Annotated in this window: 345 protein-coding genes, 5 tRNA genes and 1 riboswitch (1 of these 351 running past the window's edge); of the genes, 147 read left to right on the top strand and 203 right to left on the bottom strand. The window is 72.0% G+C overall.

Features of this window, described 5'->3' with window-relative positions; all coding sequences use genetic code 11:
* Positions 1 to 546: 546 nt before the first annotated feature.
* The 20 genes from tyrS to infC all read right to left on the bottom strand — a co-directional run bounded on the left by tyrS (position 547) and on the right by infC (position 20,181).
* Entirely contained in the window at positions 547 to 1,785 is a 1,239-nt protein-coding gene (tyrS, locus tag ACIOSR_RS09790; protein ID WP_173154700.1) for a tyrosine--tRNA ligase, read from the bottom strand.
* 110 nt (positions 1,786 to 1,895) lie between these two features.
* The gene (locus tag ACIOSR_RS09785) at positions 1,896 to 2,540 is read right to left on the bottom strand and encodes a DNA-3-methyladenine glycosylase (RefSeq protein WP_277959588.1); all 645 of its coding nucleotides are present in this window, start codon (positions 2,538 to 2,540) and stop codon (positions 1,896 to 1,898) included.
* Positions 2,541 to 2,571: 31 nt separating this feature from the next.
* Entirely contained in the window at positions 2,572 to 2,709 is a 138-nt protein-coding gene (locus tag ACIOSR_RS09780) for a hypothetical protein (RefSeq protein ID WP_192122614.1), read from the bottom strand.
* On the bottom strand, positions 2,706 to 4,172 hold the full coding sequence (argH, locus tag ACIOSR_RS09775) for an argininosuccinate lyase (protein ID WP_123571768.1): 1,467 nt from the start codon (positions 4,170 to 4,172) through the stop codon (positions 2,706 to 2,708). The genes ACIOSR_RS09780 and argH overlap by 4 nt, the downstream gene beginning before the upstream one ends.
* The gene (locus tag ACIOSR_RS09770; protein WP_056048027.1) at positions 4,169 to 5,371 is read right to left on the bottom strand and encodes an argininosuccinate synthase; all 1,203 of its coding nucleotides are present in this window, start codon (positions 5,369 to 5,371) and stop codon (positions 4,169 to 4,171) included. The genes argH and ACIOSR_RS09770 overlap by 4 nt, the downstream gene beginning before the upstream one ends.
* Before the next feature lie 55 nt (positions 5,372 to 5,426).
* Positions 5,427 to 6,347 (bottom strand): ornithine carbamoyltransferase, encoded by a 921-nt coding sequence (argF, locus tag ACIOSR_RS09765; protein ID WP_056048029.1) that lies wholly within the window; start codon positions 6,345 to 6,347, stop codon positions 5,427 to 5,429.
* The gene (locus tag ACIOSR_RS09760) at positions 6,344 to 7,540 is read right to left on the bottom strand and encodes an acetylornithine transaminase (RefSeq protein WP_123571770.1); all 1,197 of its coding nucleotides are present in this window, start codon (positions 7,538 to 7,540) and stop codon (positions 6,344 to 6,346) included. Before ACIOSR_RS09760 ends, argF begins: the two co-directional genes overlap by 4 nt.
* A 2-nt stretch (positions 7,541 to 7,542) precedes the next feature.
* Complete coding sequence (gene argB, locus ACIOSR_RS09755) at positions 7,543 to 8,589, bottom strand: acetylglutamate kinase (RefSeq protein WP_082460493.1); 1,047 nt, start codon at positions 8,587 to 8,589, stop codon at positions 7,543 to 7,545.
* Positions 8,589 to 9,746 carry a bifunctional glutamate N-acetyltransferase/amino-acid acetyltransferase ArgJ gene (gene argJ / locus ACIOSR_RS09750; RefSeq protein WP_402752481.1) on the bottom strand — a complete coding sequence of 386 codons (1,158 nt, stop codon included), beginning with the start codon at positions 9,744 to 9,746 and terminating at the stop codon, positions 8,589 to 8,591. The genes argB and argJ overlap by 1 nt, the downstream gene beginning before the upstream one ends.
* Positions 9,743 to 10,792, bottom strand: coding sequence for an N-acetyl-gamma-glutamyl-phosphate reductase (gene argC / locus ACIOSR_RS09745; protein WP_173152288.1), 1,050 nt, complete (start codon positions 10,790 to 10,792; stop codon positions 9,743 to 9,745). Before argC ends, argJ begins: the two co-directional genes overlap by 4 nt.
* Before the next feature lie 59 nt (positions 10,793 to 10,851).
* Positions 10,852 to 13,362 carry a phenylalanine--tRNA ligase subunit beta gene (gene pheT / locus ACIOSR_RS09740; RefSeq protein ID WP_402752480.1) on the bottom strand — a complete coding sequence of 837 codons (2,511 nt, stop codon included), beginning with the start codon at positions 13,360 to 13,362 and terminating at the stop codon, positions 10,852 to 10,854.
* On the bottom strand, positions 13,362 to 14,402 hold the full coding sequence (gene pheS, locus ACIOSR_RS09735; protein WP_402752479.1) for a phenylalanine--tRNA ligase subunit alpha: 1,041 nt from the start codon (positions 14,400 to 14,402) through the stop codon (positions 13,362 to 13,364). Before pheS ends, pheT begins: the two co-directional genes overlap by 1 nt.
* A gap of 94 nt (positions 14,403 to 14,496) precedes the next feature.
* Positions 14,497 to 15,414 (bottom strand): amino acid ABC transporter permease, encoded by a 918-nt coding sequence (locus ACIOSR_RS09730; RefSeq protein ID WP_082452458.1) that lies wholly within the window; start codon positions 15,412 to 15,414, stop codon positions 14,497 to 14,499.
* Positions 15,411 to 16,079 (bottom strand): amino acid ABC transporter permease, encoded by a 669-nt coding sequence (locus ACIOSR_RS09725; protein WP_043596711.1) that lies wholly within the window; start codon positions 16,077 to 16,079, stop codon positions 15,411 to 15,413. Before ACIOSR_RS09725 ends, ACIOSR_RS09730 begins: the two co-directional genes overlap by 4 nt.
* Before the next feature lie 76 nt (positions 16,080 to 16,155).
* Complete coding sequence (locus ACIOSR_RS09720; protein WP_402752478.1) at positions 16,156 to 17,019, bottom strand: glutamate ABC transporter substrate-binding protein; 864 nt, start codon at positions 17,017 to 17,019, stop codon at positions 16,156 to 16,158.
* 103 nt (positions 17,020 to 17,122) lie between these two features.
* Positions 17,123 to 17,860 (bottom strand): amino acid ABC transporter ATP-binding protein, encoded by a 738-nt coding sequence (locus tag ACIOSR_RS09715; protein WP_043596708.1) that lies wholly within the window; start codon positions 17,858 to 17,860, stop codon positions 17,123 to 17,125.
* A gap of 129 nt (positions 17,861 to 17,989) precedes the next feature.
* A complete protein-coding gene (locus ACIOSR_RS09710; RefSeq protein WP_402752494.1) occupies positions 17,990 to 18,790 on the bottom strand; it encodes a TrmH family RNA methyltransferase in 801 nt (266 codons plus the stop codon).
* 125 nt (positions 18,791 to 18,915) lie between these two features.
* A complete protein-coding gene (rplT, locus tag ACIOSR_RS09705; protein WP_043596706.1) occupies positions 18,916 to 19,302 on the bottom strand; it encodes a 50S ribosomal protein L20 in 387 nt (128 codons plus the stop codon).
* Between the two features lie 30 nt (positions 19,303 to 19,332).
* Entirely contained in the window at positions 19,333 to 19,527 is a 195-nt protein-coding gene (rpmI, locus tag ACIOSR_RS09700) for a 50S ribosomal protein L35 (protein ID WP_043596704.1), read from the bottom strand.
* A 3-nt stretch (positions 19,528 to 19,530) separates the two neighbouring features.
* Positions 19,531 to 20,181 carry a translation initiation factor IF-3 gene (gene infC, locus ACIOSR_RS09695; RefSeq protein ID WP_082060163.1) on the bottom strand — a complete coding sequence of 217 codons (651 nt, stop codon included), beginning with the start codon at positions 20,179 to 20,181 and terminating at the stop codon, positions 19,531 to 19,533.
* Positions 20,182 to 20,559: 378 nt separating this feature from the next.
* Here infC and ACIOSR_RS09690 point away from each other — a divergent pair, with 378 nt between their 5' ends.
* A complete protein-coding gene (locus ACIOSR_RS09690) occupies positions 20,560 to 20,892 on the top strand; it encodes a DUF1844 domain-containing protein (protein WP_043596743.1) in 333 nt (110 codons plus the stop codon).
* A 57-nt stretch (positions 20,893 to 20,949) separates the two neighbouring features.
* On the opposite strand, the gene ACIOSR_RS09685 is transcribed toward ACIOSR_RS09690, so the two are convergent.
* The 6 genes from ACIOSR_RS09685 to ACIOSR_RS09660 all read right to left on the bottom strand — a co-directional run bounded on the left by ACIOSR_RS09685 (position 20,950) and on the right by ACIOSR_RS09660 (position 25,370).
* Positions 20,950 to 21,753 (bottom strand): SseB family protein, encoded by an 804-nt coding sequence (locus ACIOSR_RS09685; RefSeq protein WP_402752477.1) that lies wholly within the window; start codon positions 21,751 to 21,753, stop codon positions 20,950 to 20,952.
* Entirely contained in the window at positions 21,753 to 22,499 is a 747-nt protein-coding gene (gene priA, locus ACIOSR_RS09680) for a bifunctional 1-(5-phosphoribosyl)-5-((5-phosphoribosylamino)methylideneamino)imidazole-4-carboxamide isomerase/phosphoribosylanthranilate isomerase PriA (RefSeq protein ID WP_043596701.1), read from the bottom strand. The genes ACIOSR_RS09685 and priA overlap by 1 nt, the downstream gene beginning before the upstream one ends.
* Before the next feature lie 66 nt (positions 22,500 to 22,565).
* Positions 22,566 to 23,204 carry an imidazole glycerol phosphate synthase subunit HisH gene (hisH, locus tag ACIOSR_RS09675; protein WP_402752476.1) on the bottom strand — a complete coding sequence of 213 codons (639 nt, stop codon included), beginning with the start codon at positions 23,202 to 23,204 and terminating at the stop codon, positions 22,566 to 22,568.
* Positions 23,201 to 23,818 carry an imidazoleglycerol-phosphate dehydratase HisB gene (gene hisB, locus ACIOSR_RS09670; RefSeq protein WP_056048065.1) on the bottom strand — a complete coding sequence of 206 codons (618 nt, stop codon included), beginning with the start codon at positions 23,816 to 23,818 and terminating at the stop codon, positions 23,201 to 23,203. Before hisB ends, hisH begins: the two co-directional genes overlap by 4 nt.
* Positions 23,815 to 24,900: a histidinol-phosphate transaminase gene (locus ACIOSR_RS09665; RefSeq protein ID WP_173152304.1), complete on the bottom strand. Its 1,086-nt coding sequence runs from the start codon at positions 24,898 to 24,900 to the stop codon at positions 23,815 to 23,817. Before ACIOSR_RS09665 ends, hisB begins: the two co-directional genes overlap by 4 nt.
* Before the next feature lie 101 nt (positions 24,901 to 25,001).
* The gene (locus tag ACIOSR_RS09660; protein ID WP_402752475.1) at positions 25,002 to 25,370 is read right to left on the bottom strand and encodes a hypothetical protein; all 369 of its coding nucleotides are present in this window, start codon (positions 25,368 to 25,370) and stop codon (positions 25,002 to 25,004) included.
* Positions 25,371 to 25,642: 272 nt separating this feature from the next.
* Here ACIOSR_RS09660 and lexA point away from each other — a divergent pair, with 272 nt between their 5' ends.
* The gene (lexA, locus tag ACIOSR_RS09655; protein WP_402752474.1) at positions 25,643 to 26,356 is read left to right on the top strand and encodes a transcriptional repressor LexA; all 714 of its coding nucleotides are present in this window, start codon (positions 25,643 to 25,645) and stop codon (positions 26,354 to 26,356) included.
* Positions 26,357 to 26,452: 96 nt separating this feature from the next.
* Here lexA and hflX read toward each other — a convergent pair whose 3' ends face one another.
* Complete coding sequence (gene hflX / locus ACIOSR_RS09650; RefSeq protein ID WP_123571780.1) at positions 26,453 to 28,000, bottom strand: GTPase HflX; 1,548 nt, start codon at positions 27,998 to 28,000, stop codon at positions 26,453 to 26,455.
* 76 nt (positions 28,001 to 28,076) lie between these two features.
* Between hflX and ACIOSR_RS09645 the strand changes: the two genes are divergently transcribed.
* Positions 28,077 to 28,697 (top strand): class I SAM-dependent methyltransferase, encoded by a 621-nt coding sequence (locus tag ACIOSR_RS09645; protein ID WP_402752473.1) that lies wholly within the window; start codon positions 28,077 to 28,079, stop codon positions 28,695 to 28,697.
* Between the two features lie 42 nt (positions 28,698 to 28,739).
* Here ACIOSR_RS09645 and dapF read toward each other — a convergent pair whose 3' ends face one another.
* The 16 genes from dapF to thyX form a co-directional block, all read right to left on the bottom strand.
* A complete protein-coding gene (gene dapF, locus ACIOSR_RS09640) occupies positions 28,740 to 29,618 on the bottom strand; it encodes a diaminopimelate epimerase (RefSeq protein WP_402752472.1) in 879 nt (292 codons plus the stop codon).
* Complete coding sequence (gene miaA, locus ACIOSR_RS09635; RefSeq protein WP_173152319.1) at positions 29,615 to 30,526, bottom strand: tRNA (adenosine(37)-N6)-dimethylallyltransferase MiaA; 912 nt, start codon at positions 30,524 to 30,526, stop codon at positions 29,615 to 29,617. The genes dapF and miaA overlap by 4 nt, the downstream gene beginning before the upstream one ends.
* 1 nt (position 30,527) lies before the next feature.
* Positions 30,528 to 32,105, bottom strand: a complete 1,578-nt coding sequence (miaB, locus tag ACIOSR_RS09630) for a tRNA (N6-isopentenyl adenosine(37)-C2)-methylthiotransferase MiaB (RefSeq protein WP_173152322.1) — start codon at positions 32,103 to 32,105, stop codon at positions 30,528 to 30,530.
* Between the two features lie 37 nt (positions 32,106 to 32,142).
* Complete coding sequence (locus ACIOSR_RS09625) at positions 32,143 to 32,964, bottom strand: regulatory protein RecX (RefSeq protein WP_173152325.1); 822 nt, start codon at positions 32,962 to 32,964, stop codon at positions 32,143 to 32,145.
* On the bottom strand, positions 32,961 to 34,022 hold the full coding sequence (gene recA, locus ACIOSR_RS09620) for a recombinase RecA (RefSeq protein ID WP_056048091.1): 1,062 nt from the start codon (positions 34,020 to 34,022) through the stop codon (positions 32,961 to 32,963). The genes ACIOSR_RS09625 and recA overlap by 4 nt, the downstream gene beginning before the upstream one ends.
* 294 nt (positions 34,023 to 34,316) lie before the next feature.
* Positions 34,317 to 34,541, bottom strand: a complete 225-nt coding sequence (locus ACIOSR_RS09615) for a DUF3046 domain-containing protein (protein ID WP_159826807.1) — start codon at positions 34,539 to 34,541, stop codon at positions 34,317 to 34,319.
* Between the two features lie 70 nt (positions 34,542 to 34,611).
* On the bottom strand, positions 34,612 to 34,920 hold the full coding sequence (locus ACIOSR_RS09610) for a helix-turn-helix domain-containing protein (RefSeq protein ID WP_043596680.1): 309 nt from the start codon (positions 34,918 to 34,920) through the stop codon (positions 34,612 to 34,614).
* A 149-nt stretch (positions 34,921 to 35,069) separates the two neighbouring features.
* Positions 35,070 to 35,561 (bottom strand): CinA family protein, encoded by a 492-nt coding sequence (locus ACIOSR_RS09605; RefSeq protein WP_056048098.1) that lies wholly within the window; start codon positions 35,559 to 35,561, stop codon positions 35,070 to 35,072.
* Positions 35,558 to 36,205: a CDP-diacylglycerol--glycerol-3-phosphate 3-phosphatidyltransferase gene (gene pgsA / locus ACIOSR_RS09600; protein WP_200412496.1), complete on the bottom strand. Its 648-nt coding sequence runs from the start codon at positions 36,203 to 36,205 to the stop codon at positions 35,558 to 35,560. The genes ACIOSR_RS09605 and pgsA overlap by 4 nt, the downstream gene beginning before the upstream one ends.
* Positions 36,206 to 36,208: 3 nt before the next feature.
* A complete protein-coding gene (locus ACIOSR_RS09595) occupies positions 36,209 to 39,049 on the bottom strand; it encodes a DNA translocase FtsK (protein ID WP_402752471.1) in 2,841 nt (946 codons plus the stop codon).
* A 54-nt stretch (positions 39,050 to 39,103) separates the two neighbouring features.
* Positions 39,104 to 40,321 carry an ABC transporter permease gene (locus tag ACIOSR_RS09590; RefSeq protein WP_402752470.1) on the bottom strand — a complete coding sequence of 406 codons (1,218 nt, stop codon included), beginning with the start codon at positions 40,319 to 40,321 and terminating at the stop codon, positions 39,104 to 39,106.
* Positions 40,318 to 41,079 (bottom strand): ABC transporter ATP-binding protein, encoded by a 762-nt coding sequence (locus tag ACIOSR_RS09585; RefSeq protein WP_402752469.1) that lies wholly within the window; start codon positions 41,077 to 41,079, stop codon positions 40,318 to 40,320. Before ACIOSR_RS09585 ends, ACIOSR_RS09590 begins: the two co-directional genes overlap by 4 nt.
* 5 nt (positions 41,080 to 41,084) lie before the next feature.
* Positions 41,085 to 42,101 (bottom strand): hypothetical protein, encoded by a 1,017-nt coding sequence (locus ACIOSR_RS09580; protein ID WP_402752468.1) that lies wholly within the window; start codon positions 42,099 to 42,101, stop codon positions 41,085 to 41,087.
* A gap of 192 nt (positions 42,102 to 42,293) precedes the next feature.
* On the bottom strand, positions 42,294 to 43,970 hold the full coding sequence (locus tag ACIOSR_RS09575; protein ID WP_402752467.1) for a ribonuclease J: 1,677 nt from the start codon (positions 43,968 to 43,970) through the stop codon (positions 42,294 to 42,296).
* A gap of 83 nt (positions 43,971 to 44,053) precedes the next feature.
* Positions 44,054 to 45,031 (bottom strand): 4-hydroxy-tetrahydrodipicolinate synthase, encoded by a 978-nt coding sequence (dapA, locus tag ACIOSR_RS09570; RefSeq protein WP_173152341.1) that lies wholly within the window; start codon positions 45,029 to 45,031, stop codon positions 44,054 to 44,056.
* A gap of 96 nt (positions 45,032 to 45,127) precedes the next feature.
* On the bottom strand, positions 45,128 to 45,895 hold the full coding sequence (thyX, locus tag ACIOSR_RS09565; protein ID WP_277960301.1) for an FAD-dependent thymidylate synthase: 768 nt from the start codon (positions 45,893 to 45,895) through the stop codon (positions 45,128 to 45,130).
* 91 nt (positions 45,896 to 45,986) lie between these two features.
* Between thyX and ACIOSR_RS09560 the strand changes: the two genes are divergently transcribed.
* Complete coding sequence (locus ACIOSR_RS09560; protein WP_402752466.1) at positions 45,987 to 46,892, top strand: TIGR01777 family oxidoreductase; 906 nt, start codon at positions 45,987 to 45,989, stop codon at positions 46,890 to 46,892.
* Between the two features lie 27 nt (positions 46,893 to 46,919).
* Here the strand turns inward: ACIOSR_RS09560 and ACIOSR_RS09555 are convergent, their stop codons facing one another.
* Together ACIOSR_RS09555 and dapB are read right to left on the bottom strand one after the other, a co-directional pair.
* A complete protein-coding gene (locus tag ACIOSR_RS09555) occupies positions 46,920 to 47,339 on the bottom strand; it encodes a tetratricopeptide repeat protein (RefSeq protein ID WP_123571887.1) in 420 nt (139 codons plus the stop codon).
* Positions 47,340 to 47,362: 23 nt separating this feature from the next.
* The gene (gene dapB, locus ACIOSR_RS09550) at positions 47,363 to 48,097 is read right to left on the bottom strand and encodes a 4-hydroxy-tetrahydrodipicolinate reductase (protein ID WP_056048121.1); all 735 of its coding nucleotides are present in this window, start codon (positions 48,095 to 48,097) and stop codon (positions 47,363 to 47,365) included.
* Between the two features lie 63 nt (positions 48,098 to 48,160).
* Between dapB and ACIOSR_RS09545 the strand changes: the two genes are divergently transcribed.
* Complete coding sequence (locus tag ACIOSR_RS09545) at positions 48,161 to 48,688, top strand: GNAT family N-acetyltransferase (RefSeq protein WP_173152350.1); 528 nt, start codon at positions 48,161 to 48,163, stop codon at positions 48,686 to 48,688.
* 24 nt (positions 48,689 to 48,712) lie between these two features.
* On the opposite strand, the gene ACIOSR_RS09540 is transcribed toward ACIOSR_RS09545, so the two are convergent.
* Both ACIOSR_RS09540 and ACIOSR_RS09535 read right to left on the bottom strand, forming a co-directional pair.
* Positions 48,713 to 49,315, bottom strand: coding sequence for a histidine phosphatase family protein (locus ACIOSR_RS09540; protein ID WP_056049062.1), 603 nt, complete (start codon positions 49,313 to 49,315; stop codon positions 48,713 to 48,715).
* Between the two features lie 14 nt (positions 49,316 to 49,329).
* Entirely contained in the window at positions 49,330 to 50,700 is a 1,371-nt protein-coding gene (locus tag ACIOSR_RS09535; RefSeq protein ID WP_402752465.1) for a M16 family metallopeptidase, read from the bottom strand.
* A gap of 252 nt (positions 50,701 to 50,952) precedes the next feature.
* Here ACIOSR_RS09535 and ACIOSR_RS09530 point away from each other — a divergent pair, with 252 nt between their 5' ends.
* A complete protein-coding gene (locus tag ACIOSR_RS09530) occupies positions 50,953 to 51,570 on the top strand; it encodes a TetR/AcrR family transcriptional regulator (RefSeq protein ID WP_056048127.1) in 618 nt (205 codons plus the stop codon).
* Between the two features lie 132 nt (positions 51,571 to 51,702).
* Here ACIOSR_RS09530 and ACIOSR_RS09525 read toward each other — a convergent pair whose 3' ends face one another.
* On the bottom strand, positions 51,703 to 52,752 hold the full coding sequence (locus ACIOSR_RS09525) for an aldo/keto reductase (protein ID WP_157485482.1): 1,050 nt from the start codon (positions 52,750 to 52,752) through the stop codon (positions 51,703 to 51,705).
* Between the two features lie 249 nt (positions 52,753 to 53,001).
* Complete coding sequence (locus ACIOSR_RS09520) at positions 53,002 to 55,275, bottom strand: polyribonucleotide nucleotidyltransferase (protein ID WP_056048130.1); 2,274 nt, start codon at positions 55,273 to 55,275, stop codon at positions 53,002 to 53,004.
* A 338-nt stretch (positions 55,276 to 55,613) separates the two neighbouring features.
* Here ACIOSR_RS09520 and ACIOSR_RS09515 point away from each other — a divergent pair, with 338 nt between their 5' ends.
* On the top strand, positions 55,614 to 56,882 hold the full coding sequence (locus ACIOSR_RS09515) for a coiled-coil domain-containing protein (protein ID WP_402752464.1): 1,269 nt from the start codon (positions 55,614 to 55,616) through the stop codon (positions 56,880 to 56,882).
* Between the two features lie 165 nt (positions 56,883 to 57,047).
* Here ACIOSR_RS09515 and rpsO read toward each other — a convergent pair whose 3' ends face one another.
* A complete protein-coding gene (rpsO, locus tag ACIOSR_RS09510; protein WP_043596660.1) occupies positions 57,048 to 57,317 on the bottom strand; it encodes a 30S ribosomal protein S15 in 270 nt (89 codons plus the stop codon).
* Positions 57,318 to 57,410: 93 nt separating this feature from the next.
* Positions 57,411 to 57,872 carry a VanZ family protein gene (locus ACIOSR_RS09505; protein WP_056048134.1) on the bottom strand — a complete coding sequence of 154 codons (462 nt, stop codon included), beginning with the start codon at positions 57,870 to 57,872 and terminating at the stop codon, positions 57,411 to 57,413.
* Between the two features lie 147 nt (positions 57,873 to 58,019).
* On the opposite strand from ACIOSR_RS09505, the gene ACIOSR_RS09500 reads away from it, so the two are divergent.
* Positions 58,020 to 58,754 carry a M50 family metallopeptidase gene (locus ACIOSR_RS09500; RefSeq protein ID WP_402752463.1) on the top strand — a complete coding sequence of 245 codons (735 nt, stop codon included), beginning with the start codon at positions 58,020 to 58,022 and terminating at the stop codon, positions 58,752 to 58,754.
* Between the two features lie 37 nt (positions 58,755 to 58,791).
* Here the strand turns inward: ACIOSR_RS09500 and ACIOSR_RS09495 are convergent, their stop codons facing one another.
* Positions 58,792 to 59,331: an adenine phosphoribosyltransferase gene (locus ACIOSR_RS09495; protein WP_054147222.1), complete on the bottom strand. Its 540-nt coding sequence runs from the start codon at positions 59,329 to 59,331 to the stop codon at positions 58,792 to 58,794.
* A 142-nt stretch (positions 59,332 to 59,473) separates the two neighbouring features.
* Between ACIOSR_RS09495 and ACIOSR_RS09490 the strand changes: the two genes are divergently transcribed.
* Genes ACIOSR_RS09490 through ACIOSR_RS09480 form a run of 3 tightly spaced genes read left to right on the top strand, consistent with a single transcriptional unit; the run spans position 59,474 to position 61,493 of the window.
* Positions 59,474 to 60,511 (top strand): M4 family metallopeptidase, encoded by a 1,038-nt coding sequence (locus ACIOSR_RS09490; RefSeq protein ID WP_402752462.1) that lies wholly within the window; start codon positions 59,474 to 59,476, stop codon positions 60,509 to 60,511.
* Positions 60,512 to 60,567: 56 nt separating this feature from the next.
* The gene (locus ACIOSR_RS09485; RefSeq protein ID WP_056048144.1) at positions 60,568 to 60,867 is read left to right on the top strand and encodes a protealysin inhibitor emfourin; all 300 of its coding nucleotides are present in this window, start codon (positions 60,568 to 60,570) and stop codon (positions 60,865 to 60,867) included.
* Positions 60,864 to 61,493 carry a hypothetical protein gene (locus ACIOSR_RS09480; RefSeq protein WP_159826836.1) on the top strand — a complete coding sequence of 210 codons (630 nt, stop codon included), beginning with the start codon at positions 60,864 to 60,866 and terminating at the stop codon, positions 61,491 to 61,493. The genes ACIOSR_RS09485 and ACIOSR_RS09480 overlap by 4 nt, the downstream gene beginning before the upstream one ends.
* A 138-nt stretch (positions 61,494 to 61,631) precedes the next feature.
* Here the strand turns inward: ACIOSR_RS09480 and ACIOSR_RS09475 are convergent, their stop codons facing one another.
* Positions 61,632 to 62,600: a LacI family DNA-binding transcriptional regulator gene (locus tag ACIOSR_RS09475; protein ID WP_173152371.1), complete on the bottom strand. Its 969-nt coding sequence runs from the start codon at positions 62,598 to 62,600 to the stop codon at positions 61,632 to 61,634.
* Positions 62,601 to 62,778: 178 nt separating this feature from the next.
* Here ACIOSR_RS09475 and ACIOSR_RS09470 point away from each other — a divergent pair, with 178 nt between their 5' ends.
* The 5 genes from ACIOSR_RS09470 (at position 62,779) to ACIOSR_RS09450 (ending at position 67,706) form a co-directional block, all read left to right on the top strand.
* Positions 62,779 to 63,603 carry an ABC transporter permease gene (locus ACIOSR_RS09470; protein WP_071257252.1) on the top strand — a complete coding sequence of 275 codons (825 nt, stop codon included), beginning with the start codon at positions 62,779 to 62,781 and terminating at the stop codon, positions 63,601 to 63,603.
* The gene (locus ACIOSR_RS09465; protein ID WP_233568518.1) at positions 63,600 to 64,397 is read left to right on the top strand and encodes an ABC transporter permease; all 798 of its coding nucleotides are present in this window, start codon (positions 63,600 to 63,602) and stop codon (positions 64,395 to 64,397) included. The genes ACIOSR_RS09470 and ACIOSR_RS09465 overlap by 4 nt, the downstream gene beginning before the upstream one ends.
* Complete coding sequence (locus tag ACIOSR_RS09460; RefSeq protein WP_173152374.1) at positions 64,394 to 65,404, top strand: ABC transporter ATP-binding protein; 1,011 nt, start codon at positions 64,394 to 64,396, stop codon at positions 65,402 to 65,404. The genes ACIOSR_RS09465 and ACIOSR_RS09460 overlap by 4 nt, the downstream gene beginning before the upstream one ends.
* A 113-nt stretch (positions 65,405 to 65,517) precedes the next feature.
* Positions 65,518 to 66,588, top strand: a complete 1,071-nt coding sequence (locus ACIOSR_RS09455; protein ID WP_056048152.1) for an extracellular solute-binding protein — start codon at positions 65,518 to 65,520, stop codon at positions 66,586 to 66,588.
* Positions 66,585 to 67,706: an adenosine deaminase gene (locus ACIOSR_RS09450; RefSeq protein WP_402752461.1), complete on the top strand. Its 1,122-nt coding sequence runs from the start codon at positions 66,585 to 66,587 to the stop codon at positions 67,704 to 67,706. The genes ACIOSR_RS09455 and ACIOSR_RS09450 overlap by 4 nt, the downstream gene beginning before the upstream one ends.
* Before the next feature lie 96 nt (positions 67,707 to 67,802).
* Here ACIOSR_RS09450 and ACIOSR_RS09445 read toward each other — a convergent pair whose 3' ends face one another.
* The 3 genes from ACIOSR_RS09445 to ACIOSR_RS09435 form a co-directional block, all read right to left on the bottom strand.
* Positions 67,803 to 70,094, bottom strand: a complete 2,292-nt coding sequence (locus tag ACIOSR_RS09445; RefSeq protein WP_402752493.1) for a HelD family protein — start codon at positions 70,092 to 70,094, stop codon at positions 67,803 to 67,805.
* A gap of 148 nt (positions 70,095 to 70,242) precedes the next feature.
* Entirely contained in the window at positions 70,243 to 71,076 is an 834-nt protein-coding gene (locus tag ACIOSR_RS09440; protein WP_402752460.1) for an aldo/keto reductase, read from the bottom strand.
* Positions 71,076 to 71,450 carry an FKBP-type peptidyl-prolyl cis-trans isomerase gene (locus ACIOSR_RS09435; protein ID WP_043596717.1) on the bottom strand — a complete coding sequence of 125 codons (375 nt, stop codon included), beginning with the start codon at positions 71,448 to 71,450 and terminating at the stop codon, positions 71,076 to 71,078. The genes ACIOSR_RS09440 and ACIOSR_RS09435 overlap by 1 nt, the downstream gene beginning before the upstream one ends.
* A 290-nt stretch (positions 71,451 to 71,740) precedes the next feature.
* Here ACIOSR_RS09435 and ACIOSR_RS09430 point away from each other — a divergent pair, with 290 nt between their 5' ends.
* Positions 71,741 to 73,081 carry an MFS transporter gene (locus ACIOSR_RS09430; RefSeq protein ID WP_402752459.1) on the top strand — a complete coding sequence of 447 codons (1,341 nt, stop codon included), beginning with the start codon at positions 71,741 to 71,743 and terminating at the stop codon, positions 73,079 to 73,081.
* A gap of 54 nt (positions 73,082 to 73,135) precedes the next feature.
* Here ACIOSR_RS09430 and ACIOSR_RS09425 read toward each other — a convergent pair whose 3' ends face one another.
* Entirely contained in the window at positions 73,136 to 74,503 is a 1,368-nt protein-coding gene (locus tag ACIOSR_RS09425; RefSeq protein ID WP_402752458.1) for a PrsW family intramembrane metalloprotease, read from the bottom strand.
* Between the two features lie 84 nt (positions 74,504 to 74,587).
* Here ACIOSR_RS09425 and ACIOSR_RS09420 point away from each other — a divergent pair, with 84 nt between their 5' ends.
* Positions 74,588 to 75,721, top strand: coding sequence for a YihY/virulence factor BrkB family protein (locus ACIOSR_RS09420; RefSeq protein WP_123571803.1), 1,134 nt, complete (start codon positions 74,588 to 74,590; stop codon positions 75,719 to 75,721).
* Between the two features lie 27 nt (positions 75,722 to 75,748).
* Here ACIOSR_RS09420 and ACIOSR_RS09415 read toward each other — a convergent pair whose 3' ends face one another.
* The 4 genes from ACIOSR_RS09415 to ACIOSR_RS09400 all read right to left on the bottom strand — a co-directional run bounded on the left by ACIOSR_RS09415 (position 75,749) and on the right by ACIOSR_RS09400 (position 80,588).
* On the bottom strand, positions 75,749 to 77,266 hold the full coding sequence (locus ACIOSR_RS09415; protein WP_056048158.1) for an aspartate ammonia-lyase: 1,518 nt from the start codon (positions 77,264 to 77,266) through the stop codon (positions 75,749 to 75,751).
* Between the two features lie 163 nt (positions 77,267 to 77,429).
* Positions 77,430 to 77,639, bottom strand: coding sequence for a hypothetical protein (locus tag ACIOSR_RS09410; protein WP_056048161.1), 210 nt, complete (start codon positions 77,637 to 77,639; stop codon positions 77,430 to 77,432).
* Positions 77,639 to 78,919, bottom strand: a complete 1,281-nt coding sequence (locus ACIOSR_RS09405; protein ID WP_173152389.1) for an inorganic phosphate transporter — start codon at positions 78,917 to 78,919, stop codon at positions 77,639 to 77,641. The genes ACIOSR_RS09410 and ACIOSR_RS09405 overlap by 1 nt, the downstream gene beginning before the upstream one ends.
* 109 nt (positions 78,920 to 79,028) lie before the next feature.
* Positions 79,029 to 80,588 (bottom strand): carboxylesterase/lipase family protein, encoded by a 1,560-nt coding sequence (locus ACIOSR_RS09400; RefSeq protein ID WP_402752457.1) that lies wholly within the window; start codon positions 80,586 to 80,588, stop codon positions 79,029 to 79,031.
* A gap of 143 nt (positions 80,589 to 80,731) precedes the next feature.
* On the opposite strand from ACIOSR_RS09400, the gene ACIOSR_RS09395 reads away from it, so the two are divergent.
* The 3 genes from ACIOSR_RS09395 (at position 80,732) to ACIOSR_RS09385 (ending at position 84,157) form a co-directional block, all read left to right on the top strand.
* The gene (locus ACIOSR_RS09395; RefSeq protein WP_402752456.1) at positions 80,732 to 82,480 is read left to right on the top strand and encodes a cation:proton antiporter; all 1,749 of its coding nucleotides are present in this window, start codon (positions 80,732 to 80,734) and stop codon (positions 82,478 to 82,480) included.
* 74 nt (positions 82,481 to 82,554) lie between these two features.
* A complete protein-coding gene (locus tag ACIOSR_RS09390) occupies positions 82,555 to 83,904 on the top strand; it encodes an ABC transporter permease (protein ID WP_402752455.1) in 1,350 nt (449 codons plus the stop codon).
* A 19-nt stretch (positions 83,905 to 83,923) separates the two neighbouring features.
* The gene (locus ACIOSR_RS09385) at positions 83,924 to 84,157 is read left to right on the top strand and encodes a hypothetical protein (protein ID WP_173152398.1); all 234 of its coding nucleotides are present in this window, start codon (positions 83,924 to 83,926) and stop codon (positions 84,155 to 84,157) included.
* 23 nt (positions 84,158 to 84,180) lie between these two features.
* Here the strand turns inward: ACIOSR_RS09385 and ACIOSR_RS09380 are convergent, their stop codons facing one another.
* On the bottom strand, positions 84,181 to 84,480 hold the full coding sequence (locus ACIOSR_RS09380) for a hypothetical protein (RefSeq protein WP_056048172.1): 300 nt from the start codon (positions 84,478 to 84,480) through the stop codon (positions 84,181 to 84,183).
* Positions 84,481 to 84,607: 127 nt separating this feature from the next.
* Entirely contained in the window at positions 84,608 to 85,105 is a 498-nt protein-coding gene (locus ACIOSR_RS09375) for an 8-oxo-dGTP diphosphatase (protein WP_402752454.1), read from the bottom strand.
* Positions 85,106 to 85,238: 133 nt separating this feature from the next.
* On the opposite strand from ACIOSR_RS09375, the gene ACIOSR_RS09370 reads away from it, so the two are divergent.
* From ACIOSR_RS09370 to ACIOSR_RS09350, 5 genes are all read left to right on the top strand, one after another.
* Positions 85,239 to 85,592, top strand: a complete 354-nt coding sequence (locus ACIOSR_RS09370) for a hypothetical protein (RefSeq protein ID WP_043596433.1) — start codon at positions 85,239 to 85,241, stop codon at positions 85,590 to 85,592.
* Positions 85,593 to 85,641: 49 nt separating this feature from the next.
* Positions 85,642 to 86,172, top strand: a complete 531-nt coding sequence (locus ACIOSR_RS09365; protein ID WP_402752453.1) for a hypothetical protein — start codon at positions 85,642 to 85,644, stop codon at positions 86,170 to 86,172.
* 95 nt (positions 86,173 to 86,267) lie between these two features.
* Positions 86,268 to 86,552 carry a hypothetical protein gene (locus ACIOSR_RS09360; protein ID WP_402752452.1) on the top strand — a complete coding sequence of 95 codons (285 nt, stop codon included), beginning with the start codon at positions 86,268 to 86,270 and terminating at the stop codon, positions 86,550 to 86,552.
* A 20-nt stretch (positions 86,553 to 86,572) separates the two neighbouring features.
* Entirely contained in the window at positions 86,573 to 88,681 is a 2,109-nt protein-coding gene (locus tag ACIOSR_RS09355; protein WP_402752451.1) for a S9 family peptidase, read from the top strand.
* 5 nt (positions 88,682 to 88,686) lie between these two features.
* On the top strand, positions 88,687 to 89,226 hold the full coding sequence (locus ACIOSR_RS09350) for a DUF1697 domain-containing protein (protein WP_402752450.1): 540 nt from the start codon (positions 88,687 to 88,689) through the stop codon (positions 89,224 to 89,226).
* A gap of 46 nt (positions 89,227 to 89,272) precedes the next feature.
* On the opposite strand, the gene ACIOSR_RS09345 is transcribed toward ACIOSR_RS09350, so the two are convergent.
* Positions 89,273 to 90,883 carry a CHAD domain-containing protein gene (locus ACIOSR_RS09345; protein WP_402752449.1) on the bottom strand — a complete coding sequence of 537 codons (1,611 nt, stop codon included), beginning with the start codon at positions 90,881 to 90,883 and terminating at the stop codon, positions 89,273 to 89,275.
* A 74-nt stretch (positions 90,884 to 90,957) separates the two neighbouring features.
* On the opposite strand from ACIOSR_RS09345, the gene ACIOSR_RS09340 reads away from it, so the two are divergent.
* Positions 90,958 to 92,313, top strand: coding sequence for a hypothetical protein (locus ACIOSR_RS09340; RefSeq protein WP_402752448.1), 1,356 nt, complete (start codon positions 90,958 to 90,960; stop codon positions 92,311 to 92,313).
* Positions 92,314 to 92,406: 93 nt separating this feature from the next.
* Here ACIOSR_RS09340 and ACIOSR_RS09335 read toward each other — a convergent pair whose 3' ends face one another.
* Entirely contained in the window at positions 92,407 to 94,164 is a 1,758-nt protein-coding gene (locus ACIOSR_RS09335) for a pyruvate dehydrogenase (protein WP_402752447.1), read from the bottom strand.
* An 83-nt stretch (positions 94,165 to 94,247) separates the two neighbouring features.
* Between ACIOSR_RS09335 and ACIOSR_RS09330 the strand changes: the two genes are divergently transcribed.
* Both ACIOSR_RS09330 and ACIOSR_RS09325 read left to right on the top strand, forming a co-directional pair.
* A complete protein-coding gene (locus ACIOSR_RS09330) occupies positions 94,248 to 94,520 on the top strand; it encodes a mycoredoxin (RefSeq protein WP_056048200.1) in 273 nt (90 codons plus the stop codon).
* Positions 94,521 to 94,527: 7 nt separating this feature from the next.
* On the top strand, positions 94,528 to 95,565 hold the full coding sequence (locus ACIOSR_RS09325) for an NAD-dependent epimerase/dehydratase family protein (protein WP_402752446.1): 1,038 nt from the start codon (positions 94,528 to 94,530) through the stop codon (positions 95,563 to 95,565).
* Positions 95,566 to 95,753: 188 nt separating this feature from the next.
* On the opposite strand, the gene ACIOSR_RS09320 is transcribed toward ACIOSR_RS09325, so the two are convergent.
* A complete protein-coding gene (locus ACIOSR_RS09320) occupies positions 95,754 to 96,149 on the bottom strand; it encodes a VOC family protein (RefSeq protein ID WP_402752445.1) in 396 nt (131 codons plus the stop codon).
* 154 nt (positions 96,150 to 96,303) lie between these two features.
* Between ACIOSR_RS09320 and ACIOSR_RS09315 the strand changes: the two genes are divergently transcribed.
* Entirely contained in the window at positions 96,304 to 97,257 is a 954-nt protein-coding gene (locus ACIOSR_RS09315) for a hypothetical protein (protein ID WP_402752444.1), read from the top strand.
* 55 nt (positions 97,258 to 97,312) lie between these two features.
* Here ACIOSR_RS09315 and ACIOSR_RS09310 read toward each other — a convergent pair whose 3' ends face one another.
* The 3 genes from ACIOSR_RS09310 to ACIOSR_RS09300 all read right to left on the bottom strand — a co-directional run bounded on the left by ACIOSR_RS09310 (position 97,313) and on the right by ACIOSR_RS09300 (position 102,604).
* A complete protein-coding gene (locus ACIOSR_RS09310; protein WP_056048208.1) occupies positions 97,313 to 99,445 on the bottom strand; it encodes a DEAD/DEAH box helicase in 2,133 nt (710 codons plus the stop codon).
* A gap of 380 nt (positions 99,446 to 99,825) precedes the next feature.
* Positions 99,826 to 101,298 (bottom strand): FAD-dependent oxidoreductase, encoded by a 1,473-nt coding sequence (locus ACIOSR_RS09305; RefSeq protein WP_402752443.1) that lies wholly within the window; start codon positions 101,296 to 101,298, stop codon positions 99,826 to 99,828.
* 109 nt (positions 101,299 to 101,407) lie between these two features.
* Positions 101,408 to 102,604: a phosphotransferase family protein gene (locus ACIOSR_RS09300; RefSeq protein WP_123571814.1), complete on the bottom strand. Its 1,197-nt coding sequence runs from the start codon at positions 102,602 to 102,604 to the stop codon at positions 101,408 to 101,410.
* A 119-nt stretch (positions 102,605 to 102,723) separates the two neighbouring features.
* Between ACIOSR_RS09300 and ACIOSR_RS09295 the strand changes: the two genes are divergently transcribed.
* Together ACIOSR_RS09295 and ACIOSR_RS09290 are read left to right on the top strand one after the other, a co-directional pair.
* Positions 102,724 to 103,800 carry an aromatic acid exporter family protein gene (locus ACIOSR_RS09295; RefSeq protein ID WP_402752442.1) on the top strand — a complete coding sequence of 359 codons (1,077 nt, stop codon included), beginning with the start codon at positions 102,724 to 102,726 and terminating at the stop codon, positions 103,798 to 103,800.
* Between the two features lie 9 nt (positions 103,801 to 103,809).
* On the top strand, positions 103,810 to 104,766 hold the full coding sequence (locus ACIOSR_RS09290) for an alpha/beta fold hydrolase (protein ID WP_267659525.1): 957 nt from the start codon (positions 103,810 to 103,812) through the stop codon (positions 104,764 to 104,766).
* Here the strand turns inward: ACIOSR_RS09290 and ACIOSR_RS09285 are convergent.
* Complete coding sequence (locus tag ACIOSR_RS09285) at positions 104,763 to 105,503, bottom strand: triacylglycerol lipase (protein WP_277960215.1); 741 nt, start codon at positions 105,501 to 105,503, stop codon at positions 104,763 to 104,765. The genes ACIOSR_RS09290 and ACIOSR_RS09285 overlap by 4 nt on opposite strands.
* A gap of 19 nt (positions 105,504 to 105,522) precedes the next feature.
* On the bottom strand, positions 105,523 to 105,897 hold the full coding sequence (locus ACIOSR_RS09280; RefSeq protein WP_056048233.1) for a hypothetical protein: 375 nt from the start codon (positions 105,895 to 105,897) through the stop codon (positions 105,523 to 105,525).
* 331 nt (positions 105,898 to 106,228) lie between these two features.
* Here ACIOSR_RS09280 and ACIOSR_RS09275 point away from each other — a divergent pair, with 331 nt between their 5' ends.
* On the top strand, positions 106,229 to 106,768 hold the full coding sequence (locus ACIOSR_RS09275; RefSeq protein WP_082460542.1) for a Dps family protein: 540 nt from the start codon (positions 106,229 to 106,231) through the stop codon (positions 106,766 to 106,768).
* 85 nt (positions 106,769 to 106,853) lie between these two features.
* The gene (locus ACIOSR_RS09270) at positions 106,854 to 108,035 is read left to right on the top strand and encodes an NAD(P)/FAD-dependent oxidoreductase (RefSeq protein ID WP_402752441.1); all 1,182 of its coding nucleotides are present in this window, start codon (positions 106,854 to 106,856) and stop codon (positions 108,033 to 108,035) included.
* Positions 108,036 to 108,162: 127 nt separating this feature from the next.
* Here ACIOSR_RS09270 and ACIOSR_RS09265 read toward each other — a convergent pair whose 3' ends face one another.
* Positions 108,163 to 109,035 carry an SMP-30/gluconolactonase/LRE family protein gene (locus ACIOSR_RS09265; protein ID WP_402752440.1) on the bottom strand — a complete coding sequence of 291 codons (873 nt, stop codon included), beginning with the start codon at positions 109,033 to 109,035 and terminating at the stop codon, positions 108,163 to 108,165.
* 231 nt (positions 109,036 to 109,266) lie between these two features.
* Between ACIOSR_RS09265 and ACIOSR_RS09260 the strand changes: the two genes are divergently transcribed.
* From ACIOSR_RS09260 to ACIOSR_RS09250, 3 genes are read left to right on the top strand one after another with little or no spacing between them, the layout of a single operon-like run.
* Entirely contained in the window at positions 109,267 to 111,087 is a 1,821-nt protein-coding gene (locus tag ACIOSR_RS09260) for a glycoside hydrolase family 15 protein (RefSeq protein WP_402752492.1), read from the top strand.
* Positions 111,087 to 113,483: a phosphoketolase gene (locus ACIOSR_RS09255; RefSeq protein WP_402752439.1), complete on the top strand. Its 2,397-nt coding sequence runs from the start codon at positions 111,087 to 111,089 to the stop codon at positions 113,481 to 113,483. Before ACIOSR_RS09260 ends, ACIOSR_RS09255 begins: the two co-directional genes overlap by 1 nt.
* A 40-nt stretch (positions 113,484 to 113,523) precedes the next feature.
* On the top strand, positions 113,524 to 113,802 hold the full coding sequence (locus tag ACIOSR_RS09250; protein ID WP_402752438.1) for a Rho termination factor N-terminal domain-containing protein: 279 nt from the start codon (positions 113,524 to 113,526) through the stop codon (positions 113,800 to 113,802).
* Between the two features lie 9 nt (positions 113,803 to 113,811).
* Here ACIOSR_RS09250 and ACIOSR_RS09245 read toward each other — a convergent pair whose 3' ends face one another.
* Positions 113,812 to 114,801: a Ku protein gene (locus ACIOSR_RS09245; RefSeq protein ID WP_402752437.1), complete on the bottom strand. Its 990-nt coding sequence runs from the start codon at positions 114,799 to 114,801 to the stop codon at positions 113,812 to 113,814.
* Positions 114,802 to 114,894: 93 nt separating this feature from the next.
* Here ACIOSR_RS09245 and ACIOSR_RS09240 point away from each other — a divergent pair, with 93 nt between their 5' ends.
* Positions 114,895 to 115,782 carry an SDR family oxidoreductase gene (locus ACIOSR_RS09240; protein WP_267659520.1) on the top strand — a complete coding sequence of 296 codons (888 nt, stop codon included), beginning with the start codon at positions 114,895 to 114,897 and terminating at the stop codon, positions 115,780 to 115,782.
* A 351-nt stretch (positions 115,783 to 116,133) separates the two neighbouring features.
* Here ACIOSR_RS09240 and ACIOSR_RS09235 read toward each other — a convergent pair whose 3' ends face one another.
* Both ACIOSR_RS09235 and ACIOSR_RS09230 read right to left on the bottom strand, forming a co-directional pair.
* On the bottom strand, positions 116,134 to 117,057 hold the full coding sequence (locus ACIOSR_RS09235; protein WP_402752436.1) for a hypothetical protein: 924 nt from the start codon (positions 117,055 to 117,057) through the stop codon (positions 116,134 to 116,136).
* A 141-nt stretch (positions 117,058 to 117,198) separates the two neighbouring features.
* Positions 117,199 to 117,747, bottom strand: coding sequence for an NUDIX hydrolase family protein (locus ACIOSR_RS09230; RefSeq protein WP_056043756.1), 549 nt, complete (start codon positions 117,745 to 117,747; stop codon positions 117,199 to 117,201).
* Between the two features lie 98 nt (positions 117,748 to 117,845).
* On the opposite strand from ACIOSR_RS09230, the gene ACIOSR_RS09225 reads away from it, so the two are divergent.
* Together ACIOSR_RS09225 and ACIOSR_RS09220 are read left to right on the top strand one after the other, a co-directional pair.
* Positions 117,846 to 118,559 carry an alpha/beta hydrolase gene (locus tag ACIOSR_RS09225; RefSeq protein ID WP_402752435.1) on the top strand — a complete coding sequence of 238 codons (714 nt, stop codon included), beginning with the start codon at positions 117,846 to 117,848 and terminating at the stop codon, positions 118,557 to 118,559.
* 52 nt (positions 118,560 to 118,611) lie between these two features.
* Positions 118,612 to 119,289 (top strand): SIMPL domain-containing protein, encoded by a 678-nt coding sequence (locus ACIOSR_RS09220; RefSeq protein WP_402752434.1) that lies wholly within the window; start codon positions 118,612 to 118,614, stop codon positions 119,287 to 119,289.
* Between the two features lie 56 nt (positions 119,290 to 119,345).
* On the opposite strand, the gene ACIOSR_RS09215 is transcribed toward ACIOSR_RS09220, so the two are convergent.
* Positions 119,346 to 120,503 carry a GNAT family N-acetyltransferase gene (locus ACIOSR_RS09215; RefSeq protein ID WP_402752433.1) on the bottom strand — a complete coding sequence of 386 codons (1,158 nt, stop codon included), beginning with the start codon at positions 120,501 to 120,503 and terminating at the stop codon, positions 119,346 to 119,348.
* 126 nt (positions 120,504 to 120,629) lie between these two features.
* On the opposite strand from ACIOSR_RS09215, the gene ACIOSR_RS09210 reads away from it, so the two are divergent.
* The 3 genes from ACIOSR_RS09210 (at position 120,630) to ACIOSR_RS09200 (ending at position 123,024) form a co-directional block, all read left to right on the top strand.
* Entirely contained in the window at positions 120,630 to 121,055 is a 426-nt protein-coding gene (locus tag ACIOSR_RS09210; protein ID WP_056043763.1) for a DUF1810 domain-containing protein, read from the top strand.
* A 119-nt stretch (positions 121,056 to 121,174) separates the two neighbouring features.
* Positions 121,175 to 122,170 (top strand): prolyl aminopeptidase, encoded by a 996-nt coding sequence (gene pip / locus ACIOSR_RS09205; protein ID WP_402752432.1) that lies wholly within the window; start codon positions 121,175 to 121,177, stop codon positions 122,168 to 122,170.
* On the top strand, positions 122,167 to 123,024 hold the full coding sequence (locus ACIOSR_RS09200; protein ID WP_402752431.1) for an NAD-dependent epimerase/dehydratase family protein: 858 nt from the start codon (positions 122,167 to 122,169) through the stop codon (positions 123,022 to 123,024). The genes pip and ACIOSR_RS09200 overlap by 4 nt, the downstream gene beginning before the upstream one ends.
* Positions 123,025 to 123,293: 269 nt before the next feature.
* On the opposite strand, the gene ACIOSR_RS09195 is transcribed toward ACIOSR_RS09200, so the two are convergent.
* The gene (locus tag ACIOSR_RS09195) at positions 123,294 to 124,187 is read right to left on the bottom strand and encodes an SDR family oxidoreductase (RefSeq protein ID WP_123571344.1); all 894 of its coding nucleotides are present in this window, start codon (positions 124,185 to 124,187) and stop codon (positions 123,294 to 123,296) included.
* 134 nt (positions 124,188 to 124,321) lie between these two features.
* On the opposite strand from ACIOSR_RS09195, the gene ACIOSR_RS09190 reads away from it, so the two are divergent.
* Positions 124,322 to 124,894 (top strand): phosphatase PAP2 family protein, encoded by a 573-nt coding sequence (locus ACIOSR_RS09190; RefSeq protein WP_056043774.1) that lies wholly within the window; start codon positions 124,322 to 124,324, stop codon positions 124,892 to 124,894.
* Positions 124,895 to 124,921: 27 nt separating this feature from the next.
* Here ACIOSR_RS09190 and ACIOSR_RS09185 read toward each other — a convergent pair whose 3' ends face one another.
* Genes ACIOSR_RS09185 through ACIOSR_RS09175 form a run of 3 tightly spaced genes read right to left on the bottom strand, consistent with a single transcriptional unit; the run spans position 124,922 to position 126,842 of the window.
* Positions 124,922 to 125,920 carry an aldo/keto reductase gene (locus ACIOSR_RS09185; protein ID WP_402752430.1) on the bottom strand — a complete coding sequence of 333 codons (999 nt, stop codon included), beginning with the start codon at positions 125,918 to 125,920 and terminating at the stop codon, positions 124,922 to 124,924.
* A 50-nt stretch (positions 125,921 to 125,970) separates the two neighbouring features.
* Positions 125,971 to 126,147: a hypothetical protein gene (locus ACIOSR_RS09180; RefSeq protein ID WP_157485182.1), complete on the bottom strand. Its 177-nt coding sequence runs from the start codon at positions 126,145 to 126,147 to the stop codon at positions 125,971 to 125,973.
* A 50-nt stretch (positions 126,148 to 126,197) separates the two neighbouring features.
* Positions 126,198 to 126,842: an FMN-dependent NADH-azoreductase gene (locus ACIOSR_RS09175; protein ID WP_402752429.1), complete on the bottom strand. Its 645-nt coding sequence runs from the start codon at positions 126,840 to 126,842 to the stop codon at positions 126,198 to 126,200.
* Positions 126,843 to 126,983: 141 nt separating this feature from the next.
* On the opposite strand from ACIOSR_RS09175, the gene ACIOSR_RS09170 reads away from it, so the two are divergent.
* From ACIOSR_RS09170 to ACIOSR_RS09155, 4 genes are all read left to right on the top strand, one after another.
* Entirely contained in the window at positions 126,984 to 128,267 is a 1,284-nt protein-coding gene (locus ACIOSR_RS09170; protein ID WP_402752428.1) for a Fic family protein, read from the top strand.
* Positions 128,227 to 133,158: a DEAD/DEAH box helicase gene (locus ACIOSR_RS09165; protein ID WP_402752427.1), complete on the top strand. Its 4,932-nt coding sequence runs from the start codon at positions 128,227 to 128,229 to the stop codon at positions 133,156 to 133,158. The genes ACIOSR_RS09170 and ACIOSR_RS09165 overlap by 41 nt, the downstream gene beginning before the upstream one ends.
* A gap of 3 nt (positions 133,159 to 133,161) precedes the next feature.
* Positions 133,162 to 133,938: an Fpg/Nei family DNA glycosylase gene (locus ACIOSR_RS09160; RefSeq protein WP_402752426.1), complete on the top strand. Its 777-nt coding sequence runs from the start codon at positions 133,162 to 133,164 to the stop codon at positions 133,936 to 133,938.
* A gap of 349 nt (positions 133,939 to 134,287) precedes the next feature.
* Positions 134,288 to 135,004, top strand: coding sequence for a peroxiredoxin-like family protein (locus tag ACIOSR_RS09155; protein ID WP_402752425.1), 717 nt, complete (start codon positions 134,288 to 134,290; stop codon positions 135,002 to 135,004).
* Between the two features lie 92 nt (positions 135,005 to 135,096).
* Here ACIOSR_RS09155 and ACIOSR_RS09150 read toward each other — a convergent pair whose 3' ends face one another.
* Positions 135,097 to 135,561 (bottom strand): MSMEG_6728 family protein, encoded by a 465-nt coding sequence (locus ACIOSR_RS09150; protein ID WP_173153596.1) that lies wholly within the window; start codon positions 135,559 to 135,561, stop codon positions 135,097 to 135,099.
* A 197-nt stretch (positions 135,562 to 135,758) separates the two neighbouring features.
* Here ACIOSR_RS09150 and ACIOSR_RS09145 point away from each other — a divergent pair, with 197 nt between their 5' ends.
* The gene (locus tag ACIOSR_RS09145) at positions 135,759 to 136,451 is read left to right on the top strand and encodes a peroxiredoxin-like family protein (protein ID WP_402752424.1); all 693 of its coding nucleotides are present in this window, start codon (positions 135,759 to 135,761) and stop codon (positions 136,449 to 136,451) included.
* 215 nt (positions 136,452 to 136,666) lie between these two features.
* Here ACIOSR_RS09145 and ACIOSR_RS09140 read toward each other — a convergent pair whose 3' ends face one another.
* Entirely contained in the window at positions 136,667 to 138,214 is a 1,548-nt protein-coding gene (locus ACIOSR_RS09140) for an APC family permease (RefSeq protein ID WP_056043796.1), read from the bottom strand.
* A 110-nt stretch (positions 138,215 to 138,324) separates the two neighbouring features.
* On the opposite strand from ACIOSR_RS09140, the gene ACIOSR_RS09135 reads away from it, so the two are divergent.
* Positions 138,325 to 140,133 (top strand): PQQ-binding-like beta-propeller repeat protein, encoded by a 1,809-nt coding sequence (locus tag ACIOSR_RS09135; RefSeq protein ID WP_402752423.1) that lies wholly within the window; start codon positions 138,325 to 138,327, stop codon positions 140,131 to 140,133.
* Positions 140,134 to 140,163: 30 nt separating this feature from the next.
* On the opposite strand, the gene ACIOSR_RS09130 is transcribed toward ACIOSR_RS09135, so the two are convergent.
* Entirely contained in the window at positions 140,164 to 140,700 is a 537-nt protein-coding gene (locus tag ACIOSR_RS09130) for a GNAT family N-acetyltransferase (RefSeq protein ID WP_402752422.1), read from the bottom strand.
* 52 nt (positions 140,701 to 140,752) lie between these two features.
* Positions 140,753 to 141,016 carry a hypothetical protein gene (locus tag ACIOSR_RS09125; RefSeq protein ID WP_159827947.1) on the bottom strand — a complete coding sequence of 88 codons (264 nt, stop codon included), beginning with the start codon at positions 141,014 to 141,016 and terminating at the stop codon, positions 140,753 to 140,755.
* A 123-nt stretch (positions 141,017 to 141,139) separates the two neighbouring features.
* Between ACIOSR_RS09125 and ACIOSR_RS09120 the strand changes: the two genes are divergently transcribed.
* Positions 141,140 to 142,798 carry a PQQ-binding-like beta-propeller repeat protein gene (locus ACIOSR_RS09120; protein ID WP_402752421.1) on the top strand — a complete coding sequence of 553 codons (1,659 nt, stop codon included), beginning with the start codon at positions 141,140 to 141,142 and terminating at the stop codon, positions 142,796 to 142,798.
* A gap of 42 nt (positions 142,799 to 142,840) precedes the next feature.
* Here the strand turns inward: ACIOSR_RS09120 and ACIOSR_RS09115 are convergent, their stop codons facing one another.
* The 5 genes from ACIOSR_RS09115 to ACIOSR_RS09095 form a co-directional block, all read right to left on the bottom strand.
* Positions 142,841 to 144,862: a glycosyl hydrolase gene (locus tag ACIOSR_RS09115; RefSeq protein WP_402752420.1), complete on the bottom strand. Its 2,022-nt coding sequence runs from the start codon at positions 144,860 to 144,862 to the stop codon at positions 142,841 to 142,843.
* 179 nt (positions 144,863 to 145,041) lie between these two features.
* Positions 145,042 to 145,773: an efflux RND transporter periplasmic adaptor subunit gene (locus tag ACIOSR_RS09110; RefSeq protein ID WP_056043811.1), complete on the bottom strand. Its 732-nt coding sequence runs from the start codon at positions 145,771 to 145,773 to the stop codon at positions 145,042 to 145,044.
* The gene (locus ACIOSR_RS09105; protein ID WP_233568462.1) at positions 145,770 to 147,845 is read right to left on the bottom strand and encodes a glycosyltransferase family 2 protein; all 2,076 of its coding nucleotides are present in this window, start codon (positions 147,843 to 147,845) and stop codon (positions 145,770 to 145,772) included. The genes ACIOSR_RS09110 and ACIOSR_RS09105 overlap by 4 nt, the downstream gene beginning before the upstream one ends.
* 537 nt (positions 147,846 to 148,382) lie before the next feature.
* Positions 148,383 to 149,273 (bottom strand): hypothetical protein, encoded by an 891-nt coding sequence (locus ACIOSR_RS09100; protein WP_402752419.1) that lies wholly within the window; start codon positions 149,271 to 149,273, stop codon positions 148,383 to 148,385.
* Between the two features lie 25 nt (positions 149,274 to 149,298).
* Positions 149,299 to 149,901 (bottom strand): hypothetical protein, encoded by a 603-nt coding sequence (locus tag ACIOSR_RS09095; protein ID WP_402752418.1) that lies wholly within the window; start codon positions 149,899 to 149,901, stop codon positions 149,299 to 149,301.
* A gap of 178 nt (positions 149,902 to 150,079) precedes the next feature.
* On the opposite strand from ACIOSR_RS09095, the gene ACIOSR_RS09090 reads away from it, so the two are divergent.
* Positions 150,080 to 150,523, top strand: a complete 444-nt coding sequence (locus ACIOSR_RS09090) for a hypothetical protein (RefSeq protein WP_043596785.1) — start codon at positions 150,080 to 150,082, stop codon at positions 150,521 to 150,523.
* 68 nt (positions 150,524 to 150,591) lie between these two features.
* Here the strand turns inward: ACIOSR_RS09090 and ACIOSR_RS09085 are convergent, their stop codons facing one another.
* Positions 150,592 to 151,632, bottom strand: coding sequence for a glycosyl hydrolase family 18 protein (locus ACIOSR_RS09085; protein ID WP_402752417.1), 1,041 nt, complete (start codon positions 151,630 to 151,632; stop codon positions 150,592 to 150,594).
* A gap of 74 nt (positions 151,633 to 151,706) precedes the next feature.
* On the opposite strand from ACIOSR_RS09085, the gene ACIOSR_RS09080 reads away from it, so the two are divergent.
* Both ACIOSR_RS09080 and ACIOSR_RS09075 read left to right on the top strand, forming a co-directional pair.
* Positions 151,707 to 152,036, top strand: coding sequence for a DUF3140 domain-containing protein (locus tag ACIOSR_RS09080; RefSeq protein WP_056043833.1), 330 nt, complete (start codon positions 151,707 to 151,709; stop codon positions 152,034 to 152,036).
* A gap of 57 nt (positions 152,037 to 152,093) precedes the next feature.
* Positions 152,094 to 152,768, top strand: coding sequence for an SDR family oxidoreductase (locus tag ACIOSR_RS09075; protein ID WP_402752416.1), 675 nt, complete (start codon positions 152,094 to 152,096; stop codon positions 152,766 to 152,768).
* A gap of 63 nt (positions 152,769 to 152,831) precedes the next feature.
* Here the strand turns inward: ACIOSR_RS09075 and ACIOSR_RS09070 are convergent, their stop codons facing one another.
* Together ACIOSR_RS09070 and ACIOSR_RS09065 are read right to left on the bottom strand one after the other, a co-directional pair.
* On the bottom strand, positions 152,832 to 153,182 hold the full coding sequence (locus tag ACIOSR_RS09070; protein WP_402752415.1) for a hypothetical protein: 351 nt from the start codon (positions 153,180 to 153,182) through the stop codon (positions 152,832 to 152,834).
* Between the two features lie 244 nt (positions 153,183 to 153,426).
* The gene (locus ACIOSR_RS09065; protein WP_043596779.1) at positions 153,427 to 153,639 is read right to left on the bottom strand and encodes a hypothetical protein; all 213 of its coding nucleotides are present in this window, start codon (positions 153,637 to 153,639) and stop codon (positions 153,427 to 153,429) included.
* An 87-nt stretch (positions 153,640 to 153,726) separates the two neighbouring features.
* Between ACIOSR_RS09065 and ACIOSR_RS09060 the strand changes: the two genes are divergently transcribed.
* On the top strand, positions 153,727 to 155,175 hold the full coding sequence (locus ACIOSR_RS09060) for a glucose-6-phosphate dehydrogenase (protein WP_402752414.1): 1,449 nt from the start codon (positions 153,727 to 153,729) through the stop codon (positions 155,173 to 155,175).
* Between the two features lie 167 nt (positions 155,176 to 155,342).
* Here the strand turns inward: ACIOSR_RS09060 and ACIOSR_RS09055 are convergent, their stop codons facing one another.
* Entirely contained in the window at positions 155,343 to 156,173 is an 831-nt protein-coding gene (locus ACIOSR_RS09055; protein WP_402752413.1) for a transglutaminase family protein, read from the bottom strand.
* A gap of 113 nt (positions 156,174 to 156,286) precedes the next feature.
* On the opposite strand from ACIOSR_RS09055, the gene ACIOSR_RS09050 reads away from it, so the two are divergent.
* Entirely contained in the window at positions 156,287 to 156,583 is a 297-nt protein-coding gene (locus tag ACIOSR_RS09050) for a hypothetical protein (RefSeq protein WP_043596776.1), read from the top strand.
* 62 nt (positions 156,584 to 156,645) lie between these two features.
* On the top strand, positions 156,646 to 156,945 hold the full coding sequence (locus ACIOSR_RS09045) for a hypothetical protein (RefSeq protein ID WP_192123020.1): 300 nt from the start codon (positions 156,646 to 156,648) through the stop codon (positions 156,943 to 156,945).
* A 191-nt stretch (positions 156,946 to 157,136) separates the two neighbouring features.
* Here ACIOSR_RS09045 and ACIOSR_RS09040 read toward each other — a convergent pair whose 3' ends face one another.
* From ACIOSR_RS09040 to ACIOSR_RS09030, 3 genes are all read right to left on the bottom strand, one after another.
* Positions 157,137 to 158,033 carry a hypothetical protein gene (locus tag ACIOSR_RS09040; RefSeq protein ID WP_082460073.1) on the bottom strand — a complete coding sequence of 299 codons (897 nt, stop codon included), beginning with the start codon at positions 158,031 to 158,033 and terminating at the stop codon, positions 157,137 to 157,139.
* Positions 158,034 to 158,407: 374 nt separating this feature from the next.
* Positions 158,408 to 159,661: an AI-2E family transporter gene (locus tag ACIOSR_RS09035; protein WP_402752412.1), complete on the bottom strand. Its 1,254-nt coding sequence runs from the start codon at positions 159,659 to 159,661 to the stop codon at positions 158,408 to 158,410.
* 119 nt (positions 159,662 to 159,780) lie between these two features.
* Positions 159,781 to 160,002, bottom strand: a complete 222-nt coding sequence (locus ACIOSR_RS09030) for a DUF1653 domain-containing protein (protein ID WP_159827969.1) — start codon at positions 160,000 to 160,002, stop codon at positions 159,781 to 159,783.
* 40 nt (positions 160,003 to 160,042) lie between these two features.
* Here ACIOSR_RS09030 and ACIOSR_RS09025 point away from each other — a divergent pair, with 40 nt between their 5' ends.
* The 6 genes from ACIOSR_RS09025 to ACIOSR_RS09000 all read left to right on the top strand — a co-directional run bounded on the left by ACIOSR_RS09025 (position 160,043) and on the right by ACIOSR_RS09000 (position 166,609).
* A complete protein-coding gene (locus tag ACIOSR_RS09025; RefSeq protein WP_402752411.1) occupies positions 160,043 to 161,449 on the top strand; it encodes a carboxylesterase family protein in 1,407 nt (468 codons plus the stop codon).
* A gap of 214 nt (positions 161,450 to 161,663) precedes the next feature.
* A complete protein-coding gene (locus ACIOSR_RS09020; protein ID WP_233568464.1) occupies positions 161,664 to 162,401 on the top strand; it encodes a DUF1275 family protein in 738 nt (245 codons plus the stop codon).
* Positions 162,394 to 163,812: an allantoinase AllB gene (allB, locus tag ACIOSR_RS09015; protein WP_402752410.1), complete on the top strand. Its 1,419-nt coding sequence runs from the start codon at positions 162,394 to 162,396 to the stop codon at positions 163,810 to 163,812. Before ACIOSR_RS09020 ends, allB begins: the two co-directional genes overlap by 8 nt.
* Positions 163,813 to 163,840: 28 nt before the next feature.
* On the top strand, positions 163,841 to 164,572 hold the full coding sequence (locus tag ACIOSR_RS09010; protein WP_402752409.1) for an MBL fold metallo-hydrolase: 732 nt from the start codon (positions 163,841 to 163,843) through the stop codon (positions 164,570 to 164,572).
* A gap of 109 nt (positions 164,573 to 164,681) precedes the next feature.
* Positions 164,682 to 165,674 (top strand): carbohydrate ABC transporter permease, encoded by a 993-nt coding sequence (locus ACIOSR_RS09005; RefSeq protein WP_402752408.1) that lies wholly within the window; start codon positions 164,682 to 164,684, stop codon positions 165,672 to 165,674.
* Complete coding sequence (locus tag ACIOSR_RS09000; protein ID WP_402752407.1) at positions 165,674 to 166,609, top strand: carbohydrate ABC transporter permease; 936 nt, start codon at positions 165,674 to 165,676, stop codon at positions 166,607 to 166,609. The genes ACIOSR_RS09005 and ACIOSR_RS09000 overlap by 1 nt, the downstream gene beginning before the upstream one ends.
* A 79-nt stretch (positions 166,610 to 166,688) precedes the next feature.
* On the opposite strand, the gene ACIOSR_RS08995 is transcribed toward ACIOSR_RS09000, so the two are convergent.
* Positions 166,689 to 168,050 (bottom strand): ABC transporter substrate-binding protein, encoded by a 1,362-nt coding sequence (locus ACIOSR_RS08995; RefSeq protein WP_402752406.1) that lies wholly within the window; start codon positions 168,048 to 168,050, stop codon positions 166,689 to 166,691.
* 229 nt (positions 168,051 to 168,279) lie between these two features.
* Between ACIOSR_RS08995 and ACIOSR_RS08990 the strand changes: the two genes are divergently transcribed.
* On the top strand, positions 168,280 to 169,161 hold the full coding sequence (locus tag ACIOSR_RS08990) for a manganese catalase family protein (RefSeq protein WP_173153655.1): 882 nt from the start codon (positions 168,280 to 168,282) through the stop codon (positions 169,159 to 169,161).
* Positions 169,162 to 169,272: 111 nt separating this feature from the next.
* Here the strand turns inward: ACIOSR_RS08990 and ACIOSR_RS08985 are convergent, their stop codons facing one another.
* The 5 genes from ACIOSR_RS08985 to ACIOSR_RS08965 all read right to left on the bottom strand — a co-directional run bounded on the left by ACIOSR_RS08985 (position 169,273) and on the right by ACIOSR_RS08965 (position 175,553).
* Complete coding sequence (locus tag ACIOSR_RS08985; protein WP_371740448.1) at positions 169,273 to 170,121, bottom strand: MurR/RpiR family transcriptional regulator; 849 nt, start codon at positions 170,119 to 170,121, stop codon at positions 169,273 to 169,275.
* Positions 170,118 to 171,446 (bottom strand): allantoate amidohydrolase, encoded by a 1,329-nt coding sequence (locus ACIOSR_RS08980; RefSeq protein ID WP_402752405.1) that lies wholly within the window; start codon positions 171,444 to 171,446, stop codon positions 170,118 to 170,120. Before ACIOSR_RS08980 ends, ACIOSR_RS08985 begins: the two co-directional genes overlap by 4 nt.
* Positions 171,443 to 172,645, bottom strand: coding sequence for an alanine--glyoxylate aminotransferase family protein (locus ACIOSR_RS08975; RefSeq protein WP_123571496.1), 1,203 nt, complete (start codon positions 172,643 to 172,645; stop codon positions 171,443 to 171,445). Before ACIOSR_RS08975 ends, ACIOSR_RS08980 begins: the two co-directional genes overlap by 4 nt.
* Positions 172,646 to 172,756: 111 nt before the next feature.
* The gene (locus tag ACIOSR_RS08970) at positions 172,757 to 174,415 is read right to left on the bottom strand and encodes an AtzH-like domain-containing protein (RefSeq protein WP_402752404.1); all 1,659 of its coding nucleotides are present in this window, start codon (positions 174,413 to 174,415) and stop codon (positions 172,757 to 172,759) included.
* The gene (locus ACIOSR_RS08965; RefSeq protein ID WP_402752403.1) at positions 174,408 to 175,553 is read right to left on the bottom strand and encodes an acetamidase/formamidase family protein; all 1,146 of its coding nucleotides are present in this window, start codon (positions 175,551 to 175,553) and stop codon (positions 174,408 to 174,410) included. The genes ACIOSR_RS08970 and ACIOSR_RS08965 overlap by 8 nt, the downstream gene beginning before the upstream one ends.
* Before the next feature lie 113 nt (positions 175,554 to 175,666).
* On the opposite strand from ACIOSR_RS08965, the gene pucL reads away from it, so the two are divergent.
* Both pucL and ACIOSR_RS08955 read left to right on the top strand, forming a co-directional pair.
* Entirely contained in the window at positions 175,667 to 176,560 is an 894-nt protein-coding gene (gene pucL, locus ACIOSR_RS08960) for a factor-independent urate hydroxylase (RefSeq protein ID WP_402752402.1), read from the top strand.
* Positions 176,561 to 176,610: 50 nt separating this feature from the next.
* Positions 176,611 to 177,087, top strand: coding sequence for a nucleoside deaminase (locus tag ACIOSR_RS08955; RefSeq protein ID WP_267659226.1), 477 nt, complete (start codon positions 176,611 to 176,613; stop codon positions 177,085 to 177,087).
* 18 nt (positions 177,088 to 177,105) lie between these two features.
* On the opposite strand, the gene uraH is transcribed toward ACIOSR_RS08955, so the two are convergent.
* Together uraH and uraD are read right to left on the bottom strand one after the other, a co-directional pair.
* Complete coding sequence (gene uraH / locus ACIOSR_RS08950; RefSeq protein ID WP_402752401.1) at positions 177,106 to 177,432, bottom strand: hydroxyisourate hydrolase; 327 nt, start codon at positions 177,430 to 177,432, stop codon at positions 177,106 to 177,108.
* Positions 177,429 to 178,052 (bottom strand): 2-oxo-4-hydroxy-4-carboxy-5-ureidoimidazoline decarboxylase, encoded by a 624-nt coding sequence (uraD, locus tag ACIOSR_RS08945; protein ID WP_402752400.1) that lies wholly within the window; start codon positions 178,050 to 178,052, stop codon positions 177,429 to 177,431. Before uraD ends, uraH begins: the two co-directional genes overlap by 4 nt.
* A 375-nt stretch (positions 178,053 to 178,427) precedes the next feature.
* Here uraD and ACIOSR_RS08940 point away from each other — a divergent pair, with 375 nt between their 5' ends.
* Positions 178,428 to 179,363 carry an FAD binding domain-containing protein gene (locus tag ACIOSR_RS08940; RefSeq protein ID WP_402752399.1) on the top strand — a complete coding sequence of 312 codons (936 nt, stop codon included), beginning with the start codon at positions 178,428 to 178,430 and terminating at the stop codon, positions 179,361 to 179,363.
* Positions 179,360 to 182,131 (top strand): molybdopterin-dependent oxidoreductase, encoded by a 2,772-nt coding sequence (locus tag ACIOSR_RS08935; RefSeq protein ID WP_402752398.1) that lies wholly within the window; start codon positions 179,360 to 179,362, stop codon positions 182,129 to 182,131. Before ACIOSR_RS08940 ends, ACIOSR_RS08935 begins: the two co-directional genes overlap by 4 nt.
* Before the next feature lie 257 nt (positions 182,132 to 182,388).
* Here the strand turns inward: ACIOSR_RS08935 and ACIOSR_RS08930 are convergent, their stop codons facing one another.
* From ACIOSR_RS08930 to ACIOSR_RS08915, 4 genes are all read right to left on the bottom strand, one after another.
* Positions 182,389 to 183,843 carry a nucleobase:cation symporter-2 family protein gene (locus ACIOSR_RS08930; protein WP_402752397.1) on the bottom strand — a complete coding sequence of 485 codons (1,455 nt, stop codon included), beginning with the start codon at positions 183,841 to 183,843 and terminating at the stop codon, positions 182,389 to 182,391.
* A gap of 361 nt (positions 183,844 to 184,204) precedes the next feature.
* On the bottom strand, positions 184,205 to 185,044 hold the full coding sequence (locus tag ACIOSR_RS08925; protein ID WP_402752396.1) for a 5'-methylthioadenosine/S-adenosylhomocysteine nucleosidase: 840 nt from the start codon (positions 185,042 to 185,044) through the stop codon (positions 184,205 to 184,207).
* Positions 185,041 to 185,493: an S-ribosylhomocysteine lyase gene (locus ACIOSR_RS08920; protein ID WP_043597358.1), complete on the bottom strand. Its 453-nt coding sequence runs from the start codon at positions 185,491 to 185,493 to the stop codon at positions 185,041 to 185,043. Before ACIOSR_RS08920 ends, ACIOSR_RS08925 begins: the two co-directional genes overlap by 4 nt.
* A 455-nt stretch (positions 185,494 to 185,948) precedes the next feature.
* The gene (locus tag ACIOSR_RS08915; protein ID WP_200413594.1) at positions 185,949 to 186,878 is read right to left on the bottom strand and encodes an aldo/keto reductase family oxidoreductase; all 930 of its coding nucleotides are present in this window, start codon (positions 186,876 to 186,878) and stop codon (positions 185,949 to 185,951) included.
* A 130-nt stretch (positions 186,879 to 187,008) separates the two neighbouring features.
* Between ACIOSR_RS08915 and ACIOSR_RS08910 the strand changes: the two genes are divergently transcribed.
* From ACIOSR_RS08910 to ACIOSR_RS08885, 6 genes are all read left to right on the top strand, one after another.
* On the top strand, positions 187,009 to 187,488 hold the full coding sequence (locus ACIOSR_RS08910; protein WP_056043870.1) for an SRPBCC family protein: 480 nt from the start codon (positions 187,009 to 187,011) through the stop codon (positions 187,486 to 187,488).
* A 139-nt stretch (positions 187,489 to 187,627) separates the two neighbouring features.
* Positions 187,628 to 188,626: a LacI family DNA-binding transcriptional regulator gene (locus tag ACIOSR_RS08905; protein WP_402752395.1), complete on the top strand. Its 999-nt coding sequence runs from the start codon at positions 187,628 to 187,630 to the stop codon at positions 188,624 to 188,626.
* Between the two features lie 206 nt (positions 188,627 to 188,832).
* Complete coding sequence (locus ACIOSR_RS08900) at positions 188,833 to 191,031, top strand: beta-galactosidase (protein WP_402752394.1); 2,199 nt, start codon at positions 188,833 to 188,835, stop codon at positions 191,029 to 191,031.
* Between the two features lie 153 nt (positions 191,032 to 191,184).
* Positions 191,185 to 192,540 (top strand): ABC transporter substrate-binding protein, encoded by a 1,356-nt coding sequence (locus ACIOSR_RS08895; RefSeq protein ID WP_056043877.1) that lies wholly within the window; start codon positions 191,185 to 191,187, stop codon positions 192,538 to 192,540.
* A gap of 58 nt (positions 192,541 to 192,598) precedes the next feature.
* Positions 192,599 to 193,558 carry a carbohydrate ABC transporter permease gene (locus tag ACIOSR_RS08890; RefSeq protein WP_056043881.1) on the top strand — a complete coding sequence of 320 codons (960 nt, stop codon included), beginning with the start codon at positions 192,599 to 192,601 and terminating at the stop codon, positions 193,556 to 193,558.
* Positions 193,555 to 194,520 (top strand): carbohydrate ABC transporter permease, encoded by a 966-nt coding sequence (locus ACIOSR_RS08885; RefSeq protein ID WP_082460077.1) that lies wholly within the window; start codon positions 193,555 to 193,557, stop codon positions 194,518 to 194,520. The genes ACIOSR_RS08890 and ACIOSR_RS08885 overlap by 4 nt, the downstream gene beginning before the upstream one ends.
* 135 nt (positions 194,521 to 194,655) lie before the next feature.
* Here the strand turns inward: ACIOSR_RS08885 and ACIOSR_RS08880 are convergent, their stop codons facing one another.
* On the bottom strand, positions 194,656 to 195,063 hold the full coding sequence (locus ACIOSR_RS08880) for a low molecular weight phosphatase family protein (RefSeq protein WP_402752393.1): 408 nt from the start codon (positions 195,061 to 195,063) through the stop codon (positions 194,656 to 194,658).
* A 126-nt stretch (positions 195,064 to 195,189) separates the two neighbouring features.
* Here ACIOSR_RS08880 and ACIOSR_RS08875 point away from each other — a divergent pair, with 126 nt between their 5' ends.
* On the top strand, positions 195,190 to 195,732 hold the full coding sequence (locus ACIOSR_RS08875; protein ID WP_082460151.1) for an RNA polymerase sigma factor: 543 nt from the start codon (positions 195,190 to 195,192) through the stop codon (positions 195,730 to 195,732).
* Positions 195,722 to 196,972: a hypothetical protein gene (locus tag ACIOSR_RS08870; RefSeq protein WP_402752392.1), complete on the top strand. Its 1,251-nt coding sequence runs from the start codon at positions 195,722 to 195,724 to the stop codon at positions 196,970 to 196,972. The genes ACIOSR_RS08875 and ACIOSR_RS08870 overlap by 11 nt, the downstream gene beginning before the upstream one ends.
* 64 nt (positions 196,973 to 197,036) lie before the next feature.
* On the opposite strand, the gene nhaA is transcribed toward ACIOSR_RS08870, so the two are convergent.
* The 8 genes from nhaA to ACIOSR_RS08830 all read right to left on the bottom strand — a co-directional run bounded on the left by nhaA (position 197,037) and on the right by ACIOSR_RS08830 (position 205,522).
* Complete coding sequence (nhaA, locus tag ACIOSR_RS08865; RefSeq protein WP_402752391.1) at positions 197,037 to 198,395, bottom strand: Na+/H+ antiporter NhaA; 1,359 nt, start codon at positions 198,393 to 198,395, stop codon at positions 197,037 to 197,039.
* 73 nt (positions 198,396 to 198,468) lie between these two features.
* Positions 198,469 to 198,642, bottom strand: a complete 174-nt coding sequence (locus ACIOSR_RS08860; protein WP_159824777.1) for a hypothetical protein — start codon at positions 198,640 to 198,642, stop codon at positions 198,469 to 198,471.
* Between the two features lie 359 nt (positions 198,643 to 199,001).
* Positions 199,002 to 199,514 carry an FBP domain-containing protein gene (locus tag ACIOSR_RS08855; protein ID WP_123571500.1) on the bottom strand — a complete coding sequence of 171 codons (513 nt, stop codon included), beginning with the start codon at positions 199,512 to 199,514 and terminating at the stop codon, positions 199,002 to 199,004.
* 527 nt (positions 199,515 to 200,041) lie between these two features.
* The gene (locus ACIOSR_RS08850; RefSeq protein WP_402752390.1) at positions 200,042 to 202,687 is read right to left on the bottom strand and encodes an MMPL family transporter; all 2,646 of its coding nucleotides are present in this window, start codon (positions 202,685 to 202,687) and stop codon (positions 200,042 to 200,044) included.
* Positions 202,688 to 202,798: 111 nt separating this feature from the next.
* The gene (locus ACIOSR_RS08845; RefSeq protein WP_402752389.1) at positions 202,799 to 203,533 is read right to left on the bottom strand and encodes a TetR/AcrR family transcriptional regulator; all 735 of its coding nucleotides are present in this window, start codon (positions 203,531 to 203,533) and stop codon (positions 202,799 to 202,801) included.
* Positions 203,534 to 203,711: 178 nt separating this feature from the next.
* Positions 203,712 to 204,014, bottom strand: a complete 303-nt coding sequence (locus ACIOSR_RS08840) for a transcriptional regulator (RefSeq protein ID WP_056043893.1) — start codon at positions 204,012 to 204,014, stop codon at positions 203,712 to 203,714.
* A complete protein-coding gene (locus ACIOSR_RS08835; RefSeq protein WP_056043896.1) occupies positions 204,011 to 204,466 on the bottom strand; it encodes a hypothetical protein in 456 nt (151 codons plus the stop codon). Before ACIOSR_RS08835 ends, ACIOSR_RS08840 begins: the two co-directional genes overlap by 4 nt.
* A gap of 180 nt (positions 204,467 to 204,646) precedes the next feature.
* Positions 204,647 to 205,522, bottom strand: a complete 876-nt coding sequence (locus ACIOSR_RS08830) for an SDR family NAD(P)-dependent oxidoreductase (RefSeq protein WP_173153703.1) — start codon at positions 205,520 to 205,522, stop codon at positions 204,647 to 204,649.
* Positions 205,523 to 205,696: 174 nt separating this feature from the next.
* On the opposite strand from ACIOSR_RS08830, the gene ACIOSR_RS08825 reads away from it, so the two are divergent.
* The 3 genes from ACIOSR_RS08825 (at position 205,697) to ACIOSR_RS08815 (ending at position 208,185) form a co-directional block, all read left to right on the top strand.
* Complete coding sequence (locus tag ACIOSR_RS08825; protein WP_402752388.1) at positions 205,697 to 206,722, top strand: SDR family NAD(P)-dependent oxidoreductase; 1,026 nt, start codon at positions 205,697 to 205,699, stop codon at positions 206,720 to 206,722.
* A 40-nt stretch (positions 206,723 to 206,762) separates the two neighbouring features.
* A complete protein-coding gene (locus tag ACIOSR_RS08820) occupies positions 206,763 to 207,353 on the top strand; it encodes a TetR/AcrR family transcriptional regulator (protein WP_402752387.1) in 591 nt (196 codons plus the stop codon).
* Positions 207,354 to 207,681: 328 nt separating this feature from the next.
* Positions 207,682 to 208,185, top strand: coding sequence for a hypothetical protein (locus tag ACIOSR_RS08815; protein WP_056043909.1), 504 nt, complete (start codon positions 207,682 to 207,684; stop codon positions 208,183 to 208,185).
* A gap of 68 nt (positions 208,186 to 208,253) precedes the next feature.
* Here the strand turns inward: ACIOSR_RS08815 and ACIOSR_RS08810 are convergent, their stop codons facing one another.
* The 3 genes from ACIOSR_RS08810 to ACIOSR_RS08800 form a co-directional block, all read right to left on the bottom strand.
* Positions 208,254 to 209,147 carry a LuxR C-terminal-related transcriptional regulator gene (locus tag ACIOSR_RS08810; protein WP_402752386.1) on the bottom strand — a complete coding sequence of 298 codons (894 nt, stop codon included), beginning with the start codon at positions 209,145 to 209,147 and terminating at the stop codon, positions 208,254 to 208,256.
* Between the two features lie 167 nt (positions 209,148 to 209,314).
* Positions 209,315 to 210,574: a sensor histidine kinase gene (locus ACIOSR_RS08805; protein WP_402752385.1), complete on the bottom strand. Its 1,260-nt coding sequence runs from the start codon at positions 210,572 to 210,574 to the stop codon at positions 209,315 to 209,317.
* Entirely contained in the window at positions 210,571 to 211,275 is a 705-nt protein-coding gene (locus ACIOSR_RS08800) for a response regulator transcription factor (RefSeq protein ID WP_192123044.1), read from the bottom strand. Before ACIOSR_RS08800 ends, ACIOSR_RS08805 begins: the two co-directional genes overlap by 4 nt.
* Positions 211,276 to 211,475: 200 nt before the next feature.
* Here ACIOSR_RS08800 and ACIOSR_RS08795 point away from each other — a divergent pair, with 200 nt between their 5' ends.
* The 4 genes from ACIOSR_RS08795 to ACIOSR_RS08780 are packed head-to-tail and all read left to right on the top strand — an operon-like array spanning position 211,476 to position 214,919.
* Positions 211,476 to 211,976 carry a hypothetical protein gene (locus ACIOSR_RS08795; protein WP_192123045.1) on the top strand — a complete coding sequence of 167 codons (501 nt, stop codon included), beginning with the start codon at positions 211,476 to 211,478 and terminating at the stop codon, positions 211,974 to 211,976.
* On the top strand, positions 211,973 to 213,037 hold the full coding sequence (locus ACIOSR_RS08790) for a peptidoglycan-binding protein (RefSeq protein ID WP_402752384.1): 1,065 nt from the start codon (positions 211,973 to 211,975) through the stop codon (positions 213,035 to 213,037). Before ACIOSR_RS08795 ends, ACIOSR_RS08790 begins: the two co-directional genes overlap by 4 nt.
* Positions 213,034 to 213,729 carry an ABC transporter ATP-binding protein gene (locus tag ACIOSR_RS08785; RefSeq protein WP_402752383.1) on the top strand — a complete coding sequence of 232 codons (696 nt, stop codon included), beginning with the start codon at positions 213,034 to 213,036 and terminating at the stop codon, positions 213,727 to 213,729. The genes ACIOSR_RS08790 and ACIOSR_RS08785 overlap by 4 nt, the downstream gene beginning before the upstream one ends.
* Positions 213,726 to 214,919 carry an ABC transporter permease gene (locus ACIOSR_RS08780; protein ID WP_402752382.1) on the top strand — a complete coding sequence of 398 codons (1,194 nt, stop codon included), beginning with the start codon at positions 213,726 to 213,728 and terminating at the stop codon, positions 214,917 to 214,919. The genes ACIOSR_RS08785 and ACIOSR_RS08780 overlap by 4 nt, the downstream gene beginning before the upstream one ends.
* 89 nt (positions 214,920 to 215,008) lie before the next feature.
* On the opposite strand, the gene ACIOSR_RS08775 is transcribed toward ACIOSR_RS08780, so the two are convergent.
* The 5 genes from ACIOSR_RS08775 to ACIOSR_RS08755 form a co-directional block, all read right to left on the bottom strand.
* Positions 215,009 to 216,271, bottom strand: coding sequence for a HipA domain-containing protein (locus ACIOSR_RS08775; protein ID WP_402752381.1), 1,263 nt, complete (start codon positions 216,269 to 216,271; stop codon positions 215,009 to 215,011).
* A complete protein-coding gene (locus ACIOSR_RS08770; protein WP_056043935.1) occupies positions 216,264 to 216,494 on the bottom strand; it encodes a helix-turn-helix domain-containing protein in 231 nt (76 codons plus the stop codon). The genes ACIOSR_RS08775 and ACIOSR_RS08770 overlap by 8 nt, the downstream gene beginning before the upstream one ends.
* Positions 216,495 to 216,613: 119 nt before the next feature.
* Positions 216,614 to 217,582 (bottom strand): aldo/keto reductase, encoded by a 969-nt coding sequence (locus ACIOSR_RS08765; RefSeq protein WP_402752380.1) that lies wholly within the window; start codon positions 217,580 to 217,582, stop codon positions 216,614 to 216,616.
* Complete coding sequence (locus tag ACIOSR_RS08760; RefSeq protein WP_123571394.1) at positions 217,579 to 217,809, bottom strand: hypothetical protein; 231 nt, start codon at positions 217,807 to 217,809, stop codon at positions 217,579 to 217,581. Before ACIOSR_RS08760 ends, ACIOSR_RS08765 begins: the two co-directional genes overlap by 4 nt.
* Entirely contained in the window at positions 217,806 to 218,735 is a 930-nt protein-coding gene (locus ACIOSR_RS08755) for a helix-turn-helix transcriptional regulator (protein ID WP_159824745.1), read from the bottom strand. Before ACIOSR_RS08755 ends, ACIOSR_RS08760 begins: the two co-directional genes overlap by 4 nt.
* Before the next feature lie 191 nt (positions 218,736 to 218,926).
* Here ACIOSR_RS08755 and ACIOSR_RS08750 point away from each other — a divergent pair, with 191 nt between their 5' ends.
* The gene (locus ACIOSR_RS08750) at positions 218,927 to 219,676 is read left to right on the top strand and encodes a GntR family transcriptional regulator (RefSeq protein ID WP_043594651.1); all 750 of its coding nucleotides are present in this window, start codon (positions 218,927 to 218,929) and stop codon (positions 219,674 to 219,676) included.
* Positions 219,677 to 219,770: 94 nt separating this feature from the next.
* Here ACIOSR_RS08750 and ACIOSR_RS08745 read toward each other — a convergent pair whose 3' ends face one another.
* The 6 genes from ACIOSR_RS08745 to ACIOSR_RS08720 form a co-directional block, all read right to left on the bottom strand.
* Complete coding sequence (locus ACIOSR_RS08745) at positions 219,771 to 220,970, bottom strand: zinc-binding dehydrogenase (RefSeq protein WP_402752379.1); 1,200 nt, start codon at positions 220,968 to 220,970, stop codon at positions 219,771 to 219,773.
* Complete coding sequence (locus ACIOSR_RS08740; RefSeq protein ID WP_402752378.1) at positions 220,967 to 221,734, bottom strand: phosphonatase-like hydrolase; 768 nt, start codon at positions 221,732 to 221,734, stop codon at positions 220,967 to 220,969. Before ACIOSR_RS08740 ends, ACIOSR_RS08745 begins: the two co-directional genes overlap by 4 nt.
* Positions 221,731 to 223,044, bottom strand: a complete 1,314-nt coding sequence (locus tag ACIOSR_RS08735; RefSeq protein WP_402752377.1) for a TIGR03364 family FAD-dependent oxidoreductase — start codon at positions 223,042 to 223,044, stop codon at positions 221,731 to 221,733. Before ACIOSR_RS08735 ends, ACIOSR_RS08740 begins: the two co-directional genes overlap by 4 nt.
* Positions 223,041 to 224,771, bottom strand: a complete 1,731-nt coding sequence (phnE, locus tag ACIOSR_RS08730) for a phosphonate ABC transporter, permease protein PhnE (RefSeq protein WP_402752376.1) — start codon at positions 224,769 to 224,771, stop codon at positions 223,041 to 223,043. The genes ACIOSR_RS08735 and phnE overlap by 4 nt, the downstream gene beginning before the upstream one ends.
* Positions 224,768 to 225,592, bottom strand: coding sequence for a phosphonate ABC transporter ATP-binding protein (gene phnC / locus ACIOSR_RS08725; protein ID WP_402752375.1), 825 nt, complete (start codon positions 225,590 to 225,592; stop codon positions 224,768 to 224,770). The genes phnE and phnC overlap by 4 nt, the downstream gene beginning before the upstream one ends.
* A 109-nt stretch (positions 225,593 to 225,701) precedes the next feature.
* Positions 225,702 to 226,628, bottom strand: a complete 927-nt coding sequence (locus ACIOSR_RS08720) for a phosphate/phosphite/phosphonate ABC transporter substrate-binding protein (protein ID WP_402752374.1) — start codon at positions 226,626 to 226,628, stop codon at positions 225,702 to 225,704.
* Between the two features lie 226 nt (positions 226,629 to 226,854).
* Here ACIOSR_RS08720 and ACIOSR_RS08715 point away from each other — a divergent pair, with 226 nt between their 5' ends.
* Positions 226,855 to 227,193, top strand: a complete 339-nt coding sequence (locus ACIOSR_RS08715; RefSeq protein WP_402752373.1) for a hypothetical protein — start codon at positions 226,855 to 226,857, stop codon at positions 227,191 to 227,193.
* Between the two features lie 123 nt (positions 227,194 to 227,316).
* Here the strand turns inward: ACIOSR_RS08715 and ACIOSR_RS08710 are convergent, their stop codons facing one another.
* Positions 227,317 to 228,240, bottom strand: coding sequence for an EamA family transporter (locus ACIOSR_RS08710; RefSeq protein WP_402752372.1), 924 nt, complete (start codon positions 228,238 to 228,240; stop codon positions 227,317 to 227,319).
* A 348-nt stretch (positions 228,241 to 228,588) separates the two neighbouring features.
* Here ACIOSR_RS08710 and ACIOSR_RS08705 point away from each other — a divergent pair, with 348 nt between their 5' ends.
* Together ACIOSR_RS08705 and ACIOSR_RS08700 are read left to right on the top strand one after the other, a co-directional pair.
* On the top strand, positions 228,589 to 229,209 hold the full coding sequence (locus ACIOSR_RS08705; RefSeq protein ID WP_402752371.1) for a DUF3887 domain-containing protein: 621 nt from the start codon (positions 228,589 to 228,591) through the stop codon (positions 229,207 to 229,209).
* Between the two features lie 130 nt (positions 229,210 to 229,339).
* On the top strand, positions 229,340 to 230,059 hold the full coding sequence (locus ACIOSR_RS08700; RefSeq protein ID WP_402752370.1) for a hypothetical protein: 720 nt from the start codon (positions 229,340 to 229,342) through the stop codon (positions 230,057 to 230,059).
* A gap of 190 nt (positions 230,060 to 230,249) precedes the next feature.
* Here the strand turns inward: ACIOSR_RS08700 and ACIOSR_RS08695 are convergent, their stop codons facing one another.
* Complete coding sequence (locus ACIOSR_RS08695; RefSeq protein WP_056043968.1) at positions 230,250 to 231,296, bottom strand: NAD(P)-dependent alcohol dehydrogenase; 1,047 nt, start codon at positions 231,294 to 231,296, stop codon at positions 230,250 to 230,252.
* Positions 231,297 to 231,625: 329 nt separating this feature from the next.
* On the opposite strand from ACIOSR_RS08695, the gene ACIOSR_RS08690 reads away from it, so the two are divergent.
* Positions 231,626 to 231,982, top strand: coding sequence for a VOC family protein (locus ACIOSR_RS08690; protein WP_402752369.1), 357 nt, complete (start codon positions 231,626 to 231,628; stop codon positions 231,980 to 231,982).
* A gap of 128 nt (positions 231,983 to 232,110) precedes the next feature.
* A complete protein-coding gene (locus ACIOSR_RS08685; protein WP_159828065.1) occupies positions 232,111 to 232,650 on the top strand; it encodes a PadR family transcriptional regulator in 540 nt (179 codons plus the stop codon).
* Positions 232,651 to 232,935: 285 nt separating this feature from the next.
* Here the strand turns inward: ACIOSR_RS08685 and ACIOSR_RS08680 are convergent, their stop codons facing one another.
* Positions 232,936 to 233,766 (bottom strand): oxidoreductase, encoded by an 831-nt coding sequence (locus ACIOSR_RS08680; RefSeq protein WP_123571410.1) that lies wholly within the window; start codon positions 233,764 to 233,766, stop codon positions 232,936 to 232,938.
* A gap of 168 nt (positions 233,767 to 233,934) precedes the next feature.
* On the opposite strand from ACIOSR_RS08680, the gene ACIOSR_RS08675 reads away from it, so the two are divergent.
* From ACIOSR_RS08675 to ACIOSR_RS08660, 4 genes are all read left to right on the top strand, one after another.
* The gene (locus ACIOSR_RS08675) at positions 233,935 to 236,322 is read left to right on the top strand and encodes a sensor histidine kinase (protein WP_402752368.1); all 2,388 of its coding nucleotides are present in this window, start codon (positions 233,935 to 233,937) and stop codon (positions 236,320 to 236,322) included.
* Between the two features lie 117 nt (positions 236,323 to 236,439).
* On the top strand, positions 236,440 to 237,561 hold the full coding sequence (locus ACIOSR_RS08670) for a Fic family protein (protein ID WP_402752367.1): 1,122 nt from the start codon (positions 236,440 to 236,442) through the stop codon (positions 237,559 to 237,561).
* A 297-nt stretch (positions 237,562 to 237,858) separates the two neighbouring features.
* Positions 237,859 to 240,483 carry an ATP-dependent DNA ligase gene (locus ACIOSR_RS08665; protein WP_402752366.1) on the top strand — a complete coding sequence of 875 codons (2,625 nt, stop codon included), beginning with the start codon at positions 237,859 to 237,861 and terminating at the stop codon, positions 240,481 to 240,483.
* Between the two features lie 57 nt (positions 240,484 to 240,540).
* A complete protein-coding gene (locus tag ACIOSR_RS08660) occupies positions 240,541 to 241,974 on the top strand; it encodes an MFS transporter (protein WP_173152434.1) in 1,434 nt (477 codons plus the stop codon).
* A 65-nt stretch (positions 241,975 to 242,039) separates the two neighbouring features.
* On the opposite strand, the gene ACIOSR_RS08655 is transcribed toward ACIOSR_RS08660, so the two are convergent.
* Positions 242,040 to 242,648: a MerR family transcriptional regulator gene (locus tag ACIOSR_RS08655; protein WP_402752365.1), complete on the bottom strand. Its 609-nt coding sequence runs from the start codon at positions 242,646 to 242,648 to the stop codon at positions 242,040 to 242,042.
* Positions 242,649 to 242,721: 73 nt separating this feature from the next.
* Between ACIOSR_RS08655 and ACIOSR_RS08650 the strand changes: the two genes are divergently transcribed.
* From ACIOSR_RS08650 to ACIOSR_RS08640, 3 genes are all read left to right on the top strand, one after another.
* Complete coding sequence (locus tag ACIOSR_RS08650) at positions 242,722 to 243,219, top strand: DUF4188 domain-containing protein (RefSeq protein ID WP_173152438.1); 498 nt, start codon at positions 242,722 to 242,724, stop codon at positions 243,217 to 243,219.
* A 241-nt stretch (positions 243,220 to 243,460) separates the two neighbouring features.
* Positions 243,461 to 248,551, top strand: coding sequence for a glycoside hydrolase family 3 N-terminal domain-containing protein (locus ACIOSR_RS08645; RefSeq protein WP_402752364.1), 5,091 nt, complete (start codon positions 243,461 to 243,463; stop codon positions 248,549 to 248,551).
* A gap of 143 nt (positions 248,552 to 248,694) precedes the next feature.
* The gene (locus tag ACIOSR_RS08640; RefSeq protein ID WP_402752363.1) at positions 248,695 to 249,234 is read left to right on the top strand and encodes a GNAT family N-acetyltransferase; all 540 of its coding nucleotides are present in this window, start codon (positions 248,695 to 248,697) and stop codon (positions 249,232 to 249,234) included.
* Between the two features lie 93 nt (positions 249,235 to 249,327).
* On the opposite strand, the gene ACIOSR_RS08635 is transcribed toward ACIOSR_RS08640, so the two are convergent.
* From ACIOSR_RS08635 to ACIOSR_RS08625, 3 genes are all read right to left on the bottom strand, one after another.
* On the bottom strand, positions 249,328 to 250,530 hold the full coding sequence (locus tag ACIOSR_RS08635) for an alcohol dehydrogenase catalytic domain-containing protein (RefSeq protein WP_402752362.1): 1,203 nt from the start codon (positions 250,528 to 250,530) through the stop codon (positions 249,328 to 249,330).
* Positions 250,531 to 250,740: 210 nt separating this feature from the next.
* The gene (locus ACIOSR_RS08630; RefSeq protein ID WP_082452443.1) at positions 250,741 to 251,334 is read right to left on the bottom strand and encodes a gluconokinase; all 594 of its coding nucleotides are present in this window, start codon (positions 251,332 to 251,334) and stop codon (positions 250,741 to 250,743) included.
* Positions 251,334 to 252,725 (bottom strand): GntP family permease, encoded by a 1,392-nt coding sequence (locus ACIOSR_RS08625; protein ID WP_402752361.1) that lies wholly within the window; start codon positions 252,723 to 252,725, stop codon positions 251,334 to 251,336. Before ACIOSR_RS08625 ends, ACIOSR_RS08630 begins: the two co-directional genes overlap by 1 nt.
* Before the next feature lie 212 nt (positions 252,726 to 252,937).
* Here ACIOSR_RS08625 and ACIOSR_RS08620 point away from each other — a divergent pair, with 212 nt between their 5' ends.
* Together ACIOSR_RS08620 and ACIOSR_RS08615 are read left to right on the top strand one after the other, a co-directional pair.
* On the top strand, positions 252,938 to 253,672 hold the full coding sequence (locus ACIOSR_RS08620; protein ID WP_200413187.1) for a FadR/GntR family transcriptional regulator: 735 nt from the start codon (positions 252,938 to 252,940) through the stop codon (positions 253,670 to 253,672).
* A gap of 176 nt (positions 253,673 to 253,848) precedes the next feature.
* Positions 253,849 to 254,160, top strand: coding sequence for a hypothetical protein (locus ACIOSR_RS08615; protein ID WP_056048270.1), 312 nt, complete (start codon positions 253,849 to 253,851; stop codon positions 254,158 to 254,160).
* A 21-nt stretch (positions 254,161 to 254,181) separates the two neighbouring features.
* On the opposite strand, the gene ACIOSR_RS08610 is transcribed toward ACIOSR_RS08615, so the two are convergent.
* From ACIOSR_RS08610 to ACIOSR_RS08600, 3 genes are all read right to left on the bottom strand, one after another.
* The gene (locus tag ACIOSR_RS08610; protein WP_056048272.1) at positions 254,182 to 254,631 is read right to left on the bottom strand and encodes a MarR family winged helix-turn-helix transcriptional regulator; all 450 of its coding nucleotides are present in this window, start codon (positions 254,629 to 254,631) and stop codon (positions 254,182 to 254,184) included.
* Positions 254,628 to 254,867, bottom strand: coding sequence for a hypothetical protein (locus tag ACIOSR_RS08605; RefSeq protein WP_123520256.1), 240 nt, complete (start codon positions 254,865 to 254,867; stop codon positions 254,628 to 254,630). Before ACIOSR_RS08605 ends, ACIOSR_RS08610 begins: the two co-directional genes overlap by 4 nt.
* 128 nt (positions 254,868 to 254,995) lie before the next feature.
* Positions 254,996 to 255,709, bottom strand: coding sequence for a general stress protein (locus tag ACIOSR_RS08600; RefSeq protein ID WP_402752360.1), 714 nt, complete (start codon positions 255,707 to 255,709; stop codon positions 254,996 to 254,998).
* Between the two features lie 142 nt (positions 255,710 to 255,851).
* Between ACIOSR_RS08600 and ACIOSR_RS08595 the strand changes: the two genes are divergently transcribed.
* Positions 255,852 to 256,589 carry an HAD family hydrolase gene (locus ACIOSR_RS08595; RefSeq protein WP_402752359.1) on the top strand — a complete coding sequence of 246 codons (738 nt, stop codon included), beginning with the start codon at positions 255,852 to 255,854 and terminating at the stop codon, positions 256,587 to 256,589.
* A 100-nt stretch (positions 256,590 to 256,689) separates the two neighbouring features.
* Here ACIOSR_RS08595 and ACIOSR_RS08590 read toward each other — a convergent pair whose 3' ends face one another.
* A complete protein-coding gene (locus ACIOSR_RS08590; RefSeq protein ID WP_402752358.1) occupies positions 256,690 to 258,090 on the bottom strand; it encodes an NtaA/DmoA family FMN-dependent monooxygenase in 1,401 nt (466 codons plus the stop codon).
* 68 nt (positions 258,091 to 258,158) lie between these two features.
* Positions 258,159 to 258,758 carry a TetR/AcrR family transcriptional regulator gene (locus tag ACIOSR_RS08585; RefSeq protein WP_056048284.1) on the bottom strand — a complete coding sequence of 200 codons (600 nt, stop codon included), beginning with the start codon at positions 258,756 to 258,758 and terminating at the stop codon, positions 258,159 to 258,161.
* Between the two features lie 119 nt (positions 258,759 to 258,877).
* Between ACIOSR_RS08585 and ACIOSR_RS08580 the strand changes: the two genes are divergently transcribed.
* The 7 genes from ACIOSR_RS08580 to ACIOSR_RS08550 are packed head-to-tail and all read left to right on the top strand — an operon-like array spanning position 258,878 to position 266,160.
* Positions 258,878 to 260,008 (top strand): ABC transporter substrate-binding protein, encoded by a 1,131-nt coding sequence (locus tag ACIOSR_RS08580; protein WP_056048287.1) that lies wholly within the window; start codon positions 258,878 to 258,880, stop codon positions 260,006 to 260,008.
* Positions 260,005 to 260,868, top strand: a complete 864-nt coding sequence (locus tag ACIOSR_RS08575; RefSeq protein WP_082460547.1) for an ABC transporter ATP-binding protein — start codon at positions 260,005 to 260,007, stop codon at positions 260,866 to 260,868. The genes ACIOSR_RS08580 and ACIOSR_RS08575 overlap by 4 nt, the downstream gene beginning before the upstream one ends.
* Positions 260,861 to 261,775 (top strand): ABC transporter permease, encoded by a 915-nt coding sequence (locus tag ACIOSR_RS08570; RefSeq protein WP_056048290.1) that lies wholly within the window; start codon positions 260,861 to 260,863, stop codon positions 261,773 to 261,775. The genes ACIOSR_RS08575 and ACIOSR_RS08570 overlap by 8 nt, the downstream gene beginning before the upstream one ends.
* Positions 261,775 to 262,671, top strand: a complete 897-nt coding sequence (locus tag ACIOSR_RS08565; protein WP_173152462.1) for an ABC transporter permease — start codon at positions 261,775 to 261,777, stop codon at positions 262,669 to 262,671. Before ACIOSR_RS08570 ends, ACIOSR_RS08565 begins: the two co-directional genes overlap by 1 nt.
* Positions 262,668 to 263,657: a nucleoside hydrolase gene (locus tag ACIOSR_RS08560; RefSeq protein ID WP_402752357.1), complete on the top strand. Its 990-nt coding sequence runs from the start codon at positions 262,668 to 262,670 to the stop codon at positions 263,655 to 263,657. Before ACIOSR_RS08565 ends, ACIOSR_RS08560 begins: the two co-directional genes overlap by 4 nt.
* Positions 263,654 to 264,703: an adenosine deaminase gene (gene add, locus ACIOSR_RS08555; protein ID WP_402752356.1), complete on the top strand. Its 1,050-nt coding sequence runs from the start codon at positions 263,654 to 263,656 to the stop codon at positions 264,701 to 264,703. Before ACIOSR_RS08560 ends, add begins: the two co-directional genes overlap by 4 nt.
* A complete protein-coding gene (locus ACIOSR_RS08550) occupies positions 264,700 to 266,160 on the top strand; it encodes an 8-oxoguanine deaminase (RefSeq protein WP_402752355.1) in 1,461 nt (486 codons plus the stop codon). The genes add and ACIOSR_RS08550 overlap by 4 nt, the downstream gene beginning before the upstream one ends.
* Before the next feature lie 223 nt (positions 266,161 to 266,383).
* Here ACIOSR_RS08550 and ACIOSR_RS08545 read toward each other — a convergent pair.
* The 10 genes from ACIOSR_RS08545 to rplU form a co-directional block, all read right to left on the bottom strand.
* Positions 266,384 to 266,459: transfer RNA gene (locus ACIOSR_RS08545), tRNA-Ala, on the bottom strand.
* 200 nt (positions 266,460 to 266,659) lie between these two features.
* The gene (gene rsfS, locus ACIOSR_RS08540; RefSeq protein ID WP_192122663.1) at positions 266,660 to 267,073 is read right to left on the bottom strand and encodes a ribosome silencing factor; all 414 of its coding nucleotides are present in this window, start codon (positions 267,071 to 267,073) and stop codon (positions 266,660 to 266,662) included.
* Between the two features lie 62 nt (positions 267,074 to 267,135).
* Positions 267,136 to 268,359 (bottom strand): hypothetical protein, encoded by a 1,224-nt coding sequence (locus ACIOSR_RS08535; RefSeq protein WP_402752354.1) that lies wholly within the window; start codon positions 268,357 to 268,359, stop codon positions 267,136 to 267,138.
* Positions 268,356 to 268,982, bottom strand: coding sequence for a nicotinate-nucleotide adenylyltransferase (gene nadD / locus ACIOSR_RS08530; protein WP_082060195.1), 627 nt, complete (start codon positions 268,980 to 268,982; stop codon positions 268,356 to 268,358). Before nadD ends, ACIOSR_RS08535 begins: the two co-directional genes overlap by 4 nt.
* A 17-nt stretch (positions 268,983 to 268,999) precedes the next feature.
* Entirely contained in the window at positions 269,000 to 269,221 is a 222-nt protein-coding gene (locus tag ACIOSR_RS08525; protein ID WP_056048301.1) for a hypothetical protein, read from the bottom strand.
* Positions 269,222 to 269,259: 38 nt separating this feature from the next.
* Complete coding sequence (locus tag ACIOSR_RS08520) at positions 269,260 to 270,528, bottom strand: glutamate-5-semialdehyde dehydrogenase (RefSeq protein ID WP_173152472.1); 1,269 nt, start codon at positions 270,526 to 270,528, stop codon at positions 269,260 to 269,262.
* A gap of 87 nt (positions 270,529 to 270,615) precedes the next feature.
* Positions 270,616 to 271,461 carry a glutamate 5-kinase gene (gene proB, locus ACIOSR_RS08515; protein WP_056048304.1) on the bottom strand — a complete coding sequence of 282 codons (846 nt, stop codon included), beginning with the start codon at positions 271,459 to 271,461 and terminating at the stop codon, positions 270,616 to 270,618.
* Positions 271,458 to 273,008, bottom strand: a complete 1,551-nt coding sequence (gene obgE / locus ACIOSR_RS08510) for a GTPase ObgE (protein WP_402752353.1) — start codon at positions 273,006 to 273,008, stop codon at positions 271,458 to 271,460. Before obgE ends, proB begins: the two co-directional genes overlap by 4 nt.
* A gap of 144 nt (positions 273,009 to 273,152) precedes the next feature.
* Complete coding sequence (gene rpmA, locus ACIOSR_RS08505) at positions 273,153 to 273,419, bottom strand: 50S ribosomal protein L27 (protein WP_123571842.1); 267 nt, start codon at positions 273,417 to 273,419, stop codon at positions 273,153 to 273,155.
* 18 nt (positions 273,420 to 273,437) lie between these two features.
* Positions 273,438 to 273,746, bottom strand: a complete 309-nt coding sequence (gene rplU / locus ACIOSR_RS08500; RefSeq protein WP_056048310.1) for a 50S ribosomal protein L21 — start codon at positions 273,744 to 273,746, stop codon at positions 273,438 to 273,440.
* A gap of 175 nt (positions 273,747 to 273,921) precedes the next feature.
* Between rplU and ACIOSR_RS08495 the strand changes: the two genes are divergently transcribed.
* The gene (locus ACIOSR_RS08495) at positions 273,922 to 274,197 is read left to right on the top strand and encodes a DUF4031 domain-containing protein (RefSeq protein WP_369794401.1); all 276 of its coding nucleotides are present in this window, start codon (positions 273,922 to 273,924) and stop codon (positions 274,195 to 274,197) included.
* A 34-nt stretch (positions 274,198 to 274,231) separates the two neighbouring features.
* On the opposite strand, the gene ACIOSR_RS08490 is transcribed toward ACIOSR_RS08495, so the two are convergent.
* Genes ACIOSR_RS08490 through ACIOSR_RS08470 form a run of 5 tightly spaced genes read right to left on the bottom strand, consistent with a single transcriptional unit; the run spans position 274,232 to position 281,336 of the window.
* Positions 274,232 to 275,695 (bottom strand): hypothetical protein, encoded by a 1,464-nt coding sequence (locus tag ACIOSR_RS08490; RefSeq protein WP_402752352.1) that lies wholly within the window; start codon positions 275,693 to 275,695, stop codon positions 274,232 to 274,234.
* The gene (locus ACIOSR_RS08485; RefSeq protein ID WP_402752351.1) at positions 275,676 to 276,560 is read right to left on the bottom strand and encodes a TIGR03943 family putative permease subunit; all 885 of its coding nucleotides are present in this window, start codon (positions 276,558 to 276,560) and stop codon (positions 275,676 to 275,678) included. Before ACIOSR_RS08485 ends, ACIOSR_RS08490 begins: the two co-directional genes overlap by 20 nt.
* On the bottom strand, positions 276,550 to 277,602 hold the full coding sequence (locus ACIOSR_RS08480; protein ID WP_233568523.1) for a permease: 1,053 nt from the start codon (positions 277,600 to 277,602) through the stop codon (positions 276,550 to 276,552). Before ACIOSR_RS08480 ends, ACIOSR_RS08485 begins: the two co-directional genes overlap by 11 nt.
* A complete protein-coding gene (locus ACIOSR_RS08475) occupies positions 277,599 to 278,405 on the bottom strand; it encodes a hypothetical protein (RefSeq protein WP_402752350.1) in 807 nt (268 codons plus the stop codon). Before ACIOSR_RS08475 ends, ACIOSR_RS08480 begins: the two co-directional genes overlap by 4 nt.
* 18 nt (positions 278,406 to 278,423) lie before the next feature.
* On the bottom strand, positions 278,424 to 281,336 hold the full coding sequence (locus ACIOSR_RS08470) for an Rne/Rng family ribonuclease (RefSeq protein WP_402752349.1): 2,913 nt from the start codon (positions 281,334 to 281,336) through the stop codon (positions 278,424 to 278,426).
* A gap of 145 nt (positions 281,337 to 281,481) precedes the next feature.
* Here ACIOSR_RS08470 and ACIOSR_RS08465 point away from each other — a divergent pair, with 145 nt between their 5' ends.
* The 3 genes from ACIOSR_RS08465 to ACIOSR_RS08455 all read left to right on the top strand — a co-directional run bounded on the left by ACIOSR_RS08465 (position 281,482) and on the right by ACIOSR_RS08455 (position 283,451).
* Positions 281,482 to 281,664, top strand: a complete 183-nt coding sequence (locus ACIOSR_RS08465) for a hypothetical protein (RefSeq protein ID WP_056048330.1) — start codon at positions 281,482 to 281,484, stop codon at positions 281,662 to 281,664.
* Positions 281,665 to 281,770: 106 nt separating this feature from the next.
* Positions 281,771 to 282,400 (top strand): vitamin K epoxide reductase family protein, encoded by a 630-nt coding sequence (locus ACIOSR_RS08460; RefSeq protein ID WP_233568524.1) that lies wholly within the window; start codon positions 281,771 to 281,773, stop codon positions 282,398 to 282,400.
* Positions 282,401 to 282,527: 127 nt separating this feature from the next.
* Positions 282,528 to 283,451 carry a thioredoxin domain-containing protein gene (locus ACIOSR_RS08455; RefSeq protein WP_173152491.1) on the top strand — a complete coding sequence of 308 codons (924 nt, stop codon included), beginning with the start codon at positions 282,528 to 282,530 and terminating at the stop codon, positions 283,449 to 283,451.
* 93 nt (positions 283,452 to 283,544) lie between these two features.
* On the opposite strand, the gene ndk is transcribed toward ACIOSR_RS08455, so the two are convergent.
* From ndk to ileS, 4 genes are all read right to left on the bottom strand, one after another.
* Complete coding sequence (gene ndk, locus ACIOSR_RS08450) at positions 283,545 to 283,961, bottom strand: nucleoside-diphosphate kinase (protein ID WP_056048334.1); 417 nt, start codon at positions 283,959 to 283,961, stop codon at positions 283,545 to 283,547.
* 89 nt (positions 283,962 to 284,050) lie between these two features.
* Positions 284,051 to 284,473, bottom strand: coding sequence for a DUF4233 domain-containing protein (locus ACIOSR_RS08445; protein WP_043597062.1), 423 nt, complete (start codon positions 284,471 to 284,473; stop codon positions 284,051 to 284,053).
* Positions 284,470 to 285,876 carry a folylpolyglutamate synthase/dihydrofolate synthase family protein gene (locus ACIOSR_RS08440; RefSeq protein ID WP_173152494.1) on the bottom strand — a complete coding sequence of 469 codons (1,407 nt, stop codon included), beginning with the start codon at positions 285,874 to 285,876 and terminating at the stop codon, positions 284,470 to 284,472. The genes ACIOSR_RS08445 and ACIOSR_RS08440 overlap by 4 nt, the downstream gene beginning before the upstream one ends.
* Positions 285,873 to 289,166 carry an isoleucine--tRNA ligase gene (gene ileS, locus ACIOSR_RS08435; RefSeq protein ID WP_402752348.1) on the bottom strand — a complete coding sequence of 1,098 codons (3,294 nt, stop codon included), beginning with the start codon at positions 289,164 to 289,166 and terminating at the stop codon, positions 285,873 to 285,875. The genes ACIOSR_RS08440 and ileS overlap by 4 nt, the downstream gene beginning before the upstream one ends.
* 326 nt (positions 289,167 to 289,492) lie before the next feature.
* Between ileS and ACIOSR_RS08430 the strand changes: the two genes are divergently transcribed.
* Positions 289,493 to 290,473, top strand: coding sequence for a cation diffusion facilitator family transporter (locus ACIOSR_RS08430; protein WP_402752347.1), 981 nt, complete (start codon positions 289,493 to 289,495; stop codon positions 290,471 to 290,473).
* A gap of 15 nt (positions 290,474 to 290,488) precedes the next feature.
* Here ACIOSR_RS08430 and ACIOSR_RS08425 read toward each other — a convergent pair whose 3' ends face one another.
* Positions 290,489 to 291,745, bottom strand: coding sequence for an LAETG motif-containing sortase-dependent surface protein (locus ACIOSR_RS08425; RefSeq protein ID WP_402752346.1), 1,257 nt, complete (start codon positions 291,743 to 291,745; stop codon positions 290,489 to 290,491).
* Positions 291,746 to 292,030: 285 nt separating this feature from the next.
* Here ACIOSR_RS08425 and ACIOSR_RS08420 point away from each other — a divergent pair, with 285 nt between their 5' ends.
* Positions 292,031 to 292,540, top strand: a complete 510-nt coding sequence (locus ACIOSR_RS08420) for a GtrA family protein (protein WP_056048350.1) — start codon at positions 292,031 to 292,033, stop codon at positions 292,538 to 292,540.
* Here ACIOSR_RS08420 and ACIOSR_RS08415 read toward each other — a convergent pair.
* Positions 292,537 to 293,169 (bottom strand): TetR/AcrR family transcriptional regulator, encoded by a 633-nt coding sequence (locus ACIOSR_RS08415; protein WP_162234614.1) that lies wholly within the window; start codon positions 293,167 to 293,169, stop codon positions 292,537 to 292,539. The two genes, ACIOSR_RS08420 and ACIOSR_RS08415, sit on opposite strands and share 4 nt — an antisense overlap.
* Positions 293,170 to 293,285: 116 nt before the next feature.
* Here ACIOSR_RS08415 and ACIOSR_RS08410 point away from each other — a divergent pair, with 116 nt between their 5' ends.
* The 4 genes from ACIOSR_RS08410 to ACIOSR_RS08395 are packed head-to-tail and all read left to right on the top strand — an operon-like array spanning position 293,286 to position 298,498.
* Positions 293,286 to 294,923, top strand: a complete 1,638-nt coding sequence (locus ACIOSR_RS08410; protein WP_402752345.1) for an ABC transporter substrate-binding protein — start codon at positions 293,286 to 293,288, stop codon at positions 294,921 to 294,923.
* A gap of 4 nt (positions 294,924 to 294,927) precedes the next feature.
* The gene (locus ACIOSR_RS08405; protein ID WP_307785125.1) at positions 294,928 to 295,878 is read left to right on the top strand and encodes an ABC transporter permease; all 951 of its coding nucleotides are present in this window, start codon (positions 294,928 to 294,930) and stop codon (positions 295,876 to 295,878) included.
* Entirely contained in the window at positions 295,875 to 296,771 is an 897-nt protein-coding gene (locus ACIOSR_RS08400) for an ABC transporter permease (RefSeq protein ID WP_173152509.1), read from the top strand. Before ACIOSR_RS08405 ends, ACIOSR_RS08400 begins: the two co-directional genes overlap by 4 nt.
* Positions 296,768 to 298,498 carry a dipeptide ABC transporter ATP-binding protein gene (locus ACIOSR_RS08395; protein ID WP_402752344.1) on the top strand — a complete coding sequence of 577 codons (1,731 nt, stop codon included), beginning with the start codon at positions 296,768 to 296,770 and terminating at the stop codon, positions 298,496 to 298,498. The genes ACIOSR_RS08400 and ACIOSR_RS08395 overlap by 4 nt, the downstream gene beginning before the upstream one ends.
* A gap of 71 nt (positions 298,499 to 298,569) precedes the next feature.
* On the opposite strand, the gene proP is transcribed toward ACIOSR_RS08395, so the two are convergent.
* Complete coding sequence (proP, locus tag ACIOSR_RS08390) at positions 298,570 to 300,105, bottom strand: glycine betaine/L-proline transporter ProP (RefSeq protein WP_402752343.1); 1,536 nt, start codon at positions 300,103 to 300,105, stop codon at positions 298,570 to 298,572.
* A 258-nt stretch (positions 300,106 to 300,363) separates the two neighbouring features.
* Between proP and valS the strand changes: the two genes are divergently transcribed.
* A complete protein-coding gene (gene valS / locus ACIOSR_RS08385) occupies positions 300,364 to 303,003 on the top strand; it encodes a valine--tRNA ligase (protein WP_402752342.1) in 2,640 nt (879 codons plus the stop codon).
* Entirely contained in the window at positions 303,003 to 303,260 is a 258-nt protein-coding gene (locus tag ACIOSR_RS08380; protein WP_123571857.1) for a hypothetical protein, read from the top strand. Before valS ends, ACIOSR_RS08380 begins: the two co-directional genes overlap by 1 nt.
* An 84-nt stretch (positions 303,261 to 303,344) precedes the next feature.
* Here the strand turns inward: ACIOSR_RS08380 and ACIOSR_RS08375 are convergent, their stop codons facing one another.
* On the bottom strand, positions 303,345 to 304,163 hold the full coding sequence (locus tag ACIOSR_RS08375; RefSeq protein WP_056048371.1) for a methyltransferase domain-containing protein: 819 nt from the start codon (positions 304,161 to 304,163) through the stop codon (positions 303,345 to 303,347).
* A gap of 34 nt (positions 304,164 to 304,197) precedes the next feature.
* Between ACIOSR_RS08375 and ACIOSR_RS08370 the strand changes: the two genes are divergently transcribed.
* Positions 304,198 to 306,225 carry a M3 family metallopeptidase gene (locus tag ACIOSR_RS08370; RefSeq protein ID WP_402752341.1) on the top strand — a complete coding sequence of 676 codons (2,028 nt, stop codon included), beginning with the start codon at positions 304,198 to 304,200 and terminating at the stop codon, positions 306,223 to 306,225.
* A 47-nt stretch (positions 306,226 to 306,272) separates the two neighbouring features.
* On the opposite strand, the gene clpX is transcribed toward ACIOSR_RS08370, so the two are convergent.
* From clpX to ACIOSR_RS08345, 5 genes are all read right to left on the bottom strand, one after another.
* On the bottom strand, positions 306,273 to 307,553 hold the full coding sequence (gene clpX / locus ACIOSR_RS08365) for an ATP-dependent Clp protease ATP-binding subunit ClpX (RefSeq protein ID WP_043597039.1): 1,281 nt from the start codon (positions 307,551 to 307,553) through the stop codon (positions 306,273 to 306,275).
* Positions 307,554 to 307,761: 208 nt separating this feature from the next.
* Entirely contained in the window at positions 307,762 to 308,427 is a 666-nt protein-coding gene (locus ACIOSR_RS08360; protein ID WP_402752340.1) for an ATP-dependent Clp protease proteolytic subunit, read from the bottom strand.
* Positions 308,428 to 308,467: 40 nt separating this feature from the next.
* The gene (locus ACIOSR_RS08355) at positions 308,468 to 309,055 is read right to left on the bottom strand and encodes an ATP-dependent Clp protease proteolytic subunit (protein WP_043597035.1); all 588 of its coding nucleotides are present in this window, start codon (positions 309,053 to 309,055) and stop codon (positions 308,468 to 308,470) included.
* 218 nt (positions 309,056 to 309,273) lie between these two features.
* The gene (gene tig / locus ACIOSR_RS08350) at positions 309,274 to 310,599 is read right to left on the bottom strand and encodes a trigger factor (protein ID WP_056048379.1); all 1,326 of its coding nucleotides are present in this window, start codon (positions 310,597 to 310,599) and stop codon (positions 309,274 to 309,276) included.
* A 62-nt stretch (positions 310,600 to 310,661) separates the two neighbouring features.
* Positions 310,662 to 310,734 (bottom strand) — tRNA-Pro (locus tag ACIOSR_RS08345).
* Positions 310,735 to 310,886: 152 nt separating this feature from the next.
* On the opposite strand from ACIOSR_RS08345, the gene ACIOSR_RS08340 reads away from it, so the two are divergent.
* Together ACIOSR_RS08340 and ACIOSR_RS08335 are read left to right on the top strand one after the other, a co-directional pair.
* Positions 310,887 to 310,957: transfer RNA gene (locus ACIOSR_RS08340), tRNA-Gly, on the top strand.
* Between the two features lie 223 nt (positions 310,958 to 311,180).
* Positions 311,181 to 311,981 carry an SGNH/GDSL hydrolase family protein gene (locus ACIOSR_RS08335; protein WP_402752339.1) on the top strand — a complete coding sequence of 267 codons (801 nt, stop codon included), beginning with the start codon at positions 311,181 to 311,183 and terminating at the stop codon, positions 311,979 to 311,981.
* Between the two features lie 66 nt (positions 311,982 to 312,047).
* On the opposite strand, the gene ACIOSR_RS08330 is transcribed toward ACIOSR_RS08335, so the two are convergent.
* Together ACIOSR_RS08330 and ACIOSR_RS08325 are read right to left on the bottom strand one after the other, a co-directional pair.
* On the bottom strand, positions 312,048 to 312,716 hold the full coding sequence (locus ACIOSR_RS08330) for a response regulator transcription factor (protein WP_056048385.1): 669 nt from the start codon (positions 312,714 to 312,716) through the stop codon (positions 312,048 to 312,050).
* A 29-nt stretch (positions 312,717 to 312,745) separates the two neighbouring features.
* Complete coding sequence (locus ACIOSR_RS08325; RefSeq protein ID WP_123571862.1) at positions 312,746 to 314,254, bottom strand: sensor histidine kinase; 1,509 nt, start codon at positions 314,252 to 314,254, stop codon at positions 312,746 to 312,748.
* 186 nt (positions 314,255 to 314,440) lie between these two features.
* Here ACIOSR_RS08325 and ACIOSR_RS08320 point away from each other — a divergent pair, with 186 nt between their 5' ends.
* Positions 314,441 to 314,929 carry a Dps family protein gene (locus ACIOSR_RS08320; RefSeq protein ID WP_043597026.1) on the top strand — a complete coding sequence of 163 codons (489 nt, stop codon included), beginning with the start codon at positions 314,441 to 314,443 and terminating at the stop codon, positions 314,927 to 314,929.
* A gap of 77 nt (positions 314,930 to 315,006) precedes the next feature.
* Here the strand turns inward: ACIOSR_RS08320 and ACIOSR_RS08315 are convergent, their stop codons facing one another.
* The 5 genes from ACIOSR_RS08315 to ACIOSR_RS08295 all read right to left on the bottom strand — a co-directional run bounded on the left by ACIOSR_RS08315 (position 315,007) and on the right by ACIOSR_RS08295 (position 319,354).
* Positions 315,007 to 316,515, bottom strand: coding sequence for an amidohydrolase (locus ACIOSR_RS08315; protein WP_402752338.1), 1,509 nt, complete (start codon positions 316,513 to 316,515; stop codon positions 315,007 to 315,009).
* Positions 316,512 to 317,135: an FMN-binding negative transcriptional regulator gene (locus tag ACIOSR_RS08310; protein WP_123571864.1), complete on the bottom strand. Its 624-nt coding sequence runs from the start codon at positions 317,133 to 317,135 to the stop codon at positions 316,512 to 316,514. Before ACIOSR_RS08310 ends, ACIOSR_RS08315 begins: the two co-directional genes overlap by 4 nt.
* 4 nt (positions 317,136 to 317,139) lie before the next feature.
* Positions 317,140 to 318,114, bottom strand: coding sequence for an Fpg/Nei family DNA glycosylase (locus ACIOSR_RS08305; RefSeq protein ID WP_123571865.1), 975 nt, complete (start codon positions 318,112 to 318,114; stop codon positions 317,140 to 317,142).
* Between the two features lie 106 nt (positions 318,115 to 318,220).
* Positions 318,221 to 318,706: a ribose-5-phosphate isomerase gene (locus ACIOSR_RS08300; protein WP_043597130.1), complete on the bottom strand. Its 486-nt coding sequence runs from the start codon at positions 318,704 to 318,706 to the stop codon at positions 318,221 to 318,223.
* 21 nt (positions 318,707 to 318,727) lie between these two features.
* Positions 318,728 to 319,354: a DsbA family protein gene (locus ACIOSR_RS08295; protein WP_402752337.1), complete on the bottom strand. Its 627-nt coding sequence runs from the start codon at positions 319,352 to 319,354 to the stop codon at positions 318,728 to 318,730.
* Positions 319,355 to 319,445: 91 nt separating this feature from the next.
* Between ACIOSR_RS08295 and pepN the strand changes: the two genes are divergently transcribed.
* The 3 genes from pepN (at position 319,446) to ACIOSR_RS08280 (ending at position 323,598) form a co-directional block, all read left to right on the top strand.
* Positions 319,446 to 321,986, top strand: a complete 2,541-nt coding sequence (pepN, locus tag ACIOSR_RS08290; protein WP_402752336.1) for an aminopeptidase N — start codon at positions 319,446 to 319,448, stop codon at positions 321,984 to 321,986.
* Positions 321,987 to 322,114: 128 nt separating this feature from the next.
* Positions 322,115 to 323,116 carry a mechanosensitive ion channel family protein gene (locus ACIOSR_RS08285; RefSeq protein WP_402752335.1) on the top strand — a complete coding sequence of 334 codons (1,002 nt, stop codon included), beginning with the start codon at positions 322,115 to 322,117 and terminating at the stop codon, positions 323,114 to 323,116.
* Complete coding sequence (locus tag ACIOSR_RS08280) at positions 323,113 to 323,598, top strand: globin (RefSeq protein ID WP_402752334.1); 486 nt, start codon at positions 323,113 to 323,115, stop codon at positions 323,596 to 323,598. The genes ACIOSR_RS08285 and ACIOSR_RS08280 overlap by 4 nt, the downstream gene beginning before the upstream one ends.
* 51 nt (positions 323,599 to 323,649) lie before the next feature.
* Here ACIOSR_RS08280 and ACIOSR_RS08275 read toward each other — a convergent pair whose 3' ends face one another.
* Positions 323,650 to 324,321, bottom strand: coding sequence for a hypothetical protein (locus ACIOSR_RS08275; protein ID WP_056048412.1), 672 nt, complete (start codon positions 324,319 to 324,321; stop codon positions 323,650 to 323,652).
* A gap of 21 nt (positions 324,322 to 324,342) precedes the next feature.
* On the opposite strand from ACIOSR_RS08275, the gene ACIOSR_RS08270 reads away from it, so the two are divergent.
* Entirely contained in the window at positions 324,343 to 325,212 is an 870-nt protein-coding gene (locus tag ACIOSR_RS08270) for an acyl-CoA thioesterase II (protein WP_236557022.1), read from the top strand.
* 16 nt (positions 325,213 to 325,228) lie between these two features.
* Here the strand turns inward: ACIOSR_RS08270 and ACIOSR_RS08265 are convergent, their stop codons facing one another.
* From ACIOSR_RS08265 to msrA, 6 genes are all read right to left on the bottom strand, one after another.
* A complete protein-coding gene (locus ACIOSR_RS08265; RefSeq protein WP_056048417.1) occupies positions 325,229 to 325,702 on the bottom strand; it encodes a thioesterase family protein in 474 nt (157 codons plus the stop codon).
* A gap of 16 nt (positions 325,703 to 325,718) precedes the next feature.
* Positions 325,719 to 327,404 carry an energy-dependent translational throttle protein EttA gene (gene ettA / locus ACIOSR_RS08260; RefSeq protein ID WP_056048420.1) on the bottom strand — a complete coding sequence of 562 codons (1,686 nt, stop codon included), beginning with the start codon at positions 327,402 to 327,404 and terminating at the stop codon, positions 325,719 to 325,721.
* Positions 327,405 to 327,441: 37 nt separating this feature from the next.
* The gene (locus ACIOSR_RS08255) at positions 327,442 to 327,903 is read right to left on the bottom strand and encodes a DUF6993 domain-containing protein (protein WP_123571868.1); all 462 of its coding nucleotides are present in this window, start codon (positions 327,901 to 327,903) and stop codon (positions 327,442 to 327,444) included.
* 100 nt (positions 327,904 to 328,003) lie between these two features.
* Positions 328,004 to 328,606, bottom strand: a complete 603-nt coding sequence (gene ssb / locus ACIOSR_RS08250; protein WP_402752333.1) for a single-stranded DNA-binding protein — start codon at positions 328,604 to 328,606, stop codon at positions 328,004 to 328,006.
* A gap of 122 nt (positions 328,607 to 328,728) precedes the next feature.
* The gene (locus tag ACIOSR_RS08245; protein WP_056048425.1) at positions 328,729 to 328,944 is read right to left on the bottom strand and encodes a hypothetical protein; all 216 of its coding nucleotides are present in this window, start codon (positions 328,942 to 328,944) and stop codon (positions 328,729 to 328,731) included.
* A gap of 55 nt (positions 328,945 to 328,999) precedes the next feature.
* Positions 329,000 to 329,527 (bottom strand): peptide-methionine (S)-S-oxide reductase MsrA, encoded by a 528-nt coding sequence (gene msrA / locus ACIOSR_RS08240; RefSeq protein WP_159826945.1) that lies wholly within the window; start codon positions 329,525 to 329,527, stop codon positions 329,000 to 329,002.
* A gap of 47 nt (positions 329,528 to 329,574) precedes the next feature.
* Between msrA and ACIOSR_RS08235 the strand changes: the two genes are divergently transcribed.
* From ACIOSR_RS08235 to ACIOSR_RS08225, 3 genes are all read left to right on the top strand, one after another.
* Positions 329,575 to 330,594: an aldo/keto reductase gene (locus tag ACIOSR_RS08235; RefSeq protein ID WP_173152568.1), complete on the top strand. Its 1,020-nt coding sequence runs from the start codon at positions 329,575 to 329,577 to the stop codon at positions 330,592 to 330,594.
* A gap of 158 nt (positions 330,595 to 330,752) precedes the next feature.
* Entirely contained in the window at positions 330,753 to 331,049 is a 297-nt protein-coding gene (locus ACIOSR_RS08230; RefSeq protein ID WP_236557023.1) for a hypothetical protein, read from the top strand.
* Between the two features lie 102 nt (positions 331,050 to 331,151).
* Positions 331,152 to 332,018 (top strand): hypothetical protein, encoded by an 867-nt coding sequence (locus tag ACIOSR_RS08225; protein WP_173152571.1) that lies wholly within the window; start codon positions 331,152 to 331,154, stop codon positions 332,016 to 332,018.
* A 73-nt stretch (positions 332,019 to 332,091) separates the two neighbouring features.
* Here the strand turns inward: ACIOSR_RS08225 and ACIOSR_RS08220 are convergent.
* The 5 genes from ACIOSR_RS08220 to ACIOSR_RS08200 all read right to left on the bottom strand — a co-directional run bounded on the left by ACIOSR_RS08220 (position 332,092) and on the right by ACIOSR_RS08200 (position 336,477).
* Positions 332,092 to 332,167: transfer RNA gene (locus ACIOSR_RS08220), tRNA-Arg, on the bottom strand.
* Between the two features lie 176 nt (positions 332,168 to 332,343).
* Positions 332,344 to 334,455: an ArnT family glycosyltransferase gene (locus tag ACIOSR_RS08215; protein WP_402752332.1), complete on the bottom strand. Its 2,112-nt coding sequence runs from the start codon at positions 334,453 to 334,455 to the stop codon at positions 332,344 to 332,346.
* The gene (locus ACIOSR_RS08210; RefSeq protein ID WP_402752331.1) at positions 334,452 to 335,750 is read right to left on the bottom strand and encodes a glycosyltransferase; all 1,299 of its coding nucleotides are present in this window, start codon (positions 335,748 to 335,750) and stop codon (positions 334,452 to 334,454) included. The genes ACIOSR_RS08215 and ACIOSR_RS08210 overlap by 4 nt, the downstream gene beginning before the upstream one ends.
* A gap of 97 nt (positions 335,751 to 335,847) precedes the next feature.
* The gene (locus tag ACIOSR_RS08205) at positions 335,848 to 336,108 is read right to left on the bottom strand and encodes a thioredoxin domain-containing protein (protein ID WP_192122686.1); all 261 of its coding nucleotides are present in this window, start codon (positions 336,106 to 336,108) and stop codon (positions 335,848 to 335,850) included.
* An 84-nt stretch (positions 336,109 to 336,192) separates the two neighbouring features.
* Entirely contained in the window at positions 336,193 to 336,477 is a 285-nt protein-coding gene (locus tag ACIOSR_RS08200) for an oligoribonuclease (RefSeq protein ID WP_157485491.1), read from the bottom strand.
* A gap of 95 nt (positions 336,478 to 336,572) precedes the next feature.
* Between ACIOSR_RS08200 and ACIOSR_RS08195 the strand changes: the two genes are divergently transcribed.
* The 8 genes from ACIOSR_RS08195 (at position 336,573) to ACIOSR_RS08160 (ending at position 342,279) form a co-directional block, all read left to right on the top strand.
* A complete protein-coding gene (locus tag ACIOSR_RS08195; protein ID WP_402752330.1) occupies positions 336,573 to 337,046 on the top strand; it encodes a MarR family winged helix-turn-helix transcriptional regulator in 474 nt (157 codons plus the stop codon).
* Positions 337,043 to 338,311 carry an MFS transporter gene (locus tag ACIOSR_RS08190; RefSeq protein ID WP_402752329.1) on the top strand — a complete coding sequence of 423 codons (1,269 nt, stop codon included), beginning with the start codon at positions 337,043 to 337,045 and terminating at the stop codon, positions 338,309 to 338,311. The genes ACIOSR_RS08195 and ACIOSR_RS08190 overlap by 4 nt, the downstream gene beginning before the upstream one ends.
* A gap of 78 nt (positions 338,312 to 338,389) precedes the next feature.
* Positions 338,390 to 339,010: an oligoribonuclease gene (gene orn / locus ACIOSR_RS08185; protein WP_056048454.1), complete on the top strand. Its 621-nt coding sequence runs from the start codon at positions 338,390 to 338,392 to the stop codon at positions 339,008 to 339,010.
* A gap of 40 nt (positions 339,011 to 339,050) precedes the next feature.
* Positions 339,051 to 339,123 (top strand) — tRNA-His (locus tag ACIOSR_RS08180).
* Between the two features lie 165 nt (positions 339,124 to 339,288).
* The gene (locus tag ACIOSR_RS08175; protein ID WP_402752328.1) at positions 339,289 to 339,573 is read left to right on the top strand and encodes a hypothetical protein; all 285 of its coding nucleotides are present in this window, start codon (positions 339,289 to 339,291) and stop codon (positions 339,571 to 339,573) included.
* A 35-nt stretch (positions 339,574 to 339,608) separates the two neighbouring features.
* A complete protein-coding gene (locus ACIOSR_RS08170; RefSeq protein WP_402752327.1) occupies positions 339,609 to 340,130 on the top strand; it encodes a hypothetical protein in 522 nt (173 codons plus the stop codon).
* 90 nt (positions 340,131 to 340,220) lie between these two features.
* On the top strand, positions 340,221 to 341,468 hold the full coding sequence (locus ACIOSR_RS08165) for a Fic family protein (protein ID WP_402752326.1): 1,248 nt from the start codon (positions 340,221 to 340,223) through the stop codon (positions 341,466 to 341,468).
* A gap of 493 nt (positions 341,469 to 341,961) precedes the next feature.
* The gene (locus tag ACIOSR_RS08160) at positions 341,962 to 342,279 is read left to right on the top strand and encodes a metallopeptidase family protein (RefSeq protein WP_173154727.1); all 318 of its coding nucleotides are present in this window, start codon (positions 341,962 to 341,964) and stop codon (positions 342,277 to 342,279) included.
* Positions 342,280 to 342,291: 12 nt separating this feature from the next.
* Here the strand turns inward: ACIOSR_RS08160 and ACIOSR_RS08155 are convergent, their stop codons facing one another.
* On the bottom strand, positions 342,292 to 343,917 hold the full coding sequence (locus tag ACIOSR_RS08155) for a glycosyl hydrolase family 28-related protein (RefSeq protein WP_402752325.1): 1,626 nt from the start codon (positions 343,915 to 343,917) through the stop codon (positions 342,292 to 342,294).
* 42 nt (positions 343,918 to 343,959) lie between these two features.
* Here ACIOSR_RS08155 and ACIOSR_RS08150 point away from each other — a divergent pair, with 42 nt between their 5' ends.
* The gene (locus ACIOSR_RS08150) at positions 343,960 to 346,185 is read left to right on the top strand and encodes an acyltransferase family protein (protein WP_402752324.1); all 2,226 of its coding nucleotides are present in this window, start codon (positions 343,960 to 343,962) and stop codon (positions 346,183 to 346,185) included.
* Here ACIOSR_RS08150 and ACIOSR_RS08145 read toward each other — a convergent pair.
* From ACIOSR_RS08145 to ACIOSR_RS08130, 4 genes are all read right to left on the bottom strand, one after another.
* Positions 346,141 to 346,758: an ATP-binding protein gene (locus ACIOSR_RS08145; RefSeq protein WP_402752323.1), complete on the bottom strand. Its 618-nt coding sequence runs from the start codon at positions 346,756 to 346,758 to the stop codon at positions 346,141 to 346,143. The genes ACIOSR_RS08150 and ACIOSR_RS08145 overlap by 45 nt on opposite strands.
* The gene (locus ACIOSR_RS08140; RefSeq protein WP_173152591.1) at positions 346,751 to 347,545 is read right to left on the bottom strand and encodes an energy-coupling factor transporter transmembrane protein EcfT; all 795 of its coding nucleotides are present in this window, start codon (positions 347,543 to 347,545) and stop codon (positions 346,751 to 346,753) included. Before ACIOSR_RS08140 ends, ACIOSR_RS08145 begins: the two co-directional genes overlap by 8 nt.
* Positions 347,542 to 349,065, bottom strand: coding sequence for an ABC transporter ATP-binding protein (locus ACIOSR_RS08135; protein WP_402752322.1), 1,524 nt, complete (start codon positions 349,063 to 349,065; stop codon positions 347,542 to 347,544). Before ACIOSR_RS08135 ends, ACIOSR_RS08140 begins: the two co-directional genes overlap by 4 nt.
* 12 nt (positions 349,066 to 349,077) lie before the next feature.
* Positions 349,078 to 349,740 (bottom strand): ECF transporter S component, encoded by a 663-nt coding sequence (locus ACIOSR_RS08130; RefSeq protein WP_123571879.1) that lies wholly within the window; start codon positions 349,738 to 349,740, stop codon positions 349,078 to 349,080.
* A riboswitch (TPP riboswitch) is annotated at positions 349,736 to 349,844 on the bottom strand. It overlaps the preceding gene by 5 nt.
* A gap of 73 nt (positions 349,845 to 349,917) precedes the next feature.
* On the opposite strand from ACIOSR_RS08130, the gene ACIOSR_RS08125 reads away from it, so the two are divergent.
* Positions 349,918 to 350,316, top strand: a complete 399-nt coding sequence (locus tag ACIOSR_RS08125; protein WP_267659472.1) for a hypothetical protein — start codon at positions 349,918 to 349,920, stop codon at positions 350,314 to 350,316.
* 4 nt (positions 350,317 to 350,320) lie between these two features.
* Here the strand turns inward: ACIOSR_RS08125 and ACIOSR_RS08120 are convergent, their stop codons facing one another.
* On the bottom strand, positions 350,321 to 350,761 hold the full coding sequence (locus tag ACIOSR_RS08120) for a hypothetical protein (RefSeq protein ID WP_402752321.1): 441 nt from the start codon (positions 350,759 to 350,761) through the stop codon (positions 350,321 to 350,323).
* A gap of 176 nt (positions 350,762 to 350,937) precedes the next feature.
* Entirely contained in the window at positions 350,938 to 351,825 is an 888-nt protein-coding gene (locus ACIOSR_RS08115; RefSeq protein ID WP_402752320.1) for an NAD-dependent epimerase/dehydratase family protein, read from the bottom strand.
* Positions 351,826 to 351,962: 137 nt separating this feature from the next.
* Here ACIOSR_RS08115 and ACIOSR_RS08110 point away from each other — a divergent pair, with 137 nt between their 5' ends.
* A complete protein-coding gene (locus tag ACIOSR_RS08110; RefSeq protein ID WP_402752319.1) occupies positions 351,963 to 352,325 on the top strand; it encodes a YnfA family protein in 363 nt (120 codons plus the stop codon).
* A gap of 10 nt (positions 352,326 to 352,335) precedes the next feature.
* On the opposite strand, the gene ACIOSR_RS08105 is transcribed toward ACIOSR_RS08110, so the two are convergent.
* Positions 352,336 to 353,004, bottom strand: a complete 669-nt coding sequence (locus ACIOSR_RS08105) for an NUDIX domain-containing protein (RefSeq protein ID WP_173152604.1) — start codon at positions 353,002 to 353,004, stop codon at positions 352,336 to 352,338.
* Positions 353,005 to 353,172: 168 nt separating this feature from the next.
* Between ACIOSR_RS08105 and ACIOSR_RS08100 the strand changes: the two genes are divergently transcribed.
* The 3 genes from ACIOSR_RS08100 (at position 353,173) to ACIOSR_RS08090 (ending at position 355,404) form a co-directional block, all read left to right on the top strand.
* Positions 353,173 to 354,105, top strand: a complete 933-nt coding sequence (locus tag ACIOSR_RS08100; protein WP_402752318.1) for an alpha/beta fold hydrolase — start codon at positions 353,173 to 353,175, stop codon at positions 354,103 to 354,105.
* Between the two features lie 121 nt (positions 354,106 to 354,226).
* Positions 354,227 to 354,934, top strand: coding sequence for a hypothetical protein (locus tag ACIOSR_RS08095; RefSeq protein WP_402752317.1), 708 nt, complete (start codon positions 354,227 to 354,229; stop codon positions 354,932 to 354,934).
* A gap of 176 nt (positions 354,935 to 355,110) precedes the next feature.
* Entirely contained in the window at positions 355,111 to 355,404 is a 294-nt protein-coding gene (locus ACIOSR_RS08090) for a hypothetical protein (protein WP_056048488.1), read from the top strand.
* Between the two features lie 106 nt (positions 355,405 to 355,510).
* Here ACIOSR_RS08090 and ACIOSR_RS08085 read toward each other — a convergent pair whose 3' ends face one another.
* Positions 355,511 to 356,470: an NAD-dependent epimerase/dehydratase family protein gene (locus ACIOSR_RS08085; RefSeq protein WP_402752316.1), complete on the bottom strand. Its 960-nt coding sequence runs from the start codon at positions 356,468 to 356,470 to the stop codon at positions 355,511 to 355,513.
* Between the two features lie 294 nt (positions 356,471 to 356,764).
* Between ACIOSR_RS08085 and ACIOSR_RS08080 the strand changes: the two genes are divergently transcribed.
* The 4 genes from ACIOSR_RS08080 (at position 356,765) to treZ (ending at position 365,000) form a co-directional block, all read left to right on the top strand.
* Positions 356,765 to 358,351, top strand: a complete 1,587-nt coding sequence (locus tag ACIOSR_RS08080) for a S8 family serine peptidase (RefSeq protein WP_173152616.1) — start codon at positions 356,765 to 356,767, stop codon at positions 358,349 to 358,351.
* A 145-nt stretch (positions 358,352 to 358,496) separates the two neighbouring features.
* Positions 358,497 to 360,695, top strand: a complete 2,199-nt coding sequence (glgX, locus tag ACIOSR_RS08075) for a glycogen debranching protein GlgX (protein ID WP_082460561.1) — start codon at positions 358,497 to 358,499, stop codon at positions 360,693 to 360,695.
* Positions 360,696 to 360,712: 17 nt separating this feature from the next.
* A complete protein-coding gene (treY, locus tag ACIOSR_RS08070; protein WP_402752491.1) occupies positions 360,713 to 363,088 on the top strand; it encodes a malto-oligosyltrehalose synthase in 2,376 nt (791 codons plus the stop codon).
* A gap of 142 nt (positions 363,089 to 363,230) precedes the next feature.
* Positions 363,231 to 365,000, top strand: a complete 1,770-nt coding sequence (treZ, locus tag ACIOSR_RS08065) for a malto-oligosyltrehalose trehalohydrolase (protein ID WP_402752315.1) — start codon at positions 363,231 to 363,233, stop codon at positions 364,998 to 365,000.
* Positions 365,001 to 365,093: 93 nt separating this feature from the next.
* Here the strand turns inward: treZ and ACIOSR_RS08060 are convergent, their stop codons facing one another.
* From ACIOSR_RS08060 to ACIOSR_RS08045, 4 genes are all read right to left on the bottom strand, one after another.
* Positions 365,094 to 365,900: a polyprenol monophosphomannose synthase gene (locus tag ACIOSR_RS08060; protein ID WP_056048503.1), complete on the bottom strand. Its 807-nt coding sequence runs from the start codon at positions 365,898 to 365,900 to the stop codon at positions 365,094 to 365,096.
* A gap of 101 nt (positions 365,901 to 366,001) precedes the next feature.
* Positions 366,002 to 366,685, bottom strand: coding sequence for a class F sortase (locus ACIOSR_RS08055; protein ID WP_123571510.1), 684 nt, complete (start codon positions 366,683 to 366,685; stop codon positions 366,002 to 366,004).
* Positions 366,682 to 367,851, bottom strand: a complete 1,170-nt coding sequence (locus ACIOSR_RS08050) for a glycosyl hydrolase family 8 (RefSeq protein ID WP_402752314.1) — start codon at positions 367,849 to 367,851, stop codon at positions 366,682 to 366,684. Before ACIOSR_RS08050 ends, ACIOSR_RS08055 begins: the two co-directional genes overlap by 4 nt.
* A 132-nt stretch (positions 367,852 to 367,983) precedes the next feature.
* Positions 367,984 to 368,266: the 3' end of a DUF4397 domain-containing protein gene (locus ACIOSR_RS08045; protein WP_402752313.1), read on the bottom strand. Its footprint extends 581 nt past the window's final position; the window shows 283 of its 864 coding nt (coding positions 582–864); its start codon lies beyond the right edge, outside the window; its stop codon occupies positions 367,984 to 367,986.

The raw sequence follows: 368,266 nt of genomic DNA, 5'->3' as shown, positions 1-368,266 counted from the left end.
ACAACCCCACCAAAGATGAAGCCACAAGCAATGCCAGGGTATAATTTGGCATTTGACAATGTGCACGCTGTTGAGTTCTCAAGGACCAAACGCACTCGAGGCCTGGCCGGAAAGACCCTCGCTCGAAGCTGCTGTGGAACCGTACCATCCTGATGGACCAAGTCGGAACGACTCGATTTCCGGCCCCCAAAGTTGAGGACCAGCACCTGGTGTTGACCAGAGGATGGATTTGAAACCCTACCACACGAATCGCAAGCCGTAAACGACTTGGCTTCGGGGAGGATGTCACCGCTTGAGGCCGGGGAACTCCGGATCAAAACCATTGCTGGTCGCTGTCCTAGCCGTTCCGCCGCACCTTTGGGCTGACTCGGATTACTTTACACAGCCCCCCGGTCGCACCTCCAAATGTCTGGGCATCCCGGGCGTGTCGCGTGACTGAAGCCTTGAGGGCATAGCCAGCCGCGTGCATTCACTGTCGTGGGACGACGTCAAACCCGCCCCCTCGACGAGGGAACGGGCTTCCGTCGTCCGGAGGTCGATCCGGGGTCAGACCTTGACGGTGACGCCGGCGAGCGTCTTCTTACCGCGTCGGAGCACGACGACTCCCCCGTCGAGTCTCGAGTCGGCGACCAGAGCATCACCGTTCTCGACCCGGGTGTTGTTCACGTAGACACCACCCTCCGCCGTGGCCCGGCGGGCTGCACCCAACGACGCGACGAGTCCGGTGTCGACCAACGCCTGAGCGATCGTGGTCGACGCATCGGCCTCGGCCGCCGGCAACTCGGCGATGGCACTGGCGAGAGTCCGCGGGTCGAGGACCGTGAGGTCGCCTTGCCCGAAGAGGGCGGCGGCTGCGTCGATGGCCGACTGCGTGGCCGAGGTGCCGTGGACCAGGGACGTGACGTTCCAGGCCAACGCTCGCTGCGCCTCCCGACGGAAGGGCTCGTCGGCGACGGCGGTCTCGAGCCGCTCGATCTCGGAACGCGAGAGGAACGTGAAGACCTTGAGCCGAGGGACGACGTCGGCGTCGTCGGTGTTGAGCCAGAACTGGTACATCGCGTACGGGCTGGTCAACTCGGCGTCGAGCCAGACCGCGTTGCCCTCGCTCTTGCCGAACTTGGTGCCGTCGGTGTTGGTGATCAGCGGCGTGCCGATCGCGTGGACCGAGACGCCTTCGGTGCGGCGGATGAGTTCGGTGCCACTGGTGAGGTTGCCCCACTGGTCGCTGCCGCCGGTCTGCAGGACGCAGTCGTAGCTGCGGTAGAGCTCGCGGAAGTCGAGGCCCTGGAGGATCTGGTAGCTGAACTCGGTGTAGCTGATGCCGGCGTCGGAGTTGAGACGCGCGGCCACGGCGTCTTTCTTGAGCATGGTGTTGACGCGGAAGTTCTTGCCGATGTCGCGCAGGAACTCGATGGCGCTGAGCGGAGACGTCCAGTCGAGGTTGTTCACCACTCGGAGACCGTTGTCACCGTCGGGCGAGAGGAACTTCTCGACGTGGACGCGGATGCGGTCGACCCACTCGGCCGTCTGCTCGGGCGTCTTGAGCACCCGCTCGGCGGTGGGGCGTGGATCGCCGATGAGGCCGGTGGACCCGCCCACGAGTCCCAGGGGCCGGTGACCGGCGAGCTGCAGGCGGCGCATGGTGAGCAACTGCACGAGGTTGCCGAGGTGGAGGCTGGGGGCCGTCGGGTCGAAACCGCAGTAGTACGTGATCGGCGCACCGGCGAGAAGGGTCTTGAGGGCGTCGGCATCGGTCGACACGTGCACCAGGCCGCGCCACTGCATCTCGTCCCACACGTCGTCGAACGAGGGGTCGTTGCTCTGGGCGGCCAGGACGTCTGCAGTCGTTTCACTGGTCACGTCGGAAACGGTACCAGCGGCCTCCGTCACCGTCTTCACGCCCCACCGCGTCGTCGCGAGACGGCGGCGCGGTACGGGGAGACCGAGGGATCACCCTCGAGCGAGAACCGCCACGGGAACGCGTCGCCACCGGCGTGACCCGACACACCGACACGCGGGCCGGCGGCGATCCGGCCGACCGGTGCGGACGGGAGGCGAAGGCGGAAGCGCGCCTCCTGACCGGGGGTGTCGGCGACGAGGCGTGAGCCGTCGTCGCCGAGCTCCATGCCGAGTGCGGAGCCGAGACGGCCGGGACCTCGGGCGAGGTCGGCCGACGTCCGCGACGTCGTCCGACGCGCTCGGACCTCGTCGACGCCGGCCACCACTTCGCCCGAACGCAACAGGACACCGGACGCAAAGCCCTCGGGCCCGCACACGATGTTGACGCAGCGGTGGATGCCGTAGGACAGGTACACGTAGAGCGTTCCGCCGCGTTCGAACATGCTGTCGTTGCGCGCCGACCGGCCCCGGTGCGCATGCGAGCCGGGGTCCTGCCCCTGACCGTGGTACGCCTCGACCTCGGTCAGGCGGATGCCGACGCCGCCCGACCAGAAGACCGAACCCAGGAGGCGCGGCGCGACGGCCAGCGCCGGTTCGGCCAGCAGTGCCGCGAGCACGTCGTCGTCGGGTGTCGTCGTCACCGCTCCCCCGTGCTCACCGCGATCGTCTCGTTCAGAAGAAGCGCTGACCACTGGCGACCGCGATCACCGCGACGGCGACGAGCACCGCCACGGCGATCGCGACGACGACGGGGACCACCCAGGCACGGACCGGCCGGTCGTCGCGAGCGCCCGGTCGTCGACGGGTCACGCTGCCGCCGGGGCGAGGGACCGGACCAGGTGGCGCATCTGCTCGGTCAGCTGCGCGAGCTGCTCGGCGACCCGCTCGGGAGCCGTGCCGCCGGCCCCTCGACGGCTGGCGATCGAGCCCTCGACCGTCAGGACGGGGCGGATCTCGGGCGTGAGATGCGCCGAGACGGACCGGTACTGCTCGTCGGTGGGCTCGTGCAGCTCGAGGTCGTGCTGTTCACAGAACCGCACCAGCTCGCCGCTGATCTCGTGTGCGTCGCGGAACGTGACCCCCTGACGGACGAGCCACTCGGCGACGTCGGTCGCGAGTGAGAATCCTTGCGGCGCGAGCTCGGCCATGCGGACCTCGTCGAAATCGAGGGTCGCCACCATGCCCGTGAACGCCGGGAGCAGCACCTCGAGCTGGCTGACCGAGTCGAACACCGGCTCTTTGTCTTCCTGGAGATCTCGGTTGTAGGCCAGCGGCAGCCCTTTGAGCGTCGCGAGCAGACCCGTCAGGTTGCCGATGAGCCGCCCCGACTTGCCGCGCGCGAGCTCGGCGATGTCGGGGTTCTTCTTCTGCGGCATGATGCTCGACCCGGTCGAGAACGCGTCGTGCAGACGGACGAAGCCGAATTCGCGGGTGTTCCAGAGGATGATCTCCTCGGCCAGCCGCGAGAGGTCGATGCCGATGGACGCCGCGACGAACGCGAACTCCGACACGACGTCACGACTGGCCGTCGCGTCGATCGAGTTCTCGGTCGTGCGGTCGAAACCCAGATCGGTCGCCACGAGGAGCGGGTCGAGCCCCAGCGAGCTACCCGCGAGGGCACCCGCTCCGTACGGCGAGGCACCGGCCCGACGCGACCAGTCGCGCAGGCGCTCGAGGTCGCGGACCAGAGGCCAGGCGTGGGCCAGGAGGTGGTGCGCCAACAGCACCGGCTGCGCGTGCTGGAGGTGCGTCCGGCCGGGCATCACGGCCGACGGGTGGGCCGTCGCCTGACCGGCGATCGCGTCGACCAGGTCGACGACCTGCCGACCGATGACGCGGGCGTGGTCGCGCAGGTACAAGCGCACCAGCGTCGCGATCTGGTCGTTGCGGCTACGCCCCGCCCGGAGCTTGCCGCCGAGCTCGGCGCCGGCGATGCCGATGAGGCCCCGCTCGAGGGCGGAGTGCACGTCCTCGTCGGTCTCGGCCGCGGTGAACGTGCCGTCGAGCACGTCCGACTCGAGCCGGTCGAGCGCCGACAGCATGGCCTCGAGCTCGGACGCGTCGAGGTATCCCGCCGCCGCCAGAGCCCTGGCGTGTGCCCGCGACCCGGCGATGTCGTACGAGGCCAGCTGCCAGTCGAACTGCGTGGACTTGCTGAGCGCGGCGAGCTCGGCGGACGGCCCGGAGGCGAAGCGGCCGCCCCAGAGGGCGCCCGCCTCGCCTGCTCGCTCGTTCTTGCCCGACCCTTCGCCGAGCCCGCTCGCGTCGGTCACGCCCCGTGGGCCAGGTCGCGACGAGCCGAGATCTTGCTGGGCAGCGACCAGATCTCGATGAAGCCCTTCGACAGGGACTGGTCGAAGGTGTCTCCCGTGTCGTAGGTCGCGAGGTCGAAGTCGTAGAGGCTCGCGTCGCTCTTCTGACCGGTGACGACCGCGCGCCCGCCCTGCAGCTTGAGACGGATCTCGCCCGACACGTACTTCTGCGTGTCGTCGATGAAGACGTCGAGCGACCGCTTGAGACCCGAGAACCACAGGCCGTCGTAGACGAGGTTGGACCACTCGGCCTCGACTCCACGCTTGTACCGGCCGAGGTCGCGCTCGATGGTCAGGGCCTCCAACGCCTCGTGCGCGGCGATCAGCGCCATCGCGCCGGGGGCCTCGTAGACCTCGCGGCTCTTGATGCCGACGAGCCGGTCCTCGACGACGTCGATGCGGCCGACGCCGTGCTTGCCGGCGAGCTCGTTCATGCGCTCGACGATGCCCAGCGGGGTGAACGCCACGCCGTCGATCGCCGTCGGGACTCCGGCCTCGAAGGTGATGACGACCTCGTCGGCGTCCTTGACGACGGCCGGGTCTTGCGTGTACTCGTACAGGTCCTCGATGGGAGCGTTCCAGGGGTCCTCGAGGAACCCGGTCTCGACCGCGCGGCCCCAGACGTTCTTGTCGATCGAGTAGGGGTTCTTGGCGCTCTGGCGGATGGGAAGGGCGTGCTCTTCCGCGTAGACGATCGCCTTGTCGCGGGTGAGGGCCAGGTCACGGACCGGGGCGATGCTCGTCAGGTCGGGGGCGAGGGCCGCGACGGCCGCCTCGAAGCGGACCTGGTCGTTGCCCTTGCCGGTGCACCCGTGGGCCACGCTGTTCGCACCCAGTTCCTTCGCGACCGACGCCAGGTGGCGGGCGATCAGCGGACGGCTGAGGGCGGACACCAGCGGGTAGGTCTTCTGGTACAGCGCGTTTGCCTTGAGGGCCGGCATCAGGTAGTCGGTGCCGAACTCTTCTTTGGCGTCGACGACGACCGATTCGACCGCACCGCAGTCGAGGGCACGCTGTCGGATGTCTTCCATGTCCTCTCCGCCCTGTCCGACGTCGACGGCGAGGGCGACCACCTCTTTTCCGGTGGCATCGGCCAACCAGCCGATGCCGACCGAGGTGTCGAGGCCTCCTGAATATGCGAGGACGACGCGTTCCGCCATGGTTCTCCTTGAGTGGTGTGGGTGTGGCTACGTGTGTGTGAGGTGGTGGGGGTGCTCAGCGGGCCAACAGCCAGGTGAGCAGCGCCTTCTGGGCGTGCAGCCGGTTCTCGGCCTCGTCCCAGATGACGCTGGTCGGGCCGTCGATGACGTCGGCCGTGACCTCGTACCCGCGGTCGGCGGGGAGACAGTGCAGGAAGATCGCGTCGGCGTCGGCCTGGGCCATCAAGGCCTGGTCGACCTTGAACGATCCGAAGACGGCGACCCGTTCGTCTTTCTCGTCCTCCTTGCCCATCGAGACCCAGGTGTCGGTCACGACGACGTCGACCCCGGCGACGGCCTCGGCCGCGTCGGTCGTGACGAGCACGGAGCCGCCCGTCCGCGCTGCGATCGCCTCGGCGTCGGCCACGACGGTCGGGTCGGGCAGGAAGCCCTCGGGGGCACCGATGCGGACGTGCATGCCCGCGGTCGCGCAGGCCAGCAGGTACGACTGGCCCATGTTGCAGCGCCCGTCACCGACGAAGGCCACCGAGAGGCCGGCGAGCGTGCCCTTCTTCTCGCGGATGGTCTGCAGGTCGGCGAGCAGCTGACACGGGTGGAAGTCGTCACTCAACGCGTTGACGACGGGCACGGTCGTCCCCGCCGCCATCTCTTCGAGGCCGGACTGCGCGTAGGTGCGCCAGACGATGGCGGACACCATGCGCTCGAGCACGCGCGCCGTGTCGGACGGGGTCTCCTTGCCGCCGAGCTGGCTGTTCGCGGTGGCGATGATCAGCGGGCTGCCGCCGAGGTCGGCGATGCCGACCGCGAAGGAGACCCGGGTACGGGTCGACGACTTGTCGAAGATCACGGCGACGGTCTGCGGACCGGCCAGCGGGCGCTGGGACCAACGGTCGCGCTTGAGTTCGTCAGCGAGATCGAGCACCTCGAGCTGCTCGGCGGTGGTCAGGTCGTCGTCCCGGAGGAAGTGGCGGGTCATTCGAGGCCTTTCAGGACGGTGGTCATGATCTGGGTGAACTCGGCGATCTCGTCGTCACCGACGATCAGGGGAGGCGCGAGACGGATGCTCGAGTCGTTGGGGGCGTTGACGATGAGGCCGGCCTCGAGGGCGTCGGCGGCGACCTGCGCCGCGACGGGCTGCGCCAGCCCCAGGCCGATCAGGAGGCCGTTGCCGCGGATCTCGCGGACGAGCGGCGAACCGATCGACTCGACGGCCGCGCGGAGCTGGTCGCCCCGGACGATCGCGTTGAGCACGAGCTGGCTCGACTCGATCTCGCCGAGCACGGCGTTGGCCGCGGCGGTGGCGAGCGGGTTGCCGCCGAAGGTGCTGCCGTGCTGACCGGCCTCGAACAGGTCGGACGTGTCGCCGAAGGTGATGAGCGCGCCGATGGGGACTCCCCCGGCGATGCCCTTGGCGACGGTGATGGCGTCGGGGACGATGTCGTGCTGCTGGAAGGCGAACCACGAGCCGGTCCGGCCGATGCCGGTCTGGATCTCGTCGAGGATCAGCAGGGCACCGTGCTTCGTGGTGAGTTCGCGGGCACGCTCGAGGTAGCCCTCGGGTAGGTCGACGACGCCGGCCTCGCCCTTGATCGGCTCGACGAACAGGGCGGCCACCGTACCGTCGAGGGCCGCCTCGAGTGCCTCGACGGTCGTGTCGATGTGCTCGACCCCGGGCATCATCGGCTCGAACGGTTCGCGCAGCGCCGGCTTGCCGGTCAGCGCGAGCGAGCCCATGGTGCGCCCGTGGAACGAGTTCTGCAGGGCGAGGATGCGGGTGCGCGAGCCGTCACCGCGGTTGAGGCGGGCCAGTTTGACCGCGGCCTCGTTGGCCTCGGCTCCGCTGTTGCCGAAGTAGACGCGCCCACGCTCGCCGGCACCGCTGATGCGGGTCAGCCGTTCGGCGAGCTCGACCTGCGGAGCCGTCGCGAAGTAGTTGGAGACGTGGATCAGCTTGCTCGCCTGCTCGGTGAGCGCCTCGACGAGCACCGGGTGGGCGTGTCCGAGGGCGTTCACGGCGATGCCCGCCAGGAAGTCGAGGTAACGCTTGCCGTCGACGTCCCAGACCTGGCAGCCCTCGCCGCGGTCGAGCATCACCTTCGGAGTGGACAGCGAACGCATCATCGAGTCGCCGAATCGGCGCTGCCAGGTACCGCCTTGGGTCTGGATCATGGTCACGACTGTCCTTTCGTGTCGGTGCCGCTGGCGGCAGGGCCACCCGGGGCGGTGCCCCCGGTGGTGACGATCTCGCCGGCGGGGGTGCCGAACGAGGTGACGACGGGGGCGCCGGTCGACGCCGCCCGATCGTCGGGGACCACCTCGGTGCCCGACCCGCGTTGGGTGAACACCTCGAGGAGGATCGAGTGCGGGATGCGACCGTCGATGATGGTCGCTCCTCCGACGCCACCGACGACCGAGTCGAGGCAGGCGCGCATCTTGGGGATCATGCCCGACTCGAGGGTCGGGAGCATGTCGGTGAGGGCCGACACCGTGATGGCCTCGACGAGCGAGTCGCGGTTCGGCCAGTCGGCGTAGAGCCCGGCGACGTCGGTCAGGACGACGAGCTTGGCCGCACCGAGGGCGATGGCCAGGGCCCCCGCCGCCGCGTCGGCGTTGACGTTGAGGGCGTGCTCGGGATCGATCGTGTTCGTCGCGATCGACGACACCACGGGGATGCGCCCCGCCTCGATCTCGACCAGCACCGACGACGGGTCGACGTGTGTCACGTCGCCCACGTGTCCCAGGTCGAAGGTCTCGCCGTCGACCACGACACCGCGCTTGCGACCCTCGAACAAGGTCGAGCCCTCGCCGGAGACACCGCGGGCCAGGTCGCCGTGCTCGTTGATCAGGTCGACGATCTCGCGGTTGACCTCGCCGGCCAGGACGTCGCGCACGACCGAGATCGCTTCGGTCGACGTGTAGCGGTAACCGCCCCGGAACTCGCTCTCGATGCCGGCGGCGTCGAGGGCGGCCGAGATCTGTGGCCCCCCGCCGTGGACGACCACCGGGTGCAACCCGGCGTACCGCAGGTAGACCATGTCCTCGGCGAACGCCTGCTTGAGGGCGTCGTCGACCATGGCGTTGCCGCCGAACTTCACGACGACGACCTTGCCAGAGAAGCGCTTCAGCCAGGGCAGGGACTCGATCAGGGTCGAGGCCTTGACCGCCGCGAGCTCCTGCTCGTCGGCCGCCGTCGCACCGGTGCTCGTGTGGACGCCCATCAGCTGGAGTACGCGCTGTTCTCGTGCACGTAGTCGTGCGTGAGATCGTTCGTCAGGATGGTCGCCTCGACCGGCCCCGTCTTCAGGTCGACGAGCACGTGGACCGCCCGGGGCGTCAGGTCGACGTCGTCGCTCGGCCGATCGGGTGCCCCGGCGTGGCAGACGCGGACGCCGTTGATGGTCACGTCGACGTCGTACGGGTCGAACTCGGCCGACGTGGTGCCGATGGCGGCGAGCACGCGGCCCCAGTTGGGGTCGTTGCCGAAGACGGCTGCCTTGAAGAGGTTGTTGCGAGCGATCGAACGGCCCACCTCGACGGCGTCGTCGTCGGATGCCGCCCCCACGATCTCGATGCGGATGTCGTGCGAGGCACCCTCGGCGTCGGCCTGCAACTGCTCGGCGAGGTCGGCACAGAGCGCCGTGACCGCCGCCGCGAAGTCGCCGGCAGGAGGCGCGACACCGGACTCGGCGCTGGCCAACAACACGACGGTGTCGTTCGTCGACATGCAGCCGTCCGAGTCGAGACGGTCGAAGGTGACCCGGGTCGCCTCGCGGAGTGCGGAATCGAGACCGAACGCGTCGACGTCGGCGTCCGTCGTGAGCACGACGAGCATCGTGGCGAGTCCGGGGGCGAGCATGCCCGCACCCTTGGCCATTCCGCCGACGACCCAGCCGTCACCCGAGACGACGGCCTGCTTGGGCTTGGTGTCGGTCGTCATGATCGCCGTGGCGGCATCGAGGCCGCCGTCGACCGACAGGGCGTCGGCCGCGGCCGTGGAGCCGCTCAGTACCTTGTCGCGGAAGGTCTGGTCGCCGACGCCGATGAGGCCCGTCGAGCAGACGAGGACGTCCGTCGCCGACAGGCCGAGGGCGGCGGCCACGGTCTCGGCCGTGGAGTGCGTCGTCTGGAAGCCGAAGGCTCCCGTGAAGCAGTTCGCGCCTCCGGAATTGAGGACGACGGCGTCGACGCGACCGTCGGCGACGACCTGCTGGGACCACAGGACGGGGTTCGCCTTGGCCCTGTTGCTGGTGAAGACGGCCGCTGCGGCCGTGCTGCGACCTCGGTTGACGACCAGGGCGACGTCCGGCGCGCCCGAACTCTTGAGGCCGGCGACGACGCCGGAGGCCTCGAAACCGGCTGCTGCGGTGACGCTCACGGGGCGACTCCGTTCTGGCCGAGGCCGGTGGTCTCGGCCAGGCCGAGCGCGATGTTGGCGGACTGGACGGCGGCACCGGCCGTGCCCTTCACGAGGTTGTCGAGGGCGGTGACCACGACGACGCGGTCGGCGGCCTCGTCGACGGCGAGTCCGATCAGGGCGGTGTTGGCACCGATCGTGTCGGCCGTCCGCGGGAACTCGCCGTCCGGCAGCAGGTGCACGAAGGGCTCGTTCGCGTAGGCCTGCTGCCAGGCGGATCGCACGTCGTGGGCGGTGACGCCCGGGGCGAGACGCGCCGTCGTCGTGGCGAGGATGCCCCGCGCCATCGGCACGAGCACCGGGGTGAACGAGACGTTCACCTCCGTCGCGCCGGCCACCCGGAGGTTCTGCTGGATCTCGGGGATGTGCCGGTGGCTGCCGCCCACCCCGTAGGCCGACGCCGACCCCATCAACTCGCTGGCCAACAGGTGGGTCTTGAGCGCCTTGCCCGCCCCGGACGGACCGACGGCCAGCACGGTCACGATGTCGGCGGTCTCGACGACGCCCGCCTGGACGCCGGGGGCCAGCCCCAGGGTCACCGCGGTGACGTTGCAGCCGGGCACCGCGATGCGCTTGGCCCCGACCAGGACGTCGCGCTGGCGACCCGGGGTGTCACCGAGGACGAGTTCGGGCAGGCCGTACGACCAGGCTCCGTAGAACTCGCCACCGTAGAACGCCTGCCAGGCGGACTCGTCGGTCAACCGGTGGTCGGCACCACAGTCGACGACGAGCGTGTCGTCGGGCAACTGGGCGGTGATCGCCCCCGACTTGCCGTGGGGCAGGGCGAGGAACACGACGTCGTGCCCCGAGAGGGCTTCGGGCGTCGTGTCGACCAGGGTCAGGTGCGCCAACGAGCGCAGGTGCGGCTGGACCGCGAGGAGTGGCTGACCGGCGTTCTGGAACGCTGTGACGGTCTGCACCTCGAAGTCGGGATGCTCGGCCAGCAAGCGCAGGAGCTCACCACCGGCGTAACCACTCGCGCCGGCCACGGCAACGGAGAAAGGCATGCGTCCACCCTAATGTTCGAATTCGGCCTGGGATCAGGGGCGGCGGCGCCGGGCGAGTGTCAGTCGCGGAGCGCCGCCCCGAATCGCTCGCCGGCCAGGCGGACGGAGCCGGACTTGGCCTCGGAGGCCTCGGCGGCGGTGAGGGTGCGGTCTCCGGCCCGGAAGCGCAGGGCGAAGGTGAGCGACTTCGACGCGTCGGGCAACCCGGCACCTCGGTAGTCGTCGACCAGCCGGACCGTCTCGAGCAGGTGGCCCGCACCCTCGCGCACGGTCGCGAGCACGTCGCCCGCGGGGACGTCGACGCCCACCACGAGGGAGAGGTCTTGGGTCGCCGCGGGGTAGGACGAGAGGGCCGAGGTGGCCGGCTCGGCGACGGCGAGGGCGATGAGGCGGTCGAGGTCGAGCTCGGCCACGGCGACCACCCGGGGCAGGTCGAGCTCGGCTGCCACGCTGGGCAGCAGCTCGCCCGCGATGCCCACGACCTCGTCGCCGACGAGCACCTCGGCCGTGCGGCCCGGGTGCAGCGAGACGTGCCGGGCCTGTCGGAAGGTGACCTCGGCGGCCACGGCCGACGCCGCGACGCGCACGGCGTCGAGCACGTCGGCGAGGGACGCCGGGACGGCGGATTGCCCAGGGGCGCGATCGACGACCGTGCCGACCGTCAGGAGGCCGAGGTGTCGCGGCTGGCGCGGCAGGGCGTCGGCGAGGGCGCCCAGCGTGGCGTCGTCGGGGCGGGCGGCCCCGAACGGGACCTCGTCGCTTCCGTAGACGACGCCCTCGTCAGGCAGGAAGACCGTGCCCACCTCGAACACCGAGAGGTCGACGAGACCGCGACCGAGGTTGCGACGGGCGACCTCGAGCAGCCCCGGCACCAGTGACCGACGGAGTTCGGGCGCCGCCGAGTCGAGGGGGTTGGCGAGTCGGACGGCGGGCAGCCCGGTGCCGTCGGCCGAGCCGAAGGCGAGGTTCTGGGCCGAGGAGACGAACGGGTACGCGGCGACCTCGGTCGAGCCGGCCGCGGCGAGCCCGTTCGACACCTGCCGACGCAGCTGCTGCTCGCGCGACAACCCACGACCGGCCGGGGCGACGGGCAGGACGGAGGGGATGCGGTCGTAACCCGTGATGCGAGCGACTTCTTCGACGAGCGACGCGGAGTCGACCAGGTCGCTGCGCCAGGTCGGCGGGGTCACGAGCCAGTCGTCACCAGCTCGCTCGACGCTCGCCCCGATGGCCGTGAGGGCACCGGAGACCTCGTCGTCGGTGTAGTCGACGCCCATGAGGCGGGCGGCTCGATCGACCGGCAGGGTGATCGCGTCGGGAGGGGTGGAGGCGTCCCATCGTGACCCGAGCGCGTCGGACGTGCCGCCGGCGAGCTCGACGAGCAGGTCGACCACGCGCTGGGCGGCTGCCTCGGCCACCTGCGGGTCGACACCGCGCTCGAAGCGCTTGGACGCCTCGCTCGGCAGCTTGTGGCGGCGGGCGGTACGGGCGATCGACGTGGGGTCGAAGGTCGCGGCCTCGACGAGGACGTCGGTCGTGGTCGCGCCGATCTCGGTCGAGGCGCCGCCCATGACGCCGGCCAGGCCGACGGCACCCGACTCGTCGGCGATCACGAGGTCCTCGGCGTGCAGGTCGCGTACCTGGCCGTCGAGGGTCTCGAGGCGCTCGCCCGGTGCGGCCCGGCGGACCGAGAGGCCACCGCTGACCTTGTCGAGGTCGTAGCCGTGGATCGGCTGGCCGAGCTCGAACATGACGTAGTTCGTGACGTCGACCGGCAGCGAGATGCTGCGGACCCCCGCCAACCGCAAGCGCGACGCGAGCCACGGAGGGGTCGGACGGGTCGCGTCGATGCCGCGGACCACCTTGGTGGTGAAGGTCTGCACGCCGACCCGGTCGCGCACGGGGGCCTGGTCGTCCACGACCACCGGGAAGCCGGACGACGGGGTCGGAGAGACGAGCGACGCGGGGTCGCGGAAGGTCGCCCCGGTGGCGTGCGAGTACTCGCGGGCCACCCCCCGGATGCTGAAGGCGTAGCCCCGGTCGGGCGTCACGTTGATCTCGACCGCGGCCTCGTCGAGGCCGAGCAGCGCGATCGCGTCCGTGCCGACCTCGGGATCGAGACCGAGCGACGAGAGGACGAGGATGCCGTCGTGCTCGTCGCCGAGGCCGAGCTCGCGGGACGAGGCGATCATGCCGTCGGAGACGTGCCCGTAGGTCTTGCGGGCGGCGATCGGGAACGGCCCGGGCAGCACCGCACCGGGCAACGACACGACGACCTTGTCGCCGACGACGAAGTTGTGGGCACCGCAGACGATGCCGCGGACGTCATCGGGGTCGGTCGAGGCGTTCGGGCCCACGGCGACCTGGCACCAGTTGATCGTCTTGCCGTTCTTCTGCGGCTCGGGCGTGAACTCGAGCACCTGACCGACCACGAGGGGCCCGGTCACGTCGCCGACGTGGACGTCTTCTTCTTCGAACCCGACCGACACGAGGGCGGCGTGGACGCTCTCGAGCGACACGTCGCCCGGCAGCTCGACGAACTCACCGAGCCAACTCAGCGGAACCCGCATCAGACCACCATCCCGAACTGCTCGCTGAACCTGACGTCACCCTCGACCATGTCGCGCATGTCGTTGAGGTCGTTGCGGAACTGGAGGGTGCGCTCGATGCCCATGCCGAAGGCGAAACCCTGGTAGCGCTCGGGGTCGATGCCGGCCGCCCGCAGCACGTTCGGGTTGACCATCCCGCAACCGCCCCATTCGACCCACCGTGCGCCGCCCTTGGCGTTCGGCTGCCAGACGTCCATCTCGGCGCTGGGCTCGGTGAAGGGGAAGTAGTTGGGGCGCAGCCGGATCTGCGCCTCGGCGCCGAACATCGAGCGGGCGAGGTGCTCGAGGGTTCCGCGCAGGTGCGCCATGGTGAGGCCCTCGTCGACGGCGATGCCCTCGAGCTGGGTGAAGACGGGCGTGTGCGTCGCATCGAGCTCGTCGGTGCGGAACACCCGGCCCAGCGCGACGTTGTAGACCGGCAGCTCTTTCGAGAGGAGCGTGCGGATCTGCACCGGCGACGTATGCGTGCGCAACACCAGGTGACGGTCGACGGGGTCGACGAAGAACGTGTCCTGCATGGCCCGGGCCGGGTGGTCGGCGTCGAAGTTCAGGGCGTCGAAGTTGAACCACTCGTGCTCGAGTTCGGGGCCCTCGTTGACCTCCCACCCCATGCCGACGAACAGGTCGGCCATGCGCTCTTGCAGCAAGGTCAGGGGGTGACGGGCCCCGGCGCGACGGCGCGACGGCAGAGCCGTGACGTCGACGGCCTCGGCCTCGAGCCGCGCGGACTCCTCGATCACGGCCAGCTCGGCCTCGCGCGTGGCGACGGCCTGACCGACCCGACCTCGGGCCTGACCGACGAGCTTGCCCGCCGCCGCCTTCTGGTCGTTCGGCAGGTCGCGCAGACCGGCGTTCAGGCGGGCCAGCACCGAGACCTCGCCGACGTGCTGGGCACGGGCGGTCTTGAGCTCGGCGACGGTGGCCGCCGTGGCGATCGCCGCGAGGGCGGCGTCGACCGCCGACGCGACGGCGTCTTCGGAGAGGGGGACGGAGTCTGACACGAGAACCAAGCTTAGCGATCGTTGGGAGGCGACCCGCGCCTCCTGGTCGTGACGGACGAGGAGGCGCGGGCTGGGATCGGGTGGACGGACCGGGTCAGGTCGCGCGGCCCGACACGTGGTCGGACTCGTAGCGGCCACCGCGTCCGAACATGCCCGGGTCCTTCGGCGTGCCCGGGCGCTTGGCGACGACCGCACGCCGCCCCGTCCGTCGGTCGACGACGCGGACGACCCACGAGAGCAGGAGGTTCGTGGCGAGGTAGACGACGAGGACGACCGCGAAGAGGGTGAACGTGTACGTGCTGCCGTAGTAGGTGCCCAGACGCGTGAGACCGCTCCGGGTCAGTTCGACGTAGCCGACGATGTAGCCGAGCGAGGTGTCCTTCAACAGGACGACGAGCTGGGCCAGGATGATCGGCAGCATCTGACGGAAGGCCTGCGGGAACTCGATGGCGAAGCGCGTGCGGATCGGGGTGAGCCCGATCGCGAGGCCGGCCTCGCGTTGCCCCCGCGGCAGCGAGGCGATGCCCGCGCGCAGCGCCTCGCCGATGAGCGCCCCGTTGTAGACCGCCAGCGCCGCGACCACGGCCCAGAAGGCCCCGGTCGAGAAGACCAACAGGATGAACAGCATCATCAGCAGGACGGGCATGCCGCGGAAGAACTCGAGCAGCACCGTCGTGGGGACGCGCACCCAGGCGGACCGCGCCGTCCGGAGGAACGAGAAGAGGACGCCGATGACCACCGCGAGGACCGACGCGACGGCCGCGGCCTGGATGGTCGCCAACCAACCCCGACCGATCGCCCGCCAGAGCGCGAGGTCACCGAGGATGTCCCACCGCGACGCGTCGAGCACGCCGGGACTCTCGGCACCGTTCGCGCTGATGCGGGGGCGGCCGAGGAGGTAGACGAGGTAGGCGACCAGGGCCAGGACGAGCACGACGCCGACCACCGAGATGATCCGCGAGGTGCGGCGGGCCCTCGGCCCCGGGGCGTCGTAGAGGACGGAGGTGCTCATCGGAGGACTGCGACCTTCTTCTCGACCACGGCGGCGAGACGGCCGAGCGTGATGGTGACGAGCAGGTAGAAGAACGCCACGGCGAGCAGCGTGGTGATGACGGCGTCACCGCGATCGTTCGCGATGTAGCGTCCCGCGGCGAAGAGCTCGGCCACGAAGAAACCACCGGCCACCGAGGTGTTCTTGGTGAGGGCGATGAAGACGTTGATCAGCGGGGGCACGACCATGCGCATGGCCTGCGGGAGGATCACGTGGCCGAGCGTCTGCCCGAAGCCGAGCCCGATGCTGCGGGCCGCCTCGGCCTGCCCGACGGGGACGCCGTTGATGCCCGACCGGATGGCCTCCGCGACGAACGGCGAGGTGTACGCCGTCAAGCCGATGACGGCCAACGGGAAGTACGTGCCGAAGTCGACTCCGAGGTACGGCAGGACGAAGGCGCAGAAGAAGAGCACGAGCGTGAGCGGGATGTTGCGCAGCGCCTCGGTGTAGACCGTCGCGAACGTGCGGAAGGACGCCACGGGCGAGATGCGCAGTGCCGCGACGAAGAAACCGATCACGAGGGCCCCGAGGCCCGACAGAACGAGCAGCTGGAGCGTCGTGACGAAGCCGTCCCAGAAGCGGGGCCAGTTGTCGGTCACGGCGTCGAAGCCGGGGATGACGTCCAAGGGGTTCAACAGGGTCCTTCGGTCGGGGCAGGACGCGGGCACCCGGGGGCTGGTCGCCCCGGGTGCCCGCGCGGTGTCAGTAGCGGTCGATCGTGGGGGGCGTCGGGGTGTCGAGCACCTTGCCCGCGGTCTTCTCCCACAGCTCGTCCCAGGTGCCGTCGTCCTCGGCGTCCTGGAGCGTGTCGTTGACGAACATGCGGAAGTCGGTGTCTTCGAGGGCCAGACCGATGCCGTAGGGCTCTTCGGTGAAGGTCTCCCCCACGACCTCGAACTCACCCTCGTTCTGGTCGGCGAGGCCGGCCAGGATGACGTTGTCGGTCGTCACGGCCGACACCGCACCGGTGCGGAGGGGCTCGAGGCAGTTCGAGTACGTGTCGGTGGCGAGGATGTCGGTGGTGTACTCGGCCACGTTCTTCTCGCTGGTCGAGCCGCTGACGGTGCAGACCTTCTTGCCGGCCAGATCGTCGGCGGACTCGATCCCCTCGGGGTTGCCGTCGAGCACGAGCAGGTCTTGACCGGCCGTGTAGTACGGGCCGGCGAACGAGACGACCTTCTTGCGATCGTCGTTGATCGTGTAGGTCGCGATGACGAGGTCGACCTGGCCGTTCTGGATGAACGGCTCGCGGTTGGCCGAGACGGTCTCGACCCACGTGATCTTGTCGGCTTCGATGCCGAGCTTCGCGGCGACGAGCTTGCCGATCTCGGCGTCGAAGCCCTCGGGCACGCCGTCGGGGTTGGCCAGGCCGAACAGCGGCTGGTCGAACTTGGTGCCGATGGTGATCTCACCGGCGTCGGCGAGGCGGGCCATGGTGCTGCCTTCGGCGAAGTCGGCCGGCGTCTCGACGTCGACGGCCGGGGCCGACGAGTCGGTGCAGGCCGAGAGGCCGAGGACCACGGCGGCTGCTGCGGCTACGGCGACGAATCCCTTGCTGAGTCGCATTCTGATCTCCTTGCTGGGTGACCCGGACGCCGGGCGGCGATCGGGTGTCGTGGGCCGGCTGTTCGGGTGCCGGGGAACGGGTCGCGGACTCGGCCGCGCCCGCTCAGTGCGTGAGGATCTTCGCGAGGAAGTCCTGGGCGCGGGTCGACTGGGGGTCGGTGAAGAACTTCTCGGGCGTCGCCTCTTCGACGATCTGACCGTCGGCCATGAAGACGACGCGATCGGCGGCCTTGCGCGCGAACCCCATCTCGTGGGTGACGACGATCATCGTCATGCCGTCCTTCGCGAGCTGCACCATGACGTCGAGCACCTCGGTGATCATCTCGGGGTCGAGTGCGCTGGTGGGCTCGTCCAGGAGCATCACCTTGGGGTCCATCGCCAGTGCCCGGGCGATCGCGACACGCTGCTGCTGCCCGCCCGAGAGCTGGGACGGCATCTTGTCGGCCTGGTTCGCGACGCCGACCCGCTCGAGCAACTGCATCGCCCGCTCGCGCGCCTCGGCCTTGGTGCGCTTCCGCACCTTGAGCTGGCCCAGCATGACGTTCTCGAGGATGGTCTTGTGCGAGAAGAGGTTGAAGCTCTGGAACACCATGCCGACGTCGGCGCGGAGGCGGGCGAGAGCCGCACCTTCTTCGGGCAGACGCGTGCCGTCGATCGTGATGACGCCGTCGTCGATGGTCTCGAGGCGGTTGATCGCCCGGCAGAGGGTCGACTTGCCCGAACCGCTCGGGCCGATCACGACGACCACCTCACCCTTGCCCACCGTCGTGGTGATGTCCTTCAGGACGTGGAGGTCACCGAAGTGCTTGTTGACGTGGTCGACCACGACGAGGGGTTCCATGCGCCCACACAAACAGACCCCCAGGTCGGGGTCAAATTCACAGTGGATTCTTAATGAAAACGAAACGACGCGTCCCACCGCGCTGAGAGCGCATGGCCCGACCCGCGCCTCCTGCGGGACGAGGAGGCGCTAGCTGCGGTGGGCGAAGGCGCTCTCGTAGAGGCACACCGAGGCCGCCGTCGCGAGGTTCATCGATTCGGCGTGACCGTAGATGGGCACGACCAGGGCGCGGTCGGCACGCGCGAGGTCGGCGTCGGTGAGACCTCGGGCCTCGTTGCCGAAGAGCCAGGCGGTCGGCTCGGCGAGCACGCCCTCGGTGCGGGCGGCGAGCAGGTCGTCTCCCTTGACGTCGGCGGCGAGCACCTGGAGGCCGACCTCACGACACCGGTCGACGATCGCCGGCAACTCGACGCCCACGGCGACCGGCACGTGGAACAGCGAACCCGTCGTGGACCGGACGACCTTGGGGTTGTAGAGGTCGACGCTGCGACCGGTCATGATGACGGCGTCGGCACCCGCGGCGTCCGCGGCCCGGATGATGGTGCCCGCGTTGCCGGGGTCGCGGACTTCCTCGAGGATCACGACGAGCTTGGGCTCGGCGGCGAAGACGTCCTTGACCGACGTGGGGAACTGCCGACAGACGGCGACGATGCCCTGTGGCGTGACCGTGTCGGCCATGGCCTCGAGCACCGGCTCGGTGACGAACTGGACGTCGATGCCCTCCGCCCCGGCGGCGACCGCCACCTCGGGGTAACGCTCGAGAGCCGTCGGGGTGCCGAAGAGTTCGACGATCAGCTCGGGCCGGAAGGCCAGGGCCTCACCGACCGACTGCGGCCCTTCGAGCAGGAACGTGCAGGTCTCGGTGCGAGCGTCGCGCTTCGAGAGCTTGGCCACCGCCCGGACTCGGGGTGAACGGGGATTGTCGAGCAGGGAGTCGTGGGGCACCCGTCCATGATGCCGCACGAGGACCACCGCCTGCCGCGGACGCACGAGACCCGACGGCGACACCGGGGTGGGTGTCGGGCCGTCGGGCCTCGAGGGTGGTTCGGGTGCGACTACGCGGCGACCTTGGGGGCCGAGGTGTCGGCGGGCAGCGCGGCCTTGGCGGTGGCGACGAGCGACGCGAACGTGGCGGGCTCGTTGACGGCCAGCTCGGCCAGGATGCGACGGTCGACCTCGACGCCGGCCAGGGACAGACCCTGGATGAGGCGGTTGTAGGTCAGGCCGTTCGCACGCGACGCCGCGTTGATGCGCTGGATCCACAGACGACGGAACTCGCCCTTGCGCGCACGACGGTCACGGTACGAGTAGACGAGCGAGTGCGTGACCTGCTCTTTGGCCTTGCGGTACAGGCGCGAACGCTGACCGCGGTAACCCTCGGCACGCTCGAGGATGACGCGACGCTTCTTGGCGGCGTTGACCGCTCTCTTGACTCTTGCCATTTTCTTGTTCCTCTACGTTCGTGTCAGCGGTCAGTGACCGAGAAGCTTCTTGGCGACCTTGGCGTCGGCGGGAGCGAGCACCTGGTCCTGGTTCAGGCGAGCCTTGCGCTTGGCGCTCTTCACCTCGAGGTTGTGGCGCATGCCAGCCTGCTGCTTCATGATCTTGCCGGAACCGGTGACCTTGAAGCGCTTCTTGGCGCCGGAGTGGGTCTTCTGCTTGGGCATGTCTTACTTACTTTCTTCTGTCGGTCGCTCGGCCGGTGCATCGGCCGGGACCTCGTCGGACGTCGGGTGCTTCGGCGGCTTGTTGGCCGCCTTGCGAGCTTCTGCCTCGGCCTTGGCCTCGGACTTGTTCTTGTGCGGGCCGATGACCATCACCATGTTGCGGCCGTCGATGGTGGGCGTCGACTCGACGCTGCCCCACTCGGAGACGTCTTCGGCGAAGCGCTGGAGGAGGCGGACACCCTGGTCGGGACGCGACTGCTCGCGACCACGGAACAGGATCATGGCCTTGACCTTGTCGCCGCCCTGGAGGAAGCCCTCGGCGCGCTTGCGCTTCGTCTCGTAGTCGTGCTTGTCGATCTTCAGGCGGAAACGGACCTCTTTGAGGATCGTGTTCGCCTGGTTGCGACGGGCTTCTTTCGCCTTCTGCGCAGCCTCGTACTTGAACTTTCCGTGATCCATGATCTTGGCCACGGGAGGCTTCGAGTTGGGGGCCACCTCGACCAGGTCGAGCTCGGCCTCTGCGGCGAGACGCAGGGCCATGGCGATGGGAACGACGCCGATCTGCTCACCTGCGGGCCCGACGAGGCGGACCTCGGGGACGCGGATACGGTCGTTCGTACGGGGATCGCTGATGCGGAACTCCTCTGTCGTCATTTCTGCATCTGGCGGGGCCGGACGGCCTCGCCAGAGAAAGAGGAGTTTCGTGCGGGCACCGTCTGACGACGCATCACACCGCACCCTGGCTGCTCGATCACCGTCTGCCCGATGCCTCTGACGAGGAACGAGGTGGAACGGTGGTGCTGATCGAACGGGGTGCCAACAACCCGGTAACCTTGTCTAACGGTCAAGCGCGGGTGGGAGAATCTCCACTTTCGCACGGAGCAGACGCTCCGAGCCTGGACGAGTTTAGCAGAGGATCAGTTCGTGAGCCACTCCCCCGACGACGCACCCATTCCCGACGCCCGCTTCGGTGATCCGGCACCGGCCACGTCGCCCGACACCTCCCCCGCGACGGCGCGGTTCGAGGACGATCTGCACTTCGGTGACGACGCCGCACGTGACATCGCCGACGTCAACGCGGTCGAGGTCATCAACACCGTCTGCGTCCACCTGATGAGCGCCGCCGCGGTGAAGGTCGGCCTGGCCGACGACCCGCAGCGACAGACCGACCTCGACGAGGCCCGCAAGCTCATCACCTCCCTCGCCGGACTCGTGACCGCCAGCGCACCCGAGATCGGCGACCAGCACGCCCGGGCGCTCCGCGACGGCCTGCGGTCGCTGCAACTCGCCTTCCGTGAAGCGTCGGCCATCCCCGACGCGATCGGCCAGGGCCCCGGCGAGAAGTACACCGGCCCCGTCAACTGAACGGCGCGTCCCCCGAACCGCGCGTCCGGCTCCCGCACCCTGACGGACGGCTCTTCCTCAGCCCGGGACGACCTTCACCGACATGCTGTCGACCCGGTCGGCGATCACCGGATCGGCGGCCCAGGCCGCCTGCAGTCGCTGCAGCAGCGCGTGAAGGGCGTCGCGGTCCAGACCCGGCGCCACGCCCAGCTGGACGACGATCTCGGGGGCACCGAGCCGGGCGTTTCGATAGCCCGGCGCGACGACCAGGCTGACCAGCGCCTCCTCGTCACGTGACGCGTCGAGGAACGCGCGCAGGACGTCTTCGTCGTGGTGGCTCGGCACCCACGGGAGGTCTTGCGCGACGGCCCAGACAGCCGGACGACGCAGACCGAACTCGGTGATCGAACCGGGGTCGACCACGATGCGGTCGGTCGACTCCGAGGCGGCCGCGAGGGCCACGCGCCGAGCCTCCACCGGCACCGGTCGGGCAGCGGGACGCCACCGCGTCAAGGTCTCTACCGAGGTGAAGGCCGGCAACACGTCCCGGCCGTCGGGACCCGAGACCGTGACGATGGAGAGCTCCTGCGTCTTGTCGACGCGGCGACCGTGGTCGTCGAGACCTTCGTCCCCCGCCACGGCGACCAGAGGCACGAGCAGGCGCGCCGGACGGAGGGCGTCGACGACGTCGCTCTCTCCGAGCCGCCCCTCGCGGAACCCGAGGAGGGCGTCGAGCAGGTCCGGGTCGGCGGACCCGTCGTCTCCGGCGTGCGCCGTGTCGTGATGGTCGAAGGTGCGCCCGGCCCACGGACGCCCGGCGCTGTCTCCGCCGGGACCGGGATCTTCGTGTGCGTGCCCCGGTCCGCCCGGCGCGGTCGTCATCAGTTCGACGCGACGTCGAGGGCTGCGCCGAGGGTGAAGGCTCCCGAGTAGAGCGCCTTGCCGACGATGGCGCCCTCGAGCCCCTGCGGCACGAGCTCACGCAGAGCCACGAGGTCGTCGAGGCTCGAGATGCCCCCCGAGGCGATCACCGGACGATCGGTGTGCTCCATCACCTGACGTAACAGGTCGACGTTGGGACCCTGGAGCGTGCCGTCCTTCGTCACGTCGGTCACGACGTAGCGCGCACAGCCGGCCTCTTCGAGCCGCGCGAGGACGGTCCAGAGATCGCCGCCCTCTTCGGTCCAACCCCGCGCCGCCAGCGTGGTGCCCCGGACGTCGAGCCCGACGGCCACCGCCTCGCCGTACTCGGCGATGACGTGGGCGGCCCATTCGGGGTTCTCGAGGGCCGCGGTGCCGAGGTTGATGCGCTTCACGCCGGTGCTCAACGCGTCCTCGAGGGACTTGTCGTCGCGGATGCCACCGCTGAGCTCGACGTTGACGCCCTTGACCTGCTTGATGACCCTCTTGATGACGGCGCGGTTGTCTCCGCGCCCGAAGGCGGCGTCGAGGTCGACCAGGTGCAGCCATTCGGCGCCCTGGCTCGCCCAGTCGTCGGCTGCCGAGACCGGGTCGCCGTAGTTCGTCTCGCTGCCGGCCTCACCCTGGGTCAGGCGCACGGCCTGACCGCCCGCCACGTCGACGGCGGGGAACAGGGTCAGGGCGGGGGTGGTGCAGAACTCGCTCATGTCGTCTCTCTCACGGCGCCGGGCACCGCAGGGTCAGGAGGCGCGATCGGGTCGGTCGCGCCGGGGTCAGAAGGTGCCGAGCCAGTTCGAGAGCAGCCGGATGCCCGGCCGGCCCGACTTCTCGGGGTGGAACTGCGTCGCCCAGAGCGGGCCGTTCTCGACGGCGGCGACGAAGCGGCCGCCGTGGTCGGCCCACGTGACGCGCGGTTCGGTGAAGGGTCGGATCACGTCGAGGGACCACTCTTGTGCGGCGAACGAGTGGACGAAGTAGAACCGCTCGTCGGCCACCCCGTCGAAGAGCACGCTGCCCTCGGCAACGTCGACGGTGTTCCAGCCCATGTGCGGCAGGACGTCGGCCTTCAGTTCGTCGACCACGCCGGGCCACGCCCCGAGGCCACCGGTGCTGTTGCCGCGTTCGACGCCGCCCTCGAAGAAGACCTGCATGCCGACGCAGATGCCCATGACCGGACGCCCGCCGGCCAACCGTCGGTCGATCAGCTCGCCACCGCGGACGGACTCGAGCTGGCTCATGACGGCTGCGAATGCACCGACGCCGGGGACGAAGAGACCGTCGGCCGCCTGCACCCGGGCGCGATCGGACGTCAGCGCGACGTCGGCACCCGCCAACTCGAGCGCCTTGACGGCCGAGTGGACGTTGCCGCTGCCGTAGTCGAGGACGACGACGGAGGGACGCGCGCCGGTCACAGGGCGCCCTTCGTCGACGGGATGCCACTGACGCGCGGGTCGGGCTGGACCGCCTGGCGGAGCGCCCGGGCGAACGCCTTGAACTCGGCCTCGGCGATGTGGTGCGGATCACGCCCGCCCAGCACGCGGACGTGCACGGTGATGCCGGCGTGGAAGGTGATCGCCTCGAAGACGTGGCGGACCATCGAGCCGGTGAAGTGCCCGCCGATGAGGTGGTACTCGAACCCCTCCGGCTCGCCCGTGTGCACGAGGTACGGGCGCCCCGACACGTCGACGACCGCCTGCACGAGGGCCTCGTCGAGCGGGACCAGCGCGTCACCGTAGCGAGAGATGCCCGACTTGTCGCCGAGCGCCTGCTTCAGCGCGGTGCCGAACGTGATGCCGATGTCTTCGACGGTGTGGTGGACGTCGATGTGCGTGTCGCCCTTCGCGGTGACCTCGAGGTCGATCAGGGAGTGCTTCGACAACGCCGTCAGGAGGTGGTCGAAGAACGGCACCGACGAGTCGATCGTCGATCGGCCCGAACCGTCGAGGTCGAGGGCGAGGGCGATGCTGGACTCGCTCGTCTCGCGCGAGAGGGAAGCGGTACGGGCGGCGCGGGTCGTCTCGGTCACGAAGAGAGCCTAATGTCGCGGAGCGCCTCGAGGAACGCGGTGGTCTCGGCCTCGGTGCCTGCACTGACCCTCAGGTGGTTCGGGATGCCCAGGTTGCGGACGATCACGCCCCGCTCGAGCAGGCGCTCGAAGACGTCGGTCGGATCATCGACCCCGCCGAAGAGGACGAAGTTCGACCAGGTGGGCCACGGCTCGTACCCGAGCTCGGTCAACTCGTGCACGATGCGATCACGCTGTGCCTTGATGTCGTCGACCATGGCGAGCATCTCGCTCGCGTGCGAGAGCGCTGCGACGGCCGCCGCCTGCGTCAGGGACGAGAGGTGGTACGGGAGGCGCACCAGACGCAGCGCGTCGGCCACGGCCGGGTGCGCGGCCAGGTAGCCGACCCGGGCACCGGCGAACGCGAACGCCTTGCTCATCGTGCGGGACACGACCAGACGTTCGCGGCCGGCCAGGAGGGTCAGTGCCGTCGGCTGGTCGGCCGGCATGAACTCGGCGTAGGCCTCGTCGACGAAGACGATGCCGTCCGTCGCGTCGTAGGCAGCCTCGATCGTGGCGAGATCGAGAGGGGTGCCCGTGGGGTTGTTCGGTCCGCAGAAGAAGACGATGTCGGGACGGGTGCGCTCGATCTCGGAGATCGCGGTCTCGGGCGAGATGCGGAACCCCTCGTCACGACGACCCTCGATCCACCGGCTGCCGGTGCCCGTGGCGATGATCGAGTGCATCGAATACGTGGGGGGGAACCCCAGGACGGAGCGGCCTGGGCCTCCGAAGGCCTGGAGGAGCTGCTGGATGACCTCGTTGGAGCCGTTCGCCGCCCAGATGTTGTCGCGGGTCAGATCGTGCCCGAGGTAGGCCGCCAGCGAGTCGCGCAGCGTCGTGAACTCACGATCGGGGTACCTGTTGACGTCGAGGACCGCCCGGGCCACCGACTCGACGATGTCGCGAGCGACGTCCTCGGGGATGGGATGCGTGTTCTCGTTGACGTTGAGAGCGACCGGGACCTTTTTCTGGGGAGCGCCGTAGGGCGTCAGCCCCCGGAGGTCGTCACGGATGGGCAGGTCGTCGAGACTGAAGGACACCCCACCATCGTACGGGCGGGCCGACGGTGTGTCGGGTCGGTCGCCACCGTACGAACACGATGTCAGTGGGCCGGACCACCCACCTCGTCGGCGACGGCAGTTCAGCGAGCGTACTGAGCGGGGACGGCGAGGCTCTGCCCGGCGGAGACCTCGGCGCTCGGCAGGTTGTTGAGCGAGACGAGGTCGGCGATGACGTCGCGAGGATCGGCGTCGGGGTCGATCTCGGACGCGACCTGCCAGAGCGTCTCGCCACCGTCGACGGTCACGTGCTGGAAGTCCGCGCGACCCGTCGTGTCGGACGCGACGGCGCCGCCACCGTTGAGGACGAGCGCACCCGCCACGACGACGAGCGGGACCGCGACGAGCCCGGCGACGACCGCGCGGCCCCGCCGGGTGATGCGCAGACGCGTGCGCACGACTCGGGTCGAGTCGACGGGGGACGCAACTGCTGATGCTGAGGTGACGCTCATGAGGTGGTCCTTTCACCGTGGAAGACAGGGGACGAGTTCGTGCCCGGCACTCGGCCGGGAATGCCGGGCGCGAAGACGTGTTCCGAACATACATTCGATTGCCGAGGCTTTCAACCCCCGCGACGGGTATCGCAGGACGGAATCGCTGTGGATCGGGAAGCGATAACGCGACACACTCGAACATGTGTTTTGTCGACACCGCCCGATCGGATACGGTTTCGATCGGTGGTAGGAGTCAAACAGGGACCACCGACATCGACGGCAGGAGACCCATGAGCGACCCGAAGCGCACCCCGCAGGCGGCCACCGACGCCCCCCGTCAGCTCGATCCGGGTGTCCTCCCCCGCAAGGAGTTGACGGCGAAGCAGGAGTCGATCCTCGCCGCGATCACCGAGAGCATCGGACACCGCGGGTATCCCCCGAGCATGCGCGAGATCGGCGACGCCGTCGGCCTCAAGTCCCTGTCGAGCGTCACGCACCAGCTGAACCAGCTCGAACTCGCCGGCAAGATCCGCCGCGACCCGAACCGACCCCGAGCCCTCGAGGTCCTCGTGGACGCGACGGCGCCGTCGGCGGCCCCGGCCACCGTCTTCACGACGAGTGACGACGGCGACACGGCTCACGTCCCCATGGTCGGACGGATCGCCGCCGGCATCCCCATCACGGCCGAGCAGCAGATCGAGGACGTGATGCCCCTGCCGCGTCAACTCGTCGGCAAGGGCGAACTGTTCATGTTGCGGGTGGTCGGCGACTCGATGATCGACGCGGCGATCTGCGACGGGGACTGGGTCGTCGTGAGGCAGCAGCAGGACGCTGAGAACGGCGACATCGTCGCGGCCATGCTCGACGACGAAGCGACCGTCAAGGTGTTCCGCCAGAGAGACGGCCACACTTGGCTGCTTCCCCGGAACAGCGCGTTCGAACCCATTGTCGGCGACCATGCGCAGATCGTCGGCAAGGTCGTCGCCGTGTTGCGCTCCGTCTGATCGTCTCTCGGCGGTCGCGACCCGCCCCGCGCACGACGAAGCGCCGACCACCACACGTGGTCGGCGCTTCGTCGTTCGAGGACGTGGGGCTCGGCGTCAGCGCCCCACGCCCACGGGAGCCACGTAAGGCGTGAGCCCGGCGACGTCACTCGGGTAGACACGGGCGTGGACCCGGGTGCCCTCTTCTTCGTAGTCCGTGCTGACGATGCGACCCGAGTCGTGGAGGTGGGAGACGACGTCGCCGCGGTCGTACGGCACCAACAGGTCGAGCTCGATCTCGGGTTCGGGCAGGACGGCTGCGATGCGGGCCAGCAGCTCGTCGATGCCCTCACCCGTCCGTGCCGAGACGAAGACCGCCGTCGGCTCGAGTCCGAGCAGGACGAGACGCTGGTCGTCGTCGACGAGGTCGCTCTTGTTGTAGACGACGATCTCGGCGATGTCGCGACCGTCGACCTCGGCGATGACGTCTCGGACGGTGGCGAGCTGGGCGGCGGGGTCGGGGTGCGACCCGTCGACGACGTGCACGATGACGTCGGACGCCTCGACCTCCTCGAGCGTCGATCGGAATGCCTCGACCAGCTGGTGAGGGAGGTTCCGGACGAATCCGACGGTGTCGGCGTACGTGAAGGGACGACCGTCGGCCGTCACGCTCTTGCGGACCGTCGCGTCCAGGGTCGCGAACAGCGCGTTCTCGACGAGGACGCCCGCGCTCGTCAACCGGTTCAGGAGACTGGACTTCCCGGCGTTCGTGTACCCGGCGATGGCGACGGTGGGCACCTCGTTGCGGTCACGGTTGGCTCGCTTGGCGTCGCGGGCAGGCTTCATCTCTTTGATCTGCTTGCGGAGCCGGGCCATGCGGGTGTGGATGCGGCGCCGGTCGAGCTCGATCTTGGTCTCACCGGGCCCGCGGCTGCCCATTCCGGCACCCGCGCCTCCGACTTGTCCACCGGCCTGGCGGGACATCGACTCGCCCCAACCGCGGAGACGGGGCAGGAGGTACTCGAGTTGGGCCAGTTCGACCTGCGCCTTGCCCTCCCGGCTCTTGGCGTGCTGGCTGAAGATGTCGAGGATGACGGCCGTGCGGTCGATCACCTTGACCTTGACCACGTCCTCGAGGGCGCGTCGCTGGCTGGGGGCCAGTTCGGTGTCGGCTATGACGGTGTCGGCGCCGAGGGCCGCGACCGTTCCGCGCAGTTCTTCGGCCTTGCCCTTGCCCAGGTAGGTGCTCGGGTCCGGGTTCGGCCGTCGCTGCAGCAGTCCGTCGAGCACGACCGCCCCCGCCGTCTCGGCCAGGGCAGCGAGCTCGCGGAGGGAGTTCTCGGCATCCGCCATCGACCCCTGCGAGTAGACGCCGATCAGGACGACGTTCTCGAGGCGCAACTGGCGGTACTCGACCTCGGTGACGTCCTGCAGTTCGGTCGACAGGCCCGCCACGCGGCGGAGGGCCTGGCGGTCGTCGCGCTCGGACTGATCGCCGTCGGAGTCGCCGTCGTGGTGCAACGAGCGTGTCTGGATGGCCTGAGCCGGCGAGAACACGGTGTAGCCGGATGCCCTCTGGGCTGCACGATCGAGCACGCGCGCGACGACGTCGTCGGGCTGGTCGTTCCGCTCCGGATCGAGCGGGGTCGTGGTGTGGTCTGTCATCGGGGTGATACTAACCCTTTCGGTGTGCGGAGAGCAGGGAGCGAGGCCCTGCCGGATGTTCGGTAGGTTGGCGACCATGGCCAGCGAGCACTACTTCTCCCCCCAGCCCGGCAGCGAGGCCAAGCCCCGGACGATCGAGGTCGTCCTCGCAGGACGGGAGCTGACCCTGACCACGGCTGCCGGCGTCTTCAGCCCCGGCCGCGTCGACCCGGGCACCTCGGTCCTGCTGGCGGGCACGCCGACGCCGCCGAGGGCGGGCCATCTGTTGGACGTCGGGTGCGGGTGGGGCCCCATCACACTGAGCCTCGCGTTGTCGTCACCCGACGCGACGGTCTGGGCCGTCGACGTGAACGAGAGAGTGCTCGACCTCGTGCGCGAGAACGCGCGGTCGGTCGGCCTCGAGAACGTCAACGCCGTGACCCCCGACGGTGTTCCCGACGATCTGCGCTTCGCGGCGATCTGGTCGAACCCGCCGATCCGGGTCGGCAAGGCCGAGCTGCACTCCCTGCTCGAACGGTGGCTCCCCCGCCTCGACGCGGGGTCGGACGCGTGGCTGGTCGTGCAGAAGAACCTGGGGGCCGACTCCCTGCAGCGCTGGATGAACGAGACCATGACCGGCGTCGTGGACGTGACCCGCGCCTCCACCAGCAAGGGATACCGGATCCTGCGTGCCGAGCGACTCAGCGACGCCGACTGATCGGACTTCTCGCCGAGATCTGGACGCCGCCCCCGGCGCGGCTCAGAGTTCGAGCGCGCCGGTGAAGACCAGTTCGGCCGGCCCGCTGAGCGAGACGTGCTCACCATCGGCGTGATGACTCACCGACACGCCCACGACGCCGCCGGGAACCTCGACCAACCAGGCCTCGGGTGCCGAGGCTCCTGCCCAGTACCGCGTCGCCAGGGCGGCAGCTGCCGCACCGGTGCCGCACGACAGGGTCTCGCCGCTGCCCCGCTCGTGGACACGCATGCGGATGCGACCCAGCCCGTCGACCACGAGCGGGTCCGCCGGGACCACGAACTCGACGTTCGCCCCGTCGGCCGGGGCCGGGTCGACGATCGGCACGTAGGTCAGGTCGAGACCGTCCAGTTCGTCGTCGCCGGCGAGTGCCACCACCACGTGGGGGTTGCCCACCGAGATCGGCAGGCCGGGACGCGCCGCGTGCAGCTCGCGCGCCCGCACGACCGGATCGTCGTCGCCGAGCCTCCACGGCCCCAGGTCGATGCGGAAGCCCGTGCCGTCACGACGCACCTCACGCGCGCCGGCCCGCGTGCCGACGACGAGCACGTCGTCCTCGCCCAGCTGGACCAGCCCCCGCTCGAGGAGGTAGCGCGCGAAGACACGGATGCCGTTGCCGCACATCTCGGCCGGGCTGCCGTCGGCGTTGTGGTAGTCCATGAACCACTCGGCGCGCGGCTCGGTCTCGAGCAGGCCCGCCTCGGTGGACAACGCCGCCGTGCGGACCGCACGGATGACCCCGTCCCCGCCCACCCCGAACCTCCGGTCCGCCAGGGCCCGGATCATGGCGGGGCTCAGATCGGTGCCCGCATCGGGATCGGTGAACAGGACGAAGTCGTTGCCCGTGCCGTGCCCCTTGGTGAACTGCAGCGTGGTGGTCACCCCAGGATTCTAGCCACGGCCCGGTCGACCGCCTGGGCGTCGCCCGAGCGGGACCACTCGACGTCGTCGTACCGGCGGAACCAGCTCGCCTGGCGGCGGGCGTAGCGACGGGTGAGGGCCGCCGTGGCATCGATGGCGTCCCCCTCGCCGAGCTCACCCCGGATCTGGGCGACGGCCTGCGCGTAACCGATCGCCCGGCTCGCCGTGACCCCTCGCTCGAGCCCGAGGGGAAGCAGACCCCGTACCTCGTCGACGAGACCGTCTCGCCACATCTGGTCGACGCGTCGGTCGAGACGTTCGACGAGCACGGGGCGCTCCTCGGCCACGCCGAAGACGCTCGACGGCCGCCACGGTGACGACTTCTCGGGCAGCGTTCCCGAGAGGGGACGTCCGGTGAGGTCCCCGACCTCGAGCGCCCGGACGAGACGCCTGGCGTTGGATGGCCCGATCGACGTGGCGGACGCCGGATCGCGCTCTCTCAACAAGTCGTACAGCGCCCCTGCTCCCCGCTCGTCGGCGATCGCTTCGTAGCGACTCCGGATCGCAGGATCGGTGCCGGGGAACCGGAAGTCGAACAACACGCTCGAGACGTAGAGCCCGGACCCGCCGACGAGGACCGGCACCGCCCCTCGCGCGACGATGCCGTCGATGAGGTCCCTGGCTTCGCGTTGATACCACTCGACGCTCGCCTCGTCGGTGACGTCGAGGACGTCGAGGAGATGATGCGCGAAGCCTCGCCGTTCGGCGACCGGCAGTTTGGCCGTGCCGACGTCCATGCCCCGGTAGAGCTGCATGGCGTCCGCGTTGACGATCTCGACCGTCTCGCCCCGGGCGGACAGTGCCTCGGCGAGGTCCAGCGAGAAGGCGGACTTCCCCGTGCCGGTCGCCCCGACGATCGCGACCAGCACGTCAGCGGAGGTCGTCGGTCGTGCTGTAGATCGGCGTCGTCGCCACCCGCAGCGTGGGCAGACCGAGGCTCACCCTCGCCGGCCGAGCCGAGGAGGGGCGGGTCGCGTCACCCCCGGACGGCACCCCGCACGAGGCGGCCTGCGCGGCGTCCCAGGCATCGCCCGCCCGCGTGCGACGGACCTCGTAGAGGGATTCGGGCCCCTCGACCGCATCGGCGAGCAGGTAGAACGGCGCGGCGTCGGTGATCCTCACGCTGACGACGTCGCCGGGTCGCGGAACGGCAGCACCCGTCGGCACCTCGAAGTGGACGAGACGGCTGTCTTCGGCGCGACCCGAGAGACGGTGGGTGGAGGCGTCCTTCCGCCCCTCGCCGGTGGCCACGAGGACCTCGACGGGACGCCCGACCTGGCGACGGTTCTCTTCGGCGGAGATGCGATCCTGAACCGCCGTCAACCGCTCGAACCGTTCTTGGACGACGGCCTTCGGGATCTGGTCGGCCATCTCGCCCGCGGGCGTCCCGGGGCGCACCGAGTACTGGAACGTGAACGCCGAGGCGAACCGGGATCGCTCGACGACCCGGAGGGTCTCGGCGAAGTCGTCCTCGGTCTCGCCGGGGAACCCGACGATGATGTCGGTGCTGATCGCGGCGTCGGGCATGGCCGCGCGCACACGATCGATGATGCCGAGGAACTTCTCGCTGCGGTAGCTGCGTCGCATGGCCCGCAACACCCGGTCGGACCCCGATTGCAGGGGCATGTGCAACTGGGGCATCACAGCGGGCGTCTCGGCCATGGCGGCGATGACGTCGTCGGTGAAGGACGCCGGGTGCGGGCTGGTGAAGCGCACCCGCTCGAGCCCGGGGATCGCGCCGACGGCCCGCAGCAACTTGCCGAAGGCGAGTCGATCGCCGAACTCGACACCGTACGAGTTCACGTTCTGCCCGAGCAGCGTCACCTCGACGGCCCCGTCGTCGACGAGCGCCCCGACCTCGGCGAGGATGTCGCCGGGGCGGCGGTCCTTCTCCTTGCCTCGGAGCGAAGGGACGATGCAGAAGGTGCAGGTGTTGTTGCAGCCGACCGAGATCGAGACCCAGCCGCTGTGCGTGGACTCGCGCTTGGTCGGCAAGGTCGAAGGGAAGACGTCGAGCGCTTCGAGGATCTCGAGCTGGGCCTCGTCGTTGTGCCGCGCGCGTTCGAGCAGCGTGGGCAGGGCACCCATGTTGTGCGTACCGAAGACGACGTCGACCCACGGCGCCCTGTCGAGGATGACGTCCTTGTCTTTCTGGGCCAGGCACCCGCCGACGGCGATCTGCATGCCTTCGTGCTTCTTCTTCAGGCCGGCGAGGGTCCCCAGGGTCCCGTAGAGCTTCTTGTCGGCGTTCTCGCGTACTGCGCAGGTGTTGATGACGACGATGTCGGCCTCGGCTCCGTCGGCGGCCACGTAGCCGGCCGCCTCGAGTGAACCACTCAACCGCTCCGAATCGTGCACGTTCATCTGGCACCCGAAGGTACGGACCTCGTACGTGCGGGCCGGGCCGTCGACGGGCGAGGGGATGCTGGTGGTGGCGACCGTCGTCATGGTGACTCAGTGTAGATCGCCGCCACCCCCGAGCGGATCACTCGAAGCGGACGCCGCCCCGACCGCTGCCACCCCGAGGCAGGGCCTTCTCGATGGCACGACGCACGACCTCGGAGCGGTACCCGCGGCGCATCAGGTACCCGTTGAGACGACGCTCCGCCGTCTCGCGGTCGAGCCCGCGCAACGAACCGGCCCGTTTGCGAGCCCATTCGTCGGCACGTTCTTGCTCTTCGTCGTCGTCCGTGTCGGACAGCGCCTCGTCGATGATCGACGGATCGATTCCACGGGCGCGGAGTTCGGACGTGACGGCCCCGCGGCCCAGCCCCTTGCGCTCTTGCTTCGACCGGACCAGGGTCGCGGCCAGTTCGCTGTCGTCGAGCAGGCCCACCCGCTCGAGCCGAGCGATCTCGTCGGCGACGACCGATTCGTCGAGGTCACGCGAGAGAAGCAGCTTCTCCATCTCGTGAGAGGACACACCACGGCGCGAGAGGGCGTGCAGGCTGACGTTCTCAGCCCGTCGCTTCTGCGCTTCGAGGTCCTCCGGCCCGTCGTCGGGCTGATCGTCGAACCCGGTGGCCTTGGGCCGACCGGCCGCGCCCGCTCGAGAACCTCGCGCGGACGGGTGGTCGGCCTCCGAGGCCAGCGGGGACGCGTCGCCGACCCAGTGGGCGCTGATGGCCGTCAGGACGGCTTCGGAATCGTGGGACGGAGCGTCCGAAGCCGCTGGAGCGACCCTCTCGCCGGACGTCGACGATCCGGTCGCAACACCGAAGAGGGGCGTGACCGGCGCGAGCCGCCCGCTGTCGACGCCGTCGACAGCGGGACCCGCCCCCGTGGCGTCGTCGTCGCGCGTGGTCATGCGCCCTTGCGAGCGGCGATCTTGGCCTCGATCGACTCGACGGGCGCTTCGACGGGCTTGGCACCACCGACTCCGAGCTTGGCGAGGATCTTCTGCTCGATCTCTTGAGCGATGGCGGCGTTCTTGATGAGGAAGTTGCGCGAGTTCTCTTTGCCCTGACCGAGCTGGTCGCCTTCGTACGTGTACCAGGCACCCGACTTGCGGACGATGCCGTGCTCGACACCGAAGTCGATGAGGCTGCCCTCGCGCGAGATGCCCACACCGTAGAGGATGTCGAACTCGGCCTGCTTGAAGGGCGGAGCCATCTTGTTCTTGACGACCTTGACGCGGGTGCGGTTGCCGACCGCGTCGGTACCGTCCTTCAACGTCTCGATGCGGCGGATGTCGAGACGCACGGACGCGTAGAACTTGAGCGCCTTTCCGCCGGCCGTCGTCTCGGGGCTGCCGAAGAAGACACCGATCTTCTCGCGCAGCTGGTTGATGAAGATCATCGTGGTGCCGGTCTGGCTGAGCCCACCGGTCAACTTGCGCAATGCCTGTGACATGAGTCGAGCCTGCAGACCGACGTGCGAGTCGCCCATCTCACCCTCGATCTCGGCACGCGGCACGAGCGCGGCGACCGAGTCGATGACGACGAGGTCGATCGACCCCGAACGGACGAGCATGTCGGCGATCTCGAGAGCCTGCTCACCCGTGTCGGGCTGCGAGACCAGCAGCGCGTCGATGTCGACGCCGAGCTTCTTGGCGTACTCGGGGTCGAGAGCGTGCTCGGCGTCGATGAACGCAGCGATGCCGCCGTTGCGTTGGGCATTCGCGATGGCGTGCAGGGTCAGGGTCGTCTTACCGGACGACTCGGGACCGTAGATCTCGACGATGCGGCCACGAGGGATGCCACCGATGCCGAGAGCGACGTCGAGGGCGATCGAGCCGGTGGGGATCACCGCCACGGGAGCACGCTCGTCGCTGCCGAGGCGCATGACGGCGCCCTTGCCGAACTGGCGGTCGATCTGGGCGAGAGCCGTCTCGAGTGCTTTCTCGCGGTTTTCAACTGAGGGCATGTCGTTCTCCTTCGTGGTGGTCGTCCGTGCGCCTGTAGGCTGTCGCGTCGACGCCGACCGGTGGTGCAAGGTCGTCGTCGCTACGACAAGGCTGGTGTCGCCGGCAAGTGCCGGTGACGCGGGACGTCGATGCGAGAAACGCTACGGGCCACCTCCGACATCGCAGTGGCGGTGGGGGCCCGACGTGTAGAACTCGCTCGTCCACGTCCTTGTGGAGGACGCTACCACCCGTCCGAACAGGTGTTCGACCCATCGGCCTCGGCGTGTCGAACACACGCCCGACCGGGCTGCGCCTCAGTCCGTCGGTTCGGGCAACCCCACACCGTGGCGACGGCCCACGGGGACGCCCTCGGCGTCGCAGAGGGCGAGCCACACGTCGCGGGGTGACTCGCCTTGCGCGATCGCCTGGTCGGCGGTCCTGTCACCGAGCGACTGGATCACGAGATCCCGGGTGACCACCCGACCGTAGGCTTCTCCGAACTCGTCCTCGACGGCCCGGGCGAACTCGCTCTTGCGCATCAGACGAGGGTACCCCGGACGACGAACGCCCCCGGCGGGAGCCGGGGGCGTTCGTGGCGACGAAGGACGGTCAGCGGACCGCGAGGTCGGAGTCGAACTCGGCGACGAGGTCGTCCGGAAGCGTGTCGGGGATCGGGTTCAGCCCCTCGATGACGGCCATGCGGTCACCGACCTCGCGCATGATGACCGAGATGGGCGTCTCGAGGGCGTCCGCGACGGACGCGAGGATCTCGGAACTCGCTTCTTTCTGACCCCGCTCGACCTCGCTGAGGTAGCCGAGGGCGACGCTGGCCTTGCTCGCGACCTGACGGAGCGTGCGACCCTTCTGCAGGCGGAAGTCGCGAAGGACGTCGCCGATTTCTTGACGTACCAGGACCATGGGACCCTCCTTCGGGGACGACCCATCTGCCGGGATGGTTGCAGATGGGGGACGGCGGGTGGTGCTCGGACCGACTGACCACGACTGTAGCCATCGGGGACTGTGCACCTGTTGTGAACTCGAGAGATGTAACGAGACCGAAACGCCGGCTATTCCCTCGTCTCGACCAGCCATCGATCGAGTGCTGCGAGGGATTCGGAGACGGTGGCGTTTCGGATGGCCTGCCGGTCGCCCGCGAGCGAGAGCTCGGCGACGCGGACGTCACCGGGCACCGCCAGACCGACGAAGACCGTTCCGGGTGCGTGACCGCCCTGGGGGTCGGGACCGGCGACGCCGGTGGTCGCGAGACCGATGTCGGCCGGGTGACCGCCTGCGGCCAACCGATCCCGAACCCCGACGGCCATGGACGCGGCGACGTCGGGATGCACGGGTCCGTGTCGCGCGAGCAGTCCTGGATCGACCCCGAGGAGCGTGTGCTTGAGCTCTGTCTGGTAAGCGACCACCCCGCCCAGGACGACGGCCGAGGCTCCGGGCACGGACACGAGTTCGGCGACCAGGGCACCGCCGGTGAGGGACTCGGCGACGGCGACCGTCAGCCCCCTGCTCGTCAACTCGGCCACGAGGTCGGCAGCCACGGTCATGCGGAGGTTCGTCCGTGCTTCATCGCCACACGCAGGTAGTCCGCCCCGGAGACGAGGGTGGCGACCGTGGCCGCCGTCATGAGCACGCCGTTGACCCAGTGCATGCCTTCTCCGACGACGTTCCAGAGGGGGAAGAGCGCCAGCGTCACCGCGACGGCTTGCAGCACGGTCTTGACCTTGCCGCCGCGGGAGGCCGGGATCACCCGGTCCCGCAAGACGGCGAAGCGGTAGACGGTGATGCCGACCTCGCGGACGAGGATGAGGGCGGTGACCCACCACGGCAGCTCACCGAGGATGGTGAGCGAGACGAGTGCGCCACCGATCAACACCTTGTCGGCGATCGGATCGACGATCTTGCCGAAGTCGGTCACGAGGTCGAGGCCACGGGCCAGCATGCCGTCGAGGCTGTCGGTGAGGATCGCGACGACGAACAGGGCAGCGGCCCAGACGCGGAGTGAGCCGTCGGCCCCGTCGTCGATCAGCAACCAGGCGATGAACAGCGGCGCCATGAGTATGCGCACGACGGTGATCACGTTCGCGATGTTGCCGGTGCTGGCGGGCCCGGGCCCTCTCGAGGCCACCCGCCCTCGGAACGAGAAGGCCGAGCGTGGTGCCGTCGGGCGGGAGGCGTCGTCGTGGCTCATGGTCTACTCCCTGCCGGTCAGGTGCCAGGCGTCTTCGCTGCCGGCGTCGACGTCCTCGGCGTACCCACGGGTCATGGCCTCGACCGGATCGCCGTCGTAGTCACCGGCGTCGGCGCGCGCGGCGGAAGAGGACCCGGAAGAGGCGCGGCCGGCGCCGGCGTCGGAGGCCGCGTCGCCCCCGCGCAGCTTCGCGAGCACGCCCGGGAGCTGCTCGGTGGTGACGAGCACGTCGCGAGCCTTCGACCCTTCGGACGGACCGACGATGTCTCGCGACTCCATGAGGTCCATCAAGCGGCCGGCCTTGGCGAACCCGACGCGCAGCTTGCGCTGGAGCATCGACGTCGAACCGAACTGCGTGCTGACCACGAGCTCGGCAGCCGCGAGGAGCAACTCGAGGTCGTCGCCGATGTCACCGTCGATCTCGCGCTTCTCGACCACCGCGGCGACGTCGGGGCGGTAGTCGGGTCGCGCCTGGCGGGTGACGTGGGCCACGACCTGGGCGATCTCGTTCTCTTGCACCCAGGCGCCCTGGACGCGCATGGCCTTGGAAGCACCCATGGGGAGGAACAGCCCGTCGCCCTGACCGATGAGCTTGTCGGCCCCGGGCTGGTCGAGGATCACCCGCGAGTCGGTGACGCTCGAGACGGCGAACGCGAAGCGCGAGGGGACGTTCGCCTTGATGAGTCCGGTCACGACGTCGACCGAGGGGCGTTGCGTCGCGAGAACGAGGTGGATTCCGGACGCACGGGCCAGCTGGGTGATGCGGACGATGCTGTCCTCGACGTCGCGCGGAGCCACCATCATGAGGTCGGCCAACTCGTCGACGACCACGAGGAGGTAGGGGTACGGCTTGAGCTTGCGCTGACTGCCGACGGGGAGGACGATCTCGCCACCGACGACGGCGCGGTTGAAGTCGTCGATGTGCCGGAAGCCGAAGCTGGCGAGGTCGTCGTACCTCATGTCCATCTCTTTGACGACCCATTGCAAGGCCTCGGCGGCCTTCTTGGGGTTCGTGATGATGGGCGTGATCAGGTGCGGCACGCCGGCGTAGATCGAGAGCTCGACCCGCTTGGGGTCGATCAGCACCATGCGGACGTCGGTCGGCTTGGCGCGCATCAACAACGAGGTGATCATCGAGTTGATGAAGCTGGACTTGCCCGACCCGGTGGCGCCGGCCACGAGCAGGTGCGGCATCTTGGCCAGGTTGGCCACGACGTAGCCGCCCTCGACGTCCTTGCCGACGCCGATCGTGAGCGGGTGGACGCTCTTGCTCGCCGCTGAGGACCGCAGGACGTCGCCGAGCGCGACGATCTCTTTGTCGGTGTTGGGGATCTCGACGCCGATCGCACTCTTGCCGGGGATCGGCGACAGGATGCGGACCTCGTTGGAGGCCACCGCGTAGGCGAGATTCTTGGTCAGGGCGGTGACCCGCTCGACCTTGACGCCGGGACCGAGTTCGATCTCGTACCGCGTGACGGTCGGACCGCGCTTGAGGCCGGTCACCTTGGCGTCGACGTTGAACTGGTCGAGCACCTGGCTGATGGCGGCCACGATCGCGTCGTTCGCCTCGCTGCGGGCCTTCGCGGGCTCGCCGACCGACAGGCTCGAGGCGGCGGGGAGGCGATACGGGGCGCTCTCGGCACCGTCGTCGACCTCGTCGAGAGAGGGCGGTGCCGCCTCGTCGGGGTCGACCGCCAGGAAGTCGGCCGCTGCGTCGCTCTCGCCGACGGGCTCGGCCGGGACGACCGGGAGCACCGTGGTCGACGCGGTGGGCTGAACGGACGGGACGTCGAACCCCTGGGCACGGACGGCGTCCTCTGCCCGATCGAGGTCGCCGAGGAGGTCGGCGGAGAAGACGTCGGTCGGAGCCGTCGTCGGCGCGGCGGAGCCTGCCGCCCCCGCCGCGGCGGCGTTGCCCGCGTCGTCCACGCTCGGCTCGAAGACGGGCTTCTTCCGTCGACGTCGTCCGGACGTCTCGGTGGCGGACGACTCGTCCGCCTTCACGAGTGGGGTGTCGTATGCAGGGTCGTCCTCGCGCTGGTCCTTGTTCCGCCGCCACCAGGGCAACGACTCGGACTCGGCCAGGTCGACGAGGTCGGGATCGGCGTCGGCCCCGTCCGCAGCCGAGGTCGTCTCGCCGAAGAGGTAGGAGTAGAGCTCGCCCAGACGGCGGTGGATGCGGTTCGGCGGCGTCTTGGTGATGATGAGCAGCGAGAACGCCAGGAGGATCACGACGAGAGGGACCGCGACCCACTCGGTGGCGAGAGCGACGAGCCAGGACGCCACGACCCAACCCAGCACGCCGCCACCGGTGGCGAGGGCCCGGAGCCCGGCGGCGGCCTCGGGTTGACCTCCGAAGATGTGGCACAGAGCGCTGATCGAGACGATGGACAGGCCCAGTCCGATGCCGATGCGGGTGTTGTCGTGGACGGACGCCGGGTGCCGGAAGAGCCAGCCCGCGAAGAGGATCATGATGACCGGCAGGGCGTAGGCCACCCGCCCCACGAGCCCGCCGAAGGTGTAGGCGTCGAAGCCGACCGCGAGGGGGCTGGTCGGGTTGAGCCACTCGACGACGGCCCCGGCGATCGCGAGCAGCACGAGTAGGAACGGCACGCCGTCTCGCCGCTCGTCTTTCGCCAGGGACTCTTTGCCCAGGAGCCGGAACGCGCCCCCGGTCAGGTGCGCGAGCCCCATCCACGCCGTCACGAACGGCCCTGGGCCGTCCGGGACCGGGTCGGGCTGACGGGACGCGGGCAGCTTCTTGGTCGCCTTCGTGACGCCGGAGGTCTGCGACGCTCGCGACGACGAGCGAGCGCGCGCGGTCGACTTGGTGGGCGTGGCCATGGGCTCCAAGGTACCTCTCGGCACCGACAGCGGCCGGAGGTGCTCCGGTGTGTGTCAGTAGCGGATGGCGTCGATCACCTTGACGCGGATCGCCACGAGAGCAGGCAGGAGACCGGCCACCGCTCCGATCGCCGTGGCCGACGCCAGACCGATCAGGGCCGCCTCGACCGGGAACGGCGGGAGATCGCTGACGGCGCCCTGCGCGATGAAGCCCTGGACCGTCGGGTTCTCGACGACCAGGACGGCCACCATCACGCCGACGGCTCCCGCGACGACCGTGCCGACGACGCTCTCGAGCATGACCGAGAAGAAGACCCGAGGAGCCGTGGCCCCGAAGGACCGGCGCACGCCGATCTCGCGGATGCGCTGACGGACGGTCACGAGCGCGATGTTGACGAGGCCGAGACCGCCCAGCAACAACACCAGCACACCGACCCCGGTGATGATCAGCTTGATGGGACCGAAGGGGTCGGCGTCGCCGCCTGCGGCGTAGTCCTGTCGCGACACGTCGACCTGCACGTCGTCGCCGAGGCTGGCCCCCATGTCGGACGCCACCTGAGCGCTCAGGGCATCGCTGGTCTCGGGCGGCAGCCACATCTCGTACTGCGGGGTCTCGGCGCCGTAGCTCGCCAGCGCGAGGTCGTGGTCGGTGATCGGCAGAAGGTACATCTGCGGACCGTCGTACTCGGTCGCGGCCGAGACTCCGGTGACGACGAGCGTCGCAGAGTCCGCCCCTCGGACCAGCAGGGTCGGATGCGACGACAACGGTGGGGAGCCGAGCTGCCGCCAGAGCACCTCGTTGACGATGACGGGCGGCGCGAGACGTGACGCGTCCCCGTCGGTGAACCACGCCCCCTCCGTCATGACGACCCGGTGCATCTCGCCGTAGGGGACGTCGACCGTGACGGCCCCGACCTCGGTCACCCCGTCGGGCAGCTGGACGGCTCGATTGCCGTACACGACGCGGCTGGTCTGCTCGATGCCGTAGCGTGCCGTCGTCGTGGCGAAGGCGTCCGCGATCGCCTCGGTGCTCGGCGACGTGGCACCGTTGGAATAGGCGTTGACGTAGTAGTTCGCGGGACGGCCACCGAACCGCTCCGCGTTCTCGCGGGAGGACTGCTCGGCGAGCCCGCCGAGGGCGACCACACCGGTCAGGGCCGCGACGGCGACTGCGACCCCGATCAGGCTGAGCAGCACGCGGAGCTTGTTGACGCGCAGTTCGGCCCAGGCCTCGGCGAAAGCCCCCACCACGTCGGCCACCACACGCTTCACGCGTCGACCTCGTCCCGCAAGGACGACGTCGACGCGGCAGACGACGACGTCGGCGTCGGTGTTCCGAGAGCTCCGTCGACCGACGCCGAGAGGACACCGGTGTCGAGCTGGTAGTGCCTCGAGGCCTGGGCGGCGACGGCCAGGTCGTGGGTGATGGTGACCAGGGCGGCCTCGTTCTCGGTCGCGATGCCGTCCAGCAGCGTCATCACCCCGGCGCCCGTCTCGACGTCGAGGGCGCCAGTGGGTTCGTCGGCGAGGATGACGCGCGGCCGTCGCACGAGCGAGCGGGCGATCGCGACGCGCTGTTGTTCGCCACCCGACAGGCGATGGGGCATGGAGTCGGCCCGGTGACCGAGACCCACGCGCTCGAGCATCTCGCCCGCGATGGACCGGCGACGCCAGAACTCGGAACCCGACGAGTAGAGCAGGGGGGTCATGACGTTCTCGAGGGCCGAGCGCCCCTGGAGCAGGTTGAACTGCTGGAAGATGAACCCCACCTGGGCACCCCTCAGCCGGTCGCGCCGTCCGCGACGGATCGAGCGCACGTCGACGTCGTCGAACCAGTGCGTCCCCGTGGTGGGCTCGTCGATGAGCCCGAGGATGTTGAGCAGGGTGGACTTGCCCGACCCCGAACGACCCACGATGCTCACGTGCTCGCCGGCGTCGACCTCGAGGTCGACGCCCGTGAGGATGTCCAGCGTCCGGTCGTCGGAGAGGGGCACCGTCTTGGTGACCGCCTCGAGCCTGATCAGAGCCATCAGCCTCAGAGGTCCGCGCCCGTGGCCGGGTCGACGCAGTCGCCCTGTGGTGCGGCGGCGGCACCCGGGACGAATTCGAGCACCTGGTCGCCCTCGGCGAGGCCACCCGTGACCTCGACGATCGTGCCGTCGTTGATGCCGAGCGTGATGTCGCGCTCCTCGGTGGAACCGTCCGCTCCGACGACCGAGACGACGCCCCTGCCCGCCGCGCCCTCCACGGCCGTGAGGGGCACGGTCAGGACGTCGGTGGCGACACCGGCAGGGATGGTCAGCCTGGCGGCGAGTCCGCTGAACACGGTGACGTCGCCCGGCACGACGCAGGAGACGCTCTGGCCCGACGAGTCCCCCGTCGGCGCCCCGGCGTCGCCGCCGTCGTCCGGCCCGGTGGACGACGAGGTGCTCCCCCCGACGGTGAGCGCCGTGCACGGGAACGGTGCCGGTCCCCCGGTGATCGCGACGCAACCCTCGGTCGGGCGGCTGACGAGACGGTACAGCTGGTCCGCGGCGAGCGACCCCGTCACGTGGAAGGTGGGAGGCGCGACCTGCGCGACCGCGTCACCCACGACGACCGTCTGGTCCTTGATCACCGCGACGGCCGAGATCGTCCCGGCCACGGGTGCCGTGATGACGGCCGTCTTGACGATCGGCTTGCGCTCGGTCACGGTGCCGTCGGCGGCCACCAGGGGCTCCTGCGGCGTCTCGGACCGGAGCGTCGCGAGTCGGTCCCCCGCAGCGACCGCCTGTCCCTTGACGACGTCGACGCCGGTGACCGTGCCCGCCAGCGTCGCGGGCACGGGAGTCGCGGGGTCGGCGACGACGCTCGCGTCCACCACCACGTCGTTCGTGATGGTGCCGACGGCCACGGCGACCTGTGGTTCGACGAGCTCGCCGGTCGGCACGGCGACGGTGTCGTCGCCGACGGCCGGCGCCGCGAAGAACGCGAGCTTGACGAGTGCCGCCGCGATGGTGACGAAGATCAAGATGCGCAGGATCGGGAAGACCCAGACTTTGGCGATGCGCACGGCTACCCCCGGTCGATGTACTGACGTGTCAGACGTCACCGTATCGACGCGCCGGGTGTCGCCGCCTCACCCCCGAGGATGACTGCGGGCCCGCGATGCCCTCCTCGAGGACCATCAGAGTGCCGACCTCGCGCCCGGGGTACGACGACGGCCCACGGGGTCTCCCGTGGGCCGTCGTCGTGTGCGTGCGCGTCAGGCGCTGATGACCACCGGCACGATCATCGGACGACGACGGTGCTGCGTGTTCACCCAGCGACCGACCGTGCGCCGCACGACCTGGCTGAAGGCATGCGTGTCACGCGTGCCGTTCTCCGCCGCCTCGGTGAGGGCCGCGATGATCTTGGGCTTGACGTCGTCGAAGACCCGCTCGTCTTCCGCGAAGCCACGCGACTGGATCTCGGGTCCGACCACGACACGGCCCGTGGACGCGTCCATCGCGATGAAGACCGAGATGAAGCCCTCTTCGCTCAGGATGCGGCGGTCCTTCAGATCGGCGTCGGTGATCTCGCCGACGGTCGAGCCGTCGACGTAGACGAAACCGATGTCGAGCTGGCCGACGACCTCGGCGACTCCGTCGCGCAGGTCGACGACGATGCCGTCCTCGCCGAGGATGGTGTTCTTCTGCGGCACGCCGGTCCGGACCGCCAACGCCGCGTTCGCGTACAGGTGCCGGTGCTCGCCGTGGACGGGCATGACGTTCTTCGGCCGCAGGATGTTGTAGCAGTACAACAGCTCGCCGGCGGAGGCGTGCCCCGAGACGTGGACCTTGGCGTTGCCCTTGTGGACGACCTTGGCCCCGAGTTTGGTGAGGCCGTCGATGACGCGGTAGACCGCGTTCTCGTTGCCGGGGATCAGGCTCGACGCGAGGATGATCGTGTCGTCCGCGCCGATCTCGATCTGGTGCTCGAGGTTCGCCATGCGGGCGAGGACGGCCATCGGCTCGCCCTGTGACCCGGTGCTCATGTAGACGATGCGGTCGTCGGGAAGGTCTTTGGCCTTCTTGGCGTCGATCAGGACGCCGTCCGGCATCTTGAGGTACCCCAGGTCGGCCGCGATGCCCATGTTGCGGACCATCGAGCGGCCCATGAAGGCCACGCGGCGACCGTTGGCGTGAGCCGCGTCGAGCACCTGCTGGACGCGGTGCACGTGGCTCGAGAAGCTCGCGACGACCACGCGACGCGGAGCCCGGCGGATCACGTCGTCGAGCACGGGCCCGATGTCCCGCTCGAGCGCGGTGAACCCGGGCACGTCGGCGTTCGTCGAGTCGGGCAGGAAGAGGTCCACGCCCTCTTCACCGAGGCGGGCGAACGCCCGGAGGTCGGTGATGCGGTCGTCGAGCGGCAGTTGGTCCATCTTGAAGTCGCCGGTGTGCAGCACGGTGCCGGCCGACGTGCGGATGGCGACGGCGAGAGCGTCCGGGATCGAGTGGTTGACCGCGATGAACTCGAGGTCGTACGGCCCGAGCGACTCGCGCCCACCCTCTTTGACGGCCAGGGTGTAAGGCGTGATGCGGTGCTCTTTGAGCTTCGCCTCGATCAGCGCGAGCGTCAGCTGCGAACCGATCAGCGGGATGTCCTTGCGGAGACGCAGGAGGTAGGGCACAGCGCCGATGTGGTCCTCGTGGCCGTGCGTCAGCACGACGGCGAGGATGTCGTCGAGGCGATCACGGATGGGCGAGAAGTCGGGCAGGATCAGGTCGACGCCGGGCTGGTGCTCTTCGGGGAAGAGCACTCCGCAGTCGACGATGAGCAGCTTGCCGTCGATCTCGTAGACCGTCATGTTGCGGCCGATCTCGCCGAGCCCGCCGACCGGGATCACGCGGAGCGTGCCCTTGGCGAGTTCTCGGGGGGCGTGGATTGTCGTGGGCATCTGTTCCTTCGGTTGGCGTGGGGCTCGTGCCCCTCTGTGCGGGAGGTCTGCGGCCGACGACGTCGTCGGCGGGGATCAGGAGGTCAGCGCGTGGTGCCGTGCACCTTGGGCAGCGCACCGCCGGCCGCCGCGTTGCGGTCGGGCCGGAAGCGGCTGAGGTCGAGGCCGGGGATCGAGCCCACGTGCGACAGCTCGTCCTCGATCAGGGCGGCCTCGCTGTCTTCCGGGCCGACCAGGGGGAGGCGCACGCGGGGGCTCGAGATGCGACCGAGGCCGTGCAGGATGTACTTCGCCGCGACGGTGCCCGGCACGTGCGTCATGACGGCGCGCACGAGCGGCTCGAGCATCTGGTGCGCCTCGGTCGCGGTGTGCAGGTCGCCGGCGTTCACGGCGTCGACGATGGTGCGGTACGGCGCCGCGGCGATGTTCGCGGTGACGCCGATGAGGCCCGAGGCGCCGATGGCGAGGTGGGGCAGCACGTTGGCGTCGTCGCCCGAGAAGTAGAGGAGGTCGGTCTGGTTCAGGACCCGACTGACTTCGGCGAAGTCGCCCTTGGCGTCCTTCACGGCGACGATGTTCGGGTGCTTGGCGGCCCGGAGCAGGGTCTCGTACTTGATCGGGATGCCGGTGCGGCCCGGGATGTCGTACAGGATGACCGGCAGGTCGGTTGCGTCGGCGATCATGCGGAAGTGCGTGAGCACACCGGCCTGCGTGGGTTTGTTGTAGTAAGGCGTGACGATCATGACGCCGTCGGCGCCGGCCTTCTCGCTGGCCTTGTAGAGCTGGATGGCGTGCGCCGTCTCGTTCGACCCGCCACCCGTGATGATCTTGGCCCGGCCTGCGGCGACCGACTTGCCCACCTCGACGAGTCGGAGCTTCTCGGGGTCGGTCAGCGTGCTGGTCTCGCCCGTCGTGCCCGTGACGACGATGCCGTCGGCCCCGGCGCTGATGCAGTCGTCGATGTGCTTCTCGACAGCAGGCCAATCGACCTCGCCGTCAGCGGTGAACGGCGTCACGAGGGCGACGAGGACCTGACCGAAGGGATTGCTGATGTTCGACACGCCCTCCAGCGTACTGGCTCGCGTCGGGCCCGACCTCCTCGTGAGGCGTCGGACGCCCCGGTCAGGAGGCGCCGGTCGCGTCGGCGAGGACGGCCGTCAGGGGGCGACGCGCCCGTTCGCCCCGAACGCCGCGTAGGTGAGGGGCATGAGCTCGGCCCAGAGGTCTTCCATCTTCTCGGCGCACATCTCGATCTCGCGCTGCGGGAACGACGGGAAGTGGGTGCCCTCGCGCTTCGTCCGGAGGCTCAGGAAGTTCATCAGGGACCGTGCGTTCACGGTCACGTACATCGACGAGTAGATGTTCAACGGCAGCACGATCCGCGCGACCTCGCGGGCGATGCCGGCGTCCAGCATGCGCTGGTAGGCCTCGAACGCCTGCACCGACGCGGCGCGGGTGGCCTCGTCGACCAGCGCGGACTGCTCGGGTGTGCCGGGCAGGAAGTCGTAGGCGCCGGGCTTGCCGACCTGCTGCAGGTTGCGCGTGGGAGCGGGGACGTAGAAGACCGGGTTCAGCTCGCGGTAACGACCACTCTCTTCGTTGTAGCTGGCCATGCGGTGACGCATGAACTCGCGGAAGACGAAGATCGGCGCCTGCACGTAGAAGGTCATCGAGTTGTGCTCGAACGGCGAGCCGTGACGGTCGCGCATCAGGTAGTTGATCAGGCCGGCACCCTTGGTCGCCTGGGCCCCGTCGGCCGACGCCTGCGCGCCGTCGAGTGTGAGCTCGCCCATGGTGGAGACCCGGGCCGCGAACAGCACGTCGGAGTCGTGGGCACTCGAGCGGACCAGCTCGACGGTGACGTCTGAACGGAACTCGGGGGTCTTGTCGGAGGGCACGGCGGGGGTGGCTTCGGTCTCGGGCACGGCGTCGACTCTACCTCGCAGGGCGCTCCCGACGGGAAGCGCCCGCGCCACCGGCGGACGCTCCCCCAGCGGGCCGGAATACGGTGTCCCCATGACCGACGCACTCACCGTCCTGATCTCCGGCGCCAGCGGCATGATCGGCACCGAACTCACCCGCCAGCTGCGCGAGGCAGGCCACCGTCCGCTCTCGCTGGTGCGTCGCGAACCCCGGGCCGACGACGAGTACACCTGGGTGCCCAGCGCCGGCATCGTCGACCACGACCTGATCGCCCGCGCGGACGCCGTCGTGAACCTGGCCGGCGCCTCCTTGGGTCGTCTGCCCTGGACGGCCGGGTACAAGCGCGAGATCCTCGAGTCACGTCTGGCCGCGACGTCGACGCTCGTCGACGGCATGGCGGCGGCGTCCACGGCGCCCTCGACGTTCCTCAGCGGCTCGGCCGTCGGCGTCTACGGCGATCGGCCCGGCGAACGACTCACCGAGTCGAGCGGCCGGGGTGAGGGGTTCCTGAGCGACGTCGTCGTCGCCTGGGAGGCCGCCGCCGGGAAGGCCCCCGAGGCCACGCGCGTCGTGATGCTGCGGACCGGCATCGTCATCGGCCCCGGAGGAGGCGCGCTCAAGCCCCTGCTGCCGCTCACCAAGCTGGGGCTCGGCTCACGACTCGGCACCGGTGACCAGTTCTGGCCCTGGATCAGCCTGCACGACGAGGCCGCCGCGATCGTGCACCTCCTCACGTCGTCCGTCTCGGGACCCGTGAACCTGGTCGGCCCCACGCCGGCGACGAGCGACCTCGTGACGCGCACCCTGGCGGCCGACCTGCACCGTCCCTACCTGCTGGGCGTTCCCGAGGCCGTCATCTCGACCGCCATGCAGGAGGCCGGGCGGGAGATGTTGCTGCCGAGCCAGCAGGTCGTGCCCGAGGTGCTCGAGCGCGACGGCTTCACCTTCAGGCACCGCACGGTCGAGGACGCGCTGACAGCGTTCGTTGACGCGCTCTGAGCACGCGCGCGACTCGGGTGGGCGGGTTCAGCCGGCCGTCTCGCGCCGGAGCTTGATGGCCCAGCGCAGGGCCTGACGAGCTCGTCGGCGGTCACCGCAGGCGTCGTAGGCCAGGCCCAGGCGGAACCACGCGCGCCAGTCGTCGGGTGCCGCCTCGACGGCCGTCTTGTAGGCGGGGAACGCCGCGTCGGCCGCCTCGCGCTCGTACCGACCGGAGGTACGCCGTGGCAGGTCGTCGACCGGCAATCCGCCCTCGGCCGCGAGTTGCCCGACGATCTGCTGCGTACGCAGACCGAAGCGCAGCTCGACCACCAGGGCGAACAGTCCCAGGAGGGGGAGGACGAGCAGGGCGACGCCGAGCGCGATGGCGACCGGTTCGCCCGTCGACAGGAAGAGGACGGCCCGCTGACCGACCAGCACGACGTAGAGGAGCAGGAGCAGCGCCATCAGGAGCGCGGCCGCACGCCCCTTCACGATTCGAGGGGCAGGACGGCGTCGAGCCCCACGACGACCCCGGTCACGCCCGGGGTGGCCTCGATGGCGACGAGGAGCCCCTTCTCGTACGCGCGCTGCGAGAGCGTGTCGTGCGTGAGAGTGAGGGTCTCGCCGTCACCGCCGAAGACGACCTCCTGCCTCGCGACGACGCCGCGCAGGCGCATGCTGTGCACCGGCACACTCGCCACCTGCTGACCCCTGGCCCGTTGGTCCGCGTGCGGCGCCGACACCGGGCCGAGGTCCCGACGAGCCTCAGCGATGAGTTCCGCCGTGCGCACGGCCGTGCCCGACGGCGAGTCGACCTTGCCCTGATGGTGCGCCTCGACGATCTCGACGGATTCGTAGAAGCGCGCCGCGAGGGTGGCGAACCGCGTCGCGAGCACCGAACCGATCGAGAAGTTCGGCACCACCAGGACGCCGGGGCCGTCCGCGTCGGAGACGACCGTCGAGAGACGGGCCAGGCGTTCGGCGTTGTAGCCCGAGGTTCCGACGAGCACCGGGATGCCCGCGCGGACGACGTGCTCGACGATCCCCGGACTGACGGCAGGGTGCGTGACGTCGACGACGAGGTCGGCCCCGAGGACGTCGTCGAGATCGTCGCGGGACGAGAGACCGGCGTGGAGCTCGAGCCCCGGGGTGCGCTCGACGAGGTCGACGATGAACGAACCGAGGGTGCCAGTGGCTCCCACCACGGCGATGCGCGAAGTCATGCCGTCCAACTTACCTGGGGCACCACGACGGACCGGGCCGCGCCGCGACCTAGCATGGACGGCATGCCCAGGTTCCGCGAGACGAGCGTCTCCTCCCCCGATGCCGCCGCCCTCCTGACCGAGTACTTCACCGAGCGCGAGAGCACCTTCCCCTCGGCACAGGGCACGTACACGACGACCCTGCCCGACGCCACGGCCTTCGTGCCGCCGGGCGGCGTGTTCGTCGTCGTCGAGGGAGAAGCGGCCGACCCGGACGCGGGTCGGGCCTCCGAGCCGATCGCGTGCGGCGGCATCCGACTCATCGCCCCCTCGGCCTCGGGGGCCGTGCGGTACGAGGTCAAGCACCTCTACGTGCGTCCCGCGGGCCGGGGACTGGGTCTCGGTCGGGCCTTGCTGGACGAACTCGAACGTCGGGCGTCCGCATTCGGGGCCGACGAGATCGTGCTCGACACGAACGACAGCCTGGCGGCTGCCGGAGGGCTCTACCGCAGCGCGGGGTACGCGACGATCGAGCCCTACAACGCGAACCCGAACGCCACGACGTGGTACGGCAAGGCCGTCCGGGCAGAGGACCCGCGCGGGACCGCCTGAGGGGGCCACCGGCGGACGAAGAGCTCAGAAGGGCTGTTCGACCGGAAGGCCGGTGCGCAGCTCGACGGGCAGGTGCCCGAGGTCGTTGTGCGTCACGAGCTCCGGCGGCTTCGCCGATCGCACCCGGATGATCGTCAACCCGGCGTTGGCCTGGTTGACGCCCATCCACCGCCAGTCCGGCGCTCCGAACACCTCGCGGACGAACCACCCGATCACGAAGTTGTGCGTGATGAGGAGATCGTGGCGATCCTCTCGGGCCGGGGTGAGCCACTCGGCGACCGCGTCGGACATCTGGGCCTGCCCGGCCTCGATCTGCTCGTCCGTGACCCCGCCGAAGAACGGCTTGTAGGACGACGGCATGTCGGCCGTCGGACCGGACGGCACGCAGTCGAAGAGGAGGGTCGACGGCTGTGACTCGAGTGCCGGCATGCGCTCGGTCATGATCGCGGCCGTCTCTTCGGCACGCTCGAGCGGGGAGTGCCACGCTGCGTCGAAGGGGACTCCCCCGAGGCGCTCGGCGAGGAGGCGCACCTGGCGTTTGCCCCGTTCGCTCAGTGGACCGTCGGGCAGTCCGTGCTCGGCGTCCTGCTGTTCGCCGTGCCGGACGAGGTAGAGGTAATGGGACACCGTCGTCTCCTGGTTCATCGAGGGGTCGCTCCCGACGTCGTCGTCGGGATCGGGATCGGGATCGGGAAGGACGTCTCGTCGACCTCGCCCACCAGCACGGTCGACAAGGGGCCGGAGAGGAGACGGTCCGCCAACGTCCGGACGTCGTCGGACGTCACGGCCTCGACCCGGGCGAGGGACGTGTCGAGGTCGACGAACTCACCCGTCGAGATCTCGGCCCGACCGAGGCGGTTCATCCGGGTGTCGCTGTCCTCGAGGGCGAGGGCCGCCGCCCCTCCGAGTTGGCCGAGGGCTCGTCGGCGCTCGTCGTCCGTGATGCCGTCGGTGGCGAGGCCTTCGAGCTCGCCGAGCATGAGCCGGGCGACCTCTCCGGCATTGGCGGGCGTGCACCCGGCATAGAGCCCGAAGAGACCGGCGTCGGAGTAGCTCGGGGCGAACGAGTAGACCGAGTAGGCGAGTCCACGGCGCTCACGGATCTCTTGGAACAGTCGAGACGACATGCCCCCGCCGAGCACCGAGTTCAGCACGGCCAGGGCGGGTCGACGGTCGTCCCCGACGGAGATGCCCGGCAGCCCCAGCAGGACGGTGGCCTGCTCGAGGGGACGCCGGATCACCTGGAGCGGTTCACCCGCGACGAGCCCGACGGGCGCGTCGTCGCGACGGGGCACGGGCGACGCCGCCTCGGTGGGCCACCCGGCCCGGTCGAGCGCCGCCGTCAACCGTTCGAGTGCTCGGTCGTGGTCGACCGCCCCGGCGATGGACACGACGAGATCCTGCGGACGGTAGTTCGCTCGGTAGTGCCGGTCCACGTCGTCGCGGGCCGCAGCACGGATGCTCTCGGGCGAACCCCCGATCGGACGACCGAGCGGGTGGTCGCCGAAGACCGACTCGAAGAGCCGCTCACCGGCCATGTCGGCGGGATCGTCCTCCGCCATGGCGAGTTCTTCGAGGATCACCCCTCGTTCGGTCTCGAATTCGGCCGGGTCGAGGGTCGACGAGGTCACCATGTCGGTGAGCACGTCGATCGCGTCGTCGAGGTCGACGTCGCGCACCCGGGCGTAGTAGCAGGTGTACTCCTTGGCCGTTGCGGCGTTGTGCTCGCCACCCACCGACTCGAACGACACCGCGATGTCGAGGGCGGAACGGGTCGGGGTGCCCTTGAAGAGGAGGTGCTCGAGGAAGTGGGTCGACCCCCGTTCGGCGTCCGACTCGTCACGGGACCCGACCGCGACCCAGAGGCCGATGGTCGTGCTGCGCGCCCCGGGCATGCGCTCGCTGAGCACCCGGACGCCCGAAGGCAGCACGGTGCGCCTCACCAGCGCGTCGCCCGTGGCGCGGAAGGAGATCTCGACCTCGTCGAGCGGGAAGGAGACAGGGCCGTTCATCATGTCGAGCCTAGGCGACCTCCCCTGCGGTAGTCCGTGAGCCCCACGGGACGGCTGACACCCGAACTGGGGGACGATTCTGAGGACAAACAGACAACTCTGTTTGTCCTCATCGGTGTTAGAGTCAGACCACCGACGACGACCCCATCCCCCCTGATGGTCGTCGTCGGCGGCTGGTCGGACGTCGTCAGAAGGTCCGGAGCGCGCGTCCCCCACGCGGCTTCTAGCCGAGACGTCCCAAGGAGCCACGCTGTGACGGTCGATTCCCCCCAACCGGCCGTCCAGCGTCTCCCTGGTCGCCCTCGCGCCGACTCCCCCGTCCCCGGTGCCCGATCCCGCGTCCTGACGACCGCCGATCGCCTGTTCTACGACGAGGGCGTCCGCGTCGTCGGCGTCGACCGCCTCATCGCCGAGTCGTCGGTGACCAAGGCGACGTTCTACAAGCACTTCGGCGCGAAGGACACCCTCGTGCTCGAGTACCTCGCCGGTCGTCACGACCTCGAGGCAGCCGAGCTGTCCGCCCTGGTCGAGGCCCACGACGGGGGCCGCGCGACCCTCGAGGCGTACCTCGAGGCGGTCGGCGCCCGACTCCAGACCGTGTCGTTCCGAGGCTCGGCCTTCGCCAACGCGGCGTCCGAGTTCAGCGATCCGACCCACCCCGTCCGTCTCGCCATCGCCGAGCACCGCGAGTGGCTGACGGCCGAGATGGTCTCCCTCTTCAAGGTCGCGGGCCACCCCCTGCCGGGCGACGCAGCGGACGATCTCGTCCTCGCCCTCGACGGCGCCCAGGTGGGCGCCTACGCCGGCGACGCCATCGCCGCGGCGGCCTCCCTGCGCCGCACGGCGGAGCGGCTCCTCGTCGCCGCCTAGGTCACCGGCGGACGACGCAGCACATCGACGTCACCATGGGCGCTGTCCCCCGCAACGCGTCACCGTGGCGCCGTCCCCGCGGACGTCGTCGTCGAGTACCCCCAGGTACCGGCCGACCACGTCGCCTGGCGGTCAGGCCGAGGCGCGGTCGAGGTCGAGGACCTGGTTGCGTGTGAGCTGCACCCGCGCGGCCTGGGCGAGTTCGTAGACCTGCTTGGCGTTCGTCGCACTGGCCACCGGTGCCACGACGTTCGGCTTGGCGAGCAACCAGGCCAGCGCGATCGCAGCACTCGAGACCTCGTGGACGGACGCGATGCGGTCCAGCTCGTGCACGACCTTGAGGCCCCTCTTGGACAAGTACTTCGCGAGCGCCCGGCGACGGGGGCTGTGGGCGAAGTCGGAGCGCGAACGGTACTTGCCCGTGAGGAACCCACTGGCGAGGGCGAAGCGCGGCATGACGGCGAGTCGCTGCTGCGCGGCGACGTGCGCCAGGCCCTTCTCGTACTCGGACCGGTCGAGGAGGTTGTACTGGTTCTGCAGGGCCACCATCGGGGCGATTCCGAGCATCCCCGCCGCGATGCGGGCCTCGTAGAGGCGGTTGCCCGAGTGGTGGGAACCGCCGAACCATCGGACCTTGCCCACCCGGATGAGGTGGTCGACGGCCAGCAGGGTGCGCTCGAACGCCACCTCGGTGTCGTCCACGTGCAGGTAGAGCAGGTCGATGTGGTCGGTTCCGAGCCGCTCGAGGGACGCGTCGACGGCCCGCTCGATCGCGCGGGGGGTCAGACCGGGGTTGTCGGCGCTCTTGCCCACCTTGGTGGACACGACCATGTCGTCGCGTGATCGACGGGAGCGCATCCACGATCCGATCATGATCTCGCTGCGACCCCCGGCGTAGGAGTCGGCCGTGTCGACGAAGTTGCCGCCGAGATCGAAGTAGGCATCGAGCACGGAGGTCGTCTCGGCCTGGTCGGCCGTCCACCCGAACACGTTGCCGCCGAGGGCCAGGGGGAAGACCTTGAGGTCGGAGAGGCCCAGACGGCGGCGCGGCTGGATGATGCCGAGATCGACGGGAACGGTGGGCTGGGCGGCGGAGGCCCGGGCGGCGGCGGCCGCGATGGCGGCCGCGGCGGCGAAGTCGGACGTGGCAGAACGGGCGAGCTCGGCCGTCGTCTCGGTCACGCCGTTCCTTCCTCGTCGCGAACTCCCGATGCGACTCTGTGCGATCGCATGGGGTATGGTTCGCCCTCCACGATCAAGAATACGGCCACGCGCCCGGTTTCCGCCGCCGCCGCACCCAATCGTTACGCCGTGTCGCCGCCCCGATCCGGGGGACGCGCCTCCTGGGCCGACAGCGACCAGGGAGACCCGCCGGGACGGCGAAGGGCCCGCCCCGACCGAGGTCGGGGCGGGCCCTTCGTGGTGCGGTGACTACGCGTCGACGGACTCGTCGGTCGACTGCTCGGTCGCTCCGCTCGAGTCGGTGTCGGCTTCTTCCGCCACGACCGGGGCGAGCGAGAGCTTGCCGCGGTCGTCGATCTTCGTGATCTCGACGAGGATCTTCTGGCCGACGCCGAGGACGTCCTCGACGTTCTCGACGCGCTTGCCGCCGGCGAGCTTGCGGACTTCGCTGATGTGCAGCAGGCCGTCCTTGCCGGGGAGAAGCGAGACGAACGCACCGAAGGACGCGATCTTGACGACCGTGCCGAGGAACTGCTCGCCGATCTCGGGGTTGGTCGGGTTGGCGATCGCGTTGACCTGGGCGCGTGCGGCCTCGGCCGAGGGACCGTCGACGGCACCGATGTAGACGGTTCCGTCTTCTTCGATGCTGATGTCGGCGCCGGTCTCGTCCTGGATGGCGTTGATCGTCTTGCCCTTGGGGCCGATCAGCTCGCCGATCTTGTCCTGCGGGATCTGGACCGAGATCACGCGGGGCGCGGTCGGGGCCATCTCGTCGGGGGCGTCGATCGCCGAGTTGAGCACGCCGAGGATGGCGGTGCGCGCCTCCTTGGCCTGCTTGAGGGCGGCGTCGAGCACGGCGGTCGGCAGACCGTCGAGCTTGGTGTCGAGCTGGATCGCCGTGACGAACTCGCTCGTGCCGGCGACCTTGAAGTCCATGTCGCCCAGAGCGTCTTCGGCACCGAGGATGTCGGTCAGGGCCGCGTAGCGGGTCTGACCGTCGACGGTGTCGGAGACGAGTCCCATGGCGATGCCGGCGACCGGGGCCTTGAGGGGCACACCGGCGTTGAGCAGCGACAGGGTCGACGCGCAGACCGAACCCATCGACGTCGAACCGTTGGAGCCGAGGGCCTCGGACACCTGACGAATCGCGTAGGGGAACTCTTCGCGGCTGGGCAGCACCGGCACGAGGGCGCGCTCGGCGAGGAAGCCGTGCCCGATCTCGCGACGCTTCGGCGACCCGACGCGGCCGGTCTCACCGGTCGAGTAGGGCGGGAAGTTGTAGTGGTGCAGGTAGCGCTTCTTGGTGACCGGGCTCAGCGAGTCGATCTGCTGCTCCATCTTGAGCATGTTCAGCGTGGTGACGCCCATGATCTGGGTCTCGCCGCGCTGGAAGATGGCGGAGCCGTGGACGCGCGGGATGACCTGCACCTCGGCGTCGAGCGGACGGATGTCGGCGAGGCCGCGGCCGTCCATGCGGATCTGCTCGGTGAGGATGCGGTCGCGGACGACCTTCTTCGTGGCCGACTTGTAGGCGGCACCGACCTGGCCCAGGGCCGTGTCGGGCAGCTCGCCCGCGTCGACCTTGGCGGCGATCGCGTCCTTGACACGCGACTTGAGGGCGTCATCGGCGTCCTGGCGCTCGATCTTGCCGGCGATCTTGTAGACCTCGGCGAGCTCGGTGCCGGCGGCGGCCGTGACGGCCTCGAGCACCTCGTCGGTGTAGGGGAGGAACACCGGGTAGTCGGCGATCTCCTTCGCGGCCTGGGCGGCCATCGTCGCCTGGGCGTCGACGAGCTGCTTGAGGAAGGGCTTGGCGGCCTCGAGGCCCTGGGCCACGATCGCCTCGTCGGGCTTCGTGGCGCCGCCCTGGATGAGACCCCAGGCGTGCTCGGTGGCCTCGGCCTCGACCATCATGATCGCGACGTCCTCGTTGCCGGCGGCGTCGGTGACGACACGGCCCGCGACGGTCAGGTCGAAGACGGCGTCCGCGAGCTGGCTGGCCTTGGGGAAGGCGACCCACTGGTCACCGATCAGGGCGAGACGCACACCGGCGATGGGGCCGGAGAACGGCAGACCCGAGATCTGGGTGGAGGCGCTGGCCGCGTTGATCGCGAGGGCGTCGTAGAACTCGTCGGGAGCGATGCTCAGCACCGTGATGACGACCTGGACCTCGTTGCGCAGACCCTCGACGAACGAGGGACGCAGCGGCCGGTCGATGAGCCGGCAGACCAGGATGGCCTCGGTCGAGGGGCGACCCTCGCGGCGGAAGAACGAGCCGGGGATCTTGCCCGCGGCGTACGAACGCTCTTCGACGTCGATGGTGAGCGGGAAGAAGTCGAAGTTGTCCTTCGGCTTCTTGCTGGCGCTCGTGGCCGACAGGAGCATGGTGTCTTCGTCGAGGTAGGCAGCGACGGCTCCCTGAGCCTGCTGGGCGAGACGACCGGTCTCGAATCGGATGGTGCGCTTGCCGAACTTGCCGTTGTCGAGGACGGCTTCGCCGAACTTGATCTCTGGACCCTCCATGTGGGGGCTACTCCTCTTTGTTTTGCATCGAGGCCCCGTGTGGGCATCGATGTGTACCGGAGCGGGCGGCGTGGACGGCATGGCGACATGCACGTGCAACAACGCGACGGAGGCGGTGGCACGTCTGGCCAACAGTAGAAACGGTCGGACCCCGCACCCGACCCGGACGCTCGGCGTCGGTCGGGGCATTCCGCCTGTCACCACCGGTGACCAGCAGCCGTACCGGCCTGCTCCGAGCGCGATCCTAGCACTCGGACCCGTCCGGCCGGGGTCCGCGACGCGGGTGTCGCCCGGACGGGGAGGCGCGGTGCCGGGGGGACGACGTTAGGGTCGGTTCCATGCGTGCTCACGACAGGTCCGGCCGGGATCGTCGCGCGAGCCGCCTCGCGGTGGCGACCGGCGCCTCCTTGGCTCTCGTGTTGACGACGCTCGTGGCGCCGTCCGCCGCGTCCGCCGCGGGGTACCCGACCTGGGCCCAGGTCGAGGCCGCGAAGGGGAACGCCGCGGCGACCCAGGCGCAGGTCGACCTGATCGACGCGTCGCTCGACAGCCTCGAGAAGGCCGCGTCCGACCGCAGCGACGAGGCGGTCCTCGCCGACCGGGCCGACGCGGCGGCGCAATCCGACCTCGCGGCGGCGTCGCAGCGAGCGGACGAGCTCTCGGCCGACGCCGAGCGTGCGCGGGCCACCGCCGACACGGCGGAGCGGGAGGCCGGCCAGCTCGCCGGCAGCCTGTTCCGCACCGGCGGCACGCAGACCCTGGGCACCGACCTCTTCACGTCGCCCGACCCCGGGGCCGCGCTGTACCAGTTGGGCTCGCTCACGCAGCTCGGCGACCGGTGGCAGACGGTGCTCGCCGACGCCACGACCGCGAGCAACACGGTGTCGTCCCTCAGCGAGCAGGCGACGACCGCGGCCGACCGGCGCGACTCGCTCGCGCGCGACGCCAAGGCCGCGGCCGACCAGGCCGCCGCGGCGCAGGCGACCGCGGACGCCGAGGTGGCCAGCGCCACCCAGAGGTCGACCGACCTCTACGCCCAGCTCGCCGCCCTGAAGGACTCCACGGCGGAGCTCGAACAGCAGTACCGGGCCGGGGTCGCCGCGCAGCAGGCGTACGCGGCGCAGGAGGCCGCGGCGAAGGCCCAGGCCGCCGCCGCCGCGAAGGCGCCGTCACGTGGCGGATCGTCCGGAGGTGGCGGATCGTTCGGAGGTGGCGGATCGTCCGGGGGTGGTGGATCGTCCGGGGGCGGGGCGGCCGTCCCCGGCACGGGACGTCCCGGCGGAGCGACGCCTCCCCCGACCGGAGCGGTGAACGACCCGGCGGGCGCCAAGGCCTACGCGGCCACGAAGGTCGGGTCCGGGGCCGAGTACACCTGCCTCGTCCAGCTCTGGAACAAAGAATCGGGCTGGCGCACCACCGCGACCAACCCGTCGGGCGGCGCCTACGGCATCCCCCAGGCCCTGCCCGGCAACAAGATGGCCTCGAGTGGACTGGACTGGCAGACGAACTACCGCACCCAGGTGGACTGGGGCATCGGGTACATCCAGGGCCGCTACGGCACGATGTGCGCCGCGTGGGCGCACTCGGTCGCGAACAACTGGTACTGAGCGCCGCACCTGCCGTCGGGCACGGGCACCGCACGTGCCCTCGGGCACGGGCACCGCCCCTCCCCCGGAACGAGAGAACGGCCGGAACGAGAGAACGGCCCCCTCGGCGTGCAGCCGGAGCTGGGTGCCGAGGGGGCCGTCGTCGAGACGTCCGGAGCGCGAGGACTAGCGGCGCAGGCCGAGACGACCGATGAGCGTGCGGTAGCGCTCGATGTCGACCTTGGACAGGTAGCCCAGGAGGCGACGGCGCTGGCCGACGAGCAGCAGCAGGCCACGACGCGAGTGGTGGTCGTGCTTGTGCTCTTTGAGGTGCTCGGTCAGGTCGAGGATGCGCTGCGTCATCACGGCGACCTGGACCTCGGGGGATCCGGTGTCGCCGGGGTGGGTCGCGTATTCTTCGATGATCCGGGTCTTGACGTCAGGTGCGAGTGCCATGGAGGGATCCCCTTTCAGTTCGTTGCGCGGTGCTCGTCACCGGATGTGCGAGCTCTCTTTCTCCGCGGCCGTTCAGACGGCAACCTGAGGAGCCTACCAGACGGGCGCCGCCGACCCCTGTCGCGATCGGCCCCGTCCCCGACCCCGACGCCGCCGGGGCAGGACGAGTCCGACGAACGCCGCGCCGATCGCGGCCCCGAGGGTGTTCATGACGAGGTCCTGCGGGTCGGAGAAGCGCGTGGCCGACAGGTACGTCGCCTGGACGGTCTCGATGCCTACCGTCGCGGCGAACCCGACCACGATGCCGACCCACCAGAAGCGCTTCGGCAGCAGGAGCGCCGGGAACATGCCCATCGGGACGAACATCGCCACGTTCGCCGCGGCCTCGACCCGGGCGAAGGTGATCCACGAGGTCTCGTCGTGCCGGGCGAAGACGTCGAGCGCCCGCCAGAGCAACGCCCCGGTGTCCGCGTCGTAGACGCTCGGTCGCAGGGTCATCCAGGCGACCCCGGCGAGGTAGACGAGGGTGAGCAGGAGGAGGACGGCGCGACGCATCCGTCCATGGTGCGGCACCGGTCGGTGGGAGGACGCCCGGAACGGCCGAAGATCAGCCTGGAGGACGACCCGACCCGGGGGCGACCGCGGCAGGGCCGAGGAGGCGCGGTGCGCGACCCCGCGCACCGCGCCTCCTAGGCTCGTCGGGTGGACGCACTCACCGACCTCTGGGCCCGGATCAGCCAGCTCGCCGCCCCTCTGCCCGGCTCGTGGCTGCTCGGCAGCGTCGCCGCCGGCCTCCTGCTCGTGCTGCTGCCGGGCACCTGGCACACGGTGCGGCACGCCGTCACCGTCGTGCACGAAGGCGGGCACGGCCTCGCCGCGGTGCTGACCGGTCGTCGGCTGACGGGCATCCGACTGCACTCGGACACCTCGGGCCTGACCGTGTCGAAAGGGCCGCGGACCGGGGCGGGCATGGTCATCACGTTGCTCGCCGGCTACACCGCACCCGCGATCGCCGCCCTGGGCGCCGCGTGGCTGCTGTCGGCCGGCTACGCGGCCGGGCTGCTCTGGGCCCTGCTGCTGTTGCTCGCGCTGATGCTCGTGCAGATCCGCAACTGGTTCGGGCTCTGGGTGGTGCTGCTCGGCGCCGCCCTCGTCGTCGCCGTGACGTTCTTCGCGTCGCCGACCTGGCAGGCGGTGTTCGGACTCGTCGTGACGTCGGTCCTCGGCTTCGGCGCGCTGCGGGCGTCGCTCGAATTGCAACGGAGCCGGCGGCGCTCACGCTCGACCGCGTCGGACGCCGACCAGCTCGCCGGGCTGACCCGGGTGCCGGGCGTCGTCTGGGTCGGGGTCTTCGTGCTCGTCGCCCTGGGCTGCCTGCTGGGCGGGGCGGCGTTGCTCTTCCCCGGTGCGCTCGAGGCCGCTCGGTCGTTCGCCTGAGGTCGGACGGCCACCGGCACCCGGCCGACGCGAGACGTCAGGCGGGGGCGGACGACAGGGCGTGCACGGGGACGTGGCCCTCGAGGCGGGCCCGGCCACCGAGACCGTCGAGCTCGAGCAGCACGGCGACGCCGGCCACGACGTAGCCCGCTCGTTCGAGCAGGGTGACGGTCGCCTCGACCGTGCCGCCGGTCGCCAGCACGTCGTCGACGATCAGGACGCTCGACCCCGCCGGGATCTGGTTCGGACGCAGTTCGAGCGTGGCCTCGCCGTACTCGAGGGCGTAGCTCTCGCTGAGGACCTCACCGGGCAGCTTGCCCGCCTTGCGCACCGTGAGGACGCCGACGCCCTGCTCGATCGCGATGGCACCGGCGAGCGCGAAACCCCGCGCCTCGATGCCGGCGACGGCGACGAACCCGCCGTCGAACGGCTCGGAGAGCGCCGTCGTCACGGTGGCGAAGGCGTCGGCGTCGGAGAAGAGCGGGGTGACGTCGCGGAAGAGGATGCCGGGCTTCGGGAAGTCGGGGACGACGGCGATCTTGCTGTCGACGAACGAGGAGGCATCGGTGACGGTCATGCCCTCAACGGTAGTCGGGCGGACGACGCCCCCCGCCCCTCGAGCCCTGCTGCGTCCGTCCCCGCGAGGCGCGACCGACCGGTACGTCACGATCGTGTGAACAGTCGGGCCCGAAGTCGGAGGCGCGTGCGAGAGTGCACGCATGTCGCGGTTCATCGTCCCCCCGTACCTGCTCGCCCACCTCGCCGAAGCCGATTCGCCCCGCCTGCACCGGGCACCGCAGGCCGCACGGAACGGGCTGCTCGCGATGGAGGCCGTCGACCGCAACGCGACTCCCCCGGTCGTCCGGGGGGCGCTCGGCGTGGAGTCCGTGCTCGAGCGCACGGTGTTCGACGCGCAGGGCACCGAAGAGCTGCCGGGCGTCCGCGTCCGCGGCGAGGGTGAACCCGCCACCGACGACGTCGCCGCCACCGAGGCGTACGACGCCCTCGGCGCGACCTACGCGCTGTTCCACGAGGTCTACGGGCGTTCGTCGGTCGACGGCGCCGGGCTGCCGCTCGACGCGACCGTCCACTACGGCCAGGACTACGACAACGCCTTCTGGAACGGCGAGCGGATGGTGTTCGGCGACGGCGACGGCGAAGTCTTCGGGCGCTTCACGGCCTCGGTCAGCGTCATCGGGCACGAGCTCACCCACGGCGTCACGCAGTACACCGCGAACCTCACCTACCAGGGGCAGTCGGGTGCGCTCAACGAGTCGGTCAGCGACGTGTTCGGGGCGCTCGTCGAGCAGCACCTGTTCGGGCAGACCGCCGACGACGCGACCTGGCTCATCGGCGAAGGGCTCTTCACCGCCGAGGTGCAGGGGCGGGCGCTGCGGTCGATGAAGGCCCCGGGCACCGCGTACGACGACGACGTCCTCGGGAAGGACCCCCAACCCGCCCACCTGGACGACTACGTCGAGACCACCGACGACAACGGCGGGGTGCACCTCAACTCGGGCATCCCCAACCGGGCCTTCTACCTCGTCGCCGAGGCGCTCGGTGGCGAGGCCTGGTTGCGGGCCGGGCAGATCTGGTACGACACGCTGACCGGCGGCACGCTGTCGACCGAGGCGACCTTCGCGCAGTTCGCGGCGGCCACCGTGGACGCTGCGACCACACGGTACGGAGCGGACTCCGACGAGACCCGCGCGACGTCGGCCGGGTGGAAGGGCGTCGGGATCACCCCGGCCAGCTGACGCCGACCGGCACGAGACCCTGCTGCCCCGGACACGGCCGGAGTAGCATCGCGCCCATGAAGGTCACCGTGTCGCGCTCCGGTGGCTTCGCCGGTCTCACCCGCAGTTGGACGGTCGACGTCGACTCCGAGCCCGACACCGAGTCGTGGCTCGTCCTCATCGACCAGGTGCCCTGGTCGCAGGCCCCGGCCGCCGCGCAGGCCGTGCAGCCCGATCGCTTCGTCTGGGTCATCACGGCCGAGACCCGGCCCACCCGCAAGGCCAAACTGCCCGAGCAGCAGGTCACGGGGCCGTGGCGCGAGCTCGTGGACCGCGTCCGCAGCACCTCCGAGGCCGAGGCCGGTCCGACCCGATGAGCGACCGTACGCGCCGACCTCGTCGGCGTCTCTCGGGCGAGGTGCTCGCGGGGCTGCTCGCCCTCGTCGTCCTCGTGGCGGGCGGGGTCGGGGTGGCCGTGGTGCAGAGCGGCAACCCGCTGAACGTCCGAGGGGCCGTCACCGCGCCTCCGTGGGGTCGACCCGCCACCGACCGGCTCGAGACCCGGGCCGCCGCCGCCGGTCTCGAGAACGTCTGGGGCCAGGACCTCGCCATGCACGTGCACACGCACCTCTCGATCACCGTCGACGGGCAGGCGGTGACCGTGCCCGGCGACATCGGGCACGACTCGGACGCGAAGTTCGCCGCCGAGATCCACACGCACGACACGAGCGGCATCGTGCACGTCGAGTCCCCCACCCGCGAGACGTTCGTGCTGGGCCAACTTTTCAGCGAGTGGGACGTCGCCCTCGACGGACGCGGGGTCGGGTCGCTCGGGCACGACGACGGGCTCGAACTGCACACCTTCGTCGGCGGCAGCCCCTACACGTCCGACCCGGCCGGCATCCCGCTGCGGGACTTCGAACGCATCGACCTCGTGCTCGCGCCGATCGGCGAGACCGTCACCGCGCCTCCGGCCTTCGCCTGGCCCGCCGACTACCGCTGAGGCGCCTCCCGCTGAGGCGCCCGACACCCGACGCCCGACGCCCGGCGCCCGGCGCCCGACGCCCACTGCCGAGCCTCCTCCGGCGCGGCCGCCTCCCGCCGAGCCGCGTCGGGCTCCGTCCGGAGCCCGTCGTCGAGGTCAGGGCCAGCGGACCGGCACCGGGAGGCGCGTGGAGGTCGGCTCGGACGGCCCACCCGGTGCCAGCAGCTCGAGCAGGCGGCCGGCCGCGACCCGCCCCAGGTGCTCGCCGTCGACGTCGATCGCCGGGACGCCGACCAGACCGAGGGCGTCGACGACCATGCGCTCCGAGCTGACCGTGACGGAGCGGTCGCGGTGCTCGTCGGCCCGGAGGACGAACATCAGGCCGAGCCCGATGGCCGTCGCGTAGGGCACGACGGCCGTCGCCCCGGAGGCGAGGACGTGGTCGCTCGCCCGGACGCCGGCTTCGAAGGTCGACGGGTAGGGACCCAGCACCGTGAGCTCGGCCCGGCCGGCCGCCGCGTCGACCACCGCGGCCGTGCGCTGGGTGTTCTGCCACGAGCCGTCGGGCCCGCCGAGGTAGACGACGCGCTCGTGCCCCTCGGCGACGAAGCGCGAGACCAGCGAGCCGAACGCGGTCGCCGTGTCGGCGACGACCGACGACACCCCGGCCACCTCGCGGTCGACGAGCACGGTCGGCTTGTGGCCGGTCGCGGCCCGCACGACGTCGTCGGCCCCGCGCGGGGCGACGACGATGAACCCGTCGACCTGGTGCGACAGCCGCTCGAACGCCGCCAGCTCGCCCGCCTCGGCCAGCGGGTGGACGGCGACCGTCAGCTGGAGGTCGGCCTCGCCCGCCGCGGCCTGGGCCCCGGCGATGATCGGCGTGAAGAACGCGTTGTCGAGGGTCGGCACGACGAGCGCGACCACGCCCGTGCGCCCCCTCGCGAGTTGGCGGGCCGCCCGATTGGGCACGAAGCCGAGCTTCTCGGCGGCGGCGAGCACGCGTCCGGCCGTGTCGGGCGACACCAGCTCGGGGCGGCTGAGGACGCGAGAGGCGGTGGCCTTCGACACGCCCGCCAGCGTCGCCACGTCCGCCAGCGTCGCGAGCCGCCCTGCCCCAGTCATGCCCACCACCCTAGGGCCTTCGTGAAACCGGTCCCGCGCGACGGTCCGTCGCTTGTAACAAGGTGTTTACACGGCGGGGCCGACGCAGGCGACCAGCGCCCTTAGGGTCGATGTAACCGGTTTCACCCGAGGTGGGGTCGGCATCCCCCCAGAGGCCACACCGATCGGAGGACAACCCGTGACGTCCCGCAAACCCGCGCTGCTGTTGCTGCTGCCGGGCCTCGCCTTCCTGCTGATCGGATTCGCGGTGCCGTCGCTCGCGATGCTGTTCGCCCCACCCGGCGTGACCGCCGGCGAGATCGTCGGCCGCCTCGGCCAGATGCTCACCGACCCGTTCGACCTGCGCATCATCGGTCGGACCGTGGGGCTCGGCCTGGTCGTGACCGTGATCTGCGTAGCCCTCGGCTTCCCCATCGCCTACCTGCTGGCCCGTTCGACCTCGCGCTGGTCGGGCGTCCTGCTCGCCCTGGCGATCTTCCCGCTGCTGCTCAGCAACGTCGTCCGCACCTTCGGGTGGCTCGTGGTGCTCGGCAAGAACGGCGCCATCGGTCAACTGCTCACGACGCTCGGCCTGGTCGACGAGGCCCCGCAGCTGCTCTACACCGAGCTGGCGATCGTGCTGGGTCTGACCCAGTTGTTCCTGCCGCTCGCGATCATCTCGTGCTACTCGGCCGTGGCCCAGGTCGACCCGGGCCTCGACGACGCCGCCCGCGGACTCGGCGCGAGCCGCACGCGAACCTTCTGGAGCATCGTCGTGCCCCTCTCTCTGCCCGGCGTCGTCGTCGCGGCCACCCTCGTCTTCGCGGGCTCGGTCACCGCCTACACGACCCCGTACCTGCTCGGCGGCTCGGGCCAACGAATGCTCGCCACCCAGCTCTTCTCGTACTCGAGCGTGACGATCGACTGGGCCGGGGCCTCGGCCACCGCCCTGATCATGACCGTGTTGGTCTTCGTCGTCTCCGGCCTGTCGTCGCTCGTCGCCCGGAAGGGAGCCACCTCGTGACCACCCGCCGCCCGGTCGCCGGCACGCTCGCCGTCGCCGGCTACGTCGTGATGATCGTCCCGATCCTCTTCGTCGTCGCCACCGCGTTCACGAGTGAACGCACCCTGCGCTTCCCGCCCCAGGGGTTCTCGCTGCGCTGGTTCGAGGCCGCCTTCGGCTACGACCCGTTCACCCAGGCCCTGGTCTCGAGCCTCCAGCTGGCCCTGATCGCCACCGTGCTCGCCCTGCTCGTCGGCATCCCCGCGACCCTGGCGATCCATCGCGGCAGGCTGCCGGGCAAGGGCCTCGTCGAGGCGCTGTTCCTGTCGCCCCTGATCGTCCCCGAGCTCGTGGTGGGGCTCGCGCTCTACCAGCAGCTCGTCATCGGGTTCCGCCTCGACGCCTTCCCCGTGCTGTTGATCGGGCACACCGTGTTGATGCTGCCCTACGCGGTCCGCGTGACCGGCGCCTCCCTGGCACTGGCCGACCCCGCCCTCGAGGAGGCCGCCCGCGGTCTCGGCGCGTCTCCCCTGCGGGCCTTCGTCACGGTGACCCTGCCCCTGCTGCGGCCCGGCATCTTCTCGGCGGCGCTGCTCAGCTTCGTCACCTCGTTCAACAACGTGCCCCTGTCGCTGCTGCTGCAGAGCCGCGACTTCCGCACCCTGCCCGTCACGATGCTCGACTACGTGCAGCAGAGCTACGACCCCATGGTCGCGGCGATGGCCACGCTGATCCTCGCGGGCACCGTCGTCATCGCCGTCATCGCCGAACGCACCGTCGGCTTCGCCAAGATCTTCGGAGGCATCAACAGATGAGCACCGCAGCAGAATTCGTCGCCGTCAGCCAGGTCTTCGGCGACTTCACCGCCGTCGACTCGATCGACCTGTCGATCGCCGAGGGCAAGCTCACGACGCTGCTCGGCCCGAGCGGATGTGGCAAGACGACGAGCCTGCGCATGCTCGCCGGCTACGCCGCCCCGACGTCGGGGACGATCCGCATCGCCGGCGTCGACAGCACGCGCACCCCACCCGAGAAGCGCGACCTGGGCATGGTGTTCCAGTCCTACGCGCTGTTCCCGCACCTGAGCGTCGCCGACAACGTCGGCTACGGCCTGAAGCTGCGCGGCGTCGACACCGCCGAGCGCCGCCGTCGCGTGATGGAGACCCTCGACCTGGTCGGCCTGGCCCACCTCGCCGGCAGCAAGCCGAAGAAGCTCTCGGGCGGCCAGCAACAGCGCGTCGCGCTGGCCCGCGCCATCGCCATCCGGCCGAAGCTGTTGCTGCTCGACGAACCCCTGTCGAACCTCGACGCGCGCCTTCGCGTCCAGATGCGCGCCGAGATCCGCCGCATCCAGGGCGAGACGGGCCTCACCGTCGTGTTGGTCACGCACGACCAGGACGAAGCGCTCGAGATGAGCGACGACATGGTCCTCATGCGGGCCGGCCGGATCATGCAGCAGGGCTCGCCCCAGCACGTGTTCCCGAACCCGGCGAACCGCTTCGTCGCCGACTTCCTCGGCTACGAGAACTTCGTCACGGCGGCCGACGGCACGCTGCTCGCGATCCGCCCCGAGCACCTCGGGGTCGTCCCCGGGACCCCCGCAGGAGGCGCGGTGCCCGACGGCCTGCAGCTCGCCGGGGTCGTCACCGACGTCGCGTACCGCGGGGTCGACCTGCTCGTCACCGTGCAGGCCGTCGACGCCGCCGGTACCGAGGTGCGCCTGCTGTCGGACGTCCGCAGCACGGGCTCCGAGACGGTCGCGATCGGCGACCGGGTGACCGTCTCGGCGCCGGCGTCGCGACTCGTGGCCCTCGCCGACTGACCCGCCCGGTGCGCGGAGCCGCGCGCGCCTCCTCGGGTCTCCCCTCCACCGTCCCACCCACCCGCGTTCCACACCGCCCGGTCTCGCCGAGACCGCCCCGAAAGGACACGACCATGACCTCCACCCTCCGCACCCGCCTGGCGATCGTCGCCGGCGTCGCCGCGACGACCCTCGTGCTCGCCGGCTGCTCCGCCGACGGCGGCGGCGAGCCCGACGCCGACACGATCACCGTGAGCACGTTCCCGTTCGGCGTCGAGGAGTTCCAGGAAGCCGTCATCGACCCGTTCACCGAGAAGACCGGCATCGAGGTGGTCGTCGACACCGGATCGAACTCCGACCGCCTGTCCCAGCTGCAGGTCGCGGGCGGGCAGCCCGACGTGGACGTCATGCTGATCTCGGACTACTACGCGGCACTCGGCCAGGAGGACGACCTCTTCCAGCAGGTGGACGCCTCGGCCGTGCCGTCGCTCGACGAGATCGCCGACTTCGCGAAGGAGGACTCGTACCTCGGCCCGGCCTACAGCTACCAGCTCAACGGGACGATGTACTCGACCGACGAGCTGACCGCCGACGAGGCCGCGCAGTGGAGCCTGTACGGCGAGGAGGAGCTCTCGGGCAAGGTCGCCCTGCCGGACATCTCGGTGACGGCCGGCCAGCTGATGGTCTCGGGCGTCGCGGAGGAGTACGGCGACGGACCCTACGACATCGACGCGGCCCTCGACCGGCTCGGCGAGTGGGCCCCCGGCGTGCTGCAGTTCTACAGCTCCTCCACCGAGGTGACCAACCTGCTGACGCAGGGCGAGATCGTCGCCGCGGACTCCCTGAGCGGCTTCGCGACCGACCTCGTCGAGTCCGGCGAACCGATCGCCTGGACGGCCCCCGCGACCGGCCGCTACATGGCCACCAACCGCGCGATGATCCCGACCGGCGCCGAGAACGTCGACGGTGCGAACCAGTTCATCGACTACCTGCTCTCGGTCGAGGCGCAGACCTCGTCCGCCGAGATCGTCGGCGACCTGCCGGTCGCCCCGGGCGCCACCGTGCCCGACACGATCGAGGCCGTCGTGGGAGACATCGCCGCCGACCCGGTCGCGGCGGGCTACTCGACCCTCGACCCGACCGAACTCGTCCCCACCCGCTCGGACTGGGTCGACCGCTTCGCCCGCGAGGTGACCTCGCGGTGACGGACACCACCCTGCCCCCGGCCTACCTGGACCGCATGCCCAAGGTGGACCTGCACTGCCACCTGATCGGGACGGTCCGCGCGAGCACCTTCGCCGAGTTGGCCCGCCGCGAGGGTCTCGACCTGCCCGACGAGCCCGAGCGGATCTTCGCCGACATCAACTCGCTCCCGCCCGACCCGGCTCTCTACCGCGACACGCGCATCCCCGTGCCGCAGGGGCGCAGCGTCGACGAGCCCGAGGTGTCGTACTCGCTGTTCCAGGCCTCGAACTGGGTCGTCGAGGTGCTCCGCGACGCGGACGACCTCACCCGGATCGTCTACGAGGCCTTCGAGGACGCGCACCACGCGAGTGCGACGCGGCATCTCGAGCTGTTCTTCGACGCCGTCCCGCCGCACCTCGCGTCGCTCGGCTACACCGGCTCGGTGGAGGCCTACGCCGAGGGCATCCGGCTCGCCGAGCGCGACTTCGGCATGACCGGGCGCATGATCCAGGGCATCGACCGCAGCAGGAGCGGCGAGCACGCCCTCGAGCTCGTCCGTCAGGTGGTGGACCACCCGCACGAGTACGTGGCCGGGATCGGCCTCGACAACCTCGAGACGAGCGGGCCACCCGAGCGGTTCGTCGACGCCTACCGGCTGGCGGGCGAGGCCGGGCTGGGCCGGACGGCCCACTCGTCCGAGCACTCCCCCACGGCGGTCAACACGATCACGTGCCTCGACCAGCTCGGCTGCGACCGCATCGACCACGGGTACTACGTGCTCGAGGACGACGAGGTCGTCGCGCGCGTGCGCGACGAGCAGGTGGCGTTCACCGTCGTGTCGACGACCTCGCGACGGTCGTGGCGTCCCTGGCGCCGCGCCTCCATCGAGGCCATGCTCGAGGCGGGCCTGAACGTCGTGCCGGCCTCCGACGACCCGGGCATGTTCCCGACGACCCTCGCCGCCGAGTACCGCATCGTGCACGAAGAGATCGGGGCCACCGCCGACCAGGTGCGCTCGATGGCCTCCGCGGGCGTCGACGCCAGCTGGCTGCCCGCCGTCGAGAAAGACGCCCTGAGGGCACGCGTCGACCGGGAGTTGGCGGCCCTCGACGACGAGTTCGGGGTGGCCGGGGCCTGACCCGGTCAGGGGCCGAGACGGCGCGGGGGCCGGGCCGGCTCGGGGACCGGGCCAGCGCGGCGGCCGAGCCAGCCGGCCCCGCCGCCCCGACCCGGCCTACGAGACGACCGTGAGGCGTTGCGTGGGCCGGGTCATCGCCACGTAGAGACTGGCGTTGCCGCGTCGGCTCGCCAGTCGGACGCGCTCGGGGTCGACCACGACGACCGAGTCGAACTCGAGACCCTTCGACGTCGCCGGGCTCAGCACCGAGATCGGCTTGGTCAACGACGCCGTGCCGGCGGCCACGAGACCGTCGAACTCGGCCGACAGGGCCTCGACGAGCGTCGAGACGGCCTGCTCGGGGGCGATCACCGCGAGCGTGCCCTCGGAGTCGATCGCCCGGTCGGCCCGGACGGCGTCGACGGTGGCACGGACGAAGTCGTCCCTCGAGGAGGCGCCGGTCACCTCGCGCACCGGCCATTCGCTCGAGCGCACCGATCGGCTCGGGGTGATCTGCAGACCGCTCGCCGTCGCGACGCCCTCGGCGTAGGTCACGATCTGCGCCGGCGTGCGGTAGTTGACGGTCAGTTCTTCGAGCCGCCACGGAGCCGACGTGCCCTGGGCGCCTCCGCCGCGACGACGGCCGAGCAGGGCCTGGAGTGCGCGGTCCCACGAGGTCGCCGACGCCGGGCTCGACGCCTGGGCGATGTCGCCGACGACGGTGAACGACCGCAGCGGGCAGCGCCGGGAGAGCAGTCGCCACTGCATGGGCGAGAGTTCTTGTGCCTCGTCGACCACCACGTGGCCGAACGCCCAGGTACGGTCGCCCGCGGCCCGCTCGGCCGTGGTCATCGACGCCGCCCGCTCGGCGAAGCCGCCGGCGATCTGTTCGGCGCTGACCATGCCCTCGACGCCCATGTTCTCGATCGCCCGTTCGGCGTTCTCGATGTCGCGCTTGCGCTGGGCCTTGCGGGCCAGGCGCTCGGGGTCGACACCGGTCTGGAACTCGCCGAGCAGCTCGGCGGCCTCGTCGAGCAGCGGCACATCGGACACCGTGAAGCCCGCTCCGCGTTCGCGCCGCAACAGGGCGCGCTGCTCGGGCGTCCAGCGCGGGGTGATCGACGCGAGCCAATTCGGGCGGGCGAAGAGGTCCTCGACGAGCTTCTCGGCACTGAGCGGCAGCCAAGCCGTGTTGAGCAGCACGCGCACGTCGTAGGACTGCCGGATGTCTTCCCGGAGGACGGCCTCGTCGGACTCGTCGACCGTCGTGCCGTGCTCGCGCATCTGGTCGACCAGCTGGCGCGTCAGGGCCGAGAGGGCCGCCTTGTTGAAGGTGACCCGGGCCACGTTGTGGGGCTTGCCGCGCTCCTGCGCCTTGCGCATGGCCTCGCCGACGAGCTCCGGCCGCACCACGAGTCGTTCGCCGTTGATGTCGATGGTCGTCGGCTCGGCCGGGCGCACCTGCCGCGACCGGACGGCGCGACGCATGAGCTCGGCCATCTCGGCCGACCCCTTGAGGGCGGCGACGTCGGGCGCGTCGTCGGTCTGGGCCTCGACGCCCGGGTACAGGCCGCCGAGGCTCGACAGGACGACGCCGCTCTCGCCGAGCGACGGCAGCACCTGTTCGATGTAGCGCAGGAACGACCGCGACGGCCCGACGACGAGTACGCCCGAACCCTTGAGCCGGTCGCGGTGCGAGTAGAGCAGGTACGCGGCCCGGTGCAGCGCGACGGCCGTCTTGCCCGTGCCGGGGCCGCCCTGGACGACGAGCACGCCGTCGAGCTGAGAGCGGATGATCCGGTCCTGCTCGCCCTGGATGGTGGCGACGATGTCGGTCATGCGGCCGGTGCGCTGGGCGGTCAGGGCGGCCATGAGCGCCCCCTCGCCCTGCAGCTGCACGTCGTCGCGATCGAGCAGGTCGGGGTCGAAGACCTCGTCCTCGAGGCGGGTGACCGTGCGGCCGTCGAGGGTCAGGTGACGACGGGCCCGGGCGCCCATGGGAGTCGCGGCCGTCGCCTGGTAGAACGCGCTGGCCCCGGGGACGCGCCAGTCGAGCAGGATCGGGTGGTGGGCCTCGTCGCGCAGGCCGATGCGGCCGATGTAGCGGTAGCGCCCGCCCTCGCCCGGTTCGGCCGGGCGGTCGACGTCGCCGGTCTGGCCGAGCAGGTCGGGCGTCTCGAGCTCGAGGCGACCGAACGCGAGCCGTTCGTCGACCGAGCCGAGCTGGACGATGGTGTCTTCGTACAGGCGCGCGTAGGCGTCGCGCTCGCTGCGGCTCTGGTGGTTGCCGCCGACGGTCTCGCGGCGGGTCCGTTCGAGACGGACGCGGGCGTCGGCCTTCAGCTCGTCGAGGCGTTCGTAGAGGGTGCCCACATAGGCGCGTTCGCGGTCGATCTCGGATGACAACAGGTGTTCGTACCCTTCGGGAAAAGTCGGCACGCCAGTCTAGCTTCCGACCACCGACGGCGAGGCCCGGGAATCCGACCCGGGACGCAGGAGGCGCGCTCGTCCTCGGGGGACGAGCGCGCCTCCTGGGGTGGCCGCGGTGGAGCCGGGCCTAGAACTCCTCGTGGGTCAGCGGGTCGCCGTCCCACAGCCGGCCCCGCTTGAGGCCGCTGATCGACTCGACCTCGTCGGGCGTGAGCTCGAAGTCGAAGACGTCGAGGTTCTCGCGCTGACGACCGGCGTCGGCCGACTTCGGGACGGGGACCGCGCCGAGCTGGACGTGCCAGCGCAGGACGACCTGCGTGGGCGTCTTGCCGTGGGCCCGCGCGATGTCGGTGACCCGCGCCTCCGTGAGGAGTTCGCTCTGCTTCGCGAGCGGGCTCCAGCTCTCGGTGACGATGCCCATGCTCTCGTGCACGGCACGCAGCTCGGCCTGCGGGAAGTACGGGTGCAGCTCGATCTGGTTGACCGCGGGCACCACGCCCGTCTCGTCGGCGACGCGCTGCAGGTGCTCGGCCGTGAAGTTCGAGACGCCGACCGAGCCGACGAGGCCGTCTTCCTGCAACCGGACGAAGGCCTTGAACGCCTCGACGTACTTGTCGATGCGCGGGAGGGGCCAGTGGATGAGGTAGAGGTCGACGAAGTCGAGGCCGAGGTTCGCCCGGCTCTCGTCGAAGCTCGCCAGGGCCTCGTCGAACCCGTGGTGTCGGCCGGGCAGCTTCGTCGTGACGACCAGGTCGTCACGGGCCACGTCGGTCGCGCGGATCGCCGCCCCGACGGCCGCCTCGTTGCCGTAGTTCAGCGCCGTGTCGAGCAGACGGTAGCCCGACGAGATCGCGTGGACGACCTGCGCCGTGCCCTCGTCGCCGTTCAGCCCGTAGGTGCCGAGGCCGAGCTGGGGCAGGGTGCGCCCGTCGTTGAGGCCGACCGAGGGGGCGACCGTCATCAGCTGACGCCGAGCAGGTCGATGACGAAGATGAGCGTCTTGCCCGAGAGCGGGTGCCCGCCGCCCGCGGGGCCGTAGGCCAGGTGGGGCGGCACGACGAGTTCGCGGCGTCCGCCGACCTTCATGCCGGGGATGCCTTCCTGCCACCCGCGGACCAGGGCCTGCAGCGGGAAGTTGATGGCCTCGCCACGGCTCCAGGACGAGTCGAACTCCTCGCCGGAGTCGTGTTCGACGCCGAGGTAGTGGACGTTGACGGTCGAGCCGGACTGCGCCTCGGCTCCGTCGCCGACGGTGATGTCGGTGATCGTCAGCTCGGTGGGGGCGGGGCCGGTCGGGGCGTCGATCTCGGGCTTGGTCTGGGGATCGTGAGTCATGCCGACCATCCAACCACCGACGGGCCGAGGGGGCGGGTCGGCCACTCGCGTCCTCCCTGCGAGGCTCGAGGAGCCGACCCGACATCCGCACCGAGATGACGTCATCGATGCGAACACATGGACGCTACTCCGACGGTGACGGGACGCCAAATCGATCGGGCTCCGCCGCGGCCGGGGGCGGGGGCCCGGGCGGGCCGGGGCACGGGCCCGGTCGGCGCCGGGAGCCGCATCGGCTGCCGCCGCGGCCGCCGCAGCCTGCGGAAACCTGCACGATCGGCAAGAATGGCAGCTTGTCCGCCACCCCGCCTCCGCCTCCGCCGTCCGACCCCGCCGCGCCCGCCCGTCGCCCGCTGTTCGTCGACGTCACCCCGCTGCGGACGAGTCCGGCCTTCGCCCGCCTCTTCGCGGGCAGCGCGATCAGTGGCATCGGGACGCAGCTCACGCTCGTCGCCGTCGGGCTCGAGATCTTCGAGATCACCCGGTCGACCTTCGCCGTCGCGCTCGTCGGCGTCGTCTCGCTCGTCCCGATGATCCTGGCCGGCCTCTACGGCGGCATGCTCGCCGACGCCTTCGACCGTCGGAAGGTCGCGCTCGTCGCCGCCGTCTTCGCCTGGCTCTCGACCGCGGCCATCGCGCTGCACGCGTACCTCGGGCTGCACGAGGTGTGGCTGCTCTACCTGTTGACCACGGTCAACGCCGTGGCGGGCACGATGATCGCGACCTCCCGCGCCTCGATCGTGCCGCGCCTCCTGCCCCGCGAGCTGCTGCCCGCCGCCTCCGCGCTGAGCGGCATCAGCATGGGTCTGATGCTCACCGTCGGACCCGCCCTGGCCGGCGTGCTCGTGGCGGGCGTGGGGTTCCCGCTGACCTACACGGTCGACGTCGTGTTGTTCACGACGGCGTTCCTCGGGATCGTCACGCTGCCCCCGGTCCGTCCCGAGGGCGAGACCCAGCGTCCGGGGCTCGAGTCGCTGCGCTTCGGCCTGGCGTTCCTGAAGCGGTCGCCGAACATCCGGACGACCTTCGTCATGGACGTCGTCGCGATGACGTTCGGGATGCCCCGCGTCCTCTACCCGGTGGTCGGCACGCTCGTGATCGGAGGAGGCGCGGTGACGGTCGGCGTCCTCTCCGCCTCGTTCGCGGTGGGCGCCCTGCTGAGCAGCGTGTTCTCGGGACGCCTCGGCCACGTGCGCCGACAGGGTGTCGCCGTGCGGTGGGCGATCACCGCCTACGGTCTCTGCATCGCCGCGTTCGGCGTCGTGCTGCTCGTGACGCCGGCCCACGGCGGCGGCGTCACGGCCGGACTCGACCAGGCGAACCTGGCCGCCCTCGGCGGGGCCGCCCTCGCCCTGGCCGGAGCGGGTGCGAGCGACAACGTCAGCTCGATCTTCCGCTCGACCATCCTCCAGTCGGCCGCGCCGGACGCGATGCGGGGCCGCCTGCAGGGGATCTTCATCGTGGTGGTCACGGGCGGGCCGCGAGTCGGCGACCTGTTCGTCGGACTCGTCGCGGGCATCGCCGTCTTCTGGCCGCCGCTGCTCGGCGGTCTGTTGGTCGTCGCCCTCGTCGCGCTCGTGGCTCGGCTGACGCCCGCGTTCGGACGTTACGACGCGGAGGCGCCGACGCCCTGACCCGCGGCGTCGGCCACGGTCGCCGCTGCCGCCGTCACCGCCGTCGCGAGCGCGTCACCATCCGGGGCCCGAGTGCGGCGGCCCGGTCACCTGCGACGGCCACCCCGGGTGCTGCGGGTACCCGACGAAGGCCGTCGGTGGAGCCTGCAGGGCGACGCGACTCGCGGTCAGCGCCTGCAGCAGCTCGGCCTCGTCGCGTTGGACGGCCTCGTCGAGCGCGCGGCGGCCCTTCACCAGCCGCTGGCGGGTGAAGGCGAGGCGCGTCGCATTCGAGATGAAGACCTTCATGGCGGGTCGGATGCCCCGTGACGCGGCCCACGACCGCGCGCGGCGGCGACCGGCGCTCGACGAGAGCATGCCGACCTCGTCGGCGCTGAACCAGCCGACCGCGGCGTACTCCGCGAGCCGGTCGTGGGTGACCCTCCGCTCGTTGCGTCGCAGGAACACCACGAGCAACACCATGGCCACGAAGATCGGCACCTGCACGAGCAGGTAGTAGACGAAGAAGCCGTCGCCGACCACGAAGAGGGCACCGTTCCAGAGCGCGTGCAGTCCCGCCGCGGGGACGAGGCCGACGAAGAACCAGCCGATCGCGCCGTACGGGCCCGTCCGCCGTGCCGCGAGACCAAGGGCGAAGCCCGTGCAGGCCGTGTACATCACGTGGGCGAACGGCGACATCAGGGCCCGCACGAAGAAGACGTAGGCGAGGCCCTGGCTTCCCGTGGCCAGGTCTTCCCCGACCTGCAGGGCGAAGTACTGGATGTTCTCGACGAAGGCGAAGCCCGCCGCGACCGTCGCCGCGTAGACGATGCCGTCGACCGGGCCGTCGAAGTGCCGTCGGAAGATCCACAGGACGAGCAGCACCCCGAGTCCCTTCGCACCCTCTTCGACGAGCGGGGCCTGGACCACCGCCCCGAGCACGTCCCCCAGCTCGCCGGACCTGACGCCGAGCACGGCCCGAGCCGTCTCGAGGGCGTAGTCGACGATCAGAGCGGTCCCCACCGCGACCGCAGCGCCCCAGAGGAACGCGAACAGCAGCGCCACCCGTGGCTCGGGCTCCCAGCGGTCGACCAACCAGATGCCGAGCAGCACGATCGTCAACGGGACGAAGGCGAGCAGGCTGCCGGCCAACAGCACCCCGGGCTGCACGAAGACCAGGAAGTACAGGCCGACGGCCAGGGCGAAGGTGCCGATCACGGTGAACCCGACGGCGAGCGCCACGGCACTGGCCACCCGGCGGCGAGGCGTCGGCTGGACGAAGACCGGCTGCACGGGGTACCAGACCGGCTCGGGGTTGACCGCGGGAGCATGCACCGACCAGCCCGGAGCGGCCCCCGGGGTGACGGAGGAGGGGTCGGCGTACGGCGTCAGCGGGCGGCCGTACGCGTCGTGTCCGACGCCGCGGGGATCGGACCAGGTCATCCCCCGACCCTACGGGCTGACGCCGGGGTCGGCGCAGCCTGCGGGCGGGCCGCGACGAGCCGGACGGCCCGGTAATCTCGCAGGATGGCCTCGACGCGTTCCCTGCCCGAGGACCCGTCGCTGGTCCGGTACGTGGTGATGCGGGTCTGGCACGATTTCCTGCGCCATCGCACCATCGACGCGGCCGGGTCGCTCACCTTCTTCTCGATGCTCGCCCTGGTGCCCGGCGCGCTCGCCCTCGTCTCGGGGGTCGCGCTGTTCGTCGACGACGGTGACGCCGTGGACGAGATCCTCTCGGTGGCCCGGTACGTCCTCACCCCCGACGCGATCGACACCCTGCGCTGGCCGCTCGAACAGATGCTCAGCCTGTCGAACCCCGGCGTCGCGTTCGGCATCGGCCTCTGGCTCACGCTGTGGTCGTTGTCGGCCTACACGACGGCGTTCGGCCGGGCCATGAACACCGCCTACGAGGTCGAGGAAGGGCGCCGCATCTGGAAGTTCCGCGGCCACATGATGATCGTCACGCTCGTCCTGATGGTGTCGTTCGCCGTCATCGCCGTCATCCTGCTGGTGACGCCCACGTTGAGCGACGCCGTGGCCGCACGCTTCGGCATCGGCCGCCCCTGGACCGACCTCTACGACGTCGTCAAGTGGCCGGTGCTCGTCGCCCTGGCCGTGCTGTCGGTCGCGATGCTCTACTTCTTCACGCCCAACGTGCGGCCACCGCGCCTGCGCTGGGTGTCGTACGGCGCCATGGTCGCCCTCGGCGGCTGGGCGCTCGCCACGGTCGGCTTCGCGGTCTACGTCGCGACGGTGTCGAACTACGACCGCTTCTACGGTTGGGTGGGCGGCGTCGTGGTCGTCTTGCTCTACGCGTACATCAGCAACTTCGTGCTCGTCATCGGCGGTGAGCTCGACAGCGAGATCCTGCGGATGCGCCAGCTCCGTCGCGGGGTGCAGGCCGAAGAGGTCATCCCCCTGCCGCTCCGCGACACGGCGCGCAACCACATCCTGGCTCGCAACCTCGCCTGGGACGTCCGGGTGGGCCGGGCGATCCGCGAGCGTGCCCTGCGCGAGAACGGCGGCGTGCTCGAACCCGACGAACTCCGGCGCGTCCACCTCCGGGGTGATCGAGACCGGCCGGCCGACGAACGGCCGCAGGCCGCTCAGCGCGCCGACCAGGTCGACCCGACCACCCACGCCCCCTCGACGTCGTAGAGGCCGCGCCTCCTCGACGTGGTCGCGTCAGCCGGCGGTCTCGTCGCCCGGGTTGCGGGCGCCCGTCGTGTTGGCCGCCCGGGCCACCGCCGCGGCGGGGTCCTCGACGTCGATGACGGTGATGGCGCTCGTGATCGGCGCGAGCCCCGAGAGTCGGGCGGGCGAGAGCACCTTGCGCACCTGCTCGTCGGTCATGAGGCCGGCCGCGACGACGAGGGGCGCGATCGCCGCGTTCGTCGTCAGCGCCGTGTGGGCGATGGCCGCCGCCGCCGTGTAGCCGATGTAGGGCGTGAGCGCCGTGACGCTGCCGACGTTCGTCTCGACCTGCTGGGTCAGGCGGGCGCGGTTCGCCTCGATCCCGTCGACGCAGTTGATCCGCAGGGTCTGGCAGGCGTAGGTCATCCACTGCAGGCTCTGCATGACCGAGTGGGTGATGACGGGCTCGAACGCGTTGAGCTGGAGCTGCCCGGCCTCGGCGGCCATCGTGACCGTCACGTCGGCCCCCGCCACCGAGAACGCGACCTGGTTGACCACCTCGGGGATCACCGGGTTCACCTTGCCCGGCATGATCGAGGACCCCGCCTGGCGCGGCGGCAGCGTGATCTCGCTGATGCCGGCCTGCGGACCGGACGAGAGCAGCCGCAGGTCGTTGCAGATCTTCGACAGCTTGATCGCGCTGCGCTTCAGGGCACCGCTCAGCGTCATGAAGACGCCGGTGTCGCTCGTCGCCTCGATGAGGTCGGGGGCCGTGACGAGGTCCATGCCCGAGAGCGTGCTGAGGTGTCGCCGGACGGCGTCGGCGTAGAGCGGGTCCGCCGTGATGCCCGTGCCGATGGCCGTGGCGCCGAGGTTGATCTCACCGAGCAGCGGCACGACGTCGCGCAGACGCTGGACGTCCTCGGCCAGGGTGTGCGCGAAGCCCGTGAACTCCTGCCCGAGGGTCATGGGCACGGCGTCCTGCAACTGGGTGCGGCCGACCTTGAGCACGTCGTGGAACTCGGCGCCCTTGGCGGCGAACGAGTCGGCGAGCAGGTCGAGCTCGACCAGGAGGCGGCGCAGGGTGAGCACCATCGCGATCTTGATCGAGGTGGGGTAGGTGTCGTTGGTGCTCTGGCTGCGGTTGACGTCGTCGATCGGGTGCAGGTGGCGGTACTCGCCCTTGGCGTGGCCGAGCAGCTCGAGGGCGCGGTTGGCGATGACCTCGTTGCTGTTCATGTTGGTGGACGTGCCGGCGCCGCCCTGGATGACCCCGACGGCGAACTGGTCGTGCAGCGCGCCCCCGCGGATCTCTTCGCAGGCGCGTTCGATGGCCTCGGCCTTGACCGGGTCGAGCACGCCGATCTCGACGTTGGCGCGGGCCGCCGCCTGCTTCACGAGGGCGAGGGCCGTGACGAGGTCGGGATAGACCGAGATCGGCCGCTGCGAGATCGGGAAGTTCTCGAGCGCCCGGGCGGTGTGGATGCCCCAGTAGACGTCGGCGGGCACCTCGCGGCTGCCCAACGAATCGGTCTCGGTGCGTGTCGGTGCTGCTGTCTCGGTCGTCACGTGTGGTGAGCCTCCGTCGTCAGTCGGGGCCCGGTCGTCGTCGACCGGACGCTTCCGTCGAGCCTACCGGCGGGACCGCGGACGGGTCGTGCCCGAGGAGGCGCGGGGCGGCCGTCCGAGAGGGTCCCGACCTGGGGACGAGACGAGCCGGGGTGGCCGAGGGTCAGCGGTGGAAGCCCGGGACGATGAGGTAGATGCCGTACAGCACGCCGAGGGCGCAGACGACGAAGCAGGCGTACCCCGCGGCGGTGCGGACGGGCGTGCGGCCCTCGACGGTCAGGAGGCGCAGGCCCAGCGAGTAGAGCGAGACGAGTGCGGCCGCGGAGAAGAGCGCGACGAGCGCGACCACGAGGAAGGCGGACCAGTCGATCATCAGCGCACCTCGTCGTCGGTCGGGACCGGACCCCGGGGGGCGGGGACGGGCTCGGGTGGGTCGTCCATGCGGACGAACGGGGCCTCGACCCCGGACGCGGGCGTGTCGACGCGACCCTTGCGGACGGCTCGTCGGGCACGGCGACGCGAGAGCACCGAGGTGGCGGCGACGTCGACCTCGATGGCCGAGCCCTGGTCGTGCGGCCGGCGGCGGGAGATGACGAAGATGCCCGCGATGACGACGGCACCGACGGCGGCGTCGATCACGAGCCCCGTGACGCCGAGCGTGGCGATCAGGGCCGCGACGGCGCCGACCGCCGCCGAGGCGGGCAACGTGATGAACCAGGCGACGACGATCTTGCCGGCGGTGCCCCACTGGATCTTCGAGCCGCGGCGTCCGAGCCCGGCACCGATGATCGAGCCGCTCGCGACCTGCGTCGTCGACAGCGCGAAGCCCAGGTGGCTGGAGGCCAGCACGGTCGCGGTCGTCGACGCCTCGGCCGAGAAGCCCTGGGTGGGCTTGACCTCGGTCAGACCGCCGCCCATGGTCTGGATGATGCGCCAGCCGCCGGTGTAGGTGCCCAGGGCGATGGCGAACGCGCAGACGACGACCACCCAGAACGGCGGGCCGGAGTCGGGCGTGAGCAGCCCACCCGCGATGAGCGTGAGCGTGATGACGCCCATGGTCTTCTGCGCGTCGTTCGTGCCGTGCGCGAGGGCGACCAGCGACGACGTGAAGATCTGGCCGTAGCGGAACCCGCCGCGCTCGCTCTTGTCGTCACGGCGTCGGGTGATCGTGTAGGCGAGCCGTGTGGCGGTGTACCCCACGACGCCGGCGATCAACGGCGCGAGCAGGGCAGGCAGCACGACCTTCGACAGCACGACGCCGAAGTCCACCGACCCCATGCCGGCACCGACGATCGCCGCACCGATCAACCCGCCGAACAAGGCGTGCGAGGAGCTCGAGGGCAACCCCCGCAACCACGTGAACATGTTCCAGACGACGGCGCCGATGAGGCCCGCGAAGATCATCTCGGGGGTGATCTGCACCCCGCCGTCCCCTTCGCGGATGATGCCGCCGGAGACGGTCTTCGCGACCTCGGTGCTGAGGAAGGCGCCGACGAGGTTGAGGATCGCGGCCACCGTGACGGCGACCTTGGGCTTCATCGCGCCGGTCGCGATCGGGGTCGCCATGGCGTTGGCCGTGTCGTGGAACCCGTTCGTGAAGTCGAAGAAGAGAGCCAGCGCGATGACCAGGACGACGATGAGTGTGATGTCCACCGGCCTGAGTGTCACAGGTGGGTGGACGCGGGTCAACTCGGTGGTGACCTGCGGGGTACATCCCGGTGAACGGCGGGTGACGCGGACCGTCGCGCGGCCGGGGCGCGGCTCACACGTGCGGGACGAAGTCCTGCCAGGCCCGGCGCCGTTCGCCCCGCGGATCGTGCTCGACGCGGTCGCGGGCGTCGATGATGAGGGTGCGTCGGCGGTGCGGGTCGTAAGTCGGCCAGTCGGCGACCGCCCCGGTGCGGACGAACTCGAGCCAGCGGGAACGCGTCCGCGCCGCCGTGCGCAGGAACGCCCGACGGCCGCCGAGGAGGCTCATCGCCCACCCGAACGCGGAGCCCATGCGGTCGTAGATCGCCCAGAGCTCGAGACCGTGGAACGCGTCGACCCCGACCGTGCGGAGGATGCGCGTCGTGGCGTCGAAGCGGTAGAACCGGACCGGCTGGTGGACCGCGTGCCGCTCGGCCACCTTGACGCTCGGGAACCAGAACGCGTAGTCACCGCCGAAGTCGAGGGCGGCCGGGCGGGCGGGCAGCCCCGGGTAGTGCTTCTTGATCGCCTTCCGGGCCTTCTTCTCGGTCGCGGCGAAGATGGCCCGGATGCGGGGCTTCGTCGTGGCGAGGATGTCGCGGCGGCCGGTGAACACCGACCCCTCGCGGTCGTTCGTGCCGATGATCAGCGGCACCGGGTGGGCCCGGCCCGCCTTGAAGGCGTCGAGCGGGCGTTCGGGCAGGAAGTCGCCGTCGATGACCGGGCTGAAGCAGATCGTCCCCGGGTCCTCGTCCGGGGTGCGCAACTGCAACCGGCTGGCGGCCCGGACGATCGCCGTCGTCGGTGCCTCGGCGAGCATCGTCGCCGCGTCGTCGACGCTCGTGGCCTCGAGGTCGTCATCGCGCAGGTCGTGGGCGAGCAGCTCGAGGAACTCGCCCGCCCAACGCCGCGTCACGTCCGGCGGGTAGATGGCGTTCGGCGGTGCGCTCTGGGCGACGACCCCCCGGAAGAGGCCGCGAGCGCGCGGCACCGTCATGAGGGTCGTCACGGCGTTGCCGCCGGAGCTCTCGCCCGACACGGTGACCCGGCCGGGGTTTCCGCCGAACGCGGCGACGTTGTCGCGGACCCACTCGAGGGCGGCGACCTGGTCGCGCAGCCCGAGGTTCGAGTCGAACGGGCGGTCCTCGGTCGCCCAGTGGCTGAAGTCCAGGTAGCCGAAGGCGCCCAGCCGGTAGTTCAGGCTCACGTAGACGATGCCGCCCTCACGGACGAGCGTCTCGCCCTGTCTCGGGAACTCCCTCGACGACCCCACGCTGTACGCGCCTCCGTGGACGAACACGAGGACGGGCAGGCCGTCACCCGGTGCCGTGCCCTCCGGTGCGACCACGTTGACCGTCAGGCAGTCCTCGCTGAGCGGGGTGGTGGCGTCGACGCCCACGAACTGCACGCGGTCCTGCGGGGCCGCGGGTCCGAACCGGCCGGCGTCGCGGACGCCCGTCCACGCCGCCGGCGCCTCGGGGGCCCGGAAACGGAGGCGCCCCACGGGTGGTGCGGCGAAGGGGATGCCGCGCCAGGCGAGCACGCCGCGCTCCCGCACGCCGCGGACCTCGCCCGAGCGGGTGGTGCGGACGAGGTCGGGGGCCGGGACGGTCGCCCGGGGCTGTGCGGTCACGGAGCGATGCTACGGGTGGTCGGACGGTCGACCGTGGCCGTTCACCCGACGTTCTCCTAGGGGGTGCCTGGGAGGATGGTCGGGACTTTGCAGTCGATGCACATCGCATGGCTGCCCCGACGACTGGACGGAGCCCGGCTCACATGGAACTCGGCGAGCTGCTGATCATCTTGACCGGGTCGCTCGTCGTGACCGCCTTCGCCCGCTGGCGGGGCCTGCCCGCCCCCCTGCTGACCGTGGGCGTCGCCCTGCTCGTGTCGTTGATCCCCGGCGTGCCCGACATCGAGATCGACTCCGAGGTCATCCTGACCGTGGTCCTGCCGCCGCTGCTCTACTCGGCCGCCCTTGACGTCTCGCTGCTGAACTTCCGGGAGAGCCGCGTGCAGATCGCCCGGCTGGGGGTCGGTGCCGTGATCGTGACGGCCTTCGCCGTCGGGGGCGTCGCCTACGTGATGATCCCCGACATGACCCTTCCGGCCGCCCTCCTCGTCGGGGCGGTGGTCGCGCCTCCCGACGCCGTGTCGGCGGCCGCCATCGGCCGGAAGCTCGGTCTGCCGCGCAAGGTGATGACCGTGCTGTCGGGCGAGAGCCTGATCAACGACGCCGCGTCGCTCACCCTGGTCAAGGTGTTCCTGGCGATCGTGGGCGGTGCCAGCCTCACGCTCTGGGACGACCTCGGCATCTTCGGCCTCGCGATCGGCGTCGGCGTCGCAGTCGGTCTGGTCCTCGGCTTCGTCGCCCACCGCGTGCGCATGCGGATCGACGACCCCGTGGTCGAGAACGTCATCGGCCTGCTGCTGCCGTTCATCGCGTACATCGCCGCCGAGGAGCTGAGCGGCTCCGGCGTGCTGGCGGTCGTGGCCGCGGGCCTCTACGTCGGTTTCAACTCGCCCCGCACGGGCTACGCGACCCGGCTGCAGGAGCGCCCGTTCTGGTCTGCCGCCGACGTCGTCCTCGAAGGGTTCGTGTTCGCCCTGATCGGCCTCCAGCTGCGTGCCGTCGTGCTCGACGTCAGCGAGAGCGAGCGCGGCCTCGGACAGAGCGTCGGCGTCGCCCTCGCCGTCCTCGCCGTGGTCGTCCTCGTGCGCCCGGTCTTCGTGTTCGGCACCTACCACGCGGCCCGTGCCGGCCGGTACCTCTTCCTCTCGACGGTGCTGCGGAAGCTTCGCCGGGTGCCCGCGCTCCGCCGGCTGCGGCGGGCGCCGGCTCTGCGGACGGTGCGCTACCACCCGCAACCCCGCATGGACTGGCGACAGCTGAGCGTCATCTCGTGGACCGGCATGCGGGGCGTGGTGACCCTCGCCGCCGCCGTGTCGATCCCGGCCGTCACCGAGTCGAGCATCCCCGTGCCGGCGCGCGACACCATGTTCCTCATCGCGTTCATCGTCACGGTCGGCACCCTGCTGCTGCAGGGGCTCACGCTGCCGGTCGTCATCAGGGTGCTCGGCGTCCGGGACGACACGCAGCGCGACCGTGACCTCGCCGCCGAGCTGGCGGTCTTCGCGACGAGCACGGACGAGACCATGGCCTACGTCGCGGAACGGCGTGCCGACTGGGAGAAGCGCTGGGGTCCCGAGCTCACCGAACGCGCCGTCCTGCTCGCGACGACGCGGCTGCTGCGGCAGAACGAGGCGCTGCAGCGCACGGCCGTCGACGACGCCGACGAACGGGACGTCTCGGGGGCGACGGCCGCCCAGCGCGCCCGCCGTCGAGCGGCGCCCCAGGCGCTCGGCTCGATCCGACGCGAGCTGCTCGCCAAACGCCGCGAGGTGGTGCTGCGCGAGCGCGACGCCGGGGCCCTCGACGAGGAGGTCATGAGGCGCGTGCTGCTCGGGCTCGACGCCGAGGAGCTCGCCATGGACACCTCGGCCTTCACGAGCACGAGGTCGTGACGCCGCCGCGGCGTATCGTGAGCGGCACCGGCGACGAGACGGGAACACGACCGAGAGCAGGAGGGCGCGGCACCGTGGCGACCACGACGAACCAGACGACCACGGACGACGCGGGAGGGCCGCCCAAGCCCGAGCTCGGACGGTACCGTCGCTGGTACTCGACCCTCCACCCGTCGCTGCAGCTGATCGGCCTGCAGCTCTGGCTGCCGCTGTTCTTCATCGTCGGCTTCTGCCTCTGCTACATCGCGGCCTTCCACGCCCCCCACCCGCACGACGTCCCCGTCGCGGTCGTCGGGTCCTCGTCGGCCGCCGCCGACCTGCAGACGGGCCTCGACGACGCCCGCCCCGGCGTGATCGACGTCCGCGCCTACGGCTCCGCCGACGAGGCCGAGGAGGCGGTGCTCGCCGGACGCGTCGCCGTGGCCTACGACCCGGCCGAGACCACGATCTACACCGCGAGCGCCCACCAGTACCAGGTCGCCGCCCTCATCCCGGCGACGATCACCCCCGTGCTCGAGGCCCAGGGGGTCACGCCCACCGTCACGGACCTGGCACCGCTGCCCGCGAACGACGAGTACGGCACCGTGTCGATGTACCTCATGCTCTCGTGGTGCATCGGCGGCTACATGGTGGCGATGTTCATCGGGCTGATGGGCGCCCCGCTCCGCCACCGCACCCGGATGACGGTGATCGGCGTCGGCGGCGGCGTGATCTCGCTCGTGACGAACGTCCTCGCCGGACCGGTGATCGGGGCCGTCGACGGGCACTTCGTGCCGCTCTTCTTCATCGCCTGGGCCTGGATCATCGCCATCGGCCTCGCGGTCAACGGCATCAGCTACTTCGTCGGACGGTTCGTCGCCCTGCCCGCGATGATCGTGTTCGTCTTCCTGTCCATGCCGTCCTCGGGCGCCGCCTACCCCGCATGGTTCATGCCCCAACCGTTCGCGTGGCTCAACGCCGTCGTGGTCGGGAGCGGCATCACCGAGATGCTCAAGCGCGTGCTCTACGGCGTGGGCCCCGGCTACGGCCGCGGCGTGACGATGATGCTCTGCTACGCCGCTCTCGGCATCGTGCTGATGCTCGTCGGCAAGCGCTGGTGGGAGAGCCGCCGCATCGCCCGCATCGTGTCCGGCCGCACGACGATGTTCGCCGACGCCCAGAACGCGAACCGCGAGTTCCTCGTCGCCGAGCGCGACGAGGTGCTCGCCCGCCACGGCCTCGTGGCGACGGACACGGGCACGATCAACACGATCCCGGCGGACGAACGCGACGACCTCGGTGACCCCGGCGAGCGGGGCGACATGTTCCTCGGTGCACCCGGCGGACTCGAGAACGACGAGCTCGCGACGCGACCCGTGCGCGTCGTCCCGAGCGACCGCACAGGGTCGGGGCACCCCAGGCGCGAGGACGGCGTCGCGCGCTGAGGCGGTACCCTCGACGCTCGTGACCACGACCACCCTGCACCGCCTGCTCGTCGCCCTCGCCGTCCTGCTGCTCGTCGCGGCCGGGGTCCTCTACGTCCTCTCGGTGACGCTGGCACCGCAGGGCGGTCCCGACGTGGCGGCGCGCTTCGTCGGCTACGCCTGGTTCGCGGTCGTCGGTGCCGTGCTCACCGGCGTCGTCGACTTCTTCGTACGCGCGGGTCTGTCGCGCACCGGGACCCGACGCGGACGCTGACCCCGCGGGACGGGGTGTCGGGCTCAGACGAGTCGTGCCTCGGCGGTCGAGGCACGTCGCTCGGCCAGCTCGATCGCCGCGAGGCGTTCGATGCGCTGCCACCGCGCGGCCGTGGCGGCCATGCCCGCGACGAGGGCGACCACGCCGAGGCTCGAGAGCGCCAGCAGGACGCCGCCGAAGGCGGCCCCCACCACGACGACGACGAGGCCGAGGGCCCAGGCCACCGCGGGCAGCCAGAGCGGCAACGACAGCTGGCGGGGCGCCACGGCGGTGCGGGCCGGGCTCCGGAGCGTGGTCGTGGTCAGGCCGTCGTAGCTGGTCATGTCGCTCCCCGTGAGATCCGTCCGACGGCGGGGATCTCCCCGTGATCCGTCTCGGAACCGACCCTAAGCGGAGCACGGCGCCACCGCGCCCCCCTCTGCGAGGGCCAGGCGCCCCGGCCGGAACGCCTCAGGGGCCGGCGTGTTCCGGCGGCAGGGGCGCGTCGGAGGCCACCGTCGCGAGGTCGGCCGCGAAGACGAACGTCCGGGCGACCCGTCCCCCGGCGAGCACACCGGGCAGCCAGTGCGACGCGTCGTCCCACATCTCGTCCAGGGGCAGCTCGTCGAGGTCGAACCACCGTGGGACCAGCTCGTCACTCTCGGCGGGGTCGCCGCGCCACGCGGTGACGACGAAGACCGTCGACCGCTGGCTCCAGCTCTCACGGTGCGGGAAGAGGTAGAGCAGGTCGCCCCTCCGGTCGAGGTCCGACGCGAGCACCTCGACGCCGCTCTCCTCCGCGATCTCGCGGACCACCGCCTCCTGCACGCCCTCGCCCGGCTCGAGCTTGCCCCCGAGGCCGACCCAGTGCCCCGTGCCGAGTCCGCGCTTCTTGCGTCCCAGCAGGACCTGCCGACGCCCCTCGTGCTCCCGCAACAGGTAGGCGACGCAGACGCGGTAGACCGGCATGCCGGAAGGCTACCGGCTGTCGTCCCGCCCACAGGGCGGACGGCAGGAGGGCGGACGGCGGGACGGCGGACGGCAGGAGGCGCGGGCCGCGTCCCCGGGAACCGCACGACGCCTCGCGCGTAGGCTCGTCGGCATGTCCGAAGCACGATCGAGCGGGAGGCGACGCCCCGGGCCCGAGTTCCGCGGCGCCGGCCGGAGCCTCGAGGTGCTGCGCGCCGAGGCCCACGACGAGCTCTCCGCCCTGATCGAACTGCGCTGCCGCAACGGCGAGGACCCCTGGGACGTGATCCCCGGGCTCCCCACCGTCGACGAACAGGTCGTCATCTCGCTGCGGGCCGACGCCCTGGGCACCGACGGCGTGCCGACCGCGACGGGGCTCGGTCTCGCCGACGAGCTCGGCTACCTGCGCACCATCGCGTTGTGGCACCCCGAGCTGTCACGGGCCGTCTGGTCGCTCATGGGGCGGCTCGACGACGCCTCTCGCTGACCGCGCCTCGCCCGACCCGGCTGTCGGTGGTCCGCCGTAGCGTGGCCCCATGAGCTGGTGGGACGTCGTGACCGTGACCGTGGGTGCCTTCGTGGGTGCCGGGGCGGCGTTCGCGTCGAACCTGCTCGTGCGGCTGATCGAGTCGCGGCGGCGCGAGGCGTCGGCCCTCAACGAGCTGATCACCGAGATCCACTTCCGGCGCGTGCTGCGCCGGGTGGCGCCGAGGCTCAGCCCCAACCCCCGCGCCCTCGACCCCGTCTACGAGCAGGCGCGTCATTCGATCTCGGCCCTGCGGGGCGAGATCCGGCGAGCGCGACGGGCGCTCCGTCCTCGCTCGTCGGCCCTGCCCGTGCTCAACGAGATGACGCTGGCGTGCAACACCTTCCTCGACGACAGCGACGACGCCCCCGAGCGCTATCGGCTGCACCTCATGCAGCTGCACGCGCGCCTCAACGCCTCGGTGAGGCGGCTGCGCTCTGACCGCCGGTCCATCTCCGACCTCGAACCCGGCGAGGCGCACCTCGGCGCCACCGTCCAGGGGTTGAGCGCGCCGACCACGGTCCTGCCCGTCGACGACTGACCGCCGCCGGGTCGGACGCCGACCCGCGTCAGGGCCGGCCGACGACCGACGGCCTGGCCGGACGTCACCGAGGAGGCGCGGGTACCGTCCCCCGCATGAGCGACCGCGACCAGACCCCGGCCCCCGACACCACCCCCCGCGACGACGCGTCCGGCGCGAGCGAGACGGTCGACCCGGTCGGGCACGACGTCGACGCGACGTACACCGTCCCCGGGACGCACTCCGAGTCGGCCGCCGAGAAGGCCGGCACCCCCGAGCAGGCGATCGACGAGGCCCGCGAGGGCGAGGCGCCCGACCCGGCCGACGTCCACGTCGCCTCGGACGAGTACCCCGAGGTGCCGGCCTTCAACGGCATCACGGCCAGCGACCGCTCCGTCTGAGCCGCCGTTAGGCTCGGGTGATGGCCTCCGTTCCCGCTCCCCGTGCCCCCCAGAAGCCCGTCACCCGGTCGCACCACGGCCACGACTTCGTCGACGACTACGAGTGGCTCCGTGCCAAGGACGACCCCGAGGTCGTGGCGCACCTCGAGGCCGAGAACGCGCACACCGAGGCCGAGACGGCCCACCTCGCCGGTCTGCGGCAGACGGTCTTCGACGAGATCAAGGGCCGGGTGCAAGAGACCGACCTGGGCGTCCCGGTCCGTGAGGGCTCGTGGTGGTACTACTCGCGCACGGCCGAGGGGCAGCAGTACGGCATCCACTGCCGCGCTCCGATCGCCGGGCCCGACGACTGGACTCCCCCGTCGATCGAGGCGGGCGAGGCCGCCGAGGGCGAGCAGGTGCTGCTCGACGGCAACGCCGAGGCCGAGGGGCACGACTTCTTCTCGATCGGCAGCTTCGACGTCTCGCCCGACGGCTCCCTGCTCGCCTACGCGGTCGACGTCGAGGGCGACGAGCGCTACACGCTGCGCATCCGCGACCTGGCGACCGGCCGCGACCTCGACGACGTGGTCACCGGCACGGCCGCCGGCGCCCTGTTCGACGCCACCGGTCGCTACGTCTTCTACCCCACCGTCGACGAGTCCTGGCGCCCCGACACCATCTGGCGTCACGAGGTCGGGCAGCCCGGCGACGACGTCACGGTGTTCACCGAGACCGACGACCGCTACTGGATCGGGGTGGGCCTCACACGCAGCCGCCAGTACCTCGTCGTCGACGTCGGGTCGAAGATCACGAGCGAGACCTGGCTGCTCGACGCGGCCGACCCGACCGGCGAGTTCCGGGTCGTCTGGCCGCGCCGCGAGGGCGTCGAGTACGACGTCGAGCACGCGATCGTCGCAGGCAGCGACCGCCTGCTCATCGTCCACAACGACGGCGCCGAGAACTTCGAGCTCGTCGACGTGCCGGCCGACGACCCCACCTCGACGACCGACCGCCGCGTGATCGTCGAGCACCGCGCCTCCGTCCGGCTCGAGTCCGTCGACGCGTTCTCCGGCCACCTCGTGGTCGAGTACCGCCGCGACGCGCTGCCGCGCTTCGCGGTCGTGCCGCTCGGTCCCGACGGCTACGGCGAGGTCTCCGAGGTCGGCTTCGACGAGCCGCTGTTCGCCGCCGGCGCGGGCGGCAACCCGGAGTTCCACCAGCCGACCGTCCGCTTCGGGTACACCTCGTTCGTCACGCCGTCGACGGTCTTCGACCTCGACGTCCGCACGGGCGAGCGTCACCTGCTCAAGCGCCAGAACGTGCTCGGCGGCTACGACCCGGCCGACTACGACCAGGCCCGCGAGTGGGCCACGGCGAACGACGGCACCCGCGTGCCCGTCTCGCTCGTCTGGCGCCGTGACGCCGTCCCCGCCGAGGGGCCCTCGCCCGTGCACCTCTACGGCTACGGCTCGTACGAGCACAGCATCGATCCGGGCTTCAGCGTCGCCCGCCTGTCGCTGCTCGACCGCGGAGTCGTCTTCGCGGTCGCCCACGTCCGCGGCGGCGGCGAGCTGGGACGCTCCTGGTACGAGGACGGCAAGACGCTCACCAAGAAGAACACCTTCACCGACTTCGTCGCCGTCGCCGACCACCTGATCGCCGAGGGCCGCACGACCCCCGAGCTGATGGTCGCCGAGGGCGGCAGCGCGGGCGGCCTGCTGATGGGCGCGGTGGCGAACATCGCCCCCGACCGGTTCGCCGGCATCGTCGCGGCCGTCCCGTTCGTCGACGCCCTGACGAGCATCCTCGACCCCGACCTGCCGCTCACCGTGATCGAGTGGGACGAGTGGGGCGACCCCCTGCACGACGCCGAGGTCTACGAGTACATGCGCGGTTACAGCCCGTACGAGAACGTGCGCGACGACGTGACCTACCCGCGCATCCTCGCCGTGACCTCGATCAACGACACCCGGGTGCTCTACGTCGAACCCGCCAAGTGGGTGGCGCGGCTGCGCGAGGTCGACGCCCCGGTGCTGCTGAAGACCGAGATGTCGGCCGGGCACGGCGGCGTCAGCGGACGGTACGAGTCCTGGCGCGAGCGGGCGTTCGAGATCGCGTGGATCCTCGACGTCCTCGGGCGGGCCTGACGAGCGTGGACCACGTCGCCCTGCTGCGGGGCGTCAACGTCGGCACGGCCAAACGGGTGGCCATGGCCGACCTGCGGCGCGTGGCCGCCGACCTCGGCTTCGAGCGCCCCGAGACGCTGCTCAACAGCGGCAACCTGGTGTTCGGGGCGTCGTCGCGGCTCGGTGCCGACGACGCCGCCGGGTTCCGGGCGGCGATCGCCCGGGCCACCGGCGTCGACGCCGACCTGGTGCTGCTCGACGCCGAGCGCTTCACGCGGCTGGCCGTGGCGAACCCCCTCCGACGCGAGGAGCGCGAGCCGAAGCTGCTGTCGGTCGCGTTCGCCGAGGTGCCGGGCGCGCTCGACGGGGTGGCGCCTCCCGACGTCGACCTGGGCGACGAAGAGATCGTGGTCTCGCCCGACGCCGTCCGCCAGTGGCTGCCGGCAGGCGTGCTCGCCTCGCGGGTGCCGGCGGCCTGGTGGCGGGGGCTGCCGACTCCGGTCACGGCCCGGAACGACGCGACCGTGCGCAAGCTCGAGGCGCTGCTCGCCCGCCGCTCCGCCTGACCCCTTCCGCGCCCTAGGTCCGACGTCAGAGGTCGGCGTCCCGACGTCAGAGGTCGGCGGCGGCGCGGCGGAAGCGGCGGAGGGCGTCGTCGGCACGGGCGGACTCGAGGGTGGCCAGCACGCCGTAGCCGAAGGCGTCCTCGTCCGACCGGTTCGCGAGCGTCGCGACCTCGCGCATCGTCCGCACCGCCGCGAGGGCGTCGCGGTGCTCGCCGAGGGCGTCCTGGACGGCCTCGGCCCGGCGGGCCCGGCCGCGGCCTGATCCGCTGCGGGGACGGTCGGCCTCGAGGGCGTACCGCAGTCGTCGGGCGGCCTTCCGCGCGTCGTGCAGGACCGGGAGCGCGTCCACGGCGCCTGCGCGGTCCGTCGCGTCCACGGCCGCCAGCCCTGCCCGGACCGCCCGCCTCGTCCGCTTCCGCTCAGCCCGCAGCCGCGCGGCCGAGAGGTCGGCGGCCGGGTCGGTGGCGTGGTCCCCCGTCGCCGGGGCCGCCACGATCGCGTCGACCGCGTCCAGCAGGTCGAACCAGGCGCCCGAGTCGAGCAGGCGACGCACGTCACCGACGGCCTCGTCGAGTCGTTCGCCGAGCCGGGCGTCGATCCGCCCCGTGACCTGGGCGGCCACGAAGCCCTCCGGAGCCGAGGAGGCGCGGGTCGCCACCCGGCCTCGCGCCACCTCGACGTCCCGAGCGGCACCCGAGACGTGGCCGACGTGGCGGGCACCCGCCACGACGGCGGCGGCGAGCCCGGGGTCGAGGACGCCGTCCCACACGGTCAGCAGGGCGCGCAGTCGCCGGGTCGTGGTCCGCAGCCGATGGACCGCATCCGGCCGGCCGTCGCGCACGGCGGCGTCGACCGCGAGCAGGTCGTCACGGAGACCCGTGGCGGCGGACGCCACGAAAGCCGCGGCGGACTTCTTCTTCGGGGCCGGGGTGGCCGGGGCAGGCACGACCGTCGAGGCGGCCCCGCCGGTGCCGTCGCCCGACGCTGCCGGCACAGCGAATTCGGAGCCCAGCCCTCTGGCCAGCTTCGACTTCGACGACGAGAGCGACGCGCCGGCCGCCTCCAGCCGCTCCGCGACCGCGTCGAGCAGCCGCTCGCCCTCGTCCTCGTCGACGCCCGGCGCGAGCTCGACCTCCCATTCGCGCCAGGTGCGCAACACGCCCGTGTCGGGGTTCGACGCCCGCACGACGTCGTCGGCGAGTTCGGCCAGCTCGCGGTCCGAGCCGTCGAGCAGGCGGGTCACGGTGCGCGTCGTCTCGAGTCGGAGCACGGGGTGCACCGGCCGGCCCCGCAGCCGCGCCTCGACCAGCCGGCGCAGGGCGTCCGGCACGGGCTCGCCGGGGTCGCCGAGCGGCCAGTGGACCTCGCGGCGCCCGGTCGTGCCGGCCGACGGCGGCAGCTTGAGGTGCCATCCCGCGTCGCCACCGCCCTCGCGCCTCCTCAAGGTGGTCCGGGCCCCGAGCAGCGTGTGGTCGACGGTGTCCCAGTAGGTCGCGGCGAGCTCGACGGGGTCGTCGTGCCCCACGCCGTCGACGACGAGCGCCTCGGCGGCGTCGCTCCCCACCCCGACAAGATCGGGCACCCCGGCGCTCTCGTGGACGTCGTACTTGCGCTCGATCTCGGTCTGTTCGGTGCGGTGCGGTGATGCGGGGCTCATGCCTCCGTTCTAGTCGGGAGGCCTGGTGGCCGGCCCTCCGGACCCCGCGGGGCGGCCCGGCGTAGGGTCGTCGCATGAGCGATGTGGCACCGATTCTTGCCGGATGGATGGCGCGTCAGCGCTGGTACGCGACCAAGGGACGAACGCCCGCCCTGCGGGTGATCGGATCGTTCGAGGCCGAGGTGGACGACGCCCTCACCATGACGCTGCTGATCATCGACGAGGCGGCGGACGTCCCCGTCCTCTACCAGGTGCCCCTCGTCAGCCGCGCGACCCCCCTGCCCGGCGGCGACGCGGCCTTCATCGGCTCGGCCGACGGACGCTACCTCTACGACGGTCCCCACGACCCGGCCTACGCCCGGGAGTTGCTGCGCACCATGTCCGCCGAGGCGCACGTGGTGGGTGCCGACGTCACGGTCGACGGCACGCGAATCGTCGACCCCGGGCAGGTGCGTCGCTCGCGCGTGCTCTCGGGCGAACAGTCGAACACCTCGATCGTCTACGACGTCGAGGGCGGCCCCGTCGACCAGGTCATCGCGAAGGTCTTCCGGGTGCTGCACCACGGCGACAACCCGGACGTCACCACCCAGGCCGCCCTGACCCGTGGCGGGTCGACGCACGTCCCCTCGTCGTTCGGCTCGTTGCGCGCGACCTGGCCCGACGTCGGGCGCGAGGGCGGGACGGCCACCGGCCACCTCGCCTTCTCGCAGGAGTTCCTCCCCGGCCTCGAGGACGCCTGGCGCGTGGCCCTCACGGCGGCGGCCGACGGCACCGACTTCACGTCCGAGGCCCACGCGCTCGGCGTGGCCGTGGCCGAGGTCCACGCGACCCTCGCCGCCGACCTGGGCACGGTCCCCGCGGGCGACGACGAGATCGCCGGGGCCCTGACGAGCATGCGTCGACGCATCACGACCGCGTCGCGCGAGGTGCCGCAGATCGCCGAGCACGCCGCCGCGATCGGAGCCGTCTACGACGCGGCCGAGCACCTGCACTGGCCCGACCTGCAGCGCATCCACGGCGACCTCCACCTCGGTCAGGCCCTGCTCTCGCCCGAGCGCGGCTGGATGCTCATCGACTTCGAAGGCGAGCCCCTTCGGCCGATGCCCGAGCGCTCGCGCCCCGACCTGCCGATCCGCGACATCGCGGGCATGCTGCGGTCGTTCGACTACGTGGCCGGTTCGCTGGCGCAGGAGGCCGTCCCGGTGGACGCCGCGGCCTGGGCGCACGACGCCCGCCGCGCGTTCGTCGACGGGTACGTCGCCTCGTCCGGCGTCGACGTCCGGGCCGCCCGCGCCCTGCTCGACGCGTTCGAGATCGACAAGGCCGTGTACGAGGCGATCTACGAGAGCCGCAACCGGCCGGACTGGATCGACATCCCGCTCGCGGCCGTCGCCCGGCTCGCCGCACGCAGCGCTCCCGCCGCCGGCTGAGCCGGGCGGGCAGGGTCGCCAGGCGTCCCCCGCGTGGCGGGCCGCGCCTCCTGAGCCCTCGGCAGCGAGGGGGCAGGAGGCGCGGCGTCGACCTCAGGGACGCGGCACGTTGCGCAGGTTCGACCGCGCCATGGCCACGGCCTCGCCCGCGCCGCCGTTCATGACGATCTTCGACATGGCGAGCGAGAAGCCCTTCACCTGGGCGCCCGTGATCGTCGGGGGCAGCGAGAGCGCCTTCGGGTCGGTCGCGATGTCGACGAGCGCCGGACCGTCGTGTTCGAAGGCTGCCTCGTAGGCCGCCCGGAGGTCGCGGGGGTCGTCGACGTGGACGGCGTGGATGCCGATGGCGCGTGCCACGGCGGCGTAGTCCGTGTAGGGGACGTCGACGCCGAAGTCGGGGAACCCGTCGACGAGCATCTCGAGCTTGACGAGGCCGAGCGTCGAGTTGTTGAACACGACGATCTTCACCGGCAGCTGGTACATCTGCGCCGTGACGAGTTCGCCCATCAACATGGACAGCCCGCCGTCGCCCGAGATCGAGACGACCTGGCGATCGGGGTAGGCCATCTGCGCACCGAGGGCGTGCGGCAGGGCGTTGGCCATCGAGCCGTGCAGGTACGAGCCGAAGATGCGCCGCCGCGGGGTCGGGGTGACGTAGCGCGCGGCCCAGACGTTTCCCATGCCCGTGTCGGCCGTGAAGATGGCGTTGTCGGCCGCGACCTCGTCGAGCAGCGAGGCCGCGTACTCGGGGTGGATCGGCCGCATCTTATCGACGTTCTTCGTGTACGCCCCGACCGCGCCGGTCATCAGCTTCTCGTGCTTCTTGAGGGTCTTCTCGAGGAACCTGCGGTTCTTCTTGCGTGTCACGAGCGGCATGAGCGCCCGGAGCGTCGGGGCGATCGCCCCGTGGACGGGCACCTGCACGTCGGCGCGACGACCGATCACGGCGGCGTCGACGTCGACCTGGGCGATGGTGACCGTCGAGGCGTCCGGCAGGAACTGCGGGTACGGGAAGTCGGTGCCGAGCAGCACGAGCAGGTCGGCGTCGTGGATGCCGGCGTGGGCGGCACCGTAGCCGAGCAGGCCGGTCATGCCGACGTCGAACGGGTTGTCGTACTGGATGACGTCCTTGCCCCGCAGGCTGTGCCCGATCGGGGCACCGACGAGGTCGGCCAGGGCGATGATCTCGTCGTGCGACCCGCGACCGCCCTCGCCGACGAAGAAGGCGACGGTGTCGGCCTGGTTCACGGCATCGGCCAGGGCCTGCACGTCGTGCCGGTCGGGCACGAGCTCGGGCGGGCGGACGCTGACGTAGGCGGGCACCTTGCCACCCGCGTCGAGTTCGGCGATGTCGCCCGGCAGCGTGATCACGCTGACGCCCTCGCCCGCCAGGGTGTGCCGGATCGCGCTGGCGACGACCATCGGCGACTGCTCGGCCGTCGAGATCATCTCGCTGTAGCCCGAGCACTCGACGAAGAGGCGGTCGGGGTGGGTCTCCTGGAAGTAGTCCGAGCCGATCATCGTGCTCGGGATGTGGCTGGCGATGGCCAGGACCTTGGCACGGCTGCGGTTGGCGTCGTAGAGCCCGTTGATGAGGTGCAGGTTGCCCGGGCCGCACGACCCGGCGCAGACGGCGAGCTCGCCGCTCATCTGGGCATCGCCCGAGGCCATGAACGCCGCGGCCTCCTCGTTGCGGACGTGGATCCAGTCGATCCCGCCCTTCGCCGAGCCGCCCGTGCGACGCACGGCGTCGACGATCGGGTTCAGGCTGTCGCCGACGATGCCGTAGATCCGGCGGACGCCGGCGGTGACGAGCTGGGCGATGATCTGGTCGGCGACCGTGTCTGCCATGGTGTTCCCTTCGTGGTGCGTGCTGGTACGCCTCCCAGACAACTCCCCCGGCGCTCACCGCCGACCGGGCTTAACCTGGGGTCATGAGCGACATCGCGAGCACGTACGTCCCCGAGTCCGGCACCATCACCATGTTCAGCACCTCGTGGTGCGGCTACTGCGCCCGCCTCAAGCAGCAACTCGGCAAGCAGGGCATCGCCTTCACCGAGGTCAACATCGAAGAGGTCCCCGGCACGGCCGAGATCGTCGAGAAGGCCAACGGCGGCAACCAGACCGTGCCGACGATCGTCTACCCCGACGGCTCGACGGCCACGAACCCCTCGCTCGCCGACGTCCAGGCCAAGCTCGGTCTCTGACGCCGTCATGGGCCCGACCGGCACGACCTCCTCGGCACGTCGCCCCCTGCGGCTGCTGATCCTCGGCGGCACCGCCTGGCTCGGTCGGACGATCGTCGAGGCCGCCCTCGCCGGCGGCCACGACGTCACGTGTCTCGCCCGCGGGTCGTCCGGCGACGTCCCCGAGGGCGCGGCGTTCGTCCGGGCCGACCGTCGCACGCCCGGGGCGTACGACGCCGTGCTCGAGGGCGGACGACGCTGGGACGCGGTCGTCGACCTGAGCCGCGACGCGTCGCACGTGCGTGACGCCGTCTCGGTGCTCGAACCGGCCAGCGCCTCCTTCGTCTTCGTCTCGAGCGTCAGCGTCTACGCCGACACCGCGACCACCGGGGCGGACGAGACGGCGGCCCTCGTCGACGCCGACGAGTCGGACTACGGCGGGTCGAAAGTCGCGGGCGAGCGCGCCGTCGTCGAGGCGTTCGGCGCCGACCGGTCACTGCTCGTCCGGGCGGGCCTCATCGGCGGACCGGGCGACCACACGGGCCGCACGGGCTGGTGGCCGCTGCGCTTCGCCCTGGCCGCCGCGTCCTCGGAGCCCGATCCCGTGCTCGTGCCCGACGTGCCCGGCCTCGACGTGCAGCCGGTCGACGTCCGGGACCTGGCGAGCTGGATCGTCGCGTCCGTCGAGCGAGGTCTCTCGGGGACGTTCGACGCGGTGGGTGATCGGCAGTCGCTGGCCGACCACCTCGCGGTGGCGCGTCGGGTCGCTGGGCACACGGGCGAGGTCGTACCGGTCGACGAGGCCTGGCTCGACGCACACGGGGTCGGGCCGTGGGCCGGGCCCCGGTCGATGCCCCTCTGGGTGCCCGTCGCCACGCACGCGGGCTTCGGCGCCCGGTCAGGAGGCGCGGGCCGGGCCGCCGGGCTCGTGCCGCGCCCCGTGGACGAGACGCTGCGCGACGTCCTCGCGTGGGAACTCTCGCGTCCCGGCCCGGCCGGCCCCCACGGCGCGGGGCTCGAGCCCGCCGACGAACGCGAGCTGCTCACCGCCGCCCGCGACCGCTGAGGCCGACCCGCGCTCTGCCGGTATCTGCATGCCGCGCCCCGCTCGTCGCACGCCACCCCGCCGCCCGCCGCCCGCCGTCCGCCAGCCGCCGCCCGCCGTCATGCAGCGCACCGCGTTCCGTGCAGCACGCCCCCTCTAGTCGCGGTGCGGTGCACGAATCGCGGTGCGATGCCGGCAGGCGGCCCGTGTCAGTTCTGTGCGGGCGGGGCGAAGAACTCGATCTGGTTGCCGTCGGGGTCCTTGATCATCAGGGCGTGGCCGAAGTCCGCGTCCTGCAGGTCGGACTCGATGCCGACCGACGTGGCGTGCTCCTGCCAGGCGACGACGCCGTCACGATCGGTCACGGCCAGGCCGATGTGGTCGAGCCCGGGAACGGTCGGGTCGAAGGCCGCGCTCGATCCCCCGGTGTAAGCCGTCACCCCGAGGATCTGCCCGTTGCCGACGGAGAAGATGCGGCGGTCGAGGCCGTCGAGTTCGATGCGGCCGACGGGGCCGGCGCCGAGCAGCTTCTCGTAGAAGGCGAGGCTCGTGTCGAGGTCGGAGACGGTGATGGCGACGTGGGCGTAGCCGGAGAGTTCGGGCATGGGGTGCTCCTTCGGTGGTCGGGTGTTCTCCGACCCACCGAACTCGCCTCGACTGAGAACGGCCTCTCGTCCCGCGCCCCGCCGTCCCCCGCATCCCTCCACAGGGTGGCGAGATCCGATCCCGGAGTCCGCTCGCGCCCGAGACGATCGACGCGTGACCACCGACGAACGAGACCTTCGTTCCCTCCTCATCCGCTCGCGGTTCGACGATCCGTCGGAACGCCGAGCCCACGCGCGTGGCGAACTCGTGCGCGTCGCGCCCGGACGCTACGTCGAGTCGGCGGCCTGGCGGGGCCTGCGCCGCGAGGAACGCCACGCCGTCCGAACGGCGGCCGCGGTCGGCCGGATGCGTGACGCGGTCGTCGTCTCCCACACCTCGGCGGCCGCGGTGTGGGGCATGCCGGTGCTCGGCCCGCCGCTCGCCCGCGTCTCGACGACCGACCCGGCGCGCGCCCGGACCCACACGGGTGCGCACGTGACCAGACATGCGGCACCGCTGCTCTCGGACGAGATCACCAGTCATCGGGGTCTCCTCGTGACCACGCCGGCCCGGACGGCCGTGGACGTCGCTCTGAGCGGGACACGCAGCCAGGCCGTGGCCGTCCTCGACCACTGCCTGCGACGTCGGTTGTGCACGCTGGCCGAGTACCAGGCGTGCCTGCTGGGACGAGACCGTGTCCGGGGCTCGACCCGCGCCTCCTGGGTCGCCGAGTTCGCCAGCCCCCTGGCCGGTTCCGCCGGCGAGTCGGTCTACCGGGTCGCCCTGGACGGTCTCGGATTCCCGGCACCCCGTCTCCAGGAACGTCACGTCGACGACGAAGGGCTCATCGGGTTCACCGATTTCGGGTGGGAGGCCTACGGCGTGTACGACGAGTTCGACGGCTTCGTGAAGTACCTCGACCGCGAGATGCGGCACGGGCTGACGGCGGAGGAGATCGTGGTCCTCGAGAAGGTCCGTGAAGACCGGCTGAGGGGGCTGCCCTACGTGAATCGGGTGACACGAACCGTCTGGCGCGATCTCGCGCGTCCGCAGCGGATCGTCACACGGCTCGAGCGAGCCGGCCTCCCGCGCGTCCACACCGCGAATCGTGCACTGCACCGTGACTAGTCGGGGTGCCGTGCACGAAACGCGGTGCGGCGCGGTGCGGCGGGGTGAGGGCGGGTCAGGCTTCGAGGGCCTCGGTGAGCAAGGCGACGAGGGCCGAGAGCTGCACGTCGACGGAGTCGACGACCTCGGAGTCGTCGCCGTCGAGTGCCCGGGCGGCGAGGCCGGCCTTGCTGTCGATCAGCTCGGCGATCTTCGTGTCGATCGTCTGCGCCGCGATGACGCGCCACGCCGTGACCGGCTCGGCCTGGCCGATGCGGTGCACGCGGTCGATGGCCTGCGTCTGCTCGGCGTCCGTCCACGACAACTCGGCCAGCACGACGTTCGAGGCGACCTGCAGGTTGAGCCCCACGCCGGCCGCGGTCAGCGAACAGACGACGACCTCGACCTCGGGGTCGTTCACGAAGGCGTCGATCTGGCGCTGACGGACGGCCGGGGTCTGGTCGCCGCGGATCGACGAGTACTTGATGCCCCGCTTGGCGAAGGTGGCCTCGGCGACGTCCATGACGTCGATGTGCTTGGCGAAGAACACCACCTTGCCGACGTTGCGGGCGAGCTGGGCGGTGTAGTCGGCGGCCAGGCCGGCCTTGGCCTGACCGATGCGGCGCACCATGCTGAAGACGTTCTCACCCGTGCTCGACGCGCTGGCGTCCTCGAGCTCCCACTTGGCGACCTGGCGGACGAGGTCGTGGTCGATGCCCTCGACGCGGACGCCGGACGTGCGGGTGGTGAGCGCGGTGCGGTACTTCTGCACCATGCGGCGGGCCAGCTCGCGTTCGGCGTCGCGGATGGAACGGCCCACCTCGTCGTCGAGCTCGACCGGCAGGTCGGCGATGCGACGGGCGGGGATGTCGGAGGCGACGTCGACCTTCTTGCGACGGACGATGCCGAGGTCGATCACGATCTCGCGCGCCGACGAGAAGAACCCGGGATCGGCGGGGGTCAGGCCGACCTCTTCGAGGCGCTCCATCAACTCGGCGGCGGGCTTCTTGTCGCCGATCCAGCCGAGGAACTCCCAGATGGCGCGGAAGTCCTCGATGTCGTTGATCAACGGGGTGCCGGTCAGCGCCATGAGCAGCGGGTGGGCGGTGCGCGACCGGATGCGCTGGGCGAGCTGCAGCACGTGCCGCGACCGCTGCGATTCTTTGTTCTTGATGAAGTGGGCCTCGTCGACGATCATGCCCTTGAAGCCGAGCTCGCCGAGCCAGCCGACGTGACGGTCGAGCACCTCGTAGTTGACGATGACCACGTCGGCGAAGGCGTCGAGCTTCTCGCCGTCGCCGTGGATGACGGTCGCCGTGCGCGTCGGCGTCCACAGCTGGACCTCGCGGGCCCAGTTCGTCTTGACGACGTTCGGCACGACCACGAGCAGCGGGTACGCGGCGGCCGCCTGGGCGGCGAGCAGGGCCTGGGCGGTCTTGCCGAGGCCGGGCTCGTCTGCGAGCAGGTAGGTGCGGTGGCCCTGGCGGGCGGACTCGACGAGCTGTGCCTGGTGGTGCATCAGGGTGGCGCCCGCGGGGGCGTCGACCGTGGTGGGCTCGGGCAGCGGCATGCAGGCCGAGCCTCCCCCGGCGCCGTACTCGAAGGACTTGAACAGGGGGCCGAAGAGCTCCCAGTTCGCGAGCCGGCGCGGGTGCGCCTCGCGGGCGACCTCGGCGAGCGCGAAGTCGGGCGGCAGGAACGGGTTCGCCAGCTGCCGCGAGATGACCGACTGCGGGACGACCTGTCGCTCGGAGGTCGGCGCGACCGGCGCCGCCTCGGTGACGATGATCTGCTGCTCGGGCTCGAGCTCGAGCCCGGCCGACATCTGCATGTCGCGCTTGAGCGTCTTGGCGGCCTCGCTGACCGTGGCCGCGTCGCCCAGCAGGGTGATCAGCGACGTGTCGCGGGCGGCGGTCTTGGCCAGGATCTGGGCGACGCCGTCGAGGCGCTTCATCTGCTCGGCGCGCTCGGACTCGCTGATGGCCTTGTCGACCTTGACCCGGGCGCGTTCCTCGCGCATGAGCAGGGCGATGACCTGGAACTTGGTGCGGCTCGAGGGCTTCACCTGACCGCGTTGCGCGGCGGCCTCGACCTCGCGCACCGCACGGGCGAGGACGGGGATCAGCCCGTCGTTGTCGACCTCGCGGCGACGGTTCGGACGCTGGGCGGTGCGGGTACCACCCGATTGACGCTGGCCTGGTCGAGCCAAGGCTCCTCCTCGTGGTCGACGCGGGACGTCGACGGTGCTGTGCCGCCGTGTCGGCGGAGGGTGCTGCGCGGGACGCCGAGAGGCTCGGCGACCCGGACGGACGACGACCGAGAGGGTCGCGCCGGATGCGTGCGGGGCGGGGTGCCGCGCGATGGACAGCTGTACCGGCTTCGCGACGGGCGACCTTCGTGGCGGGCAGTCCGACGACGGCACGTGCCCCGAAGCCCCGTCACGCCGAGGTGTCGACTCGCACCGGAGGAGGCGCGGACCGGAGAACACCCGGGCGGTGAAGCTGGGGACAGTTTACGCGTACGACGCGCCGGTACGCCACCAGCGCCTCCTCGTGTCTCGGGGCCCGGTCCCGACGGGCCGGCGACGCATCAGCCGCGACGACGCAGGCCGCGGGTCGCCGGCCCCTCGAGCACGCTGCCGTCGGCGGCGAACCGCGACCCGTGCAGCGGGCAGTCCCACGACCGTTCGGAGTCGTTCCAGGTGACGATCCCGACGAGGTGCGGGCAGATCGCCGAGACGGTGCAGACCTCGCCGTCGACGGTCGAGCGCGCGACGGGGGCGAAGCCGCCCGAGCGGCCCACCTCGCCCTGGCCCTCGGCGGGGGCGACGGCGACCAGACGGCGGGTCATCGCCCCGGCCCAGCCCTTGGCCGCCCACCACGCGTCGGCCGCGTTGATGCCGATCCCCGACGCGATGGCGATCGGCGTCGTGACCCGCCCGTGCAGCGTGGTCATCCAGGGCTGCGGGTCGCCGAGCACGTCCGACACGAGGGTCATCGCGGCCTGGACCGCGTTCGTCAGCCCCCAGTGCTCGTACCCGGTCGCGAGGTAGATCCGACCCCGACCCCGCGGCAGCCAGCCGACGAACGGCACGTGGTGCGGCGTGCCGTAGTCCTGACCGCTCCACGAGTGGGTCGGCCGCGCACCCGGCCAGTGGCGCGTCGTCCACTCGGCGAGGTCGTCGACCATGGCGATCGTCGAGGAGGCGCGACCCACCGGGTGCCGGTTGCCGCCGGTCACGAGGCGGTCGCCCACCGCGGAGAACGACCGGGTGGGGCCGTCGACCGCCTGGTACATGCCGTCCGGCAGGTCGTCGACGCCCTCGAAGGCCAGGCCGTAGGAGCGCTCGCTGCGGAGCTTGGCGAAGTAGAGGCCGCGGTCGAGCACGGGGCTGCCCGTCGTGACGTGCACGCGGCGGCCGCGGACGTCGGGACCGTCGCTGTGGGTGACCGTCGGGTCCGTCGCGTCGACGCCGGTGACGCGCACCCCCTCGACGACGACGCCACCGAGCGCCCGGACGTCCGCCACGAGCGCGACGATCGCCTGCACGGGGTCGAACTGCGCCTGGTCGGGCAACCGGAGTCCGCCGGTCGTGCCGAACGGGAGGTCGAGGCCGAACTCTTTGACGACGGGGAGGCCGGCCTTCCTCGCGACGAGGTACTCGTCGTCGACCGTGGCGATCCCGGCCCGGGTCGTCGCGTAGCTGAAGGCGTCCCGGCGCTCGACCTCGACGCCGGCCTCGTCGAGGTAGTCGACCATCCAGTCGAAGCCCGCGCGGTTGGCCGCGACGTAGGCGTCGACGACGCTCTGGTAGGTGTTCGTGCGGATGCGCTGGAGCTGCCTGCCCTGCAGCAGCGACATCGACGCGGACCCGCTGCCGCTCGCGACGCTGCCGACCGTGCGCGCCTCCAGGACGGCGACCCGGTGACCGCGACGCGCGAACAGCAAGGCGGTGACGAGTCCGGTCAGGCCCCCGCCGACGATCACGTCGTCGTAGACGGTCTCGGGGTCGATCCTGTCGGTGGTGACGTCGGGAGCGGCGTCGAGCCAGGGTGACGGCATGGGGGCCTCCGGGTGCGCGGGTGGGTGCTGCGCGCCACGGTAGGCCCGTCGGCCCGTCCGTGGGTGCGCGGCGGACCCGTCCGTGGGTGGGCGGCGGAGGGACCGGCGGTCAGGCGGGGCGGGCGAGGGTGCCCGCGGCGGCACCGATCAGCTGGACGGCCTTGCGGCGGCCCGTGTCGGTGCCGAGCGTGGCCTGTCCGCCGGCGTGGGCGAGCAGCTGCGACGCGACGCCCGGCGCGAGCCGGTCGGCCAGGCCGGGCAGGCGTTCGACCCAGGCGCGCGTCACGTCGTCGGCGAGGCGTTCGCAGGCCCGGGCCTCGGCCTCGTCGCCGTTGCCCCGGTGCCACTGTCCCGTCACGACCAGATGGGCGACGAGGGCCGCCGCGTCGCGCGCCGGGTGCCCGAGCCCCGCGGTGTCGACGTCGAGCAGACCGGTGACCCGCCACGGCTCGGACGGGTGCACGAAGAGCTGCTCGAGGTGCAGGTCGCCGTGGATCACGGCGAGGGCGTCCGAGGCGGAGGAGGCGCGGCGCCGGTCGATCTCGTCGTAGAGGCCGTCGATCTCGGTCGCCCGGTCGGGCAGCGCGGCGCGCAGCGTCGAGCGGTGCCAGGCTCCGTGGTCGAGGGCGTCGGACTGCGCCCGCGCCACCACGTCGACGCGGGCGATGCGCGTGCCGAGGTCGACCATCTGCTCGACGAACCGCGGGTCGTCGACGAGCTCGACGACGCGCTGCCCGGCCGGCACCCCCGGGACGCGTTCGAGGACGAGCAGGCCGTCCGCCCGCGAGGCGAGCACGGCGGGCACCGGCAGCCCCTGCGCCCGGAACGCCTCGTGCAGGGCGACGATCGGTGCCACCCGGTCGGGGCGGACCACCTTGAGGAAGACGGTGGTCTCGGCGGCGTCGAGTCGGATGACGGCGCGCTTGCCGGGTCGGTACGCCGCGACGCTCAGCCGCGGTTCGGTGACGACGACGCCGAGCGCCGCGAGCGCGTCGGCCACCCGGTCGGGATACGTGGCCCCGGCGAGCGCCGGCAGCATCGGGTCGGCCGGGTAGGCCCAGACGGCGAGCGGCTGACCGGTGGTCGGGTCGCGGGTGAGCACCGAGGACTCGTCGGCGGCCCGGGTGTCGGTGTCGATGAAGGTCAGCACGGTCGAGGTCGCGCCGACCGGGTCGACCGTGTCGACCTCGTAGCCGTAGAGGAACCCGGCGCCCGAGGGCTCGACCGAGTGGGGTCGGAAGGCGACGACGGTCAGCCCCGAGTTCGCGAACGCGGCGGGGAGCACCTCGGCGGAGTTGGGCCACACGAGGAGGCAGTCAACCAGCAGCCGGACCGATCGGTGGGGAGGCGCGGGCGGGGTGACCGTTTCGTGACCTGTCGCGACGTCGCGACGCGGGCGGCGCCTCCCCGTCTACCCTGGAGGGCGTGAAGGTCGTCTCGCGCATCCGGCAGACGAAGCGCACGCCCCTGCTCCAGGTGGTGAAGACGAGCGTCGCGGTGATGGCGGCCTGGTTCGCCTCGGTGGCCCTGTTGCAGCAGCCCCTGCCGATCTTCGCCGCGATCGCGGCCCTGCTCGTGGTGCTGCCGAGCGTCAACCAGTCGTTCGTGCGCGGCCTCGAGCGCAGCGTCGGCGTCATCGCCGGCGTGCTCATCGCCTTCGCGGCCGGCCAGCTGTTCGGCGACGCGACCTGGATCGTGCTGGCGATCGTCGTGGTGAGCCTGCTCGTGGCCTGGGCCTTCCGGCTCACGCCGAGCTCGGCGAACCAGGTGCCGATCTCGGCGATGCTCGTGTTGGCGATCGGCGCCCAGACCCCCGACTACGCGCTCGACCGCGTGCTCGAGACGATCATCGGTGCGGCCATCGCGCTCGCGATCAACGCGTTGATCGTGCCTCCCGTCGCCCTCGCCCCCGCGCACCTCGCCGTCGGACGGCTCGCGCGCGACATCGCGTCCGTGCTCGACGAGACCGCCGCCGTGCTCGACGAACCGGTCGACGGGTCGCGGCTCGCCACGGGCCTGACCAGGGCCCGCGAGCTCAGGGTGGCCCAGGCCCGGGCGGTCGACGCGGTCACCGCGGGCGAGGAGAGCCTCCAGCTCAACCCCCGTGCGAGCCGCAACCGCAGCGTCCTCGAGGCCGACGCGGCGCTGCTGCGGCGCCTCACCGTGCTCGTCAACCGGGTGGTGGGCATGGTGCGGTCGGTCCACGACAACTACGACCCCGGGCTGTCCGACGACCCCGTGGTGCAGAGCATCGCCGAAGACCTCCGACGAGCCGCCCACGACGTGCGCCTGCTGGCGCGGACCACCGAGGAGGCGCTGTCGGCCGGGCGCGCCTCCCGCCTCCCCGACGCCACCGGCGGTCCCGCGACGGGCACCGCGCACGACGACGGCCCGGCGCTCACGTCGCCGGTGAGCGTGCTGCGCCCCGACCCGGACAACTGGGTGCTGGTCGGGTCGCTGCTCGAGGACCTGCGCCGCGTGCGCGAGGAGATCATCGGGTAGCATCCGACGATGCGACGGGGCCGGGCGACAGGGGTGGCCGACCCGACCCTCGACCGCTACGCCCCGTTCGCGCTGGTCACCGAGCCCGGTGCCCTCGGGCTCACCCGCTCGACGATCGAGACGGCGCACGGCCGGACGGTCGTGCACCACGCGACGGCGTCGGCCGACCGGTCCTCGCGCCGCCGGGCGACCGTCCTGCTGCACGGGGCGGCTGGTTCGTGGACGACGTGGACCCCCCTGCTGCAGGCCGCCCGCGAGGTGGACGCGGTCGTCTCCCGCCCGGTGCTGATCGACCTGCCGGGGTGGGGCGCCTCGCCCGAGCCGGACCCGGGCCTCGACGTCGAGTCGGCCGCCGCCGTGGTGGTCGAGGTCGCCGAGGCACTGGGCGTCACCGAGTTCGACCTCGTCGGTCACTCGATGGGCGCGTTCGTCGCCCTGCACCTGGCCGCCGTCCGACCCGACCTGGTGCTCAGCGTCTCGGTCGTGTCGGCCACGTCCTTCTCGGCGATCGACGCCGTGACGCACCCGGTGCGGGGCCTCGTGCGGTTGCCGGCCTTCACGCTGCTGCGGGCGGCGTTCGGGGTGCTGCCCCGCGCCTCCGCGTCCCTCCTGCGCGGCGCGGCCCGCATCGGACTGCTGCGAGCGCTGTCGTCGCCCGTGTTCCGCCACGTCGACCGCGTCCCGCGCTCGGTGCTCGAGGCGTTCGTGGCCGAGCTCAGGCCCCGGGGCTTCCTGGCGGCCTCGAGGTCGGGGCAGGGGTACGACGCGACCCGGTGGCGAGGCATCGACTGCGACGTCGCCGCCGTCAGCGGAGCCGACGACGTCTTCGCCCGGTCGTCCGACCTCGACCGCCTGGCCGGCGTCGTGCGGCACGCCCGGACGACCCTGCTCGCCGACTGCGGGCACTTCGCCCACGTCGAACGGCCCCACGAGACCTTGCGGGCCCTCGGCTGGGTGGAGGGCTAGGACGCCTCGGCCGACGCCGCCGAGCCCGCCCCGGCCTCGACCTCGCGCACGATCATCGCGACGCACCGCGCGTGGCCCAGCGGCCGGAAGTGGCCGTCGACCGGGAACTCGAGGTTGACGGCCCCCGGCAGGACGCTGCCCTCGGTGACGTGGGCGTCGAACCGCGACGCCATCGACGTGATGGTCCCGTTCGCCTCACGCTGTCCGGCGAGCCGCAACAGGTCGGCGTCCCGGGGCGAGAAGGGCCTCAGCGCCCTGACCGGCAGCACCCTCGCCCAGCGCGACCCCGAGAAGGGACTGTTGACCGTCACCATGCGGGTGATGCGTCGCTCGGCGTCGGTCGAGACCATCATGGTCTTGCCGACGAGCCCGCCCTTGCTGTGGGCCAGCACGACGACGTCCCGCAGGTCGTGGGCGTCGAGGATGCGTTGGGCCACCTCGGCGGTGGCCGCGATCGGACGACGGTTGTGGCCCATGCCGGGCACCACGACGATCGGGTGACCCCGATCGTTCAGCCGGTCGGCCACGGGTCGGAGGAAGCGCCAGGTCTCGTAGACGCCGGGCAGCAGCAGGACGGGCTCACGGTCGCCGTGACGGTAGCGGGCCGGCACCACGCGGCCCGAGCGCGGGACGAGGTGCACCCACCAGACGTACCGGTAGTCGAGCACGACCGTGCGGACGAAGCGCCAGAGGCCGACCCGGCGCCGTCCGTGGCCGCGCGACGGTGTGGAGCTCATGCCGCCACGGTAGGCGACGTCAGGCGGCGGTGCCCACCAGGGGCAGCTCGCCCCAGGGCTCGCCCTCCGGCCAGGCGATCGACTCGACCGCGGCCCGGGCCATCTCGAGCGTGACGTCCCAGCGGCCGCAGATCGACGCCCACGGCGGCGGGAACTCCGACGCGTCGTCGAGCAGCGCCAGGGCGAGTCGCCCGAGTCCCGCGCGGGCGGCCGCGCTCGCCGCGTCCGGCAGGGAGTCGGTCAGCCCGTGGACGACCCTCACCCGGTGGGCGAAGTCCATCTGCTCGATGTCGTCGAACGCCCCCCAGGCGCTCTCGATCTCTCGTCGCAGCCTCGTGATCTCGACCGCGTCGAAACCGTGACGGTCGGCGCGTCCGGGTACCGCTCGTGCCATGTCAGCCCCCCTCAGAGCATGGCCACGGATCGGGTACCCACGGCCGGGCGTCGGCTTCGGTGCCGATGCAGGCGAACATACCATCCAGTACGGTCCGGGCTCCAGCACCCTCGATCACGAGTGGATCACGGCGGCGAGCGACCCCCTGGACCGGCTCGGGACGGCATGCGCCGGCGACCCCTCCGGGTCGACGCGCCCGACGTCCCCGGACCCGCCGCCGGTCGAGCTGTCCCCCGAAGGCTGAGCCGTCGCCCGGGACCACGGTCTACCGTCCACGTCGCACCCACCGGTGCGACGACTCCGCACGAACCCACGACGAACGGGAGACATCATGTTCCAGGGATCCGACCAACTCCGCGACAACATGCAGAAGGTCCTCGTCGACCTCATCGAGCTGCACGTCCAGGGCAAGCAGGCGCACTGGAACCTGCTCGGCTCGAACTTCCGCGACCTCCACCTGCAGCTCGACGAGATCGTCGACGCGGCCCGCGAGTTCAGCGACGAGGTGGCCGAGCGCATGCGCGCCGTCTACCTGATCCCCGACGGCCGTACCTCGACCGTCACCCGCGGCACGAGCCTGCCCGAGTTCCCCGCGGGCCCCGTCGAGACCACCGCGGTGGTCGACCTCATCGTCGACCGCATGTACGCCGTCACCGGCACGATGCGCACGGTCCACGACGACGTCGACGACGAGGACCCCACGACGGCCGACGTGCTGCACAGCATCCTCGAGCGCCTCGAGCAGCTCGCCTGGATGACCGGCGCCGAGAACCGCCACCCCGAGAAGGACGCCCGCCAGGACGACACGCGTCAGCGTGACGAGGACGCCGCGGCCGAGGGCCTCGACCGCGTCGGCGCCGTCGCCAACTGACCCGACCACCTCACGAGGGCACCGTCCGGGAGCGCGCCACCCGCGCCTCCCGGGCGGTGCCCTCTCTCGTCGAGAGGACGACCCCATGACCGAATCGTTCGACCACGTCATCGTGGGCGGCGGCATGACCGCCGACGCCGCCGCGAAGGCCATCCACGACACCACCCCGGACGCGTCGGTGCTGATCGTCAGCGCCGACGTCGACGCGCCGTACACGCGCCCGGCGCTGTCGAAGAAGCTCTGGACCGACCCCGACTACACCGAGGCCGACAACGCTCTCGGCACCGTCGCCGACTCGGGTGCCGAGATCCGGCTGCGCACGCTCGTCGAGTCGATCGACCGCGAGGCCCGCACCGTGACCACCGACCGCGGCGACGTGATCGGCTACGGGGCCCTGTTGCTCGCCACCGGAGGCAGCCCCGTCGCCCTCGACCTGCCGGACGACGACCGCGTCGTGTACTTCCGGACCGCCGAGGACTACCGCCGACTCCGCTCGCTCTCGGGCGGCGGCCGGCACGTCGTCGTCGTGGGCGGCAGCTACATCGGCACCGAGCTCGCCGCGGCCCTCGTGCAGAACGACACCCGCGTGACGCTGGTCTTCCCCGACGACGTCCTCGGTGGGTCGGTGTTCCCCGCGTCCCTCGCCTCGTCGTTCGAGAAGAGATTCGAGGAGGCGCGGGTCGAGCTGGCCCGCGGACGTCGCGTCGAGAGCGGCACGGCCGACGACGCCGGCGTCCACCTCCGGCTCGACGACGGGTCGACCCTCGACGCCGACGCGGTCGTCGTGGGGCTCGGCATCTCGGTCGACGACCAGCTCGCGGCCGACGCGGGTCTGGCCGTGGACGACGGCATCGTGGTCGACGAGCACCTGCGGACGAGCGACCCGAACGTGTTCGCCGCCGGCGACGTGGCCTCGTACCCGGACGCGATCCTCGGGCGCCGCCGCGTCGAGCACGTCGACAACGCGAAGTCGCAGGGCCCCGTCGTCGGTCGCAACATGACCGGCGCCGACGAGGTCTACGACCACACGCCGTACTACTACTCGAAGGTCTTCGACCTCTCGTACGAGGCCGTCGGCACGCTCGACGCGTCGCTCGAGACGATCGTCGACGCCAAGGGCGAGGGCGAGGCCGTGGCGTACTACCTGGGCGACGACGGCGCGGTCGAGGGCGTGCTGCTCTGGAACGTCGAGGAGGCGCGTGACGCGGCCCGGGCCGTCATCGCGGCGGGCGTCGTGCCTCGCGACGAGCTCGTGGGGCGCATCTGAGGACGCGCCGTCGGCACGACGACGCCCGCCCGATCGGCTGATCGGGCGGGCGTCGTCGCGTCAGAGGGTCGTCGGAGGGGCGACGGGCCGGGCGTCCCCGGGGGGCCGGCCCGCACGGGCCGCGGTCTCAGCCGAACAGGAACGGCGGGCGGGCCGCCCGGTCGAGGTCCAGCGCGAAGATGCCACCGCTCAGCGGGAACTCCTCGAGCTGTTCGTCGCTCAGCCCCTCGCGGGCCGACAGCACGAACAGCGTCCGCAGGTCGTCACCACCGAAGCCGATGCCGGTGACGTTCGGCACCGGGAGCGTGATCTCGTCGACGAGACCACCGTCGACGTCCAGGTGCACCACCTTGCCCTCGCCGTAGATGGCACCCCAGAACTCTCCGCGCTCGTCGCGGGCCAGGCCGTCGTGGGCGCCCTGCGACGAGAACGGGACGAGCTCGCCCAGGGTGCCGTCGGCATCCCACGAGGCTCGGTAGATCGTGTCGGTGCCGGTGTCGGTGAGGTAGATCTCGCTGCCGTCGTCGTTCCACTCGAACCCGTTGGTCGTGGCGAAGTCGTCGCGGAGTTGCGTGAGCGTGCCGTCCGGGGCCACGCGGTAGAGACCGGCCACGGGGCTGCCCTCGGGGTCGGTCGCACCGACGACGAAGGCGCCGAACGGGTCGCACTTGCCCTCGTTGAGGCGCAGGCGCTCGTCGGCGTGGTCGACGGTCGCGATCGTCCGCTGCTCGGTCCCGTCGTCCCGCATGACGACGACGGTGTCGTCGAGGGCCGCGATCAGGCCACCGCCGCGCCGACGCTGGAAGCTCGGCAGGGGCGGGTCGACGACGACGGTCGTGTCCCTCGTGCCGTCGGCCGAGGTGCGGTGCAGGAGGCCGTTCGTGATGTCGGTCCAGACCAGCTCGTGGGCGTCGACGTCCCAGACGGGACTCTCGCCGAGCGTGGCCTTCGCGTCGAAGAAGAGGCGGGGTTCGGACGTGGTTCCGGTCGGAGATGCCATCGTCCCGGTCTACCCGCGCAGCCTGCCCGTCGGCTCGACCCCAGGGGTACGACGGTCACGCCCGGCACACAGAACACTGCGAGGAACGGTCACGAGGAGGCGCGGCGGGCCACCGTAGGATGGGTGACGGACACCCTCGAGACCACCGACGACATCCAGGCCGACCACTTCGGCGCGACGACGGCCGCCGCCGGCGAATGGCACCGCCCCGACCCCCGGGACGACGGCTACGTGCCGCTGCGCTCCTACGGCGCCATCGGCGACGGCCGGACCGTCGCCCTCATCGCCCGCGACGGCCAGATCGACTGGCTCCCGATGCCCGACATGGACAGCGACCCGGTGTTCTCCGGCATCGTCGACGCCGGCAAGGGCGGTCGCATCGAGCTGCGCCCCGTCGACGACGACTTCGAGGTGCAACGCGAGTACGTTGAGAACACGAACGTCCTCGTCACCCGTTTCCGCACCTCCACGGGCGTCGTCGAGATCACGGACGCCCTCGTCACGGGCATCGCCGGCCGGCTGCCGTGGGCGGAGCTCGCCCGCCGCATCGAGGGCGTCACGGGGTCGGTCGACATGCGCTGGGCGGTGGTCCCGGGCAACACGTTCGGCACCCACCCGATCCGCCGGGTCGACACGTTGCACGGCCCGGTCCTGCGGGCGGCCGACATCAACCTGGCGCTCGTCGGCTTCGACCACGGCCGCCTCGACCCGGTGGAGCCGGGCGACGGCGAGGCCCACGGCGGCCCGCACCGGTTCTGGGGCGAGTTCACCACGCACGAGGGGTCGCGCTCGCTGATCTGCCTCTGCGGCGTCGACGACGAGCCCCTGCACCTCCCGGACCCCCACGTGGTCGACCAGGGCATCGATCGCACGGTGCGGAACTGGCAGACCTGGTCGGACGAGTTCAACTGGGACGGGCCGTGGTCCGACGCCGTGCAACGCAGCGCCCTGGCGCTCAAGCTGCTGATCTTCAGCCCGACCGGCGCGATCGCGGCCGCCGCCACGGCGGCGCTGCCCGAGAACTTCACCGGCGACAAGAACTGGGACTACCGCTTCGCCTGGGTACGCGACCTGGCCTACACGGTGAACGCGCTCGTCCGCTTCGGCCTGCGGGAAGAGACGCAGGCGGCCGTCTCGTGGTTGCTGTCGGCCCTCAAGGCCAACGGCCGGACGATGCACATCTTCCTCAACCTCGACGGCTCGGTGCCGGACGGCACGCACGAGACCGGCTCCGAGGGCTGGCGAGGCATCGGCCCGGTCTACAAGGGCAACCCGGCGGGCGAGCAGCTGCAGCTCGGCACCTACGCCGACATCCTGGCGATCATGAGCCAGTACGCCGCGGACGGCAACATCCTCGACGAGTCCACCGGCGACCTGCTCGCCGGGTTCGCCGACGACGCCTGCCGTCGTTGGCAGGAGAAGGACTCGGGCATGTGGGAGCTGCCCGACGAACAGCACTACGTGAGCAGCAAGATGGGCTGCTGGCAGGCCATCGACGCCGCCCTGCGCCTCACCGAGGTCGGGCAGATGCACCCCGACCCCGAAGACGTCGTCTTCTGGAAGAAGAACCGCGACCTGATCAAGGAGTGGATCGCCGAACACGGCTGGAACGAAGAGGTCGGCTCGTACGTCATGTACCCCGGCAGCGCGAGGCTCGACGCCTCGGTGCTGCTGCACGCCCCCAGCGGCTTCGACCGCGGCGAGCGCATGTCGCGGACGATCGACGCCATCCGGCGCGAGCTGGGTGCGGGCCCCCTGGTCTTCCGCTACAGCGACGTCGCCGAAGAGGAAGGCACGTTCGTGGCCTGCGCCTTCTGGCTCGCCAGCGCCCTGGCCTGCGTGGGCCGTCAGGACGAAGCGGTCGAGCTGATGGACCAGCTCGTGCAGCAGCCCAACGACGTCGGCCTGCTGACCGAGATGATCAGCGCCGACGACGGGCAGTTCCTCGGCAACGTACCGCAGGGGCTCAGCCACCTCGCCCTCGTCAACGCGGCCATCACCATCGACGAGATGAGCCGAGAGGGCACGACCACCGATCGAGAGGACCAGTGATGACGAACCCCGCAGACCCGACACGACAGGCCTCGACCGACGAGTTGTCGCTCGTCGACGCGTGGTGGCGGGCGGCGAACTACCTGACCGTCGGGCAGATCTACCTGATGGACAACGCACAGCTCACGCGGCCGATCGCGCGCGACGACGTCAAGCCGCGCCTCCTCGGGCACTGGGGCACGTCACCGGCGCTGAGTTTCGTCTACGCCCACCTCAACCGGGTGATCATGCGCGACGACCGCGACCTGCTCTACGTGTGCGGACCGGGTCACGGCGGCCCCGCCATGGTCGCCAACACCTACCTCGAAGGCACATACAGCGAACTGTTCCCCGAGGTGTCGCAGGACGCCGCCGGGCTGCAGAAGCTCTTCACGCAGTTCTCGTTCCCGGGCGGCATCCCCTCCCACGCCGCCCCCGAGACCCCGGGGTCGATCAACGAGGGCGGCGAGCTCGGGTACTCGCTGAGCCACGCCTACGGGGCGGTGCTCGACGATCCCGACCTCGTCGCCGTCTGCGTGATCGGCGACGGAGAAGCCGAGACCGGGCCGCTGGCGGCGAGTTGGCACGCGAACAAGCTGCTCGACGCCCGTCACGACGGGGCCGTGCTCCCCATCCTGAACCTCAACGGCTACAAGATCGCCAACCCGACGGTGCTCTCGCGCATCCCCGAGGGCGAACTGCTCGAGCTGATGCGGGGCTACGGGTACGAGCCGCTCGTCGTCGCGGGCGGTTTCGACGGCGAGGACCCGATGCGGGTGCACGAGCGCATGGCCGCCGCACTCGACCACGCCTTCCTCCGCATCGACGAGCTGCAGCGGGAGGCCCGCGACGGCGACGGCACCGCACGCCCGCGGTGGCCCATGATCGTGCTGCGGACCCCCAAGGGGTGGACGGGCCCGAAGGTCGTGGACGGCGAGCGCGTCGAGGGCACCTGGCGCGCACACCAGGTGCCGCTCAGCGGCGTGCGCGAGGACGACGGTCACCGGGCGCAGCTCGACGACTGGATGCGGTCGTACGGCGCCGACGAGCTCTTCGACGAGACGGGTCGGCCGGTGGCCCGGCTCGACGGACTCCGCCCCCGGGGCGCGAAGCGCATGAGCGCGATCCCGGCGTCCAACGGTGGTCTCGTGCGTCGTGACCTGCACCTCACGGACTACCGTGCGCATGCGGTCGAGACCTCCGACGATCGCCGCACCCAGGCCGAGGCCACACGCGTCCTCGGCCGGTGGCTCGCCGAGATCGTGCGCGACAACCCGTCGACCTTCCGTCTCTTCGGGCCCGACGAGACGGTGTCCAACCGACTCGACCCGGTGTTCGACGTGACCGAGCGGGTGTGGGCGGCCGACATCTGGCCCGACGACGAGCACGTGGCCCGCAGCGGCCGCGTGATGGAGGTGTTGAGCGAGCACCTGCTGCAGGGACTCATGGAGGGCTACCTGCTGACCGGGCGCCACGGTCTGCTCAACACCTACGAGGCCTTCGTGCACATCGTGGACTCGATGTTCAACCAGCACGCGAAGTGGCTCGAGAGCGCCGACGAGATCGACTGGCGCGCGCCGATCTCGTCGTTCACCTACCTGTTGTCGTCGCACGTCTGGCGGCAGGACCACAACGGCTTCTCGCACCAGGACCCCGGGTTCCTCGACGTCGTCGTCAACAAGCAGGCGCACCTCGTGCGCATCTACCTGGCCCCCGACGCCAACACGCTGCTCGCCGTCGCCGACCACGCGTTCCGCACGACCGACACGGTCAACGTGATCGTCGCCGGCAAACAGGAATCCCCCGCCTGGCTGTCGCTGCCCGAGGCCGAGGATCACGTCCGACGCGGCGTCGGCATCTGGGAGTGGGCAGGCACCGAGGGGACGCCCGTCGACGGGGTCGACCCCGACGTGGTGCTGGCCTGCGCGGGCGACGTGCCGACCCTCGAGACCGTGGCGGCCGCCGACCTGCTCCGTCAGGTGCTGCCGTCCCTGACCACGCGCGTCGTCAACGTGGTCGACCTGATGCGGCTGCAGGACGCGAGGGAGCACTCGCACGGCCTCACGGACGACGACTTCGACGCACTCTTCACGACCTCGAAGCCGATCGTCTTCGACTTCCACGGCTACCCGTCGCTCGTCCACCGCCTCACCTACCGCCGCACGAACCACGCGAACCTGCACGTGCGCGGCTTCCAGGAGAAGGGCACCACCACGACGCCGTTCGACATGGCCATGCTCAACGACATCGACCGCTACCGGTTGGTGCTCGACGTGCTGCACCGCGTACCGGGCCTGGCCGACGAGCACCCCGAGCTGGTGGCGGACGTCGAGTCGCGGCGCGAGGCGGCCCGGGCGTACGCCTACGAGCACGGCGAGGACCACCCCGACGTCACCGGCTGGCAGTTCGGCGCCTAGGGCTGCGACAAGCCGCCGCGCCGGGCGTACGGTCGGGCGCATGACGCCGAAGGACGAGACTCCCCCGCAGCTGAAGAACCCCGACATGTACGAGGCACTCCGCGACGAGGGGGCGTCGAAGGAGAAGGCCGCGCGCATCTCGAACGCCGCCGCCCAGAAGGGCAACAGCGAGAAGAAGGTGGCCGCCAAGGGCGGGAAGTCCGGTTCGTACGACGACTGGACGGTGGAGGAGCTCAAGGGACGCGCGAAGGAACTCGGCGTGACCGGCTACTCCGACCTGAAGAAGGCCGACCTGATCGAGGCGCTCCGCGAGCACTGACCGTCGCGGTCAGCCGGCCTTCTTCTTCGGGGCCGCCTTCTTGTCGGAGGCGGACGAGGCGGGCTTCTTCCTCGCCGCGGAACCCGACCCTCCGGACGTCGACCGCGAGGACTCCTCCTTCGAGGACTCCTTCTTCGCAGGCGACTTCTTCGCGGCGGGTTTCGTCGACGACGACGCCGCGGCCTTCTTGGTCGGCTTCGGGTGTCCGCCCGACCGGTTCTTCTCGACCGACCGACGCAGCGCCTCCATCAGGTCGATGACCTCGCCGCCCTCGTCGTCGTCCTCCGGCTTCTCGCCGAAGGTGGCGTCCGTGTCGAGCGACTCGCCTTCCTCCAGCTTCGCGTCGATCAGCTGCCGCAACTGTTCCTGGTAGTCGTCGCTGAAGTCCGCGGGCTCGAAGTCGTCGCTCAACGAGTCGACGAGCGACGACGACATGTCGAGTTCCTTGTCGCTGACGCGCGTCTGCTTCTCGAGCGCCGGGAACCGTGCCTCGCGCACCTCGTCGTCCCAGAGCAGGGTCTGAAGCATCAGCACGTCGCCGCGGACGCGCAGGGCCGCGAGCCGGGTCTTCTGCCGCAGCGAGAAGTGGACGATGGCCGTGCGGTCGGTCTCCTCGAGGGTCCGGCGCAGCAGCACGTAGGCCTTGGGCGAGGTGCCGTCCGGCTCGAGGAAGTAACTGCGGTCCAGCATGATCGGGTCGACCTGGTCGCTTGGGACGAACTCGAGCACGTCGATCTCGCGCGAGCGCTCCTCGGGCAACGACTTCAGGTCGTCACCCGTGATCACCACGGTGCGGTCGCCGTCGTCGTACGCCTTGTCGATGTGCTCGTAGTCGACGACCTTGCCGCAGATCTCGCACTTCCGCTGGTACCGGATGCGGCCACCGTCGGCGTCGTGCACCTGGTGCAGGGACACGTCGTGGTCCTCGGTGGCGCTGTACAACTTGACGGGGACGTTGACGAGCCCGAACGTGATCGCGCCCTTCCAGATCGATCGCATGACGCTCATCTTTCTCCGCGTGCGCTCCGAATGACCGCCGGTGGGGTACAGACCCCCGAGCGGCGGAGGCGCGGCGAGGGCACCGTGGACGTCATGAGCCAATACGACAAGAAGAACCCGGTCGACCTCTACCCCGCGCCGCCGTTCCCGAAGCAGGAGCAGTCGCTGCCGGGCGAGGCCTGGAAGATGGACCCCAAGCCCGACCACGGCGAGACCAGCTACGTCGGCAAGGAGCGCCTCACCGGCTTCCGCGGCGTCGTCACCGGCGCGGACTCGGGCATCGGTCGCGCCGCCGCGATCGCGCTCAGCCGCGAGGGCGCCGACCTCGTGCTCAGCTACCTTCCCAGCGAGCAGAAGGACGCCGAGGAGGTGCGCGACCTGCTCGAGGGCGAGGGGCGCAAGGCCGTCCTCGTCCCCGGCGACATCTCGGACGAGCAGTACTGCAAGGACCTCGTGCAGAAGGCCGTCGACGAGTTCGGCGGGCTCGACACCCTCGTCATGGTGGCCGGTCGGATGAAGAGCAACGACGACATCCTCACGCTCACCACCGAGGACATCGACTCGACCATCAAGACCAACGTCTACTCGCTGTTCTGGCTGACCCAGGCAGCCATCCCGCACCTCGAGCCCGGTTCGTCGATCGTGACGACCGGCTCGGTGCAGGGCACGCAGCCGAGCCCGGACAAGATCGACTACGCGCTCACCAAGGGTGCGATCGGCGTCTTCACCTCGGGGCTCGCGCAGCAGCTCGCGCCCAAGGGCATCCGCGTCAACCAGGTCTCCCCCGGCCCGGTCTGGACGCCCCTGCAGCCCGGCTCCGACGACGCCGAGACGGTGTCGCAGTTCGGCGGCCAGGCGCCGTTCGGTCGCCCCGGCCAGCCCGCCGAGCTCGCCGCCGCGTACGTGCACCTGGTGAGCCCGGAGTCGAGCTACACCTCGGGCGCGACCATCACGATCGCCGGAGCGATGCCCGCGGTCTGATCCGCGCCTCCTCGGCTCCGTCGTCCCGACGACGCCACGGCCCGTCGTCCCCCCCGCGGGGAGGCGGGCCGTGGTCGATCCGGCGGGTCCCCGCCGTCGGGGGGGGGGGGGGGGCGCCCCCCCCCCCCCCCCCCCCCCCCCCCCCCCCGGGGGCCGCCGAAGACAAAACACGCCGGGGGCGGCGGGGGGGGGGGGGGCGGGGCGGGGCGGGGGGGGGGGGGGGGGGCGCGGCGGGGGGCCCCCCCCCCCGGCGGCCCCCCCCCCCCCCCCCCCCCCCCCCCCCCCCCCGCCCGCCCCCCCCCCCCGCGGGGCCCCCCCCCCCGGTTCGGGGGTGTTGCGCTGCCAGCACCTTCAGCGCACCCCGGCGCGCGCGAGGGCGCGCACCATGGGCTCGGCGCGCAGGGCGTCGCCCCAGGTCCATCGGACGACGGTGCGCACGCCGGGCAGCGCCCGCAGATCGTCCTCGCGCCGCTTCTCGTCGATCACGACCTGCTCGGGGCTGCGCCCGGCCCGCATCCGTTCGTCGCGGTACTTCACCTCGCCGTCGAACTCGCCGATGACGCCGAACTGCGGCCACCAGAAGTCCACGAAGCCGATCAGGGGGCCCGTCACCGGGAACCGGGCCTGCAACACGGGCCCCGTGAGCCCGGCGGCCCTCATGCCCGCCCGACTCAGCGACTCACCCGGCGACTCGGACCGCCCATCGGCGAACGCGACGGCGACCGCCGCCCGCCGACGCCCGGGCACCCCGGGCCGTGCGGCCAGGGCGGCCTCGAGCGCGGACCGGTCGTACGCGCCCGCGTGCAGCCCGTGGTCGAGCACGACGGTCGCCCCGCGCAGGTCGCGCCGGCGCACGCTGTCGACGGCCGCTCGGGCGGCACCCACCACGGGCAGCCCGTCGACCGTGTCGATCTCGCCGTCGCCGAGGGTCGCCGCGTGCTGGTGGACGAATCCGGTCACCTTGTCGCGAGCGCGCTGACGGGCCACGACGTGCACCCTCCGAGGCCACTCGCCCAGCAGCGGAAACCCCCGAATGGCGAGGGCGGACTCGTGGGAGACGACGGCGTCCGGTCCGAGCCGGGGCAGCACCGCGTGCACGCGGGCGGTGTGCTGCGACGCCGGGCCGAGCGACCGCCAGTCGTCCGTCCGGACGTACACGCCGGCGGCGAGCCTCACCGCGAGGCCACGTCGCGCGTCCCGCTCGATGGACGAGGCATCCACGCCGTCGTCGACGAGCCGGGACCGACGGATGAGCAGGCCTGACGTGTCGCGCATCGGTCCAGCGTGGCCGAGCGCCGCCCGGGACGCGGCCCGCGCCTCCTCGCCTGTGGAGAGGCGCCAGGCGACACCCCCGAACCGGCGAGACACCCCGCGATCCGAGGGCGTCACGCCGCATCGGGGGTGTTGCGAGCGGCGCTAGTGCAGGGCGCCGACGGAGGCGAGGGCGCTGCGCAGCAGGGTGCCGCGCCCGCCCTCCATCTCGGCGGCGACCTCGTCGGAGGCGGCCTGGTGCGGCGTCAGCCAGGTGAGCTCGAGGGCGTCCTGCCGCGGGTCGCACGTGCCCGTGACGGGCACCACGTACGCGAGCGACACCGCGTGCTGACGCGGGTCGGTGTAGACCGACGAACCGGGCAGCGGGAAGTACTCGGCGACCTGGAACGGCACCGGAGACGGCGGCAGCTGGGGGAAGGCCATCGGCCCGAGGTCCTTCTCGAGGTGGCGGAACAGAGCGGTGCGCAGGCTCTCGCCGTACATCACCCGGCCCGACACGAGCATGCGCGAGATCGACCCCTCGTCGGAGGCGCGGAGCAGCACCCCGACCTCGGTCACGACCCCGAGGCCGTCGGTCCGCACGGGCACGGCCTCGACGTAGAGGATCGGCAGGTGCTGACGCGCCTGGAAGAGCTCGTCCTCCGAGAGCCAGCCGGGATTGGGGTCGGGGTCGGGTGTCCGCACGGAGCTCATGGGCCATTCTTACCGGCTCGGGGGCCCGATCGCGTGACGTGACGCTACGGGCGAACAGCACCGGCCCCGATGTCGACACCCGTCGCTAGGCTCGGCCCATGGTGCAGATCGACCCGTCCCTCGTCCAGTGGTCCGCCGTCGAGGCCGAGCGTGACGAGCGTCCCCTGCTCGTCTTGCTGCACGGCGTGGGCTCGCACGAGGGCGACCTGATCGCGCTCGCCCCCTACCTTCCGCAGCAGTTCGTGGTCGCGTCGCTGCGGGCACCACTGCCCCACGGCGACGGGTTCTCGTGGTACCCGCTGTCGACTCCCGGCGCACCCGATCCGGGCGCCGTCGACGACGCGGCCGAGGCCGTGCTCGCCTGGCTCGACTCGCTCGGGGCGCACCATCCGTTCGTCAGCCTGCTCGGGTTCTCGCAGGGCGGGTCGCTCTCGCTGCAGCTGCTCCGTCACGCGCCCGAGCGGTTCGCGTTCGCGGCCGTGCTCGCCGGGTTCGTGGTCCCCGCCGCGGGCGACGACGCCACGCTCGAGCGCGCGGCCGCACGCGACGACGCCGTCACTGCCGCCCGCCCCGCCGTCTTCTACGGTCGCGGTGACGTCGACCAGGTCATCCCCGCCGACGCCGTCGAGCGCACGTCCGCCTGGCTCGAGACGCACGCCGACGCCGAGCAGACCGTCTACCCCGGGCTGGCCCACGGCATCTCGCAAGAAGAACTCGACGACCTCAACGCGTTCATCGGTCGCGTCACCGCCGCGCCGGTGGGCGACGGCGGTGCCTCCGTGGTGGCCGACGAGGCCGCCTCCGCCGACTGACCACCGGGCCCCACCCGGCCCCGCACCACCCGACGAACGAAGGAGGCGCGCGATGGCGACGCTCTCGGTGTCCGGTTCCGCCACCCACCGCCACCGTGCCGAGCGCGGCGTCGTCCACCTCACCGTGGGCTTCGACGGCGACGACCGCGAGGCGGTCGTCCGCGACACCGCGGCGGTGCACTCCCGCCTCACCGAACAGGCCACGGCCTGGCGCCGCCAGGAGGCCGCCACCTGGTGGAGCGCACAGAGCGTCACGGTCGCGATCGAGACCGAGGCGACGACCGACCGGGGCGACGGGGCCGACGCGACCCGCGCCTCCTCGGTGGTGCGGTTCCGCACCCGGGCCGCCGTCGACGTGCGGTTCAGCGACTTCGACGCGTTGGCGTCGTGGGTGGGCGACGTCGCCGTCGAACCGGGCGTCACCGTCGAATGGATCGAGTGGTCGCTCAGCCACGACCGTCGGCCCGAGGTCGAGAAGGCCGTGCGGGTCGCCGCGATCGCCGACGCGGTCACCCGGGCCGGAGACTACGCCGAGGCGCTCGGGCTCGGTCGGCCGACGCTGCAGTCGGTCTTCGAGCCGGGGTTGCGGCCCGGCGCGCCCGGTGGGGGCAGCCCGTTCGGCCTGGCCCGTGCCGTCGCGACGTTCTCGTCGGGCGGCCCCGTGACGTTCGACCTGCACCCGGACGACATCGAGATCACCGCCGAGGTCAGCGCCGACTTCGTCGCCTGACCCGCCTCCGGTCACGACCGACCGGCAGGCCCGCCTCCCGCCTCCCGCCTCCCGCCTCACAGCAGCCGGTGCCACACTCCCTCGACGCCGATCGGCACGAACCCGACGGCCTCGTTGACCGCGAGCATGGGCCGGTTCTCCTCGGCGTTGAAGGTCAGCACGGACGGGCGTCCCGGCTTCTCGACGACGAGTCGGTCCAGGTTGGCGACCTTGACGAGCCAGCCCAGCCGGTGCCCGCGGTGCTCACGCCGCACGAGGGTCATCTGCTGCATGGCGGGCCGCGACGCGTCGTCGGGCACCGCGAGGTCGGAGCACGCGACGAGTCGGCCGGTCGGCACGTGCTCGGCCGCCGCGGTCAGCGAGGCCCGCCCGCTCGCGGCGCGTCGCTGCTCGGCCTCGACCAGGCGGTCGACGGTCCAGACGTCCTCGGGCTCCGGCACGTCACCCATCGGTGCGTCGGTGCTCAACGCGGTCGCCATCGCCGCGACGTCGGACCGCCAGCGCGGAGGCGTGGGGCCGGACCAGGTGTGGACGCGGTACTCGTCCCCCGCCGCGGCGAGCGCCTCGGAGCGGATCGCGGCCAGCGCCTCCTCGTCGACCGGCAGGGGCAGGCGGCTGATGCGCTCGACCTGGCCGAGCGCGTAGCCGCGCGAGAGCGCGAACCGGACCTCCGAGGAGGCGCGGGGCACCCATCCGTGACCGGTCGAGGCCTCGAGGCGGTCGCCCGGGGCGGGGCCCGAGCCCTGGCCGGACGCGACGAAGGAGATCGCGTCGGTCCTGCCCGCCGCGCGGGCGACGGCCTCGACGTGGTCGAGCAGGGCCGTGCCGAGCCCCCGGCGGCGGTGCTCGGCGTCGACGGCGACCCAGAGCCAGCAGGTCGTGACGGTCGGGTCGGCGAGCGTCTCGTAGGTGGCCTGGCCGACGATGCGACCACCGGACCGCACCACGAACAGCCGCCGCGGCGTGAACCGGTCGTGCCACTGCGGCAGCTGTTCGGCCGGGCCGAAGTCGAGGTCGCCGAAGCCGAGCACCTCGGCCTGGACGGCGTTCTCGAGGCCGATGGCCTCGACGTAGGCGGCGACGCGTGCGGCGTGGTCAGCGCGGTCGGCGCGGTGGGCATCGGCGTCGTGGCCGGCATCGGCGTCGGCTCCGGCGTCGGAACGGGGCTCGAGGGTGTCGGGCACGACGATCTCGTCGATCACGATGTCGGTCACGGGGGCTCCGGGGTCTTGGCGGGGACGTGGTCCGCCGCCCGGCAGGGCAGCCGACCAGGGTAGCGCCGTCCTCGGCCTCCGCGCCAGGGGGGAGACGGCTCGACCCGCGGCGCGTAGAACGGGGCGATGAGCGATCCCTTCGACCTCGGACGGTACGTCGACGCGCAGGACGCCGGCGGCACCCACGACCAGGCCCTGGCCGAGCTGCGCCGCGGGCGGAAGACCTCGCACTGGATGTGGTTCGTCTTCCCGCAGATCGCCGGCCTCGGCCGCAGCGGCATGGACCGCACCTACGCGATCCGATCGCTCGACGAGGCGCGGGCCTACCTCGCCCACCCCCTGCTCGGCCCGCGCCTGCGCGAGGCGGCGGGCGTCGCGGCCCGGGCGGACGCCGCGAGCGCCGGCGAGCTGATGGGCGGGATCGACGCCCTCAAGCTGCGCTCGTCGATGACCCTGTTCGCCCGGGCCGACCCGGCCGAACCCGAGTTCCGGGCCGTGCTCGATCGCTGGTTCGACGGCGTCGAGGACGACCTGACCGTCGCCCGCCTCTGAGCCCGTCCGCGACCGTCCGTCGGGCGACGGCTCCTCCCCGGACGAGGAGGCGCGGGCCGTCGCCCCCAGGCGCCGCGCCTCCCCTGCCGGTGTCGGCTCCCCCGGCTACGCTCGTCCGCATGCGCCAGCTCTACCCCGAGATCGAACCCCACGACTCCGGCCTGCTCGACGTCGGCGACGGCCAGCAGGTCTGGTGGGAAGAATGCGGCGACCCCGACGGCAAGCCGGTGGTCTTCCTGCACGGCGGGCCCGGCAGCGGGTCGTCACCCGCGCACCGCCGCCTGTTCGACCCCGACCGGTACCGCATCGTGCTGCTCGACCAACGTGGGGCGGGTCGCAGCACACCCCACGCCGGCACGTTCGGCACCGACCTCTCGACGAACACGACCTGCCACCTCGTGACCGACCTCGAGACCCTGCGCGAGCACCTGGGCATCGACCGCTGGCAGGTGTTCGGCGGCTCGTGGGGCTCGACCCTCGCGCTCGCCTACGCCGAGACCCACCCCGAACGCGTCACCGAGCTCGTGCTGCGCGGCATCTTCACCCTGCGACAGAGCGAGCTCGACTGGTTCTACGAGGGCGCGGCTTCGAACGTCCTGCCCGACCGGTGGCAGGGCTACCTCGCCCCGGTGCCCCCCGACGAGCGGCGCCCCGGCGGGCTGATCGAGGCCTATGCGCGACTCCTCGCCGATCCCGACCCCGCCGTCCACGGGCCCGCCGCCGTGGCCTGGTCGTCGTGGGAGGCCTCGGCGATCACCCTGCTGCCCCGCCCCGACCTGGTCGAGCGGTACTCCGACCCGGCGTTCGCGCTGGCCTTCGCCCGCATCGAGAACCACTACTTCGTCCATCGCGGCTTCCTCGACGAGGGCCAGCTGATCCGCGACGCTCACCTCGTCTCGCACATCCCGACGGTCATCGTGCAGGGCCGCTACGACCTGTGCACGCCGGCGACGACGGCCTTCGACCTGCACGCCGCCCTGCCCGACGCCGAGTTCGTCCTGGTCGACGACGCCGGCCACTCGTTCGACGAGCCGGGCATCCTCGACGCGCTCATCGCGGCGACCGACCGGTTCGCGTCCGAGTCGACGCCCTCGCGTGACGAGGCGAGCCGGTGACCGTCGTCATCGCCGGCTGCGGCGACCTCGGCACCGAGGCCGCCCTGCGGTTCGTCGCCCTCGGGCAGCGCGTCCTCGGCCTCCGTCGCTCGGCGGGCAAGCTGCCGACCTCGATCGAGGGAGTCTCGATCGACCTGAGCAACACCCGCCCCACGCTCCCCGCCGACACCGAGATCGTCGTCGTCGCCCTCTCGGCCGGGTCCCGCGACGTCGACACCTACCGGGCGTCCTACGTCGACGGCCTGAGGAACGTCCTCGACGCACTCGACGAGGCCGGGGCGGTCGACGCCCGGGTGCTGTTCGTCTCGTCGACCGCCGTGTACGACGTCGACGACGGCAGCGTCGTCGACGAGACCACGCCGGCGACCGGCGCCTCCCCCACGGCCGAGGTCATCCTCGAGGCCGAGGCCCTGCTGCACGCGCGTCGTCCCGACGGCATCGTCCTGCGCCTCGGCGGCATCTACGGCCCGGGCCGGGAGCGGCTCATCACCCAGGTGCGCGACGGTGACGCGCGACTGGCCGAGCCTGCCGGCAGCTCCCCCCACACGAACCGCATCCACCGTGACGACGCGGCGGCCGCGATCGTGCACCTCACCACCACCTCGGCGCCGACCGACGTCCTGTACGTGGGGGTCGACGACGAGCCGTCGAGGCTCGACGACGTGCTGGCGTTCGTGGCCGACGAACTGAGGTCGCCCGTGCCGCCGAGCGCGCCTCCTCGGGGTCGTCAGGCGGGCGGCGACAAGCGGTTGTCGAACGCACGACTACGCGGCACGGGGTTCACCTTCGAGTACCCGACCTTCCGCGAGGGGTACCGGGCCGTGATCGCGGGCGAGGGCGTGCGGCACCCCTGAGCCGGGCCCAGCCCGGCTCGGGCCAGGCGATGCGGGCCTGTCGGACCTGCCCCGCAGGTGCGGGCCGTGTGGACCACGCCCGCCGGTGCGGGCCGGGTGGACCCACGCCCGCCGGTCCGAATTGGGGGGTCACCTCGCCCGCCTCGCCCGCGCCGCCCACCTCGCCCGCCTCGCCCGCCTCGCGCGCGAGGACGCCACCCAGCGAACGGGGCACCGCGTGGCGTTGCGGGGCTCGTCCGCTGGGCGGCGTCCTCGAGGGCGAAGGGTGATCAGTGGATCGGCGTGCCACCCGTGACGGCGATGGTCTCGCCGCTGATGTAGCTCGACTCCTGGCTCGCCAGGAAGACGAACGACGGGGCGAGCTCGACGGCCTGGCCCGGGCGGCCGTAGGCGGCCTCCGAGCCGAAGCTCTCGATCTTCTCGTTCGGCACGAAGGCGGGCTGCAGCGGCGTCCAGACGGGGCCGGGCGCGACGCCGTTGACGCGGATGCCGCGTTCGGCCAGCTGCTGGGCCATGGCGCGGGTCCAGTTGGCGATGCCGGCCTTCGACACGGCGTACTCGGCGAGGTCGGGCGAGGGCTGGAAGCCCTGGATCGACGAGGTCGTGATGATCGAGGCCCCCGGCTTCAGGTGCGTCGAGGCGGCCTTGGTCAACCAGAACAGCGGGTAGATGTTGGCCTTGAGGACGTGGTCGAGCGTCTCGGTCTCGAAGTCGTCGATGCTGCTGACGGTCGGCATGACGCCGGCGATGATCGCCAGGATGTCGAGGCCGCCGAGCTCGGCGACCGTCTTCTCGACGACGTCGACGTTGGTCTGCTCGACCTGCAGGTCGCCGGGCAACAGGACGGCGGTGCGACCGGCCTCGCGGACGAGTGCGGCGACCTCCTCGGCCTGCGACTGCTCCTCGGCGAGGTAGCTCAGCGCGACGTCGGCACCCTCGCGGGCGAAGGCGATGGCCGTCGCGCGGCCGATGCCGCTGTCGGCACCGGTGACGAGGGCCTTGCGGCCGGCGAGGCGACCGCTGCCGACGTAGCTGGTCTCGCCGTGGTCGGGCTCGGGCTTCATGGCGTGGACGTCGCCGGGAGCGCTCTGCTGCTGGTGCTCGAACGGAGGCTGGGGGTACTGGGTGACGGGGTTCTGCGGGGTGTACATGTTGTCTGCCATGCCCCCGGTGTACGCGGCGGAGCGAGCGTGCCGGCCCAGCTTGTACCCCGGTCGGGGGTGACGTCGACGGCGCGGAGCGACGAGAGGAACCGAGGAGGCGCGGCACCACCCCCGGGGAAAGATACGGTGGTCGCGTGCCCCTGCTGCCACTGCCTTCCGAGACTCCCCGTCAGGTCCTGCCCGCCTGGGTGCTGCGCGCCGACCGACGGGCCGCGAAACGCATCAACTCGGTCCGAGGAGTGCCGGTCGTCGACCGCAACCTCAGCCGCCTCAGCCACTTCGCCGACCACGGACTCTTGTGGGCCGCGGTCGCCGCAGGACTCGCCCTCGTCGGCCAGCGTCGTGCCGCGGTGCGGGGCACCCTGTCGCTCGGTTTCGCCAGTGCCATGGCGAACATCGTCGGCAAGCGCATCTTCGGCGGCAACCGGCCCCTGATCGACGACGTCCCGATCGAGCGACGTCTGCGCAGCCAGCCGCTGTCCGCGTCGTTCCCGTCCGGCCACGCGGCCTGTGCCGCCGGCTTCGTGACGGGCGTCGCGATCGAGTCGCCGGGAGCCGCGGCAGCCTTGTTGCCGCTGGCCGGTGCGGTCTCGTGGTCGCGCCTCCACGTGGGGGCGCACTGGACGTCCGACGTCGTCGGCGGGCTGCTCATCGGGTCGGGCGTCGCACTGCTGGGCCGACTCGTGTCGGCACCGCGCGGGCGCTGACCCCGGGCCGGCCCGCCGGCACCCGGTCTACCAGCGGGGGTGGACGGCCTCGCGGAAGTACTGGTCGTAGATGCGGACGACCTCGCTGTCGAGCCCGTCGTCGAGCTCGCCGACGCTGCCAGCCGCGGCGTTCGCCGTGGCCTGCGCCACGTTGCGCGCTCCGGGGATGACCGTGCTGACGCCCGGCTGCTCGACGATCCAGGCGAGGGCGGCCTGCGGCACGGTGACGCCGTCGGGGACGGCCGCGGCGAACTCCTGCACGGCGGCGACGCCCTGCTCGAAGTCGACACCGCTGAAGGTCTCGCCCTGGTCGAAGGCCTCGCCGTGACGGTTGTACGTGCGGTGGTCGTTCTCGGCGAACGTCGTCTCGGTCGTGTACTTGCCCGACAGCAGTCCGCTGGCGAGGGGGACGCGCGCGATGATGCCGACGCCGGCCCGTCGTGCGGCCGGCAGCACCTCGTCGAGGGGCTTGAGACGGAACGCGTTGAAGATGATCTGCACGGTCGCGAGGTTCGGTCGGGCGATGGCGGTCAGGGCCTGGGCGGTCTCCTCGACGCTGACGCCGTAGGCACGGATCGCACCGTTCTCGACCAGCTCGTCGAGGGCGTCGTAGACCGCATCGCTCTCGAAGACGGCGGTGGGCGGGCAGTGCAGCTGCACCAGGTCGAGCGTGTCGACGCCGAGGTTGCGACGCGAGCGGTCGGTCCACGCCACGAAGTTTTCGCGGACGTAGTTCGACGGCACCTGGTCGAGCCGACGGCCCATCTTCGTCGCGACCGTGAGGGGCACGTCGGGGTTCGACGCACGGAAGCGCCCGATGATCTGCTCGCTGCGCCCGTCTCCGTACACGTCGGCGGTGTCGAAGAAGGTCACCCCGGACTCGACGGAGGCGCCCAGCACGTCGAGCGCGTCGCTCTCGCTGACGTCGCCCCAGTCGGCACCGAGCTGCCAGGTGCCGAGACCGATGACCGAGACGGGACGGTCGGCGAGGAAGGGTGAACGGGTTCCGAGGGTGCGGCTCTGCATGCCGTCGAGCCTAGCCACGCCGCACGTCGACCCGCCCAGACTGCGAGGGCTCAGCGGCGCGACGCGTTCACGCTGCGGACCAGCGCGTAGGCGACGACGACCGAGACGAACGCCGCGAAGAGGAACGCCGCCCCGAACCCGGCCTGCCCCTGCAGGAGCCGGACGAGCCCGACGATCGCGAGAGCAGCGGCCAGCATGCCGAACACGCGCGCGACGACCGACTTCACGCGGCGTGCGGCCCCGGCCCGACGGCCGCCTCGTCGACGCGACGACACGGTCACCCGAGGCGACGAGCCGAGGCGACCGCCGCCTCCTTCGCCTCTCGCAGTTCGCGCGTCGCTCGCTCGCGGGCGGCCTCGGGCATCGGCAGCCGGTCGCTGAGCGTGAGGTTCGTGGCGATCGTCTCGACGCGCATGCCGAGCGTCGCCCCCAGGACGATCTCGAGGACCGGGGTGGCGTGGTCCCAGCCGGCCGTGGGCGTGCCGTCGTCGTAGGCGCCGCCGCGGCTGGTCACCACGACCGCGGGTCGTCCGAGCATCGGCTGCTGGTCGTCGCCGTCGAAGGGCGCGGTGACGCCGGGCAGGTGGACGTTGTCGACCCAGGCCTTGAGCGTCGAGGGCAGCGAGTAGTTGTAGAGCGGGGCACCGATCAGGACGACGTCGGCGGCGACGAGCTCGGCGATCAGGGCCTGCTGCAGGGCCTCGTGGACGGGATCGGGGGCGTCGCCCGGCTGCCGGAGCCGCGGCGGCCAGTGCAACGAGCTGTCGCTCAGGTGGGGCAGCGGGTCGACGTGCAGGTCGCGCCGGGTGACCGCGTGGTCGGCGCCGAGGTCGCGCCAGGCGTCGGCGAACGCGGCGGTGATCGCACGGGAGCGGCTCGTCGTGAGGTCGGCGGACGAGTCGAGGTGGAGCAGGTTCGGCATGCGCCCACCGTAGCCGGGGCGACCGACACGGTCGGCGAGGTTGCACACCGGGTGGAGACACCATAATCTCGTGCCAGCGAATTATGACTTGAGGTGATAAGTCATAAAAGTACGCGCTCGGATTCTGACTTGTGAGGTGCCGTGACCGCCACCTGGCCGCCGCTCGACCACGAAGAGGTCGCATGGGTGCCGTCCGGTCGCCCGACGGCCGGATTCCGTGCCGAGCCGTTCGGGTCGACCGTGTTCCGCGCGGCGGTGCCGCCCCTCATCGGCGCACTCGACCCCGCTCCGTCGCCCGAGGTCCGCGCTCTGGCCGAGGACGCCTCTCTCGAACTGACTCGCTTCGATGCCACCCTCGGCGGCGAAGTGGCGGCCTTCGCCCCGCTCCTGCTCCGCAGCGAGGCCCTCGCCTCGTCGCGCATCGAGAACCTGACCGCCAACGCCCGATCCGTGTTCTCGGCCGAGCTCGGGGATGAACGCAAGCGCAACGCGACCCTGATCGCGGCGAACACACGCGCCATGTCGGCCGCGATCGACCTGGCGGACGAACTGACCAGGGCGTCCGTCCTCACGATGCACGCCACGCTGATGTCTGCGGACCCACGACACACTCCGGGCGCCCTCCGGAACGAGCAGGTCTGGATCGGTCGGAGCAGTGCCAGCCCCCTCGGTGCCGAGTTCGTCGCCCCGGTCAGCGCGCGGGTCCCTGGGCTCCTCGACGACTGCCTGGAATTCGCACGACGCGACGACCTGCCCGTCCTCGTCCAGGCGGCCGTGACGCACGCCCAGTTCGAGACGATCCATCCGTTCACCGACGGAAACGGTCGGACGGGGCGCTCCCTCACCCAGGCGATGCTGCGGTCCAAGGGGGTCACGCGGTCCGTGACGGTGCCGGTCTCGGCAGGCCTGCTGACCGACGTCGATGCCTACCACCGAGCCTTGACGGCGTACCGGGCAGGTGAACTCGACCCCATCGTGCGATTGACGGCCGAGGCGTCCCTCCGGGCAGTCGCGAACGCCCGGACGCTCGTCGACGAGCTCCACGACGTCCGGGCATCCTGGTCGACCCGCGTCACCGCGCGGAGCGACTCGTCGGTCTGGCGCCTGCTCGACCTGCTCGTCCACCAACCCGTCCTCGACGCCACGACGGCCGCTTCCCGGCTCTCGCTGGCCCCGAGCAACGTCTACCCCCTGCTCCGACGGCTGGTCGAATCGGGAGTGCTGAAGGAGAAGGCCGAGTACAAGATGGGCACCATCTGGCGCGCGGACGATGTCCTCGAGGCGTTGGACGCGTTCGCGGCACGCTCGGGACGCCGAGGCGAGGCCACCGTGCTGAGCCGAGCCCCTCGGCTGAATGTCGGTGGTGCAGAGCAGGATGGCAACGATGACCGACGTGCTCGACCGCTTCTCCCCCGCGACCCGTGAGTGGTTCCGGGGGGCGTTCGCCGCGCCGACCCGGGCTCAAGAAGGCGCCTGGACGGCCATCAGCCAGGGCGACCACGCCCTCGTCATCGCGCCGACCGGCTCGGGCAAGACGCTCGCGTCGTTCCTCTGGTCGATCGACTCGTTGGCCTCGTCACCCCCGCCCGACGAGAAGCTGCACCGCACCCGGGTCCTCTACATCTCGCCGCTCAAGGCGCTCGGCGTCGACGTCGAACGCAACCTCCGTTCACCGCTCGTGGGCATCACCCAGACCGCGAGACGCCTGGGCACCGAGGCTCCCGACATCACGGTGGGCGTGCGCTCCGGCGACACGAGCTCGAGCGACCGCGGCCGTCTCGCCCGCACGCCGACCGACATCCTCATCACGACGCCCGAGTCGCTCTACCTCATGCTCACGTCGCAGGCGCGCGAGACCCTCAAGGGCGTGCAGACGGTCATCATCGACGAGGTCCACGCCGTCGCCTCGACGAAGCGCGGTGCACACCTGGCCCTCTCTCTCGAACGCCTCGACGCCCTGCTCGAGAAACCCGCCCAGCGCATCGGGCTCAGCGCGACCGTCCGGCCGCCCGAAGAGGTCGCGCGGTTCCTCGCCGGCCCGGCACCGGTCACCATCGTCAACCCCCGCGCCGACAAGAAGTTCGACCTGCGGGTCGTCGTCCCGGTCGACGACATGACCGAGCTCGGCACCGCCGCCCCACTCGAGGGCTCGGCCGCCGGCGCCGCGCCGCAGGGCTCCATCTGGCCCCACGTCGAAGAGGGCATCGTCGACCTGATCGCCGCACACCGCTCGACCATCGTCTTCTCGAACTCACGCCGCCTGGCCGAACGCCTCACGGCCCGCCTCAACGACATCTGGATCGAACGCCAGGGCGGCGACCTCGAGGCCGCCGAGCGTGCCACCGAGGAGGCGCGGGGCCAGCTGGTCACCGCCGGCCCGGTCGGCGACGACGCGGCCGCCGACGCCGTCGACCCCTTCGCCCCGGCACCCGCCGCGCAGCGCAACCCGGCGGTCGGCGGCGGGGCGCCGGCCCAGCTCATGGGCGGTTCGGGGCAGACCGCCGGCAGCGATCCCCTGCTCGCCCGGGCCCACCACGGCTCGGTGTCGAAAGACCAACGAGCCCTCATCGAGGACGACCTCAAGAGCGGCCGACTGCGCTGCGTCGTCGCCACGAGCTCGCTCGAGCTCGGCATCGACATGGGTGCGGTCGACCTGGTCATCCAGGTCGAGTCGCCGCCGTCGGTCGCCAGCGGCCTGCAACGCGTCGGCCGCGCCGGGCACCAGGTCGGCGAGACCTCCCGCGGCGTCCTGTTCCCCAAGCACCGGGCCGACCTGATCCACTCCGCCGTCGCCGCCGAGCGCATGGTCGCCGGGCTCATCGAAGAGCTGCGCGTGCCGACCAACCCCCTCGACGTGCTGGCCCAGCAGACCGTCGCGGCCGTGGCGCTCGACGAACTCGACGCCGACGCCTGGTTCGACACCGTGCGCCGCAGCGCCCCGTTCGCCACCCTGCCGCGCTCCGCCTTCGACGCCACCCTCGACCTGCTCAGCGGCAAGTACCCCTCCGACGAGTTCGCCGAACTGCGGCCCCGGATCGTCTGGGACCGCGTGCACGGCACCCTGACCGGTCGTCCCGGGGCCCAACGCCTCGCGGTGACGAGCGGCGGCACCATCCCCGACCGGGGCCTGTTCGGCGTCTTCATGGTCGGCGAGAAGGCCGCCCGCGTCGGCGAGCTCGACGAAGAGATGGTCTACGAGTCCCGGGTCGGCGACGTGTTCGCCCTCGGGGCCACGAGCTGGCGCATCGAGGACATCACGCACGACCGCGTGCTCGTCTCGCCCGCCTACGGCCAGCCCGGTCGCGTCCCCTTCTGGAAGGGCGACGGCATCGGCAGGCCGGCCGAGCTCGGCAAGGCCATCGGCGGCTACGTCCGCGAGCTGTCGAACTCGAGCGAGGCCGACGCCACCACCCGCGTCGCCGCCGGCGGGCTCGACGAGCGGGCGGCACGCAACCTGATCGCGTTCCTCGGCGAACAGAAGGCCGCCACGTCGTACGTGCCGACCGACACCACCCTCGTGGTCGAGCGCTTCCGCGACGAGCTCGGCGACTGGCGCCTCATCCTGCACTCCCCCTACGGCATGCAGGTGCACGCTCCGTGGGCCCTGGCGGTCTCGGCTCGCATCCGCGACCAGCTCGGGGTCGACGGCGGGGCCATGGCTGCCGACGACGGCATCGTCGTGCGCATCCCCGACACCGACGCCGAGCCTCCCGGGGCCGAGCTGTTCTCGTTCGAGCTCGACGACCTCGACGAGATCGTCACCGAAGAGGTCGGCGGCTCCGCCCTGTTCTCGTCACGCTTCCGCGAGTGCGCCGCCCGGGCCCTGCTGCTGCCCCGGTACAACCCCGGCAAGCGGTCGCCGCTCTGGCAACAGCGTCAGCGCTCGTCCCAGCTGCTCGACGTCGCCCGCAAGTACCCGCAGTTCCCGATCGTGCTCGAGGCCGTGCGCGAGGTGCTGCAGGACGTGTACGACCTGCCTGCCCTGATGAGCCTCACCCGCGACCTCGCCAGCCGCACCGTGCGCATCGTCGAGACCGAGACCGAGGTGCCCTCGCCCTTCGCCCGGTCGCTGCTCTTCGGCTACGTCGCGGCCTTCATGTACGAGGGCGACTCGCCGCTCGCCGAGCGTCGTGCGGCCGCCCTGTCGCTCGACTCGAGCCTGTTGCAAGAGCTGCTCGGCCGGGCCGAGCTGCGCGAGCTGCTCGACGCCGACGTCATCGACCAGCACGAGCTCGAACTGCAGCGCCTCGCCCCCGACCGCCGGGCCCGCGACATCGAGGGCGTCGTCGACCTGTTGCGACTGCTCGGCCCGCTGACCACCGACGAGATCATCGACCGCAGCTGGCTCGCGGCCACCCTCGTCGCCGGCGACGTGGCCGCCCGCGACGACGCCCACCGCGCGCTCGAGACCGCCCTGACCGACCTCGCCTGGTCGAACCGCGTCCTGCGCTTCACCCACGCCGGCACGGTGCGCTGGGCCGGCATCGAGGACGCCTCGCGCCTCCGCGACGCCCTCGGCGTCGCCCTGCCGATCGGCGTGCCGACCGCCTTCGTCGAACCGGTCGACGACCCGCTGGGCGACCTCATCGGCCGGTTCGCCCGCACCCACGGCCCCTTCACTCCCGCCATGGTGGCCGACCGTCTCGGCCTCGGCACCGCCGTCGTGATGGACACCCTGCGGAAGCTCGCCACCCAGCGTCGCGTCGTCGAGGGCGAGTTCCGGCCCCGGCAGCAGGGCAGCGAGTGGTGCGACTCCGAGGTGCTGCGCCGACTGCGCGGCAAGTCGCTGGCCGCGCTCCGGCACGAGGTCGAGCCCGTCGCCCCCGAGACGCTCGGGCGTTTCCTGCCCGCCTGGCAGCACGTCGCCACCGGGCTCAAAGGGTCGGGGCTGCGCGGCCTCGACGGCGTCGTGCAGGTCGTCGACCAGCTCAGCGGGGTCTCGCTGCCCGCCTCGGCCTGGGAGTCCCTGATCCTGCCGGCCCGCGTGACCGACTACAACCCGTCGATGCTCGACGAGCTCACGGCCACCGGCGACGTCATCTGGTCCGGCACCGGCACCCTGCCCGGCAACGACGGCTGGGTCAGCCTGCACCTCGCCGACGGAGCCCAGGTCACCCTGCCCGAGCCGTCCGGAGCCGAGACCGACGACCTGCAACGCGAGGTGCTGGCGGCCCTGGCCGGTGGCGGGGCGTACTTCTTCCGCCAGTTGTCGGACGCCGTGGGCAGCACCGACGACGACGCCCTGGCCACCGCCATCTGGCAGCTCGTCTGGGCCGGGCAGATCACCAACGACACGTTCGCGCCCCTGCGCACCCAGGTGGGCGGCGGACGCACGCCGAGGCCGCGCACCCCGACGCGGTCGCGCTCGTCGTACCGCAGCCGCGGCCGGGTCGCCATGCCTCGACAGGCGGGCCCGCCCACCGTCGGCGGCCGTTGGTCGCTGTTGCCGCTGGCCGAACCCGACGGCACCGTGCGCGCCGCCGCGACGGCCGAGATCCTCCTCGAGCGGCACGGCGTCGTCACCCGCGGCGCCGTCGTCAACGAGGGCGTCCGTGGCGGTTTCTCGACGGCCTACAAGGTGCTCAGCGGCTTCGAAGAGACGGGGCGGGCCCGACGGGGCTACTTCGTCGAGGGCCTCGGGGCGGCCCAGTTCGCGACCGGGCCCACGGTCGACCGCCTGCGGTCGTTCGTGCGCGACGAGGGCGACCGCCGCGACGACGACACCCTCGTCGCCGCGGGTCGTCAGCTCGACGTGCCCGTGGTGACCCTGGCCGCCACCGACCCGGCGAACCCCTACGGGGCGGCCCTGCCCTGGCCCGGGCAGACGCTCGACGGCGCCTCCGCCGACGAGGCCGCGGCCGTGGCGAGCGCGGCGGCACGAGCCGCCACCGCGGCGGCGGCGACCACGGCGACCGGAGCCGGGGAGCGCGCCGAGGCGGGCTCCGCCGCCGGCTCGACCCGCGCCTCCTCGGGGGGCGACGACCGGGCGACGAGCGACACCCCAGGAGGCGCGGGCGGCAAGAAGAAGTCCGGTCACCGCCCGGGGCGCAAGGCCGGTTCGCTCGTGGTGCTCGTCGACGGGCGGCTCGTCGTCTACGTGGAGCGCGGCGGCAAGACGGTGCTGACCTTCGGTGAGCCGGACGAGCGCGAGCTCGCCCTGGCCGCGGGTTCGCTGGCCGCCACCGTGCGCAACCGCATCGGCAAGCTCGCGGTCGAACGTGTCGACGGCGAGTTCGTGTTGGGTACCGCCCTCGGCGACGCCCTGCGCGACGCGGGGTTCGCACCGACGCCGAGCGGCATCCGGCTGAGGGCCTGACCGATGCCCGAAGGAGACACCGTCTACCGCGCCGCCAAGAACCTCGACGCGGTCCTGCGCGGCCAGACGCTCACCGCCAGCGACTTCCGGGTGCCGGCGTTCGCGACCGTCGACCTCAGCGGTGAGGTGATCGACGACGTGATCGCCCGTGGCAAGCACCTGCTGCACCACATCGGCGACCTGACGCTGCACACGCACCTCAAGATGGAGGGCTCGTGGCACGTCTACCGGCACGGCACGAAGTGGAGACGTCCGGCCTACCAGGCGCGCGTCGTGCTCGAGACCGCCGACTGGGTCGCCGTCGGGTTCGACCTCGGCATCGTCGAGCTCGTGGCCCGCGACGACGACGACAGCGTGGTCTCGTACCTCGGCCCCGACCTCCTCGGCCCCGACTGGGACGCGGCGCGCGCCCTCGCCAACCTCGAGGCCGACCCGTCCCGCGAGGTGGGGCTCGCGCTGCTCGACCAACGGGTGCTGGCGGGTGTCGGCAACGTGTACCGCAACGAGCTCTGCTTCCTGAGGGGCGTGCTCCCGACCCGTCCCGTCGGCGAGGTCGAGAACCGGCCCAAGATGATCGACCTCGCTCACCGGCTGATCCAGGCCAACAAAGACCGCGTCGACCGCACGACGACCGGCAAACTCCGCGGCACGACCGACTGGGTCTACGGCCGGGCGGGCAAACCGTGCCTGCGCTGCGGCACCAAGATCAAGAGGGGCGAGCTCGGCGAGAGCGAACTCGAACTCCGCGACACGTACTGGTGCCCTCACTGCCAGAGCTGACGGTCGCCTGCCCGACCGCCACGCCGGCAGGCCGCCACGCCGCCACGCCGCCACGCCGCCACGCCGCCACGCCGCCACGCCGCCACGCCGCCACGATGTAAACATCCCGCCACGCAATCGTGTGGCGGGATGTTTACATCGTGGCGGCTTGGGTCGGCGGCCGAGCAGCGCCGGGATGCAGGGTCGATCGGCAGGGCAGGGTCCGAGCGCCCGAGAGCCCGAGCGCCCGGCCGTCCGGCCGCGTGTGACGCCCCGTGACGCGGATCGGCGTCGGTCCGAGGTGACGTGCCTACGATCGGCGACACCCGACGGCCGTACCCGGCGAGCCCGTCAGCGCGAGAGGACGACCATGTCGAACAGCAACCCCACCGACACCCGCAGCACCGCCAGCACCCCCGCCCCCACCACCATCGCCGAGCAGGTGACCGAGTTCAACGAGGGCTTCACCGCGCAGATCGGCCCCGACTTCTCGAAGGTCTTCGACGACGAGCAGAGCACCCTGCGCGAGGCCGGCGTGCCCGACGACGCCGTGCGACCCGGCGACACCGTCGTCGAGGCGACACTGTTGACGCCGCAGGGCACCGAGGTCTCGCTCGCCGAGACCGTCGGCGAGGGGCCCGCCGTGCTCGTCTTCTACCGCGGCGCCTGGTGCCCGTACTGCAACCTGACGCTCAAGACCTACCAGGCCGAGCTGCTGCCGCGCCTGCGGGAGCGCGGCGTCGCGCTCGTCGCGATCAGCCCGCAGACCCCCGAGGGCTCCGAGGCGTCGGTGACGAACGGCAGCCTGGAGTTCCCCGTGCTGTCCGACCCGGGCAACGTGCTGAGCGGCGCGCTCGGCATCCGCACCGAACCGAGCGCCGACGCCCGCACCGTCCACACCCAGCTCGGGTTCGACGTCGCCGACAGCAACGCCGACGCGACGGGCGACATCCCCTTCCCCACCGTGCTCGTCATCGACCACGACGGGGTCGTCGTCTTCGCCGACGTCCACACCGACTACACGACGCGGACCGAGGTCGACGAGATCGTCGCCGCCCTCGACCTGCTGGAGGCGCGCGCGGCCTGACCCCGCCCGGTCACCCCGTCCGGTCACCGCGCGCGGCCTGACCCCGCGGGGTCACCCGCCCGCCCGGTCACCCCGTCCGGTGACCCCGCCGGTCATCGCGACGCGTCGCCCGAAGTCGGCACGGGCCAGACGTAGTCCAGGTCGGCGGGTTCGTCGCCGAACGCCGCGGCGTAGGCCTCGGGTGCCTTCGCCAGCAGCTTCGACCGGTGCGAGCGGTGGACGTCCTCCCGACCGAACCACGGAGGCAGCTCGAACTCGTCCGCGCGGAACGCCGCCGCGTCGGCGGGGACCTCGTCGAGGGTGGCCAGCGTCTTGTCCAGGCAGGTGTCGGCGAAGCCCCGAGCGACCCACGCCGCGCAGGTCTCGACCTGGTAGGCCATCAGCGCCGGCCGGTACCCCCGCCACATCGCGGTGACCGGATGGCTCTGCCAGCCGTAGCCGGGCACGACGAGCGCCCGCATGACCTGGAGCGTCTCGACCCGCTGCTTGCCGAGACGCTTGTCGTCGAGCACCTCGGCGCTGGCACGGAAGTCGGCGTAGGGAAGGAACGTCTGCACCGCACCAGCCAACACGCCCGTGCGGGGCGCCGTGCGGCCGCCGAGGACGGGCGCGCGGCCGGTCCCGAGCCGGGCCGCGGCCGGACGATTGCGAACACCACCCCGCCCCGTGCGGTCCCCCGGGCGCGCATCCGCCTACCCTCGATCGAGGTGACCGGCCCGAACCCGGTGCACCCCGTCACGGTCGAGAGGACCCCATGTCGAACGCCGACTCCCCCATCCCCACCCGCATCGCCGACAAGGTGACCGAGTTCAACGAGGGGTTCACCGCCGAGATCGGCACGGAGGCCACGAAGGTCCTCGACGACGAGCAGTCGGCCCTCCGCGACACGGGCGTCCCCGCGGCCGCCGTCCGGGTGGGCGACACGATCGTGGACGCGACGCTCGTGACGACCGCCGGCGACGAGGTCTCGCTGTCGGAGACCGTCGGTGAGGGCCCGGCCGTCCTGGTCTTCTACCGCGGCGCCTGGTGCCCGTACTGCAACCTGACGCTCAAGACCTACCAGGCCGACCTGCTGCCCGAACTGCAGGAGCGCGGCGTCGCCCTGGTCGCGATCAGCCCCCAGACGCCCGAGGGCAGCGAACGGTCCGTCGCGAACGGCGGCCTCGAGTTCCCGGTGCTGTCCGACCCGGGCAACGTGTTCGTCCGGGCCCTGGGCATCCAGACCGAGCCGGTCGCGGCCGCCCGTGCGGTGCACTCCGACCTCGGATTCGACGTCGCCGACAGCAACGCCGACGCGACCGCCGACGTTCCGTTCCCGACCGTCCTCGTCGTCGACCGCGACGGCAAGGTCGTCTTCGCCGACGTCCACGTCGACTACACGACCCGCACCGAGGTCGACGAGGTCGTCGCCGCCGTCGACGCGCTCGACACGCCCCCGGCCTCCTGACCGGCACCGCGCCTCCTGCGCCGCACCGCGCCTCCTGACCGGCGCCGCGCCTCCTGCGCCGCACCGCGCCTCCTGAGGCCGAGGAGGCGCGCCCGGCCCGGCCCCGCCGGTCACACCCCGGGCACACAGCGAAAGGACCCCGTCCCCGACGACGGCCCCCGAAGGATCGGGATGCATCGTCCGGGACGGGGTCCTCCGTCGGTCGGCGGTGCCGCTCAGTTCGGACGGCCACCGGCGTCGACGGCGGGTGCCGGGGCGGCGGCGTCCTCGCCGAGACCGACCCGCGAGTGCCGACGCCCGTAGGCGAAGTACACGACGACGCCGATCACGAGCCAGACGGCGAACCGTGCCCAGGTGAGCGTGGTCAGGTTGAACATCAGCCAGACGCAGAGCACCGCCGACAGGATCGGCAGCACGGGCGACAGCGGCACCCGGAACGCCCGCGGGAGGTCGGGCCGGGTGCGCCGCAGCACGATGACGCCGATGCTGACCAGCACGAAGGCCGACAGCGTGCCGATGTTGATCATCTCCTCCAGGACGCCGACGTCGGTGAACCCGGCGATCAGGGCGACGAGCACACCGGCGATGACCTGGACGCGCACGGGCGTCTTGCGGACGGCCGAGGTCTTCGCGAGCCAGCGGGGCAGCAGGCCGTCGCGCGCCATCGAGAAGACGATGCGGGCGAGGCCGAGCAGCAGCACCATGATGACCGTCGTCAGGCCGATGAGGGCTCCGATGGCGATGACCTGGGCGGCCCAGCCGACGCCGACCAGGTCGAAGGCCGTGGCCAGGGTCGGGGCCTCGACGGCGGCGAGGTCGCGGTACGACACCATGCCGGTGAGCACGATGGACACCATGACGTAGAGCACGGTGACGATGGCCAGGCCCAGGAAGATGCCGCGGGGCATGGTCTTCTGCGGGTTCTTGACCTCTTCGGCGCTGGTCGCGACGACGTCGAACCCGATGAAGGCGAAGAAGACGAGCGAGGCGCCGGCGAGCAGGCCGAAGACGCCGTACTGCGCGGGCTCGGCACCCGAGACGAACGAGAAGAGGGACTGCGTCCAGACGTCTCCCTCGCCGGCCGGTCGGGGCTGCGACGCCGGGACGAAGGGCGTGTAGTTCGACGACTTGACGAAGAAGAAGCCGACGACGATGACGAACAGCACGATCGCGACCTTGATCACGGTGAAGACGCTGCCCACGCGCGAGCTGAGCTGCGTGCCCAGGACGAGCAGCACGGTGAAGAACGCGACGATGACGAACGGCGCCCAGCTCAGCTCGAGCGGCCCGATCGACAGGGTGTCGGGCACGTCGAGACCGAAGCCGGAGAACACGGTGCTGAGGTAGATGCCCCAGTACTTGGCCAGCACGGCCGCCCCGGTGAGGGTCTCGAGGATGAGGTCCCACCCGATGATCCAGGCCAGGAACTCGCCGAGGGTGGCGTAGGTGAAGGTGTACGCGCTGCCCGCGACGGGGATGGTCGAGGCGAACTCGGCGTAGCACATGATCGCCAGGCCGCAGGTGACGGCCGCGAGGATGAACGACAGCGTCACGCCCGGGCCCGCGAAGTTCGCGGCGGCGTTGGCGCCCACCGAGAAGATGCCGGCCCCGACCGCGACGGCGATGCCCATGAGGGTCAGGTCGGTGACGCCGAGCGAGCGCTTCAGCCCGTTCTCGGGTCCCGTCGAGTCGGCGAGCGACGACTCGACCGACTTCGTGCGCCACAGGGTGCTGAGGCCCCGGGCCTTGGGGACGGTGCTCATGCTGCCTCCTGGGTGGTGCGGGCGATGGGGTCGCCCCGTCTCGGGGGACGACGCGCCAGCATACCGGCGGACCGGCCGCGTCTCGTAGCATGGCGGGCGAGGGGGGCATCGTGGACGGACGACCGTGGCAGCCGACGCGTCCCGAGCGCCCGGCGGCAGCCCGGGAGGCGCGGGCCGGCTCCCCGGCGACGCCCGCCTCCCCGACCGGTCACCCCGACGAGCACGCAGCCGACGCGGATGCTCGCGACGGGCACGACGGGGTGGAGGCCACCGGAGCAGGACGGCGCGCGGGGCGACCCCCGCTGCAGGCGGTCGGACGCCGGACGGGTCGTGCGCTGCGCCGGGGGTGGAGCCGCGCCTCCCGGGCTCGCCGTCTCGGGCTGACGGTCGGTGCCGTCGCCGTGGTGACCGCGCTCGTCGCCGGCGCGGGCCTCGCGATGCAGCCGCGGTACGATGAGCCGGTGCGCCCCGCGATGCTCGTCGACGACCTGCGGTCCGAGCCCACGGCGACCGTCTGGCGGACCGACCTGGCCGGTGCGGCCACGCCCGGCATGCCCTCGGGGTGCGCCTACTACGCGTTCGCCGGGATGGTCGGCGACGACGCGCTCGTCACCGCCCAGTCGGCCGAGCAGTCCGACCGCTGCGGGGGTGCCGGAGGGCGCCTGGCCCGGGTCGACGGCGACACCGGTGACGTGGTGTGGAGCGCGAACGTGGCCACGGCCCTGGGGCGGGCCGTGCGGTCGGTCCGGGTGACGCCGGACGCCGACGGACGCACCGCCACCCTGGTCGTCGAGGTCGACGCGGGTTCGACCCTGGCCCGGCTGGACCTGCGGACGGGCGAGGTCACCGACTGGTCGGCGGCGGTCGAGTCGTCAGATCCCGACCAGGTGACGCGCATCGAGGAGGTCTCGTCGACGACCGTCCTCGTCTCGCACCAGCCCCGGACGAGGTTCGGGCCCGACGGCTCGGGGCCGACCACCGACGAGGGCGACGTGACGGGGTACGAGCTCCGTGCCCTCGACGCCCCCGACGCCGTGTCGTGGCGAGCCGACGAACCGTCGCAGGCCACCGTGAGGCTCGTCGACGACGAGTTCTACGTGCTGACGACGGCCGGCGACGGATCACGGGTGATCGATGCCGCCACCGGTGACGTGCACCGCCTGCCGATCGACGACGACACCTACGGCTGGCCCGAGGCGGCCGGCGACCACGTCGTCGTGACGCTCGCCGCCCCCTCCGGGCAGCAGCTGGTCGCCTTCTCGCAGGACCGGCCGGGCACCGTGGACTGGTCCGCCGACCTGTCGGGCGACGCCTCGCTGATCGTGTCGGACCGGTGCGTCACGGTCACGGCCCCCGTCGTGAGCGGCGACCCGGTGGTCGCCGGGCCGAGGGGCTCCGACGACTCGGGCGACACGACCGACGCGGGCGACACCGCCGACGCGGACGGACCCGTGGGTCGGAGCGCGGTCACCTGCCTGTCGCCCTCGACCGGCGAGACCGTGTGGTCGACCACGGTCCCGGTCGCCAGCGGACAGACGGTGCAGTCGGGGTGGAACCCCTCGCCGAGCTCCGCCTTCGACGACGTGCAGGTCACCGTCTCACCGTCCAGCGACTTCGGCGACGAGACCTCGACCGTGACGACGTTCGACGCCCACGACGGGCGCGTGGTCTTCGAGGCGACCCTGCCGGGGTACTCGGCACCCCTCGCCCAGGGCCGCACGACCGTCTACCAGCAGACCTTCGGGGTCGACGGGCGTCTGGCGATCGTCGCCCTCGACCGGTCGAGCGGCCGCGAGCTCTGGCGGACGTCGCGTGACGACGTGCTGACGTACGAGTTCTGGGGGCAGCACCTGGTCGTCGTGACCCAGGACGGCGTCGTCCGACGCCTGGGCGATCCGACGGCGGTGGCCGACCGCTGACGACACGGCTGCGGCGCCGACGCGCTCGGCTCAGAGCAGCCGGTCGAACCGCTGCGTGGGCCGCTTCAGCAGCGAGTGCTCGAACGGGTCGCCCGCGGCCACCCACCCCTCGCTCTCGTAGAGCCCGACCGCGGCGACGTTGTCGAGGAGTGCGTGCAAGACGACGCGGTGGTGGCCGAGCGCGCCGAGCCGGCGGGTCGCCTCCCTCAAGAGGGCACGCCCCAGCCCGCGCGCCTGGGCGCCGGGCCTGGTCGCCAGCAGGCCGACGACGGGGGCGTCCTCGGGGTCGCCCGGCAAACCGCTGCCGGGCCGCGTCGCGAGCACGAACCCGTCGACGCCACGAGGCCCGTCCCCGTCGGGCCCGTCCCCGTCGGGCCCGTCCACGGCGGGCGCGTCCGCGACCAGCCAGACGACGCCCGCGCCGAACTTCGGCCGGGCCCGCTCGGCGACCCCGTCGAACGCTCGCCCGTCGCGTGCGGCGCACGCCGCGACCCAGACGGCCAGGCACGCCTCGACGTCGGCCGGGACAGCACGCCGCAGTTCGTGCACGGCACCGTGACTAGACACGGTGGGATGCACGAGACGCGGTGCGGTGCTCCACGGCCCGGTTCGACACGGGCTACCCCCGCACCAGCAGCGGGAACACGAACACCGCGAAGAGGAAGAACGCCGCCATGACGCCGAACACGACGTAGGTGCCGCGGCCGACGACCCGCTGACCGGAGGCCTCGCGGCGCTGCAACACGCGGCGACGGTAGATCACCTGGATGACCACGAGCACGACGATCGCCAGGGCGAGGATCGAGATGACGACGGCTTCGATGGCACGGCTCCTTCGGGGGACGGGCGACGAGAGGGCGAACGGGCGGAGCCGCTCGTGCACCGGCGGGCGGGACCGGACGGCCCGCACCAGCCTAACGGCCGACCCCGGGAGCCCATGAGGCGCGGGTCGCGACCCCGGGACCGCTCACGGCCCGCCCGCACGCCCGCCTCGTACCATGGCCGGGTGACGGACGACGCCCGACCGAGCGACCAGCCGTTCGCGCGCGCCCGCCGCCGCGGGACCGCCGTCTGGCACCGCGCCTCCCGCCCTCGCCGGCTCGCCCTCGTGGCCGCCGCGGTCGCCGCCGCCGCGGCGCTCGTGACCACCGTCGGCCTGGTCGAGGCACCGCGGTACTCGTCGGCCGCCGCGCTCGACGGCGTCGTCGGCGACGACCTGCGGCACGAGCCCGTCCCCTGGTCGTGGACGCTGACGCCCGCCGACGTCGGCGTGCCGGCGGACCAGGGTCGGTGCCTCCTCTGGCAGGCGGAGCCCGCGGTGGGCCCCGACCGGCTCGACGGCGACGTCCTCGTCAGCGCCGGCGGTGCCGCGGGCGACGACGGCAGGGGCACGAGCGCCGCCACGGACGTCGGCGCCGACTGCCGCTTCGACGGCGGCTTCGGCAGCACCGCGCAGGCCGTCAGCAGGCTCGCCCGGGTCGACCCCGTCGACGGCACCGTCCGCTGGTGGGTCGACCTCGGCACCGAGCTCGACGCCGGCAGCGGCTTCGTCCAGGTCTGGCCCGCCGACGGCGCCACCGACACGGCCCTCGTCTCGACGCTGGGCTTCGGCGGGGACGGGTTCGCCTCGTCGTACGCCCGCCTCGACCTCGGGACCGGCGAACTGACCGACGTGACCACCTCGCCGAACGGGCGTGCGCGCCTGACCGACGCCACCGCCTCCTGGGCCCTCGTCTCGAGCGACCCGCAGTTCTCGTACCAGGACTCCCGCGTCTACTACGACGCGGAGCCCGGCACGGGCGAGTTCTCGCTCTACGCCGCCGACGACCTCGACACCCCCGTGTGGACGGGCGAGACCACCGGCAGCCAGGACGAGGCCCTGACCCCCGACGGTCTGCTCGTCCTCGACGGCGGGACCATCACCGCGGTCGACGGACGCACCGGCGAGACGCACGACTGGGGGCCCGACCTGCCGACCGCCACGACCCTCGTCGTCGACGGCGACCTCGTCGTCGTGGGCCTCGACCCGGCGATCCCCACCTCGACCGACGACACGGACGGCACGGTGGTGGCGCTCTCGCTCGACGGGCGCGAACTCTGGCGGCACGGCTTCCGCCAGGACCGCGGGGTGCAGGCGACCGGCGACTGCCTCGTCTTCTCGACCACGCCCGGGGTCGTCTGCGTCGACCGCCGCACGGGCGCCGAGCTCTGGACGACCCCGCCCCGCGACCGCCGCCACGGGCTCGCGCGGGTGACCACCGACCCGGCCGGCGACCGGGGGTCGCTCGTCTTCGCCCAGACCTTCGAACCAGGAGGCGCGGCGGCGGTGTCCGGCGACCTCACGTCGGACGAGGCGGCCCAGCGCACCGTCCGCCTGCTCGACGCGGCGTCGGGCCACGAGGTGGCCCGGGCGGTGGTGCCGGGCGAGTCCCAGATCGCGCTCGTCGGCCGTACGACCGGCTACGCCACGACCGCCTCGAGCGGTCGCACCTCGACGGTCACCGCCTTCGACCTGGCCGACGGCCGCCGCCTCTGGCAGCTCGACACGGACCGCGACCAGCTCGGCTTCTGGGGCGGCACCCTCGTCGCGAACCACCCCGACGGCAGCGTGCAGCGCCTGGTCGACCCGGTGCGCCTGGTCGAACCGGTGCGCCTCGTCGGCTGAGCCGGGCCCGCCCTCGCCGACCCGCGCCTCCTGCGCTCGGCCCTACCGCGCCCCGGCGGTCATCACGTAGGCCATCGCGTAGGCCCGCGAGTTGCCGTCGTCGATGCCCGTCTCGGGCAGGTCGGCCAGTGCCGTCAGGGCCGCCGCGGCCTGGTCGGGCCCCTCGAGGGCCGAGTACATCAGCACGTAGTCGCCGAGCGGCCGGTCGAAGCCCGAGGCGCTCGCCTCGTCGACCACGCGCGCGATCTGCCGGGCGCCTCCGCCCGCCGACGACGTCAGGTACGACACCGAGGTCGGGCTCAGCGGGATCAACTGGATGCCCGCGATCGCCGACGGCTCGGCCGAGAACCAGGTGCCGTAGTCGCGCTTGCCACCCCAGGTCAGCGAGACGATCGCGTGTCCGTAGCCGGCGGACGTCGGGCCGGTCAGGTCGGGGGCGAGCCAGTAGGCCAGCGCCGACGAGGCCTCGCCGCTGAGCATCCACGACGCCTCGTCGCCGAGCGCGTCGTCACCCGTGGCCGCGGCCCAGAGCGACAGGCCCGCGTAGGCGTTGACCGCCTCGGACGACGACTCCTGGTTGTTCCCGTCGGCGAACGGCGAGTAGCCCGAGGCCCAGCTGTGCGACCAGTAGGGGTCGAAGGCACGCCGGTCGGGGAACGACCCGTTGTCGGCGCCCGAGGCGATGTCGGCGGCGAGCAGGTCCATGACCGGACGCCAGCGCTCGGCCAGTTCGGGGTCGTCGGCCGCGACGACGCCGGCGGCGTAGAGGAAGTAGCCGTAGTGGAAGTAGTGGTCGTTGAACTCGTCCGAGCCGAACGACGCCGCCTTGCCGACGACGCCCTTCACGGCGGGGTCGTAGACGAAGCACTCCTGCTCGCGCGTCTCGCAGCCCGAGGGGTCGGTCCACCGGTCGAGTCGGTCGACGACCGACGTGCGGAGGGTCTCGGCCGACGCGTCGTCCCCGAGCTGCCGGGCGAGCTGCAGGAGCATCGCCGACCGGTAGAGCGCCTTGCCGCCGTAGTAGGTGTCGACCGGCGTCTCCGCCGTGCGGGCGACGTCGGCCTCGACCTGGTCCTCGAGCTGCGTCCTCTGGTCGTCGCTCAGCCTCGAGAGGTCGAGCCCGGTCGAGGCCGTGGTGACCGGTGCGTCGAACGCCAGCGTCGAGCCGATCGACAACGGGACGGTGCCGTAGATCGTGTCGTAGCCCAGCCCGGTGCCGCCACCCGTCGCCGCGTCGCCCATGTGCGGGGCCGGGACGAGCAGGGTGTCTCCCCCGGCCGCCGTCTCGTAGCCGAGCTCGGTGGTCGACACCGCCGACGACCCGGACCCGGAGGCGCGGTGCGCGGTGGTCACCGACGTCAGCGGCGAGGCGGCCGCGTCGAGCACCGTCCGCACCTGCTCGTCGGTGGCCCCGTCGGGCAGCGGCACGAGGACGACCGAGCCGCCCTCGTCGAGCCGGACCGCCGTGCCGTCGAGGCTGCCGTCCGTCACGGCGACGCCCCACGTCGTGCTGCCGACGGTGAACGTGCCGCGCCCGTCGCCGACGGTCGTGACGGCAGTCCCGAGGGTGTCGGTCTGCGCGGTCGCGGCGGTGTACGAGACGACCGGCGAGCCCTCGGCGACGGTCGTGTGACCGAGCACCGCGTCGCCGTCGAGGTGGGCGATCGTCACCGAGACGTCGTCGTAGGCACTGATCTCGGTCGCCGAGGCCTGGACGTCGAGGGTGACGTCGGGCAGGGCGGGCGACACGATCGCCTTCTCGGAGGCCACCGGCACCGGGAGTCCCGCGGCGAAGCCGGCCTGCGTCAGCTGGAACGAGATCGGGAACGGGAACACGGGCGTCGGCTCGTCACCGAAGACCAGCCCCGAGAACCAGGTGTTGGTGGGCGGGACGAGGCCGTCGGCGAGGCGCATGGTCGGGACGGTGCCGACCGACTCGTGGGGCAGGGCGGCGACCAGGGGGTCGACCTGCGAGGAGGGGAACACGTCGCCTCCGGCGTCGGGGCGGCCCGTGGTGTCGCCGTCCGTGTCCGAGCCGCCGGTGCAGCCGGCCAGCACGAGCACGCCGGCCGTGCCGAGGGCGACTCCGGCGAGGACCCGGCGGAGGGTCGGGAGGCGCGGGGCGGGTCGGATCTCGACCCGCGCCTCCCGGGGGTGACGGGCCGGCCCGGAACCGATCGGTGATCCCGAACGATCCCGTCGGCCGGACCGACCCGTCGTCTTTCTCCGTGCGCCGGGGATCGTCAGACCCCGATCTGGCGCAGGAAGTCCTGCATGGTGTCCACGGGCCCGGCGAGGATGCCGTCGTCGCGGAGGTGCATGGTCGCCTCGACCGGCGTGCCGCTCGCGACGAGGCCGTTGTAGGCCCCTTCGCTCAGCTGGTCGCTGACCACGCGGACGGTGGCCGCGGCCGCGCCGTCCTTGGTCTGCACGCTGACCAGGTCGACGCTGCCCTCGACGACCTGCTGGTTGGGCAGCATCACGTCGACGGTCGCGCCGTCCTGGATGCGCTCGTAGTCGCGGGGCGTGAGCGTGAAGTCGGCGTCCACGAAGAGCGTGCCGGCCTTCTCGATGGTCGCCACGGACGTTCCCGAGCCGAGGAACCCGCCCTCGCGGACGTCGAGCTGCGACAGCGTGCCGTCGACGGTGGCCATGAAGGTGATGGTGCCGTCGTCGTCCACCGTGTAGGCGTCCGTGTCGGGGACGACGACGTCGTCCGCGAGGTCCTTCTGCAGCGAGGGGCTCTGCAGCGAGAAGAGCACGTCGCCCTTCTTCACCCGGTCGCCGACCTCGGCGTCGGTCGAGGTGACCGTGCCGCTGTAGTCGGTGCCGACGGAGAAGTCCTGGCTCGCGATGGCGGCACTGGTGCTGATGACCTGGGCCTGCCGCTGCGTGAAGATGACGGTGAAGACGGCCACGAGGGCGAGCACCACCAGGATGCCGACGGTCATCTTGATCCTGTTGCCCCAGGTCATGAGACCACCTTCTCTCGGTCGTTCGTGTCGTGTCGGTCGGGTCCGGACACCGGTCCCGCGTGCGGTGTGTGCGACGCCTCGTCGCCGTGCTGCGCCTCGTGGGCGTGCTGGTCGTCGGCCACGGCCAGTCGGGCCTCGAGCAGGTGACGCCGCTCGTCGTCGCGCCGGCGCTGCTCGAGTCGCTGCTCGGACGACAGCTCGAGGAACTCGTCGTGGCTCCGGGGCAGGGGCCGGGCGACCTGGGTGCGGAGGGTCTGCGTGGCAACGGGCCCGGTCGTGATCGGACCGGCGACGGTCGTGCGAGCGCTCGACCCCGAGCGGGCGGCACGCTTGATGGCTCCGGCCTCACGCAGGGCCGCGAGCAGGAAGGCCGAGAGCACGGCGGTGTTGATCAGGTTCCAGACCGTGGCGAGCGTGAGCACCCGGTTGTCCCAGTCCCGCCAGATCGCGACGAGCGAGGTGAGCGACAGGAAGAGCCAGAACAGCACCTGGGGCACGAGCACGTTGAACGGACTCGACGCCTTGCCTCCGCCGGTCACGTGCCAGGCCGTGTCCTTGCCGCTCAGCACGTTCCACAACGCCTTGACGTAGATCGGGAACGACACCGACGCGAGCATCAGCACTTCCCAGCGGAACGACCCGAGGGTGAAGAAGGCGAGCGCGATCTGCAGCAGGTAGAAGCCCGAGTAGAAGAGCAGCCACTGCAGCACCGAGATGTGCAGGTTCATCGGGCGCAGGTCGAAGAAGATCTCCATCGGCGGCACCATGATCAGCAGCAGCGGGGCGATGCCCGTCAGGTAGTGGGTCGCCGTCAGCGTGTACTGGAAGCGCTGGTCCATCGTCAGGGTGCGGCGGGGGCTCAGCGGGTTGTGCCGGAAGAGGATCTCGAAGCCGCCGGTCGCCCAGCGCAGCTGCTGCTTGCTGTACGCCTCGATGGTCTCGGGGGCGTCGCCGATCGCGAGCGTCATCGGGATGTAGATCGAGCGCCACCCGGCCTCGTGCAGGAACAGGCTCGTCCAGACGTCCTCGGACTTCGAGTCGGTGTCGATGCCGCCGACCTCGTCGATCGCCGCACGGCGGAAGATGACGTTGGTGCCGACGCAGAACGCGGCGTTGAACCGGTTGCGGCCGGGCTGGATGTACCGGTAGAAGACGGCCTGCATGTAGCCGGCGCCGCGGCTGACGATGCTCACGAGGTTGCCGTACGACTGCGGGGTCTGGACGAAGGCGACCTTCTCGTCGATGAAGAACGGCACGGTCTCGTGCAGGAACATCGGCTTGGGCACGAAGTCCGCGTCGAAGATGGCGAAGTAGTCGCCCTTGGCCACCGACAGGGCGTAGTTGACGTTGCCCGCCTTGGCGCCGTGGCTGGTCAGCCGACGGATGTACCGGGCGCCGAGCCTCGCGGTGAGGTCCTTGACCTCGTCGCTCCGACCGTCGTCCAGCACCCACGTGCGGTGCGCGCCCTGCATCGCGACGGCGGCCTGGACCGTCATCGCGATCTTCGACAGTTCTTCGCCGTAGACCGTGACGAAGACGTCGACGACGACGGTCTTCCCGTCGACGACGATCGGCCACAGGTGAGGCTGGTCGCGGACGCCGAGCCGGTCGATCGCGTCCTCGTCGTAGAGCGTGTCCTGCGTCGAGTGGAAGTCGAAGTCCCGGGGGTTCTGACCGCCCGAGAGGATCGTCCACATGGCCAGGAGGGCCTGCAGCACCAGGACGGCCTCCGCGATGATCACCGCGACGTAGGGCAGCAGGTCACCGCGGTTGGCGGGGTTCAGCAGGAACTGCCCGTAGAGCAGGATGCCCATGGTGCAGGCGAGCACGAGCAGCACCATGAAGGGTGAGTGGGCACGCCCCTCGGTGCGCGAGACGACCGACGCGTGGTGGTCGCTCGTGATGCGCGTCGTGGGGCGTGCCCGCGATCCCCGCTCCTCGTCGTGGTGTGCCAGGCGCCTCAGTTCGCTGCGCGAGCGAGGTGCCACGTCGAGGGCGGGGCCGGTGTCGGGTGCACCGGTGTCGGGTCGGTTTTCGGCGTCGCTGTCGCGGACGCGCATGGTTCGGGACATGCGTGTTCTCTCCGGGTTCGGGTCTGAGAGACGACCGGACGCCGGCGGCGGTGGGTGACCGCCGTCGGACGTCCGGAGGGGCGTCGGCGACGGCGGCGACTCGAGGTGACGCGCCGGGGTGGGCGGCGGTCGGGTGGGAGCCAGGGGCTCCCGTTTCGGGTCCGTCGACTGCGAGCGGTTCGGGCCACTCGATCGACGGGTTCGCCTCCGGTGTGGGCCTTTCGGGGGACCGTTCCGGGGACGTGTCGAAACAGTACAGGGTCGTTCCTGCCGATTCGCGACACCCGTTCGGGGGGTACGCCCCCTCGAAGGGGTCACAGGCCGCATGGACAGCGGGGAGGTGACACCCGTCCCGGCCCGAGGCTCACCCGTCTCACCCGTCCGGGGGGCACGCCGCGGGGCGGGTGGCACCGACCCCGGCGAGCGGGCCGAGGAGGCGCGGGTGGCGTCCTCGAGGACGGCCACGCCCGGGCGTGTCGCGGCCCGCGCCCGTCGTGGCAGGGCCCGTCGCGGGCCCGGACGCGTCGCGGCCGGGCGTCAGACGGTGAGGTCGGCCAGCCAGCCGGCCAGGAACTCGGCCCCGGCCTCGTCGTGGATCGCTCCCGTCGAGCTCGTCAGCACCGGGTACGGCGTCGCCGGCACGCCGTCGGCCGGGCGGACGTCGACGTGGGCGACCGCGTGCCCCTGCGCGTGCAGCCAGTCGGCCATCGCGTAGTCGCTGCGCGAGTCGCCGACCGTGCGCCAGGCGAGCGGGGGCTCGCCGTCGGCCGCCAGCAGCTCGAGCGCCCGCTCGGCCCCGAGGTCCTTGCCGAGCCGCACCGACTCGATGTCGGTCGAGATGATCGTCGGGTCGACGCGCCACTGCACGGCCCCGGAGGCGTCGGGCCGCACGTCGTCGAGTCGGCGCACGCCGAAGCCCCGGCGGACCAGCGCCTGCATCGCCTTCTCGTCGAGGTCGCGTTGCCGGCCCAGGTAGGTCGACGACTCGACGCTCGTGAGCTGCTCGATCGAGACCATCGCGTGCTTGGTCGTGTCGTAGAACACCAGCTCGGCGAACTCGTCCGCCACCAACGCCTGCATCTCGGCGCCGAAGTCGGCGGGCATGGCGAGCGACGAGTCGACCTCGATCGGGCCGATGCCGTCGACACCGTGCTCGGGGCCGATCGTGAACCAGACGGCACCCTTCTCGCAGACGCCGTGCACCCGCGCCCCCTCGGGCAGGCCGGCCGCGAGCAGCGGACCGACGACCTCCTCACGGATGAACGCGTCCGAGCGCCCCGTGTTGAAGACGATCGGCACGCCGAGGGCGGCGAGCGCCACGAGGTCGCGCGTGATCGCGGGCAGCGCGATGCTGCGGGTCACGGGGCTGGCGATCGGGCCGTCGACGTCGAGGAGCAGGCCGAGTCGGGGTGCGCTGGAGGAGGTCACGGGACCATCCTCGCAGCACGTCCCGCTACGGGGCGGTCGGCAGGGACGGCATCGTCTGCACGAACTCGGCGAAGGCCACGATGAACACCGAGAACGCGACCACGATCGTGATCAGGTAGACGGCGATGAAGAGCCACAGCGGCGCGAGCCCGCCACCGGTGCGACGCTTCACGACGACCGAGCGACCGACGACGTAGACGACCGTGAGGAACGCCCACGGCCACGGGAACGGCTTCACGATGCCCCGGGCCGTCAACGCCCGGTGGTCGAGCCAGGCGAAGACGACCGTCAGTGCGTAGACGAGCAGGCCGATGCCCATGTAGGCGAGGTAGCCCGGCGTGAACGGCGACTGGTAGACGCCCGGGGTGATCGTGGCGGTGCGCTCGAGGTAGTCGCCGACGTCCCAGAAGGCGAGCCCGATCAGTTGCACCAGCGGCAGCAGGACGAGCACCCAGACGAACGGGGTCGAGGTGCTGACGCCGGGGTTGGTGCCCTTGAGCGGGTCGGCGTACCCACCGGGCCCGGGGTAGGGCTGCTGCCCCGGCTGCTGCGCCTGGGGGTGCTGGCTCTGGGGGTTCTGCTGGCTCTGGGGGTTCTGCCAGGGCTGCTGGCCGGGGGCGTCGCTCACGGTGTCTCCGTCGTCGTCGTGGGTGGGCAGGTCGGGTCGTCGTCGCGCGTCGGGCCGCTCTCCGGCAGCGTAGTGCGGCGGCTCGACTCGGCGCCCGCTCCGGTTTCCGCCTGTGGACGGACCTGTGAGGGCAGCTCGGGTGGGAGGATGGTGGGAACCCCTCGACAGGAGATCACCCGTGGCGTCGCTCCCCCTTTCCGTCATCACCGCACTCGAGGCCTTCGCCGCGCCCGATCGCAAACAATCCGTGCACGACCTCGCCGTCGACCCTGCCGGCCCCGAAGAGCAGGCCCTCGCCGACCTGACCGGGTCGGTCGAGTGGGTCGACATGGCCGTCGCCCACCCGCTCGGTCCTGACCGCAGCGACCCCGAGGGCATGCGCCGACTGCTGCAGGCGATGGGAGCAGAGGGCCGCTGCGCCGTCCTGTCGGCGTCGGGTTCCGAAGACGACCGCGACCTCGGCGGCGCCCTCGACGGCGTGCTGCACCAAGAAGGCGGCGCGCTCGTCGTCTGCCGTCCGGGTCCGCTCGCGTTGCTGATCACCGGCCGCGGCGAACACTGGCTGCTGAGCGACCGGGACATCCCCCAGCTGACCGGCCCGATCGGCGTCGTCACGCCGTAGGCGGCACCTCCGGCGGCGATCCGGCACGAGCCGCATCCGTGGCCGCAGGGCGGCCCGTCGCCCGGACGTCAGCCGCGGCGGATCGGGTCCCCCGTCGTCAGCTGCCAGATCGCGACGCCGTGGAGCCCCTTCGACTCGGCCAGATCGGCGCGCGCGGTGATCGAGCGACCGTCCGACCACCAGAGGGTCGAGCCGTCGCCGGGCGAGGCGGTGTACTCGGCCTGGTCGGCGTCCCACGAACCCGTGGACTGCGCAGCGGTGCGGGCCTCGGCGACCGACAGCGCGCCTCCTGCGGTGCCGTCGCCCGTCCACCGGTAGCCGTACCCCGCGACGCCGAGGTCGAGGCGGTCGGCCGGGACGGACTCGAGTGCGGCGTCGAGGACCTCGCCGACCCAGGGCAGGCCGCCGACGGGCCCCGGTTCGCTGAACCCGGCGCCGTGCTGGTCGTAGGCCATGAGCACGAACCGGTCGACGGAGTCGGACAGGGCGGCGAGGTCGTAGCCGAGGTCCGCGTACCCCTCCGGGTCGGTGCTGGGCTGCAGGGCCATCGAGATGCTCGCGTCGTCGGGCAGGGCGTCGCGGAGCTCGGCGGCGAAGTCCACCAGCCCCGGGGCGTCCGCGGCCGAGAGCGACTCGAAGTCGATCTGGACGCCGTCCCAGCCGCCGTTGACGACTTCTCCGGTGAGGCCCGACACGACGAACTCGCGGTTGGCCCGGCTCGACAGCAGTTGCGACGCGAGCTCACCGCTGAAGCCGTCCTGGCCCGCGTTGACGACGAGCAGCTCGGCCTTCCCGCCCGCCGACTGGGCGGCCTCGCGGAGGGAGTTGGCCGACTCGTCGCTCGGTGCGACCCCGGCCCCGCCGGTCGTGATCGCGACGCCCGAGACGCCGACCGTGTCGATCGCCGACCCGCTGCGGTCGAGCGCCTCGACGGCGGCCGTCGTCGCGTCGGGTGAGGCGATGGCGTAGCCCTCGACCGCGAGCCCTGCCGGGATCTTCGCCTGCGGCGCGACCGTCGGGTTGTTCCCGTCGGCCGAGCACGACGACATCGTGACCGCGAGCGAGGCGGCGAGCAGCAGGGCGGCGGTGCCGGCGGTCAGGGTGCGCACCGTGCCATCTTCGTCGATCCGGCGGAGCGGTGCGGAGCGGGGCGGTGCGGCGCGGGGCGTGCTTGGCTCGTCGCATGGCAGACGACGGACGACAGCAGACCTGGGACGAGTTCCACGACGACGTGAACATGACGGCCTCGACGCTGCGCGAGTGGCTCGACACCGACGAGTCGCGCGAGGTGGGGCAGAAGGACGGCGGCGAGTCCGTCGGGCACGAGAGCGGCCGGCACATCGTGCGCATCCTCGAGAAGAAGAAGGCCGACCTGACCGACGCCGACTGGAAGCACATGGAGAAGGTCCACGGCTACGTCGCGCGCCACTCGAAGCAGCGCCCCTCGGGTGACGTCACCGACACGAAGTGGCGCTGGTCGCTCATGAACTGGGGCCACGACCCGCTGGCCTGACCGGCGACCGGCCCGACCGGCCCGACCGGCGGCCCGCGGGACCGGCAGACTGGTCCGATGAAGACCGCACTCGTCACCGGGGGCTCGCGGGGCATCGGCCTCGCCATCGTCCGCGACCTCGCCCGTACCCACCACGTGATCGTCCACGGACGGGACGAGGAGGCGCTGCGGGCGATCACCGCCGACCTCCCGTCCGCGACGGCGTGGGCCGCGGACCTCTCGGGCCCGGCCCTCACGGTGCCGCCGCTCGACGGGCTCGACGTGCTGGTGCACGCGGCCGGCGTCATCGGCGGGCGCGCCGTCGCCGACACGGAGCGCGACGACTGGCGGCGCGTCTTCGAGGTCAACGTGTTCGCCGTCGCCGAGGTGACGCGGCAGCTGCTGCCGGCGCTGCGGGCGGCGCAGGGCACGGTCGTGTCGATCAACAGCGGCTCGGGGTTCACGGCAGGGCCCGACGGCAGCACCTATGCGGCGAGCAAGTTCGCCCTGCGCGCGCTGACCGACGCCCTGCGCGAGGAGGAACGTCCGCACGGCGTCCGGGTCAGCTCGGTGCACCCGGGCCGCGTCGACACCGACATGCAGCACGAGTTGGTCACGGCCGAGGGTGGCACGTACGACACGTCGCTCTACCTCGAGCCGCAGTCCGTCGCGGACGCGGTGCGGCTCGTGGTCGACCTGCCGCACGGGGCGACCGCCGAGGTCGTCTCGGTGCGCCCCACCCGCCGCGCCTGACCCGCCGGGGCCCGAGCGGCCGCGGCCCGGCTCGCGCCGGGCGCGCTGGCGGCGCCGGCTGCGTCAGGAGGACCGACGCGAGGCCGAGGCGTCGGCAGTGCCCGACTCGACGTCGGAGAGACGGGCGACGCGACGGTTGTGCCAGGCGATCTGACCACATTGGGCGGCGGCCACGGCAAGGAAGACGATCACGGTCGAGAAGCCGAGGTCGGTGGTCTCGCGGATGCCGAAGACTCCCAGCAGGGTCATGCCCGTGCCGAGCCCGCGCCCCCACCGGAGGCCCGCCGGCGTGTGCGGCGACTGCCGCCACCACGGGAACCGCCGGTCGCCGACGGCCGCGAGTTCTCGCGCCGTCGCGTTCGTCGTGAGGGCGGCCCCGAAGACGAGCACCACGAGCCACAGCAGCAACCACATGCCGACGAGGCTAAGGGCAGGGTGGCGTCCCGCGCCTCCCCCGCCAAGGTGATGCAGCCGGCGCCTGCCCGGACCGATGCCGCATCGCCGGGCGGGCATCGCGCCTCCGGACGGATGTCGCACCGCCGACTGAGCATCGCACCGCCCACTTCGGCGGTGCGATGTCCATCAGGCGGTGCGACGCCCATCGGGTGGTGCGGACCGCGGGTGGTGCGGACCGACGGTGGTGCAGACCGCGGGTGGGTCAGCTGTAGTCGTGGCCCGAGACGCCGAGGGAGCGGTAGACGTACTCGCCGCCCTCGCTGGCGTCGTCGTCGAGCTCCCACATCAGGTCCTCGCCGTCGGAGGCCCCGGGACGCGTGACGCTCTTCTGCGGCAGTCCGTCGATGAGGGTGAGTTCTTCGGTGGTGGTCTCGTCGTGGCCGACGAAGCGGGCGGTGTAGGTCTGGTCGCTCATGGCGTGGACGGTACGCCGGGTGCTCCGAGGCGGTCCGTGGCACCCCCTCCCGGGCGCGGCCGGGCGCGGCCCACTACCGTTCACGGCATGAGTGCGAAGAAGGCCCTCGAGCCGGCGACCCTGTTGATCCTGGGCGCGAGCGGGGACCTCGCCGCGCGCCTCCTGATGCCCGGCCTCGGCGGCCTGTTGTCGATCGAGCCTCCCCGACGCGTGCAGCTGATCGGCGCCGGCGTCGAGGAGTACACCGATGCCGAGTGGAAGGCACGCGTGAAGACGTCGTTCGACAGCGTCCACGCGAGCGGCCCCGCCGTCGACGCGTTGCTCGAGTCGACCACGTACGTCACGGCCGACGTGACCGGGGCCGACGGCCTCCGCGGCCTCCTCGAGGCCTGTGACGCGCCTCCGTCCATCTACTTCGCGCTGCCGCCGGCCATCACCGAGAAGGCCTGTGCCGCCCTCCGCGAGGTCGACCTGCCCGAGGGCACGGCGCTCGCCCTCGAGAAGCCGTTCGGCACCGACCTCGCCAGTGCGAAGAAGCTCAACCGCGAGGTGCTGAAGCTCGTGCACGAGGACCAGGTGCACCGTGTCGACCACTTCCTGGGCCGCTCGACCGTGCTCAACCTGCTCGGCCTGCGGTTCGCGAACCGCCTGATCGAGCCCATGCTCAACAACCAGCACGTCGAGAGCATCGAGATCGTCTACGACGAAGAACTCGGCCTCGAGAACCGCGCGCGCTACTACGACCACGCCGGCGCCATGGTCGACATGATCCAGAGCCACCTGCTGCAGGTGATGGCCGTGCTGACGATGAACGCTCCCGCCACGCTCGGCGCGGCCGACCTGCGCGACGAGAAGGAGTTGGTGCTGCGCGCGACCCACGTCTGGGACGACGACGCCGTCGCGAACTCCCGCCGTGCCCGCTACGGCGAGGGCGAGGTGGACGGCCGCACCCTGCCCGCCTACGTCGACGAGGACGGCGTGGACGCGTCGCTCGAGACCGAGACGCTGGCCGAGGTCGTCGTCGAGGTGGCGAACTGGCGGTGGGCCGGCGTGCCGATCCTGCTGCGCTCCGGCAAGGCCCTGGCCTCGCGTCGCCGCGAGATCGTCATCACGTTCCGGCCGCCCACCCACGTCCCGAAGGAGTTCGTCGGCGGAGGCACCCCCGACCGCCTGCGCATCGCGATCTCACCCGACGAGATGTCGCTCGAGCTGAACGTCAACGGCCCGGGCGACTCGTACGACCTGTCGCGCGCCTCCCTGCACGCCGACTTCGGCGCGGCCGACCTGACGGCGTACGGCGAGGTGCTCGAGGGCATCCTCGACGACGACCCGACGCTCTCGGTGCGCGGCGACTCGGCGGAGGAGGGGTGGCGCATCGTCGCCCCCGTCGTGAAGGCCTGGAAGTCCGGCGAGGTCGCGATCGACGAGTACCCGGCGGGGTCGGCCGGACCGACGTCCTGGCCCGCGGGCGTCCACCAGAACGAGCCCGCCGTCCGCGCGCGCGAGGGCGCGAAGCTGGCGCACCGCGAGGACTGACCCGGACCCGGCAGGCGCACGCCGCCTCGCGCACACCGCCACGAGGTAAACGATCCGCCACGCGATCGTGTGGCGGCCTGTTTACTTCGTGGCGCGGTGGGTCGGGCCCAGGGCAGGGCGGCAGGCAGGGGCGGCGCGGGCGCAGGAGGCGCGGTGCCGGCGGGCGGTCACCCGAAGCTGACGAAGGTGCTCACGTCGTCGCGCGGCAGCTCGTCGGCGACGGCTCCCACCTGCATCCCCGCGACCGTGACGCGGCCGCCGTGGCTCGAGAGGAACGCCGTGTCGGACGCGTCCCGTCCGGTCGCGATGCGCAGGAGCGTCTGACGCGGGGCCAGCCCGGTCGCGTCGACCACGTGCCAGGCACCGTCGACGAAGGCCTCGGCCACGGCGTGGAAGTCCATCGGGGACAGGCCCGGGGCGTAGACGCTGACGAGGCGCGCGGGCACGTCGAGCCCCCGCAGCAGGGCGATCACGAGGTGCGCGTAGTCGCGGCAGACGCCCTGCCGGTCGAGCAGGGTCTGCACCGCGCCGTCGGTCGGCGCGCTGGCCCCAGGCACGTAGGCGAGGTGCGAGCCGACCCACGTCGCGACCGCGGCCAGCAGCTCGCGCCCCTCGAGCCCGCCGAACTCGGCGCGGGCGGTCGGGCTGAGCGTGTCCGACTCGCAGTAGCGGCTGGGGCGCCGGTAGCGCACGAGGTCGAGGTCGTCGACGGCGGGCTCGTCGAGTCGTCCGTCGACGACGACCCGGTAGTCGACGGTGACCCGGCCGGCCCCGACCTCGCACAGGTGGAGGAGGGTGCCGTGGTGGTCGTGCAGCTCGCGGACCTCGAGGGGTGCGCCGTGCTGGGTGACGGCCAGCGCCTCCTCGGTGATGCGGGCGGTGCCGGCCTGCGCCACCGCGTCGGGCGCGGCGTAGGCGCGGGAGGCGGCGATCGACAGGACGAACTCGGCGGGGCCGTCGACGTCGAACTCGAGCCGGGCGGACGCGGTGCGCTTCATGACCAGAGGGTGGCACGGTCGTGAGTCGAACGTGTTTCGGGGTCCGCCGTGAAGCGGCTGCGACCCTGCTGGGACCGTCGCTCGATGTCGGTGGTGGCGGGTTGGATGAGCGCATGCCCTCGTACCGCGTCACGCTCACCGTCGGCACCCTGCGACCCGGGGTGCGGCCCGACTCGGTGCTGCCCGCGGCCGCTGCGAGTGCGGCCGGGTTGACGACCGTCGAGGCCAGTGACGTCACACTCGTGCGCGGTGAGCCGCGGTTGGTGGTGCGCTACGAATGCGCCGCCGACGAGCCCGCGCACCGCATCGGGGCCGTCGTCGAGGCGACCGTGGGCGAGCTGGCCGACGTGGTCCAGGGACGCGTGACGCGCCGCGACGGCGGGGCGTGGACGCTGGTGGGCGCGGTCTGACCCGGACGACGTCGGGTCCGCGGTCCGCGATGCCCGGAACCCGCCGCGCGTAGGCTCCCGACATGGGGACGACGACGCGGACGCTGCTCACGACCACTGCTCGCACGGGGGTGGCCGCGGCGACGGTCCTGCTCGTCTCGGGGCTGCTGACGGCCTGCAGCGACGACGACGGCGACCCCGTGGTGACCGTCAGCCCGAGCGTCAGCCCGTCGGCGACGCCCGAGAGCCCGACACCGGCGCCCGCGCCTCCCACCGACGGCATCGTGACGCCGTCGCCGGGCCCGACCAGCCCGAGCCCGCGTCCCACACCGGTCACCACCGACAAGCCCACCGACCGGCAGACGATCCCCCCGCAGAACTAGCGGTCGCGCCCCCGTGGTGCGGCGGTGCGCCCCCGTGTCGCGGCAGTGCAGGCCCGTGGCGCGGCAGTGCGCCCCCGTGGCGTCGCATCGCACCACGAACTGAACGTCGCACCGCGGATCTCCGCGGTGCGACGTTCAGGAGGCGGTGCGACGCCCGGCAGGCGGTGCGACCCGAGCCCGGGCCGACCCGCTCAGTACCAGTTGACGGACTGCGAGTGCGACCAAGCGCCGCACGGGGTGCCGTAGACCGACTTGATGTAGCCGAGCCCCCAGGTGATCTGGGTCTTGGCGCTCGTGGCCCAGTCGCTCCCGGCCGAGGCCATCTTGCTGCCGGGCAGCGCCTGCGGGATGCCGGTCGCGCCGCTGGGGTTGTAGGCCTTGTAGTTCCAGCCCGACTCCTTCGTCCAGAGCGAGACGAGGCACGAGAACTGGTCGCTGCCCCAGCCGTACTGGGACGACGCGAGGGACTGGGCCGTGGCCTTGGCCCCGTCGACCGAGTTGTCGGCGGCGGCGCGGGCGGCCTCGGCGGCGGCCGCGGCGTCGGCGGCGGCCTTCGCCTCGGCGGCTGCCTGGGCCTCTGCGGCGGCCTGCGCGGCAGCGGCGGCGGCAGCGGCCTGTCGGTCGGCCTCGGCGGCGGCCGACTGGACGGTCTGCGCCGAGAGCGCGGTCTTCTCGACGCGGTCGTTCAGCGTCGAGGCGTCGAGCTTCTCGTAGTCGGCCAGGGAGGCGACCTGGGTCTGCAAGTCGCTGGCGTCGGTCCGGCTCGAGGTCGAGGCCACGACCTGGTTCGCGATCTGGATCGTCGAGCGCGCCTTGGCCTGGGCCAACGAGGTGGCGATGTCCGCCTTCTGCTGCTTGACGTCGGCGGCGTGCTGCTCGGCCGAGATGGTGTCGGCACCGGCGGCCGACATCGAGGTGACCGCGAAGCCGGTGCCGGTGACGAGGGCGACCGCGGCGACGCCACCGATCAGCGAAAGGCGACGACGGGCGGTGCGACGGCGTCCGGCGGAGAGCGAGCGGCGCGTGGCGGGAGCCTCGGCGGCGGTCGCGGCGTCCGCGCCGGAGGCAGGGGTGTTCTCGGGGGTCATGTGGTCCTCGTGCTCGGCCGACCCGCGCCTCCGGTCGGGCAGGGCGCACACGGCGATGCCGCACGGGCGCGGGGCGCTCGGGGCGGCGGGGCCCCGCGGCAGAGGCGGGGGAAGCCGTGACAGGTCGGTGTCGGTCTCGCGAGGCCGTGGGGCCCCGACTCGTCCGCCGCAGCTGCCCTGCCGAGTCGGGACTCGATCGGGAGGGGCGCACGCGCCCGGGCGAAGTGACGAGTATGCAGAGACTTCCTGAGTAGAACCACACAATGCACTGTCGAACCGGGCAGTCCGGCGCATCATCCCAGCGGATGACATCGGCCCGCGCCTCGCTCATCCGAGCGAAGGAGGCGCGGGCCGGGCAGGTCAGCGGCTCGCGATCACGACGCCTCGGGTGCCGCCACGAGGTCGTCCGCGACGCGGGTCCGACGCCAGGCCCCCGTCGCCACGTACTTGACCATCACGTTGAGCACGGCGACCGTCGGCACGGCGAAGAGCGCGCCCGGGATGCCGGCCACGTACGACCCTCCCGCCACGGCGAAGACCACCGCGAGCGGGTGCACGCGGACGGCCGAGCCCATGACCAGCGGCTGCAGCACGTGGGCTTCGAGCAGGTGCACGACGAGCACTCCGGCGAGCATGACCACGGCCTGGACCGGCCCCGCGAAGACGAGGGCGACGATCACGGCGAGCGCGCCGGTCACGATGGCCCCGACGACCGGGATGAACGACGCCAGGAAGACCAGGATCGCGATCGGCACGGCGAGCGGCAGCCCGAGGAAGAACGCGATGAGGCCGATGCCGACGGCGTTGACCGCGGCGACGACGATCTGCACGCGGACGAACGAGGTCAGCGTGTGCCAGCCGGCCTGGCCGGCTCCGTCGACGGCGGGGCGCGCCGCCTTCGGGAAGAGGCGGACGGTCCAGGCCCAGACCCCGCGACCGTCGATCATCAGGAAGATCGTGGCGAACAGGGTCAGCAGTCCCCCGGCCAGCAGGTGCCCGGCCGCGGTGCCGATCGACAGCACGCCGCTGAGGATCGCCTTGCTCTCGGTCTGCAGCGCGTTCTGCGCGTCCTTGAGGTAGCCGGTCACGTCGGCGTTCGTGAGGCTCAACGGCGGCCCCTGGAGCAGGGTCGTCAGCTGGTCGTACTGCGCGACGGACTGCTTCTCGATCTGCGGCAGTCCGGCCCGGATCTGCGTCACGGCGAGCAGCACGAGGCCCCCGACGACGACCACCCCGGCCAGCAACGCGGCCACGATGGCGAGCCACCGCGGCCACCGGTGCCGGTGCAGGAACCCCGCGACCGGCACCAGGAACGCCGACACGAGGATCGCGATCAGCAGCGGCACCACGATCTCCTCGAGCGTGGCGATCAGCCAGAAGAGCACGGCCAGCGCGGCGGCGACCGCGAGCAGGCGCCAGGCCCAGGCCCCCGCGATCAGCATGCCCGGGGGCAGCGTGGCCGGGGACAGCGCGGCCACGGGCGGCACGGCCGAGGGCGGCGCGGCCGAGGGCGGCGCGGTCGAGGGCGTCGCGGCCGCGGCCGGGTCGGCGGTGCGGGTCGCGTCGTCCGCGACGCCCCCGTCTGTGGCTGCACCCTGGGGGTGCTGGGAGCGACGTGAGAACTTCATGAGCCGAGTGTCCGGCCGCGGGGCTATCAACCGGCTGTGACTTCGCTGACCCGCCCCGCGCCTCCTCGGCTCGCCCTCGACCGCCGCACGGTGGGCGCACCGGCCACCGGGTGGGCCGGTCAGCCCTCGGGCGCGAACCTCGGGCCGTCGTGCCCGTCGCGTCGCACGTGCTCGGACCAGGCCGCGAGGGGCCGCACCCAGAGGCCCTGCTCGCCGTAGAGCGCGCGGTAGACGACGAGCGGTTCGTCGGTCTCGCTGTGGCGGGCGGTGCCCAGCACCTCGTAACGGCCGCCCTTGAAGTGGCGGTAGAACCCGGGGGCGGGAGGGGTGTCGGCGGTCATCCCGCGAGCCTAGACGGGCGGTGAGGGGCACCATGGTCGGGTGACCCAGGACGCCCCCCGCCCCACCGCCAGCACGCCGACCGCCCCCGGCGAACCGGTCGTCGACACCGACGACCGCGCCGCCCGCCGCGAGTTCGACACCCCGTCGGGCCGCATCGTGGGCCGGGTCGACGGCGAGGTCGTGCGGGTGCTCGGCGTGCCCTACGCCGAGGCCGACCGCTTCGAGCCGCCGCGTCCGGTCGCACCCTGGCCCTCCCCGCTGCTCGCCTTCGACCGCGCCCCCGCCTCACCGCAGGTCGCGTCGCCCGGGCTCGACGCCCTGATCGAGGGCGCCGCCGTCGGCATGGTCGACGACGAGCACTGCCAGCGCCTCTCGATCACCCTGCCCGCCGACCTGCTCGCCGACGAGCGCGTGCCGGTCATGGTGTGGATCCACGGCGGCTCGTACGTCTCGGGGGCGGGCGACCTGCGCGTCTACGACCCGCGCGCCCTCGTCGCCGAGCAGCGAGTGATCGTCGTCACCGTGACCTACCGGCTGGGCATGCTCGGTTTCTTCGGCGTCGGCGACGAGGTGCCCGCCAACCTCGGGCTGCTCGACCAGCTCGCGGCCGTCCGCTGGGTGCACGAGACGATCGAGGCGTTCGGGGGCGACTCGAGCCGCATCACCCTGTTCGGCCAGTCCGCCGGCGGTGACGCGATCGCGCACCTGATGATCAGCGAGGGCGCCCGGGGGCTCTTCGCCCGGGCCATCGTGCAGAGCGCCCCGCTCGGCATCGTGCGCGGCCGCAGTCGCATGGTGAAGGCGATGACGGAGGCGGTGGGCACGCCGCGGAGGGACGCCCCGCTCGACGAGCTGCTCGCCGGGCAGTCCGTGGCCGAGCGGGCGGCGAAGCGCTTCGGCCTGCGCGGCGGCATGGCCTTCGGGCTGCAGTACGGGCGGGCACCGCTGCCGACCGAGTCCGCCGCCGACGCCGCGTGGCGCGAGGTCGCGCCCGAGATCGACCTGCTGATCGGCGCGACGGCCGACGAGACCGCGGTGTTCGCCGAGTTCTCCCCCCTGCTGCAGCGGATGTTCGGCCTGCCCGTGGTCGGCCGGGCGATCCGACGCCTGATGATCGACGCCACGACGAAGGCCGTCTACCACCGGGCCGGTCGGGCCTTCGCCGAGCGGCACCGCGCCGCGGGCGGGCGCGTCTCGACGTTCGAGTTCACCTGGGAGCCCGAGGGAACGGCGTTCGGCGCCGCCCACATCACCGAGCTGCCGCTGCTGCTCGGCGGCCGCGAGGCCTGGGCGCACACCCGCCTGGTCGGCACCACCGACTGGGAGGACGTCGACCGCCGCGGCCGCAAGGTGCGCCAGATCTGGGCCGACTTCGCCCGCACCGGCACGGTGGCCGCCGACGCGACGGCCGGCCTCGCCGACACCCTGGTCGTCCACCGCCGCTGAGCCGGTCCGTCCTGGGTGCCCTCGCCCGCGCCTCCTCTCGTCCCCGGGCACGGCCCCTCTCGTCCCCGGGCACGGCCCCTCTCGTCCACAGGCACGGCCCGGGGTTCGCGTGCGAGCGAGCCGCGACAATACGATCGACGGCAGAACCGATGCGCCGACGTCGCCGTAGTCGCCCGCCCCGCCGTGCCCCGGCGCCGAGCACCTGAGGACCCCCGTGAAGAAGTTCCGCCGCAACCAGGCGCGCATGCACCTCGTCATGATGCTGACGCTGACGTTCACCACCGGCATCATCGACGCCGTCGGCTACCTCGGCCTCGACCGGGTGTTCACCGCGAACATGACCGGCAACGTGGTCATCCTCGGCATGGCCATCGCCCAGGCCGACGGTCTGCCGATCGTGGGCCCGATCGTGGCCCTCGCCGCGTTCCTGCTCGGAGCGGCGATCGGCGGCCGGGTGCTGCGCGGCGGCCGTGCCGGGTGGTCGGGCCGCAGCACGACCTCGTTCGGCGTGACCGGCGGCGTGCTGCTCGGCCTCGGCATCTCGACCTTCTTCGTCGTGCCCGAAGAGAACACGCCGTGGGCCTTCACGATCACCGGCCTGCTGGGCGCCGCGATGGGGCTGCAGGCCGCCGCCGCGCGCAAGATCGCCGTGGCCGACGTCACGACCGTGGTGGTCACGTCGACCATCGTCGGGCTCGCGTCCGAGTCGAAGCTCGCCGGCGGCACGGGCAAGAACTTCCCCCGGCGCGTGCTCGCCGTGGTGCTCATCCTCGCCGGTGCGGGCGTCGGTGCCCTCCTGCTGCAGGTGCACATCGGCGTGGGCATGGGCGTCGCCGGCGGGCTGACGCTGCTCGTCGCACTGACCGGGCACCTCCTGCGCGAGCGACGGAAAGAGCTCGAGGCGCGCGAGGCCGAGGCGGCCGCGGCGGCGGCCGGGGCGACCCGTGGCTGACGCCGTGCGGCACGACCTGGTGGTCCGGGCCCGTCGCGCCTGGGTCGACGGCGTCTGGCGCGAGGCGAGCGTCTCCATCCGTGACGGCCGCGTCGTCGCGATCGGCGGCCTCACCGACGAGGTCGACGCCACCGTCGACGTGACCCTCCCCGACGAACAGGTGCTGCTGCCCGGCATCGTCGACAGCCACGTGCACGTCAACGAGCCCGGACGCACCGAGTGGGAGGGCTTCGCGACGGCGACCCGTGCCGCCGCCGCCGGGGGCGTCACGACGATCGTCGACATGCCCCTCAACAGCATCCCGCCGACGACGACCGTCGACGCCCTCGAGCAGAAGCGCGCCGCCGCGGGCCCCCAGTCGGTCGTCGACGTCGGGTTCTGGGGCGGGGCGATCCCGGCGAACCTCGGCACGGGCGACCTGCGGGCGCTGCACGAGGCCGGCGTCTTCGGGTTCAAGGCCTTCCTCTCGCCGTCGGGGGTCGACGAGTTCCCGCACCTGTCGACCGAGCAGCTGCACCAGGCGATGGCCGAACTGGCGGTCTTCGACGGTCTGCTGATCGTGCACGCCGAGGACCCCGACGGCCTCGACGCCGCCGCGGCCTCGCCGACCGAGGCGCCCGGGGCGCCCGAGGTGCCCGCAGCAGGAGGCGCGGCCTACGAGGCGTTCGTCCGCTCGCGTCCCGACGTGGTCGAGCGCACGGCGATCGAGCACGTGGTCGACGCCCTGCGCGCCACGGGTGGACGCGCCCACGTGCTGCACCTCTCGTCGGCGACGGCGCTCGACACCATCCGGGCGGCCAAGGCCGAGGGACTGCGGCTCACGGTCGAGACCTGCCCGCACTACCTGACCTTCGACGCCGAGCACATCGGCGACGGGGCGACGCAGTTCAAGTGCTGCCCGCCGATCCGCGGCGAGGCCAACCGCGAACTGCTCTGGCAGGCGCTGGTCGACGGCACGATCGACGTCGTCGCGAGCGACCACTCGCCGTCGACCCGCGAGCTCAAGTTCGCCGGCGGCCCCGACGCCGCACACGGCGACTTCGCCGTGGCGTGGGGCGGCATCTCGGGCCTCGAGCTGAGCTTCCGCGCCGTGTGGACCGGGGCACGGCAGCGCGGCATCCCCCTCGAGGCCGTCGTCGGATGGATGTCCCGGGGCACGGCGGCGCTCGTCGGCCTGCCGACGAAGGGGCGGATCTCGGTCGGCGCCGACGCCGACCTCGTCGCCTTCGCCCCCGAGACGCCCGTGACGATCGACGTCGACGACCTCTCGCACCGCAACCCCGTGACCGCGTACGACGACGCACGCCTGTTCGGCGAGGTCGCGGCGACGTGGGTGGGCGGCCGGTTGGCGGGGCCGAGCGCGCCTCCTGCGCGGTTGCTCGTCCGCCCCGACACCGGGGTCGCCTCGTGAGGGGCGGCACCGGCGCCGGGGGCGCGGCGTGAGCCCGAAGAAGGCGGCGGCTCCCGTCGAGGTCGCACCGGGCGTGCACTTCGTCCAGGGTCCGGCGTCGAACTGGACGATCCTCGGGGGTGACGACACCTTGACGTTGGTCGACGCGGGCTACCCGGCCGACCACGAGCTGGTCGAGTCGTCCCTGCGTGCCGTGGCCACGGCGACGGGCCACGGCGACGCCCGACTCACGTCGGTGCTCGTGACGCACGGGCACAGCGACCACATCGGCACGATCACCGCCCTGCGCCGGCGACACCGGTTCGAGGTCCTCGCGGCACCCGCCGAGGTGCCGAACGTGACGCGCGAACAGCTGCACCAGGTCGGCGTCCGCGACGTGCTGCCGCACCTGTACAAGCCGCGGTTCGCCCGGTGGGTGCTGCACGCGGTGCGCGCGGGTGGGCTGGGCGACGTGGCGGTGGCCGACGTCCTGCCGCTCGAGCTCGGGGTGACCCGCACGTTCAGCGGTCATCGCGTCGTCCCCACGACGGCCGTGGGCCACACCCCCGGACACACCGTCTTCGCGCTGCCCGACGACGACGTGCTCGTCACGGGCGACGCCCTCGTCACCGGCCACCCGACCTCGCGGCTCGACGGCGTGCAGATGCTGCACCCGATCTTCCACTCCGACCTGGCCGAGGCGGGGCGCACCTACGGTCGGCTCGTCGACCGCCGCGCCCGCGTGGTCCTGCCGGGTCACGGGCCGGCCCTCGTGCACTGACGACCCCGAGAAGCGGTCCTCCCGAGGCGAACGGTGCTGTTCTGGTCCTGAGAAGGACGCACCCGAGGCGCGCGACGGCGCTCGCCCGTGCTGCCGGAGGGGACCCACCATGACGAACGCCCACGCGGTCGACACCGCGAGGCCCGGACGCCCACCGGGCCGACGCCCACGAGCCGGGACGCCGGAGACCGGCCCGACCCGCGCCTCCTCGATGCGACGCCGCGAGGCGATCGCGGGCTACCTGTTCATCAGCCCCTGGATCGTCGGGTTCTGCGTGTTCACCCTCGGGGCGATGCTCTACAGCCTGGTGATCTCGTTCAGCGACTACCGGCTGGCGACGGACACGGCGACGCCCGTCGGCTTCGACAACTACGCCGAGCTGTTCCGTGATCCGCGGGTCATGGGCTCCCTGGGCAACACGTTGTTCTACGCGGTGCTGGCCGTGCCCCTCGAGATCGTGGTGGCGATGGCGCTGGCCCTGCTCCTCGCGCGGTCGGGACGGGCCGGCGGGTTCTTCCGCACGGTCTTCTACCTGCCCAAGATGACGCCGGCGGTCGCGACCGCCGCGGTCTTCCTGCTGTTGCTGAACGGCAACACGGGAGCGATCAACGAGGGCCTGGCGGTGATCGGCATCGACGGACCGCAGTGGCTGATCGACCCGACCTGGGTGAAGCCGTCCATCGTGATCATGACGCTGTGGGGTGTCAGCGGCACGATGGTGATCTTCCTCGCCGCGCTGGCGAACGTGCCCCGCGAGCTCTACGAGGCCGCGTCGCTCGACGGCGCCGGCCGGGTCCGTCAGTTCTTCTCGATCACGGTCCCGATGATCTCGGGCTCGCTCTTCTTCGCCACGGTGGTGCTGACGATCGCCGCCCTGCAGGTGTTCGACCAGGCGTACCTGCTGTTCTGGCGCGACCAGACGAACGCGTCGCCCGAGTCCTCGCTGTTCTACGGCGTCTACCTGTTCCAGCAGGCGTTCCGTCAGTTCGACTTCGGCTTCGCGTCGGCGATGGCCTGGCTGCTCTTCGTCATCATCCTGCTCATCACGCTCGTCCAGGTGCGGCTGAGCAACCGCTTCGTCTACTACGAGGGAGACCGCTGATGGCCGTCCTGCCCGCCGAGACCGCCGACCGTCTCGTCCAGCCCGTCACCACCGACCTCGTGTCGCTCGACCCCGCCCCGGGCCGGCGACGGCCGCGGACGACCGTCGGCCGCGTCGTCGTCTGGCTGCTGCTCGGCGTCTGCACCCTGGCGTTCGTCTACCCGTTCGCCTGGCTCCTCGCCGCGAGCCTGAAGCCCCGCTCGCAGGTGTTCGACAACCTGCTCTGGCCCCGGGACGTGCAATGGAGCAACTACGCCGAGGTCTGGGAGCGCCTGCCGCTCGCCGCCTGGATGGTCAACAGCGTCGCGATCGCCCTGATCGCCGCCCTGCTGGTGACGGTGTCGAGCTCGCTGGTCGCGTTCGGCTTCGCGTACTTCCGGTTCCCGGGGAGGTCGTTCCTGTTCGGGCTGGTCCTCGCGACGATGATGCTGCCCGGTGCCGTGACCATGGTGCCGCAGTACCTGATCTGGAAACAGCTCGACCTGATCGGCACGTGGGTGCCCCTGTTCGGCATGAACCTCTTCGGCTCGGCGTTCTACATCTTCCTGCAGCGTCAGTTCTTCCGGGGCCTGCCCCGTGAGCTGTTCGAGGCGGCACGGCTCGACGGGGTCGGCTACCTCGGGCTGTTCCGGCACATCGCGATGCCGCTCGCCGTGCCCTCGTTCGTCATCGTCTTCCTCTTCGAGTTCCAGTCGAGCTGGAACAACCTGCAGTCCGCCCTGATCTACCTCAACAGCGGCGGGGTCGAGGGCTACACGGTGCCGCTCGGCCTGTCGTACGCGATGACGACGTTCAGCCCGACGAACGGGGGCCAGGGCGACTACCAGCTCGTCATGGTCGCCGCGTTGCTCGTGACGCTGCCCATGCTGGTGTTGTTCGCCTTCGGCCAGCGGTACTTCATCGAGGGCGTCTCGACGCAGGCCCGCAAGGGCTGAGCGTCCGGGCCGGGCAAGCGTCAGGGGGTCACGTCGGTCGAGGACGTGACCCCCTGACGGTGGGACGGGGAGGCGCGGGTCAGCCCACGGCGCGCTCGTACGCCCGCAGCGACGAGCGCTGGGCGTCGGCCAGCGCCTCCTCGGCCGACTTGTCGCCGAGCAGGTAGCTCGTGACGGCGTTCTGCAGGTCGCTCTGGATCTGCTGCCCGGCGGGCGACGCGCCCACGGTCGTCCCGGACGACACGGCGTCGTAGTAGGTCGCGATCGTCTCGTCGAACCCCTGGTCGCCGCTCGGGGTGACGTACTGCTGGCGGATGGCGTCGTCGGCGGCGGGCGACCCGGTGAACAGTCCGGCGTTGACGGCGCCCGGCGTCTCGGCGAGGGAGTCCGCCCGGGCCTCCGCCGCGGCCAGCCAGGCGTCCTGCTCGGTCAGGGCGAGCGCCCACGCGCAGGCGGCGTCCGGGTTCTCGGCGCCGACCGGGACGACGTAGGCCGTGCCGCCGGCGACGGCGAACGGGTCGCCGTCGGCGTCGCGGAACGGGACGGCCGTGATGTCGACCTCGTCGCGGTACGGCGACAGGACGCTCACGTACCACTGGGCGGCGATCTGGGCGCCGACCTGGTCGGCCACGAACTGGTTGCGGTCACCGAAGGTGTCGAAGGTGTCCGAGAAGCTCTTGCCCACCGCGTAGCCGCCCTGGGCGTCGGCCAGGCGCTTCTCGAGTTCGAGGCCGGCCACGTTGCGGGGGTCGTCGAGGGTCGGCTTCCCGTCGTCGTCGACGATCTGCCCGCCCTGACCCAGGATGAACAGGGCCGCCTGACTCGCCCACACGCCGTCGAAGCCGAGGCGGGTCGGGTCGCCGCCCGACTCCTGGTACATCGCCTCGGCCGCGGCGACGAGCCGGTCGGGGTCGCTCGTGTCGATGTCGTCGGTGCCGAGGCCGGCCTCCTGCAGCACGCGCCGGTCGACGATGATCGCCGGGGGCTGGAAGAACTGCGGCACGGCCCAGATCTGGTCGTCGTAGGTGACGTCGGCCGCGACGGACTCGTAGAACCGCTCGCCGGGGTCGACGTCGTTCGCCGCGTAACAGGCGTCGACGGGCTGGATCAGGTCCTGGGCCGCGTAGGTCGCGACGAAGTTGCGGTCCATCTGCACGACGTCGGGCACGTCACCGCTGGCCACGCGCGTCGTGAACTTCTGGGCGTCGAAGGTGGTCTGGTCGAGCTGGACGTCGACGTCGGGCAGGGCGTCCGCCGCGTACGCGATGCGGGCCTCGCCGACGTCGTCGGCGTTGTCGAACGCCCAGGCCTCGAGCGGACCCGAGGCCGAGGTCGAGAAATCGGTCGCCTCCCCCTGCCCGCCGCCGCTGCAGCCCGTCGCCACCAGGGCGAACGCGAGCCCCGTCGCGGCCGCCACCCCCGTCTTCTTCTTCGAGGTCATGTCCCACTCCCGTCGACTCGGCCCCGCGTCGTCGCGGGGGCACTCGTCGCCATACAACCCGAGGAGGCGCACCCGGGTCCGCCCCTTGACGGCGACCCCAGGTCGTGCTCGCCACTTGCGCATCCGGACGGCCGTTGTCAACCGGTCTCGAGACTTCGGACGCCCGTCGCGGGACGGAGAGAACGTGGACCGACACCGGGGTCACGGCCCCCGAGGGAATAGGAGTCCCATGTTCTTCCACAAGCAAGAGCTCCAGTACAAAGCAGAACCCACCAAGCCCGACGCGGTCCTCGCCCACAAGATGCAGGAGATCCTCGGCGGCCAGTACGGCGAGATCACCGTCGCGATGCAGTACGGCTTCCAGGCCTGGAACAGCAAGTTGCCGGGCAAGTACCGCGACATGATCTTCGGCATCGGAGCCGAGGAGTTCGGCCACGTCGAGATGATCGCCACGATGATCTCGCAGCTGCTCGCGAAGGCGCCCGTCGGCGCCACCGAGAAGGCCGTGCAGGACGACCCGGTCATCGCGGCCGTCGTCGGCGGCACCGACATCCAGGCCGCCATCGTCGCGGGCGCGGGCGCCCGCCCCGTCGACTCGAACGGGAACCCCTGGTCGGGCAGCTACATCACGGCCTCCGGCAACCTGCTGGCCGACGTCATCGCGAACGCGAACGCCGAGATGCAGGGCCGCCTCCAGGTCGCCCGGCTCTACCACATGACCGAGGACAAGGGAGTGCGGGACATGCTCGGCTTCCTGCTGGCCCGCGACACGGCGCACCAGAACCAGTGGGTCGCCGCCGCCCGTGAGCTGATGGCCGAGGGCCACGAGGAGCTGCCGATCCCGAGCAACTTCCCGATGAGCGAAGAGATCCAGACCGAGGAGTACAAGTTCTACAACTTCTCGGACGGCGCCGCGGCGTCCGAGGGCACCTGGGCCCAGGGGCCCTCGCCCGACGGCAAGGGCCAGTTCACCTACGAGGAGGCCCCCACGAGCGGCGTGCCCTTCCCCGCGCCGACCAAGCCCGACGAGCGCCTGTACGGGACGACCCCCGTGCCGAACATCGTCGAGAAGACGGTCGGTGTCGTCAAGGACAAGCTCGCCAAGAGCTGATCCGGCCGGCTCGCCACGAGCTGACCCGGTCGTCCGACACCCTGACGCCCCCTCGGCCTACGGGCCGTGGGGGCGTCGGTGCGTCCTCGTCGCGGGCCGGTGCGGCGCGCGTCACTCGAGTTCGGACAGCTCGGCGTAGAGCCCCGTGATCTCGGCCACGCGGCTCCGACCCCCCTCGGGCCGGGCGGCCGACACGGTCTCGGCCAGGACGGCACCGGCCAGCAGGGCGGCGAGGCTCATGGCGCTCGCGTAGCTGTCGAACGGGGCCGGGGTCTCGACCGGGCAGTCGAGCCTCACGGTCACGTCGACTCCCCGCAACGACGGATCGGCCACGAGCACGACCGGCACGCCGCGGGCGGCCAGCGCCGACAGGACGCCGGCGAACCCGGCCGGACGGCGGCGGAACCCCACCAGCACGACGACGTCCCGTGCTCCGAGCCCGACGAGTTCTTCGCCGATCGACTGGCCGGGCTGCGGCGCGACGCGCACGTCGTCCCGTGCCTGGACCAGCTGCTGCCGCAGGTGGAGGGCCACCGGGTAGCTGTTGCGGAACCCCGCCACGACGACCCGCTCGGCGCCGGCGACCAGCGCGGCCGCCCGCTCGAGTCGGCCGTCGCCGAGCCCCGAGAGCATCACGTCGAGGTTGCGACGTTCGGCCTCGGCGTGCTCGGCGATGCCGCCGGAGGCGCGGGCCGGGCCGACCGGGACGCCCCGGCTCCGCGACGCCCTCGCCTGGTCGCGCACCTCTTGGGCGTCGGTGAAGCCGAGCCGCCGGAACAACCGCGACACCGTCGCCTTCGAGACGCCGCTCTGCTCGGCGATCTCGGTCGCCGTGTAGACGGCGAGGTCGTCCAGGTGGTCGAGGATGAAGTCGGCGGCCCGCTGTTCGCGCGGCGAGAGGCGGCCGTAGCCCGAGTCGATCCGGTCACGGATGCCCGCCCCTTCGACCTGGTCGCTCACGTGGGCCCCTGCGTCTGGGTCTGGGGGCGCGCCTGCGCCTGGGCCTGCGCCTGCGACTGCGCCGGGTGCGCCTGCGCCGGATGCGCCTGCGCCGGATGCGCCGCCGCGACCGCGTGCACGGCGGCCTCGAAGGCGTCGAGAGCGACGGCCACGTCGTCGATCGAGACGATCTCGTCGGGGTGGTGGCTGATGCCGCCGTTGCCGCAGCGGACGAACAGCATGGCCCACCCGGTCAGCTCGGCGACGGCCATGGCGTCGTGCCCGGCCTTCGAGAACAGCACCATCGGGTCGGTGTCGCCGGTCGCGACGATGCCGTCGCGGACGAACCCCCGGAGGCGCGGTGAGGCCACCACGGCCGGCGCGCGGTGGGTCTCGTCCACCGAGAGGGTCAGCCCTCGACGCTCGCCGACCTCGGCCGCGACGGCCTGGATGCCGGCCCAGACCTCGTCGCGTCGGTCGTCGAGTTCGCCGCGGAGGTCGAGGCTGAACTCGACGAGACCGGGGATGACGTTGACGCCGCCGGGGAACGCCTGCAGGCGACCCACCGTGGCGATGCAGTCGGCCTCTCGGGCCAGTCGCTCGACCGCGAGGACGATCTCGCTGGCCCCGGCGAGCGCGTCGTGCCGACGGTGGAACGGGACGCCCCCCGCGTGACCGGCGACCCCGGTCAGCGTCAGCTCGAAACGTCGTGCCCCGGCGATCGACGAGACGACGGCGAGCGCCCGGTCGGCCTCCTCGAGGTAGGGGCCCTGCTCGATGTGGGTCTCGAGGTAGCCGATCACGTCGGCCGGTTCGTAGGCGGCGTCGCCGACCCGGTCCGGGTCGAGGCCGAACGCCATGAAGGCCTCGTGCAGCGTCGTGCCGGACGCGTCGGCCAGGGACCACCACTCGGGCAGCCAGGTGCCGGCGACCGCACGGGAACCGAGCAGGGCGGTGCCGAAACGGGTGCCCTCTTCGTCGCCGAAGGCGAGGACCTCGATCGCGAACGGCAGACGGGTGTCGGACGCTTCGAGCCGCGCGACCAGGGCGATGCCGAGCAGCACGCCGAGGATGCCGTCGTAGCGGCCGGCGTCGGGCACCGTGTCGAGGTGCGAGCCGAGCAGCAGGGCGGGCAGGCCGGGCTCGGTGCCCTCGTAGCGGCCGCGCTGGTTGCCGGCCGCGTCCCGCCAGGTGGTCATGCCGGCCCGTCGCATCCACTCGCCGGCCATCGCGTTCACCCGTGCGTGCTCGGGCGAGAGGTACACGCGCTCGATGCCGGTGGGGCTGCTCGAGACCGCGGCCAGGGCGTCGCAGCGTTCGAGGACGAGGCGGGCCTCGTCGCTCACGCCGCGCCTCCTGCCCGGTCGGCGTCGAGGTAGACGTCGTACGCGGCCCCGACGCCGCCCCCGCTCGTGATCGGTGCGCCCTCGCGGCGGAGCACGGCCTCGAGCGCGGCGAGCGTCGTGAGCACGGTGTCGCGACGGGCGTTGTAGCCCATCGTGCCGATGCGCCAGACCTTGCCGTGCAGCGGGCCGAACGAGGTGCCGATCTCGATGCCGAAGTCGGTGAGCAGGGCACCGCGCACCCGGTCGCCGTCGACCCCGTCGGGGATGACCACGGCGACCACGTTGTTCATCTTGTGCGCGAGGTCGCCGAACGTCTCGAGGCCGAGCCCCTGCACCCCGGCGAGCATCGCGCGGCCGTGCAGCTCGTGTCGTGCCACCACGGCGTCGACGCCCTCGTCGACGACGAGGCGGGCGCACTCGCGGGCGCCCCAGAGCATGGTGGTCGCCTCGGTGTGGTGGTTGAGGCGCTGAGGACCCCAGTAGTCGAAGATCATCGCGAGGTCGAAGTAGTTCGACGCGATGCGTCGGCTGCTGGTCGTGTCGCCGTCGGTGCGGATGCCCGCCTCGATCGACGTGCGGGCCCGGATGACCTCGACCGCCCGTTCGCCGTAGGTGACGGGAGACGAGCCCGAGGGGCCGCCGAGGCACTTCTGCAGGCCGGCGCTGACGGCGTCGAGGCCGAGTTCGTCGGTGCGGAAGGCGTTGCCGACGATCGACGCCGTGACGTCGGTGTAGAAGAGCACGCCGTGACGGGCGCAGACCTCGCCGAGCCCCTCGAGGGGCTGGGCGACCGTCGTCGAGGTGTCGCCGTGCACGACCGCGAGCAGCTTCGGCTGGACGCGCTCGATCGCCTCGACGATGGTCTCGAGCGGGAAGACTTGGCCCCAGGGCACCTCGATGACGTGCACCTCGGCCCCGCAGCGCTCCGCGATCTCGCGCAGGAGGTGGCCGAAGCGACCGAAGACGGGCACGAGCACCTTGTCGCCCGGTTCGATCAGCGACACGAGCGAGGCCTCGATGCCGGCGCGCGAGGTGCCGTCGACGAGCAGGGTCTGCTCGTTCGAGGTCTGGAACACCTCGCGGTAGAGCGCCTGGGTCTCGTCCATGTAGGCGGTCATGGCCGGGTCGTACTGCCCCACGAGCTGCGCCGACATCGCGCGGAGCACCCGGGGATCGGCGTTGATCGGGCCGGGGCCCATCAGGAGGCGGGCGGGCGGGTCGATCGGCTGGAAGACGCGTTTCACCCGTCCCACCCTACGCAACCCGTGTTTCAACCAGGTGAACTCGGCGGGCACCGTCCGAGGCGGGCATCAGGTCGCCCAGGTCGCCGCGAGATCGAGCAGGGACAGGTCCACCCCGCGGGGGCCCACGAGGCACAGCCCGACGGGCGCGCTCCGCCCGGAGGCGAGCGGCACCTCGAGGACCGGCGCCGAGACGGCGGGGGCGCCGAGCACGCCGGCGATGCAGGTCAGCCCGAGGGTCGCCGAGCGCACGGCGTCCACCTCGGCAGCGGTCGCACCGAGCGCGGGCGCGGCCGAGGACGCGCTGGGCAGGAGCAGCACCCGGCCGTCGAGCAGGGCCTCGAGACGACGACGTTCGTGGCCGAGGGCGACCCGCGCCTCCTCGGCCTGCCCAGGCGAGACCGTCGCGCCGAACGCGAAGCGGGCCGACACGTCGGCGGCGAGCTCGCCCGGGTGCTCGGTGATCCAGTCGCCGTCGGACTGCCAGGCCTCGAAGGCCTGCAGCACGCGGAACAGCTCGAAGAGGTGGGCGACGTCGCCCAGCACGACCTCCTCGGGACGCTCGACCCGCCCCGCGGCGGTCGCCTCGTCGAGAGCCCTCACGAACCCGGCACGCACGCCGGGCTCGACCGACGCGAGCACCCGCGGATCGACGACGTACGACGGCTCGACCGACACCTGGTCGGCCAGGGACACCGACGCTCGGGCCGCCCGACGGAGGGTGTCGACCTCGCGGGTCAGCCAGCCGACCGTGTCGAAGCTCGGCGCGAGCGGGAGCAGCCCGGCGCGATCGACCGCCCCGTGGGTGGTGCGGATGCCCCAGAGCCCCTGGTAGGACGCGGGCACGCGGAGCGATCCGCCGGTGTCGGTGCCCAGGGCGATGCTCACCTGCCCGAGGGCCACGGCCGCCGCCGGGCCACTGGTCGAGCCGCCGGGGATCGCACCCGGCACGGCCGGGTTGGGAGGGGTGCCGTAGGCCGAGTTGCGTCCGGCGATGCTGTACGCGAACTCGTCGGTCTGCGCGATGCCGCGCAGGTCGGCCCCGGCGTCGAGCAGGTGCTGCACCGCGGCCGCGTGCCGGAACTCGGGGGCCGCACCCGCGAGCCGGGCAGGCACGCCGGCCCCGATCGCGTGGCCTGCGACCGCGAACAAGTCCTTCACGGCGACCGTCTCGCCCGAGAGGGCAGGAGGCGCCGTGCCGGTCGGGTCGTCCCCTCGGCTTCCCGAGACGAGCGGCTCGCCCACGACCCGCCAGACCCGGCGGTCGATCGCCGGCGGCGACGCCTGCACCTGGGCCGAGGCGATCCGCCAGGAGCGGGCACCCCCCGGGCCGGCATCCGGATCGCGGCGCCAGAGCTGCGTGACGACACCACGACCCCCGGCGGCCGGGGCGTTGACCGACACGACGGTCGCCACGTCGGCGGTGACGACCTGGACGTGGCACTCGACCACCCGTCGCACAGGGCCGGACCCGCGCCTCGCCCGGAAGGCCGTGATCGCGTCGTGCCCCACCAGCAGCCCACCGGCGTCGGCGCGCATGACGGTGGCGGTCGGTTCGAAGGCCGCGGCGAGCGCGGCCTGGTCGTCGGCGGCGAGTGCGCGCTCGTAGGCGTCGAACGCCCCGAGGAGTCCGTCGGGCAGCTCGCCTTCGACCGAGGTGGGGACGGTGCCCGAGCCGACCCGTGCCTCCTCGGGGTGGCCCGGCGGTCTACCGGTCGCGTCAACCACCGAAGTCCGCCTTGCGGATGCGGGCGTGGACGCCCTTGACGAGGTCGACGACCTGCGAGATGTCGAAGTCGGTCGCCGCCGAGAGGTAGGCGTAGGCGAGGCTGCGGTCCATGCCGTAGCGGGCCTCGAGCAGGTCGATCGCCGCTCGGACGCAGGCGCGGACCGCCTCGTCGAGATCTTCGTCGAGGCCGGTCGGCACCAGCGACTCGGCGGTCTCGGCCAGCGGCCCGGAGATCTCGCCGAACAGCGCCACGGCCTCGGCGCGCGGCACCAGGTCGAACCGGACGGTCACGCGCAGGCTGGCCTCCATCGCGGTGAGCGCGACCTCGCCGTCGCCCTGGGCGAAGTGCGGGTCGCCGACGTAGGCGAGCGCCCCGGGCACCTGGACCGGCAGGTGCAGGGACGCGCCCTCGGTCAGGAGGGCGATGTCGACGTTGCCCCCGTGCGGACCCGGTGGCACCGAGTGCGGTCGCTCGTCGCCCGCGACGGCGACCCCCATGATGCCGAGGAACGGGTGCAGCGGGAACCGCACCGTGTGACCGGCACCGGGCACGAGCGGCAACGTGCCGACCAGGGAGCCGTCGGGTTCGTGGTCGACGGCCGCGAAGACGCTGACCGGATCGGCGCCGAGCGGGAACTCGCCGGCGAGGGCCCCGCGACCGTGGCGGTTGGAGATGACGCCGTACGGCACGCGAGGTGTCGCGTCGAGCAGGGTCATCGTGACGACGTCGCCGGGCTGGGCGCCGCGGATCGCGATGGGGCCCGTCACGACGTGCGGGCCGTCGGCACCCGGATCGCGACCGTGCTGGTCGTCGCTCGCGGCGGCCAGGGCGACCGCGTCGTCGAGCACGTGCTCGGGGGGCACCCCGTGGCGGGCGAAGAAGGCCCGAGGATCACGGCCCTGGTCTTCGAGCACGCCCTCGTGGCTGAGGGTGTCGATGAGGACGGCCGTGCCCGGGTCGATCGTGAGCACGGGCTCGTCGGAGGCGCAGGGCAAGCGCCCCCACAGGGTCGTGGCGAGTGTCGCCGGCACGTAGGGGAGGGCATCGCCACGGTCGCCGGGCGACAGGGGTTGCAGGATCGGGGTCGCGGGAACGGGGCCCGACGGGGGTGCGGGGGTCGCCTCGGAGATCGCCATGCCCAGCACAGTAGCGAGTCGACGCCTCGCCCCGATAAGCCCTCTGAAACGAGTTGTTCACAAATCGTCGATCGTGAAACAAGTCGTTCACACGGTTGTGTGATCATCGCCGCATGGCGATCATCCTCGGCGACAACCAGTACGGCAAGGCGGAGTCGCGGCTCGTGCGCTTCTACCGCGACGGGCCCCGACACGAGATCCGCGACGTCAACGTCACGACGGCACTGCGGGGCCCCTTCGACGCGGCGTACCTCCGCGGCGACCAGAGTGCCGTCCTGCCGACCGACACCCAGAAGAACACCGCGTTCGCGTTCGCGAAGTCGAAGGGCGTCGAAGCCGTCGAGCGCTTCGGGCTCGAGCTCGCCCGCCACTTCGTGCACGACGTCGAACCCGTGACGGGCGCCCGCATCGAGATCGAGCAGTACGACTGGCAGCGGGCCGTGGTCGACGGCAGCGAGCACGACCACACCTGGCTGCGTTCGGGTCAAGAGGTCCGCACCGCCGCCGTCACGGTCGACGGCACCGGCGAGTACGTCGTGGGCGGGCTGAAGGACCTGGTCCTGCTCAAGTCGACCGGCTCCGAGTTCGCCGGGTTCCTGACCGACGAGTTCACGACCCTGCCCGAGACGCACGACCGGGTCATGGCGACGGCGCTCGACGCGAAGTGGCGCTTCGGCACGACCGACGTCGACTGGGAGGCCACGTACGCCGAGGTCAAGCGCCTGATGGTCCGCGAGTTCGCCACCCTGCAGTCGCTCGCCCTGCAGCAGACCCTGTGGCACATGGGCACGGCCGTCCTCGAGGCGATCCCCTCGATCGTCGAGGTGCGCCTGCAGGCACCGAACAAGCACCACTTCGCCTACGACCTGTCGCCCTTCGGCCTCGAGAACCCGGGCGAGGTCTTCTGGGCCGCCGATCGCCCGTACGGTCTGATCGAGGCGACCGTGCTGCGCGACGACGCCCCGCCGGCCCACGACGCGTGGCGCGCCTCCGCGGGTCTCGCATGAGCCTCGTCGAGCCGAGCCGCCCCACCCCCGCCCCACCCCGAGGAGACACCGTGACCGACGCCGACGACGCCCGCTGGCTGGCCCGTACCATCGAACTGGCCGTCGAGAACGTCGCGAACGGGGGCGGACCGTTCGGGGCCGTCATCGTGCGGGGCGACGAACTCGTGGCCGAGGGTCGGAACCGGGTGACGGCCGACCTCGACCCCACCGCACACGCCGAGGTGACCGCGATCCGGGCGGCGTGCCGGGCGGTCGGCGACTTCTCCCTCGCCGGCACGACCCTCTACACCTCGTGCGAACCGTGCCCGCTGTGCCTCTCGGCGTCACTCTGGGCCAGGGTCGACCGGGTCGTGTACGCCGCGGACCGGCACGACGCCGCGCGAGGCGGTTTCGACGACCTCGAGTTCTACGAACTGTTCGCGCGCGACCGGTCGACCTGGGACCTCCCCGTCGACGAGGTACGCCCGGCGAACGCGCCGGCGCCGTTCGAGGCGTGGGCGAGCCACGACCACCGCACCGACTACTGAGCCGTCGTGCGAGGGGGGTCAGCTGCCGCGGTAGGTCGAGTACGCGAACGGGCTGAGCAGCACGGGCACGTGGTAGTGGCTCGACTCGTCGGCGAGGGTGAAGTCGACGGTCACCCGCGGGTAGAACGTGTCACGCCCGGCCGCCGCGAAGTAGGCGGCGGTCTCGAAGACCAGTCGGTAGTCGGCGGCGGGCAGGGCGTCCGGGCCGAGTTCGGGCACGCGCCCGTCGGCGTCCGTGACGCCGGTGGCGAGTTCGGTGCCCCGCGCGTCGTAGAGGGCGACGGGAACGTCGGCGGCCGGGCGGCCCAGTGCGGCGTCGAGGACGTGCGTCGTGACGTGGCTCATGCTCGGGCCTCGTCGTGGCCGGCGCGTGCCGACTCGGCGGACGTCGACCCGGCGGGTGCCGACCCGGCGGGTGCCGACCCGGCGGGTGCCGACTCGGCGGACGTCGATCCGGCGGGTGCCGACCCGGCAGGTGCCGACTCGGCGAAGGTCGACTGCAACCGCAGCAGGGCGATGTCGCGCAGCTCGGCTCCGACGATGCGCAGCTCGGTGTCGTCGTCGAGCCCGAGCCGGCGGTGCAGCTCACCCACGATCTCGGCCCGGCTCCGACCGGCGGCACGGATCAGGAACACCCGGTCGAAGCGCTGCTCGTACGCGGCGTTGCCCTCGACCAGCAGCTGCGCGAGCGTCTCGTCGTCGGCGTCGACCGCCGAACCCTGCTCGCGCCGGCTGAACGCCTGGGCGGCGCCGTCGCCGACCGGCTTCTCACCGATGCGCGGGTGGTGCGCCATCGCCTCGTCGATCTCGGCGGCGCTGAGCGGCGTGGCGGCGGCGGCCGCCACCGTGATGAGGGCGTCGGAATCGGCGAACGGCGCCTGCGCCGCGACGTCGTCGACCCACCGCTCGACGGCGAGGGCGGCCAGCAGGTGCGAACGCAGGGTGGCGTCGTCGAGCTCGATCATGACGCACACCCTAGCGACGGTGCCCCGAGGCGACGGGCACGGCTGGCCGACCCGCGCCTCCCGGGCGTCGGGCGACGCGGCACCCAGGCGCGCCCCGGCGAGTGGCCGCTCGCACCACGTCCGCAGCCGCTCGCACCACGTGCGCAGCCGCTCGCACCACGTGCGCGTCGTGGAACCACCCGCGAGCGTGGTTCGACCACACGACGGTGGTGCGACCCCGTCCCCGTCCCCGGCCCTCGCTCCGGCTCCGACTCTCGTCCCGGCCCTCCCCCCGACGCGGCTGCGGTGTCGGCGGCTCCGCGCCGGGGCCGGTCGTTCGACGCCGAGCGAGCCGACACATGCTCGAAACGCCGGTCGTGCAGAGTGGGGTCTCCCATGGACCTGACCACCGTTCGCGAGATCCGCACCCCGTCACGCCGCGACGAGATCGTCTTCGCGCCCGGCGAGCGCCCCCTCGGCGGCGGCACGTGGCTGTTCTCGGAGCGGCAGCCCGGGCTGACCGGCCTGGTCGACCTGACCTCGCTCGGGTGGACGCCGGTCGAGCGCGGAGTCGACGTCGACGGCGGTGGCGACGTCCTCCGCGTCGCCGCCACCTGCACCATCGCCGAGCTGTTGCGACTGCCCGCCGACGACGACTGGGTCGCCCACCCGCTCGTCGACCAGTGCGCGAACTCGTTGCTCGCCTCGTTCAAGATCTGGAACGTCGCGACGGTCGGCGGCAACGTCGCCCTCGGGCTGCCGGCCGGCGCCATGACGTCGCTGATGGCCACGCTCGACGCCACGGCCGTCGTCTGGACGACCGACGGGGGCGAGCGCCGCCAGCCCGTGTCCACCTTCGTCACCGGAGTGGTGCAGAACACCCTCGAGCCGGCTGAGGTGCTGCGCGCCCTCGAGGTGCCACTCGGGTCCCTGCGCTCCCGCACCGGGTTCCGGCGCATCTCGCTGAGCCCCCTGGGCCGCTCCGGCGCGCTGGTCACGGCCCGGCTCGGCCTCGACGGCGAGTTCGTGGTCACGATCACGGCGGGGACGACCCGTCCCGTCCAGCTGCGCTTCGACGAGGTGCCCGGCGAGCGGGCCCTCGCGGACGCTCTCGGCCGCATCGACTGCTGGTACTCCGACCCCCACGGCGACCCCGACTGGCGCCGCGCGATGAGCGCCCGCTTCGCCGACGAGCTGCGGGTCGAGCTCGGACGGCCCGCCACCGACGCACCGGTGCGACCCGTGCGCGAGTCGACCCACGACCCGCGCAGCGCGGCCGCCCGCGCGAGGCGGACGCCGCCCACCACCACGACCCCCGGAGGCGCGCGATGACCCCGAGACACGTCACGTTCGAGGTCGACGGCCTCCCGCTCGACGCCGACGTCGACCCCGGCCAGGTGCTGCGGACGGTGCTGCGCGAGCACGGCGTCCACTCGGTCAAGAAGGGCTGCGACGCGGGCGACTGCGGCGCGTGCTCGGTGCTGGTCGACGGCGAACCCGTGCACTCGTGCATCTATCCCGCCCACCGGCTCGAGGGCCGGGCGGTGACGACGGCGGCCGGTCTCGGCACCCCCGAGCACCCCCACCCCGTGCAGCAGGCGTTCGCCGACGCGGCCGGGTTCCAGTGCGGCTTCTGCACGGCCGGCATGGTGGTGACGGCCTCGACGTTCACCGAGGCCGACGCGGACGACCTCCCGCGCCTCCTGAAGGGCAACCTGTGCCGGTGCACGGGGTACCGGGCGATCGGCGACGCGATCTGCGGCGTCTCGAACACGGTGGCCCCGGCCGACGGCGAGGCGGCCGGTCGGTCGGTGAAGGCCCCGGCGGCCCTGCGCGTGGCGTCCGGCAGCGAGCCGTACACGCTCGACTTCCGCAGCACGACGAAGCTGCTGCACCTCGCCGTGCTCGGCAGCCCGCACCCCCACGCCCGCATCACCTCGATCGACACGAGTGCCGCCGAGGCGCTGCCCGGCGTGCACCTGGTGTTGACCCACCGCGACTCCCCCGCGACGTTGTTCTCGACCGGTCGCCACGAAGACCGCGAGGACGACCCGGACGACGGCCTGGTCCTCGACCCCGTGCTGCGGTTCCGAGGGCAGCGCGTCGCCGCGGTCGTCGCGGACGACGTCCGCACGGCGACGAACGCCCTGGCCGCGATCGTGGTCGAGTACGAACCGTTGCCCGCCGTGTTCGACCCCGAGACGGCGCGCTCCCCCGGGGCCCCGCTGCTGCACGGCGAGAAGACCGTCGAGGCGTCGCGCATCGCGTTCCCCGAGCGCAACACCGTGGCCGCCATGCACGACGAGACGGGCGACGTCGAGGCCGGCCTGGCGCAGGCCGACGCCGTCGTCGAGGGCACCTGGCGCACGCAGCGCGTCTCGCACGGCGCGCTCGAGACGCACGCCTCGCGCGGCTGGCTCGACGACGACGGACGCCTCGTCGTCCGCACGGCGAGCCAGGTGCCGTTCCTCGTGCGGGACGAGCTGGCCCACGTCTTCGGGCTGCCGCAGGAGCAGGTCCGGGTCTTCGCCGCCCGCGTGGGCGGCGGTTTCGGGGGCAAGCAAGAGCTCATCACCGAAGACCTCGTCGCCCTCGCCGTGCTGCGCACCGGTCGACCCGTGCAGTACGAGTTCACCCGCGAGGACGAGTTCACGATCGCGCCGACCCGCCACCCGATGCGCGTCCGCGTGCGCGTCGGCGCGACGAGCGACGGGGTGCTGACCGCGCTGCACGTCGACCAGCTGATGGACACGGGCGCCTACGGCAACCACGGCGTCGGCGTGATGTACCACTCGGTGCACGAGTCGACGAGCGTCTACCGCTGTCCGAACAAGCGCGTGGACGCCGAGTCGGTCTACACGAACAACCTGCCCTCGGGGGCGTTCCGCGGGTACGGGCTGGGGCAGGTCGTCTTCGCCGTCGAGTCCGCGATGGACGAACTGGCCCGCGAGCTCGGCATCGACCCGTTCAAGCTGCGCCGCCGCAACGTGATCGTCCCCGGCGACCCGATGGTGGTCACCGACCCCGACGAAGAGAGCGATCTGCTGATCGGCAGCTACGGTCTCGACCAGTGCCTCGACCTGGTCGAGCAGGCGCTGGAGTCCCCTGCCCCTGAGGGCGCGCCTCCTGCTCCCGTCGGCCCGACCTGGGTCACCGGGCGCGGCATGGCGCTGGCCATGATCGCCACGATCCCGCCACGCGGTCACTTCGCCGACACCTCGATCGAGCTGCTGCCCGACGGCCGCTACGACATCGGCGTCGGCACGGCCGAGTTCGGCAACGGGACGACGACCGTGCACACCCAACTCGTCGCCTCGGCGCTCGGCACCACGCCCGACCGGGTCGTCGTCCGGCAGTCCGACACCGACGTGGCCCGGTACGACACGGGCGCCTACGGGTCGGCCGGCGTCGTCGTCGCCGGCAAGGCCCTGCTCGCCGCCGCCCACAAGCTGCGAGCGGCGATGGTCGACCGCGCGCTGGCGATCGCCGGAGGCGCGGGTCACGCCGTCGACACCGGCACCGCCCCCGAGGTGGTCGCGGGCGGCGTCGTGGTGCGCGTCGGCCCCGGTGTCGACGCGACCGTCCTGGTGTCCGGCGACCGGCTGCTGGCCGACGGTCCGCTCACCGCCGACGGTTCCCACGACGGCACCCCACGCTCGGTGGCGTTCAACGTGCACGGCTTCGAGGTCGCCGTCGACCGGGCGAGCGGCGAGGTGCGCCTGCTGCGCTCGGTTCAGGCGGCGGACGCCGGCGTCGTGCTGAACCCCGAGCAGCTGCGCGGGCAGGTCGAGGGCGGCACGGCGCAGGCGATCGGCACGGCCCTCTACGAAGAGATGATGCTCGACGACGAGGGTCGCGTGCTGACGACGGCGTTCCGCAACTACCGGATGCCCAAGTTCGGCGACGTGCCCCAGACCGAGGTGCACTTCGCGACCACGCACGACGACCTGGGTCCGCTCGGCGCCAAGTCGATGAGCGAGGCGCCGTACAACCCGGTGGCACCCGCCCTGGCCAACGCGATCCGCGACGCCCTCGGCGTGCGACCGCACGAACTGCCGATGTCGCGCGACCGCCTCTGGCGCCTCGCCGGCGGTCGCTGAGCCGGGCAGAGCGGGGCGAGACGGGGCCGGCCGGGGCCGCGACCGGACCACGAGTCGCACCACGGAATGGACGTCGCACCGCCGACATGCGCGGTGCGACGTCCAGTCGACGGTGCGACGCGAGCGCGGGCTGGGCCAGCCCAGTCCGCGGTCGGGCCCAACCCGGGGGCCGGGTCCAGCCCGGAGGCCGGGCCCAGCCCGGGGGCCGGGTCCAGCCCCCGGGCCCGGCCAACCCGGGCCCCGGCCCGGGACCCGGCTCAGCCCTCGCGCTCGGTCGCTCCGGCCGGTGCCGCGGGCCCGCGCACGGCGTCGTGCGCCGACACGTCACGGTCCGCACCCTCGTCGCGCGCCTGCATCCGCGGCGAGTTGAGCAGCAGGTTCAGCAGCACGGCGACGATCGCGCCGGCGCTGATGCCCGAGTCGAAGACGATCGTGAACCAGGTCGGGAACTGCGCGTAGATCTCGGGGCTGACCGTCGGCAGCAGGCTCACGCCCAGCGCGACCGCCACGATCAGGATGTTCGAGTTCGTGAACCGCACCTTCGACAGCGTCCGGATGCCGCTCGCCGCGACCATGCCGAACAGCGCGACGCCCGCCCCGCCGAGCACCGCCACGGGCACGCCCTCGACGACGGCCCCGAGGGCGGGCACCAACCCGAGCACCACGAGGATGCCCCCCGCCAGCGTCGCCACGTACCGCGACTTCACGCCGGTGATGCTGACCAGGCCGACGTTCTGCGCGAACGCGGTGTACGGGAACGTGTTGAAGACGCCGCCGATGACGGTCGACAGGCCGTCGGCCCGCAGCCCGTCGGCTAGTCGTCGCGGCGTCACCGGGCGGTCGACGATCTCGCCCACCGCGATGATGTCGCCGGTGGTCTCGGTCATGATCACCAGGCCGACGATGCACATCGACACGATCGCGCTCACCGGGAAGGTCGGCAGCCCGAAGTGGAACGGCAGGGCGAGCCCGAACCAGGCGCTCTCGCCCACTCCGCTCCAGTCGGTCAGCCCGAACGGCCAGGCGACGAGGGTGCCGACGACGAGCCCCAGCAGGATCGACAGGCGGCGGAGCGCAGGAGGCGCGAACCGCTCGATCAGGATGATCAGCAGCAGGGTGCCCGCGGCGAAGGCGACGTCGAGCGGGCGTCCGAAGTCGTCGGAACCCGCGCCTCCTCCGACCCAGCCGGCGGCGACGTCCATCAGCGAGACGCCGATGATCAGGATGACCGTGCCCGTGACGATCGGCGGGAAGAACCGCACCAGCTTCGAGAAGAACGGGGCGAGCAGCATCATGAAGACGCCGCTCGCGATGACCGAGCCGTAGATGGCCGTGATGCCGTACTCGCCACCGATCACGATCATCGGTCCGACGGCGGCGAAGGTGCAGCCCTGCATCAGGGGCAGCCGCACCCCGAAGCGCCAGAACCCCACGGACTGCACGATCGTCGCGATGCCGGCCACGAAGAGGTCGGCGCTGATCAGGTAGGCGATGTCGCCGGGCTCGAGCTGGCCCATGCCGACCAGTGCTCCTCCGACGATGAGGGGCACGGCGACCGCCCCGGCGTACATCGCGAGCACGTGCTGCAGGCCGAGCGGGAAGAGCCTCCGCAGCGGGGGGACGCGGTCGACGGGGTGGGTCGTCTCGGGCGGCCCGGCGGTCGCGACCGGCGAAGCGGACGGCTCGAGCGACTCGGGCGGGGACTGTGACATCGGGACTCCTGATCGTGGGGATGTCGGGTGGTCGCCGCCAGCGTACGAAACGCGCGTTTCGTCGCGACGGCACGCGTGTTTCAGGCTCGTGTCGTCAGCGGGGTGGATGCGCTCGGTGCCGCTCGTGCCGATGCACCCGCTTCCGAACGATGCACCCACGAGCAAGCGGGTGCATCGTTCGACACCGGGTGCATCGAGAAGGAGGCGCGGGCTGGCGGCTGAGGAACACGGCGGCAACCGGCGCCGTCGCCAGGCAACGCGGGCGCGGCGCGGCGCGGCGCCGCACCGCGCAGCACCGCACCGCACCGCGCAGCAGCCAGCGCAGCGCAGCGCGGCCAGCGCGGCCAGCGCAGCCCGTCGCTCAGCGCGCGGTGATCGCCCGCACGAGGTGCATCGTGACGTCCGCCGATCGCCCCGCCGTCAGGGCGAGGTTCTCATCGTGCACGTCGTGGGCGTCCGGACCGGCGAGGTCGCTGATGCCGCGCACCGAGACGAACGGCACGTGGTGGACGTGGCAGGTCTGCGCGATCGCCATCGACTCCATGTCGACGGCGTCCACGTCGACGACGTCGGCGAAGGCGCTGCGCACGCCGATCACGCGCTCGGCGGTCATGAACGCGTCGCTCGACGCGATCAACCCCGGGCGCACGGCCCACGGACCACCCGACGTGCCGTCCGACCCGGCCGACGTCTCGCCCGAGCCGGCCGACGCGTCGGACGGGACGGACGTGTCGTACGCGACCGCCGCCTCCATCAGGGCCTCGTCGGCGTGGAAGCTGGCCGGCATCCCGGGGACCTGCCCCAGCCGGTAGCCGAACACTTGCGCGTCGGCGTCGAGGTTGACGTACTCCGAGCCCGCGACGACGTCGCCGATCTCGATGCCGGCGCCCATGCCCGCGGCGGTGCCGGCGCTGATCACGGTCGGCACGACACCCTCGAGCGAGCCGGCCCGCACGATGGCCGACGTGGCCGCTCCGGCGGCGTTGACGAACCCGATGCCGCTCTGCACGAGAAGCAGCTCGACCCCGTCGATCTCGACGACCCGCTGCAGCGACCCGCCGACGGCGACCGGCTCGTCGACGCGCGACGCCCGGGAGACGAACGGTGCCGCCTCGTCGGCCATCGCCACGACGACGATGATCGGGGGGACGGCGACCGCCGCGACCCCGTCGGCCGGAGGCGCGGCGTGCGTTCCGCTCATCGGGTGACGGTCGACCACTCGTCGCGGGCCGCGAGGAAGTCGCGGGCGACGCCCTGGGCACCCTCGAGCGTGTGGTTGGCACCCCAGCCGCACTGGACCTCGTTGGCCGCGGGGACCTCGGTCGCGGTGGTGATGTCGGTGAGGGTGCCCTCGATCAGCGACAGGACGTCGTCCATCGCGGGATCGCCCTGCAGGATCAGGTAGAAACCGGTCTGGCAGCCCATCGGCGAGAAGTCGATGACGTCGCCGGAGCGGTTGCGGGAGTGCTCGGCGAAGAGGTGCTCGAGCGAGTGGACCGACGCCATGTCGAGGTGAGCCTCGTTCGGCTGGGTGAACCGGACGTCGAACTTGGTGATGACGTCGCCGTGCGGCAACGTCTTCTGGTCGGCGACGCGCACGTAGGGCGCGGCGACGGTGCGGTGGTCGAGGTTGAACGACTCGACGTTCATCTTGGGCTGGGTCACGATGGTCCCTTCGGGGTGCGGACGGGGCGCGGGAGGCACCTCGGTCTCTGCACCGATCTGTGCGTCCCAACGCCCTGTCGACCCTAGGACATTCCCTCCGCGCCGGTCGGAGTGTGACCCCGCATGCGGCCCACCGCCCCGCCGCTCCGCCGCTCGGCCGCTCGGCCCGCCACCCCGCCGCCCCGCCGCTCATCCCGCTCGGCTCGCCACCCCGCCACCCCGCCACCCCGCCACCCCGCCACGGAGTAAACAACCCGCCACGCAAAAAGATGGCGGCGTGTTTACTTCGTGGCGGCGAGCGGGAGGAAGGGATGGGGGGCGGACCGGCGGGCGCAGCGCAGCCCAGGCCAGCGCAGGGCAGGGCAGCCCAGCCCAGCCCAGCGCAGCCCACCCCCGCCCAGCGCAGCGCAGCCCAGCGCAGCCCGGCGCAGCGCAGCGCGCTACGGCAGCGTGTGCCCGGCGGCCGTGAAGAGCCGGTACCACTCGGGCCGGGTCAGGGGCACGTCCGACCCCGCGGCGCTGTCGCGGAGGTGCGCGACGCTCGTGGTGCCGAGCACGACCTGCATCCGGGCCGGGTGCCGGGTGATCCAGGCCACGGGGATCGCCGACGGCGGGACGTCGTACTTCGTGGCGAGCTCGTCGATGACGTCGTTGAGCTCGGGGTAGCCGTCGCGGTCGCCGAGGAACACGCCGTCGAAGAACCCCTTCTGGAACGGCGACCAGGCCTGCAAGGTCATGTCGTTGAGGCGGCTGTGGTCGAGGATGCCGTTGTCGCGGTCGACGGACTGGTCGAGCCCGGCCATGTTGGCCGCGACGCCCGCCGCGATCAGCGGGGCGTGGGTGATGCTGAGCTGCACCTGGTTGACGATCAGAGGCTGGGTCACGCTGCGCTTCAGCAACTCGACCTGGCCGGGCGTGTGGTTCGAGACGCCGAAGTGGCGCACCTTGCCGGCGGCGTGCAGCTGGTCGAAGGCGGCGGCCACCTCGTCGGGCTCGACGAGGGCGTCGGGGCGGTGCAGCAGCAGCACGTCGAGGCGGTCGGTGTGCAGGGCGGCGAGCGACGCGTCGACCGACTCGAGGATGTGCTCGGTCGAGAAGTCCCAGAAGCCGTCACGGATGCCGACCTTGCTCTGCAGCTGGATCGCGTCGCGCTCGGACGAGGTCATGGTGACGGCGTCGCCGAAGCGCTGCTCGCAGTGGTGGGGGTGGTCGCCGTACACGTCGGCGTGGTCGAAGAAGTCGATGCCGAGGTCTCGGGCCTCGGCCACGAGTTCACGGATCGCGTCGTCGGTCATGCCTGAGATGCGCATGAGCCCGAGGACGATTGTCGAGGCGGGGCGGTCGGTGGTGGGTAACGTCGTCGTCTTCACGCGGCCAGTCTGCTCTCGTCCGGCGTCCCCGGGAGCCGATCCGCGCCTCCTGGGGGGACGGTCAGGAGGCGCGGGGCGCCTGGGGAGGACCCGTCCCGTCGTTCGCGCCCTCCGTTCCGAACCCCCCGGCATGACCGTCACCGCGAGCGCGAGCACCGCGCGCGTCGCCGCCGCTCCGCTCGACCGGGCGTGGAGCATCGCGACGCCGCTGACCCCCGTCGGGTTCTATCCGCGGGCGGGGGTGATCCCGGCCGTCGTGGCCGTCCACGACCAGACCGGCCCGTGGGACGCCGTGGGGCGCACCCGCCGGCTCGAGCTGTCGGACGGCAGCAGCGTCGTCGAGAGCCTCGTGCGCGTGGAGCCCGACGGGGTCTTCGTCTACGAGCTCAGCGAGTTCACCGGGCTGCTCGGGCGGCTGGTGACGGGCGGCCGCGCCGACTGGAGCTACCGGGCGACCCCGAGCGGGCGCACGCGGGTCGACTGGACCTACTCGTTCTTCGCCCGACCGGGGCGCGGGGCGATCGTACGCGGCATCGTGCGCTTCGCCTGGGCGCCGTACATGCGCCGCGTGCTCGTCGGCATCACCCGCGAGATCGAGCGCACCGCCTAGCCGGGCGCGTCCACACCCCGGGTCCGTCCACGTCCCGGGCGCGTCCACGTCCCGGGCGCGTCCACACCCCGGGGTCCGTCCACGTCCCGGGCTCGCCCCCGGCGGGGCACGGGCCTCCGGGCACCGCTACCCTCGGGGCATGAAGGACGCCACGATCTACGACGTGGCGAAGCGCGCGGGCGTCTCGCACCAGACCGTCAGCAGGTTCCTGCGGGGGTTCGAGGGCATCCGTCCCGCCACCCGCGAGAAGGTCGAGCAGGCCCTCGCCGAGCTCGAGTACCGCCCGAACTCGGCGGCCCGCTACCTGCGCCTGCAGCGGACGAACCGCATCGGGCTGCTCGCCGACAACATGCACCAGTCGGGGCCCGCCCGCACGATCGCCGGGGCCACGGAGGCCGCGCGTTCGCTCGGCTACGTCACCGACATCGTCTCGATGGACGGCGGCGACGAACGCTCGGTCGACGACGCCCTCGACCTGATGCTCGGGCAGCAGATCGCCGGCATCGTCGTGACCGCGCAGACCGCCGTCGCCCGATCGGCGCTCGAACGCCGGGCGATCTCGGTGCCCGTGGCGCGTGACTTCGGGCTGATGGTCGAGGGCACCACCGAGTCGATCAACGAGCACGCCGGCCGGGTCGCGGCCGAGCACCTCGTGCGCCTCGGCCACCGCCGCGTGGCCTACGTCGCCGGGCCGGACCAGTGGCTGGCCGCCCGCGAGCGCGCCGACGGGTTCCGCCAGGCGGTGACCGGGTCCGGAGGCGCGGTGGCGGTCACCGACGTCGGCGACTGGTCCGCGGCGGCCGGCTACGACATCGGGCTGCGACTGGCCGCCCGGACGGACGACTTCACCGCCATCGCCGTCGCGAACGACGCCATGGCGATGGGGCTGCTCGCCGCCCTCGCCGCCGAGGGCGTCTCGGTGCCGCACGAGGTCAGCGTGGTCGGCAACGACGACACTCCCGAGGCGCGGTTCATGGTGCCGTCGCTCTCCACCGTGGCACTCGACTTCGGCTTCGAGGGGGCACACGTGATGACGTCGCTGATCGCCCACATCGAGGGACGCAGCCCCGACACGGCCAGCCGCCTGCCGGTGCCGTCCCTCGTCGCGCGCGCCTCGACCGCACCCGCGCGCGGCTGACGCCCCCGGGGACGGGCCGACCCGTGCCTCCTCCCCCGGGGACCCGTCGACGACGGGGTCTTGCGCAGGTGGCGGCACGTGGGTTACGTTCTCCGCAGACGCCGATGTTATCGACAACATCCAACGAACATCGATCGACGTCCCGAGCACGCGCGGGACGACGTCGGCGGTCGCCACCGCAGCCGACACACACGAACGGGTCAACGATGACTTCTGCTCCACGCCACTCCGGGGTCCTCTTCGGAGCCGCCTACTACGCCGAGTACCAGCAGGCGGGCACCCTCGACCGCGACCTCGACCTGATGGTCGAGGCGGGCTTCACGGTGATCCGCGTGGGCGAGTCGGTCTGGTCGACGTGGGAGCCGCGCGAGGGCGAGTTCGACCTCGACTGGCTCCAGCCCGTGCTCGACGGCGCCCACGCCCGCGGCATCGCGGTGGTGCTCGGCACCCCGACCTACGCGGTGCCGCCGTGGCTGCAGGTGCGCCACCCCGAGATCGCCGCCGAGCGGACCACCGGCGTCCGCGCCGGCTGGGGCGCCCGACAGGAGATGGACCAGAGCCACCCCGCCTACCGCTTCTACGCCGAGCGCGTCGTCCGCAAGGTCGTCGAGCGCTACGCGCAGCACCCCGCCGTGATCGGTTGGCAGGTCGACAACGAGCCCGGCAACGAGCGCCCGCGCAACGACCAGGTCTTCGACCGCTTCGTGGCCTGGCTGCAGCGCAAGTACGGCACCGTCGAGCGCCTCAACGAGGAGTGGGGCCTGGTCTACTGGTCGCACCGGCTGACCGAGTGGTCGCAGCTCTGGCGTCCCGACGGCAACGTGCAGCCGCAGTACGACCTCGAGTGGCGGCGGTTCCAGGGCGAGCTGGCCGACGAGCTGATCGCCTGGCAGGCCGACGTCGTCCGCGAGTACGCCCGCGACGACCAGTTCGTCACCACCTGCATCTCGTACTCGCGCCCGCAGGTCGCCGACGAGCGGCTCGTCGAGAGCCTCGACGTCACCGCCGGCAACCCGTACTACAAGATGCAGGACGGCCTGACGCTCGGCGTCGAGGTGCCCCGCGAGGCCGGCTGGTGGCACACCGGCGTCTGGGCCCTGCAGCAGTGGGGCGACCGGGCGTTCTCGTCGGCGCAGGCGCCCTTCCTCGTCACCGAGACCAACGCGCAGTCGATCGGCGGCCCCTGGCAGAACCACCCGCCGTTCGACGGGCAGATCAAGCAGGCCGCGCTCGCGCTCGTCTCCCGCGGTGCCCGCATGGTCGAGTACTGGCACTGGCACACGCTGCACTTCGGCGTCGAGACGTACTGGGGCGGCGTGCTGCCGCACAGCCAGCGTCCCGGTCGCATCCACCGCGAGGTCTCGGCCCTGGGCGCCACGCTCAAGGCGGTCGGCGGCGCGGTCGACGGCCTCGAGCCCGACGCCGACGTGCTGATGCTCTGGTCGACCGAGACCAAGTGGTCGTTCGAGACGTACCCGCCGCTGGCCCTGCCCGACGGCACCCCCGACCCGGAGTCGTACCTCCACCTGTTCGACGCGCACTACCGCGGGCTCGCCGAGGCGGGCGTGCAGGTGCGCATCCAGCACGTGACGCAGTTCCTCGCCACCGACCCGGCCGAGCTGGCCGCGACCCACCCCGTGCTCGTCGTTCCGGCGCTGTACGTCGTCGACGACGCCACGCTCACCGCGCTCACCGCGTACGCCGAGGCGGGCGGCCACCTGGTGGTCGGCATCCGCACGGCCTACGGCGACGAGCTCGCCCGCGCCCGCCGCGACCCGGCACCCGCCCGGCTCTCGGGCCCCGCGGGGGTCTGGTACGAGGAGTACACCAACCTCGACCACCCCCTCGCCGTCCACGTCACGGACGCCGGCACCGCCGAGCGCACCGACGGCACGACCGCAGGAGGCGCGGGCGCGGCCACCGAGGACGTCACCGCCCCGGCCTCCCCCGCCGACGCACCCTTCGTCCTCGAGCCGGGCTCCGCCGGCACCCGCTGGGCCGACGTCCTGCACGTCGAGGACGCCACCGTCGTGCTGCGGGCCGCGCCGACCGAGATCGGGGCCGACGCGATGCTGACGACCCGCGCCTCCGGAGCCGGCCGCGTCAGCTACGTCGCGACCGTGCCCAACCCCGAGCTCTCGCGCTCGATCGCCCGGTGGCTCGTGCCCGCCACGGCGGCGGGCACGTGGGCGGCGACCGAGACGGTCACGGTCACCACCGGTTCACGGGCCGGAGCCCCCGGGCTCGCGTTCGTGTCGAACTGGTCGGCCCACGAGGGAACGGTCACCACGCCCTCCGCGGTGCGCGACCTCGAGACCCGGGAGGTCGTCGCCGCCGGCACCACCGTGACCCTCGCCCCGCGCGCGGCCCACGTGTACGAGCTCGTCGACGCCGACGCCTCGTAGGCGGCCCGACCCGGCCTCCCCGACCCGGCCGCCCGACCCGCACGACGTCCCCCGCAGCACCCGGCCCGCACCACCCCACCGACCCGCACCACGTCCCCCCTGCACCACCCGATCCCCCGCACCACTCCCCCACCCCCTCGAGGAAGAACCACCATGAAGAGAAAGACCACAGCAAAGGCGCTCGTGTCACTCGCCGTCGTGTCGGCGTTCGTGCTGACCGGCTGCGCCCCGTCCGGCGGAGGCGCGGGTGGTGGTGGCGACACCGCGCCCGTCTCGCAGGCCGACATCGACAAGGCCATGGACACCGACACGACCCTCACCTTCTGGACCTGGGTGCCCGACGTCCAGAAGGAGGTCGACCTGTTCGAGGCCAAGTACCCGAAGATCAAGGTCGACGTCGTCAACGTGGGCACCGGCACCGCGCAGTACCCGAAGCTGCGGACGGCCCTGAAGGCCGGCAAGGGCGCACCCGACGTCGCCCAGATCGAGTACCAGTACATCCCGTCCTTCCGCCAGACCGGCAGCCTCGTCGACCTGACCCCCTACGGAGGCGCGGACCTCGAGTCGAAGTACGTCCCGTGGGTCTGGAACCAGGTCGCGGACGACACCGGCGTCTGGTCGGTGCCGCAGGACTCCGGCCCGCTCGGCAACCTCTACCGCTCGGACATCTACGAGCAGGCGGGGCTGACGGAGGCGCCCGAGACCTGGGCCGACTTCGCGACCGACGCGCAGACGATCAAGGACAAGACCGACTCGTACATCTCGAACCTGCCCGGCAACGACCCCGGCCAGATCGTCGGGCTGTTCTGGCAGGCCGGCGCCAAGCCGTTCTCGTACGACGGCGACAAGACCGTCGGCATCGACCTCGACTCGACCGAGACGCAGAAGGTCGTCACGTTCTGGCAGGACCTGATCGACAAGGACCTCGTCTCGACCGACGCCGACTTCAACGACGCCTGGTACCAGGGCTTCTCGTCGGGCAAGTACGCCAGCTGGCAGACCGCAGCCTGGGGCCCCGTCTTCCTGCAGGGCACGGCCGCGAACACGAGCGGCAAGTGGACCGCCGCGAAGATCCCGCAGTGGAAGGCCGGCGAGGACGTCTCGGGCAACTGGGGCGGATCGAGCGACGCCGTCATCACGGGCACGCAGAACCCGATCGCCGCGGCCGAGTTCAGCAAGTTCCTGAACAGCGACCCCGAGTCGACCCTCGCCTTCGCGAACGAGCAGTTCCTGTTCCCGACGACGACCGACACCCTCTCGAGCAGCGACTTCACCGACACCGCCTCGGACTTCTACGGCGGCCAGAAGGTCAACGAGCTCTTCGCCGGCGTCTCGGACACGGTCAGCACCGACTTCCAGTGGCTGCCGTTCATGGACTACGTCTACTCGAGCTTCAACGACACGCTCGGCAAGGCGATCGCCGACCACTCCGACCTCTCCGCCGCCCTCACGGCGTGGCAGGACGACGTCACCGCCTACGCGAAGCAGCAGGGCTTCACCGTCAAGTAGCGCTCACGGGGTGCCGCCCGCCCTCGGGCGGCACCCCCTCGGCCCGGCAAGGAGCCCCATGTCCACCTCCGTCACCCCTCGTCGAGACGCGACCCGCGCCTCCTCGTCCCGTCAGCCCGCCACCCCGCGGCGCACGAGCTCGCTGCACCGACCGCAGCTCGTCGCGGCCTGGGCCCTGGCGATCCCGTTCCTGCTCGTCTTCGCGGCGATGTTCCTCGTGCCGCTCGGCTACGCGGGCTACCTGAGCACCTTCACCTCGCAGCTCGTCGGCGGGCAGGTCTTCTCGGGCCTCGCCAACTACAGCCGCGCACTGAACGACCCGAGCTTCTGGGCCGGCCTCGGGCGGGTCGCGCTGTTCCTCTTCGTGCAGGTGCCGATCATGCTCGTGATCGCCCTGTTCGTCGCCCTCGCCCTCGACACCGGCCGGGTGGCCGGCAGCAAGTTCGTCCGCCTCGCGATCTTCGTGCCGTACGCCGTGCCCGGCGTCGTCGCGACGCTGATGTGGGGCTACCTCTACGGTCGCGAGTCCGGCCTGATCGCCCAGGTGATCAGCGGAGTCGGCCTCACGCCGCCCGACCTGCTGTCGCCGCAGAACGTGCTCGGCAGCACGATGAACATCGTCAGCTGGGAGTTCATCGGCTACAACATGATCGTGCTGTACGCCGCCCTGCGCAGCGTGCCGACCGAGATGTACGAGGCCGCCGAGATCGACGGCGCCGGGCCCTGGCGGGTGGCGTGGAGCATCAAGATCCCGGCGATCCGCTCGGCGATCCTGCTGACCGTGATCTTCTCGGTGATCGGGTCGTTCCAGCTCTTCAACGAGCCCAACCTGCTCTACAGCATCGCGCCCAACGCGATCGGGTCGGACTTCACCCCGAACCTCTACGCGTACAACGTCGCGTTCAAGAACCAGGACGTCAACTACGCCGCGGCCATCGCCTTCCTGCTCGGGTTCCTCATCATGATCATCAGCTACGTGGTGCAGCTCGCCACCTCACGCAAGGAGCGACTGTCGTGACGATCGCACCCGCCCCCGTCGACACCGCCGGGGCCACGTCCGTCGACCGTCCCGTCCGCCGCCTCGAGGGCTCCGGAGGCGCGGGCAATCGCCGCCCGCGACGTCGCGTCGAGCGGTCCAAGCGCAAGACGCCGATCCTCACCGTGATCCTCTGGATCACGCTGGCGTACTTCCTGCTGCCGCTGGTCTGGCTGGCGATCCAGGCGACCAAGACCAACGGCGACATCTTCTCGACGTTCGGCCTGGCCTTCGGCCGCACCTTCGCGCTGGGCGACAACCTGGCGCAGCTGTTCACGTTCCAGGACGGCATCTTCGTGCAGTGGATGGGCAACACGGTGCTCTACGCCGTGGTCAGCTCGGTCGGTGCGGCGGTGCTCGCCACGATGTGCGGCTACTCGCTGGCCAAGTACGTCTTCAAGGGCAGGTCGTTCGTCTTCGGGCTGATCCTCGGGGCGGTCATGGTGCCGCTGACGGCGCTGGCGATCCCGACCTACCTGCTGTTCAGCGCGGCGAACCTCGTCGACACCCCGTGGGCGATCATCCTGCCGTCGCTGGTCAGCCCGTTCGGCGTCTACCTGATGCGCGTCTACGCGAGCGAGGCGGTCGACGACAGCCTGCTCGAGGCCGCCCGCATCGACGGGGCCGGCGAACTGCGGATCTTCCTGACGATCGCGTCCCGGCTGCTCGCACCGGGCATCGTCACGGTGCTGCTGTTCGCCCTCGTCTCGACCTGGAACAACTACTTCCTGCCGCTGATCATGCTGAACGACCCGTCGCTGTTCCCGGCGACGGTCGGCCTGGCGCAGTGGCAGCAGGCGGCGACCGGCGGCGGCGGCGCCCAGGTGCTGTTCTCGACCGTGCTGACCGGGTCGTTCGTGTCGATCCTGCCGCTGGTCGTGGCGTTCCTGTTCCTCCAGCGCTTCTGGCAGTCCGGCCTGAGCGCCGGCGGTGTCAAGGGGTAGCCGGTCCGACTCCCGCCCCGGCCCCCGGTTCACGGTGGAGGTCGGAGCGGGTGGGCCGTGGCCGTGGCAGCGGCGGCCCGGGAGGCGGTGGTGACGTTGAGAGGTCACCACCGCCTCCGTTCTTTCGTCCCGGCGTCAGAGGCGGGCGTGCAGGTCGGCGACGCGGGCGCGGATGTCGTCGCGGACGAGGCGCATGCGCTCCATGCCCTCGACGCCCCGCTCGGACGGTTCGTCGGTGATCCAGGTCTCCAAGCGGGTGCCGGGGACCTCGTCGACCCGCGCCTCCCGGCCGAGGACGACGACCACGTCGGCGTCGCGCACCATCTGCTCGGTGAGGGCCTTGGGGTGCTCGTCGCCGAGGTCGATGCCGAGCTCGGCGAGCGACTCGACCGACTGCGCGTTGAGGTCGGTGCCGGGCGTCGTGCCGGCCGACACGACCGTGACCTCGTCGCCGGCGAGGTCACGCATCAGCCCGGCGGCCATCTGCGACTTGCCCCCGTTCTTCTGGCAGACGAACAGGACGGAGGCGCGGGTCGGGGTCATGCGGACACCGTACCGACCCCGGGTGGCCGGGTCCCGTGCCGTCGGGACGCGCCGCCCGCCGATCCGTCGGGGGTCCCGTGTCAGGTTCGCCGGTTCCGCGACACTCCTCTAGTGAAGGGGGTGGACGTGGATCACGACACGGAAGGCGACGACGAGCTCGTCAGACGCACGGTCGGGGGTGACCAGCGGGCGCTGTCGGCCTTGTTCGACCGGCACGCCGCGACGGTGACCCGCTACGCGTGGGCGCTGGCCGCCACCCGGATGGACGTCGAGGAGATCGTGCAGGACACGTTCGTGACCCTCTGGAAGAAGGTCGACCAGATCGACCTGCCCGAGGACTCGCTGCTGCCCTGGTTGCTGGTCGTCTGCCGCAACCACGCCGCCAACCTGCGCCGCAAGCAGGCCCGCGCCGCCACCGACGAACTGCCCGACGACCTCGTCGCCCCGGACCACGGCGAGGAGGCGCGCGACCGGCTGCGCTGGGTCCGCGACGAGATCGACGCCCTCGGCCCGGTCGACCGGCAGATCGTCGAGCTCTGCCTCATCGAGGGGCGCCCCTACGGCGAGGCCGCCGCCCAGGTCGGCCTGAGCATCGGCGCCGTCACCCAACGCGTGTCGCGCACCCGATCGCGACTGAAGAAGAAGGCGGTGATGAACGATGAACTCTGAGCCCCCCACCGGAGACGAGCTGAACCGCATGCTCGTCACGATGAAGCAGAACGTCCTCGAACGCACCACGGAGTCCCCGCGCCGGAAGCGCAACCGGAACCTCGGCCTCGGCCTGGGCCTGGCCGCCCTGCTGGCGATCGGCGGCGGCTCGGGAGCGCTGGCACTCGGCATGCTGCCCTCGCCGTTCCAGGCGTCGGCACCGTCCACGCCGACGAGCACGCCCACCCCGACGCCGACGGTCCGGCCGACGGCGACGCCGCGGCCGACGCCGACGGTGGCGCCGGTGGTCGCACCGGTGCCGTCGGCGCCGATCGACTGCGCGACGCTCGCGAGCGGCGTGCGGATGGACCTGTTCATCCCGTCGCCGCTCCAGGGCCGGGTCGACCTGCTGCTGCCGACGGACGCGAGCCTGTCCGAGTACGGCGTGCTGGGCTGCGAGTGGGGATCCACCGAGCAGCCGTACTCCCGCGTGGACCTCTCGGTGGCGAGTGGACGCGAGGCCGGACTCACCGCCGTCGACGACCTCGTGGCCGGTGGCGCCCAGCGCACCGAAGCCGGTGACGCCTCGGCCATGACCTGCACCGAGCAGGGTTGCCAGGCGACCGTCGTGTCGGGCATCTGGTGGGTCGAGTTCAGGACGTCGGACGTCGACGCCACGTCCGGGACCGTGTCGGTCGAGACGCGCGCCGCGAACACCACCGCGGCTCTGACGAGCCTGGTGTCGCGGCTCGACGGTCTCTCACGGGCCCCCTCGTGGACCCGACCGGACTCGTCGTGGGCCCGGGTCGACGATTGTGCCGCGCTGAGCCCGGCCGTTCCTCTGGGCCAGATCATGGGTTCCCCTCGCCTCGAGGGCCCGCAGGAGCCACAGAACGAGTACCCGAGCGGCATCGTCCGGGCCTCCGATCGCACCGTGCAGTGCCGTTGGACCCTTCCGTACGTCGAGGACGCACCGATCTCGGAGGTCGGCGACGTCACGGTGACGCTCTCCGCGGGTAGCGGCTGGGCCGTCGATGCGGTGGATTCGATGTCGCATCTCGAGCGGTCACCGGTCACCGTGGCAGGTGCCGAGAAGGCCGAGTACGTCTGCATCCACGACGAGGGCAGCGGTTGCTACGTCAACGTGCTGACCGACGGCTCGTGGCTGCAGGTCAGGACCAGCAACACATATGAGGACAGCCTGAAGGGCCTGCTGGTCGCGGCCGCGGAGGCGATCGTCGCGACGCGTCCCGCGAGCTGACCCGCGCCTCCTGCGCTGCCGTGACCGAGGCACGCGACCGCAGGAGGCGCGGGTCGGCGGACCGTCAGGCGTCGAGGCGGGCGCGGGCCCGGCCGCGCACGGCCAGGATCGCGCCGCCGACCAGGGCCGAGAGGAGCGAGCCGACGAGGACGCCGACCTTGACCACGTCGTCCTGCTCGCTGCCGGCCCCGTAGGCGAGCTCGCCGACCAGGAGCGACACGGTGAACCCGATCCCGGCCACGAACGACAGTCCGAGCACGTCGCCCCAGCGCAGGCTCGGATCGAGCCGGATGCCGGGCAGCCGCGTCACGAGCAGGGACGCCCCGGTGATGCCGATCGACTTGCCGAGCACGAGCGCCACGACGATGCCGATCGCGACGCTGTCGCTCAGCGACTCGACCAGCCCGCCGAATCCGCCGACCGTCACGCCGGCCGAGAAGAACGCGAAGACGGGCACCGCCACGCCCGACGAGACCGGGCTCCAGCGCTCGGCGAAGTGGTGGGTCAGCGGGTGCCGCACCTCGTGGCCGTCGGGTCCGACGTGCGTGACGCCGGCCCGGGCCGTCGCCACCGCGGGCACGAGCAGGCCGAGCAGCACGCCCGCGATCGTGGCGTGCACCCCCGAGGCGTGCACGAGGGCCCAGGCGAGGACGCCCAGCGGGATCAGCAGCCACCACGCCCGCACCCCACGGCGGACGAGCACGGCGAACGCGGCGAGCGGCAGCAGCGCCAGCAGCAGGGGGACGAAGGCGATGCCCGCCGTGTAGAACACCGCGATGATCGTGATCGCGATCAGGTCGTCGACCACGGCGAGGGTCAACAGGAAGGTGCGCAGGGCCGGGGGCAGCCGCTTGCCGACGACGGCGATCACGGCGACGGCGAACGCGATGTCGGTCGCGGCGGGGATCGCCCACCCCTGGAGCGCGTCGGGGCCGGCTCCGAGGTTGATCAACGTGAAGAGCAGCGCCGGCAGGGCGACCCCGCCGACCGCCGCGGCGATGGGCAGCACGGCGACCCGGGGGTCGCGCAGCGAGCCGGCGACGAACTCCTGCTTCAGCTCGAGGCCGACCACGAAGAAGAAGATCGCGAGGAGCCCGTCGGCCGCCCAGCTGCCCATGCTGAGGTTCAGGTGCAGGGCCTCGGGGCCGAACGACACGTCGCGCACGGCCGAGTAGAACGAGCCGGCCGGGCTGTTCGCCAGGACGAGCGCGAGCACGGTCGCCGCGAGCAGCAACAGTCCGCCGGTCGTGTTGCGGCTGAGGAACCGCGAGAGGCGTGCGCCCCGGCCCTCGGCACGGGGCGCGTGGGCGGGGGCAGGAGGGGCGGCGGTCGGGTCGGTGGCGGGGGCGGGGGTCGGGTCGGTGGCGGGAGCGGCCGGAGTGGGGTCGGCGGGCGTGGGGTCGGCGGGCGTGCGGTCGGTCATGGTCGTCGTCCTTCGGGAGCGTCGGCGGGCAGGGCGGGGCGTCCGCTCGACCCGTCGACGACGAGGAGCGGTGCTACGCCATGGGCGGCGGGCACCCGGCGATCTCGCCGTGGGCGTTGCTGCCCCACAGGCTCATCCAGCCGTTCGTGCCGCAGGTGCGCTTCGTCAGCACGAGCCGCTTCGGGAACGCCTGCTGCGCCGTGCGCGCCCGGCGCGGGGCGCGGGACGGGCAGGCGGGTGACGACATGCCCACCAGGATACCGCCGGGCCCCGGGGAGCGGGCCGGGCCGTCACCCACCCGCGGGTCCCACGGTGCCGGCCCGCGCCTCCTGCGCTCTCGGGGCGGGACGCCTGCACTCTCGGGGCGGGACGCACCGCCGACCGAGCGTCGCACCGCCCACGTCGGCGGTGCGGCGTTCAGTCGGCGGTGCGACCCGCGCCTCCTGCGGTCAGGCGACCGGGCCGCCGCCGCGCCCGCCCGGTCGAGGTGGCACCACGCCCGCGTCGTCCAACCACGCACGAGGGTGGTTCGACGACGCGGGCGTGGTGCCACCCGGTTCTCGTCGGACCAGGAGGCGCGGCGACGGTCGGGAGGCGCGGCGCACGTCAGGAGGCGCGGCGCACGTTCTCGACGAAGCCCGCGGCCCGCACGCGCAGGCTCGCGATGCGCTCGAGTCGGGCCGCCTCGGCGTCGAACCCGAGGTAGGCCTCGGGCGGCAGCACGTGCACGTTGGCCGAGCACTCGAACCCGCCGCAGACGAGCGTGCCCACGGTGTCGCCGTTGCGTCCGGCCGCGCCGGCACGCTTGGCGCCGTAGAACAGCACGTCGGCCGGCAGGCGGACGTCCTGGCACCAGGTGCACTGCGCACGCTGCCGGGGCGAGGCCTCGGCCTGCCGCAGCACGACGCCGGCGACCGCGGGGCCCGGCTCGCCGTCCGCGTCGAGCGTCGGCACGACGACGTAGGCCCTGCGGGCGAGCCTGGGGTCTCGCCAACCGAGGTACTCGAGGTCGGTCCAGTCGAGGTCGGCGAAGTCGGGCGGCAGGGTCAGGTCGGCTGCTTCCCGGCGGCTCGCGTTGACGAACGAGGCGCGGACGGTCTTCTCTGTCAGGGGGATCATGTGGTTCTCCGGTCGTCGGGCCCGGGGCACGGTGACGTCGACGCGCACACCCGGGCGATCGGCGACCGCGCGGGTGCCCGCCGTCGACGCGTCGGCCGACCCGGGTGTTCTCGTGGGATCGTGCCGGGGCTGCAGCCCACGCGGCACGGGTGCGCGGTCGGACCTCGACGGTCGATCCGCAGCGGAGACGCGACTACCTGCAGCCGGCGCACGCGGCGCCGACGACCCCCTCACGCCCGGTGGGCGTCGCAGGTGCGGACGAGATGATCATCCGGCCACCCTATGACCGTGAGCGCTCCTCGGCAACGACGCCCGCGCCTCCTCGTCCTGGCCGGGTCGCACCACGCCCGCGTCGTCGAACCACGCTCGAGGGTGGTGCGACGACGCGACGATGGTGCGACCCGACCAGGAGGCGCGGGTCGCGTCCCCGAGGCCAGCCACGGCCACGGCCACAGCGCACCACGAAATGGACGTCGCACCGCCGAGTTCGGCGGTGCGACGTCCAGTCGGCGGTGCGACGTGCGGGGTCAGCCCGCGTGGCGTCCGTGGTGGTCGGGGTCGCTGCCGTCGGGGACGGCGTCCACGGGGGCGGTCGGGTCGACGTGCGAGACGTGCCCGTCACCGGAACCCGAGCCCGAGCCCGCGCCCGCGGCCGAGCCCGAGCCCGACGCGTCGTCGGCCGAGGCGTGCGGCCTCGACCGCTCGAGGGAGGCGCCCTCGACGTCGACGTCGGGCAGGATGCGGTCGAGCCACTTCGGCAGCCACCACGCGGCGTCGCCGAGCAGGTGCATCACGGCCGGGATGAGCAGCAGGCGCACGACGAACGCGTCGACCAGCACGCCGAGGGCGAGGCCCAGGCCGATCGACTGGATCATCACCGAGTTCGAGAACACGAAGCCCGAGAAGACCGCCGTCATGATCAGCGCCGCGGCCGTGACCACCGTGCGACCGGCGTGGACGCCGCGCTGCACGGCCAGGCGGGCCGGCGAGCCGTGGGCGTACGCCTCGCGCATGCCGCTGACCAGGAACAGCTGGTAGTCCATCGCGAGCCCGAACAGCACGCCGACCATCAGGATCGGCAGGAAGCTCAGGATCGGCCCCGGGTCGTGCACGCCGAAGACAGGGCCGAGCCATCCCCACTGGAACACCGCGGTGACGCCGCCGAACGCGGCGAACAGCGACAGCACGAAGCCGATGGTGGCGGTGATCGGCACGAGGATCGAGCGGAACACGAAGATCAGGATGATCAACGACAGTCCGACCACGACGAGCAGGTAGAGGGGCAGGGCACCGGCCAGCTTCTCGCTGACGTCGATGTTGCCCGAGGCGTTGCCGGCCACGCCGAGCGACGAGACATCGTCGATGTCGAGGCCGCGCAGGTCGCGGACGAGCTGCTCGGTCGACTCGGCGGTCGGTCCGCCCTTCGGTACGACCTGGAACGCCAGCAGGGTGTCGTCGTCCGAGGCGCCGATGGGGGCGACCGCGGCGACGTCGTCCTGGTCCTTGAGGATCGTGCCGATGCGCACCTGCTCGGAGACGAGGTCGTCGTCCGAGATCGCGGTCGGCAGGTCGGCCACGACGACCAGGGGGCCGTTGACGCCGGCACCGAACTTCTCGTCGATCAGCTTGTAGGCCTTGTAGGCGCTCGAGTCGACCGGCTCGGACGACCCGGCGGGCAGGCCGAGGCGCATCGAGAGCGCGGGGATGGCGACGATCAGCAGCACGGCGACGCCGGCCACGAGGGTCAGCACGGCACGGGTGGTGCTCATCGGCTTGGTCGGCACGCGGACGGCGCCCGTGTTGCCGACGTTCTTCCGGGCCTTCTTGGTGAGGATGCGCAGGCCGACGAGACGCAGCAGCGCCGGGGTGAGCGTGATGGCGATCAGGATCGCCACGAACACGCAGACGGCGCCGACGGTGCCCATCAGGCCGAGGAAGGGGATGCCGGTCAGGTTGAGCGCGAGCAGGGCGATCAGCACGGTCGAGCCGGCGAAGACGACCGCGTTGCCCGACGTGCCGTTGGCCAGGCCGATCGACTCGTGCAGCGGCACCCCTTCTTTCAGCTGGGTGCGGTGGCGGTTGAGGATGAACAGCGAGTAGTCGATGCCGACCGCGAGGCCGAGCATCACGCCCAGCACGGGCGTGACCGACAGCATCTCGACGGCGCCCGAGAGCGACAGCGAGGCGAGCACGCCGACCCCGACGCCGATCAGGGCGTTGACGAGGGGCAGGCCGGCACCGATGAGCGTGCCCAGCATGACGAACAGCACGATGGCCGCGATGACCACGCCGGCCACCTCGCCCGGGCCGAGGATCTCGGGGATGCTGGCCGCGATGTCGTTCGACACCTCGACCTGGACGCCGTCGATGTCGGCGTCGTTCATCGCCTCGACGACGGCCTCCTTGTTCTCGCTGGTGACGAGGTTGAGCGCCTTGTCGAACTGGATGCTGGCCACGGCCGTGGTGCCGTCGGTCGACACCTGACGGATGCCGTCGGTCAGTTCGAGCAACGACGCACCCTGCTCGAGCGTGGTGCTCTGCGTCTCGAGTTCGGCCTTGCCCGCGTCGAGGGTGGACTGCTGCGTGGCGATCTGCTGCGTCCCCGCGTCGAGCTGCGCCTGCTGGGCCTCGAGCTGCGGCGTGGCGGCGGCGAGTGCGGCCCCGCCGGCGGCCTGCGCCTGGGCCTTCGCGGCGTCGAGCTGCTGCTGGCCGGCGGTGATCTGGGCCTTCGCGGCGTCGATCTGCGCCTGGCCCGAGGTGATCTGGGCCTCGCCGGCGGCGATCTGGGCCCGACCGTCGGTGATCTTCTGCGCCTGGTCGTCGATCTGCTGCTGGGTCGCGAACGGGTCGGTGGTGCCCTTGACGTCGTCCAGGTCCTTCGCGTCGGTCAGCAGGGCCGCGATGTCGGACTTCTGCTGGTCGGTGAAGGCCGCGTCGTCGGCGGTCGTGAAGACGACCGTTCCGGTGCCGCCGCTCGCCTGGGGGAACTTCTCGGCGAGTTCGTCGCTGACCTTCTGGGTCGCCGTGCCGGGGATGCTGACGGCGGTGGTCAGCGTGCCGCCGAACAGCGCGAAGGCGCCGCCGGCGAGGCCGAGCACGACCAGCCAGGCCACGATGACGAGCCAGGCCCGCCGGGCCGAGAACCGGCCGAGTCGATAGAGCAGGGATGCCATGGGTGTCTGTTCCTCCAGGGGTGGTGCGGGGTGATGCGGGTTGCGGGGGTGGGCCTCACGTCGCGTCGTCGACAAGGAGGTGCGGGTCGGCCGGGCGTGCCGGCCGACGGGTCAGGGGGTGGTCGGGTCGGGCCCCGTCGGGCCGGCCGTGGGGGTCTCGGCGGCCGCGGGCGCCGCATCGACCGCGGGCGTCCGGGCGCCCGCCGGCGGCGGCCCGTAGCCGGCGCGGATGCTCGTCGTCACCCGGTCGAGCAGGTCGGCCCAGACGTCGCGGCTGTCCGCGTCGACCACGGCGCCGGTCCGCGTGATCCAGTGGCGCGCGACGACGGCGATGCCGTTCATCAGCGAGCTGACGAGCACCTCGGCCTCGAGCGGGTCGGTGGCCGGGCTGCGCTCGGCCATCTCGATCGAGAGCTGCTCGGTGACGCGGGTGAAGACGTCCTGGATCAGGCTGTGCGACCGCGGGTCGCCGCCGTCGTCGCCGAGGACGCCCCAGAGGTACGAGACGACGGCCGGCAGGTCGATGCCCTGCATGGCCTGGATGATCTCGGCGAACAAGGAGGCGCGGCTGCCGTCGCCGACGGGCGTCGCGGCGGTCGCGGCCCGGAACTCGTCGACGGCACCGGTGAGCACGCGGGTGCAGGCCGTCATGACGACCTCGTCGAGCGACGAGAAGTGGTTGAAGACCGTGCGGCGCGAGACGTCGGCACGCTCGGCGAGCTCGTCGACGCTGAAGCGGGGCGCCCCGCGCTCGGCGATGAGCGCGTCGGCGGCGTCGAGGATCGCCTGGCGGTGCTTCGCCTTGAGGGCGGCACGGCGGTCGGGCACCAGGGTCTTGACGGTCACCTGCCTACACTAAGTGCAGCGACGCACTCGGTGCACCCACAGCGGCTGGGGAGTCGCTGGGACTTGCGCGGCCGGGACGCGGCCGCCGTACCCCGCCGCCCCGCGCCTCCTCGTCCTGCCGACCGGACGAGCAGGGGCGCCCCCGGCGCACGGCCACGGGACGCCCCTGCCCCGACGGCTAGTCCGCGGCGATCTCGCGGAGGGTGGCGAGATGCGCGGCCCAGGCCTCACGCCCGGCCGGCGTCGCCTTCAGGCTCGTCCGGGGCCGCTTGCCGACGAACCCCTTCGTCACGGCGACGTAGCCCGCGGCCTCGAGGGCGCTGACCTGCTTGCTCAGCGTCGAGTCGGTCACCTGCACGGCGTCGCGCAGGTCGCGGAAGTCGAGACCCTCGGCCGCGGCGAGCGCCGCCATCATCGAGAAACGGACGGGCTGGTGCAACAACTCGGACAGCCGGAGGCGCGGGTGCGGTCGCGCGGTCATCGTCGCGCCTCGCGCACCTCGACGGCCGCGCAGGCGACCGACACCGCGAGCAGGACCGCCGCCATGACGGCACTGCCGACGACGTCCTGGCCCTGCGAGAAGCCGACGACGAGCATGGCCCCGACGTAGCAGGCGAAGAACGCGGCCAGGTAGGCCATCCAGCGTCGACCGAAGCCGACGCGGGCCGACCTCCTCAGCAGGACGAACGCCACGACCAGGACGGCGATCCAGACGAGCAGGCCGCCCATCGCGACGAAGTAGGCGGTGCCCGTCGTGAGCCCCATGGCGAGGGTGCCCATCGACGCGGCGGCGCCCAGGCCGAGCAGGAAGGCGACGGCGGGCCAGCTCGCCGCCGACGTCGCGCTGCGGCCCACGGCGTCCGCCCGGTCGAGCAGGCGCCGGGCCTCGGCGGAGTCGGGGGTGCCGGTCGTGCCGGTGATGTCAGCGGTCATGGTGGTCGTCCTCTCGTAGGACTCCCACTCTAGAAAGTACTTTCACGATAAGCAAGTACTTTCTCGTCGATGCGATCGAGTGGGCAGAAGATGTTCGTCCCCTGCGGCGGAAGGACGTCTTCTGTCCACTCGACGGGCCCGTCGAGGTCGGGGCGCCCGGTCGGGCCCGACCGGGCCGGGCTAGATCGTCTCGTCGAGGTCGAGCAGCCGGGCGCTCTCGTCCCACAGGCGTCGGGCGAGGTCGGCGTCGGCCGCCTGACGGGCCACGCGACCGGGGGCCTTGAGGCGGTCGAAGTAGTTGCCGCTCGGCGCCGGCACGGTCGCCGCCCCCGCGAGGCGGATCAGCGGCTCGGCTCCGTCCTCGGTCGAGACGGCCAGGCGCTTGGCCGCGGTCATGAACGCGCCGTCGCCACCGAAGCCCGAGGCGACGAACCCGGGGTGGAACGCGAACGCGTCGACCCCGCCGCCGGCACGGGGCAGGCGTCGGGCCAGCTCACGGGTGAACAGCACGTTGAGCAGCTTCGAGGTGCCGTAGGCGCGGAAGCCGCCGGCCCACGCACCCCGTGCGTTGTCGAGGTCGTCCAGGTCGACCTTGCCGAAGAGGTTGCCGGCACTCGAGGTCTGGACGATGCGGACCGACCCGGCCGGCGCCTCCTTCGCCGTCTCGAGGAGGCGCGGCGTCAGCAACGCGGTCAGGAGGAAGGGAGCGAGGTGGTTGCCCTGGAACGTCGTCTCGTGGCCGTCGACGGTCAGCGAGCGCTCGGGGATCGTCGCGCCGGCGTTGTTCGCCAGGACGTGGATGCGGGGCAGCTCGGCGAGCAGCTGCTCGGCCAGGTCGCGGACGGTCGAGAGGTCGGAGAAGTCGGCGAGGTAGGCGGTGCCGCCGATCTCGTGCGCGACGGTGCGGGTGCGGTCGGGGTTGCGGCCGACGACGGCGACGGTGGCTCCGAGGCGGGCGAGCTCGCGGGCGGCGGCGCGGCCGATGCCCGAGCTGGCTCCGGTGACGACCACGGTCCGGTCGTCGAGGCGGGCGGCGGGAGGCAGGGTGACGGTCATGCAGGGGACGCTAGGCGGGATGCGCCGGGGCCGGGTCGGCGGTCGGCGTTCTCTCGGCAGGCGTACAGCCGCGCGCGCCTCCTGCCGCGGTAGCGTCGCATTACGAGACGAAGTGTCTCGATTCAGGGCGTGGTCTCCGCGCCTCGACCCGATCCTCCTCAGAGAAGAGACGACATGTCCGACGCCACCGCCCCCCTGACCGGCTCCCGCACCATCGGGACCTGGCTCGACCACCCCGAGGGCGGGCCGGCGCTCCGTGCCGCCCTCGGGCAGGGAGGCGCGTTCGACGAGGGCTCGCTGGCCCCGGTCCGCGGCCTGCCGCTGCAGCAGCTGGTCGCGATGAGCCAGGGGCAGGTGCCCCAGGAGCTGGTCGACGGCCTGGTGCTGCAGGTCAACGGCGGCGTCGTGCCCGACGAGGCGGCCGAGGCCGACGGTCCGTGGCGCGAGACCGTCACCCCCGGCCGCTTCGCCGGCAAGACCGTGATCGTCACGGGAGCGGCGTCCGGCATCGGCCGGGCGACGGCGTCACGGGTGGCACGTGAGGGCGGTCGCGTCGTCGCCGTCGACCTCTTCGCCGACAAGCTGGAGGCCCTGGTCGCCTCCCTGCCCGGCGCCGACGTGGTCACCGTGGCCGGCGACATCACGAAGCAGGACGACATCGACGCGATCGTCGCGGCGGCCGGCGACCGCATCGACGCCCTGGCCAACATCGCCGGCATCAACGACGACTTCTCGCCCCTGCACGAGACGAGCGACGCCATGTGGGACCGCGTGATCGGCATCAACCTCACCGGCGGGTTCAAGCTGTCGCGCGCCGTGATCCCCGTGATGCTCGGGGCCGGGCGCGGCTCGGTCGTCAACGTGGCCTCGGAGGCGGGACTGCGCGGCAACGCGTCGGGCAACGCGTACACGGTGTCGAAGCACGGCGTCGTCGGCCTGACCAAGTCGGCGGCCTTCATGTACGCGAAGCAGGGCATCCGGGTCAACGCGGTGGCACCCGGCGGCGTGGCGACCGGCATCCCGTTCCCGGCGAACGTGTCCGAGGCGGGGTCGGCGCGGCTCCGTCCGTTCCAGGCGGCGATCCCGACGATCGCGACGGCCGAGGAGCTCGCGGCGTCGATCACGTTCCTGCTGAGCGACGACGCGGTGAACGTGAACGGCGCGATCCTGGCGAGCGACGGCGGCTGGTCGGTCCAGTAGAAGGGGTGGGTCCGCGGCGGGCGTGCGGGAGGATGGACCGGTGACCACCGCACGCCCCGGCCGCGCCCGCAGCGAGGCCGCCCGCCTCTCGATCCTCGACGCGACCCGTGACGAGCTGGCCGAGCGTGGCTACGACAAGCTCTCGCTCGATCGCATCGCGGCGGCGGCGGGGGTCGGCAAGGCGACGATCTACCGCTGGTACCCGGCGAAGGCGGCACTGGTGGCCGAGGGCATGCTCACGGGACACCTGCTGCCCCACCTCGAGGTGGCCGACACGGGCGACGTCCGTCGGGACGTGCTCGACTGGCTCCGCGCCTCCTTCTCGACCTTCGCCTCGCCCGCGGCGGGCGGGCTGATCCGCGCGTCCATCGCGGCGACCGCCGAGGACGCCGCCGTCGCCGAGCACTACGAGGAGCGTGTCACCTCGGTCACGCGGGCGGCACTGCTCGCCCGCCTCGAGTCCGGGAGGCGCGCGCGGCAGATCCGGGACGGTGCCCCCCTCGAGGCTCTCGTCGAGTCGCTGATCGGCACCGTGCTGCTGCACGTCGTGACGCGCCGCGATCCCGGGCCGGCCGCGCTCCACGCGACGGTGGACCTGCTGTTCGACGGCGTCGCGGCGCGGTCGGACTGACGCGTCACCGCCCGCCCATCGCCTCCTCCACAGAGGGGCGCCGAGCGTGCCCGTCGGCGTCCGCCCGTGGAGGGACGCCTCCATCGCCTCCAGTAGCAGTGGGTGGTGGCCGAGGGCAGCCTCTGAGCAGGTCGCGCGGGCCCGACGAGCCGGCGTCGTACTCCGGTGACGCGCCACCGGGGCCCATCGTTGGTCACCCGACCAACGTCGACCGTGAACGCGTGCATCGCGCCGCCGCCGGCCACAGGATCGTTCTCGCAAGGCAGTTCCACTCGACAACACGAAGCACCGCAACTCGAACTCCTACGACAACGAAAGAGGACGAACCATGAGCAAGCTGAAGTCGAAGACCGCCACGATCATCGCCGCCGTCGCCGTGAGCGGCGTCGCCGTCACGGGGCTGAGCGGATTCGCCGCCGCTCCCGCACAGGCGGCGACCACCGCTCCCGCCTCGCCGGAGTCCAGCACCGGCAGCCCGATCACGGGCAGCGTCACCCTCGACCCGCTGGCGATCGTCAGCGCGATCAGCGCCGCCGTCAACGACCAGGGCGACCGGTCGGGCGCCGTGCTGGCCGCCCTGGACGTCGGCTACTACAACGCCGGCAACCCCGACCGGCTCACGGTCGCGGTCGTGAACAAGAACCAGGACATCACCGTCGAGGGCTCGATCGCCGACGCCCAGCCGATCGACATCAAGGGCGGCAGCTACGTCATCTACTGGTTCGACGGCCCCGGCAAGGTCACCAACAACGGTGACGGCGGCTACCTGAACTGGGGCGTGCTCGGCAACAACGTCAAGACCGACAACGTCATCAGCATCAACGGCGGCTGACCCCGCCGCGGCACCGCGGAACCGCCCCGACGTCCTCACCGGACGCCGGGGCGGTTCCGCGTGCGCCGTCAGGCCGGCGGCAGGGCAGGAGGCGCGGGTCGGTTCGGCGCCTCGACCGCCGCCTGGCCGTCCCGACGGCGCCCCCGCCGCACGATGCGCGACCGGATGACGCCCTTGACGAACGCGACCGAGACGAGCGCCGTCCGGTTCGGGGCACTCCACGTCCGCATCAGACGGGCCAGGTGCCAGGCCACGGCCTGGCGGCTGTAGGCCGTCTCGCGGGCGATCTCGGCGTTCGAGAGGCCGTAGGCGGTGAGCGTGAGCATCTGCCGCTCGACGTCGTCGAGGTCGGGGGCGTCGGCCACGAGGTCGAGCACGACGTCGGGCCCCGGGGCCGCAGGGGGTGGCTGGGGGCCGCCCGCGCCTCCTGGTCCCCCGCCCGGCGGGGCGGCGACGAGACGGGGCCGGTGCCGCGCCCACTCCTCGGCCCAGCAGGTCCCGAGCTCGTGGGCGACCTGCGAGGCGCGCGCCATCGCGAGGACGAGCGCCCCGGCCTGCCCGCCCGACGCCGAGTGCATGACGAGCGAGAAGATGCGCAGGGCGGGCAGGGACCCCCGCAGGACGACGGCCAGGTCGACGTCGGGGCAGGTAGCACTGCGGCGGGCGACGGCACGCAACTCGTCGAGGCACGAGGCCGACACCGGACGACCGTGCTCGACCGCGGCGAGGGCCGGACCGAGCACGATCGGCACGATCTCGGCGTACCGGTCGCGCAGCCACGACCGGCCGGTCGCCCCGACGTCCTCGAGCGAGCAGTCGAGCAGCAGGTCGCTGAACTCGTCGTGCCGGGCGTCGAGCCGCAGCCCGAGGGGCTGACCCGGACGCATGATCGTGGTCGGGCGGCCCGTCACGGCGCCGCCCGTCGTCGGGCGGTCCGCGGGGACGCCACCCTGCTCGGTCAACGTCCCACCCCCCGGTCGCGGCGCCGGCGCCCCTGGCCGGTCGGCCCGCCTCGCGGGCACGTTCCGAGCCTAGGAGCGACGGGCCGGTCGCACAGTCGGCTGGCTGGCCGACCGTGGTGTCCCCCGCAGCGGCCGGACCGACGCGACGGCGTGCCCGCCGGGCCGGTTCACCGGTCGGTCGCGGGCGCGGCGAACACCACGCGCACGACCAGACCGCCCGAAGGAGGCGCGTCGAGGGTCAGCGTCGCCCCGTGCGTCTCGGCGACGGCCGCGACCAGGGCCAGGCCGAGGCCGTGGGAGCCGGCGACCCGACCCGCCGGCCGGTGGAACGGCTCGGTCAGTCGCCCGACCTCGGCCGGGTCGAGCACGGCCCCGCCGTTGGACACGATCAGGGTCGGCGCCCCCGAGCCGTCGGTTCCGACCGTCACGTCGAGCCGGCCGCCGGGTTCGTTGTGGCCGATGCCGTTGCGGACGAGGTTGCCGACGAGCACCGAGAGCAAGGCCCGGTCGCCCGTGACCTGCGCGGGGCGGGCGACGCAGCGCACCTGGACCCGCGCCCGGGCGGCGGCGGACGCCGAGGCGGCCACCACCTCGTCGACCACGGCGACGAGGTCGACCGCGTCGGCGGCGACGCCGTCACCGGACTGGACGTCGGACAGCGTCAACAGGGCCTCGACCGTCTCGATGCTGCGGGTGTTCATCTCGCGCAGGCGTCGGATCGTCAGGGACGGCGGAGAGCCGGCCGCGAGGGCCGCGTCGAGCATCGCCTGCGTCGTCGCGAGGGGCGTGCGGAGCTCGTGCGAGGCGTTGGCGGCGAAGCGACGTTGGGCCTCGTACGAGCGGTCGAGCCGGTCGAGCATGTCGTCGAACGTCGTCGCGAGTCGGCCGAACTCGTCGTCGGGGCGCCCGGGTGCGAGCGCGGTGAGCCGCTGCCGGAACGACCCCGCGGCGCCGTGCTCGGCCTCGCGCGCCGCGCTCGCGAGGTGCTCGACCGGGCGGAGGAGGCGCCCGGCGACCACCCAGCTCAACCAGACGCCGACGACCAGCGCGACGACGAACACGATCGACGAGGTCGTCAGCAGGACGCGCAGGAGGTCGTTCTCGCCCGAGATCGTGACCGCCGCGCGCAGCTCGGCGGTCTCGGCGACGGGCGACGGCCCGGCGGTGGCGACGCCGCCGTCGCCCGCGGGCGCCCACGTCGCCGTCGGCGACGCCGGGTCGCCCGCGCCGACGCCCGGCGCGTGCAGGGCGGTGATCCGGTAGTCCGGGACGAAGCGCATCACCAGGAACACGGACGCCACGATCGACAGGCCCACGACCGTCAGCACCGCGCTGACGGTGGCGGTGAGCCGGAGACGGGCGCTGCCCCGGTGACGCAGCCCGCGCCTCCTGGGCTCTGCGGCCGAGGACCGGGTCTCGACGGTCACCGGTCGACCCCGTCGGCGACGACCTCGGCGTCCTCGGCGTCCTCGGCGGCGATGCGGTAGCCGCTGCCGGGGACGGTGTGGATCACCCAGGGCTCGCCGAGGCGTCGCCGGAGGTTCGAGATCGTGACCCGCACCGAGTTGGTGAACGGGTCGGCGTTCTCGTCCCAGGCCTTCTCGAGCAGGCGCTCGGCACTGACCACGCCCCCGTCGGCCTCGAGCAGCACGCCGAGCACCGCGAACTCCTTCCGGGTGAGCTTGACGTATCGGCCGTCACGGTAGACCTCGCGGCGGAACGCGTCGTACCGCAGGTCGCCGCGGACCGTGACCGGCGGGCGCGACCGACGCGGGCGCCGGGCGAGCGAGCGCATCCGGGCGATCAGCTCGGGGAACTCGAACGGCTTGGCGAGGTAGTCGTCGGCACCGAGCTCGAAGCCGTCGACCTTGTCACGGGTGCGCCCAGCCGCGGTCAGCATCACGATACCCGGGCCGTCGCCGGCCGCCGCCACCGCGGCGCAGACGTCGTCGCCGTGCGTGCCCGGCAGGTCGCGGTCGAGCAGCACGACGTCGTAGTCGTTCAGCGCGATCGCCTCGAGGGCGGCGTCGCCGTCGTGCACGACGTCGACGGCCATCGCATGGCGCTCGAGGACGCTCTGGACGGCCTCGGCGAGGTAGACCTCGTCCTCGGCGACGAGTACGCGCATGGTGGCTCCTGTTCGGGTCGGGACGGACGGGACGCGGACGCCCTCCCCCAGGGTGACATGTCGGATGTCACCGAAACGTAAAGCCCGCCGTTTACGGGCCGGCAACGAGCCGTGCGGTGGTCTGGACCCCGTCGCCCGACGAGGGCGACGCCGTGACCACCGGTCGCGGCCCGTGACCGTAAGAGACCAGGAGTCCTTCCATGCCCAGAACCCGCAGCGCCCTGTTCGCCGCCCTCCCCCTGCTCGTCGTCGCCCTCGCCGGCTGCTCGACGGCCGCCGACGACCCCGCCGGATCCGAGTCGCAGATCGCCGCCGACGCCCAGGCGTGGGATCTCGCGAACGCGAGCTGCATGCGCGAGGCCGGCGTCGACATCGGCGACCCCTCGGGCGACGGCGGAGGCATGGCGATCTCGCGCGGCGACGACATGGACATGGATGCCCTGTTGGCCGCCTCGGAGAAGTGCCGGGAGTCGACGACCGACGAACTCGGCGAGCGCCCCGTGACCGCGTCCGAGAAGGAGAGCCAGGACGAGTTCGACGCGAGGCTGCGCGAGTCCGCCGAGTGCGTCCGTGACGCGGGATACGACGTGACCGACCAGCTCGACGGAGCCGGCGGCACGGACACGATGGACGACGTCCCCGAGGGCGTGCTCGAGGAGTGCGGCGCGTTCGGCAGCATGCCCACGACGGTGACCCGGTGAGCCCGTCGCGCCGAGCCGTCGCCTGGTCGTCCGTCGCCGGCGTGGCCGTGGTCGGGGCCGCCGTCACGGCCGTGTTCCTGGTCGGACCGCCCGGGGCGTCCCGTGCCGCCGACGCGCAGGTCGCGGCGGGCACGACGACGAGGCCCACCACGGCCGTGGTCGAACAGGGCACGCTGACCGGCACGACGACCAGGGCGGGCAGGCTCAGCCGCCTCGACGGGCCCACGGTCACAGGGTCCGCACCCGGCACCATCACCTCGCTGCCGAAGGTCGGCGACGCCCTCTCGGCACGCAGCGAGCTCTTCCGGGTCGACGACGAACCGGTCACCGCGTTCGAGGGCGCCCTGCCGCAGTGGCGGGCGTTCGAGCAGGGCATGGCGAAGGGCCCGGACGTCCGGCAGGTCGAGGAGAACCTCAAGGCCTGGGGGTACTTCACGGGCACACCGGACGACCGGTTCGACCGGCGCACCGCGACCGCCGTCTCGGCCTGGCAGAAGGACACCGGCCAGGAGCGCACCGGGTCGATCGCCCGGGGTGCCCTGCAGTTCGTCACGGGGTCGTTCACGGTCAGCACCCTGACGGCGGCCGTCGGCGACGCCTCGGGCGGCGACCTGTACGACACGGCCCGCGACGACGCGGTCGTGTCGGTCGACCTGCCCGTCGGGTCGCCGCTGGCCGCCGTCGACGGGGTCGTCTCGGTCGCACTGCCCGGTCACGGCACCGTTCCCGGGCGGGTGTCCGACGTGGGGGCGGCCGTGGCCGACGAGACCGCGGGCACGACGACGGTCCCCGTCACGGTGTCGCTCGACGATCCGGCGGCGGCCGGCGACCTGACCGACGCGTCGGTGCAGGTCGACTTCGTCTCGGAGGTGAAGGAGGACGTGCTGCACGTGCCGGTCCTCGCCCTGGGCGCGGCCGTCGACGACGGCTTCGTCGTCGAGGTGCTCCAGCCGGACGGCACGACGACGGCCGTGCCGGTCGAGGCCGGCCTGTTCGCCGGCGACCGGGTCGAGGTGACCGGCGACGTCCGGGCCGGCGACGAGGTCGTGGTGCCCGCATGAGCGCCGTGATCGAGCTGCACGACGTCACGCGCGAGTACGGCCGCCCCCCGACGACCGCGTTGTCGTCGGTGTCGCTGTGGATCGACCGCGGCGAGCTCGTCGCGATCGTCGGCCCGTCCGGATCGGGCAAGTCGACCCTGCTGAACGTCCTCGGCACGCTCGACCGCCCCACCTCGGGCACCGTGCTCGTCGACGGCGTCGACGTGGCCGAGCAGAACGACCGTGAGCTGTCGGCCCTGCGGGCGCACCGCATCGGGTTCGTCTTCCAGCAGTTCCACCTGAGCGAGGGCGTCAGCGCGACCGACAACGTCGCGAACGGCCTGCTCTACGCGGGCGTGCCGCTCCGGCAGCGCCGAGCACGAGCGCGGGAGGCCCTCGAGCGGGTCGGACTGGGGCACCGCCTGACCCACCGACCGAACCAGCTCTCGGGCGGTGAACGGCAACGCGTCGCCATCGCGCGGGCCGTCGTGCACCGCCCGTCGCTGCTGCTGGCCGACGAACCCACCGGCAACCTCGACACGAAGGCCGGCGAGGGCATCGTGTCGCTGCTCGGCGAGCTGCACGCCGAGGGCACCACGATCGTCGTCATCACCCACGACGTCGAGCTCGCCGAGCGGTTGCCCCGGCGGGTGACGATCCGCGACGGGCACCTGGTGCACGACAGCGCGACCCTCGCGGGGGTGACCGCATGAGCGCCTCGGAGACGCCCTCGCGCCTCCTCGGGTCGGACGTCGTGCGACTGGGCGTGTCCGGGCTGGCGTCCCGACCCACCAGGGCCGTGCTGTCGGCGCTCGGCATCGCGATCGGCATCGCCGCCATGATCGCCGTGGTCGGCATCTCGACGTCGAGCCAGGCGAAGCTCGCGGCGACCCTCGACGAGCTCGGCACGAACCTGCTCTCGGCCTCCCAGGGGAAGGACTTCTTCGGCGAGGCCGTCGACCTGCCCCTGACGGCGGGGGTGTCGGCCGGGCACACCGAGGGGGTGCGATCGGCCGCGACGACCGGCACGGTGGCCGACGTCGGCGTGTACCGCAACAGCGCGGTGCCCGCGGGCAACACGAACGGGATCACGGTGCGGTCGGCGTCACCCACGCTGCTGGACGTGCTCGAGGCCCGCGTGGCGAAGGGCGTCTGGCTGACCGACGGCATGGCGCGGTACCCCGTGGTCGTGCTCGGCGCCGAGGCGGCGAACCGGTTGGGCGTCACCGAACCGGGACGGCACGTGATCGTCGGCAGCACCGGGTACGTGGTGGCGGGCATCCTCGAACCGGTGCCGCTGGCGCCCGAGATCGACTCGTCGGCGCTGATCGGCGAACGGGCCGCGGAGGCGCTGGCCGCCTCGCCCGTCCCCCCGACCGCGGTCTACGTGCGGGCCGACCCCACCCGGGTGCCACAGGTGCGCGACGTGCTTGCCCGGTCCATCCAGCCGCGGAGCCCGTCCGACGTGGAGGTGACGCGACCGTCCGACGCGCTGGCCGCGCAGCAGGCAGCGGACCAGGCGTTCACCGGGCTGCTGGTCGGCCTCGGCGGTGTCGCGTTGCTGGTCGGCGGCATCGGCGTGGCGAACACGATGGTGATCTCGGTGCTCGAACGGAGGCGCGAGATCGGGCTGCGGCGGGCGCTCGGGGCGACGCGATCGCACGTCCGGCAGCAGTTCCTGGCCGAGGCCCTGTTCCTGTCGCTGCTCGGCGGGGTGGCCGGGGTGCTGCTCGGCGTGGCGGTGACCGCGGCGTTCGCCGCGCTGCGGGGGTGGCCACCGTCGATCCCGCCGGTGGTGCTCGTCGCAGGACTCGTCGCGACGCTCGTGATCGGGGCGCTGGCCGGGCTGTGGCCCGCGGTGCGAGCGGCACGCACCCCGCCGACGGAGGCGCTGCAGTCGTGAGGGGGGCGTGCGAGGCCCCGCATCCGGGCCCGGCGCGGTCGGCGGGGGGGGGGGGGGGCGCGGACCGTCCGCCGCCCACCGCCTGCGACCTAGCTCCAGCCCCGACGCGACGCGTTGGCCGCGACGGACTCGGAAAGCGTGGCGGCGAACGGCTCGTCGATCTGCGCGGCGGCCACCTCGAAGGCCTCGGCGACGCCGCCGACGATGCGCCGGTACCGATGCACCGCCTCGTCCGCGGGGATCGCGAACGACCTCGCGGCGTCACGGAACTCCGGTTCGCCGATCGAGTCGAGCGCGTACTCGTCGCCGATCGACATCGCCGAGCGCAGGGGGGCACCGCCTCGGGTCGGATAGGGCGAATGTGAGCCGAGGTCGTAGAGCGGCGCGAGTCGAACGTCGGAGCCGCTCAACGTGAGCGAGTAGTTCTTCGCGTGTGCGTCGGTGTTCTGGGAGGCCACGGTGAACACGAGAGCCTCGAAGAGTGCTCGCTGCGTGACGGAACGGACGCCGTGGTCGGGTATGTTCTCGGCGACGACCCGGGCGATCTGCCGAACGGACGGCCCGCCCTGATCTTGGTACTTGTGTGACGGGTCGACGCTCATGGCCTGGCAGAAGTCCTCCTGGTGCAGCCGGTGCCACACTCCGTCCCGCTCGACGCGATCGAAACGCCGGGTCACGAAGACGTGAGTGCCCGCAGCCGTCCTCATCAGCTCGTGGTCGGCCACGTCGAGTCCCAACGCCCGGGCAGCAGCCATCGACACGAACTCGTTCACGTCGTGGTCGGGCAGGGCGGCGGCCGTCGGCTTGAGGATGTGCGTCGTCGGGGTGGAATCCCGGGGAACCCCCCAGGAGCCGTCCGGGAACCGGAACAGCGCCACCTTGCTCTGCGCCCCGGCCAGCGACCAGCGACCGCCGTGGTCGTCCCTCCCCCAGACTCCCGGATCACGGGACGCACTGGCGAGGAGGACGGCGACGTCGTCATCGGTGAGCCGCTCGACGTCTCCCGTCCGCGATGCGGCATCGCTCGACGCCTCGTCGGGAGGGAGCAGCTGCACGGCACCGGCAGCGTCGCGCCCGACGCTCTCGAGCAGGCGGAACGGGTGTTGGCTCGTCCGGTACCGACTGGCGAGTTCGGCGAGTCGTTCGGGGCTGTCGGGCAGCAGGCCCGCGAGGAACGGACCGGCCGCCCGGGAAGGCCACTCGGCGCGGGTCGGCCGCATGGAGAGCGACATCGGGGTCGGGGTCGCCTGTGAGCGGTAGTCGCCGTCGTACGCAAAGGTCACCCGACCGGACGCGTTCATCGCGAAGGTTCCCGCGAGAGTCCCGTCGAGATAGGCGAGCAGGTCAGCCATCGGCCTGCCCCGGCTCACGCTCGGAGGCCTCGAGGACGATTCCCAGTGCCTGCAGCGCGTCGAGCACCAGGCGGAGCTGCGCCGTCCCCTTGCCGGCCTCGAACCTGTTCACCCACGCACGGCTGACACCCATCGTCGTCGCCAGGCGATCTTGCGACCATCCGAGCGCGATTCGCCGCTCGTGCACGAGGTCGCCCACGGCGAAGACGGTGTCGATTCGCATGTGGCCCTCCGAGGTCGCCGACTCCTGTAGCCGATCGGCTACAGGTTAGCGACGTAACCGATCGATTACCAGACCATCCCGTGACCGATCGATCACACGATCGAGATGTGGCCGTCCGGTCACCACCAGAACGGTGACTGCGGCCGGTAGGGCTCCTCGAGGCGGCGGACGTCCTCGTCGGTCAGCTCGACGTCCAGGGCGGCGACGGCGTCGGCGAGGTGGTGCGGCTTCGTCGCGCCGACGATCGGCGCCGAGACGACGGGGTTCCGCAGCACCCACGCCACGGCGACCTGGGCCATCGACACCCCGTGCTCGGCGGCGACCTGCTCGACGGCGTCGATGATCGGGCCGTCCTCGTCGGCGTCGAAGGCCTTCGCGACCTCGTCGACGGCGGACCGCTCGGTGGTCGCGCCACGCGGTCGCGTCAGCCGTCCCTTGCCCTGCGGCGAGTAGGGCACGAGCCCGACGCCGAGGTCGGCGCAGAGCGGGATCATCTCGCGTTCCTCCTCGCGCTTCAGCAGGTTGTACTGGTCCTGCATGGTCGAGAACGGCGTCCATCCGTTGACCACGGCGGCGGTCTGCATCTTCGCGAACTGCCAGGCGAACATGCTCGAGGCGCCCGTGTACCGGACCTTGCCGGCCCGGACCAGGTCGTGGAGCGCCTCCATCGTCTCCTCCACGGGGGTCTCGGGGTCGAAGCGGTGGATCTGGTACAGGTCGACGTGGTCGGTGCCGAGTCGCGTGAGCGACGCGTCGACCTGCTCGAGGATCGCCCCGCGTGACAGCCCCGCTCCCCCCGGACCGTCGTGCATGCGACCGCCGACCTTCGTCGCCAGCACGACGTCCTCGCGGCGGGAGTACTCGCGCATCGCGCGGCCGACGAACTCCTCGCCGGTGCCCTGCTGGTAGACGTTCGCGGTGTCCCAGAAGGTGACCCCGAGCTCGACGGCCTGGCGGAAGAACGGTGCCGAGGCCGCCTCGTCGAGCGTCCACGAGTGCAGGCCCCGGGTGGGGTCGCCGTAGCTCATGCAGCCGAGGCCGATGCGGCTGACCTTCAGCCCTGTGCTGCCCAGACGGGTGTACTTCACGGTCGTGCCTCCTCGGCGTTCGGGGGTGGTTGGTTCTCCATGGTGGCGGAGGCCTCTGCGGCGTCGGTCGCGCCGGGCGCGCGGCGGTGGAAGAGCGCGGCGATCGCCCAGGGGCCCGGCTGGAGACGCACCGCCATCTCGTCCAGCACCCGCGCCTCCTGCTCTCGGTCGCGCGTGAGGTCGGAGATCTCGCAGGAGGCGCGCCACCACATCGCGAGGCGGCTCACGATCCGGCCGCCTCGCGCGGTCCGCTCGCGACGTCGGGTCGGTCCGGGGCGTCGGCGCGGACGACCGCCGGGTCGGCCTGCGGCGCCGCCCAGCTGGCGAGGAGGCGGAGGCGCTCCTCGGTCGGCGAGCCGGGCTCGGCGCTGTAGACGAGGAAGTTCAGGCCCTGGCGGCCCATCGGCTCCATGGCCTCGTAGACCATGTCGAGCTGACCGACGACCGGGTGGTGGAAGCGTTTCTGGCCGGACGTGTGGTGGCGCACCTCGTGGGCGCCCCAGCGCACGCGGAACTCGTCGCTGCGGGTGGACAGTTCGCCGATCAGGTCGTGCAGGGCGCGGTCGTGGGGGTCGCGGCCGGCCTCGGTGCGCAGGATCGCGACGTTGATGTCGGCGGCCACCGACCACGACGGGTAGAAGGCCTCGGCCTGCTCGCGGTGCAGGAAGACGAAGCGGGCGAGGTTGACCGGCCGCTCGTCGAGGGCGTAGAGGTCGGAGTAGAGCGCGCGGAAGAGTGCGTTCTCGGCGAGGACGTCCATGCGCCCGTTGCGGACGAACGCGGGCCCGGCCGTCACGGCGTCGAGCACGAGCTGCATGCTGCGCGAGACGGTCTCGGGAGGACGGCGTCGACGCCGGGCGCGCACGGGCGACTCGTTCGCGGCACGGGCGAGGTCGGCCAGGTGCTCGCGTTCGGCGTCGTCGAGCAGCAGGGCGGTCGCGAGCGAGTCGAGCACCACCTCGGACACCCCGCCGAGGCGCCCGCGTTCGAGCCGCGTGTAGTACTCGACGCTGACGCCCGCGAGCAGCGCCACCTCGCTTCGCCGCAGTCCGGGCACGCGGCGTCCGGGGCCGCCCGGCAGCTCGACCTGCTCGGGCCGCACACGCGCCCGTCGGCTGGTCAGGAAGTCGCGGATCTCGCTCTCGGTGTCCATGCCCTCGACGCTACGACAGGGGCGGGTCGCGGTGGGAAGCCCTGGTGGTGACCCCCTCGGCGCGACGACGGGACGAACCCCGTTCGCGAAGGAGAACCCCGATGAAACGGGGTTCGTCTTCGCGAACGGGGTTCGTCGTCGCGGACGGGGCCCATGACGAGCCCGACCGCACCGCTCGGTAAGATCCGCACGTGCCTTCGACCCTCTACGAGCAGATCGCCGACGACCTGCGGCGGCGCATCCTGAGCGGCGACCTCGCGGTCGGCGACGACGTGCCGAGCGAGGGCGAGCTGGCCGAGCAGTGGCGCACCTCCCGCGGGCCGATCCGCAACGCCCTCGCCGCCCTGCGCTCCGAGGGCCTGGTCGAGACCCGGCGCGGCCGCCCGGCGCGGGTCGTCGCACGCAAGGCGCACCACCCGGTCGACGTGTCGATCCCCTTCACCAAGTGGGTGCGCGACGTCGGCGGCGAGCCCGGCGCCCGCACGCAGGAGGTGTCGCTGCGCCGCGCCGACGACGACAAGGCCCGGTCGCTCGGCATCGAGCCGGGCGCCCTCGTGGTCGACGTCGTCCGCCTGCGACTCGTCGACGGCCGCCCGACCATGCTCGAGCGCCTGACCTTCATCGAGGAGGTCGGCCGCGTGCTGTTCGACGTCGACCTCGACACGGTGTCGATCACCGAGTACCTCGACTCACGGGGCTTCGGCTACGCCGACATCGACCACGAGATCGACGCGGTCGCCGCCGACGAGCTCGACGCCGAACTGCTCGGGGTCGAGCCCGGCACGCCGATCCTGCGGCTGCACCGCATCACGCGCGGCCCCGACGGCCGCACCTTCGAGGCCTCCGACGACCGGTACCGCAGCGACATCGTCCGCTTCACCGTCTCGGCGTCGGGCCGGGCCCGCGAGGGCGACCACTTCATCCGCGCGATCGGCCCCTGAGCGGCGCCCACCCGCCCCCTCCCGCGTCCGCGGACGCAGGAGGCAGGACGGCAGGAGGCGCGGGGCAGCCCCCGCAGGCCGCCACAGCCCCCGGTCACTCCGGTCGGACGCCCACCCGCACCGACCCGCCGGCGGCGGCCGCCGCGATCCCGGCGTCGAGGTCGCGCAGGGCGACGACCTCGCCCACGAGGGCGTCGAGCGGCCAGGCCGCGTGCCTCCGTTCGACGAAGCGGACGGCCTCGACGAGGTGCCGCGGGGCGTAGTTGTGCACGCCGCGGAGGGTCACGAGACGCCGGACGACGCTCTCGGCGTCGAGCGGCACCGCCGGGGCGGGGAAGACGCTGCCGACGAGCACGGCCACGCCGCCGACGCCCAGCGCGGCGAGCGCCGAGGTCACGGCGTGCGGCGACCCCGAGGCCTCCACGGCGACGAGCGGGGCACCGCCCGCGACGGAGAACGCGGTGCTCAGGCCGTCGTCGGAGTCGGGAGCAGCCGTAGGGTCGACCGTCGCGACCGCGCCGAAGCGGACGGCGAGCCGACGGCGGGCGGGATCGGGGTCGACGACGACCACCCGGGCCCCGGCGTCGGTGGCCAGCGCGGTCGCCGTGAGGCCGATCAGCCCGGCCCCCGTGACGAGCACCACGGCACCGTCCAGGGGCACGATCGCCGAGGCGGCGTCGAGGGCCGCCACGGCCGTCGCCGTGCCGCACGACACCGGGGCCAGCAGCTCGGCGGGGAGGTCGGCCTCGACCGGGACGATCGCCGTGCCCGACCGCACGTGCACGTGCGTGGCGAAGCCGCCGCTGAGCTCCCAGCCCGTGACGAGCCGCTCGTGACCGTACTTCCGCACCGACTCGCACTTCTGCGGCAGGTCGCGTCGGCAGGTGGCGCATCGACCGCACGAGACGGTCAGCGACCAGACGACGCGTTGCCCGACGGCGAGCGGCGCCCCGTCCACGGCGACCGCCCCCGGCCCGAGGGCGACCACGCGACCGACCTGCTCGTGACCGAGGACGAGCGGGGCGGGCGCGCTCCGGTCGCCCCGGGTGGTGTGCACGTCCGAGCCGCAGATCGTCGCCAGCTCGACCTCGACGAGGGCGTCGCCGGGCGCGAGGACGACCGAGGGCACCGCGACGGCCTCGTGCGGACGGCCGGGTTCGAGCCACACCATGGCGGTCGGGGCCGGGTCGAGGGGCAGCGCGGCCGGGGAGGCGGGGTCCGTCACGGACGCGACCCGCGCCTCCTGGTCCGTCGTCCGCGGCGGCACCCCCGTCCGCGGCAGGGCGGTGGTCACGCGACCGCGGTCGTCGACGCGCCGGCGGCCGCGACCCCGGCGAAGGCCGGCAGCCCGACGAGGTCGCGGACGCTCTCGAGCACGACGTCGGCCCCCGCGGCGAGCAGCTGCTCGCGGGTGTGCGCGCCGGTCGTCACGCCGACGACGAGGCCCGCACCGGCGGAGCGCCCCGAGAGGACGTCGCTGACGGTGTCGCCGACGACCGCGACGGCGGCGACCGACGAGGCACGGGTGCGCAGCAGCGCGGTCAGCACGAGGTCGGGTGCGGGGCGGCCGCGGCCGGCGTCGACGGGCGAGAGGGCGGCGTCGACCGTCCAGCCGAGCGCGTCGAGCAGGCGGTCGCGCGTGACGGGCGAGAAGCCCGTGGTCAGGACGACCGACACCCCGGAGGCGCGGAGCGCGTCGACGAGGTCGCCCGCGCCCTCGATCGGCTCGACTCCCGACTCGTCGACGAGCTCGCCGTAGGACACCTCGAACTCGTCGTTCGCGCGCTGCGCGAGCGCCTCGTCGCCCCCGGTGAGGTGCCGGAAGACCTCGATCTTCGAGCGGCCCATCGTGTCGCGGACGTACTGCAGGGCCTCGTCGCGGCTCAGCGTCGGGCCGAGGTCGACCCGGTCGGCGACGCGGGCGAAGGCCTGCTCGACCACGCCGTCGTCGACGACGGTCGTGCCGGCCATGTCGAGCACGACGAGCTCGATCGGGGTCGCGGCCTCGGCGGCGGGGGTGCCGGACGAGGCGGAGGTGGTGGCGGTCGTGGTGCTCATGCGGTGAGGCTCTCTGTGAGGGGCGAGGGGCCGGCCGAGGGGACGGCCGAGGTGACGGTCGAGGTCGGGGCGAGGGTGTCGAGCGCCCGGTCGCGCCCCCCGTCGAGGTGCGCCCCGACGACGTGCTCGGCGAGCCCGAGCCCGGTGGTCATGCCGATGCCGGTCGAGACGACCGTGACGAGCACGCCGGGCGCGACCTCGTCGACGACGAACTCGTCGCGGCCCGAGGCGTAGACGCCCTGCCACCGCTCGGTGACGACCGGCTCGGCGCCGAACAGCACGCGGAACTCGTCGAGGAAGGCGTCGGCGATCCGTTCGTCCTGAAACGGCGCGATCGCGGCGCCCTTCCGGTGGCTGTCCCCGACGATCACCGACCCGTCGGGCAGCTGCGTGTACATCTGGTTGAGGTCCATCGCGGCCAGGTCCGGGCGCTCGGCGTGCAGTCGGGACCGCACCGCGTCGGCCGCTCCGGTGCCGGCGAACGCGCTGTAGCGGATCAGCGACCAGCCGGTCAGCAGCGGGGCGACGAGCGGCCGGACTAGGTCGGCCCGCACCCGCAGCATGTCGAGGCCGCAGCGTTCGAGGGCGTGTCGGTCGGCGAGGTCGGGCAGCAGCTGGTCGAGGTCGTGGTTGGTCGCGACGACGACCGTCCCGGCGTCGATCGGCCCGCGGCTCGTCTCGACGCGTCCCGACGAGACCGACCCCACGGAGGTGCGGGCCAGGAAGCGCACCCCTCGCGTCTCGAGGTGCCGGCGGATCGCGTCGGCCGCCTCCCTCGGGTCGACCTGCAGGTCGTACGGGAGCAGGGCGCCGCCGACGACCGCACCGGGAGCGACAGGGGCCAGGGACGACAGCTCGGCCGCGTCGAGCCGCTCGATCTCGGGCCGGTCGCCCAGCACGCGGTCGGTGCGGGCGAGGGCCAGCTCGTCGAGCAGGTCGAGCTCGTCGACGTGTCGGGCGGCGACGAGCGTGCCGCGCCGGGACAGCCAGAAGCCGGCGTCGCGGGCCAGCCGCAGCCAGAGCTCGCGGGCGGCGAGGGCGTGGCGGCGGGCCTCGCCGCTCTGCGGGGTGAGGCAGAGGTGGCCGAAGTTCCGCACGGTCGAGCCGCCGATCACCGGGGAGCGGTCGACGACCAGCACCGAGAGCCCCCGGTCGACGGCGGCGAGGGCGGCACCGAGGCCGACGACGCCCGAGCCGACGACGACCACGTCGTGCGGTGCCGCCGCGTGCCCTGCCGCCGCGGTCGAGGCCGCGGTCGGGGCCGCGGAGTGACGAGCCGTGCCGTGGGCCGTGTCGTGTGTCGCGGTCATCGGAAGACCCTCCGCATCCAGATGGCGAGCCCCTCGACGGCCAGGACCGTGACGAGGATCATCAGCACGATCGCCGTGACCGTCCCGTAGTTCGAGCCCTGGCTGGCGTTGAGCAGGTAGTAGCCGACTCCCCCGGCACCGACGATGCCGAGCAGCGTCGCGGCCCGCAGGTTGGTGTCGAGCATGTAGAAGGTGTGCCCGATCAGGGCGCGGGTGCCCTGCGGCAGGGTCGCCCCGGCGTAGACCTGCACGCGACTCGCCCCGGTGGCCGAGAGGGCGCGCTCGGGGCCGGGCGAGACCTCCTCGAACGAGTCGGCGAGCAGCTTGCCGAGCAGCCCGACGCCGCCGAGCGCCAGGGCGAGGGTGCCGGCCTGCGTGCCGAGCCCGGTGACGACGATCAGCACGATGGCGAGGATCACCTCGGGCACCCCGCGGATGCCGACGAGCAGCAGGCGCATGCCGCTGCGCACCCCTCGGCTCGGGGCGACGTTGCGGGCCGCGAGCGACCCGACCACGATCGAGGCGACGAGGGTCAGCACGGTCGCGGCCAGCGCGATGGCGATCGTCTCGCCCATGGCGGCGACCATCGTCGACGCCTCGTAGCTGCCGAACGACGGCGGCCAGAACTGCGTCGCGACGGCGGGCACCTTCGCCCAGACGGTGACGAGGTCGGACCAGGCGATGTCGCAGACGGCGACGCTCGCGACGACCACGGCGACCGCGAGCCACCCCCACGCGACGGTGCGTCGACGGGCGCGGTCCCACGGTCGGCGGAGCGCGGACTCGACGGTGGCGGGCACGGGACGCGACGGGGCGGGGTGACCGGCACCGCGCCTCCTGGTGGCCCGTCGGACGACGCGGTCGCCGAGACCGCGGCCGGTCGGCGCGATGCCGAGCATGGCGGCGCGGACGCTGCTCGAGACGACCTCCATCACGACGCAGAGCACGAAGATGACGAGGGCGTAGCCGAGGCCGAGTCCGTAGTCGAGCGACTTGAAGGCGAACGACATCTCCATGCCGAGGCCGACGACCCCGACGTAGCCGAGGATCACGCTGCCGCGGAGGTTGATGTCGTTGCGGTGCAGCACGGTCGCCACCCACGACGGCAGCACCTGGGGCAGCACGCCGGCGGTGAACTGCTGGAGGCGGCTGCCCCCGGCGGCACGGACGGCGGTGCGCGGACCCTCGTCGATCTGCTCGATCGCGTCGGCGAAGAGCTTCGAGATCATGCCGACCGAGTGCAGGCCGATGGCCAGGATGCCGGGCAGCGTGCCGAGCGAGAAGAGCAGCACGAACACCATGGCGAGCACGACGTCGGGCACGGCCCGGGCGAGCACCGTCACGAAGCGGGCGGCCGCACGCCACGCGGGGCCGGGGGTGGTGTTCGAGGCCGCGAGCACGGCGACCGGCACCGACAGGACGGCGGCGAGCAGGGTGCCGCAGATCACGAGGCCGAGCGTGAGGGCGGTGAGCTGCAACAACTCGCCGAGCGGGGGGAACTCGATCGCCCCGACGCGGCCGAAGAACCGCTCGGCGTTGGCCCAGCTCTGCAGCATCCGCGCGGGGTCGATGTCGACGCTGCGCAGGGCCACGAGGCTCGCGACCAGCAGGGCGACGAGGGTGAGGCCCGCCGCGACGCGCTCGGGCGAGACCCGGCGACGAGGAGGCGCGGTGACGGGAGCGGGGGCCGCCCCGGTCGTGCGCGGGCGCTCGGTGACGGCGGTCATCGGACGGCGTCCCCGGTGAGCTCGAGCTCGATGGCTGCCATCTGGTCGGTGCTCGTGGCGACGCGGCCGTAGATCTCCATCACCTGGGCCTTCGACAGGCCCTCGGTCCCGGTGTCGAGCACGACCTGACCGTGGCGCAGCCCGACGATGCGGTCGGCCCACGAGAGGGCGAGGTCGACCTGGTGCAGGCTGCAGATGACGGTGAGGCCCTCGTCGGCCGCGATCTCGCGGATCAACGCCATCACCTGGTCGCTCGACTCGGGGTCGAGCGAGGCGACGGGCTCGTCCGCGAGCAACACCTGGGGACGCTGCATGAGGGCCCGGGCGATGGCGACGCGCTGCTGCTGCCCGCCCGAGAGGGTGTCGGCGCGCTGGTAGGCCCGGTCGAGCAGGCCGACGCGCTCGAGCCGGGCGAGCGCCTCGGCCTTCGCGGCCCGGCCGTACGACCAGAGCCCGAGGCGGGGCCCGCGCACGGAGGCGAGCGAGCCGGTCAGGACGTTCTCGAGCACGGTCAGCGACGGCACGAGTTCGAACTGCTGGAAGATGAACCCCACCTCGCTGCGCAGCCGCCGCAGGGCCCGCCCGGTGAGCTCGGTGACCTCGCGGCCGAGCACCGTGACGCGGCCGTCGGTCGGCCGTTCGAGGCCGTCGACGTGACGCAGCAGGGTGGACTTGCCCGAGCCCGAGAGGCCCAGCAGCACGACGACCTCGCCGCGTCGGACGCTGACCGAGGCGTCGTCGAGCGCGAGGGTCTCACCGAAGCGCTTGGTGATGCCCTCGAGCCGGACGACGGTCTCGGCGGGGGCGGTGTGCGGGTTCATGTTCGTCTCCGGTTCGTCGTGCTCGGACCCGGGGACGTCGCCGGGACCCCCACGCGTGCGCGAGGGTCCCGGCGGGTTCCCGGGGTGGGGAGGTGCTACGTCGTGCGGGTCAGGCCTTGCACTGCGACGCGTTCGTCTTCTCGCAGATGTCGCGGATCTGGTCGTAGTACGCGTCGTCGACCGGCGTCGTCTGGAAGAAGACGCTGCGGAAGCCCTCGCTGTCGGCGCCCTCGATGCCCGCGGCGACCATGTCGTCCGCAGTGACGTTCGAGAGGATGTCCTTCAGCTGGGCCTTGACGTCGTCGGGCAGCGAGTCCGACTCGACGATGGGCGCGCCGGGCACCATCTGCTCGTCGATCATCTCGACGGCGTCGCTCTTGGCGACCTCGCTGTCCTCGGCGAAGCCGGCGTCGCACTCGGTGCCCTCGCCGACCTTCTGCACGCTGACGTCGTGCTTGCCCGCGAAGACCGGGGTGATGTCCTTCTCGGGGTCGATGCCGGCCTCGAGCAGCGCGTAGCTCGGGAAGAGGTAGCCCGAGGTCGACGACGGGTCGACGAAGCAGATCTTCTTGCCCTTCATGTCGGCGATCGACGTGATGTCGCTGCCCTTCGGCACGATGGCCTGCGAGTAGTAGCCGGGCTCCTGGCCCTCGGCCGTGGTGATCGACGAGATCGGGGTGAGCTCGGCGCCGTTGTTCGTGGCGGTGACGTAGGTGAAGCCCGAGAACGAGGCGACGTCGACCTGGCCGGCGATGCTCGCCTCGATCAGGGCCGCGTAGTCCGTCGACTCGTGGTACTCGACCGTCTTGCCGGTCTCCTTCGCGATGTAGTCCATCAGCGGCTGGTAGTTCGTCTCGGTGTCGACCGAGTCGGGCACGACGCCGAAGACGAGGGTGCCGTCGTCGACCGCGTAGCCACCGGCCGCGTCGGACGAGCCGGTGGCCGAGGAGGCGGGGGTCGAGCAGGCGGACAGCGTGACGGCGAGCAGGGCGGTGCCGACGAGGGCGGTCGCGGCGCGGGGACGGCGGAGGGTCATGACGGCCTTTCGGGTGGGAGCAGGACGTGACGATGGTGGCACGCGCCCGACCGACATAGGAACCTATCTTCGGGCCCGTTCAACGAGAGTTCACCTCTTGTCTGCCTAACCTGGGCGAGCCGACCGCGGGGCGGGACGGGGTGCCGTCCCGGCCATGGCGGGTCCAGGTGCGGCGGTCTACCCTCGGACCACCACCCCGCCCTGCTCCCGCGACGAAGGCCTCCGCATGCGACACGACGACGGCACCCCCGACTCCCCCGGCGACGACCTCGCGACCTGGTCGGACGAGGCCCACCGCGAACTCGAGCTGCTCGTCGCCCGTGACCGCGAGGCCGCGCAGGCCCGGCGGCACGAGGCCGAGCGCGTGGCCCGGGTCGAACGGGCCGCCCGCCTCGAGCAGGAGCGCCGCCGCCGTGAGGCCGAGCTCCCGCCCGAACTGCGCGACGCCGACGACGAGCCGTACGACGGTGGGCCGAGGCGCCGACTCGTCATGGGGTCGTCGAAGGTGCTCGCCGCCGTCGCGCTGCTGGCCGCGGTCGCCGTCGCGGTGACCGGGTTCCTCTAGGCCGACCCGCGCCTCCTGGGCTCGTGCGTCCATGAACCCGCTTTCGAACGATGCACCCGGAAGCTTCTGGGTTCATGGTTCGAAACCGGGTTCACGGGCGGGCGGCGGCCCGGGCGACGCCCGTCAGAGGGCGAGCAGGGCGATGCCGCCGAGCACGACGCCCGAGGCCGCGAGCCGCTTCACGAGCGAGCCCTCACGCAGGACGAGCGCCCCGAACACGGCCACCATCACGACGCTCGTCTCGCGGGCCGGGGCGACGAGGGCGACCGGCGCCGTCCGGATCGCCGTCAGCACGAGGATGTACGACAGCGGCGACAGCACGCCGAAGGCCAGCACCCGCGGCCAGTGGGCACGCGCGACGGCGACGAGCTCGCCCCGACGCCGGCCGAGCGACGCGCTGTAGAAGACGACCTCGGCGAGCGTCACGCCGACCATGAACGACACGGGCGAGAGGCCCCAGGTGCGCAGGGCGTGGGCGTCCCAGATCGTGTAGCTCGCGATGGCGAGGCCGGTGAGCAGGCCCCAGGCGATGCCCGGGTCGAGGCGACGGCGCGCCGGGCCCGGGGCGTCCGGCGTCGACGTGGTCGACGACCCGTGCAGGAGGCGCGGCGCCGGAGAGCCGGTCGGCCGCCGGTCGATCAGTCCGGTCGCCACCACCCCCGCGACCACCACGGCGATGCCCACCACGGCCGTCGCCGAGAGCTGCTCGCCGAGCAGCAGGACGGCGAGACCCGCACTGACCGCCGGGCCGCTGCCGCGTGCCGTCGCGTAGACGGTCGACAGGGTGCCGACCGCGTAGCCGCGCTGCAGCACCGTCATGTAGACGACGTGGAGCACGGCCGAGACGCCCGCCCCGAGCGCGAGGCCGCCGGCGCTCGCCCCGAGACCACCCGTGAAGGGGACGACCGGCAGCCAGAGCACGGTGCTGGCGACGGCTCCCCACCAGAGGAAGGGGGTGCCGAGGCGGCTCACCCCGTGGGCGACGACGTTCCAGCCGGCGTGGCAGACGGCGGCGGCGAGGACGAGCAGGAGGGCGGTGGTGGACATGCGAGGACCCATCGGCTCGGCGCGGGGCGCGCCGAACGGGTCCTCCAGGCTTTTGTCCGTTCAGATGACGGCCCGGCGATGGCGCCCGACCGTGGCGCCGCTCGGACCAGTCGGATCGTGGGACCCCGGAACCCTAGGCGCTGTCGCGGTCAGCGTAGGGGCGGCGGGTGTCCGGGAGGTGAACCGTGCCGCGCTGCACCCGGTTTCGAACGATGCACCCGGAAGCTTCGGGGTGCATCGTTCGGAACTGGGTGCGAGGGCGGGAGCGCGTGAGCCAGGAGAACACATGGGCCAGCGGGACGAAAGCCGATCTTGACGCCACGACATGTGTCAATCTAGTCTTTACACATGTCGACCCCCTCCCGCACCCCGTCCCTGCTCGCGAGCCTCCTCGCCCGGGTCCAGGGTCTCGCGGCGTCGGTGCACGGTCGACACGATCGGTCCTCGACACTCGCCGCGGTCCAGCGTGCGGCGGGCATGAAGGCCGACCTCGAGGCGGTCCTTACGGCCCTCGTGACCGATGCCCGCGATGCCGGGGCGACCTGGCAAGAAGTAGGAGACGTCATGGCCATCTCACGTCAAGCCGCATACCAGAGGTTCGGCCAGGTGATCGACCCGAGGACGGGACGCCCGCTCGAGAAGGACGTCACGTCGGGTTCCGTCGAGCGGGCGACGACCGTCTTCGACCTGCTCAGCACGGGTCGCCCCGACGAGGTCCACACCCTCTTCGACGACGAGATGAAGAAGGCCATGGGCCCGACGCAGCTCGGCGACGTGTGGAGCCACATCCTCGGTTCCGTCGGGGCGTTCGAGTCGAGCGGCACGCCCACGGCGCGTCGTTCCGGCGACTTCACCGTCGTGGACGTCCCCCTCCACTTCGAGGCCGGCGACATGGTCGGGCGCGTCTCGTGCCACCCCGACGGTCGTCTGGCCGGGCTCTTCCTCCTCGACCCCGCTGCCTCGTCATGACGTGTGCAGCCACGTGCGCCACACCTCCTCCTCGCGGAGGAGATGCGAAAGATGCGGTTGACAGCCTCCTCGCAGTCCTGACAGCGTGTCAGCGGATGCGGAAGGACAGCGACCAGGCCGGAGGATCACCATGACCGCTCTCACCGAGAACAGACACCTCGACGACGTCGAGATCCGGCGCGATCGACTCTGGGCCTTCGTGCAGTTGCCCCTCGCGGGCGCCATCGTCGCCGGAGTGGCCACGGTGGTCTCGTGGGCCCCACGCCTTCCCGCCGAAGTAGCCAACCAGTGGTCTGCAGGAGACGTCACCACCGTCCGCCCCCTGGCCGTCACGGTCGCCTCCGTCGCGGTCCCCGCCGTCGCCACCTGGTTGCTCTTGGCCTTGGCCCGCGTCACCAGCGACTCGGTCAAGCTCGGACACCGATCGACGGTCGGCGCCCTGGCCGGGTTGACTCTCGTCCTGGCCGGTGCACTACCGCTGCTCGTCGCGCCCTCACTCGCCACGAGCGATCCCTGGTCGGCACCGGACCCGGGCATCGCGTCCCTCGTCGCACTCGGTGTGGTCGGCCTCTTGGTCGCAGTCGGGGTCGCCCTGGGGGTCGGCCGGCCGCCCGCCGGCGTCACGACCCCCGACGGCTCGTCGCCGGACGATCGCCCGCGTTCCACCGACGATGCTCCTCGGATCGACCGTCCCGTGGCGCGCCGGTCGCGGACGATCGGACTGGTCGCCGTCGTCGGCGCCTGTCTCGCCGCCGTCGTCCTGGCTGCCGTCACGGTCGTCCCGTGGCCCTCAGCCCTTGTCGCCGGGGCCATCGCCGCACCCACGATGCGCGCCCTGCGGGGCCGCTGATCCCTCCCGTCCCGTGCCTCGGCTCGGCTCGGCTCGGCTCACGCACCGCACCGCGTTTCGTGCACTGCACCGCGTCTCGTCCGGGTGCAGTGCACGAAACGCGGTGCGGTGCGGTGCGCCCACGACCACGCCGGGGACGACGAACGCCCCCGCACACTCGGTGCGGGGGCGTCCGTCGGAACGGCTCGGATCAGGCGAAGGTCGCCGCGTCGATCACGAAGCGGTAGCGCACGTCGGACTTCAGGACGCGGTCGTAGGCCTCGTTGATCTGGTCGGCGTCGATCAGCTCGGTCTCGGGCACGATGCCGTGCTCGGCGCAGAAGTCGAGCATCTCCTGGGTCTCGCGGATGCCGCCGATGGCCGAACCGGCCCAGCTGCGACGCGCCGGGATCAGCGCGAACGCGGGCACCTCGAGCGGCTCGGACGGGGCGCCGACGTTGACGAGGGTGCCGTCGACGGCCAGCAGGCCGAGGTACGCGCCCATGTCGACCTTCGCCGAGACGGTGTTGATGATCAGGTCGAACGAGTTCGCCAGGTCGGTGAAGGTCTGCTCGTCGCTGGTCGCGTAGTGCGCCTTGGCGCCGAAACGCAGCGAGTCCTCCTTCTTCGAGGTGGTCTGCGACAGCACGGTGACGTCGGCGCCGAGTGCGGCGGCGATCTTGACGCCCATGTGGCCGAGGCCGCCCATGCCGACGATGGCGACCTTGGTGCCCTCGGTGACGCCCCAGTGGTGCAGCGGCGAGTACAGCGTGATGCCGGCGCAGAGCAGCGGCGCGACCTTGTCGTAGTCGAGCGACTCGGGCACGCGCAGCACGAAGTCCTCGGTGACGACGACGGCCTGCGAGTAGCCGCCCTGGGTGATGCTGCCGTCGGCCGGGTCGACGCCCGTGTAGGTGCCGACGTTGCCCTTGGCGCAGTACTGCTCGTCGCCACGCTTGCAGTACTCGCACTCGCCGCACGAGTTGACCATGCAGCCGACGCCGACACGGTCGCCGACCTCGTACTTGGTGACCTCGGAGCCGACCTCCGAGACGGTGCCGACGATCTCGTGACCGACGACCTGCGGGTACTGGATCTCGCCCCACTCGCCGCGGACGGTGTGGATGTCGCTGTGGCAGATGCCGGCGTAGGCGATGTCGATCATGACGTCCTTCGGGCCGACGTCGCGGCGCTCGATGGTCGTCTTGACGAGGGGCTCGGTGGCGGACGGTGCCGCGTAGGCGTTGACGGTGCGCATGGGTCTCCTGGGGGGTGGATTCGGTACGGGGACGAGGGGCGGGTCGGAACGCGGTGCTCGACGACGGGCTCCTCGTCATCGACGCTACGCCCCCGCGCCGATCGTGGGAGGCCCTGGCAGGGCCCCCGACGCGACGGCCCGCAGGAGGCGCGGTGCGCGTCCGTCCGGCACCGCGCCTCCTGCGGGTGGTCCGCTCGGGCACCGGTCACCGTGAGACACGCTTCCGGGTGGGAAAGTGCCCTGACTCGCGGCTCGGCTCGCACGGTGCGCGGCGTAGCAAGGAGCCAGACGCAGCACCGGGTGGTCCGGTGCCGGACGAAGGAGTCGACATGGCAAGCGGAGTGGCAACAGTGTGGGTGCCCGTGACCGACATGGGGCGGGCGACGGCGTTCTACCGTGACGCGCTCGGCCTCACGGTGAAGGACGAGAGCGACGACTGGACCGAGATCGACGCGAACGGCCTGATGATCGGCCTCAACGGTCGCGAAGAGGCCGCGGCGTCGAGCGAGGGCGGGGCGGTCATCACGTTCCAGCCCGACGGCACCCTCGAGGACGCGCTGGCCGACCTGCAGTCGCGCGGCGCCGACGTGACGGGCACGATCAGCGAGCACCCGTGGGGCCGCATCCTGCCCTTCAAGGACACCGAGGGCAACGACCTGCAGTTCTACACGCCGCCGACCGACTGACGTCGGGGCCCTCAGGAGGCGCGGTGCCGGTCCGACCGGCACCGCGCCTCCCGCGTGCGGTGGCGCCGCGGCGGGGCCGGTCGCGCCGCGGTCGCGTCGACCCGGCCGCGACCCCCCATGATGTGGGGATGGTCACCGAGATCCTCATCCTGAGCAACCTGCTCGCCGGCCCGCAGCACGGGTACGACATCAAGCGGAACGTGCGGCGCCCGGGCCTCGGCGTGGTCAACAACAACGCCGTCTACACGACGCTGAAGCGCCTGCACGACCGGGGCGCGCTCGACCGTCGCACCGTGGAGACCACGGGTCGCCCGAACCGCCAGGTGTTCTCGCTGACCGACGCGGGCCGCGACCTGCTGATCGGGCGGGTCGCCGACTTCCCCCTCTCCCGCGCCGGCGACGACGAGGAGTTCTACGTCCGGTTCGCGCTGCTGGACCTGGTCGACGAGGCGACGCGGGCGACGATCTTCGCCACGCGCCTCCAGGCCCTCGACGAGCGCATGGCGACGGCCCAGGCCTACCTCGACGCCAGCGACGACGACGCGACGCGCTTCCCCGTCCAGTCGGTCGCCATGTTCCGGCACCTGCTCGACCAGCTGCGCAGCGAGCGGGCCTGGGTCGAGGACTACTCGCGCGACGGCGAGATCGGTGCCCCCAGGGCCCCGTAGAGCGGGGCACCTTTTTCGTCCCGTCCATTGATGACTAGTACCAACTGGACTAGCGTGACCTCGAAGCCACGCGTCAGCCGATCGCGTCACCTCGTCGCCGGCAGCCGACGTCACCGGCGTGGGCCGGCCCGGGCGACGAGGCGCCGTCGGGTCGTCGTGGCAGGGGCGTCACCGGTCGGGCCGGGGTGACCGCGGGGGGTCGCGGGCACTCCGGAGGTGACGGCCTGCAGGAGGAGCGGGGTCGTCTGAACCGACACCGCACCTCCTGCAGGTGAGGCGACCGGCTCAGGCGTCGAAGTCGGTGGCGCGGCTGCGTTCCGCCCACGCGTCGACGTCGCGGCGGAGGTCGTCGAGTGCGCCCGTGACGATCTCGACGGCGTCCGAGCCGAGCAGCAGCAGGTACGGAGCCTCGCCCGAGTCGACCGCGTCGACGAGCAGGCGGGCACCGGCGGCGGGGTCGCCGGGCTGGGTGCCGTCCGAGGTGTCGGCCTCGATGCGGCGACGACCGGCGGTCTCGGCGTAGTCGGCGATGGGCGTGGCGGACTGCGTGAGCGAGCGCCCCGAGAAGTCGGTGCGGAACGAGCCCGGTTCGACGACCGTCGCCGTGATGCCGAGCGGGGCGAGTTCGGTGCGCAGGGCCATGGTCATCTGCTCGATCGCGGCCTTGACGGCGCCGTAGTAGCCCGAGCCGGGGCCCGTGCGGCGGGCGCCGATCGACGACAGGTTGACGATCGTGCCGCTGCGGCGGGCACGCATGCCGGGCAGGACCGCCTTGACGGTGCGGACGCTGCCGTGGAAGTGCGTGTCGAACAGGCGCGCCACGTCGGCGTCGTCGCCCTCCTCGACGGCGGAGCGGTAGCCGTAGCCGGCGTTGTTGACGAGGACGTCGACGCCGCCGAACCGCTCGGTGGCGAGGTGGACGGCCGCGGTCACCTGGTCGGGGTCGGTGACGTCCAGGGCGGTGGCGACGGCGTGGTCGGGGTGGGCGTCGGCGATGTCCTGCACGGCCGAGGCGTCGCGCGCGGTGACGACGACGTCGTGTCCGCGGGCCAGCGCCTCCTCGGCGAAGGCTCGCCCCAACCCCGTGGAGCAGCCGGTGATCAACCAGGTCGACATGTGTTCTCTTCTCTCTCGTGCGTCGCGGTCGCTGACGCGCCGCACCCCCAGACAACCAAGGAGGCGCGGTGCCCGTCGGGCCGGCACCGCGCCTCCTGACCGGGGCCGGCCGCTCGCGGCCCGTTCTGGGGCCTCGTCTCACGACGTCGTCCCCCGTAGCGTTGAGGGGTGTCAGCGGGTGTCGTGGGTCGGACGTCTGCCCGCAGCCTCGCCGCGCCCGGGGACGTCCGCGAGGCACCGCGCGTCGGCCCGCCGGCCGACGACGACTCCCTGCGCCTCGGGACGGAACGGAGCATGGCGGCGACGCTGGCCGTCGCCGCGTCCCTGCTGGTGCTGCTCGCCCTGCCGGACTTCACGGCGGATCACCTGCCGGGGATGACGCCGCTCGTCGTCGTGTCGCTGTTCCTCGGCGGGTCGATGCTCGCGGCCCTGCCGCTCGCGCTGCTCCGGCGCCCGGGGCCCGTCCGGGCAGGCTTGTGGATCCCCGTCGCGGCCTACGTCGGCCTGCTCGTCATCGAACCGTTCCAGACCCACCGCGAACCGGTGGACGAGGGGACGATCCCGTGGCTGGTGGGGTTGTCCCTCGTCGCGTTCGCCTGCACGGCGGTGGCCGAGGTCGACCCCGTGCGTGCCGGGATCATCTGCGGGGGCATCGACGCGGCTCTGGCCGCTGCCTACTGGGGCCGGTTCCCGTTCGTCGACAACCTCCTCGAGTTCATCGGCCTCGGCCTGCTCGCCGCAGCGCTCGTCACGGGCGTGAAGGCCCTCCGAGCCCGCGCCGATCGGGCCGACGCGGCCGAACACCGCGCCCAACTGCTGTTCGAGAGCCAGCAGCGGCACGAGGCCACCGAGGTCGAACGGGTGCGGACCGACGCACTGTTGCACGACACCGTCCTGTCCGCGCTCCTCACGGCCGGCGGCGACCACGCGCCCGAGCGGACCGCGGCCGTCGCCCGGTCGGCCCTGGACATCGTGTCGGACGAGAGCCACCGCGCCACGCTCCAGCCGACGACGGCCCCCTTCGGCGACGCCCTCTCGGCCGCCGAGCCCGAGCTCGCCCCACTGCGCGGCGCCGCCCGGGTCGACCTGGCCGCGGTCCGCGACGTCCTGCTGCCGCCCGCCGCGGCCGAAGCGCTCGTGTCGGCGACGCTGCAGGCCCTGACCAACAGCGTCCGTCACGCGGGAGCCTCGGCCGACCGGGCGGTGACGGCCATGCGCCTCGAGGGCGGCGGTCTCCGCATCGCCGTCTCGGACGACGGAGCGGGCTTCGCCCCCGAGCGGGTCTCCCCCGAGCGGCTCGGGGTGCGCGTGTCGATCCTCGAGCGCGTGAGGCTCGTGGGGGGCACCGCGAGCATCCGGTCGGCACCGGGTCGCGGGACCGCCGTCGTCCTGGAGTGGCACCCGACCAGCGGCACCCCGACCGTCACCCGCCGCCCGGGCGAGGGCCTGCTGAACCTGATCCCCCGGCGCCTGCTGTCCCGCGCCCTCGGCGTCGTGATCGTCGTGGCGGTCCTCATCGCCACCGTCGACGCCGTCCTCGTCACCCACGCGTTCGGCTCCGTCGTCGCCTCGCTCCTCGGCCTGCTGATCCTGCCCGCGCTCGTCCGCGGGGCGAGACGGGGCTGGATGTCGAGCCGGACGGCGTGGGGCACCACGGCGGTCAGTTGCCTGCTCTGCGCCGTCGCCACCATCGGGCTCGACCCGGCGACCTTCGACTACGTGTCCATCGCCCGGTACACGTGCGGCGTCCTGGCCGGAGCCGTGATGGGGTGGATGGCCGGACGGAAGGGGCCGCCCGCCGTCGCCGTCGCGGTGCTCGTCGCGCAGATCACGCTGTGGGCAGGACCCACCGGGGCCATCCGCCTGGGACTCGCCGGCGAGATCGTCGTCGTCGTGGCCGCCCTGCTGATGCACCACGCGATCCGGCAGGTCACCTCGGCGGCCCGGGTCGCCGCGGGCCGGCACCGCGAGCTCACCATCGCGCAGGCCGAGCTCGACGCCGTCCACCACGAACGGCATCGACGGCTGCAGCACGCCCACCGCACCGTCGCCCCGACCCTTCGGCACGTCGTCGACGCCCGGGGCCACCTCGACGAGGCCACCCGGGCCGAGTGCCGGGTGCTCGAGCAGGCGCTCCGGGACGAGATCAGGGGGCGCGGCCTGCTCAACGACGCCGTCCGGGCGAGCGTCGAGGCGCTGCGGCGCCGGGGGTCGCTCGTGCAGGTGCTCGACGACGGCGGACTCGACGACATCGCACCCGAGACCCTCGACGCCCTGCTCGACGACGTCGCGAGCCGTCTGGAGCCCGTCCGGTCGAGCCGCGTCGTCGTCCGGTCGGGCCACCCCGAGTCCGGCACCGCCGTCACCATCGTCGCGTCGACCCCGGACGAGACGGCCGCGGCCCTCGGACTCGACGCCGACGACGAGGTCGACCTGTGGGCCACGATCCCCCATCCGGTGCCTGCCGGGGTCGCACCCCGAGGAGGCGGGCGTCGACCACATCCGTCGGCTCCCGTCGGCAGCACCTCGCCCGCTATTGTCACAAACCATCGATAAGTGTCATCGTCGGCTCAGTTGTTGACGATTGGATCACCGATGGCGAATTGGCCGGCACACTCGACGTGCACCGTGCCGTGGACCAGCTCGAGTCGTCGTGGCACCCGAGAAGATCGAGTGCTCGCCGAGATCCAGGCGTCGATCCCGCCGATGATCGCCGACCTCGCCGTCCCCGTGGTCGCCGACCGCGATCTCTCCCGAGCCCGCTACGAGGCCGTCGACCTCGAGCGCGTCGCCGACGGCGTGCTCGGCCCGCTCGCCGGCTTCCTCATCCGCATGGAGTCGGTGGCCTCGAGCCGCATCGAGCACGTCGAGGCGTCACCCCTCGCGTTCGCCCGAGCCATCGGCGGTCTGAAGGAGAACACCTCGGCGATGTCGATGGTCGCCGCCGGCGCCGCCATCGCGAAGCTCATCGCTGCTTCCGGCGCGACCATCTCGCTCGACGAGATCCTCACCGCGCACGAGGCACTCATGCGAGACGACCCGGACCTGGCCGAGCGACCGTACGCCGGACGCGTGCGCGACGTGCAGAACTGGATCGGCGGCTCGCAGCACTCCCCGCGGAACGCCCTCTACGTCCCGCCGCCGCCGGCCGAGGTGCCCGCCCTCCTCGACGACCTCGTCGCGTTCTCGAACCGGGACGACGTCGAGCCGACCACCCAGGCGGCGATCGCGCACGCGCAGTTCGAGAGCATCCACCCGTTCACGGACGGCAACGGTCGCATCGGCCGCGCTCTCATCGGGGCGATCCTCCGCCGCCGCGGCGTGACGCCGCACACGGTACTTCCCGTGGCCAGCGCCCTCGCGGCGGACACCACCCACCACTTCTCGCTGCTCACCGCCTACCGCTCGGGCGACGTCGCCCCGATCGTGACGGACCTCGCGCTCTGCGTCGAGACGGCGGCCCGCGAGGCCCGAGGCACGGCACGTCTCTTCGCCGGGTACGTGGACGCCTGGCGCGACCAGGCGGCACCTCGAGCCGGCAGCGCGGCCGACCGCATCCTGCCCGTCCTGCTGACGTTGCCGGTCTTCACCGTCGAGCAGCTCGTCGACGAGATGCGCGACCTGCCCGAGCGAAGCGTCTACAGGGGCGTCGAGGTGCTCGCGGAACACCACGTGGTCGAAGCAGTCACCGAACGTGTCCGAGGGCGCGCCTACGCCGCGATGGACGTCCTCGACGAGTTCGACGACCTCGACACCCGCATCCGCGAGCGCATCACCCGACTGCGCGGGGCCTGACACCCGCAGGAGGCGGGGGGGGGGGGCGCCCCGCCCCCCCCCCCCCGCGGGGGGCGCGGGGGGCCGGGGGGGGGGGGGGGGGGGGGGGGGGGGCCCCGGGGGGGCGGCCCCCCCCCCCCCCCCCCGCCCCCGGCCCCCCCCCCCCCGCCCCGCCCGCCCCCCCCCCGGGGGGGGGGGGGGGGGGGCCCCGGCGCGGGGGGCCCCCGCGGGGGGGGGGGGGGGGCCCCCCCCCCCCCGCCGACGACACGGACCCACAGCCGGGTAGAACGAGGAACACACGAGACAGGGAGGCGCGCGATGGCGGGCAAGGGACGCGGCGAGGCGGTCGAGGTCGGCGGGCACCGGTTGCAGCTGACGAACCTCGACAAGGTGCTCTACCCGGACGCCGGCACCACCAAGGCCGACGTCCTGAGCTACTACGCCGCCGTCGCGGAGTGGATGCTGCCGCACGTCGAGGGGCGGCCGGCCACCCGCAAGCGCTGGGTGAACGGCGTCGACGGCGAGGTGTTCTTCGAGAAGAACCTGCCCGACTCCGCGCCCGACTGGGTCGCCCGGCACACCCTCGAGCACAAGGACCACGCCAACGTCTACCCGATGGTGAACGACGTCGCGACGCTCACCTGGCTGGCGCAGGTCGCCGCGCTCGAGGTGCACGTGCCGCAGTGGCGGTTCGGCCCGAAGGGGGCGCAGCGCAACCCCGACCGACTGGTGCTCGACCTCGACCCGGGCGAAGGCGTCGGCCTCGCCGAGTGCGTCGCCGTGGCGCAGCTGCTCAAGCCGATCGTCGAGGGCATGGGCCTCGAGCTGATGCCCGTGACGAGCGGCAGCAAGGGCGTGCACCTGTACGCCCGGCTCGACGGGAGGCAGACCAGTGCCCAGGTCGGCGAGGTCGCCCACGAACTGGCCCGTGCGATGGAGGCCGACCACCCCGACCTCGTGCTCAGCACCATGGGCAAGGCCGACCGCCGGGGCAAGGTGCTGCTCGACTGGTCGCAGAACAACGGCAACAAGACGACGGTCGCCCCGTACTCACTGCGGGGTCGGTCCCGGCCGACCGTGGCGATGCCTCGCACCTGGCGCGAACTCGCGTCGAAGACCCTGGCGCAGCTCGAGTACACCGACGTGCTCTCGCGCCTGAAGCGGCGCGGCGACCCCCTGGCCGACGTCTCGGCGCACGTGCCGGTGCCCTCGGGCGAGCTGGGCGAGGACTTCCGCAACACCGAGGCCCCCGACCACGACCCCTCCGAGAAGGTGCGCGACCGCCTCGAGGTCTACCGCTCGAAGCGCGACGCGTCGAAGACCGCCGAGCCCGTGCCCGCCGAGGCCCCTGCCTCGACCGACGGCACGAGCTTCGTCATCCAGGAGCACCACGCCAGCTCGCTGCACTGGGACTTCCGCCTCGAGCACGACGGCGTGCTGGTCAGCTGGGCGATGCCGAAGGGCGAGCCCGACGACCCGGGCACGAACCACCTCGCCGTCCAGACCGAGGACCACCCGCTCGAGTACGGCACCTTCGAGGGCACGATCGCCAAGGGCGAGTACGGCGCCGGCGAGGTGACCATCTGGGACTCCGGCGAGTACGAGCTCGAGAAGTGGCGGGAGGGCAAGGAGGTGATCGTCGTGCTGCACGGCGAGCAGCGCGGCACCCGACGCGTCGCACTGATCCACACCGGCCACGGCGGTGGGCGGGCGGAGTCGAACTGGCTCATCCACCGCATGAAGGACGACGCGGGCGACGTCGGCTCGCACGACGGCGCTTCCGTCGGCAATTCAGGAGGACGACCGCATCGAGCCCGGAAGACGACCGAAGACGCGCGATCCCCTGAGTTGCCGCCGTCCGCGCGGGCGAATCGGCGAGTCGACGCCGGCAACTCCTCACGCGCGGCGCACGCGACCGGCGGCTCCCCCGGAGGGTCGGGCCGCGCCTCCTCGGCTCGCGACGGGAAGCAGGAGTTCCCGGCACCCGACCCGGTCGCGCCGATGCTGGCGACGACGGGCGACGCGCACGACGTGTCCGAGGGCGGGTGGGCGTTCGAGATGAAGTGGGACGGCATCCGCGCCGTGGCGGTCGTCCACGACGGCGCGGTCACGCTGACCAGCCGCAACGGCAACGACCTCACCCCGGCCTACCCCGAGCTGCAGGTGCTGGCGGAGCGGGTCGACGGCGAAGGAGGCGCGGTGCTCGACGGCGAGATCGTGGCCGTCGACGAGAAGGGTCGCCCCGACTTCGGGCTCCTCCAGACGCGCATGGGACTGACGCGGCCGCGTGACGTGGCCCGGGCCGCCCAAGGCGCGCCGGTGAAGCTGCTGCTCTTCGACGTCATGCGGGCCGAAGGGCGCTCGCTCGTGAAGGACGAGTACGACGACCGGCGTGAGGTGCTCGAGCGGATCGTCGAGAGCGGCGGGGCCGTCGACGTGCCCCCGGCGTTCGACGGGGACCTGGAGGCGGCGGTCGCCACCTCGAAGCGCCTGCGCCTCGAGGGCGTGGTCGCCAAGCGGCGCGACGCGACCTACAGCGCCGGTCGACGGTCCCGCGCCTGGATCAAGATGAAGCACCACCAGACGCAGGAGGTCGTGATCGCGGGCTGGCGCCCCGGTGCCGGCCGGAGGGCCGACGGCGTCGGCTCGCTCCTGATGGGCGTGCCGGGCGAGGACGGGCTGCACTACGTCGGCCGGGTCGGCACGGGGTTCACCGACCGCGAGCTCGACGAGCTGCTGCCGGCGTTGCGCGCGGCCGAGCGGAAGACCAGCCCCTTGGTGGGCGTGCCCGCCGTGGACGCCCGCGGTGCCCACTGGGTCACCCCGTCGCGGGTGGGCGAGGTGTCGATCGCCGAGTGGACCTCGACCGGGCGGCTGCGGCAGCCGAGCTGGCGCGGGTGGCGGCCCGACAAGTCGCCGGACGACGTCGTCCGCGAGGGGTGAGGCCGGGCCGTCGGACGACGGGGCATCGATCGGCGCCCGTCGGGTGTTGAGTGCAGCATGAGCACACCTCCCCCGGCCCCGAGCGACGCCGCGACCCTGCGCGGCAGGCGGGTCGTCCTCGTGGTCGCCGTGCTGGCCTCGTTCGTGGCGTTCCTCGACGGCTCGATCGTCACCGTGGCGCTGCCCGCGATCGCCCGCGAACTCGGCACCGGGACGGGAGGCGGCGCGACGGCCGACGACGGCGCGGGCCTCGCCCTGCAGCAGTGGGTCGTCGACGCCTACCTGCTGACGCTCGGGTCGCTCATGCTCGTGGCCGGCTCGCTCAGCGACACGTTCGGCCGGGTGCGGGTGCTGCGCGCGGGCCTGATCGGCTTCGCCGTGACGAGCGTGCTCGCCGCCCTCGCCCCCGACCCGGGCCTGCTGATCGCCGCCCGGGCCCTGCAGGGCGTGACCGCGGCCCTCCTCGTGCCGAGCAGCCTCGCCCTCATCACCTCGACCTTCAGCGGCCCGGCACAGGGCAAGGCCATCGGCAGCTGGACGGCCTGGACCGGCGTCGCGTTCCTGATCGGTCCGCTGACCGGGGGCGCGCTCGTCGACACGCTCGGCTGGCGCTGGGTCTTCGCGGTCGTCGTCGTGCCCGTCGTCCTCACCCTCGTGCTGATGACCCGGTTGCCCGGCGACGCCCACCGGGGGCGCGACGGTGCTCCCCCGCGGGTCGACGTCGTGGGCGCCGTGCTGGCCGCGGTGGGCCTCGCCGGACCGGTCTTCGCGCTCATCGAGGGGCAGCGCGTCGGGTTCGGCACCTGGTTCGTCGTCACGCCGCTCGTGGTCGGCCTCGCCGCGCTGGCCGCCTTCGTCTGGTGGGAGCGCCGCTCACCCGCTCCGATGATGCCGCTGACGCTGTTCCGGACCCGCACCTTCACCGTCGGCAACCTGGCCACCGTCGGCATCTACGCGGCCCTCAGCCTCGGCACCCTGACCATCCCCCTGGTGGTGCAGGAGCTGGCGGGTCTGACGGCGACCCTGGCCGGGCTCGTCACCCTGCCGACGACGATCGTGTCGCTGCTGTTCTCGACCCTGTTCGGCACGCTCGCCGCCACCCACGGCCCGCGCCCGTTCATGACGGTCGGACCGCTGATCACGGCGAGCGGGTTCCTCTGGATGCTGCTGGTCGCCGATCCGATCGACGTCTGGTGGCAGGTCGTGCCCGGCGTGGTCCTGTTCGGCTTCGGCCTGTCGGTGACCGTGGCTCCGCTCACCTCGACGGTGCTGTCGCAGATCCCGGCCGGCCAGTCGGGCATCGCCTCCGCCGTCAACAACGCCATCTCGCGCGTCGCCGGGCTCGTCGCGGTCGCGTTCCTCGGAGTCATCGCCGGAGGCGCGCTCACGGTGGGCGGGTTCCATCGCGTCGTGATCGTCGTCGCCGTGCTGCTCGGGGTGAGCGCCCTGGTGTCGTTCGTCGGTCTGCGCGACCGCACCCGCGCCTCCTGAGGGCGCCGGCGCGAGGCGACCAGCCGGACGCGACCAGCCGGACGCGACCAGCCGGAGGCGCGGCGTCAGGGCCCGAAGCGGCGCCAGGACGCGTCCTGCTGGGCCAGGCGGCGCAGGGCGAGCAGGAGCGGCTCGACCAACACGGTGCCGAGCACGACGTACTGCACCGCGGCGTCCACCGAATCGACCGGGATGCCCGCGATCTCGGCCTCGGCGACCTCGGCCATCGACCGCGCGTAGCCGTCGAGCGTCCCGTCGGGCAGCGCGAACCCCGCGGCCTCGAGTCCGTCGACCGCGACCTCGAGGGCGGCGAGCACGTCGGCCGACCCCGGATCGATCGTCCACCCCCACCCGGCCACGAGCGCTTCGGCCCGCGACAGGTCGACGCCCTCGGGGGCCGTCGTCGTGACGGCCGACTGGGCGACGCCGAGCACCTCGGCGACCGTCTCGTGCTCACCGTCGAGCTGCCCGAGGACGGCGCGCGCGCCGGCGACGCTGAGCCCGCCCGCGCCGAGCAACGCCCGGACGAGCCGCAGACGGCGCACGTGGTCGTCCCCGTACCGGGCCTGGGTGGCGCTGGTGCGCTCGCCCTCCGGCAGCAGCCCCTCGCGCAGGTAGTACTTGATCGTGGCGACCGGCACCCCGGTCGTCTCGGCGAGCTGGGAGATGCGCACGGACTGCCCCTTGACATTGGATAGCGCGACTCTCCAATATTGGAGAGCGCCACTATCCATCTAAGGAGACATCATGTCGAGAGTCAACCCGGGCCGCACCACGCACGAGCACGACGGCGAACTCGTCGTCTTCCTGATCGGCATGACCGTCAACCGCTGGTGGCGGCCCGACCAGTGGGGGCCGGTGTTCGCGGCGATGGGACCGATGCTCACCGAGTTGTTCCGTGATCCCGAGAGCGGGCTCGCGGGCATGAGGCTGACGCTCGGACGTGGCGGGCCGGTGCTCGTGCAGTACTGGACCTCTCTCGAGAAGCTCTACGCCTACGCGAGCTCGCCGCAGCAGGCGCACCGGCCGGCCTGGACGGCGTTCAACCGTCGGGCACGCAAGGCCCCGGGGGCCGTCGGCATCTGGCACGAGACCTTCGTGGTCGAGCGCGCCGAGAGCATGTACGTCGGCATGGCACCGTCGGGGCTGGCCCGGGCGACCAGGTCGGTGCCGGTCGGTCCGCGCAGCGACACCGCGCGGGCCCGGGCCGCGAGCGGCCGGACCCCCGGCGCCGCGTCGGCCTGACGCCGCGTGCCGCCCCGCCGCGCCGCGTCCGTCACCGCACCGCGTGTCGTGCACCGCACCCGGTCGAGACGAGGTGCCGTGCACGGGACGCGGTGCGCTGTCGGCCGGTCGCGTCAAGCCCCCACGGGCCCCATTGCCCTCGAGTCGCCTGTGACCCTACGATGAGCCAGACGTGAGCCGCCCTCGTTCGGGGGTGGCTCCAGCTCTGTCGTGAGACAGCCGTGATTACAAGGGAGTAATCGTGTCCGCTGCCCCTGCCCGCTCCTCCTCGACCCCTCGGTCGCGAGCCCCGCGCCGTCCGCGCCGCGGTCTCGCGCTCGCCGCCGGGACCGCCGCCGCGGCGCTGCTGCTCAGCGGCCTGCCCGCGATCGCCGCGCAGGCCGCACCGGTCGACCTCGCCCGCTTCGGCACGGTGACCGCCTCGGCGAGCCAGGCCGACGGCGACGGCACGTTCCCCGCCGAGGCCCTGATCGACGGCGATCCGGCGACCCGCTGGGCGAGCGGCAACGGGCCCGACGAGGACGTCGAGTTCACCGCGTCGGTGATCGTCGACCTCGGCGGCACCGCCCGCGTCGACGCGATCGGCCTCGACTGGGAGGCCTCCTACGCGACCGACTACACGGTCGACGTCACGTCGGGCGACCCGACCCTGCCGGCGAGCTGGACCACCGCGCAGACCGTCGCGAGCGACGGCGGCCGCGACGACGTGACCTTGTCGACGCCCACCGAGGCCCGCTACGTGCGCGTCAGCATGCTGCACCGCTCGGCCGCGACCTGGGACCCGGCGCGCCCCCACTTCTACGGCTACTCGGCCTTCGGCCTGCAGGTCTTCGGTGAGGCCGAGACGCGCTCGGTCACCTTCGACCGGTCGACCGCGACCGTCGCGGCCGGCCAGACCCTGACCGCGGGCCTCAGCCTGACCGGTCCGAGCGACGAGCCGGTCACCGTCCGGGTGCGGTCCACCGGCGGCACGGCGGTGGCGGGCACCGACTACACGGCGCTCGACGAGACCGTCACGTTCGCGCCCGGCGAGACCAGCGCCTCCGTGGACCTCGTCACGACCTCGACGGGCGCCCTCACGCCCCGCAGGTCGATCGAGCTGACCGCGTCCGAGCCGAGCGACCCGACGGTCGTCGGCACGCGGGCCACGCTCACCGTCGCGCTCACCCCGACGGGCACCCTGCCGAACGTCGGCGCGACCACGGTGCTCGACGACTTCGAGGGCGGCGTGCCGAGCGGCTACTTCGGCTGGGGCCAGAGCCCCGCCGTCACCCCGACCCTCGAGACCGGGGAGGCGCAGCGCGAGGGAGCGACCGGCGTCCAGGCCCTGCGCGTCACCGTCGCCGGCCCGACCACCGCCGAGAGCTGGTTCGGCTTCTCGCACGACGTCCCCGCCACGGACTGGAGCGACCACGACGGCTTCTCGTTCTGGTTCAAGGGCGCCGCCTCGGGCCTGCCCCTCCGCTACGAGCTGAAGAACGGCGACGGCGCCCTCTTCGAGCAGACCGTCGTCGACGACAGCGCGGACTGGAAGCAGGTCAGCGTGCTGTTCGCCGACCTCCGTCAGAAGGGCCAGCCGTCCAGCGACCTGCGCTTCGACCCGTCGGCGTCGACCGGCTTCGCCGTGACCCTGACCGGCCTCGGCGCGGGCACCTGGCAGGTCGACGACGTCGCCCTCTTCGAGCGCGCGACGATGATCGAGGACTTCGAGGGCGACGTCCCGCTCGGCACGACGGCCGACCCGCTCGGCTTCTTCACCTGGGGTTCGCCCGCGCCGCTCGAGCCCACCATCAGCCGCGACGTCACCGTGCAGGAGCGCGACGGCCGCGCCGACAACCACGTGCTGAGCGGCACCTCGTCGATCCCGGCCGGCGGCTACGGCGGCCTCAGCCACAACCTCGCCGACAGCCAGGACTGGTCGAGCTACCAGGGCCTGCGCTTCTGGTGGTACGCCTCGCAGGCGAACAACCCGGCCTCCCCGACGGCGGGCGCCGACATCAAGGTCGAGATCAAGGACGGCGACCCGGCCGGCGGCGACAGCGCCGAGACCAGCGAATTGTGGGCGACGACCTTCAAGGACAACTGGGGCAGCAGCACCAACCGCTGGAAGCTCGTCGAGCTGCCCTTCTCGGCGTTCACGCCGTCCGGCTACCAGCCGGGTGACGCCGCGACGACGAACGGCACCCTCGACCTGACGAGCGCGTTCGGCTACTCGTTCACCTTCACCCCGGGCACGCCCGCCCCGGTCGGCTACGCCCTCGACGACACGCAGCTCTACGGCACCCCGGCGAGCGCCGCGTCCGTCACGGTCGACCCGTCGCAGGACGTCTACCTGGTGGACGCCGGCGGCTCGGTCGAGATCCCGCTGACCGTGACGACGGCGGGCGACGAGCCGTTGGCGTCGGACGTGTCGGTCGACTGGTCGACCGCCGACGGCACGGCCGTCGAGGGCACCGACTACGACGCGGCCTCGGGCACCGTGACCTTCGCGGCGGGGACCGCCTCGGGGACGGCGCAACCCGTGACCGTGTCGACCCGCGCCTCCTCGGGGGCCGCCGAGTCGAAGGAGTTCGCGATCGCGCTGGCCTCGACCACGGCGAAGGTCGGTGACGGTCCGCGCGTCGTGATCGGCGCGCACGACCTGCCGTACCTCGACCCGTCGCTGCCGACGGCCGACCGCGTCGCCGACCTGCTCGGCCGCATGACGCTCGACGAGAAGGTGGGCCAGATGGCGCAGGCCGAGCGGCTCGGCCTGTCGTCGCCCCAGGACGTCAGCGGGCGCGCGCTCGGCTCGCTGCTGAGCGGTGGCGGCTCGGTGCCCGAGGGCAACACCGCGGTGGCCTGGGCCGACATGGTCGACGCGTACCAGCGCGAGGCGCTGTCGACGCGCCTGCAGATCCCGATGGTCTACGGCGTGGACGCCGTCCACGGCCACAGCAACGTGGTGGGCGCGACGATCTTCCCGCACAACACCGGCCTCGGCGCGACCCGCGACCCGGCCCTCGTCGAGCGGATCGCCGAGGTCACGGCGACCGAGGTGCGCGCGACGGGCGTGCCGTGGACCTTCGCCCCCTGCCTCTGCGTGTCCCGCGACGAGCGGTGGGGCCGCAGCTACGAGTCGTTCGGCGAGGACCCCGACCTGGTTCGCACCTTCGCCGCCCCGTCGGTGATCGGCCTGCAGGGTGAGGACCCGACCGACATCGGCGGCGCCGACGAGGTGCTGGCCACGGCCAAGCACTGGGCCGGAGACGGCGGCACGAGCTACGACGAGTCCGTGGCCGGCACCGGTGCGTACCCGATCGACCAGGGCGTCACGCACGCCGACTCGCTCGAGGACTTCACCCGGCTGCACGTCGACCCGTACCTGCCGGCATTCGAGGCGGGCGTGGGCACGATCATGCCGTCGTACTCGGCGGTCGACCTGGGCGACGGGCCCGTGCGCATGCACGAGAACGCGGCATTGAACGACGACCTGTTGAAGGGCGACCTGGGGTTCCAGGGCTTCCTGATCAGCGACTGGGAGGGCATCGACAAGCTGCCCGGCGGCAGCTACGCCGACAAGGCCGTGCGCTCGGTGAACGCCGGGCTCGACATGGCGATGGCGCCGTACAACTACGGCGCGTTCATCGACGCGATCGTGGCGGCCGTCCGCTCCGGTGACGTGGCCGAGTCGCGGGTCGACGACGCCGTGCGTCGCATCCTCACGCAGAAGTTCGACCTCAACCTGTTCGAGCAGCCGTTCGCCGACCGCACCAACGTCGACGGCGTCGGCTCGGCCGAGAACCGCGCCGTCGCCCGTCAGGCCGCCGGCGAGTCGCAGGTGCTGCTGAAGAACGCCGGAGGCGCGCTGCCGTTGGCCGCGGACGCCGACCTGTACGTGGCCGGCTCCAGCGCGGACGACCTCGGCCGCCAGATGGGCGGCTGGACGATCAGCTGGCAGGGCGGATCGGGCGACACGACGACGGGCACGAGCATCGCCGAGGGCATCCGTGAGGTCGCTCCAGGCGCCTCGGTCATCCTCAGCCCCGACGCCTCGGCACCGATCGGCGCCGGGCAGACCGGTGTCGTCGTGGTCGGCGAGCGTCCGTACGCCGAGGGTCAGGGCGATGTGCCGAACAACGGCTCGAGCCTGTCGCTGACGGCCTCCGACCAGGCGATCGTCGACGAGGTCTGCGCCGCTGCCGCATCGTGCGTGGTGCTCGTGGTCTCGGGCCGACCGCAATTGCTCGGCGACGTCGTGAGCGTCGCGGACGCTGTCGTCGCGTCGTCGCTGCCGGGCTCCGAGGGCGCCGGCGTCGCCGACGTGCTGTTCGGCGACCGACCGTTCACCGGGCGCCTGCCCGTGACCTGGGCGGCCAGTGCCGACCAGGTGCCGATCAACGTCGGCGACGCCGACTACGAGCCGCTCTACCCGTACGGCTGGGGCCTGCGCACCGACGGTGCCCGCGAGCGTCTGGAGGCGCTGGTCGCCTCCCTGCCCGAGGGCGCCTCCCGAGCGGCGGTGCAGGCCGTGCTCGACGCCGACGTGTGGGACGGCGACGGTGCCGTGACGGACGCCGCCGCCGCGCTGCGCCTCCTGCTCGCCGCCGTCGCCCCGGTCGGCGGGACCGACCTCGGTGCGATGTCCACGGCGGACGCCCTCGTGTCGGTCGCCCGCGACCTCGCCCAGCAGGCGATGGTGGACGGCACGGCGGTCGACGGGTCGGCGGCCCTGACGGCCGACGCCGAGAACGCGCTGCAGCGCGGTCTGCCGGACGTGGCACTGGCCGGGTTCGCGACGGTGCTCGGCATCGACCTGGACGTCGTCGAGCCGACGAAGGTCGTCGTGCCCGGCACGCTCGACCCCGCGACCGCCCGCCCGGGCGACACGGTGTCGATCACGGCGACCGGGTTCGTCGCCGGGGAGGACCTCGCGGGCACCGTGTTCTCGGAGCCGCAGTCGATCGGTGCCACGACGGCCACGGCGGCCGGGGTCGGCGTGCTGCGGTTCGTCGTGCCGGCCGACCTCGAACCCGGGACGCACGTCGTCGAGCTCGAGGGGACGGGACAGATCGCCCGGGCCACCCTGACGGTGCTCGCCGCGGCGGTGCCCGGCGACCCGGGGACGCCGGGTGGCGGGACGCCGGGCACGGGCACGCCGGGCACGCCGGGTGGCGGCGGCTCGGGCACGGGCACGGGCACGGGCACGGGCACGGGCGGCACCGTCGTGGCGTCGTCGGTCGGGCTCGCCTGGACCGGCTCGGGCGAGTGGATCGGCATCGCCCTCGCGGCGTTCCTGATCGTGGCGCTCGGGGTCGCCCTGCGGCTGCGTCGGCCTCGCGACCGCGGCTGACGCGCCCCCGCCGCACCGCGCCTCCCCCACGAACCCCGTCTCGAACGATGCACCCCGCTTCTTCCGGGTGCATCGTTCGGAACGGGGTTCGTCGTCGCGTCGGCGCTGCGTCACCTGAACGCAGCCGCTGCTAGCGTCACGGGGTGCTCACCACCGACCGCCTGCTGCTGCGCCGCTGGCACGAGTCCGACCGTGCGCCGTTCGCGGCCCTCAACGCCGACCCCGAGGTGATGAGGTACTTCCCCTCGACCCGCACGCGTGCCGAGAGCGACGCCCTGGCCGACCGGCTCGACGCCGCGATCGAGGCGGACGGCTTCGGGCTGTGGGCCGTCGAGCGTCGCGACTCGGGTGCGTTCGTCGGCTTCGTCGGGCTGTCCCGTCCCTCGTTCGACCCCGCGCTCGTGGGGCAGGTCGAGATCGGGTGGCGACTCGCCCGTGAGGCCTGGGGTCAGGGCGTCGCCACCGAGGCCGCCCGGGAGGTCGTCCGGTTCGCGTTCGACCCGGCCGGCGCCGACCTGCCCGCCCTGGTCAGCTTCACGGCGGCGACCAACGACCCGTCCCGCCGCGTGATGCGCCGCCTCGGCATGGCGCACGACCCCGCCGACGACTTCGAGCACCCCCCGCTCCCGCCGGGCCACGCGCTCCGGCCGCACGTGCTGTACCGCCTGAGCCGCGCCTCCTGACCCGCGCCTCGTGATGCCACCGGCGACGCCGCTCCGGGCGAGGGACCGCCGAGGCAGGGGGCACGCGAGACACGACGGTCCCCACCCTGTGGCCTACCCGGGCTCGACCCCGACCAGGCGGTCGTCCACGTCCGCCGCGGCGAGCACCGTGCCCACCTCCGCCAGCGGGATCGTCCCGCCCACGAGCGACTCCAGCGGCCACCGCCGCCACGCTTCGGTCGCCCACGCCACGGACGAGTCGAGCCGCTCCGGCTCCGCGTCGCGCACGCCGCCGACCGTGACGAGCCCCTCGACCAGTCGGGCACCGCTCACGCCGACCTCCCCGCCACGCGCTGCCGCCCCCGCCAGCACCACGACTCCCCCGACGGCCACCCGCTCGACCAGGGCCGACGCCGCCGCGACCCCGTCGAAGGCCAGCCCCACCGTGCGGTGACGCCCCGACCGGTCGACCGACGCGAGCACGCGAGAGAGGGCGTGCGACCCGGTCGCCGCCCCGGGGTCGGCCACGGCGACGGCGCCGAACGCGTGCGACCGCTCGCGCCGCGCCTCCTCGGGGTCGACGACCACGACGCGCGCCCCGGCGTCCGTGGCCATCGCCGTCGCGACCAGTCCGACGGCACCCGCCCCCGACACGACGACGACCTGGCCCGCGAGTGACGGCACCCCCGAGAGTCCGAGCACCGAGGAGGCGCGGTGCAGCACCTCCGCGGCCGTCGCGGTCACGCCCGCCACCGGGGCGAGCACGGCCGCGGGCACGTCGTCGGCGACGACCACCACGGTGGTCCCCCGGCGCAGGTGCACGTGGCTCGCGACCGTGCCGGACAACTGCCAGCTGCGCCGCGTGCGCTCCTCGCCGTACCGCTCCCCCGAGACGCAGGCCGAGGTCAGACCCCGATGACACGGGACGCACCGACCGCACGCCACGGTGCCGGACCAGACGACGCGCATGCCGGGCCGCAGCCGTCGGCCGTCGTGGGCGCGGGCGTGCTCGTCGGCCTCGACGACCTGCCCGACCGCCGAGCCGCCCGGCACCACGGGCAGGCACGCCGACCCCCGATCGCCGAGGGAGCGCACCACGTCGAGGCGGACGGCCGTGAGCTCGACGGCGACCAGGGCGTCCCCGCGCGCGAGGCGCACCCCGGGCACGGCGATCTCGCTGAAGCCGTGTCCGCTTCCGACCCCGGCGCCGAGCCAGACCTGTGCCGATGCCGGCGGGTCGAGGCACACGTCGCGGCCGTCGAGCACGGGACGCATCGGGTCGACCCGCGGCCGCCCCGCCTGCGTCGCCCTCGACATCGTCCCCCACCCCTCGCACCCGGCCTCCGGCGCACGCCCCGACCCTAGGCAGGGCGGGTGGCGGTCCGGCGAACCGCGGGCGTCCACCCGGTGAACGCGTCGCACCGTCGAGTGGGCGGAAGATGCCGTCACCCACCCCGTGACCAGCATCTCTTGCCCACTCGAGCCCCGGTCACGGCACCGGCAGGAGGGACGGAGGCGCGGCCCGGCTCAGGCGACCGGCGTCAGCCCCAGCGCCCGGATCACGTCGTCGGCCTCGTCCTCGGGCGACCGGCCGGCGTCGACCACGACGTGCCGCTCGTCGGCCTCGGGCGGTTCGAGCGTCGCGACCTGCGAATCGAGCAGGGCGGTCGGCATGAAGTGGCCCTCGCGGGCGGCCATGCGGTCGCCGAGCAGGTCGCGGCTGCCGCGCAGGTAGACGAAGACGACGTTGTGCTCGCGCAGCACGTCGCGGTACTTCCGTTTCAGCGCCGAGCAGGTGATCACGCCGGGCACACCCGCCAGGGCGTGTTCGACGATCCAGGACGAGACCGTGTCGAGCCAGGGTGCCCGGTCGTCGTCGTCGAGCGGGGTGCCGGCCGCCATCTTCTCGACGTTCTCGTCGGGATGCAGGTCGTCGCCCTCGTACGAGTCCCAGCCGAGCCGCTCGGCGAGCAGGGCCGCGACGGTCGACTTGCCCGAACCCGACACGCCCATGACGACGAGCACGGGGTCGGCGGCGTACGGACCGCCCGCCGGCACCGCGCCTCCCGCATCCGGCGCGGCAGCCGAGGAGGCGCGGTCCGCGTTCTCGAGGACGGTCATCAGATGAACACGCTCGCGAGCATGACCCCGGCGAGGGCCGTGAGGCTGAGGACGCACTCCATCAGGCTCCAGGTCCTGAAGTTCTGGCCGACCGTGGTGCCGAGGTACTCCTTGATCAGCCAGAAGCCGGCGTCGTTCACGTGCGACAGGAAGACCGAGCCCGCACCGATGGCGAGCACCAGCAACGACGCCTCGGGGGTCGACATGTCGGCGGCGAGCGGGGCCATGATGCCGGCGGCCGTGACCGTGGCGACGGTGGCCGACCCGGTGGCGACGCGGACGAGCGCCGCGACCACCCAGGCGACGAGCAGGACGCTCACGCCCGACTCCGACACCGCGTCACCGATCACGGTCCCGATGCCCGTGTCGATCAGGACCTGTTTGAACCCGCCACCGGCGCCGACGATGAGCAGGATGCCGGCGACGTCGGGCAGCGACGAACCGAGCGTCTTCGACACGGCGGCCTTGTCCATGCCCCCGGCGCGGGCGTAGAAGACCATCGCGTAGAGCACGGCGACGGTCAACGCGACCATCGGCGTCCCGAGGAACTCGAGCAGGTCGACCCAGGTGCCGGTCGCCGTGGGCAGCGCCGCCTCGCGGATCGAGCGCGCGAGCATGAGCACGACGGGCAACAGGATGCCGATCAGGGCGTTGACGAAGCTCGGGCGCCTGCGGGCCGAGCCCTCGCCGCCGTCCTCTTCCTTCGAGACGAAGAGGTCGGGGACCGGCACGGGCGCCCACTTCGCGGCGAGCTTGGAGAACAGCGGGCCGGCGACGACCACGGTGGGGATCGCGACGAGCACGCCGAGGCCGAGCGTCAGGCCGAGGTCGGCGCCCACGGTCGAGACGGCGAGCAGCGGGCCGGGGTGCGGGGGCACGAGGGCGTGCATCGCCGAGAGGCCGGCGAGCGCCGGGATCGCGATGCGCATGAGCGGCAGGCCCGACCGGCGGGCGACGAGCACGATCACGGGGATCAGCAGCACGAGGCCGACCTCGAAGAACATCGGCAGGCCGATCAGCGCGCCGATCAGGGCCATCACCCAGGGCAGCGCCTTCTGCGACGAGCGCGAGATGAGGGTGTCGACGATGCGGTCCGCTCCGCCCGAGTCGCTGAGCAGCTTGCCGAACATCGCGCCGAGCCCGATCAGGATGCCGACGCTCGTCATGGTCGAGCCGAAGCCGGTGCCGAAGCTCGTGACGGCGTCGCCCGGGGCGAGGCCGGCGCCGATGCCGACCCCGACGGCGCCGAGCAGCAGCGCCAGGAAGGGGTGGACCTTGAGCCAGGTGATGAGGCCGACGATCACGACGATGCCCACGAGGGCCGCGATGATCAACTGCGCGTCGGTGCCCGAGGGCGTGGGGGCGGCCGTGGCCGCTGCGAGGAGGTGCATTCCGTCGCGTCCTTCCGAGGACGCTTCACTGCGACCTCTTCGTCGTGGGCCGGAGCCCGGGGGGTTGTCGTCCGTCGGCGCCGGACGGATGTCTGGCAGTCTTGTCCCACGAACGAATCTGATTAGTGTGAATAATCAGACTTATGGAGTGTGCCACAGTCGGCACCACCCCGCCACCTGCCTGCCCACCCCCCTCGATCAAGGAGTCGTCGATGACCCCCGGCCTCGCAGCATCACGAGAACGCGGCCTGCACGCCCGGGTGGTCGACGTCCTCGGAAGCGAGATCGTCGACGGTCGACTGGCCGTGGGCTCCATCCTGAACCTCGACGACCTGGCCGTCCGCTTCACGGTGTCCCGGTCGGTGCTGCGCGAGGCCCTGCGCGTGCTGCAGTCGCTCGGCATGGTCGAGCCGCGTCAGCGCATCGGCACGCAGGTGCTCCCCCGCACCTCGTGGGATCTCATGAACCCGCAGATCATCCTCTGGCGCGGTCGCAGTCCCGAGTACTTCGTCCAGATGCGCGAACTGCTCGAGCTGCGGCTCGGGCTCGAGCCGGTCGCGGCCCGACTGAGCGCGCTCGCCTTCACCCCCGACCAGGCCTCCGCCGTCGAGGACGCCGCCCGCACCATGGTCGCCGCCGCCGCGTCCGGTGACGGCCGCGCCTACCTCGAGGCCGACGTCGCGTTCCACACCGCCGTGCTGCGCGGCTCGGGCAACGACGTCATCGGCCACTTCGCGTCCACCGTCGAGGCCCTGCTGCGCACCCGGACCGAAGAACGCCGCTTCACCATCACCGAGTACACGCCCGCGGCGGCCGGACTGCACCTCGACCTCGCCCTCGCGATCCGGGCCGGCGACGCCGACGAGGCCTTCTCGCGCTCGTGGCGGCTGATCGACACGACCGTCGACGAGTTCGTGGCCGAGTCGGGCGGCTCCCCCGCCGTCTGATCGGCCCCGACCGCCCGCCCGCCCGGCCGTGGCCGTTGCTCGGCGACAGCCTCCCGCCCGGTCCCGGCCGTGCGGTCGGCGCGTACGGCCGACTCACCGAGGAGGCGCGGTGGACGCACAGGCGCCCGTCACGTCCCGTTCACGCACCGGTCGCCCCCGGGGTGGAGCATCGACGCATGATCTCGCTCAGCGCCCTCGTCAAGCCGAAGGACGGAATCCACTCGGTCCGCCTGCTCGAGAAGAGCCTCCGCGACCACTACGAGAACGTCCCCGTCACGGACCACCAGTACCTCGTGCGCTTCGCCGACGGTCCCGCCCTGGTGACCGACGAGCTCGCGGGTCTGCGGGTCGACGTCGTGGTCTCGGACGAGCGGGCCGCGTCGCACTTCCGCGAGGCGCTGGCGGGCGAGATCGCGACCCGCGTCCTCGGGCGCACCGTCGACGTCGTGTGGTCGCGCTCGGCGAGCGTCCCCGCGCCGCTGCGCTGAGGCACGGCGGAGCCGAGGGGGTCAGTCCCCCTCGGCGTCGGCGGCCGCGATCAGCTTCGTCATCGTGCGGTGCAGCACGACGAGCTCGTCGGGCGTCACCCCGAGCCGCGCCATCATGCGGGCGGGGATGCTCTCGGCCTCACGCCTCGACGCGGCACCGGCCGGGGTCAGCTCGATCGACAGCGCGCGCTCGTCGTCGGCCCGGCGCGCTCGGGTGAGCATGCCCTGGGCCTCGAGCCGCTTGAGCAGCGGACTGAGCGTGCCCGGGTCGAGCCGCAGCAGACGACTGAGCTCGCGACCCGACAGCGGTGCGTGCTGCCAGAGGGCCAGCATGACGAGGTACTGCGGGTGCGTCAGCCCCAGCGGCTCGAGCACCGGACGGTAGGCCGCCACGACGCCCCGCGAGGCGACCGAGAGCGCGAAGCAGATCTGGCTCTCGAGTTCGAGCGGATCGGCGCCGGCGGCGCTCATGCCCGCGGCGCCGGGCAGTGCACCATGGTGCGGACGCCCGTGCGGTCGACGACGTGCTCGTCCATCGGGGCGCCGCAGAGCGGGCAGGCGCCACCGTGCTGGGGGGCCACCGCCGGCGCCTCGTTCTTCAACCCCAGCTGCGCGCCGCCGATGTAGGGACGCAGTCGGGCGTTCATGCGCTCGACCAGGTCGCCGAACCTGCTGCCGTGGTCGTGGTGCCGCTCGGGTCTCGTCATGATGGTGAGTCTACCAATGATTGGTGCCCCAACGACAGGGTTGCGGCCGGTGGAGACACGACCGCGCCCGCCCCGACGAACGGGGCGGGCGCGGAACGGCGGAACCGAGGAGGCGCGGGTGGCGTCGCTCAGGCGACCTTGCGACCCTGCGCCAGCGTCTGGTGCGCCCGGGCGGCGAGTTCGCCGCGGACCAGCACCTCGTACCGACCGGCCTCCATGGTGCGGACCGACGAGAAGTCGCGACGACCACGCAGCATCTTGTGGCCGACGAAGCCCCACAGCGCCCCCCACAGCGCACCGAGGCCGACGGCGACGAGCAGCACGCCGATCCAGGCACCCGTCGGGGCGAAGATGCCGAAGAGCAAGCCGAGCAGCAGGCCGAACCACGCTCCGCCACCGGCGCCGCGTCCCGCGGCCTTGCCCGAGGTCAACCGACCCGACACGTTCTCGACGGTCCGGATGTCGTGCCCGACGATCGACACGCTCTCGACGGGGAAGCCCTCGTCCGACAAGAGGTCGACGGCCGACTGGGCGTCCTCGTACTTCGTGAACGACGCGAGCACCTGGGGGTAGCCCGCACCCGCGAAGGCGCCGATGCCGCCGGGGCCCGGGGTGCCCGTCGTCGGCGTGGCCTGCGGCCCGGGCTGGCCGTAGCCGGGCTGGCCGTACGGCGCGCCCGACCGGTCGCCCTGACCCGGCACCGTGCCCGACGGGCCCGGGGCCTGCCCGGCCTGCTGACCCTGGTCGCCTGCCGGCTGCCCGGCGGACTGCGGTGCGTACTCGCCGTACGCGGGGCGGGGGCGGTCGTCGGGGGTGGGCGTGGTGTCCTGCTCGTTGCTCATGCTCCCGTTCTATCGCGCCCGCGTCGACGCGGAGGGAATGCACAGACGGCCCACAGCATTCCTTGGCCCGCTCCCAGTCCCACCGGCCGCACCACGGCCCCTCCCATGCTCGGGTGTCGGTCACGTGGGGCAGGATCGACGGATGACCACCACCCACGTCCTCGTGCTCGACTTCGACGGGACCGTCTGCCTGGGCGACGGCGCCGTCCTGACCTACGCGCGCCTCCTGGACGAGGCCCTCACGGCGACCGACGAGCGGCACCCACCCCGGCTGGTCGAAGCGGTGCTGGCCCGGTTCGTCAACAGCCCCCTCGCCGACGAACCCGCCGGGGTCGAGGCCGCCCTGGCCGAGGCCGACGGGTCGCCCGACGGGTACGTCGTCGCCGAGCGTGTCTCACGCGCCCTCGGCGTCGCCGACGCGGCCCGCTCGGCCGCGTACGCCGGCGCCCGGGCTGCCCTCGCGGACGGCCGCCTCGAGATCGAGGCTCCGGACGGACTCGCCGAACTGCTCGACTCGCTGCCCGACGGCGTGCGCGTCGTGCTCGTGACGAACTCCCCCGAGCACGGCGTCGTCCAGCCCCTCGAACGACTGGGCCTCGCCGACCGCGTCGACGAGATCGTCACCGACGCGCGCAAACCGTCCGGGCTGCCCGCCGTGCTCGACCGGCTCCGCGCCGACGCGGGTCTCGCCGGCCGCCCCGACCGTCTGCTCAGCGTGGGCGACATCTGGCCGAACGACCTCGAACCGGCCGCCGCCCAGGGTTCGCCGACCGCGTTGGTCGAGCGGTTCCCCTCCGTGGACGCCCGGCCGACGCATCGCGCGGGGACGCTACCCGAGCTGTACCCGGCGATCCGCGCCTGGGCGGGACGCGCCTCCTGAGCCGAGCCTCCACCGACCAGCCGCACGCCCTGAGCGCGCCGCGCCTCCGGGACACGGCCCCCGAGGAGGCGCACCACCCGTCGCGAGATCGGCGTCGGCGTCAGACCGTCGCCGGCACCACCGCGAAGCGGGCACCCGGGTGGTCGGCCGAGAGGTGTGCGCCGGGACGGCCGAGCATCTGCTCCCGCAGCGTGCCTGTGGCCGGCTCGACCGGCATCCGGCCGCGGCGACGCAGTTCGGGCACGACGAGGTCGGCGAAGTCGGCCAGGTCGGCCGTGCCGAAGATCGGCTCGATCAGGAATCCGTCGAGGTCGGTCTCGTCGACGAGCCGCTCGAGCTCGTCCGCGACCTCCACGGGGTCGCCGACCAGCTGGAGCCCCCGGGTGCCCTTGCCTCGCAGGTCGTCGAGGATCTCGCGCACGGTCGGGGCCGGCGAACCGTCCTTCGGCAGGAACCGGTCGATGTTGCTCTGACCCATCTGCCCGACGGGGCCGCCGTCGTCCTGCAGCTGCGTTAAATCGCGGGACGGGTCGAGCGAGAGCAGGTCGATGCCCGTGTTGCCCGCGTAGAGGACGGCGACGACCTCGTCGGTCTGGAGGTCGTCGAACTCCTTCCGCAGCGCGACGGCCTCGTCGTGGGTCGGGGCCACCGTGACGGTCAGCCCGACCATGATCTTGACCAACTCGGGGTCGCGGCCGAGGGCGGCCGCCTTCGCGCGGATGTCGGCGACGTTCGCGGCCGTCTTCGGCACCGTCGTGCCCTGCACGAAGACGCACTCGGCGTTGCGCGCGGCGTAGGCGCGCCCCCGGTCGGACGTGCCGGCCTGGAACAGGACGGGCGTCCGCTGCGGGGACGGGGCGACCGTGAAGTAGCCGGACGACCGGAAGTGCTCGCCGGCGAACTCGACCCGGTGGATGCGGTCTCGGTCGGCGAGGACGCCCGCCTCGGCGTCGCCGCGGAACGCGCCGTCCTCCCAGCAGCCCTCCCAGAGCGTGATCGCCAGGTCGACGTACTCGTCGGCCTGGTCGTAGCGGGCGTCGTGGCCGCGCATCTCGTCGTGGCCGAACAGCTCGGCGACGGTGTTCTGCGAGGCGCCCGTGACGATGTTCCAGCCGATGCGGCCGCCCGTCAGGTGGTCGAGCGTGGCGAAGCGGCGGGCCGACTGCACGGGGTGGTCGAGGCCGGTCGACGAGGTGACGACGAAGCCGAGGCGTTCGGTCTCGCGGGCCAGGGTCGGGATCAGCAGGGCCGGGTCCATGCCGGGGAAGTTGATGCCGCCCCGCGCCGCGGTCTCGGGCAGGTCGCCGTCGACCGACGGGTAACCGAACCCGTCGGCGAAGAACAAGAAGTCGAAGCCGGCCGCGTCGAGCAGCTTCGCCATGCCGATCCACAGGTCGAGCCCGTGGTAGCCGAGCGAGTCGCTGCGCGGGTGGGACCAGCTGAGGGTGCCGCCGACCTGGGGGCCGGCGACTTCGAACACACCGAGACGGATCTGCTTCATGCCGTCAGTGAACCGGATGGTTCACCCAGAGTCCAGCCCCGAAACAAGGTCTTAACACGGGGCTCCCCTCAGGCGGGGACGGCGGCGGCGCGGACGCGGGCGACGAGCGCCGCGGTCGCGTCGACGGCCGCGCGGTCGACGGCCGCGCTCGCCCCGGCGCTGAGCAGCGTCGCCTGGAGACCGCGCCAGAGCGCGACCGTCTCGTGCGCGAGCGACTCGGCCCGCGCCTCCTCGACGCCCTCGGCGCGGTACGCGGCCGCCACCTGACCCACCCACTCGGAGCCGATGTCGCCGAGCAGCGAGGCGTAGCGCTCGCGATCGAAGCTCGCGAGGCCGAACACCTCGAAGAACAGGCGGTTGAAGGGCTGGTTGACGGGATCGGACACCGTCCGCCAGACGGCGAGGAGGCGCTGGTCGAGGGGCAGGTCCGGCCCGGCCAGGTGGTCCACGACCCCCACGATGCCCGGGAACCGCCGTTCGGCCCCGTGCAGCGCCGTGACGACCAGTTCTTCGCGGCTGCCGAAGTAGTACAGCAGCATGCGGTTGTTCGAGCCGACCGCCGTCGCGAGGGCGCGCAGGGTGAGCTGGCCGACGCCGTTCTCGAGCACGTGGTCGACGACGCGCTCGAGCAGTTCGGCCCTCTTGTCGGACGACTCACGCGTGGCCATGACCCCGAAACTAACGTCTCGCGAGGTCGGCGACGACGGCAACACGACCGAAACGACGATGAAACAGTCCGGGTCTAGCTTTTCGACACCTCACCCGAACGAACCTCAGGAGTTCCCCCATGAGCCCTCTCTCCGTTCCTCCCGCGTTCCGCTCCACCTCCCTCGACCGCCGCGGGTTCCTGCGCCTGGGCGGGTCGGCCGCCCTCGTCGTCGGCACGACCGCCCTGCTCGCCGCCTGCACCGACTCGTCGGCCGGGACGGGCGCGGCGACCGGCGGGGCCGCATCGGGCGGGTCGTTCGGCACCATCGCCGTCCAGCTCTCGTGGATCAAGAACATCGAGTTCGCGGGCGAGTACTTCGCCACGGAGAAGGGCTACTACACCGACGCCGGCTTCAGCGAGGTCACGCTGCTCGCGGGCGGCGGGCAGACCGGAGCCGAGGAGGCGCTGCTCGCCGGGCAGGCCAAGGTCGGGTTGTCGTCGGCCTCGCTCACCGGCCCCTCGGTCGCTCAGGGCGCCGCCCTCAAGATCATCGGCACGACGTTCCAGAAGAACCCGTTCTGCCTGCTCTCGCTCGAGGAGGGAGAGCCGATCCGCACCCTGGCCGACCTCAAGGGCAAGAAGATCGGCGTGCAGTCCGGCGGCAACCAGACGATCTTCGAGGGCTTCCTCAAGGCCAACGACATGACGCTGGACGACGTCGAGCTCGTCGCCACGCAGTACGACATCGCCCCGCTCGAGACGAACGCCTACGACGCGCACATGTCGTACATCACGAACGAGCCGATCCTCGCCGAGATGGACGGCTTCACCCCGGTCGTGCTCGGCTTCGCCGACAACGGGCTTCCGTTCGTCGCCGAGACCTTCACCGTCACGCAGGACACCATCGACAACGAGCGCGACATGCTCAAGGCCTTCCTGGTCGCCGAGATCAAGGGCTGGACCGACGCGGTGAAGGACCCGGAGCAGAGCGCGAAGTACGCCGCCGAGAAGTACGGCAAGGACCAGGACCTCGACGTCGAGGAGCAGACGGCCGAGGCCGAGGCGCAGAACACGCTGATCCTCACCGAGGACGTCAACGCCAACGGCCTGTTCACGATGACCGACGAGCTGGTCGCCGAGAACATCGCCTCGCTCAAGGCCATGGGCACCGACGTGTCGGCCGACGACCTCTTCGACCTGAGCATCATCAAGGAGGTCTACGAGGAGAACCCCGACCTCGTCACGACCTTCGAGATCCCCACGGCATGACCATGACGGACGGCACCACGACCGCGCGCACCACGCTGCCGCTCACGACGGCCACGGGCGACCCCGCCGGCCGACCCGAACTCGCCACGGGCATCAACATCCAGGGGCTGACCAAGTCGTTCCAGCTCGGCCGGAAGAGCGTGCAGGCCCTGACGCAGATCGACCTGGGCACGAAGAAGGACTCGTTCCTCAGCCTGCTCGGCCCCTCGGGCTGCGGCAAGTCGACCATCCTGCGCATCCTGGCGGGGCTCGAGACGCCCACCTCGGGCAGCGTCGTGATCAACGGCAAGACCGCGGCCGAGGTGCAGCGCGGGCACGAGACGGGCATCGCGTTCCAGGACTCGGCCCTGCTGCCCTGGCGCAGCGTGGAGAACAACATCCGGTTGCCGCTCGAAGTCGCCGGGCTGACTCCCCCGGCCGGCCTGATCGACGACCTGATCGACCTCGTCGGCCTGAAGGGCTTCGAGAAGGCCAAGCCGGCGCAGCTGTCGGGCGGCATGCGCCAGCGCGTCTCGATCGCCCGCTGCCTCGCCGTGCAGCCGACCATCATGCTGCTCGACGAGCCCTTCGGCGCGCTCGACGACATGACGCGGCAGCGCATGAACGTGGAGCTGCTGCGCATCTGGGGCGAGAAGCCCGCCACGACGCTCATGGTGACGCACGGCATCGCCGAGGCCGTGTTCCTGTCCGACGTCGTCGCCGTGATGAGCGCCCGGCCCGGCCGCATCGCCGAGGTGGTCGAGATCGACCTGCCCCGACCGCGCCTGCCCGAGCTGACCCGCACGCCGGAGTTCCACGCGTACGTCGACCGCATCTCCGAGATCCTGTTCGGCTCGCACGGGGCGGCCGCCGATGACTGACCTGCACACGTCGCCCCGCGAGACGGCCGAGCGCGAGGTCGAGGCGGAGCTGGGCCAGAGCGTGGCGCTCCAGGCCGAGACCGTCCGGGGTCGCGAGCGACGGTCGGTGCTCGGCTCGATGGCCGCTGCCCCGCCGTGGGTCGGCGCCCTCGTCGGCATCGTGCTCATCGTCGCGATCTGGCAGGTCGTGGCCGTCACGCTCTTCTCGGTGACGGGCTCGGTGCCCCCACCCGGCCAGGTGCTCGTCCAGCTCGTCACCGACCTCAGCGACCTCGTCTACTGGCGCGCCATCGGCGCGACCGCCGGCAGCGCGGCGTGGGGCTTCCTCTGGGGCAACCTCATCGCGTTCGCGTTGGCCTTCGCCGTGCTGCTCGTGCCGTGGTTCGAGGGCCTCTCGACCCAGCTCGCAGTGGTCTGCTCGTGCATCCCGCTGACGGCGATCGCGCCGATCGTCACGCTCATGTCGCCCGCCGGCGGCCGGACGACGTCGATCTTCCTGGCCGCGCTCAGCGTGATCTTCACCACCGTCATCGGCACCCTGCTCGGCCTGCGGGCCGCGAGCGAGACCCAGCTCGACGTGATCACGGCCTACGGCGGCTCGCGCTGGACGCAGCTGGTCAAGGTCCGTCTGATCGCCGCCCTCCCCAGCATCCTCGCGGCGCTGAAGCTGGCGGCCCCCGCGGCGTTCCTCGGGGCGGTGCTCGGCGAGTACTTCCTCATCGGCGTCGACCAGGGCCTCGGCATCCTGCTGCTCGCGGCGCAGGCCACGGCGGCGTCGGTCAAGCTCTGGGCGCTGGCCCTGATCTCGGGCGGCATCGCCGGGATCGCCTACTTCGTCATCGGGCGGATCAGCCGACTGGTCACGCCCTGGTCGGCGGGCGACAGCCGCGCCGGAGAGGGGTTCTGATGGCCACGACCCTGCCCACGGGCACCGGCACCCGCGTCACCGCCCCCGCGGTCTCGACCAGCGCCTCCTCGACCGCCCGGTTCGTCCTGCGGCGCATCGGCCGCACCGTGCTGACGATCGCGATCTCGGCGGTCATCCTCGGCATCCTGTGGAACCTCGCCATCGTCGTGCTGCAGGCCAACGCGTTCATCGCGAAGACCCCGGCCGACGTGTTCCGTTGGTTCTTCGTCGACTCCGAGCTCAGTCGGACCACGGCCGCCGAGAACCGCGTGCACATCGCCGGCCTGCTCGGCGTGACCCTGTGGCACGCCGCGATCGGCTTCGTCTTCGGCGTCGGCGGGTCCCTCGTCGTGGCGGTCGTGTTCACCCTGATCCGCCCGGTCGAGTTCATGTTCATGCCGATCGCCATGCTGCTGCGCACCGTCCCGCTGCTCGCGATGGCACCCGTGATCTACCTCGTGCTGGGCAACGGCATCGTCACCGCCGGCTTCATCGGCGGAGTGGTCGTGTTCTTCCCGTTGTTGGTGAACCTGACCCTCGGCTTCCGCTCGGTCAGCGCCCAGTCGGTCGACCTCATCCGGGTCTACGGCGGGAGCCGGTGGACGATCATGCGCAAGGTCGCGTTCCCCACCGCCCTGCCGTACTTCTTCGCCTCGATGCGCATCGCCGTGCCGGGAGCCATCACCGGCGCGATGCTCTACGAGTGGCTGTTCACCTACGAGGGCCTCGGTGCCGCCATCACGGCCGCCAAGTCGCAGTCGCAGTACGGCGAGATCTGGGCGATCGTCGTGCTGATCACCCTCGTCTCGATCGTGCTCTACACGGTCACGACGTTCGTCGAGACGGCGGTGCTCGCGAAGTGGGGCCCCAACGCCGGCAAGGCGACCGCCTCGTGACGCGCCGCGCGCTGGTCGACACCGACACCGGCATCGACGACGCCCTCGCGCTGCTCTGGCTCGCCGCACAACCCGACGTCGAGATCGTCGGCATCACCGCCGTCTACGGCAACTGCGCCGTCGACGACGCCCTGCGGAACGTCGGACACGTGCTGCGCCTCGTCGGGCTCGAGGACGTCCCGGTCGCCCGGGGCGCGGAGGGCCCCCTCGAGGCGGAGGCGCACATCGCGCACTACGTCCACGGTCACGACGGTCTCGGTGACGTCGTCGCCGACCGGCCGCTCCCGCGCGTGCTGCTCGACACCCCGGCGGCCGGAAGCCTCGTCGAGGTCGCCCGGGAGTCCCCGGGTGAGATCGACCTGCTCACCCTCGGGCCGCTCACCAACGTGGCCCTGGCGCTGAGGGCCGAGCCGCGCCTCCTGACCCTCTTCCGGTCGGTGACGATCATGGGCGGCAGCGGGCCCTTCCCTCCCCTCGGCCGCACGGACATGGTCGACGCGAACGTGCAGAACGACGGCGTGGCCGCGCGGGAGGTCTTCGCCGCCCCGGCGACCTCCCGCCTCATGGTCGGCGTGAACGCGACGTCGCAGGTGATCACCGACGAGTCGCACGTCGCGGCGCTCCGGGACTCGGGCACGCCGACCGGCACGTTCGCCGCCGACGTCCTGGCGACCTACCTGGACTTCTACCGGAACGCCTGGGGCCGCCGCGTCAGCCCCGTGCACGACGGACTCGCCGCCGCGCTGATGGTCCACCCCGAGTGGATCGCCGACAGCGTCACCGGCCCCGTCGGCATCACGAACGACGGCTTCGCGACCCGCGGCCGGGTGCTGCGCACGGCCGACGGCACCGAGGTCGACTGGCACCCGGACGGCCCCGTACCGACCGGCGACCCGTCGACCCCCACGACGGCGGTCACCGCCGTCCACACCGACCTCTTCCTCCCGTCGTTCGTCGACGCCCTGATCCACGGAGCCCGCTCGTGACCACCACCTCCCCCGCCGACGCGACCCGCGCCTCCTCGGCTGCCACCCCCTCACCCGCCGGCGCCGTCGTGCGCGACCTGCGCGCCCTGCCCAAGGGCCACCTGCACCTGCACATGGAGGCGGCGATCCGCCCCGAGTCGCTGGCCGACATGGCGGCGGCGTCGGGCGTCGTCGTGCCGATGCCCACCAGCTTCGGCGACTTCAGCGAGTTCAGTGCGACGTACCAGGGCATGCTCGTGGTCCTGGCCGAGAGCGAGAACCTCTTCCGCCTGATCGACGAGGCGGTCGAGGACTGCGCCGTCGAGGGCGTCGCCTACGTCGAGTTCGGGGCGAGCCCGCAGTTCTACGTCGCCACCTTCGGGTCCCTCGACGCCTCGCTGCGGGCGATGCTCGCGGCCTGCGCCGAGAGCGGCGAGCGGTGGGGCGTCGAGGTCGGCCTGATGATCACGGTCGACCGCACCGAGAGCGTCGAGGCCGCGAACGAGCTGGCCCACCTGGCCGCCGCCTACGCCGACCGCGGCGTCGTCTCGCTCGGCCTCGCCAACGACGAGCGCGGCAACCCGGCGGCGCGCTACGAGGAGGCGTTCCGCATCGCCAAGCACGCGGGCCTGCTCTCGACGCCGCACGCCGGCGAGCTCGCCGGCCCGGACCAGATCGAGGAGGCGCTGGACGTCCTCGGTGCCGACCGCGTGCTGCACGGCGTGACGGCCGTCCAGAGCGAACCGCTGATGGCCCGACTGGCCGCCGAGGGCGTCTGCCTCGACGTGTGCCTCACCTCGAACCTGTTGCTCTCGGTGATCCCGACGATCGAGGACCACCCGCTGAAGCGTCTCGTCGAGGCCGGCGTGCGGTGCTCGATCAACGCCGACGACCCCATCCTGTTCGGACCGGGCGTGCTGGCCGAGTACGAGCTGGCCCGGACGACCCTCGGCCTCTCCGACGAGCAGCTCGCCGCGTGCGCGCTGAGCTCGATCGAGTGCTCGGGGGCGAGCGACGGGCTCAAGGAGCGGGCGGCCGGCGAGATCGCGGCGTGGCTGGCGGCGTGACCCCGCCCATCCGCCGCCTGGTCGTCGAGGGCGCCCACGTCGCGACGGTCGACTCCCACGACACCGAGCACGCCGGCGGGCACGTCGTCGTCGACGGATCGCGCATCGTCGCCGTCGGGCCGGGACCCGCCCCCGCGTGGTGCACCGCCGGGCTGGCCCCGCCCGGCCCGGCGGCCGGGTCGGCTCCCGGGCCGGGCGGGCCTGCTTCTGAGACAGCCGGGCCGGACGCCGCACCGATCCCGGTCGAGCGCGTCGACGGTCGGGGTCACCTGCTGACCCCCGGCCTGGTCAACACGCACCACCACCTCTACCAGTGGCTGACCCGTGGCATCGCGCAGGACTCCATCCTGTTCGACTGGCTCGTCGCGCTCTACCCGACGTGGGCGCGCCTCGACGAGCCGCTCGTCGAGGCCGGGGCCGCCGCCGCGATCGCCGTGCTCGCCCGGTCGGGGTGCACGACCGTCGGCGACCACCACTACGTCTTCCCGGCCGGGGCCGGCGACCTGCTGGGCGGCATCGTCCGGGCCGCCACGACCGTCGGCGTCCGCCTGCACGCCACGCGCGGCTCGATGGACCTCGGTCGGTCGCAGGGCGGCCTGCCGCCGGACTTCGCCGTCGAGACGACGGACGCCGCGCTGCGCGCCAGCCAGGAGGCGGTGGCGCGGTTCCACGACCCGTCCGGCGACGCGCGGGTCCAGATCGCGATCGCGCCCTGCTCGCCGTTCTCGGTGACGCCCGACCTGCTGCGCGAGGCCGCCGTCCTCGGGCGGCAGCTCGGGGTCCGGCTGCACACCCACGGCTCCGAGACCGTGGAGGAGGACGCGTTCTGCCTCGAGCGGTTCGGCCGCACGCCGACCCAGTACCTGGAGGACCTCGGCTGGCTCGGCGACGACGTCTGGATGGCCCACTGCGTCCACCTCGACGACCACGCGATCGGACGGTTCGCCGCGACGGGGACCGGTGTGGCGCACTGCCCCTCGTCGAACGGTCGTCTCGCCGCGGGCATCGCCCCGATCGCATCGTTGCTGCGCGCGGGGGCGCCCGTCGGGCTCGGGGTCGACGGTGCCGCGTCGAACGAGTCCGGCCAGCTCGGCACCGAGATCCGGCAGGCGGTGCTCTTCGGGCGCCTGCGCTCCGGGGCGGACGCGTTCTCGGTCCGGCAGGGCCTGCGCCTGGCGACGATCGGCGGTGCCCGCGTGCTCGGACGCGACGCGGACCTCGGCTCGATCGAGGGCGGGAAGCTCGCCGACCTCGCCCTCTGGCGCGTCGACGGGGTCGAGTTCGCGGGCATCGCCGACCCGGTGGCCGCCCTGGGGCTCGCCTCGATGCCGCCGCTGGCCCGGCTCTGGGTCGACGGCGACGCGGTCGTGGCGGACGGCGAGCTCGTCCACGCGGACCAGGGTCTGCTCGCCGAGGGCGCGGCCCGGGCGTCGGCGGAGCTGCGCGCCCGCGTCTGACGCGACCCGCGCCTCCTGCGCCTCTTGCGCCTCATGCGCCTCTCGCGCCCGTCGGCGTGAGGGCACGACCCGCCCGACCCGCGCGACCCGCCACGAAGTAAACACTCCGCCACGACATCTCGTGGCGGAGTGTTTCCTTCGTAGCGGCGTAGCGGCCGACGCCCTCGAGCAGACGGCCCGACAACGACGAAGGCCCCTCGCGAGGAGGGGCTTTCGGTGGTTCTGGTGGATCTGAGGGGACTCGAACCCCTGACCCCCTGCATGCCATGCAGGTGCGCTACCAGCTGCGCCACAGACCCAGAACTATTGCCCTTCTGAAGTTTTCACCCCGTCGGAAGCAACTCGTCTACATTACTACACTTTTCGACCGCGCACGTTCACCCGCCCTCGACCCTGCTCGAGCGCGGCCGAGAAGACACGACATGCCGCTCACCTCGGGAGGTGAGCGGCATGTCATGAGGCCCCGCCGACACGGCGGGGCCGAGGAGGCGCGGGGAGGCTAGGCCTCGGCCGGTGCGTCGGCTGCGAGCTCGGCCGGAGCGGTGGCCGACTCGGTCAGCACGTCGAGCGGGATGGTCGGGCAATCGCTCCAGAGGCGCTCGAGGGCGTAGTACTGACGGTCCTCGTCGTGGAAGACGTGGGCGACGACGTCACCGAAGTCGAGCAGGACCCAGCGGCCCTCGGCACGACCCTCACGGCGGAGGGTCTTGACGCCGGCCTCGAGCATCTTGTCCTCGATCTCGCCGGCGATGGCGACCACGTTGCGTTCGCTGCGGCCGGTGGCCAGCAGGAACACGTCGGTCAGGGGCAGGGGGCCGGACACGTCGAGGGCGACGAGGTCGTCGGCCTGCTTGTCGTCGGCCGCGCGTGCGGCGATCTGCAGCAGCTCGATGGCACGAGGGGTGGCTGTCACGTGTTCCTTAGGGGGTAGGTGGTGATGCGGGCCGACCGGGGTCGGTTCGGGTGGGTCGGGCCTCAGCCCAGCACCCCGGTGGCGAAGCCACCGATGATCAAGCCGATGATACCGAGGCCCACGACGCCGCCCGAGATGCCGAGGATCAGCGGCAGGTGGTTGCCCTTGGGCTGCGACGCGGCCAGCACGACGGCGCGGGTGGACGTGTGCGTGCTGATGGCCCGGCTGGCACGCACGGGCTCGGCGTCGCTCGACGCCTGCTCGGCGTCGCCCTGCTCGAGGATGCGGTCCATGTCGGAGTTGTCGATGCGTGCCTGCGAGCCGGTCGACGCCAGGCTGCGCGGCAGGTCGATCGAGCCCGTGATGATGATCTCGCCGGTCGCGTTCAGCGCACCGGTCACGTCGGCGACCTGCGCGTCGGTGAGGATCAAGGCGTTCTGCTGACCGGTGCTGGTGCCGAGCTGGCGGCCCGGGACGGACTCCGCGTCGGGCTCGTCGGACTGGGTGGACCAGTGGCCGGACGGGACGACCGGCGCGGCGTCGGACGAGTCGTCGCGCTGGTCGCGTGACGGACCGACGCCGGACGGTCGCGGCGCCGACGACACGGGACGGGACGGGGCAGGAGGCGCACTCGGCGAGTCCTGTCCGCTGCGGTCCTGCTCGTCGGACAGGGCGAACGGGAACACCGTCGGCGTCGACGTCGGGGTGGGGGTCGAGGACACCGGGGTCGCCGCGCCGGTCGCACCCGTGCGTCGGGGCCCGGGGACGTCGTCCGACGAGTCGTCGTCGTCCGACGGGTCGACGTCCGACACGGCGGACGGCACGGGGGCCGAGGCGGGACGGAGGGCCGCCGAGGCCGGCGCGGACGCACCGGGCGCAGAGGCCGGTCGGTCGGCGGCCGGGGCGATCTCGTCGACGGTGTTGAGCGCGTCGGCCAACGGACGACGGGGTTCGGGAGCCGGTGCCTGCAGAGGCACCGGGGAGGCGTCGCGGCTCTGGCTCGCGTCGCGCAGGGCGCGCATCTGGCGGCGGGTCAGGCCGGTGCCGGGGTCGACGACCGAGCCGGGTGCGGGGGGCGGCACGTCGCGCAGGGCGGCAGCCGACGGCACGGGAGTCGGCATCGGCACGACACCCGTGGGGGTGGTCGCGGGCCGCGGGGCGGGAGCGGACGTCGAGGCCGGCACCACGGGCACGGCACCGGTGATGGCCTGACCGGCCTCGCGGGCTCGCTCGAGGTCGCGGATCTGTCGCCGGGTGAGGGGCGGCTGACCGTCGGACGTGCTCATGAAACGCTCCGATACAGATGGTGCTTGGAGATGTACTGGACGACGCCGTCGGGGACCAAGTACCACACCGGAAAGTCTCGACCCACCCGGGCGCGGCAATCGGTCGACGAGATGGCCAGTGCGGGGACTTCGAGCAAGCTTACGTCGCTCTCGGGCAAACCGCTAACGCTGAGGTCGTGCCCCGGCCGGGACACGGCGACGAAGTGGGCGAGGTCCCAGAGCTCTTGGACGTCTTTCCAGTCGAGGATCTGGGCGACGGCGTCGGCGCCGGTGATGAAGAAGAGCTCGGCCGTCGGACGGAGGCGTCGGATGTCGCGCAGGGTGTCGATCGTGTAGGTCGGCCCCTCGCGGTCGACGTCGACGCGGCTTACCGTGAACGTCGGGTTGGACGCCGTGGCGATGACCGTCATGAGGTAGCGGTGCTCCGCCTCGCTGACCTCGGGTTTCATCCACGGTTGGCCGGTCGGCACGAAGACGACCTCGTCGAGGTGGAACGACTGCGCGACCTCGCTGGCCGCGACCAGGTGCCCGTGGTGGATCGGGTCGAACGTGCCGCCCATGATGCCGACGCGGGGTCGCCTGACGCCCTCGCCGTCGGGCACGGTGGCGCCCGCCACGACCATCTCGCCGACCTCGGCGGTCAGTGGTTCTCGGGGTGACCGAACTCGTCGATCGGACCGTCGTGGTGGTCGAGCTTGTTCGCCTTGCGCAGCGAACGGTTGGCGACGTCGCGGTAGCTGAACACCACGTAGCCGAGGACGAGGAACGCGACGGCGAAGACACCGGCGATGACGGGTGCCGGCGCGATCAGCGGTGCGAGTTCTTCGTGGGCTTCGGCGAGCAGCAGCGAGGCGTCGAGCATGGGTTCTCCCGTTCAGGCGGTGACGATCGTCGGTCAGTCTACCCGCGGACCTGGCCCTGACCCCGCACGACCCATTTGGTGCTCGTGAGTTCGGCGAGCCCCATCGGTCCGCGGGCGTGGAGCTTCTGGGTCGAGATGCCGACCTCGGCCCCGAAGCCGAACTCGCCGCCGTCGGTGAAGCGGGTCGAGGCGTTGACCATGACGACGGCGCTGTCCACCTCGGCCAGGAACCGCTCGGCGGTCACCAGGTCGTTGGTCACGATCGACTCGGTGTGGTGCGTCGACCAGCGGGCGATGTGCGCCATGGCCTCGTCGACGTCGGCCACCACCCGGACGGCGAGGTCGAGACCCATGTACTCGGTCGCCCAGTCGTCCTCGGTCGCCGGGACCCCGTCGGGGAAGACCTCGAGCGTCCGTTCGTCGCCGTGGATCGTCACCCCGGAGGCGCGCAGGGCACCCAACACCGGCGGCAGCAGGCGTTCCGCCGCCTCGCGGTGGACGAGCAACGTCTCGAGGGCGTTGCACACGCTCGGACGCTGAACCTTGGCGTTCTGGACGATGTCGACGGCCCAGCCCTCGTCGGCGCTCGCGTCGAGGAAGACGTGCACGACCCCGGCACCGGTCTCGATGACGGGGACCGTCGACTCGCGGACCACGGTGTCGATCAGCTCGGCGCTGCCCCGGGGGATCAGGACGTCGACCAGCCCGCGGGCCCGCATGAGGTCGGCGGCCCCGTCGCGGCCGAACTCGTCGATGGTGACGACGGCGTCGGCCGGCAGCCCCACCTCGGCGAGGGCCTCGCGCATCACCTCGACCAGCACGCGGTTGGACTGCTGCGCCGCGCTGCCGCCGCGCAGGACGGCCGCGTTGCCGCTCTTCAGGGCGAGCGCGGCGATGTCGACCGTCACGTTGGGCCGGGCCTCGTAGATGGCTCCCACCACGCCGAACGGCACACGGACCTGGTCGAGGCGCAGCCCGTTCGGCAGCACCTTGCCCCGCACCGACTCGCCGACCGGGTCGACCAGCGAGGCCACCAGCTCGGTGGCGGCCGCGAGCCCGGCCAGTCGTCCGGAGTCGAGCCTCAGGCGGTCCTGGAGCGATGCGCCGACGCCGTTCTCGCGCGCATTCGCCAGGTCGAGCTCGTTCGCCGCGACGATCCGGTCGACGTTGGCCAGCAGGGCGGCGGCGACGGCGCGCAGACCCGCGTCCTTGCGGTCGGCCGTCGCGGTGGCGAGCACGCGGGAGGCGGCCTTCGCGGCGGTCAGCTTGTCGGTGAGCGACGGGGCCGGGGCATCGATGAGCGACATGCACGAAGCCTATGCGCCGCTCCCCCGTCCCGCGAGACCGCTCCGGCGGTCACCGCGGCGGCGCGGACGCCCCCGAGGAGGCGCGGGTCAGTCCGGTCGCCCGCCCGCGCTCCCGGAGTCCCCCGCCGCAGGTCCCGACCCCGCGGCTCCCGCCGCCTCGAAGAAGGTGCCGACCTGCTCGCCCGCGAGGGCCCGGGCGACGTTGGCGGCGCTCGTCACGAGGACGGGGGTGCCGGCCTCGGCCGCGAACCGGGCGGCCGCGACCTTCGTGCCCGCGCCTCCGGTGCCGACGCCGGCCGCACCGGCCGCGCCGAAGGTGACCCCGGCGAGGTCGTCGCCGAACGGCACGTCGACGAGGGCGACGGCGCCGGGTTCGTGCGGCGGGCGGGTGTACAGGGCGTCGACGTCGCTGAGCAGGACGAGGGCGTCGGCACCGACCAGCTGCGACACCAGCGCCGCGAGCCGGTCGTTGTCGCCGAAGCGGATCTCGTGGGTGGCGACCGTGTCGTTCTCGTTGACGATCGGCAGGATGCGCAGCTCGAGCAGGCGCTCCATGGCGCGCTGGGCGTTGCTGCGGTGCGTCGGGTTCTGCATGTCCCCGGCGGTCAGCAACACCTGCCCCGCCACGATGCCGTAGCGGCGCAGGCTCTGCTGGTACCGGTAGATCAGGACGTTCTGCCCGACGGCGGCGGCCGCCTGCTGGGTCGCGAGGTCGGTCGGGCGGGAGTCGACGCGCAGGTGCGGCAGGCCCGTGGCGATGGCCCCGGACGAGACGAGCACGACCTGGGCACCCCGCCCGTAGGTCGCGGCGAGGGCGTCGACCAGCGGCTCGATCTGTCCGGCGTTCTCACCGCTGATCGACGACGAGCCGACCTTGACCACGATGCGGCGGGCCGTGCCGAGGCCGGCGCGGTCGACGACGCCCCCGGTCACGCCCGCTCGTCGCCTTCGACGTCGTCGCCCTCTTTCACGAGGAACCCTTCGTCGTCGGTCCACAGGCCGGCGGCGCGTTCGCGCTGCAGTTCGGCGCGGGCCTCGGCCTTGGCGTCCATGCGCTCGAAGTACTCCTCGCGGCGCTGGTTGCGGGTCGGGCGGTCGTTCTGGATCAGGCGCGGGTCGGTGCCGCGGGCGCTGGTCATCAGCTCGGCCGTCGAGGTGAGGGTGGGCTCCCAGTCGAAGACGATGCCGCCCTCGGGGCCGATGACGACCGTCGAACCGGCCTGCGCACCGGCCTTGAACAGGGCGTCCTCGACGCCGATGGCGTTGAGCCGGTCGGCGAGGTAGCCCACGGCCTCCTCGTTGTTGAAGTCGGTCTGCACGACCCACCGCTCGGGCTTCTGGCCCAGGATGCGGTAGACGTTGCCGTAGGTGCCGCCCTCGACCCTGATGACGAAGGGCTTCTCGTTGACGGCGCGGGGGCGCATGACGATGCGAGGAGGCGCGGGTCGCGCCGCGATCTCGGCGCGGCTGGTCTCGACGACCTCGGCCAAGGCGAAGGACAGGTTGCGCAAGCCCTCGTGGCTCACGGCGGAGATCTCGAAGACGCGGTAGCCGCGGGCCTCGAGCTCGGGCGTGACGAAGTCGGCCAGCTCGCGACCGTCGGGCACGTCGACCTTGTTGAGCGCGATCAGCTGCGGGCGGTCGAGCAGCGGCTTCTGGCCGTCGGGGACGGGGTACGCCTCGAGCTCGCGGAGGATGACGTCGAGGTCGGTCAACGGGTCGCGGCCCGGGTCGAGCGTCGCGCAGTCGAGCACGTGCAGCAGGGCCGAGCAGCGCTCGACGTGGCGGAGGAACTCGAGCCCGAGGCCCTTGCCCTCGCTGGCTCCCTCGATCAGCCCGGGCACGTCGGCGACCGTGTAGCGCGTGTCACCCGACTCGACGACGCCGAGGTTGGGGTGCAGCGTCGTGAAGGGGTAGTCGGCGATCTTCGGCTTGGCGGCCGAGAGCGCGGCGACGAGGCTCGACTTGCCGGCGGACGGGTAGCCCACGAGCGCGATGTCGGCGACGACCTTGAGTTCGAGCAGGACGTCTCCGGCCCAGCCGGGGGTGCCCAGCAGGGCGAAGCCGGGCGCCTTGCGCTTGGTCGACGAGAGGGCCGCGTTGCCGAGGCCCCCGATGCCGCCCTCGGCGGCGACGTATCGCATGCCCGGTTCGACCATGTCGATCAATTCGACGCCGTCGGCGGACTTGACGACGGTGCCGACCGGCACGACGAGCTCGAGGGTCTCGCCGTTGGTGCCGGCCCGGTGGTCGCCCATGCCGAAGCCGCCGTTGTCGCTCGAGCGGTGCGGTGCACGGTGGAACCCGAGCAGCGTCGTGACGCCGCTGTCGCTGACGATGACGACGTCGCCGCCGTGACCGCCGTTGCCGCCGTCGGGGCCGGCCAGCGGCTTGAACTTCTCGCGCTTGACGGACACGCAGCCGTTGCCGCCGTTGCCGGCGCGGAGGTGGAGGGTCACTTGGTCGACGAATGTGGCCATGAGGTGCTTGATCTCTTTGTCTGTGCGTGCCGGTGCGAGCTGCCCGGGTCAAACACGTCTGGGGCGAGCAGGATGCTCGCCCCAGTCGGTGCGACCCGCGAAGGGCCGCCGATGCGGGTCGTGTGCCGACGCCGCGTGGTGGTGCTAGACCGTCGCCGTCGCGGAGGCGACGATGTTGACGACCTTGCGGCCGCCCTTGGCGCCGAACTCGACCGAACCGGGGGCGAGGGCGAAGAGGGTGTCGTCGCCGCCGCGGCCGACGTTGACGCCGGGGTGGAAGTGGGTGCCGCGCTGGCGGACGATGATCTCGCCGGCGAGGACGACCTGGCCGCCGAAGCGCTTCACGCCGAGGCGCTGTGCGTTCGAGTCACGACCGTTGCGGGTGGACGATGCGCCCTTTTTGTGTGCCATGTGTTCTCAGCCCCTGGTTCAGTTGATCGAGGTGATCTTGACGCGGGTCAGGTCGGCACGGAAGCCCATGCGACGCTTGTAACCGGTCTTGTTCTTGTAGTTCTGGATGACGATCTTCGGGCCGCGCAGGTCGTTCAGCACCTCGGCGGTCACGGTGATCCCTGCCAGGGCGTCGGCGGCGGAGGTGACGGTGTCACCGTCGACGTGCAGCACGGCGGGGAGGGTGATGGAGTCGCCTTCGGCGGCCTTGAGGCGGTCGAGGGTGACGATCGTGCCGACCTCGACCTTCTCCTGCCGACCACCGGCGCGCACGACTGCGTAGACCATGTCTGTTCCTTAAGAGTTGGGGTGTCCGGCACGACGCGGCCTCGAGCCAGCGCGCACCAACCGCCCATCGTACAGGGGGCCGCTGGGGCCGTCAACGCGTCCTCCGACGGGCGCCGCGCCTCCTCCGTCCACGACCCCCGCACCGGCAGGCGGACCGACGACTAGCATCCAGGGCGTGATCCTGATCGACGAGGCCGTGTGGCCGGCCCACGACACGCTGTGGGCACACCTGGTGAGCGACGACTCGTACGACGAGTTGCACGCCTTCGCCGCCCGTCACGGCATCCCCCGCCGCGGGTTCGACCACGACCACTACGACGTGCCCGAGTCCCGACGGGCCGAGTTGATCGCCGGTGGGGCCGTCGCCGTGACCGGCCTCGACCTCGCCCGCCGTCTCGAACGCAGCGGGCTGCGGGTGTCCCAGCGGGTGAAACGCGGCCTCACGGCCTGACCCGTTCCGTCCGCCCCGGCCCGCAGCCGCGCGGTCACCAGCTCGTGTCGAAGCCCTCGTAGCTGGCCACGACCGCGCCCGAGGCGATCTCGACGATGGTGGTCGTGACCCCGTCGGCCACGGGGTCGATCGTGTACGAGTAGTCGGTCGGCGTCGTCGCGTCCCCGACCGACTGGACCGCCAGGTACTGCCCGTTCGGGGAGACGTCGAAGCCCTCGATCACACCGGATGCGCTCGGGGGCTGCCAGAGCGTCCGTGACGTGGCACCGTCGTCGGCGACGACGAGCGTCCGGTACGTGAGCCCGTCGTCGGACGGGACCGACACCTGCTGCACGACGTGGCGGGAGTCGAGGGCCACCAGCGGCCCGGCGAACGGGAGGACGCCGTCGACCGGGGCGGGGGCACGGGGGCGCTCGTCCCCCGTGGCGAGGTCGACGACCATGGAGGCGATCGCCGACGCGGCGATCAGCGTGGTGCCGTCGAGCGACACCCCCTGCAAGAGCGAGTACGTCCCCACGGGCCGCACGGGGTCCACTCCCGAGAGGTCGATGACGCTCACCGAGTCGTCGACGGCCTGGACGACGACGTCGTCCTCACCCGGCACGAAGGCCCAGTCGGTGGGTTCGACGGGCTGCCCGGACAGGCCGAGGACCGGGGCCACCGCCCGCTCCCCCTGCAGTGGCAGCGTGTACAACGTCTCGACGTCCGAACCGGTCGGACGGAACGAGAACGCCAGCGTCGTCGTGGCACGGTCGGCCGCGAAGCGGGTGATCAGGCCAGGGGCCTCGGGCACGGGCAGGGTCTCGACGGCGGCCCCGTCGAGCGACACGAGGCTGAGGCTGCTCTGCGTCCCGTCGTCCGTCACGACCGCGACGGCCGAGTCGAACACCTCGTAGGCCTGGATGCGCGGCGCGGACCAGACGGTCGTCCTGTCCGAGCCCCGGAGCCCGGCCCGTTCGATGCGGTCGTCGGCCCCGGACGTGCCGCGCACGAGCCGGTACGCCGTCGCCGGGGGCGTGCTGAATCGCGCCTCCAGGGTCGAGGTCTGTCGCTGGTAGACGCTCGAGACCCCGTCGACGCGGACGTGGTAGTCGGTGTCGTACGCGAGCCGGCCCGTGAAGGTCACGGCGACCACGTCACCCGACGTCTGCACCGTGAAGGCCGCCGCGGGCGTCACGACCACCTGCGAGGCGTCGACGTGCGCGAGCGCCTGGTTGGCGAACACCCGCAGCTGCTGACCGGGACGCTCGACCACGGCCGTCGTGTCGACCTGCGTCTCGCCGGCCTTGGGACCCTGGAAGTAGGTCAGCCCCACGAAGGCGGCACAGACCACCGCGAGGACGGTGACGACGGCGATCCATCGCGTGCGCCAGCGGGCACCGGCCTCACGGGCGTCCTGCTCGGTGAGGAACACGGGGTCGGACGCGAACGGATCGGGCGTGGCCGCGCCTCCTGTCGTGCCCCGGCCCCGTCCGCCCTCAGTAGAGGTACGGGTCACTGGGCTGTCCCACGGTGGTGACGTCGTCGGGCACGAGGGCGACGGGGTCCTGGCTCGAGCTGCTGCGGTTGGTGTCGAAGCCGCCCGTGACCTCGACCCAGTCGTCGGCGGCGACCTGGTCCTGCCACCCCGGCAGGTAGACGGGCACGCCGACGGGCTGGGCGTCGACCGCGCAGCACGTGATCACGAAGCGCGACACGTAGAACACGTCGTCGGGGTCGGTGTCGGACGGCGTGACGAACCCGACGACGTCGGCGGTCTTGCCCTCGTAGAACGCTAGGTCGGTCGTCTGCCGCAGCAGGCCGGCCCAGTCGAGGACGCTGAACGACCGGTAGGCGTCCGAGGAGGCGCTGGTCGCGTCGGCCACGGTCGTGCGGTCGAGCGCCGCGGTGGACGAGTTGACGTCGCGCTGGCCGGCCGTGGCGCTGGTGAGGGTGGCCGGGGGCAGGGCGACGACGGCGATCGCGATGGCGGCGGTGACGGCGACGCCCGCCGAGAAGGCGAGACGTCGGGCGCCGGTGGCGACCGGCCGACGCCGGCGCGGCCGGAGGCCGTCCTCGACCGCGGGCACCTCGGCCGCGTCGAGGCGGCCGTCGTGGCCGTGCCCGGTCCCGGGATCGTGGTCGTGGCCGTCGTGCGCGTCGTCGCCCCGGACCGGTGAGAACGCCAGCGTGGCCAAGGACAGCGTCATGCCGATGAGGATCATCACGACCGTGAAGACGTCGTACCGGGGGTGGATGTACAGCACGAGCTGCCCGGTCGCGGCGAGCCAGAGGGTGGCGACGCCGACGACGAGCGTCAGCAGCACCCCTTGCCACCGGTCGAGCAGTCGGCGCCAGGGGCGAGGAGCAGGGCTAGGCGACATAGTTGACCACCAGTCCGATCGCGGCACTGGTCAGGGCCACCACGAGGGTGACCTGCCCGAGCACCTTGGGTGTGTAGGTCGTCCGCAGCAGGGCCAGCATCTTGACGTCGATGATGGGGCCGAAGACGAGGAAGGCGGCGATGCCGCCGGGCATGAAGGTCGAGGCGAACGGCAGCACGAAGAACGCGTCGACGTTCGAGCAGATCGAGATGACGAAGGCCAGCACCATCATCGCCAGCACCGACCAGACGGGGTTGCTGCCGAGCGTGACGAGCACCGACCGCGGAACGATCGTCTGGATCGCGCCCGCGATGGCCGCGCCGATGAACAGCGCGGGCATCATGGTCGACATCTCGCGGCGGAACAGGTCGACGCTCTTCGCCGTGCGACCCCGGCCGTGCGCATGGCCGTCGTCGACCCGGCACTCGGCCGCGAACGAGGAGGTCAGCAGGCTCTGCTGGTTCGGGTGCTTGCTGAACAGCCAGCCGATCAGGTTCGCGATGACGAACCCACCGATCAACCGGGCCACGAGGATGCCGTCGTCCCACCCGAACGCCTGGTGCGTGGTGATGATGGTGATCGGGTTGAGGATCGGCGCCGCGAGCAGGAAGGTCATCGACTCGGACACCGTGAAGCCCTTGAGCACGAGCCCCCGCGCCAGGGGCACGTTGCCGCACTCGCAGACGGGCAGGAACATGCCGAGGAACGAGATGACCGCGCGACGGGGCAGCCCCCGCTTCGGCAGCCACGACGAGAAGAACGCCTGCGGCAGCCACTCCTGCACGATGATCGACAGGACGATGCCGAGCAGGACGAACGGCATCGACTCGACGATGACGCTGATGGTCAGCGTGACGAAGTCCTGCAGCGCGTTCGGCAGCAGGCCCGGGCCGAGGAGGGGCGAGGCGAGGCGGACCGCCACGAGCACGGCGAGCACGAGCCCACCGGCCACGAGCAGCGGGACGCGCGACGGTGCCCGACGAGCACGACGTCCGGCGCCGTGCCCGGCGTGGTCGATGCGCTCCCGGACGGGAGCGCTCACCGGTCGTCCTCGTTCGGACCGGCCGGGGGCGCGAAGCGCGACCAGTCGTCCGGTGCGGGGACCGGGTGCGACGGCACGACGGGGCGCTCGGGCGGGACGACGCGGGCCGACGGCGCCGCGGCGACGGTCGTCGGGAGGCGGGTGGAGCGATCGCCCCGGACGGCAGGAGGCGCGACGTCGTCCTCGACGTCGCCCGCGTCGTCACCCTCCCCGGCCTCAACGACCCGGGGCGCGGGCTCGACCGCCCAGACCTCGTCGCCGTGGCCGCCGCCCAGCCACAGCCGGGCGAGCACGGCCCCGGCCACGAGCAGGGCGGTGTCGACGATGCCCGCCGACAGCGGGATGGTCGTCAGGTAGAGCGCGAGGTTCACCCATGTGCCGCCGTCGATCGAGAGCACGATGCCCGGCACGATCCCGACGACGGCCAGCGCGAGGGTTCCCGCGCCGCCCGCGACCACGGCGTGGCGGACGACCGTCCGGAGGTCGGACCGCGGCGTCAGCGGCCTGATCGTGGCGAGCACGACGAACGAGGCGACGTAGAACGGGAACGGGTAGAGCACGAAGCTGCCGAGGAACTGCCCGACCGGCGTCGCGACGAACCCGCTGGGGAACGCCGTCACCGAGAAGCCGACCGCCGAACCGACGAGTGCGACGAGGCCGAGGGCGAAACGCGCCACCAGCACGACGACCAGGGCCGTGGCCGCCACGAGCAGGCGCTCGCGTCCCTCCGGCCCGGAGGCCGAGACGGACGCAGCCCGGAGCCTCGACCTGACGGTCGGGGTTCCGGGCTGGGTCAGAGGCACGCAGTCACCCTAGACGACCTACAGATCGTCGGAGCTGACCCCCACGCCGAGGATGAACGGACCGGACTCGCCGGACGTCGTCGGCTCGGCCGGAGCCGCTGCGGTCGTGCCCTGGCTGGAGGCGCGGCGCGAACGCGAACGCCCCTGCCCGGGCTGCTTCGGCTCGGGCAGCGCACCCAGCACCGAGTCGAGCAGCTGCTCGGCGTCCTGGCTGCTGATGCGACGCGGCTCGCGACGCGTGGTCGCGACGGGGATGTCGAGGATCGCGACCGTGGCGTCCGGGGTCGAGACCGTGGCCGACGACCGGCGACGCTCCGTGCCCTTGGCGACCGGAGCCTCCGTGGGCTCGTCGACGGGTGCGGCCACGGCGGCGGCCGGAGCCGACCGCTCGGCCGGGGCGGCCGCGGGGACCTCGATCACACCGGCGCTCGAGTCGGCAGGAGCGGACTCGGCGGGCGACGACACGGCAGGAGCCGACTCGGCGGCGTCCTCGCCGGTCTCGCGCGCGGCACGTGACGATCCACGGCGACCCTTGCGGCCCGAACGCCCGCGACGGCCTTCGTCGGCCTGGTCACCGGCTGCCTCGGCGGCCGGCTCGGCCTTCGTGGCACTCGCGGCCGCGGCGTCGATGGCGGCCTCGACCGCCGCGGCGGCCTGGCTGGCCGCGTCGTCGTCCTTGGCGCCGCCTTCTTCGGCATGGGCGATGGTGCTCGCCGCGATGCGCGAGAGGGCGTTCTTCACGTCGTCGGTGATGGCGTGCGTACCCGTCGTGGGGTGAGCCCCACCGGTCGGCGCCGAGGGGCCGCCGCGACCGGACTGCGGCGCGGTGCCGGCACCGGCGCCCGTGTTGTGGCCGTTGCCGCCCGACTTGCCGGACCCGCCGGCCTGGCCGCCACGTCGGCGGTCGCCCTGCTGGCCGCCCTTGCGGGGCTGCTGTTCTTGGACGCGCGCGGCGCTGCCGGCCTCGGAGAACGACTCGGCCAGGCCGAGGCCCAGCTTCTTGCGCGTCATCTGGACGAGCCCGAGCGACGTGACCTCGGCCACCTGGTGCTTGGTGCGGTCGCGGCTGAGGCACTCGACCAGGCGACGCAGCACGAGGTCACGGTTGGACTCGAGCACCATGTCGATGAAGTCGACGACGATGATGCCGCCGATGTCGCGGAGGCGCAGCTGACGGACGATCTCCTCGGCGGCCTCGAGGTTGTTCTTCGTGACCGTCTCTTCGAGGTTTCCGCCGGAACCGACGAACTTGCCGGTGTTGACGTCGACGACGGTCATCGCCTCGGTGCGGTCGATGACGAGGGAACCGCCCGAGGGCAGCCAGACCTTGCGGTCGAGAGCCTTCTCGATCTGCTCGTTGAGGCGGTACTCGTCGAACGCGTCCTTGTCGCCCTCGTAGCGCTTGACGCGGTCCATGAGGTCGGGCGCCACGGCCGAGAGGTACGACTGCAGCGTCTCGAACGCCTCGTCGCCGTCGATGACCATCTCGTGGAAGTCCTCGTTGAAGACGTCGCGCACGATCTTGATCAGCAGGTCGGGCTCGGAGTGCAGCTGGTTCGGGGCGTTGCCCGCCGCGACCTTCTTCTCGATGTCGGCCCACTGGTTGGTGAGGCGCTTGACGTCGAGGGTCAGCTGCTCTTCGGTCGCGCCCTCGGCCGCCGTGCGCACGATGACGCCGGTGTTCTCCGGCAGGGCCTCTTTGAGGATCTTCTTCAGACGCGCGCGCTCGGTGTCGGGCAGCTTGCGGCTGATGCCGTTCATCGAGCCGTTGGGCACGTAGACGAGGTAGCGGCCCGGCAGCGAGATCTGGCTCGTGAGACGGGCGCCCTTGTGGCCGACGGGGTCCTTGGTGACCTGGACGAGCACGCGGTCACCGGGCTTGAGGGCCAGCTCGATGCGACGGGGCTGGTTGCCCGTCGACAGGGAGTCCCAGTCGACCTCGCCCGAGTAGAGCACGGCGTTGCGACCGCGTCCGATGTCGACGAAGGCGGCCTCCATGCTGGGCAGCACGTTCTGGACGCGGCCGAGGTAGACGTTGCCGATCAACGAGACGTTCTGCGCCTTGGCGACGTAGTGCTCGGCCAGGGTGCCGTCCTCCATGACGCCGATCTCGATGCGGTCGCCCGACGAGCGGACGATCATCTTGCGGTCGACGCTCTCGCGACGGGCGAGGAACTCGGCCTCGGTGATGACGGTGCGACGGCGTCCGGCGTCCCGGCCGTCGCGACGACGCTGCTTCTTCGCCTCGAGACGCGTGGAGCCCTTGATGCGCTGCGGCTCGGTGATGAGCTCGGCCTGACGCGGGGCACGGTCGCGGTCGCGACCACGGGGCTCGGAGTCGCGCTCCTCGCGGTCCTGCGAGCGGCCGCGCTGGCGGCGACGCGAGGCGGGCTGCTGCTCGCGGTCGTCGCGCTCGTCACGGTCGTCGCGGTCGTCGTCGTCGCCCTCGCGGTCGTCGTCCCACGAGTCGTCGCGGTCGTACCGGTCGTCACGGTCGTCGCGCTGTCGTCGACCGGGGCGGGCCGGCAGGACGGTGATCTCGGGTGCGTGGAAGATCAACGACGTCGTCGTGAGGTTCGCCGGGATCGGCGACGCCCCGTCGGTCGTCGCGTCGTCGGCCGTCGCGGCCCCGGTCGGTGACGGCTGGGTCGCCGCGGCGACGAACGCCTCGGCGACGGCGTCGGTCTCGCTCTGCTGGGAGGTCGGGGCCTGGGCCGCGACCTGCTCGTCGGTGGTCTCGGTCTCGTGGGTCACGGGTGATGCCTCCTGGGCGTCGTCTGTCGTCCGGACGGGTGAAGGGAGTGCTGCCTGCTGCCTGGCGGGGGCCGTCGCCGGGGCGGCGTCGACCGCCGCCTGGCGAGCCCTGAGGCCTGCGAACAATCCCCTTCTCTTCTTCGGACGTCCGTCGTTGTCTGTGTTGTCGTTCACCACTTGCGGTGCGCTCCTCGCCCCGCCGAGGCCATGCCGTCGGCAGGAATTCTCGTGTCGTGGCCGGGCGGTGACGTGGCACCTGCCCCTGACCACCGCGCCCTCTCACGGCGCGCCTTGTCGGACACGCCACGTTCGGTCACCCGGGGTGTCGACCGACCTGCGGTCGTCGCCCTCGATGTCGTTCGTCGACGTGCTGTTCTTCGTGTCGCCTTGCTGGTTCGGAACTGGCCATCCGACGATGAGCGCCTGCGCTCTGGCCCGGATTCCGCTCGACCTGGTCGACCACGCGATCTCTCGCGTGACGACGACGGCCGGCACTGCCCGGTAAGCCTGGATCTCGGGGCCTGGGCCCCACGACTGGCTCGATTATCGCACGCCCACGCCGGTCCGGGGTCAAAGCGGACGCCCCGACGGCCCGTGCGATACTGCTGGACGTGACCGTCGAGACGCCTCGGGCCGTGACCCTGCCCACCGGCCGCACCCCGTTCGTCGCGGCCGTGCTGCTCGTCGTCGCCGGTCTCGGCGGACTCGTGGGGGCCTTCGCCCTGACCCTCGACAAGTTCCGACTGCTCGAGAACCCGGGCGCGGCGCTCGGCTGCGACGTCAACCCGTTCGTGGGCTGCTCACCCGTCATCAACAGCTGGCAGGCCTCGCTCTTCGGCTTCCCCAACCCGATCCTCGGCCTGATCGGCTTCGCGGCCCCCGTGGCGGTGGGCCTGGGCCTGCTCGCCGGTGCGCGCTTCGCCCGGTGGTTCTGGCTGGCCTTCAACCTCGGGCTGCTGCTCGCCTGGATCTTCATCACCTGGCTCTTCACCCAGACCGTGTTCGTCATCGGCGCGCTCTGCCCGTGGTGCATGCTCGTCTGGCTCTTCACCATCCCGCTGTTCTGGGTCTTCACGGTGTGGGGCGCGGCTCGCGGCGTCACCGTCCCCGACGGGCCGCTCCGACGTGCGGCGGCACGCTTCCTCCCCTACTCGTGGGTGCTGCCGGTGCTCAACTACATCGTCGTCGCCACGACCATCGTCGTCGTGTTCCCGTTGCTGCTGCCGACGCTGTTCGGGTGAGCCGCGCCTCCTCGCGTCCCCGTCTCGGGCCCACCCGCCCCGTCAGTCGCACTCAGGTCGCTCCCAGCCGAATCAGGGTCGACCTCGCCAGTCTTGACCGACGACCCCCGAGCCACGACGAGGACTGATGACGCCACCCACCGACTCCCCCGCCAGCAAGAAAGAACGCCGAGAAGCAGCCCGCGAGAAGGCCCGAGTCACGCGCGAGGCCGAGGCCCGTCGTCGACGTCGCAACAAGTGGCTCCTGCAGGGCGGCCTGGTCGTGGGCGTCGTGGCGGTGCTCGCGATCGTCGCGCTCGTCATCACGCAGTCCATCAAGCCGGCCGGTCCCGGCCCTGCGAACATGGCGAGCGACGGTCTGGTGCTCGAGGGCTCGAACGGGGCGGTCACCGCCGTGCCGAGCGGCGCCCTCGCCGCCGACGCGACCCCGACCCCGGCCCCGAGCGCCTCGGGCGACGTGCCGTCGATCGTGGTCTACCTCGACTACATGTGCCCGTTCTGCGGCCAGTTCGACACGACGAACGCCCAGCAGCTCGAGGAAGCCGTCTCGAGCGGTGCCGCGACCCTGGCGATCCACCCGATCGGGTTCCTCGACAACGCCTCGCAGGGCAGCCGGTACTCGACGCGGGCCGCCAACGCCTTCGCCTGCGTCGCGAACCACGAGCCCGACAAGGCGCTCGACGTCAACACCGCCCTGTTCGCGCAGCAACCCGAGGAGAACACCCGGGGCCTGACGAACGACGAGCTCGTCACCCTGGTGCAGGGTGCCGGGGCGACCGACGACCAGATCCCGTCGTGCATCACGGGAGGCGACTTCGAGGACTGGGTCGCCTCGGCCACCCAGCGGGCGTTGAACGACCCGATCCCGAACTCGTCGCTCGACAAGCTCGCGAGCACCCCGCTCGTCCTGGTGAACGGCCAGCAGTACCAGGGCTCGTTGACCGACGCGAGCACCTTCGCGCAGTTCGTCGCCGAGGTGCAGAACGGCGCCCCGACCGGTGACACGAGCACGGGCGACACCGAGGGCTCGACGGCGACGCCGACCCCCTGACGACGCGACCCGTCGACACGACCGAGCCCGCGCCTCCTGATGGACTCAGGAGGCGCGGGCTCGGTGGTCTCCGGCGTCACGCCGGTCGGCGGCTCAGAACCAGAGGGCCAGCTCGCGCGTGGCGCTCTCGGGGCTGTCGCTGCCGTGCACCAGGTTCTGCTGGACCTTCAGGCCCCAGTCGCGGCCGAGGTCGCCACGGATCGTTCCGGGGGCCGCGGTCGTCGGGTCGGTCGTGCCGGCGAGCGAGCGGAAGCCCGCGATGACGGCGTCGCCCGCGATGCGCAGCGCGACGGTCGGGCCGCTCTGCATGAACTCGACGAGGGGCTCGTAGAACGGCTTGCCCACGTGCTCCTCGTAGTGCTTCGCGAGCAGGTCGCGGTCGGCCTGCACGAGGCGGACGTCGACGAGCGAGTACCCCTTGGCCTCGATGCGGCGCAGGATCTCGCCGGTCAGGCCGCGGGCGACGCCGTCGGGCTTGACGAGGACGAGGGTTTCTTCGAGATCGGACATTGCTCCTCTTTCGGTGGGTGGCGGATGGCTCGGTGGGTGGCGGATGGCTCGCGGGCGGGCGCCCGGAGGACGGGTCGGTGGGTGTCGGCTCAGGCCACGTCACCGGGCGCGTCGCGCAGCCGGGCGGCGTTCATGCGGTCGAGCTGTGTGCCCTTGACGAGGCAGTAGGTCCAGATGGCCACGAACAGGGCGGCCACGACGAACATGACCGGATCGAGGAACCCACAGGCCACGAGACCCAGCTGGACGAGCCAGCCGAGGGCGACGCCCCACCGCCAGCGCAGGGTCTGCGAGATCAGCAGCGTCAGGACGATGGCGGCGAGGCCTCCGCCCCAGGCGACGCCGGCCGGCAGCAACTGCCGCCCGAAGACCACGAGGGTGACGAAGAACAGTGTCATCGCCTCGAGCACGAGGACGATCGAGAGCAGGCTCTCGGCCGCCCCGCGACGTCGACGGGGGCGCGGCGCGCGCCCGCCGGCTCCGGCTCCGGCGGGCGGCGGCGCCGTCGTCACGAGAGCCCCTCGGGCTGCTGCGAGAGGGCGATGACGTCGCCGACCAGCGTGATCGACCCCGTCACGACGACGCCGCCGGGCTCGTCGCCCTCGACCTCGTCGGCCAGGTCGCGCGCCGTGCGCAGGGCCGCCACGAGGTCGGTCTCGACGACGACGCGGTCGGCACCCACGACGCCCACCGCGATGGCGGCGAGCTCGTCGGCGTCGATCGCCCGGTCGGACTTCGAGCTCGTCACGACGAACTGGGTGACCGTGGGCGCCAGGGCGCGGACGATGCCCGCGGCGTCCTTGTCGGCCAACACGCTGAGCACCGCGACGACGCCGCCGAACTGGAAGTAGTCGTCGAGGGCCTTGGCCAGGGCGCGGGCGCCGTGCGGGTTGTGCGCCGCGTCGACCAGGATCGTCGGCTCGTTGGCGACGATCTGCAGGCGGCCGGGCGACGTCGCACTCGCGAGTCCCTCGGCGAGCACCTCGTGGTCGAGCGGCTGCGACCCACCGCCGAGGAAGGACTCGACGGCCGCGACCGCGACGGCGGCGTTCTGGGCCTGGTGGTCACCGAACTGCGGCAGGAGCAGGTCGTCGTACCGGCCCGCGAGCCCGCGGATCGTGACGACCTGGCCGCCGACGGCGACGGTGGTGGACTCGACGCCGAAGGCGGTGCCCTCGACCGCGAGCGACCCCTCGCTCAACTCGACGGCGCGTTCGAGTTCGACCAGGGCCTCGGAGGTCTGCGACGCCGAGACCACGGCGGCCGTGGGCTTGACGATCCCGGCCTTCGTGCGGGCGATCTCGGCCACGGTCGAGCCGAGACGGTTCTGGTGGTCGAGGGCGATGGGGGTGAAGACGGCGACCTGGCCGTCGGCCACGTTCGTGCTGTCCCATTCGCCCCCCATGCCGACCTCCAGCACGACCACGTCGGCGGGAGCGTCGGCGAAGCAGGCGAAGGCGAGCACCGTCAGGGCCTCGAAGAAGGTCAGGGTGGGCTCCCCCGACGCTTCGAGATCGGTGTCGACCATGGTCAGGTAGGGCTGGATGTCGTCCCAGTTGGCGACCAGGCGCTCGTCGCTGATCGGCTCGCCGTCGACCACGATGCGCTCGTTGAGGTGCACGAGGTGCGGGCTCGTCATGAGCCCGGTGCGCAGGCCGTGCGCCCGCAGGATGCTCTCGATCATCCGGCTGGTCGACGTCTTCCCGTTCGTGCCGGTGAGGTGGATCACCGGGTAGGCCCGCTGCGGGTCGCCCAACAGCTCGACGGCCCGCCGGGTCGGCTCGAGCCGCGGCTGCGGGGCCTGCTCGCCGATGCGTGCCAGCAGCTCGTCGTGGACGCGCTGCGCGCCGGCAGCGAACTCGCCTCCCTGCTCGTCGGCGGGATCGCCCTGGCGGTCGTTCTTCTTCGGGGTCATGCGCGTCGTACCTCCACGACGACGGCCGAGCCGGAGCCCGATCCGACGACGGTCTTCTCGGGCCGCTCGCCGACGCCCTCCTGGACGTCGACGATCAGCTCGGTGGTCAGGGTCTCGCGGGAGATCAGCTCACGGTGGGCCTCGACGGCGGCCGCCGCGACCGCGTCGGTCGTGAGCGTCGTCACGATGCGGTCGGACACGTCGAGGTCGGCGGTCTTCCGGGCCTGCTGCACGGCACGCACGACGTCTCGGGCCAGGCCCTCGGCCTCGAGCTCGGGCGTGGTCGCGGTGTCGAGCAGCACGAAGCCGCCGTCGCCGACGAAGGCGAGAGCGCTCGACGCGTCGGCGACGGCCAGCTCGAGCGTGAACTCGCCGGGCAGCAACTCGACGCCGCCGACGACGACGTTCTCGCCCGCGGGCTGCCAGTCGCCCCTCTTCGCCGCCGGGATGACCTGTTGCACCTGCTTGCCGATGCGCGGACCGGCCGCCCGGGCGTTGACGGTGAGCTTGCGGGTGACGCCGTATTCTCCGAGGCTCTCCTCGGTCAGGCGGGTCACGACGACCTGCTTGACGTTGAGCTCGTCGCGCACGATGTCGGCGAACGCCTCGAGGCCCGCGGGGTCAGGCGTGACGACGGTCAGACGGGCCAACGGCAGGCGGACGCGCAGCCCCTGGGCCTTGCGCAGCGCCAGGCCGCTCGACGCGACCGCGCGAACGGCGTCCATCGCGGCCACGAGGGCGTCGTCGGCCGGGAACGCCGAGGCGTCGGGCCAGTCGGTCAGGTGCACCGAGCGACCCCCGGTGAGTCCCTTGTAGATCTCGTCCGCGACGAGGGGCGCGAGCGGGGCCGCGACCCGGGCGAGGGTCTCGAGCACCGTGAAGAGGGTGTCGAAGGCGTCGACGTCGTCGCCCGACCAGAACCGGTCACGCGAGCGTCGGACGTACCAGTTGGTCAGGACATCGGCGAAGTCGCGCAGCGTCGCTGTGGCCCGCGGCGTGTCGAGGGCGTCGAGGGCCGCCTCGACGTCCGTGACCAGGAGGCGCGTCTTCGCCAGCAGGTAGCGGTCGAGGACGTCGCTCGAGTTGGTTCGCCACTGCGCGTCGTAACCGGGGGCGGCGTGACGACCCGCGCCTCCGGACGCCGCGTTGGCGTAGAGCGAGAAGAAGTACCAGGTGCTCCAGAGCGGCAGCAGGAACTGCCGGACGCCCTCGCGGATGCCCTCCTCGGTGACGACGAGGTTGCCGCCGCGGATCACCGAACTCGACATGAGGAACCAGCGCATGGCGTCGGCCCCGTCGCGGTCGAAGACCTCGCTGACGTCGGGGTAGTTGCGCAGGCTCTTCGACATCTTCTGACCGTCGGAGCCGAGCACGATGCCGTGGCTGACCACGTTCGAGAAGGCCGGGCGGTCGAACAACGCGGTGGAGAGCGTGTGCAGCGTGTAGAACCAGCCACGGGTCTGGCCGATGTACTCGACGATGAAGTCGGCAGGGCTGTGCTCGTCGAACCACTGCTGGTTCTCGAACGGGTAGTGCACCTGCGCGAACGGCATCGAACCGCTGTCGAACCAGACGTCGAGGACGTCCTCGATGCGGCGCATCGTGCTCTGCCCGGTCGGGTCGTCGGGGTTCGGTCGGGTGAGCTCGTCGATGTAGGGGCGGTGCAGGTCGGGCTCGCCGTCGGAGTTGAGCGGCAGGCGGCCGAAGTCGGCCTCCATCTCGGCCAGCGAGCCGTAGACGTCGACGCGCGGGTAGGCGGGGTCGTCGCTCTTCCACACCGGGATCGGTGAACCCCAGTAGCGGTTACGCGAGATCGACCAGTCGCGGGCGTTGCCGACCCACTTGCCGAACTGGCCGTCCTTGACGTTGTCGGGCACCCAGGTGATCTGCTGGTTCAGCTCGCCCATGCGGTCGCGGAACTCGGTGACGCGCACGAACCAGCTCGACACCGCCTTGTAGATCAGGGGGTTGCGGCAGCGCCAGCAGTGCGGGTAGCTGTGCTCGTAGCTGGCGAGGCGCACCAGGCGACCGTCGGCGCGGAGGCGCTGCACCAACGGCTTGTTGGCCTCGAAGACCTGGAGGCCGGCGACGCCCAGCTCGTCGAACATCGGCAGGAAGCGCCCACCGTCGTCGACCGAGACGATCACGGGGATGCCGGCGGCGGCGCAGACCAGCTGGTCGTCCTCGCCGTAGGCCGGGGCCTGGTGCACGATGCCGGTGCCCTCGCCGGTGGCGACGTAGTCGGCGACCAACACGCGCCAGGCGTTCTCGGTGCCCCAGGCCTCGGTGTCGGCGTAGACGTCCCAGATGCGGTCGTACTCGACGCCCTCGAGCTCGGCACCGGCGAAGGTCGCGGTGACGGCGGCCTGGGCGGACTCGGCGGACTCGTAGCCCAGGTCACGCGCGTAGGCGCCGAGCGTGTCGGCCGCGAGCAGGAACACGCTGCCGGTCAACAGCTCTTGGTCGCCGGTGCGCTCGCCCGGCAGGAGGGCGTGGGGCACGGTGACGTAGTCGATGGCCGGTCCCACGGCCAGCGCCATGTTGGTCGGGAGGGTCCACGGGGTGGTCGTCCAGGCCAGCGCCTCGACGCCGGTCAGGCCGAGCGCCTCGGCCTTGGCGCCGACGAGGGGGAAGGCGACGGTGACCGTCTGGTCCTGACGGTTCTTGTAGACGTCGTCGTCCATGCGCAGTTCGTGGTTGGACAAGGGGGTCTGGTCGTGCCAGCAGTAGGGCAGCACACGGAAGCCCTCGTAGGCGAGTCCCTTGTCGTGCAGCTGCTTGAAGGCCCAGACGACGCTCTCCATGTAGTCGACGTCGAGGGTCTTGTAGTCGTGGTCGAAGTCGACCCAGCGCGCCTGGCGGGTGACGTACCGCTGCCACTCGTCGGTGTACTGCAGCACCGATCGGCGGGCGGCGGCGTTGAACACGTCGATGCCCATGTCGTCGATCTCGTGCTTCTCGGTCAGCCCGAGCTGACGCATCGCCTCGAGCTCGGCGGGCAGGCCGTGGGTGTCCCAGCCGAAGCGGCGGTGCACCTGCTTGCCGCGCATGGTCTGGTAGCGCGGGAAGACGTCCTTGGCGTAACCCGTCAGGAGGTGCCCGTAGTGCGGCAGGCCGTTGGCGAACGGCGGGCCGTCGTAGAAGACCCACTCGTCGCAGCCCTCGCGTGCACGGATCGACTCGGCGAAGGTGTCGTCGCGCTTCCAGAAGGCGAGGACGCCGGTCTCGATCTCGGGGAATCGCGGGGAGGCGGGGACGCCGGTGGCGTCGGAACCCTTGGGGTAGGTCATCGGTTCTCCAGGTCGTGCGGTGGGTCGCCCCCGCTGCGCTGGCCGAGGGACCTTCTGACCACGAGGACGCCGTCCGGGTGCCTGACCCGGGTGGCGCGGTACCACCCCGCTTGCCGCCGTCGTCGCCCTCTCGGACGGCGACCGCGACCGCTCTGCTGCGGCTGTGACGGGCCTGCCCCGCCCGGTTCTACCGACGACCACCGGGCCTGGGCCCGCCGGTCGCTTTCTTCCGGGTGCTCCCCGGTGATGGCCGGATCGATGCGTGCTCGATCCTACCGTCAGAGCCGAGGAGGCGCGAGGCCGTCCCGAGGAGCAGGATCGAGGCCATGTCCTCCACCCCGTCCGACCCCCCGGTCAAGCCCGAGAGCACGGTCACCGTGATCGTGGCGTTCGTCGCCAACCTGCTGATCGCCGTCGCCAAGACGGTCGCCGCCTTCCTCACCGGTTCCGCGTCGATGGTGGCGGAGTCCGCGCACTCGTGGGCGGACACGGGCAACGAGATCTTCCTCTTCGTCGCCGACAAACGGGGCGTCAAGCGACGGGACGACGCGCACCCCCTCGGCTACGGGAAGGAGACCTACGTCTGGTCGATGTTCGCCGCGTTCGGCCTGTTCACCGTCGGCGCCGTCGTGTCCATCCAGCACGGCATCTCCCAGCTGACCGCCGACGAGGAGGCCGAGAACTACCTGATCAACTACGTCGTGCTGGCCATCGCCTTCGTGCTCGAGGGCACGTCCTTCCTGCAGGCGTTCCGTCAGGCCCGCGGATCGGCGGCCGAACGGCAGGTGCCGACGCTGCGGCACGTGCTGCGCAGTTCGAACTCGACCCTGCGGGCGGTGTTCGCCGAGGACGCGGCGGCCCTGATCGGCCTGCTGATCGCCTTCCTCGGGATCTTCCTGCACCAGGTCACCGGCTCGGCGGTGTTCGACGCGATCGGGTCCATCGCCGTCGGCGTGCTCCTGGGGGTGGTCGCGTTGGTGCTGATCGACCGCAACCGGCGGTTCCTCGTCGGCGAGAGCCCCTCGGACGAGCTCGAGTCGACCGTGCTCGAACGTCTGCTCGCCCGCCCCGAGATCGAGCGGGTCACCTACCTGCACACCGAGTTCGTCGGTCCGGGCCGGCTCTACCTGGTCGCCGCCGTCGACATGACGGGCGACGACCGCGAAGAGCACGTCGCCGTCGCCCTGCGCCGCGTCGAGCGGCAGCTCGAGGACCACGACGCCGTCGAGGAGGCCGTGCTCACCCTCTCGACGCCGGACGAGCCGAGCCTGACGCCCCAGGGGGCGTCCGACCCGGCTCGTCACTGACGGCCGCGCTGCGGTTCAGCCCCGGGAGGCGCGGCGCCGCATGACGAGGACGGTCGCCGCCCCGAGCCCCACGAGGACCATGCCGGCGAGACCCGCCCATGGAGTCGTCTCGGATGAACCCGTGTAGGCGAGGTCGGAGCGGTGCGCCACGGGGACGACCCGTGCGGGCATCGGCACGGACGGTCGAGCCGCGGGGGGCACGGCGACGGGCACCACGACCGGCTCGGACGGAGCGGCGACGACGACCGGTGCGGCCAACGTGAAGTCGACGGTCACCGGTGCCGACAGCCGACTCCGCGGGGGCTGCTGGACTCCCCCGAGGCTCGGGTCGCCCGCGCCCGCGTACTGCTGGACCGTGGCACGCCACGAGCCGTACGGCAGGCCGTCGCCGATCGCCCACGTGCCGTCGGCACGCACGATCGGTGAGTCGTAGTCGCTGCCCCACCCGGTCTGCTCCGAGAGCGCCTCGTACGAGTAGTGCAGCCACGAGCCCGCTTGGCCGGTGCCCTCGAGCACGAACGAGCCGCCCCCCGGCCACGTGGTCGCGGGGGTTCGCAGCGTCTCCCCCTGTCGCGGCGACCCGATGGTGACGGCAGGAGAGGTCGGGACCTCCACCCGGAAGGACCGCGTCTCGGAACCGAGGACGAAACCGTCCGCGTTCGACACGACGACGGTCATCGACTGTTCGGGCGCTGCGTCCTGGGGCAGGTGCACGTACCGGACGGCCCGCGGACCGGCCACGTCCGCTTCGCCCCGGACCGACTGTCCCGCGGAGTCGAACACCTCGTACGAGAACCGGGCATCGGGTGCCTCGATCACGAGCTCGTAGCCCAGGGTCGCGTAGACCGCACCGTCCAGGGGGCTCGCGACCGTGAACCGTGCCGCCGGTGCAGCAGCACCCTCGGCCGCAGTGGGGGCCGCCGCGGACGGCTGCGCCGACGGGGCCGTCGCGCCGTCGTCGGTCACCCCGGAGCCGTCCCCCGACTCGTCCGACGGGCCGGTCGTGGCGTCGGCCCCGGTCCCGACGGCGGGCGCGGCCGGCTCCGCGTCGTCGTCGATCTCGGGCGTCGGCGTCACCGCCGGCGCGTCCTCGACGCCCTCGAGCACGGCCGGGCCCCCGACCTCGGGCTCGACCTCGGACGGCGCCGCCGTCGCCGTCCGATCCAGCGGCGCAGGCTCGGCAGAAGCCGCCTGTCCGTTCAGCGCGATGCCCCCCAGGGCGATGACGATGGCCGTCGACAGCGCGGTGGCGGTCGACACGGTCTTCTTCATGAGTGGTGTCCTCTTCAGTGAGTCAGGGTGGACCGGTCGCCCTGACCCACCCCGGGGCGACCGGTCGCCGTCCCGGTGATCCGGTCCGACGAGCACGACGTTAGCCACCGGGGGCGACGGATCCTCACGCCGTGACCAGGCCGTGACGAGAAGTCATCCGCAAGGTTGAGCCGTCCTCAATCCTCAGGCGCCGAGCGGGCTCACCCTCTCGTTCGGGGGGTGATTTGTGACGCATCCCGTGGTCGCTTTCAGCCGATTCGGCGCGCCCTCGGCTACCGTGATGCAGTGCAAGCAGTCATCAAGCTCATCAGAGAGCACCCTTCCGCGGCGAGGTTCCTCGTCGTCGGGGGCATCGGCTTCGTGATCACCATGGTGATCAACTACGGGCTCAAGCTGTTCGTCATCCCTCAGCACCCCGTCACCGCCCTCGCGCTGGGCATCATCGTCGCGACGGTCTTCTCGTACTGGATGAACAAGAAGTGGTCGTTCGACGACCGAGGCGAGCGTCACACCGCCCACGAGATGTTGCTCTTCGTCATCGTCAGCGTCATCGGGGTCGGCCTCAACTCCGCGCCGCTCTACCTCTCGCGCTACGGATTCGGCCTCGAGGTGCCGAACGTCTCGCGCACCACGCAAGAGATCGCCGACTTCGTCAGCGGGCCGATCATCGGCACCATGCTCGCCATGGTGTTCCGGTACTGGGCGATGAACAAGTGGGTCTTCCCGAAGCGCGCCGAGCTCGTGGACGTCCTCTCGCCCACGTCCCCGTCGACGTCACCGACGCCGACGGTCTAGGCCGAGCGCGCCTCCCGGGCGTCGAGTCCGTCCGCGACGGGGCCCACGGCTGCCGCGACCACCGGCCCGAGGGGGCCGCGCGACACCCCGGCACGCGCCCAGTTCGCGATGGCGGCCGCCGCCGCCGCGATCAACGTCGACCCGATCACCTGCGCCGCGAGATCAGACCGATCCCGCCCCGACCGCTCGGCCACGTACGATGCGACCGCCCCCTGCTGACGCACGAACCGGACCGCGGCCGAGGCGACGAGGTCGTCGCCGAGGGCCATCGCCTCGGACTGGGTCAGGGCCCAGGGCACGCGTTCGGGGTCGTGGGCCTCGGCGAGCGCGACGAGTGCGGCCTCGACCGCACGGACCGGCGACAAGTCGGAGGAGGCGCGCAGGAGGTCGCCGAGATCGGCGAGGCTCCGGTCGAGGTCGAGCCAGAAGAGGTCGGACTTGGCCTCGAAGTAGTTGAAGAACGTGCCACGGCTGACGCCGGCCCGACGGGCGATGTCGTCGACGGTCGTCCCGGCGTAGCCGTTCTCGAGGAACAACTCGGCCGCGGCGTCCGCCAGCATCTCGGCGGACGAGCGGCGAGGTCGGCCGACCGGCCGCCGAGGGCGGGTGGCGTCTGGTCCATCTGACATGGCCACCATCATGCCGCTAGACTCGACGGCGCACTTGTTGCACCCGGTCCACGAATGCCGCCTCGTCTCGGCGTCGTCGGATCCCACCCGACGTCCCGTCACTCCCCCGGAGCCCCATGCGCAGCCGCCTGCCCGTCCTGATCGCCGCCACCGCCGTCGCGAGCCTCGTGCTCGCCGGCTGCACGAGCGGGGGCGACCCCGACACCTCGTCCACCCCGGTCGCCGGGGGGACGCTGACCTACGCCTCGGGCGACGCCGAGCCGACCTGCCTCGACCCCCACGTCGGCGGCAACTACCCGCAGGCACTCGTGTCGACGCAGTACCTCGAGTCGCTCGTCTCGAAGGACGCCAACGGCGACATCGTCCCGTGGCTGGCCGACTCGTGGCAGGAGGGCTCCGACGGCCTCAGCTGGACCTTCACGCTCAAGGACGGCGTCTCGTTCACCGACGGCACCCCCTTCGACGCCACCGCCGTGGCGGCCAACGTCGCCCATCTCCAGGACCCCGCGACGCTGTCGTCGACCGGGTACCTCGCCCTCGGGAAGGTCACCGGCGTCGAGGCGGTCGACGCGCGCACGGCACGCTTCGACCTGAGCGAGCCCGACAGCGCCCTGCTCGAGTCCCTCTCACAGCCCTGGCTCGCGATGGAGTCACCCGAGGCCCTGACCCGGAGCCAGGAGGTCAACTGCGAATCACCGGTCGGCACCGGTCCGTTCGCGGTCGAGTCGTGGACCAAGCAGCAACAGGTCGTGCTCACCCGCAACGACGACTACAGCTCGCCGCCGGCCGATGCCGGGCACCAGGGGCCCGCCCACCTCGACGAGATCGTCTGGCGCTTCATCCCCGACTCGGCGTCCCGCTACGCCGCGCTGCAGGCCGGCCAGGTCGACGTGATCGACAACGCCCAGCCCGACACCCTCGTCGCCGCGGCGAAGGACGACTCGCTCGACGAGATCGACGCCCCGCGCCCCGGCGCCTCCAACCGCATCGAGCTCAACGCCGGCAAGGCGCCCTTCGACGACGCGAGCGTCCGCGAGGCGTTCATCCGCGGTGTCGACGTCGACTCGGGCATCGACTCGCTGTTCTTCGGCACGGCGAAGCGGTCGTACAGTCCGCTGTCGAGCGTCGAGCCCCTGGCGTTCTCCGACGAGTCGCTCTTCGACGTCGACACCGACGCGGCGAACGACCTGCTCGACGACGCGGGGTGGACCACCCGCGACGCGGACGGGTACCGCACGAAGGACGGCGTGCGACTCGCCGCGACCTTCCCCGTGAGCACGAACCAGTCGATCCCCGCCGAGCAGTCGCTGTTCGAGCAGGTCCAGGCCGGCGCGAAAGACCTGGGCTTCGACGTCACCCTCGAACCCCTCGACCTCTCGAGCTGGTACGGCGCCCTCGCGGCGAACGAGTACGACCTGGTGAGCGCGCCCTACACGAAGGTCGGCCCCGACGTGCTGCGCATCCTCTACGACAGCGACGGCATCACCCCCGCCCCGAGCGGCTACTTCGCCAACCTCTCGCAGACGAGCGACCCGGCCCTCGACGACCTGTTGACCCGCGCCTCCCGGACGAGCGACGCCGACGAGCGCGCCGACCTCTACCAGCAGGCCCAGCAGACCATCCTCGAGGGATGGCACGTCCTGCCGCTGTACGACCAGCAGAACCACTACCTGGTGCGCTCGGCCGTCCAGGGCGTCCGGGCCCTGCCGACGGTCCAGGCACCGACGATGTACGACGCCTACAAGACGAGCTGATCGAGTGCTTCCGGGGCGGTGGCGACGGGCGGGTCGGTGGCTCGTCGGCCGCCTGCTCGGCGCGGTCTTCGTGCTCTGGGCCGTCGCGACGCTGATCTTCTTCGCCATCCGGCTCGTCCCGGGCGACCCGGCCGAGGCGATCCTCGGCGGTCCGGGGTCGCAGGCCTCGGCCGAGGCCCTCGACTCCGTCCGTCGGCAGTACGGCCTGGACCAGCCGTTGTTCGTGCAGTACCTCGCGCAGCTCGGACGGCTCGCCACGGGCGACCTCGGGACGTCGTACTCGCTGCGGACCGACGTCGGCCGGTTGCTGCTCGACCAGTTGCCGGGCACGATCGGTCTCGCGCTCCTCGCCCTGGTGGTGGCCTGGTCGATCGCGATCGCGACGGCCTGGTGGGCGACCCTCGGCGGCCGGATCGCCTCCGCGGTGTCGTCGGGTCTCGAGGTCGTCGCCTCGGCCGTGCCGCACTTCTGGCTGGCGAGTCTGCTCATCCTCGTCTTCAGCACCCGGCTCGGGCTGCTGCCCCCGGTGAGCACGGGAACCCCCGCGGGACTCGTCCTGCCGGTCGTCACCCTGGCGATCCCCGTCGCCGGGTTCCTCGGGCAGGTCACCCGCGACTCGCTGCTCGACGCGGCGGCCACCCCGTTCGCCCTCTCGGCACGTGCCCGGGGCGAGGGCCCGTCGGGACTCTTCGTCCGCCACCTGCTCCGACACGCGGCGCTGCCCGGGCTCGCCCTGTCGGGCTGGGCCTTCGGCTCGTTGCTCAGCGGCGCGGTCGTGGTCGAGTCGGTCTTCGCCCGCCCGGGTCTCGGTCGCACCCTGCTCGGCGCGGTCACGCTGCGCGACATCCCGCTCGTGACCGGCGTCGCCCTGGTCTCCGCGCTCGCCTACGTCGTCGTGGTCGCGCTCGGCGACCTGGCCGAACGCGCGGTCGACCCGAGAGGACGCGCGGCATGACGGCGCTGCCCGACCTGCCCCGGGGTGCCGACCCGGCCCGCGCCTCCTCGTCCCGCACCGCCCGGCGGCGCCTGCCGCTCGGCCCGACCGAACTCGTGGCGGCCGCACTGCTCTCGCTGCTGGTCGTGATGGCGGTCGCACCGGGCCTGTTGGCCCCCGCCGACCCGCTCGCCGTGTCGCCGACCGACGCGTTCGCCGGTCCGTCGCTCACGCACCCGTTCGGCACCGACGAGTCGGGGCGAGGCGTGTGGACCCGCGTCGTCCACGGAGCCGGTGCCTCGCTGACGATCGGCCTGGTCGCCACGATGATCGGGACGGGACTCGGCGTGGTCCTCGGCGTCCTGGCGGGCCTCGGCGGTCGCGGCCTCGTCGGCCGCGCGACCGACGCCGGCGTGAGCCGCGTCCTCGAGGTGCTCTTCGCCCTGCCCGGCCTCCTGCTGGCGCTCGTCGTCATCGCCTTCACCGGGCCGGGGGCCGTGCCGGCGACGATCGCCGTCGGCCTCGCGACCGCGCCGGGGTACGCGCGGATCGTCCGCAGCCAGGTGGCGGCCGTCCGCCGGTCGCCGATGGTCGAGGCCGCGACCGTGCTCGGCCGTCGCCCCGGGCTCGTCCTCGTGCGTCACGTGCTGCCGAACGCCCTCGCCCCCGTGGTCGTGCTCGCCACGCTGGGTCTCGGTCAGGCCGTGGTCTGGGCCTCGTCGCTGAGCTACCTCGGGCTGGGGTCACCGCCCCCGGCACCCGAGTGGGGCGCGATGCTCTCGGCCGGGCGCACGTACCTCGCGGTCGCCTGGTGGATGACCGTCTTCCCGGGGCTCGCCGTCGTGGTGACCGCTGCCTCGGCCACGGTGCTGGGGCGAGGTCTCGCACGACGCGGACGAGGAGGACGGCGATGACCACGGACCCGCTGGCGACCGGTGCCGCTCCCCGCGACCGGCACCGCGCCTCCTCGGACGACCTGGTCGTCGACCGCCTGCACGTCACCTTCGGTGGGGTGACGGCCGTCGACGACGTGTCGTTCTCGATGGGTCGCGGCGAATGCGTGGCCCTGGTCGGCGAGTCCGGCTCGGGCAAGAGCGTGACCGCGCGGGCCCTGCTCGGGCTGACCGGTGGCACCGTGACGGCCGACGCCCTGCGGCTCGGTGACGACGACCTGCTCACCCTGTCCGAACGGGGCTGGCGTCGGCTGCGGGGACCGCGCATCGGACTCGTGCTGCAGGACGCCCTGGTCTCGCTCGACCCCCTGCGCCCGGTCGGCCGCGAGATCGACGATGCCCTGCGACTGCACACGCGACTCTCGCCGGCCGCCCGCCGAGCCCGCGTGCGGGAGGCCCTCACCGAGGTCGGCATGCCCGACCCCGAGGTGCGCCGGGGGCTGCGGTCGGGCGAGCTGTCGGGTGGACTGCGGCAGCGGGCGCTCATCGCCGCGGCCCTCGCTCTGCGACCCGGCGTGATCGTCGCCGACGAGCCCACCACCGCCCTCGACGCCGAGGTGCAGCGTCTCGTCGTCGACCGACTCGCCGCCCTGCGCGACACGGGCACGGCCGTCCTCGCGATCAGTCACGACCTCGGGGTCGTCCGGCGCCTGGCCGACCGCGTGGTCGTGATGCGCGACGGGCACGTCGTCGAGCAGGGTGACACGGCGACCGTGCTCGACTCGCCGCAGGCCGACTACACGCGCATGCTCATCGCCGCCCTGCCCGGCGGAGCCCCGCGGGGTCGCCGCCTCTCCGCCCCCGCGAACTCCGACGGCCCGGACGCAGGAGGCGCGCCCGCGTCGACGACGCCGGTCGCCTCCGACGCGCCCGGCCCAGGAGGCGCTCCCGGCCCGTCGACGCCGGTCGCGGCGACGACTCCCCCGTCCGGCCCCGTCCTCCTGGCGACGGGCCTGCGCCGGGTCTTCCCGGGGCGCCGGGGGCCCGACCGGGTCGCCGTGGACGACGTCTCGCTCTCGCTCGGGGCCGGCGAGACGCTCGGCCTCGTCGGCGCGTCGGGCTCGGGCAAGACGACGACGGCCCGCCTGCTGCTCGGCCTCGACGACCCCGACGCCGGGACGGTCGACCTGCTCGGCACGTCCTGGGCCCCGGCCCGCGAGCGCGACCGTCGTCCCCGCCGCGGCGACCTCGGCGCCGTCTACCAGGACCCCTCGAGCTCGTTCGACCCCCGGTTCACGGTCGGCCGTCTGCTGGCCGACGCGCTGACGTCGGGCCGCAGCACGCGCCTCGGTCCCGTCGAGCCCGACGTCGTCGCCCTGCTGGCACGGGTCGGACTCGACGCCGACACGGTGACGCGGCGGCCCGACACCCTGTCGGGCGGACAGCGGCAGCGGGTGGCGATCGCGCGCGCGCTGGCCCCGAGGCCCCGCGTGATCGTCTGCGACGAGCCGGTCTCGGCCCTCGACGTCTCGGTCCAGGCCCAGGTGCTCGACCTCCTCGACGAGCTGCAGCGACAGGACGGGCTCGCCTACGTCTTCATCTCCCACGACCTGGACGTCGTCGAGCACATGTCCGATCGCGTGGCCGTGATGCACGAGGGCCGGGTCGTCGAGCAGGGCCGCACGGCCGACGTGTTCTCCGCGCCGCAGCACGCCCACACCCGCGCCCTGCTCGCCGCCCGCCCCTAGCCGGGCCCTGCCCCTAGCCGGGCCCTACCCCGGGGCGGACGCGGCCCGGCCCGCCGGGGCGGGCAGCCGCCTCAGCCGCGGCGGGCGGCGTCGGCCTCGGCGGCCTTCGGGTCGACCACGTCGATGAGGCCGGACTGCGCCCACTCGAGCGCCCAGTCCGACTTCGCGACCTCGCTCGACTCGTCGGCGTAGGCCTCGACCAGCTCGCGCGCCTCGTCGTCGGTCGCGACCGAGGGGCCCGAGCCGAGCAGCGGCTCGTTGGCGGTCTCCTTCGTGAACCACACGGCGACGAGGCCGATCACGGCCGCGGCCATGAGGTAGAAGGCGGGGATGTCGTGGGCCCAGGAGAAGCCCTCGCCCTCGGCCCAGACGACCAGCGCCTCGGTGGCCAGGGGCGTGGTGCCGCCGAAGAGCGAGACGGACACGTTGAACGCGATGGCCAATGCGCCGTAGCGGATGATCGTCGGGAACAGCGCGGGCAGCGTCGACGGCATGGTCGACGTGAACGTGACGAGCACCAGGCCGAGCACCAGCAGGCCGACGAAGACGAGCGGCGTGCTCTCGGACTGCACGAGCTTGAGCGCCGGCCACGACAGCACCAAGAATCCGATGCAGCCGGCGAACAGCACCGGTCGACGGCCGAACCGGTCGCTCAGGCGTCCGCTGAACGTGATGACGATCATCATCAGCACCATCACGACGATGACGAGCAACAGCCCCGAGGTCGCACTGCGGCCCAGCGTGTTGGTGAGGTAGGTCGGCATGTACGACAGCAGCATGTAGTCGGTCACGTTGAAGACGAGCACCAGACCGATGCAGACGATCAACGCCCGCCAGTTCTCGGCGAAGAGCTTCACGAGGGGCACCTTGACGTGCTCGCGACCGGCGGCTTCTTCTTGCTGCTTCTGGAAGGCCGGCGTCTCTTCGAGCTTGAGGCGCAGGTAGAGCCCGATCAGGCCGAGCGGTCCGGCGATCAGGAACGGGATGCGCCAGCCCCAGGCGAGCAGCGCCTCCTCGCTCATGCCGAGCTGGAGGCCGGTGACCAGCGAGGCGCCGAGCACGTAGCCGGCGAGCGTGCCGAACTCGAGCCACGAGCCCATGAAGCCGCGGCGCTTGTCGGGCGAGTACTCGGCGATGAACGTGGCCGCGCCTCCGTACTCACCGCCGGTCGAGAAGCCCTGCAGGAGGCGCGCCAGCAGCAGCAGGACGGGCGCCCAGAGGCCGATGGTCGCGTACGACGGGATCAGGCCGATGGCGAGCGTCCCCGCGGCCATCAGGATCATCGTGAGGGCGAGCACCTTCTGGCGTCCGATGCGGTCGCCGAGCGGGCCGAAGAACGCGCCGCCGATCGGCCGCACGATGAACGCGGCGGTGAACGTGCCGAAGGTGAACAGGATGTTGAGCGCGTCGTTGCCCGGCGGGAAGAACACCTGGGCGATGGTCGTGGTGATGTAGGCGTAGACGCCGAAGTCGAACCACTCCATGGCGTTTCCGAGGGCTGCGGCGCTGACCGCACGCTTGAGTAGACCCTCTTCGACGACGGTGACGTCGTCGGTGGTCAGGCTGCGGCGGGCGGGCTTCGTGCTGTCGTTCTTCTTGGCTGACATCGGGTGAGGCCTCCAGGTCGTCGGGCGGTGGCAGTCGACCCCAGCGTCGGCAAAAAACCCGTCGAGCCTAACAGAACCGCCATGTCAGTACCAGTGCAGGGCGTGCAGGCGTGCAGCCACCGCAGCGCGCAGGAGGCACGGTGGCGGTCCACGAGGAGCCCTCGCGAGGGTGCGTACACTGGTCGGAGTCCCACAACCAGGCACCTCCCCACCGACACGGTGCCGTCCACAGAACCGGAGAAGACCATGCCGTCAGCGATGCCCGAGAAGCCCGCCCTCGAAGGACTCGAGGCCCGTTGGGGTCAGGTCTGGGAGGCCGACGGCACCTACCGCTTCGACCGCACCGACGCGACCCGCGCCTCCGTGTTCTCGGTCGACACCCCGCCGCCGACCGCCTCGGGCAGCCTGCACATCGGTCACGTGTTCAGCTACACGCACACCGACGTCAAGGCCCGGTTCGAGCGCATGCGCGGCAAGCGCGTGTTCTACCCGATGGGATGGGACGACAACGGACTGCCCACCGAGCGTCGCGTGCAGAACTTCTACGGTGTGCGCTGCGACCCGTCGCTGCCCTACGACGCCGACTTCACCCCGCCCTTCGAGGGGGGCGACAACAAGTCGTCGAAGGCTGCCGACCAGGTGCCGATCTCGCGCCGCAACTTCATCGAGCTGTGCGAGCGACTCACCGTCGAGGACGAGAAGCAGTTCGAGGACGTCTGGCGGAAGCTCGGCCTCTCGGTCGACTGGACCCAGAGCTACCGCACCATCGACGACGACTCGCAGGCCATCGCCCAGAAGGCGTTCCTCCGCAACCTGGCCCGCGGCGAGGCCTACCAGGCCGACGCCCCCACGCTCTGGGACGTCACGTTCCGCACGGCCGTGGCGCAGGCCGAGCTCGAGGACAAAGAGATGCCCGGGGCCTACCACAAGCTCGCGTTCCACCGCACCGACGGTCAGGGCGACGTGCTGATCGACACCACGCGGCCCGAGCTGCTGCCGGCCTGCGTGGCCCTCGTCGCGCACCCCGACGACGAGCGCTACCAGGCGCTGTTCGGCACGACCGTCCGGTCGCCGTTGTTCGACGTCGAGGTGCCGGTGGTGGCCCACCACCTCGCACAGCCCGACAAGGGATCGGGCATCGCCATGGTCTGCACCTTCGGCGACACCAACGACGTGGTCTGGTGGCGCGAGCTGCAGCTGCCGAACCGTGCCGTGATCGGCTTCGACGGCCGCTTCGTCAGCGAGGCCCCCGAGGCGATCACGTCCGAGGCGGGGCGCGCCTCCTATGCGCAGCTGGCCGGCAAGACGGTCTTCAGCGCCAAGCAGTCCGTGGTCGAGCAGTTGACCGCGTCGGGTGAGCTCGTGGGCGAGATCCGCAAGATCTCGCACCCGGTCAAGTTCTTCGAGAAGGGTGACAAGCCGCTCGAGATCGTGTCGACGCGTCAGTGGTACATCGTCAACGGCGCCCGAGACGAGCAGCTGAAGGGTTCGCTCCTCGAGCGCGGCGGTGAGGTGGCCTTCCACCCCGACTTCATGCGCGTCCGCTACGACAACTGGGTCAACGGCCTCAACGGCGACTGGCTGATCTCGCGCCAGCGCTTCTTCGGCGTGCCCATCCCGGTCTGGTACCCGCTCGACGGCGACGGCAACCCCGTCTTCGACCAGGTGATCGTTCCCACCGAGGCGCAGCTCCCCATCGACCCGGCGTCCCAGGCCGCCCCCGGATACGACGAGTCGCAGCGGGGCGTGCCCGGCGGATTCGTCGGCGAGGTCGACGTCATGGACACCTGGGCGACCTCGTCGCTCACCCCGCAGCTGGCCGGCGGGTGGGAGCGCGACCCCGAGCTGTTCGACCTCGTGTTCCCGTACGACGTGCGCCCCCAGGGGCAGGACATCATCCGCACCTGGCTCTTCTCGACGATGCTGCGGTCGCAGCTCGAGTCGGGCACCGTGCCGTGGAAGAACGCGTCGATCTCGGGCTTCATCGTCGACCCCGACCGCAAGAAGATGTCGAAGTCGAAGGGCAACGTGGTGACCCCGGCCGCCATGCTCGACGACCACGGCTCGGACTCGGTGCGCTACTGGGCGGCGTCGAGCCGCCTGGGCACCGACGCGGCGTTCGACCCCCAGAACCCCAAGCAGATCAAGATCGGTCGCCGTCTGGCGATCAAGGTGCTCAACGCCGCCAAGTTCGTGTACTCGTTCGAGCTGCCGTCGGGTGAGTTCGAGATCACCCAGCCGCTCGACCGCGACCTCCTCGCGTCCTTCGCCGCCGTGATCGAGACCGCGACCGAGGCGCTCGAGGGCTACGACCACGCCCGAGCGCTCGAGACGACCGAGAAGTTCTTCTGGACGTTCTGCGACGACTACCTCGAACTCGTGAAGGAGCGCGCCTACGGCGCCACCACGCCGGCCGAGCAGGCCTCGGCCGTGCTCGCGCTGCGCACGGTGCTCGAGGGCCTGCTGCGTCTGCTCGCGCCCTACCTGCCGTTCGCGACCGAAGAGGTCTGGTCCTGGACGCACGACGACTCGGTGCACCGGGCCGCGTGGCCGACGGTCGAGGAGCTCGGACTCTCCGAGGGCGAGACCTCGTCCGGCCTCGTCGGGCTCGTCGGGCAGGCACTGATCTTCGTCCGGCGGGCGAAGTCGGACGCCAAGGCCTCGCAGAAGACCCCGGTGGCCTCGGCCGTCATCACGGGCCCCTCGGCCCAGCTCGACCTCGTGAAGCTCGCGGCGGGCGACCTCGCCGCGGTCGGCAAGATCGCCGAGCTGTCCTTCGCCGAGGGTGACGAGCTGGCGGTCGGCGACATCGTGTTCGCCGAGGTGCCGGCCGACGCCGGCGCGTCCGCCTCCGGTGCCGGCACTACGGCCGCTCCGGCCCCGACGGCGGGTGCCTGATGCAGCTCGGTACGCGGTGGAGCGTCGGAGGCGCGGCTCCGGCCGAGCTGCCCGCCGCGGTCCTCGGGGCGGTCGCCCAGGTCGAGCGGGAACTGTCCGACCAGGGCGTCGACGCCACGTCGTGGCGCTGGACGCTGACCTGGCTCGAGCGTCGCCCCGTCGTCGAGCTCGACGACGGCACGGTCATCCGGGTCGACGCCGTCACCGGCGAGGCCCGCATCCACGAGCCCGTCGACGCCGAGGGCGACGACGACTGAACCGGCCCGTCCTCGGAGCCACGACGTGCCGCTCACCTCTCGAGGTGAGCGGCACGTCGCGTCCACCGGGGACGTCGTGAGCCGTCAGGCGCGGGCGAGCAGCTCGCCGTGCGGCATGATCAACCAGCCGTCGGGGGCGTCACGCCAGGAGCGCCAGGCGTCGGCGATCGCGTGCAGTTCGTCGTGCGTGGCGGCGTCCTTCTCGATCGCGTCGGCGTAGAACGCCGACTCCGTCGCGCGGGCCGCCCAGCTGTCGCCCCACCACGTGCGGTCCTCGTCGGACGCGAAGCACCACACGGAGGCGCTGCTCGCCACGTCGACGAAGCCCGCCTCGAGCGCCCACCCCTTCAGGCGCCTCCCGGCGTCGGGTTCACCGCCGTTGCCCCGGTGCACGGTCTGGTAGACGTCCATCCACCGGTCGAGACCCGGGTTCTCGGGTGCCCAGACGCAGCCGTGGTAGTCGACGTCGCGGACGGCGACGACTCCCCCGGGCCGCGCCACCCGGCGCATCTCGCGCAGGGCGGCGACCGGGTCGCCGACGTGCTGCAGGACCTGGTGCGCGTGCACCACGTCGAAGGCGTCGTCCTCGAACGGCAGGGCGAACAGGTCGGCGGTCTCGAAGTGGACGTTGTGGAGCCCGGCCCCGACCGCGAGCGACGTCGCCTGCTCGACGATGCCGGCGGCGGCGTCGATGCCGATCACGCGACCGGGCGCGACGCGGCCGGCGATGTCGACGGTGATGGTCCCCGGCCCCGACCCGACGTCGAGGACGCTGACCCCGGGCACGAGGTGCGGCTCGAGGTACGCGGCGGAGTTCTCGACCGTCCGCCACGCGTGGCTCCGTAGCACGCTCTCGTGGTGGCCATGGGTGTACCGGGCGGGCGTCTCGGGGCGTTCGCTCATGCGGCGACCCTAGCGCGCCTCCTAGTGTGGGCTGATGACGAACCCGTTCCTCTCCCCCAGCACGCTGCCGTACTCGCTGCCGCCGTTCGCGAGCATCACCGACGACGACTACGGCCCCGCGTTCGACGCCGGGTTCGCGGAACAGCTGGCCGAGGTCGAGGCGATCGCGACCGACCCGGACGAGCCGACCTTCGAGAACACGGTCGCCGCCCTCGAACGCAGCGGCGCCATCCTCACCCGTGTCCAGCACGTCTTCTTCAACAAGACCTCGTCGGACTCGACCGAGGCCACCGACGCCCTCGAACTCGAACTCGCCCCGCGGCTCGCGGCGCACGCCGACGCGATCCGACTCGACCCGCGGCTCTTCGCCCGTCTCCGCAGCGTGCACGAGCGCCGCGACGCCCTCGACCTGACCGCCGAGCAGCGCTACCTCGTCGAGCGGCTCGTCGCCGAGGCCACCCGCTCGGGAGCCGCCCTCGCCGACGACGACAAGGTCCGCCTCCGCGACCTCAACGGCCGGCTCTCCACCCTGTCCACGAGGTTCGAGAAGAACCTGCTGGCCGACACGAACGACCTCGCCGTCGTGGTCGACGACGTCGCCGAACTCGACGGACTCGACGCCGGGGCGATCGCGGCCGCCGCCGAGGCGGCCCGAGAGCGAGGGCTCGAGGGCCGCTACGTCATCACGCTCGTCCTCTTCAGCGGGCACCCCTACCTGGCGAGCCTGACCGACGAGGGACTCCGCGATCGGATCATGCAGGCGTCGCTCTCGCGTGGACGGCGCGGAGGCGACCACGACAACCGCGAACTCGTCCTCGAGATCGCCCGGCTGCGCGCCGAGCGGGCCGAACTGCTCGGCTTCGCGTCGCACGCCGCCTACGTCACGGCGGGCGAGACCGCGGGCACCCCCGGGGCGGTGGCCGACCTGCTCGGACGACTGGCGCCTCCTGCCGCCCGGAACGCCCGCGCCGAGCAGGCCGAACTCGAGCGCGTCGCCGGCCGGACGATCCGGGCCTCGGACTGGGCCTTCTACACCGAACGGGTGCGCGCCGAGGAGCACGACGTCGACACCGCCGCGATGCGCCCGTACTTCGAGGCCGAGCGCGTGCTGCAGGACGGCGTCTTCTTCGCCGCGGGGCTGCTCTACGGCCTGCGGTTCGCCGAACGCGCCGACCTGACGGGCTACCACCCCGACGCGCGGGTCTTCGAGGTGACCGACGCCGACGGCGGCGACGTCGGCCTCTACGTCCTCGACCTCTACACGCGCGACAGCAAGCGCGGCGGCGCCTGGATGAACCCGCTCGTCTCGCAGTCGTCGCTCACCGGGCTGCCCACCGTCGTGGTGAACAACCTCAACGTCCCGAAGCCGCCGGCCGACCAGCCGACCCTCCTCACGCTCGACGAGGTGACCACGTTCTTCCACGAGTTCGGGCATGCCCTGCACGGTCTCGTCGCCCGGGTGACCTACCCGAGCTTCTCGGGCACCAACGTCTTCCGCGACTTCGTCGAGTTCCCCAGCCAGGTGAACGAGATGTGGATGCTCTGGCCGGAGGTGCTCGCGAACTACGCCGTTCACCACGAGACCGGCGACCGGCTGCCGCAACGACTGGTGGACGCCCTCCTCGCCTCCCAGGGCTTCAACCAGGGTTTCGAGACGAGCGAGTACCTCGCGGCGGCCCTGCTCGACCAGGCCTGGCACGCCCTCTCGTCGGCCGAGGCCGCGGCGGTCACCGACGTCGAGGCGTTCGAGCAGGAGGCGCTGGCCGCGGTCGGCCTCGACCTCGCGTCGGTCCCCACCCGCTACTCGAGCACGTACTTCGCGCACACCTTCTCGGGGGGCTACGACGCCGGCTACTACTCGTACATCTGGAGCGAGGTGCTCGACGCCGACTCGGTCGAGTGGTTCGAGCAGAACGGCGGGCTGACCCGCGACAACGGCGACCGGTTCCGCGCACGCCTGCTGGGCGTCGGCGGCGCGAAGGACCCCCTCGAGGCCTACCGCGACTTCCGTGGGCGGGACGCCCGCGTCGAGCCGCTGCTCGCGCGGCGCGGCCTCGCCTGACACGAGAACGCCCCGGCCGAACCGGCCGGGGCGTTCTGACGTCGCTGCTAGGCGGACTTCTCGGTGCGCTGCTCGACGAGGCGCGGCACGATCGTGGGCGCGGCGTTCTCGAGCACCGACGCCCGCGTGATGACGACGCGCCCGACGGTGTCGTCGGACGGGACGTCGAACATGATCGGCCCGAGGACCTCTTCGAGGATGGCGCGGAGACCACGGGCACCGGTCTGGCGCAGGACGGCCAGGTCGGCGATCGCCTCGAGGGCGCCGCGATCGAACTCGAGCTCGACCCCGTCGATCTCGAACATGCGCTGGTACTGCCGCACGAGGGCGTTCTTGGGCTCGGTGAGGATCTGCATCAAGGCCGGCTGGTCGAGCTGCGTCACCGTGGTCACCACGGGCAGACGGCCGATGAACTCGGGGATCAGACCGAACTTGTGCAGGTCTTCGGGCAGGACCTCGCTGAAGAGGGCCGCCTCGTCTTCTTTGCTGTGCAGCGGGGCGCCGAAGCCGATGCCGCGCTTGCCGGCGCGGTTCGAGATGATGTCCTCGAGTCCGGCGAACGCCCCGGCGACGATGAACAGCACGTTGGTCGTGTCGACCTGGATGAATTCTTGGTGGGGGTGCTTGCGGCCACCCTGCGGCGGCACCGAGGCCACGGTGCCCTCGAGGATCTTGAGGAGTGCCTGTTGCACGCCCTCGCCCGAGACGTCTCGCGTGATGGACGGGTTCTCGGCCTTGCGGGCGATCTTGTCGATCTCGTCGATGTAGATGATGCCGGTCTCGGCCCGCTTGACGTCGTAGTCGGCAGCCTGGATCAGCTTGAGCAGGATGTTCTCGACGTCTTCGCCGACGTAACCCGCCTCGGTCAGGGCCGTGGCGTCGGCGACGGCGAACGGCACGTTGAGCCGCTTGGCGAGGGTCTGGGCCAGGTAGGTCTTGCCGCAGCCGGTCGGGCCGATCAACAGGATGTTCGACTTCGAGATCTCGACCTCGTCGGCCAGCGACTCGGCGGCCGTGAGGGTGGAGGCGGCACGGATCCGCTTGTAGTGGTTGTAGACGGCCACGGACAGCGCACGCTTCGCGGCGTCCTGACCGATCACGTACTCTTCGAGGAACGAGTAGATCTCGCGGGGCTTGGGCAGGTCGAACTCGCTCGCGGGTTCGTCGCCGGCCTCGGCGAGGCGCTCTTCGATGATCTCGTTGCAGAGCTCGACGCATTCGTCGCAGATGTAGACGCCGGGACCGGCGATCAGCTGCTGGACCTGCTTCTGGCTCTTGCCGCAGAACGAGCATTTGAGCAGATCGGCACTCTCACCTATGCGCGCCATGCTCGGCCTCCCTGATTGGCTGAGGTCATCGACCGGGACCGGTCGTCGTGTGGGACGAGCCTAACCCGATCCGCCGACACTCACGGACCGACCCGGGGGGTTCGAGCACATCCGCGGTGGTGGCGGACGGACGCCGGGGCGTCCGTCCGCCCGTCGACACGACGACGGCCCCGGGCGGGTGCCCGGGGCCGTCGTCGTCGTGCCGTGATCAGCGCGTGAGCGCCGCCGGCTGGTTCTTGCGCGAACCGAGGACCTGGTCGACGAGACCGTAGTCGAGGGCCTCCTGCGCACCGAGGATGTTGTCGCGCTCGATGTCGCGGTTCACCTGCTCGGGCGTCTTGTGCGAGTGCTTCGACAGGGTCTCTTCGAGCCAGGTGCGCATGCGGAGCACCTCGGCGGCCTGGATCTCGATGTCCGAGGCCTGGCCGCCGCTGCTGCCACCGGTCGCGGGCTGGTGGATCAGCACGCGGGCGTTGGGCAGGGCGAGACGCTTGCCGGGCTGACCCGCGGCGAGCAGGACGGCCGCGGCCGAGGCGGCCTGACCGAGGCAGACCGTCTGGATCTCGGGACGGATGTACTGCATCGTGTCGTAGATGGCCGTCATGGCCGTGAACGAGCCACCGGGCGAGTTGATGTACAGCGTGATGTCGCGGTCGGGGTCCATGCTCTCGAGCACGAGCAGCTGGGCCATGATGTCGTCGGCCGAGGCGTCGTCGACCTGCACGCCGAGGAAGACGATGCGGTCTTCGAACAGCTTCGCGTACGGGTCCTGACGCTTGTAGCCGTAGGCCGTCCGCTCTTCGAAGCTGGGCAGGATGTACCGGGAGCTGGGGGTCTGCACTCGACCCGCGCCACCCATCATCGGGAGTTCCATGAGTTCTTCTCTTTCTCGTTCTGACGAAGGGGCGGAGGGCCTAGGCCTGGTCGGTGCCGGCGCCGCCGACGACGTCGGTGGCCGAGCCGCGGATGTGGTCGACGAAGCCGTACTCGAGGGCCTCCTCGGCGGTGAACCAGCGGTCGCGGTCGCCGTCTTCGTTGATCTGCTCGACGGTCTTGCCCGTCTGTGCGGCCGTGATCTCGGCCAGTCGACGCTTCATCGAGAGGATGAGCTGCGCCTGCGTCTGGATGTCCGACGAGGTGCCGCCGAACCCGCCGTGCGGCTGGTGCAGCAGGACGCGCGCGTTCGGCGTGATGTAGCGCTTGCCCTTGGTGCCCGCCGTCAGGAGCAGCTGGCCCATCGACGCGGCCATGCCGATGCCGACGGTGACGATGTCGTTCGGCACGAACTCCATGGCGTCGTAGATCGCCATGCCCGCCGTGATCGACCCGCCGGGCGAGTTGATGTAGAGGTAGATGTCCTTCTCGCTGTCTTCCGCAGCGAGCAGCAGCAGTTTCGCGGCGATCTCGTTGGCGTTCTCGTCGCGGACCTCAGAGCCGAGCCAGATGATCCGGTCTTTGAGCAGTCGGTCAAAAACACTGTTGGGCAGTGTCACGTCGGCCATGGTAGAGCTCCCATTCGTTGTCGCTTGTCGTCGAATCTATCGGAGCCAACGCACGGGTTCCGGGCTGTTCGCCCACGGCAGATACCGCGCCTCCCCGGCCCCGTCGGGGGCCCGTCCACGAGCCCGGGAGGCGCGGTGCCGGGAACGACGGAGGGCCGGGTGCGCACTCGCACCCGGCCCTCTCGGACGTGACGGGTCAGCCGACCCGCCGCTCTCGCTTACGCGTGGTCGTGACCCGCGTGGTCGTCGTCGTCGCCGCCGACGCCGGCGGTCGCCGTGAAGGCGGACAGGTCGACCGAGTCGCCCTTGCCGTCGACGACCTTGGCCTTGCTGAGCACGACCGCGAGGGCCTTGCTGCGGGCGACCTCGCCGACCATGGCGGGGATCTGGCCGTTCTGGTCGAGGACCTTGATGAACTCGCCGGGCTCCATGCCGTACTGCGCCGCACCCTGGATGAGGTACTGCGTCAGTTCGTCCTGCTCGACCTTGACGGCCTCTTTCTCGGCGATGGCGTCGAGGAGGATCTGGTTGCGGAAGGCCTTCTCGCTGCTCTCCTTCACCTCGGCGCGGTGCTCGTCGTCCTCGAGGCGGTTCTCCTGCTCGAGGTGACGGTGCACCTCGTCCTCGACGAGCTTCTCGGGGACGGGGATCTCGACGGCCTCGAGCAGCTTCTCGACGACCTGGTCGCGTGCCTGGGCACCCTGACCGAAGGTCTTCGACTTGGCGAGCTGCTCTTTCAGGTCGCCCTTGAGCTCGTCGATCGTGTCGAACTGGCTGGCGATCTGGGCGAAGTCGTCGTCGGCCTCGGGCAGCTCGCGCTCCTTGACGGCCGTGACGTCGACGGCGATGAGGGCGGTCTCGCCCTCGCGGTCCCCGCCGAGCAGCTTCGACTCGAAGGTGGTGCTCTCACCGGCGGTGAGGGACTCGAGGGCCTCGTCGATGCCCTCGATCAGCTCGCCCGAGCCGAGCTCGTACGAGATGCCCTTGGCGGTGTCGACGACGTCGTCGCCGATGGTGGCCGTCAGGTCGATCTGCGCGAAGTCACCCGTGGTCGCGGGGCGGTCGACGGTGACCAGCGTGCCGAAACGGGTACGCAGGTTCGTCAGCTCTTCGGCGATCTCGTCGTCGGTGATGTCGACCGTGTCGACCGTCAGCTCGAGGCCGTCGTACTCGGGCAGGTCGAAGTCGGGACGCACGTCGACCTCGACGGCGATCTTCAGGTCGCCGGAGAAGTCCTTGACGTTCGGCCACTCGACCACGTCGGCCTCGGGACGGCCGAGGACGCGGATCTCGGTCTCGGTCACGGCCTCGCGGTAGAACTTGTCGAGGCTCTCGCTGACGGCGTGGTTCAACACCTCTTCACGACCGACGCGCTGGTCGATGATGGGCGGCGGCACCTTGCCCTTGCGGAACCCGGGGATGTTGACCGACTCGGCGATGTGACCGTAGGCGTGCGTGACGCTGGGCTTGAGCTCGTCGGGGGTGACGACGATGTTGAGCTTGACGCGCGTGGGGCTGAGCTTCTCAACCGTGGTCTGGACCAATGTGGGGCTTCTCCTGTGTTGGTGGCGCTGAACTCACATCCGAGACAGCAGGTAGACGATCGTCGGGGCGACAGGACTCGAACCTGCGATCTTCCGCCCCCAAAACGGACGCGCTAGCCACTACGCTACGCCCCGTGTATCAGCCTGGAACCGGCCGGCACGCGTGAGCCCCGTTGAGGTCGGGTACGTGAAGGCCGCGTCGAGTCTAGCCGACACCGAGGGGCCGTGACTGAGCGACCTCGTCGGATGCCTTATGCTGGTCTCACCCGTGCGGCCCGGCCGCTCACGGGGATGTAGCTCAATGGTAGAGCCTCAGTCTTCCAAACTGATCACGCGGGTTCGATTCCCGTCATCCCCTCTGTGTTTGTTCGACGCCTCCGGCGTCCGGCGCAGGGGCGCCTCGAATGAAATCTTCTCCGCGCCTTGCACGCAGGAGTCGACGCCGGCAGGCGCCTTCGATGAAATGTTCTCCGGGCCTTGCACGCAGGCGTCGGCGCTCTTCAGGGGTCTCTCGGCCAGCTCGGGGGGAAGTCGTGCTGGCGGATGATTTTTCCCGGCGCGACGTGACCCAAGATGGCCACATGAGACGCGCGACGTTCGCACGGGTCGCGCTGGTCGGTGCGGTCGTGGCCACCCTGGCGGCCGGGTGCGCCGCCCCACCGACCGAGGCGACCAGCGGGTCCGGGTCCGGGTCCGGGTCCGGGTCCGGGTCCGGGTCCGGCGCGATCGCGCAGGCCGCGGCCGGGCCCGGCGCGGCCGTGGCGCCGACCTCGGGCGGGGTGCGGGTCGCGATCGTCGGCGACTCGCTCACGGCCGGCGGAGGTCGCCTGCTGAGCGAGGGGCTCACCGCCGACACCTGGATGACCTACGCCCAGGGCGACGGCGTCGACTACGTCGGCGGCTACGCGAAGGGCGGCTCGACCGTGCAGGAACAGGCCGCCGCGGTGCGCCCCGTCGCCGACGTCGACGTCCTGGTGCTGATGTCGGGCACCAACGACGTGCGCCTCGGCACGAGCTTCGCCGAGTCCGCCTCGTCGTACGACGCCATCGTCGACACGATCCGGCCGGAGCACGTCGTCGTGGCCGCGATCCCGCCCTACGACCGTGCACCCCGGGCCGCGGCCCGGTACGAGGCACAGCTCGAACGCTACGTCGCCGACAAGGGCTGGACCTTCACCGACCCCTGGGGGTTCGCGCGGGCGGGCGACGTCTTCGCCGCCGGCACGACCGTCGACGGCATCCACCCCACGACGGCCGGGTACGAAGCCGTCGGCCACGCCTTGCGCGACGTCGTCCTCGACGTCGCCGGCGCCCGGGTCGTCGCCCCCCAGGCGGACTCCCCCGCCGACCCGGCCGACACCCCTCCGGGCACGACCAGCTGACGACGCCCGTCCTCGACCTCGGCCGCCCGGTCAGGGGCGCGATGCCGACGCGGGGGACGCGTCGACTCAGTGCTGCAGGAAGGCCAGCACGGCGAGCACCCGGCGGTGGTCGGTGCCGCTGTCTTCCAGCAGGAGCTTCTGGAAGATCGAGGTGACGTTCTTCTCCACCGCACCCGTTCCGATGACCAGTTCGGCCGCGATGGCGGCGTTCGTGCGGCCCTCGGCCATCAGCGTCAGGACCTCCCGCTCCCGCGGCGTGAGCGCGGCGAGCGGATCGCTGCGACGGCCCAGCAACTGCGAGACGACCTGCGGGTCGAGGACCGTGCCGCCGTCGGACACCCGCCCGAGCGCGTCACGGAACTCGTCGAACGAGGCGATGCGGTCCTTGAGCAGGTAGCCGACCCCGCCCGAGCCCGCTTCGAGCAGGTCGCGGGCGTAGGCCACCTCGACGTACTGCGACAGCAGCAGGATACCGAGGTCGGGCCGACGGCGTCGCGCCTCGATCGCGGCCCGGACGCCCTCGTCGGTGTGGGTCGGCGGCATGCGGACGTCGAGGACGGCGATGTCGGGACGGACCTCGTCGAGGTCGGCCAGCAAGGCGTCGGCGTCGCCGTACGCCCCCACGACGTCGACCCCGATCTCGTCGAGCAGTCGGACGAGCCCCTCCCGCAGCAGCACCGAGTCGTCGGCGACGACGACACGGAGGGGCTGACGGGAGGGGCTCTCGAGACTCACGCGTCCAGACTACGGGCGCGGCCCACGGACTACGGTCTCGCGGGCGGCCCCGCCGGCGGGTCGAGCGGCCCGTCGGGCAGCGCGGCGTCGGGCAGCGGCTCGGTCACGGCCGTCGACGAGAACGGCGGCAGCGGCTCGGTCGGCAGCGGCAGCGTCGGGTTGCTCGGCACCTCGATCGTCATCGGGATGCTCACCGTGACGATGGTCGGCCCGCCCTGCGGGCTGCTGATGTCGAGGAAGCCGCCGAGGCCCACCAGGCGCTCCTGCACCCCGGCGAGACCGTGGCCGTCGCGCAGGCCGGCGCCGCCGCGCCCGTCGTCGGTCACGACGAGCTCGAGCAGGGTGCCGATGCCGTCGGGAGCCTGCCTCGTGCGCAGCACGAGGTCGGCGCTGGCCGCCCCGGCGTGCTTGCCCGTGTTCGTCACCAGTTCGGACGCGATGAAGTACGCGTTGCGCTCGATGTCGCTCGGGATCACGACGTGCGCGGGCACCCGGTCGAGCATCGTGGTGGGCACCACCGAGCGGTCGACGAGCGACTCGAGCGCCGCCACGAGGCCCCGGTCCATCAACAACGGAGGCGCGAAACCGCGGGACAGGGCACGCAGCTCCTCGAGGGCCTCGCGGGACTGGACCCGCGCCTCCTCGATGAGGGTCTTGCTCTTCTCGGGGTCGGTGTCGACGGCACGGGACGCCGCGGCGAGGTCCATCTGCAGACGCACCAGACGCTGTTGCGGTCCGTCGTGGATGTCGCGCTCGAGCCGGCGGAGGGCCGTGCCCTCGGCCGACAGGGCCGCGGTGCGCGAGATCTCGCGGTCGGCGAGCTCGACCTCGAGTTGCTCGCTGCGGAACCCCCCGAGCATGACGGCGGCGATCGCCTGGTGCATGACCACGAACCCGTGCACGACGTAGGGATAGACGAGCACGACGCCCGCGAAGAGCGCGAGGGCGAGGACGACGAGCACCGCGCCTCCGCCGTTGCCGATCGCGGACGCCCAGTTGAAGGTGTCGAACGGCGGCAACGCCTGGAAGACGAGCACGACCCCCAGGACGGCGAGCACCGGGCCGGCCAGGAGACCCACGAGGACGAAGGACGTGAAGCCCGCCACGATCGGGAACACCACGACGCCGTAGAGCAGGTACAGCCAGTAGTGCGGGTTGGCGAAGACCGAGACGGCCCGCGCGAAGCGGTTCGTCGACCGGCCCCACTCGGTGTTCGGCGTCCAGTCGACGGGGCGGATGGGTCGGTCGCTCGCCCACCGCAGGCGGAGCACCTCGAAGGTGCCGAACCATCGGGCGATCCAGAGCGCGCCGAAGACGACGATCGCGAGGAAGACGAGGGTGAACAGCGAGTCGCTCGACCCGCTGACCGTGTGCAGGAACAACGAGGCGGCCACCGTCACGATGACGACGAGGACGGCCGACAGGGCGACGTAGCCGAGTTCACGGGGCAGTTCGCGCCAACGGCGTCGGTAGCCACCGGGTGGGGGCGGGGGCGAGAGGTAGGGGTTGGCGGCGGTGATGGTGGTCTCCTGGATCATGCCTTCGAGCCTGGTCCGGACGGGGCGTCCACCCCATGGTGCCAGCGCCCGGACCGCCTGTGGGGTTATCCCCCCTCACGACCCGTGGTGAGGTGAGGCTGGCCTAGGTGAGCCGAGCCTCAGCTTGCTTGCGGAATTCTCCCAGACGTCTAGCGTTGCCTCCATCGTCTAGGAAAGGACCACGTCATGACCGACATCACCCGCACCGTCCCCCAGGGTTCCGTCGACCCCGACGTCGCCGCCGGCGTCGCCCAGTTCCTCAGCCAGATCGTCACCGACATGACGGCCCTGTCGGTCAACGGCAAGCAGGCCCACTGGCACGTGCGCGGCATCGCGTTCGTCGCCGTCCACGAACTCATCGACGTGGTCGTCGACCACGCCCGCGAGTGGGCCGACCTCGCCGCCGAGCGCGTCGTCGCCCTCGGCCTGCCGGTCGACGGTCGCATCGAGACCGTCGCCGCCAAGACGGTCATCCCCCCGACCTCCCCCGGCTTCAACCAGATCGACGTCACCATCGCCGAGCTGGTCGCCCAGATCGACGCCTCGCTCGTCGCCGTCCGCGAGGCCATCGACGAGCTCGGCGAGCTCGACGCCTCGAGCCAGGACGTCGCGATCGAGATCTCGCGAGGCCTCGAGAAGGACCGCTGGTTCCTCGCCGCGCACGTCGCCGGCTGACCTCCTCGCCAGACGGACGAAGGCCGCCACCCTGCACGGGGTGGCGGCCTTCGCCGTGTCGGGTCGGCACCGCCTCGTCAGAGCGTGCGGTGCGTCCACCGACCCGCCAGGACCGTGCCGACGACGGGCATCCGGCGCAGCTGGTCGTCCGACGCGGCGAGCGGATCGACCTCGGTGACCACGAGATCGGCGACGGAGCCGACCTCGACCGTGGCTCGACCGCCCGTCGAGGCGGCGAGCGCCGCCGAGGCGACCAGTCGCTGTTCGGGGTGCCACGCCTCGCGTCCGTCGCGCGAGCGCGAGATCGCCGCGGCCATCGCCACCCAGGGATCGAGCGGGGCGACCGGCGCATCCGAACCGAGCTGCAGGCGGACGCCGGCGGCGACGAGGCTCTCGAAGACGTAGGCCCGCTCGGAGCGGCCCGCCCAGAGCCGGTCGACGACGTCGCGGTCGTCCATGGCGTGTTCGGGCTGCACGCTGGCCACGATGCCGAGGCGCGCGAACCGGTCGACGTCGTGCGCGTCGAGCAGTTGGGCGTGCTCGATGCTCCCGCCGCAGCCGACCAGCTCGAGGGCGTCCAGCGCCTGGGCGTTCGCGGCGTCGCCGATCGCGTGCACGGCCGGCACGAGTCCCGCCGAGGAGGCGCGGCGCAGCCACCCGACGAGTTCGTCGGTCTCGTAGATGCGCACCCCCCGAGCAGCCGGGTCGCCCTCGAGCCCGGGGTACGGGTCGTGGCAGTACGCGGTGCGGGTGCCGAGCGAACCGTCGGTGATGATCTTGAACGGCCCCATGGTGACGAGGCCCTCGGTGCCCGGGACCACGTCGCCGGTGCGCAGCCCGCGGGCGACGACGGCGTCGAGGTCGCGGGGGTAGACCCCGGGACGGATGCGGAGGCCCCGCGTGCCTCCGGCCACCCGACGTGTCCAGCGGTCGAGCGACAGCGTCATCTCGAGGTCGACGACGCCGACGACCCCCCGTGCGGCGGCCGCGTCGACGGCCTCGGCGACCCACCCGTCGAGCTGGTCGTCCGGTACGACGCTCACCGCGGCGCTGACGTCGAAGGCCGGCTGCTCGCGCAGCAGGCCAGTCGGGTGGTCGGCGTGACCGTGACGGGCCAGGGCGGACGAGTCGAGCCAGACGGAGTGCAGGTCGTTGCTCACGAGGACGACCGCCACGTCTCCGGCCACCGAGTCGAGGAGCGCGCGGCTCGGAGCATCGGGCCAGAGGGCGTCCTGGAAGCCGTAGCCGACGAGGGTCCCGCCCGCCTCGACCGGCTGGACGCGCAGGCGCTCCCCCACGATCGAGGCCGCCTCGGCGGCGGACCGTGCCCGCGACAGGTCGAGTCGTCGGCGCACCAACGCCCACTGGTCCATGTGGACGTGGGAGTCCCAGAGGCCCGGGGCGAGCCAGCGGCCGTCGAGGTCGACCACCTCGGCACCGTCGGGAGCGGGACCGGACGCGAGGGCGACGACCCGGCCGCCGTCGAGCAGGACGTCCACAGGAGCGGGTCCGCCGCCGACCAGGCGGGCGCCCGTCAGGAGCGTGCGCCGCGCCTCCTCGGCCCGGGTTCCTGCGCCGACCGTCATCGGTCGCGCACCCGGCGCATCTCGGCGGCGAGCGCCGGCTGCGCGTAGTGCTCGCCGTGCTCGAGCTCGTCCACGATGCGGTCGACGACCTCGGGTGCCTTGTTCTGGCTGAGCTTGGCGCGGGCGTCGAACCGGGTCACGCGCAGCCGGATGCCGACGGTGCCCTTCGCGACCCGGCGAGAGCCCTCGTCGTCGAGGGTGAGGGTCGAGGGCTCGGGCATGACGCGCTCGAAGTGGTCGACGAGCTCGCCCAGCACGCGGAAGTTCTCGTCGTCCGAGAGGATCTCGGGGGTGCCCCAGAGGTGCGCCGTGACGTGGTTCCAGGTGGGGATGATCTGCTCGGCCGGGTACCAGCCGGGTGAGACGTAGCCGTGCGGGCCCTGGACGATCACCATGACCTCGTGCTCGCCCAGTTCGTGCGAGCGCTCGTCCGGACGACCGACGTGGCTGACGAGCACGATGGCCCCCGGGTCGGCGTCGTCCTGCTCGAGCACGACGGGGTAGTGCGACGCGACGAGACCGGCCGCCGTGTGCGACACGATCGTCGCCCACGGGTTCTCGTGGATCAGCCTCTTGACCTCGTCGACGTCGGACAGGACGAACGTGGGGGTGTGCCGCATGCGGTCAAGTCTGGTCGGTCGGGCACCAGTACAGCTTGCGACCCGCGGCCATCTCCATCACGACGTTCGTCCCGCAGACCCGGCAGGGCAGACCCTCGCGATGGTAGACCCAGTGCCGGTCGGCCCGGCTGCGCAGGGCCTTGGCGTGCTGGGACTTGGTGAGACCGTCCATGGTCATCATCTGGCCGAGCTCCACGCCGCTCTTGAGCAGCTTCGTCCAGTCTTTGTAGAGGGCGCGCAAGACCTCTTCGGGGACCTGGTTGCCGGGAGTGTGCGGGTCGAGCCGGGCCCGGAACAGCAACTCGGCGCGGTAGATGTTGCCGATGCCGCTGACCACGCTCTGGTCCATCAGCAAGAGGCCGATCGGGGTGCGCTTCTTGCCCGCGATCGACACGAATCGGTCGGCGCCCTTCTTCGGCGAGTCGACGAGGGGGTCGGGACCGAGCTTGGAGATCGCCAGGTCGACCCCGGCCGCGTCGAGCACCTCGCACTTCGTCGGGCCACGGAGGTCGCCGACCGCGGTGTCGGTCAACAGCCGGACGCGCACCTGCCCGACGGGCTCGGGCGGGAACGAGTCGATGTCGTCCTCGGTCTTCTCCTGCTCCGCCATGCGCACGCGAGACCGGCGTGGCGCCCCGATGCTGGCCATCGAGTCCTCGCCGTCGTCGTCGGGGGCGTTCTCGGCCTTGCGGGTGGCCGCCCGGCGAGTCCGGGACTCGGCCATCGAATGGCCCGTGGCGATGGCGCCCGCGAAGTCCCACGCGCCATAGAGCCCGAGGTGCACGTGCAGCCACAGGCCGTTGTCGAACTCGAGGAACATCTGCTTGCCGACGGCCTTGGAGTCGACCATCGTGGCGCCGTCGAGCCTCGTCGCCCCGTCGGCGAACCGACCCTGGGGCGAACTCACCCGGACTCGGTGGCCGACGAAGCTCTGCTCGAACTGGTTGGCGATGCGGTGGACGGAATGGCCCTCGGGCACGGCGACACCTCTCTCGGTGGTCGATGGAACGGTCTCGGGCGTGTCGCCGGAGACGACGGAGCGGCGAGGCCCCGGTCGGGGTCCCGCCGCTCTCGACGTTACGTCGTCAGTCGACCGGGTGACCGGCGATGGCGCCCGTGGTCTCGTACTCGCCGACCTGCGCGATGCGGCGCACGTGGCGTTCGTCGTGGCTGAACGGCTCGGCGACGAAGGCGTCGATGAACGCCAGGGCCTCGGCCTCGGTGTGCTGGCGCGCCCCGATCGCGATGACGTTCGCGTCGTTGTGCTGGCGGGCGAGCTTGGCGGTCGAGTCGTTCCAGACCAGGGCGGCACGGACGCCCTCGACCTTGTTCGCGGCGATCTGCTCGCCGTTGCCCGAGCCGCCGAAGACGACGCCCAGCGCCTCGTGGCCGGCACGCTGGTCGCGCACGGTCGCCCGGGCCGCCGCGATGCAGAACGACGGGTAGTCGTCGAGGGGCTCGTAGCTCGTCGGACCGTGGTCGGTCACGTCGTGGCCCGCGTCGGTGAGGTGCTGGATGACGGTCGTGCTGAAGTCGAGGCCGGCGTGATCGGTCGCCACGTGGATGCGCATGGAGACGATCCTACGACCGGCTCAGTCGAAGATCGGCCCGACCGTGCGCGTGCGCTTGATCTCGAAGAAGCCGGGGTACGAGGCCACGGCGACGACTCCGTCCCACAGCCGCAGCGCCTCCTCGCCCTTCGGGGCCGGAGAGATGACGGGACCGAAGAAGGCGACGCCGTCGACCGCGATGACGGGCGTGCCGACGTCCTGGCCGACCCGGCCGATGCCGTCGAAGTGGCTGGCACGCATCTGCTCGTCGTACTCGTCGCCGTCCGCGTACCGCGCGAAGTCGGCGGGCAGTCCGACCTCGGCCACGGCACCGGCGATGACGACGTCGCCGTCCTTCTCGCCCTCGTGGTGGATGCGGGTGCCGAGGGCGTCGTAGAGCGGCTTGACGATCTGCTGACCGTGGAGTTCACCTGCGGCCGTGACGAGCCGCGTGTAGCGCAGCATGCGGGCGAAGTTGGCCTTGTACTCGTCGCTGACGTCGGCGTCCTCGTTGAGCACCGCGAGGCTCATCACGTGGAAGGTGACGTCGAGGTCACGGTGCTTCGCCACCTCGTCGACCCAGCGGCTGGTCATCCAGGCCCAGGGGCACGACGGGTCGAACCAGAAGTCGACGACGGTGTGGGACGCGGGAGCGGGGGTGTCGGTCATGCCCTCAGTCAACACCCCGGCGTCGTACAGCCGGTCTAGGCTTTCAGCGGACCACGAGTCCCCCCTCACCCCCCAGACGGATGGAGCCAGCGTGCCCGGAGAGAACCTCACCCGCGTCGAGGCGCAAGAGCGCAAGAACGTCGTCGACGTGCAGTCGTACGAGATCGCCCTCGACCTGACCCGCGGCGACGAGGTGTTCGGCAGCTCGACCACCGTGCGCTTCACCGCCACCCCCGGAGCGTCGACCTTCATCGACGCGCTCACCCGCACCGTGCACTCGGTGACCCTCAACGGCACCGCGCTCGACGTCGACGCGGTCTCCGACGGCGTGCGCATCCAGCTGGCCGAGCTGGCCGCCGAGAACGTGCTCGAGGTCGTCGCCGATGCCGAGTACACCAACACCGGCGAGGGCCTGCACCGGTTCGTCGACCCGGTCGACGGCGAGGTCTACCTCTACTCGCAGTTCGAGGTGCCCGACAGCCGCCGCGTCTTCGCGGTCTTCGAGCAGCCCGACCTCAAGGCGACGTTCCAGTTCACGGTCACCGCACCCACACGCTGGCAGGTCGTCAGCAACCAGCCCACGCCCGAAGCCGTCGTCGACGGTGAGACCGGCACCTGGACCTTCTCGCCCACGCCCGTGCTCTCGAGCTACGTCACGGCGATCATCGCCGGCCCGTACGACGTGGTCCGCAGCGACCTCACCAGTTCCGACGGCCGCACGATCCCGCTCGGCATCTTCACGCGCCGATCCCTCACCGAGTACCTCGACGCCGACTACATCTTCGAGAAGACCCGTCAGGGCTTCGCCTACTACGAAGAGAAGTTCGACTACGCGTACCCCTTCGACAAGTACGACCAGCTCTTCGTGCCCGAGTTCAACGCCGGTGCCATGGAGAACGCGGGTGCCGTCACCTTCGTCGAGACCTACGTCTTCCGCAGCAAGGTGACCGACGCCATCAAGGAACGCCGCGTCGTCACGATCCTCCACGAGCTCGCGCACATGTGGTTCGGCGACCTCGTCACGATGAAGTGGTGGAACGACCTCTGGCTGAACGAGTCGTTCGCCGAGTGGGCCTCGACCATCTCGACCGCCGAGGCGACCGAGTGGACCGAGGCCTGGACCACCTTCCAGGCGATGGAGAAGAGCTGGGCCTACCGCCAGGACCAGCTGCCGTCGACGCACCCCGTCGTCGCCACGATCAACGACCTCGAGGACGTCCAGGTCAACTTCGACGGCATCACCTACGCCAAGGGCGGGTCGGTGCTCAAGCAGCTCGTCGCCTGGGTGGGCATCGACGCCTTCTACGCCGGCGTCGCGGCGTACTTCAAGAAGCACCACCACTCGAACACCGAGCTGAGCGACCTGCTCGTCGAACTCGAGGCCACCTCGGGCCGCGAGTTGACCAGCTGGTCGAAGCTCTGGCTCGAGACCGCGGGCGTCAACACGTTGCGTCCCGAGCTCGAGGTCGACGAGAACGGCGTGATCACCTCGTTCGCCGTGCTCCAGGAGGCGGCCGCCGACCACCCCACCATCCGCCCGCACCGCCTCGCCATCGGCCTCTACGCCCTGCAGGGCGACGCCCTGGTCCGCACCGACCGCGTCGAGATCGACGTGGACGGCACCCGTACCGAGGTCCCCGAGCTGGTCGGCCTGAACCGCGGCGACCTCGTGCTGATCAACGACGACGACCTCGCCTACGCGAAGATCCGACTCGACGAGGTGTCGCTCGCCACGGCCATCGCCCACCTCTCGAAGATCTCGAACCCGCTGGCCCGCGCCCTCGTCTGGGGCTCGGTCTGGGACGCGACGCGCGACGCCGAGACCTCGGCCTCGGACTACGTGCGTCTCGTGCTCGACAACATCGCGACCGAGACCGAGTCGACGACGATCCGCACCACGCTCTCACAGCTGCTGCAGACCGCCCGCAGCTACGTCGCCCCCGCGCGCCGCACCTCCACGATCACCGAGGTCGGCGACGGCCTCTGGGCCCTCGCCCAGGGTGCCGAGGCCGGGTCGGACGCCCAGTTCCAGTTCGTCACCTTCTTCGCCGCGATCGCGTCGACCGAGACCCACCGGGAGGCGCTGGCCGGCCTGCTCGACGGATCGCTCGCTCTCAAGGGCCTCACCGTCGACACCGACCTGCGCTGGCAGCTGCTCGAAGGCCTCGTGCTCGTCGGCGGTGCCGGTGAGGCCGAGATCGACGCCGCCCTCGCCGAGGACAACACGGCGAACGGCGCCCAGGCCGCCGCGCGGGCCCGCGCGACGATCGCGACCACCGAGGGCAAGCTCGCCGCCTTCGCGTCGGTCGTCGACAGCGCCGAGCAGCCCAACGCCATCGTCCGGGCGACGACCCTCGGGTTCCAGCACACGAACGACCCGGCGATCCTGCAGCCGCTCGTCGAGCGCTACTTCTCGTCCCTCACCGGCATCTGGGAATCGCGCAGCTACCACATCGCCGACACCCTCGTCTCGGGGCTGTACCCGGCCGGCCTCGCCGACCAGGCCCTCGTCGACGCGTCGTACGCGTGGCTCGAGGCGAACCCCGAGACGCCGGCCCTGCGCCGCATCGTGAGCGAGAGCGTCGCGGGCGTCGAGCGGGCCCTGCGGGTGCAGGCGGTCGACCAGCAGTAGTCGTGCCCCGGGTCGCGCGACGACCCGACGACCGACCTGGACGGCGGGCCCTCTCACAGGGCCCGCCGTTCCGGCGTCCAGGCACCTCCCGGGTGGGGTTGCGGTGGCGTGCTTGACTTGTCGCTCATATGGACCTCCTCCTCGCTGCCGCCACCGACCCCGCCGCCCCGATCGCCTTCGACTGGGACGCCTTCTGGACGATGTGGGGAGTTCCCATCCGCATCGCTGCGATCCTGCTCGTCGCCGCACTCCTGCGCATCGCCCTGCACTTCACCATCCGGCGGGTCGTCGACCAGGTCGTGAACGGCATCAAGCGGAAGCAGAACGTCGACGACACGCAGGCCCTCATGGCCTCGCCGCTGCAGGCGGTCCGGGTCGTCCAGCGCACCCGCACGCTCGGCAGCGTGCTGAACAACGTCGTCACGGTGGTCGTCGCCGCCGTCGCCCTCGTCCTCATCCTGGGCGAGCTGGACTTCAACGTCGTCGCCATCGTCAGCGCGGCGGGTGTGGTCGGTGCCGGACTCGCGTTCGGCGCCCAGAACATCGTCAAGGACATGCTCAACGGCATCTTCATGGTCGCCGAAGACCAGCTGGGGGTGGGCGACGTCGTCGACGTCGGGCCCGCGGCCGGCGTCGTCGAGGCCGTCGGCATCCGCGTCACGCAGATCCGCGACGTGAACGGCGTGCTGTGGTTCGTCCGCAACGGCGAGATCCTGCGCGTGGGCAACATGTCGCAGGGCTGGACGCGCGTGGTCATCGACCTCGCCGTGCCCTACTCCGCCGACGTCGACCAGGTGCAGGACGCCATGTTGAACACCGCGAACGAGCTCGCCGCGATCCCGAAGTGGAGGCGCGCCATCATCGACCAGCCCGAGGTCTGGGGAATCCAGTCGATCGCCGAGGAGCACGTGGTCATCCGCATCGTCGCCAAGACACGGTCCGCCGACCGTGACAACGTCGACCGGGAGCTGCGGTCCCGTCTCAAGAAGACCCTGGACGCCATGGACATCGTGCTGCCCTCGCTGACGAGCGTCGTCCTCACCGGCTTCGACAGCGCCTCCTCGGTCCAGGGCGCCCGGGCGCCCCGCACGGCGCCGACGCCCCACGTGCCGCGGAGCAAGCGCAAATGACCGACCTCCCGCTGACGCCGCGCCCGTCCACCGCTCAGCCCGTCACTCCCCCACCGTCGGCCGTGCCGGTCACCGTCCGGCGGGGCCTCGGTGACGACGCCGCCCAGGGCAACTTCTGGCAGCAGATCGGTGGGCGGCCGACCTTCGAGAAGTTGGTCCGCCGCTTCTACGAGGGCGTCCGGACCGACGAGGTGCTCTGGCCGATGTACCCGGAAGCGGATCTCGAGGGCGCGATCCAACGCTTGACGGGGTTCCTCGAGCAGTACTGGGGCGGCCCCACCACCTACAGCCAGGAGCGCGGGCACCCCCGCCTGCGCATGCGGCACATGCCGTTCCGGGTGACGCCCGAGGCACGTGACCACTGGCTGCAGCACATGCGCGTGGCCGTCGACGACCTCGAACTCGCTCCGCTCGACGACGCGATGCTCTGGGGCTACCTGGATCGCGCTGCGCAGGCCATGGTCAACACGTTCGAGCGCTGACCGCCCACCGCCGGGCCGCCCGCTTCGGACCGCCCACCGCCGGGCCGATCGTCAGAGCAGGGACGAGCGCCGCTTGACGAGCACGTGGCCCTTGGGCGTCGTGAGGCGGGTCCACGTGCCGGTCTCGAACACCGCGACCTCGTCCTCGCCGTCGAGGAATCCCAGGCTGAGGGCACCGAAGCCGGCTCCGGCGGGAACCCCCTCGGCACCCTCGACGGGGGCCGACCACACGTCGGCTCGCACCCGGTGCACGATCTGCTCACCGGTGCCCGTGGGGATCGCCTCGGCGACGCGGGCGATTCCGGCCTCGGCGGTCGATCGGAGGCGGTCGGCCTCGATCGGGCCGAGTCGCGTCCAGCCCCCGCGTGGCGGCGAGATCGCTGCCCACGTCACGGTGTTGACCGTGGCGGGCACGGACACGGTGACCGCAGCGGTCGGGTCGACGACGTCGTTCTGCAGGCGTACGAGGCGCTCCTTCAGCGACCGGACCGGGACCACGGCGTCGAACTCGGGGCGGTCGTCGAGTTGGAAGGTGCGGAGCCCCAGCACGGTGGGGCTCGAGTCGAGCAGACCCATCGGGTAGAACACGGCGACGTAGACGGCCAGGACACCGGAGCCGGCGATGAGCCGGACCGAGCCGTCCTCCACCCGGCCCGCACGCCCGAGATAGGTCGCGAGATCGCTGAGGGACAGGGAGTCGGGGAGGGTGAATGCGTCGTTCATCGGCCCCCTAAACTACATCGCGTGACCGACGATCCGCTGCAGAGCCTGCTGTCCACCCTCGACCTCTCGCCGGCGGGCAACGTCGGTGGTCAGGACGTCTTCACGGGTGGGTCACAGCCCGAGCCGCTCGGTCGCGTGTTCGGCGGCCAGGTCGCCGCGCAGGCCCTCGTCGCCGCCCAGCGCACCGTCGGCGGCGGACGCGACGTCCACTCGCTGCATTCGTACTTCCTGCGGCCCGGCGACCTCACCATCCCCATCACGTTCACGGTCGACCGCATTCACGACGGCCGGTCGTTCGCGACCCGTCGCACCCAGGCGTCGCAGGACGGCGTGCCGATCTTCTCGATGATCGCGTCCTTCCAGACCCCCGACGAGGGACTCGACCACCAGGTCGACATGCCCTCCGGTCTTCCCGATCCCGAGGACGTCCCGAGCGACGCCGAGCTGCTGTCCGCGGTCGACAACCCCGTCGCCCAGTCGTGGGCCCGGCGGCCGTTCGACATGCGCCACGTGCCGTCGCCGGTCTTCTTCAGCGTCGAGGGCGACCACGTCGCGCACCAGGCCGTCTGGCTCAAGGCCACCGGCCCACTGCCCGACGACGCCGACCTGCACCGTGCCGCCCTGCTGTACGCGAGCGACTACACCCTCCTCGAACCGATCTACCGCCGTCACGGCGTCGCGTTCGTCACCCCCGGGCTCAAGGCCGCGAGCCTCGACCACGCCATGTGGTGGCACCGTCCCGCCCGCGTCGACGAATGGCTTCTCTACGTGCAAGAGAGCCCCAATGCGGTGGGCGGACGTGGTCTCTCGCTCGGGCGCATCTACGACCGCGCGGGCACTCTCGTGGCGAGCGTCGCACAAGAGGGCATGGTGCGGGTGCCGCGAGGCTGACCCGCCACGTTCCTGGTCAGCGCCGGCGGAAGGCCAGGGGTTCTTCGACGAACGGCGACCAGGCGTCGCGCTCGACGTCGGAGATGCGCCGGGGCTGATTCGTCGCCGAGTCGACCAGCACGATGGTGGTGGCGGCCTTCGTGAACAGCGTCCGGGGCTCGACGCCCTCGGGCGACCAGACCTCGTAGCAGACCTCGAGGCTCGCCCCGCCGAGTCGCCCGACCCAGATCTGCACGTCGAGCGGGGCCCGCAGGTACGGGATGGGGACGAGGTACTCGAGCTCCTGCCGAGCGATGAGCGTCATCGTCGCGGCGTTCGGACTGCCGTCGAGGACGGCGGCCGAGGACCGTTCGTCGATCGCCCCGTCGGCAGACCAGAACGCGTCGATGCGCGCCTCCTCGAGGAGGCGCAGCATCGACGCGTTGTTCACGTGACGGTACCCGTCGAGATCGCTCCAGCGGACTCGGGTCGGCACGTGCAGGCGGGTCATGACGGTGCGGTGCCGGTCAGTCGCGCGTGAGCTTGCGGTACGTGGCCGAACTCGGCTTCGCCGCGTCGGCGCCGAGGCGCTCGACCTTGTTCTCTTCGTACGCCTCGAAGTTGCCCTCGAACCAGTACCAGTTGGGCGTGCCGTCGTCGTTCAGGCCCTCCCACGAGAGGATGTGCGTGGCGATCCGGTCGAGGAACCACCGGTCGTGTGTGATGACCACGGCGCAGCCGGGGAATTCGAGGAGCGCGTTCTCGAGGCTGCCCAGCGTCTCGACGTCGAGGTCGTTGGTGGGCTCGTCGAGCAGGAGGAGGTTGCCGCCCTGCTTGAGCGTCAGCGCCAGGTTGAGGCGGTTGCGCTCACCACCCGACAGCACGCCGGCCTTCTTCTGCTGGTCGGGACCCTTGAAGCCGAACTGCGACACGTAGGCCCGCGACGGGATCTCGGTCTTGCCGACCTGGATGTAGTCGTGCCCCTCGGAGACGACCTCCCACAGGTTCTTGTTGGGGTCGATGCCGCCACGGCTCTGGTCGACGTACGAGATGTCGACCGTCTCGCCGACCTTGAGCTCGCCACCGTCGAGCGGCTCGAGGCCGACGACCGTCTTGAAGAGGGTGGTCTTGCCGACGCCGTTCGGCCCGATGACGCCGACGATGCCGTTGCGGGGCAGCGTGAACGACAGGTCGTCGATGAGCACACGCTCGCCGAACGACTTGTGGAGCTTCTTGGCGTCGATGACCTGAGAGCCGAGACGCGGGCCCACGGGGATCACGATCTCTTCGAAGTCCAAGGTGCGCGTGCGCTCGGCCTCGTTCGCCATCTCTTCGTAGCGCGCCAGACGCGCCTTCGACTTCGCCTGACGACCCTTGGCGTTGCTCCGGACCCACTCGAGCTCCGACGCGAGGCGCTTGGCGAGCTTGGCGTCCTTCTTGCCCTGGACCTGGAGGCGCTCGCCCTTCTTCTCGAGGTAGGTCGAGTAGTTGCCCTCGTAGGGGTAGAGGCGGCCGCGGTCGACCTCGGCGATCCACTCGGCGACGTGGTCGAGGAAGTACCGGTCGTGGGTCACGGCGAGCACGGCGCCGGGGTACTTGCTGAGGTGCTGCTCGAGCCAGAGCACGCTCTCGGCGTCGAGGTGGTTGGTGGGCTCGTCGAGGAGCAGCAGGTCGGGCTTCTGCAGCAACAGCTTGCACAGCGCGACGCGACGCTTCTCACCACCGGAGAGGTTCGCGACCTCGGCATCGCCCGGAGGCGTGCGCAAGGCCGACATGGCCTGCTCGAGCTGGGAGTCGAGGTCCCAGGCGTCGGCGGCGTCGATCTCTTCTTGGAGGGTGCCCATCTCGGCGAGCAACGCGTCGAAGTCGGCGTCGGGCTCGGCCATGGCGGCCGAGACCTCGTTGAAGCGGTCGAGCTTCTGCTTGATGGGACCCACGCCCTCTTGCACGTTCTCGAGGACGGTCTTGGTCTCGTCGAGTTCGGGCTCTTGCATCAGGATGCCGACCGAGTAGCCGGGGCTGAGCTTCGCCTCGCCGTTGCTGGGGGTGTCGAGCCCCGCCATGATCTTGAGGATCGTCGACTTGCCGGCGCCGTTCGGCCCCACGACACCGATCTTCGCCCCCGGGATGAACGACATGGTGACGTCGTCGAGGATCAGCTTGTCGCCGACCGCCTTGCGGGCGCGCACCATCGAGTAAATGTATTCGGCCATGACAGCGAGTCTATCGGGCGGGGCCCCGCCCCCGACGTCACCAGTCGATGGCTCGGGTCGACCCGACGAGGCAAGCGCCCGTGCCGAGGACCGGCGCCGTCTGGCTGCTGTAGCCCGCGCCCGAGACCTGCCCGATCAGGCAGTCCTGACCCCAGAGCACCGAGAACTGCACGCTGTCGGCGTCGCGGCCGATCGAGGTCGTGTCGGCGGTGACCTGCATCGTCGACTTGTCGAAGCCTGCGGCCACCAGCGCGTCGACGACGGCGCGCCCACCCGGGCGGGCGTTCGCCGCGACGGTCGCGGCGTTCACCTCGTCGAAGTGGGCCAGCGCCTCGGCCGTCGTGGACGTGGAGGAGAACGGCGGGGCGTCCGTCGACGGGGCGACGGACGACGTCGTCGGTGACGGCTCGGGCGACGAGGTGCACCCCACGAGGGGGATCGCCACGGCCAGCACGATCGCGGCGAGCGCCAGGCCGCGTGGAGGTCTCGAACCGGTCACGGGGGCCCTTCGTCGCTGGCGGCGGCCGCGGGTCGGCGAGCCGTGAGGAGTCTACGGCGTGCCGACCCACGGGCCCGGGACACGGGAGCCACCGGGGTGGTCAGAACGGGGCCGCCACCTCGTCCGCGCCGACGGCCGCGGGAGCACCCCAGTCCGCGCCGTCGTCGGGGATCACCACCCGATCGGGGTCCGACGACGCATCCGTCGCCGCACCGTCCGAGGGGACTCCGTGACCGGTTCCGTGGTCCGCCTCCGTCTCGGGTGCCGAGCCGCTCTCGTCGGAGGCGACGGTCGGATCGCCCCCGCCCGCGGCAGGAGAGGAGCCCGCCGGGGCGGACGAAGCGGACGCCACCCGCCGTTCGAAGGTCGACCTGCCCCAGACGAGGTCGTGACCGACCGCGTCCGCGTCCACCTCCACCGTCATGCCGCTGCGCTCGCCCGACTCCCATGCGCGGATGCGGACGCGCCCCGTGACCACGACCCGCTGCCCCTTGCGGAGGCTGGCCAGCACGTTGTCGGCGAGCTGACGGAAGCACGTCACGGTGTACCAGTTGGTCTCGCCGTCGATCCACTCGCCCTTGACGCGGTCGTACCGTCGCTGCGTCGAGGCGAGTCGGAAACTCGTGATGGAGAGGCCGGTCTGCGTGACGAGGGCCCGGGGGTCGGTCGCGATGATCCCTGTGAGGGTGATGGTGTCTGTCATGACGGGAGTCTCGCGGGGGCGAGGAACCCCCGGAACGGCACCCGCGCCTCCTTGTGGAGAAGGAGGCGCGGGGGCCGCCCGGGGGACGACACGACGACAAGTCGTCCGGGGACGACCGGGCCTCAGTGTTCGTGGAACTCCGGGTAGTCGGCGCCGGGCCCCAACGCCGCGAACAGGGCGCTCTTCGCCACGGCCAGGCTCGGGTAGACGCCGCCGTCGGCTCCCTTCGCGGACAGGCGCACCGTGAAGCCGCCGTCGGTCCGCAGGATGGTCCCGACCGCGCCCGCCGGGCCCACGGCCACCCAGGTCTGTCGGTGCAAGGTGTTCTGGTCACTCATCGTCGAGCGCCCCTTTCCTCTTTCTCGGTCGGTCACACCGGGCGGCGTGACCCGTCTACGAGGCGAGCACGTACTTCGCGTACGACTTGCGGATCTTGGTGACCTTCGGCAGCGCGACGGCGGTGCAGTAGCCCTGGCCGGGGTTCTTGGCGAAGAAGTCCTGGTGGTGCTCCTCGGCGTCGTACCAGGTGGACAGCGGCTCGATCGTCGTGACGACACCGCCGCCCCAGGCCTCGGAGGCGCGGTCACGGGCCGCCTGGAAGAGCGCCTCCTGGTCGTGGTCGGCGGCGAACATCGCCGAGCGGTACTGGGTGCCGACGTCGGCGCCCTGCCGGTTCAGCTGCCGCGGGTCGTGCAGGGTGAAGAAGACGTCGAGGACGACGTCGGCGGGGAGCTTCTCGGGGTCGAAGCCGACCGCGACGGCCTCGGCGTGACCCGTGCGGCCCGTGCACACGTCGTCGTAGCTCGGCCGCTCGGTGTCTCCGCCGGTGTAACCCGAGACCACCTCGGTGACGCCGTCGAGGGTGCGGTAGACCGCGTCGAGGCACCAGAAGCACCCACCGGCCAGAACGAACGTCGTCATGCCCGTGAACCTACTCCCGAGCCGAGGGCCCGCCCTAGGCTGACCGCATGAGATCACCTTTCACGCCCTACGTCGCCGACGACGCACGGTACTCACGACTCGACTACGTCCGTACCGGCCGCAGCGGACTCCGGCTGCCCCGCATCTCCCTCGGCTTCTGGAACAACTTCGGCTCGGACCGGGGCCTCGAGACGCAGCGCGACATCGTGCTGCGCGCGTTCGACCGGGGGGTCACCCACTTCGACCTGGCGAACAACTACGGCCCGCCCTACGGCTCGGCCGAAGAACAGTTCGGTCGCATCGCCGCGGCGAACCTGCGCCCCTACCGCGACGAGATCGTGGTCTCGTCGAAGGCGGGCTACGACATGACCCCCGGGCCGTACGGCGACGGGGGGTCGCGCAAGTACCTGCTCAACTCGCTCGAGGCCAGCCTCGGGCGGCTCGGCATGGACCACGTCGACATCTTCTACTCGCACCGCCCCGACCCCGAGACCCCGATCGACGAGACGATGGGGGCGCTCGCGACGGCCGTCCGGCAGGGCAAGGCGCTCTACGCCGGCATCTCCAACTACGACCCGGCGCAGACCGAGGCCGCGATCGACGCCCTGGCCGCCGAGGGCGTGCCCCTGCTGATCCACCAGCCGCGGTACAACATGTTCGACCGCCGGCCCGAGCGAGGGCTCTTCGACACCCTCCTGACCCGCGGCGTCGGTTCGATCGTGTTCTCGCCCCTGGCCGGGGGCCTCCTGACGAACCGCTACCTCTCGGGCAGTGCTCCCGCGGGTTCGCGCGCTGCCGAGGGCCGGTGGTTCTCCGAGGACGCCCTCGACGAGACCTACCTCTCCCGCGTCCGCGGCCTGAACGAGATCGCGGAGGCGCGGGGCCAGTCGCTCGCGCAGCTCTCGCTCACCTGGGTGCTGCGCCAACCCGCCGTGACCAGCGCCCTCATCGGCGCCTCGTCGGTGGCCCAGCTGGACGACAGCCTCGACGCGCTCGACGGTGCCGAGCTGACCGAGGACGAGCTCGCGGCGATCGAGCCGCTGGCGGTCGACGGCACCGGCCGCTGACCGGACGGCGCGGTGCCGACGGGGCACCGCGCCCTCCAGGCGCCCGACGCGTCCGACGTGTCCGAGGTGTCCGAGGTGTCCGACGTCGATGTCGGTGGTCACCCCTAGCGTCAGGGGTGTTCTCGACAGCATCGGCCGGATGACCTCAGGAGCACCTCATGACCAGCAGCACCCTCGACCACGCGATCGTCCCGCCTGCGCCGCACGCTCACGCGGGCGTTCCCCTCCCCTCCCTGCGCTCGACCCGGGGCGGCCTACAGCTCGTCCAGGTGCACGACGACCTCGCCCGGGTGACCCGACCCGGTGGCGAGATCGTGGGCTACGTCGAGCGCTTCGACGACCCGCAGGGTGATCGCTACCGCGCCAAGCGGTTCCTGCCCCGTCAGCGTCGGTTCGTCGAGATCGGCGAGTTCTGGAGTCGCGACGACGCCACCGACTGCTTCCGGTTCGCCTGATCCCGACGCCTCCGCCGGAGCACCGTGACGGCGTCCCCGACGGCGGGCTCGACAGCATGTCGCAGCCGTGCAACCTTCGACCTCGGCTGTAGTGTTCGCCCCATGCAGTGGTGGAACGATCTCGTCGAATGGCTCTCTTCGGACAACGGGTGGCGTGTCGTCACCGATGCGGTGATCCCCTTCGTCGCCATCGTCGTGGCAGGCATCGTCGCAGCCCTCATCGGCCGGGCGAGCACGCGGCGGGTCGTGTCGTTGCACGAGGACGAGGCGAAAGCGGCGGCGGTCGCGGCCCTCGTCTCGGCGGCCCGCAAGGGTGCCGTCTACAGCTCGCTCGGAGTCGAGGAGCGCGCCTATGCCGATCACCTCGGCCACGAAGCCGACGTCCGACTGCGGCTGTCGCCCGCGACCGGCAGCACCCTCGCCGCCGACTGGGCGGCTCACGAACTGGCCGAGATCAAGCGCAACTCGGCGTCCTTCAGCTTCCAGTCCGAGCAGACGCTGGGTGAACTCCGCGACCGCCTCGTCGAGTGGCAGAACCGCCCCGGGCGGGCCAAGAAGCTGTTCCGCGACGATCTCGCCCGCTGGAAGTACGAAGAAGCCGACGTCGACCGAGACACGGCCGCGAAGCAGAAGGCCTGGGAGGCCGAGCAGCGGGCTGCGGCGGCGACCGAGCAGCGTCGTACCGAGGCCTCCGCGCCCTCGGGTGCCGCACCCTCGGCAGCGCTCCGCCCCGCGGCCCTCGACGATGCCCCGGTCCGCGGTGGCGACGAGGCCTACCGGGCACCGACGGCTCCCGCCCCGCTGGCCGGACCGTCGCCGGTGTCCGCGCCCGAGGCACCGGCGGTCACGCCGGGCGACGCGAGCCACGACGACACCCGCGACGATGCGATGGACGACGAGCGTTTCGAGCAGCCGGTCAGTGCGAGCCAGGTCCGACGCCGGACGACACCCGAACGCGCGGACGACTGACCCGGCGAACGAACGACCACGCGCCCCCGACCTCGGTCGGGGGCGCGTCGTCGTGTGGGGGGGTGGTGTCGCGTGGTGCCCCCGGCAGGAATCGAACCTGCGACCAAGAGATTAGAAGGCTCCTGCTCTATCCGCTGAGCTACGGGGGCGAACCCGACCACGATACCGTGCCCGCTCCTCCGTCCCGGTAGCGGTCCAGCCAGGCTCCGCACCGGGTTTCGTGCACCGCGCCCCGACTAGTCGCGGTGCGGTGCACGAAACGCGGTGTCTCGCGCGCCCCGGAGGTGCGGGGCGGCCAGGCGGACCGGTGGCGACGTCCGGTCGGTCAGCTGGTCAGGTCGTACAGCGTGACCCCGTCGACCTCGGTCGAGGAGAAGTTCGCCTCGACCCAGGCCGCGATCTCGCTCGAGGACGAGCTGCCGCCGTTCGACTGCCCGACGGTACCTCCGACGAACCAGTGGATCTGCCCGTCGGCGACGTACTGCTCGAACTGCGCCAGGGTCGGTGACGGGTCGCTGCCGTTGAACCCGCCGACCGCCATGACCGGATCGCCCGTCGCGAGCTGGTAGCCCGCCGCGCTGTTCGACCCGACGGCCGCGGCGACCCAGGTGTACCGGTCCGCGTCCGCGCCGACCACGGCAGCGAGCTCGTCGCTGACCGAGCCCGAGCCGAGCAGCGAGCCGGCTCCGCCCCCGCCACCGGGGAGTCCGCGCGTGGCCGTACCCGCGCCTCCTGCGGTTCCCGCGCCGGTGCCGGTGCCGGTGCCCGCTCCCCCGCCGGTGCCGCCCGGCAGCTGCGGGGGCGTTCCGCCAGCCGCGCCACCGGGCCCGCCACCAACGGCCCCGCCGCGACCGCCGAAGCCGCCGGCGCCGCCCGCGCCACCACCGCCGAACCCGCCCGTGCCACCCGACACGGTCGGCCCGGCCGTGACGATCGAACCGGTGTGGGCCGTCGACACGGTCTCGACCGAGTAGGCCGCCGGAGCCAGCAGGCCGCCCGTGAGCAGCACGGCGAGGGTCGCGGCCGTGAGCGCCCGGCCCCGTCGCGGCAGCAGCACGAGCACGGCGCCCACGACGGCGAGCGTGACGACGACGTACCGGAGCCACGGCTGCCAGGACTCTGCCCGTCCGAGCAGCACCCAGGCCCAGACGCCCGTGAGCAGAGCCGACGCCGCCAGCACGATCCGCACCCACGACCGGGCCCGTCGTCGCCACAACACGTCGGCCGCAGCCCCGAGGGTGACCGCGATGGCCGGGGCGAGCGCCACCGTGTAGTACGCGTGGAAGATGCCCGACATGAAGCTGAAGACGAGGGCGGTCAGCACCGTCCAGCCCCCGAACAGCAGCAGGGTCGCCCGACGGGCCGAGGTCCGGTGTCGCCAGCCGAGCAGCACGAGTGCCGAGACGCCGATCACGAGGGCGGCGGGAAGCAACCAGGTGATCTGGCCCCCGAACTCGCCCGTGAAGAGCCGGGTGATGCCGGTCTCGCCCCACATGCCTGTCGTGGCGGCACCGGTGCCGCCGCCCCCGCCCGTCACGCTGCCGGTCTCGTCACCCGTGAGCCGTCCGAGGCCGTTGTAGCCGAAGGTCAACTCGAGGAACGAGTTGGTCTGCGAGCCGCCGACGTACGGCCGCATGCCCGCGGGCACCAGCTCGACGAGGGCGACCCACCAGCCGGCCGACACCACGACCGCACCGAGCGCGGCCAGCAGGTGCAGCAGCCGCTTGCGCAGCAGGACGGGCGCCGCGACGAGGTACACCCCGGCCAGTACGGGCAGGATGACGAACGCCTGCAGTTGTTTGGTCAGGAAGCCGAAGCCGATCGCCACGCCCGCCCAGACGACCCAACGGACGCGGCCCGTCTCGACGCCGCGCAGCGTCAGGTACGTGGCGAGGGTCAGCAGCAGCACGAGCAGCGCGTCGGGGTTGTTGAAGCGGAACATCAACGCGGCGACCGGGGTCAGCGCGAGGACTCCACCGGCGACGAACGCGGCGACGCCCGAGAAGTGCCGCCGCACCGTGGCCCAGACGAGTCCGACGGTCGCGACGCCCATCAGTGCCTCGGGCAGCAGGATGCTGAACGACGACAGTCCGAACACCCGGACCGACAACGCCATGACCCACAGGCTCGCGGGCGGCTTGTCGACCGTGATCGAGTTCGCGGCGTCGGACGAGCCGTAGAGGAACGCCTCCCAGTTCTGCGAACCGGCCTGCACCGCGGCCGAGTAGAACGAGTTCGCCCAGCCGTTCGCCGACAGGTTCACCAGGTAGAGAGCCCCCGTGGCGACCAGCAGCGCGAGGAACGCCGGTCGCTCCCACCGTGCCGCGTCCTCACGCCCGCGCACCAGGCGACGAGCGAGCGGACGGAGGCGCGGGCCGGCCGACCCGGACGGCGAGCGTCGATCGGTCAGCGGCACCGGCGTGGTCCCGGCGCTCATCGACCGACCACCGTGACGTCGTCGTCGCCGGCCACGGCGGCGACGCGGGTGGCGAGGTCGGACACGGGGTCGGCGACACCGACCCGCTCGTCGGCCGGTCCCGGCGTCACGTGCGTCGCCTCCGACCGGAACACCCAGACGCGCAGGAGCACGAAGCGCAGGACGGTCGCGACGAGGTTCGCGGCCGTCAAGACCAGCAGCTCGGCCTGCGCGTCGGCCGCGGGAGCCGCGGCGTGCAGCACGACGAGCGACCCCGAGGTCAGCGCCCAGGCGAGTACGAAGACCATCAGCCCTTGCAGTTGTTGTCGCGCCACGCCCGACGCCCCCCGTACCCCGAACGTGAACCGCCGGTTGGCGGCCGTGTTGACCACGGCCGTGACGAGCAACGACACGAAATTCGCCGCCTGGGCCGGCATCACCTGCTGCGCGCCGAGGTAGAGCAGCGCGTACGCGGCGGTCGAGGCGACCCCGACGACGCCGAACCGCACGACCTGCGAGAAGAACGTCGGAGGCGCGGGCGGCTCGAACGGACGCCTCCCGATCGCGTCGTACACCGCCTGGACCGGGATCGCGCCCCGGGCGATGCCCGTGCCCACGCGCAGCATCCCCTTGAGGTCGGCGGCGGCCGTGGAGACGATGTCGACCGAGCTGTCGGGGTCGTCGACCCAGTCGACCGGCACCTCGTGGATGCGCAGGCCCGAGCGCTCGGCGAGGATCAGCAGTTCGGTGTCGAAGAACCACCCGGTGTCCTCGACGAGGGGCAGCAGTCGCTCGGCGGCCTCGCGCCGGATCGCCTTGAAGCCGCACTGGGCGTCGCTGAACCCGACCCCCATCGTGCGACGCAGCAGGAAGTTGTAGCTGCGCGAGACGAATTCCCGCGTGCCGCCGCGCACGACCCGCGACGACCGGCTCAGCCGGGTGCCGATCGCGAGGTCGGAGTGGCCGGAGAGCAACGGTGCGACGAGCGGGCCGAGCGCAGAGAGGTCGGTGGAGAGGTCTTCGTCGAGGTAGACCAGCACGTCGGCGGGCGAGGCCGCCCAGACCTGCTTGAGGGCACGGCCTCGGCCCTTCTCGGCGAGGTGGACGGCGGTCACGCACCGCAGGCGTCGGGCGAGGTCGTCGGCGAGGGCCGGCGTGCCGTCGGTGCTGGCGTTGTCGGCCACGGTGATGCGCCAGGTCTCGGTGACGTGGCGGGTCAGATGGTCATGGAGGCTCGTGATGCTGGCCTCGAGGGTGGCGGCCTCGTCGAAGACGGGCACCACGATGTCGAGACGCAGGATGTCGGTGTCAGGCATGGGACCACGATCGGTCGCCACGCCATCAGCGGCCTCGCATCAGTCGATGGCGACGCCGCGGAGATCCTATGGGCCTTCCATGACGGGGGTCCCGCGATCAGATCGCGAGGGCCAGGGCCCCGAGCAGGCGGTCCAACGTCGGCACGCCCGGTGAGCGGAAGACCACCTCGCCGTCGTCCCGCGTGACCACGATGGTGGGCGTGCTGCGGACCTCGCGCCGTTCGGCGTCGGCGGGCCGGGCGGCGACGTCGGCCTCGTCGACGACGAGCGAGGGCAGGAGGTCTTTTGCCTCGGCGACGACCGCCCTGGCCGCGTGGCAGGGACCGCAGAAGGCCGACGTGTAGAGCTCGAGCATCATGCCGGGGACAACGAGGGGGCGCGGGGGAACCTTCCCCCCCGCCTCCTGCGGTCTGGTGAGTCGGTGCGGCCGGGGCCGCCGACGTCAGTTGTCGCGGTCGTCGTTGCGGTCTTCCGGGTCGACGACGGGGTCGCTGTCCTTCGCGTCGAGCGAGTAGTGGACCTGCAGTTGTTCGCCGACCATCTTGGCCTCGGTGGCGGTGTAGACGATGCCGGTCTCCATGCCGTCGACCAACACGAAATCGGTGATCTGCTCGTCGTACGAGCCGTCGGTGCTGATGCGGGTGTCGGTGGAGCCGTCGCTCGGACCGCCGTCGAAGAAGACGACGTACTCGGAACCCTCGGCCACGGTGGGCTTGCTGTCTGTCATGTCCACAGGTCTACCAGGAGGCACGGAGTCGGCGCCCAGCTTCGCTCCGCGACACCGCATAGCCAAGCTATATAGCTTGGCTATACACTTGAGGGATGACTCCCCAGCCGACAGACATCTTGGAATCCCTCCTGACGTCGACCCATCGCCTGACGCGCATCGCCGCGCAGGAGACCGGCCGCACCACCTCACCCGCCGTGTGGCGCACGCTCTCGATCCTGACGACCGACGGCGAGCTCCGCGTCGGGGACCTCGCCCGGGCCAGCCGCGTGTCGCAGCCCACCATGACCAAGCTCCTCCGGGGCCTCGCCGAGGACGAGCTCGTCAAGCGCATCGCCGACACCGACGACTCCCGGGCGTGGCTCATCGCCATCACCGACAAGGGCACGGCGGCGCTCGTCGAGTGGCGGGGGCAACTCGCCGACTCGCTCGGCGGCCTCTTCGCCGACCTGGACGACGACGAGTGGGCCGTGCTCGAGCACGCCACCCGCCTCCTGGCGTCGCGGGTCGGCCACCGCGCCGCCGGCCGCGCCGAAGTCCACTCCGACGCCGAGGCGGTGTTCGCGTGAGCGCCTCCGCCTCGAGCCCTTCTTCCTCGTCCGGCGCCGCGCACGGTGCCGGGCCGAGCATCCTGAAGCAGCCGACCGCCGTGTGGGCCATCGCCTTCGCTTGTGTCGTCGCCTTCATGGGAATCGGGCTCGTCGACCCGATCCTCCCCGCCATCGCCGAGTCACTGAAGGCCAGCCCGACCCAGACCGAACTGCTCTTCACGAGCTACCTCGCCGTCACGGGCGTGGCGATGTTCTTCACCAGCTGGGTGTCGAGTCGACTCGGCCCCAAGCGCACCCTGCTGATCGGGCTCGCCCTGATCGTGCTCTTCGCCCTGCTCGCCGCCACCAGTGGCGACGTCTGGTCGATCATCGGCTTCCGTGCCGGCTGGGGGCTCGGCAACGCCCTGTTCATCTCGACCGCCCTCGCGACGATCGTGGGCGCGGCATCCGGCGGCACGGCCTCGGCGATCATCCTCTACGAGGCGGCCCTCGGACTCGGCATCGCCATCGGCCCCCTGATCGGCGGCCTGCTCGGCTCGGTCAGCTGGCGCGGCCCGTTCTTCGGCGTCACCACCCTGATGGCGATCGCCTTCATCGCGATCGTGCTGTTCCTCAAGGGCGGCGCCATGGAGAAACCCACGCCCACGACGCTGTCGGCCCCGTTCCGCGCCCTGGGCCGCCCGGCCCTCGGCGCCCTCGCGGCGACCGCCCTGTTCTACAACATCGGATTCTTCGTCCTGCTCGCGTACACGCCGTACCCGTTGGGCTTCGGGGCTCTCGGCATCGGGTTCACCTTCTTCGGCTGGGGCGTCGGCCTCGCGATCACCTCGGTCTGGGTCGCCCCGCTGCTGACCGCACGCCTGCGTCGGACGACCGTGCTGCGCATCGCACTCCCCCTGCTCGCGCTCGACCTCGCCGCCGCCGCGGTCGTCGTCAGGACGCCGGCCGCCCTCGTGGTCTGCGTGGTGGTCGGCGGCCTGGTGCTCGGCGTGCTCAACACGGTGCTGACCGAGTCCGTCATGGAGGCGACCGACCTGCCCCGCTCGGTCGCGTCCAGCGCCTACTCGGGCGTGCGCTTCCTCGGCGGCGCCGTGGCCCCACCCGTCGCGACCCTGCTCGCCGACACCATCGACCCGAGTGCCGCCTACATGTTCGCCTCCGCGAGCGTCGCCGTGGCGTTCGTCGTCGTGGTCGCCGCCCGCGGGGCCCTGCGCCGCGTGGACGACGGCCCGGAACCGGCTCAGGTCGAAGCCGAGGCCATCGGAGCCGGCGAGGCGATCTGACCGGACCGCACCGCGCCTCCTGCCCTGGTCCCGTGCAGGAGGCGCGGTGCCGGAAGGGCACCGGACTAGACTCGCGGAATGGCTACGAGCAACGACCGACTGGTCTGGATCGACTGCGAGATGACCGGGCTCGACCTCTCGGTCGACGAACTGGTCGAGGTGGCCGTGGTCGTGACCGACTTCGACCTGAAGCCCGTGCACCCCGGCTTCGCCATCGTCATCAAGCCGGACCAGTCCGCCCTCGACAACATGGGCGAGTTCGTCACCGAGATGCACCGCTCGTCCGGCCTCATCGACGAGATCCCGGACGGCGTCAGCCTCGCCGAGGCCGAGTTCGAGGTGCTCGAGTACATCCTGAAATACGTGCCCACCGAGCAGCACGCGCCCCTCGCCGGCAACACCATCGGCACGGACCGCGCCTTCCTCGCCAAGTACATGCCTCGCGTCGACGGCCACCTGCACTACCGCAGCGTCGACGTGTCCTCGATCAAGGAGCTGGCCCGCCGCTGGTTCCCCCGCGTGTACTTCAACGCTCCGCAGAAACACGGCGGACACCGGGCCCTCGCCGACATCCTCGAATCCATCCGCGAACTCGAGTACTACCGTCGCGCCGGATTCGTCGCCGATCCGGGTCCCACCACCGAGGACGTCCAGGCGATCTCGAAGGCCGTCGTGGACGAATGGGCCCCCCGGCTGTAGTAGAGTCTTCTCGTTGCGATCGCCTCGGCAGTCGCGCATGGTGGGTATAGCTCAGCTGGTAGAGCGCCTGGTTGTGGTCTAGGAGGCCGCGGGTTCAAGCCCCGTTACTCACCCGAAAAAGCAAGCGGATGTAAGCCAAGGTCATTAGCTCGGGCTACATCCGCTTGTTTCGTTCCCGGCGGATGCCCACTCTTGGAGGCATCTTGGCCAATGTTTTACCGTGTCGAATGAAGGACGGACGCATCTGCCGGCGGGTCCAATTCCGACTCGGTGCCGCCATGCGATCGAAGTCCTTCAAGCCCGAGGCCGGCGCACGCCAATACGGCGACCTCATCGACCGCGTCGGCGCAGCTGCGGCGCTCGCCATGTGGGAAGCCCGGCAGCCCTCCGCCGGTGACGGGCCCACGTTCCGCGACTGGGTCGACCAGTACGTCGACCCCGGCTCGGTCGACCTCATGCGATGGTCACCCGGTATGTCGAGGTGGGCCCACGAGATGGGAGTCTCCACCCGCTTGATCAGCGTCTATTGGAACCTCCACCGCTTCAACCTCATAGCCGCCTGACCGGCGAGCGCCCGCGAACTGAAAGGACCACCGGAATGTGGCAAGCACTTGGCGCCATCGCCGTCCCTCTTCTTGGCGTCATCGCCACCCTGTTCAAGGGCACCAGTCGGCTGTCGAAGAGGGTGGATCACCACGCGGATCTGTTGGCGAAGCTCAAAGATTCTGGCGCCGCGGAGATCGGCATGCAGGCTCTCCTCGCAGATGAGGTTAGATGGCTGGCCGAGCGCGAGGCACGGCGTCACAGCCGCAAGCTGAACGTCGGCAACTTGATACTGACGCTGATTCTCTTCGCCGGCACCACACTGGCGATCTACTACACCTGGACCTGGGTTCGGCGCCTCAGCGAAGATGGGCCAGCCTGGCTCTATGTCGTCTCCGTGGCGGTCTTAGTCATCGTGGCGCTCTTCCTTACCGTCATCACGGCGGCGGCCTTCACCACCCTGTACACGCCGTCAAAGGGCGACGTGGCCAAGGGTGCCGCCGGGGCATCGGCGAGCGGCTCGACCGAGGCGGGCGAGGGAACCGGGGGCGATAGCGCTCGAGATGCAACCGCTTAGAAGTCGGCACCTTCAATCCCCAGTTCGAGGACGGAACCCTGGACACGTTCCGCGACACGGATGTGGACAAAAACAGGTAGTGTTTATCCCATGACCCCCACCCGGACCTACCAGACGACGCATGAGTGGCTGACCTTCAAGTTCGATCCGCAATCTCTCGGCTCCATTGCCTGGGCCCATCTCGGCGAGGCGTTCTCCAAGTGCCAGCACTTGATCGGCACGCCGCTGCAGCCTGCCCTCGCCATGCATCTGTCCGAGGTCTTCCTGCGTCGCGGAGCCCTGGCCTCGGCCGCCATCGAGGGCAACACCTTGAACGAGGACCAAGTCGAGGACATCCTCGTCAACAATCGCTCGCTCCCTGAGTCGCAGCGCTACCAGGAGCAGGAAGTGCGGAACGTCGTCGACGCTCTCATCGATGTCAGAGGTGAAATAACCGAGTCAGGTACCTTCCGACTGTCCACAGAATGGATGCTGTCCAAGCATGCCCTCTTGATGCGCGACCTCGAACTCGAAGACCACGTTGTCCCTGGCGAGTTGCGCACCGTCGCTGTTGGCGTCGGCACCTACAAGGGCGCTCCGACCGAGGATGTGCCCTACCTCATGGAGGAGATGTCGACCTGGATCAACAGCATTATCGAGCAGGCCGAGAAGAGTCGCACCCTGGACCAGCGGTTCTTCCTTAGCTTCTTTGCGGCGACGCTTGCTCATATCTACATCGCCTGGATCCATCCCTTCGGCGACGGCAACGGCCGGACGGCGAGGCTTGTGGAGGCAGCAATCCTCGCGCACTCCAGTACTGTCCCCTGGGTCAGCACCACGGTCCTGTCCAACTACTACAACAAGACCAAGCCTCGCTACTACCAGCGCCTTGACGCTGCTTCCCGCGCCATGGACCTGCCTGGGTTCATTGCCTACAGCGCGATCGGCTTCCGCGATGAGCTCCGCGAGCAAATCGAAGAGGTCCAGACCCAGCAGAGACGGGTGGCCTGGATCAACTATGTCCACGAGGCTTTTCAGAGTGAGCCCTCGACGGAGATCGCCAAACGGCGCCGCGCCGTTGTTCTTGCTCTGCTCCCCGATGTTGAGTACACCAAGAGGGACATCAAGCGCCTCAATGCGGACATCGCCGTCATGTACGCGACAGCAAGCGACCGACTCTTCAGCCGCGACATTTCGAAGCTGCTCGAGTTGAAGCTCATTCGCGAGGTAGGACGTGGCCGTTACCAGTCCAACATTGAGCTCATGGATGCGTTCGTGCCCCGTCCCGAGCTGGGCATTACGATGCCCCTAGTGGTGCGGCAGGAAGATGTGAACGAGGGCCCCGATGCTGCCGGCTAGGCCTCGGCGAGCGCGTAGCTAAATGTGGCCGCGGCTACATAAGCCAGCGTTTCTCGGCACTTTTCGGCCTACCCTCACAGCAGCATCAGCTGGCCCGCCTGCCATGTTTAAAAAGAGAAAGAGGGCGGGGTGGACAGTCTCACAGACTGGTTCATGCCCCGTTACTCACCTGAGTGGGATCCCCTGCCCTCCGACGGGCAGGGGATTTCTCGGGCCCCGGGGCCTTCTGGTCGCAGATGCGCGTGCGCATCCACGACGTCGAGGGTCAGGACTTCGCTGCGCTCGTCGCGGTCGTGGCATCGCGGGGTGTGCGACATCGCTCCGCTCGTCGCGGCAGGGGGCTCGGAGAAGCGCCCAGCGACAGACCGTGTGGGCGTGCGAGAGTGAGCGAGTGGACGACTCCCCCGAGAACGGCGACGACGCGCTGGATGCCGACGAACGACCGGCAGCAGGCATCGACCCGGCGGAGGTGAGCGCGGAGGCGTTCGACGCGATGGTGGTCGACCAACTCGATCTGCTGCCCGACGACATGGTCGACGGGCTAGACAACGTCGTGTTCGTCACGGAAGACCGCCCCGAGGACGGCACGCTCGACCTGCTCGGCCTCTACGACGGCGTCGCCCTGACCGAGCGTGGACAGTACGGCTTCGGCGAACTACCCGACCGGGTCATCCTCTACCGAGAACCGCACCTCGCCGCCGTGGACGACCTCGACCAGCTCGCCGACGAGATCCACGTCACGCTCGTCCACGAGATCGCCCACTTCTACGGGATCGACGACCACCAACTGCACGAACTCGGCTGGGCCTGACGGAGGCCGCCGTCAGCCGATGATCTGGTACGTGAACCGGTAGGCGTCGGCCGGGAGGCCCTCCTCGAGGTCACCGGCCATCTCGACGTCGAAGGCGTCGGGTCGCGAGACGACGAAGAACTGGGCCGACGCAGCCGTGTTCGACGCCGGACAGATCGAGACCACCGGCGCCGTGGCGAAGGGCTTCGAATAGCGGACCCGCACCTGCGTGCCGGGACGACGGGCCCGACCCGAACCGAAGCCGACCGTTCCCCTCAGATCGGAACCCGACAGGGTGGGAGCCGGGGCGCCGTCGCCATTCCGCCCCATGGCCGACGCCACGGGAGAGGGGCCACCGAGGGCACCCAGCAACCGACGTCCCACCGCGAGGTCGCCACCCCAGGCCCAGAGCGGCCGAGCCTCGACCTCGCGTCGGTCGACGACGTCGACGGCCGAGCCGGTCGTGGCGATCCGTGTCGTCGGATCGACGGCGAACCGCGAGCCGTACCCGGCCCCCAACTCGACCCCTGCCTGCGTGAAGCGACCGAGACGGGTGCCCACCAGGGCGAAGTCGTCGCCCTTGGTCAGCCGCACCAGCACGGTCGACGCTCCGACCTGGGCAGGGTCCGCGCCGAGCAGGGCACCGCCGAGCAGTCGGATGCCGCCGTCGATGTCGACGCCACGACGTCGCCTCTCGTCGTGCTCGATCAGGGGACCCGGGCCACCGTAGATCGTCGGGGCGACGAACTCGATCTGCCGGACGTTGCCGATGCGCACGGTCGCGTCACCGCCCGATCCCGCCCGCTGCAACGTCTCGATGTGCGGGGCGATCAGCCTCACGAACTCGACGAAGTACTCGGCGGTCGAACCCCAGGCGAGATCGAGGGCGACGTTCGCACTGCCCTCGATGTGCAGGTTCACGCAGGTGAACGTGTTCGTGTTCGACCCACCCGAGGCCGGTGACCGCACGACGACCGCGGCCGCGTCGGCCGACCCGCAGTTGTTGACGAAGAGGTCCGACCAGAGGTTGTTGTTGACGCGCTCGACGAGGAGGGCCGTTCCGGCCACGCCGGCCAACTGCACCCTGTCGAAGCGCGACTCGAACCCGTTCACGACCTGGACGAGGGGTGCCGCCGAGCCGTTGCCCTGCAGGGTCAGCCCCTCGAGCGTGACACCGTTCCCGTCGACGACGACCATCGGCCTCGTCGAACGGGCGAGGTGCCGGATGGTGACGCCACCGTCGGTCGAGGCCCCGTAGCGACTGACATCGGCCCCCGTGCCCTGGATCGAGACCAACAGGGGCACCGTGACGGAGTCGACGACGTAGGTGCCCGCCGGGACGAGCACACGCCCCCGGACCACCCTGGCCGCCTCGACGGCCGCGGCGAAGGCGGCGGTGTCGTCCGTCACACCGTCGCCGACGGCACCGTGGTCACGGACGTCGACCCCCGTGCGGTCGTCCGACGTCCCGACCTCCGCAGCCGGCGCCGCCCCGGAACCGTCGGCGGGCGGCCCGTCGGAGGCCGGCCCGTCGTCGGCGCGAGCGGCACGGGCGCCGGGGGCGACGGCCGCGGCACCGGCCGCCGCGATGCCCGCCGCACCGACGAGCAGGAAACCGCGACGCGATCGGATCGGCGTCTCGTCGAGTGGATCGGTCATGACGGCAGGGTACACGAGCGTGGGTAATATATGCCTCACCACATGTCGTCAGAAGATCGGGTGCACACCATCGACCAGAACATCGCCTCTCGCCGTCCCGCCCCCGCCCACCGTCTCGACATCCAGGCCCTCCGGGCCCTCGCCGTGACGATGGTGGTCCTCGAGCACGTCACGGGGCGGCCCGCCGGCGGATTCGTCGGGGTCGACGTGTTCTTCGTCGTGTCGGGGTTCTTGATCACGGGGCTCCTGCTGCGCGAGGCCGATCGTCACGGACGGATCTCGATCGCGGCCTTCTGGCGACGACGCATCCGCCGCATCGTGCCGGCGAGCGTCCTGGTGCTCGTCCTGGGCACGGCGGCCACCTGGCTCGTCGTCGGCTCGTCCCGCGGGGCGTCGGCGGCGATCGACGCGCTCTGGTCCGTCGCGTCCCTCGCGAACTGGCACTTCGCCGCCACCGGGACCGACTACTTCGCCGCCCAGGGCCCCGAGTCGCCCTTCCAGCACTACTGGTCCCTCGCCGTCGAGGAGCAGTTCTACCTGGTCTGGCCCGTCGTGGTCGTCGCCGCGGTCGCCGTCGCCCGGCGACGGAAGGGGCCGACCGTCCCGAGGGTCGCCCTGGGAGTCCTGCTGCTGGTGCTCGTGCTCGGATCGCTGGCGTGGGCCTGGCACCAGTCCACGACGTCGCCGACCGTCGCCTACTTCTCGAGCCTGACCCGCGCATGGGAGCTCGCCCTCGGAGCGCTCCTCGCGACGGCGGCCCCCACGATGACCCGGCTCCCCGCCGTCCTCCGTCCGGCCCTGGCGTGGGTCGGCCTCGTCGGCGTCGTGGCCTCGGCCTGGGTCACGACGAGCACCGTCCCGTTCCCGGCCCCCGGCGCCCTGCTGCCCGTGGCGGCCACGCTGCTCGTCCTCGCCTCGGGCACGGGGTGCGCCGGCACACCGTGGCTCGGGCCCCTCGCCAACCGGCCCGTGATGATCGTGGGAGACCTCTCGTACTCGATCTACCTCTGGCACTTCGTCGCCCTGGTCGTCGGCACGTCGTTGCTCGGCGACGAACCGGCCCGGCTCTGGCCGGCCGTCCTCGTGTCCACCCTCGTCCTGTCCGCCCTGACCTACCACTTGGTCGAACGACCGTTCATCACCTCGCCCCTGCTCGAGCCGGGACCACCCGCGCACGCCTGGCGACGGTGGAGACGAGACCATCGATCGACCTACCGGCGCGGAGGGGCAGCGCTGCTCGCGGTGGCCGCCCTCACGGCCACCGTCCTCGCCGTGGACGCCGTCCGCCCCGCCGCCGCTCCACCCGTCCTGCCCTCCGCGTCGACCGACGGGGGCCCCGTCGGTGCCGCAGGGGGGACGACCGGCGAGCCCGAGGGGCCCGCCGAGCCCGGCGGGACGGACGGTTCCGACGGCCTCGACGTCCCGTCGGTCGACGAGTGGTCCGGCGAGGTGGGCAGGGCGCTGTCGGCGACTTCGTGGCCCGAGCTCGACCCGAGCATCGAGTCGGTCCTCGACGGGACGCGGACCGGCAGCCCGCACCTCGCCTGCGGCGACGCCGAGGCCCAGGGCCTCACCCCGGCCGACTGCTCGTGGACCTCTCCCTCGGCGAGCACCACCGTCGTGCTCGTCGGGGACTCGACGGCGATGCACCACCTCGACGCGCTCGTCCCCCTGGCCGAGTCGGCCGAGAGCGGGTTCACCCTCGTCAACCGGGCCAAGTTCGCCTGCCCGTTCGTCGACATCCGCGTCCAGAACGACGTCACGGGCATCCTCGAGTCCTGCCGGGCGCACAACGACGAGACCCTCGCCCTGATCGACGAGACGCACCCCGACGTCGTCCTCGTGACCAACTCGTACCAGACGCTCTCCGAGGACGGAGGCGGCACGATCACGCCCGATCGGTGGTCCGAGGGCTTCGGCGCCTACGCCCGGCGCCTGGCCGAGGCCGCGGGGTCCGTCGTCGTCCTCACTCCGCCGCCGGACGACGCCGACATCGCGTCGTGCTTCCGGCGCGGGGGCAGCCCCGTCGACTGCATCTCCCGGACGTCCCGTACCTGGATCGACCGCGCGGCCGCCGATCAGGACGTGCTCGAGTCGATCGGCGGCGTGCTGGTCGACCTGCGTGTGCTGACCTGCGTCAGCGACCTCTGTCCGGCGTTCGTCGGCGACGTCCCCGTGAAAGAGGATCGCGTCCACCTCACGACCGCGTTCGCACTCGCCGTGTCACCCGTCCTGGGCGACCTGCTCCGAGCCCGGGGCGTGCTCTGAGGTCGGCGACCACCCGGCCGAGACGACCACGTCGGCGAGCTCCCGGGGCGACGAGCGCGCGAGGTGCCGATCCTCCTGAGCGGCCCAGACGTCCCACCACGGTTCGAAGGCGGCACCGTCGCGGTCGAGGGCCCGTCGCCGACGGGTGTCCGCGTCGAGCTCCAGCCAGACGCGGACGTCGGCGAGCGACGAGGAGGCGCGGGTCACCGCCCCGGCCCCTTCGACGATCAGCGAGACGGCCGGGTCGAGCACCTCCCACGTCCCCGCGCGGTCGTGCTCCCAGTCCCACCGCTGCCATCCCGGAGCGACCGGCGACAGGATCGACGTCTCGAGCGCCCGGGAGGCCGCCTCGAGCCCGTACCAGCCCGGGTAGACGTCGTCGAGGTGCACGAGCCGTGCAGGGCCCAGCCGGTCGTCGGGCCACGCGGCGGCCACCGCACGGCCGAGCGTGGTCTTGCCCGAACCCGAGCGGCCGTCGATCAACAGGACCACGCGACGCGAGCCGACCCGCGCCTCCTCGGCTCGGCGGAGCAGGACGTCGACGGCCTCGTCGACGACGACGTGCTCAGGCAAGGACGAACTCCCACGTGCCGGCCAGGACGGCCGCGGTCACCGAGGTGGCGGCGATGACGACGCCGATGGCGACGAGGACGACGTCCCGCAGGCCGAACGACGACGGACGCGCCCAGGTGCGCGGGGCGTCGCTGCCGAAGCCCTTGGCCTCCATGGCGGTGGCGAGCTTGCTGCCGCGTCGGACCGACAGCACGAGCAACGCGAACGCCTGCTGTCCGAACCGCCTCAGCGCACCGATCGGGCCGCCCGAGTCCGCGACGCCCCGGGCCCGTCGGGCCAACGCGAGCTGGCGCCAGTCGTCCATGAACAGCCCGACCAGACGCAACCCGGCGAGTCCCCCCAGCACGAAACGCGCCGGCAGCCGCAACACCTGCCCGAGACCGTCGGCCAGGTCGGTCGGGTCGGTCGTCGCGAACAGCACGATGCCCGGCACGCCGACGGCGAGGATGCGCAGGCCGATCGCGCCGGCGAGGGCCAGCGACCCCTCGGTCACCGAGAGGAACCCCCACTCGACCACCGACGCCCCGCCGTCGCGTCCGTAGAGGGCGATGGCGACGACCGACGTCGGGGCGGCGATCCAGAGCGGCGCCGTACGGGCGAGCAGCTGCCGGGCCGACAGACCGGCGAAGGGCAGCAACAGCCCCTCGAGCAGCAGAGCGGTGCCGGCCGAGACCCAGTCGATCGACAGCAGGAGGGCGAGCGCGAGGACGACGGCGGCGAGCAGCTTCGCGACCGGGTTGACGCGCCCGACCACGCCGGTCGCCACGACCGGGGTGAGCACGCTCATCGACGCGCCTCGACCGGGTCGGCGCGGCGGGCGTGGGCGCTCAGGTCGAGCACGTCGTCGGCGAGGGCCGCCACGAACTCCGCGTCGTGGGTCACGGCGACGACTGCGCGGCCCTCGTCGAGCAGGTCGGCCAGCAGGACCACGAGCTCGTGCCAGGTGCGGGCGTCCTGCCCGAAGGTCGGTTCGTCGAGCACGAGCACCGACGGGCGCGAGGCGAGCACGGTCGCGACCGAGAGCCGGCGCTTCTCGCCGCCCGAGAGCGTGAACGGGTTCGCACCGGCCAGGTGGTCGAGCCGCAGGCGGTCGAGGAGGTGGTCGACGCGCGACGCGACCTCCCTCGGGGACGCGCCCAGCGCCTCCGGACCCACCGCCAGCTCACGACGCACGGTCGCCGTCAGGAACTGGTGCTCCGGGTCCTGGAAGACGGTGCCGACGCGGGTGAGCAGCTGTCGGGGCTTCCATCGGATCGGAGACGGACCGGCGCCGTCGGCGAACGACGGCGTGGCCTCGAGGACTCCGGCGACGGGGGCGAGCAGCCCCGCGACGGTGAGGGCGAGCGTGGACTTGCCCGAGCCGTTCGTGCCGGTCACCGCGAGCGCCCGCCCCTCGACGACCGTGAGGTCGATGCCCGTGGCCACCGCGCGGCCCTTGGGCCCCTTGTGCCCCACGTCGAGACCCGACGCCGTCACCAACCGGTCACCGGTCGTGCGCGACCGGACGGGCGCAGGAGGCGCGGCGCCGGGCACCCAGACCCCGGCGGCGACGAGGCGGTCGCGTTCGGCACGCAGCACGTCGTCGGGGCGACCGTCGGCCAGGACTCCCCCACCGGAGTCGAGCACGACGACGCGGTCGACGACGGGCAGCCAGACCGACACGCGGTGCTCGACGACGACCAGCGTCGCCCGGGTGTCGGCGACTACGCGGGCCACGGCGTCGCGCACCTCGACGACGCCCTCGGGGTCGAGGTTGGCCGTCGGCTCGTCGAGGAGCAGCAGGCCAGGACGCATGGCGAGGGCCCCGGCGAGCGCCAGTCTCTGCTTCTGGCCACCGCTCAGCTCGGACGTGGACGCGGACGGCGGGAGGTCGAGCCCGACGGCGTCGAGGGCGTGCCCGACGCGGCGCCAGATCTCGTCGCGGGGCACGCCGAGGTTCTCGCAGCCGAACGCGACGTCGTCGCCCACGCGGGCGAGGACGACCTGCGAGTCGGGGTCCTGCAGGACGAGGCCGACCCGGCCGCGCTGCTCGGCGGGGGCGCGGCCGTCCACCAGCAGGTCGCCGGCCTCGTCGCCCTCGTCGTCTCCGCCCAGCACCCCGGCGAGGCCGGCGAGCAGCGTCGACTTGCCGGCGCCGGACGCGCCGAGCAGCAGCACGCGCTCACCGGGGGCGACGTCGAGGTCGAGCTGCGAGACGGCGGGCAGGCGACGACCGGCGTGCCGCCACCCCCAGCTCCGGGCGGTGACGCGGGCACCCGCGTCCACCGCCGGTCGTCCGCCGCTCGTTCCGCTCACGGGAAGGACCACGAGGAGGCGCGCCTAGATCCGGGCGTCCGCCGAGCGTCCCGAGGCGAACCGCGAGAGCGCCCCCGTGCGGGCGAGGCCGCGGGCCGCGAGCCACGAGAGCAGGCCGGCGATGACGGTGCCCGAGACGACCGAGGTCACGACGTAGATCGTCTTCGAACCGGCGGCGTAGGCGGCGGCCGAGGCGAAGCTCGTGTCCATCAGGCCGACGGCGAGGCCGGCGACGGCACCCGCGAGCAGCACCGTGCCGATCCGCCACGACTTGTAGAGGAAGACCGCGAGCACGATCTCGGCGCCCAGGCCCTGGACGATGCCCCAGATGAGCACCGAGAAGCCCCACTGGGTCCCGATCAGCATCGAGACGACCGCCGCGACGACCTCGGTGTAGACGGCGGCCCCGGGCTTGCGGATGACGATTCCGCCCAGGACGCCGGCGAAGAGCCAGCCGCCGTTGAGGATGCCCTCGAAGCCGCCCGAGAAGCTCAGGACGCTGTCGATGGGCGTGTAGGCCAGGCCCCAGGCCCAGAAGACGACACCGGCGGCCACGCCGATGACGCTGGCCACCACGATGTCGACGACGCGCCAGCGCCGGGTGGGGGTGGTGCGAGCCTTCGGCGTGAAGCCGGTCGACCTGTCGCGAGCCGCCGTGGAACGGTTTTCGGGCGTGGACGTGGACATCTGTTCTTCTCCTCCCTGCGCTGGCATGACCCAGATCAGGTTCGACGGTCGAAGCGTGGTTCGCTTCCTCTCAGCCCGGCTCACCGGACTCCCGTGTGTTGTGGGGACGATCATAGCGCCGGGCCGAGGGACGCGTCCGCGACGGCGTCGACCGAACGGTCCGCCTAGGGTGGCGGCATGAGTTGGCCTCCCGTCGCACCGCCCGCGCCTCCGGCTCCGCCGCCGGGCCCGGCCCGCCCTCGGCCACGCCACCCCGCCCGCCTCGTCCTGCCGATCACCTCGGTGGTGCTCGTGGTCGTCACCGGGGTCGTCCCCTTCGTCGTCCTCCAGCCGATGATCCACTCCTACCGCGGCGAGGCGGCGGCGTACGGCATCCACGCCTTCGGCGTCGCGACGGTGGCGTCGGTGCTGTGCTGGGTCCTCGCGGTCGTGACGGTCGTCGTCGGCGTGGTCTCCCTCGCCCTCCGACAGCGCCTGATGGGGTTGCCGATCACCGCCGTCACCCTGGCGGTGCTCCTCGCCGTCGCCGGGCCGGTCGCCTACCTGCTCATCGCCCTGTCGGCCGACGCGTACTGACGCGTCAGAGTCCGGCGGCCTTCCGGACGAGGGCGGCGACGGAGGCGCGGGTCGCGTCGTCGGCGCCGGTCACCGCGTACGAGGTGGCCCAGAGCGTGCCGTCGTCGAGCTGCGCACCGTCCTGGAACCCGAGGGTCGAGTAGCGCGTGCCGAACTTGGCGCCGGGCTGGAAGAACACGACGGCCTTGCCGTCCTCCCGGGCGTAGGCGGGGAAGCCGTACCAGGTCTTGGGGGCGAGGTTCGGGGCGTGCTCGGCGACGACCTCGTGCACCATCTGGGCGATGGGCCGCTCGACGTCGGTCATGGCCGCGATGGCGTCCGCGGCGTCCTGCGCCTCGGCGGCGGACTTGTCGGCCAGCTTCTGACGCTTCGCCTCGGCCCGCAGTTCGGCGGCGCGCTGCTTCATGGCGGCCTTCTCTTCTTTGCTGAACCCGGCGTCGGCCATGATCGTGCCCTTCTCGTGCGTGCGTGCGTGCGTCGGCTCGGTCGGGTCGGCGTACGCCCCATGGTGACATGCCTGGCGGATCCGTCGTCCGCCCTGCGTCCACCACGACAGGCACCTCGAGGCACCAGACCGTACCTTCGCCCTGCTGGCCGAGCTGTTCTGACGCTCGTCGGCGGTCAGGCCTTCGGCAGGGCGTGACCCTCGGCGTCGAGGTGGTCTCGCCAGGAGCGCTTCGCCGTCCAACCGAGCATGCGGGCCGCCTTGGCGGTCGAGATGCCCGACGCGTCGGCCCGGGTGAGTTCGCGCAACTCGATCCGGTCGCCGTGGTGCTGACGGAGCGTGGCGGCGAAGTCGTGGCCGCCGGCGTTGTCGACTGCTGCGATGTAGAAGACCTCGTGACCCGGCAGGTCGGACTCTGCGGCGAGCAGGAGGGCGTCGGCGAGGTCGTCGGCGTCGACGTAGCTGCCGAAGTTCGCACTGTCGGGGTCGGCCTCGCGCACCTGAGGGCCGAGGTTGGCCTCGTAGTTGCCGTCGTCGTGGACGGTGCTCGGGCGGATCGAGATCGCGCGCAGGTCGGAGCGGCGGACGGCGGCGTCCATCAGCTGTTCGCCGAACGCCTTCGAGAGGGCGTAGGGGTCCTGCGGGTGGAGGGGGTGCTCCTCGTCGACCGGCACGTAGTCGGGCAGGAAGGGCCGTTCGGGGAAGAAGTTGCCCACGATGCTCTCGCTCGACACGTTGACGAAGCGGGGCACGCCGAACCGCACGGCCGCCTCGACCAGGTTGAACGTGGACATCAGGTTGGTGTGGAACACGACGTGGGCCGGGTTCGCGGTGGGCTGCGGGATGGCCGCGACGTGGACGACGACGTCGGCCCCCGCGACGACCGAGAAGGCGGTCCCCGCGTCGGTCAGATCACCCATCACGTACCGGCCGGGCTCGTCGACGCCCGTGTCGAAGACGGGCCGGACGAGGTCGACGCCGAGGACGTCGTGCCCGGCCTCGACGAACCGGCGGACGGCGGCACGGCCGACCTTGCCTCGTGATCCCGTGATGACGACCTTCATGACGCGCTCCCTCGATCGAGGGATGCGCCGAGGGCCGGAGCATCCACCGGGACGACGCTACGCCGCGCGGCCCCGAGGAGGCGCGCTCGGTCGGTCCACCGTGCCGCCCCGGTCTCGGGCGCCTGTCATGATGCAGCATGACCGTCGCCCGGATCGTCCTGCTCTTCGCCCTCGCGGCCGTCGCCGAGATCGGTGGCGCCTGGCTGATCTGGCAGGCCGTCCGGGAGAACCGGGGCTGGCTCTTCGCCCTGCTCGGCATCGTCTCGCTGGGTGCCTACGGCTTCGTCGCCGCGTTCCAACCCGACGCGGACTTCGGGCGGGTGCTGGCGGCCTACGGCGGCGTGTTCGTCGCGGGCTCGCTCGCCTGGGGCATCGTGGTCGACGGGTTCAAGCCCACGACGTGGGACTTCGTCGGTTCGGCCGTGAGCCTCCTCGGCGCCGGCATCATCGTGCTCGCGCCCGTGCTCAGCTCGACGACGGGCGCCGAGGCCGACGCCTGACCATCGCGGGTCAGGACGGGAGGTCGAGGCGGCCCGGGTTCAGGGCGGCCCACTGCAACAGCATGATCGTCTTGCCGTCCACGATGCGCCCGTCGGCGATCATCTCGAGGGCGTCCCGGAACGGCAGCTCGAGGACCTCGATGTCCTCTCCTTCCTCCTCGACGCCACCCCCGTCACCGGTGCGGTCGGCCACCGAGTACGTGGCGGCGTAGAAGTGCACGCGCTCGGTCACCGACCCCGGGCTCATGTAGGCGTCGAACACGTGGATCAACCCGCCCACCTCGACCCCGAGTTCTTCGCGCGTCTCTCGGCGGATCGCGGTCTCGGGATCGTCCTCGTCGAGGAGTCCCGCGGCGGTCTCGACCAGCATCCCGTCGGGATGGTCGTTCACGTAGGCGGGAAACCGGAACTGCCGGGTCAGGAGCACCGTCGCCCGCCGCGGGTCGAACAGGAGGATCGTCGCCCCGTTGCCGCGGTCGTACGTCTCGCGCTGCTGGGTCGACCACCGCCCGTCGCGACCGCGCACGTCGAAGGTGGTGCGGCGGAGCACGTGCCAGCCGTCCGAGGTCACCTCGACGTCGCGGACCACGACGTCGGGGTTGCGGGCGAGGTCGCGGCCGGTGAGGTCGAGGCCCGTCCGTCCGCGACCGTCGGGGGAACGGGAGCCACGAGAGTTCATCACCCCACGAAAATAACGGAGGGCGACGACCCGCGAGGGCGGGAACGACCGGTGATGACATCCGTCACACGATGTGGTGACGCCTCGGCACTTCTCGAGGACGTCACCCTCTGGTGTGCTTCCGGAGGAGCGTCCGGACCCGACCCGGACGCCCGGAGAGAAGACCCCGTGCGTACATCCCTGAAGGTGACCCTCTGGACCGTCGGTGCCCTGGTGGCCCTGCCCGTCCTGACGCTGGCGACCACGTCGATCGTCGACGTCGTCGCCACGGGGTCGGAGCAAGCCGCCATCACCTCGTACGGCGAGCTCGTACCCGTCGACGGGAGGGAGATGAACGTCGTCGTCAGCGGGTCCGGAGCGGACACGATCGTCCTGCTCCCGGGCCTCGGGACGGCGGCACCCGGCCTGGACTTCCAGCCGCTGATCTCCGAGCTCGACGACACCCATCGCGTCGTCGCCGTGGAGCCGTTCGGCACCGGGCTGAGCGACCAGACCGACTCCCCCCGCACGGCGGAGAACATCGCAGGCGAGGTGCACGAGGCGCTGCGCCGACTGGGCATCGACCGCTACGCGCTCATGGGGCACTCGATCTCGGGCGTCTACGCCCTCGAGTACATCAGGCTCGTCGGGGACGAAGTCACGGCCTTCATCGGGATCGACAGCAGCGTCCCCGACCAGCCCGGCGCGGAGGACCCCGTACCGACCGACGGACTGGCCACGCTTCGCGGCCTGGGTCTGATCCGCGTGGCGAACGCACTCGCCGGCGACGCCTACGCCGGACTGCCGTACGACGAGGGCACGAAAGAACAGATGCGCTTCCTCACCACGAAGAACTCGACCGCTCCGACCCTGCTCGACGAGATGGACCACGCAGCGATCAACTTCGCGTCGGTCAGCGGACGGACGTTCCCGGCGGACCTGCCGGTCCTTCTCTTCGTGGTGCAGAACGGCGCCGACGACGACGGGTGGCTCGAGCTGCACGAGGCCCAAGCGGCGAGCGTCGACCGCGGCCAGGTCGTCGCGCTCGACGGAGACCACTACCTGCACCACACGCAGTCGACTCGGATCGCCGACGACACCGACGAGTTCCTCGCCGGGTGAGGCAGCACGGGAAGGGTGGAGGTCACGGCGGGGTAACGAAGTAGATGCGTTCCAATCCTTTTCGGGCCCGGTGGCGAACCCAGTACATCCCCACCGGGACCAACTGACAAGGAGCTTCACCATGAACGCTTTCACTCGCAAGAACATCACCAAGACCACCCTCGGCCTCGTCGCCTCGGGCGCCCTGCTCTTCTCCCTCGCCGCGTGCTCGATGGACTCCGGCACCTCGACCGACACGTCCTCCTCGTCGAGCTCGTCGTCCTCCGAGCCCAGCGCCGCGTCGACGCCCGCCGCGTCGATCGCCGACCTCAGCAACGGCGTCGACACCCAGGTCGCCGTGGACGCGTCCTTCGTCGACGCCCTCACGAGCCTGGGCCTGACCCCCGGCGTCGTGGGCACCGCGACCTTCACCGACGGCACGTTCGCCTTCCCGATCACGGGCGGCAACGTCGACTACTACGGCCCCGACAGCGACGTGCGCCCCTACGTCCAGGGCGAGATCGACCACGACGGCTCCGGCCTGTCGCTGACCGCCGCCGACGGCACCGTCGTCGAACTCACCGACTTCCGCATCGACCCGGGCGAGTCGAAGCTCTACGGCACCGTGACCGCCAACGGTACCGTCGCCGCCGAGGACGCCTACCTGTTCAACCTCTGGGGTGGCACGCTCAAGCCGATCCAGATGGAGGGCTCGAACGCCGTCCTCGAGGGCACCACGGTGCACATCAGCCCCGACGCCGCGTCGCTGCTGAACCAGACCTTCAAGACCGACGCCGTCCAGGACGAGATGCTCGTCGGCGTCGCGAAGATCACCGTCGCCACCGAATAAGCAACACCCCCGCCTGCCGGCCTCCGGGTCGGCAGGCCCCCGGGTCGTCTCCGTGGCGACGCGCCGGCCCTCACCTTCCGTCGAGGACCGGTCATCCCGGTGGCCCCCCTCGCGCTCCCCTGCGCGAGGGGGTTTCCTCTGCCCTGGCCACGCCGCCGACCGGCGAACGGAACCCCATGGTCCCCACCGCCTCTCCCCTGACTCCCCCGATGCTCCTCGGGCACCTCCCGACGCATCCCCACGCCGCGCCCGTCGAGGTGCACCTGCCCCGCTCGCGGTTCCCCGTGGCGATCAGCTTCGAGTCGTCGGACACGTGGTCGATCGCCGAGCGCTTCGGCGAGCAGCTCGTCAGCCACGGGCGACTGGCCTACCGCGCCGGCGCGTTCGTCGTCCGCACCGCGGCCGGCACCACCCGCTACGGCCACTCGTGGCAGGCCGCCGTCACCGCCCACCTGCTCCGCCGCGGCTGACCACGGCCGCACGTGTGGTGCCGCCCGGGAAACCCCGGCGGAGGGCCCGGGTGTCGGCGATCGGAGCGGCCCCGTCCGCCATGACGGCAGACCATCACCACCCGGTTCAGCCCAACGTCAGCTGCCCGTCGGCCTCGAGCCACTCGAGGCCCTCGACGACGGCCTGGACCGAGGTGTAGCGCGGCGAGTAGCCCAGCAGACGGCGCGCCTTGGCGATGCTCATCGAGTGGCTGCGCGACGCGTGCTGCCAGGACGCGTCCGCGTTCTCGTCGGACGTCTGGTCTCGGAACTCGGCCCACGAGACGAACCGCAGCCGCGCCTCCTGCCCGTGGTGCCGAGCGATCGCCTCGGCGAGACCGCGCAGCGTGATCGCCCGCTCGCTGACGACGTGGAAGGCCTCACCGACCACCTGCGAGTGCCGCTCGGCCGCGAGCTGGAACGCCTGCGCGACGTCGTCGGCGTGGACGTGGTGGACGGTCTCGAGCCCGAGGCCCGGCATCGCGATCTCGCGCCCGGCGGCGAGGGCCTCCCAGACGGAGAGGTCGAGGTTGCCGACCGCGTTGATCATCGGCCAACCCGGGCCGGTGATGTGCCCGGGGTGCAGCACGATGCTCTGCACTCCGCCCGGGCGCCGTGACTCGCGGAGCAGCAACTCTTCGATGGCGGCCTTCTGCGTGCCGTACTCGCCGAACGGGGTGCGCTCGTCCTCTTCGGTGATCGGCACCTCACGCGACGGACCGTGCACCCAGACCGTGCCGCAGTGCACCAGCACGGTGCCCGTGCCCTGCAAGGCGTCGACCATCTGCCGCGCCGACGCGACCGTGAAGCAGATCATGTCGATCACGACGTCGGCCCCGAGCCCGGCGATCTCGCCCGGGAACGTGCCGTCGGCGTCGCCCGCCTCGCGGTCGAGCAGGAGGCGCGTCACGCGTGACCACGCCGCGTGCGACCGGTAGGGCTCGGACTCCCCCCGGCTGACGGCGACCACCTCGTGGCCGGCCTCGACGAGTCGCGGGACGAGGAATCCGCCCACGTGGCCGGTGGACCCGATGACGACGATCTTCACGACGCGACCCCCGACACGATCGAGAGGGCCGGGAACGGACGGCGGGGACGAAGGGTGGCAGCTCTGCGCACGGCATCGGAGGACATGGCTCGACGCTACCCGGCGCCCCCGACAGCGGTGTACCCCGCATGGGGGTCACGCGGCGTCCCCTCAAGTGCCCACTGCGCCGTGGCCCCGGATTCTTCAGACTTCCTCTGAGGAGCACGGCGGCTCGTCGGATCATCGGGCACGGCCCGCGACGAGCCATCCGCTCCGCGCGTCCCATCCGGCACGCGCGACCCGACGAGGAGAACCATGACCTTCACCGACCCCCGCGCCCGCGGCACCCGCCGCCGCGTCACGACCGTCTGCCTCGCGGCGTCCCTGACCCTGGGACTCGTCGCCGTGGGCTCCGGCGCCGCCGTCGCCGCGCCTCCCACGGCCGCGCCCGGTGCACCCGCCGCACCCGGCAAGCCGGGTCCCGCCCCGACGCTGCCGGTCGTCGAGGGGCCGGTGATGAACTACGTCGTCAACGCGGGCAAGGCCAACCCCGGCGCGACCAAGCAGGTCGAGCGGGCGGTCGCCGCGGCCGGCGGCAGCGTCATCGCCGCGTACGCCGAGCTCGGCGTGGTCGTCGCGCAGTCGAGCAACGCGAACTTCGCCCCCTCGGTGCGGAGCGACAAGGCCGTCTCGTCGGCCGGTGCCACCCGCACCGCCGCGGTCGCCGAGACCGACCCGACCTACGGCGTCGGCACGACCGCCCCGGGCCCGGGCAAGCCCGTCAGGCCCGGCCACCCGGGCGGTCCAGGCAAGCCCGGTGGTCCCGGACACCCCGGCAAGCCGAAGGCCGCGACCTCGCCCGAGCAGCGGCTCGAAGAGGCCACGACCGTCGTCGCCGACCCCCTCGAGGCCCAGCAGTGGGACCTCACGGCCATCGGGGCCGACCAGGCGCACCAGGTCACCGACGGCAGCCGCGACGTGCTCGTGGCCGTCCTCGACTCGGGCATCGAGGGCGACCACCCCGACCTGCAGCCGAACATCGACGTGGCCGCCTCGGCGAGCTGCCTGACCGGGACGCCCGACTCGAGCTACGCCGCCTGGCAGCCCACGACGAGCGACCACGGCACCCACGTGGCCGGCACGATCGCCGCGGCCCGCAACGGCGTCGGCATCGTGGGCGTCGCCCCGGGCGTGACGATGTCGGCCGTCAAGGTCGTCAGCGACGACGGCTTCATCTACCCCGAGGCCGCGATCTGCGGCTTCATGCAGGCCGCTGCGACCGGTGCCGACATCACGAACAACAGCTACTACGTCGACCCGTGGCAGTTCTGGTGCGGCTCGGACGTCGACCAGGCGGCCGTGCTGACCGCCGTCGACCGCGCCGTGCAGTTCACCCAGAAGAAGGGCATCGTCAACGTCGCGGCGGCCGGCAACTCGTCGATCGACCTCGCGAACAAGACGGTCGACACGGACAGCCCGAACGACACCACGCCGACGACCCGCCCGATCGACTCACGCTGCCTCGACATCCCGACCGAGCTCGACGGCGTGGTCACCGTGTCGTCGACCACCTCGGCCGGGGCGAAGTCGGGCTTCTCGAACTACGGCGAGGGCGTCGTCGACGTCGCGGCCCCCGGTTCGGCCATCCTCTCGACCGTGACCGGCGGGGGCTACGGGACCAAGTCGGGCACCTCGATGGCCTCGCCGCACGTCGCCGGCGTGCTGGCCCTGCTGAAGTCGACCCACCCGCGTCTCGGCGGCACGGCCCTCGTCGGGTTGCTCGAGCGACAGGCGACCGACACCCCGTGCCCGACCGGCACGACCACCTGCACCGGCACGCCGGCCGACAACGGCTGGTTCGGTGAGGGGATCGTCGACGCCCTCGCCGCCGTGACGAAGTAGCCGACCCAGCAGGAGGAGCACCACAGAGCGAGCACCGCCCCGACGGGGCGCCCGCCCGGCCCGTGCGGCCCGGCGGGCGCCCCGTCCTCGCGCGGACGGGGCGCCCGTTCGCCCCTAGGCTGAGCGAGTCCCAATCGGAGGTTCGATGCACACCTGGCCCGGCAACCCCTACCCCCTCGGCGCGACCTACGACGGCAGCGGCACCAACTTCGCGATCTTCAGCGAAGCCGCCAGCAAGGTCGAGTTGTGCCTGTTCGACGACGACGGCACCGAGACGAGGGTCGAGTTCACCGAGGTCGACGCCTACGTCTGGCACGCCTACCTGCCCACCGTGCAACCCGGTCAGCGCTACGGCTACCGCGTGCACGGCGAGTACGACCCCGCGAACGGCTCGCGTGCCAACCCGAACAAGCTCCTCCTCGACCCCTACGCCAAGGCCACCTGCGGCGAGATCGACTGGGACGAGGCGCTGTTCGCCTACACGTTCGGCGACCCCGACTCGCGCAACGACAAGGACAGCGGCCCGCACATGATGCTGGGCGTCGTCATCAACCCGTTCTTCGACTGGCAGGGCGACCGCGCCCCCAAGTACAGCTACGACGAGACCGTCATCTACGAGGCGCACGTCAAGGGCCTCACCGAGACGCACCCCGACATCCCCGAGGAAGAACGCGGCACGTACGCCGGCGTCGCGAACCCGGCGATCATCGACCACCTGAAGAAGCTCGGCATCACGACCCTCGAGCTGATGCCCGTGCACCAGTTCGTGCAGGACAACACCCTGCTCGAGAAGGGCCTCAGCAACTACTGGGGCTACAACACCATCGGGTTCTTCGCCCCGCACGCCGCCTACTCGGCCACCGGCGACATCGGCCAGCAGGTGCAGGAGTTCAAGACGATGGTGCGGGTGCTGCACGACGCCGGCATCGAGGTAATCATCGACGTCGTGTACAACCACACGGCCGAGGGCAACCACCTGGGTCCGACCCTCTCGTTCAAGGGCATCGACAACGCCGCCTACTACCGACTGATGGACGGCGACCAGCAGCACTACATGGACTACACGGGCACCGGCAACAGCCTGAACGTCCGTCACCCGCACTCGCTGCAGCTCATCATGGACAGCCTGCGCTACTGGGTCACCGAGATGCACGTCGACGGCTTCCGCTTCGACCTCGCCGCGTCGCTCGCCCGCGAGTTCTACGAGGTCGACCGTCTCTCGACCTTCTTCGAGCTCGTGCAGCAGGACCCGATCGTCTCGCAGGTCAAGCTGATCGCCGAGCCCTGGGACGTCGGCCCCGGTGGCTACCAGGTCGGCAACTTCCCGCCCCAGTGGACCGAGTGGAACGGCAAGTACCGCGACACCGTCCGCGACTTCTGGCGCGGCGAGCCCTCGACGCTCGGCGAGTTCGCCAGCCGGATCACCGGCTCCGCCGACCTGTACGAACGCGACGGGCGACGCCCGGTCGCGAGCATCAACTTCGTCACCGCTCACGACGGCTTCACGATGCGCGACCTCGTCAGCTACAACGACAAGCGCAACGACGCCAACGGCGAGAACGGCAACGACGGCGAGAGCCACAACCGTTCGTGGAACTCCGGGGTCGAGGGCGAGACCGACGACGGAGAGATCCGCGCCCTGCGCGAGCAGCGTCAGCGCAGCTTCCTCGCCACCTTGCTGCTCAGCCAGGGCGTGCCGATGCTGCTGCACGGCGACGAGCTCGGTCGCACGCAGGGCGGCAACAACAACACGTACGCACAGGACAACCAGATCAGCTGGATCGACTGGCCCAACGCCGACCGCGAGCTGATCGAGTTCGTCGCCGAGGTCATCAAGCTCCGCCACGACCACCCGACCTTCCGCCGCCAGCGGTACTTCAACGGCCGTCCCGTCACCCGTGGCGAGGGCGAGCCCCTGCCCGACATCGTCTGGTTGACGACCGAGGGCGACGCCATGCAAGAGGGCGAGTGGAACGAGTCCTACGCCAAGGCGATCGGCATGTTCCTCAACGGCAACGGCATCCGTGGCCGTGACGCCCGAGGCGGTCGCATCACCGACGTCAACTTCGTCCTGTACTTCAACGCCAGCGCCGAGACGGTCACCTTCGTCCTCCCGCCCGACGAGTACGCCCAGGGCTGGGAGGTCGTCGTCGACAGCACCGTGACGGCGCCTCCGCCGCCCGCCAGCGCCGCCCCCCGCACCCCGACGGCCACCCGCGCCGCCACCACCACCCAACCGCCCTCGACCCCGCAGGCCCCCGCGGCGCTGCGGGCCGGCGATCGACTCCCCGTGGCGGGTCGCTCGCTCGTCGTCCTGCGTGCCACGGCCGAGGAAGAACTGTGACCCGACACGAACCGACCATGCACCCGCGCTCGACGTACCGCCTGCAGGTGCGCGCCTCCTTCGATCTCGACGCGGCAGCCGAGCTGGTGCCCTACCTTCGCGACCTCGGTGCCGACTGGGTCTACCTGTCCCCGATCCTCGCCGCCGAACCGGGCAGCGACCACGGGTACGACGTCGTCGACCACAGCCAGGTCGACCCCGAGCGGGGCGGCGCCGAGGGGCTCGACGAGCTGTCGACCCGCGCCCACGCGGCAGGACTCGGCGTCCTGGTCGACATCGTGCCGAACCACGTCGGGGTCGCCACCCCGAAGGCGAGCGTCTGGTGGTGGGACCTCCTGACCCACGGCCGCGCGTCCCGTTACGCCGACGCGTTCGACGTCGACTGGGCCGCCGGCGGCGACAAGGTGCTGCTGCCGGTGCTCGGCGAGCCCGCCGCGGCGGACGGCTCGATCGAGGGCCTCACGGTCGACGGTGACGAGCTGCAGTACTACGACAACGTGTACCCGATCGCCCCGGGCACGAGCTCGCCCGGCGACGACGCCGCCACCGTGCACTCGCGGCAGCACTACGAGCTCGTGCACTGGAAGCGCGCCGACACCGACCTGAACTACCGCCGCTTCTTCGCGGTCAACACCCTCGCGGGCATCCGCGTCGAGGACGAGGGAGTCTTCGCCGAGTCCCACGCCGAGATCGGCCGCTGGTTCTCGGAGGGCCTGGTCGACGGCCTCCGCGTCGACCACCCGGACGGACTGGCCGACCCGAAGGGCTACCTCGACCTGCTCGCGGCCCTGACGGGTGACGCCCACGTGCTCGTCGAGAAGATCCTCGAGGGGGACGAGCGCCTGCCCGAGGACTGGGCGACGGCCGGCACGACGGGCTACGACGCCCTCGCCGACCTCGACCGCCTCTTCGTCGACCCGAACGGCGCACCCGCCCTCGACGCCCTCGACGCGCGCCTGCGCCGGGCCCGCGGCGTGGACGCCGACGAGCACGCCGCCGGGGCGGACGAGACCACCGGCGACGAGCCCGTCGACTGGCACGAGATGATCCTCGGCACGAAGCGCGGCATCGCCGACGGCATCCTCGGCAGCGAGATCAACCGCCTCGCCCGGCTGATCGCCGAGGGCGACACCGTCGACCCGTCCGTGGTCGACGCGCTGGCCGAGCTCGCCGCAGCCTTCCCCGTGTACCGCAGCTACCTGCCGCAGGGTGCCGAGTGGCTGACCGAGGCCGCCGAGGTCGCCACGACCCACCGCCCCGACCTGGCCGACGCCGTCGGACGCGTCGTCGCCGTGCTGCGCGACGAGTCGCACCCCGCCTCCGTGCGCTTCCAGCAGACGAGCGGCATGGTCATGGCCAAGGGCGTGGAGGACACCGCCTTCTACCGCTACAGCCGACTGGCCACGCTGACCGAGGTGGGCGCCGATCCGAGCGAGTTCTCCGTCACGCCGGACGAGTTCCACGCGCGTCAGCAGGTCCGCCTCGCCGAGCGTCCCTTCGGCATGACGACCCTCTCCACGCACGACACCAAGCGCAGCGCCGACGTCCGCGCCCGCGTCTCGGTGCTGGCCGAGGTCGCCACCGAGTGGGCGGCGACCCTCGAACGCCTGCGCGAGCTGGCCCCGGTCGGCGACGGCCCGTTCGAGAACATCCTCTGGCAGACGATCGTCGGCTCGTGGCCCGCGTCGCGCGAGCGCCTGCACGCCTACGCCGAGAAGGCGTCCCGCGAGGCGAGCACGTCGACCACGTGGACCGACCGCACCGACGAGGCCGAGGCCTTCGAAGGACGGATGCACGCCGCCGTCGACTCCGCGTTCGACGACGACGAGGTGCGTCACGAGGTCGAGCGCATCGTCGACGTGCTGCGTGCACCCGGTTACAGCAACTCCCTCGGCGTCGCGCTGATGCAGCTGACCGGCCCCGGCAGCCCCGACGTCTACCAGGGCGGCGAGCTGTGGGACTTCTCGCTCGTCGACCCCGACAACCGACGCGAGGTCGACTTCGCCCTCCGCCGGCGCCTCCTGGACGAGGTCCGCGGCGGCGCGACGCCGGCGATCGACGACACCGGTGCCGCCAAGCTCGTGGTGACGCACCACGCCCTGACGCTGCGCCGCGACCGACCCGACCTGTTCACGCGCTACGCCGCGTTGCCGGTCTTCGGCGAGCAGGCCGCGTCGGCCGTCGCCGTGGACCGCGGCGGGGCGCTCGCGATCGCGACCCGCCTCCCCGTGGCCCTCGAGCAGGCCGGCGGCTGGGACGACACCGTGGTCCTGACCGCAGGAGGCACGTACCGCGACGTGCTCACCGGCCGTCGGCACGAGGGCGGTCGCCTCCGACTGGCCGACGTGCTCGACACGTACCCCGTCGCCCTGCTGATCCCCGCAGAGGACTGACCCCGTCGGGTCGCGCCCCGTCGCGCCCGACTACCGTCGCCCCCGGGCGAGACGTCACGACATGCCGCTCACCTCTCGACGTGAGCGGCATGTCGTGCCTTCTCGGCCCCCTCCCCCGCCCCTTCCGAACCCGAGGAGACCGATGAGCGTCTACGACGTCTGGGCCCCGAAAGCGACCACCGTCCACCTGCACCTCGACGGCGAGCTGCTGCCGCTGTCCGCCGAGCCCGACACGGGCTGGTGGCGCGCCCCCGCCGACCTCGACCGGGGCCCGGGGCACCGCTACGGCTTCGTGCTCGACGGCGGCGACTCCCCCGAGGGCGAGACGCCGCTGCCCGACCCCCGCTCGCGTCGCCAGCCCGACGGCGTGCACGGCCTGAGCGAGACCTACGACCCGGGCGCCTTCGCGTGGACCGACGACGCGTGGACCGGCCGCCAGCTGGCGGGATCGGTCGTCTACGAGCTGCACGTCGGCACCTTCACGCCCGGGGGCACGCTCGACTCGGCGATCGAGAAGCTGCCCCACCTGGTCGATCTCGGCGTCGACCTGGTCGAACTGCTGCCGGTGAACGGCGTCAACGGCCGCTGGAACTGGGGCTACGACGGCGTGGACTGGTTCACGGTGACCGACAACTACGGCGGCCCCGAGGCGTACCAGCGCTTCGTGGACGCCGCGCACGCGGCGGGTCTCGGCGTCGTGCAGGACGTCGTGTACAACCACCTCGGCCCGTCGGGCAACTACCTGCCGCTGTTCGGGCCGTACCTGTCGAGCAAGCACGCGAACACCTGGGGCGACAACGTCAACCTCGACGACGGCGCCCACGAGGTGCGCGAGTTCATCCTCGACAACACGGCGATGTGGCTCGACGACTACCACGTCGACGGCCTGCGCCTCGACGCCGTGCACGCCCTCAAGGACGACAGCGAGGTCCACCTGCTGCAAGAGCTCGCCGAGCGGACCGCCGCCCTCAGCAGCCACCTGCGCCGGCCGCTCTCGCTGATCGCCGAGAGCGACCTGAACGACCCGCGCCTCGTCACGCCGCGCGACGGCGGCGGCTTCGGCCCCGACCACCGCCAGGGCTACGGCCTCGACGCGCAGTGGAGCGACGACTTCCACCACGCCGTGCACGTCGCCCTGACCGGCGAGACGACGGGCTACTACGCCGACTTCGAGCCGCTCGGCGCCCTGGCCAAGGTGCTGACCAAGGGCTTCTTCCACGACGGCACCTGGTCGTCGTTCCGCGAGGCGACGCACGGGTACCCGGTCGACACCGAGCACATGCCGACCTGGCGCCTGGTCGTGGCCAACCAGAACCACGACCAGATCGGCAACCGGGCGATCGGCGACCGCCTGGCCGCGACGCTCGACGACGGGCAGCTGATCATCGCCGCGGCGCTGACCCTGGCCGGTCCGTACACGCCGATGCTCTTCATGGGCGAGGAGTGGGGCGCCTCGACCCCGTGGCAGTTCTTCACCTCGCACCCCGAGCACGACCTCGGCGAGGCGACGGCGAAGGGCCGCATCGAGGAGTTCGCGAAGATGGGCTGGGACGAGTCGTCCGTGCCCGACCCGCAGGCGCCCTCGACGTTCGAGGACAGCAAGCTCGACTGGTCCGAGCTCGAGACCGGCCGCCACGCGGTGCTGCTCGACGCGTACCGCCGCCTGGGGGCGCTGCGCCGCAGCGAGCCCGCCCTGACCGACCCCCGCTTCGGCGAGACGGGCGTCGAGTACGACGGCGACGCCCGCTGGCTCGTGCTGACGCGCGGTGACCTGAAGATGGCGATCAACCTCGCCGACCAGGAGGCGCGGGTCGCGGTGAGCGCCGAGACCGTCCTGTTCGCCAGCGACGCCTCGATCGCCGCGGGGTCGAGCCTGCTGCTCCCGGCGCACTCGGTCGCGATCGTCCGCTGACGCGGGCACGGCCGACGCGGGCCCGACCGGGGCCAGGACAGATGACGCGCGCCCGGGGCTGACCACCCCGGGCGCGCGCGTGCCGCCTCCCTGCTAGCGCGTCGACACGCCGCCACGCACGGGCCCGACCCGGTGCGAGGTCGCGCGGACGCTCGGCAGGCGACGGTGTCGCACGACCAACTCGACGACGGCGCGGGACCGTCGACGCAGACCCCACAGGGTCACCTTGGTCAGCGACTCCCGGACGATCGAGCCGCTCATCTTCGAGGCGCCGTGGATGCGCTCGGTGAACGTGATCGGAGTCTCGACGACCCGCAGGCCCGCCTGCAGCGCGCGCCAGAGCAGGTCGACCTGGAAGCAGTACCCCCGCGACTCGACCCGGTCGAGGTCGATCCGGCGCAGCGCGGACGAGCGGAACACCCGGAACCCACCGGTCGTGTCGGCCACGCGGATGCCCAGGGCTCCCCGCGTGTACCAGCTGCCGCCACGGCTGAGCAGCTCCCGGCGGAGGGGCCAGTTCTCGACGGCGCCGCCGGGCACCCACCGTGAGCCGAGCACGAGGTCGTTCTCGCGGAGCAGCTCGAGCATGCCGGGCAGGTACTCGGGGTGGTGCGAGCCGTCGGCGTCCATCTCGACGAGGGCGTCGTAGCCTCGCTCCAGCCCCCAGGCGAAGCCGGCGAGGTAGGCGGCGCCGAGGCCGGCCTTCTCGGTGCGGTGCATCACGTGCACGCGGGGATCGCGGTCGGCGTAGGCGTCGGCCAGCTCTCCGGTGCCGTCGGGCGAGCCGTCGTCGACGACGAGGACGTCGACCGCGGCGCCGGAGGCGAGGGTGCGCCCCACGATCCAGTCGAGGTTCTCGCGCTCGTTGAAGGTCGGGATGATGACGAGGGCGTCGTTCATGGTGGGGTCCTTTCCCGTCGGGTGGGAGTCGGAGGTGTCGGGTGTCGGAGGTGTCGGAGGTGTCGGGTGTCGGGTGTCGGAGGCGTCGGTCGGGCGTCAGCTCACGAGGCCACGAGGTCCGCGAACACGATGAGGTTGTCGACGTAGTGCCCGGTCGACCGGTCGAAGGTGCCGTCGCAGGTGATCAGCCGGAGGCCGGGGGTCGGACTGGCCCCGTAGACGTCGCTCGTCGGGAACGTCGCCTTCGGGGTGCGCTCGCTGCCCGTGACGCGGAAGGTCTCGACCGAGCCGGTCGACAGCGTCACCTGCACCTCGTCGCCGGGCACGAGCTTCGCGAGGTCGACGAACACCGCGGGGGCGTCACCCGAGTCGACGTGTCCGGCGATCACGGCCGGCCCGACCGCGCCGGGCACGACGCCGTCCTGGTACCACCCGGCCGACAGCCACTCCTTCGGAGGGTCGAGCTCGCCCTGGGCGCCGAGGCCGAGGTCTTCGAGGCCGGAGTCGACCCCGATCGAGGGGATCTGCAGGCGGACCGGCGTCGCGTCGGCCGGGGGCGAGGTGTACGACGGGGCCGCCGGGTCCTGGAAGGCACCGGCCGCTCCGCTCGCCGCATCCGGCGTCGCACCGGTGGTGGCGGGGGCCGTGGCGACGGAGCCGGGTGCGTCCGCGTCGGTCCGGGCGGCGACGGCGGCCACCGTCACGCCACCGGCCACGAGGACGACGGCGGCGACCGCGGCGAGGACCGCCGCGCGGTGACCGGCGACGAACGTCGAGAGGCTCATCCGTTCACCACCAGGGGGGTGCAGGCGCCGAGGCTCGAACCCTCGAGTTGCAGGGCGGCGAGCGCCGCCCAGGCGCTGCCGTAGTAGGTCGGCGTCGACTGTGACAGGGAGTCGGCGGTCCGCAGGTCGGCCGTCGCCCGGTCGTGCTGGCCGTCGCTGGCCTCGGCGGCGGCACGGGCGGCGTAGGCGAGGGGGCTCTGGTCCGAACCGACCGACTGCCCGCCGAGGTCGAGCTGCATGGGCAGCTCGTCGTAGCGCTGCAGCACGGAGGCCATCGACGCCGAGAGCGCCACGTCCTCGGGCTGGCACGACTCGGCGTAGCGCAGGGCGAGCCGACCGGCGTCGTAGCTGTACTGCACGGTGCCTGACGACCCGTCGGCGCTCGGCAGCGGGACCGTCGTGCCGTCCTGCTGCACCTGGGCCCAGTCGCTCGGGAGGGCCGTCGAGGCGAGGATGTTCGTGGTCACGGCTCGCGAGCCGGTCTCGAGCTCGGCCCATCGGGGGTCGCCGCTGGCCTCGCCGAGCTGCGCGAAGGTGGCGGGCGACGCGTACGAGGGGTTGTACGACCACGGGCCGGAGCCCATCGCCCACGGTCCGGGCAACAGGATGCGGCCGACGTCGGTCGAGACCGTCATCTCGTCGAGCACGTCGGTGGCGAGGTCGACGCCCTCGGTCGTGAGGTCGGAGCGGCCGAAGGTCGAGCCGGCGAGCACGAGGGCCCGCGCCGCGTCGACGTCGGCGTCGCTGGCCGGCATGTCGTCGACGACCTCGCCGTCCTTCCACTGCCAGGCCAGCAGGCCGTCCGGGCGCACCAGGTTGCTCTTCGTCCAGTCCCAGATCGCGTCGAAGCGGTCCTCGTCGCCCACTCCGACGGCGACGAGCATCCCGTAGGCCTGCCCTTCGCTGACGGTGTCGTCGCCCTGGTCGCGACGCACGACGCGGCCGTCGTCGTCGACGTACCCGTCGAGGAAGTCCTTGCCGATCTCGGCGGCCGTCCGGGCCTGAGGAGTGGCCGTACCCGTCCCGGGGGTGCCGGTCGCGTCCGCGCCTGCCTGGTCCGTCGACGGGCCGCCGGCCCCTCCGACGACGAGGGAGGCGATGCCGGCGGTGATGGCGAGGGCCACCACGACGGCCGCTGCGAGCAGCGCCTTCGTCTTCTTCGTCATGTCGTTCTCTTCTCCTGCTCGGTGCTGCGGTCGGTCGACCCGGTCGACGTACGGGACGCGATCGGGGCCGGGGAGGCGCGGTGCGACGGGTCGCTCACCGCGCCTCCTCGTCCTGTCGGGTGGTGCCGGGCGTCAGGCCCCGAACCAGCCGAGCACGGTGGCCCAGAGGCCCTTGGTCTCGCTCTTCTGCGGGTGCTCGGCGAGGTAGCCGCCACCGGTCTGGACGCCACCGACGGGCGCCTGCGCCGTGGCCGCGCTGTCGACGACCGGGACGACGGTCAGACCGCCGGTCGAGTTGTCGAGCACGAACAGCGTGTTGATGCTGCCCGCCGCGAGGTCGACGTCGCTCGTGCCGGTCACCTTCTTGCCGGTCAGGTCGAGGGTCCAGGGGCCGGCCGCGACCTGCGCGTAGCCG

It is taken from the genome of Frigoribacterium sp. NPDC087798, assembly GCF_044742985.1.
In the GTDB taxonomy this organism is placed as follows: Bacteria; Actinomycetota; Actinomycetes; order Actinomycetales; family Microbacteriaceae; genus Frigoribacterium.
The sequence above is the reverse complement of the archived record's forward strand: the minus strand, read 5'-3'. Positions and strand labels throughout refer to the sequence as shown.

What these genes read in the sequence shown, in the direction of transcription:
- ACIOSR_RS08900 (WP_402752394.1), top strand. Translation starts at nt 188,833, where the DNA reads ATGACTTCTGCTCCACGCCACTCCGGGGTCCTCTTCGGAGCCGCCTAC.
- ACIOSR_RS09075 (WP_402752416.1), top strand. Translation starts at nt 152,094, where the DNA reads ATGAAGACCGCACTCGTCACCGGGGGCTCGCGGGGCATCGGCCTCGCC.
- ACIOSR_RS08700 (WP_402752370.1), top strand. Translation starts at nt 229,340, where the DNA reads ATGACCGCTCTCACCGAGAACAGACACCTCGACGACGTCGAGATCCGG.
- ACIOSR_RS09245 (WP_402752437.1), bottom strand. Translation starts at nt 114,801, where the DNA reads ATGCGATCGATCTGGAAGGGCGCGATCACGTTCGGGCTCGTCAACGTC.
- ACIOSR_RS09185 (WP_402752430.1), bottom strand. Translation starts at nt 125,920, where the DNA reads ATGCAGAGCCGCACCCTCGGAACCCGTTCACCCTTCCTCGCCGACCGT.
- ACIOSR_RS08485 (WP_402752351.1), bottom strand. Translation starts at nt 276,560, where the DNA reads ATGTCGCCTAGCCCTGCTCCTCGCCCCTGGCGCCGACTGCTCGACCGG.
- ACIOSR_RS08355 (WP_043597035.1), bottom strand. Translation starts at nt 309,055, where the DNA reads ATGGCCGACGTGACACTGCCCAACAGTGTTTTTGACCGACTGCTCAAA.
- ACIOSR_RS09060 (WP_402752414.1), top strand. Translation starts at nt 153,727, where the DNA reads ATGAGTGCGAAGAAGGCCCTCGAGCCGGCGACCCTGTTGATCCTGGGC.
- ACIOSR_RS08400 (WP_173152509.1), top strand. Translation starts at nt 295,875, where the DNA reads ATGACGGCGCTGCCCGACCTGCCCCGGGGTGCCGACCCGGCCCGCGCC.
- ACIOSR_RS09555 (WP_123571887.1), bottom strand. Translation starts at nt 47,339, where the DNA reads ATGGCGCTGCTCCTGCTCCTCTACGTCGTGCTGGTCGGTCAGCGGGCC.
- ACIOSR_RS09220 (WP_402752434.1), top strand. Translation starts at nt 118,612, where the DNA reads ATGGCGACGCTCTCGGTGTCCGGTTCCGCCACCCACCGCCACCGTGCC.
- ACIOSR_RS09375 (WP_402752454.1), bottom strand. Translation starts at nt 85,105, where the DNA reads ATGCCGGTCTACCGCGTCTGCGTCGCCTACCTGTTGCGGGAGCACGAG.
- ACIOSR_RS08425 (WP_402752346.1), bottom strand. Translation starts at nt 291,745, where the DNA reads ATGAAGAAGACCGTGTCGACCGCCACCGCGCTGTCGACGGCCATCGTC.
- ACIOSR_RS08285 (WP_402752335.1), top strand. Translation starts at nt 322,115, where the DNA reads ATGGACCTCCTCCTCGCTGCCGCCACCGACCCCGCCGCCCCGATCGCC.
- ACIOSR_RS08535 (WP_402752354.1), bottom strand. Translation starts at nt 268,359, where the DNA reads ATGAGCACGTCCGACGGTCAGCCGCCCCTCACCCGGCGACAGATCCGC.
- ACIOSR_RS08685 (WP_159828065.1), top strand. Translation starts at nt 232,111, where the DNA reads ATGGTCACCGAGATCCTCATCCTGAGCAACCTGCTCGCCGGCCCGCAG.
- ACIOSR_RS08055 (WP_123571510.1), bottom strand. Translation starts at nt 366,685, where the DNA reads ATGAGCCTCTCGACGTTCGTCGCCGGTCACCGCGCGGCGGTCCTCGCC.
- treZ (WP_402752315.1), top strand. Translation starts at nt 363,231, where the DNA reads ATGAGCGTCTACGACGTCTGGGCCCCGAAAGCGACCACCGTCCACCTG.
- tyrS (WP_173154700.1), bottom strand. Translation starts at nt 1,785, where the DNA reads ATGCAGTGGCGCGGCCTGGTGCACGTGTCGACCGATGCCGACGCCCTC.
- ACIOSR_RS09335 (WP_402752447.1), bottom strand. Translation starts at nt 94,164, where the DNA reads ATGGCAGACACGGTCGCCGACCAGATCATCGCCCAGCTCGTCACCGCC.
- ACIOSR_RS08360 (WP_402752340.1), bottom strand. Translation starts at nt 308,427, where the DNA reads ATGGAACTCCCGATGATGGGTGGCGCGGGTCGAGTGCAGACCCCCAGC.
- rpmA (WP_123571842.1), bottom strand. Translation starts at nt 273,419, where the DNA reads ATGGCACACAAAAAGGGCGCATCGTCCACCCGCAACGGTCGTGACTCG.
- ACIOSR_RS09505 (WP_056048134.1), bottom strand. Translation starts at nt 57,872, where the DNA reads ATGCGTCGCGCCGTCCTCCTCCTGCTCACCCTCGTCTACCTCGCCGGG.
- ACIOSR_RS08850 (WP_402752390.1), bottom strand. Translation starts at nt 202,687, where the DNA reads ATGGCATCCCTGCTCTATCGACTCGGCCGGTTCTCGGCCCGGCGGGCC.
- ACIOSR_RS08650 (WP_173152438.1), top strand. Translation starts at nt 242,722, where the DNA reads ATGTCGAGAGTCAACCCGGGCCGCACCACGCACGAGCACGACGGCGAA.
- ACIOSR_RS08680 (WP_123571410.1), bottom strand. Translation starts at nt 233,766, where the DNA reads ATGTCGACCTGGTTGATCACCGGCTGCTCCACGGGGTTGGGGCGAGCC.
- ACIOSR_RS08120 (WP_402752321.1), bottom strand. Translation starts at nt 350,761, where the DNA reads ATGGCCGACGCCGGGTTCAGCAAAGAAGAGAAGGCCGCCATGAAGCAG.
- ettA (WP_056048420.1), bottom strand. Translation starts at nt 327,404, where the DNA reads ATGGCCGAATACATTTACTCGATGGTGCGCGCCCGCAAGGCGGTCGGC.
- ACIOSR_RS08245 (WP_056048425.1), bottom strand. Translation starts at nt 328,944, where the DNA reads ATGAGTGACCAGAACACCTTGCACCGACAGACCTGGGTGGCCGTGGGC.
- ACIOSR_RS09660 (WP_402752475.1), bottom strand. Translation starts at nt 25,370, where the DNA reads ATGAGCGTCACCTCAGCATCAGCAGTTGCGTCCCCCGTCGACTCGACC.
- ACIOSR_RS09345 (WP_402752449.1), bottom strand. Translation starts at nt 90,883, where the DNA reads ATGAGCCCCGCATCACCGCACCGCACCGAACAGACCGAGATCGAGCGC.
- ACIOSR_RS08710 (WP_402752372.1), bottom strand. Translation starts at nt 228,240, where the DNA reads ATGTCCACCACCGCCCTCCTGCTCGTCCTCGCCGCCGCCGTCTGCCAC.
- ACIOSR_RS09625 (WP_173152325.1), bottom strand. Translation starts at nt 32,964, where the DNA reads ATGACCACGCGCGACGACGACGCCACGGGGGCGGGTCCCGCTGTCGAC.
- ACIOSR_RS09005 (WP_402752408.1), top strand. Translation starts at nt 164,682, where the DNA reads ATGACGAACGCCCACGCGGTCGACACCGCGAGGCCCGGACGCCCACCG.
- ACIOSR_RS09305 (WP_402752443.1), bottom strand. Translation starts at nt 101,298, where the DNA reads ATGCCGTCACCCTGGCTCGACGCCGCTCCCGACGTCACCACCGACAGG.
- ACIOSR_RS09455 (WP_056048152.1), top strand. Translation starts at nt 65,518, where the DNA reads ATGACCTCCACCCTCCGCACCCGCCTGGCGATCGTCGCCGGCGTCGCC.
- pheT (WP_402752480.1), bottom strand. Translation starts at nt 13,362, where the DNA reads ATGCGGGTTCCGCTGAGTTGGCTCGGTGAGTTCGTCGAGCTGCCGGGC.
- ACIOSR_RS08605 (WP_123520256.1), bottom strand. Translation starts at nt 254,867, where the DNA reads ATGACGAGACCCGAGCGGCACCACGACCACGGCAGCAGGTTCGGCGAC.
- miaB (WP_173152322.1), bottom strand. Translation starts at nt 32,105, where the DNA reads ATGACGACGGTCGCCACCACCAGCATCCCCTCGCCCGTCGACGGCCCG.
- ACIOSR_RS08905 (WP_402752395.1), top strand. Translation starts at nt 187,628, where the DNA reads ATGAAGGACGCCACGATCTACGACGTGGCGAAGCGCGCGGGCGTCTCG.
- ACIOSR_RS09050 (WP_043596776.1), top strand. Translation starts at nt 156,287, where the DNA reads ATGCCCTCGTACCGCGTCACGCTCACCGTCGGCACCCTGCGACCCGGG.
- valS (WP_402752342.1), top strand. Translation starts at nt 300,364, where the DNA reads ATGCCCGAGAAGCCCGCCCTCGAAGGACTCGAGGCCCGTTGGGGTCAG.
- ssb (WP_402752333.1), bottom strand. Translation starts at nt 328,606, where the DNA reads ATGACAGACACCATCACCCTCACAGGGATCATCGCGACCGACCCCCGG.
- ACIOSR_RS09280 (WP_056048233.1), bottom strand. Translation starts at nt 105,897, where the DNA reads ATGGCACGAGCGGTACCCGGACGCGCCGACCGTCACGGTTTCGACGCG.
- ACIOSR_RS08215 (WP_402752332.1), bottom strand. Translation starts at nt 334,455, where the DNA reads ATGAGCGCCGGGACCACGCCGGTGCCGCTGACCGATCGACGCTCGCCG.
- ACIOSR_RS08300 (WP_043597130.1), bottom strand. Translation starts at nt 318,706, where the DNA reads ATGCGCATCCACGTGGCGACCGATCACGCCGGCCTCGACTTCAGCACG.
- ACIOSR_RS08455 (WP_173152491.1), top strand. Translation starts at nt 282,528, where the DNA reads ATGACGCCACCCACCGACTCCCCCGCCAGCAAGAAAGAACGCCGAGAA.
- ACIOSR_RS09770 (WP_056048027.1), bottom strand. Translation starts at nt 5,371, where the DNA reads ATGGCGGAACGCGTCGTCCTCGCATATTCAGGAGGCCTCGACACCTCG.
- msrA (WP_159826945.1), bottom strand. Translation starts at nt 329,527, where the DNA reads ATGACGACGTTCGTTCTGGCCGGTGGGTGCTTCTGGTGCCTCGACGCG.
- ACIOSR_RS08630 (WP_082452443.1), bottom strand. Translation starts at nt 251,334, where the DNA reads ATGACCGTCCTCGAGAACGCGGACCGCGCCTCCTCGGCTGCCGCGCCG.
- ACIOSR_RS08200 (WP_157485491.1), bottom strand. Translation starts at nt 336,477, where the DNA reads ATGACAGACAGCAAGCCCACCGTGGCCGAGGGTTCCGAGTACGTCGTC.
- uraD (WP_402752400.1), bottom strand. Translation starts at nt 178,052, where the DNA reads ATGATCGAGCTCGACGACGCCACCCTGCGTTCGCACCTGCTGGCCGCC.
- ACIOSR_RS08520 (WP_173152472.1), bottom strand. Translation starts at nt 270,528, where the DNA reads ATGTCGCTCATCGATGCCCCGGCCCCGTCGCTCACCGACAAGCTGACC.
- ACIOSR_RS08370 (WP_402752341.1), top strand. Translation starts at nt 304,198, where the DNA reads ATGACGAACCCGTTCCTCTCCCCCAGCACGCTGCCGTACTCGCTGCCG.
- ACIOSR_RS09490 (WP_402752462.1), top strand. Translation starts at nt 59,474, where the DNA reads ATGTCGCGGTTCATCGTCCCCCCGTACCTGCTCGCCCACCTCGCCGAA.
- ACIOSR_RS09515 (WP_402752464.1), top strand. Translation starts at nt 55,614, where the DNA reads ATGCGTGCTCACGACAGGTCCGGCCGGGATCGTCGCGCGAGCCGCCTC.
- ACIOSR_RS08990 (WP_173153655.1), top strand. Translation starts at nt 168,280, where the DNA reads ATGTTCTTCCACAAGCAAGAGCTCCAGTACAAAGCAGAACCCACCAAG.
- argB (WP_082460493.1), bottom strand. Translation starts at nt 8,589, where the DNA reads ATGGGCGTCCACACGAGCACCGGTGCGACGGCGGCCGACGAGCAGGAG.
- ACIOSR_RS08965 (WP_402752403.1), bottom strand. Translation starts at nt 175,553, where the DNA reads ATGGCGATCTCCGAGGCGACCCCCGCACCCCCGTCGGGCCCCGTTCCC.
- ACIOSR_RS09370 (WP_043596433.1), top strand. Translation starts at nt 85,239, where the DNA reads ATGTCCGAAGCACGATCGAGCGGGAGGCGACGCCCCGGGCCCGAGTTC.
- ACIOSR_RS09535 (WP_402752465.1), bottom strand. Translation starts at nt 50,700, where the DNA reads ATGAACGGCCCTGTCTCCTTCCCGCTCGACGAGGTCGAGATCTCCTTC.
- ACIOSR_RS09055 (WP_402752413.1), bottom strand. Translation starts at nt 156,173, where the DNA reads ATGAAGCGCACCGCGTCCGCCCGGCTCGAGTTCGACGTCGACGGCCCC.
- ACIOSR_RS08755 (WP_159824745.1), bottom strand. Translation starts at nt 218,735, where the DNA reads ATGGACACCGAGAGCGAGATCCGCGACTTCCTGACCAGCCGACGGGCG.
- ACIOSR_RS08580 (WP_056048287.1), top strand. Translation starts at nt 258,878, where the DNA reads ATGAGCCCTCTCTCCGTTCCTCCCGCGTTCCGCTCCACCTCCCTCGAC.
- ACIOSR_RS08895 (WP_056043877.1), top strand. Translation starts at nt 191,185, where the DNA reads ATGAAGAGAAAGACCACAGCAAAGGCGCTCGTGTCACTCGCCGTCGTG.
- ACIOSR_RS09155 (WP_402752425.1), top strand. Translation starts at nt 134,288, where the DNA reads ATGTCGAACAGCAACCCCACCGACACCCGCAGCACCGCCAGCACCCCC.
- ACIOSR_RS08995 (WP_402752406.1), bottom strand. Translation starts at nt 168,050, where the DNA reads ATGACCTCGAAGAAGAAGACGGGGGTGGCGGCCGCGACGGGGCTCGCG.
- ACIOSR_RS08095 (WP_402752317.1), top strand. Translation starts at nt 354,227, where the DNA reads ATGAACGCTTTCACTCGCAAGAACATCACCAAGACCACCCTCGGCCTC.
- ACIOSR_RS09030 (WP_159827969.1), bottom strand. Translation starts at nt 160,002, where the DNA reads ATGACCGCCGACACCCCTCCCGCCCCCGGGTTCTACCGCCACTTCAAG.
- ACIOSR_RS08975 (WP_123571496.1), bottom strand. Translation starts at nt 172,645, where the DNA reads ATGGGCCCCGGCCCGATCAACGCCGATCCCCGGGTGCTCCGCGCGATG.
- ACIOSR_RS08705 (WP_402752371.1), top strand. Translation starts at nt 228,589, where the DNA reads ATGTCGACCCCCTCCCGCACCCCGTCCCTGCTCGCGAGCCTCCTCGCC.
- glgX (WP_082460561.1), top strand. Translation starts at nt 358,497, where the DNA reads ATGCACACCTGGCCCGGCAACCCCTACCCCCTCGGCGCGACCTACGAC.
- ACIOSR_RS08150 (WP_402752324.1), top strand. Translation starts at nt 343,960, where the DNA reads ATGTCGTCAGAAGATCGGGTGCACACCATCGACCAGAACATCGCCTCT.
- ACIOSR_RS08430 (WP_402752347.1), top strand. Translation starts at nt 289,493, where the DNA reads ATGTCCTCCACCCCGTCCGACCCCCCGGTCAAGCCCGAGAGCACGGTC.
- ACIOSR_RS09355 (WP_402752451.1), top strand. Translation starts at nt 86,573, where the DNA reads ATGGCCTCCGTTCCCGCTCCCCGTGCCCCCCAGAAGCCCGTCACCCGG.
- ACIOSR_RS09485 (WP_056048144.1), top strand. Translation starts at nt 60,568, where the DNA reads ATGAAGGTCACCGTGTCGCGCTCCGGTGGCTTCGCCGGTCTCACCCGC.
- pucL (WP_402752402.1), top strand. Translation starts at nt 175,667, where the DNA reads ATGGCGATCATCCTCGGCGACAACCAGTACGGCAAGGCGGAGTCGCGG.
- ACIOSR_RS09065 (WP_043596779.1), bottom strand. Translation starts at nt 153,639, where the DNA reads ATGAGCGACCAGACCTACACCGCCCGCTTCGTCGGCCACGACGAGACC.
- ACIOSR_RS08595 (WP_402752359.1), top strand. Translation starts at nt 255,852, where the DNA reads ATGACCACCACCCACGTCCTCGTGCTCGACTTCGACGGGACCGTCTGC.
- ACIOSR_RS09720 (WP_402752478.1), bottom strand. Translation starts at nt 17,019, where the DNA reads ATGCGACTCAGCAAGGGATTCGTCGCCGTAGCCGCAGCAGCCGCCGTG.
- ACIOSR_RS08570 (WP_056048290.1), top strand. Translation starts at nt 260,861, where the DNA reads ATGACTGACCTGCACACGTCGCCCCGCGAGACGGCCGAGCGCGAGGTC.
- ACIOSR_RS09435 (WP_043596717.1), bottom strand. Translation starts at nt 71,450, where the DNA reads ATGACTCACGATCCCCAGACCAAGCCCGAGATCGACGCCCCGACCGGC.
- ACIOSR_RS08665 (WP_402752366.1), top strand. Translation starts at nt 237,859, where the DNA reads ATGGCGGGCAAGGGACGCGGCGAGGCGGTCGAGGTCGGCGGGCACCGG.
- ACIOSR_RS09040 (WP_082460073.1), bottom strand. Translation starts at nt 158,033, where the DNA reads ATGACCCCCGAGAACACCCCTGCCTCCGGCGCGGACGCCGCGACCGCC.
- ACIOSR_RS08635 (WP_402752362.1), bottom strand. Translation starts at nt 250,530, where the DNA reads ATGTCGAGGGCGACGCAGGCGGGGCGGCCGCGGGTCGACCCGATGCGT.
- ACIOSR_RS09160 (WP_402752426.1), top strand. Translation starts at nt 133,162, where the DNA reads ATGCCCGAAGGAGACACCGTCTACCGCGCCGCCAAGAACCTCGACGCG.
- ACIOSR_RS08335 (WP_402752339.1), top strand. Translation starts at nt 311,181, where the DNA reads ATGAGACGCGCGACGTTCGCACGGGTCGCGCTGGTCGGTGCGGTCGTG.
- ACIOSR_RS08835 (WP_056043896.1), bottom strand. Translation starts at nt 204,466, where the DNA reads ATGACCGCTGACATCACCGGCACGACCGGCACCCCCGACTCCGCCGAG.
- ACIOSR_RS09575 (WP_402752467.1), bottom strand. Translation starts at nt 43,970, where the DNA reads ATGCCCACGACAATCCACGCCCCCCGAGAACTCGCCAAGGGCACGCTC.
- ACIOSR_RS08815 (WP_056043909.1), top strand. Translation starts at nt 207,682, where the DNA reads ATGAGCAAGCTGAAGTCGAAGACCGCCACGATCATCGCCGCCGTCGCC.
- ACIOSR_RS09410 (WP_056048161.1), bottom strand. Translation starts at nt 77,639, where the DNA reads ATGATCGACTGGTCCGCCTTCCTCGTGGTCGCGCTCGTCGCGCTCTTC.
- ACIOSR_RS09615 (WP_159826807.1), bottom strand. Translation starts at nt 34,541, where the DNA reads ATGCGCAAGAGCGAGTTCGCCCGGGCCGTCGAGGACGAGTTCGGAGAA.
- ACIOSR_RS09365 (WP_402752453.1), top strand. Translation starts at nt 85,642, where the DNA reads ATGAGCTGGTGGGACGTCGTGACCGTGACCGTGGGTGCCTTCGTGGGT.
- ACIOSR_RS09605 (WP_056048098.1), bottom strand. Translation starts at nt 35,561, where the DNA reads ATGACCGTGGCTGCCGACCTCGTGGCCGAGTTGACGAGCAGGGGGCTG.
- ACIOSR_RS09730 (WP_082452458.1), bottom strand. Translation starts at nt 15,414, where the DNA reads ATGAGCACCTCCGTCCTCTACGACGCCCCGGGGCCGAGGGCCCGCCGC.
- ACIOSR_RS08265 (WP_056048417.1), bottom strand. Translation starts at nt 325,702, where the DNA reads ATGACCCGCCTGCACGTGCCGACCCGAGTCCGCTGGAGCGATCTCGAC.
- ACIOSR_RS09425 (WP_402752458.1), bottom strand. Translation starts at nt 74,503, where the DNA reads ATGACCTGGTCCGATCCCCGCGGCGTCGGACACGACGCGTACGGCCGC.
- ACIOSR_RS09360 (WP_402752452.1), top strand. Translation starts at nt 86,268, where the DNA reads ATGAGCGACCGCGACCAGACCCCGGCCCCCGACACCACCCCCCGCGAC.
- ACIOSR_RS08235 (WP_173152568.1), top strand. Translation starts at nt 329,575, where the DNA reads ATGAGATCACCTTTCACGCCCTACGTCGCCGACGACGCACGGTACTCA.
- ACIOSR_RS08785 (WP_402752383.1), top strand. Translation starts at nt 213,034, where the DNA reads ATGAGCGCCGTGATCGAGCTGCACGACGTCACGCGCGAGTACGGCCGC.
- hflX (WP_123571780.1), bottom strand. Translation starts at nt 28,000, where the DNA reads ATGACAGACCACACCACGACCCCGCTCGATCCGGAGCGGAACGACCAG.
- ACIOSR_RS08410 (WP_402752345.1), top strand. Translation starts at nt 293,286, where the DNA reads ATGCGCAGCCGCCTGCCCGTCCTGATCGCCGCCACCGCCGTCGCGAGC.
- orn (WP_056048454.1), top strand. Translation starts at nt 338,390, where the DNA reads ATGGCTACGAGCAACGACCGACTGGTCTGGATCGACTGCGAGATGACC.
- ACIOSR_RS08925 (WP_402752396.1), bottom strand. Translation starts at nt 185,044, where the DNA reads ATGAGCGGAACGCACGCCGCGCCTCCGGCCGACGGGGTCGCGGCGGTC.
- ACIOSR_RS09035 (WP_402752412.1), bottom strand. Translation starts at nt 159,661, where the DNA reads ATGAAGTTCTCACGTCGCTCCCAGCACCCCCAGGGTGCAGCCACAGAC.
- ACIOSR_RS08855 (WP_123571500.1), bottom strand. Translation starts at nt 199,514, where the DNA reads ATGATCCCCCTGACAGAGAAGACCGTCCGCGCCTCGTTCGTCAACGCG.
- ACIOSR_RS08695 (WP_056043968.1), bottom strand. Translation starts at nt 231,296, where the DNA reads ATGCGCACCGTCAACGCCTACGCGGCACCGTCCGCCACCGAGCCCCTC.
- ACIOSR_RS08130 (WP_123571879.1), bottom strand. Translation starts at nt 349,740, where the DNA reads ATGTCCACGTCCACGCCCGAAAACCGTTCCACGGCGGCTCGCGACAGG.
- ACIOSR_RS09325 (WP_402752446.1), top strand. Translation starts at nt 94,528, where the DNA reads ATGGGCCCGACCGGCACGACCTCCTCGGCACGTCGCCCCCTGCGGCTG.
- ACIOSR_RS08890 (WP_056043881.1), top strand. Translation starts at nt 192,599, where the DNA reads ATGTCCACCTCCGTCACCCCTCGTCGAGACGCGACCCGCGCCTCCTCG.
- obgE (WP_402752353.1), bottom strand. Translation starts at nt 273,008, where the DNA reads ATGGCCACATTCGTCGACCAAGTGACCCTCCACCTCCGCGCCGGCAAC.
- ACIOSR_RS09480 (WP_159826836.1), top strand. Translation starts at nt 60,864, where the DNA reads ATGAGCGACCGTACGCGCCGACCTCGTCGGCGTCTCTCGGGCGAGGTG.
- nhaA (WP_402752391.1), bottom strand. Translation starts at nt 198,395, where the DNA reads ATGACCGACCGCACGCCCGCCGACCCCACGCCCGCCGACCCCACTCCG.
- infC (WP_082060163.1), bottom strand. Translation starts at nt 20,181, where the DNA reads ATGACGACAGAGGAGTTCCGCATCAGCGATCCCCGTACGAACGACCGT.
- argC (WP_173152288.1), bottom strand. Translation starts at nt 10,792, where the DNA reads ATGCCTTTCTCCGTTGCCGTGGCCGGCGCGAGTGGTTACGCCGGTGGT.
- ACIOSR_RS09495 (WP_054147222.1), bottom strand. Translation starts at nt 59,331, where the DNA reads ATGACCGTCACCGATGCCTCCTCGTTCGTCGACAGCAAGATCGCCGTC.
- dapB (WP_056048121.1), bottom strand. Translation starts at nt 48,097, where the DNA reads ATGACTTCGCGCATCGCCGTGGTGGGAGCCACTGGCACCCTCGGTTCG.
- ACIOSR_RS09070 (WP_402752415.1), bottom strand. Translation starts at nt 153,182, where the DNA reads ATGTGGTTGCTGCTGTGGCTCGTGGTGCTCGTCTTCGGGGCCGCCCTC.
- ACIOSR_RS08880 (WP_402752393.1), bottom strand. Translation starts at nt 195,063, where the DNA reads ATGACCCCGACCCGCGCCTCCGTCCTGTTCGTCTGCCAGAAGAACGGG.
- ACIOSR_RS08600 (WP_402752360.1), bottom strand. Translation starts at nt 255,709, where the DNA reads ATGAGCAACGAGCAGGACACCACGCCCACCCCCGACGACCGCCCCCGC.
- ACIOSR_RS08210 (WP_402752331.1), bottom strand. Translation starts at nt 335,750, where the DNA reads ATGCCTGACACCGACATCCTGCGTCTCGACATCGTGGTGCCCGTCTTC.
- ACIOSR_RS09420 (WP_123571803.1), top strand. Translation starts at nt 74,588, where the DNA reads ATGGCCTCGACGCGTTCCCTGCCCGAGGACCCGTCGCTGGTCCGGTAC.
- ACIOSR_RS09560 (WP_402752466.1), top strand. Translation starts at nt 45,987, where the DNA reads ATGACCGACGCACTCACCGTCCTGATCTCCGGCGCCAGCGGCATGATC.
- ACIOSR_RS08690 (WP_402752369.1), top strand. Translation starts at nt 231,626, where the DNA reads ATGGCAAGCGGAGTGGCAACAGTGTGGGTGCCCGTGACCGACATGGGG.
- ACIOSR_RS09210 (WP_056043763.1), top strand. Translation starts at nt 120,630, where the DNA reads ATGAGCGATCCCTTCGACCTCGGACGGTACGTCGACGCGCAGGACGCC.
- ACIOSR_RS09270 (WP_402752441.1), top strand. Translation starts at nt 106,854, where the DNA reads ATGACCGAATCGTTCGACCACGTCATCGTGGGCGGCGGCATGACCGCC.
- ACIOSR_RS08770 (WP_056043935.1), bottom strand. Translation starts at nt 216,494, where the DNA reads ATGCGAATCGACACCGTCTTCGCCGTGGGCGACCTCGTGCACGAGCGG.
- ACIOSR_RS08225 (WP_173152571.1), top strand. Translation starts at nt 331,152, where the DNA reads ATGCAGTGGTGGAACGATCTCGTCGAATGGCTCTCTTCGGACAACGGG.
- rpsO (WP_043596660.1), bottom strand. Translation starts at nt 57,317, where the DNA reads ATGGCACTCGCACCTGACGTCAAGACCCGGATCATCGAAGAATACGCG.
- ACIOSR_RS08715 (WP_402752373.1), top strand. Translation starts at nt 226,855, where the DNA reads ATGCGACACGACGACGGCACCCCCGACTCCCCCGGCGACGACCTCGCG.
- ACIOSR_RS09265 (WP_402752440.1), bottom strand. Translation starts at nt 109,035, where the DNA reads ATGGCATCTCCGACCGGAACCACGTCCGAACCCCGCCTCTTCTTCGAC.
- ACIOSR_RS08125 (WP_267659472.1), top strand. Translation starts at nt 349,918, where the DNA reads ATGAGTTGGCCTCCCGTCGCACCGCCCGCGCCTCCGGCTCCGCCGCCG.
- ACIOSR_RS09715 (WP_043596708.1), bottom strand. Translation starts at nt 17,860, where the DNA reads ATGGAACCCCTCGTCGTGGTCGACCACGTCAACAAGCACTTCGGTGAC.
- ACIOSR_RS09240 (WP_267659520.1), top strand. Translation starts at nt 114,895, where the DNA reads ATGAGCCAATACGACAAGAAGAACCCGGTCGACCTCTACCCCGCGCCG.
- ACIOSR_RS09230 (WP_056043756.1), bottom strand. Translation starts at nt 117,747, where the DNA reads ATGAGCTCCGTGCGGACACCCGACCCCGACCCCAATCCCGGCTGGCTC.
- ACIOSR_RS09340 (WP_402752448.1), top strand. Translation starts at nt 90,958, where the DNA reads ATGAGCGATGTGGCACCGATTCTTGCCGGATGGATGGCGCGTCAGCGC.
- ACIOSR_RS08175 (WP_402752328.1), top strand. Translation starts at nt 339,289, where the DNA reads ATGCGATCGAAGTCCTTCAAGCCCGAGGCCGGCGCACGCCAATACGGC.
- ACIOSR_RS09380 (WP_056048172.1), bottom strand. Translation starts at nt 84,480, where the DNA reads ATGACCAGCTACGACGGCCTGACCACGACCACGCTCCGGAGCCCGGCC.
- ACIOSR_RS08625 (WP_402752361.1), bottom strand. Translation starts at nt 252,725, where the DNA reads ATGCACCTCCTCGCAGCGGCCACGGCCGCCCCCACGCCCTCGGGCACC.
- ACIOSR_RS08920 (WP_043597358.1), bottom strand. Translation starts at nt 185,493, where the DNA reads ATGAACGTCGAGTCGTTCAACCTCGACCACCGCACCGTCGCCGCGCCC.
- ACIOSR_RS08060 (WP_056048503.1), bottom strand. Translation starts at nt 365,900, where the DNA reads ATGAACGACGCCCTCGTCATCATCCCGACCTTCAACGAGCGCGAGAAC.
- ileS (WP_402752348.1), bottom strand. Translation starts at nt 289,166, where the DNA reads ATGACCTACCCCAAGGGTTCCGACGCCACCGGCGTCCCCGCCTCCCCG.
- ACIOSR_RS08930 (WP_402752397.1), bottom strand. Translation starts at nt 183,843, where the DNA reads ATGTCACAGTCCCCGCCCGAGTCGCTCGAGCCGTCCGCTTCGCCGGTC.
- ACIOSR_RS08720 (WP_402752374.1), bottom strand. Translation starts at nt 226,628, where the DNA reads ATGACCCTCCGCCGTCCCCGCGCCGCGACCGCCCTCGTCGGCACCGCC.
- ACIOSR_RS08440 (WP_173152494.1), bottom strand. Translation starts at nt 285,876, where the DNA reads ATGACCCCGAAGAAGAACGACCGCCAGGGCGATCCCGCCGACGAGCAG.
- ACIOSR_RS09195 (WP_123571344.1), bottom strand. Translation starts at nt 124,187, where the DNA reads ATGGCAGACAACATGTACACCCCGCAGAACCCCGTCACCCAGTACCCC.
- ACIOSR_RS08935 (WP_402752398.1), top strand. Translation starts at nt 179,360, where the DNA reads ATGACCCCGAGACACGTCACGTTCGAGGTCGACGGCCTCCCGCTCGAC.
- ACIOSR_RS09520 (WP_056048130.1), bottom strand. Translation starts at nt 55,275, where the DNA reads ATGGAGGGTCCAGAGATCAAGTTCGGCGAAGCCGTCCTCGACAACGGC.
- ACIOSR_RS09285 (WP_277960215.1), bottom strand. Translation starts at nt 105,503, where the DNA reads ATGAGCTCCACACCGTCGCGCGGCCACGGACGGCGCCGGGTCGGCCTC.
- ACIOSR_RS09250 (WP_402752438.1), top strand. Translation starts at nt 113,524, where the DNA reads ATGACGCCGAAGGACGAGACTCCCCCGCAGCTGAAGAACCCCGACATG.
- ACIOSR_RS09235 (WP_402752436.1), bottom strand. Translation starts at nt 117,057, where the DNA reads ATGCGCGACACGTCAGGCCTGCTCATCCGTCGGTCCCGGCTCGTCGAC.
- ACIOSR_RS09595 (WP_402752471.1), bottom strand. Translation starts at nt 39,049, where the DNA reads ATGGCCACGCCCACCAAGTCGACCGCGCGCGCTCGCTCGTCGTCGCGA.
- ACIOSR_RS08565 (WP_173152462.1), top strand. Translation starts at nt 261,775, where the DNA reads ATGGCCACGACCCTGCCCACGGGCACCGGCACCCGCGTCACCGCCCCC.
- ACIOSR_RS08395 (WP_402752344.1), top strand. Translation starts at nt 296,768, where the DNA reads ATGACCACGGACCCGCTGGCGACCGGTGCCGCTCCCCGCGACCGGCAC.
- ACIOSR_RS08910 (WP_056043870.1), top strand. Translation starts at nt 187,009, where the DNA reads ATGACCGTCACCGCGAGCGCGAGCACCGCGCGCGTCGCCGCCGCTCCG.
- ACIOSR_RS08825 (WP_402752388.1), top strand. Translation starts at nt 205,697, where the DNA reads ATGTCCGACGCCACCGCCCCCCTGACCGGCTCCCGCACCATCGGGACC.
- ACIOSR_RS09440 (WP_402752460.1), bottom strand. Translation starts at nt 71,076, where the DNA reads ATGACGGTCGCCCCCTCGGTCGGCCTCAACGACGGGCGCACCCTGCCC.
- ACIOSR_RS08620 (WP_200413187.1), top strand. Translation starts at nt 252,938, where the DNA reads ATGACCCCCGGCCTCGCAGCATCACGAGAACGCGGCCTGCACGCCCGG.
- ACIOSR_RS08315 (WP_402752338.1), bottom strand. Translation starts at nt 316,515, where the DNA reads ATGACGGTCGGCGCAGGAACCCGGGCCGAGGAGGCGCGGCGCACGCTC.
- ACIOSR_RS08585 (WP_056048284.1), bottom strand. Translation starts at nt 258,758, where the DNA reads ATGGCCACGCGTGAGTCGTCCGACAAGAGGGCCGAACTGCTCGAGCGC.
- ACIOSR_RS09175 (WP_402752429.1), bottom strand. Translation starts at nt 126,842, where the DNA reads ATGCCGAACCTGCTCCACCTCGACTCGTCCGCCGACCTCACGACGAGC.
- ACIOSR_RS08080 (WP_173152616.1), top strand. Translation starts at nt 356,765, where the DNA reads ATGACCTTCACCGACCCCCGCGCCCGCGGCACCCGCCGCCGCGTCACG.
- ACIOSR_RS09585 (WP_402752469.1), bottom strand. Translation starts at nt 41,079, where the DNA reads ATGGCTCTGATCAGGCTCGAGGCGGTCACCAAGACGGTGCCCCTCTCC.
- ACIOSR_RS08415 (WP_162234614.1), bottom strand. Translation starts at nt 293,169, where the DNA reads ATGTCAGATGGACCAGACGCCACCCGCCCTCGGCGGCCGGTCGGCCGA.
- ACIOSR_RS08275 (WP_056048412.1), bottom strand. Translation starts at nt 324,321, where the DNA reads ATGAACGACGCATTCACCCTCCCCGACTCCCTGTCCCTCAGCGATCTC.
- ACIOSR_RS08155 (WP_402752325.1), bottom strand. Translation starts at nt 343,917, where the DNA reads ATGACCGATCCACTCGACGAGACGCCGATCCGATCGCGTCGCGGTTTC.
- ACIOSR_RS08800 (WP_192123044.1), bottom strand. Translation starts at nt 211,275, where the DNA reads ATGCGCGTACTCGTCGCCGAGGACGAGGTCTACCTCGCCGAGGCCGTC.
- nadD (WP_082060195.1), bottom strand. Translation starts at nt 268,982, where the DNA reads ATGGTCGTGGCGGGCGCCACCGTGCCCGACGGCGAGGGCGTCAGGCGA.
- ACIOSR_RS08660 (WP_173152434.1), top strand. Translation starts at nt 240,541, where the DNA reads ATGAGCACACCTCCCCCGGCCCCGAGCGACGCCGCGACCCTGCGCGGC.
- ACIOSR_RS08105 (WP_173152604.1), bottom strand. Translation starts at nt 353,004, where the DNA reads ATGAACTCTCGTGGCTCCCGTTCCCCCGACGGTCGCGGACGGACGGGC.
- ACIOSR_RS08795 (WP_192123045.1), top strand. Translation starts at nt 211,476, where the DNA reads ATGCCCAGAACCCGCAGCGCCCTGTTCGCCGCCCTCCCCCTGCTCGTC.
- ACIOSR_RS08140 (WP_173152591.1), bottom strand. Translation starts at nt 347,545, where the DNA reads ATGAGCGTGCTCACCCCGGTCGTGGCGACCGGCGTGGTCGGGCGCGTC.
- ACIOSR_RS09545 (WP_173152350.1), top strand. Translation starts at nt 48,161, where the DNA reads ATGCCCAGGTTCCGCGAGACGAGCGTCTCCTCCCCCGATGCCGCCGCC.
- ACIOSR_RS08050 (WP_402752314.1), bottom strand. Translation starts at nt 367,851, where the DNA reads ATGACGAAGAAGACGAAGGCGCTGCTCGCAGCGGCCGTCGTGGTGGCC.
- argF (WP_056048029.1), bottom strand. Translation starts at nt 6,347, where the DNA reads ATGACCCGCCACTTCCTCCGGGACGACGACCTGACCACCGCCGAGCAG.
- pgsA (WP_200412496.1), bottom strand. Translation starts at nt 36,205, where the DNA reads ATGAGCCACGACGACGCCTCCCGCCCGACGGCACCACGCTCGGCCTTC.
- ACIOSR_RS08280 (WP_402752334.1), top strand. Translation starts at nt 323,113, where the DNA reads ATGACCGACCTCCCGCTGACGCCGCGCCCGTCCACCGCTCAGCCCGTC.
- ACIOSR_RS08110 (WP_402752319.1), top strand. Translation starts at nt 351,963, where the DNA reads ATGACCGTCGCCCGGATCGTCCTGCTCTTCGCCCTCGCGGCCGTCGCC.
- ACIOSR_RS08195 (WP_402752330.1), top strand. Translation starts at nt 336,573, where the DNA reads ATGACTCCCCAGCCGACAGACATCTTGGAATCCCTCCTGACGTCGACC.
- rplU (WP_056048310.1), bottom strand. Translation starts at nt 273,746, where the DNA reads ATGGTCTACGCAGTCGTGCGCGCCGGTGGTCGGCAGGAGAAGGTCGAG.
- ACIOSR_RS09145 (WP_402752424.1), top strand. Translation starts at nt 135,759, where the DNA reads ATGTCGAACGCCGACTCCCCCATCCCCACCCGCATCGCCGACAAGGTG.
- ACIOSR_RS09140 (WP_056043796.1), bottom strand. Translation starts at nt 138,214, where the DNA reads ATGAGCACCGTCCCCAAGGCCCGGGGCCTCAGCACCCTGTGGCGCACG.
- ACIOSR_RS08170 (WP_402752327.1), top strand. Translation starts at nt 339,609, where the DNA reads ATGTGGCAAGCACTTGGCGCCATCGCCGTCCCTCTTCTTGGCGTCATC.
- ACIOSR_RS09645 (WP_402752473.1), top strand. Translation starts at nt 28,077, where the DNA reads ATGGCCAGCGAGCACTACTTCTCCCCCCAGCCCGGCAGCGAGGCCAAG.
- ACIOSR_RS09225 (WP_402752435.1), top strand. Translation starts at nt 117,846, where the DNA reads ATGGTGCAGATCGACCCGTCCCTCGTCCAGTGGTCCGCCGTCGAGGCC.
- ACIOSR_RS08380 (WP_123571857.1), top strand. Translation starts at nt 303,003, where the DNA reads ATGCAGCTCGGTACGCGGTGGAGCGTCGGAGGCGCGGCTCCGGCCGAG.
- priA (WP_043596701.1), bottom strand. Translation starts at nt 22,499, where the DNA reads ATGAGCGAGTTCTGCACCACCCCCGCCCTGACCCTGTTCCCCGCCGTC.
- ACIOSR_RS08840 (WP_056043893.1), bottom strand. Translation starts at nt 204,014, where the DNA reads ATGACCGCGCGACCGCACCCGCGCCTCCGGCTGTCCGAGTTGTTGCAC.
- ACIOSR_RS09165 (WP_402752427.1), top strand. Translation starts at nt 128,227, where the DNA reads ATGACCGACGTGCTCGACCGCTTCTCCCCCGCGACCCGTGAGTGGTTC.
- ACIOSR_RS08860 (WP_159824777.1), bottom strand. Translation starts at nt 198,642, where the DNA reads ATGTCGTCACCCGCCTGCCCGTCCCGCGCCCCGCGCCGGGCGCGCACG.
- ACIOSR_RS08230 (WP_236557023.1), top strand. Translation starts at nt 330,753, where the DNA reads ATGACCAGCAGCACCCTCGACCACGCGATCGTCCCGCCTGCGCCGCAC.
- ACIOSR_RS09000 (WP_402752407.1), top strand. Translation starts at nt 165,674, where the DNA reads ATGGCCGTCCTGCCCGCCGAGACCGCCGACCGTCTCGTCCAGCCCGTC.
- ACIOSR_RS08775 (WP_402752381.1), bottom strand. Translation starts at nt 216,271, where the DNA reads ATGGCTGACCTGCTCGCCTATCTCGACGGGACTCTCGCGGGAACCTTC.
- ACIOSR_RS09080 (WP_056043833.1), top strand. Translation starts at nt 151,707, where the DNA reads ATGGCAGACGACGGACGACAGCAGACCTGGGACGAGTTCCACGACGAC.
- clpX (WP_043597039.1), bottom strand. Translation starts at nt 307,553, where the DNA reads ATGGCGCGCATAGGTGAGAGTGCCGATCTGCTCAAATGCTCGTTCTGC.
- ACIOSR_RS08325 (WP_123571862.1), bottom strand. Translation starts at nt 314,254, where the DNA reads ATGATCCAGGAGACCACCATCACCGCCGCCAACCCCTACCTCTCGCCC.
- rplT (WP_043596706.1), bottom strand. Translation starts at nt 19,302, where the DNA reads ATGGCAAGAGTCAAGAGAGCGGTCAACGCCGCCAAGAAGCGTCGCGTC.
- ACIOSR_RS09685 (WP_402752477.1), bottom strand. Translation starts at nt 21,753, where the DNA reads ATGACGACCGCGCCGGGCGGACCGGGGCACGCACACGAAGATCCCGGT.
- ACIOSR_RS09475 (WP_173152371.1), bottom strand. Translation starts at nt 62,600, where the DNA reads ATGACTGGGGCAGGGCGGCTCGCGACGCTGGCGGACGTGGCGACGCTG.
- recA (WP_056048091.1), bottom strand. Translation starts at nt 34,022, where the DNA reads ATGCCCTCAGTTGAAAACCGCGAGAAAGCACTCGAGACGGCTCTCGCC.
- ACIOSR_RS08160 (WP_173154727.1), top strand. Translation starts at nt 341,962, where the DNA reads ATGGTGGTCGACCAACTCGATCTGCTGCCCGACGACATGGTCGACGGG.
- ACIOSR_RS09105 (WP_233568462.1), bottom strand. Translation starts at nt 147,845, where the DNA reads ATGTCCCGAACCATGCGCGTCCGCGACAGCGACGCCGAAAACCGACCC.
- phnC (WP_402752375.1), bottom strand. Translation starts at nt 225,592, where the DNA reads ATGAACCCGCACACCGCCCCCGCCGAGACCGTCGTCCGGCTCGAGGGC.
- ACIOSR_RS08780 (WP_402752382.1), top strand. Translation starts at nt 213,726, where the DNA reads ATGAGCGCCTCGGAGACGCCCTCGCGCCTCCTCGGGTCGGACGTCGTG.
- ACIOSR_RS08320 (WP_043597026.1), top strand. Translation starts at nt 314,441, where the DNA reads ATGACCGACATCACCCGCACCGTCCCCCAGGGTTCCGTCGACCCCGAC.
- ACIOSR_RS09290 (WP_267659525.1), top strand. Translation starts at nt 103,810, where the DNA reads ATGCGACGGGGCCGGGCGACAGGGGTGGCCGACCCGACCCTCGACCGC.
- ACIOSR_RS09275 (WP_082460542.1), top strand. Translation starts at nt 106,229, where the DNA reads ATGTTCCAGGGATCCGACCAACTCCGCGACAACATGCAGAAGGTCCTC.
- ACIOSR_RS08940 (WP_402752399.1), top strand. Translation starts at nt 178,428, where the DNA reads ATGGACCTGACCACCGTTCGCGAGATCCGCACCCCGTCACGCCGCGAC.
- rpmI (WP_043596704.1), bottom strand. Translation starts at nt 19,527, where the DNA reads ATGCCCAAGCAGAAGACCCACTCCGGCGCCAAGAAGCGCTTCAAGGTC.
- treY (WP_402752491.1), top strand. Translation starts at nt 360,713, where the DNA reads ATGCACCCGCGCTCGACGTACCGCCTGCAGGTGCGCGCCTCCTTCGAT.
- ACIOSR_RS08740 (WP_402752378.1), bottom strand. Translation starts at nt 221,734, where the DNA reads ATGAGCACCACGACCGCCACCACCTCCGCCTCGTCCGGCACCCCCGCC.
- ACIOSR_RS08115 (WP_402752320.1), bottom strand. Translation starts at nt 351,825, where the DNA reads ATGAAGGTCGTCATCACGGGATCACGAGGCAAGGTCGGCCGTGCCGCC.
- proP (WP_402752343.1), bottom strand. Translation starts at nt 300,105, where the DNA reads ATGTCAGCCAAGAAGAACGACAGCACGAAGCCCGCCCGCCGCAGCCTG.
- ACIOSR_RS08165 (WP_402752326.1), top strand. Translation starts at nt 340,221, where the DNA reads ATGACCCCCACCCGGACCTACCAGACGACGCATGAGTGGCTGACCTTC.
- ACIOSR_RS08205 (WP_192122686.1), bottom strand. Translation starts at nt 336,108, where the DNA reads ATGATGCTCGAGCTCTACACGTCGGCCTTCTGCGGTCCCTGCCACGCG.
- ndk (WP_056048334.1), bottom strand. Translation starts at nt 283,961, where the DNA reads ATGTCCGATCTCGAAGAAACCCTCGTCCTCGTCAAGCCCGACGGCGTC.
- ACIOSR_RS08735 (WP_402752377.1), bottom strand. Translation starts at nt 223,044, where the DNA reads ATGACCGCGACACACGACACGGCCCACGGCACGGCTCGTCACTCCGCG.
- ACIOSR_RS09460 (WP_173152374.1), top strand. Translation starts at nt 64,394, where the DNA reads ATGAGCACCGCAGCAGAATTCGTCGCCGTCAGCCAGGTCTTCGGCGAC.
- ACIOSR_RS08575 (WP_082460547.1), top strand. Translation starts at nt 260,005, where the DNA reads ATGACCATGACGGACGGCACCACGACCGCGCGCACCACGCTGCCGCTC.
- ACIOSR_RS08830 (WP_173153703.1), bottom strand. Translation starts at nt 205,522, where the DNA reads ATGACCGTCACCCTGCCTCCCGCCGCCCGCCTCGACGACCGGACCGTG.
- ACIOSR_RS09255 (WP_402752439.1), top strand. Translation starts at nt 111,087, where the DNA reads ATGACGAACCCCGCAGACCCGACACGACAGGCCTCGACCGACGAGTTG.
- ACIOSR_RS09045 (WP_192123020.1), top strand. Translation starts at nt 156,646, where the DNA reads ATGGGGACGACGACGCGGACGCTGCTCACGACCACTGCTCGCACGGGG.
- ACIOSR_RS08310 (WP_123571864.1), bottom strand. Translation starts at nt 317,135, where the DNA reads ATGCGGCACACCCCCACGTTCGTCCTGTCCGACGTCGACGAGGTCAAG.
- uraH (WP_402752401.1), bottom strand. Translation starts at nt 177,432, where the DNA reads ATGAGCCACGTCACGACGCACGTCCTCGACGCCGCACTGGGCCGCCCG.
- ACIOSR_RS08375 (WP_056048371.1), bottom strand. Translation starts at nt 304,163, where the DNA reads ATGAGCGAACGCCCCGAGACGCCCGCCCGGTACACCCATGGCCACCAC.
- ACIOSR_RS08615 (WP_056048270.1), top strand. Translation starts at nt 253,849, where the DNA reads ATGATCTCGCTCAGCGCCCTCGTCAAGCCGAAGGACGGAATCCACTCG.
- ACIOSR_RS09395 (WP_402752456.1), top strand. Translation starts at nt 80,732, where the DNA reads ATGGAACTCGGCGAGCTGCTGATCATCTTGACCGGGTCGCTCGTCGTG.
- ACIOSR_RS08295 (WP_402752337.1), bottom strand. Translation starts at nt 319,354, where the DNA reads ATGACCGACACCCCCGCTCCCGCGTCCCACACCGTCGTCGACTTCTGG.
- ACIOSR_RS08610 (WP_056048272.1), bottom strand. Translation starts at nt 254,631, where the DNA reads ATGAGCGCCGCCGGCGCCGATCCGCTCGAACTCGAGAGCCAGATCTGC.
- ACIOSR_RS09320 (WP_402752445.1), bottom strand. Translation starts at nt 96,149, where the DNA reads ATGCCCGAACTCTCCGGCTACGCCCACGTCGCCATCACCGTCTCCGAC.
- ACIOSR_RS08090 (WP_056048488.1), top strand. Translation starts at nt 355,111, where the DNA reads ATGGTCCCCACCGCCTCTCCCCTGACTCCCCCGATGCTCCTCGGGCAC.
- ACIOSR_RS08590 (WP_402752358.1), bottom strand. Translation starts at nt 258,090, where the DNA reads ATGAAGCAGATCCGTCTCGGTGTGTTCGAAGTCGCCGGCCCCCAGGTC.
- ACIOSR_RS08525 (WP_056048301.1), bottom strand. Translation starts at nt 269,221, where the DNA reads ATGCTCGACGCCTCGCTGCTGCTCGCCGAAGCCCACGAAGAACTCGCA.
- ACIOSR_RS09610 (WP_043596680.1), bottom strand. Translation starts at nt 34,920, where the DNA reads ATGGTCCTGGTACGTCAAGAAATCGGCGACGTCCTTCGCGACTTCCGC.
- phnE (WP_402752376.1), bottom strand. Translation starts at nt 224,771, where the DNA reads ATGACCGCCGTCACCGAGCGCCCGCGCACGACCGGGGCGGCCCCCGCT.
- ACIOSR_RS09110 (WP_056043811.1), bottom strand. Translation starts at nt 145,773, where the DNA reads ATGACCTGGGGCAACAGGATCAAGATGACCGTCGGCATCCTGGTGGTG.
- ACIOSR_RS09330 (WP_056048200.1), top strand. Translation starts at nt 94,248, where the DNA reads ATGAGCGACATCGCGAGCACGTACGTCCCCGAGTCCGGCACCATCACC.
- ACIOSR_RS09760 (WP_123571770.1), bottom strand. Translation starts at nt 7,540, where the DNA reads ATGATCCAGACCCAAGGCGGTACCTGGCAGCGCCGATTCGGCGACTCG.
- lexA (WP_402752474.1), top strand. Translation starts at nt 25,643, where the DNA reads ATGAGCGACCCGAAGCGCACCCCGCAGGCGGCCACCGACGCCCCCCGT.
- ACIOSR_RS08870 (WP_402752392.1), top strand. Translation starts at nt 195,722, where the DNA reads ATGAACTCTGAGCCCCCCACCGGAGACGAGCTGAACCGCATGCTCGTC.
- pip (WP_402752432.1), top strand. Translation starts at nt 121,175, where the DNA reads ATGCGCCAGCTCTACCCCGAGATCGAACCCCACGACTCCGGCCTGCTC.